This is a genomic window from Streptomyces sp. NBC_01429 (assembly GCF_036231945.1).
In the GTDB taxonomy this organism is placed as follows: Bacteria; Actinomycetota; Actinomycetes; order Streptomycetales; family Streptomycetaceae; genus Streptomyces.
Genome location: NZ_CP109599.1, coordinates 5,330,283 through 5,791,655, shown reverse-complemented (window position 1 = coordinate 5,791,655; position 461,373 = coordinate 5,330,283). Strand labels below are relative to the sequence as shown.

The window sequence follows — 461,373 nt, the reverse complement described above, 5'->3', positions numbered from 1 at the left end:
GCGAACGCGGCGTCGAGCGTGCCGTTCTTGGCGTCGTACGTGCCCTGGCCCTTCGGGAAGCGGAACAGCGCGCCGCCGTCCTGGGCGCCGCCGGACAGCGTCCACTCGCCCTGGGCGATGGAGCCGGTGACGTACTCGCGGTACGTACGGCGGACGCCCCAGTCGACGGCCGCGTCCTGGAAGGAGGCGGCCGCCTTGGGTGCCGAGGCCGACGACGACGGCTCGGACGACGCCGTGGCCTTGGCCGGCGGCTCCGCCGACCGCGTCGGCCGCTGCTCCGCCTCGACGTCCACCGAGAGGCTCACCGGGTCCAGCTCCGTACCCGCCGTGTAGTACCCGGCGAAGGCGGTGGCGCCCTGTGAAGTGAGCGTCGCCGGGACGTTGTTGAGGGCGATCGGGCTGCCGCCGCCCTTCATGTCGATCCCGGAGAGATTGAGCGAGGCGAACGCGACCTGGGTGGACGTCGTGACCTTGCCCGTCCCCCGCGCCTTGCTGACCATGTCCGCGTAGAGCGTGCCGCTGCCGCCGGAGATCCGCACGGTGGGGTGGGAGACGGTCAGGTCGAGTTCATTCGTACCGTCGGAATTGCGGTGACCGGTGAAATGGACCCCGCCCGAGAAGGCGGACCGGAACGCGCCGCTCGCCGGGTCGTAGGCCCCGTTCGCCGAGTGGAACCGGAATTGACTGCCGCCGACCGTGGCCGCACCGCCCGTCAGCGTCCAACTCCCTTGTGCGACAGGCCCGGTGATATAGCTCTGGAACGAGGATTTGATTCCCCAGTCCAGCCTGCCGCCCCGCACCGTACGGTCCGCCGCCTGCGCGCCCGTGGCCGGGAGCAGAGCCACCGGCAACGCCAGAAGGAGCGCGACGACGAACGCGCGCACGGGTCTGAACGACAGCATGAAAGTCACTCCCACGGTGTGTACGTCTGAACGCGTCGGGCCGGAACAGCGAAACGACGAAACGGCGGTACGAGAAAACGGGGAATCCGAAAAGACCCCCCAGGCCTGGAAAGCGAGGTAAGGCTAACCTAAGCTACATCCATCCCCTGCTGGAACCCCTTCCGGCGCTGGAAACAGAACAGGATGGTGCGCTCCGTGCGCGGATCACGTCTGACGGGTGCGCTCCTCTCCGTACTCGCCCTCGCCCTGACCGCCTCCGGCTGCGGGGGCGGGAGCGGGAGCAGCGGAGGCGACGGCGGCGGTACGGGCACGGACCGGGCGGGGCAGAGCGGGCAGACCGAGGCCGCCAACGGCGCGGGCGCGGGCGCGGGCGCCGACCGGGTGGAGCCCCTGGCGGCCGCCCCGAAGCCCCAGTTGCCGACCACCGTGACCTCGGCGGACGGCCGGAAGGTCACCGTCACCTCGGCCGACCGTGTCGTACCGCTCACCGGATCACTGAGCGAGATCGTCTTCACGCTCGGCCTCGGGAAGCACGTCGTGGCGCGCGACATCACCGCCACGTTCGAGCAGGCCGAGAAGCTGCCCGTCATCACCCGCGCCCACGACGTGTCCGCCGAGGGCGTGCTCTCGCTCAGGCCGACCCTCGTCATCGCGGACACCACGACGGGACCGGCCGAGGCCATCGGCCAGATCCGCGACGCGGGCATTCCCCTGGTCGTGGTCGAACCGGCCAAGAGCCTCGCCGACGTCGGGAAGCGGATCGACACGGTCGCCGCCATGCTGGGCGTCAAGGCGGCGGGCGACGAGCTGAGGAAGCGTACGGAGGAGCGGATCGCCGCCGTACAGAAGGACATTCCCACGCCCGGGGCAGGCGAGAAGCCCCGCGTGGCCTTCCTCTATCTGCGCGGTTCCGCCGCCGTCTATCTGCTCGGCGGCGCGCGGTCCGGGGCGAGTTCGCTGCTGGAGGCGGCGGGCGCGGTCGACGCGGGCAAGGAGTCCGGCCTCTCGAAGGACTTCACGCCGATCACCAGCGAGGCACTGGCCAAGGCCGCGCCCGACGCGATTCTGGTGATGACCAAGGGGCTGGAGTCGGTGGGCGGGATCGACGGGATGGTGAAGATCCCGGGCGTCGCGGAGACGCCCGCCGGGATGGACCGGAAGGTCGTCTCGTACGCCGACGGGGTGCTGCTGAACTACGGCCCGCGCACGGACGAGGTGCTCCGGTCGATCGTCAAGCAGCTCTACGGGAACGGGAAGTGACGTGACCACCACTCCTGCGCCCAAAGCTCCCGCGCCGAAGGCGGAGACAGAGACCGAGAGGGAGGGGGAGACAGGGAGGGAGACGGAGAGGGAGACGGAGACGGAGACAGGCGCGGCGACACCCCCCGCCCCGCGCCTCCCCGGCAGGACCGTGCTGCTGACCGCCGGGCTGGTCACCGCGCTGGTCGCGCTGTGCCTGCTCTCCGCCGGTATCGGCGCGTACCACATCCCGCTCGGCGACGTGCTCTCCTCGGTACAGCACCGCCTCGGGCTCGGCGGCGCGCCGCTCGACCGGGTCGGCGAGAGCGTCCTGTGGAACGTACGGCTGCCCCGCGTCGTCCTCGCCCTCCTCGTCGGCGCCTCGCTGGGCTGCGCGGGCGCGCTCATGCAGGGCGTGTTCGGCAACCCGCTCGCTGAGCCGGGCGTCATCGGGATCTCGGCGGGCGCGGCGGCCGGCGCCGTGGCCGCGATCGGGCTGGGGCTGAGCCTGTTCGGCAACTGGACGGTGACGGTCTTCGCGTTCGTCGCCGGGCTGGGGACCGTACTGCTGGTGTACGCGCTGTCCCGGTCGGGCGGGCGTACGGAGGTGGTCACGCTGATCCTGACCGGCATCGCCGTCAACGCGTTCGCGGGGGCCCTGATCGGGCTCTTCATCTTCTTCGCCGACAACGCGCAGATCACCCAGATCACCTTCTGGCAGCTCGGTTCGCTCGCCCAGGCGACCTGGCCGAAGGTGCTGGCGGTGCTGCCGTGCGCGGTGGCGGGGCTGGTCGCCGCGCCCTTCTACGCGCGGAAGCTGGACCTGCTGGCGCTCGGCGAGCGGCCCGCCAGGCATCTGGGCGTGGACGTGGAGCGGCTGCGTATCGTCCTCGTCCTGGTCGTGGCGCTGCTCACGGCGGCGGCGGTCGCGGTGGCGGGGATCATCTCCTTCGTGGGGCTGCTGGTGCCGCATCTGCTGCGGATGGCGAACGGCCCCGGCCACCGTTTCCTGGTCCCGGGCAGCGCGCTCGGCGGCGCGGTGGTCCTGCTCGCTGGCGATCTGGCGGCCCGTACGGTGGCGGCCCCGGCGGAGCTGCCCCTGGGGGTGCTGACGGCCCTGTTCGGGAGTCCGTTCTTCTTCTGGTTGTTGCGTCGGACGCGCCGTAAGCAGGGTGGTTGGGCATGAGCTTCAGAAGTCTGTTCGCGACGCGCGGGCGCGTGCTGCCCCTCCCCGTCTCCCCCGGCTCCCCCGTCGCCGAGGCCCGCGACCTGCGCGTGCGGCTCGGCGGGCGCGAGGTGCTCGCCGGGATCGGGCTGACCGCGCGCGCCGGTGAGGTGCTCGCGCTCGTCGGACCGAACGGCGCCGGGAAGTCGACGCTGCTGGCCGCGCTCGCCGCCGATCTGCGGCCCGACCGGGGCGAGGTACGGATCGACGGGCGGCCCGTCGACGCGTGGTCCGCGCCCGAACTCGCCCTGCGCCGCTCGGTCCTGCCGCAGGCCGCGACGCTGTCCTTCCCGTTCCCGGTGGAGGACGTCGTACGGATGGGCCGGGCGCCGTGGGCCGGGACGGCGCTGGAGGACGAGGACGGGGCGGCCGTCGCTGAGGCGATGGCGGCCACCGAGGTCACCGCGTTCGCGCCGCGCCCCTTCTCCGCGCTCTCCGGCGGCGAGCGCGCGCGGGTGGCGCTGGCCCGGGTGCTGGCGCAGCGCGCCCCGCTGCTGCTGCTCGACGAGCCGACCGCCGCGCTGGACCTGCGCCATCAGGAGCTGGTGCTGCGGATCTGCCGGGAGCGGGCGCGCGCGGGCGACGCCGTCGTCGTCGTCCTGCACGACCTGGGGCTGGCGGCGGCCCACGCGGACCGTACCGCCGTACTGCACGAGGGCCGGATCGCGGCCGAGGGGCCGCCCGCCGAGGTCTTCAGCGACGAGTTGCTGAGCCGGGTCTACCGGCAGCCCGTCGAGGTCTTCCCGCACCCCCGCACGGGCGTTCCGCTGGTGGTCCCGAAACGGGTCTCTTGACCGGCGCCTTACCTTGCCGTGACGCGTTCCGGGGACTGCTGTGACCTGGCCGTATCCGGGGGCGGATCAGGGGCGGGCCGGCGGGGGAATTGAGAGCTGAATCACTGGACGAACGGACACTACTGAGGTAAGCCTCAGTTAAGTTGAGCCAGTTCAATCTCACGCCATGTCCGGCTTCTCGTCATATTCCTTCCATCGTGGAGTCCCGTATGCGACCCGTCCGTTCCGGACCCGTCCGTCTCTCCGTCGTCACCGCCACCGCCGCGGTGGCCGCCCTGACCGCCGTCACGGGCTGCACCGCGAAGAGCGACGCCAAGACCGGCGACGGCGCCGTCCAGGTCACGGCGAAGGACGACTCCTGCGAGGTGTCGAAGAACGAGTTCCCCTCGGGCCATGTGGAACTGGCCATCGAGAACAAGGGCTCGAAGGTCACCGAGGTCTATCTCCTCTTCCCCGACGACCGGATCGTCACCGAGCGCGAGAACATCGGCCCCGGCACCAAGGCCAGGGTGACCGCCGAGGTGAAGGCCGGCAGCTACGAGATCGCCTGCAAGCCCGGCATGAAGGGCAGCGGCATCCGCCAGAAGGTCACCGTCACCGGCGGTACGGCGGCCAAGCGCAGCCCGGAGATGGACGCCGCCGTCGCCGCGTACCGCACCTACGTCCAGGCGCAGGCCGACGAGACGCTCCCGAAGGTGAAGGTCTTCACGGACGCCGTGCGCGCCGGTGATGTCGAGGCCGCGAAGAAGGCGTACGCGCCCTCGCGCATCGGCTGGGAGCGCACCGAGCCGGTCGCGGAGTCCTTCGGCGACATCGACCCGAAGGTCGACGTGCGCGCGGACGGCCTGGAGGACGGCCAGAAGTGGACCGGCTGGCACCGGCTGGAGAAGGAGCTGTTCGCGGACAAGAAGCTCGGCAAGGACGCCACGTCGCTCGCCGACACCCTCGACAAGGACCTCCTCGACTGGCAGAAGCGGGTCGGCAAGGCGGAGATCACCCCGACCTCGATGGCCAACGGCGCCAAGGAGCTGCTCGACGAGGTCGCCTCGGGCAAGGTCACCGGCGAGGAGGAGCGCTACAGCCACACCGACCTGGTGGACTTCAAGGCCAACGTCGAGGGCGCGCAGAAGTCGTACGAGCTGCTCAAGCCGGTCGCCGAGAAGAACGACGCGGCGCTGGTGACCGAGCTGGACAAGCAGTTCGCCGCGTTGAACAAGCTGCTCGACAAGTACCGCGACGGCGCCGACTCCTACGAGTTCACCTCGTACGAGAAGGTCGGCAAGGCGGAGCGCAAGGAGCTGTCGGACGGCGTCAACGCGCTGGCGGAGCCGCTCTCCAAGCTCGCCGCGGCCGTGGTCAAGTAGCCATGCCGGAAAGCGAATCCGCCGAATCGGCTGAATCTGCCGAATTCGCCGAATCGAGCGCATCGGCCCCATCGGCCGCATCGACCGCATCGACCGGCCGGGGCGCGGAGGGGAAACCCGCGCCCTCCCGCCGCGCCCTGCTCGGCTGGGGCGGTGCGGGTCTCGCGCTCGGCGCCGCAGCGACCGGGGGCGCGACGGCGGCCCTGCGCGACGGGGACACCACGGCGAGCGCCGCCGGCAGCGGGGCCGCGGTCGCCTTCCACGGCGCCCACCAGGCGGGGATCGCCACCGCCGTCCAGGACCGGCTGCACTTCGCCGCGTTCGACGTGACGACACGGGACCGTACGGAGCTGGTCCAGCTCCTCAAGGACTGGACCCGCGCCGCCGAGCGGATGACGGCCGGGCACGCGGTCGGCGACGGCGCGTACGGCGGGCTCGCGGAGGCGCCGCCCGACGACACGGGCGAGGCGCTGGGCCTGCCGCCGTCCCGGCTCACGCTGACCGTCGGGTTCGGGCCCGGACTGTTCACGAAGGGCGGCACGGACCGGTTCGGGCTGGCGGAGCACCGGCCGGCGGCCCTGGCCGACCTGCCGAAGTTCCCCGGTGACAATCTCGACCCGGCGCGCGGCGGCGGCGATCTGTGCGTCCAGGCGTGCGCGGACGATCCGCAGGTCGCCGTGCACGCGATCCGCAATCTGGCCAGGATCGGCTTCGGGAAGGTCGCGGTGCGCTGGTCGCAGCTCGGCTTCGGCAAGACGTCCTCGACCACCCCGGACGCCCAGACGCCCCGTAACCTCTTCGGCTTCAAGGACGGCACCAGCAATATCGCCGTCACCGAGACCGACGCGCTGGACCGGTACGTCTGGGCGGCGGCGAAGGACGGCGCGGACTGGATGGCCGGAGGGTCGTATCTGGTCGCCCGCCGGATCTCGATGCGGATCGAGAGCTGGGACCGCACCTCGCTCCAGGAGCAGGAGGACGTCTTCGGCCGCGACAAGGGCGAGGGCGCGGCGGTCGGCAGGGCGCGCGAGCACGACAAGCCCAACCTCAAGGCGATGCTGCCGACTTCGCATGTGCGCCTCGCCCATCCGGACGCGCACCACGGGGTGCGGATGCTGCGCAGGGGCTACTCCTTCACCGACGGTACGGACGGACTCGGCCGCCTCGACGCGGGGCTGTTCTTCCTGGCGTACCAGCGCGACATCCGGGACGCCTTCATCCCCGTACAGCGGTCCCTGGCGCGCTCGGACGCACTGGGCGAATACATCCAGCACGTGGGTTCAGCGGTCTTCGCGATCCCGCCGGGCGTCCGGGACAAGGGCGACTGGTGGGGCCGGACGCTGCTCTCCTGACCCACCCGATCCTCTTCATCAGCTTCGTCAGCTTCACACGCTTCGTAAGGAGTTCCGACGTGTTCGGGAACTATCTGATCGGCCTGCGCGAGGGCCTTGAGGCCAGTCTCGTCGTCTGCATCCTGATCGCGTATCTGGTGAAGACGGAGCGGCGTGACGCGCTGCGCCCCATCTGGATCGGCATCGGCGTCGCGGTCGTGCTGGCGCTCGCCTTCGGCTTCGGGCTCGAATACGGCTCGCAGGAGCTGACGTTCGAGGCGCAGGAGGCGCTCGGCGGCTCGCTGTCGATCATCGCGGTCGGCCTGGTGACCTGGATGGTCTTCTGGATGCGGCGCACGGCGCGGCACTTGAGGACGGAGCTGGGCGCCAAGCTGGACGCGGCCCTCCAGATGGGTACGGGGGCGCTGGTGGCGACGGCGTTCCTGGCCGTGGGGAGGGAGGGGCTCGAAACGGCGCTGTTCGTCTGGGCCTCGGTGCGGGCGTCCTCGGACGGCACCCACGCGCCGCTGATCGGGGTGCTGCTGGGGCTGGCCAGCGCGGTGGTGCTGGGCTGGCTGTTCTACCGGGGCGCGCTGCGGATCAATCTCGCGAAGTTCTTCACCTGGACCGGCGGCATGCTGGTGGTCGTCGCGGCGGGGGTGCTCGCGTACGGCGTCCACGACCTCCAGGAGGCGGGCTTCGTGGGCGGGTTGTCGGACACGGCCTTCGACATCAGCTCGGCGATCCCGCCGGACAGCTGGTACGGCACGCTCCTCAAGGGGGTGTTCAACTTCCAGCCGGACCCGACGGTGGTTCAGGTCATCGTCTGGTTCCTGTATCTGGTCCCGACGCTCGCGCTGTTCCTCGCCCCGGTAGGGTTCGGACGTCCATTGGGGGTCCCCGTGGGGGTCAAGGAGCAGAAGGCGACCGATGAGCAGGCTGAGAAGTCCGATTCGGGCAGCGGCGGGGCTCGCGACGGTGACGGTGCTGTCGCTGACGGCGAGCGGATGCGTGACGGTGCACGGGGAGTTGGCGGTTCTTCCGTCGGCGGACCGGAGTGAGGCGCGGCAGGCGCTGAAGGATTTCACCGACGCGTACAACGCGGCCGACAAAGCCTTCGATCCGGCGCTCGACGCGGACCGGGTCACCGGTGCGCTGGGCGCGATCAATCAGGCGGGTCTGAAGTCCAGATCGATCACGAGCCCGGGCGGCAATCCGGCGCACCAGCCGCTGGAGCTGTCCGACGCCAAGTTCACGATTCCCAAGAAGGCGGGCTGGCCGCGCTGGTTCGTCGCGGACACCGACAGCAACCGCGACAAGGACGACGGCGGCGCGGGCGACACCCGCTGGGTGCTGGTCTTCGTACGGAACGGGCCGGACGCCGAGTGGAAGGTCCCCTATCTGACCATCCTCCCGGAGAACGGCGTCCCGGCCTTCAAGACGGACAAGGACGGCCTCGCCGAGCCAGTGGAGCCGGACAGCGAGGCGCTGGCGGTGGCGCCCGGGAAGCTGAGCGCGGAGTACGCCTCGTACCTGGGCGACGGAAAGCCGGCGCACTTCGCCGACGGACCGCACACCAGCCAGTGGCGGGAGACGCGCAGGACGAAGGAGCGGCTGCCCGGGATAGCCACGCAGTACCTCGACCAGGCGGCCACGGACGGCGACTTCGCGCCGCTGGGGCTGACGACGCGGGACGGCGGTGCGCTGGTCTTCTTCGCGACGCGCTACTTCGAGCGCCAGACCGGTGCGAAGGGGGTGCGTCCGCAGGTGAACGAGGACGTGAGGGCGCTGATGAAGGGCGAGGTGACCAACACCCTGACGAAGGAGTGGGTCTCCAGCCAGGCGGTGCTGGTGCCGCGCGCGGACGCGGACAGCCCGAAGGTGAAGGTCGCGGGGCGGCTCCAGGGCGTCACGGGCGCGAAGGGATCGTAGGCCGCGCGGGTGGGCGGGTGCCGGGGGCGTACGGGCGGGCGTACGGGCGGCGTACGGTACGGGGTCGCGCCCGTACGCCCCCGCACCGTGAGCCGCCCGCACACTCCCGCGCCGTAGGCCGGGCGCCGTAAGCCAGCTGCCGGGCGCTGTAAGCCGTCGGGTGCCGTGTGTCAGCGGCCCAGTGGCCAGGCCACCGCGTGCGGATCCAGCTCGCCGTTCTCGCCCGCGTACCGGGCGCAGGCATCGGTCAGGGTCTCCAGCAGGGTCAGCGGGTCCGGAAGCGGATGCTCCGGGCCGCGCAGCCACCGTACGGACAGCTCACCGGGCAGCCGGGCCGGCGGTACGAGCACATAGCTGCCCCGGCAGTGCCAGCGCAGGCCCGGGTGCTCGTCCATCGTCTCGGGATGGCAGTCCAGCTCGCAGGGCCACCACTCGTCCTCGTCCTCCGGGGTGCCCCGGGTCGCGGTGAAGAAGAGCATCCGGTCGCCGCCGGAGTCGGCCACCGGGCCGACGTCGATGCCGCGCTCCAGCAGGCGTTCCAGCGCGCCGCTGCCCGCTTCGAGGGGGACGTCGAGTACGTCGTGGACCATGCCGGTCGCGGTGATGAAGTTGGCCTCGGGCTGGTTGCGTGCCCAGCGCTCGATCTGCGGCCGGTCGGTGGTCGACTGGGTCTGCCACGCGAAGGAGAGGGGGTGCCTGGCCGGGGTGGGACAGCCGATGCGGTCGCAGGAACATCGGTAGCCGACCGGGTGGGCGGCGGGTGAGACGGGCATACCGGCGTCGGCGACAGCGAGGAGCAGCGCCTCACGGCCCGCCGCGTCTCCCTCGTCGAACGCGGAGTCACCGGCGCTCTTCTTGGGGCGCCTGCGCAGCCACTGGGGAATCCTGCTCTCCGTGCCGCGGTAGCGGCCGAAATCGTCGCCCATCTATCCCCTCACATCTCCTGCCGGTGACGCTGCCGCACACTGCCATGGTCGCACCATCCTGCTCCTCACGTGGCCGTGAGCCCCAACCGGGGTAGGAGGCCCCATCCCTCGCACCGGAACCTATTGCGGCTTATGAGGCGATATACGGCGCCGTTCGGGGGCGCCGGAGCCGGTGTCGTTCACCACACCCGCCCCATGTGCCTCCACGCGCCCCCGCGCGCCCCCCTCGGGACAGGCCGGGACGGGGCCCGGGAGAGCCCGGCCCGGGACAGCCAGGCCCGGGACAGCCCACTCACGGCCGGGGCGGACGCGGGGCCAGGCCGTGCAGGGCGTACTCCACGACGGTGTCCGCGTACGCGTGCGTCAGCGGCGCCGTGCGCAGCATCCAGCGGTGGGCGACCGGCCCCACCAGCAGCTCCAGGGCGATCCTCAGGTCGATGCCCGGGCGTACGCCCCCCACCTCCTCGGCCTGGGCGGCGGCGAGTCGCCGCACGTACAGCTGGAGCTGCGGTTCGAGCATCTTCCGCGCGAACTCCGTCCCCAGCTCCGCGTTGACGATCCCCTCGGCGGCGAGCGCGCGGGACGGCACCTCGAACCGGGGGTCGTTCATCTGGTCGACCGTGGCCCGCAGAACCAGCTTGAGGTCCGTCTCCAGATCGCCGGTGTCCGGGATCTCGTACGGCCCGTCCGCCACCCCCGGCTCCCCCGCTCCCCCCGACTCGCGCGCCGCCCGTTCGCTCAGGTCGAGAAAGGCTTCCAGCAGCACGGCCGCCTTGGAGGGCCACCAGCGGTAGATGGTCTGCTTGCCGACGCCGGCACGGGCCGCGATGCCCTCGATCGTCGTCTTCGCGTATCCCACCTCCACGACCAGCGCGAGGGCCGCGTCGTGGATCGCGCGGCGCGAGCGCTCGCTGCGCCGGGAGGAGTCGGGGGTCTTTCGCTGCGCACGTTCGGCCATGGCGTCCAATCTACCGACCGGGCGGGCGGCACAAGCCGATACGTATCGTCTCGAATGGTCGGGACGCAGCGGGAGCCCGATAACGCGGGACAGCCGGACGAACCACCCGAACGGTTGACAGCGCGCGGGCCCCGAGGGGCGGACTATTACTTTCACCCGCACTCAGCACATTCCGCAGCATTTCACCCCATCCCTCGCATGGTCACCCCGCGCACCCCGCGTACCCCGCGTACCACCGCCGCTCGTGAGGAGCCCCCGTTGCCTCGTGATGCCTCCCCCCGCCGCTATCTCATGTGTCCGCCAGTGCACTTCACGGTGGCCTACTCGATCAATCCGTGGATGAACCCGGCCAAGCCGGTGGACCAGGCGCTCGCCCTGGCCCAGTGGGAGGACCTGCGCGACCGCTACCGGGCCCTCGGCCACACCGTCCAGCAGTTGGATCCGCTCCCCGGCCTGCCCGACATGGTCTTCACCGCCAACGGCGCCACGGTCATCGACGGCCGGGTGCTCGGAGCGCGCTTCGCCCATCAGGAGCGTCACGGCGAGGCGGAGGCCCATCTGGACTGGTTCGGCTCCCACGGGTACGCCGACATCCGCGAGCCCGTGCACATCAACGAGGGCGAGGGCGACTTCGCCCACACCGCCTCGTACCTGCTGGCCGGACGCGGCTTCCGGACCAGCCCGCACGCGCACGCCGAGGCACAGGAGTTCTTCGGCCGTACGGTGATCGGCCTGGATCTCGTCGATCCGCGCTACTACCACCTCGACACGGCCCTGTGCGTGCTGGACGACAGGGCCGACGAGATCATGTACTACCCGGACGCCTTCTCCCCCGGCAGCCGCGCCGTCCTCGCGCGCCTCTTCCCCGACGCGCTGATCGCCGGGGAGCGGGACGCGGAGGTGTTCGGCCTCAACGCGGTCGGCGACGGCCGCCACGTACTGCTGCCGCAGGCAGCCACCGGCCTGTTCGGACCGCTGCGCGAGCGGGGGTACGAACCGATCGGGATGGACCTCGGGGAGCTGGCCAAGGGCGGCGGCAGTGTGAAGTGCTGCACCCAGGAGCTGCGCGGCCGATGACCCGGCGGCCGGCGGCGCGCCGGTCGCCACCGTGCGGGACGCGCTCGACCAGCTCTCGACCACCTGCTGAGCGCGTCCTTCGATCACGCGGAGGTGGCCGCGGTCCCGGCGGGAGCGGCTCGCGCGACACCTTCTTCGACCTCGGCACCGGCGTCGCGGGCGCGGCCTTCCCGCCATCAGACCGTGTCCGCGACCTTGCCCAGCACCGCGGCGCTCGCCGGGATGTCGTGGCTCAGCAGGACCGCATGGTGCGGCAGCGCGGCGAGACGCGAAGCGACTTCGGCGCGTGCGCTCTCCCGCCCGCCGCCGTCCACACCCTGGGCCTGACCGAAAACGTCCGGGTACCGGTCCTCCGTCGCCCCCGACATGAAGTCGGCCTCTCCCAGTGCCCGGGCGCCGTCGACGACGTCCGGCTCCGAGTCGGCGTCGACCTGGGGGAAGAAGAGTCCCGCCGCCCGGCCGCCGGTGGCCAGGGGCACGCCGAACAGGTCCGGGAACTGGTCCGGGAACACCTGGACCTTCCGCTCCCGCTTCGCGTTCTCCCACAGCGGCGTGTGGTCGCCGGCGAGCAGCGCCTCGGTCACGGACTCGTGCTGAGTCGGGTGAAAGGCGCCCCCGGCCTCCAGGTGCTCGCGCGCGGTGACGTCCCAGCCGAGCGAGTGGAGCAGGCCGAGGCCGAGCGCCGCGGCGGAGGGCCAGGGAACGACCTCGACATCCCGCTCGCCGGTCGGCCGGACCAGCACCCGGTCATTGGCGAGGAGTTGCCAGCCGTGCGAGGCGAGCAGCAGGGCCGTGGCCGTCTTCCCGGCACCCTTGTCGCCGAACGTGAGGACGGTCGCGCCGTCGTCCTGCCTTACGACGGCGGAGGAGTGGAGTACGGCCCAGCCGTCCCGCAGAAGCTGGCCACGGATCGATTCCCGCGCGAGGCGCGCGGCGGCCAGGGCGAGGGGCCGCGCGTCGGTACCGGCGAGGACGAGGCGACCGGAGGACGGCGTGCTGCGGTACGCGATCCCCTCGTCCGGCGACGTGGCGATGATGTCCTCGCCGTCGCGGGCCACCCGCAGCGGGTGCTTCGCGTAATCCACGGTCTCCGTGGGCCGGCCGTCGTGGACGAGGAGGGTGATCTCCTCGTGGTCGGCGGGCTTGACGTCCGCGATCACGACGGCTTCGGCGCAGACGGCGGCGGCATCCACCGACGTGGCGTTCCACCACGGGCCGAAGTACCGCAGGGCCCAATGCGTGACCTCTGGACGGTTGCTGAGCACGGTGACGGCCGCCGCGGCGGCCTCAAGTCGGGTGGCAGTGATCATGTGGCGATCCTCTCGGTATGAGCAGGGAGACGGGTGTAGGCGTCGCGGAGACTGCCGGCCGCGGAGTCCAGACACAGACGTTCGGAACGGGTGAGCCGGGGCAGGCACGGTACGGCCGTACCACCGGTGAAGCGCATCGGAATTCCGAGCCAGACGTCCCCGTACGGCACGGACAGCTCCTCGACACCGTCGACCAGGCCGAGGGCCTTGCGGAGCGTCGACAGCACGGCACCGGCGGGCCCGCAGCGGGTACGGCCGATGCCGTTACGGATCAGGGCCGGCCGCCGCTGGAGGTCTTCCACGACCGCGTGCACCGGGACCGGGACCGGGCGACCGTCGACCGTGGTCGTCGACACGCAGACGACCGCGCGGTCACCGTGCTCGCCGATCACGTGGCCGCGTACAGGTCCGGAGAGACCTGGGTGTACCGGGCGAGCAGGAGCCGGTACCGGGCCGAGTCGAGGTTCGAGCCGATCCCGAAGACCCGCGTGCGGCCCGACACTTCGGCGAAGCGGCGGGTCATCAGGCCCACAGGGTTCGTCACGACGAGCACGGTCCCGCCGTACCCGCGCAGCTCCCGCGCAGCTCCCGCGCCAGGGTTCCGAGAGCGGGAGCGTTCGAAGCGGCGCCGCCGCGCCGGATGTCCCGCGCGGCGGTGTTCTTGAAGTCGGTTTCGAGGCGGAGTTCGCCCGGAGCAGGGTGTGACGCCTGGAGCGCACGGGGGCGGGGCCTCATGCCGGTCCCGCCGCCTTCCAGTCGCCCGAGCGTCGGTGCGGGTGGTTACGGAGTTCGTCGTTCCAGTCCCGTACCACCCGCACGTTCCCGGCCGCCCGCGCTTCCTCGCGCTGACGGCAGAGCGCGGCGCAGACGCCGCAGTCCACCGCCGGTACGGCGTCCGGGTCCGCTGACCGGCCAGTCACGTGGCGCCCCCGGGCCCGGGTTCCGTGGCCACGTCGGCGGGCTCGAAGTCCGGGCAGATCCTGCTGCCACAGCGGCACGGCGGCCACTTCAGCGCGTCCCCGGGCGGGGGCTCGCCGCCCTCGGGCCACGGCCCGTACTTCGGCACGACAAGCGTCCCGTCCACCCCGAACGCCTCGATCACCATCGAGAGCCGCCTCCGCATCTCACTGCCCTCCATCGACCAGCCCCCGCAATCCACGCGCGACGCGCGCCGTCAGCTCGGGCGTCGGCTCCGCGAAGTGCCGGGGCACGCTCTCGGGAACCAGCCGGTGGAACAGGTCGGAGGCCGAAGGATCGGCCAACTCGCTCTCGTCAGCGGCGATGACCGCCGCTTTCCCGGTCGTCACAGATGCACCCCTCCGTCGTTGAATCATTACGGTCTGTGTTCAAGGATCGGCATGTGTGCGTAGGCTGAAAAGGACTGAACACACGTCAACGGGCTTGGGGTGCAAGGAGAGGGACGCATGACGCACGACTCGAACAGGCTGGTGGGACCGGTCAGCGGAGCCGCCTACTTCGGTAATGAGGTACGGGAATGGCGGCTGGGGAGGGGGCTGAGCCAGAAGCAGGTGGGAGCGCCCGCGCAGTACGGGCAGCAGTACGTGGCGAAGGTCGAGGCCGGGGAGCGGATGGCGAGCCCGGAGTTCGCGGCGGGCTGCGACCAAGTCTTCGGTACGCCGGAGATGTTCGCGCGGCTACGGGACCGGTGCGCGCAGAAGGGTGGGTATCCGGACTGGTTCGAGCCGTACGTGCTGCTCGAAGAGCAGGCGTCCGTGATTCTAAATTTCAGCAACAGTCTGATCGCGGGCCTGTTGCAGACCGAGGCATACGCACATGCGCTCTTCCGCAAGTGGCGCCCCACCGACGACCTGAGCGAAACCGCCGCAAGGGTAGGACGTCGGTTGAAGCGCCGCGAGATCCTGGAGCGCGAGAAGCGTCCGTTGGTGTGGGTCGTCCTGGACGAGTCATGTCTACGGCGTGTGATCGGAACCCCCTCTGTCATGGCCCAACAAATGGCACATCTGATCAAGGAAGCGGAGTCCCCTCGCTTCACTATCCAGGTGCTCCCGTTCAGTTCAGCAACTCCCGCCTGGTCTTTCGGGTTTACATTGATGAAGTTCGAAGGTGACGAGCCGGAGATGCTCTACCAGGAGACGCTAGGAGCAGGTCATGTGACCGACTCGCGGAGAGTCGTAGCGGATGCAAGCGTGCTTTACGATCGGCTACGCGCCGACGCGCTCTCGCCGGAAGCGTCGGTGAGCATGCTGCGTGAAGCTATGGAGGACTGGAAAAAATGAGCGCATTCGATCTCTCCGAAGCACAGTGGGAGAAGTCCAGCTACAGCAGCCAGCAAGAAGGCGACTGCGTCGAGTTCAGCCGGTCCTTCCTCACCCTCGCCGACACCGCCTGGGAGAAGTCCAGCTACAGCGCCGATAACGAAGGCCAGTGCGTCGAGTTCGCCCCCAACCTCGCCGCCACCTCCGGCATCGTCCCCGTCCGCGACAGCAAGACCCCCACCGGCCCGGTCCTGACCGTCACCCCCGCCGCCTGGACCGACTTCGTCGCCTTCGCCGCCCGGTAACCACGCGATGCACAAGGTGATGGAGGAATGGACCCAATGAACACACCCGGTCTCTCCGCCGCACAGTGGGAAAAGTCCAGCTACAGCGACGAAAAGGGAGGCCAATGCGTCGAGTTCGCCCCCAACCTCGCCGCCACCTCCGGCATCGTCCCCGTCCGCGACAGCAAAACCCCCACCGGCCCGGTCCTCACCCCCACCCCCGCCGCCTGGACCGACTTCGTCGCCTTCGCCGCCCGGTAACAGCACGGACAACGGCACGGATGGCCCCGCCCACGCGTCCACGCACGCACGGGCGGGGCCACGAGTACGGCTACGCGGCCTGTCCGCTCACCACGCCGCCACGGGATTGTCCGGCGAGTCCAGCCAGGCCCATTCGCCGTCAGCGTCCACGGTCAGGCCGAAGCGGTGGAAGCCTGGGCGCTTCTGCTCCACCCACCAGTTGTGTGCGGCTTCCACTTCGTCCCAGAGACGTCGGGGGCCCGACTGGTACACCTTGGATTCCGCGCGGTCGTCGCGGAAGACCACAACCGCCCACGACCTGTCCGACAGTCCGTAGAACCACACGGCACGCCTTCCGTCACGTTTACGGTCGGCCGTGTGGGCGACGGCAGGCACGCGCAGGCCCAGCGCGAATCCGATCACGTCGAAATTACCCGTGCCACGCAGTTCCGCCTCGGTGACCGACGTGAACGACGTGGCGGCGGCATCCATCGCACCCTCCGGTACGTACGCGTCATGCCGGGGCCACACGAGCCGCTGAGAGCGCATGCGCATGAACGCCACGGCACCCGAGAACGGCCCCGACGCACTCCGGCAGTCGTCGGCGACCACCAACCGGCATGTGGCCTCGCCGGGCCCGTAGTAAGTCCCCCAGGGAACGAGGATCACGCCTCCGGGGCTGGACTGCTCCACCCACGCGAAGGGGACCTGCCGCAGACCGCACGTGGCGATGATCCGGTCGTACGGGGCCCGTTTCGCGTATCCGAGGAAGCCGTCTCCGTGCACCACCTCCACCGGCAGCCCGCAACGGTCCAACGCCTTCTGTGCCGCTGACGCGACGGCGCCGTCCACTTCTGCGGTGACGACGTTCGCGGCGCCGAGACGGTGGGCCAGAAGACCGGCGTTCCATCCCGTGCCGGCGCCGATCTCCAACACACGCTGCCCCGGCCGCACCGCGAGGTCGGCCAGCATCGAGAAGACCAGGCTCGGCATGGACGACGACGAACTGAACGACGTGCCCGGCTCCGGGCCGTCGTGAGCGCCGTCGTCCCACTGGGTGATGATGGGGTCGTTCGAGTCGGCGTACCTCTGCCAGCCCTGCGGGTCCTGCCTCTTGTCGACCGCGACAGTTCGGCCGGTGGCCATGTCATGCGGCCACATCAGATCCGGCAGGAAGTGGGAGCGGGGCACGGCCTCATAGGCTTCGGCCCAGTCGGGCGCCATGGAACCCGAATCGAGGAGGCGGCGGCCCAGGCCGTGCCCGCCACCTTGTGCGGTGTGGGCGATCAATCGAACGTTCATCGATTCACCTCAGCCATCCAGCCCGCCACCTTCCGTCACCGCATCATCACTCCCCGAGGTCGACGGCGTCAAGAGGGCCGAAAAGTCACGGTCTACGACGGCCAGCCGTCGCCCCACGCCACGTCCCTGGCCTCCCGGTACAGCGCGCCGTGCCGCTTGGTGACCGTGTCGCGGCGCAGCCCGTCGTCCACCGTGCACAGCTCCAGCAGGACCTGCCCCTTGCGGATCTGCGGCTTGCGGGTCACCCGCGCGGACACCGGGAGCGCGTCGAACCGTACCGCCGCGACATAGCTGTACTTCTCGTCCTCGTACGGCAGCGAGCCCCCCTTGATCTGCCGGTGCAGGGACGAGCGGCTGACGCGGGCCGCGAAGTGGCACCAGTCGGTGCCCGGCTCGATCGGGCAGGCGGCGTCGTGCGGGCAGGGCGCGGCGATCCGCAGGCCGGCGGCGATCAGCCGGTCCCTGGCCTCGATGATCCGCAGATAACCGTCGGGGGTGCCGGGCTCGACGATCACCACCGCCCGCGCCGCCCGCGCGGCTTCGGTGACGAGGGCGTCGCGGTCGGGGGCGGTGAGTTCCTTCAGTACGTACGAGACGGTGACGAGATCGCTCTCCGGCAGCTCCAGCTGCGCGCCGATCCTGGCCCGCCGCCAGTCGGCGGCCCGCAGCGCGGGCGCCCCGGAGGCGGCGGCCAGCTCGCGGCCGAGGTCGAGCGCGGGCTCGGCCCAGTCCAGGACGGTGGTGGTCCGGGGGGTACGGGGCCGGTCCCACACCGCGTCCGCCGCCCACACCGCCGCGCCGGTGCCGCCGCCCACGTCGAGATGGCTGCCGGGTTCCCAGTCGGGCGCGGCGTCCGCGAGGGCGGCCAGGGCGGCCCGTACGGCCTCGAAGGTGGCCGGCATGCGGTAGGCGGCGTAGGCGGCCACGTCGGACCGGTCCCGCAGGACGGGCGCGTCGGTGGGGGTGGTGCCCCGGTAGTTGGCGATCAGCCGCTCGACGGCCTGGGTGGCCTGCCGGGGCGGCAGCCCTTCGAGCAGTCCCGCGAGGGCGGACCGCAGGGCTTCCGAGGTGGGGAGAGTGGCGTTCACCGACAAATCGTAGACGCGGAATCCGTGGCTCCGAACCGGTACGCGGGCGGGAAGCGGGCACCGGGCGACGGCAAACGGACAGGGCGCTTCCCGGGGCCGGACGGAACCACTGAGGCGCTGGAAGCAGTTGCTACGCTACGGCCCTCGGCTGTCCAGCGAGCGCTCTCCCGGGGGGACCATGAGACAGAGGGTCGTACGGATCACCCTGGTGGTCGGGGTGATCGTGCTGGCGCTGCTCCTCCTGCTCGCCACCTGTGGCGGCAAGCAAGCCACCAAGGCCAAGGCGAAGGGCACGGACGTGCCCAGGACGACGATGTCGACGGATGTCGCCGACCGTGCGCCCCGGCTGACCGTTCCCTCCGCGTTCGACACGAAGCGCGGCTGGGACGTGCCGGACGGCTCCACCGAGTACGCGATCGCCGAGGCCACCAACCGCGTCGCCTATCTGGAGCGGGTCGGCAGCGAGCTGTTCCGGCTGCGGACGCTGAATCCGGCGACCGGGAAGTACGGCTGGGAGGGCGAGGCATGGCGCCCGCTGTTCGCCAACGACCGCTTCCCCCGGCTGCTCTCCGTCTCCAAGGACGGCCAGGACTACTTCGTCACCTGGTCGTACGGGAAGCTCAGCCCGCAGGCGCTGAAGGCCGCCGAGTCGATCGTCTCCCTCGACGTGTACGACGCGGCCTCCGGCAAGGTCTCCCGGGTCGAGGTCCCCTGGACGGACGCTCCGGTGGTGAGCGCGGACGGCCCCGGCATCGTGATCAGCGACGGCAAGGCGACCAGCGCGGTCGTCGATCCGGAGACCCGCGAGGTGGTCAAGGTCCCGCCGGGCTCGCTCGGTTACCCCAAGGGGTGCGGGGACTGCCGCAAGCTGACCCAGGTGCGCGCCATGACCGACAAGGGGCTGCTGGTCAGCGGCGCGCGGGAGTTCTGGGTGCGCGGCGGCTGGTACAGCAGGAAGGTCGCGCCGAAGGAGGCCGATCCGGCGTCCGGGATCCCGGCCTCGATGGCGGGCGGCTATCTCCTCGCCAAGTGGCAGGGGAAGAAGGGTTCCAAGGACGCCAAGACCCACGATCTGTGGGTGCTGCACGATGTGGCGAAGGGCAAGCCCGTCGTCCAGGTCCGCTGCCGCAAGCCGGCGATCAAGCCGGTCGACGACCCGCATCTGGTCACCTCCCCCGGCGGCCACTACCTGATCGCGGGGCGGCTCGCCTTCGATCTGGACGAGAAGAAGGGCTACTGCTTCGAGGAGTCGGACGGCACCGAGCCGCTGACCCTGACGAGCGTGGCGGACGACGGCACGGCGTACGGCGCGATCAGCGCCCGCAGCACGGCGGACGCGATGGCGGGCGGCGGCAGGCCGGTCCGGGTGGACCTGAAGAACGCGGCGCCCGCGCCGCTGGCGTCCAATGTCCGGCTGCCCAGCTCGGAGACCATGGGGGTCGGCCTGTTCCGCTGGACGGACGGCAAGTTCAGGACGCACCTGATCGGGTATCCGCGCCGCGAGAACTGAGCACGCCGGTCCGGCCGGAGGACCCGGCCGGACCGGCGGAAGAGGGAACGCCGCTCAGACCGCCGGGCGCTCCATCGGACGCTGCGGCTGCCACGGCCGTACGAGGCCGAGGAAGCAGCCGAGGGAGCCGAGCGCGCACACCAGCTGGACGACCGCCATCGGCACCGCCGTGCCCTCGCCCGCGATCCCGACGAGCGGCGAGGCGATGGCACCGATCAGGAACGACGCCGTACCGATGAGGGCCGAGGCCGAGCCCGCCGCGTGCGGGGTGCGCATCAGCGCCGAGGCGTTGGTGTTGGGCATCGCGAGCCCCATCGCCGACATCAGCACGAACAGCGCGGCGGCCACCGGGAAGAGGCCCACCGGGCCGAACACCCCGCTGGTCATCAGCAGCAGCGCCAGCGCGGCGAGCGTGATGACGATCAGTCCGAAGCACAGCACGCGGTCCATCGCGACGCGGCCGACGAGGATCTTGCCGTTGATCTGGCCGACGGCGATCAGCCCGATGGAGTTGACGCCGAAGAGCAGGCTGAAGGTCTGCGGCGACGCGCCGTAGATCTCCTGCACGACGAACGGCGACGCCGAGATGTACGCGAACAGCGCGGCGAAGGCGAGCCCGCCCGCCAGCATGTATCCGCTGAAGATCCGGTCGGCGACCAGTCCGCGCATCGTGCGCAGCGCCTGGCCGACGCCGCCGCTGTGGCGCTGCTCCGGCGGCAGGGTCTCGTGCAGCCACTTCCAGACGACGAAGGTCAGTGCGATACCGATGACGGTGAGGACGAGGAAGATGCCGCGCCAGTCCGTGACGCGCAGGACCTGTCCGCCGATCACCGGGGCGATGACGGGCGCGACGCCGGAGATCAGCATCAGGGTCGAGAAGAAGCGGGCCATCTCCACGCCGTCGTAGAGATCACGCACCACGGCTCGGGCGATGACGATGCCGGCCGCGCCCGCGAGGCCCTGGAGGAGCCGGAACCCGATGAGGAGTTCGGCGGTGGGGGCCAGCGCGCAGATGGCGGTGGCGAAGACGTAGACGAACATGCCGAGCAGCAGCGGCCGGCGCCGTCCCCACCGGTCGCTCATCGGCCCGACGACGATCTGGCCGAGCGCCATGCCCATGAGGCAGGCGGTGAGGGTGATCTGGACGGTCGCGGCCGGTGAGTTCAGTGAGCGGGTGACCTCGGGCAGGGCCGGGAGGTACATGTCCATGGAGAGCGGGGGCAGCGCGGTGAGCCCGCCCAGGACGAGGGTGACGAGCAGCCCGGCGCGGCGCGCGGCGGCGGGTGTGGTCGCGGTCGCCCCAGTCGCCGCTGCCGCGGGCTGTGGGAGGCCGGACGGCGGCTGGGACTGTCGCTGGTCCGGAATCGGGGGGTCGGCCGGACGACGCTGTCCTGGCTTCCGCCCCGTCTCTATGTGTGCTTCGCGTGGTGCGTGTCCTTCGGTGGTTCGGCCGCCGTCCGGCATCCATATCTCCATGAGTCGTTGAATCCGCACCTATGCTCTCAGCTCAGCCGGGGTCGTCCAGACCTTTTCCGATGGAGGGGCCATGACAGAAGAGCGGGCAGCGGAGCGGATCGCCGGGGACAGGCCCGTGCGCTGGGGCGTGCTGGCGACGGGCGGGATAGCCCAGGGGTTCACGGCCGACGTGCGGGAGCTGCCGGACGCGGAGATCGTCGCGGTGGCCTCGCGGAGTGAGGCGTCGGCGAAGGAGTTCGCGGGACGGTTCGGGATTCCGCGCGCGTACGGGGAGTGGTCCGCGCTCATGGCGGACGAGGAGGTGGACGTCGTGTACGTGGCGACTCCGCACTCCGCGCACCGGGCCGCCGCCGGGATGGCGCTCGCGGCCGGGAAGCCGGTGCTCTGCGAGAAGGCGTTCACGCTCAACGCGCGGGAGGCCGGGGAGCTGGTGGCGCTGGCGAGGGAGCGGAACCTGTTCCTGATGGAGGCCATGTGGATGTACTGCAACCCGGTCGTCCTGCGGCTGGCGGAGCTGGTGCGGGACGGGGCGATCGGTGAGATCCGTACCGTCCAGGCCGACTTCGGCCTCCAGGGTCCCTTCGCCGCCGACCACCGGCTGCGCGACCCGGCCCAGGGCGGCGGCGCCGTGCTGGACCTCGGCGTCTATCCGGTCTCCTTCGCCCACCTGCTGCTGGGCGAGCCCGACCGCGTACAGGCCGACGCGCTGCTGTCGCCGGAGGGCGTCGACCTGAACACCGGCATGCTGCTGGGCTGGGACACCGGCGCGACCGCGCTGCTGACCTGCTCGGTGACGGCGGGCACCCCGGTGACGGCGACGGTGACGGGCACGAAGGGCCGCATCGACGTCCCGTCGGGCTTCTTCGGCACGGAGCGCTTCGTACTGCACAGGGACGGCGCCGAGCCCGAGGAGTACACGGCGGACGGGGGGCTGCGGGGGCTCCAGTACGAGGCGGCGGAGGTGATGCGCTGCCTGCGGGCCGGGGAGACGGAGTCCCCGCTCGTACCGCTGGCCGGGACGCTCGCGGTGATGCGGACGCTCGACGCGGTACGGGAGCGCATCGGGGTGCGGTACCCGGCGGATGCCTGAGCGGTAGTGGGTGCCTGAGCGCTAGTGGATGCCTGATACGTAACGGGCGGGGCGGGGTGCGGGGAGAAGGGGCCACGTCGCTCGTGGCTCTCGCACCGCGTCGCGTCTCCCCGTACGCTCCGTGACCATGAACGCCATGCGGAAGACCGACTCCACCGACCAGGAACACCGCCCCGCGCCGGGAATCGCCCTGGTGACCGGCGCGGGCTCGGGCATCGGCCGCGCCGTCGCCCTGGCCCTGACCGGCGCGGGCTGGACGGTGGTCCTGGCCGGCCGGAGCCCGGGGACACTGGACGAGACGGCGGCGCGGGCGGCGGCGGCCGGAGCCCCGGGTACGGCGGCGACACTGCCCGTACCGACCGATGTGTCCGACCCGCAGGCGGTGGACGCCCTGTTCGCGACGGTACGCGAGCGCTACGGCCGCCTCGACCTGCTCTTCAACAACGCGGGCACCTTCGGCCCCGGCGGCGTCCCCCTGGACGAACTGCCGTACGCGGCCTGGCGCAGGGTCCTGGACACCAACCTCACCGGCACCTTCCTCTGCGCGCAGGCCGCCTTCCGCCTGATGCGGGACCAGGACCCCCAGGGCGGCCGGATCATCAACAACGGCTCCATCTCCGCCCACGCCCCCCGCCCCGACTCCGTCGCCTACACCACCACCAAGCACGGCATGACCGGCCTCACCAAGTCCCTCTCCCTGGACGGCCGCCCGTACCGCATCGCCTGCGGCCAGATCGACATCGGCAACGCCTCCACCGACATGACCGAACAGACGCGGCGCGGGGTGCCGCAGGCGAACGGCGAGCGGATGGCCGAGCCGGTCATGGACGTCGCCGACGTGGCCAGGACCGTACTGCACATGGCGGAACTGCCCCTGGAGGCGAACATCCAGTTCGCGACGGTGATGGCGACGGCGATGCCGTACATCGGCCGGGGCTGAGGCTCTGGAGCCCGACCGCTCAAGCCACCCGGGTGACGGGGGTCACCCGGGTCGCCCGGGTCACGTGAGCCACCCGGGTCACTCCGTCACCTTGGCGACGAACGCGGCGACGTTCGCCACGGTCCGCTGGATCTTCTCCTCCAGGGTGAGCGACTCGTGGAGCCGCGCGCCGGCGCCCGCGTCCTTCTTGCCCCGTACGTACAGCGAGCAGGCCAGGTCGTCGCACATGTAGGCGCCGACCGAGTTGCCATGCTGCCCGGCCTTCCCCGCCTTCGGCGCGACCATCAGGGAGACGCCGCCGGTGTGGGTGGTCAGGCACATCGTGCACATGGCGCGCCGCATCCCCGAGGGCGCGGGGCTGGGGCAGCGCAGCGCGAGGCCGCGCGGCCGGCCGTCCAGGACGGTGACGAGGTAGGCGCGGCCCGGGGACTGCGGATCGCGCCAGCCCAGGTAGTCCAGGTCGTCCCACGGCCGGTCGGCCAGGTCGCGGGGCACGGCCAGCCGCTTGGCCTCGCCCTTCGTGCAGTTCACGAACGCGGCACGGATCTCTCGGTCGGTCAACGGGTTCATACACAGCACGCTAATTTGCCTAAAGGTCTTAGGCAAATCAATAATCGGTTCTGTCGAAAGAGGTGATGGGTATGGCATACGCAGGACTGACCACGGAACGGCTGACCCTGGCGGGGGCGGAGCTGGCCGACGAGGTCGGCTTCGACCAGGTGACGGTCTCGGAGCTGGCCAGACGCTTCGACGTGAAGGTCGCGAGCCTCTACTCGCATGTGAGGAACTCCCAGGACCTGAGGACGAGGATCGCCCTGCTCGCCCTGGAGGAACTCGCCGACCGGGTCGCCGCCGCCCTGGCCGGGCGGGCCGCCAAGGACGCCCTGACCGCCTTCGCGAACGTCTACCGCGACTACGCCCGCGAGCATCCCGGCCGCTACGCCGCCGCCCAGCTGCGGCTCGACCCGGAGACGGCGGCGGCGAGCGCGGGCGGCAGGCACTCGCGGATGACGCGGGCGATCCTGCGCGGCTACGACCTGCCGGAGCCCGACCAGACGCACGCGGTCCGGCTGCTGGGCAGCGTCTTCCACGGCTACGTCAGCCTGGAGGCGCGGGGAGGGTTCAGCCACAGCGCCCCCGACTCGGAGGTGTCGTGGTCCAGGATCCTGGACGCTCTCGACGCCCTGCTGCGGAACTGGCCCGCGCCCTGAGCCGAAGGCACCCCAACCACACCGCCCGCCCCGAACCACCCGACCGCTCCGACGAACAGGCCAGGACCATGCGCACCACCCCGCACGACTGGATCAGCACACCCCTCACCGAGGACATCCTGCGCGGCCACCTCGACCTGGAACACACCGCACACGGCATCCTGCCGCACCGGCTGCCGGCCAGGGCCCGCGCCCAGTGCGCCGACCCGCAGCTCGCCATGGCGGAGGCGCAGCCCTCCGGCGTACGGCTGGCCTTCCGGACCCGGGCCACCGCCGTCGAGCTGGACACACTGCCCACCAAGCGGGTCTACCCGGGCGCACCGCCCCGCCCGGACGGTGTGTACGACCTGCTCGTCGACGGCAGTCTGACCGGCCGGGCCAGTGTGACCGGCGGCAACACCCTGACCATCGACATGGCCACCGGCACCGCCGAGAGCAGGCCCGGACCGGTGGGCACCCTCCGCTTCACCGATCTGCCCGAAGGCGTCAAGAACGTCGAGATCTGGCTGCCGCACAACGAGACCACCGAACTCGTCGCGCTGCGCACCGACGCCCCCGTCGAGCCCGTACCGGACCGGGGCCGCCGCGTGTGGCTGCACCACGGCAGTTCGATCAGCCACGGCTCCGACGCGGCCTCCCCCTCCACGACCTGGCCGGCGCTCGCCGCCTCGCTGGGCGGGGTGGAGCTGATCAACCTGGGGCTGGGCGGCAGCGCTCTGCTCGACCCGTTCACCGCCCGCGCCCTGCGGGACACCCCCGCCGACCTGATCAGCGTCAAGATCGGCATCAACGTGGTCAACACCGACCTGATGCGGCTGCGCGCCTTCGGCCCCGCCGTCCACGGCTTCCTCGACACCATCCGCGAGGGCCACCCCAGCACGCCGCTGCTGGTCGTCTCCCCCATCCTGTGCCCCATCCACGAGGACACGCCGGGCCCCAGCGCCCCTGACCTGACCGCTCTCAGCGCCGGGCGGCTGAGCTTCCGCGCCACGGGCGACCCGGCGGAGCGCGCGAGCGGCAAGCTGACCCTGGGCGTCATCCGGGACGAGCTGGCCCGCATCGTGCGGCAGCGGGCGGCCGAGGACCCGAACCTGCACCACCTCGACGGCCGCGAGCTCTACGGCCCGGCCGACTCCGCCGAACTCCCCCTCCCCGACCAGCTCCACCCGGACGCCGCCACCCACCGCCGCATGGGCGAGCGCTTCGCCGAGCGGGCCTTCACCGCCGACGGCCCGTTCGGGAAGTGACCGGCCGCAGGGCCGAGGAAGTCCGGGGTCCGGCCGGGGAATTCCGGGGCCGCGAGAAGCCGGCGGCCCGCTGAGCGAGGCAGCGGCGGCCATCGAGCTGTCGGAGTCCTCCGGCCGCGAGAACCTCGGCAGAATCATCCTCGCACCCTGACGTACCAGGCGATCGGAGCGGCGACGTCGGCCACCGCGACGGATGGCATAGTGAGACCCGCCGCGAAGGTCAAGTAGGGGGAGAGTCGGGCTTGTGAGGATCGCTCGCTGGATGGTGCCGGTCATCGTCGTGGGCGTGATGACGCCGATATCGATCGGGCTCGGAGCCGTCATGCTCGGGACCTTCGACGACAGCGAGGCGGCCGACGGGAACGCCCCCGCACCGGTCGGCACCGAGCTGAAGGCGGGCGACGTGGGGGTGCCCGTCATCTACGCGAAGCTCATACGCGACGCGGCGGACGACTGCGACGACAAGCTGCTCACCGCGCCCGTGCTGGCAGCGCAGTTGAAGCAGGGGAGCAACTTCAACCCGAGAGCCCTGTCGCTCGCTTCGGACGGGTCGGACGGGTCGGGGGACGACGAGCGCTCGCTGACGGACCCGCGGACCGAGGACCAGCAGGCGGCGGACGACACGGCGGACGACAAGACCGACGAGGAGCCGCTCGAAGAGAGCCCCACCGGCGAACCCTCCTCCCCCGAAAGCCCGTTGGGCGACGAGCTGACCGAGGGAACGCGGGCCGGGCGGCCCGTCACCAAAGGCATCGCGCAGTTCTCCGACGCCGACTGGGCGGCCGAGGGGATCGACGGCAACAACGACGGCACCAAGGACGTCCTGGACCCGGCGGACGCCATACCGTCACAGGGCAGGAAGATGTGCGGACTCCTGCGGACCGCGAAGGAGCATCCCGGCTACCGGGGCGCTCCCCTGGAACTGGCCCTGGCCGGGTACCACGCGGGCTGGACGACGGTCGAGACGTACGGCGGTGTGCCGCGCGCGACCGGGGCGGACGGGGAGACGTACCAGTACGTCAAGGCCGTCATGAAGTCCTCCCCCCAGATGGTCGTCCCGGCCGGCGGCAACGCGGCCGGCGGCTGGACCCTGCCCGTCCAGGCACCGGCCGGCACCCCGTACCACCAGCGGGGCTCCTCCTGGTCCACCGGCCTGCACACCGGCGTCGACTTCGTGGTCCCCACCGGCACGCCGGTCACGGCCATCGGCCCCGGCGAGGTCGTCACGGCCGGGCCCGGCGGCGACTACGGCAATCAGGTCGTCATCCGCCACGAGGACGGCATGTACAGCCAGTACGCCCATCTCTCCCAGGTGAAGGCCGTCGTCGGCCAGAGCGTGCAGGGCGGCACGCTCATCGGCTGGTCAGGCGCGACCGGCAACGTCACGGGGCCGCACCTGCACTTCGAGATGCGCACGGGACCCGCGTTCGGCTCCGACATCGCCCCGACCCCCTATCTGCGCGCCAAGGGCCTGATCAGCTAGGGCCCGATCAGTTGGGGCCTGATGAGGTGGGGCCTGATCCGCAAGCCCTCGGCTCAACGCGAACCGCCTCCCCAACAGGCCCTTGGAAAAGGGTTGTTGGGGAGGCGGGTCGGTCCGTGAGCGGCGGTGGGGCCAGGGCCTACGAGTCGCTGCTCGTGGCGCGGGTGAAGAACTCGATCTCGGCTATCGAGACCTGCTTGTCGGTGCCCACGTTGAACGCCGAGCGAATGACGAACCGTACGCTGACGACGTTCTGCGCCCGGAACTTGCGCTGCTGGGGCCCGCTGATCTGGTCGAGCTTGATGTGGCGCGTGGTCTTCTTCCCGTCGGCCGTGGTGATGACCGCGTCCATACGGTGCGGCAGCGCGGCCTCGGTGAGGTCGGGCGCCTTGTTGGAGATGCCGGACGTGATGAGGATGTCCAGCAGCCGGGTGGGCTCCTGGAAGCGCGCCTCGACCCACTCGCCCTCGGCGGCCCCCGAGATGCCGGGGCCCCACCAGCTGTTGCTGACCTTGTCGAAGAGCAGCTTCGGCGGGTGCTTGCCGAAGGAACGGGACGCCGCCGCGGAGTCCGGGGTGATCTGGGCGCGCTTCGAGAAGTGGTCGCGCGCCGCGTTCCACGCCGTACCCACGTTGAACACCGCGTAGATCAGCAGCCCGAGCGCGAGGCCGTACACGATCCAGGTGAAGATACGGCCGATCCCCCGGCGCAGCTTCGGGCGGTCGCCCGCCCACGGCGTCGGGCCGTTGCCGAAGTCCCACATCCGGCGCCACCAGGGGAGCCGGGCCTCCGGGACGCCGGGGCGCTCCGCGAGGGACATGCCGCAGCGTCGGCAGAAGTGCCGGTCGGGGCGGTTGCCGACCTCGCACCAGGGGCACGGGGGGCCGGTCTCGTCGGCCGGTTCGCCGCCGGGGGCGTGGACCCGGGGGCGGGCCGCGGCGGGCGTGCCGGGCAGGACCGGGGCGACGTCCGGTGCCGGTGCGGGGGCGCGCTGTTCGGCGACCGGTACGAGCAGGGCACGGGCCCGCGCGCTCGCGTCCGAGTCCAGGGGTTCGGCGGCCGGAGCCTCGGCGGACGAGGCCGCCGGGGCGCGGGTGACCGGCAGCGTGGGCAGGGTGTCCAGCTCGTCGGGCACCGGCGCCGGCACCGGCGCCTCGGCGCGCGCGGGCTCGCGCACGGTCTCGGGTGCCTGTTCGTGGGCCAGGGCATGGGCCGGTGTGTGGGCCGGGGCATGGGCCGGTTCGGGTGCCGGTTCATGTGCGGGCTCGCGTACCGGGTCCGCGTGCCCGGCGTCCGCGTCGGCCGGCGTACCCGGGCGCGAGGCGCCCGAAGCGCCCGTACCCGACGTACCCGTACTCCGTTCCCGCGGGTCCGGGGTCCAGCTCAGGACCGCGCCGCAGCCTTCGCAGAAGGACTGCCCCGGGGTCGGCCGCGTACCGCACTCGGCGCAGTGTCGCGGCTCGTTCCCCGTGTCGCCTCCGGCCGTGGAAGAAGGTGGCGTGGAAGGGGAAGTCTGCTGACTGGTCACCTGTCGGAAGTCCTTTCGGCGGCGGTCACCTGGACCGTGTAAGGCATATGGGCGGGGCGAGCTGCCGCTACGAGGCGCTCCAGCCGGTGCTCGGCGGCGGGGTCGGGGTCCGACAGCCGTACGGTGACGTGCAGGCGCGGGCGGCTCTCGCCGGGGACCGGGCCCAGGGGCCTGGCGTCCCAGGTGGCCGCGCCGCTCTCGGTGATCTCCGGCTCCACACCGAAGGCGAGCCGTACCGCCTCGGACAGTCCGCGCCTGGTGCCGCGGATGCGGTGCAGTCGTACGGCGGCGGTCACCGCGGCGCGCAGCGCGACCGTCGCCTCGGAGTCCTGCGGGTGGCCGGTGCCCGGTGCGGCGACCGGGGCCTCGGCGCGCCCGGCCGTGTCGGGTCCCTCGGTCTCCGCGCCCACCCAGCCGCCGAGCCAGCGGGTGAAGTCCGCGGGGGCGAGCGACGGCATGAAGTAGGCGTCCAGGTTGTCGAGGACGTTGTGGAGCGGCGCGAGGACCTCGTCGATGCCCGCGACGAAGCGCTGGGCGAGGTCGTCGTCGGCGAACACCGCGGGCAGCATCACGCCGAGCGGGGCCGAGGAGCCGAGTCCGTCGACGGAGCCGCGCGCGCTCGCGCTCGTGTTCACGACGCGTCCCCTATCACCCGGACGCGGTGGTCGAACGAGAAGACCAGCGCGGGGGGTTCGAGGTCGATCCGCTCCGTGGGGTCGCCGCGCTTGCCGCTGAGCGGGTCGGCGGGGTGCAGCAGCACCTCGTCCACCAGCTCGACGCCGGGCACGCGTTGCAGCACCGCGAAGACCTCTCCCGCCTGTACCGGACGGCCGAAGGGCCAGCCCGTGCCGTGCGCTCCCCCGGTCAGCGGGTCGAGATGGCGGTACAGGGCGTCGTGCGCCTGCCGCCTGACCCGGTCGGTGTCGGTGCCGCGGAAGGCGTGCACCGTCGCGACGACCGTCACGCCCTGGTAGAAGGGCGGCCCGACCGCCAACCGGGTGCCGATCAGGCGCCGTTCGTCCAGGTAGCGGGTGATGCGCCCCAACAGCGCGTCTCCCGGTACGAGTTGTTCGAAGCGCAGCCGGCCGCCCGGGTCGGAGACGGCCTGCGGGACGACCAGCACCCGCACGGCGTGCGCGCCGTGCTCGTCCGGCTCGGCCTCGATGCAGGTGATGCGCGCGGTCTCGGGGGCCGCGCGCCGCGCCAGCTCCTCGTAGTCCCGCAGGGTCACGGCACGGTCCTGCGCGCTCAGCGCGATGGGCGCCCTGAGCTTCGCCTCCTCGACGGTCTCGCCGTCGACCCCGCCGCGCGCGGCCTCACGGTTGATGACGTCGGAGATGTACGGGACGGAGTCGCGCAGCACCTGGATGGCGCCCCTGGCGACATTGCCCGCCTTTCCGCCGCCCGTACGGTAGCGGCGGGCCCGGATGGGCGCGCCCTTGGGCGGTACGGCCCCGTACTGGCGCAGGGTGCCGTCCGGTTCGCGTACGGACGGGCCGAAGGCGATCTCGCCGGTGGTCGCGTCCAGGGTGAGGTGCCGGTCGGTGGGGCCCGAGGCGGCGAAGTGGCCGACGGTCTCCCAGTCGACCCAGCCGTCGCGCTCGGCGACCTGGAGGAGCAGCGGCTGCGCGTCGCCGACGACGGGGCTGTTGGCCAGCCGCAGCCGGTGTCCCGGCAGCCCGGTGGACTCCCCCAGCGCTTCGTCGCGCACCGTCTCGGCGTGCACGACGCCGGTGGTGCCGCCGATGCTGAACGCCTCGGCGGAGCGGATGGTGGGCGAGGTGGTGTAGAACGGCTGGCCCTGTTCCGGCTCGGTGACCCGGCAGCGCAGCCAGCCCGCCTCGCGCCGCCCGGTGCGGGAGAGCGCGTGTCCGCCGGGGACGTGCAGCACGACCTCGCCGGGGCGGTTGAGTCCGCCGGTGGTGTCCCGGTCGACGTCGCAGCCGACCCAGCCGTCGGCGGTCCACGCCTCCCAGGCGAGCGGCGGCTGCCTGGGGTCGACACCGACGCCGTCCACCTGGCTGTCCAGCTCCAGGACGACGACACACTCCGGTACGGCGGCGCTGAGCCCGAACAGCATGCGGTCACCGGGGCGCGGGGCCTCCGTGAAGCAGTGCACGTCCTTGGACTCGGCGAGGTCCGAGGTGCGGTCGGTCGCCTCCTCGTCGGTCCGCTGGACCACGAGATACGACAACTCGCACGGCACGACGGTGAGTTCGCGTTCGGTGGCGAAGACCACCGCGTCCTCGGTCTGGGTGCGGGCCGTGGCGACCTCGGTGCCCGTCGCCAGCACGACGGACTGCTGCTGCGGCGCCGACAGCCAGAACGTGACGTCGGCGCGGGCCGCGGACGGCGGGAAGAGTGTGATCCCGATGAGGTCCAGGAACGCGAGGTGGTTCTTCTCTGGCACCCGGTTGAGCCGGTACACGATCTGGTCGGCCATGTGGGCGACCGTCTCGACGAGGGTCACGCCCGGGTCGGAGACGTTGTGGTCGGTCCACTCGGGGGCGCGCTGCTGGATGTAGCGCTTGGCGTCGTCGACGAACTGCTGGAAGCGCCGGTCGTCGAGGTTGGGGGAGGGCAGGGCCATCAGCGGTCTCTTCCAAGGTGCTCGTCGGACGTGCCGGACCCCTCGGGCCCGTCGTGGGAGGGGATCACGTAGAACGGAAAGACCAGACTGCGTGGGTTGTTGGTGCCCGTGATCGAGTAGCGGACGTCGATGAAGAGGACGCCCTGTTCCGCGCCGGCGGTCACCGCGACGTCATCGACCTCGATGCGCGGTTCCCAGCGGTCCAGGCACGTGTGCACCTCGTGCTGGATCCGGCCCGCGGTGGCCTCGTTGACGGGGGCGAAGACCATGTCGTGGATGGCACAGCCGAATTCGGGCCGCATCGGCCGCTCACCGGGCGCGGTGGAGAGGACGAGCCGGATGGCCTCCTCGACCTCGCGTTCCCCGCTGACCATGGCGATACCGCCGGTGGGACTGATGCGCATCGGGAACGCCCAGCCGGAGCCCACGAACTGTTCGGCCATCAGATGCCTCCTACCGTCAGCACCGGCTTCATGTTGGAGGTGAGGATGCCGGTGGACTTGATCGTGGCCGCTTGCAGGCCGATGTTGATGGCAGCGGTCATCTGGAGGGACATCCCCGCGGTGAGCGACATGGCCGCGCCGGCCGTCATGTTGAGCGCCCCGCCGGAGGTGACGGAGGTGACGCCGCCCGTCTTCACGGACAGCAGGCTTCCCGCGTTGATGTTCATCGGTCCGCCGCTGCGGATCGTCAGGGAGCCCACCGCGTTCAGCGACAGATTGCCGCCCGCGTTGATGGCCACGGCGCCGGTCCCCCTGATGGAGACCTTGCCCTTGCTGTCCACGACGATCTCGGTCTTCGTCCGGTCCAGATTGATGGTGAGCCGGTTGTCGCCGGTGGACAGCCGCACTCCGCGCTTGAGGCCGACGCTCTGGTCGAGCAGGTCGATCCGGTTGTTACTGCGGTCGGACAGGGTGCGCCGGGTGACCTTGCCGCGCGTCGGATCGTACACCGGCACATCGACGGGGTCCGGCTTGTCGACGCCGTTGTACAGGCCGCCGATGACGTACGGGTGGTCCAGGGCGCCGCGGTCGAACGCCACCAGCACCTCGTCGTCCACGTCCGGGGAGATCATGCCGCCGCCCTTGACTCCGCCGAACTGGACGGTACGGGTCCAGTCGCTGACGTACATGTCGTCCAGCCACGGGAACTTCAGCTTGACCCTGCCCTGCCGCAACGGGTCCTTGATGTCGGTGACCAGGGCGTTGGCGACGCTCGGCAGCCTGGCCGGGCTCCCCGCGCCGCCGCCGGAGGCGAGCCCGTACAGCGAACGCCACTGACGCCCGCTGACGTTGAGGAACGTCTGGTAGTGCTCCTGGTCGCCGAAGGTGTGACGGGCGGCCGTGACCGTGTACTTGCCCTGGAACGGCTTGCCCACGTCCTTGAGGGTGACGGCGACGCCGGGACGCAGTTCGGTGTTGCCGCGCGCCGTGATCTCCACCTCGGCGAAGGAGGAGGTCACATCGTCCGCCAGGGCGTCGGCCGCGTGCTTGACCTCGTCCAGCTTGTCGTAGGGCGTGTCGGTCTCGACGAGTTCGGCCTTGCCGAACGACTTGGACACCTCGGCCGGCGTCGTACCGATGGCGAAGCCCGAGTTGTCCAGAGCGGGCGACTTGGAGACGAGCGGCTGCTTGGTGGTGACGTTCCAGCCGCGCGCCTCGACAGCGGTCACCTGGTCGGCCGAGGTGACCGCCGCGCGGCAGCGCAGGATGTCCTCGCCGCCCTTCAGGAGGAGCGCGCTCTTATCGCTCGGCAGGCTCTCCGGGGGAGCCGTGGCCGCGTGCTGCCGCTTGACGAACTGGAACCTGCCCAACGAGTTGATGGACATCACCATCTCGTTCTCGTCCGCGAGCCGCTGGACGAAGTCCCAGTCGGTGACGTTGGCCTGGCTGATGAACTCGTACTGGCCCTTGGTCCGCTGCGTCTTGCCCATCGGAAGGCCGTTCTTGCGGGCCAGCTCCACGGCGATCTCGGTGGCGGTCTTGTTCTTGTACGCCGCGACCCTGCGCTGCCGGAGCATCCGGTGGCCCTTGTCGTAGCCACGGATGACGGTGAAGGTACCGGTGCGGTCGTAGTCGGTCTCCAGCGCGGTGACCTCACCGGTGATCAGCGGCGTGCCCTTGCCGTCCGAGAGGGGCGCGATGACCACGGGCACGCCGATCTCGACGTTCAGCTTGCCGAGGATGTCCCTCTTCTCGTCACGGAAGGTGAGCTGGAACGCGCCGGGCACCCCCGCGCCGAAGTCGACCCAGCCCCCCACCAGCTTCTTGTCCTCCGGGGACTTGAGCTTCATGCCGGCGATCTTCACCGTGAGGATGTTGGAGAACCCGATATCGGACATCAGACGCCGACCTCTTCAGCGGCGGGAAGCATCAGTTCGACGCCGGGCGTCAGCACCTTCGGGTCGTCGATGTCGTTGGCCTCGGCGATCGTGCGCCACGCGGTGGCGTCGCCGTACTCGCGCCAGGCCAGGAGCTGGAGCGAGTCGCCCGCCACGACCCGGTGCACCCGGCGGGAGGTGAGCGCGCCGGAGGTGGGGTTCTGGCCGAGCGTACTGCTCGGGATCTCGTGCAGGTTCACCTGGCAGACGGCGCGGATCGGCATGCCGTTGGTGTTGAAGAGGGTGTACTGGGCCTCCACGGAGCTGACGTACGCGTTGAAGCGGGCGGTGGAGAAGGCGCCCCACTCGAAGACCACCCACGGGGTCGACGGCTGATTCGCCGCGATGCTGGCGGTGGTCGTCTCGCAGCAGGAGAAGAGCGCTTCGACGTTCTTGCGCACATCGTTGCTGTCCGGGTCGTCGGAGCGGTCGAGGAAGATCTCCACCGTCATCTCCCGGGGCTCGGGCCCCATGAACTCCGGTACGGCGCCGTCCCGCACCGCGGCGGTGGGCGTGGTCTTCCACTGGGCCCTGCGGGTCAGCGACATCTGGGACGGGTTGAAGTCGAATTTGAACGTCTTCATCAGCGCGCCGGGGCTGGTGCTGCTGCCGATCGGCGGCTGATGGATGGCGAGCGTCGCCCGCACCAGGCTGTCGCCCACGCCGAAGCTGCTGAGGTTCATCGGCTACGCCTCCCCCGCGTCCGTGAAACCGTGATGGGCGATCTCCAGGACCTCGGTGGCCACGGCGGGGCTCGCCGGGTCGAAGGAAGGACCGCGCCAGCTCACCGGGAGTACGTCGATCAGCCCCCACTGGGCGACCGTCGAGCCGTCGGCGCGCAGCGCGGCGATCTGCCCGGTGGGCCGGGTCACTCCCGTGGTGACGGAGGAGATCCACTCGGCGACCTTCGAGGTCTCCTCGGTGAGGGGCCGGGTCAGCGTGATGTTGGAGAAGGTGACACGGGAGGGCAGCTGCCAGACGAATCCGTTGTTGCCGCCCTCCTGCCGCTGCTCGATCTCGACCTGGGAGGAGAGCCCTTCGCAACCGTTGAAGTTGCCCAGGCTCTCACCGTCGATGGTGAGGTTGAAGAAGATGGTGGAGCCTGCGTCGAGTTCCTGGGACATCGGGTGGCGCCTTCCTGCGGTTCCACGTGCGGTTGGTCGGGGTGTCCGGCGGGGCCGGTCTTGCGAGACGTGCGATCTTGCGGCTCGGCTCGCACGGCGGGCCGGACGGTGGCGCGGGGGCGCCGGTGTCGTCAATGGCGTGGGTCGCGCAGCTTGCCGATCCGCTCGCGGTCGAGCCGTAGCTCGGTGCGCAGCAACCGGGTCATCGGCCCGATCAGCCGCTGGACCAGCTCGGCCATCTGGTCCTCCTTCAATTCACGGGGTTCGAACCGGCTCGTCACCGAGGGCGGGGGCCGGTCCGAGGAACCCCCGCCCGAGGAGGAGTTGCCCGTCGCCAGAGGCGCTCTTCCGCCGGAGCCCCGGGAGCCCGCTGCTCCGCCGCCCTTCCGTTGCACGGCGACGGACGTGCCGCGCGGTGTGGACACACGGGCCGGGGCCGGGGCCGGGGCCGGTGTCGGCGTCCGGACGGGGACTGGGGCAGGGGCGGGGGCCAGGGCGGAGACTGGGGCCGGAGAGGGCTGCGCGGCCGGGGTCGCGGGCGCCCGCTGCACGGGCAGCGCCACGGCCGGAGCGGTCCGGGCGGGTGCGAGGGACACGACGGGGCTGTGGACGGGAGCCGTTACGGAGGGGCCGGGGGCTACGGGGGCTACGGGGGCACCAGGAGCCGTGGGGGTGCCGGGAGCGCCCGTCACCGGCGTGCGATCCATGCCGCCCGGGGTGGGCGGCGCCGACGCGGTCGCGGAGCGCTGAACGACGGGAAAAGCCTCGGCCGCACCGCTGAAATGGTGGCCCTCGTTGCCGAGTTGCACAGGCGCGGACGGCACGACGGGGGCGGCCGCTGAGCTGGGGGCCATGTGCGGGAGCGGACGGACGGCGGCGGGCGGCGGCGCCGACACCGCAGACGACGCGGAACGCTGTACGGCGTGCCCGGCGTGCCCGGCGTGCCCAGGAGCGCCGCCGGTACCGGTGACCGCGACCGCCGGTGCACCGGCGGTGCCCGTGGCCGCGCCGGACGTGGCGGCGGCCTGAACGCGGCGCAGCCGCACGGCGGTCGGGGCGGGCCTTCCCGTCGGCGCGGGGGCCGGAGACTTCGAGGGCTTCACGGCGCTACGGACACCCGGACGTGCGGACGCCCCGGGAGCGGCGACCCGCTGCACGGCGACCGGAGAGGACCCGGCCGCAGGGGCCGCGAGGCGTCGCGGCGAGGGGGCCGCCGGAGCATTGCCCGGCACGGCGACGGGGGCAGCGGACTGGCGCCCCACCGGCGGCGGCGTGAACCCGGCGGCCGTGACCGGCCGCGAGGAACCCACCAGCGGGGCGACCGGCACCGGCCACGACCGCGACGCCGACGGCGCGTCGGCCGACGCCAGGGTGACGGCGGACGACCGCCCCACGGACGACGCGGCGCTGGTCACGGCACTGGTCACGGCACTGGCCGGGGCACTGGCCGGGGCCGCGGGGGCGCCGGAGGCCGGGGCGGAGACCGGGACGGAGGCCGGAGTCGGGGCCGCGATCCGGGGCGAAGTCCGGGGCGGTGTCTGGGCCGAGGTCCGGGGCGGTGTCTGGGGCGGTGTCTGGGCCGAGGTCCGGGGCGGTGTCTGGGGCGGTGTCTGGGCCGAGGTCCGGGGCGGTGTCTGGGCGTGGGACGACCGCTGCACCGGCAGCGCACTGGCCAAACGGCTGGACGCGGAAACGTCGTTGACGGCGGACCGCACCGGCTTCCCGGGCGCAGGACCGGCGCCGACCACGGGCACCGACCGTGGGGCACCCACCGGCGGGACGGCCGAAGGCGTTCCCGACACCGGACCCGAGGCCGTTCCCGGCCGCTGTACCGGCGCGGTGGGCAGTGCAGCCCGCCGCACCTGCGGCCCACCGGCCGGACGGACGGCTCCGGAGCCGTCCGCCACGACGGGCCGCGTCGAACTCACCGGCGGGGCAGCCTCGGTGGCGCCGCCGCCGGAGCCGCCAGGCCGCCGGACAGGAGCACTCGGCACCGGCGCAGCACTACCGGCGGCAGCCGCCGGACCGGTCGGTGCCGGACCGCTGGGCGCCGGACCGGAGCGGCGAACCGCAGCCGGACTCGCAGGCAGCGGCGCATCACCGGCACCGGGCGCGGCGAGCCGCTGCACCGGCAGCGCACCGGCGGTCTTCCCGGCCGTGGTGTCGGCGGCCATGGCGGAGTGCGCACGCGTCGGAGCGCCGGGCGCACCCGTACCGGAGCCGGAAGTTCCTGGAACGACAGCGGAGTTGGAGGAACCGGCCCCGGCAGCCGAACCGGACCCGGCGCTCGTCGGCCGGCTCCCACCTGTTGACGCGCTGTCTGAGGCGATCCGTCGCTGCACGGGCAACGCCGGTGCGGGACCGATGGCGGGCGCGACGGGCCCTGGCGCGGACGGCGCGGACGGCGCGGACGGCGCGGACCGCGCGGGCGGCTGTACGGACGGCGGCACCGGAGCGCTCGGCGGCCCACCGGCCGCCGACGCACGCTGTACGGGGGTGGTGCCGCCCGGGGCCGCGCCACCGGCCTGCCGAAGCACCGGCGGCCGCGCCGCCGGGGTCGTCGGGATCGCCGCCGGGCCGCCGACAGGGCCACTCAGCGGAGCGCCCAGCCTCGGCCGGCCGGTCGCCCGGGGTGCGGACGTACCGGCCCCGGACGTACCGGCCCCGGAGGCAGGTGTCCCCGGCGTACCGGCCGAGGACGTAACAGCTCCCGGCCCGGCCGCCGGTGTCCTGCGCGCGACCGGGGTTCCGCCGCCCTGGCCACCGCTGGACGCACGCGCCCGCCCGGCAGAACCTGAGGCCGGGCCCGGCGCGGACGAGCCCGCCGCCGATGTCGGCCGTACCGAAGGCACTTCGCCCCCGGAGGTACCCGGGCGCGAGCCTGCGGGCGTTGCCGGTCCCTGCGCGGTCGGCCGTACGACGGGACCGGCGACGCCACGAGGGCGCTGCACCGGTGACGTAGATGACGGTGAAGTCGGCGATGTCGATGTCGGTGTAGCCGGTGGCACCACCGGTCCCGCCAAGGGGGCCCCGAGCAGGGGGCGCCGGGGCGGCGTGGAGCCTGCCGATCCGCTCCCCGAGGACGGTGCCCCACCGGGCGCCGCCGGTCCGGTCACCGGTCCGGGCACCTGGCCGGGAGCGCTCGCCTCACGGCGCTGTACGGGGAGCGAAGAGGGGTGAGCCGGAGGAGTCCGGTCCGGAGAGATCCTGGCCGCACCGGCCGCACCGGCCGTGCTGACCTTTCCGACCGGAGCCGGGTGCGCCGCCTTCGGCGCACCCGTCGGACCCGGCCGCCGGGGGCCCGGCGGCTCGATCCGCGCGGAGCCGCCGCGCGGGCCGTCCTGGTCTCCCTCGGAGCGCCGCACAGGAGCGGCGGCCGACGGAGTGACGGGCCTCGGAGCGGGCGCAGCGGAAGGAGACGGGGAAGGGGAAGAGGAGGTAGGGGAAGAGGAAGAGTCAAACGTCAACGCCCGTGCGGGCGTCCGCGCGGCAGTCCCAGCAGTCCCGGTAGTCCCAGCGGTCCCAACGGTGCCGGTAGTCCCGGCGGCCGCCTGGACGGGCGCCGCCTTGCTCGGCAGCACCGCGGGAAGCACCCTGCGCCGCACCGTGTTCGGGGCGGAAGCCCGGGTCAGCGCCGAGGGCGCGGGGCCCGGCCGGGGCCGTACGGCGGCGACTCGCGGGCCCACGGCACGCTGGACCGTCGGCCCCTGAGCAGGACCACGGCCACCCGCGCCGCTCCCGCCCTCACCGTCACCGTCGTCGACGACTGCGACCGGCAGGGAGAGCCTGGCCCCGCCGAGGCCGCCCGGCCTGGGCCGCACGGCGGGCGACAGCGCGTCCCTGATGAGACCGGTCGGAGCTCCGTCCAGAACGGCGTGCGAGAGCGTCCCGGAGAAGGAGTGGTTCTGCCAGCTGGACAGCGACCCCGCGAAGTCCGCGGACGCGACCGTCTGCCGCGCAGGGGCGAGCGTCGCACGCTGGATCGGCGGCAGAGCGGCCCAGCCGCGTCCCCCGCCCGAAACACCGGTACCAGTACCCGTAGTACTGACACCCGTACCCGTACCGGCACCCGTACCGACATCAGCACCGGCACCGGCGGACGCCTCAGGGGCGGGGCCCGGTACCGTACCGTCCCCGCCCCCGGCCACACCTTGGTCCCGGTCCTGGCCCCGGCTCTGATTCCCGCCCCGGCCCCGGCCCTTGAGCCGGTCGAATATGCCCATCACCGCTCCGTCGCAGCGCGCGTCACCAACATGGCGATCTGCTCGGCGTATCGCCGCCGCTCACGGTGTTCGAGGTCCAGGATGCTCTCCAGGTTCCAGTGGAAGTGGTAGGCGATGTACGCGATCTCCTCATGGATCCGGTCGGTCGCGTACGTCACGATTCCCCCAGGCGGCTCCCGCCGAGCTCGACCTCGAACGGCTGCTCGCAGTGCGGGCAGGACACGCCGGCCCTGGTGTGGCCCTCGGCGTTGACCTGACGGTAGAAGTCCTGCAGAAAGGCGAGGTCGGAGGCGAACATATTCTCCACCACGCCGTCGTGCATATGTGCCACGGTGCCCAGCTGGGTGATGACCCGGCCGAGCAGCACCACCGAAAGATACGCGGGATTCTCCTGCACCCGCATGTCCCGCAGCGGGATCAGCTCGTCCCGGGCGGTCGCCAGACGCATCACACCCTCGCGATGCACGGTTCCCATGTCGTCCACGTACCCGCGCGGCAGCTCGAACGCGAACTCGGTCCGCAACTCCTGCCGTTGCCGTACGGGGGCTGCTTCCGCCGATACGACGGCCGGGGCCGCCACGTCCGCGGGAGCGGAGGTGGCGGCAGCGGCGTCGGTGGCGGGCCTGATAGGTCCGCGGCGCATTACTCGGTGACCAGCTCTTCGTAGACGATCGTGACGGTCTCGGTCATCACGGAGGCCTCGCCCGCCGTCGCGCCGGCACCCATCACCTTGCTGCACCAGGCGTTGCGCAGGTGCTGCCGCCTGACCGGGTTGAACTGGTAGTCCATGTAGATGATGCTCGCGTTCTTGCGCGCCGAGCCCATGTCGCCGCGCAGCGAGGCGGCGATCCACTCGGTGAAGGCGGCGGACTGCTCCATACCGCGCGTGACGGTCGTCTCGCCGGCCTTCTTCACGCCGGGCATCTTCTTGGTGATGGGCTGGCCGTTCGCCGAGACCTGCTGGTACTCGATGACGTCCTGCTCCATCCCCACCTCGCCCACGGCGTGCAGGTACTCGACCATGACGCCGTCGATCTGGAGGCCGAAGTTATGGGTAGTGAGCGCATCACCCTGAGAGAGAGTCATGAAAACCGTTCCTTCTACTGATGCTGGTGCCTGTGGCTGTACGTGAGATCAGGTGCGAGTGCGGAGGCGGGGGACGTCCTACTCCTCCAGCTCACCGCTGCCGCCGGAGAACTGCGCCAGCCGGAAGATCACGAACTCGGCGGGCTTGACCGGCGATACGCCGATCTGGCAGATGACCCGTCCCAGGTCCACCGACTCCGGCGGGTTGGTCTCGGCGTCACACTTCACGTAGTAGGCGTCCTCCGGCGTGGCGCCGAACAGGGCGCCGCTGCGCCACTCCGTCACCAGGAACGCGGAGATGTTGCGCCTGATCCGGGCCCACAGCGCCTGGTCGTTGGGCTCGAACACCACCCACTGCGTGCCGTTGAGGATCGACTCCTCCAGGTAGTTGAAGTACCTGCGGACGTTGAGGTAGCGCCAGGCCGGGTCGGAGGAGAGGGTGCGCGCACCCCAGACGCGGATACCGCGGCCGGGGAAGGTGCGGATGCAGTTGACGCCGATCGGGTTGAGCAGGTCCTGCTCGCCCCGGGTGATCTGCATCTCCAGGTCGACAGCGCCGCGTACGACCTCGTTGGCGGGGGCCTTGTGCACACCGCGCTCGGAGTCGTTGCGGGCCCAGATGCCGGCGATGTGGCCGCTGGGCGGGATCAGCCGGGTCTGGCCGCCGGCCGGGTCGAAGACCTTGATCCACGGGTAGTAGAGGGCGGCGTACTTGGAGTCGTAGTTGGACGTCTCCTGGCGCCAGACCCGGATCTGCCGGGCGTTGAGGCCGGGCGGCGGGTCGATGATCGCCAGCCGGTCGCCCATCAGTTCGCAGTGGGCGATCAGACCGAGCTGGACGGCCTTGACGGCTTCCAGGTCGATCGCGCCGCGCTGGTAGGCGGCCATCAGGTCGGGGACGGCGACCATCGAGATCTCGTCCACCGCTTCGAGACCGCCGAAGCCCGTACGGTCCGAGGAGTCGCCCAGGTACTCGGCGATGCCGACCGACTCGCCCTCCACCGCGTCCGGGACCGCCGGGGTCTGCGCGGCGGCGGGAACCGCGAGCGCGACCGTCTGGTTGTCCGGGCGGGCGAGCTGCGAAGCCGCGACCGCTTCCTGGACGGCGATCAGCTTGGAGCGTTCCTTGACCTGCGTGACCACGTAGTTGCGGGCGCTCTTCTTCGCCGAGACGTCGAAGGTCTCGACGGGCTTCGTGCCGTCCTTGACGACCAGCCGGAAGCGCTCAGCGGGGCCCTCGCCCTCGGCGTCCGCGACCTCGACGCTGAGCGTGCCGCTCTCGCCGGGCGCGATGGCCGACACCTTGAACGTACCGAGAGCCGCGGGCTCCCCGGCCGTCAGCGCGGCGGGCGCCGCACCACCGGCGGCGACGGCCGACCGGCCGCGCTGCCCGCCCAGCGAGTCGGAGCCCTCGCCAGGCGCGCCTGTCACTCCGCCGGGCGCCCCGCCCACGCGGACGACGTAGGCGGCCGATCCGCCGTTGTTGAAGAAGCCGTACACCGAGTGCGCCAGGAAGTAGCCGTCGGTGAACTCACCGAAGGAGGCGACGTACTGGGTCCAGTTGGTGACCAGCGTCGGCTCGTTCAGCGGACCGTCGGGCGCCAGCCCGACGAATGCGGCCACCGAGGTGCCGACCCCCTCGATCGGACGAGAGCCGCTGGCCACCTCTTCCACGTATACGCCCGGCGACAGGTAAGACGGCATGCTCTGCTCTCCTCGGGGTACCAATACAAGACCAGTCTCACCCTCGCGGCCCATGCGCGACCGGGTAAACGTCCTCAGGTGCCTCATCAGGGGCACCGATTATGTCCACGGGGGCAACTCCCGCGCGTCCGCGCGACCGTGATCGGCCGCTACGGGTCGCGCTTCTCCGGTCGTCAGGACGGCGTGACCATTCGGGCGCGGAGCGGCGTGGAGCGGCGTGGGGCCGCCTGGAGCCGCGCAGGTGGCCGCTTTCCTCTCGGCCGGGCGTTTACGCGGAGGGGTTCGAGGGCATTGCGGGACACCTTTTCGGGCAGCGGTGGTACCCCGCGGCCTCTGCTGTCGCCTCCCCCGTGGGCAGTAACGTCCATCGGGTGACCATCTGGACTTCCCTGGAGCCCGCCTCGACCACGGTCGACCCGGGCAGCAGCAGCACCGTACGTCTGCGTCTGCGCAACACCGGCGACGTCGTCGATGAGTACCGCTTCGAGGCGGTCGGCGACGTCGCACCGTACGTCACGGTGGAACCGCCGTCCATCAGGCTCTTTCCGGGAACCACCGGAATCGTGGAGCTGACGTTCGCCCCGCCCCGTACCCCGGACGCGACGGCGGGGCCGCATCCGTACGGTGTGCGCATCCTGCCGACCGAGCACCCCGCGGCCGGTACGGTCGCCGAAGGGAACGTCACCTTCACCACGTTCATGGAGGTGCGGGCCGAGCTGGTCCCGCAGACCGTCAAGGGACGCTTCAGGGGCCGGCCGAAGCTGGCCGTCGACAACCTCGGCAACACCTCGCTCACCGCGTCGATCAGCGGCGGCGACAACAGCGACCAGCTCTCGTACGAGATCGTCCCGTCCAACGTCCAGATCCAGCCCGGCCGCGCCGCCTTCGTCGACGCGACGCTCAAGCCCCGGCAGATCACCTGGGTGGGGCAGAAGCAGGAGCGGCCGTACGGGCTGTCGGTGCGGCGCTCGGGGTACGAACCCCTGGCGGTGAACGGGACGTACGTGCAGCGCAGCCTGCTGCCGCTCTGGATGATGACCACGCTGAGTCTGCTGCTCGCGCTCACCATCACCGGCGTCGTGCTCTGGTTCACCTACAAGGCACCGGTCCGCACCCTCGCGCAGGAGAAGCTCCAGCAGACGGCGGCCACCGCGCTGCCGGAGGAGCCGCCGGAGAAGCCGGCCGAGAAGCCCACGCAGGACGCCGCGCCCGCCGAGGAGCCCAAGGCGTCGGACGAGGGGGACGGCGGGGACAAGGAAGAGGAGGAGGAGAAGGCCGAGGAGGAGGAGAAGGTCGAGCGGGGTCCGCTGCCCCTCACCTCGGAGGACCAGCCGAACCTCTTCGTACAGTTCGCCCAGGTACGGCTGGTCGAGGGGGCGGGCGGCTGCAAGCTGACCGAGGCGCACGCGGTGGGCAAGCTGGACGCGGCGACCGAGAAGGCGCTGAAGTGCTTCCAGCAGGCCCACGACTCCGAGTTCGGCGACTTCAGCCGGCTGGCGGAGAACGACGGACTCGGAAACCTGGGCCGTAGCACGATGACCGCGCTCCTGGCGGCCCACTGGGTCGACGCGACCTCGGTGCCCCTGAAGGCGAACGAGCCCAACCCGGAAGTGCCGTGGGCGCGGAACGTCCTGCTCTGGGGCACCCAGGCCGAGATCGACGACGGCGACCTGGCGTCGATGGTCAAGTACACGAAGGCCAACATCGACTACCTGGCGAAGCGCGTCCAGCTCAAGGAGAATCCGACGCAGCGCGACACGAACAGGATCAAGGAGTACCAGGGCCTGTTCGGGGCCGAGCAGAACGGGCTTCTCGACAACACGACGCTCAAGAAGTTGCAGTTGGGCTGGATCAAGGCACAGAACACCGCTGGCACGGTGACGGCCAAGGACTGGCTCCCGGCGCCGGTGGAGTAATCGGCCCAGGTGGTCGCCCCCGCGGGCCCGTGGCCGCCGGACACACTCCGTCCGGCGGCTACGGGCCCGCGGCGCGAGCGGCCGGGTGCGGGGACGCGGTCCACCAGGACGAGCGCCGCCTACCAGGTCGCGTCGTCCAGGACCAGCCGGCCCGCCTTGCGGTACTCGCGCTGGGCACCCGCCAGCAGGTCCGCCGTCGAGACGCCGTCGCCCCGGCCGGCCGCCGCGTACGCGGCCGTGACGACCGCGCTGCGGATCGAGCCGCCCGCCAGCTCGAAGTCCCGCGCGCAGGACGCCGGATCGACGTCGTCGGCGCACGGGACATGGGCGAGGCTGTGCCGCCAGAGCGCCAGCCGCTGGTCCTCTTCGGGGAAGGGGAAGTCGACCACCAGGTCCAGCCGGCGCGTGAAGGCGTCGTCGATGTTGGAGCGCAGGTTGGTGGTCAGCAGGGCGATGCCGTCGAACGACTCCAGGCGCTGGAGGAGGTAGGCGCTCTCCATGTTCGCGTGGCGGTCGTTGGAGCTGCTGACCTCGGAGCGCTTGCCGAAGACCGCGTCCGCCTCGTCGAAGAGCAGGACCGCGTCGGTACGGTCGGCCTCGGTGAAGATCCGCTCCAGGTTCTTCTCCGTCTCACCGATGTACTTGTCCACGACGGACTGAAGCTGCACGACGTAGAGATCGAGGCCGAGTTCACCCGCGACCACCTCGGCGGAGAGCGTCTTCCCGGTACCGGAATCGCCCGCGAACAGCCCCACCACGCCCCGCCCGCGCCCGCCGCCCGCGCTCAGCCGCCAGTCGCCGAGCACCCGGTCGCGGTGCTGGGCGCGCAGGACCAGTTCCCGCAGCTGCGTCAGCGGGCCCTCGGGCAGGACGAGATCGTTCCAGCCGACGTCGGGACGGATACGGCGCGCGTGCCGCTCAAGGCCCGAAGCGGACTGCTGACGGGCCGCGAGCCGCAGATGCGCGGCGGACAGCTCGGCGCCGTCGAACGCGGCGAGGTCCAGTGCCGTGCGGGACGCGCGGCCGATCCCGCCGGGCCCGAGCCGGTAAGCGGCGACGACCGGCGCCAGGTCGAACCCCGGCTCCTCGGGGCCGAGCGCCGCCCGCCAGGCGTCGAGATCGCCGGCGCGCTGCCGGGGCGCGTCCAGCACGAGCGGGTCGTGCCCGCCGTCGCACCACTGCGGGTCATACGGGCGCGGGTCGGCGAGCAGCACCGGGACATCGCTGACCGCCAGCGCCCTGACCAGCTCCTCGGGCCTCTCGGGCAGCGAGGTGACGACGATCGCGCGTCCGGTCAGCCGTGCCTCACGGAGCAGTTCCCGGTACGGGAGGCGCTCCCCCGATGTCCGTTCCACCGGCGCGTGCTCCCCGGGGCGGTGGTCCCCCGGGCGTTGCCCCGGCGTGAGGTGCAGGGCCGCGATACCGGCCGCGCCCAGGGCGACGGTGGCGCAGGCCAGCCCGTCGCCGTCGCGGTGCTCACGCAGGTAGACCATGAGCGGACGCGCCGCCAGTTGCTCGGCCAGTTTCCGTACCAGCGGGTGGTCGCCGTAGGCCGTACCCGCGGTCCGCGGGTCCGCCGTGTTCTCCGCGTCCGCGTCCCTGGGCAGATACGGGAGCGGGCGTACGGTCCCGTCGAGCGCCGGGTCCGGGGTGTCGTCGCCCAGCAGATGCGCCACGACCCGGTCGGGCACGTGCAAGGAGCGGCTGAGGAAGGGGCTTTCGGGCTCCTCCACCTCGATGAGTCCCCGCGTGAGCAGCGGCGCGGACGGATGGAACCGGGACCGGCCCGCGACGGAGTGCGCGGGCACCCCGCACAGGTCGAGCGCGAGTGCGACGGTCGCCCGGCGGCGTGTGACGTCGTCGTTGAGATAGCCGTACAGCGCCTCGAAGGTGCGGTCCAGGTCGGGCGCGAGCGCGACCAGCAGGATCTGGGTGTCGAGCGGGCTGAGGCGCAGCAAGTGGGCGAGCCGGTGGAGGCGGTCGTCGGGGGACGGCCCGGCCCCGTACGGATCGTCGGCCGCTTCGGGCTCGTCCGTCCCGTCCGGCTCGCTCGTCGCGTCCGTCCCGTCCGGCTCCTGCGGCGCCTCCTGTTCGGAGGTGTCCGTGCCCTTCGGCCCCCCGAACAGCAGGTGCCGTACGGCGTCGTCCGTCAGGTACATCCCGCGCATCGGATCGGTGGCCGTCGGATCGGTGGCGCTGCGACGCTCGACCAGGAACGCCACGCGGTCGCGCAGCGCCGCGAGCCGTTCGAGCAACGGAGAGGAGGGGCCGCTCACTTCTGCCGCTCCTGAACCGTTCTGCCCGCCGTGCCGTTCCTCTTTGCGAACTCCTCCTTGGCCAGCTCGACGCTCTCCGCGCTCTGGAACCGCGTGGGACCGTCGTCGGGCGTGCCGCCCGCGCCCCGCACCTGGACGCCGAGCCCTTCCGTGACCGGCGGGCCGACCCTGTATTCGGGGAACGCCAGGAAGGGCGCGGTAATCACCACGTCGAGCGAGGGCTTGAGTTCGCCGCCGAGCGCGGACCAGATGTCGGCGAGCGAGCGCGCCTCGTTGTGCAGCCCCGAGACGGTCAGCGGGACGGAGAGGCCGAGTCCGGCGAGGGTGCCGGTCAGATCCTCCGGCGGGAGGATCTCCTTGGGCAGCAGCGTGTGCAGTACGGCGGAGAGCATCCGGTGTTCGTCCTGCGGACGTTTGGTCCAGGCGGTGACGAGATACGCGAGCCGGAACCAGCGCGGCGGCTGGTGGTGCTTGAGGGTGATTCCCTGCTCGTCGCGGAGCGACATCTTGCCGCGCTGGCGCCGTGTGGTGTCCTCGCGGATGTCGTAGAGATACGCGTCGATGGTCGGGGCGTTGCGCCGGGCCGCCCAGTCGCGCGTCGGGGCGTCGAAGGTGACCTCGACATCGGACCCCGCGAAGGCGCCGCGGGTGAGCAGCCCCTTGAGGATGTCGTCCACCTCGTGGATCACGGTCGCGCTGCCCTTCACTGTCGCCGTTCGCCACGGATCCGCTCGTCACCGAGCGCTTCCGCCACCGAACAACCCTGTCGCGTAACGATCTGTTACGTGACCCACTGTAATGTGACGATCTGTCAGTTCACGCGGCCGGACCATCCGTGGTCCAGCCGGTCACGGGCGCCCCGGCACGGAGCGCCCCACGCCATCCTGACGGTCCGGGCGTCCGCCCCGCGAGGCACCCGGGGGACGATCAAGGGGCAACCTCGCTGCCCTCGCGTCGGCCGCCGCCTGTCCCCAGGGCCCTTGACTCGGCGCATGGACCATCAGATGTAGCCTTCCCGCAAGGCATAGGCCACGGCATGGGCACGGTTGCGGAGCTGCAGGCGGGTCGTCAGACCGTGCATGACGTTTTTGACCGTGCGTTCGGAGTACGACAGTTTGCTGGCAATCTCCCCGGTATCCATCCCCTCGGCCACCAGGCGGAGCACATCGACCTCACGTGGCGCCAGGCCGGACGCCGTGGCGCCCGACAGGCTGGTCGTGCCGCGCTGTAACGTGCCGACCTGGGCTATCAGCCGTCCCAGCAGGTCGGACGGCAGATCCCCGTCGCCCCGGGAGGCCGCGAGGACCGCTTGGAGAAGCCGGTGGCCGGTGGCCTCGCGCCGCCAGACGATCGCGCCGACGCCGTACTCGATGACCTGGAGCAGCTCTGCCTCGCGGATCAGGCTCGTGACGAGGACGGCCTTGGTGCCGTCCGCGCGTGTCAGCCGCCTCAGCCGCGAGAGCGTGGGTTCGTCCAGCGCCTCGGTGAGCAGGACCGCGACCGTGCCCGCCCGGCCCGCGCCCTCGTCGACCAGCTCGACCTCGGGCTGCCGGCGCAGTTGGCTGACCGCTCCGTCGTGGGAGAGCGGGTCCGACGCATGGACCTCCACCGGGATTCTGACCGGGGTTCGAAGAACCGTGCCCATACGTCCTTGCGTCCTTGCCTCAGCGGAACAAACCATTCCTGCTCTTCCCACCCTTTCTCCGCTGGCAGGACGGCCACAACCGTGGCCCACCACGAGACCGACCACGAGATCGGCGAGAGGTTTCCGTGATCGTCACTCCGAGTGAGCCGGGGATCCCGGCACCGACCCGTGCGCCGGTCCCGACCCGTGCATCGGTCCCGGACCAGCCGTCGGTCCCGAACCCGCCGGTCCCGGGCCCCGACTGGGCCGGACTCCTGGAACGCGAGGCCGCGCTGGACCTGTTGTCCGCGGAGGCCGGCCGGGCCATGGGCGGATCCGGACGGCTGGTCCTGTTCCGCGCACCCACCGGTACGGGCCGCAGCGCGCTGCTGGAGGCCGCCGCCGAACTGGGCGCGAAGCTCGGCATGCGGATCCTGCGGGCCCATGCCTCCGCCGACAGCTCCGGCATCCCCCTCGCCCTCGTACGGCAGCTCCTCAACCCGCCGCCCGTTCTCGGCGGCCCCGACGACGACACCCCGGAGACCCCGCACCACCTCGGCTACCCGTCCCGCCTGTGGCAGTTGCTGTGCGAGCACGCGGCCGAGTCGCCGCTGCTGGTCGCCGTGGACGACGCGCACCTCGCCGACCAGGCCTCCCGGCGCTGGCTGACCGAGGGGGCACGTCGGCTGACCGGGATGCCGGTCCTGATGGTGGTGACCGAGCGCGGCCAGTACGACATCGCCCCGCCGTCACCGGGCCTCGCGTACTCCCTGTCCCCCAGCGTGGTGCGGGTGCACCCGGTAGCCCCGCTGAGCCGTCCCGCCGCCGAGGAGCTGATCCGGGACTCCCTCGGCAAGGACACCACCGACGCCTGGGTGGACGGCTGTGTACGGGCGGGCGCCGGCAACCCGCTGCTGCTGCGCGCCCTGCTCGACGACCTGCGGGCGGTCTTCCCGGACGGCGGCGGCCCGCAGCCGCAGCCGCCCGAGCCGCAACTGCCCGAGAACTGCGCCGAGCTGTACCCGGGGGCGTTCGTGGCTGCGGTGTCGTGGTGGCTGGAGAGCACGGGTCCCGGAAGCACCGCGGTGGCCCGCGCGCTCGCGGAGCTGGAGGACGCGGCGGCGGAGCGGTACGGCGAGGGGACGAGGGAGCGGGAGGAGGAAGGGCAGTACGGGTCCCCCCGCGGTCCCGGACTGCCCGGCTCCCGCCCGGGATCCACCGACCACGACGAACCCGGCCCCGGCCACGACCTCGCCGGCTTCCTCGCCGAGCTGACCCGGGCCGACCCCGCCCGCGTCGGCGGCTGGATCAGCGCGATGATCCGGCTCGGCCTGCTGCGCCGCGCCCCCGGCACCGGCGCCCCGCGCTTCGCGCACCCCCTGCTGCGCGGAGCGGTCCTCGACGGCTGGCCCCGCGCGCGCCGGGAGGCCCTGCACCGCCAGGCGGCCGAACTGCGCCAACGCCGGGGCGACGGAGGCGAAGCGGTGGCCGGACATCTGCTGCGTACCACCACCGACGGCGCGGCGTGGGTGGCCAAGACCCTCCTCGACGCGGCGGCCGACGCCGCCAGGTCCGGCCGGACCGGCGCCGCCGCGCACTATCTGCGCCGCGCGCTGGACGAACCGCTGCCGCGCGAGCGCCGGGCCGCGGTGCTCACCGAACTCGGCGAACTGGAGTTCGCCACCTTAAGATCCGGCGGGATACCCCGGCTGGCCGAGGCGCTGCGCCTCCAGGAACAGCCCAGGGACCGGGTGCTGGCCGCGGTCACCCTGGGCAGCGCCCTGACCAACCGGGGCGAGCCGCACGCCGCCCTCGACGTCCTGCGCGATCTGGGCGCCCTGGACGGCGAACCCGTCCTCGCCCGTACGGTCCAGACGGCGTCCGCGTTCTTCTCCGACCACGACCGGGAGATCAGGCGGGCCGTCTACTCCCGGCTGCGCGAAAGCGCCGAGCACACCCCGGAACGGATCAGTCCGGCCCTGCGCGCCCTGCTGATCCGGTACGAGGCGACGGCCGGGCTGCTGTCCGCCGAGTCGGCCGCGCCGCAGATCCGGCGGCTGCTGACGGTCCCGGAAGATCCGCTGCTGATGCCGTACCTGCTGGCCACGGCCGCCGCCGTGACGCAGTGGACCGACGCGCTGGACGACGCCGAGCGGCTCATCAGGACGGGCCTGACCGAGCACCGGCTGTCGCCACTGCACCCGGTCCACAGCTCGCTGCTCAACACGCGGGTGGATGCCGCCGCCGCACGCGGCCATTACCGGTGGGTGCTGGAGGAGACCGCCGACAGGCTCCGGGCTCCGGAGGACGCGCTCCGTACCGGCGCGAGCAACTTCCTGGCCCACCGCGTCCTCGCGCTCGTCGAGCGCGGCCGCCCCGCCGAGGCCGAACAGCTCGTCGCCGGGGTCAATGTCAAGGACTCGTACGACAGTTGGGAGCTGAACCGCTTCCTCTACGCGCGCGGTGTCCTGCGCGCGGCCGTCGGCGATCCGGCGGGCGCGCTGGACGACTTCCGGGAGTGCGGCAGGCGCCAGCTCGGCCGCGGCGTGGAGAGCCCCGTCGTCACACCCTGGCGCTCGGCCGCCGCCGAATGCCATCTCCTCCTGGGCGAACCGCAGGAGGCCCTCGCGCTCGCCGAGGAGGAGCACCGGTACGCCGCCGTGTGGAACACGCCCCGGACCAGGGGCCGCGCGCTGCGCGTCCTGGGCGCGGCCACCGGCGGGCGGCGCGGGCTCGCGCTCACCGCCGAGGCCGTCGGCATCCTGCGCGGCACCTCGCTCGACGTCGAGCTGATCCCCGCGCTCATCACCCACGGCCTCCAGCTCACGGCCGCCGGGCAGCCGGGCCGCGCCCGCCCGCTGCTCAGGGAGGCCGCGACGGCGGCCGAACGGCTGGGCGCGGTCCGGCTGTCGGGCGAAGCGGAACTGGCCCTGCGCGCCAGCGGCGCCCGCCGCAGGAACGCCTCCCTCACGGGCCGTAGCTCACTGACCGCGAGCGAACACCGCATCGCCGCGCTGGCCGCCGGCGGCCGGACGAACGCCGAGATCTCCGAACTGCTGCACCTGGCACGGCGCACGGTGGAGACCCATCTGACCAGCACCTACCGCAAACTGGGCATACGACGCAGGGCGGACCTGCCGGCCGCGCTCAACAGCGAGACCCCGTAGGGCGTGCTGCCGACGTGTCCCCCTACTCGCGGCGCAAGCAAGTCGCGCCGCAAGCTACCTGAGCCGCTGGCTACCTGAGCCGCTGGCTACTTGAGTCGCATGGCTCGCAGCAGCGACTGCGTCCTGCCCAGACCGGGCGCGCCGTCGAGCTGGTTCTCGCTCTCGGGGGTCACCCAGCCCAGCGCCTTCCAGAACTCCAGGGCCTCCGGGGGGAACAGGTGCTGGAACTCGTCCTTCGCGATGGCCAGGTCGGGTGCCTTGGGGGTGCTGTGGTCCTGTTCCATGACGCCGTGATGCCGGCCGGTGTACTGCTTGAGGACCTTTTCCACGAAAGCAGGTCCGGAGATGTCGGGGGCCAGGCCCGGGAGATCCCCGTCGACCACCTTGGGGCCGTACTTCTCCTTCAGCTCGGCGAAATGCTTCGGGAGTTTCCTGAGGAGTTCGGCCATGAACTCCGACCCGGGCGCCAGGATGAAGTTGTTGCCCAGGACTCCCTTGTCGTAGCGGGCGGTGGCCGCGTCGCCCAGCTCCTCCTGGGTCGGGTCCTGATTCGTCCCCTCCCGGCCCAGCGCCGAGTCCACGCTCTTCTTGTCACGCAGTCGCGGGGCGAGCAGGGGAACGTCCTCGCTGTGCATCAGCACCTCGGGCGCCGATTTGAGCTGTACGGCGCCCGGCGCCACGTCGACGTCCATGTACACACCGCCGTACTCCTTCATCACGGTGTAGCGCAGGATGTCGGAGGCCAGGTTGTGGGCCTTCTTGCCCTTGGCGTCCTTGTAGATCCGGTAGTTCTCCGGGCCCGCCTTCTCCTTGACCAGCTTGTCGCTGTCGGAGCGGATCGTGAGATGTCTGCCGAAAGTCTTCGCGAGGTCCTTGAGCGTCGAACTGCCCGCGTCGGTCCACAGAGTCAGCGTCCAGTCGCTGTCCTCGGCGTTCTCCATCCACGCGTTCAGGTTGGCCACGACGGCGTCGCTGGGCCTGCCGCCCAGCCAGATGAAGTGCAGGTCTCGCGGCACTCGGACGCGACGCTCCGACGGCTGCTTGTCCGCCGCGCTCCACACCCGCTCGATGTTGCCGACCTGGGCGTCGAACCCCCTGCTGCTCAGGCGGTTGAGCAGCAGGCGGTAGATGTCCGACCGGTCCGCGGCCGCGAGGTGGCGCACATAGCCGGCGAGCCGGTCGTCGTCGCCCGAGAAGAGTTCGGTGTTCTGATGGTCGCGCAGTTGGAGACTCTCGCCGCGTGCCGACTCGCCGGTCTCCTGTTCCCCGGGGCGCTCGTCTGTCGCCGTCCCTCCTCCGGGGGTCCGCTGCACAGACGCCGGCCCGCTCATGGGCCGCCCGTGGCTGTCGCACCCCGGGCCGTGCTGATGCCGGTCGCCGGTCACCGGCCGCGTCCCGGTGGAGACGCGCTGGACGGGGGCGGGCCCGGACATGGCGCGGTCGGACGCGGTCTCCGCGAAGCGCTCGCCCCGGTCACGGGGGTGGGAGATGGCCAGTCCGGCACCGTTGTCCGTGCCCAGAGCCGGTTCCGGGTCCAGGGTGTGGGCCAGCTCGTGCGCCCAGTCCTTCTTGCTCATCGCGCCGCCGTCGACGATGTGCCCGCCGGTGGCGAACGCCTTGGCGTCGATCACGGCGGCCGCCTTGCGGGCGACGGTCCCGTCATGGACCTGCACGGCACTGAAGTCCGCGCCGTCGTAGCGCGCTTCCATCTCCTGCTGGAGGCCCGGCTCCAGCGGGTGCGACGACGACCGCAGGGCATCGTCCACGGCCGCTCGCTGTACTCGCGCGTGGTCGACTTCCTCGTCCCGCGCGGGCCCGGCCGAGGCTCCGCCTCCCCCGGCAGCGACACGCTGAAGATGCCTCAGCCAGTGGGCGTTCAGTCCGACGGTCTCGCCCGCACGGGACGATCCTGACGCCACTCGGCCGACTCGCCCGGCGTTCTTCTCGTGCGCATGCACGCGGCACACTCCTTCACGCAATGGGACACTGCCCGCCTGATTGTCCACGCTACAGCGGGGACAAATGAAGTCCTCACCGGTGCAGACCTGTTGCCCTCGGACACCGCGCCTCGGGCATCGCGCCCCGGGCGGCGCGCCCCGGGAGTGGGACCGCTCTCACCCTTCGCGTACACCCGGTCACCGGTCACCGGCCATGCGACCTTCGTCAGGGCGCGGCGCCGTCCTCCCCGGCCCGCAGCAATTTCGCCACGGCCGCGTTTCCCGCGGTGTGCTGCAGGAGTCTCAGACGTGCCGAGGTGCCGCTCTCGGGAGCGGACCACGCGATCTTCCTGACGGCGCCGGCGGGCTCCGTGGTGGTCGCGGGTTCCGTGGTGGTCGCGCGCGTTTCCGCCTCCGCTGCGCCCTCCTGCCGGTCGCCGTCCATCCGTCGTCTCCTCGTCCCTGGTGCTGTAACCGGAAAAGTCGTGACCGGAAAGGTTCACCGGCTCGCGATGCCCGGCGCGGCGCCTCGGCGCGCTGCCGGACCGGCCCGGTGCATCCCGTACAAGGGCAATCCTCTCCTTCGCGACGCACCACACCGAACTCCGCGGGCCCCCGGCGAACCTTTCCGGCCACAGCACCGGCCCGAGCCCGTCCCCGAAGCGAGCCGCTCCACAGCGACCCCGACCGCACGCGCCTCTGCCCTCAGGCGTGCCCCGCCCGCACGTCGCGAGTGACCTACCTCGTGGGCCTGTTCAGATACAGATCGGCCTGTTCAGATGCGGATCACGATCTTTCCCCGGGTGCGTCCGCGCTCGGCGTGCGCGTGGGCGTCGGCGATCCGCTCCAGGGGGTAGACCTGTTCGATGCGGGGTGTGTAGCGGCCTTGCCCGCCCAGTTCCGCCGCCGCGGACAGGAGAGCGGAATCGTTCTCCGCGTTGACCACATGCGTGCCCAGGCGCTGCCCGCCCGCGTGGTCGGCGACCGTCGCGACGCGCTTCGGGTCACCTGTGATCGCGACGAGGTCGTCCAGCGATCCGGAGGCCGCGGTGTCGAGCACGATGTCGACTCCGCGCGGGGCGAGGGTGGTGAGGCGCTGTGCGAGGCCGGGGCCGTAGGTGGTGGGAACGGCGCCGAGTGCGGTGAGGAACTCGTGGTTGCGCTCACTGGCTGTCCCGATCACCGCGGCACCCTGCGCTACCGCGATCTCGACCGCCGCGCTGCCCACGCCTCCGGCGGCGCCCTCGACGAGGAGGGTGCGCCCCGCGAGGGAGCCGAGCGCGTTCAGTCCACCCATCGCGGTCACGGACGCGAGACCGGCGGCAGCGGCCTGCTCGTCGTTCCACGTGGCGGGGGTGTGCGCCCAGGCCGAGAGGATGAACAGCTCCGCGGTCGCCCCGGTGACACCGCCCAGTCCGAAGACCCGGTCGCCGACGCTCACCCCCTGCACCCCGTCGCCGATCTCGTCGACCACACCGGCGCCGTCTCGCCCGGGAATGGCGGGCAGCTCCAGGGGAATCAGCTGGTGCAGGGCGCCGGCGCGCAGTTTCCAGTCGATGGGATTGACGCTGGCCGCCGCGACGCGGACACGGACCTCACCGGGTCCGGGGTGGGGGTCGGGGGCCTGCTCGATCACCAGGCTCTCCGCTCCGTCGTATTCGTGGAACCGGGCTGCGCGCATAAGGGTCTGCCTTACTTCGACGGGCCGGAATGACGTGTTCATCCGACGCTCGTCACTCTAGAACCTGACGTTGACGTGAGGTGCAAGCCACAACTGCCGCCCGGCCGGAGGAGGGCAGGCGCGGATGGGTGAGGCTGCCGTGCGTACGTGAACCGCGTGGACGCCCTCGGGTCCGCCGCCGGGTCATGGTCGATCCCGGCGCCGGTAACGGTTCGACCGGCCCCCAGGGCTGCCCCGGGGCCGGTATTGGTAGCCTGAATCTGACGTCCACGTGAGGTATGAGCGGGAAGGGAGTGCCCTGCGTCATGCGCATAGGACAGCTCGCCAGGCGGTCAGGGGTCAGCGTGCGGGCCCTGCGCTACTACGAGGAACAGCGGCTCCTGGAATCGGCGCGGACGTCCGGTGGGCAGCGTGACTATCCCGACGAAGCCCTGGAGCGGGTCCAGCTCATCCAGGACCTCTTCGCGGCCGGTCTCTCCAGCCGTACCGTCGTCGAACTCCTGCCGTGCGTGAGCACCGGCGTCGCGACCCCCGCCATGCTCGACCAGCTCATCGTCGAACGCGACCGCATCGCCGCACGCATCCAGGACCTGACCCGGGCCAGGACCAAACTCGGCCGCGTGATCGAGAATGTGACCGCGGCGAACGTGGCGCAGGACTGATCAACCCTTCGCGAGAGGTGGGGCCCGGCCTGTCCGGCGTCTACCTGGCACTGGCCGGCCACGGGAAGCCCCAGGCGTATCCGGAGGCCGTCGCCCCGGACGGGGTGCTGGTGATCGACCACTCCGACAAGGAGGCGCCGACCTGCCAACGATGACAGAGACTGCGGTGCCCCTTCTCGCCACGACCGTCGCGGGCCGGGCTTCCGTCCCAGCCGGGGCATCTCTGACTGCTCGATTCGTGGACGGGTGGGATCTTCCCACCACCCGGGGGATGATCCCGAGGCCCTCGCGTCGCCTCCGGATCATCCCCCGAACCCGGCCCGGCGAGGCTCACGGGCATCCGCTCGGTGGATCCGGGCTCAGCTCACAGCACCCGACCGCACGACCCGCACCTCGCCCGCCGGTATGTGCAGTGCTCCGCCGACGGGTTCGTCGGTGAGCATTTCCCGGCCCCGCGCGGTGACGACCGCGTCATCGCCGGCGTGGTTGACGAAGAAGGTGAAGGTCTCCTCGTCGTTGCGGCGCACGAGCACCTCGACCCCGCTCGGCACGTTCGCCACGCCGGTGGGGCGCACCAGCGAACGTGTCAATGCCAGCAGCGCGTCGCTGTCGAGTCCGGCCGAGACGTACACCGCACGGCCCCCGCCCTCCAGCGAACGCGAGGTGATCGCCGGACGTCCGCTGAGATGGCCCCCGGAGTACCGAGCGATCACCTCGGCGTCGCCCGCACGCACGAGTTCGGTCCACTCCGCGCCGGACCACCCGTTGTCGAGGGTGAACGTCTCCCCCTCCTGCAACGGCCGGAACTCCTCGCACCACGCGCCCAGGAGGTCACGGAACGCGCCCGGGTATCCGCCGAGCCGCACGCGATCGTGCTCGTCCACGATCCCCGAGAGGAAGCTCACCACGACCGTGCCGCCCGCTTCGGCGAAAGCGCTCACCCGCGTCGCCGTATCGTCGTCGGTCAAGAAGAGCCCTGGCACCACGAGCACCTCGTACCCGGTGAAGTCGGACCATGGCGGGAGCACCTCGATGCTCTCGTTCAGCCGCCAGAACGCGTGATGCCAGTCCCGGACGAGGCGACCGTAGGCAAGGTGATTGTTCGGCTTGACTCCCTTCGTCATGGCCCAGCCCGCCTCGTCGTCGAACAGGATGCCGACACGGGCCTGGGAAGTGCGTGAGCCCATGACCGGGGCGAGACGCCGAAGGTGCCGGCCCAGAGTGCACACGTCGCGATAGAGCTGGGTGTCCTCGCCGGCGTGGGGAACCATCGCCGAGTGGAACTGCTCCGCGCCGGCCCGGGAGGCGCGCCACTGGAAGAAGAGGACGCCGTCGGAGCCGTGGCCCACGTGGCTCAGGCTGTTGCGGATCAACTCGCCCGGCGCCTTGGCACGGTTGCGCGGTTGCCAGTTCACGGCGCTGGTCGAATGCTCCATGAGCAGCCACGGACGGCGCTGTGTCGTCATCGCGCGCATCCGGTCACCGGAGAATGCGACGTCCTGCTCGGGCAGCGGGTCGGATGAGCGCGTGTAGTGGTCGTTCGCGACGATGTCCATGTGCGGCGCCCACCGGGGGTAGTCCACGACGTCGGGCTCGGCGCCGACCATGAAGTTCGTCGTGACGGGGAGTTCGGGCGTGACGCTCTTGAGTACCTCTCGCTCGGCGAGATAGTGCGCCAGAAGCTCGTCCGAGGAGAAGCGGTCGAAGTCGAGAACGAGCGAAGGATTCTTCGAGTCATTGCCGCGCGGCGGGATGATGTGTGCGAAGTCGCGGTACGTGTGGCCCCAGAAGGCGGTGCCCCATGCCTCGTTGAGAGCGTCGAGTGTCTCGTACTCACCCTGTAGCCACCTGCGGAAGGCCGCTGCCGACGTGTCGCAGTAACAGCGGCCGTTGCCGCCTCCCAACTCGTTGCTGACGTGCCACATCACGACGTGATCGCGGTGGCCGTAGCGTTCCGCCAGCGCACGGGCGATGCGTAGCGCGTACGCGCGGAAGACCGGGCTGCTCGGGCACCAGCCGAGCCGGGCGCCGGGCCAGTGCGGCTGCATGTCGTGGTCGACGGGGTAGATCTCGGGGTGTGCCGCCAGCAGCCAGCCCGGGGGCGCGGCCGTCGGTGTGGCGAGGTCGATGGCGATGCCGCTGTCCGCCAGGAGGCCGACTATCTCGTCCATCCAATCCCAGTCGAACTCACCGTCCGCCACCTCGACGAGGCCCCAGGAGAAGATGCCGAGCGAGACGAGGTTGACACCGGCCTGCTTCATCAGGCGGACATCTTCCTTCCACACCTCCTTGTCCCACTGCTCAGGGTTGTAGTCGGCTCCGAAGCTCAGCCCATGGGTGGGCCAGTCGTTGTCAGTGTGGGACCAGGTCATCCTTTGACTCCTCCAGCGATGAGGTCGAGGCGCCAGAACCGTTGCAGGAACAGCACCAGGGCGATGAGGGGAACGATCGCGAGCGCGGCGCCGACGATGGCCAGCGTGTAGAGGGAGGGCGAGCCCGCGCCGCGCTCCAGCAGGGAGTTCAGCCCGACGGTGAGGGGGAAGGTCCGGGTGTCGGAGAGCATGAGGTACGGCAGGAGGAAGTTGTTCCAGATGCCCACGAACTGCAGGAGGAACACCGTCACCATTCCGGGCAGCATGAGGGGGAGCACGACGCCCCGGAAGATCCGCCACTCGCCGGCGCCGTCGATCCGCGCGGCTTCGAGCATCTCCGTCGGGATGGTGCTCGCGGCGTACACCCGGCACAGATAGATGCCGAACGGGCTGATGATGCTCGGGAGCAGCACCGACCACTGTGTCCCGGCCAGCTTCAGGTCGGACATCAGCAGGTACTGCGGCACCGCGAGGGTGATGCCGGGGATGAGCAGTCCGGCGAGAATCGCGACGAAGAAGATCCGGCCGCCGCGGAACTCGAACTTCGCCATGGCGTAACCGGCGGAGGCCGACACGAGTGTGGACAGGATGCCTCCCACGCCCGCGTAGAGGAGCGAGTTCAACGCCCACATTCCGTAGACGCCGCCGTCGTGGGAGAAGAGGTCGCCGAGGTTGTGGAGCAGACCGGTTCCGGGGGCGAAGGTGAAGGAGCTGAACAGCTCGCCCGGGGCCTTGCTGGCAGCGACGAACACCCAGACCACGGGGAGGAGGCAGTAGAGCGCGCCCGCCACCATGACGAGTGTGGGGACGATCTTCGTCCGCCCGTGCGACGCTTGGCCGACCGTGCTCATCGCATCCCCCGTCTCGTCGAGACGCGGACCATGGCGAGGACCACGAGGGACACAGCCGCGGTACCGAGGGCGAGGATGATCGACGCCGCCGCCGCGTCATGGAGATTGCCCAGGAGGAACGCGTCCTGGTAGATCGACATGAGGGGAACCCACGTGTCGGAGATGGTGTTCGTCAGAGGCTTGAGCATCAGCGGCTCGCCGTAGAGCTGAAGCGATCCCAGGAGCGCGAAGATCGAGGTCAGGAGCAGCGCGGGACCGACCAGCGGCACCTTGACCCGCAGGGCGATCTGGATCTCGCTCGCCCCGTCCAGGCGGGCCGCCTCGATCAGTTCGTGGGGAATGCCGCGCAACGCCGTGTAGATGACGAGCATGTTGAACCCGACCGCGCCCCAGATGGAGATGTTGGCGATCGCGCCGTAGATCCCACTCGTCCCCAGGAAGGGGATGTCGCCCCATCCGAGGGACCGGGTGACGTACGAGAACGGGCTCGTCCCCGCCAGATACATGAACCCCCACATCAACGCGGCCACCACACCCGGCACGGCATAGGGGATGAAGATCGCCGTGCGCCCGAAACGCCGCAGCTTCACGCCCGGTGTGTCAAGGAGCAGGGCGAACAGCAGGGCGAGGCCGAGGGTCAACGGCACCGCGATCACACCGTAGATCGCCAGACGTCCCAGGCCGTCGACCAACTGGTTGTCGCCGAGGACCGACAGGTAGTTGTCGAACCCGACGAACACCGTGGAGGGAATGCCGAGGGCGCCGCCCCCGATCCGCCGCTCGGCGAAGAGGCTGGTGCCCAGCGCGTACACCACGGGGATCACCGTGAAGACGGTGTACAGCACTATGGCGGGAGCGCTGAACAGGTACGGCGCGATGCTCCGGCGACGTGGACGCGGACGCGGACGGCGCCGCGTTGGCGGCGAAACGCCCCCCGCTGTCGACCCGGTGGCTCTTTCGGCCATGACGGGGTTGGTCATGCGAATAACCTCTCTGACGCTTTGCGCTCTTTCTCGGCTCGCGGCTCTCGGCTCGCGGCTCGCGGCTCCAGTGCCGTGACCGGCGATGCTCGCCCGAAGGAGCGTCGCCCGGTGAGTGCGGTCGCGAGGCGGCCGGACATCCTGGTGGCGGAGCTACCCGGGGTTTTGGCCAACGGCGAGCGTGCGTGCCGGGCGGCGCGTCGGGGCAGAGCTTGCCGGGAGGGGCACTAGCTCTCGTTTACGTCGAATCCCTGTTTCTTCAGGTCTTCCACGACGGCTTTCTGGGTGACGGTCAGGACATGCGTCCATGAGGTGCCGTTCCGGATGGCGGCGTTCATCGCATCCGTGAAAGCGGCCGAGGCGACGTTCGTGTTGGGGCCCCAGGTCACCGGGCGCGTGTGCTTGGCGATCTCAGCGGTGATCCTGTAGTAGTCGGTCTGCTGCGGCATGAGCGCCGGGGGTTTCTGCGAGGCGGCGGCCTTCTGCCCTGACAGCGCCGCGGGGTAGCCGTTCTGCACGTTGAGGATCATTTTCGCGCCCTCGTCACTGGCATTGAGCCACTTCGCGAACTCCGCTGCCTCCTTGGGGTGTTCGGAGTGGGCGGTGACCATGACCGAGGAACCACCCTGGAACGAGACGGTCGGGTCGTCCGCGTTCCACCGGGGCAGGGGGGCGAGCGCCCACTTGCCCGCGGTCCTCGGCGCGACGCCGTGGATGACGCCGGGAGCCCACACGGCGGAGGGCCAGGAGAGCATCGTGCCGTCATTCAACTTCTGGTTGTACGTCGGCGTCAGTTGCGGATCGGCCGCGACGAGCCCGTCCTCGTACATTCCCTGGAAGAACTCCAGCACCTTGCGGGAGTTCTCTCCGTCGATGTCGACGCTCCACTTGTCCTCGTCGATCGACCACCAGTCATCGCCGGCCTGCGCCGCCACAGCGGCGTACCAGCCCCATCCGTCGGGGGCCAGGGAAGCCATCGTGAGCTTCGGGTTCCGGGCCTTGATCCTGGCGGCCGCCTCGCGGAAATCCGCCCACGTCCGGGGCGCGGCGACACCGTACTTGTCGAAGACGTCCTTCCGGTACAGCAGCGCCATGGGACCGACGTCCTGGGGCAGTGCGTAGGTCCGGCCGCTGAAGGTCGTCTGCGCCCACGAGCCGGGTGCGTACTCCTTCTTCACGTCGGAGACGTGGTCGGTGATGTCCTTCGTCGCCCCACTGACGATCATGCGCGGCAGTGATGTGTTCTCCACGAGCGCGAGGTCGGGCGCGTTGCCCGCCCGGACCGCGGCCAGGAGCTTGGCGGACGACGTGTCGCCGCCGCCGGCGTCGGTGTGGACGACCTTGATGTTGGGATGCGTCCGGTTGAACTCCTTGACTTCCGTCGCGCTCCCGGGCGCCCACGCCCAGTACCGCAAGGTGACCTTGCCGTCGGAGGCGGCTCCGACCGAGCAGGCGGGAACGAGGAGTGCGGTAACGGCTGTGCCGATTGCCGCAGCCAGGATCTTGCGGGGTTTCCTGGTGCGCATGAGTCTCCCTTGACTCGGAGCGGGCTCGGCCCGTCGCGGGACCGCGCATCGCGCTCTCGCCCCGAACGAGGGCGCGATGAGCATCGCCCGCACCGAGAAAGTTTGTCAATAGAGATGACAAACGCTGCCCGGCCGCGCGCTCAGTGCTCGGATTCGGCGAGCCGCCGGTAGAGGGCCAGGCCGGCCGCCGCCCGCGCCCACTCGAGGAAGTCGAACGTCGTGACCTCGATAACCGGCGGGTCCGGCGCGGCATACACCGAGCGCATCCCCTCCTCGAAGTCCTCGGCGCGCGAGTCGAGGACCGACGGGCTGTCGCCCGTCAGGATCACCTTGTCGGGGTCGAGCAGATTCAGGATGTGTCCGGCCGCCGCACCGATTCCGCGCGCGGCGCGTGCCAGCCGCTCGCGCGCCACCCGCTCACCCGCCTCGGCGCGCTCGATGACCTCACCGAATGTCCGGGCGCCGTCGACACCGTCCACGATCGAGGTCGTGGAACTCTCCGCCCAGAGGCAACCGCGATGGCCGAGAGGACACCGCACACCGTCGTACGCGACCTGGACGTGCGAGAACCTGCCCGCCCTGCGGTGCGCGCCGAGGATGATCTTGCGGTCGGCCACCAGGCCGAACCCGATTTCCCGGCCGAGCGAGATGAGCGCCATGCTGTCTTCCCCCTCGGCCAGGCGCGGCCATTGCTCGAACGCGGTGAGCGCCACGACGTCGTCCTCGGCCCACACCGGGATACCGAACTCCCGCTCCCACGCGGAACGGGCCGTCTCGGGGGCCACGGCGTGGAGCCCGACGCCTTCCGCGGCCCCGTCTATCCGCTCCGCGGAGCCGCACACGGCCAGCGCGGCCACCCGCAGCCCGCTCGCCTTCGCCTCGTCCAGCCAGTCGCGGCAGTGCGCGCCGATGACTGAAGCGCTCAGCTCGTCGACATGCCGCCGGCGCTCCCAGACCACCTTGTTGGTCAGATCGATCCCCGCCGCGACGAGCTCACCGGCACGGACGTGTACGCCGAGGAAGTGGAAGAGATCGGTCGTGGCCAGCAGCATGTCCGCGGGGCGGCCCGTGCTCGCCCGCTGCTCCTTGCCGCCTTCGACGATGAGGCCCGCGGCCTCGAGATCTCGTGCGATCGTCGTCATCCGGGTGCGGGACAGCCCGAGCTTCGTCGCCACCTCGCTCTTGGAGAGCCCACCGTTCCACAGGATGCGGTTGTACGCCGCCTGCGTCGTCGGGTGCAGTCGCGGCCATCCGGGGCCGGCCCCGGAACGCGCGGTGAGGTCGTCAGGTGTGCTTTCCACGCGTCCATCCAACAGGATCTCCCGACGTCTCCGCGCCGCGGCACGGTCCCCTCACGGGATCAACCGCGAGACCGCGCAGCGCCGGCACCGACCGCCGCGACGGCGCGGATCGCGGGAAGGCCGCGGGACGCCTCGATCCTGACCCTGACCTCGTCGACGACGCGCGGGGGGAAACGCAGGATGCGCTGGTAGCCGACCGAGTCCGCCCCGGCCATCACCTGTTCGCGCCCATCGGCGACCCCGATCACCACGACCCGTTCGATGCGCTGCCCCTGGGTGATGTCCTCGCGGATGACCACGGCGCCGACCTCGGTGGGGCCGGTGAGGACGAGCGAGAGGGTGGGCGCGGCATCGGACGCCTCCGGATGCCACGCTTCCGGAGCCGCCGCATCCCCGGCCAACCGTGCGAGCGCGGACCGGTCGGCCACCGGCCCGCCCGCGTGCGTGCGCGGCGCCCCGGACGACAGGGTGACGTCCGCGTCCAGCACTCCGTTACGGAACGCCCGGACGCGTTCGCCCAACCCCGTCAGTGCGGCAACGTCGGGAGCGGCCACGAGGCCACGGGCGTCGGGGGGCACGTTGAGCAGCAGACACGCGTTCCCGCCGACCGCGTCACACCACAGATCGAAAAGTTCGTCAGCGGAGCGAACGGAGCCGTCCTCGTGCTCGTGGTAGAACCACCCCGGCCGGATGGACGTGTTCACCTCGGCGGGGTACCACACGAGATCGTCAAGTCGGCCGGCGAGGGCCGCTCTGCTGCCCAAGTCCTCGTCGCCGCTCCGGACGAGCCGCGAAAAGGCTCCGTCATCGACGCGCTGCGAGTGATCGGCGATGCGCTCGACGTCGCGCAGCGCAGCGGGCACGACGCTCCATTCATCCGGGCGCGTGTGTCCGGCCTCGTTGCCGCACCACCGAACGTCCGGCCCGCAGACAGAGATCACCGCATCGGGTTGCAGCCGCCGGACGACCGCGTAGTAGCGCTCCCAGTCGTACTCCTGGTGCGCACCGTCAGCCCCCTCGCCGTTGGCACCGTCGAACCACACCGAGAACACCTCGCCGTAATGGGACAACAACTCCTCCAACTGGCCCACGAAGAAGTCGTCGTACGAGGTCCCCGAGCCGTACGACGGCTCCGTGCGGTCCCAGGGCGACAGGTAGACGCCGAACTTGAGGCCGTGCCGTCGCGCCGCGTCGGCCACGAGTCGCACCAGGTCGCCCTTTCCGCCTCGCCATCCGGAGGCGGCGACGGAGTGCGCGGTCAGCCGCGAGGGCCAGAGGCAGAAGCCGTCGTGATGCTTGACCGTGAGGATGGCGCCGGTCATCCCCGCCGCGGCGAACGTCGACATCCATTGATCGACGTCCAAGTCGGACGGGGCGAACAGAGCCGGATCCTCGCCACCCGTCCCCCACTCCCGGTCGGTCATCGTGTTCATGCCGAAGTGGACGAAGGCGTAGAACTCCATGGACTGCCACGCCACCTGTCGCGCGCTGGGCCGAACTCCGGTCAACGCCCCGATCTCGTCGGCGGCCTCAGGGGAAGGAGAGAGCATGATGTCATCGGTCATCCGATTCATCCTGTTCGGTGATGGGGCGGCTTATGTTTGTAACCTCAGTTGACAAACGACACCCTAACCGTCCGCCGGACGCTTGAGCCAGAGCCGCGACTCATGGTCGGGCGATGAGTCGCCGCACCGGCCTTCGACATGCGGCTCCACAAGCGGCGCAACGTCGTCGAGCGGTACCGCCACGCATCCGTTCCGTAGCCGAGGCTGACTATCTCACTGCGTGAGGCGCTTAAATCTATGGCGGCCGGAGTAGACATTGGGCGGTGGTGTGGCTATGGTTTCTCTCGTAGCCCAGAGAGACAGCAGGGCCTGGCAGAGACGAACTGCCGGGCAGCGGTAACCGCAGTTGCAGTTCGCAGGACGGCGCGGTGGTGGAGTTTCGAAGCCAGGGTTGTTGCAGGACGGCGACGGGACTGACGACCGGGCCGGGTGGCCCGTAGTGATCAGGGGCCGCCGTGAGCAGTACCCGCAAGTGCGTTATCCAGCAGTGAAGTTGAGTGAGCAGCACCTTGGTGAAGGCGTCGGCTGCGGGCGCGCGCACCGGGAGGTTCGACAGTGGGGTTCTAAGCCGGAGCAGACGCAGGAAGGGCGACGGGGCTGGCTGTCGAAGAGTGGTGCTGTCACAGGCCACAGCAGTACCGGCAAGAGGTTGGTAGACCCCAGAGGGAGAACGGAGGAGCCAGGCGCCATCAGGATCGCCCGGGCGGAAGTCTTGAGCCCGGGTACCGCAGGACATCGATAGTGAGGTGGTCTCCGGTCAAGCAACCGCGATCCCCGCGACCCCGGCAACTTCCAAGTCGGGTCAGTGGAAACAGAAGGCCGGCGCAGAATCAGGGCCGGCAGGTGGTGTAGCAGTTCCTTCGGGGCCCTGGTGCCATACGGCACCGGGGCCCCTCCAGGCGTTTCATAGAGAGGTGCAATGACAGCAGACGATTCGTTCGGCCGTCTCGACGACGACGACTATCCCGCCTACACGATGGGCCGGGCCGCCGCGATGCTCGGTACCACGCAGGGCTTTCTCCGTGCTATCGGCGAAGCCCGCCTCATCACTCCGCTGCGTTCCGAGGGCGGACATCGCCGCTACTCCCGCTATCAGCTGCGCATCGCCGCCCGTGCCCGGGAGCTCGTCGACCAGGGCACCCCGATCGAGGCCGCCTGCCGCATCGTCATCCTCGAAGACCAGCTCGAAGAGGCCCAGCGCATCAACGCCGAATACCGCCACGCCGCCGAATCGGAGAACCCGAGGACCGCAGGCTGAGGTGGCGCGTGACCGCCCCGCCCCGCCCCCCGCCCGGCCCGAGCGTGGAGCGTGTAGCCGCCCCCAGGCCGCATGCCCCCCAACTGGTTCGCCACGAACAGCGGGCGTCGGCCGTCAGGCGATGGTGGTGAGATCTGGGCGCACTTGCGACAGGGCCGCACAGCAGCACTGCTGCTGCGCGGCCCTGAGTGCGTCGGGCCCGGCGTGCGGGCCGGCGGGCCGCCGCGTCGGACAGGAGGGTGCCACTGCGGTAGTCGCGCCCTCCGAGCCGTCCATGGCGACCGCTCCTGCTGGAACGTTGCACTGCGGGCGGGTCAATATCTATTACCGCGAGACGAGAATTAAACGTGTCGCGCGAACAGTGTGTTTACCGCAGCCAGCAGAGTGGATTTATTGAGCGTACGCAGGCCGCTACCGCATGCTACTGTCGATCTCAGTTGCAGTCGTGGTTCCCAAATCTTCAAGCGTCTTCACCGGTTTTTTCTGCCGTTGTAAGCGTTTTTATATTTCCGGTCATTTTCCGGGCGGGGCATCGTCGCAGCGACCCGGTATCCGTGCATTGCGGGTCCCGGCGTACTGCCCCAAGGGAGATATGACATGGCGTCCGGCACCGTGAAGTGGTTCAACGCGGCCAAGGGTTTCGGCTTCATCGAGCAGGACGGCGGAGGCGCTGACGTGTTCGCGCACTTCTCGAACATCGCCGCCCAGGGCTTCCGTGAGCTGTCCGAAGGCCAGAAGGTCACCTTCGACATCGCGACGGGCCAGAAGGGCCCGACGGCCGAGAACATCGTTCCCGTCTGACGCTGACGCTGACGCGCACTTCGTAGCTGGGGCCCGTATCCCTCGGGGTACGGGCCCCAGCTACGGGAATTTCCCGCAGAGGGTTCGCCTGTGGGGAAAACCACCGCCCACAGACCCTTCTCCAGGGATGCGGGCCTCTTCGAAGCTGCACCCATAGGCGTCCTGGACTTCACGTCCGCATGGCGCCACCTATTTCCGTTCCCGCACCCGCACCGGATTCACCGCAGGTCGGATTCGCTTTCATTTCCGCATTCATTCGGCCCGTTCTTGTGATTCCCCGCGCTGCTCTTCCGCTGCGGGAATTCCTTGGTACGTGCCGTATCAAGGAAGGTTCTGAATGAACCCCACACGTACGAACAACCGCTCCTCCCGCAGCCGTACCGGCGGCCCTGCTTTCGGCTCCGGCTCCGGTTCGGGCCGGGGCAGCCGCGTCGGCTCGCCCGCCCCGAGCCGTTCCGGGGGCCCGCGCCGCTCGGGCGGCTACGGCAGGCGGCCCGCAGCGGTGCAGGGCGAGTTCGCCCCGCCGAAGACGATCACTCCCGCGCTGCCCGCCGTCGAGGCGTTCGCCGACCTCGACATGCCCGAGCAGCTGCTTGCCGCGCTCAAGGCGCAAGGCGTGAGCGTCCCGTTCCCGATCCAGGGCGCGACCCTGCCCAACACCCTCGCGGGCCGCGACGTCCTCGGTCGCGGGCGCACCGGCTCCGGCAAGACCCTCGCCTTCGGCCTGGCCCTGCTGGCCCGCACAGCCGGACAACGCGCCGAGGCCCACCAGCCGCTGGCCCTGGTCCTCGTACCGACGCGTGAGCTGGCGCAGCAGGTGACCGACGCGCTCACCCCCTACGCCCGTTCGGTGAAGCTGCGCCTGGCCACCGTCGTCGGCGGAATGCCGATCGGCAGGCAGGCCAGTGCGCTGCGCGGCGGGGCCGAGGTCGTCGTCGCGACTCCGGGCCGCCTCAAGGACCTCATCGACCGCGGTGACTGCCGGCTGGACCAGGTCGCGATCACGGTCCTGGACGAGGCCGATCAGATGGCCGACATGGGTTTCATGCCCCAGGTCACCGCGCTCCTGGACCAGGTTCGCCCCGAGGGGCAGCGGATGCTGTTCTCCGCCACCCTCGACCGCAACGTCGACCTCCTGGTCCGCCGCTACCTGACCGACCCGGTCGTCCACTCCGTCGACCCGTCCGCGGGCGCGGTCACCACGATGGAGCACCACGTGCTGCACGTCCATGGCGCCGACAAGCACCGGACGACGACCGAGATCGCGGCGCGCGAGGGCCGGGTGATCATGTTCCTGGACACCAAGCACGCCGTCGACCGGCTGACGCAGGATCTGCTGAACTGCGGCGTCCGGGCCGCAGCCCTGCACGGCGGTAAGTCGCAGCCGCAGCGCACCCGCACTCTGGCCCAGTTCAAGACCGGGCACGTCACCGTGCTCGTCGCGACGAACGTCGCGGCACGCGGCATCCACGTCGACAACCTCGACCTCGTCGTCAACGTCGACCCGCCGACCGACCACAAGGACTACCTCCACCGCGGCGGGCGTACGGCGCGGGCCGGCGAGTCCGGCAGTGTCGTCACCCTGGTCACCCCCAACCAGCGCCGTGACATGACCCGCCTGATGGCGGCCGCCGGCATCGTGCCCCGGACCACGCCGGTCCGCTCCGGGGAAGAGGCACTCAGCCGGATCACCGGCGCCCGGACGCCCTCCGGCATTCCTGTGACGATCACCGCGCCGGTGGCCGCGCGGCGTGAGCGCGGCCGCAGCACCGCCTCCCGCGGCCGGCGCAGCTCGGCCTCAGCTGCCCGGCGCACGATCGTGCGGCAGTCCTCCTTCGACGCGGTGGCCTGAACCCTTGTTCAGGAACCCCACCCGGTGAGGGCCGCCCACGTGCGGACGGGGCGCCAAGGACACGGCCGGACCGCAGGTCTGTGACGAGGGTGACCGTACGGCTACGGCCAGGGCTGCTCGCCACCCGGCCGTAGCCGTATGAGAGCCGGGCCTTGTCGGTTTGTCAGTTGGTTGTTCGTGGGGTCTGTTCCCGTGGGAGTTGTTCCAGCCAGTTCCAGAGGGCGTGTTCGCGGTCGGAGTTGTAGGACTCGGTCGAAGACGGCATGGCTTTGTTCGGTGGATGTAGGCGCCGGTCGGGGCGGGGGTGGCGCCGAGGATGGCGTCGGCGAGTTTCCTGCCCGCGGGGGCGGGGGTGTCCACCAAGGGTGTGGCCGCCAGTACCGGGACGATTCTCCGCATCAGGAAGGGGAACGCGCCGCCGGTTTCCCGGGCGAGTCCGGTTCCGATGACGAGGCTGGGGTTGTAGGCGATGATGTCGACGCCTTCGGGCAGGCGGCGGGACCACTCGTGGACCAGGTATATGCCGCCAAGTTTGCTGGTGACGTAGGCACGGCGGCCGGCTCGGACGTTCCCGGAGCGGTTGAACGCTCCGGGTTGGGAGATGTCCGGGATGGCCCACCGGGGCGAGGGCATGCTGCCTCCGGTGTGTCGGAGGTCGCCGAAGTGGGCGTCGCTGACCGTGACGACGATGCGGGCCGGCGGGTGAAGGTGGGGGTGGAGTTGCCGCAGGAGCTGGTGGGTGGACATGACGTTCACGGCGAAGGTCCGCTCGTAGCCGTCGACCGTGGCCTCCAACGCGCTGGACAGGTGCACACCCGCGTTGAGGACCAGGCCCCGCAGCGGAGGCAGGGCGCCGGAGTCGAGGAGGTCTTCCAGGCGCGCGCCGGCTGCGGCGACGCTGGCCTTGCCCGCCAGATCGATGTCGACGTGTGAGACGTGTGGGGAGATCTCCCGCAGGCCCGGCAGTGTCCCGGCGGCGGAGGAGGCCCGTCCGAGAACGACCAGGTGGGTGTCGGGGCGGCGTCTGAGGACGTCCCGCGCGGCCTCCAGCAGCTGCTCGACGGCCTGAACGACGTCATGCCGGTCACCATCCACGACGGCCGGCTCGACATGCTCGCCTTCAACACCGCCGCCGCGGACCTGTTCGGGCCCCTCTTCGACGACGGACCCTACGGCCGCAACATCGCCTACCAGGCCTTCACCGCGACGGGACTCGACAAAGTACTCGGGAACGAAGGGGCCGAACAACTGGCCCGGGTGGCCACCGCCGAACTCCGCAAAGCACTCAGCCACTACTCGGAGGACGAGTATCTCCGCTCCCTGTTCCGCGAACTCTCGACAACCAAGCCCGAGTTCGACCGCCACTGGCAGAAGGGGGAGATCGGGACCTGGAGTTCCGCGATGAAACACGTCAATCACCCGACAAAGGGCCCGCTCGCGTTCGACAGCGAAATGCTCCACGACCCCGAGAACGACCACTGGGTCATGCTCTTCGCCCCCCCCACCACACCTGACCCACCCACCCCCAACAGCACGCCCGGCGCCGGTGACCTGGGTGTGGAACAGCCAGCCGGCCCCGGCTCCTGGTGGGACTCGGGTCGGTCCGGCCAACGCGTTGGTGAGCGGGTCGACATACCGCCGCAGCGGCGGTAACCGCCGGCGGCCGCGCGCTCGTTCCTCGTGTCGGGCGGGCGCGACCTCCAGCGCGAGCTGACCTACGACGGGCTGCGGGCCCGCGGAGGCCAAGGGGCAGCGAGGGCGGACGCCGCCCCGCCGTGGCGGCCGACAGCACCACCGCCGTGCGCACCGCGTACCTCGACGGCCGCTCCGTCGCCGCCCTCGCCCGCGACCGCGGCGTCAGCCGCGGCGCGATTCCCGGATTTCGGCGGCCTGCTCGACCGGGACGAGATACTTCAGCTCGAACCGGTTGAACGCGTGCAGCCTGCTGGCCACATGGAGCGGTTGCTCACCCTCCTGGGCCGACTCCCCCGGGACCGATGGGTCCGGGGCCTTCCGCAATGCGGCCACCGCTTCTGGTCGCGACACCATGCGCCTCCTTCGTCGTACGAGCCGGACCGGCCGGCATCGATACGCAACCAACGGCGCGTGAGTAACGCATGAGAATCCTGGGTCAAATGAAGGAGGATATGAAGTGACCAGGAAATGAACGCCGACGTCCTCGTCGTGGTCGCCTATGACGGTGCGGCTGAAGGCCGGGTGGGGGGGGCGTACGGGACGAGGTCGCCGCCGACGGCGGTGGAGGCGTCCCGCACCTCCACCGCCGCCGCCTCGGCGGGCGCCGGATTCACCGCGGTGACCTGTGACCGCCGGTGATGTGTTCGTGGCGGGGTATGGGGGCACCGCGGCGTGGATTTCCTTCGGTTCGCCCTTGTCTGTGTGGTGGGTTTGATCAGGTGCGGGTCCAGCGTTGGTTGCTGCCGTTCGAGCAGGAGTAGAGCTGGATCAGGGTGCCGTTGGCGGTGCCGGCCCCGACGGCGTCGAGGCAGAGACCGGACTGGACGCCGACGATGGATCCGTCGGAGTTGAGGCGCCATTTCTGGTTGTCGGCGCCCCAGCAGCTGTAGATCTGGACCTTGGTGCCGTTGCCGGTACCGGCGGCGTCCAGGCACTTGTCGCCGTAGACCCTGAGCTCACCGGCGGCGGTATAGGTCCACTGCTGGTTGGTCGCGCCGCGGCAGTCCCACAGGTTGAGCTGGGTGCCGTCGGCGGTGCTGGAGCCGGGCACGTCGAGGCAGCGGCCCGAACCGACGCCCTTGACCGCTCCGGCGTCCGAAGGGGGCGTGGTGGTGCCGCCGTTGAGCGCGTTGAGGACGGCGGTGTAGGCGGCCTTCTTGCTGCCGTCACTGTTGAACAGCAGCGGCGTCTGCTCCGCTCGCCAGGAGTCGCTGTCTCGCACACCCCAGACGGTGATGCCGAGACAGCGCGGGACGGCCAGGCAGTCGTTGGTCACGCTGGTGTAGGTCGCGGCCGAGGCGCCCTGGATGTCGAGTTCGGTGATGGCCACGTCGACCCCGAGGGCGGCGAAGCTCTGCAGGGTGGTGCGGAAGTTGCTGTTGTACGGGCTGCCGCTGTTGAAGTGCGACTGGAAGCCGACGCAGTCGATCGGCACGCCGCGCTGCTTGAAGTCCCGGACCATGGCGTACATGGCCTGGGTCTTGGCCCAGGTCCAGTCCTCGACGTTGTAGTCGTTGTAGCAGAGCTTGGCGGCCGGGTCGGCGGCGCGCGCGGTGCGGAAGGCGACCTCGATCCAGTCGTTGCCGGTGCGCTGGAGGTTGGAGTCCCGCCGGGCTCCCGAGCTGCCGTCGGCGAATGCCTCGTTCACGACGTCCCACTGGTCGATCTTGCCCTTGTAGTGGCCCATCACGCCGTTGATGTGGTCGTTCATCGCCTGGCGCAGCGTGCTGCCGCTGAGGCTCTGCATCCAGCCGGGCTGCTGGGAGTACCAGGCCAGCGTGTGACCGCGCACCTTCTTGCCGTTCTGCACCGCCCAGTTGTAGACGCGGTCGGCGGCGGTGAAGTTGAACTGGCCCCGCTGCGGTTCGGTGGCGTCGATCTTCATCTCGTTCTCGGCCGTCACCGAGTTGAACTCACGGCCCGCGATCGTCGTGTAAGCCGAGTCACCCAGCCTGCCCGAGGCGATGGCGGTGCCGAAGTAACGTCCGCTCTGCGCCGCCGCGGCGCCCAGCGTGCTCTCGGCGGCCTGTGCGGTCGGCGGCGCGCCCAGTGCGGCGGTCGCACCGAGAACGCCGACGACCAGCGCCACCAGCGGACCTCTGATCTTCCGGCGGACAAGGGTTCCGGGAAGGGCGTACAAGCCCATGACGGTGCCTCCAGGATAGGAATCACGGAAGGGATCGAGCGCGGGGAAACGCGTCGTCCGCTCCGGCGCGGCAGACGGATGGAGCGGGCCGGAACCCGAGCAGCAGGAATTCACCGGTCCTCCATCGCGGCTCAGCCGGGGGACCGCCACGCGGCGTCGCGCGCCTCTCCCACGGTGCGAAGAGCCGGGATGCCCTGGTGCGATCCTCACCGGAACGAAACGGGGTGGCGCAGGACCAACGTCGTTCGAAATGTCGAACTATGGCCGGTGTCTCAGACAGAGATGATTGAGGCGTTGACGATGGGTCGTCAATACACCGCGCAGAAGAAGTTTCGGTTCCGGGCCCGAAAATTTCTGAATCCCGCCGAGCCGGACAACGACCCTCGGCGTCGCCGTCGGCGGCTCCGTAGAGCCGCGGCCAGGACGAGTTTTCAGGGGGTTTTCCGGTCAGCGCGTAGCTTGCCGAGCCCCAAGGGGAGGCGCTGTTTGTAGACAGATCGGCGACAGGCCTTGACCGGAGGGCCCCGCATTCCTAGCTTGTGGCGTCAAAGAACCGAGAACTATCCGAAACTTTTTCGAAACAGATTCCTGTGCCCCGGCACGGCCGCTCCGCGGTTCATCGCGGTCGCCTCGCCCCCGTCGTCCCCGTCCCCGCCCCCGAAGGAGGCCCCTGATGTGGTTTCACCCCCCGTCCCCGGTCCGCACAAGACGCTTATTCGCCGTCCTCGCGCCTTTGCTCCTTGTGGCCACCTTCCTCGGTGCCCAGCCCGCCGGCGCGGCGACCGTAGACCCCAACGCCTCGTATGTGCTGGTCAACCGCAACAGCGGCAAGGCCCTGGACGTCTACAACATGGCGACCGACGAGGGCGCCCGCATCACCCAGTGGACCAGGAACGATCAGAACCAGCAGCAGTGGCAGTTCGTCGATGCCGGGGGCGGCTACTACCGCATCAAGTCCCGTCTCTCGGGCAAGGTGCTGGACGTCCACAACTGGTCCACAGCGAACGGCGGCTCGATCGTCCAGTGGACCGACCTGAACGCCACCAACCAGCAGTGGCGGCTGGCCGACAGCTCGGACGGCTACGTGAGGCTCATCTCGCGCCACAGCAACAAGGCCCTCGAAGTACAGGGCGCCTCAACCACCGACAGCGCGAACATCGTCCAGTACGACGACTGGGGCGGCACCAACCAGCAGTGGCAGCTCGTCAAGGCCGGCGGCGACAACTCCGGCCCGTGCGACCTTCCGTCGACATACCGCTGGACATCAACGGGCGTGCTGGCGCAGCCCAAACAGGGGTGGGTCTCGCTCAAGGACTTCACCGTCGTCCCCTACAACGGCAAGCAACTCGTCTACGCGACGACGCACGACACGGGGACGAGTTGGGGTTCGATGAACTTCGGCCTGTTCACCAACTGGTCGGAGATGGCCTCGGCAAGCCAGAACACGATGTCGACTCCCACCGTCGCGCCCACGCTCTTCTACTTCGCGCCGAAGAACATCTGGGTGCTCGCCTACCAGTGGGGCGGGACCGCCTTCTCCTACCGGACGTCGAGCGACCCCACCAACCCGAATGGCTGGTCGTCCCAGCAGGTGCTCTTCTCCGGAAGCATCTCCGGCTCCGGAACAGGACCGATCGACCAGACGCTCATCGGTGACGGGACGAACATGTACCTGTTCTTCGCCGGCGACAACGGCAAGATCTACCGGGCCAGTATGCCGATCGGGAACTTCCCGGGCAGCTTCGGCACGACCTCGACCGTGGTCATGAGCGACACGACGAACAACCTGTTCGAGGCCCCGCAGGTCTACAAGCTTCAGGGCCAGAACCGCTACCTCATGATCGTCGAGGCGATCGGCTCGCAGGGCCGCTACTTCCGCTCGTTCACGGCCACGAGCCTGAACGGCTCGTGGACGCCCCAGGCCACGACCGAGAACAACCCCTTCGCGGGCAAGGCCAACAGCGGCGCCAACTGGACCAACGACATCAGCCACGGCGAACTGATCCGCACCAGCCCCGATCAGACCATGACCGTCGACCCCTGCAACCTCCAGCTGCTCTACCAGGGCCGCAACCCCAACTCCGGCGGCGACTACCCACTCCTGCCCTACCGTCCGGGTCTCCTGACACTGCAACGCTGAGGACATGACACGGGTCCGGCTCCGGTGTGGAGCCGGACCGGCTACCCAAAGCAGTAAGCCACCGAAAGATCAGGAAGGGCCTCCGACGAAGGTCGGAGGCCCTTCCCTCAAGCAAAACCGCTAGTGGCGGCAGACGAGTCGGGCTGTACGCCGGGTTCTGTCGCCCGGCTGCCTCGCGGCGGCCGGGGAGACGGCCATCCATCTAGGGCCGGCGTTGCCACCGGCCTCGTGCGGTCTACCCGCGGACTCGGGCGGGCAGCCCTCGAACGTCCGCGCAGGGCCGTCTCGCGACGGCCCCTCTTGACCTTGCTCCGGGTGGGGTTTACCTAGCCGACCGAGTCACCTCGGACGCTGGTGGTCTCTTACACCACCGTTTCACCCTTACCGGGGACCGAAATCCCCGGCGGTCTGTTTTCTGTGGCACTGTCCCGCGGGTCACCCCGGGTGGGCGTTACCCACCACCCTGCCGTGTGGAGCCCGGACGTTCCTCGGCAAGATCGAAGATCTTGACGCGGCCGTCCGCCCGGCTCGTCTGCCGTGGTCGTCATGTTACCCGGCGCGGGCGGGCCCGGACGCCTCGGGCCGGTGGGGGCCCGCCGGTCGCCTAACCTGGCCGCGGGGCGGTTTTTCGTGGCCCCCGCGGCCGGTGCCGCCCCCCGCGGCCCCGGCGCCCCCATCGCGTCGTACGAGGAGAACCACCGTGCTCGTCCTGCTGCCGCCGTCCGAAGGCAAGGCTCCTTCCGGGCGGGGTGCGCCGTTGAAGCCCGAGTCGCTGTCGCTGCCGGGGCTGGCCGGGGCCAGGGCCGCCGTGCTGGACGAACTCGTCGAGCTGTGCGCGGCCGACGAGGAGAAGGCGCGGCAGGTGCTCGGGCTGAGCGAGGGACTGCGGGGCGAGATCGCCAAGAACGTGGAGCTGCGCACGGCGGGCACGCGGACGGCCGGGGAGATCTACACCGGCGTGCTGTACGACGCGCTGGACCTGGCGGGCCTCGACGCAGCGGCGCGCCGCCGGGCGGGGGCGTCGCTGCTGGTCTTCTCCGGGCTGTGGGGCGCGGTGCGGGTGGGCGACCGGATCCCGTCGTACCGCTGCTCGATGGGGGTCAAGCTGCCGGGGCTCGGGGCGCTCGGCGCCCACTGGCGCGCGTCGATGGAGTCGGTGCTGCCGGAGGCGGCGGGCGGGGGGACGGTGCTGGACCTGCGCTCGGCCGCGTACGCGGCGGCGTGGAAGCCGAAGGGCGAGCTGGCCGGGCGTACGGCGACGGTACGGGTGCTGCACGCGCGGATCGACCCGGCGACCGGGGCGGAGAAGCGGTCGGTGGTCAGCCACTTCAACAAGGCGACGAAGGGCCGGCTGGTACGGGAGCTGCTGACGGCAGGTGTCGCGCCGCGCCGCCCGGCGGAGCTGGTCGAGGCGGTACGGGAGCTGGGGTACACGGTCGAGGCGCGGGATCCGGGGCGGGCGGACCGGCCCTGGGCGCTGGACGTGGTGGTCTCGGAGCTGCACTGATCACCCACGCCGATCACCCGCGTTGCACTGTGCGCAACGGGCATTGCGCACCCTGCCTTCGCCCGGCAGGATGTGCGCCATGACCTCCGTGCTGGACCTCGCCCCCGTGATTCCCGTCGTCGTCCTCGATGACGCGGCCGACGCCGCTCCCCTCGCCCGCGCGCTGGTCGCCGGCGGGCTGCCCGCGATCGAGGTGACGCTGCGGACGCCGGCCGCGCTGGACGCGATCCGCGCCATCGCCGCCGAGGTGCCGGAGGCGGTGGTCGGCGCGGGGACGGTGCTCACGCCCGACGCGGTGACCGACGCGGTGACGGCGGGCGCGCGCTTCCTGGTCAGCCCCGGCTGGACGGACACGCTGCTGACGGCGATGCGCGACAGCGGCGTACCGTTCCTGCCCGGGGTGTCGACGACGTCGGAGGTCGTGGCGCTGCTGGAGCGCGGGGTGACGGAGCTGAAGTTCTTCCCGGCGGAGGCGGCGGGCGGCCCCGCCTATCTCAAGTCCCTGGCCGGCCCGCTGCCCGCGGCCCGGTTCTGCCCCACGGGCGGCATTTCGGCGGCGAAGGCCCCATCCTACCTGTCGCTCCCGAACGTGGGCTGCGTCGGCGGTACGTGGATGCTGCCGCCGGAGGCGCTGGCGGCGAAGGACTGGGCGCGGGTCGAGTCGCTGGCGCGCGAGGCGTCGGCGCTGCGCGAGTAGGCCCGTCCCCCACCATCTTCGAGGGGCTGTCCGGGATCCGGTGCCGGATCCCGGACAGCCGCCGCCGTCAGCGCAGTTGGGACGCCTCGTTCAGCGCAGCGCGGACGTCTCGTTCAGCAGCCGCAACGACGCGTTGCCGTCCGCGTAGTACGCCACGACCGACACCGAGGCCGCCGACAGCTCCATCCGGAACAGCGACTCGGGCGGCGCGCCCAGGGCCAGCCGTACCAGCTCCTTCACCGGGGTGACGTGCGTGACCAGCAGGACCGTCCGGCCCCGGTAGCGCTCCAGCAGCTGGTCGCGGGCCCGCGCCACCCGGCGGCCGACGGTCTCGAAGCTCTCACCGCCGCCGGTCGGCGCGACGGAGGGCGAGGCGAGCCAGGCGTTCACGTCGTCCGGGTAGCGCTCGCGCACCTCGGCGAAGGACATCCCCTCCCAGGCGCCGAAGTCCGTCTCGCGCAGCCCTTCCTCGATCACCACCTCCAGGCCGAGCCTCGCCGCCACGGCCCCGGCCGTCTCGCGGCAGCGCTTCAGCGGGGAGGAGACGATGTCCTGGATCGTGCCGCGCGCGGCCATCGCGGCGGCGACCGCCTCGGCCTGCCCGCGGCCGATCGCCGACAGTTCGGGGTCGGTGCCGCCGCTGCCGGAGAAGCGCTTCGACGGGGTGAGCGCCGTCTCGCCGTGCCGCAGCAGGACGAAGGTGGTGGGCGCGCCGAGGTCGGCGGAGGAACCCCAGCCGGCCGACTCGGTCTCGGTCCCGCCCACGGCGGGTGCGGGGGGCGTGGCGGGCGCTGCGTGCTCGGAGGGCTCGGACACGGAAGGCGCTCCGGCCGTCGGGGCCGACGTCGCCGGGACACCGGACGCGCCGGCGGCCCTCGCCGCGGAGGCGTCCAGGGCGGCCGTGGACGCCGACGGCTCCCACTGCCCGCCCCTCTTGCCCGCGTCCATCGCCTCGTTGGCCAGCCGGTCCGCGTGCTTGTTCCGCTCGCGGGGGATCCACTCGTACGTGACCTGCGCCGCCGGCAGGATCCGCGCCGCCTCGGCGGCGAGCGGCCTCATGTCCGGGTGCTTGATCTTCCAGCGCCCCGACATCTGCTCGACGACGAGCTTGGAGTCCATCCGCACCCGTACCCGCGCGCCCGGGTCCAGCGCCCTGGCGGCCTTGAGGCCCGCGATCAGGCCCTTGTACTCGGCGACGTTGTTCGTGGCGACCCCGATGTACTCGGCGGCCTCAGCGAGCGGTTCACCGGTCACCGGGTCCAGTACGACAGCGCCGTATCCGGCCGGTCCCGGGTTTCCCCGGGAGCCGCCGTCGGCCTCGACCACGAACGTGGGATCGGGCATCGGCGTCCGCTCACAGACCCGAGTCGGAGGTACGGACCAGGATGCGATGGCAGTTCTCGCAGCGCAGCACGGTGTCCCGGGCGGCCGACCTGACGTCGTTCAGCTCGGTGACGTTCAGCTCCAGCCGGCAGCCCTCGCAGCGGCGCTGGTAGAGGCGGGCCGCGCCCACCCCGCCCTCCTTGACGCGGAGCTTCTCGTACAGCTTGAGCAGATCGGCCGGTACGGAGGCGGCCACCAGCTCGCGCTCCTTGGTCACGGTGGCGGCCTCGTCGTCGAACCCCTTGACGGCGGTGTCACGGCGCGCCGCCGCGTCGTCGGCCTTGGCCTGGACGGCGGAGACACGTTCCGTCAGCTCGGTGACCCGCTCCTGCGCGGACTCGCGGCGCTCCATGACTTCGAGGACGACGTCCTCCAGGTCGCCCTGGCGCTTGGCGAGGGAGACGATCTCGCGCTGGAGGTTCTCCAGGTCCTTGGACGAGGTGACCGTGCCGGAGTCCAGCCGCTGCTGGTCGCGGACGGCGCGCTGGCGCACCTGGTCGACGTCCTGCTCCGCCTTGGTCTGCTCGCGGGCGGTGTCGCTCTCCTCGGTCTGCGAGGCGACGAGCAGGTCGCGCAGTTGGGCGAGGTCCTTGGTGAGGGACTCGATCTCGGCGTGCTCGGGCAGCGAGGTGCGCTTGTGGTCGAGCTGCGACAGTCGTACGTCGAGGGCCTGGACGTCGAGGAGTCGGATCTGGTCGGCGGGCGCGGCGTTCAGTTGGGGGCTCCTGAAGAGGAAGGTGAGGAAGGGACGGAGGATGCGTGGTGGGCCGACCAGGGGTCGGTGACCGTCCTGGAGACATGGACGCGCAGGTCCCACCCGTGGCGGTCGGAGATCTCGTCGAGCTGGGCGGCGGCCTGCTCGCACCAGGGCCACTCGGTGGCCCAGTGCGCGGCGTCGACCAGTCCGAGCGGGCTGTGCTGGGTCGCCTCGGAGACCGGGTGGTGGCGCAGGTCGGCGGTGAGGAACGCGTCCACGCCCGCCGCACGTACGTGTTCGAAGAGGCTGTCGCCGGAGCCGCCGCTGACCGCGACGGTACGGACGAGGGCGTCCGGGTCGCCCGCGATCCGTACGCCCTGCGCGGTGGCGGGGAGGCGGTGGGCGACGCGGGCGGCGAAGTCCCGGAGGGTGACGGGTGACGGCGGCTCGCAGATCCGGCCGAGGCCGCGCCGTCCCGCCGGATCCGTGGGGTCGGGTACGAGGGGCCCCAGCACCCGCAGGTCGAGCGCGCCGGCGAGGGCGTCGGAGACACCGGGGTCGGCGGAGTCGGCGTTGGTGTGCGCGACGTGCAGCGCGACGCCGTGCTGGATGAGGGTGTGCACGACGCGGCCCTTGAAGGTGGAGGCCGCGACCGTCGTCGTACCGCGCAGATAGAGCGGGTGGTGGGTGACGATCAGCTGGGCGCCGAGCTTCAGGGCCTCGTCGGCGATGTCCTGGACGGGGTCGACGGCGAACAGCACCCGGGTCACCGGGGCGTCGGGGTCGCCGCAGACCGTACCGACGGCATCCCACTGTTCGGCCCGCTCGGGCGGCCAGAGGGCGTCGAGCGCGTCGATGACCTCGGACAGCCGGGGCGCGGAGGGGGCGGACGGCGTGGCGGGGACGGCGGGGACAGGGGGCACGCCTCAAAGGCTACCTGCCGCCCGTGCCCGGCCCGCCATGGGCGGGAGGGCCCGCATCGCGGCGATCGGCGGGAGGCCGCCCCCGGGCGGGCCGGGGGCGGCACCGGCCCGGGGGCGGAGGGCCGCTGTGCACGGCCCGTGCGAAGGGGTCCGTGCGAAGGGGTCCGTGCGAAGGGGCCCGCGCAAAGGAGCCCGTGCGAAGGGCCCGCGCAAAGGGGCCCGTACGAAGAGTCCACGCAAAGGGAAAGGGCCCGCGCGACGAGAGAGGCCCTACTTGACGAGATCGCGCCGCAGATCGTCCAGCACCAGGTCCGCCGCCGTCACGCCGAGACCCAGGTACCAGGTCTCGTCCGGTACGTCCTTCGCGTGACCGGCCCTGACCGCCTTCAGGTTCTTCCACAGCGGGTTCGAACGCGCGCTGTCGCGCTGGGTCTTCGCCGGGTCGCCGTACACACCGGTGAAGATCCAGTCCGCGTCGGCGTCGTCGATCCGCTCCGGGCTGATCTCCACGGCGAGGTCGTCGACCCGCTGGTTCGCGGGCCTCGGCAGGCCGACGTCTTCGAGGATCGTGCCGATGAAGGACGCCTTGGCGTACAGCCGCAGCCGGTCCGGCATGTAACGCACCATCGACACGGTCGGCTTGTCGGGCCCGAGGTCGGCGCCGAGCGCGGCGGCCTTCTTGTCGTACGCGGCGAGGCGCGCCTTCGCCTCGGCGGTGCGGTCCAGCGCCTGGGCGTTGAGGAGGTAGTTCTCCTTCCAGGTGAAGCCGGGCCGGATGGAGAAGACCGTCGGGGCGATCGCCGAGAGCGCCTTGTACTTGTCGGCCGCGCGCAGCTGGCTGCCGAGGATGAGGTCGGGCTTGAGGGCCGCGACGGCTTCGAGGTTGAGGTTGTTGATGGTGCCGACGTTCGCGGGGCTGCCCGCGCCCTTCTTCAGGTAGCCGGGCAGGGACGCGTCACCCTCGGTCGGGGCGTATCCGACCGGCTCGACGCCCAGGGACACGACGTTGTCGAGCTCGCCCACGTCCAGCACGACGACCCGCTCCGGGCGCTTCTCCAGCACCGTCTTCCCCATGGCGTGCGTGATCGTGCGCGGGAACCGCCCCGGTCCGGCGTCCGTCCCGTACGCCGCCGTCTTCTTCGCCGCGTCGGCGAAGTCCTTGCCCCCGGTGGCGACGGCGGCCTTCTTGCCGCCGCTGTCGCCGGACGCGCCGGAGCCGTCGCCGGAGGAGTCCCCGGCGCCGCAGGCCGCGAGACTGAGCGCGGAGACGAACGCGACGACGGCGGCGGTGCCACGGCGTCGCACGGACACGGAGAGAGACATCTTGGTGCTCCTGGGGCCCTTGAGGAGAGGCCGATCGGGGTGATCACGGGTGATCAGGACGTACTTAGGTTGCCCTTACGTTAGGCGCCGTCCGCGCGGGCAGCACACCCGCCCCCGCGTTATCAGCCGAATCCTGTGGCGGCCACCCTTATGTGTGAAGTGGGGTGTCTCGTGTTGTTCGGCAGGGAGTACGAAAACTAGCTTCGTCGCCGGAGGTGACGGACCGATGACGGCCTGTGCTATCGAGACGGCTACGGCGGACGGCGAAGGAGCGGATACCGGCGGAGCGGTACGGCGCGACGACGGGTTACGGCGTACGGAGTTCACGATCACCGCGGACGGTTCCTACGCGGCCCGGCTCACGCTCGGCGGCGACGGCACGGGGAACGGCGACGCCTGGTATCCCGAGCGGTGGACCCTCGGCGGGCCCGAGCCCTACGCCGTACCGCTCCCTCTCGACCAGCCGGAGGAGCCCGGCACCGATCTGCTGCCGCTGGCCGACGGACGGGTGCTCATCGGCCGCCGGGTAGCGGACCGTCAGGACTTCTCCCTGCTCTATCCGACCGGCCCGGGAACGGGTCAGCTGCCCATGGGTGCGATCGAGTGCGCGCCCCGCGCCCTGACGATGCTGCCGCCCTCGCCGGACGGCCGGTGCGCGTACGCCCTGGTCGGCGGCGAGCGGTCCACCGCGCTCTGGCTGGTGGCGGGCGGCGCCTTCGGCCCCGAGCTGGTCGCCGAGGTGCCGGGCCACTGCTCGGGCGGCGTGTGGCTGGACCGTACGGGACGGATGCTGGCGCTGGACCGCGAACAGGACGGCGTGGTCAAGGCGGTCGCCGTGGATCTGGAGCGCGGCGGCGAGGTGACGCCGCTGCTCCAGATCACCGACGAGAGCAACGACCGGCTGCTGCTGGCCGACGCCGACAGCGGACTGCTGCTGATCCGCTCGGACGCGCCGGGCCACGACCGGCTGGGCTGGGGCGTCCTGGGCAGCCTGCGGCCGGTACGGTTCCCCGAGTGTCTGCGACCGCCGGACTACTGCGCGGTGACGCCCTTCGCCGTGCAGCCGGGGCAGGTGCTGATGCCGGAGGGCTGCGGGGTGGCGCTGCGGATCGACGGACCGGCGGGCAGTTGGCTGGGGACGTGGCGGCCGGCCGACCGCCGGATGACGCAGCGGCCCGCGCCGCAGGGATGGCTGGCGGGGGCGGGGCTGTGGACCCGGGAGGGGGTGCTGCGGCTGCCGTACGCGACGGGGGCGGTGCCGTGCGGAGTGGCGCGGCTGCTTCCCGGACCGGATCGAGGACAGGGACAGGGGCAAGGACAGGGGCAGGAGCGAGTGCGGGAGCCGGGGCAGCCGGGGCAGCCGGGGCAGGGTCAGGGTCAGGGGCAGGAGCGGGGGCCCCTCGGCCACCTCCCCGCCGACGGCCCCTGCCCGGGCGTGATCACAGAATCCGCACAACCGGAATGCGCGATCGGGGAACCGCCCGCCGATCCCCGTACTCCTGTGATGTGCAGGCCGGTGCCGTTGCAGCAGGCGCCTCTCACCGGCCGCGAGATACTAGAATTCGGCCCGGGGGCCGCGCCTCGGCACACACCGGCAGGAGTCGCACCGGTGACGGTGGCCGCGGACGGGTGACCGTGACGCCGCGAGGGCGGTAACGGAGAGACGGCCCCCGCGCAACGTACAAGAAGCGATACGACGGGGTGACTTCCCACATGTCCGAAACCCGAACCAACACGGACCAGACGCACCCACGGGGAGCGGCGGCGGACCGGGGCGATCTCGACAGCCACGGAAAGCACCGCGGGGGCGCGGCGCCGACGGAGGAATCCACGGCGCCCGCGTTCGGCCGGCACCGCCGACCGGGAGACGGCGGCGGCAACGCGGCCTGACGGCCCGACAGCGAGGCGAAGGCCGCCGCGGCGATCCCGCGGCGGCCTTCGCACGTCCGAGCCCCTGCCCCGCCCACCGCGCGCGCCGCGCCCGCGTAGAGGCGGTACGGGCGGCCCGCCGGCAGGGCCGCCCGGGTGGGGCCGAGGGCACGACGGACAGGGGCGTGCCGGGTGTGGCGGGTGTGGCGAGAACACTGGACTTGTCAGCCGGGTCAGCCGGGTCAGCCGGGTCGACCAGGACGGGCCGGAGCCCGTGGTCGACAAGTACGACGGCACGAGAAGCAGGCGGTCGATGGGACAGTCCACCTCCATGGCCGGTGGCCGCCAGGCGATGACCGGACGGAAGGTCTCCGGCAAGGCCCGCGTCTCGCCGGTCACAAGGGCGTGGGAGCGCCGTGCGACATCGACGGCGGCCTCGGTGGGGCGCCACGCGGGTGCGATGAACGCGTCGTGGCACGTGAGCAGATCGTCACCCAGCCGCTTCAGAGCGGTCGTGTCATCTCGGGCCAACTCACCGGCCGTGGCTGGCCTCGCCTTCGCACTCGCCGTCAACAGGCCGATTTCCGCGCGCAATCGGCTGTGCGGGTCGCTCAGCACCCGATACACGCTGGCGTGTATGCCGCCAGGGCAGGGATAGACGCACGGAGCGAGGAGCCCGAAATCGTCACCCTTCCAACCTGCGGTTTCACCGGAGAACCAGGACAAAAGCCCTGCTTCCACCCCTCTGAGCCCGACTGAATCCCCGTCGATCCGGCCCCGCACTGGCACGCCAGCACGGGACAACCAGCGGTCGGTCCCGACGCACAAAAACGTGTACCTAAGCAAGCATCACCACCTTCTCCAGCAATTTTTCGGCGATGTCCCAGTCTCGCCCACCACCACGCCGCAGCCTGGACCGATCCCCTTTCTCCTGGGATCGTGGATACGCTCAAGCTCACGCGAAGATCTGCGGCAGGGCCATCATTGGCACGCGAAAGCCAAGCGGGGGAAGCCCGGCGGCAGGCAGACCGGCGCAGACTAGAGAGCAGAATCAGAGGAGGCGGGGATGCAAGCGGCAAGCCGGCAGGAGCCCGACCAAATTCCCCGGAAGCGAAGAATGCCAGCTATGCCTGAATCTAGAGAAGTAAGTAAAAACAGGCGCCTGCCCAAATAAACCCGCAGGTCGACGCCTGTGGTCCCCGCGCCCGCGGGGTTGGTCCCCCACGACCTCTTCGTCCCGAATTAGGGAGGCGGTGGTCCCCGCGCCCGCGGGGTTGGTCCCGCCGTGGTGGCGAGGGACTGGTACCGGCGGTGGTGGTCCCCGCGCCCGCGGGGTTGGTCCCGTTCGCGTCGCCGTGGGGCAGCGCCAGGTCGTGTGGTCCCCGCGCCCGCGGGGTTGGTCCCGGCTTAAGCGAAACCGAGTTTCCTAAAATTGAGTGGTCCCCGCGCCCGCGGGGTTGGTCCCCCCTGCTGCACTGGCGACGACGGGATGTGCGAGTGGTCCCCGCGCCCGCGGGGTTGGTCCCCGCCTCCCCCGGTCAGGCCGGATGCGCTGGGCGTGGTCCCCGCGCCCGCGGGGTTGGTCCCATCGCCGCCGGGGAGTGCTTCCTGGTCCATGAGTGGTCCCCGCGCCCGCGGGGTTGGTCCCGCCCTCCTCGCGGACTCATGGCTTGAGCCCGCGTGGTCCCCGCGCCCGCGGGGTTGGTCCCGAGAGCTTCGGGTAGTCGGTCTGGACGGCTTCGGTGGTCCCCGCGCCCGCGGGGTTGGTCCCCTGTTCTTCTCAACCACGAGGTCGACCTCGCCGTGGTCCCCGCGCCCGCGGGGTTGGTCCCAAGAGGCCGATGGCACTCCGAAACTCGGCAAGGTGGTCCCCGCGCCCGCGGGGTTGGTCCCTGGTGCTGTTCTCCCAGCTCTACCAGCGGGCCGTGGTCCCCGCGCCCGCGGGGTTGGTCCGGTTGTGCGGCGGTGGCCGCTGACCCTTGGTTGGTGGTCCCCGCGCCCGCGGGGTTGGTCCTATCGATGCTTTCAGGGACAGCGGCCGGGACGAGTGGTCCCCGCGCCCGCGGGGTTGGTCCCTCCGGGGAGACGACGACGTAGCGCCCCTCGGTGTGGTCCCCGCGCCCGCGGGGTTGGTCCCGTCGAGTTCGGTCTCGACGTGGCCACAGGCCGGTGGTCCCCGCGCCCGCGGGGTTGGTCCCGCCACCTGTCGCCGGTCCGCCGTCCCGAGGCTGTGGTCCCCGCGCCCGCGGGGTTGGTCCCCGGGGTGCGGCGCATCCGGCCGGTGCCCCGGTGTGGTCCCCGCGCCCGCGGGGTTGGTCCCTCGTTCCGGGAGTGGCTGGCCCTGGGCAAAGAGTGGTCCCCGCGCCCGCGGGGTTGGTCCCCGCACCGGCAACGCCGCGAACCTCACGGCCGCGTGGTCCCCGCGCCCGCGGGGTTGGTCCCGCCCCTTGAGTGTTACACCCGGTGATCGTCCTGTGGTCCCCGCGCCCGCGGGGTTGGTCCCATGACGTCCACCCCGTCGGCGACAGGCAAGGGGTTGGTCCCCGGGATGTATGCCGCCCCCGCTGGCGGCTGTCGTGGTCCCCGCGCCCGCGGGGTTGGTCCCGTCCAGACGCAAATCCAGGCGAGTCCCGCTCCGTCGTCCCCGCGCCCGCGGGGTTGGTCCCGCTGTGTCGGCCGGGTCGAGGAGGTGGCGGTCGTGGTCCCCGCGCCCGCGGGGTTGGTCCCGTCGTCGCCCAGCTCGGGAACTGCCGCGACGGGTGGTCCCCGCGCCTGCGGGGTTGGTCCCGCAGGACTCAGCGCCTCGCGCCACAGCCACCTGTGGTCCCCGCGCCTGCGGGGTTGGTCCCAGAGACTCCGTCCACGGACGTTCGGCAGGGACGTGGTCCCCGCGCCCGCGGGGTTGGTCCCTTCCACCGACCCGACCGTAGTGTCGGGATGGGGTGGTCCCCGCGCCTGCGGGGTTGGTCCCGTCACGTGACGGTGCTGGCTCATCCGGCACACGTGGTCCCCGCGCCTGCGGGGTTGGTCCCGTTTTCGTGGCGGCGGAGGCCATGGGGGCCTGGTGGTCCCCGCGCCTGCGGGGTTGGCCCCAAGGAGCACGTCATGAGCACCGCAACCCTGCCGCGGTCCCCGCGCCTGCGGGGTTGGTCCCGTGCGGCAGCAAGCACAGCAAGGGCGGCGGCCGTGGTCCCCGCGCCTGCGGGGTTGGTCCCGTGCGGCAGCAAGCACAGCAAGGGCGGCGGCCGTGGTCCCCGCGCCTGCGGGGTTGGTCCCCTCTCGCTGACCGCCGTCTACCGGCTCGCCCGGTGGTCCCCGCGCCTGCGGGGTTGGTCCCCAGGCTGTCCCCCCGCCCGGGACAAGGACTGGTGGTCCCCGCGCCTGCGGGGTTGGTCCCCTCCCTGCGGTGGCTGTGCCCGTGACGGCGGAGTGGTCCCCGCGCCTGCGGGGTTGGTCCCTGATCACGCTCCTCACCGCGCTGATCGGACTCGTGGTCCCCGCGCCCGCGGGGTTGGTTCCCAGATGTCGGTGTCCCGGCCCGCGCAAGCCGCGTGGTCCCCGCGCCCGCAGGGTTGGTCCCGTTCACGGGGTAGTCGGGGACGACGTCGCCGTGTGGTCCCCGCGCCTGCGGGGTTGGTCCCAATCCAGTTCCCCTTCTTGTACGAGTCAAGAAGTGGTCCCCGCGCCTGCGGGGCTGGTCCCCTGCGTCGGCCGGGTCGAACGGCTTGTTGCGGTGGTCCCCGCGCCCTGGCGCTGACACCACATCGGCTCGGGAGCTGCCGTAGCAGCTGAGGTACGTCGGCAGCTACCGTCCGGAGCTGCCGACCCACAGTCGGGAGCAGCAGGCGCCCGGCAGCAGGTAGCGACACAAGATCCTGCCGACGGACACAGTCAGCTGTGGCCAAATACCGCCCATTCACGCTCTCTTTCGAAATGACGCACCTTGGCGGGGGCCCAATCATGTCGAATACGTCCATGAATCAAGATCGCCCCAGCCCCGGGGTGCCCTTCGATCTCTTGTCCGCGGCCACCCGGCTGGCCTGGGGCAAGCATGACCGCAAGACCGACGGGTGGCTTCCGCTGTGGCGTCACATGGCGGACAGCGCGGCGGTCGCGGGGAAGCTCTGGGATGAGTGGGTTCCCGGCAATGTGAAGGCTCTCGTCGCCGAGGCGCTGCCGCAAGGGGCGGATGACGCGCGTCGGCTGATGGTCTTCCTGGCAGCCGCTCACGACACCGGGAAGGCAACCCCGGCTTTCTCCTGTCAGGTCGACGGTCTCGCGGATCGCATGCGGGCGGCCGGGCTGGACATGCCGTATCAGAAGCAGTTCGGCACCGACCGCCGGATGGCTCCGCATGGGCTGGCAGGACAACTGATCATCCAGGAATGGCTCTCCGAGCGGTACGGATGGGCCGGCAGAGCGTCTGGGCAGTTCGCCGTCGTGGCCGGCGGGCATCACGGGACTCCGCCTGATCACCAGCAGATCCACGACCTGCGCCTGCATCCGCACCTGTTGCGCACACCTGGGGCGAGTGAAGAGAACTGGCGTGCCGCGCAGTACGAGTTGTTGGACGCCTGCGCGAGGGTGGCCGAAGTGGAGGACCGGTTTCCGGACTGGCAATCGGTTCGTCTGCCGCAGACGGTGCAGGTGTTGCTGACAGCCCTGGTGATCATCTCCGACTGGATAGCGAGTTCGTCCGAGCTGTTTCCGTACGAACCGTCCTCGTGGTCACCGCCGGGTGCGGTCGGTGAAGCCCGGCGTCTGGAGGCCGCGTGGGCGGGACTTGATCTGCCGAGACCATGGGCGCCGGCAGAACCGGAGCACTCGGCAGCCGAGTTGTTCAAGGACCGTTTCGACCTGCCGGATGGCGCCGCGATCAGGCCGGTGCAGGAAGAAGCCGTACGGATGGCACGGCAGATGCCTGCCGCCGGGTTGCTCATCATCGAGGCGCCCATGGGCGAGGGCAAGACCGAGGCGGCCTTCGCGGCGGCGGAGATTCTGGCGGCCAGAGTCGGAGCCGGCGGCATTCTGGTGGCGCTGCCGACCCGCGCCACGGGTGATGCCATGTTCCCGCGTCTGCTGAGCTGGCTGGATCATCTACCCGCTGACGGCTCCCGGTCCGTGGTTCTCGCCCATGCGAAATCCGCGCTGAACGATGTCTGGGCAGGACTACTGCGAGCGGGCAACCGTACGATCGCGGCGGTCGAGCCGGACAGCCCGGACGCGGTCGCCGCTGCCGGGACGGTCCGAAGGTCCAGCCCCTCCGGACTGCACGCTCATCAGTGGCTGCGCGGACGGAAAAAGGCGCTCCTCGCGTCGTTCGCGGTGGGCACCATCGATCAAGTGCTGTTCTCCGGTCTCAAGAGCCGCCATCTGGCGCTACGGCACCTGGCAGTCGCGGGCAAGGTCGTCATCATCGACGAGGTCCACGCTTACGACGCCTACATGAACGCTTATCTCGACCGGGTGCTGGAGTGGCTGGCGGCCTACCGAGTGCCGGTGGTTCTCCTGTCCGCCACGCTGCCCGCCGACCGGCGGAGGGAACTGGCCACGGCGTATGCCGGGGAGATCGGTACGCTCTCCGCCGGAAATGGCGGTGACGCCTTGGACGTACCAGAGGATGCCTACCCGCTGATCACCGCGGTGGCGCCCGGCCTACCGGCGGTCAGCGCGAACCCGGCTCCCGCGTCGGGTCGTCGTACCGAGGTGGTACTGGAGAAGCTGGACGATGATCTGTCATTGCTCGTGCGGAGGCTGGAAAGCGAACTGCGCGGCGGCGGATGCGCGTTGGTCGTACGCAATACCGTCGACCGGGTACTGGAGGCGTCGGAGAGGCTGAAGGAGCACTTCGGTGCGGACGCGGTGACCGTGGCGCACTCCCGGTTCCTGGCCGCCGACAGGGCCCGTAAGGACGCCGAACTCCGTGAGCGTTTCGGGCCGAACGGTGACCGCCCCGCCGGGCCGCACATCGTGGTGGCCAGCCAGGTCGTCGAGCAGTCGCTGGACATTGACTTCGATCTGCTGGTGACCGACCTCGCCCCCGTAGACCTGATGCTCCAGCGCATGGGGCGGCTGCACCGCCATCCGCGCCGCCGCCCGGCCCGTCTGGAGCAGGCCCGCTGTCTGGTGACGGGAAGCGATTGGCAGTCGGACCCGCCCGAGCCAGCACCTGGCTCGCTCGGCGTCTACCAGGGGCCGCACACCCTGTTGCGGACGCTCGCCGTCCTGGGCCCCCATCTGGATGGAGCGCCGCTGGTTCTGCCCGACCACATCAGCCCGCTGGTCCAGTCCGCCTACGGAGACGAGCCGGTCGGACCCGCGCACTGGGCGCCTGCTCTGGACGACAGCCGCCGGAAGTACCTGACCCGGCTCGCCGGGAAACGGGAGCGTGCCGACGTGTTCCGGCTTGGCCCCGTCCGCAGGGCCGGGCGGCCGGTGGTCGGCTGGTTGGACGCGAACGCGGGGGACGTGGACGACAGCCGAGCCGGCCGTGCCCAGGTGCGGGACAGCGAGGAGAGCCTGGAGGTGCTGGTCGTCCAGCGGCAGCGGGACGGTCGGCTGACCACCGTCGGCTGGCTGGACGGGGGCCGGGGCGGTCTGGATCTGCCCGAGCACACTCCACCGACGCGGGTGGCCGCTGAGGCCGTCGCCGCCAGCTCGTTGACGCTGCCTTGGCAGTTCTCCAAGCCGTGGGCGATCGACAAGACCATCTCCGAGCTGGAGCGATTCCTTGTTCCGGCCTGGCAGGTGAAGGAGTGCCCCTGGCTGGCAGGCGAGTTGCTGCTTGTTCTCGACGGGGATTGTCAGACCCGCCTGGCAGGCTTCGACCTCCGATACAGCCGCGCCGACGGACTACGTGTGACTCCCATCGGCACACCGGAAGCAAAGGTGCTGGATCCCATGCCGCCCTCCTTCGATCTGGTCTCCCGGCCCTGGCTGCCCGCACAGCGCCTCGACGGAACGACAGTGGAGCTGTCGCTGCTGGAGGTCTTCGCCCAGGCACACACGCTCCGGCGGCTGGTGGGGGACCTTCCCACGCAAGAGTTCGCGCTGCTCAGACTGCTGCTGGCGATCCTCCACGACGCGGCGGACGGTCCGGAGGAGCTGGAGGACTGGGAAGAGCTGTGGAAGGCCGAGGGCGCGGACTCCTTCGCCGACGTACCGGACTACCTCGCACGTCACCGCGAGCGCTTCGATCTGCTCCACACGGAACGGCCGTTCTTCCAGGTCGCCGGGTTGCGTACGGGGAAGAACGAGGTCGCCTCGCTGAACCGGATCGTGGCCGACGTGCCCAACGGGGAACCGTTCTTCGCGATGCGCCGCCCCGGTGTCGAGCGGCTGAGCCTCGCCGAAGCGGCCCGGTGGCTGGTGCATACGCACGCGTACGACTCGTCCGGCATCAAGTCCGGTATGGAAGGGGACGACCGGGTCAAGGGAGGAAAGGTCTATCCACAGGGGGTCGGCTGGGTGGGCGGCCTCGGCGGGGTCTTCGCAGAGGGAGACACGCTGCGCGAGACCCTGTTGCTGAACCTGATTCCGACGGACGAGGACATTCTGACGGCGGACCGGAAGGCCGACATGCCTGTCTGGCGCCGCGATTTGCCCCCAGGGCCCGGCGTGTTGGAACAGGATCCGTCCGTCACCCGCCCCTCGGGCCCGCGTGACCTCTACACCTGGCAGTCCCGACGACTGCTCTTGCACACCGAGAACAACGCCGTGACCGGGGTCGTCCTCGGATACGGTGACCCGCTCGCCCCGTACAACCGGTGGAAATCGGAGCCCATGACGGGCTGGCGGCGCAGTCCGGCCCAGGAGAAGAAGCAGGGCCGCCCCAGGGTCTATCTGCCCCGTCAGCACGACCCGAGCCGGGCGGCCTGGCGGGGGCTGGCAAGCCTGCTGTACGCCCAGAAGTCGGAGACGGACACCACGGGCCGGGGGACGGATCTGAGCATGCCGTCAGGGGTGGTCAAGTGGCTCACCCTGCTGTGCAGCGAGGAGGTACTCAGCCCGGACTCACTCATCCGCACCCGCCTCGTCGGGGCGGTGTACGGAACGCAGCAGTCCGTGGTGGACGAGGTGGTCGATGACGGCGTCACGTTGCCGGTCATCCTGCTTCACCAGGCGCGCCCGCTGCATGGTGCCGTGGCGGTCGACGCGGTCTCGGACGCCGAAAAGGCGGTGTCCGCGCTGGGGCACCTCGCGGGCAATCTCGCCCGCGCCGCCGGTTCGGATCCGGCCCCCGCCGTGGAGACCGCCCGCGACCTGGGGTTCGGAGCGCTCGACGGCCCGTACCGGAGGTGGTTGCGGACACTCGGGGAGTACGAAGAGCCAGTCGCTGCCCGCGTCGAATGGCAGTCCACCGCCCGCCGGATTGTCCATGGCCTCGGTCGTCAGCTCCTCGATACCGCAGGCCCGGCCGCGGCGGAGGGCCGTGTCGTGGATATCCCTCGTGTCGGCAAGCGCTGGGTCGACGACTCCCGTTCGGACCTGTGGTTCCGGACCCGGATCAACAAGGTGCTGCCCTCGGAGCCTCGCTCTCAGGAACAGGAGGGCTAGCGGAACATGCCCCCGGACACGGCTTTCCCCACTACCCCGGGTGCCCGGCCCGACGACGACCCCACCAAGAGCACGGAGCCCACCGTATGACCACAGTCGGCCAAGGCCCTCAGCGGGAGCAGCCCGCAGCCTCTCCCTCGGCTTCCTCTTCCGCCCGGCGTCGCCCTCTTGGACCGGCCGGACTGGCCGCCGGGCGCTGCATCTCGCGACTTCAACGCCAGTACCGCCAGGACAACCCGGCCGCAGTGGCGGATCTCGCCAAGCTACGGCGCGGTGCCGGGAAGACGGCGCATCAGGTCCAGGACCACTGGGGGCTTGGCGGTCTGGAGGAACTGGCTGAGGTCCTCGCGGGCAGCGAGGCGTATGTACGACGCGAACACGCCGAGGAGGCGGTGTACCTGGCAGTGACGCTCTGGGCACTTCACCAGCAGTCCGTTCGTGACAGCGATATGCACAGCCCCAAGAGCAGCCTGGGAGGTGCCGTCCGAACGCTGATGCGGGGGAAGCAGAACGAGAGCCGTTCCGCGGACGAACTGAACGAACCTCTTCGGAAGCGTCTCGTACGGGTCGGCACCGCTGAGTCGATCGAATCGGTGGCCGTAAGGCTGCGGGAGATCGTGCTGCTGCTCCGTGGTGAGCAGGTGCCGCTCGACTACGGGCGCCTCGCCGATCAGCTCTACCGCTGGCAGTCCCGACCGGACCGAGCCGCCGTGCGCCGTGAATGGGGCAGGGAGTTCCACCTGGCCGCGTCCAGCGGCAAACCCCGGCAGGGCAACAGTGGCGACGAAGGTGACGCGATTGACCTGACCCTGAGTGCTGACGAGGAGGAGAACAGCTACGGGTCCGGAGAGTGACCTCTCCCGCCTCGGCCGCTCCTTCCTCGCTCTCCGTCTCTCCCCTATCTCGTCCGCGCCCGAGCCCATTGACCATGAAAAGGAACTGAGCACGCGTGACCAGGACAATCCTCGACATCCACATCCTCCAGACCGTGCCGCCGAGCAACCTGAACCGGGATGATACGGGCACACCGAAGTCCGCTGTCTACGGAGGTGTACGACGGGCCCGCGTTTCCAGTCAGGCCTGGAAGCGAGCCACACGCAAGGCGTTCTCCGATCTGCTCGACGACTCCGAACTGGGAGTGCGGACGAAGAAGGTCGCTGAAGTTCTGGCCGAGCGGATCACCGCCCTGGACCCGTCCACGTCCCCCGCAGCGAGTGTGGAGCTGGCCGCTGAGACGATGCGGATGGCGACCGGATCGACGATCGCGGTCCCGAAGCGCAAGGCCAAGGACAACGAGGACGGTGAGAACGATGCCGCCCCCGAGTCCGCCTACCTGATGTTCCTGAGCGGGCGCCAGATCAACTCCCTCGCGGAGCTGGCGATCGAGGGCGGCAAGGGCGGAGACCTGAAGGCGCTCAAGGAGTTCTTCAAGGCCAGAGAGAACAAGGCACGCGCGCGGCAGTTGGTGGACACCGAACACTCGGTGGATATCGCGTTGTTCGGCCGCATGGTCGCGGATTCGACCGACCTCAATGTGGATGCGGCCGCCCAGGTGGCGCATGCGTTGAGCGTGCACACGGTCGAGGTCGAATCGGACTACTTCACGGCCGTCGACGACAAGAACACGGATGCCGAAATGGGCGCCGGCATGATCGGGTCCGTCGATTTCAACTCGTCGACTCTCTACCGTTACGCGGCAGTCGATGTCGACAAGCTCCAGGAGAACCTGGGGACCGGACTGCGCGGGGACCAGCCCGTCGAGCCCACCCGGCGGGCCGTGGCAGCCTTCCTCGAAGGCTTCATCACCTCTCTGCCCACCGGAAAGATCAACACCTTCGGCAACCACACACTGCCTGCGGCAGTCATCGTCAAGTTGCGCTCCCGGCGGCCGATCAGCTTCGTCGCCGCGTTCGAGAAGCCCGTGCCCTTGGGGACGGAAGGTGGCTATCTCCGGCAGAGCTGCGAGCAGCTCGCACAGTACGTACCCACTCTGGAAAAGGCGTTCGGACTCACCGGCAACGGGCAGAGCTGGGTACTTCGGGTGGGTGCCGAGACCGAGGCGCTCTCCGCCCTGGGCACCGAGCTGGCGCTGCCCGAGCTGGTCACGGCTGTGGGAGACGCCGTAGTTGCCAGGTTGGAGCCTGAGCACGCAGCCGCCGCGTCGGAGACCGAAGCATGAGCGTGCTGCTGCTGCGGCTCGCGGGCCCCCTCCAGGCATGGGGGTCCGCGGCCCGTTTCACTCGCCGCACCACGGAGAACGCCCCGACGAAGAGCGGCGTCCTAGGGCTCCTCGCCGCGGCCCAGGGCCGCGCGCGGGACGCCGACCTCTCCGATCTCGCCAAGCTGGAGTTCGGCGTACGCCTTGATCAGCCCGGCACTCGGCTGCGCGATTTCCAGACCGCGCATCACGCCGGCTCGGGCAAGGCAATGCCGCTTTCGGAGCGTTTCTACCTCGCGGACGCGATCTTCGTCGCGGGTGTGGCAGGCGATCCCAAGTTCATCAACGCGCTGTACGAGGCCCTGTTGGATCCAATGTTCCTTCCCTATCTCGGACGGCGTTCCTGCCCGCCCGCACAGCCGGTCACCATCGCGGAACCCCTGGACACCAGCCTTGAACAAGCCTTGCGAGAGGCCGCATGGGAAGCATCGGACTGGTACCGGAGGCAATGCGCCAACTCCGCCCGTCACCGCACCGGTTCTGCGTCTGGCCCGCAGCAGTTGGAACTCCTGCTCGACTGCCGGGCCGGTGAGGAGCCGGACACCACACTGCGCGACCTTCCGCTGAGTTTCGATCCGCGCCACAGGCAGTACGGGCTGCGCGGCGTACGCGGAACACACATCCCCCTGCCCCCCAAGTCGCCCGCCGCGACATCGCCGCCCCCGTCCCACGATCCCACCGCTGTGCTTTCGCCCGCCGCACCGAGGACAACCTGATGTATCTGACCCGCTTCCGCGTCAACACCGGGCGATCCGACGCCCAGCGGTTGCTCAGCTCACCGCACCGCATGCACGGCGCGGTGAACATGTCATTCCCCACTGCCCAGACCCGTGACGGATCGGGCCCCCGGGTGCTGTGGCGCATCGACGGCGACGCATCCGGCGAGACGCTGCTGTTCATCGTCAGCCCCACCAGGCCCGATCTGACCCATCTGGTCGACCAGGCAGGCTGGCCGGCGGCGGACGCTCCCGGCTGGACGACGTATGCCTACGACAAGTTCCTCACCACGCTCGCCGAGGGGGACACCTGGGGATTCCGACTCACGGCAAACCCCGTGCACAGCATCCACCACCAGCACAGCAAGGAGGGCGATCCCACGAAGCGCGCCGCTCACCGGACGCCGCGTCACCAGATGGGCTGGCTTCTGGAGCGGCAGCAGCGCTCCGGATTCGAGATCGTTCAGAAACCGGTGGATCAACGGCTGCTGGAACACGGCGACGAGCACGAGCTGATCGTCCGCGATCAGCGCCCATGGCAGTTCCGCAAGCCCCCGACGAAGACCAACCGTGACGACGTCCGCATCACCAAGGTCACCTTCGACGGACGGCTACGGATCACCGACCCGGACGTTCTCCGCCGCACGCTCACCCATGGCCTGGGCAAGGCCAAGGCGTACGGCTGCGGTCTGATGACGCTCGCCCCGGTGCGGTGAACGATGAGCACCGTCGGCCGTCGAGGCGCCTCTTCGCCCCGCGACCTCGCCAGGATCAGTGACCGTCTCTCTTTCGTCTACCTGGAGCGGTGCACCGTGCACCGTGACTCCAACGCGATCACCGCGGAGGACGCTGACGGCGTGACGCACATTCCATCCGCCACCATCGGAACGCTCCTGCTCGGACCGGGAACGCGCATCACCCACCAAGCGATGGCCGTCCTCGGCGACTCCGGCGCCGGAGTCGCCTGGGTCGGTGAGCACGGAGTGCGCTATTACGCCGGCGGGCGCGCCCTGACCCGCTCGTCAGGTCTCGTCGAGGCACAGGCCACGGCATGGGCGAACCGCCGCACCCGCTTGGAGGTCGCCCGCGCCATGTACCGGCTGCGCTTCCCGGACGAGGACCCTGCCGGCCGTACCCGGCAGGAACTCCTCAGCATGGAGGGCCGACGCCTCAAGGACTGCTACAAACGGGAATCCCTCCGCACGGGCGTCCCCTGGCGCCGCCGCGATTACCACCGCAACGACTTCTCCGCCGGAGACGCTCCCAACCAGGGGGTCACCGCGGCAGCGCAGTGCATGTACGGAATCGCACACGCCGTCGTCGCGGCACTCGGCTGCTCCCCCGGTCTGGGCTTCGTCCACTCCGGCCACGAACGGTCATTCGTGCTGGACGTGGCCGACTTCTACAAGACCGACGTCGCCATTCCCGCAGCATTCGACGCGGCGGCGGAAGGAGAAGAAGACGTCGCGGCCCGAACCCGCAGAATGCTCCGGGACCGAATCAACGAAACCGGACTTCTCAACCGCTGCGTCCGGGACATCCGAGACCTGCTCGGCTACGACGGCACGCGCGACACGGGAGACACGGGAGACACGCCGCAGGACCGGGTCACCCTCCAGTCAGACGGAGACCTGCACGTCGAAAGCGGCCGCAACCACGGTGACGAGATCATCTGGTGACCGTCATCATCCTCACCAACTGCCCAGTCGGCCTACGCGGTTTCCTCACCCGTTGGCTCCTGGAGATCTCCCCGGGCGTCTTCCTGGGCGCCCCTTCCACTCGCGTTCGCGAAGCATTGTGGAACGAAGTCCGCCAATACGCGGGCCAAGGCCGCGCGCTCCTCGCGTACCAGACGAACAATGAGCAGGGCTTCACATTCGAAACCCACGATCACTCATGGCACCCGACCGATCACGAGGGCCTGACCTTGATCCACCGACCAAGCCCCAAGGCGCAACGCGCCTCACAACGCCCGACGGAGGTCCCACGCCAAGGCTGGAGCAAGGCATCCAAGCGGCGGAAGTTCGGTGGCAGGTAGATGCCGATGCAAGTGCTCGGCAGGGCAAAGGTTCACGAGATCCCCCGAGAGGGAAGAATGCCCGCTATGCCGGAATTTGAAGAAGTAAGCAAAAACAGATACCTGCCCGAATAAAGTCCCAGGTCAGCTCCTGTGGTCCCCGCGCCTGCGGGGTTGGTCCCCGGTCGCTGATCGTGTCGAGCCTCATCTTCAGGTGGTCCCCGCGCCTGCGGGGTTGGTCCCGTGACCGAGATGCAGCGCTCCGTAGCGCTGACGTGGTCCCCGCGCCTGCGGGGTTGGTCCCAGCGGTAGCCCGGTCAGGCTCCCCAGTAGTCGGTGGTCCCCGCGCCTGCGGGGTTGGTCCCCAGGGCTCGGGTCAGTGTCTCCGTCGCTTCGAGTGGTCCCCGCGCCTGCGGGGTTGGTCCCTCGAAGCTGACGTCGCGCTCGTGGGACAGGTAGTGGTCCCCGCGCCTGCGGGGTTGGTCCCAGCTCGATGGCGGCGGTGTCGGTGGTGGTGCGGTGGTCCCCGCGCCTGCGGGGTTGGTCCCTGAAATGAAGACCGTCACTCTCGGAATGTTCAGTGGTCCCCGCGCCTGCGGGGTTGGTCCCATGCACCACGAGTGCCAAGGGCCGCGCGAGATGTGGTCCCCGCGCCTGCGGGGTTGGTCCCTCTCGCCGTCCGGGAACCCGCCGGCCTACAGCGTGGTCCCCGCGCCTGCGGGGTTGGTCCCTCATCCGTCGGCTCCACCAGCACTGAGGCGGTGTGGTCCCCGCGCCTGCGGGGTTGGTCCCAACGCGAGCGTCGGACAGCAGAACGCCAAGCAGTGGTCCCCGCGCCTGCGGGGTTGGTCCCGAAAGGCGCCCGACGACGGAAATCGACCGCCCGTGGTCCCCGCGCCTGCGGGGTTGGTCCCCGCAACGCCTGACCCGAAAGGACTCCGCCATGGTGGTCCCCGCGCCTGCGGGGTTGGTCCCTCACGCAGGCCGGCCAGACTGCCCGGCCTGTAGTGGTCCCCGCGCCTGCGGGGTTGGTCCCGAGTGGACGCCGTACCTGGGCTACGAGAACCAGTGGTCCCCGCGCCTGCGGGGTTGGTCCCCCGCCGTGATCCCCGGAGTGGCGACTCCATTGGTGGTCCCCGCGCCTGCGGGGTTGGTCCCATCACCCGGTGGTCGATCGGCATCCGCTATCTGTGGTCCCCGCGCCTGCGGGGTTGGTCCCCGGCGCCTTCAAGCACGGGCCCGCATGCCCGAGTGGTCCCCGCGCCTGCGGGGTTGGTCCCATCGGGCGCTCCGAACCGAACCGGGACCGGCCGTGGTCCCCGCGCCTGCGGGGTTGGTCCCGCCGCGACTTCCGGCGCATACGGTCCCCACAGGTGCTCCCCGCGCCTGCGGGGTTGGTTCCCCCCTGGTGACGATCTTGGGAGCGTCACCGCATGTGGTCCCCGCGCCTGCGGGGTTCGTCCCCGCGCGGGCGATCGGGAGGTCCGTTCCCTCCGGCTGCGGCAAGGGCTACTTTTCTGTGTCTACTCCGGGGAGAGCCAGACCGGAACCCTCGCGGTGAAGGCCTACGGCAACTGGTCCGGCAGCGTCAGTGGCCGGTCGGTCTTCGACAACGGGAATGTCCGGGCGGGCGCCGGTCGCATCCGGCTCACCTGGACCTACAACGGAGGCACCTGGACCGACCGCTTCCACTACAGGACCGTGACCGGCGTCGTGCTCAAGAAGGCGGTCTCGCGCGGCGACCGCTGGCGCCGCAGCCCGCAGGGACGGGCCCGCGCCCTCGGTGGGGCGGGCCGTCACCTCACCGTAGGGACGCGGGGCTCGGGACAAGGCGACAGGCCCTACCGCTCCGCCGACTCCGTCGCGGTGCGCGGGAGCCACAGCAGCATCAGGAGTACCGCGGCCAGGAGCACCCCGGCGCCCGTGCCGAAGGCCAGGGCGTAGCCGCGGGTGAGGGCTTCCGGGGTGGTGGCGCCCGCGGTGCGGGCGGCGGCCACCGTGGAGAGGATCGCCAGGCCGAGGGCGCCGCCCATGGTGCGGGAGGTGTTGACGAGGCCGGAGACCAGGCCCGCGTCGCCGGGGGTGGCGCCCGAGGTGGCGAGGGTCGCCAGCGGGGTGGCGGCCATGCCGAGGCCCGCCATCATCAGGACTCCGGGGCCGAGGACCGCCGAGAGATACGTTCCTTCGGCGGTCATCAGGGACTGCCAGCCGAACCCGGCCGCCGCCAGCAGCGTTCCGAGCACGGCGAGGTTCCGGGCGCCGGTCCGCGCCATCATCCGGGGGGCCAGCTTCGAACCGAGCACGATGCTCAGCGAGCTGGGGACGAGCGCCAGACCGGCCTCCAGCGGGGTGTAGCCCAGCACGTTCTGGGCGTACACCGTCATGAAGAACCAGGACGAGAAGGACACCGAGCCGCAGACGAACATCGCCGCGTTGGCCGAGGCGACCGCCCGCACCCGGAACAGTCCCAGTGGCATCAGCGGCACCACCGACCTCGCCTCCACCGCCGTGAAGAGCGCGAGGAGCACCACTCCCCCGGCCAGCGGCAGCAGGGTCGCGGGCGCGCCCCAGCCCCGTACCTCGGTCTGGACGATGCCGTAGGCGACCAGGGCGAGACCGGCCGTGACCAGCACCGCGCCCGGCAGGTCGAGGCGACGGACCCGGTCCGTACGGCTCTCGGCCAGCCAGATCGCGGCGCCGGCCAGCACCAGTGCGCCGACCGGGACGTTGATCAGCAGCACCCAGCGCCAGGAGAGCAGATCGGTGAGCACCCCGCCGACCAGCCCGCCCGCCGCGCCGCCGCCCGCGCCGACCGCCGCCCAGGTGCCGATGGCCCGGGTCCTGGCGGCTCCGGCCGGTACGGCGGCCGTCAGCAGGGTGAGCGTCGCGGGGGCGAGCACGGCGGCGCCCAGCCCCTGTACGGCGCGGGCGGCGAGCAACTGCCCGCCCTCCTGGGCGAGTCCGCCCGCGAGGGACGCCAGGGTGAACACCGTGAGCCCGGCCACGAACATCCGCTTCCGGCCGAAGAGGTCCGCCGCGCGGCCGCCCAGCAGCATGAAGCCGGCGAAGGCGATCGAGTAGGCGTTGAGCACCCATTGGAGACCCGTGGCGGAGAGCCCCAGGTCCGCGCGCATCGAGGGCAGCGCGACATTGACCACGGAGACGTCGAGAACGACGAGGAACTGTCCCGCGCAGGCGATGAGGACCACCGCCCAGGTACGAGGGGCTCTCGCGGGCGCGGTTATATGAACGGGTGAGGCTTCCGCCGGGGCTCGGGACATGGCCGCCATGGTCGCAGCCGCCGCCCGGTCCGTACATCCCGTTTCGGTCCCGGACCCGGCCTGAGCGGCGGGTTTCGCCTTGCGCCGCGCGCTCGGGCGGGCGGCGGACGGGCCGGCGGGCGGGAAGGCGGGCGGGGAAGTGACGTCAGAACTCCACCACGGCGCGGTAGCGCGCGCGTCCGCGCCGTACGTGATCGAGCGCCTCGTCCAGGCGCGCGGCCGGGAACATCTCCACCTCCGGCCGGATGCCGTGCCGGGCCGCGAAGTCGAGCATCAGCCGGGTCTCCGCCGGCGGCGCCGTGACCCCTCCGACGATGGCGCGCTCGCCGGGCAGGAGGCTCAGCGGACGGATGGTCAGCGCGCGGTCGGAAACGCCGAGGACGCAGAGCGTCCCGTGCGGGCGGAGTGTCGCGAGGTACGCGTCCCACGGGAGGTCGGCCGAGACCGTCGAGACAATGTGGTCGAACGAGTTCGCCACTCCTTCGAGCCCCTTCGCGCCGTCGGCGACGACGAACTCGTGCGCGCCGAAGCGGCGGGCGTCGGACTCCTTGTCCGGCGTCGAGGAGATGGCCGTCACATGGCAGCCCCACTTCTCCAGGAACTGGATCGCCAGGTGGCCGAGGCCGCCGACCCCCACCACGGCGACCCGGTCGACCGGCCGGACCCCCTGCCGCAGGAGCGGGGCGAACACCGTCGTACCGGCACACAGCAGCGGCCCCGCGTACTCCGAGGCGATGGCGTCGGGGATGGGGTACACATGCCGCCAGTCGGTGGCGCGGACATGGCTGGCGAACGCGCCCCCGTTTCCCCTCACCGCCGTGTTGTCCTTGGCCGGGCAGAGCTGCTGGCGTCCGCTCAGGCACCATTCGCAGGCGAAACACGATCCGGCGGTCGCGCCCACGCCCACCCGCAGGCCGACCGCCAGCCGGGTACGGTCGACCGCTTCTCCCAGGGCCTCGATCACGCCGATCGCCTCATGGCCCGCGACCACCGGGTACGCCGATATCCCCCACTCGTCGTCGATCATACCGATATCGGTATGACAGACACCGCAGTGGGTCACGGCGACCAGCACTTCGAGCGGCCCCGGGGGCGCCACCGCGTAGTGCCGCACCTGAATGGATCCACCCGCTCGCTCGACCGCGTACGCACGTATCGTCACGGCTCACTCCCTCCAAGTAATCAAACTGACTAGATAGTTGGAAAAGTAGACCGGACCCCTCGCTCTGTCAAACCAACCAGTTGGTTAACATGGCCGGATGCGTGTCTACGATGCCGAGTCCACCCGTCGGCGCCTGCTCGCCGCCGCCACCGCCGATTTCGCCGCCCATGGGATCGCCGGCGCCCGGGTGGACCGGATCGCGACCGAGGCCGGGGTGAACAAGGCGCAGCTGTACGCCTACTTCGGCGACAAGCTCGGCCTCTTCGACGCCGTCTTCCGGATGCACGCGGACGCCGTCGTGGACGCGACCCCGTTCACGGCCGAGGATCTCCCGCACTACGCGGTGGGCCTCTACGACGGCGCGCTCGCCCGGCCGGAGCTGGTCCGGCTGGCCACCTGGGCGCGGCTCGAACGCGTGACGCCCGGCGACGCCGCCGCGGGGAAGTCGGCGGCGGCGGTCGACCGGAAGCTGGAGGCGATCGCCGAGGCGCAGCGGGCCGGCCACCTCAACCCCGCGATGGCGCCGCGGGATGTGCTGACGCTCGTGATCGCGATGGCCCTGGCCTGGTCCTCCGCCGGCCTGTCCGACGCCGCCACCCCCGACGACACCCCGGCGGAGCGCGAACGCCGTCGGGAGGCCCTGTTCCAGGCGGTCTCCGGAGCCTTCCGGGCCGCTGGTCCCACCGCTCGGAACTGACAGGATCCGCCCGCAACCGACGGAATCTGTTCGTAACGTGTTCGTCGGAATAGGGCGGCACCATGGCCGGTTGAGCTAGAAGGTTTCATAGGGCAACGACTTGGCGGTCGGGCTGCTCCGCGTGCGGTACGGGCGCGGGCGCCGGGCCGTCCGCCGTGCGTGGCCCCTTTCTCCCGTCCCCCCACTCCCTTCCCGGAGGCCGCACGAATGCCGCAGACGACGACCGATCAGCAAGCCGGGACGCTTCCCCCGGATCCGCAGGCCCGTAGGACCGGGGGCATCGTCCCCGTACTGGCCTTCGCGGGCATCGCCGTCGCGGTGATGCAGACCCTGCTCGTTCCCGTCATCAAGGACCTGCCGACCCTGCTCCACACGGCGCCCGCCAACGCCACCTGGGTCATGACCGCGACGCTGCTGGCCGGTGCGGTGGCCACCCCGATCATGGGGCGGCTCGGAGACCTCTTCGGCAAGCGGCGGATGCTGCTCGCCAGCCTCGCCGTCATGGTGGTCGGCTCACTCGTCTGCGCGTTCACCGACGACCTGGTCGTCATGATCGTCGGCCGGGCCCTCCAGGGCTTCGCCATGGGCGCGATACCCCTCGGGATCGGCATCATGCGCGACGAGCTGCCGCGCGAGAAGCTCGGCTCCGCGATGGCGCTGATGAGTTCGTCCATCGGCGTGGGCGGCGGACTCGCCCTGCCCGCCGCCGGGCTGATCGCCCAGAACGCCGACTGGCACGCGCTGTTCTTCGGCGCCGCCGGGCTCGGCGTGGTGTCGATGCTGCTCACCGTCCTCTACGTACCGGAATCCTCGGTACGGGCCGGTGGCACGTTCGACTGGCTCGGCGCGATCGGGCTGTCCGCCGGACTGGTCGCCCTGCTGCTGCCGATCACCAAGGGCAGCGACTGGGGCTGGGCCTCGCCCACCACCCTCGGGATGTTCGCCCTGGCGGTGGTCATCCTGCTGCTGTGGGGCCTGATGGAGCTGCGCAGTTCCGCCCCGCTGGTCAATCTGCGCACCACGGCCCGGCGCGAGGTGCTGCTGACCAACCTCACCTCGATCATGGTCGGCGTCGCCTTCTACGCGATCTCGCTCGTCCTGCCGCAGCTGCTCCAGTTGCCCAAGGCGACCGGATACGGCCTCGGCCAGTCCATGGTGATCGCCGGGCTGTGCGTGGCGCCGCTCGGCCTCACGATGATGTTCACCGCGCCCGTCTACGCCCGGATCGCCGCCCGGCGCGGCCCCAAGGTCTCGCTGATGCTCGGTATGGCGATCATCGGCATCGGGTACGGGGCGGGACTCGGCCTGATGGACCACGTGTGGCAGACGATCATCATCGCGGTGGTCGTGGGCGCCGGTATCGGGCTCGCGTACTCCTCTCTTCCCGCGCTGATCATCGGCGCGGTCGACCCGTCGGAGACGGGCGCGGCCAACGGGCTGAACACGCTGATGCGCTCCATCGGTACGTCGGTGTCGAGCGCCGTGATCGGCATGGTGCTGGCGCACACCTCCACGCAGGCCGGCGGGGTGGCGGTGCCCACCATGACCGGCTTCCGCACCTCGTTCGGCATCGCCACGGGCGCGGTGCTCATCGGGCTGGTGCTGGCGGCGTTCCTGCCGTCGCGGAGCGCGGCGAGCGCGGACCGGGCCCAGCCGCCGGCCGGGAGCGAGGAGCCCGCGCCCCACACGACGCTGGTCGCCGGGTCGGGCGGGTTCCGCGGCCGGGTGCTGGACGCGGACGGTGTGCCGGTGGCGCGGGCGAACGTCACCCTGATCGACCGCCGGGGCAGGCAGGCGGGTCTCACCATCGCCGACGAGGACGGCCGCTACGCGCTGCTGCCGCCGGGCCCGGGACCGTACGTGCTGGCCGGGACGGCGAGCGGACACGGGCCGCACGCGTGCCCGGCGGAGTATCCGGGCGACGGGAAGCCGGTCGACGTGGATCTGGTGCTGTTGCGGGGAGCGATGGAACGCGGCGCGGCGGTCACGGGCTGACCGCACGCCCGGGGCGTACGAGGGCGTGCGCCCCCGGCACGCGCGCGGCCGGGGGCGTACGGCAGCATGGGCACGGCCCACCCCCGGCCCCGTAGCGGCGGACCCGCCCCGCCCCGTACCAGCAGACCGACCCGCAAGGAGCGCGCCCATGCCCGCCGAGCCCCGTACCGGCAGCGAGATCCGTACCGGTGGCGAGATCCGTACCGGCGGCGTACCGGCGCCCGACGTCCTCGCCGCCTTCGAGGCCGCCAAGGGGTTCATGCCCGTACACGAAGGGCTCGCCCTGTACGGCGCGGCGGTCGAGGCGGGCGCGCTGGGGCTGCCGCTGCTGGAGATCGGCACGTACTGCGGGCGCTCCGCGCTGCTGCTCGCCGCCGCCGCGCGGGACGCGGGGACGGTGGCCGTGACGGTGGACCACCATCGCGGGAGCGAGGAGCAGCAGGCCGGGTGGGAGTACCACGATCCGGCCGTGGTCGATCCGGAGACCGGGCTGATGGACACGCTGCCCACCTTCCGGCGCACCCTGTGCCTGGCCGGTCTCGAAGATCACGTGATCGCGGTGGTCGGCCGGTCGCCGCAGGTCGCGAAGGTGTGGGGCGGCCGGTTCGGGCTCGTCTTCATCGACGGCGGGCACACCGAGGAACACGCCAACGGGGACTACGAGGGATGGGCGCCGCTGCTCGTCGAGGGCGGGCTGCTGGTGATCCACGATGTCTTCCCCGACCCGGCGGACGGCGGCCGGGCGCCGTACGGCGTCTATCTGCGCGCGCTGGCCTCCGGCGCCTTCGCCGAGATCTCGGTGACCGATTCGCTGCGCGTCCTGCGCCGCGTATCGCCGGGAATCTGACCGCGCCCCACTACCATCGCGACGGTGTCGTACGACGAGAGCCCGCAGCCCGTCCGCCGCCGCTTCGGCCGGAACCGTCTCACCCTCGCGACCGCCGCGCTGGTGCCCACCGCCCTGGCCGGATGGCTGGTCTGGCAGGGCGTGAGCGGCCAGGACGGCGGTGGGCCTCCGGCGACGGCGGCCGGGTCCGCCGCCTCCGCCTCCGCATCCGCGTCCACCCCCGCGCGTGACGACGACGCCCCCGGCGGCAGCGACCCGAGCGGCCCGGCCGACCCGACCGACCCGGCCGGAACCACCCCCGGAACCACCCCCAGGTCCACGGCACCGACCGGTTCCGAAGCGCCCGCCGATCCCTCGGGACCCCTCGCCGGCAAGGTCGTCGTCATCGATCCCGGCCACAACCCCCGCAATCGCGAACACACCGCCGAGATCAACGAGAAGGTCGACATCGGCACGACCAGCAAGGAGTGCGACACCACCGGCACCTCCACCAACGCCGGTTATCCGGAGGCCGAGTTCACCCTCGACGTCGCCCACCGGCTGCGCACCCTGCTGCGCGAGCGGGGCGCGACCGTCACCTTCACCCATGACAACGACCGGCCGTACGGTCCCTGCGTCGACGAGCGCGCCCGGATCGGCAACAAGGCGAAGGCCGACGCCGTCGTCTCCGTCCACGCGGACGGTTCCGCGCCCGGCAACCGCGGCTTCCACGTGATTCTCCCCGCCCTGGTCAAAGGCGGCGGCGCGGACACCTCCCGCATCGTGGGCCCCTCGCGTGAACTTGGTGAACGTATCGTGGGGAATTTCGTGCGCGAGACCGGCAGCGCACCCGCCAACTACCTCGGCGACGGTACGGGTTTGGATGTGCGCGACGATCTCGGCGGACTGAATCTGTCGACCGTTCCCAAGGTGTTCATCGAATGCGGCAACATGCGTGATTCCACGGACGCCGGCCTGCTTACCGACGCGAAATGGCGGCAGAAAGCGGCACGCGGGCTGGCGGACGGCATCAGCGGTTTCCTGGAGAAGTGAACCCGTATATCGGACGCGCCGAACGCGTACCGGACGGGCGACGAACGGGTACCGGGGCTGGTCGCCGCCCCGCGTAACGGCCGCATAACCGGGTGTGATACTCGGCGTACGCCCCCATCGAACAGACGATACATTCATCCGTACGATAGGGAGCCGCCCCCGAGCTTCGCCCCGTGCACCGCCTTAGCGGCGGCAGCGACGACCGCCCCGACCAGACGACCGACGAAGGACTTTTCACGTGAACATCCGCTCCCTCACAAGAGGCGACGGCGTGGTGATCGGAGCAGCGGTGCTGCTGTTCATCGCCTCGTTCCTCAATTTCTACGACACGGGCTACAGCAATGGCGTGAAAGCTTGGGACCTGCTGGGTGTCGTGATGAGCGTCCACCTCGCCGGGGTCATAGCGGCGGCGCTGATCGTCACCGCCCGCGCGCTGCCGCAGCCGCGGAAGTTCGCGGGGCTGGACCTCGGGCAGTTCGGCACCGCTCTGGCGATCTTCGCCGCGTGGACCTCGCTCTGGTACCTGCTCGGTGACGGCAAGGCCGGCAGCGGTCAGATCCTCGGCTTCCTCGGTGCCGCCGTGCTCGCGGGCGGCGCCGTGGCCACCCCGCTGCTGCCGCCGCTGAAGGCCGCCCTCATCGGCGCGCCCAAGCCGGTGGCCCCGCAGCCGTACGGCGGACAGCCCGGCGCGCCGCAGGGTTACGGCTACCCGGGCGGTCCGCAGCCCTACGGCACGCAGGGCCAGGCCCAGGCCCAGCCGTACGGTGCGCAGCAGCCCGCGCCCGGCCAGCAGCAGCCGTTCGGCGGCGCCCAGCCCGCCCAGGCGCAGCCGAAGGCGGACACGCCCGCCCCGGCGGCTCCCGCGGGCGACTTCGCGCCGTTCTGGTTCGCGGTCCCGGTGGCCCGCCCGCTGTTCGGCGAGGACGGCTCGCCGTCCCCGATCGCCGAACTGGCGCCCGGTACCTGGTACCTGGCGGTCGAGCAGCGCGGTCCCGGTCTGGTGGCCCAGACGCAGGACGGCCGCCGGGGCGTCCTCCAGGACACCTCGGGGATACAGCGCGGCTGAACCCGCGACACCCTCCGGCGCCTTGGGCGTCGTACCCGAACGGCCCCCGCACGCGGGGGCCGTTCGTCTTTTCCGTCGCCCGGACCGGGCCTATCCGGCGCCGCTGCGGAGGTCGGACAGCGAGGGCACCTTGTCCTGCACCGGGGCGCCCGCGTCGCTGCCCGCCCCCTTGATGCCCGTGATGTTCTTCTGGAAGTTCTTGATGTCCGCGTCGCTCGCGTCGCCCTTGCGGAGCTTCGTGGCAAGCCCCTTGAGCGAGTCGATACCGGCCGTCAGCGGTGCGACAGCCTTGGAGAGCAGCGGGTCGGCCTTGGCGTTCTTGGTCGCGGCCTTCAGCCTGTTGTAGGTGAAGGCGCCGGCCAGACCGGCCTTGACCAGGGACAGCTTGCGCCCCTTCGCGCCCTTCTTGAACTTGCCCGCCTTGTACGGCTTGATGATCCACTGGTACGTCGCCCCGGCCGCGAGCCCGGCGTTGGCGACGAAGCGGGTCTTGGCGAACTTCTGCTTCTCGGCGGAGCTGGTGGGCGAGGCCGCCGCCACATCGGCGACCTCGGCCGCCCCGCGCGGCGTGGCTGCCTTGTCGGAGCTGCCGCACGCGGCCGTCGACACCAGCAGGGCGCAGGACAGCACCAGGGCCACGAGGACGCGGCGCAGCGGGGAGTGGACCCGGGCGGAGCCGCGAGCGGGGACGGGAGCGGGATCACGTCCGGGGACGCGGGCGGGGTTACCGGCGGGTATGCCGGTGTTGGCTTGGGTGAGCACAACCGACCTCCTTGGCAGACTGCCAGTAGCGTCACCCGGTGCCCGCGCCACCGCCACGCGGGCGGGGCCGTCCGGGTTTCACGTGCTCACAATCGGCAACACGTTCGCCATGTCCTCACGCCATCGCAGTGGAAGCAGCTCGGCAGCGGCGACCGTCATCGCCGTGATAGCGGACGTCATGGCCTTCATCCTGATCCTCTGGATCCTGATGTACCTGCTGGACGCCAACCGCGCCAACGACCTGGTGGAGTTCGTCCGGGCGAGCGCGCGCTGGCTCGCCGGCTGGTCGCACGACCTGTTCACCTTCGACGAGGCATGGGCCCGGGTGGTCTGCGGCTACGGCCTCGCCGCCGTGGTCTATCTCCTCGTCGGTCACGGTCTCGCCAACCGGCTGCGCCGCCTCTGAGCGGCGGCGGGCCGGTCGGCCGCGGGTCGGCCGCGCGACAAGCCACAGGGCAGCCGCGGGTCAGCCGCAGGTCAGCCGCAGCAGTCCGGTTCCAGGCCGAGCGGCAGCCGTTCGCCGCTGAACACGGCGGTGGTCGCCTCGTCCCCGCCCAGCGCGGCCACCGCCAGCACGAGCGAGCCCGCCGTCCAGGAGGTGCGCTCCTCCGGCCAGAAGGCGATGTCGCCCTCGAAGACGTACCCCGTCCAGTACAGACCGTCGTCGGCGCGCAGGTGCTGGATGGACTGGAGGATCTCCAGCGCCCGGTCGGACTGGCCCATCACCCAGAGGGCGAGGGCGAGTTCACAGCTCTCGCCGCCGGTCACCCAGGGGTTGGGCAGCACGCAGCGCACACCGAGTCCGGGGACGACGAAGCGGTCCCAGCCCTCGGCGATCCGCGCCGTGGCCGGCTCCCCGGTCAGCGCGCCGCCGAGCACGGGGTAGTACCAGTCCATCGAGTAGCGGCTCTTGTCGAGGAAGCGCTCCGGGTGCGAGCGGATCGCGTGGGCCAGCGCGCCCGCCGCCAACTCCCAGTCGGGCTGCGGTTCCTCGCGCTCCTCGGCGATGGCGAGCGCACAGCGCAGCGCCTGGTACACGGAGGAACACCCGGTCAGCAGCGCGTCGTTGACGGGGGTGCCGTCCGCCTCGCGCTTCCAGCCGATCTGCCCGCCGGGCTGCTGGAGTTCGAGGACGAACTCCATCGCCGCGTGGACGACGGGCCACATCCGGTCGAGGAAGCCGTCGTCCCCGGTGGCCAGATAGTGGTGCCAGACGCCCACGGCCACGTACGCGCAGAAGTTGGTCTCACGGGACCGGTCGGCCGGAAGGGCCGGAACGGCCGCGCCGTCGCCGGAAGTACGGTCGTCCGCCGGGGCCGCGCCGCTGTCGGCGTAGGCCGCGTACCAGGACCCGTCCTCGTTCTGGGTCCTGGCCAGCCACGCGTACGCCCGCGCCGCCGCCTCGTCCTCGCCCGCCGCGTCCAGCGCCATGGCCGCCTCGGTGTGGTCCCAGGGGTCGAGGTGGTGGCCGTGGAACCAGGGGATCGAGCCGTCGGGGCGCTGGACGGCCAGGACGGCGGCCACCGTCCGCGCGGCCTCATCGGCGGTCAGCACACCGGGCAGGACGAGGTGTTCCGTGGCCTCGGGGCCACGTCGGGGAAGGGTCACTCGGCGTCAGTCCCCGAGAAGGCGGACGTCGCGGACGGGGCGGCCGCCGCGGAGGAGGCCGCCGCCGTGGGCAGGTGCGGCTTGGTCGCGTACGCCACGAAGCTCTTGCCCACGACCGGGTTGAGGAGCTGCTCGGTGACCCGGGTCGCGAGAGGCTTCTTCATGATGTCCCACACCAGGAGCTTGTGGTACGCGCGGACGGGCAGCGCCTTGTCGTTGTCCACACCGAAGGCGCACTTCAGCCACCAGTACGGCGCGTGCAGGGCGTGCGCGTGGTGGGTGCCGTACGGCTTGAGCCCGGCCTGCCGCATCCGGCCGAGGAGTTCGTCGGCCTTGTAGATCCGGATATGGCCGCCCTCGACCTCGTGGTACGCGTCGGAGAGCGCCCAGCACACCTTCTCGGGCCCGTACCTCGGCACCGTGACCGCGATCCGGCCGCCCGGCCGCAGCACCCGGACCATCTCGGCGAGCACGCCCTTGTCGTCCGGGATGTGCTCCATGACCTCGGAGATGATCACCACGTCGAACGACTCGTCGGGGAACGGCAGATGGAGCGCGTCCCCCTCCATGGCGGTGGCGGTGGCTCCGGGCGGCGCCTCGCCCTCCGCCTTCATCGCCGCGAACCACTTGGCGACCTCGCGGATCTCCTCGGCGTTCCGGTCGAGGGCCACGACCTGAGCGCCGCGCCGGTAGCACTCGAAGGCGTGCCGGCCCGCGCCGCACCCCAGATCGAGCACGCGGTCGCCCGCGGCGAGCGGGAAGCGGGTGAAGTCCACGGTCAGCACAGGGTCGTCCTGCTTTCGCGGTCGAGAGTACGGGCGGTACGCATGAGACAGGCGGTACGGGTGGGGCGGACAGTGCGGGCGGTACGGATGAGGCGGGCGTGCGGGGACGGGTACGGGTACGGCGGGCGCCGCATCAGCGAGCGCCTCCACGGACCGCCGCCACGTTACGGCCCCGGCCGCGCTGCCGGGCGATCGCCTCCCGGTACAGCTCGGCGGTGCCCTGCGCGGCCCTGGCCCAGGTGAACCGGGACAGCACCCGCGCGCGGCCTGCCGCCCCCAGCCTGGCGCGCAGTTCCGGGGCGCCGAGCAGCCTGCCGAGGGCCACCGCCAGCGCGCCCGCGTCGCCCGGCGGGACCGCGAGGCAGGTCTCTCCGTCGGGGCCAGCGACCTCGGGGATGGCGCCGCCGGTGGTGGCGACGAGCGGGGTCCCGGTGGCCATCGCCTCGGCGGCGGGCAGCGAGAACCCCTCGTACAGGGACGGCACGCACGCGATCTGCGCGCCCCGGACCAGCTCGACGAGTTCGGCGTCGGAGATGCCCTTGACGAACCGGACGGCGTCGTGGAGCCCGAATCGTTCGATGGCCTGTGCGACCGGCCCGTCCTCGGCCCGCTTGCCGACGACGACCAGATGCGCGGCGGGGTGTTCCGTACGGACCTTGGCGAGCGCCTCGACCAGGTGGACGAGCCCCTTGAGCGGAACGTCCGCGCTGGAGGTCGTGACGATCCGGCCGGGCACCTCGGGCACGGCGGGGTCGGGCGAGAACAGCCCGGTGTCGGCGCCGATGTGCACGACGTCGATGCGGTCGGCCCGTACCCCGAGATGGTCGGTGATCTCCTGCTTGGAGGAGCCGGAGACGGTGAGCACGGACGGCAGCCGCCGCGCGACGCGCTTCTGCATCCGGGTGAAGCCGTACCAGCGCCGCACGGAGACGCGTCTGCGCCAGTGGGGGGCGGCGGCGAGGTCGAGTTCCCGGTCGACGGTTATGGGGTGATGGATGGTGGTGACCAGGGGCGCGCCGAGGTCGCCGAGCAGTCCGTACCCAAGAGTCTGGTTGTCGTGGACGACATCGAACTCCCCCGCGCGGGCGGCGAGATGGCGCCGGGCCCGGAGCGAGAAGGTGAGCGGCTCGGGGAAGCCGCCGGTCCACATGGTGGAGACCTCGACAGCGTCGATCCAGTCGCGGAACTCGGCGCGCTTCGGGGTGCGGAAGGGGTCGGGGTGGCGGTAGAGGTCGAGGCTGGACAGCTCGGTGAGCGGTACGCCCTCGTCCAGTACGGGGTAGGGCTGGGCGCCGATGACCTCGACGCTGTGGCCGAGCCGGGCGAGTTCGCGGGAGAGATGGCGGACGTAGACGCCCTGGCCGCCGCAGAACGGGTTCCCCTTGTAACTGAGCAGTGCGATCCGCAGAGGGCGGTCGTCCCCGTCGCCCCGGGGCTCTGGCTCGGTGCCCGCTTCAATGGCCTCAGCGGTCACTCTCGGCCCCCTTTTCACTGCGCTCTCGGGTTTTCGACGGAGCGTAACCGCTGGCGCCAAGCTAGAACAAGTTCTCGTACGCCAGGAGCGCTCCGCCCTGAGCGAGGTACGAGAACCGGCCGGCGCCGGCGCCCACCGCACCGAATCTACCGGCAGGTAGCCTCGCTACACCCGTCCGATCAGGTGATTCGCACCACCACGCGCCCTTACGATGCTGTCGACAGACCGAGGGGGCGGGGACGGATGACAGCGGAGGCCGACCCGGCGTCACCTCCGGCGCCCCCGTACCCCCCGCCCCCGCCGTCCTCCTCCTGCGCACCGCCCGCCGCCTCCTGCGCACCACCCACCGCACTGACGGAACGTCAGGAGGCCCGGCGCCGGAACATCCTGGGCGCCGCCACCCGGCTGGCCTGCCGGGGCGGCTTCGACGCGGTGCAGATGCGCGAGGTCGCCGAGGAGGCGGGCGTCGCGCTCGGCACGCTCTACCGGTACTTCCCGTCCAAGATCCATCTGCTGGTCGCCACCACGCTCGACCAGCTCGAACAGCTCCACGCCACCCTGCGCGAACGGCCCCCGAGCGGCGGCGGCGCAGCCGAACGCGTCGCCGAGACCCTGCTGCGCGCCTGCCGCGCGCTCCAGCGCGACCCGTATCTGGCGGACGCGATGTTCCGCGCGCTGACCTTCGCGGACCGGAGCGTGAGCGCCGAGGTGGCGGCGGTGTCGCGGCGGACGACGGCGATCGTCCTGGAGGCCATGGGCCCGGACGTCGGTCCGCACGGCCCCACGCCCGAGCAGCTCTCCGCCGTCCGCGTCGTCGTGCACACCTGGCACGCGGCGCTGATCAGCCGGCTCGCCGGGCGGGCGTCGATCGAGGAGGTACGGGCGGACATCGCGACGGTCTGCCGGCTGATCGAGCTGACCACCCCGCGCTGAGAGCCCGCCGGGCACACCGGCCGTCGCGTGCCGTCGACCGCACAGCGACCGCCGCGCGCCGGACCGCTCGCCGGACCGCTCGCGCGAAACGACACGCCCGGACGGCACCGGGAGGCATACGAGGGCGACGCGCGGGCAGTGGCCGAAATGACCGGGCTGCTCGACGGCGCGCACTTCCTGACACCTCGTCACGGGATCGCACGGTGTAACGTGCCCCGGTCGTCGCACTGGCCCGTGACACGGCCAGCCGGCCCGAAACAGCCACCCCGCCACTGAATCACCGGATAGTGAGGTCCCATCTCCGTGCCGCCGTCGTACGAGCCCCTCCATGTGGAGATCGTCTCCCTTCGTGACCACGTGCTGGTCCGGGTCCGAGGCGAACTCGACTGCGACACGGGGCCCGACCTCTTCGCCACGCTCGCGCCGCTGGCGCACCACCGGGTGGAGCTGGACTTCAGCCAGGTGCACTTCATGGACTCCACGGGGCTCAACATCCTGCGCAGCCAGCGCCGGGCCAGCAGGCAGGCGGGCGGCGATCTGTGCCTGCGGCTCTACACGGCTCCGGTACGGCGTGTGCTGGACGTCACGCGCACCTTCGACTACTTGACGGCGCCCTGCGAGGCGTGAGCTGCCCGCCGCGCAGGGGCGGACTCTGATACAGGCGCGGACTCCGACGCGGGCGCGGGCTCCGGTACGGGCGCGGGCTCCGGTACGGGCGCGGGCTCCGGTACGGGCGCGGGCTCCGGTACGGGTGCGGGCTCGGCCGGGGCACCGGCGAGCAGCGCGCGCATCGCCCCGATCGCGCCCGCGACCATCGCGGGATCGGCGCCCCGGCGGGCGTGGGCGCTCATCCGGATGGCCGGTACGGGCGGCAGGTCGTGACGCTCGCTCAGCCCGTCGGGCGCCTCGCCCAGTGAGGTCAGCAGCGCGGCGCCCAGCCCGGCGCGCGCGGCGTCCAGGACCCCCGCGAGACAGCCGGCGTCGCAGATGTACCGGCCGACACCGTCAAGCTCGCCCTGCTCGGCCAGCCCGTCCACCGCGCGCTCTCGCCGGTCATCCACCGGGCCGCACATGCCGCGCTGGGCCTGAACTGGACGTATCACGCGGTCGAGTGCCGGGCCGAGGACCTCGCACGCATCCTCGCGGCGGCACGCGCAGGGGAGTGGGGCGGTTACGGACGTGCACGGGACGGTGCAAGCACTGCGCGCGGTAGGCATCACCGCCGTGTCCTCGGTCCCCCTTCGACAAGATGCTGCACGCGCCACGGCGGCGATGAGCCGAGAGCGGTCGGCTTTTACCGCCATCGCCGTACAAGGCTCCTGATCCGCCTGCCCCTGGGCTCGGCGCCGGGTTTTCCCGGGGTCCGTCACCAGTTGGCGGAGTGGGAATCCTTGGTCTCCCGGCCGAGGGAAGAGAGTCCCGCTTGCCCGCCTCCCCGGTGGGCGGGCGGCCGTGCGGCCGCCCGCCCACCGGGGAGGCGGGCAAGCGGGCGTTACTTGACGCGCACGACCTGCGGGTCGTGGTCGCTCGCCTGGTCGGCGAACTCCGCGTTGATGTGCACGACGTCGTAGCCGGGCTTCTTGATCGCCGGGCTGACCAGGATGTGGTCGAGCGTCTGCGAGTTGCCGTCGTAGACGTAGCTGTAGCGCTCGTTCTTCGGCAGGGTGCTGATCAGGTCGGTGAGGACCTTGCCCTTGGTGAGGGTGGTGAGGGGCTTGGAGAACTGGTAGTCGTTCAGGTCACCGAGAACGACGATCTTGGCCTTCTTGTCCTTGGCGAGCAGGTCGGAGACGAAGCCGTGGACCTCCTTGGCCTGGGCCAGGCGCTGGGTCTCGGAGCCGAGGACCGGCGGCTGGTTGACGCCGTGCGTGGGCTGGTCGCCGCCCTTGGAGTTGAAGTGGTTGCCGACGACGAAGATCCGCTGGCCACGGAAGTCGAACTCGCCGACGAGCGGCTTGCGGCTGTTCTTCCAGGCGTCGGACGCCGGGTTGATCCGGCCCGGGGAGACCGACAGCGAGACGGTCTTGTCCTTCTTCCCCGAGGTGACGACCTCGACCGCCGTGGTGGCGTCGCCCCCCGGACGGTCGACGAAGCTCACGCGCTTGGGGTTGAAGAGGAAGACGTTGCGGATGTTGCCGCCCGGCTCACCGCCGTCGGCCTTGTCCACGGGGTCGATCGAGCGCCACTCGTAGGAGGGGCCGCCCTTCGCCTTGATGGCGGCGGTGAACTTGGCGAGGGTCTGGTCGGCCGCGACCGTACCGTCGTCCTTGTTGCCGTTGTTGTCCTGGATCTCCTCCAGGCTGACCACGTCCGGCGAGGCGAGGTTGGTGACGACGCCGTCCGCGAGCCGGTCGAACTTGGACTGCGCGTTGGTCGGGGCGAGGTTCTCGACGTTGTACGTGGCGACCGACAGCTCGTCGTCCTTGCCCTTCTTCGCCACCTCCGGCTTGAGACCGCCGGACTTGACCTTGCCCAGGGTGGTCGTCTGGAGGGTGTAGCCGCCGTAGTTGGAGTAGTCCAGCACGCCGGTGCTCGGGCCGGTGAGCGTGTCGCCCACATTGGCGGTGACCGTGTCGCCGGTCAGCGAGATGAGCTTGAGGCGGCCCGAGTTGACCTCGTCGTACCCGGTGTAGACGGTGCCGCCGCGCGGGGTCGCGTTCTGCTTGGGCTTGGTGGTGACCCAGGTCTCGCCGTACGAGTTGGACGCGCCCACGACCCGGCTGTCGCCGATCTGGAGCAGCATGCCCTCGCGCGACTCGAACCAGTCGAGGGCGAACTTGTCGGGCTTGAGGGCGAGCGGCTCGATGTTGAGCCCCTTCACCTTCGGGGCGTAGGTGTCGGGCAGCGTCTTGGCGTTGACGACCTCGGGCGCGGGCAGCTTGTTGCCCGAGGACAGCACCGTGGTCGTGGGACCGCTCAGCTCGGTGATCGACTGCGATCCCGAACTCTGGCCGCCCGGGTAGTACTCGACGACCTTGGCGGAGACGAGGACCGAGTCGCCGACCTTGACCTGCGGGGTGGTGGAGCCGGTGAAGACGAAGACGGCCTCGCTGGTGGCGGGGTTCTTGTCCGGCTTCGTGTCCTGGATCCAGAAGCCGCGCGACGTGCCGGTGGAGCGGACGGCGGTGACCACGCCGGGGACGTTGGTGACGCTCTTGCCCACGTACGGCGAGATCCGGGTGGCGCCCTGGATGTCGTGGACGCGCAGCTCACCGGGGGTGGTGTCGGTGGGCGAAGGTGTCGGGGACGGCTCGCCGCCGCCGGGGCCCTCGCCCGCACCGGCGCTGTTGCGCGGGGTGGGCGTGGAGCCGCTGAGGTCGGCGGAGTTGTTGTCCGTGTCGGTGAGCGCGGCGTTCCTGGCCACCGAGTGGGTGTTGTCGGCGCCGGTGGCGGGCGCGGTCTCCTTGACGGCGGCGGTGCCGAAGCCGACCAGGTCCTTGACGCTGGTGTCCGCCGCGCAGTCGTCGGCGGTCAGGCAGGTCAGCGCGGTGGTGGAGTGGACCAGCGCGACGGTGCCGCTGCTCGCCGACATGGCGATGGTGCCGGTCGCGTCCGGGGTGGGCAGCGGGGTGTCACCGCCCGCGCCCTTCGCCTCCTGGACGAGGTAGCTGCCGCCGGCCGGGATCGCGCCGTCCAGCGGTGTGACCGACCACTTGGTGGTGGCGGTGGGCGAACCGCTCAGGTACTGGACGGACCAGCCGGTCAGGTCGAAGGAGGCGCCGCCGGCGTTGCCCAGCTCGATGAAGTCGTTGGTGAAGGTGGCACCGGAGTTCCCGCCGCCGCCGTAGACCTCGGCGATGACCGCGTCGGGGGACGGGGTCGCCTGCGCGGTGAACGGGAGCGCGATGAGGGATCCGACGATGCCTACGGGGAGGGTGATGGCGATGATCCGGGCGCGTCTGCCGCGCAGGGCCGGGGGTATGGATGGGGACACGGTTGCTCTCTCCGTCGCGTGTTGTACTGCGTTCCGTGTGACGTGTGGTGCAGGTGGCTCTGCTGCGCATTCCTGTGCACGTGAGGTGGGGGCAGACGGTGCGGGAAGGCTCAAAGTCGGCTCAAGATACGCGCGTAGATACGGCGCCAACAAGAGGGCGGGCACTGCAAAGGGGCAATGTTTCCCGACTGTTCGCCGGATTTAACCTGGTTGTCGGTGAGCGAGGGGAACGAGAGGTGGGCGGCCGGTGCTCGGCGACGGCCGCGACCCGAGGACCGGCCCGGGGAGCGGCATGACGGGGGCCGGTAGAGTGGGCGCGGTCGCCTTCATGCCCGTATCGTCCGGGTGGCCCGCACCGCTCGTATCGCCCATATCGCGGCAAGCCGGTACAGAACGGCACTGAACCGCAGCTCCCGCAGGAGAGGCTCCGCCCGCCATGACCACCGTTCGCCGCTGCACCGCGGCGCTCGCCGCATCCGCCGTGCTCTGCGTGGCGTTCGCTCCAGCCGCCGCGGCGGGGGGTGACAGGTCTCCGGCGCCGGCCCCGGCCGAGGCGCGCACTCCGGCCGCCGGGGCGTCCACCATGCAGGCGGACCCCTCCTCGGACACCGCCTCGGGCGCGGCCACGACCATAGTGATTCCCCCCGGCCTGTACGGCGACAAGGATCCGACCCAGGACGGCGTGTGGCGCCAGTCGCTGTCCATGCTGGGCCAGGCCGCCGCCCAAGTGCGCCCGGGCGACCAGGCCGTGATCTGGCTCAAGTCCCAGCAGTGCGCCAGCGGCGCCTTCCCCGCCTTCCGCGCCGACCCCTCCGTACCGTGCGACGAGAAGACGGCCGTCGACGCCCGGTCCACCGCCGCCGCCATACAGGCGCTCTCCTCGCTCGGCGAGCAGCAGCTGCCGATGGATCACGGGGTCAGCTGGCTCCGTTCCGTCCAGAACGCGGACGGCGGCTGGGGCCGGCGCCCCGGCACGCCCAGCGACGCGACCTCCACCTCCCTGGTGATCGGCGCGCTGACGGCGGCGGGGGTACGGCCCAGCTCCGTCCGTACCCACAACAACGCCCCCTCCCCCGAGGGCAAGCACGCCTTCGACGCGCTGGTGCGCCTCTCCATCCCGTGCGGCGCGGCGTCGGGCGCGGACGCCGGGGCCTTCGCGTACCGACCGGACGCGTCCGGCCTGCTGACCGCCGACGACGCGGCCACGGCCGCCGCCGTACTCGCCGGGGTCGGCAAACGGATGGTGACCTCGCCGGTGGCGCCGGGCACCACGCCGGTCTGCGAGAACACGAAGGGTACGGAGACGGACCCGGCCGCCGACCTGCCGCCGGAGCGGGCCGCTCGCAACGGGGCCTCCTACCTGGCCGCCGCGCTCGCCTCGACCGGCCATCTCGACCAGCCGCAGGCGCCCGGCACGGACAGCGCGGAGAGCGCGGACGGCGGGGACAGCGTTCCCGTGCCCAGTGCTCCGCCGGCCGACATCGGGAACACGGCGGCGGCGGTGGTCGCGCTCACCACCACCGGGTACGGGGACCGGGCGAACATCGCGCTGGAGTGGCTGAAGCAGAACTGCGGCGCCTGGGCCCAGGCCAACGGACCGGCCGCCTACGCCCAGTTGATCTTCGCCGCGCACGCGACGGGCACCGACCCGCGCAACTTCGGCGGGATAGACCTCGTCCAGCGGCTGAACGAGACGGGCCCCGCCCCCAAGTACATCTCCCCCGCCCCGGCACCCGGCACCGCCGCCGGTACGGGCGCTGCCGCCGGCACGAGCGGCGGCGCGGCGGCGACGGCTGCGGCGGAGAGCGCGCTCAGCGGCGCCGACGGGCGCGGTGTCCTGTGGCTCGTAGGGATCGCGCTGGCCGGCGGCATCGGGATCGGCTACCTGCTGGGCAACCGGAGGAAGACCAGCCGGCCGTAGGGGACGGACGGACCGCAACGGACGGCAACATCCGCCACGGACCGCCGCGTCCGCCACGGACCGCCGAGTCCGTCCGCCGAACGCCCCTGTGCGCGCGGCCGTTGAACATCCGCACCGCCGGGGCACCCACCCGGCCACGGGCCGCGAGTCACTCCGTATGGTCCCGGGCGCTTCGCCCCCATGGGCCATGCGCGGCTAAGCCCGGTCCCGCACCCCTTCCCGTACACCGTCCTCGGTCGGCGCCTCCCTGCGCGCCGGGACCGTCGGCCCAGCGGCCTTCGGTTCGGTGGCCGTCGGTTCGGTGGCCACCGAACCGGGGCTCCCGCCCTTCGGGGACGGGTCGCTCCGCTTCGCCGGGGCCGGGAGTCCGACCGTCCGGGGCAGCAGTTCACGCCGGCCCGCCAGCAGGTACGTCAGGGCGAAGCCGGCGCCGACGACCGTGGCGCCGCCCACCGCGTCCAGCACCCAGTGGTTGGCCGTGGCGACGATGGCGCAGATCGTGAAGAGGGGGTGCAGCAGGCCGAGGAGTTTCATCCACAGCTTGGGGGCGAGCACCACGATGACCACGCCGCACCACAGCGACCAGCCGAAGTGCAGCGAGGGCATCGCCGCGTACTGGTTGGTGAGCGCGGTGAGCGCGCCGTAGTCCGGGTTGGTCAGATCCTGCGGGCCGTGCACGGTGTCGATGAAGCCGAGTTCCGGCATCAGCCTCGGCGGGGCCAGCGGGTAGAACCAGAAGCCGACGAGCGCCAGCACCGTGGCGAAGGCGAGCGACGAGCGGGCCCAGCGGTAGTCGGCGGGGCGGCGTGCGTACAGGACGCCGAGGATGGCCAGCGGGATCACGAAGTGGAACGACGTGTAGTAGAAGTTGAAGAAGCTCTCGGCCCACTTGAGGTTCACGACCGTGTGGTTGACCCAGTGCTCGATGTCGATCCCGAGCGCCTGCTCGATCGAGTGGATCTGGCGGGCGTGCTTCTCGGCCGTCTCACGGCCGCCGGTGGCGACCAGCCGGATGTGGGAGTACGCCGAGTACCCGACCCGGATGGCGAGCAGTTCGAGCAGCAGGTTCGGGCGGCTCAGCAGCCGCTTCCAGAACGGGACCAGCGGCACCCGCCCCCAGCGCGACGGCGCGGGCCGCGCGTACTCGGTCGGGACCGGCTTGTCGAAGTACGGCGAGGTACGCATCAGGAACGGCAACGCGCAGGCCGCCGCCAGCGCCGCGATCAGCGGCACGTTCTCCCGGAGCGGGACCAGCACCTTCATGTTCGGCAGCATCATCCTGCCGGGCAGCGTCATCACGAGGATCACCACCGCGGGCCACACCAGCCGGTCCCTGGCCCGGGTGCCGACCCGGCCCACCAGGGCCAGCAGCACCCACAGCAGCTGGTGCTGCCAGGCGGTCGGCGAGACCGCGACCGCCACACAGCCCGTCAGCGCCACGGCCAGCAGCAGCTGCCCGTCCCGGGCGTAGCGCGCGGCCCGGCGCAGCCCGAGGAAGACGACGGCCGCGGCCAGGACGAGGAAGAGCGCGACCTCCAGCGGCCCTTCGAGGCCGAACCGGAGCAGCGCGCCGTGCAGGGACTGGTTGGCGAGCGAGTCGGCGCGTTCGCCGAGGCCGGCGCCCGCCACGTGGTGCACCCAGTACGCCCACGAGTCGCCCGGCATCACGGCCCAGGTCAGCGCCGTACCCGCGGCAAAGGTGCCCGCCGAGGTCAGGGCCGCCTTCTTGCGGCCGGTCAGCCAGAGCAGCGGCGCGAAGAGGAGTACGGCGGGCTGGAGGGCCGCGCCGATCCCGACGAGGACACCGGAGCCGCGTTCGCTCCGTACGGCGAGACATCCCAGCAGCACCAGCAGCACGGGAATGATGCTGGTCTGCCCCAGGGAGAAGCTGTTGCGCACCGGCAGGGACAGCATGAGCAGGCTGATCGCGACCGGCGCGGCCAGCAGTCCGGTACGGCGCGACACCTGCCCCGGCAGCGCCCGCGCCGCGACGAGGCCGAGGGCCACGACCAGCAGCAGCGTCCCGAGGGTCCACGCGATGCCGAGGCTCTCCTCGGCCGAGCGGGCCAGCGGTTTGAGCACGAGGCCGGCGAACGGCGTCCCGGTGAACTGTCCGGTGTCGTAGAGCGACCCCGTCACATGCAGGACGCCGTCGTCACCGATCCAGGTCTCCAGATCGGTGAGCCGTTCACCGGGCGGCTGCCGGAGCACCGCCGCCGCCTGTCTTACCGCCAGCACCGCGGCGACCAGCCAGAGAACCGCGCGGGCCCTCCCGAGCCCGCCTCCCGCGGTACCCGCCGCCGCACCGCCGTGCACGCTGTGATCTGCATTCGCCACGCCGCGCCGACCCTCCGTCCCGAAAACGCCGTCCCTGGGGCATAGAGCCTCGCACTGCCCCTCCGTCGAGACTCAGGCAACCCCCTCTTCACCTGACTGTCACCCCTGTTTTGGCTTAATGCCCATGACTTCCGGACTTCCGGCGAGAAACGGAAGATGGTCCACCGATGGTACGGACCAGGCGCGGACCGGGTGGGACCCAGGGCGGGGCCCACGCGGGGCCCTGGAACCCCGGTACGTACGGCCCGGTGACCGGCCGTTCCGTGTCGGTGGGAGCGTGTCGGCCGACTGCGATATGTTCCATTCCGGAACTAATTTCGGGAACCAACTCCGGCACTTCGAGAGGCCCTCATGTCCCAGGAGCAGTGGACCGCGGTCGACCGCTATTTCACCGATCAGCTCGCCCCCGCCGACGAGGCGCTCGCGGCGGCCCTCGCCGCCAGTGACGCGGCCGGGCTGCCCGCCATCAACGTCGCGCCGAACCAGGGCAAGCTGCTGCATCTGCTGGCCCAGGCGCAGGGCGCCCGTACCGTCCTGGAGATCGGCACGCTCGGCGGCTACAGCACCATCTGGCTGGCGCGCGCACTGCCCGAGGACGGCAGGCTGATCTCCCTGGAGTACGACCCCGCCCACGCCGACGTGGCGCGCGCCAACCTGGCGCACGCGGGGCTGGACAAGATCGCTGAGGTCAGGACCGGCCCGGCGCTGGAGACGCTGCCGGTGCTGGCGCGGGAGGGCACGGGCCCGTTCGACCTCGTGTTCATCGACGCCGACAAGCCGAACAACCCGCAGTACCTGGAGTGGGCGCTCAAGCTGACCCGGCCGGGCAGCCTCATCATCGTCGACAACGTCGTACGGGGCGGGGGGATCGCGGATCCGGACAGCACCAGCCCCGCCGTGCTGGGCACCCGCCGCATGATCGAGCGGATCGCGGCGAATCCGCTGCTGTCGGCGACGGCGGTGCAGACGGTGGGCACCAAGGGGTACGACGGCTTCGCCCTCGTGCGCGTACTCGGCTGACCGGGCGCCGCCGCGCACACACGTACGGAGCTACGGGTGGTCCGGTAGCTCCGTACGCCGTCGCCGCGGCAGGTCGGGTCGGGTCCGGTCGGATCAAGTCCGGCCGGATCGTGTCAGGTCAGACGCGCAGCAGCCGTTCCGTCATCTCGCGGTAGCTCTGGAGGGCGAGCCGCAGTTCCTCCGTGTGGGAGCCGTCCGCCGCGCCGTTCCCTGCCCCGTCGCCGGGGCCGTCCCAGCCCGCGCGCAGTGAACGCGGCCGGTCCGCGAGCGCCTTCGTCAACTGCCCGGCGGCCTCCTCCAGTACGTCGGCGGCCTCCTCGACGGAGTGCCGCGGCCCGTCGACGAAGGTGCTCAGCGCGTTCTGGAGACGCTCCGCGAGCCGGTCGCTCTCGCCCTGGGGGATGAGTCGGGCGGAGCTGTCGGTGTGGGGCTGAGCGGTGGACGCGCTGTCGCCGCCGACAGCGTTGGTACCGGCGTCAGCGATGTCACCGGCGTCGGCGACACGGCCGGGCCTGGCCGCTTCGGCGGTACGGAACGGCTTCACCGGGTCCGCCGCGTCCCGCTTCCCGATCACCCGCGTGGCGTCCCCGGGCTCCTGGCCGCCTCCGCCCCCGCCCGTGCCCCCGCTCCCGCTCCCGCCGAGCGCGGTCGACCTGGTCCCGTCGGTTCCGGTTCCGGTTCCCTTCCCGGCCTCAGCCTCGGCCTCTGTCGTCCCGGCCTCGGTGGACGCGACGGTCTTCCTGGGCTCGCTCTTCGCTTCGTACGTCATCACACACCACTCCCTTTGGGCCGTAGTGAAAAGGTCTTGTCCCGGCCGGTGTCCCGGGGGCGGTCGCTGTCGCTGCCGCTCTTCTCCGGTCGGGCCAGGATCAGTTGCTCGAAAAGTTCGCGCGCGCCGACCATCGCCTCGCGCAGTTCCTCGGTGGTCGCGGCTCCGCCCGTACCCGTACCCGTACCGGTACCCGTGTCCGTACCCGCACCGTCCGCATCCGCGTCCGCGCCGTCCGGCGAGAACGCCTCGTGCACCCTGCGGTAGCCCTCCACCTGGTGGGCGTGGTGCACGGACAGGGCCTCGACCTGGTCGTCGTACCGCGTGCCGGCGGGGTAGCCGCATTCCTCCGCGAGCCGGGCCACCAGCCGGTCCGCCTCCGTCACCGCCTCCCGGGGCGAGTCGACGAAGCGTTCCTGGAGACCGGCCCAGTGGGCCACGTACTGCTCGCGCCGCTCCTCGGAGAGGGACCGGGGCCGCAACTCGCCGTGTCGCTTGACCCGTTCCGTCAGCTCCCGCTCGGCGGCCTTGGTGTCGCCGTCGTGCCGGTCGACGACACGGTCGTACTCGGGGCCGAAGCGGCGCTTCAGTCCGCCGCGCCCGCCGAATCCGCTTCCTTTGCCGGGTCCTGTGTAGAGGACCGCGGCCACGATGATCACGAACGCCACGATGAGAGCGACGACGATCAGAACTGTGGACATGTCTGCCTTCCTGGCTCGTACTCGGGTCCGGGCTCCCGCGCTCGGGGCGTATGGGGTCGTTCACCGAGTCGGGTTGCCCCGAATCCGCCGGCCAAACAGCCCTGCGGAAAAGCCTGTTGAGCATCCGGACCGCCAGGAGGGGGCCACCGGGCCCACCTCGCCGCGTCGCCTCGCCGCGTCACCTCACCGCGTCACCTCACCGCGTCACCCCGCCGGGTCACCCCGCAGGTTCACTCCTCGACGTGGGCGACGTGGTCCCGCGGCGCCTCCACCCCGTTCGGGCGTTCACTCTCGGAGCCGCACAGCTCGCTGTTCAGCTCGTGCACCAGCCGCACCAGATCGGTCGGCCTGTCCGGCCCCCACCAGTCCCCCAGCAGCTCAGCGAGCGACTCCTCCCGCGCCTGCGCCAGCACCTGCGCCACCCGCGCGCCCCGCTCGCTGAGCCGCAGCTCCACCCCCGCGCGCTCCACCAACCCGCGCTCCTCCAGCTGCCGGGACGCCGACGTGACGGACTCCAGCGGTACGGGGCCCGCCTCGGCCAGCTCGGCGGGCTGCACGACGCCGTACCGCCGTACCCGCAGCAGCAGCCAACTGGCCGCCGGGAGCAGGTCGTACCCCGCCTTCGCGGTGATCTTCTCGTAGATCCGCCGCCGGCCCTCGCGGGTGCCGAGGACGGACAGGGCGCGTGCCACCTCGTCGTGCGAGGAGCGCTCCACCGGGTTGGAGGCGAGCGTCTCGGTGATCTCCGGCGCGGTCACCGAGCCGCGCAGCTTGTCCTCCTTGAGGAACCACGCCACCACGAACGCCACCAGCACCACCGGCACGCCGTACAGGAAGACGTCGGTGATGGAGGTCGCGTACGCGTGCAGTACGGGCGCCCGCAGCGAGGCCGGCAGGCCGCCCAGGGACTGCGGGTCGGCGGAGAGCCGGCCGACGTCCACGCCCGGCGGCAGCGCCCTGCCCGCGAGGGCGTCCGTGAGCTTGTCCCTGAGCAGATTGGCGAAGATCGTGCCGAAGACGGCGACGCCGAAGGACGCGCCGATCGAGCGGAAGAAGGTCGCGCCGGAGGTGGCGACGCCGAGGTCCCGGTAGTTGACGGCGTTCTGCACGACCAGCACCAGGACCTGCATGACCAGGCCGAGTCCGGCGCCGAAGACGAAGAAGTAGGCGCTCATCAGCCACGTACCGCTGAACTCGGTGAGGTGGTGGAGCAGCAGCAGCCCGAGGGCGGTGATGCCGGTGCCCAGGATCGGGAACACCTTCCAGCGTCCGGTGCGGCTGACGATCTGCCCGGACAGTGTGGAGGTGATCAGCAGTCCGAGCACCATGGGCAGCAGATGCACGCCGGACATGGTGGGGGTGACGCCCTGGACGACCTGGAGGAAGGTCGGCAGATAGGTCATCGCGCCGAACATCGCGAAGCCGACGATGAAGCTGATGACCGCGACGAGGGTGAAGGTCCTGATGCGGAAGAGGCGCAGCGGCAGTACGGGCTCGACGGCGCGCCGCTCGACGTGGATGAAGACCGCGAGCAGGACGAGGCCGAGGAGCGCGAGGCCGATGATGCGGGCGGAGCCCCAGGGCCAGGTGGTGCCGCCGAGCGAGGCGACCAGCACCAGGCAGACGGCGACGGACGCGATCAGGAACGTACCGAGGTAGTCGATGGTGTGCTTGGCCCTGTGCACCGGGATGTGCAGGACGGCGGCGATGACGAGGAGGGCGACGACGCCGACGGGCAGGTTGATGTAGAAGACCCAGCGCCAGCTGAGCTGCTGGGTGAAGAAGCCGCCGAGCAGCGGGCCGAGGACGCTCGTCGTGCCGAAGACGGCGCCGAACAGGCCCTGGTACTTGCCGCGTTCGCGCGGCGGTACGAGGTCGCCGACGATCGCCATCGACAGCACGATCAGCCCGCCGCCGCCGAGGCCCTGGAGCGCGCGGAAGCCGATGAGCTGGGCCATGTTCTGGGAGAGGCCGCAGAGGGCGGAGCCGATGAGGAAGATGACGATCGCGGTCTGGAAGAGCTTTTTGCGGCCGTACTGGTCGCCGAGTTTGCCCCAGAGGGGGGTGGCGGCGGTCGAGGCGAGCAGATAGGCGGTGACGACCCAGGAGAGATGGTCGAGCCCGCCGAGGTCGCTGACGATGGTCGGCAGGGCGGTGGAGACGATCGTCTGATCCAGTGCGGCGAGGAGCATGCCCAACAGCAGCGCGCCGATGGCGACGAGTACGGTGCGCGGCTGGTGGCCCTCCCCGGGGGCCGGGCTCGTTTCCGGGGTGCTCACGTCCTGAGCCATCGGGCATCGCTCGCTTCCTGGAGCCACGGGACGTCGGCGTCGCTCGCCTGCCGAGCCGCGGGACGTCTCCTCGGGTCCGCCGGATTCCATCCTGGCCGCTGCGCCGGGTTATGGCCTGTCGAGCGGCGCGGCGCGCGGGCTGTCGTGGGGCGCGGCGCGCGGGCTGTCGTGGGGCGCGGCGCGCGGCCTGTCGTGGGCGGGGCTCATGGGCTGCTGCGGGCGGGGCCGCGCGGGGCCGGAGATGGCCGGACGTGCGTACGTGGCACGAACACGCACTGCATAATCGTCGGCAGCCCAAGGGGAGGGGACCCACGGTGACCGGACAGCTCTGTTCCGCATGCGGTGCGCCAGCGGCCGCGGAGGGCGGACCCGGCTGCGACTGCGCGGAGCGCGCGGCGCGGTCGTTGCGGGCCGAGCGCTCCGCGCAGGCCGCGGCGACGGAGGACTTCGATCCGCTGCGCGTCCGGCCTTACGTACAGCTGCCCGTGGACGAGGGCCGGGACAGCGGCAGGCCGGTGCCCAAGGCGTTCCGCGCCACGGGCCCGCTGCCGCTCCTCGGCCCGGAGAGGCGCGGTGTCTCCGCCAAGCCCCCGGCCCCCGATCTGCACACGCCGCCGCCCAGCCGGGCACCGCTCAGGGCGGTCGCGATCGGCGCTGCGGTCGTGGTGATCGCGGTGGCCGCGGTGGCCGTGGGGCTGTTCTCGGGGGACGGCCGGGAGGAGTGGGTGGCTCCGCCGGAGGAGACGAGCACCTGGCTGCCGTCGGGGGACGACAAGGAGCCGGGCGGCTCGTCGCCCACGGCCGTACCGTCGCCCGGCACGGCCGGCGCGCCGGGCGACGGTACGGCGCCGGGCACATCGGTCTCGGCGCCGGCCTCGGGCACGACGGCGGACGCCCCGGACGCCTCCCCGGCGCCCCGCCCCTCCCCCTCCTCCTCCGTCACGGGCAAGGCGTCCGCCGCACCCGCCGCCCCAGCGGCGACGGACACCGGCGCGCCGCAGTCCGCTCCGGTGGAGGAGACCACCACCCTGCGGGTCGGGGACTCGGGGCCCGAGGTCACGGGCCTCCAGCAGCGGCTGACGCGGCTGTGGCTGTTCACCGGGGAGGCCACCGGGCAGTACGACCAGAACCTGGAGAGCGCCGTACGTGTCTACCAGTGGTCCCGGCAGCTCAGCGGCGACACCCTGGGCGAGTACGGCCCGGCCACGCGGCGCGCCCTGGAGGCGGAGACGGAGCAGGAACAGAGCCAGGGCCAGAACCAGGGCCAGAGTCAGAGCCAGGGCCAGGACGCGCGCCGGGGCGGACAGCAGGGCCCCGGGTCCGGCCGCACCTGAGCCGCTTTGTATAATGTGGAAACAAAGTGGTTCCGCCCGTTCACCCTGACCGACGGGCGGGGCCACTTGGTTCCGCCTCGCGCCCCGCGCGGTCCGCCGCTCCCGCTCCCTGGAGTCCAGCCATGCCCCTGACCGCCCGCGCGCTTCTGCTGGACATGGACGGCACGCTCGTCAATTCCGACGCCTCCGTGGAGCGCTGCTGGCGGCGCTGGGCGAGTGCGCACGGACTGGATCCGGAAGAGGCGCTCAAGGTCGTGCACGGCCGGCAGGGGTACGCCACGATGGCCGTACTGCTCCCGGAGCGGCCCATGGAGCTGAACTTCGCCGACAACCGCGCCATGCTCGCCGAGGAGACCGCCGACACCGACGGCGTGGTCCCGATCCCCGGCGCCCCCGGCTTCCTGGCGGCCGTGGCGGACCTCCCGCACGCGCTGGTCACCTCGGCCGACGTCGAGCTGGCCGAGGCCCGGATGGGCGCGGCGGCACTCCCCATGCCGAAGATCCGGGTCACCGCGGAGGACGTCACCGCGAGCAAGCCCGACCCGGAGGGCTTCCTGCTCGGCGCCGCCACGCTGGGCATCGAGCCGCGGGACTGCGTGGTCTTCGAGGACTCCGAGGCGGGGATCCTGGCCGCGCGGGCGGCGGGAATGCGGGTGGTGGGCGTGGGACCGCGCGCGGCGGCGATGGCCCCGGACGTACACGTACCGGATCTCACGCACCTGCGCGTGGAAGCCCTGCCGGCGGGCGGCATCGCGCTGCACGTCGTGGCCGCCTGAGGGCGGGGCGGGAACGCCCCTCACGGCCACCCCTCGCGGTCACTCCTCGCGGTGCAGCCGTCCCCGCGTCACCAGCTCCAGCACCACGCTCACCGCCACCGCCTGCACCGCCATCAGCGCCACCAGCACGAACAGTTGCACCGCGCCCGCCAGCACCGGTGACGCGCCGCCCAGCAGCATCCCCACGAACGCCCCCGGCAGCGTCACGAGCCCCACCGTCCTGGTCTGGTCGAGCCCCGGCAGCAGCGCGTCCGACGCGGCGGGCCTGGCCACCTCCATCCGGGCGTCGCGGTCCAGCAGCCCCAGCGCCATCCCGGCCTCGACCTCGCCCCGGCGCGCGTGCAGTTCGTCCAGGGCGCGGCGGCCGCTCAGTACGGTCGCGGTGAGCGCGCCGCCGATGAGGATGCCGGTGGTGGGGATCACCGCGATGCCCTTGGCCGGCACGACGCCGGTGAGCAGCAGGGCGGCCATCACCGGCGCCACCCCCGCCGCGATGGGCACGGCCGCCCACCACCAGGTGCGGTTCGGGGTGACGCGCCGCCCGGCGGTCCGTACGGCGACGGCGTACATCAGGGCGATGAACCCGAGCAGCGGCGGTACGGAGCCGATCACCCACCCGATCACCAGCGAGACCGCGCCGAGTTGCAGCGCGGCCCGCACCCCGGCGACGGCCATCTCCCGGCCCCGCCCGAGATGCGCGAGCGCGGCGACGGTCACGGCGGCGACCAGCAGCAGGCCGAGTACGACCCCGAACGTGATATCGACCCGCAGCAGCACGGGCCCACTTTAGGCGGTAGGCGGCAGTTGTCCGGCGACCGGCCACGCCCGCTTCCCGTACGCCCGGAACCCGGCGCGGAACACGGCGCGGAACTCGGCCCGACCTCCGACCCGAACCCAGGCGCGAACCCCCGCCCGAACCCAGGCGCGGAACCGGCGCGGAAGCGGCACGGACCACCGGAACCACCGGCGCATCCCCTCGCGCCCTGGCGCACCCTCCCGCGCCCACGCGCCAACCTTGCCCGGATAAGCGCCAATTGCTCACCCATCAGGAAGTCCCGGACACCCATTACCCCTTGATGTGACGTGAACATGTCGCCACGCTGTTACCTGGCGCCCATCCCCCGGAAACCCACCGCCCTCACGATGGCGGCCGGGCCGAGAGCACCGCACGGCCCCACTCCGCACCACACCGCCATGTCAGGTTCCCCCCACTCCAAGGGAGTTCGCATGTCACGTGTCTACGCGCGTCGAATGCCTCGCTTCGTCACCCTCCTCCTCACGGCGGCCCTCGCGCTCGTCGCCACCCTGGTCGTCGCCCCCGCCGCCCAGGCCGCCATGCCGACGCCGGTCGCCGCGTCCACGGCCCGTACCTACCTCGGCACGCTCACCGTGCAGGCGGAAGGTTCCACCAGCGGTTACAGCCGCGATCTGTTCCCGCACTGGATCACCCAGTCGGGCACCTGCAACACCCGTGAGGTCGTCCTGAAGCGCGACGGCACGAACGTGGTGCAGGACTCCGCCTGCGCGGCCGTCAGCGGCAACTGGTACTCGGAGTACGACGGCGCCACCACGACCAGCTCGTCCAGCTTCGACATCGACCACATGGTGCCGCTCGCCGAGGCGTGGCGTTCCGGCGCCAGCAGCTGGACCACCGCCCAGCGCCAGGCGTTCGCCAACGACCTGACCCGCCCCCAGCTCATCGCCGTCTCCGCCAGCTCCAACCGGTCGAAGGGCGACAGCGACCCGGCGAAGTGGCTGCCGACGCGCACCGCCTACCAGTGCACGTACGTACGGGCCTGGGTGCAGGTCAAGTACTACTACAAGCTGACCGTCGACTCGGCAGAGAAGACCGCGCTCACCAGCGCGCTCAGCGGCTGCTGATCCGCCTCCCCTCCACTCGCCCCTCCCCGCGCTCCCCCACCCACTCCTCCAACCACTCCCCCTCCACCATTCCTCCACCTCATCCCTCCACCCACCACCCCCCACAGCCCTCCGTAGGCGTTCCGTCACGCCCGCGGAGGGCACCAAGCGTCACGAAGCGGGGCACTGTACAGCAGAGACCCCCGCCACCCCGGCGACTCCACCCTCGGGTGATCATTCCCACACCGCGTGATCCTTCCCCCAAGGGTTCGAACTCCTGGTGCACCAACGGCATGATGAGCGGACCATCCGCTTCCCGTACCCCCATGCCCCGGGAGTCACAGCTTTGTTCGCTGCACGGCAGTCTCCGCCCCACTCGATCGCCGTCGTCGGCGCCGGCCCCCGCGGCACCTCGGTCCTCGAAAGACTCTGCGCGTCCGTGCCCGAACTGGCGCCGGACATACCGCTCACCGTGCATCTCATAGACCCGGCTCCCCCCGGCGCGGGCCGCGTCTGGCGCACCGACCAGTCGCCCGAGCTGCTGATGAACACGGTGGCCTCACAGGTGACCGTCTTCACCGACGAGAGCGTGACGTGCGAGGGGCCGATACGTCCGGGGCCGAGCCTGTACGAGTGGGCGGCGGCCCGCCCCGCCGAGCGCCTCGGCCCGGACGACTACCCCACCCGCGCCGCGTACGGCCGCTATCTGGAGTGGGCCTTCCGCAGGACGGTGGAGGGGGCGCCGGAGAATGTGACGGTCGAGGTGCACCGGGCGCTGGCGGTACGACTGGATGACGACGCCGAGCGGCCCGTACCCGGCACACCGGCGGCGCGGTCCGCGCGCGGCGCGGGCGATTCGTGCGAAGAGTCCCCCTCGTCCGCCGCGCACCATCCCACCCAGACACTCACCCTCGACAATGGCACGACGATTTCCGGCCTCCGCGCCGTTGTCCTCGCGCAGGGCCATCTACCGGTGGTTTCCGGCCAGACCCAGGCGACCCTGGCGGAGTACGCCGCGCGCCACCGGCTGCGCTATCTGCCGCCCGCCAATCCGGCCGATGTCGATCTCTCCGCCGTCGCCGCCGGGGAGCCGGTGCTGCTGCGCGGGCTCGGGCTGAATTTCTTCGATCACATGGCGCTCCTGACGGCGGGGCGCGGTGGCCTGTTCACCCGTGACGCCGAGGGCGTGCTCGTATACCACCCGTCGGGGCGGGAGCCGCAGTTGTACGCGGGGTCGCGGCGCGGGGTGCCGTACCAGGCGCGCGGGGACAACGCGAAGGGGCCGTCGGGGCGGCACGAGCCGCTGGTACTGACGCCGGACGTGATCGCGGTGTTCCGCAAGCGGGCGGACGAGGGTGACGCGCCGGACTTCCTGCGGGAGATATGGCCGCTGGTCGCCAAGGAGGTGGAGGCGGTGTTCTACACCGCGCACCTGCGCGCGAGCCCCTCCGGGACCACCGGCCACGCCTCCGGGGCCACCGGCCACACCCCCGGCACCCCCGGCCACACCTCCGTACCGGCGGCCGGGCACGCGTGCTTCCTCGCCCCCTTCCTCGACCGCTTCCTCGCGGCGCCGCACGGCAGCCCGCAGGAGGCCGCCGTCCTCGACGACGCGGGCATCGCGGCGGCGGACCGCTGGTCGTGGGAGCGGATCTCACGGCCGTACGGCACGGAGACCTTCCGCGACCCGGCCGACCATCGCGCCTGGCTGCTGGCCCATCTGCGCGAGGACGCCGCCCACGCCGTGCTCGGCAATCTGGCGGGCCCGGTCAAGGCGGCCCTCGACGTGCTGCGCGATCTGCGCAACGAACTGCGGCAGATCGTGGACCACTCCGGGCTCTCCGGCACCTCCCGGCGCGACCATCTCGACCGCTGGTACACGCCGTTGAACGCATTCCTCTCCATCGGGCCGCCGCGCCGCCGCATCGAGGAGATGGCCGCCCTGATCGAGGCCGGGGTGCTGGAGGTGATCGGCCCGAGGACGACCGTACGGGCCCAGGACGGTGTGTTCACCGCCGAATCCCCCGACGTGCCGGGGTCGTCGGTGCGGGCGACGACGCTGGTGGAGGCCAGGCTGCCGGAACCGGATCTGCGGCGCAGCTGCGACCCGTTGCTGTCGCGACTGCTCAAGACCGGGCAGTGCCGACCGCATGTACTTGATGGTTACGAGACCGGCGGGCTGGATGTAACGCACCGCCCCTATTACCTGATAGACCGTCAAGGCAGGCCGCACTCAAGGAGGTTCGCCATCGGCGTGCCGACGGAGGGAGTGCACTGGGTGACCGCCGCAGGTGCGCGGCCCGGAGTCGACTCGGTGATGTTGTCGGACACCGACGCGGTGGCGCGTGCCGGACTGCGAACGTGGGCGGCGGGGGAAGCGGAACGGACGACGCGAATTGATCCCCGACAAAATGTTGAACTTGCAAGCATTGATTAGGCACGCCTAACGTTGGGGGCGGAGCTTCTCGTCGGTCCGCCCCTGATCGAAGGAGTACAACCCCCCATGCACACACGTCTCCAGCAGGCCCAGCCCTACGCGCTCGGTCTGTTCCGCATCGTCACCGGTCTGCTCTTCGTCTGCCACGGAGCATCCTCGCTCTTCGGCTACTTCGGCAAGGAAGCGGTGTCCGGCGGCACTTGGCCGGGCTGGTACGCGGCCGTCATCGAACTGGTCGGCGGTGCGCTCATCATGCTCGGCCTCGGCACCCGGGTGGCCGCGCTGATCAGCTCCGGCTCGATGGCGTACGCCTACTTCACCGTGCACCAGGAGAACGGCCTCTTCCCCATAGAGAACAGCGGCGAGCTGTCCGTCATGTTCTGCTGGGCGTTCCTGCTGATCGTCTTCACCGGCCCGGGGGCGCTCGCCCTCGACCAGCTGTTCTCCTCGCGCGCCTCCGCGCAGGAGGCACCGGAGGTACGGGACGACCGCGAGACCGTCTCCGCGTAGCGGCCACCGCGTACGATCGCCCGGCTCTCCCCCGCTGAGAGCCGGGCGATCGCCGTCCGTACCGCCGTGTCGTGCCCCGGCCAAATCCTCCGTACCGCACACGCGTACGCTGTATGGTTGCAGCCGCCACTGCCGCTCCCCTGCGATGGCCAGGCGCTGTCAACGGGACGAACGGGCGGGAAGTGCAGAGGTGTTGGAGAGTCTGGGGTCGCTGACCGGCAGCCCATGGATCTACGCCGTCGTCGCCCTCTCCGTCCTGCTCGACGTATTCCTCCCCCTGCTGCCCAGCGGCGTCCTGGTCATCACGGCGGCCACGGCCGCCGCCGCGGGATCGACCACCGTCGCGGGCGCGGCCGGCAAGGTCGCTCAGGTGCCGCAGGAAGTGCCCTCGCTGCTCCTGGTGATGCTGTGCGCGTTCATCGCCTCCGTCCTCGGTGACCTGGTCGCCTTCCGGCTGGCCCGGCGCAGGGACGGCCGCGTCGCGCGCACCATCGCGCGCTCACGTCGGCTGACCACCGCGCAGGAACGACTCGGCAGCGCCCTCAGCGGCGGAGGCGGCGCCCTGGTCGTCCTCGCCCGCTTCGCCCCGGCCGGCCGCTCGGTGGTCTCCCTGAGCGCGGGCGTGGCCCACCGCAAGGTGAAGGAGTTCCTGCCCTGGTCGGCGCTGGCCGCCGTGGCCTGGACGGGCTACAGCGCGGGTCTCGGCTACCTCGGCGGCCAGTGGCTGGGCGCGACCTGGTTCGGCACGGCCATATCCGTACTGGCCCTCTTCGCCGCGGGCTCCCTGGCGGCCTACTTCATCCGCCGCCCGAGCGGCCCGACGGCCTCACCCGCCTGACCCGCCCCGCGCACCCCGCACCTCGATCCCGTCCAGCAGCCGCGCGGTCGCCGCTGCGATCTCGTCCACGGCCCGCTCGAACACCTCCCGGTTGTGCGCGGCGGGCGCCCGGAAGCCGGAGACCTTGCGTACGTACTGAAGCGCGGCGGCCCGGATGTCCTCCTCGGTGGCCTCTTCGGGGAGGACGGGCGGCCGGAGGGTCTTGATACTGCGGCACATGCCTCCAGTGTGCCGCAGGGGACGCGCTACGCGTCGGGGGAACTCGTGCCCAGTCTCTCCCCCCCCGTGCCACGAGGTGGGCAGACCCCGCGATCGATCAGAAGGCAGACCGTGAACCGGTCGGAGGAAAACCCTTTCGCCACCCACCCGTCACCGCACACGAGGGGCAAGATCACTCGACGTGAGCGACGACGCACACCGTCGCGTCTTTATCTGTACACGCCAAGCGCCCGTCACGCGGATAAACATCACGCCGGGTGACGGCGCGTCCTTCTTCACGCACCGTCCGTCTCCACCTGACCCCGGACGTTCCTTTGGCTAATGTTGACGAACGGCCGGCCCTACCGCGCGGCCCCGCCCGCCGCCGGCCGCGCCGTACTGTCCCTGACGACCAGTCGGGTGCCGAACTCGATCCGGGTGTCGGCCTGTTCGGCCCGGTCGGCGTGGTCGGAGCGGTCCTCCCGGCGCAGCCGCAGCAGCATCCGGGCGGCCTCCTCGGCCATCTCGACGAGGGGCTGGTGGACGGTGGTGAGGGCGGGGCTGGACCACTGGGCGAGGGGGATGTCGTCGTATCCGACGACCGAGAGGTCCTCCGGGATGCGCAGCCCCAGCACGCGGGCCGCCTCCAGGACGCCCAGCGCCTGGAGGTCGCTGCCCGCGAAGACGGCGGTCGGGCGGTCGTCGGCCCGCAGGAGTTCCATGGCGTGGGCGTGGCCGGACCGTACGTGGAAGTCGCCGAAGCGCACCAGCGCCGGGTCGGTCTCCAGGCCCGCCATGCCCATGGCCGAGCGGAAGCCGTCCAGCCGGGCCAGCGAGCAGAGCATGTCCTCGGGGCCGGTGATGACGGCGACTCTGCGGTGGCCGAGTTCGATGAGGTGGCGGGTGGCGGCGAGCCCGCCGGCCCAGTTGGCGGAGCCGACGGACGGCACGTCGGGTTCCGGGTCGCCCGCCGGGTCGATGATGACGAACGGGATGGCGCGCGACCAGAGCTTCTTCTTGAGGTCGTCGGGGAGCGTGGAGAAGACGAGGACCACACCGAGCGGACGGCGGCGCAGAACGCCCTCGACCCAGTCGGCCCCCGGGGAGTGCCGGGTGCCGGTCTCGGTGAGGACGACGCTGAGGCCGGTCTCCTTCGCGACGTTCTGGACGCCCCGGATCAGCTCCATCGACCAGGTGCTGTCCAGCTCGTGGAAGACGATCTCGATGAGCGGCGCCTCGGGGGCGGCGGGCGTGGAGCGGCGGTAGCCGTGGGTGTCGAGCAGCTCCTCGACCTTGACCCGGGTCGGCGCGGAGACATCGGGACGCCCGTTGAGGACTTTCGAAACTGTCGAAAGAGATACCCCTGCCTGCGAAGCCACCTGGGCCAGGGTGACCCGGCCCGCACTCGTCTCATCACGCATGGGCTGAAGGATAGGCGCCCTGGATGTCCGCCGAAAGTCGGTAACGGTTTGGCAGCGCGACGACCGCACTGTTGACCGCTCGGAGGGAGAGTCCTACGGTCACTCGCCAGATACTTTCGGCAATGATGCCGATACTTTCGAGAGGTCGATCGAAGATGATTCGTGCACGGTTTTCTCGAACTGTCGCCGCCGGCGTCACGCTCGCCCTCGGGCTGAGCCTGGCGGCCTGCGGCGGTGGCGGCAGCTCCTCGGGTGGGGACGGGGAGTTCCACGTACTGGTCTACGGCGACGCCACGAACAAGGTGGAGAAGCGGATCGTCGAGACCTTCAACAAGACCTCCAAGGTCAAGGCGGTCCTGGACACCGTCCCCGGGGCCGACTACCAGAAGAAGCTCCAGACGACCATCTCCACCCCGCAGGCGCCCGACGTCTTCTTCAACTGGGGCGGCGGCTCCATCCAGCCGTTCGTCAAGGCGAACCTGCTGCTGCCGCTCGACGACCTGATAGCCAAGAACCCGGAGCTGAAGTCGAAGTTCCTGCCGTCCGTCTTCAACACGGCTGTGGTGGACGGGAAGGCGTACGGCGTCCCGATGCGCGGCACCCAGCCCGTCCTGCTGTTCAACAACAAGAAGGTGCTCGCGGACGCCGGGGCGACGACACCGAAGACCTGGGACGAACTGCTCGACGCGGTGAAGAAGCTCAAGGCCAAGGGCGTCACCCCGATCGCGCTGGGCGGCGCCGACAAGTGGCCGACGCTGATGTGGTTCGAGTACCTGTACGACCGGGTGGCCGGTCCCGACCTGTTCAAGAAGGCGATCGCGGGCGACAAGGCGGCCTGGGAGAGCGCGGAGAGCAGGAAGGCGCTGAGCACGCTCAAGGAGCTGGTCGACGCGGGCGCGTTCGGCACCAACTACGACTCGGTGAAGTACACCGACAACGGCTCCCCCGCACTGCTCAGCACCGGCAAGGCCGGATTCGAGCTGATGGGGTCCTGGGCGTACTCCACGCAGCGGGAACTCAACCCCGACTTCGCGGCGAAGGACCTCGGCTACACCGGCTTCCCCAACGTCGAGGGGGGCAAGGGCGATCCGGCCGACATCGTCGGGAACACGAACAACTTCTACTCGGTGCTGAAGAAGACCAAGCACGCGGACGCGATCGGCGAGTTCCTCAAGCTCATGTACTCCGACGAGTTCGTCAAGGCGCAGCTGGCCATCGGCAACCTGCCCACCACGACCAACACCGTGAAGTTCCTGGACTCGGCCGACAACCCGGACTACCTGAAGTACCAGTTCGACCTGGTCGACAAGGCCACCTCGTTCCAGCTGTCCTGGGACCAGGCGTACCCGCCGGGCGCCAGCGCCCCGATGATGCAGGCCATCCAGCAGTTCTTCAACGGCTCCATCGACGCGGACGCCTTCATCAAGGCCATGCAGGCCCTGTCCACCGAGTGAGAGTGACGTCCGCCATGGTTGTTCTCACCACTCCGGTGGAAGGCGAACGGCAGCGGCAGCGCCCCCGGACGGGCCGGGGCCCCTCCGCCCATACGGTCGCCCGCCCGGGGATCGGCTGGGCCCTGCCCGCCGCGCTGTTCTTCACCCTGTTCGCGATCGTCCCGCTCGTACTCGTCGCCGTGTTGTCCTTCGCGAGCTGGAACGGCCTTGAGGCGCCCCGGTTCGCGGGCCTCGACAACTGGTCCGGGCTGCTCCACGACCCGGTGATGATCAAGAGTCTCTGGCTCAGTGTGCTGCTCACCGGTCTGGGCGTGGTCACCCAGACGCCCCTGGCCATCCTGCTCGGGGTCTGGGCGGCCGGCCGGCAGCGCAACCGGGCCGTGCTGTCGGCGGTCTTCTTCGTCCCCCTGCTGCTGTCCGCCACGGCCGTCTCCGTGCTGTGGCGGGCGCTGCTCGACCCCAACTTCGGGGTGCCGGCGCAGGCGCGCTGGCTCTTCGGGGACGGCAATCTGCTGGGCTCGCGCACCGGGGCGATCTCGGTGCTCGTCCTGGTGGCGACCTGGCAGTTCACCCCGTTCCACGCGCTGATCTACCAGGGCGCGGCGCGCGCGATCCCCGAGGTGCTCTACCAGGCGGCGGCGATCGACGGGGCGGGCCGGGTGCGGCGGTTCTTCCACATCACGCTGCCGCAGCTGCGCAACTCGGTCATCACGTCGGTGATCCTCATGGTGGTCGGCGGGCTCACCACCTTCGACACCGTACTGATCCTGACGCAGGGCGGCCCCGGTACGGACACCAGCATCAGCGCCTACTACATGTACCAGAAGGCCTTCAGGGAGTTCGACTTCGGCCAGGGCGCGGCCATCGCGCTGCTGCTGGTCGTGGTGGCCACGGTCATCTCGCTGATCGTGGTGCGGATCTCGGGCTACGACAAGATGGCCGGCACGAAGGAGGGCATGTGACGCGCCGTACGCCCGCTCCCGAGGCCGGGCCGGCCACGGAGAGGCGGTCCGCGACGAACACGAAGAGGCGGTCCGTCACGAAGGGGCGGCCCAACTATCTCGCGGGGCTCGGTGCCCTGCTCTGGCTCGGCCTGGTCGCGTTCCCGCTGTACGTGATGCTCGGCGCGACCGTCCAGAGCCGTATCGAGTACAGCACGAACGGGCCGCTCTCGTTGCCCCGGTCCTTCTCGCTCTCCAACTACACGCAGGACTTCTCCAACGGCTTCGGCCTCTACTTCCTCAACACCCTGATCGTCACCGCCAGTGTGGTCGGGATCGTGCTGCTGCTCGTCCCGCCGCTGGCCTTCTCGATCGTCCGGAGCCGGAGCCGGGGCAGTGTCCGGATCTTCCGGCTCTTTCTGCTGGGGCTGGCGATCCCGGCCCAGGCCGTGATCGTCCCGATGTTCTACGTGATCAGCAAGGCCGGGCTCTACGACAACCTCATCGGCGTCATCCTGCCGACGGCCGCGTTCTGTCTGCCCGTCTGCGCGCTCATCCTCACCGGCACCATGCGCGACATCACCGGCGAGCTGTTCGAGGCCATGGCCATCGACGGCGCCACCACCCGCCGCGTCTTCTTCCAGCTCGTCGTCCCGCTGTCCCGGGGCGGGCTGGCGACCATCGTGGTGTTCTCCGCGCTCCAGGCGTGGAACGGCTTCCTGTTCCCGCTCGTGCTCACCCAGTCCGAGGAGACCAAGGTGCTCACCCTCGGGCTGTACAACTTCCAGACCGAGCACGGGATCGACATCCCCGGTCTGCTGGCGGCCGTGGTCCTGTCCACGGTGCCCGTCCTGCTCGTCTACCTGTTCGCCCGCCGTGCCCTGGTCCAGGGGCTCATGGGGGTCGGAGGAAAGTGATCGCCCACATGAGCACCCGAACAAGCACCACCACCAGCACCACCACCGCGCCGACCGGCAGCACCGCCGCCGCACGGGCCCGGCGCGTCGAGGAACTGATCTCCGCCATGACCACGGAGGAGAAGCTCGCCCAGCTGTACGGACTGTGGGCCGGCGCGTCCGCCGACGGTGCCGAAGTCGCCCCGCACCAGCACGAGATGGAGGCGCCGCCCACGCTGGACGAGCTTCTCCCCCACGGACTGGGCCAGTTGACCCGCCCGTTCGGTACGGTGCCCGTCGATCCGGCGCTGGGCGCGCTGTCCCTGATGCGTACGCAGGAACGCATCGTCGCGGCGAGCCGCTTCGGGATCCCGGCGATGGCCCACGACGAGTGCCTCGCGGGCTTCGCGGCGTGGGGAGCGACCACGTACCCCGTCCCGCTGTCCTGGGGCGCCGCCTTCGATCCCGGGCTGGTGCGGGAGATGGCGGGCGCGATCGGCCGCGACATGCGGTCGGTGGGGCTGCACCAGGGGCTGGCCCCCGTGCTCGACGTGGTGCGCGACGCGCGCTGGGGGCGGGTCGAGGAGACCATCGGCGAGGATCCCTATCTGGTGGGGACGATCGCCACGGCCTATGTCCAGGGCCTGGAGGCCGCCGGGATCGTGGCGACGCTCAAACACTTCGCCGGGTACTCCGCCTCGCGCGGCGCCCGCAATCTCGCGCCGGTGAGCATGGGCGCCAGAGAGCTGGCCGATGTCATCCTGCCGGCGTTCGAGATGGCGGTGCGGGAGAGCGGCGTACGGTCGGTGATGCACGCGTACAACGACATCGACGGCGTGCCGTGCGCGGCCAGCGACGAGCTGCTGACCGGACTGCTGCGGGACGTCTGGGGCTTCGAGGGCACCGTGGTCGCCGACTACTTCGGGATCGGCTTCCTGAAGACCCTGCACGGGGTGGCGGCCGACTGGGGCGAGGCGGCCTCGGCGGCGCTCGGCGCGGGCGTGGACGTGGAGCTGCCGACCGTCAAGACCTTCGGGGAGCCGCTGCGCGAGGCGGTGGCCGCCGGGCGGCTGCCGACCGGGACGATCGACCGGGCGCTGCGCCGCGTGCTGACCCAGAAGGCCGGGCTCGGGCTGCTCGACCCGGAGTGGACGCCGCGCCCGACGGCCCTCGCCGGCAAGGACACCGACGACACGGCCGCGCTGCGCGGCACCGTCTCGCTGGACTCCCGCGCGCACCGGGACATCTCCCGCCGTCTCGCCGAGCGCTCGGTGATCCTGCTGCGCAACGACGGGACGCTGCCGCTGGCGGGCGGCCCGGCCAGGATCGCGGTGATCGGCCCGCAGGCGGGCACCCCCACGGCGGTGCTCGGCTGCTACTCCTTCCCCGTCCACGTCGGCTCCCAGCACCCCGCCACTCCCGTGGGCATCGAACTTCCCACACTGCACGAGGCGTTGGCGGCCGAGTTCCCGGGCGCGGAGGTGGTGTCGGTGGCCGGTACGGGCATCGACACCGGTGGTACGGACGGCTTCGCCGAGGCGGTACGGGTGGCCCGTGACGCGGACATCGTGATCGCCGCCCTCGGCGACCGCGCGGGCCTCTTCGGGCGCGGCACCAGCGGGGAGGGCTGTGACGCGCAGAGCATGGAACTTCCCGGCGCCCAGGGCCAGTTGCTGAACACGCTGCTCGACACGGCGAGCGAGACCGGCACTCCGCTGGTGGTGACCCTGCTGGCCGGGCGTCCGTACGCGCTGGGTCCGGCCGCCACCCGGGCGGCAGCCGTCGTGCAGTCCTTCTTCCCCGGCCAGGAGGGCGCCCCGGCCCTGGCGCGGGTGCTCAGCGGCCGCGTCGAACCCTCGGGCCGGCTCCCGGTGAGCGTCCCCCGGCTGGCGGGCACCCAGCCGTCCACGTATCTGGCCGCTCCGCTGGCCCGGGCCAACGACGTCTCCAACATCGACCCCACGCCCGACTTCGCCTTCGGGCACGGGCTGTCGTACACGTCCTTCACCTGGTCGGAGCTGACGGCGGACGGGAGCGCGGGCACGGACGGCACGGTGGAACTCTCCTTCACCGTCCGCAACACGGGCCACCGGGCGGGCACCGAAGTCGTCCAGCTCTATCTGCACGACCCCGTCGCCTCGGTCGTGCAGCCGGTCCAGCGCCTGATCGGCTATCTGCGGCTGCCGCTGGCCCCCGACGAGCGGGCCCGGATCGCGGTGAGCGTCCCGGCCGACCTCGCCTCCTTCACCGGCCGGGCCGGGCGCCGGATCGTCGAACCGGGCACGCTGGAACTGAGGCTGGCGGCCTCCAGTACGGACGTACGGCTCACCGCCGCCGTCACCCTGACCGGTCCCGTACGGCAGGTCGACCACACGAGGAGGCTGCACGCGCGGTTCACCGTCGCGCGCGATCCCCACTCCCGCTGACTGCGCTCTTCATGCGCCCCAAGTGCTCCTGTGCGCCCCGGGGTTGCGGATCTCCGGACTGTTCCCGGGGGCGTTATCAGGTCACAGTACGGGAGGGATCAGCAGGGGGACAGCATGGGCGTATCGCCGATGAACAGCGGCAAGGACGTGCAGAATTCGGAGTCGTTCGTCCCGGGGCAGGCGCCCGGCCTGCCGCGTCGGCCCGCCGACGCGGCCCCGGTCCGGGCCGCCGAGCAGCGGAATTCCGCCACGCGCTATCTGTGCACGGGCGTGCGCCTCTACGAGGACTTCGCGCGCAGAGTGGTGGACGAGACCCGTTTCGAACGGATCCGGGCGCGCGCCCCGTCGTACGGGGTGGATCTCGACGAGGTGCGGGAGCACGCCGAGGCGTCCCTGCGCGATCTGCGCGTACGGGACCGGTGGGTGAGCGCGGCGTTCGTGCTCGCCCTGGTCATCTCCCCCGCGACCACGGTGGTCTACGTGTTCGTCTCGGGGATCATCGGCGGGATCATGACCGGCTCGTCCCGGCGGAAGTCGGGCGCTCGCGGTGTGTACCCGCAGAGCACCTCGGCGGGGCGGGTCCACCTGACCAAGCCCCAGGGCTCCACGGTCACGACCATCGCCGCGCCGCTGCTCGCCCAGGCCGTCGTGCTGTTCTTCGCCGGCCAACTCGGCCAGCGGTACTTGTGGTCGCCGCCCGGCTTCTTCTTCACGTACATCCTGGGACTGCTGCTGCTGATCGGCTGCCCCTGGTACTACACCTGGCGGCAGCGCGTCGCCGCCTGGGAGGTCGTACGGGAGAAGCTCGGCCCCACCCACCGGCGGGCGTCGAGGAACGTGGCCGACCACTCCAACTTCGTCGCGTACAGCGGCTATTCGCCGTTCGTCGGGTCGGGGGTGCAGTTCAGCTCCTGGTCGTTCGCGAACCGGCTGGTGCCGGAGGGCTGGAAGCCGGGCAGCGGGCAGCGCCCACCGCCGGTTCCCTTCGGCTCCTCCGAGCTGGTGGAGCGGCTGAGCGCCGACCTCGCGGAGCTGCGGGCGCAGTCGCCGGATTCGGCGGACGGCATCGTCGGCCTGGAGGTCTCGGAGAAGGTCTTCGTACACGGCTCGGCGCTGCTCACCACCCGGCTCGCGCCCCAGGAGGAGATCTGGCCCGGCGGCGGTAAGCCCGGCGGAAAGCGCCCCACCGACCGGCTGCCCGACGAGCGGATCACCGCGGCGCGCGGGCTCGTCGACGGGCCGGTCAGGCACTGCCTCTGCGTCCAGATCCGCAGCTGGGACACCGACCTGGTCCTCACCGTGTTCGTACAGGTCTCGGTCAACGGGGGCACGCTCTACCTTCAGTCCGACACCAGGGTGCTGGCACCGGTCAGGGAAATGTTCCGGGTGGCCGACTCCCTCCACACCTCCGAGAGCGCCGAGGAGGGCGCGCAGCGGGCCGCCGAGTCGGCGGTCTCGGCGACCGGTGTGCTGCTGGCGTCCGTCCCCCATGTGCTCGCCGAGCTGGGCGCGGGACGGCAGCGGGAGCGCTGGGAGAAGGAGGAGCGCTGGGCCCTCGAACACGACAGGCGCTACGACTTCGGGGCGCGGAACAGCCTGCGTGAGGATGCCGCGTCCACCGAGTACCGGAACTTCTTCCAGCTCGTCGATGTGAGCAGGGCGGGCAAGCAGGTCGAGTTGCAGGTGCTCGGCTCGGTCATGAACTTCCTCGCCGAGCACGAACTCGACGTGAGCGACCTCGACGCGCGCAGGACGACGATCCTGAACAACGGCGTGATGATGTACGGCGGTTCCGTGACCGGCAGCATCGCGGCGGGCCCGGGAGCGAAGGCGACGGCGACGGGACTGGGGCCGGCCGGGGGCGCCGGCGGTGGCCGGGGCGGCGCGGGTACGGGCGCGGGCGCGGGCTGACACGCGACGACTCCGGCGACCACTCCGCGACCACTCCAGCGACAACGACGAAGTGAGGGGAGCTTTCCATGGGCGAGGGCCCGCAGGTGAACGAGGGCATCGTACTGAGCGGTCACGCGCAGGTGAGCGGGAGCGCCCTGGCGGCGGGCCGCAACGCGTCGGCGACCGCCCACCACACGGTCGGCGCGGCGAGCGCCGCCGATGCCGAGGCCGTTCGCGCGGCCCTGGACGCCGTCGGCGAGCTGAGACGCCTCCTGGCGGACGCCGAACTTCCGGCCGGGCGACGGTCGGAGGCCCGCGAGGAGGCCGACGCGATCGAGGAGGAACTCGCGGCGGACGAGGTGGACCAGGACCGCATCGTCGGCCGCCTGGAACGGCTCCGCACCCTGGTGGGCAGCGCGACGGCGCTGCTCGGGCTGGTGGCGTCGGCCCAGGAGAGCGTGCGGGCGATCGCGGGCGGCTGACGCGAGGGGGGGGCGACGCCGCGGCGGGGGTCGAGCGGACCAGGTCTCCCGGGTCTCCCAGGTCGCTCAGGTGTTGAAGGGCCGGAGGTGCACGAGGGCGTTGCCCCCCTCCTTGTTCTCCACACGCACGTCGATCGCCACCGCGCCTCCCTCGGCGGGCGGATCCAGCTGGATCTGGGCACAGGCGTCGACGTGCTCGCCGGCACAGGACGGGGTCAGCTTCGTACCGGGATGGGCCGCGGCCAGCCAGGTGTCGAAGTCGGCCCGAGGGATGCGGAATCCGACGTCGTAGTACGTGTCCAGCGCGCTCATGGTCACGCAGGTGGCCTCACTCGCCCCCTCCGGCAGTCCACCCAGGTCGGCGAATTCCATGGCCTCCGCGCACGGCACCGGCTTCGCCTCCCTGCCCGAGGGATCCCGGTCGTCCTCGGCGACCGCAGACGCGCCGCACCCCACCGACACCAGCGCCACCGCCAGCACACCGCCCAGCACCCGGACCCGGCCCCGTACCCGTCCCATACAGCTCCCTAGTTCCGCTCGGCCCCGCGCACCCAACCGGCATCCGCGCGGCTCGGGGGCCGGAGGATCGCGACTCGCCCACTGATCCTCCCGCCGGGGACTTCCGCCCGCAACGTCCTTGAGCTGAGACGTACATATCGAGAGAGGCCCCCGACCATGACCGGTCGGGGGCCTCTCGCCTGCTGATTACCGCTGTGGGCGCGGACGGTTTCGAACCGCCGACATCTGCTTTGTAAGAGCAGCGCTCTACCCCTGAGCTACGCACCCGTGGATGAGGGAACAGCGTACATGGCGGATGGGGCCCCGCCGCAAACCGCGTCGCGCCCTGCCCGGGGAGGGGGATATCCCTACCCCGGAGAGGGTGGGCGGCCGGATCGGAGCCGGGGGCTTTCGTTCCTAAGGTGAAGGAGCGAACAGGCGCGGACCAGGCGCGCAGGCAAGACGTACAGCCAACGCACACGGACAACACGTACGCACACCACGTACGGACATTCGGGGGGACCCCAACGTGGCCGGAAGCCGGAACCGCACGCGCGCGCTCGTCGCGGCGGGCGGGGCAGTGATCGTCGCGATGACCATGGGCGGGTGCGGGAGTGATCCGTCGGGCGCGCCCGTGGAGAAGAAGTCGTTCGACCTCGCCGGGAAGTCGCTGACCATCGAGGCCGGCAACGCGGAGATCGATCTCGTACCCGCCGATGTGAAGTCGGTCGAGGTGTCCCGGCAGATCGACGGCTGGGTGTTCGCCGGGAGCGGGCCGAAGGGCGTGTGGAAGATGGACGGTGACACGCTCACGCTCAAGGTGAAGTGCAGCGGAATCGCCAGCGACTGCTCCTCCCGCCACGACGTGAAGGTGCCGCGCGGGGTCGCGGTGACGGTGCACGGGGACAACGGGAAGGTGACCGCGACCGGATTCGACACCGCGCTCAAGGTGACGTCGGACAACGGCGCGGTGAACGTCAAGGACTCCGGCGGACCGCTCGACCTCAGGAGCGACAACGGCTCCATCACCGCACGCGGCGTCTCCGCCAGGGCCGTGACCGCCAAGACGGAGAACGGGGCGATCCGGCTCGGGCTGGCCGAGGTGCCCGACAGCGTGGACACCAGCAGCGACAACGGCAGGATCGAGATCGAGCTGCCCCGGTCCGGCCCGGACAGCCCGGACGGCTCGGCCGTCTCGTACGCCGTGACGACGTCCAGCGACAACGGCTCCGTCGACGTGGACGTGCCGAACGACAAGGACAGCGCCCACGTGGTGAAGGCCCGCACCGACAACGGGAAGGTCACTGTGCGAAGCGCGAACTAACCGGCCCGTGTGTTCGTCACTACCTGGTGGGAGAATGAACCAGGCCATGACGGATCTCGGCACGGGAGAGGGATGTGACGGCGACACACGCGCACGCGCAGCCGCAGGCGGTTGTGAGAGCGAGAGCGAAGACGCGTGCCGCGGGTGGTGTCCTCACGGATGTCCTCACGCTGATGCTGCTCCCGGTGCCCCTGCTGGTGGCCTCCGCGCCGGCCGCCTTCGCGGGCGGAGGGACCCGGCGCTGGTTCGGCGGCCGGTCCGAGAGCCTGCGGGCCGATGCCCAGGCCGCCAAGGACGCGGCGGCGGCGGCCTTCTACGAGCTGGACACGGCCCAGCGCGATCTGCGGATCTCCATAGAGACGATCACGGCCGTGGACGGCTCGCCCGCCGCCCGCAAGGCCGCCGGTGACTTCACCGCGCTGGGGCAGCGGATCGACGAGGCCAGCCACGGCTACATCGAGGCGGTGGACGCGCACGACCTGGACCGCGACGACCTGGAGGCATCGGCAGCGTCGAAGGCGCGCGACGAGCTGGCGGCGGCCAAGGACGCGCTGAACCGGGTCAAGGGCGACCTCGACCGGTTCGCCCAGAGCCTCGGGCCGCTCCTCGACAAGGCCGAGACGCAGCTCGCCCGGCTCGCTCCCGCCGTCGAGCGGGCGCGAGCGGCGCTCCTCGCCGCGAGCAACGCTCTCGACGCGGTGCGCGGCGCCGGACTGCGGGCGGACGATCTCGCCGCCCGGCTCGCCGCCCTCGGCCCCGAACTCACCCGGCTCAACCAGGGCGCCGGACAGCACGGCGTGCCGGAGACGCTCCAGCGCGCCGAGCAGGTGCTGCACGCCGCCGAGGCCGTACGGGCGGAGGCGGCGCGGCTGCCCGAGCGCGCCCAGGAGATCGACCGGCGCCTCGTGTCGCTCCGTACCCGCGCCCAGGCCCTGACGACCCGGGCGGGCACCGTCGCCCCGGTCCTCAGCGAGCTGCGGCGCCGCTTCACCGCCGCCTGCTGGCAGGACCTCCAGCAGGTCCCTGAACAGGCGGCGAGCAGCGTCCGGAAGGCCGAGGAGAAGCTCAAGGAGGCCGGCAAGGCGCGCGAGGAGCAGCGCTGGGCCGACGCGACCTCGCGGCTCAGCACGGCACGCGCGCTGCTGAACGGTACGGACGAGGCGGTGTCCGCCGCCGGTGACCGGCTGCGGCGGCTGAACGCCGTGTCGAAGGACCCGCAGCAGGAGATCGACCGTACGCGCTTCGCGATCAGGGACGCCCAGCGCCTGGCCATGACCGGCCGGCACACCCCCGAGCCCCGGCACGCCCGTCCGCTGGACGACTCCGTGGGCAGGCTGGACCGGGCGGTCGCCGCGCTGGAGGGCCGCCATCCCGACTACTGGCAGTTCCTGACCGAGACGGAGGCGGTACGGAACACCGCCGCCCGGGTCGTCTCGGACATCCGCGAGGAGCGGGGCGCGGGAGGCTGACCGGCCGGGGTACGGTCTGCGGCTCGGGCCGGTGGTCGGGGCCGTGGCCCGGGGCGCGGCCCGGGCCGTACGGCCCCGGACGCCCCGGGCACCGCCTTGTCGACTTGTCTCCCCGTCATACCGGGCGGATCCTTGATGAAGCGCACGCGATACCTCTATCGCCCGCCCAAGGAGGCCCGCCCCCATGGCCACCCGAGCGACACCTCCCGCAGTCGTACGGCACGATCCGCCGCCCTACGCCCACCGCGACGACCTGCACGAACCCCGGCACCAGCGGCACCAGCGGCGCCCGCGGCGCCGGGTCTCGATCGACTCGCAGCTCCCCCTCGACCACCGCCTCAACCAGGTCTACCGCATCGGCGCCGGCCTGATGGGGCTCTTCCTGATCGCCTTCGGCATCCTCGGGCTGGTCGACAAGATCGGCTTCTTCGGCACCGGCGGTCAGCGGGTCGCCGGCCTCAACGCGAACGGCACCCTCAGCGTGCTGTCCATCTGCGTCGGGCTGCTGCTCCTCATCGGCATGGTGATCGGCGGCAATACGGCCTCGACCCTGAACATGGGCCTCGGCGTCCTCTTCGTCGCCAGCGGATTCGTCAATCTCGCGCTGCTGGATACCAGCTACAACTTCCTCGCCTTCCACATCCAGAATGTCCTCTTCAGCTTCGTGGTCGGTTTGCTGCTGATGTTCTTCGGAATGTACGGACGCGTCAGCGGCAGACTCCCGCACGACAATCCGTACTGGCGCGCCCGCCACCCGGAAGAGGCCGACCGCGAACAGCGCGCCAGGGCACGGGGCGGCCACGGCCGGGTGGGTGTCGGCTGAGGGGTTGTCCCGTAGCCTGACCGCATGCCTCGCTACGAGTACCGCTGCCGCTCCTGTGGTGACACCTTCGAGCTGAGCCGCCCGATGGCGGAGTCCTCGGCGCCCGCTTCCTGCCCCGAGGGACACGACGACACCGTGAAGCTGCTCTCCACCGTCGCGGTCGGCGGCGCCGCGAAGAGCGGCGCCCCCGCCCCGGCCGCCGGTGGCGGAGGTGGCGGCTGCTGCGGGGGCGGCTGCTGCGGCTGACGGTCCTGGCGGCGGCGGTCAGGCGGCCGCGGCCGCCATCCGCCGCAGTATCTCCTCGCCCGCCGCGACCCCCGTCTCGCGCAGCGCCTCCACCTGCGGCGCGCTCCAGTCGGCGTCGGCCAGCTCTCCGTGGCCCGGGCGCCATCCCCGGTCCGCGGCCAGCAGCAGATCCGCGTCCAGGAGCGAGTCACCGGCCGCCAGCGTGCGTACGGCGCCGGTCCTGCGGGCCACCTCGCGCATCGCGGCGCTCTTGGTGAGCGGTCGCGGTACGGCGTAGATCTTCCGGCCCTGGAGCGAGACCGTCCAGCCGCGCTCCCCCGCCCACTCGGCCAGCTCCGCCACCCAGCCCTCCGGCAGCAGCGCGCGGTCGACCACCAGATACGCGAAGAGATCCTCCGCGATCCGCTCCTTGAGCAGCCACGCGGGGTCGGCGGCGGACAGCAGATGGGCCCGGACCTCGGCGAGCGGCGCGCACTCCTCCGCCAGCCGGGCGGCCACCGTACGCTGCCAGCCGGGGTCGGACACCCCGTCGACCAGCAGATGCCCGCCGTTGGCGCAGATCGCGAACCGCGGCGCCGGGCCCGGCAGATGGATACGGCCGTACTGCTCGCGCGTGCGGGTCGTCGTCGGCACGAAGACGGTCGTACGGGCCAGCCGGTCGAGCAGCCCCGCCGCCGTCTCCGTCAGATACGACAGCGGCCTGCTCTCGTACACCTCGACGCAGAGCAGCCGGGGCGCCTCGGCGTCGGGCACGGCGAGCTGAAGCGCGGCGGCCGAGTAGATGAGCGTGCGGTCGAGGTCGCTGGCGACCAGCGTGGGGGCGGAACTCGCGGCGGGGCTGACAGTGGGACTCGTGGCGGGGCTGACGGCTGAACTCCTCGCGGTGCTCACGGCGCGACCACCGCCCTGCCGTCCGCGCCCGTCGCGCCGCGCGTGTACTGCGGGTGGATCAGCCCGACGCAGGTGTACGGGAGGCCGTCGACCTCCTCCACCGGTACGCCGCGCTGCTCGGCCAGCAGCCGGACGTGGTCGAGGTCGGCGCCCGCGTCGCGCTGGGCGAGGATCTTCCAGGGGACGCGCCGCAGCAGCACGCGCGTGGTCTCGCCGACGCCCGGCTTGACGAGGTTCACATCGTGGATGCCGTACTCCTCGCTGATCCGCTCGACGGCCGCCCAGCCCTCCCAGGTGGGCGCCCGGTCCGCCGCGAGCATCTCCTTGGCCTCGGCGTCCACGGCGTCCGCGACCTCGTCGAAGCGGGCGGCCACGGTCTCCAGGAAGTGGCCGGAGACATCGGCCCCGGCCAGTTCGCGATAGTGCTTCGCGCCGTGGAAGTCGTCGGGGCCGACCAGGTCGGCGCGCAGCACCGTACGGGAAATCAGCCCGGAGACGGTGGAGTTGAGGCAGGCGGAGGGGATGAGGAAGTCCTCCCGGGTGCCGTACGTCCGTACGCAGCCGCCCGGGTCGGCGAGGACCGCGATCTCGGCGTCGAAGCCATGGGTGCCACGAGTGCCATGGGTGCCACTGAGGCCGTGGGCGTCGTTGAACTCGGCCAGCGCCTGGGCCAGTTCGCGGGTGATGGCCCCCTTGCCGGTCCAGCCGTCCACGAAGACGACATCGGCGGGGTCGTGGTTGGCGGCGAGCCAGCGCAGGGCGTTGGCGTCGATGCCCCGGCCGCGCACGATGGAGATGGCGTAGTGCGGCAGGTCCAGGCCGTGCCGGTGCCGCGCCCAGCGGCGCATCAGCACACCGACGGGCGTACCGGCGCGAGCCAGCGACACCAGCACGGGCCGGGGCGACCGCTCGGCGAGCACGGTCTCGGTGACGGTGCCGACGGCGCGGGCGATCCGGGCGGCCGAGGTGTCCAGGGCGGACTTGAAGAGCCGCTGGTACTGATCGCTGGGCTGGTACTCGACGGGGAGGGATTCGGCGTAGTGCGCGCCGCCGCTCTGAATCGCCTCCTCGCGCTCCTCGGTAGGGGCTTCCAGTTCCACGTCGGACAGGTCCTGGAGCAGCCAGCCGACGTCGTCGGGCGCGTAGGAGGAGAAGGCGGGGCCGCGGAGGGGGTCGGGCAGCATGGGGGGTTCCTGGGGGCTGTGGGGGTGCTGCGGGGAGTGGTGGTGCCGGGGGTCCGACGCCTCCCGGGGGCCGGGAAGGGCGTACGCCGGGAGGTACGAGGGGACCACGGCCAGCACCACGCGCGGTATGTGCGCGCCGAGGCGGGCCAGCAGTCCGCCGGGGGCGTGCAGCTCGGGAGAGTCCCCCAGGGAGTCGACGACGGCCACGACGGCGTCGAAACCGCCGCCCGCCACGTTGTACGCGTACCGGTCGCCGGCCCGGTCCTCCTCGGCGAGGGCCGCCGTGTCGTGCGCGGGGAAGACGAGCCGGCTGCGTATCGCGTATCCGGGGTCGTCGACGGCGAGCACGGGCGAGCGCGTCGTGGTCGAGTACCGCACCTCGATGTCCGCCGATCCGCGCTCCAGCGCCTCGGCGAGCCGCAGCGGGGCGTACATCAGCTCCTCGAAGCCCAGCACCAGTACGCGCCGGACGCCGTCGCCAAGCCCGGCGGCGATCTCCGCCGCCATGGCGGACAGCGCGGACTCCAGCCGGGCCCGGTGGTCAGGCGTGAAGCCGTGTCTGCCGCCGTCGGGGAGCCCGGCGGGCCAGCCGAGCGCGACCCGGCACACGTCAGGCCCGGCAGACCCGCCAGACACGTCAGACCCACCAGAGGCGGCGGGCGAGACGGCAGACCCGTCAGATCCGGCAGGGACGGAAACCCCCGAGGGCGCTCCCGCGCCCTCCCCCCGCTCGTGCTCCGCCACCAGCTCGCGGCCCTTCTCCAGCACCCCGTCCGGCAGCCGGACCGTCCCGGAGGCGAGCGTCACCAGATCGACCCGGGCGCCGATCTCCCCGGCGAACTCCGCGAGCCGCCCCTGATCCGCCACCGAGCGCATGTCGACCAGCGCGACGATCACGTACCAGGCGCGCGGATAGCGCCCGTGCAGCGCGCGGATCGTGTTGAGCACGGTGTTGCCCGTGGAGAACTCGTCGTCGACCAGGACCAGCGGCCCGTCCGTGGCGAGCAGCCCGGGGTCCTCCGGCAGCAGCAGGTGCGAGGTCGCGTGGGAGTGCGACTCCTCGAAGCCGCCCGCCCGCTCCACCCCCGGCACCGGGCGGCGCGTGGAGTGGAGGTACGGGGCGTGGCGCACCCCGTCGGCGACCGAGTGGCCGAGGCCGGTGGCGGTCTCCGCGTACCCGAGCACCACCGCGCGCTCCGTGTCGTCGCCCAGCAGCTCCGCCACGCGCTCGCCGAGTGCGACACCGGTGCCGTATACGACTTCGGGGCGCTGCGGCACATGCTTGCCGAGCACATTCGAGACAAGGAGGTGCGCCCGCTTGGGGTTGCGGCGCAGCGCCAGCCCCAGCAGGTCCCGCAGCTCTTCGCCGCCGGCGAGTTCGATCCCGAGCCGCTCGGCGACCCATGTGCCCGACCACACCATGTTGGCGATCTCTTCCTTCTCTTCCTTCGACGCGGTCAACCCGTTCCACTCATGTGCCCCGCTCACCTCTGCCCGCCCGGCCCGCTCTCCGGCGGTCACTCCCCGAGGCCCGCCGTGAGCAGCTCCACGAACCCGACGTCCTCGCGCGCGACGCCGAACACCTCGGCGCGGCGCAGGGTGCGCTCGGCCCAGGCGCGGTGGGGCTTCACCTCGTTCATCTTGTTCGTGTACGCGGAGCGCAGTACCCCGCCGCCGTCGCGCTCGGGCCGCAGGATGTCCCGGGCGTCGCTGAACTCCTCGTGGCTGACGACCGAGAGCGCGTGCACGGGCGGCACGTGGGAGGGGTGGATGCAGGTCTTGCCCTGGAGGCCGTTGGCCCGGTCCAGGGCGATCTCGCGCAGCAGCCCGTCGAGGTCGTGCTCGATGAGGTTCGTCCGCAGCTCCTCCGCGCGGCCCTCCAGGAACGGGCTGCGGCGCAGCTGCGGTTTGAACATGCGCTCCTGGAGCCGGAAGTACTCCCAGACCGGGCCGGTGATCGTGAAGCCGGACCCGTCGGCGCGCCCCAGCACGTTGACGACGTCCGCGATGACGGCGGCCACGATCCGTACGTCGTACGCGGTCATGTCGGGCGAGCGGCGCAGGCCGTACGCCGAGCAGAAGTCGGTGACGCCGAGGCGCAGCGCGAGCACCCGGTCGCGGTATTTGTCGACGACGCAGGCGATGCCGGTGAGTGTGCGGGTCCTGGTCTCCAGGTGGAGCAGCTCGGGCGATTCGAGCACCGGCATGGCGTACAGCGTGCGCCCGCAGGCGCTCTCGGCCTCCGCGAGGGCCTCCAGGAAGGGGGTGCCGCGCTCCTCGGTGAACTTGGGGAGTACGAATCCGGACAGCAGCCGCACGGTGGGCCCGAGCCTGCGCACCAGATCGGGTATCTGTTCGGGCTCGCGGACGCGGATGAAGAGCAGCGGGGTCTGGACGCCGCGCCCGTCGAGGTCGGCGAACTGCCGCACGAGATTGGTCTCGGCGGCCTCCACCTCGGAGTCGTGGATGGAGTCCTCCAGGCAGAGGACCATGGAGACGACACCGCGCTCGGTCTGCTTCAGCACGTCGTCAGCGAGCCGGGGCCGGGTGGCGGGGCTGTAGAGCGTCGCACCGAGGGCGGCGGAGAGCAGCGGTGCGGGAGAGTCGGCGGTGAACTCGCACGGCTCCTGATGGAACAGGCCCTCTCGGACAGTGGGCGGGATATGCCCGAAATGACGCATTTCAATCCCCCGTGCTGCCTCGATGGCCCATCGGTCAGGTGGCCGGTAATAGTACGTACGAGCGGGTGTCAAGAGTTCCCCGGGTTGGTGAATTCCCGGTAACTCGTCCACATCCCGCCCCTGCGGCAGCCACGGCCACGGGCCTGACCCACGCCCTCCCGGGGGACCCACGTTGTCCGCGCGGGGTCCGGGAAGGCAGGATGATTCGTATGACGCACGCGATGCTCAAGGGCTCGAACGTCCCGCTCGACGCCATGGCCGTACGTGCCGTGCTGCACTGGACCCCCGGCCCGGGGGTGCCCGACGTGGACGCGTCCGCCCTGCTGCTCGGAGCCGGGGGCCGGGTGCGTTCCGACGAGGACTTCGTCTTCTACAACCAGCCGCGCCATCCGTCGGGACTGGTCAGGCGGCTGCCGAAGAAGCAGGTCGGCGAGGCGCTGACGGACACCGTCGAGGCCGATCTCACCGGGCTGGACCCGTCGGTCGACCAGGTGGTGCTCGCGGCCTCGTCGGACGGAGCGAGCTTCCAGCACGTGGACGACCTGCGGATACTGCTGTACGACGCGGGCTCGGCCGAGGGCGAGCCGCTGGCCGTCTTCGATGTGCGGCCGGAGACCGGCGAGGAGACCGCGATCATCTGCGGCGAGCTGTACCGGCGCGGGGACAGCTGGAAGTTCCGGGCCGTCGGGCAGGGCTATCCGACCGGCCTTGTCGGGCTGGCCACGGCGTTCGGCATCTCGGTGGACGACTCGGAGGGGTCGGGAAGGCCGGCGGAGAGCGACGACGACGCCGACTTCTCGGCCGACGCCCCCACCAGCCTCATCCCGCTCCCCGACGCCGCCGCGGTCGCGCCGCCCCCGCCGGACCTGCCGCCCGCGCTGCCCGCGGCGGGACCCGGGTACGGCTACCCGCAGCCCGCCCTGCCGGCGGCCCCGCCGCCGTACGGCTATCCGCAGCCGGTGTCGGCGCCGCGGCCCGCGTACGGCTATCCGCAGCCCGCGGTAGCCGCCGCGCCCGCCCCCGATCCCAACTTCCGGCTGCCCCCGATGGGGCCGCAGTTCCTGCGGCAGTGACCGGGCGGCGGTCCTCGCTCAGGTCTTCGTCTTGAAACCGCGCCCCCACTGGAGGCCCCACCCGTACAGCCGGTCCAGCTCGCCCTGGAAGCCGTAGACGTACCTCACCTCGCGGCGCACGACCAGCTCGCCCTTGACGTTGTCCACCGAGAACACCGCGCAGGAGCGGGCCTGCGGCTCGTGCTCGTCGAGGTCGATCTCTATCCGCGGGCCGCTGCTCGGATACATCGTGATGTGCGCGTGCGTCCGGTCGAACGCGGGCGTCTGGTCGTAGATGTAGACGAAGAACAGCAGCCGCTTGATGTTCTCCCGCTGGTCGAGGTTGACGTAGATCGTCTCCCCCGAGCCCGCGCCGAACCGGTCGTCACCGCTGGCCTTGATGTACGGCGGCCCGTTGAGGTCGCCGAGGAAGTTGCCGAGCGGCTGCACCACGCCCTTGCTGCCGTCGGTCAGCTCGTACATGCAGCCCAGGTCGAGGTCCACGTTGACGACGCCCTGGGTGTGCGCCTGGACGACCTCCGGCTTGAACAGCTTGAGCGGATTGCTCAGCAGCCGGCCGCTCTGCCGCGACCGCTGCCCGATGTCCGACGTACGCATCTGCCACGAGAGGTTGACCCGCAGATTGCCGGTCGCCGCGCCCTGCTTGGTCAGCGAGATCGTCGGATGCCGCTTGGTCAGCTCAATGGAGTTGGACGCCGCGTTGCCCGAATCGAATTGCGATGCCTTTTGCCCTGGCCACAGGTTGTCCCAGAAGGCCATGCCCCCACCCCTTCGCTGTCGTCAACTCGCCCTGCCCGGCACACAGCCACGGGGCGGACGCGGGCTCTCGCCTCGCTGCCCGCCCCGTGGAGAGCGTTCCCCGGATCCCCGGCGGATCACACCCCGGTGGACCGGCTCATATGAGGGCTCACCGGCGCATGATCTCAGACGTGGAGCGCCGCCTTGTCCCCGTCCGCATCCTTGTCCCCGCCCTCGGCCTCCAGCGCCTTGTTGCGGCGCACGGAGGACCAGAAGGAGGCGGCGATGAGAACGACGCCGACCAGACCCGTGACGATCTCGTTGATGGAGTGCTCGATGGTGATGAGCAGGATCGCGGCCAGCGCGCCGATCGCGTAGTGCGCGCCGTGCTCCAGGTAGACGTAGTCGTCCAGGGTGCCCTCGCGGACCAGATAGACCGTCAGCGAACGGACGTACATCGCGCCGATGCCGAGGCCGAGCGCCATCCAGAAGATGTGGTTCGTGATGGCGAAGGCGCCGATCACGCCGTCGAAGGAGAAGGACGCGTCGAGGACTTCGAGGTACAGGAAGAGGAAGAACGCGGCCTTGCCCGCCATTCCGACCGCCGTGACCTTCTTGCCCTCGGCCCTGGCCTTCTCCTCCTCCTCGTGCTCCCGCTCCTCGTCCTCCTCCAGCTTGTCCTCGAAGTAGCCGGAGAGACCGCCCACCACGAGGTACGTGATCAGACCGGCGATGCCGGCGAGCAGTACGGTGGCCGACTTGTCCTGGTATCCGGTACTGGTGTGCGCGTCGGTCGCGAAGGTCATCGCCGCGACGAGGAGAACGATCAGCGCGACGCAGACCGACAGCATGTCGACCTTGCCGAGCTTGGCCAGCGGGCGTTCCAGCCAGCCCAGCCACTTGATGTCCCGGTCCTCGAAGATGAAGTCCAGGAAGATCATCAGCAGGAACATGCCACCGAAGGCGGCGATCGCCGGATGCGCGTCGGTGACGAGGTCCTCGTACCGCTCCGGATTCTGCACCGCCAGTTCGACGGCTTCGATGGGCCCGACCTTGGCGCTGATGGCCACGATGACGACGGGGAACACCAGTCGCATGCCGAAGACGGCGATGAGGACACCGACCGTGAGGAAGATCTTCTGCCAGAAGGCATTCATCTTCTTCAGGATCCCGGCGTTGACGACCGCGTTGTCGAACGACAGCGAGATCTCCAGGACCGACAGGATCAGCACGATCCCGAACGCCTGCCACCCCCACTGCCAGGCGGCGAAGGCAAGGCCGAGCGCCGTGATGGCGAACGACCAGCCGAAGGTTTTCAGGATCACTGGCTACCCCATTTTGCGATTAACGGGATTTCCCCCGTGCAGAGCACTGCTTTACGAAACGTTGACCCCGAAGTCTAGGGCGATGCCCCGCAGTCCCGACGCGTACCCCTGCCCAACCGCACGGAACTTCCACTCGCCCCCGTAGCGGTACAGCTCGCCGAAGATCATCGCGGTTTCGGTGGAGGCGTCCTCGCTCAGGTCGTACCGCGCGAGTTCCTGTCCGTCCGCCTGGTTGACCACGCGGATGAAAGCATTGGCGACCTGCCCGAATGTCTGGCCCCGGTTGTCGGCGTCATGGATCGAGACCGGGAAAACGATCTTGTCGCAGTGGGCCGGGACCTTGGAGAGATCGACGATGATCGACTCGTCGTCGCCCTCGCCCTCACCGGTCAGATTGTCACCGGTGTGTTCGACGGAACCGTCCGGGCTGGTCAGATTGTTGTAGAAGACGAACCATTCGTCTCCCATCACGCGGCCGTTCTGGCAGAGCAGCGCGCTGGCGTCGAGGTCGAAGTCGGCTCCGGTGGTGGAGCGCGCGTCCCAGCCGAGCCCGACCAGCACCTGGGTGAGGTTCGGCGCGGCCTTGGAGAGGGAGACATTGCCTCCCTTGGCGAGTGTGACGCCCATGATGGTGAGTCCTCCCCGAGGTGATGTGGTGGTGTGCGTACGGTCAAGACGCGCCTGACGTCCTGCCCGTTCCCAGACTGATCATGCGGTCCGTTCGTGCGTTCCGTCCCGGACCGGGATCCGTGTGGTGCGCGTGGTGCGCGTGCGGTACGAAATGTGTTCGGCGCCGCACTCACGGTGCGGCGCCGAACACATGGCGGAAGACGAGTGCCCCGGACCGCCCGGGGCCTCCCGTTCGGCGGCTCAGACGTTGACGCCGAAGTCCTGGGCGATGCCGCGCAGGCCCGAGGCGTATCCCTGGCCGATCGCGCGGAACTTCCACTCCGCCCCGTTGCGGTACAGCTCGCCGAAGACCATCGCGGTCTCCGTCGAGGCGTCCTCCGTGAGGTCGTAGCGCGCCAGCTCGTTGTTGTCGGCCTGGTTGACGACGCGGATGTAGGCGTTGCGCACCTGGCCGAAGGACTGCTGCCGGCTCTCCGCCTCGTAGATGGAGACGGGGAAGACGATCTTGTCGACATCGGCGGGGACCGTGGCCAGATTGACCTTGATCGCCTCGTCGTCGCCTTCGCCCTCACCCGTGAGGTTGTCACCGGTGTGCTCGACGGAACCGTCGGGGCTCTTGAGGTTGTTGAAGAAGACGAAGTTTCCGTCGGCGGTGACCTTGCCCTCGGTGTTCGTCAGCAGGGCGCTGGCGTCGAGGTCGAAGTCGCTGCCGGTGGTCGTGCGGGCGTCCCAGCCCAGACCCACGGTGACCGCGGTCAGGTTGGGCGCGGCCTTGGTCAGCGAGACGTTTCCGCCCTTGCTGAGACTGACTCCCACGAGTCCTCCTAATGGTTTCCCGGGGCCGGCGAGCGAGCCGGGCGTCCCTTGGTGCGTTGGCACTCGATCAACGTCTGGATCCTAGTGACCGGTTCCCCGATACGACACGATTTCGACGGCCGGACGGGGCGGGAACCCGCGAGGGCGGCCTCCGGGGCTCAGAGCGCGGCCAGCGCCTTGAGGTACTCGTCCGGGTCCCGGGCGTCCGGCAGGTCGTTGACGACGGTCCAGCGCACCGTCCCCGTCCTGTCGATGAGGAACGTCCCGCGCACCGCGCACCCCTTCTCCTCGTCGAAGACGCCGTAGGCGCGCGAGACCTCGCCGTGCGGCCAGAAGTCCGACAGCAGCGGGTACTCCAGCCCCTCCTGCTCGCCGAAGACGCGCAGGGTGTGGATGGAGTCGTTGGAGACGGCGAGCAGCTGGGTGTCGTCGTTGACGAACGAGGACAGCCGGTCGCGCAGGGCGCTCAGCTCACCGGTGCAGACGCCGGTGAAGGCGAAGGGGTAGAAGACCAGCAGGACGTTTCTGGCCTCGCCGGGCGTGCGCAGGCCGGACAGGCGGACGGTCCGTCCGTGGTTGTCCTTGAGGGTGAAGTCGGGGGCGGGGGCGCCGGCCTCGATCGCCATGCGTGCACGTCCTTCTCGGTGCGGGCTCGACTGTCGCCGTCCACCCTAACGACCTGGTGCTCGACGGCCTGGAGCCCGCTCACAGTCGTGCACCAGGCCGTCGAGCACGGGGCCCCCACCGACGGAGATCGGCGGGGGCCCTCAAGGCTGCGTGCTGGGCCGTGGGCCCCGGGCTGCTGCGTCTTGCGCGCTCGTAGCGGCGCTCGGAGTCAGCGCTTGGACTTCGCCGCCTTGGGCGTGACGAGCCGGCTGCCGGCCCAGTCCTTGGCGACGCTGACGCTCTTGGTCTGGGACAGACCCGCCGTCTGGGACGCCTCGTTGATGTCGCTCGGTTCGACGTAGCCGTCACGGCCCGTCTTCGGCGTCAGCAGCCAGATCACGCCGCCGTCCTCGATCAAACCGATGGCGTCCACCAGCGCGTCCGTAAGGTCGCCGTCCTCGTCACGGAACCAGAGCAGGACGGCGTCGGCCACGTCCTCGTAGTCCTCGTCGACGAGCTCCTGGCCGATGATGGCCTCGATGGACTCGCGGAGCTCCTGCTCGACGTCGTCGTCGTAGCCGATCTCCTGGACCACCTGTCCGGGTTCGAACCCAAGCCTCGCGGCAAGGTTGGTCCGTTCCTCCGCGTGGTCCGCGGTCGCGCTCACGGATTGCCTCCTGATCATGTTTCGGATAAATGCTTCGGCCGCGCGCGTACGCGGGGCATTGGCCGTAGTCCACACGGGCGGAGCGGATCGCGCAAGTACCCGGCTGCCGAGACCGCCGAAACAGTGACGATCCGGGCCCCTTCGTCGCATCTCCTGCCACTTCGACCCCACTCGCTGTGACGTAGGCCATACACTTCCTCCTTCTTTGCCATGTTATGCCGTTTCGGTACGTCAATCAGACCCGAACGACCGAACAGAACGCATGGACGGGTTGGGCGTAAGGTTGCGATTTGAACCGGCGCGGCCGATGGGCCGGGGGCGGGATCTTTCCGGGAATTGCCCGGCGAGCACGGGTTACCCCTCGGTAGAGATGACGTTTCTCGTCGTCGCGGTACACGATGGATGCGGCGTACGTGCCCCAGCTCCGCCCCCCCCGCCCCCGACCGAACAGTGAAGGAAAAGCGTGGCTTCCGGATCCGATCGCAACCCGATCATCATTGGCGGCCTTCCCAGCCAGGTCCCGGACTTCGATCCCGAGGAGACCCAGGAATGGCTCGACTCGCTCGACGCCGCGGTCGACGAGCGCGGCCGTGAGCGCGCCCGTTATCTGATGCTCCGGCTGATCGAGCGCGCACGCGAGAAGCGTGTCGCCGTCCCCGAGATGCGCAGTACGGACTACGTCAACACCATCGCCACCAAGGACGAGCCGTTCTTCCCCGGCAACGAGGAGATCGAGCGCAAGGTCCTCAACGCCACCCGGTGGAACGCCGCCGTGATGGTCTCGCGCGCGCAGCGTCCCGGGATCGGCGTCGGCGGCCACATCGCCACCTTCGCCTCCTCCGCCTCCCTCTACGACGTGGGCTTCAACCACTTCTTCCGGGGCAAGGACGGCGGCGACGGCGGCGACCAGATCTTCTTCCAGGGCCATGCCTCCCCCGGCATCTACGCCCGCGCCTTTCTGCTCGACCGGCTGAGCGAGACGCAGCTCGACGCGTTCCGCCAGGAGAAGTCGAAGGCCCCGTACGGACTGTCCAGCTATCCACATCCGCGGCTGATGCCGGACTTCTGGGAGTTCCCGACGGTCTCGATGGGCCTCGGCCCGCTGGGCGCCATCTACCAGGCGCGGATGAACCGCTACCTGACGGCGCGCGGCATCGCCGACACCTCCGCCTCGCACGTCTGGGCGTACCTCGGCGACGGCGAGATGGACGAGCCCGAGTCGCTGGGCCAGCTGTCCATCGCCGCCCGTGAGGGACTGGACAACCTGACCTTCGTGGTGAACTGCAACCTCCAGCGCCTCGACGGCCCGGTACGCGGCAACGGCAAGATCATCCAGGAGCTGGAGTCGCAGTTCCGGGGCGCCGGCTGGAACGTCATCAAGCTGGTCTGGGACCGCTCCTGGGACCCGCTGCTCGCACAGGACCGCGACGGTGTGCTGGTCAACCGGCTGAACACCACGCCGGACGGGCAGTTCCAGACGTACGCCACCGAGACCGGCGCGTATATCCGCGAGCACTTTTTCGGCGACGACCAGCGGCTGCGCGCCATGGTCGAGAACATGTCCGACGACCAGGTCCTGCACCTGGGCCGCGGCGGTCACGACCACAAGAAGGTCTACGCGGCATACGCGGCGGCCAAGGCGCACAAGGGCCAGCCGACCGTGATCCTGGCGCAGACGGTCAAGGGCTGGACCCTCGGGCCGAACTTCGAGGGCCGCAACGCGACCCACCAGATGAAGAAGCTGACGGTCGCCGACCTCAAGGGCTTCCGGGACCGGCTGCACCTGCCGATCTCCGACCGGGAGCTGGAGGACGGCGCGCCACCGTACTACCACCCCGGCAAGGACTCGGAAGAGATCCAGTACATGCACGACCGGCGCAAGTCGCTGGGCGGGTACGTACCGACCCGGGTGGTGCGGGCGAAGCCGCTGACGCTCCCCGAGGACAAGACGTACGCGGCGGTGCGGAAGGGATCGGGGCAGCAGTCGATCGCCACCACGATGGCGTTCGTCCGGCTGCTCAAGGACCTGATGCGGGACAAGGAGATCGGCAGGCGGTTCGTGCTGATCGCCCCCGACGAGTACCGCACCTTCGGGATGGACTCGTTCTTCCCGAGCGCCAAGATCTACAACCCGCTGGGCCAGCAGTACGAGTCCGTCGACCGCGAGCTGCTGCTCGCGTACAAGGAGTCCCCGACCGGGCAGATGCTGCACGACGGCATCTCCGAGGCCGGCTGCACGGCGTCGCTGATCGCGGCGGGCTCCTCGTACGCCACGCACGGCGAGCCGCTGATCCCGGTGTACGTCTTCTACTCGATGTTCGGTTTCCAGCGGACCGGCGACCAGTTCTGGCAGATGGCCGACCAGCTCGCGCGCGGCTTCGTCCTCGGCGCGACCGCCGGGCGTACGACGCTGACCGGCGAGGGGCTCCAGCACGCGGACGGCCACTCCCAGCTGCTGGCCTCGACCAACCCGGCGTGTGTGGCGTACGACCCCGCCTACGGCTTCGAGATCGCGCACATCGTCAAGGACGGTCTGCGCCGGATGTACGGGCCCGACAGCGAGGACGTCTTCTACTACCTGACGGTCTACAACGAGCCGATCCAGCACCCGGCGGAGCCCGCCGACGTCGATGTGGACGGCATCGTCAAGGGCATCCACCTCTTCCGGCGCGGCGAGGCCGGCTCGATCCCGGCGCAGATCATGGCGTCCGGCGTGGCCGTGCCGTGGGCGGTCGAGGCGCAGCGGATCCTCGCCGAGGAGTGGAACGTCAGGGCGGACGTCTGGTCGGCGACGTCCTGGAACGAGCTGCGCCGTGAGGCCGTGGACGTGGAGCGGCACAACCTGCTGCACCCGGAGGAGGAGCAGCGTGTGCCGTACGTGACACGCAAACTCTCCGGTGCGGAGGGGCCGTTCGTGGCGGTCTCCGACTGGATGCGTTCCGTTCCCGACCAGATCTCGCGCTGGGTCCCGGGGCGGTACCAGTCGCTGGGCGCGGACGGTTTCGGTTTCGCCGACACCCGGGGCGCGGCCCGCAGGTACTTCCACATCGACGCGCAGTCGATCGTGCTCGGAGTGCTGACGGAGCTGGCCGGGGAGGGCAGGGTCGACCGCTCGGCGCTGAAGCAGGCGGTGGACCGCTACCAGCTGCTCGACGCGTCGGCGGCGCACCCGGGCGCGGCCGGCGGCGACGCCTGAGCGCAGGGTCCTCCACCAGGCGTGACAGCGCCGGACGAGTGAGGTGCGGGGGCGGCGGGCTCGTGGAGCCGGCCGCCCCCGCTTCTCGTCGTTCACCTCTCCCAGATCTTGAAGGCCCGTACGCGGTACGGGGAGCGCGGCGTCCAGGTGCCCCCGCCCGGGTACGTCTCGAACTGCCCGGTGCTCCCGCACTCGGCGGACTGGTACGTGGTCACGGGCCGCCCGGTGCGGTTGGCCAGGGAGTGGACGCTGACGCCCGCCGGGAGCGGTACGCAGCTGTCGATATCGGTGTCGGACAGCTCGTAGGTGCGGCGTACGCCCCTGAACTCCTCCTGCTCCCACAGGCACAGCTCCCCGGCCGCGCAATCCCCCCGCCGGGGAGGCGCGGCCTGGGCGGCGGCCACGGCGACGGGCTGCGGCAACAGCGCGGTGAGGGCGAGCGCCCCGGCGGCGACGGCCTTCGCCGTACCCGATGAGGTGAGCGTGGACGTGAGCCCGGACATGAACGTGGTGCTGCGCATTTCGGATCAACCCCCGTGTCGTACGAAATTCGGTCATCCCCACCCTGACCTGCGAAGCCGCACCGGCGGAAGGGGCCGGCGCCGCCCTCCACCCTGATAGGCGACCGGCCCGCCGGAACCTTTCGGCGGCCCTCGGAGCGGTCTGTGGTTGACGTCGGGTCACCCCTTGATTGACGTCGGACGGGCACCCTTCGAGCGGTCCCGTCCGAATGGACGCCGCGATCCGTCAGCGGAGTGACAGAAACCGCCACCGCCGCCGTCCCCGTCACCACGGAGACCTGTTACCGAGAGTTACCGCTACGGCTCGGGGGCGGGCTCTGCCGAGACCCGGCGGAACACGGGACGGACCGACCGCCCAGGCACTCCGGAAGCACAAGACCCACAGGTTGACCAGGACCCGTTCGGATGAAATTCCGTAAGCCGTACGAACGCCCCCGTACCGCCCGCCCCTGCCCCGCCCCTGCCCCGCCCGAAGACCGTATCCGCCCGTCGGCGCCCCTCTCCGACACGCCGGAGTGTGCAGCGGAGCTTCACGGCGGGTTAGGTTACCGGCGGTTTAATCCCGCCTGACGGGTGATCTCCCTCACCCTCGTCGCGGAGGCCCCGGGAAGCCCTCTACGCTGGTGAGCAGTGAATTCCTTCGAGTCATCCCCCACTCTCAACGCCTGGCGCGCCGTCCTCGCCCTCGCCGTGGTGTTCGTGATGCTGACGACGACCGGCTGGACCGCCGTGGCGAACCACCGCGGCGCGCGCGAGCCGCTGAAAGTCGCGCTCAGCGCGTGGGAGAAGGGCCGGATAGGCACACGCCACCTGCCGTCCCCCACCGCGCCGCCGAAGCTGTTGGCCGCGTTCTTCGCCTCGCTCGACGCCGCGCAGCAGGCCAGGCTGGCCGCGAAGTATCCGCTCGTGGTCGGCAATCTCAACGGCGCCCCGGTCACCCTGCGCTACCAGGCGAACCGGCTGGCACTGATGCAGGCGCGGGAGGCCGACGAGGAGCGCGCGCACGACGGCAGGCTGTCGAGCGACGGCCGGCTGATGGCGAGCCGGCGCATGCAGCGCTACGAGTCGATGCTCGGCGGCGACCGGCAGATCCTCTCGTTCGACCCGTCGGGCAACGGCCGGATCGCCGAGGTGCTCGGCGATCTCGACCGCGCGAAGCGGGTCTCGGTCGTCGTGCCCGGTGTCGACACGAACATCCTGACCTTCGAGAAGTCCGACGGCTGGTACACGGCCCCGGCGGGCATGGCCGAGTCGCTGTACGCGGCCGAGCGCGCCGTCTCCCCCAGCACCCCCACGGCGGTCATCGCCTGGGCGGACTACACCTCGCCCGCCGGGCTCGGCATGGACGCGGCGATCGGCAAGCTCGCCGAGGACGGCGCCGTACGGCTCACCGCGCTCACCCGCGCGCTGCCGGGCACGTCGGAGGTCTCCCTCTTCTGCCACAGCTACGGCTCCGTGGTGTGCGGCGTCGCCGCGCACTCACTGCCCGCCAGAGTCACCGACGTGGCCGTCGCCGGCAGCCCCGGCATGCGGGTCGGCAACGCGGCGCAGCTGCGCACGGCCGCGCACGTCTGGGCCATGCGGGACGGTGACGACTGGATCCAGGACGTGCCGTATCTCGCGGTGGGCGGCCTCGGACACGGCGCCGACCCGGTGGCCAGAGGCTTCGGGGCCCGGGTCGTCTCGGCATACGGCGCGGTCGGGCACACCGGCTACTTCAAGCCGGGCACGGAGAGCCTCGACAACTTCGCGGACATCGGCGTCGCCTCGTACCGCGCCGTGAGCTGCGCCGATGGCGGCGCTGACTGCCGGAGCGGCATCACCGCCGCGGGCTGAACCGGCGGCCGATCGGTGCCCCATCGGCGGCCCACCGGCGGCCCCCCGCTCTGACGCGCGTAGAAATCCCCGCGCCGGGGCAGGGGACGCCACAGCGCGCGCCGCCTACGATGAAGCGCATGGGTGATGTGCTGACGGGGATCCATGCCACCTGGGAGTTCGAGAGCGACTCCGTGCTCATCCGCTTCGAACGGGGGATCAGAACACCGAAGCTGTTCCAGGCGCTGGGGGCACGGGGCGAACGCCGTATCCCCCACCAGGCGCTGGAGTCGGTGACGCTCACTCCCGGGAAACGCGGGACGGTGGTGCTGCACGCCGCGCCGAGAGCGGGCGCCGACCCGCTGGCGGAGGCCGCGGCGGGCCAGCTCAGGGAGAGCGTCGATCCGTACCGGCTGGTGCTGCCCGCGGAGCGCGAGTCCCTGGCCGCGTACTTCGCGGACGAGCTGCGCTCGGCGCTGTCCCGGGACCGCCTGCTGCGGCGCGAGGATCCCGCCGAGCGCTATCTCGTGGCCGCGCCCGAGCCTCCGCTGCACTTCAAGGCGTACGACGGCAAGGCGTCCTTCGACGGCGAGCGGGTGCTGTTCCGCTGGTTCTGGACCGGCGCGTCCTCCGCGAAGTGGAAGGCGGGCGACCAGAACATCCCGGTCGCGGACCTCCAGGGGGTCGAGTGGCGCTCACCCGACCTCTTCGACGGCTACCTGCGGCTGCTGCGACGCGACGGCGCGAGCGGTACGGACCGTACGGAATGTACGGACCGCACTCACGGCCAGGACGGGCGGCACGGTACGGACGGAGCCGCCCGCGCCGACCACGATCCGGCGGCCGTCGTCTTCGGGCTCGGCTACGGCCCGGTGCACGAGTCGCTGCCGTTCGCGGCGGCCGTCCTCGAAGCCGTCCAGGGCACGTCCGGCAGCCGCGCGGCCGTCCCGGTCCCGGCGCTCGCCGCCGCGCGCCGGGACCCGGCGGACGTCGCGGACTCGATCCGGCACCTCGGGGAGCTGCACGAGGCGGGGCTGGTGACGGACGAGGAGTTCACGGCGAAGAAGGCGGAGCTGCTGGAGGAGCTGTGACGGTGCCCGGCGCACGGCTCGGCGCACAGCACGGCGCACGCCTCCGCCCGTGACACCTTCCACCATGGCTGCCTCCGCCCGTGACCGCGTCCCCCCGTGACCGCCGCCGCCCGGTGCCGGGCCGCCCGCGTCATACCTGGGTATGACCCCACCCACCGGTCCCCGGTATGACGCTTCGGCGTCCGGCGCTGCCTAGGCTGGGCGGGTCATGACGCCTCCCTCCCCCGCCAGGCCGCCGGGCACGCTGCGCCTCCTCGCCGGTGCCCTGTGGACACCCTCCGACTCCACCGAGCCGCTCCTCGCGCACGCGCCCAGGCGGTGGCAGCGCCTCGCACCGTACGTCGTCACCCTCGGGTTCGCCGTCGTGCTGCTGCCGGTCACCGCCAGCGTGCTCAGCCAGGTCTACCGGCTCGGCGGCGGCTGGGCGGGGGCGCTCGCCATCACCCAGGCCGCGCCGCTGGTGCTCGCCGTGACCCGGCCGCTCCAGGCGTGGTGGATCATCTTCGCCTCCGATGTCATCGGGGGCGTCCTGCTCCAGAGCGCGGACACAATCGCGGGACGGCCCTGGCCGTGGACGCCGATGGTCATCGTCGGCTACCTGGTGCTGATGATCTGCCTGGGGCTGCGCGAATCGCGCCGTACCCTGCTCGCCGTCTGGCTCGCCACCGGCTTCGCCGGAGCCTTCTTCGAGATCATCGCGCAGCCCGGCGGCGGCGGCGCCGACGGCGGTACCCACATCCTGCTGACCGTCCTCAGCGGGGCCCTCCTCGTCGTCGTCGCCGCCCTGCGCGAGCGCGGCGACGCGCAGCGCAGGCTGGCCGAGCAGGAGACCATCAGCGAGGGTGAACGGGCCCGGCGGACGCTGCTGGAGGAGCGGACCCGGATCGCGCGGGAGCTGCACGACGTGGTGGCGCACCACATGTCGGTGATCACTGTGCAGGCGGACTCGGCGGCCTACCGGATCGACGGGCTGCCGGACGCCGCGCGCGAGGAGTTCGCCACGATCGCCGCGAGCGCGCGGGAGTCCCTGACGGAGATGCGGCGGCTGCTCGCCGTGCTCCGCAGCGACGGCGCCGACGGCGAGCGGACGCCGCAGCCCGGCCTCGGCCGGGTCCAGCAGCTGGTGGAGGCGACGCTACGGGCCGGAGTGCCGGCCGAGCTGTCGCTGCCCGCCGACCTGGGTCCCGTACCGCCCGCCGTGGATCTGTCCGCGTACCGCATCGTGCAGGAGGCGCTGGCCAATGTGGTGCGGCACGCGGCCGGTGCGCGGACCCGGGTGTCGGTGCTCGCGCACGACGGCTGGCTGACCGTGCTGGTCGTCAACGACGCCGCTGTCGGGCGCAGTTCGCTGCTGGAGACGTCCGGTACCGGACACGGGCTGGTGGGGATGCGCGAGCGCGTACGGTTGACGGGCGGCACGCTGGACACCGGGCCGCTGCCCGACGGGGGTTTCCGGGTCGCGGCACGCCTCCCGCTCACCGCTCCGAAGGACGCTCCTTGACCATCCGCGTGATCATCGTCGACGACCAGGCCATGGTGCGCGCGGGGTTCGCCGCCCTGCTCTCCGCGCAGGCCGACATCGATGTGGTCGGTGAGGCACCGGACGGACGCGCGGGGGTGGAGGTCAGCCGCTCGACGCTGCCCGATGTGGTCCTGATGGACGTCCGGATGCCGGAGATGGACGGACTGGCCGCCGCCCGGGCGCTGTTGAGCCCGCCGCCCGGGGTGATCCATCTGCCGAAGGTGCTGATGCTGACCACCTTCGACGTGGACGACTACGTGTACGAGGCGCTGCGCGCCGGCGCGTCCGGGTTTCTGCTCAAGGACGCTCCCCCGGCCGATCTGATCGCGGCGGTACGGATCGTCGCGGCCGGGGAGGCGCTGCTCGCGCCGTCCGTGACCCGGCGGCTGATCGCGGACTTCGCCCAGCAGCGCCCGGCCCCGCGCCGGGAGCGCTCGCAGCGGCTGCGCGGGCTGACGCCGCGCGAGACGGAGGTGCTGGAGCTGATCGCCCGGGGCCTGTCCAACCAGGAGATCGCGGACCGGCTGGTGGTCGCCGAGCAGACGGTGAAGACCCATATCGGCCGGGTGCTGTCCAAGCTCGGCCTGCGCGACCGGGCGCAGGTGGTGATCTTCGCGTACGAGTCGGGGCTGGTCACCCCCGGCGACGCGACCGCCTGACCCCGCGCCCGCCACCCGTACCCGCACCCGTCTCGTACTCGTCTCGTACCGGCACCGGTTCTCGCGGCGGATCCCGCACTCGTACGGGCCTCGCGGCGGATCCCGGCCCCCTACCGGTAATACCCCGGTATCACCGGGCAGTTGGCTTCTCGGGGTGACGCCCGGCCGCACACCCTCTCCTTACCTTCTTCCTCGCCACCCCATGGAACGAGCAGGAAGAGGGAGACGGGTATGCGCCGTTACGGAAGGACCCTGGCCGCCGCCGCGCTGACGGCGACCGTGGTCGCGGGAACGGCGGGCTGGGCGTCCGGCACCGCGCAGCGGGCGGTGACCGGGCCGCCGCCCGGCAGCGCGGCCTGGCGCGCCGACACCTCTCTCGGCCGGCCGCTGCCCGATCCGGCCACCGCGTCCCCCGGCCAGGTGGCCGCCTTCTTCCGGCAATTGACGGTGCGTCAGAAAGACTCCCTGGCAAGGCATCACCCGCTCGTCGTCGGCAATCTCGACGGCGCCCCGGTCACCCTCCGGTACGCGGCCAACGCGCGGGCGATCCGCGCCGAGCACAGCCCGCGCCACGAACGGCTCGCGGCTCCCGGCCGGCACATCCTCGCCTTCGATCCCCGGGGGCGCGGTCAAGTGGCCGAGGTGTACGGGGACTTGGAGACGGCCCGCCATGTGTCCGTCGTCGTGCCCGGCGCCGACATCGACGCGGCGACCTTCGACCGTGCGAAGGATCCGTACGGCACCCCCGCAGGCATGGCCGCGTCGCTGCGGGACGCGACCGGCGACCGTACCGCCGTGGTCGCCTGGACCGGCTACACGACCCCGGTCGGGGTGGGGCTCGACGCGGCCACCGGGGATCTCGCGGAGGCGGGGGCCGGGCGGCTGGTCCGCTTCACCCGGGGGCTCGCGGCGGTCGGCGCCCACGAGCCGGTGCTGTTCTGCCACAGCTACGGCTCGGTGGTGTGCGGGCTCGCGGCCCACCAGGTGAACGCCTCCGACATCGTGGTGTTCGGCTCCCCCGGAATGCGCGCCGGTGATGTGGCGGGGCTGCGGACCGGCGCCCGGGTCTGGGCGGCCAAGGACGAATCCGACTGGATCTCCAAGGTCCCGAACGTCGAGTTCGCCGGGCTCGGCCACGGCGCCGATCCGGCCGGTTCCGGTTTCGGCGCCCGCCGGGTGCCCGCCTCCCTGGCCCAGGGCCACACCGGCTACTTCGCGCCCGGCACCGACTCGCTGCGCGCCTTCGCCGCCATAGCCCAGGGCCGGGCCATGGGTCAGGCCATGGGTCAGGCCATGGACCAGGCCATGGACCAGGGCCGGGCCAAAGCTCAGGACCGCGCCACCGCCCGGAACCTGGCCACCGCTGAGGGCCGGACGGAAAGGACCGTCCGATGACGACGCTCGCCACGACCGTCGCGGCGATCGAGGCGCGGACCCCCGCCCACCGCGACCGCGCGATCGACGGTCTGCGCGCCCTCGCGCTGCTCGCCGTGCCCACCGGGCACTGGCTGCTCGGCGGCTTCACCCTCGACGCGGACGGCGCGCTGCGCAACGCGAGCCCGCTCTCCGCCTTCGGCGGCCTCGCGCCGGTCAGCTGGGTGCTCCAGATGCTGGGGATCTTCTTCCTGGTCGGCGGGTACGCGTCCGTGCTCTCGTACCGCCGCCGGAAGTCCACGACCGGCGCCTGGCTGCGGCAGCGGCTGGTGCGGCTGGGCAGGCCGGTGCTCGGGGTGACGGCGGTCTGGGCGGTGCTGCTCCCGGTGCTGTACGCGCTCGGCGTGCCCGGCACCACGCTGCGGACCGGCACGACGCTGGTGATCCAGCCGCTGTGGTTCGTCGGGGTGTACGTGGGGGTGACCGCGCTGACCCCGTACTGCGTGCGCGCCGCGCGGCGGATGGGGGTCTGGGCGGCGGCTCCGCTGCTGGGGAGCGTCGCGGTGGTGGACTTCCTGCGGTACGGGCCGTACGCGCAGGACGTACCGTCCTGGCTGAGCCTGGTGAACATCCTGCCGGGCTGGCTGTTCGCGTACCAGCTGGGCGTCGCCTGGGGCGAGGGGCGCGTCGGCCGGCGCGAGGCGCGCGCCCTGCTCGTCGGCGGCGCGCTGCTGTTCGCGGCGCTGCTGGCCGTCTTCCACTATCCGGCGTCGATGGTCGGGGTGCCCGGCGAGGTACGGACCAACTCCCATCCGCCGTCGCTGCTGGTCCTCGCCCTGGCCGCAGCGCAGAGCGGTGCGGCGATCCTGCTCCGCGACCGGATCGGGGCCCTGCTGCGGCGGCCCGCGCTGTGGGCTCCGGTGGTCGTCGTCAATCTGTCGGCGATGACGATCCTGTGCTGGCACCAGACGGCGATGCTGGCCGCCGCCGTGCCCGGGGCCGCGCTGGGCGGCGCGGTGACCGGGCTGACCACGGCGCCCGACTCGCCCGGCTGGATCGTGGCCCGGCTGACGTGGATGCCGCTCTTCGCCGCCCTGCTCGTCCTCATCGGGCGCCACGCCCGCGCCTTCGACGGCCCGTGGGCGGCGGGGACGCGTGCGGCGCGGGCCCGCCGCGCGGCGGCCGGGCTGCTGGCGGCGGGCTTCGCGGTGTACGCGCTGGGGGCCCTCTGACCCCCGGACGTGGTGCTGGGCGCGGGTGCTACGCGCGGCCGGCCGAGGTGAAGGTCATGTCGGCGTAGCGGTCGCCGGCGACCTTGGCGGCGATCGGCTCCAGGAGCCGCATCTCGCTCTCGGTCAGGATGAGGTGCGTCGCCCCCGCGTTCTCCTCGATCCGGCTCCGCCTGCGGGTGCCAGGGATCGGGACGACGGCCAGCCCGTGCAGCGGCGCCTGCTGCTGCACCCAGGCCAGCGCGACCTGGCCCGGGGTGGCGCCGCGCCCCTCGGCGATCTTCCGTACGGGTTCGAGCAGCGCGGCGTTGGCCGCCGCGTTGTCGCCGGTGAAGCGGGGCTGCTGACGGCGGAAGTCGTCGGCGGTCAGCTCCTGGTCGGCGTTGACGAACGCGCCCGTCAGAAAACCCCGGCCGAGCGGGGAGTACGGCACGAGCGCCACGCCCAGTTCGGCTGCGGCCGGGACCGCGTTCGCCTCGACGTCGCGGCTGAACAGCGACCACTCGGACTGGAGGGCGGTGATCGGGTGCACGGCGTGCGCGGCCCGCAGCTCGCCGCCGGTGACCTCGCTCAGGCCCAGGTACTTGACCTTGCCCTCGGCCACCAGCTCGGCCATGGCGCCGACCGTCTCCTCGATGGGGACGCGCACATCGCACCGGTGCATGTAGTAGAGGTCGATCTCGTCCACGCCGAGGCGCTGGAGGCTGCCCTCCACACAGGCGCGGAGATACGCGCGGTCGTTGCGGATGGTCCGCTTCGTGGGGTCGTCGGGGTCGGTGCCCAGGGCGAACTTCGTGGCGAGGACGATCTCGTCGCGGTGCGCCTTGGCGAAGGGCGCGAGGAACTTCTCGTTCTCCCCGTCGCCGTACACGTCCGCCGTGTCGTACAGGGTGACGCCCAGCTCCAGCGCGCGTTCCAGGGTGGCCCGCGCCTCGTCGGCGTCCGTCGGCCCGTACGCCCAGCTCATGCCCATGCAGCCGAGCCCCTGGGAGCCGACCTCTGGACCGCCGGCGCCGAGACGTACCTTCTCGATCCTGCTGTCACTCTTGTTGTCGCTCATCAGGGTTCAGACCCTCTCCGACGCCTTGTGGGCGTCCGCGTAAAAACTGATCTTGTAGTCGAGGACGGCGACCGTGTCCTGAAGCTCCGCGATCCGGTTCAGGACGTCGCGCCGGGTCCGCGCCAGCAGCTCCCGGCGCTCCTCGAACGTCTCGTCTCCTACCCGGATCAGCTCGGCGTAACGGACCATGTCCGCGACGGGCATTCCGGTCAGCCGCAGCTTGGTGACGAAGGAGAGCCAGTCCAGGTCCGCGTTGCGGAAGCGGCGCTGGCCGGTGTGGGACCTGTCGACGTGCGGCATCAGGCCGATGCGCTCGTACCAGCGCAGCGTGTGCGCGGTGAGGCCGGTGAGGGCGGCCACCTCGCTGATCGTGTACTGATCGTCACCGTCGGCGCGCGGATGCCTGTGCGGCGGCGAGGCGCAGGACTGCGCGCCGTCCATCAGTACGGGGCTGCTCTCGGTCAGCGTCATGTCTTCCACGCTAAATCCTTGGAGTGCACTCCAAGCAAGCCGAAAAGGGCACGAGTTTCGTGGCGTGGCCGGTTGGCGTGCTGCCCCATGAGCCTCGCACGTTCCGCCGTACCGGCCGACGCCGAAGAACTGGTCCGCCCGCACGCGTCGGTGGAGGCGAGGGCCTGTACGCGTCGCTGGGCTTCGTCCCCGCCCCCGACGCGATGCGGCTGAGGCTGTAGCCGAGGCTCTGGTTAGGCTCGTCGCCATGCAGAGCCTGACGATGATCGAGAACTGGCCCGTACCCACCGCCGCCGCCGCCGCCGTGCGGGCGGACGGCACCGTCGTCGGATCGTACGGCCCGGCATCGCGACGGTTCCCGCTCGCCTCCGTGACCAAGCCGCTGGCCGCGTACGCGGTGCTGGTGGCGTACGAGGAGGGCGCCGTCGAGCTGGACGAGCCGGCCGGGCCCGAGGGGGCCACCGTCCGGCATCTGCTCGCGCACACCAGCGGGCTGGCCTTCGACGAGCACCGCACCGTCGGCGCTCCCGGCACCCGCAGGCTCTACTCGAACGCCGGGTTCGAGGTGCTCGGCGCGCATGTCGCCGAGGTGACCGGGATCCCGTTCGCCGACTATCTGCGCGAGGCGGTGCTCGAACCGCTGGGCATGGCCGCGACCTCCCTGGCCACGGACGGCTCGCCCGCCAAGGACGGCGTCTCGACCGTGGACGACCTGATCCGGTTCGCCGCCGAACTCCAGGCGCCCCGGCTGCTGGACGCGCGGACGGTGCTGGAGGCCATGACCGTCGTCCACCCCGGGCTCGCCGGGGTGCTGCCGGGCTACGGGCACCAGAAGAACAACGACTGGGGGCTGGGGTTCGAGATCCGGGACGCCAAGTCCCCGCACTGGACGGGCGTTTCGTCCTCGCCGCACACGTTCGGGCACTTCGGCCAGTCCGGCACGTTCCTGTGGGTCGACCCGGACGCGGGCGCGGCGTGCGTGGCGCTGGCCGACCGGCCCTTCGGGCCGTGGGCGGTCGAGGCGTGGCCGCCGTTCACGGACGCGGTGCTGGCGGAGCTGCGCGCGGGCTGACCCCCACCGGGCCCGTAACCGCCGCTCAGCCCGGCAGCTCCCAGAGCAGCACTTCGGCGCCCGCCGGGCCCGCGACCAGCTCCAGCCCCGCCCCGTCCGTGATCCGGGCCGAGTCCCCGGGGCCCAGGGGCTCTTCCGCGAGCCGTACGCCGCCGCGCACCACATGGACGTACACGCACGGCGCCTCGGGCACGGCGCGGCGTTCGCCCGCGCCCGGACGGCTCACGCGCAGCACCGCCCCGGCCCGCTCCACGGCGTACGGAACCGAGTCCTCGACGTCCCGCACGACCTCGTACGCGGGCTCGCCGCCCGGCTCCAGGGGCGCGAGCCACATCTGTACGAAGACCAGCGGGTCCGGGCCGTCGTTGCGCTCCACGTGCCGTACCCCGGAGGCCGATCCGAGCCGCTGGAGGTCGCCCGCGCGCACCACGGTGGCGTGTCCCGCCGAGTCGCGGTGGGTCAGCTCGCCCGTCACGACCCAGGTGACGATCTCGGTCTGGCTGTGCGGGTGTTCGTCGAAGCCGGCGCCGGGCGCGAGGCGCTCCTCGTTGCAGGCGAGGAGCGCGCCGAAGCGCAGGTTGTCCGGGTCGTAGAACCGCCCGAAGGAGAAGGCGTGCAGGGATTCGATGCCTGCCGCCGGGTCGCCCCCGGCGTACCGCTGGGCCGCGTGCCGTACGAGAATCACAGCCCCACCGTAGCCCCGGGCCCGCACCCTCCTGTCACGATGAGGCAGTCTTGTCCCGTGCCAGAAGCCTCGAACGAACCCCGTCCGCATCCGCATCCCGCGACACTGCGGCGGCTGGAGCGGTCCTCCGGCCGGCTCGCCGCGGACGCCATCGCCCGCATGGACGAGACGCTGCCGTGGTACCGCGCGATGCCGCCGGAGAACCGTTCGTGGATCGGGCTGGTCGCCCAGGCGGGGATCGCCGCGTTCACCGAGTGGTTCCGGCATCCGGAAGCCCCGCAGGCCATCTCGACCGATGTCTTCGGTACGGCGCCGCGCGAGCTGACGCGGGCGATCACTTTGCGCCAGACCGTGGAGATGGTGCGTACCTCGATCGAGGTAATGGAGAGCGCGGTCGGCGAGGTCGCCGCCCCGGGTGACGAGGCCGTGCTGCGCGAGGCGCTGCTGGTCTACGCGCGGGAGATCGCCTTCGCGACCGCCCAGGTGTACGCGCAGGCCGCCGAGGCGCGCGGCGCGTGGGACGCCCGGCTGGAGTCGCTGGTGGTCAACGCCGTGCTCTCCGGTGAGGCCGACGAGGGCACGATCTCGCGGGCGGCGGCGCTCGGCTGGAACTCCCCGGAACACGTCTGCGTACTGCTCGGCACCGCCCCCGACGGGGACAGCGAGCTGACGGTGGAGGCGATCCGCCGGGCCTCCAGGCACGCCAAGCTCCAGGTGCTCACGGGGGTGCTGGGCAACCGGCTCGTGGTGATCGCCGGCGGCAGCGACAACCCGCTCCAGGTCGCCAAGGCCCTGATCGGCCCCTATGCGGCGGGTCCCGTCGTGGCGGGCCCGGTCGTGCCCGATCTGCTGGCCGCCACCAAGTCGGCGCAGGCCGCAGCCGCCGGGCTGAAGGCGTGTTTCGCCTGGCAGGACGCCCCGCGGCCGGTCCTCTCGGACGATCTCCTGCCGGAGCGCGCGATCGCCTCCGACCCTGCCGCGCGCGAGCAGTTGGTGGAGGAGATCTACAGACCGCTGGAAGAGGCGGGGTCGGCGCTGCTGGAGACTCTGAGTGTCTATCTGGAGCAGGCGAGCAGTCTGGAGGGTGCCGCGCGGATGCTCTTCGTACATCCCAACACCGTGCGCTACCGGCTCCGACGTGTGACTGACGTCACCGGGTGGTCACCGTCCGACGTCAGGTCGGCGTTCACACTGAGGATCGCATTGATCCTGGGACGCTTGGCCGACGGCGATCCACGGTCCTAGACTTTTGTCGTACTCCAACAATTCCCCCAGCGGTTCTTCGTTCCCCTCCCCACGGGCGGCGAGGGCCGTCCACAAGAGAGAGTGTGAGGGTGCTCGTACTCGTCGCTCCCGGCCAAGGCGCTCAGACGCCCGGCTTCCTGACTCCCTGGCTCGATCTGCCCGGTGCCGAAGCCCGGCTGCGGGCGTGGTCGGCCGCGCTCGACCTCGACCTGGTCCACTACGGCACGGACGCCGACGCGGACGAGATCCGCGACACCGCGGTCGCCCAGCCGCTGCTGGTGGCCGCCGCGCTGCTGTCGGCGCGTCAGCTCTTCCCCACCACCGCGGACGTCGTGCGTGACGTCGGTGTCACGGCCGGCCACAGCGTCGGTGAGCTGGCCGCTACGGCGCTCGCCGGTGTGCTGGACGACGACGTCGCGATGCGGCTCGTACGGGTGCGCGGACTGGCGATGGCCGAGGCCGCCGCCGTCACGGAGACCGGTATGTCGGCGCTGCTCGGCGGCGACCCGGACACCACGCTCGCGCACCTCGACAAGCTCGGCCTGACGCCGGCGAACGTGAACGGCGCCGGCCAGATCGTCGCCGCGGGCACGCTCGAACAGCTCGCCGCGCTGGCCGAGGACAAGCCGGAGGGCGTACGGCGCGTGGTCGCGCTCAAGGTCGCCGGGGCGTTCCACACACACCACATGGCCTCCGCCGTCGAGCAGCTCGAAGCCGCCGCGGACTCCGTCTCCGCCGCCGATCCGCTCGTACCGTACGTCTCCAACAGCGACGGGCGGGCCGTCGCCACCGGGGCCGAGATCGTGACCCGGCTGGTCGGCCAGGTCGCCAACCCGGTGCGCTGGGACCTGTGCATGGAGACCTTCCAGGCACGGGGCGTGACCGCGGTGCTCGAACTGTCCCCCGGCGGCACCCTCACCGGCATCGCCAAGCGCGCGCTGCCGGGAGTGAAGACCCTCGCGCTGAAGACCCCCGACGACCTCGACGCCGCCCGCGCGCTGATCGCCGAACACTCCTCCACGGCTGAATAGGAGCCAGAGAGCAATGGCGAAGATCAAGCCCAGCAAGGGCGCTCCGTACGCGCGGATCATGGGTGTGGGCGGCTACCGCCCGACCCGGGTCGTGCCCAACGAGGTGATCCTGGAAACGATCGACTCGTCCGACGAGTGGATCCGCTCCCGCTCCGGTATCGCCAGCCGCCACTGGGCCTCCCCCGAGGAGACCGTCGCCGCGATGTCCGCCGAGGCGTCCGGCAAGGCGATCGCGGACGCGGGGATCACCCCCGAGCAGATCGGTGGCGTGATCGTCTCCACCGTCTCGCACTTCAAGCAGACTCCGGCCATCGCGACGGAGATCGCGGACAGGATCGGCGCGGGCAGGCCCGCCGCGTTCGACATCTCCGCGGCCTGCGCCGGCTTCGGCTACGGCCTGACCCTGGCCAAGGGCATGATCGTGGACGGCTCGGCCGAATACGTCCTGGTCATCGGCGTGGAGCGGCTCTCGGACCTGACCGACCCGGAGGACCGCGCGACGGCCTTCCTGTTCGGTGACGGCGCGGGCGCCGTGGTCGTCGGACCGGCGAAGGAGCCGATGATCGGCCCCACGGTCTGGGGCTCCGAGGGTGACAAGTCGGACACCATCAAGCAGACCGTGCCGTGGGACGACTACCGTGAGGGCAGGCCGGAGAAGTTTCCGGCCATCACCCAGGAAGGCCAGGCGGTCTTCCGCTGGGCCGTCTTCGAGATGGCGAAGGTCGCCCAGCAGGCGCTGGACGTCGCCGGAATCACCTCGGATGAACTGGACGTCTTCATCCCGCATCAGGCCAATATGCGGATCATCGACTCGATGGTGAAGACTCTGAAGCTGCCGGAGAGCGTCACGGTCGCGCGTGACGTGGAGACCACCGGCAACACCTCGGCCGCCTCGATCCCGCTCGCGATGGAGCGGCTCCTGGCGACCGGACAGGCGAAGAGCGGAGACACGGCGCTCATCATCGGCTTCGGGGCGGGTCTCGTCTACGCCGCGACGGTCGTTACCCTCCCCTAGGCACCGGATCATTCCGGAGCCCGCAACCGCTGTTCCCTATCACCCTCATATCCCTCCGCTTACTACAAAGGAGCGCCCCATGGCCTTCACCCAGGAACAGATCGTCGAGGGTCTCGGCGAGATCGTCAACGAGATCGCCGGCATCCCGGCGGAGGACGTCCAGCTGGACAAGTCCTTCACCGACGACCTGGACGTCGACTCGCTGTCCATGGTCGAGGTCGTCGTCGCCGCCGAAGAGCGCTTCGACGTCAAGATCCCGGACGACGACGTCAAGAACCTGAAGACGGTCGGCGACGCCGCCGACTACATCGCGAAGCACCAGTCCTGACCCGACAGTGCGGCTGACGCCACCCGGTGGTGGCGCCGTAAATTCAGCACCCTCTACACGTGGAGAAAGAATTCCAGTGAGCCCGACCAATCGCACCGTGGTCGTCACCGGTATCGGCGCAACCACACCGCTGGGTGGCGACAGTGCCTCGACCTGGGAAGGTCTCCTCGCGGGCCGCTCCGGGGTACGCCCCCTGGAGGGTGAGCGCTTCGCGAACCTCCCGGTCCGTATCGCCGCCACCGCGGCTGTCGACCCGGGCGACGTGCTGCCCCGTCCGCTCGCCCGCAAGCTGGACCGCTCGGCGCAGTTCGCGCTGATCGCGGCCCGGGAGGCATGGGCCGACGCGGGCTTCACCGCGCGCGCCGGGGAGGACACCTCGGTCGACGCGGACCGGCTCGGGACCGTGATCGCCTCCGGCATCGGCGGCGTGACGACCCTGCTCGACCAGTACGACGTGCTCAAGGAGCGCGGCGAGCGCCGGGTCTCCCCGCACACCGTGCCGATGCTGATGCCCAACAGCCCCTCCGCCAACGTCAGCCTGGAGGTGGGCGCCCGGGCGGGCGTGCACACCCCGGTCTCCGCCTGCGCTTCGGGCGCCGAGGCCGTCGGCTACGCCGTGGAGATGATCCGTACCGGCCGTGCCGACGTCGTCGTCGCCGGGGGTACGGAGGCGGCCATCCACCCGCTGCCCATGGCGGCGTTCGCCAACATGATGGCGATGTCCAAGAACAACGAACACCCCACCGAGGCCTCCCGCCCGTACGACAAGGGACGCGACGGCTTCGTCATGGGCGAGGGCTCGGGCGTCGTCGTCCTGGAGTCCGCCGAACACGCGGCCAAGCGGGGCGCGCGCGTCTACTGCGAGGTCCTGGGCCAGGGCCTGTCCTCGGACGCCCACCACATCGCCCAGCCCGAGCCCACCGGCCGCGGGATCGCGAAGGCGATGCAGAACCTGCTGGACTCGTCGGACCTCAAGCCCGCCGAGGTCGCGCACCTCAACGCCCACGCGACCTCCACGCCCCAGGGCGACGTCGCCGAGATCAAGGCGCTGCGCCGGGTCCTGGGCGACGACCTCGACCATGTCGCGATCTCGGCCACGAAGTCGATGACCGGCCACCTCCTGGGCGGCGCGGGCGGCATCGAGACGGTCGCGACGGCCCTCGCGCTGTACCACCGCGTGGCGCCCCCGACGATCAACATCGACGACCTCGACGAGGAGGTCGACGCGGACATCGTGCGCGGCGAGGCCCGCCCGCTCCCGAGCGGCACGATCGCGGCGATCAACAACTCGTTCGGCTTCGGCGGCCACAACGTGGTGCTGGCGCTGCGTACGGTGTGAGCACGCGACAGACCGTCGCCACGAAGGCGCCCGGCCGGGATCTTCCCCGGCCGGGCGCCTTTGCGTAACGCGCCGTGACGCCCGCGTACGTAGGGTCGTTGCCAGAACATGACGTCTTTTGCGGCGGAGTGGGAGCGGCTCAAACAGGACGCGGCGGTCCGTGCGGGTGCGGGGGTGGGTGCGCATGGCTCGGGCGACGTGACGTCCTCCGGATCGGCGTGGACGGCGGCGGGCAACGGCGTCGGCCGGCTCGAAGGAGGCATCACCAGAGCCCGGCGCGAACTGGAGAAGGGCCAGGAGGCCCTGGGCACGGGGGCCGTTGACGCGGGAAGCGGCGGCGTGAAGGGTGGCGGCGTGGAGAGCGCGGCGGCCCAGGCCGCGGTCTTCCGTTCCTGGGACGGCTACCTGGAGAAGGTGGCCGGGCGGGTGGCCGAACTCCAGGAGCAGTTGAAGAAGGCGGGCAGCGACCTGCGCGGGGACGACAAGGCCGTCGGGCGGGACTTCGACCGGCTGGGCATCGCGTACGAGGACACTCCCGCCACGGGCGGTTCCGGCGGGGGCCGGTGAGCCCGGGCGATGGACCTCACGGCACTGACCTCCCTCAAGCCCTCGGCGTACGAGGAGGCGGCGGACGGCTACCGGGCGGCCGGCGCGATGGCCGCCAGGACCAAGGACGAGGTCGAGAACGGTATCGCCGCCGCGATGCGCGGATCGCTCAGGGGCGAGGCGGCCGAGGCAGCCCTCGCCCAGCTCGCCGAACTGACAAAGAACTTCCACTACATCCAGGTCGAATGCGGTCTGGTCAGTACGGGGCTCAGCGCCTTCGCCGCCGACGTCCTGCCGGCCAAGCGAAAACTGGACGCGGCCCTCGCGGACGCCGCTGCCAGAAGGTTCACCATCGGCCCCGACGGCTCGGTCGGCTACCCGGCGGCAGGCGACGAGACCGACGGCCACCGCCCGAAAGGCGGCACGGCGGGCGGCCTGACCGACGACGTGGCCTCCGCGATCGCCCGCCAGGCGGGCACCTTCCACCCCAACCCCCACTTCCGACACGCCCAGACCTGCGCCAACCTCATCAGCGAGGCTTTGGCGGAGGCCACAGCCGCCGACCGCAAGTGGGCACCGGCCCTGCGCCGTCTGACGGCCGACGACGACCTGACGGTCTCGAACGCGGACTGGGCCGACGCCGCGCACGACATGCAGGACATCCGCGACGTCGCCTCCCACTACCTGAACGACATCCCGGCCCCACCCGAGAACGGCGGCCCGGAGGACAACGCCGAGTGGTGGACGAACCTCTCGGCCCAGGAGAAGGCCGACTACCTCGCCATGTTCCCGGCCCAAGTGGGCGCCCTGGACGGCCTACCGGCCGAGGTACGCGACGAGGCGAACCGGACGGTGCTGGACGTGACGCGTGGCAAGTACCAGTTGGAACTGGCCGCGATCCCCCCGGAGCCCACGAAGTTCCGTTCTCTGGGACTGGATGGGTTGGCATACACGGACGAATGGCTCGACTGGCATCACCAGCACGAGAACCGGAAAGCGCACCTGGAAGCCTCCCTCAAGGGAATGGATTCCATTCAGAAGCGCTTCGACCAGACCGGGGCCAAAGGAATGCCCGAGGCATATCTCCTAGGTTTCAGCCCGGAAGGGAACGGCCGGGCGATCATCGCGAACGGGAACCCCGATACTGCGGATCACACAGCCGTGTATGTGCCGGGCACAACGGCGAATCTCAGCGGTATCGAGGGGGACATCAATCGGATGACCCGAGTATGGCGGGAGGCGAACTCCATGACTGCCGGAGATGTCTCGACTGTCACATGGCTCGGCTATGACGCGCCGCAGAACATCGTCCTGAATTCGCCGGACAGCCACTTCGCCAACGAAGGCGCGCCGGACTTCAGCAGGTTCATGGGTGGCCTCCACACCACGAACACCATGGAGTCCGGAGGCCATCACACAGCCATCGGCCACTCCTATGGCACCACGCTCATCGGCTCGGCCGCACGCCAGGGGGACCTCAACGTCGACGACGTGGTGCTCGCCGGCAGTCCGGGCGTCCAAGTCGGCAGGGCAACGGATTTGGACGTCCCCGAGGGGCACGTTTGGAATGAGGACGCCGAAGGCGACCCGGTGCCCGAAATCGGTCGGTGGGGGCACGGTGGCGCACAGGAGACCGACGCCGTCCGCCCGTCTGGCCCGGACGGGTACACGTCGGGCAAGCAGACGATCAGGGGAATTATCCCCAGTGACGAAATCTTCGGCGCGAATCAGATGGGGACGAACACATCCGGGCACAGTGACTACTGGAACCCGGGCTCGGAGAGTCTAAAGAACCAGGCAGCTGTTGTCGTCGGCGCCTACGGCAAGGTGAAACTCAAATGAACAGGCCCGGTATCGGCACACTACTCCGTGTGGCGCTGGCTCTCACACTCACTGGATGCGGCATGAACAGCCCCAAGCCCGAGGGAACACGGGCCGTGGACGACGTGAAATCAGCTGCTGAAAAAACCTCCAGCCGGATCCTCGACATCATCGCGGTGAAGGGAGCGGTCTCCGAGCCGGGCCCTGGCGTGACCACATGCGAAGGTGCCGACCCGGGACGACTCTTCACCGTGTACCACCCGTGGAGTATCACGGGATCGTCCGATGAGGAGCTGGGGAAAGCCATGCGCCGCCTCAAGAGCGAACTCCCCGGCGAGGGATGGGAAATCGTCCAGTACGGCCCCAATTCAAGCCGCGACAAAACGCTTGAGTTGACGGCAGATCACGCTGAGAAGAAGCTCGGCCTCAACGTCGAGCTTTGGGAACAGAGCGAAGGGGAGGACGGAAAGCCGAAACTCATTGTGAACGTCATCTCAGCGTGCTACCAGGCCCCGGACGGAGAAGAGGTCGACTACTCCTGATCGCCGAGGCCCAAAGCCTGGACACAGGCGCCCACGTCACTCCTCGAAGCTCGCGAAATACGTCGCCGCCATGTCCTCCTCCCCGTGCCCCTGCTCCTCCGCCCGGCGGAAGCGTTCCGCGGAGGCTGATGCCAGGTCCAGGCGGACGCCCTCCGCGGCGCCGGCGGCGACGATGAGGCGGGCGTCCTTGGCGGCGGTGGTGACCGAGAAGCTCGGGGTGTAGTCCGCGTCCAGAATCGCGGCGGACTTGGCGTGGAGGTAGCCGCAGTCCAGCGCGCCGCCCGCCATCGCGTCCAGGAAGTGGCGCGGGTCGACGTCCAGGCCCTTCGCCAGGGCCATCGCCTCGGCCGCGCCGCTGGTGAGGGCCAGGACCCAGCTGTTGCAGACGAGCTTCAGCCTGCTGGCGGCGCCCGTCGAGCCGTCCTCGGAGAGCCAGACCGTACGGTTGCCGACCGCGTCCAGGACGGAGGCCAGCGGGGCGCGCGCGGACTCGGGGCCCGCCGCCAGGATCAGCAGGTCGCCGCTCTCGGCCGGGGCCCTGGTGCCCAGGACCGGCGCGTCGATGAAGGACAGGCCGTGGTGGCGGGCGAGATCGGCCAGGGGGGCGAGGGCCTCGACGCCCGTCGTGGTCGACTGGAGCCAGACGGCGCCGGGGCGCAGGCCGGGCGAGGCGGCCGTCATGGCTTCCAGGGCGGCCGGACCGTCGTACAGCATGGTGAGGATCACATCGGCGCCGGTCACCGCCTCCGCGGGCGTCCCGGCGGGGGTCGCGCCGTCGGCGGCGAGGGCTTCGGCCTTGGCGGGGGTACGGTTCCAGACGCGGACGTCGTGTCCGGTGCGGCAGAGGTTACGGGCCATCGCGGCGCCCATGATGCCGGCGCCCAGCACGGCCACAGTCGGTCGATCAGTCATGACCACCACCGTAGGACCCGCCCCGGTCACCCGCCCGGCGAACCCCGGGTCCCGGCCCCCGGGACCCGGCTCCAGCGCTCTTGGGCTCCCCCTTCACCCCGCCCCGCGCCCTACACCACCTGGTGCAGCCAGCGCACCGGCGCGCCCTCGCCCGCGTAGCGGAACGGTTCGAGCTCGTCGTCCCACGGCTTGCCGAGCAGCTTCGCTACCTCTGCCTCCAGCTGCGTCTCGCCCCGCTGGGAACGGGCCAGGGCAGCGCGCAGCCGGTCCTCGGGGATCAGGATGTCGCCGTGCATTCCGGTGACGGCGTGGAAGATGCCCAGGTCAGGGGTGGCGCTGTAGCGCTCGCCCTCGGCCGTCGGGCAGGGTTCGGCGGTTACTTCGAAGCGGAGCATCTGCCAGCCGCGCAGCGCGGAGGCCAGCTTCGAGGCGGTGCCCGCCCGGCCCTTCCAGGAGACCTCGGCTCTCCAGGTGCCCGGCGAGGCGGGCTGCCGGATCCAGTCGAGCTGGACCCGCAGGCCGAGCACTCCCGCCACCGCCCATTCGACGTGCGGGCACATCGCGCGCGGTGCGGAGTGCACGTACAGAACTCCACGTGTCGTCACCGGGACCTCCAGTGTGGGACGAGGTTCGCCTTTCCCAGCGCCTCAGTAAACAGCATCGGGAGTGAAACTCCGCAAAAGGGACAGTAAGTGACGTGATGTAATTTACCGGAGCCGTGGATCAGGTGTCTCTGGTTCGACGTGGGAAAAGCTACCGTGCGGCGGGGTGGCCGCGGTGACGTACGGTCGGTCCCGGGGCGGATATCCGCGAACCTTTCACTCGGCAGGACGCCGCCGGATGCCGGAACCCTCCCCGGAAGGCCCGGGGGACCGGAACGCCAGGCGCTCGAACACCAGGCGCCCGGAACACCCAGGGAGCCGGAACACCAGGAGCCGGAACGCAGGAGGAGGGACCACCATGCCGGAGAGGCCGCCTCGCAGCCGCGACCCCCGCCGCCGCACCACCCGTCGCGCGCGGCCCCGCGCCCGCGCCGGGCTCACCGCCCCGACCGCCGCGCTGACCGCCGTCCTCGTCGCCGGGACCGGGGTGCTGGCCGGATGCGACTCCTCCGGCTCCGCCACCCCCGACGCGACGAAGAAGCACACCGCCGCCCCCGCCTGGAACCGCAGCCCGGAGTCGGTGGCCGCGGTCGGTGACTCCATCACCCGGGGTTTCGACGCCTGCGCCGTCCTCGTCGACTGCCCGGAGGTGTCCTGGGCGACCGGCACGGATCCCGGCGTACGCAGCCTCGCCGAGCGGCTCCTCGGCGCTCCCGCCGCGAAGAAGAACAGCTGGAACCACGCGACGACCGGCGCCCGGATGGCCGATGTGCCCGGCCAGATGGAGCTGGCCGCCCAGGAGAAGCCCGAGCTGGTGACGGTGATGGCCGGCGCCAATGACGCCTGCCGGGAGACCACCGGCCAGATGACGCCGGTCGCCGACTTCCGGGCGTCCTTCGAGACCGCGATGCGCCGGTTGCGCGCGGGGGCTCCCAAGGCGCAGGTGTACGTGTCGAGCGTGCCGGACCTCAAGCGGCTCTGGTCCACCGGGCGCGGCAATCCGCTGGGCCGGCAGATCTGGAAGCTGGGGCTGTGCGCCTCGATGCTCAGGGACGCGCAGGACATGAGCGAGGGCGCGCGGCAGCGGCGCGAGACGGTGTACGAGCGGGTCGTGGCGTACAACGAGGTGCTCAAGGAGGTGTGCGCGAAGGACGCGCGCTGCCGGTACGACGGCGGGGCGGTCTTCGACTACCGGTTCACCGGCGAGCAGCTGAGCCAGTGGGACTGGTTCCACCCCAGCAAGGACGGGCAGGGCCGGCTGGCGGAGATCGCGTACCGCAATGTCACGGCGGCGAAGTACCCGGGCTGATCAGGCGCGGCGACCGGGCCGCCGCCCAGGCCGATCAGGCGCGGTAACCGGGCTGCTGCCCAGGCGGATCGGGCGCTGTGACCGGGCCGATCGGGCGAAGTCTCCGGGCCGATCGGGCGAACTCCCCTGGCTGGTCACCGGGCGGAATCAGCCCCGTCCTCGGGGCCGGCCCCCCGGTTTGCCCTCCACGCGGCCCCATCGGCGTAAAGTTCTTGATCGTGACTGTCATGAACACGGAACGCGTCGGCGCGACCGCCGAGGGTCAGCCCGTCCACCGCTGGACCCTGGAACGGGCCGGTACCCGGGTGCGTCTGCTGACGTACGGCGGTGCCGTGCAGTCCGCCGAGGTGCCGGGACGGGACGGGACCACCGCCAATGTGGTGCTCGGCTTCGCCGACGCCGAGGATTACGTCGCGGGCCGGGGGCCCTATCTCGGGGCGCTGATCGGCCGGTACGCGAACCGCGTCGCGGGCGCCGCCTTCACCCTGGACGGGGTGGTGCACCGGCTGACGGCCAACGAGGGGCCGAACACCCTGCACGGCGGTGAGCGCGGCTTCGACCGGCGGGTCTGGGACGCGGAGCGGGCCGGTGACCACGGGGTACGGCTGTCGCTGGTCAGCCCGGACGGCGAGGAGGGGTTCCCCGGCCGGCTGGAGATCTCGGCCACCTACACGCTGACCGCGTCCGGAGCGCTGCGGATCGACTACCGGGCGGTGACGGACGCCCCGACGCACTTCAACCCGACGAACCACAGCTACTGGAATCTGGCCGGCGAGAGCAGCGGCGCCGCGACGGACGGGCACGAGCTGCGGATCGCGGCCGGCCGGATCACTCCGGTGGACGCCGCCGCCCTGCCGGCCGGCGAACCGGCGCCGGTCGACGGCACGCGCTTCGACTTCCGTGAGCGGCGCCCGCTGGGTCCGGGGTACGACCACAACTACGTCCTCGACGCGACGGCCGGGGACGAGCCCGTCGCCGAGCTGTACGACCCGGTGTCGGGGCGGGTGCTCACCGTCTCCACCACCGAGCCGGGGCTCCAGCTCTACACCGGCGATCACTTCGACGGGAAGCCGTACGGCGCCGGTGCCGGGATCGCGCTGGAGACCCAGCACTTCCCCGACTCCCCCAACCGGCCGGATTTCCCGAGCACCGTGCTGCGGCCGGGCGAGGAGTTCCGGTCCACGACCACGTACGGGTTCGGCGTGCGCTGACGCGGGGATCGCGACCCGCGAGACACGGCATACGACCCCGGAGCGGTGTCAGGTCCGCCCCGGGGCCGTACGTTCGAACCGCCCCGACCACAGACGGCCTCGACCCAGCCTCGGCCTCAGACCGCCTCGGCCTCAGACCGCCTCGACCACACCGCTCAGCCGGCGGTCGGCGACGGAACGGCCCGCCTGCACCTCGTAGTCGCCCGGGATCAGCGTCCAGAGGCCGGGGCCCTCGTCCCAGATCTCGAAGGCGCGCCGCCGGAGCGGGACGCGCACCTCGACGCTCTCCCCGGGAGCCGCCTCCACCGAGGCGAAGCCGGCCAGCCAGCGGGCCGGGCGTTCGACGGTGTCCGCGACGGGGGCGAGGTAGATCTGCACGACCTCGCGGCCGGGGCGGGCGCCGGTGTTGCGCAGCCGTACGGTGACCTCTTCCGGGGTCGCCGTGATCGTCTCGTACTCCCAGTCGGTGTAGCCGAGTCCGTGGCCGAAGGGGTACGCGGGGGTGGCGCCCGCCCGTTCCCAGGCCCGGTAGCCGATGAACACGCCCTCGTCGTAGTGGAGTTCGCCGTCGGCGGGGGTGGTGCGCGAGACCGGTACGTCGGCCAGGACGGCCGGCCAGGTGGTGGGCAGCCGGCCGCCGGGCTCCGCCGCGCCGAGCAGGACGTCGGCAAGCGCGGCGCCGCCCTCCTGACCGGGGAACCAGGTGAGCAGCACGGCGGCCACGTCCTCGCGCCACGGCAGCTCCACCGGGGAGCCGGTGTTGACGACCACGACCGTGCGCGGGTTGACGGCGGCGACGGCGCGCACGAGGTCGTCCTGGCGGCCGGGGAGCTTCAGGTTGGCACGGTCGAAGCCCTCGGACTCGACGCTCTCCGTCGTGGCGACGACCACCACGGCGGTGGCGGCGGTGCGCGCCGCTTCGACGGCCTCGGCGATCAGTTCGTCGGGGTCGTGGCGCGGGCCGAGGTGGAGCAGGGAGAACGCGACGGCGCTGATCGGCGCGTCCTCGATCTTGTGGACGGTGTGCAGGAGCGAGATCTCGACCCGCCTGCCCTCGGTGAACTCGGCGCGGGCGCGCTCCACCGGGGAGCCGAAGAACGCCTCGAACGGGTCGGAGGCGTCGCCGAGTCCCTCCGTACCGTCGAAGAGGACCTCGCCGTCGACGGTGAGGACGAAGCCGCCCAGGCCCTGGGTGCCGAGGGTGTGCTCGCCGCTCTCGCGCGGGGTGAAGTGGCCGGTCATCTCGACGGTGTGGAGTTCGTCGTGGCTGACGCCCTCGGGCAGGTCGGCGCCGGCCCACTGGATCCGGCCGCCGGGGACCGAGGCGGTGCCCAGGACCCGGCCGTCGGCGGCGCGGCAGACGGCGCGCAGCGCGAACCCCTTGCCCGCAGCCGCGAGTTCGTCGCTGGGGTCGGCGCCTACGGAGTAGGTCAGCGCGCCGTCGGGGAGGGCGGCGGTGAGGCCGTCGAGCGGGGAGACGACGTGGTCGGGGAAGACGGTGGCCGAGCCGCCGCCGAGCACCCGGGCGTCGCGGGCGGCGGCGCCGATGAGGGCGACGGTGCCGTCCGCCCCGGGTGCGAGCGGGAGGGTGCCGTTCTCGTTGCGTACGAGCACGAAGGAGCGCCGGGCGATCTCGCGGGCCAGCGCGTCGCCGTCGACCGGCGCGGGGTGTTCGGTGACGGCGGCGGGCGCGCCGTCGAGGATGCCGACGCGGGCGGCGAGCCGCAGGACGCGCCGTACGGCCTCGTCCACGGCGGACTCCTCGGCCTCTCCGGCCAGGACGGCGGCGGCGAGGGCCTCGCCGTACACCGTGCGCGGGCCGGGCATCGCGACGTCGAGGCCGCCGAGGAGGGCGCCCACGGTGGAGCGGGCGGCGAGCCAGTCGGAGACGATATAGCCGTCGAAGCCCCACTCGCCGCGCAGGACGTCGTTCTGGAGGTACCGGTGTTCGGTCATCGTCGCACCGTTGACCTGGTTGTACGCGGCCATGATGCCCCACGGGTGGGCGTTCGCCACGATCGCCTCGAAGGGCGCGAGGTACAGCTCGCGCAGCGGGCGCGGGGCCACGATGTTGTCGACGGTGAAGCGGTCGGTCTCGGCGTCGTTGGCGACGAAGTGCTTGACCGTCGTGCCGACTCCGCCGTCCTGGACGCCGAGGACATAGCCGGTGCCGATCTCGCCGGTGAGGTACGGGTCCTCGCTGTACGCCTCGAAGTGCCGCCCGCCCAGGGGCGAGCGGTGCAGGTTGACGGTCGGCGCGAGAAGTACGTGAACGCCCTTGCGGCGGGCCTCCTGCGCGAGCAGCCTGCCCGCGCTGCGGGCCAGTTCCGGGTCCCAGGAGGCGGCGAGCGCGGTCGGGGACGGGAGGGCGACCGAGGGGTCGTCGGCGGTCCAGCGCACCCCCCTGACGCCGATGGGTCCGTCGGACATGACCAGGGAGGCCAGTCCGATGCCGGGGAGCGCGGGCAGGGACCACATGTCCTGTCCGGCCAGGAGCCGGGCCTTGGCCTCCAGGTCGAGCTTGCCGAGCGCCGTCCCGACGGCCTCTTCGCGCGCCCGGTCCTCCTGGGTCGCCCGGTCGGCCCGGGTGATGGGTGCGGCCATGTCCGTACCTCCTCGTCGGTGTGGTGGATGGTTACATGGTGGGCCTCATATCTGTACACCGGTAGGGTTCGTAATCTTTTTGTTACTGAATGGCGCGGGGAAGGGAGCGGCTTCCGATGGGGCGAGCCAGGAGTGAGGAGCGGCGCGCGGAGATACTCCGCGCCGCCCTCGAAGTCATCGCGGAGCGCGGCTACCGGGGCACGACCCTGGGCGCGGTGGCCGAGCGGGTCGGTCTGACGCAGCAGGGGCTGCTGCACTACTTCCCGTCCAAGGAGGCGCTGCTCGTCGCCGTCCTGGAGGAGCGCGACCAGTGGGACACGGGCGGCAGCGGCGACGGGCGCAAGGGGTGGCGGCTGGAGCTGCTGGCCTCGCTGGTGGAGTACAACGCGATGCGCCCGGGGATCGTGCAGACGTTCTCGGCGCTGCTGGGCGAGAGCGTGACGGAGTCCCATCCGGCCAGGGAGTTCTTCACACAGCGCTACGCGCAGGTACGCGACGACATGGCGGAGGTTCTGCGCGACGAGTTCGGCGACCGCCTGCCGGGCGGCCTCACCCCGGAGCAGGCGGCTCCGCTGCTGACGGCGGTGATGGACGGGCTCCAGTACCAGTGGCTGCTGGACCCGGCGTCCGTGGACATGCCGAAGGCGTTCCGCGACTTCCTCGCGCTGCTGCGGTCGGGGGGCCACGGGCCGTCGGCCTGACGGGCGCCGGAGACACGCCGCCCGCGGTGCGCCATGGTCATCCGGGGGTTGCGGAGGCGATACTTCCGCCACCCGAAGGAAGGACCCCCGTGAGACTCGCAAGGCGCACACCCCTGGGCCGGATACGACCGCGGCCCGAGCGGCTCGCCCTCGTACTCCTCACCGCCACCGCCCTCACCCTGGCCGTGCCGTCACCGGCGGGCGCCGCCGCCGACGCTGCCGCCACCGCTCAACCCGGCGCCCCCGCGGCCGCGTTCACGGTCGAGGAGCAGCGCCTCGACGGCGCCGTGCCGCGCGAGATCCTGCGGCGCGCCGGCTTCGACGAAGTGGCGCCGGAGTTCGTACGGTCGCTGCGCGGCGCGCGCACACCGGCCGCCGCCGAGCGGACCGTCGTACGGCACGGTGCCGCGTTGTGGAAGCGCGCGGTGGACCGGGCGCAGGGGCGTGGGCCGGCCCGGGGCGATCTGAGCCGGGACGACGACCGGCCGCTGTACTGGGCGCGGCTCGCGCTGACCCGTGAACTGCGGCAGTGGCAGCCACAGTTCGGGCTGTCCGAGGCGGCGCGTTCCCGGCTGCTCGGGAAGCTGGAGCGATCGTCGCGCGGCCAGGACTCCATGACGTTCTCCAACAAGGACAGCAGGGACGGCAGGGACGGCAGAGACGGCGCGAACGGCAAGGGCGGCCAGGGCGGCAAGGGGCTCAAGGGCGTCAAGCGGATCGTCGTGACCGGCTTCGACCCGTTCACCCTCGACCGGGACATCCGCATCAGCAATCCGTCGGGGGCGACCGCGCTGGCCCTGGACGGGACCGTCATCAGGACCGCCGACGGGCCCGCCCGGATCGAGACGGCCGTCTTCCCCGTGCGCTGGCAGGACTTCGCCGACGGCACGGTGGAGGAGGCCCTGCGCCGCCCGCTGGCCCGGGCCGATCTCTTCACCACGGTCAGCCAGGGCCGGGTGGGCCGGATCGACGTGGAGCGGTTCAACGGCGCCTGGCGCGGCGGGTTCGGGGACAACGAGAACGTGTCGGAGACCGGTCTCGTACCGGTGACCGACCCGGCGTCACAGCCGCAGTGGACGACGACCAGCCTGCCGTACCGCGCGATCGCGGCGGCGGACACCGGACGCTTCCCCGTGTACGACAACACGTCGGTCACCGAGATCCCGGCGGGCGGCACCGCCCCGGTGGTACGGCCGGAGGGACCGACGCCCGGATCGGCGGCCCGCGCCGGGGGCGGCGGTGACTATCTGTCCAACGAGATCGCGTACCGGGCCACGCTGCTGCGCGACCGGCTGGGCCTGGACATTCCGGGCGGCCATGTGCACACGCCGGTGCTCCAGTTCGGGGCGGGGAACACCGATCCGGCGACGGGCACGGTGACCGATCCGGAGTTCGTGCGGAACCGGCTCGACATCATCGCGCAGCTGCGCACCATCATCCGGGTGGCGGCCGAGGCGTCCTGACGGCCCCCGGCCGGACCCGACTACTTGTTCAGCGTGACCGGTACGTCCGGCTGACGCGCCGCCGGCTCCTCGTCGCCCTCCGGCGGCGCCGTCAGCTCCCGCACCAGCAGCGTCGCTCCCGCGACCGCGCCCGGCATCAGGAAGACCGCGACGAAGGGGACGAGGAAGGCGAGCGCGAGCGGGACGCCGAAGCCGAGGGCAAGCATCCGGCGGCCCCTGAGCAGGGTGAGGCGCTCCTTGAGCTGGATGTCGCGGCGCCCCAGCGCCACCGACGTCACCTCCTCCGCCAGGAAGAACCCGGTGACGCAGAAGCCGAGCACGGGGATCACCGTCTGCCCGACGACCGGGATGAACCCGAGCGCGAAGAGCAGCACGCCGTACAGCGCGACCCGCACCAGGATCCGGACGCTGTCACGGGCGGATATCCACAGCCCGCGCCAGAGCGACAGGGCGGACTCCGGGACCTCGCCGCCCTCCTCGCGGTCGACGTCCTCCGACAGCGACTCGTAGAACGGCTGGCCTATCAGCAGCGTCACGGCCGTGAAGGTGATCACCGCGAGGAAGAGACCGAGCGCGAAGACGAGCGCGGTCAGGAAGCCCCGGAACAGCCCGAGCCAGGGCGAGGACCAGTCGTCGGCGAACGGGGTGGCCCAGGCCGTCAGATCGTCGGCGCCGTACCCCAGGCCGACGAGCGCGCCCGCGTACAGCGCCAGCGCGATCAGGCCGGGCAGCAGCCCGAAGCCGAACCGGCGGCCGTGGCGGCCGACCCACCGCTGGCCCTTGATCAGATAGCCGAAACCCGCACCGAGGTCATGCATGGGGGCAGCCTACCGGCGGGGTCGGACAGTGCCTCCCGGCGTCCAACCCCTCTTGTCCTTCGGGGGCGCAGCGGGTAGACCCTGCCTGACGATCAACACCGATCAGCGTCGATCACTGTGGATCACCTTGCCTCACTTCCGCCCCAATCCGGAGGAACCAGACGCATGGGTATACCCAGACCCGTCCTGCTGACCACCGCCGTCACCGCCGGCGCCCTGCTGCTCGCGCCGCTCGCCACCGCCGCGCCCGCCCCCGGCGCGGCCCCGGGCCCGCACCCCGTACGGGAGCGCGGCGGCCCCGGCGCGGAGACGGCCGACCCCCTCGGCGGGCTCGCCGCCGCCGGACCCGCGCTTCTCGGCGACGGCCGGGCCGACGACGGCCGGACCGGCAGCACGTTGCGCGAGGACACCGGCTATCCGCGCCGCACCGTCCTCAAGGCGCCGCCGGTCGACCCCGCCGACAAGTCGATCAAACTCGGTCTCACGCCGTACCACTCGCTCGCACCCCGGCTCAACGCCCTCCAGAAGCTGGGCGACCGCGTCAGCGTCGAGGTCGCCGGGCAGTCGGCGGGCGGGCACGATCTGTATCTCGTCACCGTCACCGCTCCCGAGAGCACCGGGCAGGCGCGCGAGCAGGAGCGGATGCGGGAGCTGATCGGCGGCTCCCCCGCGACGGCCGCCAAGGACCGCCGGATCGCGTCGTCCTACAAAACGCCCGTCTTCATCAACAACAACATCCACGGCAACGAGTGGGAGGGCACCGACGCCGCCCTCAAGCTCATCGAGGAGCTGGCGAAGGCCAAGGACGCGAAGACCGCCGGACTGCTCGCCAAGAACCGGATCTACGTCAACGTCACCGCCAATCCGGACGGCCGCATCGCCGGCACCCGCGCCAACTCCAACGGCTTCGACCTGAACCGGGACTTCATCACCGCCTCCCAGCCCGAGGCACGGGCCGTGCGGCGGATCGGCGTCGAGAAGCAGCCCGCCGTCATGCTCGATCTGCACGGTTACGTCAACGGCACCCTGATCGAGCCCACCACCCCGCCGCACGGCGAGAACTACGAGTACGACCTCTTCCTCAAGAACAGCTACGCCAACGCCCTCGGCATGGAGAAGGCGGTGAACGGCCTCGGCTACACCGCGGCGAAGGACGGCGTCGAGCCGCCCGTCATCCCCTTCCGCGACCAGGAGGAGGGCTGGGACGACTGGCCGCCGGTCTTCACCCCGCAGTACATGGCCTTCCAGGGCGCCGTCGCCTCGCACACCGTCGAGTTCCCGATGCGGGTCAACAACGCCTCGTACGACTCCCTGCCGGTCGAGGAGCTGCGCCGGCGTTCCGCGATCAACACGGACATCGCGGGCGCGGTGATGCGCGCGACGCTCGACTACACGCTCAGCCACCGCACGTCGGTGATCGCCGACCAGATCGAGTCGTTCCGGCGGGGCGCGGCGGGCGAGGCGCAGCGGCCGGTGTCGGAGAAGACGGTGCCGGGGGTGCCGGGCATCGGTCCGGAGGACGTGTACACCACCGACTTCCCCCGGGCGTACGTGATTCCGGCGGGCGGCGGACAGCGCTCGGCGGTCGCCGCCGCCCGGCTGGTGGACCATCTGGTCGCCAATGACGTACGGGTGAAGCGGGCCGCCCTCGGGTTCGGCCTGGCGGGCCGGACGTATCCGGCGGGCTCGTACGTCGTCGACATGCACCAGCCCAAGCGGGGCGTCGCCAATGTGATCCTGGCCGAGGGCCGGGACATCAGCGCGGATGTCTCCACCATGTACGACATCTCGGGGTGGAGCCTCGGGCTGCTGTGGGGCGCGAGCGTGGACAAGGTCCAGCGGGCCGCGGGCGCGCCGCACGTCGTCGGCCGCGACGTGTCGGTGGCCTCCCCCACCGGTTCGGTGGCCGGCGGCGGTGCCGGGAAGGGCGGTCTGCGGCTCGCGCTGGACGACCCGAAGGAGCTGGCCGCGCTCAACTCGCTGCTCGGGCAGGGCGTCGCGGTACGGCGCGCGGCGGACGGCGCGGCGATCGTGCCGGCGTCGGCGCGGCGTCAGGCGGTCGTGCTCGCCGACCGTCACGGGGTGGTCTTCGGCGCCACGAAGGAGAAGGGCACGGGTGCGGTGCACCGTACCCGGGTGGCCGCCGCCGTGACGCCGGGCGAGCGGTTCGCGCTGCGGGAGATGGGCTTCGAGGTGACGCCGGTGTCGGCCGAGATCCTCAACGCGGGCTTCGACTGGTCGGCGGCGGACGTGCTGTACGTGTCGTCCGGGCTGGCGTACGGCAGCCTCGACCCGGCCGCGCGCACGGCGCTCGACGGCTTCCTCGCCGGGGGCGGGCGCGTGGTCGCGCTCGGTTCGGCGGGCGCCGCCTTCAACACCGCCGCCGGGCTGCTCGACGTGAAACCGGTGGCGGGCAACGGGGACGCCAACGGAGTGGTGCGGGTGACCAACGCGGGCGGTCCGGTCACGGGCGGCGCCCCGGCGCACACCTTCGTCTACTCGCCGCTGTGGTTCACCGAACTCGGCGCGGGCGTCAGGGCGGACCAGTCGTACGCCACCGGTGAGCCGCTGGTCTCGGGTCACTGGCGGGCGAAGGCGAACGGCACGGGCGGGCCCTCGGACGCGGCGGGCCGGGCGTCGGTCGTCAGCGGTCTGTCGGCGCGGGGTGTGCCGGTGGTGCTGTTCGGCACGGAGCCGCTGTTCCGCGACCACCCCAAGGGGCTGTTCCCGCAGGTGGGCCGGGCGCTGCTGGGCGCCGCCGGCTGACGGGAGCACCCGTGTGCGGCGGGCCGCGGCCTTCGTTCAGGCGGCGGCCCGCCGTTTCCGTTCAGACCGTTTCCGTTCAGGCCGGTTTCATCGGACCGGCCTCATCAGACCGGCTTCAACTGCCATTGCTGACAGGCGTTGTTGAGCCACGACCACTGCCGTACGTCGGCGCCGTCGGCGGTCGAGCAGTCGGCGACGTCGGCGACCTTCCCGCTGCGGGCGTTGACGAGCCGCACCCAGCCGCCCCGGTCGGTGACGACGAACCGGTAGGACTGGCAGAGGTTGTTCAGCCAGGACCACTGGCGCAGTTCGGCGCCGTCGGCGACGGAGCAGTCCGCCGTGTCGAGGACCTTGCCGCTCGCGGCGTTGACGAGCCGGCTGGTGTCGTTGCCGAGATCTTCGAGGCGCCAGCGCTGGTGGGCGCCGCCGTCGCAGCTCCACTGGATGACGTGGGCGCCGTCCGACGTGGAACCGCCTTCCACCTCAAGGCATTTGCCGCTGTTGCGGTTGACCAGGGTGTAGGCGGTGGGGGTGGCCGCGCTCTCGCCGGAGGGCCCGGGGCGGGTGGTGCCGAGGGCGAGCGGGGTGCCGAGGTTCGGGGTGCCGTCCGCGTTCCAGGTGAACTTCTGGGCGCGGGTGGTGCGGCCGTTGTCGCAGCCGCCGCTCGCGGAGCTGTTGGCGTGGTAGACGATCCAGTTCTCCGTTCCGTCGGGTGAGGTGAAGAATCCGTTGTGTCCCGGACCGTAGACCCCGGCCGCGTCGGCGCGGCTGAAGACCGGGGTGGACTTCTTCGTCCAGGAGGAGGCGCTCAGCGGGTCGGTCCCGGTGTAGGTGAGCCGGCCGAGTCGGTAGTCGGGGGTCCAGCAGCCGCTCGCCGAGTAGACGATGAAGGTCTTTCCGCCGTGCTGGAGCACTTCGGGGCCCTCGTTGACGGTGCCGCCCGTTCGCTCCCAGTCGTAGGTCGGCGTGGAGATGGTCGAGAAGCCGCCGCTCAGGGTGTACGGGTTGGACATCGGCGCGATGACGAGGTTCTGCGTACCGCCGCCGCTCGCGCTGCCCAGCAGATACAGCGAGCCGTTCAGGGTGAGCAGGCTGGCGTCGAGCATCCAGGCGCCTCCGAGCTGATCGCGGTACGTGTACGGGCCCATGGGGTCGGAGCCCGCGCTCTCCAGGACGTGGACGCGCTGGGTGGGGTTGTAGTCGGCGATGCCCTGTCCGGCCACGTAGTAGAGGTACCAGCGCCCGTTGCGGAAGTGGATCTCGGGAGCCCACATGTTGCAGCAGCGCGACGAGGTGGAGTCCGACCACACCTGGACGCTGGGCGCGGTGGAGAGCCCGGCCAGGGTGGGCGACTTGCGCATGGTGAGTTCGGACGTCCAGGAGGTGGTGATCAGGTAGTAGTCACCGTCGTAGAACTCGATCCACGGGTCGGCGCCCTTCCGGTCCTTGACGGGGTTGGTGTACGGACGGCCCTCGGCGGCCCCGGCCGGCGGCGCGACGACCGCGACGAGGCCGGCCAGCACGACGAGGAGGAGGGCGATGAGGAGGGCCGGTGGCCGCTCGGTGCGTGACATGTCCCGCGCCCCCGTCAGTACGCCGTGGGCCAGCCGCCGGACCAGCTCAGCAGATTGACGCCGAGCTTGGGCGTGCCGTTGTCCTGGCCGTCGTAGTAGTGGTAGACGAGCAGGTCGCCGTCGCCGTCCGGCATGACCGACTGGCCGCCGGGGCCGATGTAGCGGTCGTGGCTCTCCAGTACCAGCGAGCCGCCGTTGTTCATCATGTTCACGCCGTTCTTGTCGACGTAGGGCCCGGTGGGGCTGGTGGCGCGGCCCACCTTGATCTTGTACGTGGAGCTGGTTCCGGCGCAGCACGTGTCGTACGAGGCGAACAGGTAGTAGTAGCCGTTGCGTTTGACGACGGCGGGCCCCTCGACGGCCTTGGTGCCCGTCGGGCGCGAGGCGAGGCTGTAGCGGGTGGTGTCGCCCGCGTACTGCTTGCCGGTCGACGGGTCGATCCGGATCATCTTGATCCCGGTCCACCAGGAACCGAAGGTCAGCCACCACTTGCCGTCGTCGTCGACGAGGAGGTTGGGGTCGATGGCGTTGTAGTCGCTGCCCGAGCTGGACGTGTAGACGGTCCCGTAGTCGGACCAGCTGCCGGGCAGCCCGGTGGCCGAGCCCGCGAGTCCGATGGCCGAGGTGGAGGAGCCGAAGGTCGAGACGGCGTAGTACATCAGGTACTTGCCGCCGTGGTACGAGATGTCCGGCGCCCAGGGGTCCTTGGCCGGTGAGTAGGTGGACCACCAGCCCGGGAGGGTGGTGAAGGCGGATCCGCTGCGGCTGAAGGCGATCCGGTCGGTGGAGGTGCGGGCCTGGAGCCCGTCACCGGTGGAGTAGAGCAGGTACTGCCCGGACGAGGCGCGGATCATCGTCGGGTCGTGGACGACGATGTCGCCGCTGACCCGGCCGGGGTTGGGGTAGGCGGAGGCGCTGCTCGGTACGAGGGCGAGGAGCAGGGCGGCGGGCAGGGCGAGGAGCGCGGTTCTGCGGGAGGTGCGGCTCACGCGGTTCTCCTTGCGGTGTGGGGGGCACACGGTGGGGGCGGAGGCGTGGGGCGGAATCCGGTCCTGACCGTCCTGTTCGGCATTCCGAACCACGCTCGTCACCGCGAACGGGAAACTAGAGTCGAAGCGCTTGCGCGTCAACGGTTCACACAGACTTACTTCGCGCCCGCGGATACGTGCCCGGAGCCGCCGATGCCCCGACGGATCGCTCCGTCGGGGCATCGGCGGCTCGGAGACCCGCTGCTCGGGCCGGCCGGGTCAGGCAGGTCGGGCCAGTCGGGCCATCGGATCAAGCCCGGTCGGGTCAGGCCAGTCGGATCAGGTTCCAGGAGAGCGGCTCCAGCGTCGCCTTGAGCGTGCCGTCGACGAGCGTCGCGCCCTCGCCCGCGTGCGGGGCGACCCGCTCCTGGTCCGCCAGGGTGTTCCTGGCCTCGGGATCGGCGTCGGCGAGGACGCTGTGCTCGACCAGCTCCGTCAGACCGAGCCCGGAGAGCACCGCCTCCAGCGGCAGCGGCTCCGTCTGGCTGCGGTTGACCGCGAAGACGGCGACCGTGCCGTCCTCGGCCCGGACGGCGGTGGCGTGCAGCAGGTCGGCCTCGCCGTACTTCTTCGTCGTGTGCGACGGGGAGTCGACCCGTACGTCCAGCACCGTCCCGCGCCCGTACTTCGACGCCTGGGCGAAGGGGAAGAAGGTGGTCTGCCGCCAGGCGGGGCCGCCGGGCTCGGTCATGATCGGCGCGATGACGTTGACGAGTTGGGCGAGACAGGCCACCGTCACCCGGTCGGCGTGCCGGAGCAGCGCGATCAGCAGCGAGCCGAAGACGACGGCGTCGGTCACCGAGTAGACGTCCTCCAGCAGGCGGGGGGCCTCCTGCCAGTCCTCGACCTCGTTCGGGTTGGGCTTGTCCAGGTACCAGACGTTCCACTCGTCGAACGAGAGGTTGATCTTCTTGTCGGACTTCAGCTTGGCCCCGACATGGTCACAGGTCGCGACGACCTTCTCGATGAACGCCTCCATGTCCACCGCCGAGGCGAGGAAGGAGTCGCGGTCGCCGTCGGTCTCCCAGTAGTAGCTGTGCAGGGAGACGTAGTCGACGAGGTCGTACGTCTCGGTGAGGACCGTCGCCTCCCACGCGGCGAAGGTGTCCATGTTCGAGTTGGACGAGCCGCTGGCGACCAGTTCGAGGTCCGGGTCGATCTGCCGCATCGCCCGCGCGGTCTCGGCGGCGATCCGCCCGTACTCCTCGGCCGTCTTGTGGCCGGTCTGCCAGGGCCCGTCCACCTCGTTGCCCAGGCACCACAGCCTGATGCCGTACGGGTCCTTGTCGCCGTGCGCGGCGCGGCGGTCGGAGAGTTCCGTGCCGGAGGGGTGGTTGGCGTACTCCTGGAGCTGGATCGCCTCGGCCACTCCGCGCGTGCCGAGGTTGACGGCCATCATCGGCTCGGCCTCCGGGCCGGCCTTGCGCACGAAGTCGATGAACTCGGCGAGTCCGAACCGGTTGGACTCCGTGGTCTTCCAGGCCAGGTCGAGCCGGCGGGGCCGCTCGTCGACCGGGCCGACGCTGTCCTCCCAGCGGTAGCCGGAGACGAAGTTGCCGCCGGGGTAGCGCAGGGCGGTGGGGCCGAGTTCGCGGACGAGTTCGAGCACGTCCGTACGGAGACCCGCCTCGTCGGCGGTGGGGTGGCCGGGCTCGTGGATGCCGGTGTAGACGCAGCGGCCGAGGTGTTCGACGAAGGAGCCGAAGAGACGGGGGTTCACCTCACCGACGGTGAAGTCGGGGTGCAGGGTGAAACGGGCGGGTCGGTTCATGACTCCCTCATCTGTGATCAAAAGCTGGGCTGGTAAGGATGGTGATATTCACGGAGAAATACGTCAAGGCCGGTCCGGTCGCGCGCAAGCGCTTCGATTGTTCCGGTGGGTTCGATTGTTCCGACGGGTCCCGTCGGCGCCTCACTGGCCCGCCGGAGAGGTCGGGGTCGGACGTCACCATGTACGGCCACAGGAATACGTCGCCCGAAGCCGCCGGCGACGGCGAGCGCCCCGAGACCGCCGAGCATCCCGCGACGGCTCGGAAGGAGTGGTGACATGGCGGCTCGCCTCCCAATGTTCGGAATACCGAACTATGACCGTAACTTCGAACCGGAACGTAAGTCGATCAGAAAGGCGCGTCAATGTTTCGCGCAAAAATCCGGATCAGGTTCGTCATGTCGAACACGGGCGCCCGGCAGAGGGACGAGCACGGGAGGGCCGGCACGGGGGCAGCACGGGCGGCGGCAGAAGCCGAGGGCCGCACCCCGGCGTGAGCGGGATGCGGCCCTCAGTGACGTGACGCGTGAGCGCGCGGGGTCCGGCGGTGGCCGGGTGGCCGCCTCAGCCGCCGATGGAGACGACCATCTTTCCGGTGTTCTCGCCGCGCAGCACACCGAGGAAGGCGTCGAAGCCGTTCTCGATGCCCTCGACGATGGTCTCGTCGTACTTCAGCTCGCCCGAGACCAGCCAGCCGCCCACGTCCTTGATGAACTGCTGCTTCAGCCCGTAGTGGTCGGCCACGAGCATGCCCTGGAGGCGCAGCCGCTTGCCGATGGCGAGGGCGAGGTTGCGCGGGCCGGCGGCCGGGCCGGTGTTGTTGTACTGGGCGATCGCGCCGCACATGGTGACCCGGCCGTGCGTGTTCAGCGTGGCGATCGCGGCTTCGAGGTGCTCGCCGCCGACGTTGTCGAAGTAGACGTCGATCCCGTCGGGAGCCGCCTCCTTGAGCTGGTCCTTGACCGGGCCGCTCTTGTAGTTGAACGCCGCGTCGAAGCCGTACTCCTCGACGAGGAGCTTGACCTTCTCGTCCGAGCCCGCCGATCCGATCACCCGGGAAGCGCCCTTCAGCCGGGCGAACTGGCCGACCTGGCTGCCGACGGCACCGGCCGCGCCGGAGACGAAGACCGCGTCGCCCTCCTTGAAGGACGCGGTCTCGAAGAGACCGGCGTAGGCGGTGAGGCCGGTCATGCCGAGGACGCTGAGGTACGCGGAGAGCGGGGCGAGCGAGGCGTCGACCTTGGTCCCGTGCTCGGCCGGGAACTCGGCGTACTCGCGCCAGCCGAGACCGTGCAGGACGTGGTCGCCGACCGCGAACCCCTCGGCGCGGGAGGCGATGACCTCACCGATCGCGCCGCCGATCATCGGCTGGTCCAGCTCGAAGGGAGGGACGTACGACTTCACGTCGTTCATCCGGCCCCGCATGTACGGATCGACCGAGAAATACAGGTTCCGGACCAGGATCCGGCCCTCACCCGGCGCGGCCACCGGGACCTCGCGCAGGGCGACGTCGGACGGCTTGGGCCAGCCGTGGGGGCGGGCGACGAGATGCCAGGCGCGGCCGGAGGTGGGGAGTGCGGTCATGGTACGGGTCCTCCTCGGACGGTCTTCGACGATGAGCCGACAAAAGCTTCACTACCTAAAACAACCATGCGCCTGAATATTTCAGGTTGTCAAATAAATGGGTACCCTGGTGTCCATGGCCACTGAGCGCAGAGACCCCCTGACCCTCGAAGTCGTCGAGCTGATCGGCACCGTCGTGGCCCGCTACTACGAGGAGTACGAGCAGGCGGCGGCCGAGCACGCCCTGACCGGCGCGCAGGCGCGCGTGCTGCGGCTGCTGTCCCTGGACCCCATGCCCATGCGCCGGATCGCGCGGAAACTGAAGTGCGAGCCGTCCAACATCACCGGCATCGTGGACCGGCTCGAAGCGCGCGGCCTGGTCGAGCGCCGCCCGGACCCGGCCGACCGCCGGGTGAAGCTCGCCGCCGCCACCGAGAAGGGCCTCGCGACGGCGGAGCTGCTGCGGGACTCCCTGGACTTCGCCCGCGAGCCGCTCGCCGGGCTGACGGCGGCGGAGCGCGAGGTGCTGCGGGATCTGCTCAAGCGCATGGTGGGCGAGCCCGTGGCCTGAGCGTCGGTGGTCTGACCGTCGCCACTGGTCTGAGCACCGGTGGTCTGGGTGTCGCCAGTGGTCCGACCGTCGCCGGTGGCCTGACCGCCGGTGGTCCGTCCGACCCGGCCCGGCCCGGGTCACCAAGGCGGTGGCTCCGCGTGCGCCAGCAGGTTCGCCCCCAGGGACGTCACCTGGTGGACCACCGCGTTCGCCTGACGGCGGCTCCCCACCAGCCCCGCCCGCCGCAGTACGGCGAGATGCTGGCTGGCCGAGGAGATGAGCATGCCGGCGCGGCGGGCGAGTTCGCTGGTGTTGCCGCCGTCGGCCGCGGCCTCCAGGACGGCGGCGCGGCTGCGCCCGAGCAGGGCGGTCAGCGCCTCCCCGTTCTCCGGCGGCTGCCCGGCGGCCTGCGGGCGGCGGCCGACCGGGTACACCAGTACCGGCGTCTCCTCCTGCCGTACGAGCGTGATCGGCAGCCCGTGGCAGAAGTACGAGGGCACCAGCAGCAGCCCGCGCCCGGCCGGCCACAGCTCGCGCCGCACGGGGTAGTCGACCTCCAGCGCGGGGCTGCGCCACCGCACGCGGGGCGAGAGACCGGCGAGCAGTTCCTCCGTACCGCCGTCCGCCAGCAGCCGGCTCACGCGGACGCGCTCGCGGGCGACCTCGGCCCGCACGGTCGGCCAGAACGGCGCGACGGCCACGCTGTGGTAGCGGTGGAAGGCGCGCTCCAGACGCCGCACCGCCGGCAGACCGCCGTCCGCCAGCTCCCGCAGCCACGGCGTGGGTACCCGGCGCGCCGACAGGAGCGCCAGTTCCTCGCGCAGCCGTGCCGCCGGGGTGCGCAGGACCGGGTCCAGCGCCTCCGCGAGCTGGGGCGAGGAGCCGTAGGGGGTGAGGAAGTCGGGGAAGTACCCGCGCGGCGGCGCCAGTTCGCGGAGCAGTCCCGTCGCGGGAGCCAGTTCGCCGGCCACGGCACCGCGCCAGTGCTCGCCCGCCGGTCCCGCCGGGCGCCGCCTGGCCCAGTGCAGGCTGAGCACGGTCTCCCACATCAGCGCGGGCCCGGCGGCCACCCGGATCCTGCCGAGATCGTCACCGGTCAGATGGATACGCAGCATGCTCTCCCCCGAGGCTGTCCGCTCCGTTCACGACCCGGTCGCCGGCTGCGACCGGGCTGGTCCCTCCTCATTCTTCTGCACCGGCGACCGGGGCTCCCCGGGACACTCCGCCCGTCGCGCGGCGAGTTTCAGCCGGATCTGAAAGACGCGCGGAAGCCCGCCCTTCGCTGCCACAGTGACGTCTCGACAAGCCGGACACCGGCTGGCAGAAGGTACGGACGGGGCGTGCCGAGGCAGGTCTCCGTCGGCGCCGGACGCCGGTGTCCCCCGCACCAAGGAGGCAGCGAAATGGTCCACATGAAGCGAGCGCTCGCCGTCGCACTGACCGCCGGAGCGATGACGGTGAGCGGGCTGGGAGCGACCGCGACCGCCCAGACACCGTCCGCCGGGCGGAGCGCGGCGGCCGCCATCACCTGTGTCGGCTCCTCGTTCTCCGGAACCCTGGGCGTCAACCAGGCGATCTGCAACAGCGGCTACCAGGTGATGATGCAGGACAACGGCGATCTCGTACTGCGCACCCACAGTGGTTCGCCCTGTTGGGCCAGCGGCTCCCGCGCCCCGGGCGACGCCTCGGCGACCTTTGTGGGGACCGTCTTCGGCGCGCCGTACATCGACATCAACAGCACCTCGCAGGGGCGGGTCGGCAGGGTGCTGGGCGCCCACACCGCCACGACCTTCGGCACGAACGCGAGCGTGAACAACAAGGGCGAGTTCTGGGTGGGCTACAAGAAGGTCGGCTGGTGCTGACCGGCTCCCACCGGGCCCAGGGCGTGTTGCGAAAGTAGCGCCGTCCGCCCGGAGGGCGGGGCCCACGGCGTCTGGTGCGCGCGATCGCAAGGCGGAGGGTCGCCCCCGTACTGGACGTACTGGGGTGATCCCGACAACGCGGCGAGCGTGCGTGCCAGGCGTCGTGGGCCAGGCGGGACTTTCGCAACACGCCCTGGAACGCCCGCGGCCGCCGTCAGGCGCACCACCACAGGAACCGGGTGCAGGTCGCGGACGGGGCGGGGGACGGGGCGGGGTCGGGGGCGGGCGTGGGGGTGGGGCTCGTGGTGGGGGCGTCGCTCTCCCCCGGTTCCGCGGTGGCGCCGGGCTCCGTACCGTCCCCGGGATCCGTACCGTCCCCGGGATCCGGTGAGTGGGGTGCGGCGGGTGCCGTGTCCGTGTCCCCGGCGTCCTCGTCGGGGTCGGCGCCCGTCCCCGGGTCGCCGGCGGCCGCGCCGGACGCGCCCGGGGTCGCGGGGGTACGCGTGTCACCGGCGCCCGGGGCGGCCGTACCGCCGCTCGCCCCGGGGCCCGCGCCGGACGGCGATCCGGACCCGGGGGCGGGGGCCGGGCCGGGGTCGTCGGGGGTGACGGGGGCGTCCGTACGGCCGGGTCCGCCGTCGAGATCGACGACGCTGTCCTCCTTCACGGAGGTGGCGCCGTCCCTGCCCGGTGACTCGATGGCCAGCTCGGCCAGGCTCAGCGCGCCCGCAGCCAGCACCACACCGAGCGCGCCGATCACGATCCTGCGCTTGCGCTTGCCGCGCGCCCGCCTCGGTCCGGTACGTGGGGGCGTGTCGCTGCGTGCGGCCCTACGGCGCGAGGCGCCCCGGCCGCGCCGGGGGCCGGGCTCGGGGCCGGGCTCGGGCTCGCGGGCGGGAGGCGTCAGCTCGTACGCGACGGCCGGCTCCGGGCCGGGGCCCGGTGGCGGAACTTCGGCGGGGGCGCCGCATCCCGCGCAGGTCAGCGCGCCGTTGAGGTGCCGTCGGCACGGCTGGCAGTAGTCCATGGCGACCGCAGATTATGCGGCGGCGGCATCACGCCGGTAGCCGAGGCGGTGAGGATCCTGTGTGGAATGCGGGACTCCGCGGCGGCTCGCGGAGCGCGGCGGCGATCGACGATATTCCGATATTCCGTAGTGTCACGCCGCATTCCGGACCTCTGCGCACCCTCCGCGCGGGGATGCTCCCGAACGGGGCAGGATGGCGGCATGACGTCCCCCGGGCCGTTCGGGCCGCTCGACTTCCAGCTCGTGCTGTTGCGCAGAATGGCCGACCACCAGCCGGAGCTGGTCGACGACGCGCGCCGCGAACTGGGCGTCTCCCCCGCCGACATGCGCGAGGCCAACCGCCGCTGGCAGGCCATGACGCGCTCACCGCGCGGCCGTGGCGCGCTGTCCCGCTACCGCTCCGTGCTCGGCGCGCCCGAGCACACCTTCCGGCGGCGGGTCGGCGATCTGGAGTGCGAGGCGCTGCTGTGGCCCGTACCGCTCTGGCCCACGCTGCGCTTCGAGGTGATGACCGGTCCCGGCGGGGCCGTATGGAACGAGTGGCTGGTCCGCGCGCCGGGGGCGGCGGGCCCCGAGCCGCGTACGCCCGAGGAGCTGCGCCCCTGGTCCTGCACGGTGGACGAGGTGGCACGGGCGTTCCCGCCGGCCCGGCCGATGGAGGGCAGCGCCCCGACCCGGCTGCGGCTGGCCTGTACGGCGCCGGGCGGCGGGGAGCGGATCGCGGAGTTCACCTGGGGCCTGTTGCAGCACTGGTCGCGGTAGGTTCCGCAGGGAACGGAACCGGGCGTTCCGCAGGGAACGGAACCGGGCCGGGCCGGGGCCGCCGGAACCTGGCGGCCCGTCATCTTCCCGCCGCGCACGCCCCCGTACGGAGCAGCCCAGCGGGCAGGGCGGCGCGGCGCGGCGCAGGATGCGAAGAGGACCGGCCGCCGCCGGTGAACCGCCCGCCAGCGCTCTCGGGAGAACCTGCCGTGACCGTCAGTCTTGAGCAGTTGCGCCGCTGTCACATCGCCGTCGATCTGGGGGCCGCCAGAACCAGGGTCTTCGTGAAGGGGGCCGGGCTCGTCGTGGACGAGCCGAGTGTCGCCGCCGTCAACACCCGTACGGGCGCGCTCATCGCCGTCGGCGCGCTCGCCGAGCAGATGACGGGCCGTACCCCCGACTACATCCGGGTCGCCCGGCCCGTCAGGGGCGGGACCGTGGTCGATGTCGAGATGGCGCAGCGCATGCTCCGGCATCTCCTCGGGGACAAGCTCCGCCGTCAGCTGCGCCGCAAGCCCCGGCTGCGGGCCGCCGCCTGCACGCCGCACGACAGCGATCCGCTGGCCCAGCGCGCGACCGTGGAGACGCTCGTGGGGCTCGGCGCGCGCCGGGTCGAGCTGGTCGACACGCTGATCGCCGCCGCCGTCGGCAGCGGGCTGCCGGTGGAGCAGCCGACCGCCACCATGATCATGGTGTGCGGCGCGGCGACCACGCAGGTGGCGGTGCTCTCGCTCGGCTCGATCGTCACCGCGCAGCGGATCCCGATCGGCGGCAACGCCATCGACCACGCGGTGATCCAGTACCTGCGCCACCAGCACGAGCTGCTGCTGCCCAGCCACTCCGTGCGCCCGTTGCAGCTCGCGCTCAGCGGCAACGGCCTCAACGCGCGCGGCCCTTCGAAGACCGAGATCCACGGCCGGGACGTGGCGACGGGCATCGCCCGTTCGGTGCTGGTGGACACGGCGGCCGTACGGGACGCGATCTACACGCCGCTGACCGCCGTCCTGGACGGCATCGGCAAGGTGCTCAGGGACTGCCCGCCCGATCTGGTGGCCGATCTCGCGGACCGGGGGATCATGATGGTCGGCGGCAGCGCGCTGCTGCCGGGGCTCGACCAGATGCTGCGCGACGCGACGGGTGTGCCGGTGGCCATCGCGGAACGGCCGGACATCTGTGCCGTACTGGGCCTGGGCGCGATGCTGGAGGGCAAGGTCAGGCCGATGGTCCTGGACCCGCTGGCCGAGGCGCACTGAGGCCGCCGGGTGAGCGAGGGGCCCACGGGCGAGCGGCCGGACGAGCACGCGGAGGACCGTCCGGAGGCGGACATCGAGGACCGTCCGGGCGGGCACCCGGAGCGGCGGCACACGGCGCGGCGCGCGGCGGCCCGGTCCGGGAGCGGCGGCGCGGACTCCGGCCCCCGGCTGCCGCTGCTGCTCGAAGCCGTGCTCGGCATCGGTACGGATGTCGAGCTGCGCGCCACCCTGCAACACGTCGTCGACACCGCCACCGAACTCATCGGCGCGCGGTACGGCGCGCTCGGCGTCGCCGATCTGGAGCGCGGCGGGCTGACGGAGCTGTTCACGGCCGGCATGAGCGACACCGAACGGCATCGCGTCGGGCGGCTGCCGGACGGCCACACCGGACTGCTCGGGGTGCTCGTCGACGAGGCCAGGCCCGTCCGGCTGGACGATCTGACCACCGACCCCCGGTCCTGCGGGGTGCCGCCGGGCCATCCCCGGATGCGGTCCTTCCTGGGCGTCCCCGTCGAGCTGGACGGGGAGGTCTTCGGCAATCTGTACCTGACGGAGAAGCGGACCGGTTCCTTCACCGAGCAGGACCAGAGCCTGCTGCGGGTGCTGGCCGCCCAGGCCGCCGGCGCCATCGGCACGGCCCGGCTGTACGGGACGGCCCGCCAGCGCGAGCGGTGGATCGAGGGGGCCGCCGCCGTCACGACGGCGCTGCTGACCGGGCGGAACGCCGTGGACGCGCTGGTCACGGTGGCCGAGTCGGCCCGGGTGCTCGCCGACGCGTTCGCGGGGGTGGTCCTCCAGCCGACCGAGGAGGGCGGGATGGAGATCGTCGCCGCGTCCACGGTGGACGACCCCGGCGACATCGTCGGCACCACCATCGAGCCCGGCTCCCCCGTGCTGGTCCAACTGCTGGGAGGTGAGCCGGTGTTCATCGAGGACTCGTCCACGGATCCCCGGATGACCACCCATGTGAGGTCGCGCTTCGGGCCGTCCATGATGCTGCCGCTCCAGAGCGGCGGGAAGCTGATCGGTACGCTCGCCCTGCCGCGCCGCCGAGGGGGCCGTCCGTACCGGGGGGTGGACCGGCTGCTGGCCACCCAGTTCGCCTCGCAGGCCGCGCTGGCGCTGGTGCTGGCGGACGCGCAGCACGACCGGGAGCAGCTCGCGGTGTTCGAGGACCGCGACCGGATCGCCCGCGATCTGCACGATCTGGTGGTGCAGCGGCTGTTCGCCACCGAGATGATGCTGGAGTCCACCCGGCGGCGGGTGGCGGGGACCGGTCTCGACGAGCTGATCGGCCGAGCGGTGGACGAGCTGGACTCCACCATCCAGGAGGTGCGGACCACGATCTTCGCGCTTCAGCAGCCCCCGGCCGACGGCCCGACGAGCGTACGGGGGAAGGTGCTGCGCGAGACGGGAGGCGCCGCGGTCCTGCTGGGCTTCCGGCCGTCCGTGCGCTTCACCGGACCGGTGGACACCCTGGTGGGCGAGCCGGCGGGCCAGGAACTGCTCGTCGCGCTGCGCGGCGCGCTGGCCGCAGCGCACCGGCGGGCCGGGGTGACGTCGATCGAGGTGGAGGTCGACGCGACGGCCCGGCTGCCGGGCGACCGGGACGGGGTGCGGCTGACCGTACGGGACGACGGGGTGCGCGACGACGCCCGGGACCGGAACGGGGAGAACGGCGAGGACGGGGAGGACGGCGCGCGAGGTACGACCATGACCTGGGAGGCGCCGCGCTGACGGCGGCGCCCCACTGCTCCCTCACGTACTCCTTTGCGTGCTCCTTTGCGGGCGGGCGGCTACGGCTTGCGGCCCACGCCGCAGTACGCGTCCACCGCCGGCGCCCCGCCCGCGGCACTGTCCGCGCCGTCCGCCTCCTGGCGCCACTGGGTGACCTGGGCGATCCCGGGCTCCACCAGGTCGAGCCCGTCGAAGAAGCCGCCGATCTCCTCGACGCCGCGTACGTAATACGGCACCGCGCCGCTCGCGTTGTACGCGTCCGACGCCGCGATCATGCCCTCGCTGGTGGAGGTGGAGTCGCTGATCACCAGGTAACTGCCGGACGGCAGACCGGCCATGAGCCGCGACACCAGCGAACGTGCCTGCTCGTACTCGGCGACGTGCCCGAGCGTGTTGAGGATCATCAGCGCGACGGGCCGCGAGAGGTCCAGGGTCCCCTCGGCTGCCTTGAGGATCGACTCGGGGTCGTACAGGTCGGCGTCGAGGTAGTCGGTCCTGCCCTCGGGCGTGCTCGTCAGCAGCGCCCGCGCGTGCGCCAGCACCAGCGGGTCGTTGTCCACGTAGACGATCCGCGAGTCAGGCGCGAGGCGCTGGGCCACCTCGTGCGTGTTGTCCGCCGTCGGCAGCCCCGTACCGACGTCCAGGAACTGCCGTACGCCCTGGTCCACCGCGAGATGCCGGACCGCGCGCCCGAGGAAGTGACGGCTCGTCAGGGCGACGTCGACCAGGCCGGGGAAGATCTCCTTGATCTGGTCCCCGACGGCGCGGTCGACGTCGTAGTTGTCCTTGCCGCCCACGAAGTAGTTCCAGAAACGCGCGGAATGCGGCTTGCCGGTGTCGATCCTGGCCCGTATGGCCGCGGACGAGTCAACACTGGGGTCACGATCGGACACGGGAGCGCCTCCTGTGGTGAACATGTGTACAAACGATGTGCGCCCAACCTACAAGGCCCCGGCGCACCTCCGCCCGCTTCATGCCGAGCCAACTGGGCTCATGGACACATGAGTTGACTTCCAGCTGCGAGTTCGCTTACCTCGTCGAGGACGGCAAGCCGGCCGCCGTCACCACCAAAACCCTCAACAACACCGGCGGACAGGTCGCGTCCTACGTCCTCTACGACGGATTCCTCCGTGAGCGACAGACCCAGGCTCCCGGGCCGTCCGGCGGCAGCATCCTGACGGACGTCTTCTACGACGGGCGCGGACAGGCGGTCAGGACCTTCGCGCCGTACTACAGCACCGGCAAGCCATCGACCGTGCTGTTCAAACCGGAGAACGCCCTCTCGGTCGAGACCCAGACCCGCACCGTGTTCGATGACCAGTGCTTCGCCTACGACTACCTCAGTCGGCTGACCGAGGCGTGGACGCAGAACACCACCACGTGGGAAGGTCGCCTTGTGGACAACCCTCAAGGATGAAGATCAGGATCTTATGATGCTTTGGTAGTCCCCACAGGAATATCAGGGCTTCATTCTCGCGTGACGGGGCCGCCGGTCCTGCCGGCGGCCCGTCACACTGTCGTGTGACGGGCCGTCGGCCGTCAGGCGGCCACGGGCGCCGCGGGTACGCGGCCGCCCGCCAGGGCTCCGGTGCGGGAGAGGGCGAGGACCGCGAGCGCGCAGCCCAGGCCGGTCGCGGTGAGCGTTCCCCAGACCAGCCAGGACGCGTGGTGGCGCCCGGCGAAGTCCCACAGGGCGCCGGTGGCGAGGTTGCCGAGGGTGATGCCCAGCCCGGACAGTGTGTTGTAGAAGCCGTAGTGGGTGGCCACCAGGCGGTTGCCCGAGAGCGTGACGATGGTGTCCATCTCGAACGGATAGACCACCGCGCCCCCGACGGCCAGCAGCACCACGGCCACCGCCAGGGCGGTGAGCACGGCGACGGTCGCGGCCCGGTCGGTCGTCGCCGTCAGCAGGGCGAGCGGCGCGAAGGCCGCACCCATGATCATCAGGCCGTACACCAGCGCCTGCGGGCCCGTCCAGCGGCGGCCGGCCCAGCCGGTCAGCCGGAGCTGTCCCAGGACCGCCACCGCGGCGGAGAGCACGAACAGTCCGCTGGTGGCGACGGACCCGGCGGCCCCCAGCGCCGCGCCGACGGCCAGCGGCAGCGCCAGGTAGACCTGAAAGGCCAGTACGTACGAGCCGATCATGGCGAGCGAGAACAGCAGGAACGGCCGGTTGGCCGCCACCGTCCGCCACTGCGCCCACACCCCGCCGGCGCGCTGTCCGCCGGCGGCGGCCCCGTCGCCGGGGAGTGCGCGCCACTGTACGAGGGTCAGCACCGCGAAGATCAGCGCGGCCACACCGCACACCACCTTGAAGTCGGCCACCAGCAGCGCCAGTCCGATCGGCGGGCCGAGCAACATCCCCGCCTGGTAATGGACGTTGAACGCGGCGAACGCCTCCACCCGCCGCTCGCCCGCCTCGGCGGCGAGTGCGGCGCGGACCGCCGGGTTGAACAGCGCGCCCGCGAGCCCGGTGGCCGCCGAGGCGATGATCAGCGCGGGCAGCGCGTCCACCCACCCGAGCAGCGCGAACCCGGCGGTACGCAGCAGACATCCGGCGAGGATCGGCGCCTTGTATCCGTACCGGTCGGCCAGGCTGCCGCCGAGGAGGAACATGCCCTGCTGGGAGAGATTGCGTACGCCCAGGACCAGGCCCACCGACCACGCGGCGAGGTGCAGATCGCCGGAGAGGTGGGCGGCGAGATAGGGCATGAGCATGTAGAAGGCGCAGTTGATGGCGAACTGATTGGCCATCAGCAGTCTTACGGCGGGCGGGAAGGAGCGGGTGGTGGCCCACACGGAGGTCATCGGACCACCTCCACCGGGCCACGGGTGCCCGCGTCCGCCGCGCGCGTGCCGTGGTCCGCGCCGCGCGCGTCCCGCGCGGGCAGCGGGTCGACGACGGTGGCACACCTCGTCCAGCGGGTGACCGCGCGTTCGTCCGGGTGGGCGATCTCGTCGGGGAACTCGGCGGGCGGCGCCACGGGCAGCGCGTGCTCGCGGCAGAAGGCGTCCGAGTAGAGCGTGCCCGTATAGCGGTGCGGTCCGTCGGGGAAGATGGCGACGATCCGGGCCCCGGCGGGCAGCCGGGCGGCCAGGTGCCGGGCCACCACCGCGACCGCGCCCACGCTCCATCCGCCGCTCGCGTACCGGCCGCGGGCGAGGGCGCGGGCCGCCCACACCGCCTCACCGGCCGCGACCCAGTGCACCTCGTCGAAGAGCGGGTAGTCGACGTTGCGCGGATGGATGCTGCTGCCGAGACCGCGCATCAGCCGGGGCGCGTCGGGCTGCCCGAAGATCGTGGAGCCGGTCGCGTCCACCCCCACCACCCGCAGCGCGGGGAAGCGGCCGCGCAGCACCCGCGCGATCCCGGCGGAGTGCCCGCCCGTGCCGACGCTGACGACCAGGGCGTCGATCGTGCCCAGCTGGGCGACGAGTTCATGGGCGAGCCCGGCGTAGGCCGCCACGTTGTCGGGGTTGTGGTACTGGTCGGGGCACCAGGCGTCCGGATCGGCCGCCAGCAGCTGCCCGACCCGCTCGCGCCTGGCCTGCTGCCAGCCGCCCGTGGGATGCGGTTCCGGTACGACGTGCAGGTCAGCGCCGTACGCCGTGAGCAGGCCGCGCATCAGCGGCTCCGTACCCGGGTCGGTGACCACGGTGACCCGGTGGCCGAAGGTCACCCCGGCCAGCGCGAGGCCGAGGCCGAGGGTGCCGGAGGTGGACTCCACGATCCGGCCGCCCGGCCGCAGGTCACCGCGCTCGCGCGCGCGGGCCGTCATGTACAGGGCGGTGCGGTCCTTGATCCCGCCGGGGTTGCGGCCCTCCAGCTTGGCCCAGAAGCCGCGCCCGCCCCGGGTGAAGGGCTCCCCCACCCAGAGCACGGGCGTGTCACCGACCAGTCCGGCGGGGGTGTGGACGGGCGGGGGCGCGGGCGGAGAGGCGGAGAGCGCCAGAGCCGGGGAAGGCATGCCGAAAGAGGTCATGTACGGGTCTCCTACGAGGCGGAGTGCGGGAGGAAAGCGAGGGAGGAAGTGACGGGGAAACGGCGCGGATCGGGCCGTTCGCGGCGGACCGCCGCGCGGCCCGGCCCCGTCAGGTCCGCCACACCCCCAGCACCGCCCGCACCCGCGCGGCACGGCCCCACTCCGGCTCGGGCCGCCCGGGCCCCGCCCTCCCCCACTCCGGCGCGAGCGCTTCGCCGTCCGCGTCGGCCCCGCCGCTCGCCCCGCCGGTCGCCCCGGGCGGCGTCCACAGTCCTGGCGGGTCCACGGTCCCCGGCTCGTCCGCCTCCCAGCACCCCGTCGGCGCGCTCGTACCCGTGGCGACGGACGTGACCGACGCCGAGGCCGAGGCGGATACCGAGGCGGATACCGACGCCGTCACGGGGGCCGGAACCACGGCCCCGGCGAGCGGCAGCGAGTCGGCACGCGGTCCGGCGGCCGTCTGCGGGCCATGGGCACACGCGAGGACATGGATCAGCGCGGCCAGCACCACGGCCACCACCAACCAGCCGCCTCGCGCCACCCGGCGCCCGTCCGACATCACCACCGACACACCACGGACAGTAGCCGAACGGACACGTAAGGCGCGCGCTCGCCTCCCCGGGCCGACCGGAACCGGGACCGATGCCGACCGGAACCGGGATCGATCAGGAATGGAGAAGCGAAACCCACTCCCCCGCTCGTAGCGTGTGGGGACCTGCGGCGGACATCCAGGAAAAAACGAAGAAGAAGGATAATCAGACGTACCGCTCGTAGCGGGTCGGACCGCCCGTAGCCGGTCGGACCGAGCCGGGCGACGCCGACGAAGAGCCGACGAAAAGCCGACGGAGACCGCGAGGGCGCCCCACGCCCCACCCCAGAGATGGAGACACGATGAGCAAGGCCACGAGGACGGACACGCAGCCGCCCGCGCCGCACGGTCCCGCGCCGCACAGCGCCGACAGCCACGATCTGATCCGCGTGCACGGCGCCCGGGAGAACAATCTCAAGGACGTCACCGTCGAGATCCCCAAGCGCCGGCTGACGGTCTTCACCGGCGTCTCGGGCTCGGGCAAGAGTTCCCTGGTGTTCGACACGATCGCTGCGGAGTCGCAGCGGCTGATCAACGAGACGTACAGCGCCTTCGTACAGGGCTTCATGCCGACACTGGCGCGGCCCGACGTCGACGTGCTGGACGGCCTGACGACCGCGATCATCGTCGACCAGCAGCGCATGGGGTCCCACTCCCGTTCGACGGTCGCCACCGCCACCGACACCGGCGCCATGCTGCGCATCCTGTTCAGTCGGCTCGGGCGGCCGCACATCGGCTCGCCCCGGGCGTTCTCCTTCAACGTCCCCTCCATCAGCGGGGCGGGCGCGGTGACGGTCGAACGCGGCGGGAAGACCGTGAAGGAGCGGCGCAGCTTCAGCGTCACCGGCGGCATGTGTCCGCGCTGCGAGGGCATGGGCACCGCCTCCGACATCGACCTCACCCAGCTCTACGACGACTCCAAGTCGATCGCCGAGGGTGCGATCACCGTCCCCGGGTACAAGGTGGACGGCCATTGGACCGTACGGATCTTCACCGAGTCGGGCTTCCTCGACCCGAAGAAGCCGATCCGCGACTTCACCGAGACCGAGCTGCACGACTTCCTGTACCGCGAGCCGACCAAGATCAAGGTCAGCGGCATCAACCTCACCTACGAGGGGCTGATCCCCAAGGTCCAGAAGTCGTTCCTCTCCAAGGACCGGGAGGCGCTCCAGCCGCACATCCGCGCGTTCGTGGAGCGGGCGGTGACGTTCACCGCCTGCCCGGAGTGCGGCGGCACCCGGCTCAGCGAGGGCGCCCGGTCCTCGAAGATCAAGGGGATCAGCATCGCCGACGCCTGCGCGATGCAGATCAGCGACCTGGCCGTCTGGGTAGGCGGCCTGGACGAGCCGTCGGCGGCGCCGCTGCTGAAGGCGCTGGGCGAGACCCTCGACTCGTTCGTCGACATCGGGCTGGGCTATCTCTCGCTCGACCGGCCCTCGGGCACCCTCTCGGGCGGCGAGGCACAGCGCGTCAAGATGATCCGCCACCTCGGCTCCCCGCTCACCGATGTCACCTACGTCTTCGACGAGCCCACCATCGGCCTGCATCCCCACGACATCCAGCGGATGAACGACCTGCTGCTCCAGCTGCGCGACAAGGGCAACACCGTGCTGGTCGTGGAGCACAAGCCGGAGACCATAGCGATCGCCGACCACGTCGTGGACCTCGGACCCGGCGCCGGTACGGCGGGCGGCGAGGTCGTCTTCGAGGGCACCGTCGAGGGGCTGCGGGCCGCCGGCACCCTCACCGGGCGGCATCTGGACGACCGCACGTCGCTGAAGCCGTCGGTACGGAAGCCCCGGGGCGTACTGGAGGTGCGCGGCGCCGACGCCCACAACCTGAAGGACGTCGACGTCGACATCCCGCTCGGCGCGCTCGTCGTGATCACCGGGGTCGCCGGTTCCGGCAAGAGTTCGCTGATCCACGGCTCGGTGGCCGGGCGGGACGGCGTGGTGACGGTGGACCAGTCGGCCATCAAGGGCTCCCGGCGCAGCAACCCGGCGACCTACACCGGGCTGCTGGAACCGATCCGTAAGGCGTTCGCGAAGGCCAACGGCGTGAAGCCGGCGCTGTTCAGCGCGAACTCCGAGGGCGCCTGCCCCCACTGCAACGGCGCCGGTGTGATCTACGTCGACCTGGCGATGATGGCCGGTACGGCGTCCACCTGCGAGGAGTGCGAGGGGAAGCGGTTCCAGGCGTCGGTGCTGGACCACCACTTCGGGGGCCGCGACATCAGCGAGGTGCTCGCGATGTCGGTGAGCGAGGCCGAGGAGTTCTTCGGCGCGGGCGAGGCGCGTACGCCGGCCGCGCACCGGATCCTCGACCGGCTCGTGGACGTCGGGCTCGGCTACCTGACCCTCGGCCAGCCGCTCACCACGCTCTCCGGCGGCGAGCGGCAGCGGCTCAAGCTGGCCACCCACATGACCGAGAAGGGCGGCGTCTACGTCCTCGACGAGCCGACCACCGGCCTGCACCTCGCCGATGTCGAGCAGTTGCTCGGCCTGCTCGACCGGCTGGTCGACTCCGGCAAGTCGGTCGTCGTCATCGAGCACCACCAGGCGGTGATGGCGCACGCGGACTGGATCATCGACCTCGGCCCCGGCGCCGGCCACGACGGCGGCAGCGTCGTCTTCGAGGGCACCCCCGCGGACCTCGTCGCGGCCCGCTCCACCACCCTCACCGGGGAGCACCTGGCGGCCTACATCGGAAGCTGACCGGGGCCGGGGGCGGGAGCGGGAGCGGGAGCCAGAGCGCTAGGAAGCGGGGGGCGGAGGGCTCTCGTCGAGGGTCGCGAGATGGGCCGTCACATCCTCGGCGAAGCGCCCCAGGAGACGTCCGAGATCATTGCGGTCCTCCTCGGACCAGTCGCCGATGGCCTCGGTGAACCAGCTGACGATGGCCAGCGTGTACCGCTCCGTCGCCGCCGAGCCCTCGGCGGTCGGCTCGATCAGGCTCGCCCGCCGGTCGAGCGGGTCCGTCACGCGGTGGACCAGGCCACGCCGTTCCAGCTCCTGCACCTGCCGGGTGACATGCGGGCCGACCACCTGCATCTTCTGCGCGATCTCCCCGATGCGCAGCGGCTTCTTCGCCAGGCCCACCGTCAGGAGCACCGACATCGCGGGGCGGTCCAGCCGTAGATTCGCGGCCTCCATGGCGCGCTCGACCAGGCGCCCGCGGCTGAAAGCGCTCTGGAGCTGCGCCAGCCGGGGCATCACGGCCAGAACGTCGGTGAGCGGCCGGCCTTCGTCCCGCCCCGGATCGTCTGCTGCCCTCGGGCTCATCTCGACTCCACGTGCATGCGTAAGTGAGGCAACCATATGCCGACCCGCGGCGTCGCCCACACACCGATGGCAGAGGCCCCGGATGTCAGGTTCCGGGGCCTCTGCGGTCCGGGGGCCTCTTCGGCCAGGGGCCACGCGCCCGGCGGAGGCGCGGCGCGGCGCGGCTACGGGGTCATACCTTCCGTACGGTGACACCGGCCGCGGTCAGCGCGTCGGTCTCGTCGTCGGTGGCGGAGCCGTCGGTCACGACGGCGTGCAGGGCGGACGCCGGGGTGACGAAGGCGAGGGCCGTACGAGAGAGCTTGGCGGCCTCGGTGACGGCGATGACACGGCGGGCCGAGGCGATCGCGGCGCGCTTGATCGCGGCGTCGGCCAGGTCGTAGGCGGTCAGCCCGTCGGTGGCGGTCAGCCCGCAGCAGCCGATGACGGCGGTGTCGAAGCGCAGGGCGGCCAGGGAGGCTTCGGTCAGCGGGCCGGTCAGGGCCAGTTCCCCGGGGCGCGGCTGGCCGCCGGGCAGGAGCAGGGTCAGCCGGGGTGCGCCGGTCAGCGCGTTGGCGGCGTGCAGGGACAGCGGCATGACGGTCAGGCTTCGGTGGTGCAGGACGCGGGCGACCTCCAGGCAGGTGGTGCCGCTGTCGAGGACCACCGACTCGCCGTCCGCGATCAGTTCGGCGACCTCGGCGGCGATGCGCCGCTTGATGTCGAGCGCGTCCCGCGCCCGCAGATCGAACGGGGGCTCCTCGCCCCGCAGGAGCAGGCTGCGCGCCCCGCCCCGGTAACGCTCCAGGACGCCCTGGTCGGCCAGGACCTCCAGGTCGCGGCGGATGGTCATCTCCGAAGCGCCGGTGAGGTCGGCCAGTTCCGTGACGCTCAGCCGTCCGGTCTCCCGCACGGCGTCGGCGATCTTCTTCAGTCGCTCCGTGGCTGCCATACCCGCATTGAACATTCCTAGCGTTCGTAACGCAACTTTACGCACACCTCATCTGTTCGTTATGGTCGAAATCATGAACAAGACGCTGCGAGCCGGCCGACTGGCCACGTTCGCCTTCTTCGCCGTTGTCGGCTTCGACATGGGCATGTGGATCGTCCATATCCCGGCCATCGAGGACCACGTCGGCATCAGCCACGCGGTGCTGGGCTGGCTCCTTCTCCTGCTCGGCGCGGGCGCCTTCACGGGCATGCAGCTGACCGGACCGCTCATCGACCGTTTCGGCGCGCGCAAGGTGGTGCCGCTGAGCGCGGTGGCCTGTAGCGTTTCCATGGTGCTGCCGGGCCTGGCCGCCGACGCGTGGACCCTGGGCGCCGCCCTGCTGGTGTTCGGTTTCGGCAGCGGCTGTCTGGACGTGGGAGTCAACGCCCATGCTGTACAGGTGGAGCACGGATACCAGCGGCCCATCATGTCGGCGTTCCACGCGCTGTTCTCCATCGGCGGTGTGATCGCCGCGCTGATCGGCGCCCTCACCCTCACCTGGGGCTGGGGCACGACCACCACCCTGGGGGCCATGGCGGTGCTCAGCCTGGCCGCGACCGCGCTCGCCGCCCCCGCGCTCCTGCGCCCGGCCGCCGCGCCCGTTCCCGCCCCTTCCAGCAGCACCCCAGTTCCCGCCCCTTCCAGCAGCACCCCCGGTCCCGCCCCTTCCGGCACCGCCCCCTCGTCCCCGGGCGTCAAGAACCGCCGCAGGACACCGCGGCTCATCTGGATGCTCTCGGCCCTGGCCTTCATGCTCATGCTCTGCGAAGGCGTCGCCAACGACTGGAGCGCGCTCCACCTCAAGGACGTGCTCGGCGCGCCCGCCGCCACCGCCGCTCTCGCCTACGGCATGTACTCCACCGCCATGACCACCGGCCGCCTCCTCGCCGACCGCGTGGCCGCGCGCGTGGGCACCGTCGCCGTACTGCGCTACGGATCGGCCCTCTCGGCGGGAGGTATGACGCTGGCCGCCCTCGCTCCCAACGTACCGATCGCGCTGGCCGGCTGGACCGTCTTCGGCATCGGGCTGTCCGGCTGCATCCCCCAGCTCTTCAGCGCCGCCGGTCACAGCGATCCCGCGGCGGCCGGTGCCAACGTCTCCCGGGTGTCGGGCCTCGGCTACATCGGGATGCTCGCCGGCCCCGCCGTCATCGGGCCGATGACCCACGCCGTCCCGCTCAACCTGACCTTCTTTCTGCCCGTGGCCTTCTGCGTCGTCGCCTGCCTCACCGCCCCGGTCCTCAGGACCGCCATCCCCTCCCCGGCGGCCAGGACCAGCCGGAGCGACACCGAGCGGGCGGTCGCCTGACAGCCGTCAGCCGGTCCGCGGTACGGCCGCTCCGCGCCTGGCGTGGTTCGCGGCGACGGCCATGACGACGGTGGACGTCAGGGCGATACCGGCGCCGACGTAGAGCGGCGCCGTACAGCCGAGACCCGCCGTGACGGCCAGGCCCCGAGCCACGCGCCGAGGGCATTGCCGAGGTTGGACGCGGACACGTTGGCGCTCGCGGCCAGGGGCGCCCCGTGGGCGAAGTCGGTGACACGAGTGATCATGCCGGGCACACCGGCGAACCCGGACAGTCCCATCAGGAGGATCAGCAGCACCGACGCCGTCGCGCTGCCGGCCGGCAGACCGAACACCGCCGGCGTGACGGTGAGTCCGAGCAGGGCGAGAACCAGGGCGCGGTCGCGGTCACGGTCGGCGGCCCGCCCTCCGATCAGGTTCCCGACGACCAGGCCGACGCCGTACACCATCAACAGCCGGGCGACATCCGCCGCGGAGAAGCCGCCGACCTCGGTGAGCGTGTAGGCGATGTAGGTGAACGCCCCGGACATCCCGCCGTAGCTGAGCGCGGTGGCCGTCAGGGTCAGCCAGACCTGCCAGGACCGGAACGTACGGAGCTGGTCCCGCAGGCCACTTGGCGCCACCGGCTCCGAGCGGCCCGTCGCCGCCGTCGGCCGCTCTGTCCCGTCGCCGTCAGCCGCTCCTGTCCCGCCCGCCCGGGGACGAGGGCGGCGATTCCCGCCAGCGCGAGCACGCCGATCCCGGTGACCGCCCAGAAGGCCGCCCGCCAGCCCCACCGCTCACCGGCCAGCGCGCCGAACGGTACGCCCAGCACGTTCGCCACCGTCAGCCCCGCGAACATGAGGGCCACCGCGCGGGACTTCTTCTCCGGCGCGTACCCGGAGACCAGCCGGCCCGCGGCCGCCTCGGACACCGCGAAACTCGACGCCACCTGCGGCCACAGCCCGGCGATCAGGAACTCGGTCAGACCGATACCGAAGCCGCCGAGCGCCAGGGCGATGAGTCCGGACGGCATCCGTCGCCGCTCTCCGGCTCCAGCCGGCATCCGTAGCTCTCCCGTCGCGCGTGCCGACGCACCGCCCCCCCCTGCCGGACCGCGCGGCGTCGCGGCACAACTATGCCGTTGGGGCGTGGAGTTGTACGGATGTACGGATGGCAGCGGCGGCAGCAGCCGGTGGGCGCGGTTCACCGCTCCGCGCGGCGCGCCCGCTCGGGGGCGGTCGCGTCGTGAGGCGTGGCCGACTTCAGCGTGGCGGAGCCGAGGAGCGCCAGTTTGTCGGCGTCGTCGGTGCCGGGGTCGGGGTGGTAGACGACGAGCATGATGCCGTCCGTCCCGGTGATGTGCAGCTTCTCGCGGTTCAGATGGAGTTCGCCCACCTGCGGGTGGTCGAAACGCATGGGCGCGCCGAGTCGGCCCGCCACGTCGTGGCGGGCCCACAGCCGGCGGAAGCGGGGGCTGGCGAGGGAGAGTTCTCCGACGAGTTCGATGAAGCGGGGGTTGTCGGTGTCGGTGCCGACGGACTGGCGGAAACCGGCGACGAGCCCCTCGGTGGCTCTGTCCCAGTCCGGGAAGAGGGCCTTCTCCGCCGGGTCCAGGAAGACGTCCCGCAGTCGGTTGGCTCCCGCCACGAGGCGCGGCGAGAGCGCCCCGGCCAGTGGGTTGGCGGCGAGGACGTCGAGGTAGCGGCCCTCGACGAACGCGGGGAGCGGGAGCGTCGCCAGGAACGTGACGATGCTGGGCGGGACGGTCTCCTTCCGGGGCCGCCGCCGCGCGCGGCGTGGCTTGTCGGCGCCGAGGCCGAGCAGATACGCCGTGTTGTCGTCGTCGAGGCGCAGCACGCGCGCGATGGACTCCAGGACCTGCGCGGAAGGGTTGCGGTCGCGGCCCTGTTCCAGGCGCAGGTAGTAGTCGGAGCTGATACCGGCCAGCATCGCGACCTCCTCCCGGCGCAGGCCCGGCACCCGCCGTACCCCGAGGACGGGGATGCCCATCTGCTCGGGGGTGACGAGTTCGCGGCGGGCGCGGAGGTACTCGCCCAGCGGATTCGGCCCGGTAGTCATGCCTCCACCGTAATTCGCGACGGCCGCACGAGCCTGGTCCTGTCACCCCCAGGATCGCGGGGGCTCCGGCTCGGGGCAGCAGGGCACAACGAAGAAGCGGCCCTTCCCTGGATGAGGAAGGGCCGCTTCATTCATGGAGCGCCCGGCAGGCCTTGCACCTACATTTCCCGTCGGCAGACGGACGTCTTTCCTTGGACCACAGACGCGCGACTTCGTGTGCTGAACCGAAGTAACACCATGATCATACAAGAACTCCGGACCACTGTCATACCCGGTCGGGATGACCATCGCCGACGCCGCGGCACCACCGGCACCACCGCCGGGCCCGTACGGCATCGGGTCAAGTCGTCGGCGGGTCAAGTCGTCGGCGACGGAGGGCGGACGGCTTGCCGGACGAGTGTGTCGATCTCCGCCCGGTACAGCAGGGCGGGGTCGATTCCGGTGGAGGCCAGGTGGTGGCCGAGTTCCAGGCTGATCACTCCGTGCAGCCGGGTCCAGCACAGCAGCCCCAGGGCCAGGACCCGCACCGACAGGTCCGGCATCGCGATCCGCCGGGATCACGCGAGGATCTGCTCACGCAGCGCCGGATCGCCCCCGTCCGGATCGCCCCCGTCCGACTCGACCTCGCCCTGATCGTCACCGTCGGCCGCAGAGCCCACGAGAGGGAGCAGCGCCTCCAGCAGGGCGGTCATCGCGCGCGAGGAGGCGGGAACGGTGCGCTCGGGGGCGAGATCCTGGCCCGATCCGCTGGTGGTCGTGGACCTCGGCCGGGTCGCCCGCAAGATGGACTTCCTGCTGGCATCCGGACTGCCCGAGCGGGACGCCCAGATGGCGATGCTGACCGCCAGCCGCTTCACGGTGGGCAGCGCCCTGGAGGAGCAGGCGGAGGGGCAGACGGAGGGACGGGCGGACACCGGCACCGTCGGCAGTGCGGACGACACGACCGCCCCGACGGCTGCCCCGATGACCGTCCCGACGATCGATCACGAGTCGGCGTTCGAGGCGGGCATGGCCCTCATCCTGGACGGCCTGGCGCGCCGCGCCGAGAGATGAGCAACCGGACCCTCACCCCACCCGGAAGTGGACAGACCTTGTCCATATCCGTACCTTGAGGCAAGTGGACAATAGCTGTCCGCTTTTACTCCGCCACCCGCGGCGCCGTCAACGCCATGACCCGGGCCCTCGCCAGCGAACTGAGCCCCTCCGGCGTACGCGTCAACGCCATCGCCCCGGGGCCGTACGCACCCCCACCTACGGACACGCCCACCTCGGCCCGATGAGCCCCCCGAGCAGCGAGACATCCACGACCAACACGTGCGGGCCGCCTACCCGTTGGGACGGATAGGCACCCCCGAGGACATAGCGGAGGCCGCGGCCTACCTCGCCTCCTCCCGGGCCCGGTGGACCACGGGCACCGTCCTGAGCGTCGACGGAGGGCTGACCGTACGCTGAACCGTCAAGCGCTGAACGGTCCATCGGCGAACGGTCCATCGGCGAACTGTCCATCAGTGAACCGTTCGTCGGTGAACCGTCAGCGGCATGACACTCGTCATTTTCTTGACATGTGTCATCCTCGGGCATGAAAGTAACCGAGCCACCGACCGACCGCAGAGTCCGGCGCTCACGGTCGGCGCTGATGCGTGCCGCGGTCGCGCTGGTGTCCGAGCGCGGTACGACCAACATCACGATCTCCGATCTCGCCGAGGCCGCCGATGTCAGCAGGCAGCTCGTGTACCAGCAGTTCGGCGACCGCGACACCCTGCTGCTGGAAGCCGCGCTCGACCTCGCCGGAAGAGAGCTGGTGCCGGCGATCACGACGACGCCGGGCACACTGCCCGAACCGGACCGCGCGCTGGCCGCCGCCCGGCATTTCGCCGCGCACCGGCCCTTCTACCGTGCGATGTTCACCGGCCCGTGCGCGTACGGACTGAACGTGGCGTTGAGCGGCCTGCTCAGCCCGTTCAACCAGGGCCTCGTGCGGCGGATGGCCGGTACGGGGGCCGCACCGGAACTGCTCGCCGACTGCACGGCCTTCGTGACCGGGGGGTGGGCCGCGGTCATCAACACCTGGGTGATCGAGGGAGCTGAACCCCTCGACGTGGAGGACTTCACCGACCGGCTGATGCGGATGCTGTCGGTCGTCACCCGGGAAAAGGAGCACCTCCGATGACATTGATGAGCCGTCTCCTCCAGCGCGGGATCGGACTGGACACCCCGGTCACCCGGGATGTGACCGTCCAGCACGATCTTCGTGTCCCCATGCCCGACGGCGTCGAACTGCTGGCCGACCGCTGGGCGCCGCGGACCGGTGGCGCGTCGCTGCCGACGGCCCTGCTCCGCAGCCCGTACGGCAGGGCGGGCCTGATCGGTACGGGCATGGCCAGGCCGCTGGCCGAGCGCGGGTTCCAGGTGCTGATCCAGAGCGTCCGCGGCACATTCGGCTCCGGCGGGGAATTCGACCCGTTCCGGCACGAGCGTACGGACGGCCTGGCCACCCTGGAGTGGGTGGTGGAGCAGCCCTGGTTCGGCGACTCCATCGTGCTCGTCGGCGCCAGCTATCTCGGGTACACGCAATGGGCGATGGCCGACAGCCTGCCGCCGCAAGTCAAGGCGATGATCCCCAACGAGACCGAGTCGGCGCTGACGCTGGAGTTCCTGCGCGCGGACGGACTCTCTCTGGAGACGCCGTTCGGCTGGGGAACGATGGTGGCCGACCAGGAGCGCCCGTTCCCCCTGCTGAGGAGGATCGCCCAGGGCCGGAAGGACCGTCGCGCGCTGGCCACGCTTCCGCTGAACCGGGCCGACACGGCCGCCATCGGGCGCCCCTCCGGCTACATCCAGGACTTCCTCGCCCATGACCGGGACGACGAGCACTGGGCCGGGATCGACCACCGGCACCGGGTGGCCCAGGTCGGCGTGCCGGTCAGCTCGATCGCCGGCTGGTACGACATCTTCCTGCCCGGCCAGCTCCGTGACTTCGAGATCCTCCAGGCGGCGGGGCGCCCGGCCCGGCTCACGGTCGGGCCGTGGACACACCTTTCCCGCCACTCCACGCCGATACGCGAAGCCCTCGGATTCGGCCTCGCGCACGCACGCGGCGAACAACCGCCGGAGCGGGATCCGGTGCGCCTGTACGTGACGGGGGCTGAGACCTGGCAGGACTTCGGCCACTGGCCGCCGCCCGGCTACCCGCCCCGGCGGTTCCACCTCCAGCCCGGCGGCGCGCTGGCCACGGAGCCGCCCGTCGAGTCGGCTCCCGAGGTGTACCGCTACGACCCGGCGGACCCCACCCCTGCGGTCGGCGGCGCGCGCATGGTCCCCGGCCCCGGCCGCGTCGACAACACCGAGCTGGAGGCCCGGCCGGACGTACTCGCGTACACCACGCCGCCGCTCGACGACGACGTCGAGGTGATCGGCGAAGTCGGTGCGGAGATCTGGTTCCGCTCCAGCCTGCGCTACGCCGACGTCTTCGTCCGGCTCTGCGATGTGGACCAGCGCGGCCGTTCGTACAACGTCTGCGACGGTCTGATCAGCCTGACGGACGCCGACGAACTCACGCGCGCCACGGTCACGCTCTGGCCGACCGCACACCGGTTCAAGCGCGGCCACCGCATCCGGGTCCAGGTCTCCAGCGGCGCCTTCCCCCGGTACGCCCGCAACCCCGGCACCGGCGAACCGCACGCCACCGCGACCACCCTCCGGGCCGCCGACCAGGCCGTCCACCACGACCCGGCCCATCCCTCGGCGATCATCCTCCCGACAAGCCGAACACCGTAACCGGACCGGGCGACGGGGCGACGGGACGCCGGGGCGCCACGGCGAGCCGGCGATTCCCCGGGACATCCATGTGACGACCGTCACCCAAAGTGTCCGGATTCGGTGTCACCCGAACGTCCCTCGGCGGGCGTATACGCCGTGAAGCAAGAGACCCAGGAGAGTGCGTGCGTTGACCGTTGAGGAGTTCGAAGATTTTTACGCCCAGAAGGTCGCCTCCCTCACGGGTCAGCTGTACGTCATGCTCGGCGACCTCCAGGAGGCGCAGGACGTCGTGCAGGAAGCATTCGTCAAGGGGTGGACCCGTCGGCGGCAACTCGACCGCGACGGCCACCCCGAGGCGTGGATACGGACGGTCGCGTGGCGTCTGGCGGTGAGCCGGTGGCGTGGGCGCCGGCGTATGGCCGACGCCTGGAGGCGCCGAGGCGCTCCACCGGCCCATGTCGATGCTCCCGGCTCTGAGCAGGTGGTCCTTGTGGATGCCCTGCGTGAGCTACCGGCCCGGCAGCGGCGCACGCTGACGCTGCACTACCTCTGCGACCTGACCGTCGAGCAGACCGCCCATGAGGCAGGTCTGTCCGTCAACACGGTCAAGACACACCTGGCCCGCGGGCGCGTCGCACTCGCCCACCGTCTGCACGACTCTCACATCGAGGAGGAGGACCCCGTTGTCTGAAGCACAGGATCCGCTGCGGTCCTTGTTCCAACAGGCCGGGGACTTCGGGCAGAGTCGTGCCCGGCCCGCCTCCGTCGCGCACATCACCGACCGCGGGAAGCGGGCGTACCGGCGCCGCCTCGGGGCAGTGGCCGCAGGCGCGTGCCTGATCATCGGGTGCGGCGGCGCGGGTGTCGTCGTAGGGCTGCAACGCGCGCCCGCGACCGTACCGCCGGCCGTCAGCCCGCCGCCCGCGCATCCGTCACCCGGGCCGTCCGACCGGACACAGCCGCCGTCCCCCCCGCCGTCGTCGCAGCCCGACAGTCCGTCGGACACCCCCTCCATCGGGCGGACGACGCAGTCGTCGGTATCCGGATCGGCGACCTCGCGAGGCCCGGACGACAGCGGCTCCTACGACCCTTCTTTCCGGTGACCGGCCGCCGCCGCACCGCCCCGTAACCCCCATGCCCCCATGCCCCCGTGACCCCCGTGCCCCCCATTTCCCCCCATGCCCCCATCAGCACCCGAGAGACATATACATGCTCCTCACACCAACCGAGTTCCGCCCCTCCCGCTCCGGACGAATACAGGAGCGGCCGAAGCTTCCCGAGCCCGGGTGGCCGGCCCGGTTCCGGAACCGGGTGGCCACCCTGCTGGGCCCCGCCGACCGTGAGGTGCTGTGGCTGTACCTGCTGACCCGGCTGTCCCTGTGGGGCACTGCCTACTGCACCCGCTGGCTGTTCCCCACCCGGCCCGGCACCCATGACCCCGGCCCGGTCCTCACCGCCTTCGAGCGGTGGGACTGGCACCACTATCTGCACATAGCGCAGGACGGTTACTTCCCCGGCGGGACAGGATCCGGGCAGGACGGCGGCGACAACCGGGCGGCGTTCTTCCCCGGGTTCCCGATGCTGCTGCGCGCGGTGCACACCGTCATCCCGAACTGGACCGCGGCGGGGCTGCTGATCTCCTTCGTCGCCGGCGCGGTCGCCGTCCTGGCCCTGGCCCGGCTCGCCAAGCGCTACACGGCCGAGGCGGACGCCGGGCAACGCGCCGTGCTGTTCTTCCTGTTGTCGCCGTGCGCGGTGTTCCTCGCCGCCGGCTACACGGAGGCGCTCTTCCTGGCGCTGGCCCTGCCCGCGTGGCTCGCCGCCCTGCGCCGCAACTGGCCCCTGGCGGCCGCTCTGACGGCGCTGGCGACGACCGTGCGCGTCAGCGGCCTCTTCCTGGCCGCGGCCGTCGCCCTCCACTTCCTCCTCACCGTCCGGTCCCGTGACGCCTGGCGCGCGCTGCCGTGGCTGGCTCTGCCCGCCGTGCCCGCCGGGCTGTACGCCTGGTACCTACAGGCACACACCGGCGACTGGATGGCCTGGAAGCATGCCCAGGAACGCGGTTGGTACCGGACGCTCCACACTCCCTGGGACACCTGGTCCGTCACCTGGGACGCTGCCTTCGGCCAACGATTCACCACCGGCTACGGCTTCATGTTCCAGGCCGAACTCGTCGCCATGGTCGCGGGGCTGGTCCTCATCGGCGGCCTCCTGTGGCGGCGCCACTGGCCGGAGGCGGTCTACATCTGCCTCACCCTGGCGGCTCTCGGCACCTCCTACTGGTACACGTCGATCCCCCGCTCCACCCTCCTGTGGTGGCCCCTGTGGATCTTCCTGGCCGCGTGGAGCCTGCGAAGGCCGCAGATCAAAACCGTGTACCTCTGCCTCGTCGGCCCGCTGACCACGATCTTCGCGATCACCTTCCTGTCGGGCCGGTGGACGGGGTAGACGCGAGCCTCCCTCAAGCCGTGCCGATGCGCGGTGCGATCGCCTCGGCGCACTCGGGCGGTTGAAGCTTCACGCGCCATCGCCCGCCGGCTTCCGCCGCTCCTCGACGGTGACCAGGACTTCGACCGGCTCGCATTCGGGTGCGGATGCGCGGAGACGGATCCCGCCGGGGCCGGTCGGACGGAGGACGGCCAGGGCGCGGCCTTCGTAGGTACGGCATTCGGTGGCGTCGAAGCGTTCCTCGGTGGACGGGTCCGCGCTGCCGAGGCCGAGCAGGGCGCCGGGGCCCGAGACGTCCACGCGTACCGGGCGGTCGGCCGCGGTGCGGAGGGTGCCGTCCGGGTCCGTCAGGGTGAGGGTGACGTACGCGAGGTCGCCGCCGTTCGCGCTGATGGCCGGGCGGTCGGACTCGGCGCGCAGCCGCACCGGGCCGGTGGCGGAGCGGAGGGTGTGGCGGCCGGTCTCGATGCCGCCGCGGTAGCCGATCGCCAGGAGTTCGCCGGGCTGGTACGTGGTGTCGAACTCGGTGCGGAAGCGGTGGTCCGCGCCTGTCGGCCGGCGGCCGAGGGAGCGGCCGTCCTGGAGGAGTTCGACCTCGTCGGCGTCGCTGTAGACCTCGATCGTGATCGGTTCTCCCTCGAAGCCGGGCCAGGTCCAGGTGGCGACGGTGTCGCTCCATGCCCACGGTGTTCCCGCGTAGGTCTTGCCGTGGTGCTGCGGGCGCCGGACGGCCAGGTAGGGCGAGGCGCGCAGGCCGAAGACGATCTCCCGGTAGTAGGAGGCGGGACGGCGGTGGCCGGTGATGTCGATGTCGCCGCAGCCCGCGACCAGGTACGGGTAGGGCGCGGTGTGGGAGGGGCGGGGCGTGTCGGGGGTGACGTACTGGGGGCGTCCGATGCCGACCTCGCCCAGGTAGTCCCAGCCGGTCCAGGTGAAGTCGCCGATGACGTGGCCGTACTGCTTCACCAGGCGCCAGTTGCCGTCGATACGGGTGGGGAAGGTCTCCGTGCCGAGGATGATCCGGTGGGGGAACAGGTCCCGGTCCAGGGCGTAGCGGGCCTCGGCGTAGTTCATGCCGGCCACGTCGGTCACGGCGAAGGACTCGGCCGTCTTCTGTGTGACGAGGCCGGAGGAACTGATCGCGTTCATCGCGTCTCCGGCGTCGGCCATGAGGGTGTTGATGCCCTTGCCGTCGTCGGCCGCCTCGGCCCCCTCCGCCCCCTCGGCTGCCTCGGCGGTTTTCTCCTGCGGGCGCTGCCCCAGGGCGGCCAGGTCGGACATGACGGCCAGCATGCCGTTGACGGCGTTGGTGACGTAGCGGGTACCGTCCAGCGCCCGGACCTTCTCGGCGAGTTTGCGGCCCCACGCGGCTCCGACGGGAGAGCCCGTCTCGGGGATCTCGTTGCCGATCGAGTAGAGGATGACGCTGGGGTGGTTGAAGTCCTTGGCGACCATCGCCTCGATGTCGCGCTCCCACCACTCGGGGAAGGCCAGGCTGTAGTCGAACTCGCTCTTGCCCGAGGTCCATACGTCGAACGCCTCGTCCACCACGAGCATGCCCAGGCGGTCGCACGCGTCCAGCATCGCCTTGCTCATCGGATTGTGGGACATGCGGATCGCGTTGAACCCGGCCTCCTTGAGGATCTGGACGCGGCGCTCCTCGGCGCGGGCGAAGGTCGCGGCGCCCAGCACACCGTTGTCGTGGTGGACGCACGCACCGCGCAGCTTGACCGTCTCACCGTTGATCCGCAGTCCGCGCTCGGGGTCCAGGCGCAGGGAACGGATGCCGAAGGTGACGGTCTCGGTATCCACCTCGGCGTCCGCTTCTTTGAGGGTCACAGTGGCGACGTGGAGAGCCGGCGTGTCCGGGCTCCACAGCGACGGGGCCCGGACGTAGAGGCGTTGGCGTACGGTCGCGGGCTCGCCGGGCAGCACGGTGACCTTCGAGACGTCGCTCGCGACGACGTCTCCGTGCACGCCGCGGATCTCGGTGACGATGTCGAGCGTACGGATCGCGATGGAGTCGTTCTCGACCTTCGTCGCGACCTCGGCCACCGCCCGCTCCCCGTCGATGTCCGGTGTGGTGACCCGCACCCCGTCGGGCGCGATGCGGACCACCTCGCCGACGAGCATCCAGGTGTCGCGGTAGATGCCCGCGCCGGTGTACCAGCGCGAGTCGCGATGGGTACGTGCCTCGACGCGGATCTCGTTGTCCTGGCCGAAGCGCAGGAAGCGGTCGGCGTCGATGAAGAAGTGTGAGTAGCCGAAGGGCCGTTGACCGGCGTAGTCCCCGTTGACGTACACGACGGCGTCCCGGTGCACGCCTTCGAACTCGAAGAGGATCCGCCTGCCCCGGTGCTCCTCGGGAACGGAGAAGGTCTTGCGGTACTCGTACGCCCCGCCCGGGAAGTACGCGCCGGCGCCGCCCTCCATCGTGACCTCGCCGCCGGGGACCGTACGCTCCCGCTCGATCATCGCGTCGTGCGGCAGCGTCACCGGCCGGTAGGGAGTCTTCGGCCCGGACAGTTCGGCAAAGGGATTGACCTTGGGCCGGGTCTGCCAGCCGTCGTTGAAGGACGTGCGGATCATGTGGTCTCCATGAGGTGTGGGGAGTACGTCGGTCGGGGCGGGCACGGGCGCCGCGGGGTGTGCGCCCGGCGGCTTCGCGGCGGGCGAGCCCCTGTTCCACTCCCCGCGGCGGAGATCCGGCGGCCCTTCGTGAAGCTCTACTCTCCGCCGGGGACATGCGGGTTCGCTCCGGTCAGCCGCGCGGCCGACCAGGCGCGGCCGCGCTCCAGCAGGCTGCGGGCGACCAGTGTGTCGGGAGCCCATGTCTCGAAGCCGTGGGGAGCGCCGGGGACGAGGTCGGACAGCCACTGCCCGACCGGCTGCGTGCCGCCGGTGTCGTACAGCCGCTGCGCCAGGCAGGCGGCGAGACCCGCACCGGCGCTGGAACCGCCGACGGCGACGCGCTCCTGGTCACAAGGCGCCGCCCCCACCCCCGGCGGATCGGCATCCGCGGCATCCGCGCGACAGCGCGGCGCAGCTCCGGATCGACCAGATCGAGCTTCATGGGCGCCTCTCTCGGATCCGGCACCCGCGGCTCGCAGGGGCGTGTCCCAGCAGGTGGTAAATCGTATTACCAACTGTTCGCGGTACTGTAACCAGCGCACCGAACCCGCACAAGCCCGGGTTCCGGAGGGTTTCGGACCGCCCCGGACCGCCCCGAACCGCTTCGGACCGCGCTGGAGGCCCGCCGACGGCCCCTATCCCGAGGAGCAAGTGAGTGAGCAAGTCCACGCGTGCGACGGCCAAGGACGTCGCACGCGCCAGCGGTGTCTCACAGACCACGGTGAGCTTCGTCCTCAACGGCGCGGCCGGGCACGTCTCTCCGGAGACGCGGGAACGGGTACGGCAGGCCGCCCGCGAACTCGGCTACGTCCCCAACGGCTCAGCGCAGGCGTTGCGCAAAGGGGCGTCCCGCACCGTCCTGCTCAACGTCGAGGGAATCCCCACCGGCAGCAGCCTGGGCAGCTACATCCGCGGCCTCGACGCCGAACTCGCCGCGCACGACCACGTGCTCCTGGTGCTGCACGGCAGCCTTTCCTCGCAGGCGCTCTCCGACGTGACCCAGGCCGTCTCCGCGCGGGCCGTGATCGACCTGGGCGGCTCCGGCCGCGCGGCGGCGATGGCCGCCGACTCCGAAACGCGTCTCGACGCGTTCTCCGCGCAGGCCGACATCCCGGTCCAGTACCTCGTCGACCGAGGCCACCGGCACATCGCCACCGTCCTGCCGGAGGCCCCGGAACTTCAGGCTCTCGCCGGCCTCAAAGAGCGGCTCATCCAGCAAGCCACGCACGCGGCGGGCCTGACCGGCTGCCCGACGCTGATCCTTCCCGACGGCCTCGCCGCCGCCGGGGAACGGCTACGGTCCTTCCGCGCCGACCACCCGGAGATCACGGCCGCCCTCGCCTACAACGACGACCTCGCACTCGTAACACTCGCCGCGATGCGAAACATCGGATTGCGGGCACCGGAAGACCTCGCCGTCATCGGATTCGACGACACTCCGCACGGAGCCCTGTTCTCGCCCGCCCTGACCACCGTGCACATCGACGCGGAGTCCATCGGCCGCATCGCCGCACGCAACGCACTGGGCCTGCCGACGGCCGATCTCGCCCCCGAACCGGCCCGAGTGATCGTCCGACAGTCCGGATGACCGCTCCGCCCGGGTGTTCGGCTCGCGCTCCGCGCGGAGTCGACTTGCTCTGCGACCTTTCCACCGCTGTAGGGCGATAACTGCCGTGTCGCGCCGGACGGCTTGCCCCCCGTCGCAGCGGGTTGCCCTCCGGGGGCGGTGCGGCGATCACCGCACGGGGCGCGGGCGCCGCCTGGCCGGCTCCCCCAAGTCCGCGCCGCACAGCCCCCGAAGGACGTGCGTCAACGCGTCCTGAGCGAGAAGTTTCTGACGGAGCGTGACCATTTATGCGTGAACAGGTAATGTTCCTGAGGAATCGCAGGGCATGTCTCGTTTCCCTTCAACCTCGCCAGCAACAAGCGCACTTGAGGGGAAAAGACGTATGCGCACCTCCATATCCCGAACAGGAAGGATGCACGTCTTGTCGCCTTCGTTGTGGAGCAGACGCCGGATACTCGCCACCGTCGCGGGAGCGGCGGCCGTCCCCGCTCTGCCGTCGATCCTCACTCTGAGCGCCACTCCCGCCCATGCCGCCGCGGGCCCCGGTGATCCCGAGAACGGTCTGCCGGGAACCGATCAGGGCAAGGCCGTATGGGCCTACAAGACGGGCGGGCGCGCCGTTCGCGAGGCCGCCGCCGCCGCGCTCGTCGGCACACCGGCCGCGCTCACCGCCTTCCTCACCACCGAGCTGCCCGCCGCACGGGCGGAGGACAATCGTTTCGCCGTCGTCACCAGCCTCTCCTCGGCGGGCAAGTCCGTCCAGGAGACGGCGAACACGGCGCTGTCCGCCGGGGACGAGGCCGTCGCCGCGTTCCTGAGCGAGGGCTACGCCGGGCCGGTCGAGGAAGATCTGCGGGTGGCGGTGTTCTCCGTCCTGAACAACGGCGGTACCGCAGTGAAGCGGGAGGCCGGCAAGGCGCTGGAGCGGAACACCAAGGAAGCCCTGGACACGTTCCTGGACACGACCCAGTACACCGCGCAGCAGGAGGACGACGAGGTCACGGTCTTCACGATCCTCGCCACCGCGTCGCCCGAGGTGAAGAAGTACGCGCAGCGCGCCCTGGACGACGGGTCCCCCGAGGCGATCCGTCTCTTCCTCTCCTCCGGCCAGCACATCGCCCGCGCCCGCGACGAGGAATCCGCGACCATTGAGCAGCTGGTCGCGATCGTGGAGCGGGAGGGCAACCGCGCGAAGCTGACGACGGAGAAGGCCGTCGCCGCCTCGGAGCGGGCGAAGGAGGCCGCGGAGAAGGCCAAGTCGGCCGCGCTGAAGGCGGCGGAGGAGGCGAAGGCGGCCCAGCAGGACGTGAAGAAGTCGGCCAACGCGGCGAACAACGCCGCGAGCGCCGCGAACGGGGCCGCGTCCGCCGCCAACACCGCCATAGCCGCGTCCCGTACGGCCCAGGCCGCCTCCAGCCGCGCCGCGCAGGCCGCGCAGGCCGCCGCCGCTGCCGCCGCCTCGGCCGGAAACGCCGCCTCCCTCGCCTACTACGCGGCGATATCCGCCTCCAAGGACGCCACGAAGGCCTCCGCCGCGCGCCAGGCCGCCCAGGGCGCCCGGAACGCCGCCGCCCGTGCGCGTACCGCCGCCAAGGCCGCCGACCAGGCCGCCATCGCCTCCAGCCAGGCCTCGTCGGCGGGTTCGGCGGCCGCGAGCGCGGCCAGGAACGCCGCCGCGGCGGCAGGCGCGGCGGCCGAAGCCGCCGCCTCCGCGGGCGCCGCGCAGGCCCAGGCCGCCAAGGCGCGGCAGGCCGCCGCCGAGGCCAACGCAGCCGCCGCCCGGGCGACCCGCGCCGCCGGCGCCGCCCAGACCCTGGCCAACCGTGCCGCGGCCGCCGCCCGGGTGGCCCGTGACGCCGCCAACAGCGCGGCGGCCCACGCCGACAAGGCGGCCGACGCGGCCGAGGAGGCGGCGGCCAACGCGGGCAAGGCGATCGAGTACGCGAAGCGCTCCACCGCCTTCGCGGCGGCGGCGGTGGAGGCGGCCACCACCGCGTCCGACGCCGTCAAGGAAGCCATGGAGGTGGAGAAGGCGGCCCGCACGGCGGAGACCGAGTTGATCGCCGAGGACACCGCGCTCGGCGTCCTGGAGGCCCGGCTGAGGGCAGAGGCCGAGACCGAGGACGCCGTGCGGGTGGAGAAGCAGCGCACGCAGGCGGCCCAGACCTCCGACGAGATCAAGGGGTTCATCTCCACCGCCGAGGCCGCGCTCGCGGCGGGGAACACCGCGTCCGCGGTCACCGTCGCCCGGAAGGCGGCCGTGCGGCTGCTGGACTCCGCCGGCACCTGGACCCGGGGCGCGGCGGAGTTCGCCCTCGCCGGCACCGACCACGACGTGACCAACTGGATCGACGCCGACCGTCTGCTCGCCCAGCAGCAGGACGACCGGGAGAACGTACTGGCCCTCGCGCAGGCCTCGACGGCCGCCGTCGCCGAGGCCGCCGAGCGGGCTCTGGCCGACAGCGACCCGAACGCGGCCACCGCCTTCCTGGAGACCGGGGTGATCGAGGCCGCGGCGGTGGACAACCGGGTGCTGGTGCTCAAGATCCTCGCCCAGGACCCGGGCAAGGCCGTCAAGGCGAAGGCCCAGGCCGCGCTGGACGCGGACACCGCCGCGGCGCTGCACCACTTCCTCGCCGTCGATCTGGCGGAGGCGACGAAGGAGGACGACCGGGTCGAGATATTCCGCCTCCTGGAGACCGGCGGCCCCTATATGCGGTCGGGCGCGCAGATCGTCCTGGAGGGCTCCTCCCGGATGCGGCGCGCCTTCGTCGTCCGCGACAAGTTCAACATCGCCCGGCTCGACCACGACCACGCCACCCATGTCTCCGCGATCCGGGCGACCCTCGCGTACGCCGCGAAGGTCGCGGCGAAGGCCCTGGAGGACGCCGCACGGGCCTCCAAGGCGGCGGCGGAGGCCCGCGAGGCCGCCCAGGAGGCGACCGAGTGGGCGACGAAGGCGCAGAACTACGCTAAGGACGCGGCCAGTTCGGCCGCCGAGGCGAAGTCGAACGCGGACGCCGCGGACAAGTCGGCGGCGTCCGCGGCCCAGTCGGCCAGGGACGCCAGTGCCGCCGCCCTGACCGCGCGCGGCGCGGCGCGCACGGCGAACTACTCGATGCGCCAGGCCTCGGCGTCGGCCAGGCAGGCCGTGGAGTTCGCGGTGGAGGCACAGGCTTCCGCCGCGCGGGCGGCGGCCTCCGCCCAGCAGGCCGGCCAGGACGCACGGGCCGCCGCGGCGGCCGCCAGCGAGGCCCACGCGATCGCCGCGCAGAAGCGGCGGGCCGAGGCCGCCGAAGCGGCGAAGAAGGCCGCCGAGGAGGCGAAGCGGAACCAGCAGAACGGCACCAACCCCTCCGACAAGCCCGAGAACGACGACACGGGCGACACCAAGTGGCTGGGCCTGTGGCCGGAGAACATGAGCGACCCGAAGGACTGGGCGGCGGCCACCGGGCACTGGAGCACCCTCTTCGGGACCGCCTCGGTCGTGCTCGGTGTGGGCGCCCTGGTCTTCCCGCCCTTCGCGCCGGTCCTCGGTCCGCTCGCCGCCGGGGCCGGCGTCCTGTCCTGGGCCCTGCAAGGGGTCAGCGCCGGGCTGAGCGGATGGGGCTACGGCTGGACCAGCAGCGAGTTCCACACGGCCCTCGGGCTGTTCGTCGTCGGCGGCGTCCTCTTCGGCAAGGGGCGGCTGTTCAGCAAGTTCGGCCTCGCGGAGGAGATCGGCGCCAAGGTCTCCGGGGTCGCGGGCGATATCGCGACCACCGTGATCGGCTGGGTCACCTGGTAGACCGACGCACGGCCGGGTGGGGTGGGCCGGGAGCCCGCTCCACCCCGTGCGCCAGGTCCGTACTCTCCGTACGCGGGAGAAGGAAAGGAAAATCCATGCTCACCTCTTCGTTCACCACGACGCACTGGTGGATAGCCGCCATCGCCTCCGGCATCGCTCTCGCGGTGGCGGCCCAGTCCCTGGCCACCTCGACGAAGAGCAGGCTGCTCACCGCGTTGCCGCCGATCGCCGGAGGTGTGGCCATCGTCCTGGACTCGGCCGCGCGCGGCTACGACGGAGACACCCCGCTGGCGCTGTACACGCTCACCATGCTGGGCCTGACTCTCTGCCGGATCATTTTCGCCGGGTACCTGCGGCGGCAGCGCGAGGTGATTCGCTCGGGAAAGGCGCTGGAGCCCGCCACGGGAAAACAGACCGCGCTCTTCCTCTTCACTTTCGCGGCTGTCGTGATGGCCATGGCCGTCCTGCTGTGAAGTGCCGGCGTCCGCTTCCCTGAAAGGAGTTGCCGGTGGTCATCCCCCTGTGGGTGCTGGCGGTGCTGATTCCCGAACTGGTACTCACCTGTGTGCTGCTGCGCTGGCTTCCGGTACGAAGGGAGCGGTGGATACCGGCGATGCCGCTTCCGGTGATCGTCATGGTGGCCCTGGCACTGCGGTTCGGCACGGAGGCGTCGTGGCAGGTCACCCTCGCCACGTGCGCCGGTTTCCTGTGGGGCGCCGCGCTGGCCGTGGCGCCGTTCCGCGGATGGGTGTCCTCGTGGACACTCCCGCAGGAGGGCCAAGACCCCCTGCGCTGGCGCGAGATGGCACTCGTGGTCGTGGGCGTGGTCACACCACTGTCGTTCAAGGGGACGGACGCGGCGCTGGAGAAGACGTTCGCGGTACGTCAGGTGATACGGGCCAGGGGCCAGTTCCCGCCGGCGATGGGAGTGGCGCTGCTGGTGCTTCCGGTGGCGGGCGCGGTGGGCGCCGGGTGGGGCATGGAATTCGCGGGATGGGCATGACGCCGCTCGGCGACTCTCGCTTGGATCAACGGATTTGAGCGTACGGGTTCACCGCGTGCACGAGAGCCGCCGCCTCTTCCGGACCGCCCTCCAGTTTCCACAACCGTGCGCACGTCGCGGCGGGCGTCCGCAACGCCGTCAACAGGGACGGCCGGCACTATCCACCGGGGCGTCCTGCCATCAGCTCCCTCCCCGGGCACCACCCACGGCGGCGCTCCCGGGGCCACCGTGACAGATGGTCAACGTTCCGAGTCAATGCCATGGAATTCGGACCCGAGGCCACGACGCCTCGTCCAGGGCCGGAGCGACACCCCCCGGGAGCGCCGGCCGGCGACAAGCCGGTGGATGATACCGGGATGGACCGTGGCGGCGCGGGGAATGCGGCGGACATGATGATGCCTGTGAACTCACCGGCGCGTACCGCGGTGCCCGGAGACAGGGTTCCGCTGGTGCTGGTCTCCGAGACCGACCTGCTGGACAGCGGCCTGTGGGACCACACCTCCGAGATCGTCCTCCTGACCGAGCGCACGCTGCGCAGCCGGTCACAGGGCTGGCGCGGCAAGGCCGTGCTGGCGCCTTCGAACGAACAGACGGCGGAGCTGCTCCAGTTGTCCCCCGAGGCGCGGCACGGGCATCTGGGGCTGGACTTCGACTACAAGCTGAACGTGCTGGCCGCTCTGAGCCGGGAGGCCGCGGGCTTCAAGGCGGTCGGTGCCAACGCGCTCAACCGCTCGCTGGGGCTGTCGCGAGCGTGTGCGCTGTACGTGCTCTACGATCCGGCGACCATGCGGCCGACCGCTCTCGTCCGCTCCACGCTTCTGTCCTCGCTCCGTACCGCCGCCTACGCCTGCATCGTGCGCGAACGGTGCCGCGCGCAGGCCGTGGCCATCCTCGGCAGCGGCGACATCGCCCGAACGCTGGCACGGCTGTGGGCCCACCTGGACGGCCCCGGACCGCGCGAGGTACGGATCTGCTCGCCGCACCTGCGCGCCGCGGCCGTCACAGCGGCCATCGGGCCCACCCCCTACCGGCTCGTGACAACCCGCTCACCGGAGGACGCCGTGAAGGGCGCGGACCTGCTCGTGACCGCCACCACGGCCGCAACGCCCGTCTTCAGCGGCTCATGGCTCAACGACGACATCGTCCACGTGAACCTCGGCGGCCACGAAGCACCCCTGGCCTTCGTCGAACAGTGTGCCCGCGGCGGAACGCTGATCGCCGACGACCTCGCAGGAACCCTGCGACGAGGAGTCCAGTCCCTGGCCGTCTGGTGGGCCGGCCAGGACCCCGCCCCCACCGGCATCCCCGTCCACGACTTCACCACCGACAGCTGGGACACCCTCGAACGCCCCTGGCACGTGAACTGCGTCGGCCGCGCCGACCTCGACGTCGCCCTCGCCCAATGGGCCCTGTCCCTCGCCCAACACGCCGGGCACGGACAGTCCATCACCCTGTGACCGATACCGCGGAACTCCCCTCGGGTCGCGGCCGGGAACCTCTCCCGCGGTACCGGCCGGCCGCCGCGGCCATCGGCACACGCCACGTCTCCGTCCGGCGAGGGCCCCCTCCAGACCCTGGGTCAGCAGACGGGCGTCCTCTTCGCGGCCCTGGCCCCCGAGGCCGTGATCGGCCATGCGCGTGGGCAGGGTGGACCCGTCCTCGCCGAGGCGGGTCCGGAGTGCCGGTACTCGTGCAAGTCCCAGCCCGTTGCCGCCACCGCGCCAACGGCGTGAGCGGGAACGGTGGGAGCCTCCGGCCACTTCCCGTCGGCCGGTTCACCCCGGCCGCCGAGCGGGCCCCGGACCCCCTGGCCCAGGGCATCCCACTGCTCCCGCTCACGCCGCTGGCCGTCGCCCAGGCCGTGCTGCCGTAGTGGAAGGAGCCTCTCGATCGCCGCCTTCATCGGCGGCAGCGAGGCGGCAGAAGCGGCGACCGCATCGAGCAGGTCCGCCCCGCCCTCAACGCCGGCTGACAGGCGAGCCCCTCGGCGGTGTGGACTGGGCGTGCGGTCCACACCGCCGATCCATGCGATCGAGTTCTCAGGAACGGTCCTTTGCCCGAGCAAGATCAAATGTAGGCGTCCGGAGACCTCGGATTCCCGGATCGGGTCGCAGAACCGTTCTCACTCAAAAGTGGCGAATGGGGGGGCTGCGACTTGGGTGGTGCGAACATCCCGGGGCATGACGGGCCATCAAGAGCCCTACCCACCCGCCGGATCAAAAGCCGATCTCGTCGAACGCCATCCGTGCCCGAAGCGCAGGGCGGCCCCCGGGCGCGGACATCCGTATCGGCTACGCTCGGTGATCGGCGAATCCACGCCGGAAGGGCTCGGCAGCGTCGCCCGCAAGGGCAAGCGCGACGGGCCGGCTCTCGGCGATGTTCCCGCCGAGCCCCATGCGAACCGGACGATATCTGACCAGACCGAAGCCCGGCCCCCGAGAGTGCCTCGTGACCGACCGCTCACGGCCGGCAGGTTCAAGGTTCCCGACGGAGTCGCACTGGCGAAACGTTTCATCGGTTTGTGCGCCCTCGCGCTCCCGGTTTCGCCTCAACCACGCCCCCTTCAACGGCATTTCGAAGATCACGTTCCGAATACGCTTGGATCCACTTGGCGATCGTACGGTCTCCGGAATATCCGCGCGTATCGGACCTCTCTTCTGCGTCCGGAAGCGGATTCAATTCCGCACATCCCTGAAGGAGAAGACGAAGTGGCACAGAACGACGAACCTTTCTCGAAGGATCTCCCCGGGTTCATCGAAAAGATCGAGCGGTGGTACGCGGAGGACTTCGAAGGCTTCAGGACCATGTACGACGCGGCGACCGCGAATGTGGTGCCGTATCCGGGCGACACTCCGGTCGAATTGCACTGCGACTGGAAGGGCCAGGGAATCACGTTCCTGTGCGACTTCTTCACGGAGTGGTACGAGTGGATGCCGGGGGTCCATACGGGGCTGAACTACATCGAGAAATTCAGTTGGCTCAACTATGAGAACCCCTACGGCATGGTCTTTGTCACCTGCGGCCCCGGGCACAAGGCGCTCTCCGATTTCACGCATCTTCAGGGCATGCAGATGGACGAGCCGGACAGCACGCGGAACAAGGAACTCATCGACTCCTGGGAGCGTGACCTGGGCGAGAAGAAGATGAAGGACTTCGAGCCGGGGCCCTGGTCGACCTTCAACGACTTCTTCGTCCGGGAACTCGCCCCGGGCGCACGGCCGATCGCCGCGGAGGACGATCCCACGGTGGTGGTCGCCCCCGCCGACTGTGTCATCAACATGATTGTCGATGACCTGAAAGAGGACACGCCCATCCCGGTCAAGTCCGTGACCATGAACGTCAGGCAGCTGCTCGCCGACTCCCCGTACGCCCACCACTTCCTTGACGGGACAGCGGTGTCATGCATTCTCATGCCCGACAGCTACCACTGGTATCACACCCCGGTGGCGGGCGAGCTGATGGAGGGGCGTGACGACATCGCGGGCTCCTACTACGGAATGCGGGACTTCCCCGAACTGCTCGACAAGGGGGACGTCGGCTACGGCTACGACTACGAGATGTTCGATCATTTCCGCCGGGGATACGTGATCATCAAGACGCGGTACCCGGAGAGCACGGAGAGCGATCCGGTCGAGGGCTACGTCGGGATGGTGACCGTCGGCCTCAACTCGATCGCCTCCGTGAACTATCTGCCCAAGTTCAAGAACCTCAACGGTCCGGTCAAGGTGGCAAAGGGAGAGAAGATCGGGAACTTCAAATACGGCGGATCGCTGAACATCCTGCTGTTCCAGAAGGATCGGTTCCCGGCGCTGCAAATGCTCCAGGGACAGCGTATCGGGGTCCTGGAGCAGGTGGAGCGCACGAACGGACTGTTCACCGGCTCCTCTCACACACACTCCCGTCGGCGTCGCCTGATCGCACCCTGATCCGCCGCTGCCGCCACCCCTCCCGAACAGATGGTGAACCATGTCCACAGGCCCCATTGACTCGATTCCGGCCAACATCGCCAATACCCGGCGCATCGACTTCTTCACCAAGGACGGCGCCACCAGGAAGGTCCGTTCCTACGCCGGGTACGCGGATGTCCCCAGCATTGATCAGTCGCGTCCGAAGGCGAATCACCTCTTCTACTGGTTCTTCGAGAGCCAGACCTGCAGCCCCCGTCTCCCGGCCGAACAGCAGCAGGACCTGATCACCCAAACGCCCCTGCTGATCTGGCTCAACGGCGGTCCGGGCGCCTCCTCACTGCTGGGGCTTTTCCTGGAGAACGGGCCGCTGTCCATTGCCGACGACGCCGCCGGAACGGTGTCGGTGGACGCCACGACCTGGAACCAGGAGGCGCACGTCCTCTACTGGGACCAGCCCGTCGGTACGGGATACAGCTACTCCGACGAGAAGGAGTACGTCCAGGACGAAGGCACCCTGAGCCACATGTTCTGGCAGGGCCTCCAGGAGTTCTTCCTCGCGCACCCGGAGTACGCGCGGTGCCCGCTGTACGTCTGTGGGGAGAGCTACGCCGGCAAGTACGTCCCGGCGATCGCCCTGGAGATCGACAAGCAGAACCGCGAGGCCGTGGACGCGGTGCCCCTCAACCTGAAGGGTATCTCCGTCGGCAACGGCTGGATCAAGCCCGAACTGTCGCTCCGCATCCTGATCGACTACGCCTACACGACCGGGTTCCTCGGCCTCAGCCAGAAGGAATCCCTCGACATGGCGTACCTCGAATTCCAGAAAGTCCTCCACGCCGGAACGGACATGAAGACGGCCACCCGGCTCGGGAATGGCCTGGTGACCGCTGCCGTGAATTACGGCGGAGGGTTCGATTTCTACGACGTACGGCGGTGGGACGATCTGCCCATGGGGGCGCTGACCGCCTACCTCCGCAGCACCGAGGTGAAAAAGGCCCTCCACGTTCCCGGCCACGTCATCTGGACGCTGGAGGACGACAAGGGGCCGGTGACCGACGCGCTGGTGAACGACAACATGGCGGACGCCTCGGGCCTGTACGCCCAGCTCATCGAGAAGAACTACAAGACCCTGCTCTACACCGGGAACTTCGACACCGCCTGCGGGTACCGCAGCACCGAGGAGATCCTGGACGCCCTGATGGAAGGGCGGGACATGTGGTCCGAGTGGCGAGCCACCCCCCGTCTCATCTGGACCCAGGCCCAGGGAGACCCCAAGGGATTCGTTCGCAGGGCCGGCAACGTGACGCAGGTCGCCATTCCCGACTCCGGACATCAAGTGCCCGCGTTCCAGCCGGAGATCTGCCGGGAAATGCTCTACAACTGGCTCTTCGACCGCCCCTTCACCGGATATGACCCGGAGCGGACAGGCAAGCCGGCCCCTGCGGACGCCCACACGCGAAAGGCGTGACCGCGGCTCACACCACACCCCAGATGTCCACGGTCAAGCGCGAGGCTCCCCCCGTTCGACCGTGGACGGCCGCCGAAGCGCCGGCAGCCGTCCCGAACGCACTGCCCATTCGCCCCGCACGTGCGGCGAACCATGAAGAGGTTCGCCGCACGGCCCGTCGGATCCGCTACCAAGACAAGGAACATCGGCACCATGACGACCAACGTCGTGTCCACCGGGCAGAACCCGACCGCACTCTCCGAGGAGGCCGCCGCCCTCCTGGCGCGCATGCCCGACCTGGAGCAGGCGCTCGCCTCCTACCACCGCCAACTGGCGTCCGACACCGCGGTCGACCTGTCCGTGGCGGAGAACGTCCTCGTCTACCACGACTCGATGCGGAAGAGGGTGTTCGCGCACACGAGTCTGCTCCCCGAGAAGAACATCCACTACTTCCCTCCGTACGGCACCGACGAGTTGCGTCAGCAGGTGGCCGCCCTGCTGACGAGGGCGTTCCGCACCGACGTGGAGGCGAAGAACGTCTTCGGCACGGCGGGAGTCGCCTCCGCGCTGGAATGCCTGGCGTTCGCGCTCAAGAGCAGTGCGCCCGGAGTCCCGTCGCCGCTGGTGGACGGCGACGCGGTGCTGATTCCGGCACCGTACTGGCAGGGCTTCAACTGGTCGTTCGAGCAGCGGCCCAAGCTGACCTGCGTCCCGGTGAACCTTCCCACCGACGGCCCGGATGCCTTTCGCCTCACGGTCGACCTCATCCGTGACCAGTACGAGGCGCACAAGAAGCGGACCGGCAGGGCACCGAGACTGCTCGTCCTGACCAACCCGCACAACCCGCTGGGTGTCAACTACTCCAAGGACCTGCTGGAGGACATCTACGCCTGGGCACTCGGCGACCCCGACCTGCACATCATCTCCGACGAGATCTACTGCCACTCCCAACTGCACGGCGGGAAAACCCCGTTCACCAGCGCCGTCGCCCTGGAAGCCTACGCCGAGCACCCCACCCGTATCCATGTCGTCTGGGGCTTCGCCAAGGACTTCGGGCTCTCCGGTTTCCGTACCGGATTCGTCGTCTCGAAGAACGCGGTCGTCCAGGACGCCATGCTGGGCAGCAAGGACACCGGGGCGGAGGTACGGCACCCGATGCCCTGGTTCACGCCCTTCGACTCGCTCAAGCACTATGTGATCGGCGCCGTCCTCTCCGCCTCCGCCGAGGGCCCCGGCTCCGAGCTGTACACAACGTTCGCCATGAAGACCTACCGGGACCTCCTCAGCACCAGCTTCACCGAGGTCAAGTCCTGTCTGCAGCGCAACGGCATCAGGTACGTCCACCACGACGGCGACAACGCGGCCCAGTTCTTCTGGCTCGACCTCAGGGACTATCTCGACCTCCCGGTGCCACCCGCCATGGACGACGCCATGCCCTTCCCCCTCACCTCCCCCGATCTGGACAACAGAGAAGAGGGCCTCTTCAACTACTTCCGGAGGCAACCGACCGAGGTCTCCCTGCTCCCCGGCGGCGTGATGCACAGCCCCGCCCCTGGCTTCTTCCGCCTCTGCTACACCGCCCGTCAGCCGGAAGTGGTCTGCGAAGCCATCGACAGGGTGGCCAAGGCGCTGACCTTGTTGAGGCCCCAGGCGTAGCCCGGCACACGCGGAGCGCAGGCCCAACCCGACTCCGCTCTCCTCGGCATGATCGCTCTGGCCGGGCGAGGCCAGGAGGACGCCGCCTTTCGGTACCGGGCGAGGCCAGAGGACGCCGCCGACCGGTACCGGGAGGAGCAGCGGACGGACTTCTCCCTCACGCGCTTCACGAGCGCTCGCTCCGAGTCACCGGGCCTCGACGGCTGGACTCTGCCGACGGGTCTGCCGCCTGCGGCATCCCGTGCCCCCGCAGGGCTCCCCACCGGCATCGGAAGGCGGCATGAGGGCGCTTCCGTCCACTGATCCGTCCCCGCGTCCCCTGCGTGTCCACTGGATCTCGGTCTGAACGAATGAATAGGGGTCGCCACTCTGGAGTGGCGACCCGGTCTCACGTATCTCCAGGTAGAAACGGTTCTCCTGAGAGAATTCAGTTGGGGCGGGTGGGACTTGAACCTATCCCGGTGACGCTTCTCACCTGCGGTTTCCTCAGAGGGGTGGACATTTACCCCTGATTCGATCCGGCTGCACTCTCCTCGCCCCCGCCTGATCGGAAACAGTGCGGCGATCACCGCACGGGCGCGGAAGATCATCAAGCTTCCCCGAGTGGGTAGCACGCCCGCTTGAGCCACGGCCGACCGAACACGTGGCACCTGGTAGGTCGGTCCTGCGAGAACGTCCTCCAACACGATCTCGGAGCACACGGACGGTGACGTTGTCCGCGTACCTGCGGGCAGTAGGGCTCACCACCGCAACGCAGCTCGTACGGGGGTGGCGACATCTCCGCGCGCGGGAAACAGAGTTCTCAGCACACACGCCCGCAAGAACAACACTCCGATAACCCACCTACGTGTGCGGCGGCGACGCTCCTGACCTACGCAACATCTCCTGAAACCGTCAGCCGTCACCTGGAGCCGTGTGATATCTCCTGGTGCCACTCAGCCAACGATGTCCTGGAGCCGCACACCGTCACCGTCCTCCCGAGGTGATCTCCGGCTACGGAACTCTTGCCAGAGCCACGTTCACGTGTAAGCCGGCATCGGGCCGTTTCCGCAGCCAGCCGCGGTCGACGAGTCCGACCAGCTTGCTACGCAGCGGTTCCAGCTCGGCCCACACGCTGACCACGTTCGGCGACAGCGAGTTCGCCCCTCTGGCCCGCACTTCAGCAAGCTGTCCGGCCAACTGCTCTTCGGGTTCGTCCGGTTCCGCGCGCCGCCCGGTGATCCGGTCCAGCGGCTCGGAATCCAGCATGCACCGGATCGTAGAAGGCCGCCGTACTCCGGCGAGCAAGACCCGGCGGTTGAGTCCTTCCCACGCGGGGGGTGCTGCGGTCATGCCGCCAGGCGGGTGCCGCGGCGCCAGACGGCGCGGGTGTTGAGGGTGTCGCTGATGTCGCTCGTCGGGTCGCCGTCGACCAGCAGAAGGTCGGCGCGGAGTCCTTCGGCGATGCGGCCCCGGTCGCTGAGGCGGAAGCGGCGGGCCGTGGTCGCCGTGGCCGCGCGCAGGGCCCGTGCGGGCGTGAGGCCGGCTGCCACGAGGTATTGCAGTTCGTGGTGCAGGCTCGCTCCGTGTGCCAGGCCCCCGAAGAACGTCTCGGGCATGGAGACGTCGGTACCGGCCAGCACGTCGACGCCTGCGGCGTCCAGGGCGCGCACGGTGTTGTACACGTCGTCGAGCTTGCCCTGCGGGTAGCGGTTGTAGCTGGAACGCAGGGTCTGGTCCCACTCGCTGTCGAGGCGGGTGGCGACCCGGGGGTCGTCGGCGAGTTCGCTGCCGGTGATCCCCATCATCGAGGCGTTGAGAGTGACGCAGGGGATGACGAACATGCCCGCGTCCTTGATCAGGCTGATGATCTCGGCAGTGTGCGGCTGGTCCATGAACACGTGGGTCACGCCGTCGACACCCGCTTCGACGGCCATCCTGGTGGCCTCCAGGGTCAGCGCGTGGGCCACGGTGAGGGCGCCGTACTTCTTGGCTTCGGCCACACCCGCGTTCACGGTGGCCTGGTAGAGCGAGGGCAGCCCGGGGTGCCCCTCCACGCTGCCGTCGTCGATCATGAACTTGATGAAGTCGGATCCCCGGGCGAGGAGCTGCGGCACAAAGGCGACCGCTTCCTCGGGCGTGGTGGAGAACGGCATCAGCGGCATCACCGGTGGCAGATCCCACTTCGGCCGGAAGCCTTCGGGCATCAGCTCGCTCGGGTGACCACCGGGCGGTGTGATGGCAAAGCCGGAAGAGCGCACGTCGGCCACGGTGTCGTCGTCGGTGATGGACCCCCGGTTCTCCCGGGTGTTCATCCCCTGCATCTCCAGTTCGGTCGTCACCCCGAACCGCAGGGCCAGCGCCAGGGACCCCGGGGCGGAATGGACATGGGCGTCGATGAATCCCGGCAGCAGTGTGGCGCCGCCGCCGTCGACGATCTCGCTGTCCCGGGGAGCGTCGCCACCGACACGGGCGATCCTCCCGCCGTCGATGACCACGGTCCGCACGCCCAGCGTCTTCTCTCCGTCGAAGATCCGTGCGTTGGTGATCGCGGTGAGTGCCATAACGGTGTGCCTCGTTTCCTCGCTACTCCAAATTACATACCCAAGGCTATGCACTTGTCTGAAGGTATGCAAATGTGCGGACCGGCTCTAGACTCAGTCACATGAGCAGCGCGTCTTCCTCTGATGAACAGCCTTCCGACGACCTGGCGCTGGACCAGATCGGCCCGGCGCTGTCACGTCTGCGACGACGCACTCCGGCATCGAGGAAGGACCTCTCCCGCAATCTCGTACTCAACGTGATCGCCGACGCGCCGGGCGAGATGACCGTCGGTGGCCTCGCCGCCGAGATGGGCGTCACCCAGCCGGTGGCCAGCCGGACCGTCGCCGACTGCATCGAGGACGGGCTGCTGCGCCGGGCGGCGTCCCAGTCCGACGGACGTCGTACCGTGCTCGAACTCACCGAGCACGGCGAGGCCGAACGCAACCGCTTCGCCGCTGAACAGCGAGAAGCGTTCAAGGAGATCACAGTTGCCTGGTCGCCCCAGGAGCGGATCCAGTTCGCACGCCTCCTGGCTCGATACGGAGCCGACGCCACCGCATGGTCGAGGAAACAGGCCACAAGCCGCGACTGAAGAAGCGGCGCCCCGACACCGAACGACTTCAAGTTGGCGGCAGCTCAGTGCCCGCCACTTGGCGTCACACCCCACTCGCCTGGAGCGCACGGGGCCGGCACCGTACGTATCAGCTCAGCTGGTCAGCAGGGGTTGACGGGTGTTCAGGTTCGTTGGTTCGGCCGTGGCCTGCTTGGCGTAGTACTTCTCTTCGAACTCGATCGGGCTGAGGAAGCCGAGCCGTTCCTGGATGCGGCGGGAGTTATAGAAGCCGTCGATGTACTCGAAGAGCGCGAGATTCGTCTCGGCCCTTGTCGTGTAGGTGCGGCCACGGATGCATTCGGTTTGGATGAGCATCGAGAGGTTCTCCGCGAGGGCGTTGTCGCAGGAGTCGCCGACGGAGCCCATGGATGCCTCGGCCCCCGCCCGCATGAGCCGGGTTGTGAGCCTGATGGACGTGTACTGGCAGCCGTGGTCGGTGTGGTGAATGAGCTTGCCCGGCTCGACCTCGCGGGACGCGAGCGCGTACTCCAGCGTGGCCAGGACCAGGTCGGCGTCCGCGCGGGCGGAGGTCTCCCACGCGACCACCCGGCGGGAGAACGCGTCCCGGATCGCGGAGAGCCACAACGGTCCCTCGCCGGTGGAGACCATCGTGAGGCCGGTGACCCACAACCGGTTCGGCGCCGGTGCGGTGAAGTCCCGGTTGACCAGGTCCGGGGCGAGGCCGGCTTTGGGATCGCGGCGCGTGAAGCCCTTCCGTCGCGGGCTGGTCCCCGCGATGCCGGCCTCGCGCATCAGGCGCTCGACCCGCTTGCGGCCCACGCGTGTGCCCTCGCGTCTGAGGACGGCGTGCACGCGCGGCGAGCCGTAATTGCCGCCGGATTCCGCGTGGATCTCCTTGATCCGCTCGGCCAGTTCGACGTCGCGGCGTCGCCGTTCGCACGGTTCCTTCTCCGCACGGCGCCATCGGTAGCAGGTGGAGGAGGGGATGCGCAGTTCCCGCAGGACGCACCGGCTCCCAGGCGGGGATGCTCGTCAACGAGCGCTGTCAACCTGGGCCGGGCCGGGGCGAGTTGCGCCGCGAAAAAAGCCGAGGCCGTCCGCAGGACGTCATTCGCCCGCTTGAGCTGGGAGTTCTCCTTGCGCAGGGCCGTGAGCCCGGCACGTTCGCCGGTGCTGAGACAGTCGTCGCGCTCGCCGGCGTCCGCCTCGGCCCGGCGGATCCAGCCGCGCAGGGCCTCTGGGTGCACGCCGAGGTCGACGGCCAGCTTCTTGGTCCGCGGCTTCGGCTCGGTGGTGCGGTACATCCGTACCGCTCACTCACGCAACTCGAGCGAGAGTTTCCGAGGTGCAGCCACGGACACAGGTCCTCTCATGAGTCCCATCTGACCTGCTGTCAGCTTCCTCCGCATCTCGGGGGACCTCGGCCCCGAAGGTCGTGCGGAGCATGGCCGGGTAGGTCTTGGCGGTCATCGGCGGCACTCCGGCCGGCATGGCTCCGCCCACGTACGCGCGTGCCTCGTCGCGGTTTCCGCCGGAGATCACCGGTACGTGGAGGAATTTCCCTTCCACAGAGCTGTCGACGTTGTCCTGGGCCCACTGGGTGCCAGTGATCTGGTCTTCGCGTCCGAAGTTGCCCGATCCGGGCAGGCCGGGCAGGCCGAAGTGGCCGAAGATGCCCAGCCGGTAGTTGAGGGTCACCACGATGACGTTGCCCTGGGACACCAGCCGGTCGGCGTTGTAGTCGCTGCCGGCGCCGTGCGTGTAGCCGCCGCCGTGCCACCACACCATGACGGGCAGTCCGGCATCCGGCACCATCTTGCGCGGTGTGGTGACGTTGGCGAACAGGCAGTCCTCGTCCGTGGAGGCGGGCTGACCCGGCCCGCCGTCCGTCTGCGGGCACCTGCTGCCGGGCCGGGGGGCTTCCCGCGCTCCCGGCCACGGGGCCGGGGGCTGCGGTGACGCCCAGCGCAGCTTGCCGACCGGCGGCTTCGCGTAGGGCACACCGAGGAAGTGCCGGGCGGTCGCGGTCGAGTCACCTCGCAGGAGTCCGGTGTCCACCCGCACAGCGACCGGTGCGTCCGTCGGCGGCTCTCTGTCATAGGGCACCAGCAGCTCACCCCCTGACATCCTGGGCCGGCAGCCGGGTCAGGGCGGCGCAGGAGGGGCCGAACAAGCGGGTCACAGTCCAGGAGAAGTCGTCGGGACCGGCGGCGCGGCACCGCGTCCACCCACTTCCGCGGGGCTTTGGCTCTGCGCGCTGCGGCCAGGCAGGTGGGGGCCGCCTGTGCTGTCCGGGCTCCGTGGGCGGGCCGCCGATTTGACCGGATGCCGCCTCCGTTTTACTCTCGGACGAGTGCGGAGGCAGCATCCGTTTTGATGTGGCCGCAGGATCACGGCAGCACGAGGAGGATGCATGAGCATCGGTGAACCGCGGGGCCGCAAGCCCCGCGCGGACGTCCAGCGCAACCGCGCGGCCCTCCTGGAGACCGCGCAGCGTCACTTCCTGCGGCACGGGGTCGGCACCTCCCTTGAGGCGGTGGCCAAGGAGGCGGGAGTGGGGCCCGGCACCCTGTACCGGCACTTCCCCACCCGGGAGGCGCTGCTGGCGGCTGTGCTGCAGACACGCTCCGAGGAACTGGTGGCCCGCCAGGCGGACATCGAGCAACTCGGCGACCCGGCCGAGGCGCTGGAGCAGTGGCTGCGGGCGATGGAGGAGTACTTCAGCGCCTTCAGCGGGCTGCCGGACCCGCTCATGGCCGCGGCCAGGGCGCAGGAGCCGGACAACCCGCTCACGATTCCCTGCGGCATCCTCATCACCGCCACCGATCAGTACGTGCGAGCCGCGCAGCTCGCGGGACGCGTGCGCGCGTCGGTGCGGGGTCACGACCTGTTCCTCGCGGCCTGTTCCGTTGCCTGGATCAAGGGCACCGGTACCGAGGAGGAGCAGCTCGACCGGCTCCGCACGCTCATCGCGAGCGGCTACCGCGAGCGGGACGTCCAGGCGTAAAACGCAGGCACCACCCCGCTCCACCCCGCAGCGCCAGGCGGCACCACGACGCGGCCATCACATCGCGCTGCCCTCAGGGGCAGCACAACCCCTCAAAGGACAAATCATGAAAATTACTGTCATAGGCGCCGGTGCTATCGGTGGGAACCTCGCTGCCAAGCTCAGCACGGCCGGTCACGACGTCCAGGTGGCCGACGCCCGCGGCCCCGAGGCCGTCCGGGCGGAGGTACTGGAGTCCGGGGCCCGCGCGGCGGACCTCTCCGACGCCGTCCAGGGCCGGGACGTCATCGTCCTGGCCGTCCCCTTCGGGGTGGCGGGGAAGCTGGCCGGCCTGTTCGCGTCGGTCCCCGCCGAGACGGTGGTCATCGACACCTCGAACTACTATCCGCACCTCAGCGGGCAGATCGAGGCCGTGGACAACGGCGAGGTCGACAGCGTGTGGAACGCCAGGCAGTTGGGACGCCCCGTGGTCAAGGCGTGGAACGCCGCCCTGGCCGAAACCCAGCGGACCCGGGGCGTTCCGGCCGGAACGCCCGGCCGCATCGCCATCCCCGTCGCCGGCGACTTCGAGGAGGCGCGGCGTGTGGCCATGCAGCTCGTGGACGACACCGGCTTCGACCCCTACGACGCCGGCACGCTGGCCGACTCCTGGCGCCAGCAGCCCAACGGCCCCGCCTACTGCACCGAGCTGACCCTCGACAAGCTGCCGGCGGCCCTGGCCGCGGCCGACCGCGTCAAGGACGCCCGCATCCGCGACAGCGTGCCGGAACGCTTCGCCACCCTCCCGGCCACGGCCACCCTGGAGGACGTCGTCGAGATGAACCGCGCCGCTCACCGCTGAGCCACCCGACGCGGCTCTCGTGCACGCAACGGCACGAGGGCGGCGGCGTCGGCACGCCACGCACACACAGGACGAACACGAAGAGCGCACAGCCCCCCACGCCGTAGCCTGCGGCCCCGGCACGACGCTGCCCGCGAGCATCCGCAAGCCTTGCCGGTACCCGCAGGGTGCGTCCGCACCCGGCCCTTACGCCGGCTGCCTCCTGGCGCGGCCGGCCGTACTGCGCCGTGGCGGTGCCTGCGCGCCATGGAGAGGAACCGCCCGCAGAACTCTGAACCGGCGCCGGAAGGCGGCGTGAGGGCGCTTCCGTCCCCTGAACCGTCCCCGCGTCCCCTGCGCGTCCCCTGGATCTTGGTCTGAACGAATGAACGGGCGGCACCACTCTGGAGTGGTGCCGCCCGTTCATTCGTTTCCGCAGGTAGAAACGGTTCTCCTGAGAGAACTCCGCGTGGGGCGGGAGGGACTCGAACCCTCGGCCGACGGATTATGAGTCCGCTGCTCTAACCGGCTGAGCTACCGCCCCCAACGGCGCGTCGCGCACATCTGTGCGCGCCGTCTGCCGCAGCATAGCCGGTCATACGATCTCCTGCCTCGGATGGTCGGCTTCACTTGACCATGAGGACTTCGTCGCGCACCGGCCGGTTCCGGCAACCGTCAAGTACATCCGTTCGAGGGACCCGTGAGGGGCCCACGACGGCTGGCGGGCACACGAAAAAGGACCCCGAAGGGTCCTTCCCGTCTTTCCCGCTCCCCCGGCTGGACTCGAACCAGCAACCCTCCGGTTAACAGCCGAATGCTCTGCCAATTGAGCTACAGGGGATCGCGCTCCCCCGACTGGACTCGAACCAGTAACCTGCCGGTTAACAGCCGGCTGCTCTGCCAATTGAGCTACAGGGGATTGCTGCGTTTGCACCGAACGTACCCTCCCGGGTCCTCCCGGGCGGCGCGCGTTCGCTGCGACACATACATTAGCGCAAGCAGGGGGGTGCTCCGCCAATCGGTATCGAGCCGGGTCACGTCGGGTGATCCCGGGCCCGGACGGGGTAGGCGGAGGACCACAGACCGACCGGTCCGACGCTGACGCTGGGACCTGGGGACTCCGACGCACAGAGAGATTGGGTGGCAGCCATGCGGTACCGGCTCACGTTCATCGCTGGACTGGCCTGTGGATACGTTCTCGGCACGCGCGCCGGGCGCGAGCGCTATGAACAGCTGAAGAAATCCGCGCGCCAGGTCTCGCAGAATCCGGCGGTGCGCAACGCCGCCGAAGCCGCCGCGCAGACCGGCCGGGAGGTGGCGGGCAAGGCGTACCACTCGGTGAACGACGTGGTCGGTGACCGGCTCGCGGACAAGCTTCCTGGCTCCGTCGCCCAGCGGGTGCGGTCGCTGCGGGAACGCAGCCAGAACGGGCAGGACGACTGGGGCACCAGCAACACCTGATCCGTTCCCGTCCCGAACCGGCGGTCCCGGAAGCGCCTGACAGGCCGCGCGTGCGGCAGAATCGGGTGTCATGGGAATAGTCGCCGGGTTGGACAGTTCGTCCGGGTTCACACGCGTCGTCGTATGTGACTCCGACACAGGTGCCGTGCTGCGCCAGGGGTACGCGCCTCATCCGGTCGAGCCCAAAGCCACCGAGGTCGATCCGCAGGTCTGGCTGCTCTCCCTCGGCGAGGCCGCGTCCGGCGGGCTGCTGGAGGGGGTCGAGGCCATCGGCGTCTCGGCGGAGCAGCACGGCATGGTGGCGCTGGACCGGCAGGGCAATCTCGTGCGTCCCGCGCTGCTCGGCAACGACAAGCGCGCGCAGGTCGCCGCCGCGGACCTGGTGGACGCGCTGGGCGGGCGGCAGGCGTGGGCCGAGGCCGTCGGTTCCGTACCGCAGTCGGGGCAGATCGTCTCCAAGCTGCGCTGGATGGCGCGGACCGAGCCGGAGGCCGCGCAGCGCACGGCGCTCGTGATGCAGCCGCACGACTGGCTGGTCTGGCAGCTGCTGGGGAGACCGGCCCGCCGGACGACGGACCGGGGCGCCGCGTCCGGCACCGGCTACTGGTCGGCCCGCACCGGGGCGTACCGGCCCGACCTGGTGGAGCTGGCGCTCGGGCACCAGGCCGCGCTGCCCGACGTTCTCGGTCCCGCGGAGGCCGCCGGCACCACCCCCGAGGGGCTGCTGATCTCGGTGGGGACCGGCGAGACCATGGCCGCCGCCTTCGGGCTCGGCGTCGCGGCCGGGGACGCCGTGGTGTCGCTGGGGGCCTCGGGGTCGGTGATGGCCGTGCACCACGAGGCGGCGGCCGATCCGTCCGGGCTGATCACCTCCTTCGCGGACGCCACCGGAATGCATCTGCCGGTCGTCCACACGCTGAACGCGGTCAGGGCCCTGCGCGGTACCGCGGAGCTGCTGGGTACGGCCGACCTCGGCGAGCTGTCCGCGCTGGCGCTCAAGTCGACGCCGGGCTCCTCGGGGCTGGTGTTCCTGCCGTATCTGGAGGGCGAGCGCACCCCGCAGCTGCCGCACACGGCCGGCACGCTGACCGGGCTGCGGCGCGAGTCGATGAAGCCGGAGCATCTGGCGCGGGCCGCGTTCGAGGGGATGCTCTGCTCCCTCGCCGACGCGATGGACGTGCTGCGCGGGCGCGGGGTGGAGGTGCGTCGGGTGTTCCTGCTGGGCGCCGCCGCCGAGCTGCCCGCCGTACAGGCGGTGGCCCCGGCGATCTTCGGTGCGCAGGTCGTCGTACCGCAGCCCGCCGACTACGCGGCGATCGGCGCGGCCCGGCAGGCGGCGTGGGCGCTCGGGGTCGCGCGCGGAACGCTGGCTCCGCACACCCCGCCGGCCTGGCAGGGCGCGGCGGCGCAGGTCTTCGAGCCGGGCGACGACGCGGCGGTGGGGACGGCGGTACGGCAGCAGTACACGGCGACGCGGGAGCAGGTCCATCCCGGGGCGTTCGGTCCCACGGGCTGAGCGGCACCGGAGGCGGGTGCAGCGGAGGTGGGCGCGCTGGAGGCGCGTACGCCTGAGACGGGTGGTGCGCCGGGTCGCGCGGCGCGTCGGCCGTTCGCCGAGGCGCCGGGAACGGTTTCGGGCCGTGGGCGTTCTTGACCGGTCTTTGTACATAAATCCTTGGGGTTCCACGGGTGCGGTGCCGCAAGATGGGGTCGGACCCCACCCTCCGGTCTTGCCCACCGCACCCGAGCCGACCCCGAGAGATTCCGCGTGCTCCTACGACTTCTGCGAGCCCATCTCGCTCCCTACAAAAGACCCATAGCCCTGCTGGTGACGCTCCAGCTGTTGCAGACGTGCGCCACCCTGTATCTGCCCACCCTGAACGCCGACATCATCGACAACGGTGTGGTGAAGGGGGACTCGGGCTACATCCTGGAGTTCGGCGGGATCATGATCGCCGTCAGCGTGGTCCAGGTCATCTGCAACATCGGCGCCGTCTACTACGGCGCGCGTACCGCCTCGGCCCTCGGCCGGGACGTGCGGTCCGCGATCTTCGGGCGGGTGCAGAGCTTCTCCGCCCGCGAGGTGGGGCACTTCGGGGCCCCCTCGCTGATCACCCGCACCACCAATGACGTCCAGCAGGTGCAGATGCTGGTCCTGATGACGTTCACGCTGATGGTGTCCGCGCCCATCATGTGTGTCGGCGGCATCGTGATGGCCCTCGGCCAGGACGTCCCGCTCTCCGCGGTGCTGCTGGCCGTTGTCCCGGTGCTGGGGATCTGCGTCGCCCTCATCATCAGGAAGATGCGCCCGCTGTTCCGGCTGATGCAGACCCGGCTGGACACCGTGAACCGGGTGCTGCGCGAGCAGATCACCGGCAACCGCGTGATCAGGGCCTTCGTCCGGGACGACTACGAGAAGGAACGCTTCCGCGGAGCCAATACCGAGCTGACCGATGTCGCGCTGTCGACCGGCCGGCTGATGGCACTGATGTTCCCCACCGTGATGACGGTGGTCAATCTGTCGTCGCTCGCCGTCGTCTGGTTCGGCGCGCACCGCATCGACAGCGGCGGGATGCAGATCGGCGCGCTGACCGCGTTCCTCGCGTATCTGATGCAGATCGTGATGGCCCTGATGATGGCCACCTTCATGTTCATGATGGTGCCGCGCGCCGAGGTGTGCGCCGAGCGCATCGAAGAGGTGCTGGACACCAGGTCGAGTGTCGTACCGCCCGCGAAGCCGGTGCGGGAGCTGCGGCGGCACGGGCATCTGGAGATACGGGGCGCCGAGTTCCGCTTCCCCGGGGCCGAGGAGCCGGTGCTGCGCGAGGTGTCCCTCGTCGCGAGCCCCGGCGAGACGACCGCGGTCATCGGGTCGACGGGCAGCGGGAAGTCGACGCTGCTCGGGCTCGTACCCCGGCTGTTCGACGCCACGGACGGGCAGGTGCTGGTCGACGGGGTGGATGTGCGCGAAGTCGATCCGGTGCTGCTGGCGAGGACCGTGAGCATGGTGCCCCAGAAGCCGTATCTGTTCTCCGGTACGGTCGCGACGAATCTGCGGTACGGCAATCCGGACGCCACCGACGAGGAGCTGTGGCACGCGCTGGAGGTGGCGCAGGCCAAGGAGTTCGTCGAGGCGCTGGAGGGCGGGCTCGACGCGCCCGTCGCCCAGGGCGGCACGAATGTCTCCGGCGGGCAGCGCCAGCGGCTCGCGATCGCGCGGACGCTGGTGCGGCGGCCGGAGATCTATCTGTTCGACGACTCGTTCTCCGCGCTGGACTACGCCACGGACGCCGCGCTGCGTGCCGCGCTGTCGCGGGAGACCGCCGAGGCGACCGTCGTGATCGTCGCCCAGCGGGTCTCCACGATCCGTGACGCCGACCGGATCCTGGTCCTGGACGAGGGCCGGGTCGTCGGGTCGGGCCGCCATCACGAACTGATGGCATCGAATGAGACATACCGGGAGATAGTCCTCTCCCAGCTGACCGAGGCGGAGGCTGCCTGATGAGCGGTCCTGGCGGACGCATGATGGCCGCGGGTCCCGCCGCGCGGTCGATGAACTTCAAGGAGTCGGGAAAACGGCTGCTGCGGCGGCTCGCCGTGGAGCGGGCCACGCTGGGCTGGATGCTGGGGGCCGGAGTGCTGAGCGTCGCCCTGTCGGTCGTCGGACCGAAGATACTCGGCAACGCGACGGACCTGATCTTCGCCGGGGTCGTCGGCCGGCAGACGACTGCGGGCGTCACCAAGGAGCAGACCGTCGAGGCGCTGCGCGCCAAGGGCGACGGCGGACTCGCCGATCTGCTCTCCGGGGTGAATTTCACCCCCGGCCAGGGCATCGACTTCGGCGCGGTGGGCAACGTCCTGCTGGTCGCGCTGGTGGTGTACGTGGGCGCGGGCCTGCTGATGCTGGTGTCGACGCGGCTGTCCATACGCGTGATCAACCGCACGGTGTTCCGGATGCGCGAGGACGTCCAGGCGAAGCTGTCGCGGCTGCCGCTGTCGTACTTCGACCAGCAGCCGCGCGGCGAGGTGCTGAGCCGGGCGACGAACGACGTGGACAACATCTCGCAGACCCTTCAGCAGACCATGGGCCAGCTGGTCAACTCGGTGCTGACGATCGTCGGTGTGCTGGGGATGATGTTCTGGATCTCCCCGCTGCTGGCGCTGGTCGCGCTGGTGACCGTACCGCTGTCGGTGTTCGTGGCGGCGAAGGTCGGCAAGCGGTCGCAGCCGCAGTTCGTGCAGCAGTGGAAGGTCACCGGCTCGCTCAACGCCCATATCGAGGAGATGTACACCGGGCATGCCCTGGTGAAGGTCTTCGGGCGGCAGGAGGAGTCCGCCGAGGGCTTCCGCGAGCACAACGACAAGCTGTACGAGGCGGGTTTCAAGGCGCAGTTCAACAGCGGGATCATGCAGCCGCTGATGCTCTTCATCTCCAATCTCAACTATGTGCTGGTCGCGGTCGTCGGCGGGCTGCGGGTCGCCTCGGGGACGCTGTCGATCGGCGACGTCCAGGCGTTCATCCAGTACTCGCGGCAGTTCTCGATGCCGCTGACCCAGGTCGCGTCGATGGCGAACCTCGTACAGTCCGGCGTCGCCTCCGCCGAGCGGATCTTCGAGCTGCTGGACTCGGAGGAGCAGGAGGCCGACGCGCCGTCGATCGAGCGGCTGCGCGAGCCGCAGGGGCGGGTCGCCCTTGAGCACGTGTCGTTCCGGTACGACCCGGAGAAGCCGCTGATCGACGATCTGTCGCTCTGTGTGGACCCGGGCCAGACGGTCGCCATCGTCGGCCCGACGGGCGCGGGGAAGACCACGCTGGTCAATCTGCTGATGCGGTTCTACGAGGTGAGCGGCGGCCGGATCACCCTGGACGGCCTGGACATCTCGCGGATGTCGCGCGAGGAACTGCGGTCCGGGATCGGCATGGTGCTCCAGGACACCTGGCTGTTCGGCGGCACGATCGCGGAGAACATCGCCTACGGCGCCTCCCGCGAGGTCACGCGCGCGGACATCGAGGAGGCGGCGCGCGCGGCGCACGCCGACCGTTTCGTGCGTACGCTCCCGGACGGCTACGACACGGTGCTCGACGACGAGGGCTCGGGCGTCAGCGCCGGGGAGAAGCAGCTGATCACCATCGCGCGGGCGTTCCTGTCCGACCCGGTGATCCTGGTGCTGGACGAGGCGACCAGCTCGGTGGACACGCGTACCGAGGTGCTGATCCAGAAGGCGATGGCGCGGCTGGCCCACGGACGTACGAGCTTCGTCATCGCGCACCGGCTGTCCACGATCAGGGACGCCGATGTGATCCTGGTGATGGAGAGCGGCTCGATCGTCGAACAGGGCACGCACGAGGAGCTGTTGGCGGCGGAAGGCGCGTACGCGCGGCTGTACGCGGCGCAGTTCGCGCAGGCGGTCGTGGAGGTGGACTGAGGGCCCCGCTCCCGGGCCCGGGAGCGGGGCGCGGGCCGCGGGCGGGGGCCCGGGTCAGTCCAGGTAGCCGCGCAGTTGGTCGGCGAAGGCGTGGTCGCGCAGTCTGCCGAGGGTCTTGGACTCGATCTGGCGTATCCGTTCGCGGGTCACGCCGAAGATCCTTCCGATCTCCTCCAGGGTGCGCGGCCGGCCGTCGTCGAGACCGTAACGCAGCTGGACCACCTTGCGTTCGCGCTCGCCGAGCGTGGAGAGCACCACTTCCAGGTGCTCGCGCAGCAGCAGGAAGGCGGCGGATTCGACGGGGGACGCGGCGTCGCCGTCCTCGATCAGGTCCCCCAGGGCGACATCGTCCTCCTCCCCCACCGGGGTGTGCAGGGACACGGGCTCCTGGGCGAGCCGCAGCACCTCCCTGACCCGGGCGGGGTCCAGCTCCAGCTGGGCGCCGACCTCCTCGGGGGTCGGCTCGCGGCCGTGCTCCTGGAGCATCCGGCGCTGCACGCGTACGACCCGGTTGATCAGCTCGACCACATGGACCGGGACCCGGATCGTACGGGCCTGGTCGGCCAGGGCCCGGGACATCGCCTGCCGTATCCACCAGGTCGCGTACGTAGAGAACTTGTAGCCGCGCGCGTAGTCGAACTTCTCCACGGCCCTGATGAGGCCGAGGTTTCCCTCCTGTACGAGATCGAGCATGGTCAGACCGCGGCCGACATAGCGCTTGGCGACCGAGACGACGAGCCGCAGATTGGCCTCGATCAGCCGTCGCTTGGCCATCCGGCCGAGCACGACCAGCCGGTCGAGGTCCAGGGCGAGCCGCGAGTCGGGGTCGGGGGTGCCGCTCAGCTTCTCCTCGGCGAACAGCCCCGCCTCGACGCGGCGGGCCAGCTCCACCTCCTCGGCGGCGGTGAGCAACGGTATACGGCCGATCTCCCGCAGATACTGCCGGAACAGATCGGACGAGGGCCCGCCGGCGTCGCTACGGCCGCCGCGCCCGCCCGGGGGGTCGGGCACGAGGGATACCTCCACGGAGCGCTCGGTGAGCAACTGGGTCTGCACGGGGGCGACCTCCTGGGTGATCGCTGCCGTCCGGGGGGAGTACGGCGGCGGGACGGAGGCGGCCGGCCGCACTCCGGAGAACTCAGCACCGCCCCCAGTGTGCGGTACGGCACATCGCCGCCACGAGGGGCGTGCGGTGACTTTCTGAACCCGTGCGTAACCGTGCCGTTACGCGGGTTGCCGGGGCACAACGAAAGAAGCGGCCCTTCCTCGGATGAGGAAGGGCCGCTTCATTCATGGAGCGCCCGGCAGGCCTTGCACCTACATTTCCCGTCGGCAGACGGACGTCTTTCCTTGGACCACAGACGCGCGACTTCGTGTGCTGAACCGAAGTAACACCATGATCATACAAGAACTCCGGACCGCTGTCGTCCCGGGCGTTCCCGGGCGTTCCCGGGCGTTCCCGGGCGTTCCCGGGCGTTCCCGGGCGTTCCCGGATGTCCTGCGGGCCGATGGCGCGGACGCCGGAAGCTCTAGAGCGCGTCGGCGCCGGTGTTGCGGAGGGCCTGACCGTACTGCTGGAGAATCCACAGATCCTTCTGCACGGCCGCGTAGTGGTCCGGGTCGGCCTGGTTGCCCAGCCGGGTGAGGGTGCCGGTGATGTCCTGGATACGGCGGTCCACCGCGCGCAGCCGGACCTGGACGAGCTGCTGTCCCGCGTAGATCTCGTCGATGGTCTTGCCCCGGAAGACCTCCACCGCCAGCTCGGTGACCATGGCGCGCACCTGGTCGTTCGGCGCGGCCTCGCGGACCCTGGCGAGATACTCGGGCGCGGACTGGAGACCCGACTCGGCGCCGCCCGCCTCCTCGATGGCGCGGCGCACGGCGGTGTACGGCGGGGCGGTGAACTCGTCCTCGCCATAGGCGTCGAAGGCCGGGGAGACCAGCTCGGGGCGCTGGAGCGCGAGCTTCAGCAGCTCGCGCTCGGTGCGGTGGGCGGGGCTGCGCAGGGTGAGCGCGGGACCGGAGGGCGCCTGCCGCGCCTCCGCCTCGTACGACTGGCGCCCCCGCTGCTCGGGGCCGGCCGACGGGCCCCGGCCGCCCCGGTCGCGCGCCCAGCGCGCCACCTGGGCGACGCGCTTGACCACGAACTGGGTGTCGAGGATGCCGAGGATGCCGGCGAGCTGGACCGCCACCTCGTGCTGCGAGGAGCCGTTCTTGATCCTGGCGACGATCGGCGCGGCCTCGTCCAGCGCCGCCGCCCGGCCGGCCGGGGTCTCCAGGTCGTACCGGGAGACGATCTGGCGGATGGCGAACTCGAAGAGCGGCGTGCGCGGTTGCGCCAGGTCCACGACGGACTGGTCGCCCTTGGCGAGCCGCAGCTCGCAGGGGTCCATGCCGTCGGGGGCGATGGCGATATAGGTCTCGGCGGCGAACTTCTGGTCGTCCTCGAAGGCGCGCAGCGCGGCCTTCTGGCCCGCCGCGTCCCCGTCGAAGGTGAAGATCACCCGGGCGCTGCCGTTGTCCATGAGCAGCCGGCGCAGGATCTTGATGTGGTCGCCGCCGAAGGCCGTGCCACAGGTGGCGATGGCGGTGGTGACCCCGGCCAGATGGCAGGCCATCACGTCGGTGTACCCCTCGACGACGACGGCCCGGCTGGACTTGGCGATGTCCTTCTTCGCCAGATCGACCCCGTACAGCACCTGGGACTTCTTGTAGATCGCGGTCTCGGGCGTGTTCAGATACTTCGGGCCGTTGTCGTCGTCGCGGAGCTTGCGCGCGCCGAAGCCGACGACCTCGCCGGAGATGTCGCGGATCGGCCACATCAGCCGGCCGCGGAACCGGTCGATCGGGCCGCGCCGGCCGTCCTGGGAGAGCCCGGAGAGCAGCAGCTCCTTGTCGGAGAAGCCCTGGCCGCGCAGGAAGCGGGTGAGGTGGTCCCAGCCCACCGGGCTGTATCCGACCCCGAAGTGCTCGGCCGCCGCCTGGTCGAAGCCGCGCTCGGCGAGGAACCGGCGGCCGATCTCGGCCTCGTCGCCCGCGAGCTGCTCGACGTAGAACCGCGCCGCGATCTTGTGGGCCTCGACCAGCCGGGTGCGCTCGCCGCGCTGGCTCGACGGGTTGTAGCCGCCTTCTTCGTAACGAAGGGTGATGCCCGCCTGGGCGGCGAGCCGCTCGACCGTCTCGGAGAAGGAGAGATGGTCGATCTTCATGACGAAGGCGATCGTGTCCCCGCCCTCCTGGCAGCCGAAGCAGTGGAAGAGACCCTTGCTCGGACTGACCTGGAAGGAGGGGGACTTCTCGTCGTGGAAGGGGCAGAGCCCCTTGAGATTGCCGCCGCCCGCGCTGCGCAGCTGGAGGTACTCGGACACGACGGCGTCGATCGGGACCGCGTCCCGAACCGCCTTCACGTCGTCATCGTTGATCCTGCCGGCCACGCGTGAATTCTACGGGCCCGCACCGACACACGCGGACAGCCCTCCGGCGGGCGGAGGCGAAGGGCCCGGCTACCCGCCGAGCGAGGCCAGCGGTACGTTCGGATCGGCCAGGGCGTCCAGATCCTGCGGTTCGCCGGAGCGGATCAGGCGCTGGATGTGCTCGGCGACGTCCCACACGTTGACGTTCATCCCCGCGAGCACCCGGCGGTCCTTCAGCCAGAAGGCGACGAACTCCCTCTTTCCGGCGTCGCCCCGCACCACCACCTGGTCGTACGAGCCGGGCGGCGCCCATCCCGAGTACTCCAGGCCCAGGTCGTACTGGTCGGAGAAGAAGTAGGGGACGCGGTCGTAGACGACGTCCTGGCCGAGCATGGCGCGGGCGGCGGCCGGGCCGCCGTTGAGGGCGTTGGCCCAGTGCTCGACCCGTACCCGCTCCACGGAGAGCGTGCCGCCCCAGCCGGTGAGCGGAAAGGCCGCCACGTCCCCGGCGGCGAAGATGTCCGGGTCGGAGGTGCGCAGCGAGGCGTCCACGGCGATGCCGCCGCCCTCGGACCGGGAGGCGAGGGTGAGCCCGGCGGCCTCGGCGAGGGAGGTGCGCGGGGCGGCGCCGATCGCGGCCAGGACGTCGTGCGCGGGGTGCTCCTCGCCGTCGTCCGTACGGGCCGACAGGACCATGCCGTCCTGCCCGGTGATCTCGGTGAGCCGGGCGCCGAAGTGGAACCGTACGCCGTGGTCCCGGTGGAGATCGGTGAACAGCTGGCCCAGCTCGGGGCCGATGACCTGGTGCAGCGGCGTCGCCTCCGCCTCCACCACCGTGACCTCGGCGCCGTATCCGCGCGCCGCCGCCGCGACCTCCAGGCCGATCCAGCCCGCGCCCGCGATCACCAGATGGCCGTTGTCCCGGCCGAGGGCGGCGAGGACCTGGCGCAGCCGGTCCGCGTGGGCGAGCCGGCGCAGATGGTGGACGCCCGCCAGGTCCGTGCCGGGGATGTCGAGCCGGCGCGGTTCGGCGCCGGTGGCCAGCAGCAGCTTGTCGTACCGCAGGGAGGTGCCGTCGCCGAGGAGGACACACCGGGCGTCCCGGTCGATGGCGGTGACGGCCTGGCCGAGATGCAGCTCGACCTGCGCCCCCGCGTACCAGGCGGGCTCCTGGGCGAAGACGCTGCCGCGCTCCTCGCCGCCGGTCAGATAGCCCTTGGACAGCGGCGGACGTTCGTAGGGGTGGTCGCGCTCGTCACCGATCAGGATCACCCGGCCGGTGAACCCCTCCGCGCGCAGGGTTTCCGCGGCCTTCGCCCCGGCCAGCCCTCCGCCGACGATGACAAATGTCCGATGTGCGTCGACCACTTGATGCCTCCTCTTCGCGCTGCCGCCATCTGCGAGCGTCCCGTACCGAGCCTGACGGCGAAAGGGGGAGCGCTCCTCGGGCCTGCCTCACGGTCGGGATCCCACCGTGATCCGGCTCCTCTGGTATATGCCCGTATCCGGGGCCGTGAGGCATGAGGGGCGCCTGCGGCTCATGCCCGGCGGCCCGGTGTGCCACGGTGTTCGGCTGGTGTCCGCCGGTCAGACGCGGTTCGTGAGCCCTCTGTGCAGGGAGCGGGCCGCCGCGTCCGTGAAGGAGGCGATCTGGTCGACGATGACGCGTTTGCGTGCCCGGTCGTCGCCGGCCGTGTCGAACAGGGCGCGGAACTGCGGGTCGAGCCCCTCGGGCGCGCGGGCCGTGAGCGCCTCGGCCAGCTCGGCGAGGACGACGCGCTGGTCGGCCCGGAGCTTCTCCTGTTCCGCGCGCTGCATCACGTAACGGTCCGCGACGGCCTTGAGGACCGCGCACTCGTGCCGGGCGGCGCGCGGAACGACCAGTTCGGCGGCGTACCGGGTGAGCGGGCCCGTCCCGTACCGCTGTCTGGTCGCCCGCTCGGCGGCCTCGCAGAACCGGCCGATGAGCTGGCTGGTGGCGTCCTTGAGACGGGACTGCGCGAGGGCGGAGCCGTCGTAGCGGTGCGGCCACCACTCCTGTGCCATGAGCCGGTCGAGCGCGGCGGCCAGCTCCCGCGGATCGGTCCCGGCCGGTACGTAGCGGCCGATCGCGACCGTCCAGATCTCGTCCCGTTCGGTCGCGGAGGAGAGCGCCGAGGGGTCGACATGGCCGGCGTGCAGGGCGTCCTCGAAGTCGTGGACGGAGTAGGCGACATCGTCGGACCAGTCCATGACCTGCGCCTCGAAGCAGGTGCGGTCCGCCGGCGCGCCCTTGCGGGCCCAGTCGAAGACGGGCAGGTCGTCCTCGTACACCCCGAACTTCACCGAGCCGGGCTCGGTGGGGTGGGCGCCGCGCGGCCACGGGTACTTGGTGGCGGCGTCCAGGGCGGCGCGGGTGAGGTTGAGGCCGACGCTGACGAGGTCGCCGCCCTCCGGAGGCCGGACGAAGCGTTTCGGCTCGATCCGGGTCAGCAGGCGGAGCGACTGCGCGTTGCCCTCGAAGCCGCCGCAGTCGGCGGCGAATTCGTTGAGCACCTGCTCGCCGTTGTGACCGAAGGGCGGATGGCCCATGTCGTGGGAGAGGCACGCGGCCTCGACGAGATCCGGGTCGCAGCCGAGGGCGGCGCCCAGCTCGCGTCCCACCTGGGCGCACTCCAGGGAGTGGGTGAGTCTGGTGCGGGGGCTGGCGTCCCACTCCCGGCTCCACGAACCGGGCGTCACGACCTGTGTCTTGCCCGCGAGCCTGCGCAGCGCGGCGGAGTGCAGCACACGGGCGCGGTCGCGCTGGAACGCGGTGCGGCCGGGACGCTTGTCGGGCTCGGCGGCCCAGCGCTCGGTGGATGCGTCGTCGTACGAGATGCCTGCCATGCACCGACCGTAACCGGAACGGGCGGATTGGGGCGTACGGGGGTGACGGGCGGCGAGGGGCGGTTCTTCGTGTCTCGCCTCTCGCCTTTTGTGTCGCGCCTTTCGTGTTCCGTGTCTCGCGTCTCGCCTTGCGTTTTTGGTGCTCGGTGCTTGGCGCTTCAGACGGCGGCGAGCTGGTGGCGGGCCGTCGTGCCGTACGACTCCGGCGCCGACGCCAGCGCCGCCTCGTAGCGGAGGAGCAGCAGCCGGGCCAGCGCCGGATGCGCGCCGAGCGGCGCGGCGGCGATCCAGGGCGCGGCGGCGGCCGAGCGGGCGGCGAAGTGACCAGGGGCGGTGAAGTACGAGGCGACGGCGGTGCGGTGACGGCCCCGGGCGGCGAGGGCGCGCAGCGCCTCGGGGACGGTGGGCGAGGCGGCGGAGGCGTACGCGGGGGCGACGAGCACACCGCCGAGACGCTCGCTGAGCAGCGCGGCGGTGTGCCGGGTGTCGGCGGCGGACTCGGGGTCGCGGGAACCGGCGGCGGCCAGCACGACACCGGCGTCGCCGGGGAGGCGGGGCAGGTCGTGGGGCAGGTCGTGGGACGCGCCGTCGGTGGGCCAGCCCGCTTCGACGAGACGCTCGTACAACGCCTCCACCAGCAGCGGATGCGGTCCCAGCGGGGCGGCGATCCGGGTCTCCAGGCGGGGAGCGGCAGCGGCGGCGAACGCCGGCAGGTCGCGCTTGATGTGCACGCCACGGCTGAGCAGCAGGGGTACGAGGACGGCGCGGCCGGAGCCGAGGGCAGCGAGGGTGTCGGGCAGGGCGGGGGCGTTGATCTCGATGTGGCCGAGCCGTACGTCCAGGCCGGGACGCAGCTCACGGACCCGGTCGAGGAGCGTGGTGACGGTACGCAGGGTGCGCGGGTCGCGGCTGCCGTGGGCGACGACGACGAGCGCGGGGGTGTCGCTGTGCATGTTCCGGCGGGTTCCGTTCCGTGCGACGTGGCTGAGCTGGTGGCCGAGCTGGGCGGTGATACGGGTGAACAGCTGCCCGGCGCTGACGAGTGGGGGCGCGTCGGCGGGCGGGAGCGCGTCGGCGGGGACGGGGAGGTCTGCGGGGACGGGCGGACCTGTGGGGACGGGCGGACCTGCGGGCAGGGGGCCGGAGCGTTCCGGAGGCGCCGGCCGCGCCCGCGGCTCGGGGTGTGCCCGTAACCCGGGGTGTGCGGGTGGCATGTGGTCGTGCGCCGACTCCGTCATGGGTCCGATCCTGCCGGGCGCTGATTGCCGGGCCGTTGCGCGGTGGTGACGGGTCTTTTCCCTCACCTCACTGCCGGTCGGGGGGCACTGTCAGACCCGTCACTTAGAGTGAGGGAAGTTCGGGGCCGGAACATGATCGGGCGAGGGGGAGATGAACTGATCGGCGGCTCCGGTCGTCGTACAGGACGGGACGTACAGAAGGGGACGGGCCGCGGGGGACGGGTCGCACGGGTGCGAGTCGTACCGGCCGGGCCGCCATCGCACAGCCAGGGGGGACACAGACACATGCCACTGCCCAAGCCGCCGCGCCCGCGCGCGTCACGGCGGATCAGGCTGCCGCTGCCGCTGCGGCCACGGCGACCGGGTGAGCCGCGCCTGTGGCGCACCCGGCGCGGGCAGCGCCGGATCGCGCAGGCCGTGATGCTCGGCTGCGTGCTCGCGCTGCTGCCCGCGACCTGGCTCCACGCGGTCGCCGACAGCCGTATCCGTACGGTCGCTGACGTGCCGGCCCGCGATGTCGCCGTGGTCTTCGGCGCCGGACTGCTCTCCGGCCGGCCGACGCCGTATCTCGCGCACCGCCTCGACGCGGCGGCCGAGCTGTATCGCGCGGGCAAGGTGAAGGTCGTGCTCGTCACCGGGGACAACAGCCGCGTGGAGTACGACGAGCCGGACGCCATGCGGACGTACCTCGTCCGGCGCGGGGTGCCGGACGGGCAGATCGTCAGCGACTACGCCGGTTTCGACACCTGGGATTCCTGCGTCCGGGCCAAGCGAATATTCGGGGTCGGACGGGCGGTGCTGGTGACGCAGGGTTTCCACATACGGCGCGCGGTGGCGCTGTGCCGCGCGGCGGGGGTCGAGTCGTACGGCGTCGGGGTCGCCGAGCCGCACGACGCGACCTGGTACTACGGCGGGGTACGGGAGATGTTCGCGTCGGGGAAGGCGGCGGCCGATGCCGTGGTCCGCCGTGACCCCACGTTCCTCGGTCCGGCCGAACCGGGGGTGACGGAGGCGCTGGCGACGCACGGAAGGGAAGGCGCGGGACCGTGATCGTCCGCCTTCTCCAGCGCCGTGCTCACGGCGCGGTGGTCTCCTCGGCGACCCACGCCAGATAGGCGGCGCTGCCCCGCACCACGGGCATGGCGATGATCTCCGGGGTGTCGTAGTCGTGGGCGCCCTTCAGATGGGTCTCCAGCGCCTCGTAGCGCGCGGCGGTGGTCTTGAAGAGGATCTGCCACTCCTCGGTGATCTCGATCGCGCTCCGCCAGCGGTAGACGGAGGTGACCGGCGCGGAGATCTGCGCGCACGCGGCGAGTCTGGCCTCGATCACGCCCCGGGCGAGTTCCTCCGCCTTTTCGGCGCTGTCGGTCGTCGTCAGCACGGTGAGACACGTGGCGTCGGTCATGGAGGGGGCTCCTTCGTACGGAGGGGACGGGAGAGGAGGGGAGGGAGAGGACAGGAGAGGCGGTCCGGCGACGGCCCCGGCGGCCGACCCCACAGCACCGTACGGCCCCGCCCGCCCCTCTCCGCGCACCGGCGGCCCCTCCCCCAGGCTCAAGCGGCGTACGGGCGTACGGACTTGGCGTCCCGCAGCGCCAGTGCCCACCAGGCGAGCCGGTCGAGCATCGTCCGGGCGGCCGTGTCGCAGCCGACGGGGTCCTTGGGCCGGCCCTCGTCGTCGAAGCCCTCCCCCACATGAGGGAAGGAGACGGTGTCCCGGACCGTGACGGCGTGCAGCTCGGCGAAGACCTGGCGCAGTTGCTCGACGGCGCGCAGTCCGCCGGAGATCCCGCCGTAGGAGACGAAACCGACGGGCTTGGCCTGCCATTCGCCGAAGTGCCAGTCGATCAGTGACTTGATGACGGCGGGGAACGAGTGGTTGTACTCGGGAGTCAGGACGACGAAGGCGTCGGCGGTGGCCAGCCGGGAGGTGACCTTGACGAGTTCGGCCCTGACCTCGGGGCCGGGGCTGAAGGAGAGGGCGGTCGGCAGGTCCGTGTCGGCGAGATCGATCAGATCGGTGGTGAAGTCGGTGCGCTCGGCGGCGCGCGAGAGGAACCAGTCGGCGACGACCGGCCCGAAGCGGCCCTCGCGGTTGCTGCCGAGGATGACGGCGAGCTTCAGCGGTTCGGCTGTGGCGGCTACGGCGACGGTGCTGATGCCGGTGCCGGTGCTGATGCCGGTGCTGATGCCGGTGCCGGTGCTGATGCCGACGACGGGCGTCGGACCGGCGTCGTTCGAAGCGGTGGATTCGGCGTCGATCCGGGCGGGTTCAGGTGTCATGGTGTTCATGGAGGGAGCTTCTTACCTCAAGCGGGATTGAGGTCAAGCCGGTCGTCTCCGGCCCCGCCGCGCACCTCATACGGTGGTGGCATGACGACTTCCGCGCCGCATCCCGTCCCCCGTACCGCGCCCGACCTGCTGGTCGAGGTCGACGAGCATCCCGCCACCGCGGCCGAACTCGGGCAGCGCGTCATGAACACGTACGGACACTTCTCCGCCCTCCAGGTCAGGGGCGGCCGGGTGCGCGGGCTGGCGAAGCACCTCGCGCGGCTGGACGGGGCGAGCCGGGAGCTGTTCGGTGCCGGGCTGGACGGCGAGCGGGTGCGGTCGGCGCTGCGGCACGCGCTCGGTGACGTGCGGGACGCGTCGGCCCGCGTGTACGCGCACGAACGGGCGGGTGCCGACGGCATCGCGCTGATGGTGACCGTGCGGCCGCCCGTCGTGCGGGACGAGCGGGCGGTGAGCCTGATGTCCGTCCCGTACCAGCGCCCGGTCGCGCACCTCAAACACCTGGGCGGCTTCGCCCAGATCCACTACGGCCGGGTCGCGGAGCGCGCGGGCTTCGACGACGCGCTGCTCACCGGGCCGGGCGGTGTCGTGTCGGAGGGCGCCATCAGCAACATCGCCTTCTGGGACGGCGACACCGTCGTCTGGCCGGACGCGCCCGCCCTGACCGGCATCACCATGGCCCTGCTGGAGACGCACCTCCCGGCTGCCGGGCTCACCTCGGTCCGCCGCGAGGTGACCCTCGCCGACCTGCCCCGCTACCGGGCCGCCTTCGTCACCAACTCGCTCGGCATCTCCGCCGTCTCCCGGATCGACGACACGGTCCTCCCGGGTGACGCGGCGCTCCTCAAGACGGTGCGGGAGGTGTACGACGGGGTGGCGTGGGAGCGGATCTGACCCGTCGTACACCTCCACTCCCCTGCCCTCCGAACGCTGCCCCGCCTCACCCGTTCGGCACGGGACGGCGCACGACATCGGACGAGGCCGGCATCTCCGCTGTGACCTGTGGTGATGCCGGCCGGTGCGGGCCGCGCGCGGTCCTCCGCCACGGAATCTGATCCTCCATCAGCAGGCGTGCACGGCGCCGGGCGCCTTATCTCGGAAGTGACGCACCCGACGCGCCGGCCGCATCCACCGCGGCCCCCGCGCCTGCCCCGGAGGATCACCATGGGCCGCCCCACTGTCCGCCTGCTCACCGGTACCGCGCTGGCGGTCGCCTCACTCGGGCTGTCCGCCGCGAGCGCCACCGCGGCGTTCGCCGGGGACGGCGAGCGGGGGGAGTACGGACGGGGGGACCACGAGCGGGGAGGGTACGAGCGCGGGGACCACGACCGGGGCGGCTCCGGCCGGCTGGAGCTGTCCCCGAGGAACGTACGCCCCGGCACCGTGGTGACCGTGTCCACCGGCGCCTGCGGCCATGACGGCCACGGCAGGGGCGAGGCGTGGTCCCTCGGCGTCCAGAACTTCCGGCTGGACCCGCGCCACGACAAGGAGCGCGCGGTCGGGGAGCTGCGGGTGCCGGACGACGTGCGGCCGGGCGACCACGAGGTCCGCGTGCGGTGCGACAACGGCCGGGAGGCCACCGGCGAGCTGTACGTGGAGCACCGCGGCCCGAGCGGTCACGTACGGACCGGGGTCGGCGGCAGCGTCGGCCGCGACACCACCCAGATCGCGGCGGGCGTGGCCGTTCTGGCCACCGCCGCCGTCGGCGGGACCTGGCTCCTGCGCCGCCGGGCGAGCGGCGCGCAGGCAGGCTGACGGGCGGTCCCCACCGCCCGGGTTCCGCCCCGCGTCCCCGTCCCCGTCATGCTCATCGCTGACGGGGGCGGGGAACTTCGTACCTCCCTCATTCCGGAGGCCCGCCCCATGACCACCGAGGCCACCCAGGCCACCGACGCCGCCAAGGCCGCGCCCCGGCGCCACGGCTGGTTCGTCGTCCTCGCGCTCTGCGTGGGTGCCTGGCTCGTCCACAACGGCTTCCAGCCCGTCACGCCGCCCATGCCGTCGGCCGCCGAGGCGTTCGCGGCCGGTCCCGGGCACTACACGGAGGCCGCCGCCGACCCGCTGCCGCCCGCGGCGCCGGTCGCCGTGCGCATCCCCGGCATCGAGGTCGACGCGCCGGTCCTGGGGCTCGGGCTCGCGCGGGACGGCAGCCTCGACGTGCCTCCGGCCGGGAACGGCAACGTCGTCAGCTGGTACAAGGACGGCGCTGCCCCCGGCGCCAAGGGCACGGCCATCGTCGCCGGGCATGTCGACAACGCGCGCGGACCGGCCGTCTTCTACGCCCTGGGCACGCTCAAGAAGGGCCAGCGCGTCGAGGTGGCCCGCTCGGACGGCCGTACCGCCGTCTTCACCGTCGATGCCGTCGAGGTGTACGAGAACGCCGATTTCCCCGACGACAAGGTCTACGGGAACACGGACCGGGCGGAACTGCGGGTGATCACCTGCGGCGGCGGCTTCTCCGCCAAGACGGGCTACCAGGGCAACGTCGTCGCGTACGCCCATCTCATCGGCGTGAAGTAGCTCTGGAGGGTGGGGCGTTCACCACCCGGGACACCCCTGTCAGCTGGATGGTCCGCCCGGCCGCGCCTTCCTACCGGGCGGGTGCGCACGTTCCACAGCGGCGTCGGTGATCTCGGCACCGGCATCGGCTATCTGGTGTGGCCCGCCGTGTCGGCCGACGGGCGGACGGCCGTCTCCGTCTCCGTACACAGCAGGCCCGGCGACGAGGGCACCGCCGTCCGGCAGCTCAAGGGGGTCACCGACCTGGTCGATCACGCCTTCTGCGCCGAGCGCCGGGACCGCTGACCACTGACCACTGACTGCGGCCCGTCGGGCCGTCAGGCCGTCCACTGGTCGAACGCGAGCTTCGCTACCAGCGAGAAGACCACCACCAGCAGCACGCCGCGCACGAACTCGCTGCCCTTCCTGAGCGCCATCCGCGCGCCGAACATCCCGCCCGCCAGGTTGAACACCGCCATCACTCCGGCGAGCTGCCACAGCACCGTCCCCTGGTAGGCGAACATCGCCAGCGCCCCGACGTTGGTGCACACGTTCACGATCTTCGCGGTGGCCGAGGCCCGTACGAGATCGAGGTGGAGTACGGCGGTGAGGGCCAGCACGAGGAACGTGCCCGTGCCGGGTCCGAAGAGGCCGTCGTAGAAGCCGATCCCGCCGCCGACCAGCACGATCGCGGAGACGGTACGGGCGCGGCCGACCGGTTCGCCCGTCTGTGACCTGCCGAAGGCCGGCCGGAACATCACGAAGGCCGCGACCCCGAGCAGCACCACCATGATCACGGGGCGCAGCACCTCGCTGCTGATCCCCGCCGCGAAGAACGCGCCGGTCATCGACCCCGCGAGCGCCATGAGCCCGATCCGTACGGCGGTCCCCACCTCGACCGGCGCCTTGCGTACGTAGGTGATGGCGGCGCCCGTCGTGCCGACGAGGGCCACCGCCTTGTTCGTACCGAGGATGTGCGCGGCCGGCATGTGCGGCAGTCCGAGGAGCAGCGCGGGCAGCAGAAGCAGCCCTCCCCCGCCGACCACGGCGTCGATCCACCCCGCCGCCGCGGCGGCGACACAGAGAACGACGAGCATGGTCAGCGATATGTCGGGCATGATCGTGACCCTATGGACGGGATAAGTGCCCTGTCCATCGATGTTCGTCGGTCACCGGTGGAGTTGAGCAAGTTCAGAGGTTGGCCACCGGGCCCGCGCTCTCCCTCCCCTCCCGCGCTCCCCCTCCCGCTCCCCCTCACACCCGCGCCGCCGCCGCGCTGAGCGCAGCGTTCCGCGCGGGAAACGGCGGCGATGCGGACGGTTAACAGCCGCCGCGCAGGCTTCCCGGTATGACTCCCGAGACGTCCACCCCCACGATCGTCGTCGTCGGCCACGGCATGGTCGGCCAGCGGTTCCTGGAGGCTCTCGCCGAGCGGGGCGTGACCTCGCGGGCGCGCGTCGTGGTGCTCTGCGAGGAGCCCAGGCCCGCCTACGACCGGGTCCGGCTGACCTCGTACTTCTCCGGCGCCACCCCCGACGATCTCGCGCTGGTGCCGCCCGGCTTCCTGGCCGCGCACTCCATCGAGCTGCGCCTCGGCGACCCCGCTGAGTCCATCGACCGCGCCGCGCGCACGGTCACCTCGCGCGCCGGGGTCACCTTCGGCTACGACACGCTCGTGCTGGCCACCGGCTCGTACCCCTTCGTGCCGCCGGTGCCCGGCAGGGACGCGACCGGCTGTTTCGTCTACCGCACGATCGAGGATCTCCTCGCGATCGAGGAGTACGCGAGGACGGCGCGCACCGGCGCGGTCGTCGGGGGCGGGCTGCTCGGGCTGGAGGCGGCGGGCGCGCTCAAGGGGCTCGGGCTAGACACGCACATCGTGGAGTTCGCGCCCCGGCTGATGCCCGTCCAGGTCGACGAGGGCGGTGGGGCGGCCCTGCTGCGCACCGTCGAGTCGATGGGGCTGGGCGTGCGTACGGGCGTGGGCACCAGCGCGGTGACGGCGGACTCCGAGGGGAACGTCACCGGGATGACGCTGTCGGACGGTTCGTCGCTCGCCACCGATCTCGTCGTCTTCTCGGCCGGGGTGCGCCCCCGCGACCGGCTCGCGCGGGACGCGGGGCTGGCCGTCGGCGAGCGGGGCGGCGTAGTGGTCGACGCGTGGTGCCGTACCTCGGATCCTGCCGTGTACGCGATCGGCGAGTGCGCGCTCGCGGCGGACGGGCGGGTGTACGGGCTGGTAGCGCCCGGGTACGAGATGGCGGTCACGGTCGCCGACGTGCTGGCGGACGCCCCCCGCGAGGAGTGCGGCTTCACCGGCGCCGATCTCTCCACCAAGCTCAAGCTGCTCGGCGTGGACGTCGCCTCGTTCGGTGACGCGCACGGAGCGGCGCCCGGCTCGCTCGGTGTCGTCTACTCCGACGCGCGCGCCGGTGTCTACAAGAAGCTGGTCGTGGGCCGGGACGGCACCCTGCTCGGCGGTGTCCTGGTCGGTGACGCCGACCTGTACGGGATGCTGCGGCCGCTGACCGGCTCCGTACCGCCCGTCTCCCCCGAGCGGTTGGTGCTGCCGGCCGGCATCGGGGCGCCACCGGCGCTCGGTCCGGACGCGCTGCCCGACGACGCGGTGATCTGTAGCTGTCACCACGTCACCAAGGGTGCCGTCCAGGCGTGTTCCTCGCTTCCGGAGGTGAAGAGGTGCACCAAGGCGGGTACCGGGTGCGGGAGTTGTGTCCGGACCATCGGCCAGTTGCTCGCCGCGAACGGCAACGGCCCCGCCGACCGGGGGCTGTGCGGCTGTTTCCCTTACACCCGGAGCGAGTTGTACGAGATCGTGCGCACCCTGCGCGTCACCTCGTACGCCGAGCTGCTCGACTCGCACGGCCGCGAGGGGGCCAGGGGCGGTGACGGCTGCGAGATCTGCAAGCCGACGGTCGGTTCGATCATCGCGTCGCTCGCGCCGGGGCTCGGGGTGAGCGGCTATGTGCTGGACGGTGAGCAGGCGGCGCTCCAGGACACCAACGACCACTTCCTGGCCAACATCCAGCGCAACGGCTCGTACTCGATCGTGCCGCGCATCCCCGGCGGTGAGATCACCCCGGAGAAGCTGATCGTGATCGGCGAGGTGGCGCGGGACTTCGGGCTGTACACGAAGATCACCGGCGGTCAGCGCATCGACCTGTTCGGCGCCCGGGTGGACCAGCTGCCGCTGATCTGGACCCGGCTGGTGGACGCGGGCTTCGAATCGGGGCACGCGTACGGCAAGTCGCTCCGTACGGTCAAGTCCTGCGTGGGGCGGACCTGGTGCCGCTACGGCGTGCAGGACTCGGTGAAGATGGCCATCGATCTGGAGCTGCGCTACCGGGGCCTGCGCTCCCCGCACAAGCTGAAATCCGCCGTGTCGGGGTGTGCGCGGGAGTGCGCGGAGGCGCGCGGCAAGGACTTCGGGATCATCGCCACGGCCAACGGCTGGAACCTGTACGTGGGCGGCAACGGCGGCGCGGACCCGCGCCACGCCGACCTGCTCGCGCAGGACCTCGACGACGCCGGACTGGTGCGGCTGATCGACCGGTTCCTGATGTTCTACATCCGGACGGCGGACCGGCTGGAGCGCACGTCCGCCTGGCTGGGGCGGATCGAGGGCGGGCTCGACCACGTACGGGACGTGGTGGTGCGCGACTCGCTCGGGCTCTGCGCGGAGCTGGAGGCGCTGATGGCCGCGCATGTGGCCGGCTACCGCGACGAGTGGGCCGAGACGATCAACGACCCGGAGCGGCTGCGGCGTTTCGTGTCGTTCGTGAACGCGCCCGACGCGCCGGATCCGTCGGTGAAGTTCGTACCGGAACGCGACCAGGTCAAGCCGGACCTGGTCTTCCTCACCCTGGAAGGGGCGAACGCCCGATGAGCACGCCGGAGATGAGCACGCCGGAGATGAGCACGCTGGAGATCCTGATCCGCGACGGCGAGTGGTTCGCGGTCTGCGAGACGTCCGCGCTCACCCCCGGCCGGGGTGTGGCCGTCCTGCTGCCCGACGGCCGCCAGGCGGCGGTGTTCCTGGACCGCTCGGGCTTGCCGTACGCGATCTCCAACCGGGATCCGTTCTCCGGCGCGTACGTCCTCTCCCGGGGGCTGACCGGCACCCACGAGGGGCGGTTCTTCGTGGCCTCCCCGCTGCTGAAGCAGCGCTTCGACCTGACCACGGGCCGGTGCCTGGACGACGACGAGGCCGCCGTCCGGGCGTACCGGGCCCGGGTGCGCGTACCGGTGCCGGTGCCGGTGCCGGTACGGGAGCCCGCTACGAGGTAGTGCAGGCGGCGCCGTTGAGGGTGAAAGCGGCCGGGGCCGGGTTGGCGCCGCTCCAGGCGCCGTTGAAGCCGAAGTCGACCGAACCGCCGGCCGCGATGGCCGCGTTGTGGGAGGCGTTGACGGCGGTGACCTGGGTGCCGGACTGGGTGACGGTGGCGTTCCACGCCGAGGAGACGCTCTGGCCCGAGGGCCAGGTCCAGCGCACGGTCCAGCCGCTGACGGGGGACGTCCCGGTGTTGCGGACCGTCACATTGGCGGTGAAGCCGGTGTTCCACTGGCTCTGGACGCCATAGGTCACGGCGCAGCCGGTGGTGGGCGTACCGCCGCCTCCGCCCCCGCTGTCGCCGGTCCAGCCGAGGGCCTCGGCGATGCCGTAGTAGGCCGGCTTGGGCTGGAAGTTCTCGTCGTACGGGGTGGCCGCGCCCTGGCCGGGGAAGACGTCCGGGATCCAGGAGTCCGCGTCGGTGAAGCCCCAGGCGGTGACGCCCGCGCAGCGCGTGACGGCGAGGCAGGCGTTGGTGACGGCCTTGAACTCGTCCTTCTGCTGGGCGAGTTTGGCGTCGGTGGCGGGCAGCGTCATCCGGATGTCGAGTTCGGTGATCGCGACGTCCACGCCGAGGTCGGCGAAGCGCTGGAGGTTGGCCTGGAGCGTGGACGGCACCTGACCGAGGATCAGATGGCCCTGGAAGCCGACGCCGTCGATGGGGACGCCCTGCGCCTTGAGCCGTTGGACCAGGGAGTACATGCCGTTGCTCTTGGCGCCGGTGCCGTCGGTGTTGTAGTCGTTGATGTAGAGCTTGGCGGCGGGGTCGGCGGCGCGCGCGGAGCGGAAGGCGTCGGCGATGTAGGACTCGCCGAGCTGGGTGTAGAACTTGCTGGCCCGCATCGTGCCGTCTTCGTTGAGCGGCTCGTTGACGACGTCCCAGTGGTCGATGCGCCCCTTGTAGCGGGCGGCCTCGGTGGTGACGTGCTCGTTCATGATGGTGCGCAGCTCGGTGTCGCTGAAGGTGCCGTCGGCCAGCCAGTTGGGCATCTGGCTGTGCCAGACGAGGGTGTGGCCGCGGACCTTCTGGCCGTTGGCCTCGGCGAAGCTCACCACACGGTCGGCGCCCGACCAGCTGAAGCTGCCGCGGGTCGGCTCGACCGAGCCCCACTTCATCTCGTTGCCGGGGGTGATGGAGTTGAACTGGGCGCCGGTGATGCTCCCGTACGTGCCGGTCAGCTTCGACGCGGTGACGGCGGTGCCGTAGTACCGGCCCTTGGCGGTGGCGAGGTCGCGCAGTACGGGGTCGGCCGCGTGCGCGGGGGCGGCGAGGCCGACCATCGCGACGGCCAGGGCGGTCAGAGCGGTCAGGGCGGTGGCGGCCCGGGGAACAACGGCCCGGGGTAAGGCACGGAGTTTCGCGGTTCTCATTGCGGCTCCTGCTTATTTCGGAAAATTTCCCGGAAGTTTCGAGAACGCTCGGTTCGGAAGGTAGAGGCGGTGCGCGCGTTCGTCAACGGAGCCGAACGAAAGTGGCACGTGCCGCGGTGGCACGTGCCGACTTCAGGACTCCGCGGGCCCGGCCGGATCCGGACGAGAAGTTCTAGGAAGCGGGCCTTCCGTTGCGGGCGTAGAGCCCGTCGGCGCGGACGCCGCCCCGTAACAGCGCGCCGCCCAGCGGGGTGAGGGTGTGCAGGACGGCGTTGCCGTGCCGGAGCGTGCTGATCAGGCCCGCCTCGCGCAGGACGCACGCGTGCTGGCTGGCGGAGGCGAGGGACACCCCGGTCCTGCGGGCCAGTTCACTGGTCGTACAGCCGTGCTCGATGGCGCGCAGGACGGCCGAGCGGGTGTGGCCGACGAGCCGCCCGAGCGAGGGGCCCGCGCGCTCGGTGGCGGCGGGCGGCTCGCAGTGGGTGACGGGATAGACGAGAACCGGCGCCAGCGCCGGATCGCGGTAGACCACCGGGGTGGTGCGGCAGAAGAACGACGGCTGGAGCAGCAACCCCCGCCCCTCCAGCCGCAGTTCGCGCTCGACCGGGTAGTCCGCCTCCAGCACGGGGCCGCGCCAGCGCACCATCGGCGGCAGCGAGGAGAGCAGCTCGTCCGAGCCGCCGTCGAGCAGCGCCCGGCCGCGCAGCGCGCGGTCCGCCTCGACTCTGGTGCGGACATGGGCCCAGTACGGCTCGACGGCCGCCCGGTGGTACGTACGCACCGCCTCCACGAGCCGGCCGAGGCGGCCGGGCCCGCCGTCGGCGAAGGTGGCCAGCCGGCCGCCGGGGTCCTTGCGTACGGACCTGGCCCCGCCCGCGCTCAGCAGCGCCAGCTCGCCGCGGACGCGGTCGGCCCCGGTGGCGCGCAGGGCTTCCAGGCCCGCCTCCAGACCGAGGCGCCCCTGGACGGGGGTCAGGAAATCCGGGAAATAGCCGCGCTGCGGAACGAGCGCCGAGAGCAGGCTTGTTTCACCATTCAACCGGCTACGCGCCTCCGTACGCCATTCCCCATAGGCAAGCGGAGCGCGCCGATCCCTTATTCGGTGAAAGCTGAGAATCGTTTCCCACAGCGGGTCGGGCCCGGCGGCCATCCGGACCCGCGCGAGATCCTTCTCCGTGAAATGAATACGCAGCATGAAATCCCCACCTGTTGCCACCACAATCTCCCCATCACTGAGTATGCATGCCATCACCGGCTGTTACCACGGTGTTTCGGCCACAGTTGAAACCCCTCGCGGGGACGGGGTGCCGGGCTAAATGCTGTACCGCGTCGGGCATGAAACCTGAACCACCGAATAGGCGCAGTGAAGGCCGTGGGGGGCTTTGCTCGCTCGGCGGCGGTCGGTCCAGGTGCGGCTCCATGCCCGGCTCGCGTAATGGAGTGCGGCCGGTGGGTGGGGATCCGCCGGCCGCACTCCCCGCGGTTCATTTCCGGACCGCGGAAAAATTGCGCGTGCCCGTCGCGCGTCCATCGCATGCCCGTCGCGCGTCCATCGCGTGCCCGTCGCGTGCCCGTCGCGCGCCCATGACGAAGGGGCGGACGCCTCCGCACAAGGCATCCGCCCCTTCTCTGTGCCCCGGGTCCTTCCGGTGGCTCCGGCGAGGGTCAGGGATGGACCCGCCGCAAGGACCCGGTGTCCTGACGCGCCCCTAGCGCGAGTCGCTGCCGCCCGGACCGGCGGCCGCGCGGCCCGCCTCCAGCCGTGCCACCGGGATCCGGAACGGGGAGCAGGAGACGTAGTCGAGCCCCACCTCGTGGAAGAAGTGCACCGACTCCGGGTCGCCGCCGTGCTCGCCGCAGACGCCCAGTTTCAGTCCGGGCCGGGTGGCGCGGCCCGCCTCGGCCGCGCTGCGCACGAGCGCGCCGACGCCGTCCCGGTCGATGGTCTCGAACGGCGAGACCCCGAAGATGCCCTTCTCCAGGTACGCGGTGAAGAAGCTCGCCTCCACGTCGTCGCGGGAGAAGCCCCAGACGGTCTGCGTGAGGTCGTTCGTGCCGAAGGAGAAGAACTCCGCCGCCTCCGCGATCTGTCCGGCGGTCAGCGCGGCGCGCGGCAGCTCGATCATCGTCCCGAGCGCCAGCTTGAGCCGGGTGCCGGTGGCCCGCTCGACCTCGGCGATGACCCGCTCGGCCTCGTCCCGCACGATCTCCAGCTCCTGCACCGTACCGACCAGCGGGATCATGATCTCGGCGCGCGGGTCGCCCTTGGCGTCGAGGCGCGCGGCGCTCGCCTCCGCGATGGCCCGTACCTGCATGGCGAAGAGGCCGGGGATGACCAGACCGAGCCGGACCCCGCGCAGGCCCAGCATCGGGTTCTGCTCATGGAGCTTGTGGACGGCCTGGAGGAGGCGCAGATCGTTCTCGTTGTGGTCCTTGCGCGCCTCGGCGAGAGCGACCCGTACCGACAGCTCCGTGATGTCGGGCAGGAACTCGTGCAGCGGCGGGTCGAGCAGCCGGACCGTGACCGGCAGTCCGTCCATCGCCTCGAACAGCTCGGTGAAGTCCTTCTTCTGGAGCGGCAGCAGCTCCCCCAGCGCCTGTTCGCGCTCCTCGTCGGTGTCGGCGAGGATCAGCTTCTCGACCATCGTGCGGCGTTCGCCGAGGAACATGTGCTCCGTACGGCACAGCCCGATGCCCTGCGCGCCGAACCGGCGGGCGCGCAGGGCGTCCTCGGCGTTGTCGGCGTTGGCGCGCACCCGCAGCCGGCGGCGGCGGTCCGCGTACGCCATCATCCGGTGGACGGCGCCGACCAGTTCGTCGGCCTCCTCGGCGCCCGCGTGCATCCGGCCCTCGAAGTACTCGACCACGGGCGACGGGACGACCGGGACCTCGCCGAGGTAGACCTTGCCGGTCGAGCCGTCGATGGACAGGACGTCGCCCTCCTCGATGACGGTCGAACCCACCGTCAGCCGACGCGCCTTGGTGTCGACCTCCAGCTCCTCGGCGCCGCAGACACAGGTCTTGCCCATGCCGCGCGCCACGACGGCCGCGTGCGAGGTCTTGCCGCCGCGCGAGGTCAGGATGGCCTCGGCGGCGATCATGCCGTCCAGGTCGTCGGGGTTGGTCTCGCGGCGGACGAGGATGACCTTCTCGCCGGACCGGGACCACTTGATCGCGGTGTACGAGTCGAAGACGGCCTTGCCGACGGCGGCGCCCGGCGAGGCGGCGATGCCCCGCCCCAGCAGCTCGCGCTTGGCGTCGTCGTCGAACCGGGGGAACATCAGCTGCGCCAGCTGCGCGCCGGTGACGCGCTGGAGCGCCTCGGCCTCGTCGATCAGCCCCTGGTCGACGAGTTGGGTGGCGATCCGGAAGGCGGCGCCGGCCGTGCGCTTGCCGACGCGGGTCTGGAGCATCCAGAGCCGGCCGCGCTCGATGGTGAACTCGATGTCGCACAGGTCCCGGTAGTGCGTCTCCAGGGTCTCCATGATGGACAGCAGCTGGTCGTACGACTTCTTGTCGATGGTCTCCAGCTCGGCGAGCGCCACGGTGTTGCGGATGCCGGCGACGACGTCCTCGCCCTGGGCGTTCTGGAGGTAGTCCCCGTACACGCCCTGATGGCCGCTGGCGGGGTCACGGGTGAAGGCGACGCCCGTACCGGAGTCGGGGCCGAGGTTGCCGAAGACCATGGAACAGATGGTGACGGCGGTGCCGAGGTCGCCGGGGATGCGCTCCTGCCGGCGGTAGAGCTTGGCGCGGTCGGTGTTCCAGGACTCGAAGACGGAGTGGATCGCGAGATCCATCTGTTCGCGCGGGTCCTGCGGGAAGTCGCGGCCGGTCTCCTCGGAGACGATCCTCTTGAACCGCTTGACCAGCTTCTTGAGGTCCGCGACCTCCAGCTCCACGTCGGTGGCGGCGCCCTTGGCCCGCTTGGCCTCCTCCAGCGCCTCCTCGAAGCGCTCGCCGGCCACCCCGAGGACCGTTCTGCCGAACATCTGGATGAGCCGGCGGTACGAGTCCCAGGCGAAGCGCTCGTCCCCGGCCTGCGCGGCGAGCCCGGCCACCGAGGCGTCGGAGAGCCCCACGTTGAGGACGGTGTCCATCATGCCCGGCATGGAGAACTTGGCGCCGGAGCGTACGGAGACCAGCAGCGGGTCCTCCGCCCTGCCGAGCTTCTTGGCCATCCGCTGTTCGAGGGCGTCGAGGTGCGCGCCGACCTCGTCGCGCAGGCCCGCCGGTTCGCTGCCGCTGTCGAGGTAGATGTTGCACGCCTCGGTGGTGATGGTGAAGCCCGGAGGGACGGGCAGGCCGAGGTTGGTCATCTCCGCGAGGTTGGCGCCCTTGCCGCCGAGGAGGTGCTTCAGATCCTTGTTGCCCTCCGTGAAGTCATAGACGTACTTCTCGGAGGTGGCTGCGTGGGGACCGCTGTTTTCCGACACGGGTCTCGACTCCTCGACGACGCGGTGGCTGCCCTGACGGCGAGGAACATACCCAGATCGAAGGCGGCTCGGTACGGCCACTTGACTGTCATGCGGCTGGGACCACCCGTCCGCCAGCGGATCGAAAGGACGGAGCACGCGGTCGTCGGCGGCGGCCCCTCTTCACCCCTCGAAGCGGCCATGACCCACCCATGACAGAAGCCGCTCATTCGAGCGGGGACAACGACGTCTGAGTTCAGGAATTGAACACAGAAGGGGTGGCACGCAGTGCCACCCCTTTCAGAGATGCAGCCTCGCCGCAGCCGCCCCGGAATCGCTCATCTGAGCTTCACCAGGATCAAACGTGGCGAGAATCACGCCCGTCCGGCACCCGTCCGGCGCAGTCGCGGAGCATCCCGAGGTCCACGTCCTCCAGGCTCCGCGCGAAGTACCGCCCGCTCCCCGGACCGACCGGCAGCAGCGACGGCACCACCAGCACCGGGCACCCCGCCGCCTCGGCGGACGCGGTGCCGTCGGGCGAGTCCTCCACCGCGACGCACGCGCCGGGCGCGGCCCCGAACCGGCCGGCGGCGGCGCGGTACGGATCGGGGTGCGGCTTGGTCCGTACGGTGTCGTCGGCCGAGAGCGTGAAGGCGAACGGGACATCGGCGAGCGAACCGCCGACCACCGAGTCCACCACGGTCCTCGGTGACGCGCTGACCAGCGCGAACGGCACCCGCGCCCGCTCCAGTTCGGCCAGCAGCCGACGGGCGCCGGGGCGCGGCGGGGCCCCGGCCGCCACCCGCAGGAAGAAGGATGCGGCCAGCTCGGCGGCCACCTTCTCCCGGTCGGCCGCGCCCGTGACCCGGATCAGATGAGCGGCCGTGTCGGCGACGGCGCGGCCGACGACCTCCGGCGCGTCCGCGTCGGTGAGCCGGTGGCCGAGACCGGCCGCGACCTCCTCGGCGGTCTCCCACCAGAGCACCTCGGTGTCCACCAGGGTGCCGTCCATGTCGAAGAGGACGGCGGCCGGGGACGCGTGCGGCCCCGGCGGCGCGGGGGCGCTCACGCGTCCCCGCCGGCGGCCGGCACCACCAGCACCGGCCGGGGCGCCGGCTCGACCCGCGCCCGCACCCCCGGCACCAGCTCACCGGCGTCCCGCGACGGCACGTCGCTGTGGACGGAGCCGCCGCCCGGCAGATCGAGCAGCACCCGGGTGACCGAGCCGAAGAAGGACGCGGAGACGACCGTGGCGCTGCCGGCCGGATCGGGGGTGGCCACCACGTTCTCCGGCCGGATCAGCACCTCCACCTCGCCGGCCGCCGGGATCTCGCCGTCCACGGGCAGGGTGCGCCCCGCGACCTCGATCCGGCCGCCGTCCGCGCGCCGGCCCGGCAGCCGGTTCATCGTGCCGACGAACTCGGCGACGAAGGCGGTGGCGGGCCGCTCGTACAACTCGGCGGGCGGCGCGCACTGTTCGAGCCGGCCCGCGTTGAGCACGGCCACCCGGTCGGCCATGGAGAGCGCCTCCTCCTGGTCGTGGGTGACGAAGATCGTGGTGATCCCCAGCGAGAGCTGGAGCCGCCGGATCTCCTCGCGCAGCGTGAGGCGGACCTTGGCATCGAGTGCCGAGAGCGGCTCGTCGAGCAGCAGGACGCGTGGGCGCAGCGCCAGCGCGCGGGCGAGCGCGACGCGCTGCTGCTGGCCGCCGGACATCTGGTGCGGGAAGCGGCCGCCGTGCTCGGGCAGGCCGACGAGTTCGAGGAGTTCGGCCGCGCGCGCGTGCCGCTCGGCGGCCGGCACCTTGCGTACCCGCAGCCCGAAGGCGACGTTGTCGCGGGCGTTGAGGTGCGGGAAGAGGCTGTAGGACTGGAAGACCATGCCCGCGTCGCGCCGGTTGGCCGGTACGAGGGTGATGTCCTCGCCGTCCACCAGCACCTCGCCCGAGTCCGGCTGCTCGAAGCCCGCGAGGACCCGCAGCGCGGTGGTCTTGCCGCAGCCGGAGGGGCCGAGCAGGGCGAGCAGTTCGCCGGGCCTGGCCGTCAGGTCCAGGCCGTCGAGGGCGACCGTGGGCCCGAAGGCCCGGCGCAGGGACCGGAATTCGACCAGGGCGCCGGTGGCGCCGGTCTCCTCCGGCCGCTGCGCGGTCGTGGTGGAGGTGGATGACATGGGGCGGCTACTCCTTGCCGGGAACGGAGGGGGCGGGCGGGGCGGGGGTCGCCGCGACGGCGCGGGTGCCGGCGCGCGACAGGGCCAGCAGCAGCGCCCAGGTGATCAGCAGGCTGAGCAGGGAGACCGCCACCGACATCCGCGCCTCGGCGCCCGAGACGGACACGATCCACACGGCGAACGGCCGGAAGCCGAGCAGCGAGGCGATCGTGTACTCGCCGAGCACCAGCGCCAGGGTGAGGAAGGAGGCGCCGGCCAGCGAGGAGCGCAGATTGGGCAGGATGACCCGCCAGAGCACCTGGAGGCGGCTCGCCCCGCAGTTGCGCGCGGCCTCCACCAGGGTCGGTACGTCGATGGCGCGCAGCCCGGCGTCCAGCGACCGGTAGACGAACGGCAGCGCGAGCACCGTGTAGGCGAGGACGAGGATCACCGGGAACGACTCGTTCTGCACGGCCAGGAACGTCTGGTAGAGCGGGGTGCGGGAGAGATGGTCCGGCCCCCAGCGCAGCACCGTGGTGAGACCGGTGACCAGGGCGATCGGCGGTACGACCAGCGGCATCATGCAGACGATCTCGACCACGGGCCGCAGCCTCGGCGCCCCCAGCCGTACCGCCACCAGCGCGGGTACGGCGAGGAGCAGGGCGAGCACGATGGTCGCGGCGGCCAGTCCGAGCGAGAGCAGCAGGCTCCGGACGAAGCCGTCGGCGGAGAGGATCCCGGTGTACGCGGCGAAGGAGAAGCCCTGGTTCGGGATGTGCACGGTGAACACGAACGAGGACAGCAGCGGTACGACGAAGTAGATCCCGGCCAGGGCCAGTACGGCGCCGCGCCAGACGCGGGGGCGGCGACGGCCCCGCGCGGGCGCCCCGCCCGGCGCCCGCCGGGGAGCCGTTTCGGGCGCGGCGGAGGCGGTCGGGGTCAGTGCAGCCATCGGGAACTCCGTCGCTGGAGGGGCAGATAGACCGCCATCACCAGTCCGGCGATCACGATCATGTCGAGGCTCAGCGCGAGCGCCACGTTCTCCTGGCCGACCAGGACGTTGCCGGAGAGCGCGTCCGCGATCTTCAGGGTGACCAGCGGGACGGACCCGCCGACCAGGGCGGCGGCGGTGGCGTGCGCGGCGAAGGCGCTGCCGAACAGCAGCACGAACCCGCCGAGCAGCGAGGGCGCGAGGACCGGCACTCCGACATGGCGCCAGAACTGCCAGGAGGTGGCCCCGGCGTTCTGCGCGGCCTCGCGCCACTGCGGGCGCAGCCCGTCGAGCGCCGGGATGATGACGAGCACCATCAGCGGCACCAGGAAGTAGAGGTAGATGACGGCGAGTCCGGTGAAGGAGTAGAGGTTCCAGCCGAGGCTGTCGAGCCGGCCGAGCCTGGTGACCACTCCGGAGATGCCGAGCGTGGCGACGAACGCGAACGCGAGCGGGATCCCGCCGAAGTTGGCGAGCACACCGGAGGCGGTGAGCACCGCGTTGCGCAGCGCCCCGCCGCGCGCGGTGACGACGGCCTGGGCGATCAGCACCCCGAGGAGGGTGCCGATCACGGCGGTCAGCGCGGAGAGCTGGACGCTGCCGACGAGGGAGGTGAGGTAGGGGCCCTGGAGCGAGCGCTGGAGGTGTTCCCCGGTCACGGCGGTGGCGCCGGTCGCCGGGTCGTCGCGGGTCAGCGCCCCGTACAGCAGGGCGCCGACCGGCAGTCCGAAGCACACTCCGGCGAAGACGAGCAGCGGGAGGGCGCCGAGCCAGACGCGCGACGCCCCGGGCCGCTTGCGGGCGGGCCCGGCCGCAGGGCTCTCGGCGGGCTTCTCGGCGGGCTTCGTGGTGGGAGCGGCTGTCATCAGGAGACGGCCTTGTCCCAGTTCTCGGCGAGGTCCGCGTTGGCCTTGTCCAGCTCCTCGGAGGTCGGGAACGTCGGGGTCCCCTCGACGGCGGGCAGCTTGGTGACGAAGGTCTTGTCGGCGGTGCCTTCCGTGGTCATGGAGGGCAGCAGTACGGGGCGGGCGTACCCCTTCAGCCAGAGGTTCTGGCCCTCGGTGCTGTAGAGGAACTCCATCCACAGGCGGGCGGCGGCCGGGTGGGGCGCCTCCTTGTTGATGGCCTGCGAGTAGTACTGCGCGTACACGCCGTCGGCCGGGACGGCGACCTTCCAGTCGACGCCCTTGCTCTTGAACTGGTCGGCGTAACCGGCGTTGAGGTAGTCCCAGTCGATGCTGATGGGCGTCTCGCCCTTCTCGACGGTGGCCGGGGTGGACTCGACGGGGATGAAGTTGCCGCTCTTCTTCAGCTTGCCGAAGAAGTCGATGCCGGGCTGGATGTCCCCGAAGGAGCCCTTGTTGGCGAGGGACGCCGCGTACACCCCGCCGAAGGCCGAACCCGCCTTGGTGGGATTGCCGTTGAGCGCCACCTTGCCCTTGTACTCGGGCTTGAGGAGATCGGCGAAGGTCTCCGGACAGGTCTTGATCCGGCCGGCGTCGCAGCCGATGGAGACGTAGCCGCCGTAGTCGTTGAACCAGAGCCCGTCCTTCTCCTTCTGGGAGTCCGGGATCTTGTCCCACGCCTCGACCTTGTACGGCGCGAAGAGCTTCTCGGCGGCGCCGCTGCGGGCGAAGGAGATGCCGAGGTCGAGGACGTCGGGGGCGCGCTTCTGTCCCTTGCGGGACTTGACGGCGGATATCTCGTCGGAGCTGGAGGCGTCGGGGTTCTCGACGCTGACCTTGACCTTGTACTTGGCCTCGAACGCCTTGATGACCTCGCCGTAGTTGGCCCAGTCCGGCGGCAGCGCGATGGCGTTGAGGGTGCCCTCCTTCTCGGCGGCGGCGACCAGCTCCTTCAGCCCGCCGAGATCGGCGGCCGAGGTCGCGGTGGCGGCGGACGAGGCGTCCTCCTCGGGCGCGGCGCCACAGGCGGAGAGGGTGGTGAGGGCGGCGGTGCCGAGTGCCAGGGCGGCGACGAGTCTGCCGTTGGCACGGAAGCGGTTTCGGGTCACGCGGTGTCTCCCGGAGGCGAAGTAGGGGCGCCGGCGGGGCCCCGAAGAAGAAACTTGTTCATACAAGCTGGCATCAGTTCGCCCGACTCAGGTGTCCGGGTAGTTAACGCCTGATGTCCGTCACCGCACGACAGGGGGAAGACAAAAGCACCCACAAACCCCTGATCAACACGGCACGTTGGAGAGTATCCGCGATCGACAGGGCGTACAAGGGGGGCTACAACGGGTGTCCGGGGGCGACTCGCTGTGTGGTTACAGTGAAGGGCAAGTCATCGACGATTCGGTACACCTGCGCACAGTTCAGGACTTGCGCAAGGATGGACCCATGAGGGATGCGAGGGGGCCGCAGTGAGCGGTTCGCGCTATCTGGAGATCGCGGAGGCGCTGCGCCGGTCGATCCTGAGCGGCGAGTATCCGGTGGGCGCCCGGCTGCCCTCGGAGAGCGATCTCGCCGCCCGCTGGTCCGTCTCGCGCGGCACGGTGCGCCAGGCCGTGGGGCTGCTCGCCTCGGACGGTCTGATCGGCTCCCGGCAGGGGGCGCGGCGGGTGGTCCTGCGCCAGGAGCGCCGTCACAGCTTCGAGCAGCTCAACAGCTTCGCCCAGTGGGCGCAGGCCATGGGGTGCGAGGTGGCGAGCCGCATCCTCAGCCGTACGAGCAGGCCCGCGACGGCGGAGGAGTCCTCCCGGCTGGGGGTGGCCCCCGGCAGCGAGGTGCTGTACGTGGTGCGGCTGCGCCGGCTGGACGGCGAGCCGGTGATGGTCGAGCGGACCGCGTACACGCAGTGGGTGGCGCCCGTGGTGCGCGCGCTGCCCGACGACGTCGTGTCGATCATGGACAGCCTCGCCGAGCACGCGGGGGTGGTGGCCCACTACGGCGAGCACCTCATCGACGCGGTCGCTGCGGGCAGCGAGGACGCCCGGCTGCTGCGGGTGCGCCGGGGCAGCCCGCTGCTGCGCCAGCGCCATCTGACGAACACGGCGGCGGGCCGGCCCATCGAGTGGACGGACGACCGCTACCGGGCGGGCAGCGTCGCGTTCGGCGTGAGCAACTCGGCGTCGGCGACGCCGCTGGCCCGCCGGGCGGGCCCGGACGTGACGGAGCGCGCGGGCCGGGGGTGACGGCGGTCGGCGCCCTCGGCGGACTGTCAGCCGCTGCCGGGCGCCGTAAGCCGCCGCCGTCAGCCGTCAGCCGTCAGCCGCCGGAGGTGTCCAGCTCCGCGTCGGCGCCGATGCCCGCGCAGTCGTACGGGTCCTTCAGCCAGCCGTCCGGCAGCGCCACCCGGTTGTTGCCCGAGGTGCGCCCGCGCGGTCCGTCCGCGCCGACCGGCCACGGCTGGTCCAGATCGAGTCCGGCCATCAGCTCGTCCAGCTCGGCGAGCGACGAGGTGATCGCCAGCTGCTTGCGGAGCGTCGAACCGACCGAGAAGCCCTTCAGGTACCAGGCCACGTGCTTGCGGAAGTCGATCACCCCGCGGGCCTCGTCCCCGATCCACTCCCCCAGCAGCTGCGCGTGGCGCCGCATGACGGCCGCGACCTCGCGCAGCGTCGGCGCCGCCACCGTCCCCGTCCCCTCGAAGGCGGCGACCAGATCGCCGAACAGCCAGGGCCTGCCCAGGCAGCCGCGCCCCACGACCACTCCGTCGCAGCCGGTCGCGCGCACCATCCGCAGGGCGTCTTCCGCCGACCAGATGTCGCCGTTGCCGAGCACCGGGATCTCCGGGACGTGCTCCTTGAGGCGTGCGATGGCATCCCAGTCGGCGGTGCCGCCGTAGTGCTGGGCGGCGGTCCTGCCGTGCAGCGCGATCGCCGTCACCCCCTCCTCGACCGCGATCCGGCCGGCGTCGAGCGAGGTGAGGTGGTCGTCGTCGATGCCCTTGCGCATCTTCATGGTGACCGGCAGGTCCCCGGCGTTCGACACGGCCTCGCGCAGGATCGCCCGCAGCAGCGGCCGCTTGTACGGGAGGGCCGAGCCGCCGCCCCTGCGGGTCACCTTGGGCACCGGGCAGCCGAAGTTCAGGTCGATGTGGTCGGCGAGGTCCTCGTCCACGATCATGCGCACGGCCTTGCCGACGGTGACCGGGTCCACCCCGTACAGCTGGATCGAGCGCGGGGTCTCGGTCGCGTCGAAGTGGATGAGCTGCATGGTCTTCTCGTTGCGCTCGACCAGCGCCCGCGTGGTGATCATCTCGCTGACGAACAGACCCTTGCCACCACTGAACTCCCTGCACAGCGTCCGGAAGGGGGCGTTGGTGATCCCGGCCATGGGCGCGAGCACCACCGGAGGCTGGACGGTGTACGGGCCGATGGCGAGCGGGGCGGCCGGGAGTGTGGCGGCCGGGAACGGAGCGGTCATGCGGCCATTGTCTCTCACGCGAGAAGTTGTTAGTTAGTCGTACTATCGACGCATGCCCGAGCTGAGCCATCGACGGAAGCTACTGGTGCTGGCGATCTGCTGCATGAGCCTGCTCATCGTCAGCCTCGACAACACCATCCTCAACGTCGCCCTGCCGTCCATGCAGAGAGAGCTGCACGCCTCCGTCTCCGGGCTGCAATGGACCATCGACGCGTACACGCTCGTGCTCGCCTCCCTGCTGATGCTCTCGGGCTCCACGGCCGACCGGATCGGCCGGCGCCGGGTCTTCAAGACCGGTCTCGTCCTCTTCACGCTCGGCTCGGCGCTCTGCTCCGTCGCGCCGAACCTCGAATCGCTCGTCGCCTTCCGGATGATGCAGGCCGTCGGCGGTTCGATGCTCAACCCCGTCGCGATGTCGATCATCACCAACACCTTCACGGGACCGCGCGAGCGCGCCCGCGCCATCGGCGTCTGGGGCGGTGTGGTGGGCATCTCGATGGCGGCGGGACCGCTGATCGGCGGGCTGCTGGTGGACTCCGTCGGCTGGCGGTCGATCTTCTGGATCAATCTGCCGATCGGGGTCGCGGCCCTGCTGCTGACCTGGCGCTACGTCCCGGAGTCCCGCGCCCCCAAGCCCCGCCGCCCCGACCCCGTGGGCCAGCTGCTGGTCATCGGGGTGCTGGGCGCGCTGACCTACGCGATCATCGAGGCGCCGTCGGCGGGACTGACGTCACCGCTGATCGTGTCCTTCGCCACCGTCGCCGTGCTCTGTCTCGTCGGGCTCCTCGTGTACGAGCCGAGGCGCCCGGAGCCCCTGATCGACCTGCGCTTCTTCCGCAGCGCGCCGTTCAGCGGGGCGACCGTCATCGCCGTGTCCGCCTTCGCGGCGCTGGGCGGATTCCTCTTCCTCAACACGCTCTACCTCCAGAACGTGCGGGGGCTCTCCGCGCTGCACGCCGGGCTCTACATGCTCCCGATGGCCGCCATGACGTTCGTCTGCGCGCCGCTCTCCGGCCGGCTGGTCGGCAACCGCGGCCCGCGGCTGCCCCTGCTGATCGCCGGGGTCGCGATGACGGCGAGCGGCGTCCTGTTCGCCGCGTTCGACGCGGAGCGGACCATGACGCTGATGTTCACCGGCTATGTGCTGTTCGGCCTCGGCTTCGGCATGGTCAACGCCCCCATCACCAACACCGCCGTCTCCGGCATGCCCCGCTCCCAGGCGGGCGTCGCCGCCGCCGTCGCGTCCACCAGCCGCCAGATCGGCCAGACGCTGGGCGTCGCGGTGATCGGCGCGGTGCTGGCGGGCGGGGCGGCGGGCATGGTCGGCTCGGCCTCGTACCGTACGGGGTTCACCGACGCCAGCCACCCGGCCTGGTGGATCATCACGGCCTGCGGTGCGAGCGTCCTGCTGGTCGGCGCGCTGACCAGCGGCTCCTGGGCGGGCCGCACGGCACGGGACACGGCGCGGCTGCTGGAGCCCGCGAACGCCGCGGCTCAGCCCCCGGCGCCGACCGGCAGCGGCAGCAGGGCGGGCAGCGGATCCGGACCGGGATCCGGACCCGGACCGGAGGCGGGTCCGGGCTCCGACAGCAGCGCCTGAAGCCGCTCCAGCCGGATCCGGGAGTCGTCGTCCGCCGGTACGTAGGTGACCAGCCGGGGCCCGGCGGCGGGCCCCAGCCAGAGGTTGGTGTGGATCAGATCGAGCCGGCCGACCCGGGAGTTGAGGAACCTCTTCGTCCGGTCCCCGGTGGGCGCCACCACCTCGTGCTGCTCCCAGACCTCCCGGAACTCGGGCGAGGCCGCCCGCAACCGTCCCAGCAGCGTCTTCCAGGGCGGCTCCGCGAGATGCTCGGCCATGGCGGCCCGGAACTTGCCGGCCATCGCCCGGCAGGTCTCCTCCGGGTCACCGAGCCCGGCGCGCCACTCGTCGTTGGTGAAGGCGAGCCACAAGCAGTTGCGGTCCTCGGGCGGCAGCGCGTCCAGGTCGCACAGGAGACCGCTGTAGCTGCGGTTGTACGCGAGCATGTCGTACCGGCTGTTCTGCACACAGGCCGGGAACGGCTCCAGCGCCTCCAGCATCTGCCGCACCGCCGGTGTGATGGTCGGGCAGGGCGTCCCGGGGGCCGGGTCGACGGCCGCCGCGAGGGCGAAGAGGTGCGCGCGCTCGCCGCTGTCGAGCTGGAGAGCGCGGGCGAGGGCGTCGAGGACCTGCGGGGACACCTGGATGGGCCGGGCCTGCTCCAGCCACGTGTACCAGGTCACGCCCACGGCCGACAGCTGGGCGACCTCCTCGCGCCGCAGCCCGGGCGTACGCCGCCGCCTGCCCCGTTCCAGCCCGACCTGCTCGGGCGTGATGCGCTCGCGGCGGCTGCGCAGAAAACCCGCGAGCTCGTGCCGCCGGATGTCCGTCTCCTGGCCGGCCTGCGCGCCGGTCCGCGCGAATGTGCTCATTCCTCCAGGATGCCGCAGCCCCGACCCCATGACCAGGTACGCCCAGTACCAGGATAATGACGCCGGAGTACCACGACACGACCGCGTCCTTCCGGACACCGTCCCCCCGGGGCCCGGTCGGCGGCACCAGTCGGCGGGACGTGGTCGGAAATCCGCTGGCCGCAGGGGCATATCCGCTGGTGAAGTGGGTGTCATGACAACACTCAAGGACCAGGCCCTGCTGTTCCGCTCGCTGCACGTCCCCGGCAGGCCCCTCGTCCTGCCCAATGCCTGGGACGCCGCCTCGGCCCGGCTCGTCGAGGACGCCGGCGCCGCCGCCATCGCCACCAGCAGCGCGGGGGTGGCCTGGGCGCTCGGGTACGGGGACGGCGACCGGGTGGACCGGGCGGGCGCGCTGGACGCGCTGGCGCGGATCTCGGCCACGGTCCGTGCGCCGGTCACCGCCGACATCGAGAGCGGCTTCGGCGCCACCGCCGGGGAGGTGGCCGACACCGTACGGGGCGTGCTCGACGCCGGGGCCGTCGGCGTCAACCTGGAGGACTCGCTCCGCACCGGCCCCGAGCCGCTGCGGCCCGTCGCCGAACAGGCCGAGCGGATCGCCGCCGCCCGCGCCGCCGCCGACGCCGCCGGGGTGCCGCTGTACCTCAACGCCCGGATCGACACCCACCGGCTGCCGCCCGGGGACCCGGCCGGCCGGATCAAGGAGACCCTGGCCAGGGCCGCCGCCTATCTGGCTGCGGGCGCGGACGGGGTGTTCGTGCTCGGCGCCTTCGACCGGGCGACCGTGTCGGCCCTGGTGACCGGCGTCGCGGCGCCCCTGAACGTACTGGCGGGACCCGGCTCGCTGCCCGTGTCCGTCCTGGCGGAGCTGGGGGTCGCCCGGATCAGCGCCGGTTCGTCGATCGCCGAGGCCGCCTACGGCCTCGCCGCGCGCGCCGCACGTGAACTGCTCACCGACGGCACCTGCGCGGCTCTGGAGGGCGGACTCGACTACGGCGCGTTCAACGCGCTGATGCTCGACCGTCCGGCGACCTGAGGCAGAGGCTGCGACACGGCTTGAGACGCGACCTGAGGCACGGACCCGGCGGGACGCCTCCTCCTACGCCGGGTCCGTCCCCGGGGCGGTCCCCGAGCTGCTGTCCCGCACCACCAGTTCGGGCGTCAGCAGGACCCGTTCCAGCTCCGCCGCCGGATCCTTGAGACGCGCGAGGAGCAGGCGGGTGCAGGCCCGGCCCGCCTCCGCCAGCGGCTGCCGGAGCGAGGAGAGGCTCGGGGAGAGCAGCGCGGCGGCGGCGGAGTCGTCGAATCCGACGACGGCGACGTCCCGCCCCGGCGACACCCCGGCGGCGAGCAGCGCCCGGTAGCAGCCGAGGGCGAGGGTGTCGCTCGCCGCCACCACGGCGGTGACGCCCAGCGGAAGCAGCTCCCCGACGGCCTCGCGCGCGGCGTCGACGTTGTTCCGGGAGCCGGCCCGCAGACCGCGTACGGACAGCCCGTGCCGACCCATCGCCTCCCGCCAGCCCCGCGCCCGGTCGTCGCCCACGCCGGAGCCCTTCGGCCAGCCGAGGAAGGCGATCCTGCGGTGCCCGAGGGCGACGAGGTGGTCGACGGCGGCGCCGGTGCCGTGCGCCCCGTCGACGTCCACCCAGTCCCCCGCCTCTCGGGCCCGCCAGGGGCGGCCGAAGGAGACGTAGGGGATGCCGCGCTTGCGCAGCCAGTCGGGGCGGGGGTCGGCCCGGTAGGTGTTGCTCAGGACGAAGGCGTCGACCGACCGTTCGCGTAACAGCTCGGCGTAGGCGGCGGGTTCGTCCTCGACCTCGGCGGGCACGGCGAACAGCATGACGCGGTAGCCGGCCTGGTCCGCCGAGTCCGAGAGGGCGTGCAGGAAGCTCTCCAGGACGAGCCCGGACACCCCGTCGCGCGTGGCCCGGACTCCGTAACCGATCAGCAGGCTCGACTGGGTGCGCAGCAGACGCGCGGCCTGGTGGGGCCGGTAGTCCATCTCCTCTATCGCCCTGCGGACCCGCTCCAGGGTCCGGGGGGCCAGCAGATCGGGCGAGTTGAGGGCGTTGGACACCGTCTGGGGCGACACTCCGGCCCGTTGGGCGACCAGGGCGAGCGTCGCGGGCTTTTCCTTGGGTCCGCCGGACGGGGTCGTACGTGCCATCGGCCGCCTCCATTTCCACTGTGTCAGCTGAACGCTGATGCCGCGTCAGTCGATTCGAACGTTTCATGTCCCACTCGGCACATAAGATCATCCTTGGTGGGCCGGGTGGAGTGCCACAGACTTCCGAAGGAGAGCGCGGTCCGACGGTCCGACGGCCAGGGACGCATCGGCCCGGGGGCGGAGGGGGCGACGGGCGGATACGCCTGGATCATCGCCGGGACGTCGCGCAACGAGTGAGCCGGGCGGCGCTCAGACTATTGCGGGGTAGTGAATGTACCAGGATAAAGAGACTCTGGTACCAGGCTGGGTGATGCGTAATCGTCGGTGGGGTGAGTAGAACATTCGCGTCCCCCCGGAAGACCTCCCCCGCCGGCTCCGCTCCCACCGCCGGACCGCCCGTCGTCCATGACCACGGTTCCGTCCTCGGGGCGCTCGGCCTCTTCACCGTGCTGCTCGGCGCGGCGCTCCCCCTGATCGACTTCTTCATCGTCAACGTCGCCCTGCCGACGATCGACCACGACCTGGCCGCGGGTCCCGCGCTGCTGGAGCTGGTGGTCGCCGGGTACGGGCTGGCGTACGCCGTGCTGCTCGTCCTCGGCGGAAGACTCGGCGACACCTTCGGGCGGCGACGGCTGTTCCTTGTCGGCATGGCCGCCTTCGGGCTGACCTCGCTCGCCTGTGGACTCGCGCCGACCGCCTGGACCCTGGTCGGGGCGCGGGTCGCGCAGGGCGGCGCCGCGGCGCTGATGCTGCCGCAGGTGCTGGCCACCATCCAGGCCGCGACCGCGGGCCAGCGCCGGGCGAAGGCGCTCAGCCTGTACGGGGCGACGGCCGGCCTGGCGATGGTGGCGGGGCAGATCCTGGGCGGGGTGCTCGTCGCGGCCGATATCGCGGGGAGCGGCTGGCGGGCCATCTTCCTGGTCAATGTGCCGGTCGCGCTGGCCGGGCTGTTCCTGGCGGTCCGCTCGGTGCCCGAGACGCGTTCGGACCGGCCGGCGCCCGTGGACGTGCCGGGAACCCTGCTGCTGGCCGTCAGCCTGGTGACGCTGCTGGCGCCGCTCACCGAGGGCCGGGCGGCCGGGTGGCCGCTGTGGACCTGGGTGTCGCTGGCGGCCTTCCCGGTCGCGGCGTACGCCTTCCTGCGGGTCGAGCGGCGGGCCGACCGGGAGGGGCGGACGCCGCTGGTGCCGCCGAGCCTGTTCGCGCTGGTCACGCTCCGGCGCGGGCTGGCGCTGCTGGTGCCGTTCGGGATCAGCTTCGGCGGGTTCATGTTCGTGATCGCCGTGGCGCTCCAGCAGGGCCTGCGTATGGGGGCGATCACCGCCGGAATGGCGCTGGTGCCGATGGCCGTGGCGTTCTTCGCCGCCTCGCTGGCCGGGCCCCGGCTGATCCGGCGGTACGGCAGCCTGCTGGTGACGGCGGGCGCGGTCGTCCAGGCGGTCGGGGTCGCGCTGCTGGTGCTCGCCGTCCGGCACGGCTGGCCCGCGCTCACCTCGCTCGACCTGCTGCCGGGCGTCGCGCTGGCCGGTCTGGGCCAGGGCTTCCAGCTGCCGGTCATCGTGCGGATCGTGCTCTCCGACATCCCGGCCGAACGGGCGGGAGTGGGCGGTGGCGTCATGGTCACGGCGCAGCAGTCGGCGCTGGCGCTCGGGGTGGCGACGCTGGGCTCGCTCTTCCTGAGCCTGACGACGTCCATGGGGATGGGCGACGCGCTGACGATCACACTGCTGGTGCAGCTGGGGCTGGTCGTGCTGACGGGGCTGCTGAGTCTGCGGCTGCCGCGCGCGATCGGCTGAGCCGACCGGCGAGACGATCGCCGACGCCGACGGGCCCGGACCACCGAGGTGGTCCGGGCCCGTCGTCCGCTCTGTTCCTGCCCGCGTCAGTCCTGGGTGGCGGCCTGCTGACCGTCCTGGCCGGATCCGCTCTGACCGGCGGCGCGCTCGCGCATCTTGCGCAGGAGTTCCTGCTTCTGGTCGGCGGAGACCTTGCGGTTGGCGTCGCGGGCGGGGGCGCTGGACTGCGGGTCCGTGCGCCCGGTCTTGGTGCGCTGACCGCCCACGCCGAGAAGGTTGTTGCGGCTCTTTGCCACGGGGTTCTCCCGAAGTGATGAGAAGTGATCTGCGGAATCGTCGGTGGGGGGCGGGCTGTCGCCGCCGCGCTCTCACTCGTAGATCTGGAAGAACATACGGCTGACGCTACCACCGGGCGGGGCCCGGGACGCAACGCGTTTTCCGGCGACGGACACCTGACGAGTGACAGATATTGAAATCTGTCACTCGTCATGCCATGGTTGATCGTGTCACTCCCGATCCATCCGCGATTCGCACGGAGGAATCCGCCATGACCACCCTCCCCACCCGCGCCCTCGGCTCCACGGGCCTCCGGTCCGCCGCGCTCGGCCTCGGCTGTATGGGCATGTCCGGTGCGTACGGGGCCGGCGACGACCGCGGCGAGTCCGTCGCCACGATCCACGCCGCGCTCGACGCCGGCATCACCCTGATCGACACCGGCGACTTCTACGGCATGGGCCACAACGAGCTGCTGATCAACGAGGCCCTGCGCACCGCGTCCCCGGCGGCGCGCGAACGGGCCGTCGTCAGCGTCAAGTTCGGCGCCCTGCGCGACCCGGACGACGGGTGGGGCGGGCTCGACGGACGTCCCGCGGCCGTGAAGAACTTCGCCGCGTACTCCCTCCGGCGGCTGGGCGTGGACCACATCGACATCTACCGGCCCTCGCGGCTCGACCCGGACGTGCCGATCGAGGAGACGGTCGGCGCCGTCGCGGAGCTGGTCCAGGCCGGATACGTCCGGCACATCGGGCTCTCGGAGGTCGGCGCGGAGACCATCCGCCGGGCCGCCGCCACGGCCCCGATCTGCGATCTCCAGATCGAGTACGCCCTGATCTCACGCGGTATCGAGGCCGACATCCTGCCGACGCTCCGCGAGCTGGGCATCGGCGTCACCGCGTACGGGGTGCTGTCGCGCGGACTCATCGGCGGGCACTTCACCGGCGACCAGAAGCTGGCCGCCGACGATTTCCGGGCGATCAGCCCGCGCTTCCAGGGGGAGAACCTCCGGCACAACCTCACGCTGGTCGAGTCGCTGCGCAAGATCGCCGAGCAGAAGGGCGTGACGGTCGCGCAGATCGCCATCGCCTGGGTGCTGTCCCGGGGCGAGGACATCGTGCCGCTCGTCGGCGCCCGCAGCCGCGGGCGGCTGACCGAGGCCCTCGGCGCCCTGGACGTCACGCTGGACGACGGGGATCTCGCCGCCATCGAGCGCGCCGTCCCCGCCGACGCCGCCGCCGGGGAGCGCTACCCGAGCCCCCAGATGGCGATGCTGGACAGCGAGCGCTGACGGGCGCCCGGCGGCGGGAGGCGGTCGGCACGGACCGGTCGGCCTGACAGGTACCGTCATCTGTCATACGCGTCCCGCCGACGGCACCACCGCCCTCCGGCGCCGTACGAGCCATGAAAGGGCTGGCCTCATGAGCACCGAGCCCCTGACCGCCGAGCGCATCCTCGAAGCCACCGAGGAGGTGCTGCGGCGCTACGGTCCCGCGAAGGCGACGGTCGTCGATGTGGCACGGGTGCTCGGCGTCAGCCACGGCAGTGTCTACCGGCACTTCCGTACGAAGGCGGCTCTGCGCGAGGCGGTCACCAAGCAGTGGCTGAGCCGCACGGAAACAGCCCTCGCCCAGGTCATCAGCGACGACGAGCGGGAGTCGGGGCCGGCGAAGCTGCGGGAGTGGCTGCTGACGCTGTTCGCCGCCAAGCGGCACAAGGCGGGAGACGATCCGGAGCTGTTCGCCACGTTCTCCGTGCTCGCCCACGAGAGCAGCGGCGTGGTCGACGCGCATCTGGCGGAGCTGGCGGCGCAGCTCACCCTCATCATCGAAGAGGGCGTACGGGCGGGGCGCTTCGTCGCGGAGGACCCGGCGAGCAGCGCCGGGGCGGTGTTCGCCGCGACGGCCCGCTTCCATGACCCGGCCTATGCGGCGGAGTGGAGCAAGCCCACGATCGACGCGGAGTTCGACGCCGTGTCGGAGCTGCTGCTGCGCGGCCTGCGGGCCTGACCGGCCCCGACCGGCCCCGACCCTGCCCGCGGGATCGGACCCGGTCCGGCTCGGTCCCGGCCGGGCGCTCAGCCCGCCGTCGGGTCCACCGTCGCCTGGTGGGCGTCGGTGAGGTGTTCCTCGGCCTTGAGCCAGGGCAGGAACTGCGCGCTCTTGCGCCAGCCGCAGGTGTCGCAGACCAACGACCGCTGCACACCGGCCTTCTGGACGCGTACGACGTGTTCGCGTCCGTGCTGGTCCCATCGGGTGACCTTGCTGGTGGTCGTGGACGGCATGATCCGTGTCTCCCTCGTAGGCCGGGGCCCAGTGTGCCGTACGGACAACATCAACAGATCAGATCCCCCAAGGGAGTTGAAGAGGCCGGGATGGCCCCCGGCACGAGGAAGGCCCCCGGTTCCGTGTCGGAACGGAACCGGGGGCCTTCCCGTGTGCCGGTGGGGCACCGCCTCGTCTGCCGGTTCAGCAGCCGATCAGGCGGCCGCCCAGGTAGCTCTGGATCTGGTCCAGCGAGACGCGCTCCTGCTTCATCGTGTCGCGCTCGCGCACGGTCACCGCGTTGTCGTCCAGGGTGTCGAAGTCGACCGTGACGCAGAACGGCGTGCCGATCTCGTCCTGGCGGCGGTAGCGGCGGCCGATGGCGCCCGCGTCGTCGAACTCGATGTTCCAGTTGCGCCGCAGGTCCGTCGCGAGGCCCTTCGCCTTCGGCGAGAGCTGCGGGTTGCGGGAGAGCGGCAGGACGGCCACCTTGACCGGCGCGAGGCGCGGGTCGAGGCGCATCACGACACGCTTCTCCATCACGCCCTTGGCGTTGGGCGCCTCGTCCTCGTTGTACGCGTCGAGGAGGAAGGCGAGCATCGCGCGGCCGACACCGGCGGCGGGCTCGATGACGTACGGGGTCCAGCGCTCGCCGGCCTCCTGGTCGAAGTACGACAGGTCGTGGCCGGACGCCTTGGAGTGCGCCGAGAGGTCGTAGTCGGTGCGGTTGGCGACACCCTCCAGCTCGCCCCACTCGCTGCCGCCGAACTGGAAGCGGTACTCGATGTCGGCGGTGCGCTTGGAGTAGTGCGAGAGCTTCTCGGCCGGGTGGTCGTACCAGCGCATGTTCTCCTCACGGAGGCCCAGGTCGCGGTACCAGTTCCAGCGCTGCTCCATCCAGTATTCCTGCCACTGCTCGTCCTCGCCCGGCTTGACGAAGAACTCCATCTCCATCTGCTCGAACTCGCGCGTGCGGAAGATGAAGTTGCCCGGAGTGATCTCGTTCCGGAAGGACTTGCCCATCTGCGCGATGCCGAACGGCGGCTTCTTGCGGGACGTCTGCTGCACCTGGGCGAAGTTGGTGAAAATGCCCTGCGCGGTCTCGGGCCGCAGATACGCGACGGACCCGGAGTCCTGCGTCGGGCCGAGGTGCGTGGAGAGCAGCCCGGAGAACTGCTTGGGCTCGGTGAAGGTGCCCTTGTTTCCACAGTTGGGGCAGTTGAGGTCGGTGAGGCCGTTCTCGGGGGCCTTGCCGTGCTTGGCCTCGTACGCCTCTTCCAGGTGGTCGGCGCGGAAACGCTTGTGACAGGAGGTGCACTCGGTGAGCGGGTCGGTGAAGGTCGCGACGTGGCCCGACGCTTCCCAGACCTCGGTGGCGAGGATCACCGATGAGTCGATACCGACAACGTCCTCGCGCGAGGTGACCATGTAACGCCACCACTGACGCTTGAGGTTCTCCTTCAGCTCGACTCCGAGCGGCCCGTAGTCCCAGGCGGCGCGCTGGCCACCGTAGATCTCACTGCACGGGTAGACGAAGCCACGGCGCTTGCTCAGGTTGACGATGCTGTCGATCTTGTCGGCGGCCACGGTGCTCTCTTCATTACGACGACGACGAACGGCGAATGACTCAGATTAGCGGCGGGCGCACCCCTTCGATCAAATCGGTGCTGGGTATCGGACATCCCGCCCACTTCACAAGCCATTCCCGACCTGTTGTTGACAATCGTTTCCACTTTTGTTGAAAATGACTGTCATGAACGTACGACGCCTGATACCCACCGCCACCATCGCCGGAGCTGTCGCGCTCGGGATGGTGGCCCTGTCCGCCTGCTCCTCCTCCGACGCCGCCACGAAGAGCGGGGGGAAGCTCGCGGTGACCGCGTCGTTCTACCCCATGCAGTTCCTGGCCCAGGAGATAGGCGGCGACCATGTCTCCGTCACCACTCTCACCAAGCCCGGCGTGGAGCCGCACGACCTGGAGCTGAAGCCCCGGCAGACCGCCCAGCTCGGCGAAGCCGATGTGATCGTCTACCTCAAGGGCATCCAGCCCGCCGTGGACAAGGCCATCGCCCAGTCCGGTGTGCAGAACACCGTCGACGCGACCACCCTGACCACGATGGAGAAGCACGGCACCGAGGCCGGGCACGCGCACGGCGACGACGACCACGCCGACGAGGAGACCCACGCCGCCGAGGACGAGGAAGCCTCCGCCGACGGCAACGACCCGCACATCTGGCTCGACCCGGTGAAGTTCGCCGAGGTCGCCAAGGGGGTCGGCGCCGCCCTGGAGAAGGCCGACCCGGACCACGCCGCCGCGTACAAGAAGAACACCGCCGCCCTGGTCACCAGGCTCGACGGGCTGAACACCGCGTTCGAGCAGGGTCTCGCCGACACCTCCACCAAGACCTTCATCACCACCCACGCCGCCTTCGGCTACCTCGCCGAGCGCTACGGCCTGGAGCAGGAGGCCATCGCCGGCATCGACCCCGAGGCCGAGCCGAGCCCCGCCCGGGTCAAGGAACTGGAGACCATCGCGAAGCGCGACAAGGTCAGCACCGTATTCTTCGAGACGCTCGCCAGCGACAAGACCGCCAAGACCCTCGCCGGGGACTCAGGACTGAAGACCGACGTCCTGGACCCGCTGGAGGGAATTACGGACAAGTCGAAGGGCGCTGACTACGTCGAGGTCATGCGGTCGAACCTCGCGGCACTGCGAAAGGCGCTCGGCGCGAAGTGAATCTGACAGCGGCATCGGAGGCGCCCGGCATGGCGACGGCGAAGAGCGAACACGCCCCGGAAGCGGTGGAGCGCGACCACGCCCCACAGACGGTGGAACCCCAGGAGCCCGGTCCGCGCCCGGCGCCGGTCATCTCGCTGCGCGGCGCCACCGCCACGCTCGGCGCGCGCCCCGTGCTGCGCGGCATCGACCTCACCGTGCGCCCCGGTGAGGTCGTCGCGCTGCTCGGCGCCAACGGCTCCGGCAAGTCCACCGCCGTGCGCTCGGTGATCGGCCAGGTGCCGCTGGCGAGCGGCGAGATCGCGCTGTTCGGCACCCCGCTGCGGCGCTTTCGCGACTGGGCCCGCGTCGGCTACGTACCGCAGCGCACCACGGCAGCGAGCGGGGTGCCCGCGACCGTACGCGAGGTCGTCTCCTCCGGCCGGCTCTCCCGTACACGCCTGGGATGGCCCTCCAAGGCCGATCGGGCGGCCGTCCAGCGTGCCATCGAGCTGGTGGGCCTGGCCGACCGCGCCAAGGACTCCGTGGGCGCCCTGTCGGGCGGCCAGCACCAGCGCGTGCTGATAGCCAGGGCGCTCGCCGCCGAACCCGAGCTGCTGATCATGGACGAGCCGATGGCGGGCGTCGACCTGGCCAGCCAGGAGATCCTCGCGGCGACCCTGCGCGAGCAGGTGGCGGCCGGTACGACCGTCCTGCTGGTCCTGCACGAGCTGGGCCCGCTGGAGCCGCTCATCGACCGGGCGGTGGTGCTGCGCGACGGCTGTGTGACCCACGACGGTCCGCCGCCCAGGGCCGTCGGCCGGCACGCCCCGCCCGGCCACGGCCCCGAGCCCTTGACCGATTCGAGCTGTCACCCCCACGCGGCCGGCGAGCCGCTCCGTACCGGACTGCTGAGCTGACCATGGAAATACTTCAGACCCCCTTCATGCAGCGGGCGCTGATAGCGGCCGTCCTGGTCGGCATCACCGCCCCCGCCGTCGGCATCTACCTCGTCCAGCGCCGCCAGGCGCTGATGGGCGACGGCATCGGCCACGTCGCGATGACCGGGGTCGGGCTCGGCTTCCTGCTCTCCTGGAGCCCCGTGTGGGTGGCCACGCTGGTCTCGGTGGCCGGCGCCGTCACGATGGAGCTGATCAGGGCGTACGGCCGCACCCGCGGCGACATCGCGCTCGCGATGCTCTTCTACGGCGGCATGGCGGGCGGCGTCCTGCTGATCAACCTCGCGCCGAACGGCTCCAACGCCAACCTCAGCACCTATCTCTTCGGCTCCCTGTCGACGGTCTCGCCCTCCGACGTGACCGCGATCTCGCTGCTGGCCGCCTTCGTGATGCTGGTGACGGTGGGACTGCGCAGGCAGCTCTTCGCGGTGAGCCAGGACGAGGAGTTCGCCCGGGTCACCGGGCTGCCGGTGCGCACCCTGAACCTGCTGATCGCCGTGACGGCCGCGGTGACCGTGACCGTCGCCATGCGGGTCGTGGGGCTGCTGCTGGTCAGCGCGCTGATGGTGGTGCCGGTGGCGGCGGCGCAGCAGATCACCCGGTCCTTCGTGGTGACCTTCGTACTCGCCGTCGTGATCGGTACGGCCGTGACGCTGGCCGGTACGGTCACCTCGTACTACCAGGACGTACCCCCCGGCGCGACGATCGTGCTCATCGCCATCGGCGTCTTCGTGCTGCTGACCGCGCTCGCCGCGCCGCTGGCCGCGCGACGGGCCCGCGCGCTGCGGGCGGCGGGCCACCCGCCGGACGTGGACGTACCGGCCGCGCGGCGACCCACGGACGAGGTAACGGTCTGAGCGCGAGCTGGCACAATGGCCCGACGTAAGCGGGTAACGCCCGACGGATGACGACGGGCAGAGGCAAGGAGGCACCTGTGACGACTGCGCCCAGCAGTGGATCGAGCGCGGCCCCCGTCCGCGGCCGATCGACCCGTCAGCGTGCCGCGGTGGCGGCGGCGCTCGACGAGGTGGACGAGTTCCGCAGTGCGCAGGAGCTTCACGACATGCTCAAGCACCGCGGCGACTCGGTCGGTCTGACCACGGTCTACCGCACCCTCCAGTCCCTCGCCGACGCCGGCGAGGTCGACGTACTGCGCACGAACGACGGCGAGTCGGTCTACCGGCGCTGCTCGACCGGCGACCACCATCACCATCTGGTCTGCCGGGTCTGCGGGAAGGCCGTCGAGGTCGAGGGCCCCGCGGTGGAGCAGTGGGCCGAGACGGTCGCCGCGCAGCACGGCTACGTGGCAGTGGCCCACACGGTGGAGATCTTCGGCACGTGCGCGGAGTGCGCGGAGAGAGCCGCGAAGAACTGACGCTGCTCTCGCTTCGCCGGACGGCCGGCCGATGTCAGGCCCGGCCCGTCCGGCGATACGAGGAGACGGCGCCGCTCAGCCCCGCGGAGCCTCCGAAGGCGGCTCAGCCCGCTCCTCCAGCTCGTCCTGCTCCGCCACGTCCCCCTGGGAGTCCTCGTTGGGCAGCGCGCCGCCGAAGCGGCGGTCGCGGGAGGCGTACTCCAGGCACGCCCGCCACAGATCGCGCCGGTCGAAGTCGGGCCACAGCACGTCCTGGAAGACCATCTCGGCGTAACTGCTCTGCCAGAGCAGGTAGTTGGACGTACGCTGCTCACCGCTCGGCCGTAGGAAGACATCCACGTCCGGCATGTCCGGGTAGTAGAGGTACTTGGCGAACGTCTTCTCGTTGACCTTGGACGGGTCGAGCTTGCCGGCCGCGACATCGGCGGCGAGCGCCTGCGCCGCGTCCGCGATCTCAGCGCGGCCGCCGTAGTTGACGCAGAAGTAGAGCGTCATGGCGTCGTTGTCCTTGGTCTGCTCCTGCGCGACCTGAAGCTCCTGGACGACGGACTTCCACATCTTGGGCATCCGGCCGACCCAGCGGATCCGGATCCCCAGCTCGTTCATCTCGTCGCGGCGGCGCCGGATGACATCGCGGTTGAAGTTCATCAGGAAGCGCACCTCGTCGGGCGTCCGCTTCCAGTTCTCGGTGGAGAACGCGTACAGGGACAGGTTCTTGACGCCCATCTCCAGGCAGCCCTTGAGCACGTCGAGGACGACGCCCTCGCCCACCTTGTGCCCCTCGGTGCGCGGCAGCCCGCGCTCCTTGGCCCAGCGTCCGTTGCCGTCCATGACGACGGCCACGTGCTTGGGCACCAGCTCGCTCTGGATCCTCGGCGGAACAGCGCCGGAGGGATGCGGTTCCGGCGTCTTGTACTCGCGGCGGGAACGCCCCAGGATTCCGCGTCGTGCCATGCGCTTCTCGTCTCCTAGTTCTTCTCTACGTATCTGAGTGAGCGCAGGCCGCGCTCCAGATGCCAGTGCAGATAGGCGGACACCAGCCCGCTGCCCTCCCTGACATGTCGCGCCTCGCACGCGTCGGCCGTCTGCCAGTCCCCCGTCAGCAGCGCGCTGAGCAGTCCGACGGCCTCAGCAGAGGGTACGACGCTGCCGGGCACCCGGCAGTCCCCGCACACGACCCCGCCCGCCCCGACCGAGAAGAAGCGGTTGGGGCCCTGGAGCCCGCACTTCGCGCAGTCGTCGAAGCTGGGCGCGTACCCGTTGACGGCCAGCGAGCGCAGCAGAAAGGCGTCCAGGATCAGATGCGGCGCGTGCTCCCCGCGCGCCAGGGTGCGCAGGCCGCCGACGAGCAGCAGATACTGCTGCACGGCCGGCTCGCCCTCGTGATCGGTGAATCGTTCCGCCGTCTCCAGCATGGCGGTGCCCGCGGTGTAGCGGGCGTAGTCGGTCACGATGCCGCCACCGTACGGAGCGATGGTCTCGCCCTGGGTGCACAGCGGCAGCCCCCGTCCGATCAGCTCGCTCCCCCGCGCGAAGAACTGCACGTCGACGTGGGAGAACGGCTCCAGCCGCGCCCCGAACTTGGACTTCGTCCGCCGCACCCCCCGGGCGACGGCGCGGACACGGCCATGGCCGCGGGTCAGAAGCGTGATGATGCGGTCGGCCTCACCGAGCTTCTGAGTGCGCAGTACGACGCCGTCGTCCCGGAACAGACTCATGGGCTTCATTGTCCCGCACCCGCGCCCGCACCCGCGCCGCGCGGCGGTCCCCGGCCGCCCCGCCGCTCACGAGAAGGTGCCCGCCGCCGCCAGCAGCCGCTCCGTGTCGTCCGCCCGCAGCTGGAGCGCGCCGCCGACCGTGGACAGCACCTCGCGCTCCGGTGGGCTGTAGGCGCCGTCGGCCAGGGCGATCCGGGCGCCCTGGAGGAGGATCGACTCCCGGCCGGCCGGTGCCAGGTGGGGGGCGAGCGGCTCCAGCGCTTCGTGCAGCTCGATGGCGAGCGCCGCGCCGCACGGGCCCGGCTCGACGATGAACCGGCCGGTGTCCGCGGCGAGCGCCTCGACCAGGTCCGTCAGCCGGTCCTCCGTGCAGTCCTCGAATCCGGCCGCGCGTACGGTCAGGACGGCGGTCTCCCTGACCGTACGGGACGAGGTGCCGCCGGCCGCGAGGACCGCGAGGGCGACCGTGTGGACGGCGTCGCGCAGCATCGCGGAGAAGCGGATCGTGGTGGGGTGGTCCAGGACGTCCATGCCGAAGTGGGCGTGGCAGGCCGCGCATTCGACCACCGGTCCGGCGACGCCGCGCGGGAGCAGCGGGATACCGAGGACGGTGAACCGGCGACGGCCCGTGCGGCGGCGGTAGTTGCGGTCGCCACCGCAGTCGGGGCAGAAGAACTCCCCGTCACCGACGGTGTTCCACGACGTGCGAATGCCGCAGACGCGCATTTTCCGGCCGCTTGATCGTTGGGTTGGCAGCACGTCGCGCACCTCCGTAACGCTCCGGCATCATTGCCGCGTTGACGTGATGTTAGCCACATCTTCGGCGTGGCGTCAGCACCATGGCGTCAGTTCGCCACGACATGGCTGAACCCCGCCCACCGAAGTGGCGGGCGGGGCTCGTGTGGTCCGGGGTAAAGCCTCAGGTCAGCGGGTCGCCCGGTTCACCGCGGAGATGACGGCCTTCAGCGACGCACGCGTGGTGTTCGCGTCGATTCCGATCCCCCACAGGACCTTGCCGTCGATCGCGCACTCGATGTACGAGGCGGCCTGGGAGCTCGCGCCCTCGCTCATCGTGTGCTCCTGGTAGTCCAGCAGCCTGGCGTCCACCCCGACCTCGGCCAGCGCCTCGAAGAAGGCCGAGATCGGACCGTTGCCGGTGCCGCTCAGCGTCGTCTCCTCGCCGTCCACCGCGGCCTGCACGGTCAGCGTGTCGCGGCCGTCCGTGTCGGTCGTGGTCTGGCCGGAGCGCAGCTGGAGCCGGCCCCAGGCGTTGTCCGGGTTGGGCAGGTACTCGTCCTGGAAGGCCGACCAGATCTGGCCGGGCGTGACCTCGCCGCCCTCGGCGTCGGTCTTGGCCTGGATGATGCGGGAGAACTCGATCTGCATCCGGCGCGGCAGGTCCAGCTTGTGGTCGTTCTTCAGGACGTACGCGATCCCGCCCTTGCCGGACTGCGAGTTGACCCGGATGACCGCCTCGTAGGACCGGCCGACGTCCTTCGGGTCGATCGGCAGGTACGGCACGGCCCACTCGATCTCGTCGACGGTCCTGCCCCGCTCGGCGGCGTCGGCCTCCCGCGCGTCGAAGCCCTTCTTGATGGCGTCCTGGTGGGAGCCGGAGAAGGACGTGTAGACCAGATCGCCCGCGTAGGGGTGGCGCGGGTGGATCTCCATCTGGTTGCAGTACTCGCTGGTACGACGGATCTCGTCGATCTGCGAGAAGTCGATCTGCGGGTCGACGCCCTGCGAGAAGAGGTTCATGCCCAGCGTCACCAGGTCGACGTTGCCGGTGCGCTCGCCCTGGCCGAACAGGCAGCCCTCGACACGGTCGGCACCGGCCATCAGCGCCAGCTCGGCGGCGGCCACGGCCGTGCCCCGGTCGTTGTGCGGGTGCACGGACAGGCAGACGTGCTCGCGGCGGGAGAGGTTGCGCGACATCCACTCGAAGCGGTCCGCGTGCGTGGATGGCGTGGACCGCTCCACCGTGGCGGGCAGGTTGAGGATGATCTCGCGGCCGGCCTCGGGCTGCCAGACGTCCATGACGGCCTCGCAGACCTCCAGCGCGAAGTCCAGCTCGGTGTCGGTGAAGATCTCCGGGCTGTACTGGTAGCCGAAGGTCGTCTCCGGGCCGAGGATCTTCTCCGCGTACTCCATCACCAGCCGGGTGCCGTCCACGGCGATCTGCTTGACCTGCTCGCGCGTGCCGCGGAAGACGACCCGGCGGAAGGTGGGGGCGGTGGCGTTGTAGAGGTGCACGGTGGCGCGGTGGGCGCCGCGCAGCGCCTCGACGGTGCGCTCGATCAGCTCCTCGCGGGCCTGGGTCAGGACGGAGATCGTCACGTCCTCGGGGATCGCGCCCTCTTCGATGATCGACCGCACGAAGGCGAAGTCGGTCTCGCCGGAGGCCGGGAAGCCGACCTCGATCTCCTTGTAGCCCATGCGCACCAGCAGGTCGAACATCTCGCGCTTGCGGGCCGGCGACATCGGGTCGATCAGAGCCTGGTTGCCGTCGCGCAGATCGGTGGAGAGCCAGCGGGGGGCGGTGGTGATCCGGTTTTCCGGCCAGCCGCGGTCGGGGATGGCGACGGCCTCGTACGGGCCGTACTTGTGGATCGGCATCCCGGAGGGCTTCTGGGTGTGGGTCGCGTTGGTGACGGGCGTGGGGCGGCCTACGGAAGAATCAGACATTGCGTGGGGCTCCTCGTACTGTCCGCTGGAACGGCCGACGGGGCGTGATCACCGCAACGCCAAACTCCGCGGGGAGGGGGTCGGCCTACGACTACAGGCCCTCGCCGCGGCAGCTAAGGAGAAGCAGCCCGAAACGCATGATGCTCAGTAGCGTAACCGAGGCGTCCGGTCCGCGCGGGCCCGTATCAGCATGCGGGACCGGCCGCCGCGAGCCGGGCGCGGCCCTCTGTACGGAGAGTGAGGTCTTAACCGTCCAGGGGCGACGGATCACTCTATTTCAGCAACCTTGGTCGCAATGGGTGACAGGGATTCCACGGAGTGCCACATTGGTTGCCATGGACGCCATCTCTCCCGTCACCGCTCCCGTTTTCTGCGCCATCGTGCCGCCGCACGTACTCGACAAGCTCGCGCAGGCCGAGGATCCCGCGATCTCCGGGCCCGCCCGCCGCACCCTGGAGGCGGACTCGGCGCAGCGCACCCGCCGCCGGCTGACGGCGGTCGGCCCGCGGGTGCTCACCGAGTCCGCCGGGCAGGACCCGGCCGCCACCGGAAAGCCCGACCGCACGATCCACGACTGTGAGCACGGCACCGCGCTGCCGGGCAAGAAGGTCCGCGGCGAGGGCGACCAGCCCGGCCAGGACGCCACGGTCAACCGCGCGTACGCCGGGCTCGGCGCCACCTTCGAGCTGCTGCTGAGCGCGTACGCACGTGACTCGCTGGACGGCGCCGGGCTGCCGCTGATCGCCAGCGTGCACTACGACCGGGACTACAACAACGCCTTCTGGGACGGCGAGCAGATGGTGTTCGGGGACGGTGACGGGGAGGTCTTCCTCGACTTCACCATCCCGGTCGACGTGATCGGCCACGAGCTGACCCACGGCCTCACCCAGTACACGGCCAATCTCGCCTACTACGGCCAGTCCGGCGCGCTCAACGAGTCGGTGTCGGACGTCTTCGGCGTGCTGGTCAAGCAGTTCACCCTGGACCAGACCGCCGAACAGGCCGACTGGCTGATCGGCGAGGGCCTGCTCGCCCCGGGCGTCAGCGGGGTCGCCCTGCGCTCCATGAAGGCCCCGGGCACGGCGTACGACGACGACGTGCTCGGCAAGGATCCGCAGCCCGCCACGATGAAGGACTACGTACGGACGAGCCGTGACAACGGCGGGGTCCACATCAACTCCGGCATCCCGAACCACGCGTTCTATCTGTTCGCCACCCAGCTGGGCGGAAAGGCGTGGGAGCGGGCGGGCCAGGTCTGGTTCGACGTGCTGACCGGCGGCGAGCTGGAGATCGACGCGGACTTCGCCGACTTCGCCCGGCTGACGCTCGCGGCGGCGCGGGCGCGCTTCGGTGACGCGGCGGAGCTGGAGGCCGTGACCAAGGCGTGGTCCCAGGTCGGGGTGGCCACGGCGTAACGCGGACGGCCGACGGCACGGCCCACGGCACGGGCGGCGGCTACCGCCGCCGCCCTTCACGTACTAGAACAGGACCATGCGTATCCAAGTACGGCGCACAGGCGGTTTCGCGGGCATCGAGCGCAGGTCGGAGGTCGACACGACGGATCTGCCCGACGCCGAGGTCTGGCGGGAGCTGGCCGAACGGGCGGAGGCGGACAGCCAGGCCGCCCCGCCCTCGGGTGTGCCGGACGGCTTCAGCTACCGGATCACGATCGACGAGCACACGTTCCACTGCGCCGACCCCCGGCTGACCGACGCCCAGCGCGCGCTGATCTCCCGGGTGCTCAAGGAAGGCGCGTAGGACCCGGAGGGCGCCGCCGCGGGGCCCGGAGGAGCGCCGCCGGGCCCTGAAGAACCGGTCAGGAACGGTCAGGAACGGTCAGAACCCCAGCTTGCGCAGCTGCTTGGGATCGCGCTGCCAGTCCTTGGCGACCTTGACGTGCAGGTCCAGGAAGACCGGCGTCCCCAGGAGCGCTTCGATGTGCTTGCGGGACTTCGTCCCGACCTCCTTGAGGCGCTTGCCCTTGGGGCCGATGATGATGCCCTTCTGGCTGGGCCGCTCGATATAGACGTTCGCGTGGATGTCGAGCAGCGGCCGGTCCGCCGGGCGGTCCTCGCGCGGGAGCATCTCCTCGACCACGACCGCGATCGAGTGCGGCAGCTCGTCCCGTACGCCCTCCAGCGCCGCCTCGCGGATCAGCTCGGCCACCATGACCTGCTCCGGCTCGTCGGTGAGGTCGCCCTCCGGGTAGAGCGGCGGGCTCTGCGGGAGCAGCGGGACCAGCAGGTCCGCGAGCAGACCGACCTGCTGGTCGCCGACGGCGGAGACGGGGACGATCTCGGCCCACTCCATGCCGAGTTCCCTGCCGATCTGGTCGATCGCGATGAGCTGCTCAGCCAGGGTCTTGGAGTCGACCAGGTCCGTCTTGGTGACGACGGCGATCTTCGGCGTCTTCTTGATCGCGGCCAGTTCCTTGATGATGAACCGGTCGCCGGGGCCGAGCTTCTCGTTCGCGGGCAGGCAGAAGCCGATCACGTCGACCTCGGCCCAGGTCGTCCGCACGACATCGTTCAGCCGCTCACCGAGCAGCGTGCGCGGCTTGTGGAGGCCCGGGGTGTCGACCAGGATCAGCTGCGCCTCGGGCCGGTGCACGATGCCCCGGACGGTGTGCCGCGTGGTCTGCGGCCGGTTCGAGGTGATGGCCACCTTCTGGCCGACCAGAGCGTTCGTGAGGGTGGACTTGCCCGCGTTCGGGCGACCGACGAAGCAGGCGAAGCCGGCCCGGTGGGGGGCTTCGGCTGTCTCGGGAGAAGTCTCGGGAGAGGAGGTACGAGCGCTCATGGCGCCCATTCTCCCCGATCGTTTACCCGCCGCCTACCAGCCGACCGCCCCGGGCCGCCGCAGGGCCGCCGTGCGACCGCCGCCGGCCGCAGGGCCGCCGCCCCTCAGCCGGCCGTGACCGTGACCGTCAGGCTGCCGTCCGGGCCCGCCACCAGGACCGGTGTGCCGGGGCCGCCGAGATCGCGTACGGCCGCGCGGTCCTCGTCCGAAGCGCCGGACTCGGCGGTGACGACGGCGGCCGCCTCCAGCGAGGTGGCGCCGCTGGCGACGGCCATGGCGACGGCGGTGCGCAGCGCGCTGAGCTTGAGGGAGTCCAGCTCCACGGTGCCCGCGACATACGTACGTCCGGTCTCGTCCCGTACGGCCGCACCCTCCGGTACGCCGTTGCGGGCGCGGGCGCTGCGGGCGAGGGTGATGATCTTGCGGTCCTCGGGGTCGAGGCCGGTGGCGGGGTCGGTGCTCTGCGTCATGTGCCGAGCATAGGCAGGCCGTGCGGCGGCCCCGCGGAGGGCCCACGTGTACGGGAGATCAGCCCGCGACCGGGTACATCGAGCCGCGCCGGCCCTCCGGCGAGGCCAGCCAGGCCAGCTTGGCCGCCGTGTCCGCCTCGGGCAGCGCGTTGTGCAGGACGACGGTGAGGTCGGGCCTGGCCGGGATCCGCAGCTGGGTCGACTCCAGGAACAGCGTGCCGACGACGGGGTGCTCCAGCTCCTTGGGGACCGGTCCGGCCGGCTGGACGTCCCGCCGCTCCCAGAGCCGGGCGAACTCCGTCCGAGCACGCCGCGCGGAACTGGGCGACCATCTCCGGCGCCACCCCGGCCCAGTGCGCGGCCCGGGTGCGGTAGACGGGGTCGGTGAAGAAGGCGATCAGGCAGTTCTGGGGCATCTCCGGGCGCATACCGAGCACGCTGGTGGCCGCGTCGTTGTACATGACGACGTTCCAGTACGTGTCCAGAATGTTCGCCGGGAACGGCATCCAGGCGTCGATCAGCCGCCGCAGCCCGTGGCACATGCCGAGCGCCGAGGGGTCCGCCCGCGGCGGGGGCGGGTTCAGCCCGGCGAGGGCGTAGAGATGGCGCAGTTCCGCGCTGTTGAGCCGGAGCACGCGCGCCACCGAGTCCAGGACCTGCGGCGATACGGTGATGTCCCGGCCCTGCTCCAGCCACTGGTACCAGGAGGCGCCGACGCCCGCGAGGACGGCCACCTCCTCACGGTGCAGCCCGGGGGTACGGCGCCGGCCGCCCCCGTCGGGCAGGCCGGCCTCGCCCGGGGAGCAGGGGCTCGCGACGGGGCTGGTCACGACCACCCAGCAGGTCGGGATGACCATCGACATTCCGCTGCTGGGGGTGCCGGCGATCGACGCTTCGATCGTCGTGGCGGCGGCGCTGCTGGTGGCGGTGGGGCTGCGCCGTCAGGGCCGGTCGAGCCGGAGGCGCTCCGCCTTCGGCAGGCCCGCCACCACCAGGTCGTACGAGTCCTCGATCAGCTCGCGCACCATCCGGGCGGGCAGCCCGCCGACCGTCACCGTGTTCCAGTGGCGCTTGTTGAGGTGCCAGCCCGGGACGATCGCAGGGTGGGTCTCCCGCAGTCGGATCGCGTCGTCGGGGTCGCACTTGAGGGAGATTTTCAGCGGCCGTTCTTCCGGGGCGCAGAAGGCGAAGATCTTGCCGCCGACCTTGAAGACCGTGAGTCCCGGGTTGCGCGGGAACGGGACCTCCTCGGAGGTCCCGTTGAGCCCGAGGCAGTACGCGCGCACCGCCGTCGCCGTCAGTGCGCCGCCCGTCATGACGCCGCGGCCTCCTCGCGCACCGGCTCGGCCAGGACCGTGACGATCTTGTTGCGGCGGCCGGCCGGGGATTCGGCGGTCAGCCGCAGCGTCCGGCCGTCGGGGAGGGCGACCTCGGCGCTGGCCCCGGCGATCGGGACCCGGCCCAGCGCCTTCGCCAGCAGCCCGCCGACCGTCTCGACGTCCTCGTCGTCGTACTCGTCGAGTCCGAACAGGTCGCCGAGGTCACCGATGTCCAGCCGGGCCGTGACCCGGTAGGAGCCGTCGCCCAGCTCCTCCACGGGCGGCAGCTCGCGGTCGTACTCGTCGGTGATCTCGCCGACGATCTCCTCCAGGATGTCCTCGATCGTGACGATGCCCGCCGTGCCGCCGTACTCGTCGATGACGACGGCGACATGGCTGCGCTCCTGCTGCATCTCGCGCAGCAGGTCGCCCGCGTTCTTCGTGTCGGGCACGAAGGCGGCGGGGCGCATCGCCGTGGAGACCAGGTCGGCCTCGGAGTCGCGGTTGATGTGCGTCTTGCGCGCCAGGTCCTTGAGGTAGACGATGCCGACGATGTCGTCCTCGTTCTCCCCGGTGACGGGGATGCGCGAGAAGCCCGAGCGCAGCGCGAGCGTGAGCGCCTGACGGATCGTCTTGGAGCGCTCGATGGCGACCAGGTCCGTGCGCGGGACCATGACCTCCCGTACGAGCGTGTCGCCCAGCTCGAAGACGGAGTGCACCATCCGGCGCTCGTCGTCCTCGATGAGGGACTCGGCCTCGGCGAGGTCGACCATCGCGCGCAGTTCGGCCTCGCTGGCGAACGGGCCCTTGCGGAAGCCCTTCCCGGGGGTCAGCGCGTTGCCGAGGAGGATCAGCAGCTGCGGGACGGGGCCCATCACGCGGGCCAGCGGCAGCAGGACGTACGCGGAGGCCGTGGCCGTGTTCAGCGGGTGCTGGCGGCCGATGGTGCGCGGCGAGACGCCTACCGCGACATAGGAGACGAGGACCATCACACAGATGGCGACGAGGAGCGCCGCCCAGGTCTCCCGGAACTCCTCCAGGCAGACATAGGTGACCAGCACCCCGGCCGCCATCTCGCAGGCGACCCGCACCAGCAGGGCCACGTTCAGATAGCGGGTCGGGTCGGCGGCGACCTGCGCGAGCTTCGCCGCGCCCCGGCGGCCCGAGCGCACCGCCTCGGCGGCCCGGAAGCTGGAGACGCGGGCGAGGCCCGCCTCGGCGGACGCCGCCAGCCAGGCGACGACGACCAGGGCGACCGCGCCGGCGATCAGTTGCGCGGTCACGAGACGGTCGGCGCGGGGGACGGACCCGTCAGCCCCTGTTCGGCCCGCCAGCCGTCCACGATCGCGGCCTGGAGCCCGAACATCTCGGCCTTCTCCTCGGGCACTTCGTGGTCGTAGCCGAGCAGGTGCAGGACGCCGTGCACGGTGAGCAGTTGCAGCTCCTCGTCCATGGTGTGCTGCGTCGGGGCCTCCTCGCCCTGCTGCTTCGCCACCTCCGGGCAGAGCACGATGTCACCGAGGAGCCCCTGCGGGGGCTCCTCGTCGTCCTTGACCGGCGGACGCAGCTCGTCCATCGGGAAGGACATGACATCGGTGGGGCCCGGCAGATCCATCCACTGGATGTGCAGTTGCTCCATCGCCGCGTCGTCCACCACGATCACCGAGAGTTCGGAGAGGGGGTGGATACGCATCCTGGTGAGCGCGTAGCGGGCGATGTCGAGGATCGCCTGCTCGTCGACCTCGGTACCTGACTCGTTGTTGACGTCGATCGACATGGTGCGCTGCTGCTCTACTTCCCGTTTTCGTTGTCGTACCGCTCGTACGCGTCGACGATACGGCCGACGAGCTTGTGCCGTACGACATCCTGGGACGTGAGCCGGGAGAAATGCACATCCTCCACACCGTCCAGGATGTCCTGGACCTGGCGCAGACCGCTCTTGGTGCCGCCCGGCAGGTCGACCTGGGTGACGTCGCCGGTGATGACGATCTTCGAGTCGAAGCCGAGCCGCGTCAGGAACATCTTCATCTGTTCCGTGCTGGTGTTCTGCGCCTCGTCCAGGATGATGAAGGCGTCGTTCAGCGTCCGGCCGCGCATGTAGGCCAGCGGCGCGACCTCGATCGTGCCCGCCGCCATCAGCCGGGGGATCGAGTCGGGGTCGAGCATGTCGTGCAGCGCGTCGTAGAGCGGGCGCAGATACGGGTCGATCTTCTCGTACAGCGTGCCGGGCAGGAAGCCGAGCCGCTCCCCCGCCTCGACGGCGGGCCGGGTCAGGATGATCCGGCTGACCTGCTTGGACTGGAGCGCCTGGACCGCCTTGGCCATGGCGAGGTACGTCTTGCCCGTACCGGCGGGGCCGATGCCGAAGACGATCGTGTGCTTGTCGATCGCGTCGACGTACCGCTTCTGGTTGAGCGTCTTGGGGCGGATCGTCCGGCCACGGCTGGAAAGGATGTTCTGCGTGAGCACGTCGGCGGGGGTCTCGGGACCGTCCGCACCGCCGTTCTCGCTCGCCCTGAGCATGGCAATGGAACGTTCCACCGCGTCCTCCGTCATCGGCTGACCGGTGCGGAGCACCAGCATCATCTCGTCGAACAGGCGCTGGACGAGCGCGACGTCCGCCGCGCCGCCCGCCGCGCTGATCTCGTTTCCCCGGACATGGATGTCCACCTCGGGGAACGCCTTCTCGACCACACGGAGCAGGGCGTCGCCCGATCCGAGGACCATCACCATGGGGTGTTTGGCCGGAACGGTGAACCGGGCGTGGGCCTGCCCCGGCGCGGGGGTCCGGACTGTGGGTGTCTGAGTCATGGGCCGGCGCTGTGGCCTGCACATACCTCCCGTTGCAGGGTTCTCGCTGCTCGACAACCTCTGGGCTACCAGCGTACGACTCCGCACTGACAGCGCCCCAGTGCTTTTCCTTGCGCCCTGGGCGAAGCGCCCACCGGTTTTAGGGGCGCGCGGTCCGGCGGGCTCCCCCGGTCAGGCCGAACGGCCGAATCCGATCGTCGGTACGGCCCTGCGCAGCGGCCACGGCCGGGTCGGCGCGGGCAGCAGGTCCGCCAGGAAGCCGTAGCGCCGCAGGGCCGCCGGGTCCTGGTCGGAGCAGCCGTGCACATAGCTCCACCAGGCGGCGACCTCCACCCAGCCGGGCGCGGACAGCGACCCGCCGAATTCCTGCACGGAGAGCGCGGCGGTCAGCCCGGCGAAGGCCAGCCGGTCGGCGAGGGGCCAGCCGGCGAGGGTACCGGTGACGAATCCGGCCACGAAGACATCGCCCGCGCCCGTCGGGTCCATGGCCTCCACCGCGATCGCCGGGACCTCGGCGGTCTCGCCCGTGGAGCCGTCCACCGCGTACGCGCCCTCCGAGCCCAGGGTGACCACGGCGACCGGCACCCGCTCCGCGAGCAGCCGGGCGGCCGCCCTGGGGCAGTCGGCGCCGGTGTAGCGCATCGCCTCCTCGGCGTTGGGCAGGAACGCCTCGCAGTGCTCCAGGTCCGCCAGCCCCGCCAGGTCCCAGCGGCCCGTCTCGTCCCACCCGACATCGGCGAAGATCCGGGTCCCGAGCCCCGCCGACCGGGCGATCCACTCGTCGCGGCGCCCCGGTGCCAGCGCGGCGACGGCGGCACGCGCGCGGGGCGGGCACTCGGGCAGGGCGCCCTCGGGCGGCGGCGCCTCGTGGCCGTGCGAGACCATCGTGCGCTCGCCCTCGTACGCCATGGAGACGGTGACGGGCGAGTGCCAGCCGGCGACCGTGCGCGACCGGGACAGGTCGATGCCCTCGCCCTGCGCGAGCGCGTCCCAGCAGTACTCGCCGTAGTGGTCGTCGCCGAAGGCGGCGGAGAGCGAGGTGCGCAGTCCGAGCCGGGCCAGGGCGGTCGCCATGTTGGCGATCCCGCCGGGGCTCGACCCCATGCCGCGCGCCCAGGACTCGGTACCGCGCACAGGGGCGCTGTCCAGGCCGGTGAAGACGATGTCGAGGAAGACCGTGCCCGTCAGATAGACGTCGCACTCCGGATCGTCGGGCCTGCGCAGTCCCTCCAGCGGGTCGACATGGGCGGTGTGGTCCAGCGGGTCTCCGTTGGGTGTGATCACGGCGGGCTCCCGATCGCGTGCGGATCCCGACAGTCTGCCCGATCCGCCGGCCGGATCGGATCCGCGGCGTCCGCGCCGCGGCGGCGGGAGCCGCTCCGCAGCCGCCGCGGAACAGCCGCGGAGCCGCTACGGAGCGGTTCGGAGGGCTTCCGCCGCGCCCGGTCAGCGGGCGCGCTTGGGCAGCGGCACCCGTACGAGATCGGCCGCGATCGTCAGTTCGCCCTCGAACCCGGCCGCGCGGGCCTGCCGTTCGAACGCGGTGGGGTCGCCGTACCGCTGCGAGAAGTGCGTCAGCACCAGATGCGCCACGCCCGCGTCCCTGGCCGCCCGCGCGGCCTGGCCCGCCGTCAGATGTCCGTGGTCGGTCGCCAGCCGTTCGTCCTCGTCCAGGAACGTGGACTCGATGACCAGCAGATCGCACCCCTCGGCCAGCGCGTGCACCCCGTCGCAGAGCCGGGTGTCCATCACGAACGCGAACCGCTGCCCCGCACGCACCTCGCTGACCTCCTCCAGCCTGACCCCGTTCAGCACGCCCTCGCGCTGGAGCCGGCCGACATCGGGCCCGGCGATCCCGTGCGCTGCCAGCCGCGCCGGGTCCATCCGGCGCCCGTCGGGCTCCACGAGGCGGTAGCCGTAGGACTCGACGGGGTGGGAGAGCCGGTGCGTCTGAAGGGTGTACGAGGGGGTCAGCGCGAGCACGCCGTCGTGGCGCACCGGAGCCTCGGTCAGCGCGACGGACTCGCGGTAGGCCGTGGCGTACCGCAGCCGTTCGAAGAAACGCTGTCCGCTGGCCGGGTAGTGGGCGGTGATCTCGTGGGGCACCCGGTCGAGGTTGATGCGCTGGATGACCCCGGCGAGCCCCAGCGAGTGGTCGCCGTGGAAGTGCGTGACGCAGATGCGGTTGATGTCGTGCGCGGCGACTCCCGCGCGCAGCATCTGGCGCTGGGTGCCCTCGCCCGGGTCGAAGAGCAGTCCCTCGCCGTCCCAGCGGAGCAGATACCCGTTGTGGTTGCGGTGGCGGGTGGGCACCTGGCTGGCGGTGCCCAGTACGACCAGTTCCCGTACGGACAAGACCGCTACCCGGGGGGCCAGTTGAGGCCGCGTCCGCCCAGGACGTGGGCGTGTGCGTGGAAGACGGTCTGGCCCGCGCCGGAGCCGGTGTTGAACACGACCCGGTAGCCGCTCCCGTCGGTGCCCTCCTCGGCCGCGACGGCGGCGGCCTCGCGCAGCACATCGGCGGCGATTCCCGGCTCGGCGGCGGCGAGGCTGCCCGCGTCCGGGTAGTGCGCCTTGGGGATGACCAGTACGTGGCTGGGGGCCTGCGGGTTTATGTCGCGGAAGGCGACGGTCGTGTCCGTCGTGCGGACGACCGCGGCCGGTACGTCCCCCGAGACGATCTTGCAGAACAGGCAGTCGGCCTGTGGTTCTCCCGCCATGGCGCGGGCCTCCTCGACTCGGCGCGGCTGACGACGCGGCTGATGATCGATTCCGTACGGAGGCATGCTATCCGGCGGGCCACCCGCCGTGCGGTGACCTTCGCGGGTCAGGACCAGCGGCCCGTGCGGGCCATCACCACGGCGGTGGCGACCGTTCCGGCGGTCGAGGTGCGCAGGACCGTGCTGCCGAGGTAGTACGAGCGCGCGCCGGCCGAGGCGAAGGCCGTCAGCTCCTCGGGGGACACGCCGCCCTCGGGCCCGACGACCAGCACGACCGAGCCCTCGGTGGGCAGTTCGGCCACGGCCAGCGGCTCGCTGCCCGCCTCGTGGTCCTGGTGCAGTACGGCGGCGAAGTCCGCCGTCGCCAGCAGCGCGGCGACCTGCTTCGTGCTCATCGCGTCCGCGACCTCGGGGAACCGCACCCGCCGCGACTGCTTGCCCGCCTCCCGCGCGGTGGCCCGCCACTTGGCGAGCGCCTTGGCGCCCCGGTCGCCCTTCCACTGCGTGATGCAGCGGGAGGCGGCCCACGGGACGATCGCGTCGACGCCGGTCTCCGTCATGGTCTCGACGGCGAGTTCGCCCCGGTCGCCCTTGGGCAGTGCCTGGACGACGGTGATGCGCGGGCTCTCCGGCTCCGCCTCGGACACCGAGCCGAGCTGGACGATCAGCCGGTCCTTGCCCTCGCTGTCCAGCACCACGCAGTCGGCCCAGAGCCCGTTGCCGTTCGTCAGGACGACGTCCTCGCCGGCCCGCATCCGCTTCACCGAGACGGCGTGCCGTCCCTCCGGGCCGTCCACGACGAACCGGCCGCCGGGTCCGGCAGCGAAGTCGTCGACCAGGAAGACGGGAGCGGTCACGAGCCGTCCTTCGGGTCGCTCGTCAACGAGGCGCGGGTCTCTTCGAGTTCCGCGTGCAGCAGCTCGACCAGCTCGCCGGCGGGCAGTTCGCGGGCCATCCGGTGGCCCTGTCCAGCCCACAGCGCCATGCCCTGCGCGTCGCCCACCCGGGCGGCGGCCTTGCGCAGCCCGGAGGTGAGGTGGTGGATCTCCGGATAGGCGGCGGGCGCGTACGGACCGTGCTCGCGCATGAAGCGGTTGACGAGTCCGCGGGCGGGGCGGCCGGAGAACGCGCGGGTCAGTTCCGTCCGTACGAACAGCGGGTTGGTCATGGCCTGTTTGTGCAGCGCGTTGGCGCCGGACTCGGGGCACACCAGGAACGCCGTGCCGAGCTGCGCGGAGTCCGCGCCCGCCGCGAGCACCGCCGCGATCTGGCCACCGCGCATGAGTCCGCCGGCCGCGATGACCGGGATCTGTACGGTCTCCCTGACCTGCGCCACCAGCGACAGCAGCCCGAGGCCCGCGCCGTCGGTGGCCGGATCGTCGCGGTGCGTTCCCTGGTGGCCGCCCGCTTCGATGCCCTGGACGCAGACGGCGTCGGCGCCGGACCACTGCGCGGTCTGGGCCTCCTCGGGGGTGGTGACCGTGACGACGGTGACCGTGCCGACCTTGGCGAACGCGTCCAGGGTGGTCCTGGTCGGACAGCCGAAGGTGAACGAGACGACCGGCACCGGGTCGTCCAGCAGGATCGCCAGCTTCGCCTCGTAACCGTCGTCCCGGCCGGAGTCGGGGTCGCCGAGCGGCGTCTCGTACCAGGTGGCCTCACCGGCGAGCTGGTTGCGGTAGACCTCGACGGCCGCGTGGTCCGCGTAGTTCGGCTGCGGCATGAAGAGGTTGACGCCGAAGGGTCTGGCGGTGAGTCCGCGCAGCTGTTTGATCTCTTCGTACAGACCGTCCACCGTTTTGTACCCGGCGGCGAGGAACCCCAGACCGCCGGCCTCGCAGACGGCCGCGGCCAGCTGCGGGCAGGACGCGCCACCCGCCATGGGGGCCTGCACGATCGGATACCGGCAGAGATCGGTCAGTACGGAGGACATGCAGGCATCGTGCCATGTCCTCTGTGACAGCTCCGAATCGGTGTCGCGTCAGCTGTGTGACAGAGAGGGCGACGGACGCGGGAGGGGCCCAGGGGAAGATCCCCTGGGCCCCTCCCGGCGATCAAACGCCTACCGCCCGTTGAACGCGTCCTTGAGGCGCGAGAACAGCCCCTGCTGCCCCGGCTGACGGTGCTGTCCCGGGGGCCGACCCCCGGACCCCCGGCCGGCAGGACCCGCCTACCGCCCGTTGAACGCGTCCTTGAGGCGCGAGAACAGCCCCTGCTGTCCAGGCTGGAACTGCCCCGTGGGCCGTTCCTCACCCCGCAGCTTCGCCAGCTCGCGCAGCAGCCGTTCCTGCTCGGGGTCGAGCTTGGACGGGGTCATCACCTCGACGTGCACGATCAGGTCGCCCCGGCCGCCGCCGCGCAGATGCGTGATGCCGCGCCCGTGCAGCGGGATCGACTGGCCGGACTGGGTGCCTGGACGTACGTCGATGTCCTCCACGCCGTCCAGCGTCTCCAGCGGGCACTTCGTGCCCAGAGACGCCGCCGTCATGGGCACCGTGACCGTGCAGTGCAGGTCGTCGCCGCGCCGTTGGAACATCGCGTGCGCCAACTCGTGGATCTCGACGTAGAGATCGCCCGCGGGGCCGCCGCCGGGGCCGACCTCGCCCTCGCCGGCGAGCTGGATGCGGGTGCCGTTGTCGACACCGGCCGGGATCTTGACCGTGAGCGTACGGCGCGACCGGATGCGTCCGTCGCCCGCGCACTCGGGGCACGGCGTCGGTACGACCGTGCCGAAGCCCTGGCACTGCGGGCAGGGCCGCGAGGTCATGACCTGGCCCAGGAAGGACCGGGTGACCTGCGAGACCTCGCCACGGCCCCGGCACATGTCACAGGTCTGGGCGGAGGTGCCGGGTGCGGCGCCCTCCCCCGAGCACGTCGTACAGACGACGGCCGTGTCGACCTGGATGTCCTTGGTCGTGCCGAAGGCCGCCTCGTTGAGGTCGATCTCCAGCCGGATCATGGCGTCCTGGCCGCGCCGCGTGCGCGAGCGCGGGCCGCGCTGCGACGCCGTGCCGAAGAACGCGTCCATGATGTCGGAGAAGTTGCCGAAGCCGCCGGCGCCGAAGCCACCGGCGCCGCCTCCCCCGCCGCTGGCCGAGAGGGGGTCGCCGCCGAGGTCGTAGACCTGCTTCTTCTGCGGGTCCGACAACACCTCGTAGGCGGCGTTGATTTCCTTGAAGCGTTCCTGCGTCTTGGGATCGGGGTTGACATCCGGGTGCAGCTCGCGGGCGAGCCGCCGGAATGCCTTCTTGATCTCGTCCTGTGAAGCGTCGCGGCGCACGCCGAGTACGGCGTAGTAGTCCGTGGCCACTTACGACTCCGCCAGGATCTGTCCGACGTAACGTGCCACTGCGCGTACCGCTCCCATCGTTCCGGGGTAGTCCATGCGGGTCGGTCCGACCACGCCGAGTTTTGCGACTGCCTCGTCGCCCGAACCGTAGCCGACCGCGACGACGGACGTGGAGTTGAGGCCCTCATGGGCGTTCTCGTGCCCGATACGTACGGTCATGCCCGGGTCGGCCGCCTCGCCGAGCAGCTTGAGGAGCACCACATGCTCCTCCAACGCCTCCAGCACCGGCCGGATGGTCAGAGGGAAGTCGTGTCCGAAGCGGGTGATGTTGGCGGTGCCGCCGATCATCAGCCGCTCCTCGGTCTCCTCGACCAGGGTTTCGAGCAGGATCGCGAGCACCGTGGAGACGGTCCCGCGGTCCTCCTGCTCGAACGAGTCGGGCAGGTCCTGCACCAGCTGCGGGACGTCCGCGAAGCGGCGGCCGACGATCCGGCTGTTGAGCCGGGCCCGCAGATCCGCCAGCGAGGTCTCGCCGAAGGGCGCGGGACAGTCGACCATGCGCTGCTCGACCCGTCCGGTGTCCGTGATCAGGACGAGCATCAGCCGGGCGGGCGCGAGCGCCAGCAGTTCCACGTGCCGCACCGTCGAACGGGTCAGCGAGGGGTACTGGACGACGGCGACCTGCCGGGTCAGCTGCGCCAGCAGCCGCACCGTACGGCCCACGACGTCGTCGAGGTCGACGGCGCCGTCCAGCAGGTTCTGGATGGCGCGGCGCTCGGGCAGCGACAGGGGCTTGACCCCGGCCAGCCGGTCGACGAAGAGCCGGTAGCCCTTGTCGGTCGGGATGCGCCCGGCGCTGGTGTGCGGCTGAGCGATGAAGCCCTCGTCCTCCAGCACCGCCATGTCGTTGCGGACGGTGGCGGGAGAGACGCCGAGCTTGTGCCGCTCGGTGAGCGCCTTGGAGCCGACGGGCTCCTCGGTGCCGACGTAGTCCTGGACGATCGCGCGCAGCACCTCAAGCCTGCGTTCGCTGAGCATGCGGCACACCTCCAGCTGTCGTCCGTCGCAATCCGCCTGGCATCTGCTTGGCACTCGCTCACGGGGAGTGCCAGTACTCCCCGTGTCAGTGTACGGCCGTGGGGCACACCCCTAGCAAGGCAGCCGACCACGCTACCTCGCCGGGTCCCGCCCCCGCGGACCCGGCGGCTGCCGGGAGCCTCCCGTAGCGTCCCTGTATGGACGTCGATGGGAACGAGCGCGGGTGGGAGCGGCTGGCTCCCGGAGTGAGCCGGCGGCGGCTGCCGGGGTGGGACGCGACGGTCGGGCTGGTGGCCGGGAACAGCGGCGCCCTGCTGTTCGACACGGGATCCTCGGTCCGGGAGGGCGCGGAACTCCGGTCGGCGGCGCGGGCGCTGCTCGGCGGGGACCGCGTGACGCATATCGCACTGAGCCATCCGCACTTCGACCATGTCTTCGGCACGGCGGCGTTCGCGGGCGCCGAGGTGTACGGCGCGGTGGGGATGGCGGAGCTGCTGGCGGCGGACCGTACGCCGCTGTACGAGGACGCTGTGCGGGAGGGGCTCGCGGCGGCCGAGGCGGCCGAGGCGGTGGACCTCCTGGTGGCGCCCCGGCACGCGGTGTCCGGGGAGGTGACGATCGGCCTGGGGGACGGCGGGGGCGGGGAGGCCGTCGGCGACGTCCTGCTGGCGCGTGTCGGCCCCGGCCACAGCGCGCACGATCTGGCGCTGGTGGTGCCGGGCTCCCCCCGCGTCGTGTTCTGCGGCGATCTGGTCGAGGAGTCGGGGGAGCCCCAGGCGGGCCCGGACGCGGTCCCCGCCCGCTGGCCGGCCGCGCTGGACCGGCTGCTGGCGCTGGGCGGCCCGGACGCGGTGTACGTACCGGGGCACGGGGCGGTGGTGGACGCGGCGTTCGTCAGGGCGCAACGGGACGCGCTGGCGGCGCGTTTCGGCGTGTCGTAGCCCTCGCGGGCCGTCCGGTTTATCGTCTTGCGAATGCGCAGCTACAGCCCCGATCTGACCCCGCCGTGGAAGAAGAGGTCCACGCCCGCGCCGGAGGTGCCCGCCGAACCGGACCTGGTGGTCGAGGAGGTGTCGACGGGCTTCTGCGGCGCGGTGATCCGCTGTGAGAAGACCGCGGAGGGCCCGACGGTCACTCTTGAGGACCGCTTCTCCAAACACCGGGTTTTCCCGCTGGTGCCCGGCGGTTTCCTGCTGGAGGGCCGGGTGGTGACCCTGGTACGCCCCTCGGCAGCCGGACCGGCCAGGCCCGCCCGTACGGCCTCGGGCTCGGTCGCCGTCCCGGGCGCCCGGGCGCGGGTCGCCAGGGCGGGGCGCGTCTATGTGGAGGGGCGGCACGACGCGGAGCTGGTCGAGAAGGTCTGGGGCGACGACCTGCGCGTCGAGGGGGTGGTCGTGGAGTACCTCGGCGGCATCGACGATCTCCCCGCCGTCGTCGCCGAGTTCGCCCCGGCGCCGGACGCGCGTCTGGGCGTGCTGGTCGACCATCTCGTCCCCGGCTCGAAGGAGTCCCGCATCGCGGCGTCGGTGACGGGCGCGGACGTCCTGGTGGTGGGCCACCCGTACATCGACGTCTGGGAGGCCGTGAAGCCGTCCTCGGTGGGCATCGGGGCGTGGCCGAGGGTGCCGAGGGGCGAGGACTGGAAGACGGGCGTGTGCCGGGCGCTGGGCTGGCCCGAGAACACGGGCGCGGCCTGGCAGCACATCCTGTCGAAGGTGCACTCCTACAAGGACCTGGAACCGGCGCTGCTGGGGCGGGTGGAGGAGCTGATCGACTTCGTCACGGCCGGTGGTGACGTCTGACCGCCGGGGAAAGGTCCCGGACGTGCCGTGAACACCGCCCCAGGGGGCTTGGCCGCCGAGTCAGTCCACCAGGTCCCTGACGACCGCGTCCGCCAGCAGCCGCCCCTTCAGCGTCAGCACCGCGCGGCCCTCCGCGTAAGGACCGGTCTCCAGGAGGCCGTCCCTTACCGCGCGGTCGGCCGCCGCCGCTCCGGCGGGCTTCAGCAGGGACAGTTCGCAGCCGTCCCGGAGCCGCAGCTCCAGCAGGACGCGCTCCACGCGACGGTCCTCGTCGGCGAGGATCTCGCGGCCGGCGCCGGGTGAGCGGCCCTCCGCGAGCGCCTGGGCGTACGCACCGGGGTGTTTCACGTTCCACCAGCGCACGCCGCCCACGTGGCTGTGGGCGCCGGGGCCCGCGCCCCACCAGTCGGCGCCGCGCCAGTACAGCTCGTTGTGGAGGCAGCGGGCGGCCTCGGAGGTGGCCCAGTTGGACACCTCGTACCAGGAGAAGCCCGCCTCGGAGAGCGCGCGGTCCGCGATCAGATAGCGGTCGGCGTGCTCGTCGTCGTCCGTCATCGGGACCTCGCCGCGCCGGATGCGCCGGGCCAGCTGGGTGCCCTCCTCGACGATCAGCGCGTACGCCGAGATGTGGTCGGGGCCGGCCCCGAGCGCCGCAGCGAGGGTTTCGCGCCAGTCGTCGTCGCTCTCGCCGGGCGTGCCGTAGATCAGGTCGAGGTTGACGTGTTCGAACCCGGCCGCGCGCGCCTCCGCCACGCACGCCTCGGGGCGTCCGGGGGTGTGCGTACGGTCCAGCACCTTCAGCACGTGCTGCTTCGCGCTCTGCATCCCGAAGGAGATCCGGTTGAAGCCGCCCTCCCGCAGGGCCGCCAGATAGGCCGGATCGACCGATTCCGGATTCGCCTCGGTGGTGATCTCGGCATCGTCCGCGAGCCCGAACTCGTCCCGGATCGTCCCCAGCATCCGTACGAGATCCCCGGCGGCGAGCAGCGTGGGGGTGCCGCCGCCGACGAATACGGTACGGACCGGCCGGGGGTCGTCGCCCAGCACCTTCCTGGCCAGCCGGACCTCGTCGGCCAGGGTCTCGGCGTAGTTGTCGCGGGAGGCCAGGACACCGCCGGAACCGCGCAGCTCGGTCGCCGTGTACGTATTGAAGTCGCAGTAGCCGCAGCGGGTCGCGCAGTACGGAACGTGCAGGTAGAAGCCGAGGGGCCGGTCCGCCGCGCCCGCCAGCGCGTGCGGGGGCAGCGCGCCGGTCTCGGGCATGGGGTCACCGTCGGGCAGTGCGGAAGGCATGTCCCCAGTGTCCCGTACGGGAGCGGTGTCCGGCGCCGCCGGGCGCACAGACGTACGGGAGCCCGGGGCCCGTACGGGAACCCCGGGCCCGTACGGGAGCCCAGGGACTGCACGGAAACCTCGGGCCCGTACGGGAACCCCGCGCCGGAACCCCGGGCCCTCACTCCGCCTGGAGCACCAGCAGCGCCAGATCGTCCCCCGGCGGCGTCTCGGCGAACTCGTGCACCGCACGCCGTATCCGCTCCGCCACGCCCTGTGCCGTCATCCCCACGCACTCCGCCAGGGCCCGCGCGAGCCCGTCGCCGTCGTCCAGCATCCGGCGGCCGGAGCGGCGCTCGGTGACACCGTCGGTGACGCAGAGCAGGGTGTCGCCGGGCTCCAGGTCGAAGGTGCTGCTCTCGTACGCGACCTTGTCGACCACCCCGAGGAGCAGTTGGGGCTCGGCCGCCGCCCGTACGGTGCCGTCGGGCCTCAGCAGCAGCGGCAGCGGATGGCCGGCGCTGGCGAGGGTGCAGCGGATGCCGCCGCCCTCGCCCGGCAGGGGCATCAGCTCGCCGTACAGCAGCGAGAGGAAACGGGCCTGGCCGCCCTCGGCGGGGCCGCCGGGCGCGGTCGGCTGTCCGGCGCCGGGGCCCGCCCCCACGGCGCTCACACCGCCCGCGGCGGCCATCAGGGACGCCGATTCCGCCGCCTCCGTCGCGTCGTCGAGGAGCAGCCGGTTGAGGCGGTCGAGCACGGCGCCGACGCGGTAGCCCTCGCGGGCCAGCAGCCGCAGCCAGGGGCGGGCGAGGCCGGTGACGACGGCGGCCTCGGGGCCGCTGCCCTGGACGTCGCCGAGCATGAAGCACCAGCGGTCGCCCGGCGGGCACGGGAAGACGTCGTAGAAGTCGCCGCCCGCGAGGCCGTCGTCGCTCGGCTCGTACACCAGGGAGCTGGCGACTCCGGGGATCCTCGCCACCTGGCTGGGCAGCAGTCCGCGTTGCAGGACGCGGCTGATGGTGACCTGGCGCGTGTAGCGGCGGGCCGCGCCGATCGCGAGGGCGACGCGGCGCGCGAAGTCCTCGACGAGCGCGGCGACTTCGTCGGGGACGGTGGTCTGGCCCGGCCTGCCGAGCAGCAACGTGCCGAGGGCGCGTCCGTTGGCGACCAGCCGGCAGGCGAGGGCGGCGCCGTCCCCGGGGCGGCCTTCGGGGCCGCAGTCGGGCCAGGGCACCTGCACCGGCTCGCCCCTGGGCGGATCCGGCAGCCGCAGCGGTTCCTTCTCCAGGGCGGCGCGCAGGGGCTCGATCCGGGACTCGTCGGCGTGCCAGACGCGGGCGAGCCGGGGCGGGGCGCCGGAGTGGCCGTTCTCCCCGTCGAGCCAGACCGCGCACCACTCCGCGAGCCTGGGCACGAGGAGCTGGGTGGAGAGCGCAGCGACGAGTTCCTCGTCGAGCTGTCCCGCGAGCAGTTCGGACGCCTCGGCGAGGAAGGAGAGGGCGCCCCGGCCCGCCCATTCCGGGGCGTCGCGTACCGGGCGCCGGGTGGCGGGCGCGAGGATCTCGGCGGCGCGCAGTCCCCGGCGCAGCGCGGGCTCGGCCGGCTGGCCGGGTCCCGCGTCGCGGCCTTCGAGCGGCAGCCTGGCCCAGACGGTCTTGAGGCCCGAGCGGTAGGTGATGCCCCAGCGTTCCGCGAGGGCGGCGACGAGTTGCAGTCCCCTGCCGTACTCGGGGATGCCGGACGGCATCCGTTCGCGGACGTCGTCGTCCTCGTCGTCGTCGCCGCGCACGGCACGGGCGGGATGGTGGTCGGAGACTTCCAGGACGAGCGCGGCAGGCTCCTCGCCCTCCCCGGAGGCGCTCTCGGCCGGTGCCTCCAGGCGGCAGAGCAACTCGACGGTGGTCCCGGCGTGCACGACCGCGTTGGTGACGAGTTCGTCGACGATCAGCACCGCGTCGTCAGCGAGCAGATCGGTGCTGTGCCGGCCGGGCGAGCAGCTCTCGTCCCCGTGGCAGAAGGTGCAGGTGGCGAGCAGCCCGAGGCTGGTCCAGTCGGCGAGCGCCGCGCGCGCGAAGCGGCGGGCGGCGGACGGGGCGAGCGGGTTGCCGGGCAGACTGGTGTGAGAGGTGGACCGCGCGCCCCCGCGTAACGGCACCTGGGGCGCCGGAAGGTGAAGGGTCTCGCGCGGAATCGGAATGGGCCCCACTGCGGCTCCTGATCCGGTTCTGGCGTTGTGCCGCTTACGATCCCGACAGCGTGACAGAAGGAACGCGTTCCCATCCGCGGAGTCGGGGAAGTCGGGTCAGATTTGTCCCAAGCATTGACATCGGGACGAACCGCGGGATCAGGGACAACGTTCGCGCCACAACACGCGCCCAAACCAGCCGAACGGCGTGCGGAACCGCTCCGAACAGAGCATTCTTGCCTGCCTGGCCGAAACACAGGGGCCGGACAAGGAGTACGGAATGAGCAGGACAACAGTCACCACGGAGCGCGCGAGCATCCTGCTCGTCGATGACATGGAGGACAACCTCGTCGCGCTCGAAGCGGTGCTGGCCTCGCTGGACGAGCCGCTCGTGCGGGCCCGTTCGGGCGAGGAGGCGGTACGGGCGCTGCTGCGGGAGCCGTTCGCGGTGGTGCTGCTGGATGTCCGCATGCCCGGCATGGACGGTTTCGAGACCGCCTACCGGATCAAGCGGCTCGACCGGTCCAAGGACATCCCGATCATCTTCCTGAACGGGCCGGAGTCCGACAGCGGTTATGCCTTCCGGGGGTACGCGACGGGCGCGGCGGACTTCCTGACCAAGCCGTTCGACCCCTGGATGCTGCGCGCCAAGGTCAGCGTCTTCCTCGATCTGCACCGCAAGAAGCGCGAGTTGGAGCGCGCGCTGACGCGTGAGCAGCAGCATCTGGGGGACATCGCGGGGCGGCTGTCGTCGATCGAGGACGCGCTGCGGAGCACCGCGCCGAACGATCTCGCCGTGCTGGGACCGCAGTTGGCCCGGATAGAGGACACGCTGGGGGAACTGCGGCGCGGACGGGGGCGCTGAGGGGCGGGACACCGAGAGGGCGGGCGCTCGGAGCGGGCAGGGGCGCGGGCGAGGGGGACGTCACGCGGTCACGCTCCCCCGCCCGCGCCGGGCGCTCACGCCTCCCGGGAGCCCTCGTACATCTCCTCGATCAGGGCCTTGTACTCGCGCTCCACGACCGGCCTCTTCAGCTTGAGGCTCGGGGTCAGCTCGCCGTGCTCGATGTCCAGGTCGCGCGGGAGCAGCCGGAACTTCTTGACGGTCTGCCAGCGCTGGAGGCCCTCGTTGAGCCGCTTCACGTAGCCGTCGATGAGCCGCTCGGCCGCCGCGGAACCGACCACGTCGGCGTACGGCTTGCCCTCCATGCCGTTCTCGGCGGCCCAGCCGAGGATGGTCGGTTCGTCGAGCGAGATCAGCGCCGTGCAGAAGTTCCGGTCCGCGCCGTGCACCAGGATGTTGGAGACGAACGGGCACACGGCCTTGAACTGGCCCTCGACCTCGGCCGGCGCGATGTACTTGCCGCCGGACGTCTTGATCAGGTCCTTCTTGCGGTCGGTGATCCGCAGGAAGCCGTCGACCGACAGCTCGCCGATGTCGCCGGTGTGGAACCAGCCGTCGGACTCCAGGACCTCCGCCGTCTTCTCGGGCAGCCCGTGATATCCGGCCATGACCCCCGGGCCGCGCAGCAGGATCTCGCCGTCGTCGGCGATCCGCACCTCGGTGCCGGGCAGGGGCTTGCCGACCGTGCCGGTGCGGTACGCCTCGCCCGGGTTGACGAAGCTGGCCGCGCTGGTCTCGGTCAGCCCGTACCCCTCCAGGATGTGGATCCCGGCGCCGGAGAAGAAGTAGCCGATGTCGGGGGCCAGGGCGGCCGATCCGGAGATCGCCGCGCGCAGCCGGCCGCCGAACGCCTCGCGCAGCTTGGCGTAGACGAGCGCGTCGGCGGCCCGGTGCTTGGCGCCGAGGGCGAACGGTACGGACTTGGTCCCGGTACGGCGGAAGTTGTCCTGGGAGACCTTGGCGTACTCACGGGAGACGCCGGCCGCCCACTGGAAGATCTTGTACTTGGCGCCGCCGCCGGCCCGCGCCTTGGCCGCGACCCCGTTGTAGACCTTCTCGAAGATCCTCGGCACGGCCGCCATGTAGGTCGGGCGGACCACCGGCAGATTCTCGATGATCTTGTCGACGCGGCCGTCCACGGCGGTGACGTGGCCGACCTCGATCTGGCCGGAAGTGAGCACCTTGCCGAAGACGTGGGCGAGCGGCAGCCACAGGTACTGGACGTCGTCCTTGTGGACCAGGCCGGTGGCGGCGATGGCCTTGGCCATGTACGACCAGCTGTCGTGCGGCAGCCGCACCCCCTTGGGGCGGCCGGTGGTGCCGGAGGTGTAGATCAGGGTGGCGAGCTGGGGGGCCTCGATCGCCCCGACGCGCTCCTTGACGACCTCGGGGTGCTCGGTCAGGTACGCCGTGCCGCGCGCCTCCAGATCCGCGAGCGAGAGCACCCAGCCCTCCGGGTCGCCCTCGGCGGGCAGCGCGTCGGCCGTCTCGATCACCACGACATGGGCGAGGTCGGGCAGCTCGGCCCGGTTCTCGCGCGCCTTCGCCAGCTGGGCCGCGTCCTCGGCGATCAGCACCCGGCTGCCCGAGTCGGCGAGGATGTACGCGGACTCCTCGGTGTTGGTCGACGGGTAGACGGTGGTGGTCGCCGCGCCCGCGCACATCACCCCGAGGTCGGCGAGGATCCACTCGACGCGGGTGGCGGAGGCGAGCGCGACGCGCTCCTCGGGCCGTACGCCCAGGGCGATCAGGCCGGCGGCCACCGCGTACACCCGCTCGGCCGCCTGGGCCCAGCTCAGCGAGCGCCAGTCGTCGGGCCCCTCGCCCGAGGCCGGGGGCACCGGATAGCGGTAGGCCTCCGCGTCCGGCGTGGCCGCCACCCGCTCAATGAAGAGGGTCGCCACGGAGGGCGGCCGGTTCTCGATCAAGGTCTGTGTGTCGCTCACGACATCCTCCGGGCCCGGCAGCGCTGCATGACTGGATTGTGTGACTGGCGAGTAACTAACTGGCGAGTAACTATGCTCCGCGATCAGACTAGAGGCCACCCGGCCGGTGCGTAAGAGGCCGGGTGACGCCGGATTCGCGCGCGGCCCCTCGCGCCCGTACCGCGACGGGCCCCCGCGTCACCGCGTGGGGCCCGTCGCGTGCCGCGCTTCCCGTCACCCGCGACGCGCGTCCGGCTACTTCTTCGCCTTGCCGCCGGACTCGTCGCTGGAGAGCACGGCGATGAACGCCTCCTGGGGGACCTCCACGCTGCCGACCATCTTCATGCGCTTCTTGCCCTCCTTCTGCTTCTCCAGCAGCTTCCGCTTCCGGGAGATGTCACCGCCGTAGCACTTGGCGAGGACGTCCTTGCGGATGGCGCGGATCGTCTCGCGGGCGATGACCCGGGAGCCGATGGCGGCCTGGATGGGCACCTCGAACGCCTGGCGCGGGATCAGCCCGCGCAGCGTGGCGACGAGCCGCACCCCGTAGGCGTACGCCTGGTCCCGGTGGGTGATCGCGGAGAAGGCGTCGACCTTGTCGCCGTGCAGCAGGATGTCGACCTTGACGAGGTTGGCGGTCTGCTCGCCGGTGGGCTCGTAGTCGAGCGAGGCGTAGCCCCGGGTCTTGGACTTCAGCTGGTCGAAGAAGTCGAAGACGATCTCGGCGAGCGGCAGCGTGTAGCGGATCTCCACGCGGTCCTCGGAGAGGTAGTCCATCCCGAGCAGGGTGCCGCGGCGGGCCTGGCACAGCTCCATGATCGAGCCGATGAACTCGCTCGGCGCCAGGATCGTGGCCCGTACGACCGGCTCGTGCACCGAGTCGATCTTGCCCTCGGGGAACTCGCTCGGGTTGGTGACGGTGTGCTCGCTGCCGTCCTCCATCAGGACGCGGTAGACCACGTTGGGGGCGGTGGCGATCAGTTCGAGCCCGAACTCGCGCTCCAGCCGCTCCCGGATCACGTCGAGGTGCAGCAGGCCGAGGAAGCCGACGCGGAAGCCGAAGCCGAGGGCGGCGGAGGTCTCCGGCTCGTAGACCAGCGCCGCGTCGTTGAGCTGGAGCTTGTCGAGGGCGTCGCGCAGCTCGGGGTAGTCCGAGCCGTCCAGCGGGTAGAGGCCGGAGAACACCATCGGCTTGGGGTCCTTGTAGCCGCCGAGCGCCTCGGTCGCGCCCTTGTTGAGGGTGGTGATCGTGTCACCGACCTTCGACTGACGGACGTCCTTCACGCCGGTGATGATGTAGCCCACCTCGCCGACGCCGATGCCGTCGGCCGGGGTCATCTCCGGGGACGAGACACCGATCTCCAGCAGCTCGTGGGTGGCGCCGGTGGACATCATCCGGATGCGCTCGCGCTTGTTGAGCTGGCCGTCGATCACACGGACGTAGGTGACGACACCCCGGTACGAGTCGTAGACGGAGTCGAAGATCATCGCGCGGGCGGGGGCGTCCTTGACGCCGACCGGCGCCGGCACGTCCCGCACCACGCGGTCGAGCAGCGCGTCCACGCCGACACCGGTCTTCGCTGAGACCTTGAGGACGTCCTCCGGCTGGCAGCCGATGAGGTTCGCCAGCTCCTCGGAGAACTTCTCGGGCTGGGCGGCCGGGAGGTCGATCTTGTTGAGCACCGGGACGATGGTCAGGTCGTTCTCCATCGCCAGATACAGGTTGGCGAGGGTCTGCGCCTCGATGCCCTGGGCGGCGTCGACCAGCAGGACCGTGCCTTCGCAGGCGGCCAGCGAACGGGACACCTCGTAGGTGAAGTCCACGTGGCCGGGCGTGTCGATCATGTTGAGGACATGGGTCCTGCCCTGGTCCTCGCCCGTGAGCGGCGCCCAGGGCAACCGGACCGCCTGGGACTTGATCGTGATGCCGCGCTCGCGCTCGATGTCCATGCGGTCGAGATACTGGGCGCGCATCTGCCGCTGATCGACCACACCGGTCAGCTGGAGCATCCGGTCGGCGAGCGTCGACTTGCCGTGGTCGATGTGCGCGATGATGCAGAAGTTACGGAGCAGCGCCGGGTCCGTGCGGCTGGGCTCGGGCACGTGGCTGGGGGTCGCGGGCACGCAGGGTCCTGATTCTTGAGACGCGCGGCGTCTCGTCTCGGGTGGACTCGGATCGATACGTAGGTTCCATGGTCCCACGGGTGCGGGACTGCGCCCGGTTTGGGCCGGTCGGAGGGTCGCTGGTACCGTGGACAGCTGTGTCTCGTGCCGTCTTGGGCGCGGGGCCTGCTTCAGACAGCGTTTTACGGAATCACCGAACCTGAGAAGGCTCTTAACGTGGCGAACATCAAGTCCCAGATCAAGCGGAACAAGACGAACGAGAAGGCTCGCCTGCGCAACAAGGCGGTCAAGTCGTCGCTGAAGACCGCGATCCGCAAGGCCCGCGAGGCCACGGCCGCCGGTGACGTCGAGAAGGCCTCCGTGGCCACTCGCGAGGCGTCCCGCCAGCTCGACAAGGCCGTCTCGAAGGGTGTCATCCACAAGAACGCCGCCGCCAACAAGAAGTCGGCGCTGGCCTCCAAGGTTGCCTCCCTCCAGGGCTGAGCCCACTCTGTCTTGATCTGATCGCCGGAAGGGACTCAGCGGGCCCTCTCTACCGCTCCCGGCCGCGATCCCCCGAGCTCGCACGCGACTGCGTTCGCCACGCGGGTGCGAGTTCACCAGCTTTCACACCGAAGGCCCCGGTCACCGTCCTGGGAAGGACGGCACCGGGGCCTTCGGCCGTGCTGCGGGGCGTCGGGGGCGGCTGTGGCGCGTACGGCTCCCGGGTGCGGCGGGCCGGGGTCGGCCCCGGCCGGGAGCCCGGCGCGCTCGGCTGACGGCTAGCGGTTCGCGCGGGCGGCGCGGGCGATCGCGACGACGGCCTTCTCCAGCGCGTACTCGGGGTCATCGCCGCCGCCCTTGACGCCCGCGTCGGCCTCGGCGACTGCGCGCAGCGCCGTCGCGACCCCGTCCGGGGTCCAGCCGCGCATCTGCTGGCGCACCCGGTCGATCTTCCACGGCGGCATGCCCAGCTCGCGGGCGAGATCGGCGGGCCGGCCGCCGCGCGCCGAGGAGAGCTTGCCGATGGCCCGTACGCCCTGGGCCAGGGCGCTGGTGATCAGTACGGGAGCCACACCGGTCGACAGCGACCAGCGGAGCGCTTCGAGGGCCTCGGCGGCCCGGCCCTCCACGGCGCGGTCGGCGACATTGAAGCTGGACGCCTCGGCGCGGCCCGTGTAGTAGCGCCCGACGACCGCCTCGTCGATGGTGCCCTCGACGTCCGCGGCGAGCTGGGAGACGGCGCTCGCCAGCTCCCGCAGATCGCTGCCGATCGCGTCGACCAGCGCCTGGCACGCCTCGGGCGTGGCCGAGCGGCCCACCGCGCGGAACTCCGAGCGGACGAAGGTGAGCCGCTCCGCCGGCTTGGTCGTCTTCGGGCAGGGCACCTCGCGGGCGCCCGCCTTGCGGGCGGCGTCCAGCAGGCCCTTGCCCTTGGCCCCTCCCGCGTGCAGCAGGACGAGGGTGATCTCCTCGGCCGGCGCGTCCAGGTACGCCTTGACGTCCTTGATCGTGTCGGCGGAGAGGTCGTGCGCGTTCCGTACGACGACGACCTTGCGCTCGGCGAAGAGCGACGGGCTGGTCAGCTCGGCAAGGGTGCCGGGCTGGAGCTGGTCGGAGCTGAGGTCGCGCACGTCGGTGTCGGGGTCGGAGGCGCGGGCCGCCGCCACCACCTGCTGCACGGCGCGGTCGAGCAGCAGGTCCTCCTGGCCCACGGCGAGGGTGAGCGGGGCGAGCGGATCGTCGGTGGAAGCTTTTCTGGTGGCCATCGCGGTCCAGCATCGCACGGCCCACCGACACTCCGCCGACGGCCGGTGCCCTCGGCGGGACCCCGGCTACGGCGCTTCCCGCCAGCCCTCCCAGTCGGCCACGAAGGCGTCCAGCGCGGCGGCGTCGAGCCGCGCCTCGGGGTCCTCGACGACCACCAGCCACTGGGCGTCCTCGGCGTCGTCCTCACCGGCCAGGGCGTCGCGTACCAACCGGGGTTCCTCGGTCACCGCGAACCGCTCGCCGAGGGACCGCGCGACCTCCTCCGCGGCGTCGCGGTCGGGCAGCACCAGTACGTGTCTCACATCGCTCACGGCCGCATTCTTCCAGCCGGCCGGGGCCGTCAGCTCTTGGGGATGATCTGGATGTCCATCTCGATCTTGATGCTGGAGCCGACGACGGCGATGCCACGGGCCAGCATGGACTGCCAGTTGACGGTGTAGTCCTCGCGGTGCAGTTCGGTGGTGGCGCGGACGGCGGCGCGGGTCTCGCCCTCCATGCCGTTGCCTATGCCGAGGTACTGGGCGTCGAGGGTGACCGTACGGGTGACGCCGTGGAGCGTGAGGGCGCCGGCGATCGCCCAGTTGTTGCCGCCCCGGTGGACGAAGCGGTCGCTGTAGAACTCCAGCGTCGGGAAGTTGTCCACGTCGAGGAAGTCGGCGGAGCGCAGATGGTCGTCGCGCATCCGCACACTGGTGTCGATCGACGCGGCGCCGATGACGACGTGCATGGCCGACTGCTCCATCGTCTCGCCGATCCGGATCGCCCCGGCGAAGTTGTCGAAGCGGCCGTGGACCCGGGCGAGCCCGATGTGGCGGGCGATGAAGCCGATCCGGGAATGGGCCGGCTCGATCTCCCAGTCTCCCGGAGTGGGCAGCGGGAGCGAGGGGGCCACCTGGAGGGTGATGTCGCCGAGCCCGGTGTGCTCGCCGCTGTCGACGACCGACGCGTTGCCCCGGTACGGGGTGAAGCTCTCGGCCGAGATGGCCAGCCGGTACTCCCCGAAGGGCACCATCGCGACCAGCGTGCCGAACGGATCGGTCTCGCCGGTCACCACCTTCCGGCCGTTGCTGTCGCTCACCGTGAACTCGGCCTGCGCGATGGGTGCGTTGACCGGGTCGAGGACCCGGCAGGTGAGCAGACCGGCACCGGACGGCACGGAGAGTCCGGCAAGCGGGTTGTTTCTCGGATGAGCGGCCGTCCGTCGGCCGAGAAGGCGGCTGATCATGGTGTGCGTACCCCTGTGCGGTCGGGCTCTGCGGGGCCGCGCAGGCGAGCGACGTCCTCGTCGCGGCGGCAGCCCATAACGAAAAGGCATTCGATCACCCTTGTGGCGTTCGGGGCAAACAAACCGAGAGGTTTTGGACCTTCTGTTACATGCCGTTACGGACCCGCCGCCGGGGTCCCCGCGTCGCGCGGCACCGCCCGCAGACCGGCCCCCGCTCCCACCACCGCGATCGGCCCGTCCGTGTCCGTCCGCAGCACCGCGGCTCCCCCGGCCCGCAGCGCGCCGACCGTGACGGGCGAGGGATGGCCGTACGTGTTGTCCCGCCCGGCGGAGATCAGGGCGAGCCGGGGGCGTACGGCGCTCAGCAGCGCCGGGTGCTGGTGACGGGAGCCGTGGTGGGCGACCTTGAGGACGTCGACCGGCGGCAGCGCCGGGTACGCGCGCAGCAGGCCGCGCTGCGCGGGCGGCTCCAGATCGCCGAGGAGCAGCGCCGTCGGGCCCCGGGAGATCCGTACGAGCAGGGCGACGCTGGAGTCGTTCGGCCCGGCGGCCGGCCCCGTCCCGGGCCCCGGCCACAGGACCCACCAGCTGAGCGGCCCACTGCGGCGCCGCTCCCCCGGCTCCGCCCTGACGACCGGCACCCGCGCGCCGGCCGCCGCCGCGCGGACGAACGCGGCCTGATCCGGTGGCTCCTCGAAGGCCGTCGTCTGGATCACGCCGACCGATCTGCCGCGCAGCACACCGGGCAGCCCCGCGACATGGTCGGCGTGGAAGTGGGTGATCAGCAGCAACGGCACGCGCGTGACGCCGAGGTCGCGCAGACAGCGGTCGGCGGGCCCGGGATCGGGACCGGCGTCCACGACGACGGCCGTGCCGTCGCCCGCCGCGAGCACGGTGGCGTCGCCCTGGCCGACGTCGCACATCGCGAGCGACCAGCCGGGCGGCGGCCAGCCGCTGACGATCCGGCCGATCGGCGCGGGCCGCACCACCGCGAGCAGCAACAGCACGGCGCACCCGGCGGCCGTCCAGGGACGGCGGGCGATCCTCCGCGCGGCAAGCAGGACGAGCGCGGTCACCACGGCGAGCAGCAGCCCGCCCCACCAGCCGCCCGGCCAGGTGATCTCCGCGCCGGGCAGGGCGGCGCCGCCCCTGGCCACGGATCCGATCCAGCCGGCGGGCCAGCCCGCGACCCGGGCCAGTACCTCGGCCACGGGCATCGCCAGAGGCGCGACGGCGAGCGCGGCGAAGCCGAGGACGGTGGCGGGAGCGACCGCCAGCTCGGCGAGGAGGTTGCACGGGACGGCCACCAGCCCGACCCTGGCCGCGAACACGGCGACCACGGGCGCGCACACGGCCTGCGCCGCACCGGCGGCGGCCAGCACCTCGGCGAGCCTCGGCGGCACCCCGCGCCGGATCAGGGCGGCGCTCCACCGGGGCCCGATGGTGAGCAGGGCGCCGGTGGCCAGGACGGAGAGGAGGAATCCGTAACTGCGGGCCAGCCAGGGGTCGTACAGCACCAGCAGCAGGACGGCGGCGGCCAGCGCGGGCAGCAGTGTCCTGCGGCGGCCCGTGCCGATGGCGAGCAGGGTGATCAGCCCGCAGGCGGCGGCCCGCAGCACACTGGCCTCGGGGCGGCAGACGACCACGAACGCGAGAGTGAGCGCCCCGCCCAGCAGCGCCGTCGTGCGCAGCGAGATCCCCAGGCGCGGTGCGAGGCCGCGCCGTTCGGCTCGCCCGGCCAGGCCGGGCGGCCCGATCAGCAGAGCCAGCACGATGGTCAGGTTGCTGCCGGAGACCGCCATCAGGTGCAGCAGATCGGTCGCCGCGAACGCCCCGTGCAGTTCGGGCTCCACCCGCGAGGTGTCGCCGACGACCAGTCCAGGCAGCAGGGCGCGCGCATCGGGCGGCAGACCCTCCGTCGCCTCGCGCAGCCCGGCCCGCAACACCCCTGCGGTGCGCTGGACCCGGGTCGGCGGGCCGGTGATCCTCGGCGGCCCCTTTCCCTCGACGCGGAGCGCGGCGGCGTAGCGGTCGTCCGCGTACGACGGCGGTGAGAGCCGTCCGGCCAGCGCCAGCCGGGTGGAGGGCAGCAGCCGCTGCCAGCGGTCGGCGTCCGCACCGGGAGCGACGATCAGCAGGACGGGAGTACGGACGGTGGCGCTCCGGCCGTCGGACGGCATCACCCGCACGAGGTCCGCGTCGATCACGAAGCCCGCCTCGGCCGGCCGGTCGCCGCGCGCTCTGGGGCGCGTGGGCCGGGGATCGGAGGTGACGCTCACCTCGGCGGTGACCCGGGCGTACCGCTCCGCCAGCACGGGGACCGGCCCCCGGCGCAGATCCGCGCCGTGCAGTCCGGCGGAGGCCGCTCCGGCCGCCGCGCACAGCAACGCTCCGGCGGCGGCCACCCTGCCCGGTCGGGGGCCGCGCGCGGCCCCCGACCGGGCCAGGAGCAGCCCCGCGCCCGCCGCGCAGAGCAGCACACCGGCGACGGTCCAGCGCCCCGGGGCGCCCAGGGCCAGAGCCGCCGCGCCCCACGCGGCCAGGGCGAGCGGGATGAGCCGGAGGTCGGCCGGGCCTTCCTGGCGGGGGTTGGACGATCCGAGGCGGTGGCCGGCCGCCGCGTGGACGGCGGGCCGTGTCATGGCCTCACCAGAGGCTGGAGATCGGCGAATCTGCGGTCGCCGATGCCGCTGACCTCGCGTAGTTCGTCCACGGACCGGAAGCCGCCGTGCTGGGTGCGGTAGTCGACGATGCGCTGGGCCAGGACGGGGCCGACGCCGGGGAGCGTGTCGAACTGCTCCAGCGTGGCCGTGTTGAGGCTCAGCGGTCCCCCGGCCGCGTCCCCGCCCCCGGCCGCTCCCACCATCCCGCCGGCACCCACGGCGCCGCCGCCCGCACCGGCCGGGGCCGGGTCGGACGGCGCCTGGCCGTCCACGACCAGTTGTTCCCCGTCCACCAGCACCCGCGCCCGGTTCAGCCAGGTCAGGTCCGTGCCGGGCTTGGCTCCGCCCGCCGCGTGCAGGGCGTCGGCGACCCGCGAGCCCGGCGGCAGCCGCAGCACCCCGGGCCGCCGCACCTCGCCGCCGACGTCCACCACGACCCGGGCCGCCTCCGCCGATGGCCCGGCCGTCTGCTGCTGCTGCGGCGGCGGCGGCAGCGCGAGCGGCCCGGGTCCTTCCGGTACGGGCCGCGAAGGGACACCGGACGCCGGGACCGCGGCGCCGACCGTCTCCGGTGCGCTCACGGACTGCGGCCTGGCACTCCAGAAGTGCTGGGCGGCGAGCATCGCCGCCACGACCAGCACCACCGCCAGCGCACCGAGCGTCTTCGGCTCAAGGCCGCATCTGAGCTGGACCCACATCGGCAGCCGATCACGCAGCGCCGAGGCCACCGCCCACCCGCGCCCCCGGGCCTCCCCCCGGGCCTCGGCCGGGACACCGCCCACCCGCTCGTCCTGCTCGGGCTCCTTGACCGCGGCGCCGGCGAAGAGAGCCTCCGCCCGCCGCCGTGCCTCCGCCGGAGACGGCGGAGACAGAGGCGAGGCGGCGGGCGGAGCAGGCGCGGGAGGCGGGACCCGCGCCGGGTCCGGACCGGGGGCCGAACCCGGGGTCGGACCTGGGTCCGGACCCGGAGCCACCCCGGAAGACGAGCCGCCGGAGCCTTCCGCGCGGGACGGCGTCGGCGCCCGGCGGGTGCGTACGCGACCGAGGAGGGACCGGTCACGGCGGGCTCGGCCATGACGGGCACGGCCGTCGGAGCCGGGCGCCCGGCCCGGACCACTGGTTACGGAGCGTGTGCGAAGTGCCATGCCACCAGACGGTAGGCACATCCACCCATCTCCGCCGAGCGGGCCCACATTCCGTGGAAAACACGTCGGTTGTGGATAACTCGGCCACCCGATCGGGCGGCTTGGCGGGCCGCCGGGTCAGCGCGGCGAGATCACGGCCCCCAGGAGCCCCGGCCCCGTGTGAGCGCCGATCACCGCCCCCACCTCGCTCAGGTGCAGGTCCCCCAGGCCGGGCACCCGCTCACGCAGTCGCTCGGCGAGCGCCGTGGCCCGGTCCGGGGCCGCCAAGTGGTGCACCGCGATGTCCACCGGGCTGGTACCGGCGCGCTCGGCGACGATCTCCTCCAGCCGCGCGACGGCCTTCGAAGCCGTACGCACCTTCTCCAGCAGCTCGATGCGCCCGCCGTCCAGTTGCAGCAGCGGCTTCACTGCCAGCGCCGATCCCAACAGCGCCTGGGCGGTACCGATACGGCCGCCCCTGCGCAGATAGTCCAAGGTGTCGACATAGAAATACGCGGATGTGCCGGCGGCCCGCTTCTCGGCGGCGGCCACCGCCTCGTCCGGCGTGCCGTCCCCCTCCACCACCTCGGCGGCGGCCAGCGCGCAGAACCCAAGCGCCATCGCCACCATCCCGGTGTCCACCACCCGTACCGGCACGGGAGCGTCCTTCGCGGCCAGCACGGCGGCGTCGTACGTCCCGGAGAACTCCGCCGACAGATGCAGCGAGACGATCGCGGTCGCGCCGGCCTCGGCCGCTTCGCGGTACGCGGCGGCGAAGACCTCGGGACTCGGTCGTGACGTGGTCACCGAACGTCGCTTCTGGAGCGCGAGGGCCAGCGAGCGGGCCGAGATCTCGGTGCCCTCCTCGAAGGCGCGGTCACCGAGCACGACCGTCAGCGGTACCGATGTGATGCCGTGCCGTTCCATCGCCTGGGGCGGCAGGTAGGCCGTGGAATCGGTGATGATCGCGACATGGCGGGACATGAGCCGGAGGTTACCCGTCGGCGTCGCCACCCGGCAGCCCGCCCCCGTCCCAAAGATCGATCCCAGCTCGCGCACGCCCTCACCGCCGGTCCACACCCGGTGTCGGTATCACGCCCGGCGCCGCAGGCGCGTCCGCGGCGTCACGTCGTCCTCGGTGTCAGTTCATCCCCGTCATCCGGATCATCCGTAGCGCCGGTTCACCCACGGTGTCAGTTCGTCGTCTCCGGCCTGGGCTGCTGCCTGTTCGGCTTCTGCCAGGGGTACGTGGTCCACCGCCGGGTGGGCGGGTCCAGGGCCCGGTCCCCCGCCTCGGCGGCGGCCGGCGCGCCCCACTCGGCTCCGGTCGCCCGTCGCGGCTCCGACGGCCTGCCCGGCCGCTCCGCCCCCTGGCCCTGACTCTGGCTCTGTCCCCGTCCCTCTCCCTGACCCGGCTCGGACTCCTGCGACCAGTGCCGCAGCGCGCCCGACTCCAGGTCGATCTCCGAGCTGAGCGACGACAGGTCGTCCTCCGCGAACTTCCGCGCCCGGTCCCGCGCCGCCCAGCGCAGTGAATCCGCCGAGCGCGTGATCCGGTCGGTGCGCTCGCGCAGCTCGGCGAGCCGCTGGGAGACCATGGTCCGGTCCGGGTCCCGCTCCAGGTGCCGCAGCTCGTCGTCCAGCTCACGGCCGTGCGCGCTCAGCCGCCGGAACAGACCTATCGACTCCGACAGCGAGGCGTCCTCGCCGACCGCCGCCTCCAGCGCGTCCTGCGTGGCCCGCATCGAGGTGCGCAGCCTGAGCCGGAGCTGAGCCAGCTCGGCGCCCATCCCCACCTGCCCGAAGCTTCTCGCCCGCAGCGTGGTGTCCTCCACCGTGCGGCGCGCCTGGTTGATCGTCCGGTCCACACCGCGCTTGGCGGCGCCGATCGCCTTGACGCCCGCGTACACCCCCAGCGCCATGAACACGACGAAGAGAAGCGTGATGATCGTGATCGCGGCTTGCATGGACGCCCCTTCTCCGTCGGTCAGGTCCTGCGGCGGCCGTGGCAGGGCCCCAGTCGCTCCCTCCACCGTAAACCGAACGGGCAGGCCGTGGGTCCCGTCGGAACCCCCAACCTGCCCGTAGGGGAAAGCCCTGTGCCGGAGAGCCCACACAGGGTGCCGGAGAGCCCACAGGCCCCCGGTCCCCGCTACGCCGGAACGATGTTCACCAGCTTCGGCGCCCGCACGATCACCTTCCGGATCCCCGCACCGCCCAGCGCAGCGACCACACCCGCGTCACCCAGCGCCAGCGCCTCCAGCTCCTCGTCCGTGATCGACGGGGAGACCTCCAGCCGGGCCTTGACCTTGCCCTTGACCTGCACCACACAGGTCACGGTCTCGTCCACGACGTACGCCGGGTCCGCGACCGGGAAGTCCTGGTGCACGACCGATTCGGTGTGGCCCAGCCTGCGCCACAGCTCCTCGGCGATGTGCGGGGCCAGCGGCGCGATCAGCAGCACCAGCGGCTCGGCGACCGACCGAGCGAGCGGACCGCCCGTCTTGGTCAGCTGGTTGTTCAGCTCGGTGACCTTGGCGATGGCCGTGTTGAAGCGCAGCGCCGTCATGTCGTGCCCGACTCCGTCGATCGCCTTGTGCAGCGCGCGCAGCGTCTCCTCGTCCGGCTCGGCGTCCGCGACGGTGACCTCGCCGGTCGCCTCGTCGATCACATTGCGCCACAGCCGCTGGAGCAGCCGGTACTGGCCGACCACGGCGCGGGTGTCCCACGGCCGCGAGACGTCCAGCGGGCCCATCGCCATCTCGTACAGCCGCAGCGTGTCCGCGCCGTACTCGGCGAAGATCTCGTCCGGAGTGACCGCGTTCTTCAGGGACTTGCCCATCTTGCCCAGGACACGGCTGACCTTCTCGCCCCCGTACCAGTAGCCGCCGTCCCGCTCCTCGACGTCGGCCGCCGGTACCGCGATGCCACGGCTGTCGCGGTAGACGAATGCCTGGATCATGCCCTGGTTGTACAGCTTGTGGAACGGCTCGACCGAGGAGATGTGTCCCAGGTCGAAGAGCACCTTGGACCAGAACCGCGCGTACAGCAGGTGCAGTACGGCATGCTCGGCGCCGCCCACGTACAGGTCGACGCCGCCGTGCGGCTGCCCCTCGCGCGGGCCCATCCAGTACTGCTCGATGGCCGGGTCGACCAGCTTCTCGCTGTTGTGCGGGTCCAGGTAGCGCAGCTCGTACCAGCAGGAACCGGCCCAGTTCGGCATGGTGTTGGTCTCGCGGCGGTAGCGCTTGACGCCCTCGCCCAGGCCCAGGTCCAGCTCGACGTTCACCCAGTCCGCGTTCCGCGACAGCGGCGTCTCCGGCTGCGTGTCGGCGTCGTCCGGGTCGAAGGTGCGCGGCGAGTAGTCGTCGACCTCCGGCAGCTCCAGCGGCAGCATCGACTCGGGCAGCGCGTGCGCGGTGCCGTCCTCGTCGTAGACGATCGGGAAGGGCTCGCCCCAGTAGCGCTGACGGCTGAACAGCCAGTCGCGCAGCCGGAAGTTGACGGTGCCCTCACCGATGCCGCGGCCGGCCAGCCAGTCGGTGATCAGCGCCTTCGCCTCGACGACGCCCAGGCCGTCCAGCGAGATGCCGGCGGCCTCGGACGCCGAGTTGACCAGCTTCGCGTCGTACGAGGAGAACGCGTCGTCCCACGTCGACGGGTCCGTGCTCCGCCCGTCCGAGGGCTCCACCACACAGCGCATCGGCAGCTCGAAGGCGCGCGCGAACGCGAAGTCGCGGCCGTCGTGCGCCGGGACGGCCATGATCGCGCCCGTCCCGTACCCCATCAGTACGTAGTCGGCGATGAAGACCGGTACCGGCTCGCCGCTGACCGGGTTGGTCGCGTACGCGCCCGTGAAGACGCCGGTCTTGTCCTTGGCCTCGGCCTGCCGCTCGACGTCGGACTTCGACGCGGCCTGCTTGCGGTACGCGTCGACGGCCTCGGCGGGGGTCGCGTGGCCGCCCGTCCACACCTCGTGCGTGGCCTCCGGCCAGGCGGCCGGAACGATCGACTCGACCAGCTCGTGTTCCGGCGCCAGCACCATGTACGTGGCGCCGAACAGGGTGTCCTGACGCGTCGTGAAGACCGTGATCGCGCCCGCGTCACCGACCTCGAAGTCGACGCGCGCGCCCTCGCTGCGGCCGATCCAGTTGCGCTGCTGGAGCTTGATGGCCTCCGGCCAGTCCAGCGCGTCCAGGTCGTTGATCAGCCGGTCCGCGTAGGCGGTGATGCGCATGTTCCACTGACGCAGCTTCGCCTTGAAGACGGGGAAGTTGCCGCGCTCGGAGCGGCCGTCGGCGGTGACCTCCTCGTTGGCCAGGACGGTGCCGAGGCCGGGGGCCCAGTTGACGGGCGCGTCGGAGGCGTACGCCAGCCGGTATCCGCCCAACACGTCGGCGCGCTCGGCGGCGCTCAGCTCATTCCAGGGGCGCCCGTCGGGGGTCGCGCGCTCCCCGCTCTCGAACTGCGCCACCAGGGTGTCGATGGGGCGGGCCTTGTCGGCGTCCTTGTCGTACCAGGAGTTGAAGATCTGGACGAAGATCCACTGGGTCCACTTGTAGTAGTCCGGGTCGATCGTCGCGAAGGAGCGGCGCTTGTCGTGGCCCAGGCCCAGCCGGCGCAGCTGGACCTTCATGTTCTCCATGTTGGCCTCGGTGGAGGCCCGGGGATGCGTGCCGGTCTGGACCGCGTACTGCTCGGCGGGCAGGCCGAAGGCGTCGAAGCCGAGGGTGTGCAGGACGTTGTGCCCGGTCATGCGCTGGTGGCGGGCGAACACGTCGGTGGCGATGTAGCCCAGCGGATGTCCCACGTGGAGCCCGCTGCCGGACGGGTAGGGGAACATGTCCATGATGAATTTCTTGGGCTTCGCCGCCAGCTCGGGGTCGCCGGACAGCTCACCCGTGGGGTTCGGTGCCTCGTACGTGCCGTCGGCGTCCCAGAAGCCCTGCCAGCGCGCCTCGATGTCGGCGGCCATGGCGGAGGTGTAGCGGTGCGGCGCCACCGGCTCGGCGGCGGCGGGGTTGGTCTCGCTCATGTTCTCTGAAGCTCCATCGGTCGTCTCTGCCAGCGGACTCGGCTGTGCCGTTCAGCGAATGACCGTGCTCGTCGGTGAACCACGTTCGTCGGTGAACGAAAAAGGCCCCTCACACAGGAGGGACCGCCGCGCCGATTCCGACCGGATCTCTCATCCGTCGGGACTGATCAGCGCGGCCCGCTAAGCAGAAGGCGTACGGCACGCATGGCGCCAGGGTACCGCAGCGCCCGGACAGCGCGCACGGACACATCGCCCGCCATCGGGCCCGCCACCGGGCTCGGCGCCGGGCCCGGTGGCGGCCCGATCACGGCCCCGTGGAAGGCCGCGATCTCCGGCCTCGGTGAACGCGTGCAAAGAAGAACGGACAAGAAGCGAACAAGGAGCGGCCCGCGACCGTACAACCGGTCGCGGGAGCGAACAAGAGGGTGCAGGAGCAGGGAGAGGATGGGGAGAGAATGCGGAGAATCCGCGCCAGGAGGGGTCAAGAGGTTGACAGACGACGTTGAGAGAAACTGCCGGACGGTCCCATCGGGCCACGGAGGGGGCGTCGGGGCATCCGCCTTACTGCGCGTATCGCCTCGATCCGGGCAACTCAGGAGTCGGATAACTCACCTTCACTCGACTAAACCCGCAAACCGAGTGCTGCCTGGTATGGCTCCACTTAGCATGCCGCAACGGGACCGCTTTCCCGAGCCCTTCGGAGTTGCCCCCCTATGAACCCTCTTCGCACGCTTGGCCCGTCGCTCAGCTCGGACGTCGGCAAAAGCCGGCAGATCTCCGGCCTGGCGACGGTCGCCGCGCTGGTACTGGTACCCCTGCTCGCCGTCGTGGGAGGCGACGCCTTCCGCGCCTTCATCGACTTCGGCGCCGGTGTGCTGTCACTGCTGTCGCTGTCAGGGGCAGTCGTCTGGGGTCTGATCGCCACCGACAGGCTGCTGCTCTCACCGCGCCACCGTCTGGTCGCCCAGGGAGTCCACCGGGCCACCGCCGTCGCCTCACTCGGCTTCCTCCTGCTGCATGTGAGCATCAAGATCTCGCTCGGCAAAGTGGCCCTGATCGGTGCCCTGTTGCCGTTCGGCCTCGGCATCACCGGTACGAACGGACTCATCGGCTTCGGCTCGATGGCCGGGCTGCTGATGATCGTCGCCGCCACCACCGGCGCCATGCGCAGCGTCTTCTCGCTGCCCGGCAAATTCGCCTACAAGTGGCGGGCCATCCACATGGTGGCCTATCCCGCCTGGTGTTTCGCCATGGTGCACGGGCTGTTCACGGGCCGTCCCGCCGCCACCTACGTCACGGTCATGTACTCGACCGTCATGGTCGGCGTGGCCTGTGTCGTCTCGCTGCGGCTGCTGCCCGACGAGACCCAGCGCCGCTTCGCCGAGCGGTTCGTCTCGCTGACGGGCGCCGACACCGAATCACGGGAGTCCAAGGCGACGCGCCGCGACCTGCTGGCCGATCCCCTGCCCGGCGCCACGGGCATCCCGCCGCAGCGCGAGTACCAGCCGAGGCGGGAGCGCGAGTCCGCCGTCTCCACGCCGTCCAGAGGAGCGCCCCTCGACGCGCCCCGCACCCCGCCGCGCCTCCCCGCGCCGTCGCCGCCGCTGTACGAGGCGACGCGGCCGATGGCCGATCCGCTGCCCTCCCCCGCCGCCGACCCCATGGCCGACACCTTCATCGCGCCGCGCGGCGGTGAGCCGTTCGGGGGCCGGCCGTTCGGGGGCCAGGCCTTCGCGGGCCCGGAGTTCGACGGCAACGCGGATTCCGGTACGGGGCTGTCCGCCGGCTACCGCGCGATGTCGCAGAGCGCCGAAGCGACCACCCGGATGCCGGTCACGCCCGACGCCCCGGACCGCTCGCGCCGGGGCGCCCCGCCGAGCGGCGGGATACCCCTCGCCGAGCGCGTCCTCATGACCGACGAGATCCCCATCATCCAGGACGAGCCCGCCGGCCGGGGCGGCTCCTGGCCCGCCCCGATGCCCCCACCGCCCGGCCAGGCGTTCGCCCAGCCCGCACAGCCCCCGCAGCCCGCCCCGACGCCGTACGACACCGGCGCAGTCCCCACGTACGGCACCAGCGCGAACCCGGCGTACGGAGCGGGCGCGAACCCGCAGCCGTACGACACCGGCGCCACCCCCCAGTACGACCCGGCGGCGGGCCAGTCGTACGACCGGGGCAGGCCGCCCCCGTACGACCCCGACGCCCCCGAGCCGTACGAGCCGGGCCCCCTCCCGCAGTACGACACGGGCGCCACCCCCCAGTACGACCCCGCCGCCCCCTACGGGCCCGGCGGCGCGTCCCCCTACGGCCCCACCGGTGCCTCGCCCTACGGCACGACCCCGCCCCCCTCGTACGACACCGGTCCGCTGCCCCCGTACACCCCCGGCACCGCCGCTCCCTACGACACCGGCGCGGTCCCCGCCTACGACGGCGGCGGCTACGGCGGTCAGGGCCAGGCCATGCCCGATCCGTACGCGCAGCAGTCCGCATACGACGCGACCAACCCCGCTCCCGGTCCCGTCTACCAGCCCCCGGCCGGGGAACCCTGGAACGCACCCGCAGGAGACCGACCGTGAATGCGCCTCTCCCCGATGTCCCCGAAGTCCGTGTCGTCGGCCTGCCCCAGCTGACGCAGGGCTTCGACCTGGTCGAACGCCTTGATCTCCCCATGCATCTCAAGGTGCACGGCCCGCTCGAAGCCATGACCGGCGAGCGGCTCGCCCAGCTGGCCGAGAACATATCCCTGACCGGCCGCGGCGGCGCCGGCTTCCCGTTCCACCGGAAGCTGCGCGCCGTCGCCAAGTCCGCGATCCGTCGCGGGGTACGGCCGGTCGTCGTCGTCAACGGCAGTGAGGGCGAACCTCCGTGCCGCAAAGACACCGTGATGCTCAACCGCGCCCCGCACCTCATCCTCGACGGCGCGCTGCTGGCCGCCGAGGCGCTCGGCGCGCGCACGCTGATCATCGCGGTCACCCGTAACTCCACCGAGGTGTCGATCCGCGCCGCGCTCGCCGAGCGCGGGCTGTCCGACCGGCGCGGCCAGGCGCTGCGGGCCAAGGTGGTCCGTACGCCCGAGCGCATGGTCTCGGGCGAGGCGTCCTCCGTGATCCGCGCGATCGGCGGCGGCCCCGCCAAGCCGCCCGGCCGCCGTGAGCGCGCCGCCGAGTCGGGCGTCGGCGGCCTGCCGACCCTGCTGTCCAACGCCGAGACGTTCGCCCAGCTGGCCGTCGGCGCGCGGATCGGCGCGCGCCGCTATACGCACACGGGTCTTGAGGACGAGCCCGGTACGGTCATGCTGACGCTCTCGGGAGCGGTCGCCCGCCCCATGGTCATCGAGGCGCCGACAGGTGTCCCGCTGCGGTACATCCTTCAGATGGCCGGTGCCCCGCCGATGCCGCAGGGCGTGCTGACCGGCGGGTACCACGGCGACTGGATGGACGCCGTCTCCGCCCACGAGGCCGTCATCTCGAAGAAGTCCTTCAAGTCCCTGGGCGGCGCGCTGGGCGCCGGCGCGATCCTGCCGATCGGACCCGAGACCTGCCCGCTGGGCGAGGCACTGCGGGTCGCCAACTGGCTGGCGGCCGAGAGCGCCGGTCAGTGCGGCCCGTGCAAGCTCGGCCTGCCCGCCGCCGCCGGCGGTCTCGCCGATGTGATCAACGGCGGTGGCCAGGCTTCACTGGAGGCGCTGCGCGCGGTCATCCAGGCGGTCAAGGCGCGCGGCGCCTGCCAGCACCCGGACGGCTCGGCGCGCTTCTTCAACTCCACCCTGGCGGCGTTCACCGACGATCTCGCCGCGCATGTGCTGAACGGTGGCTGCGGGCGCGAGACGACCGGTGTGCTGCCGCTGCCGGGCGAGGGCTACCAGGACCTGGTGGAGTCCATACCCAGCGGCGGGAAGCTGGCGATCGACTGGACGCTCTGCGAGGGCCACGGCCTGTGCGCCGACATCCTTCCCGAGCTGTTCCGGATGAGCCCGGACGGCTTCCCCACGCCGGCCAAGGCGGACGTCCCGATGCACCTCCAGGGCGCCGCCCAGCGCGCGGTGCGCAGGTGCCCGCAGCTCGCGCTCCGGCTGGAGCAGGCGCCGCCGTCGCAGCCCAAGGTGGAGAAGGCCCCCTCCCGCGCGGCGCTGCCGCCGGGCGGAGGCGGCAGCCGCCGCAAGGCGCTCGGCCCCGGGCGGGGTTGAGGGCCTGCCATCTCCGGCCGGGCGGGCCCCACGCGGGGGCCCGCCCGGCAGCACGCCTCCCCGGGCGTACGACAAGAAGCGGGCCATCCGGATTCGGATGGCCCGCTTCTTGTCGTACTGAACCTGTGGAGCTAAGGAGAATTGAACTCCTGACCTCCTGCATGCCATGCAGGCGCTCTACCAACTGAGCTATAGCCCCTCGCGAAGCGCCACCGGGGTTTCCCTCGGCGACATCGCCAACTTTAACGGTCCCGCTGCCCACCACCAAATCGATTCCGGACGGGGGGCTGCGGCGTACGGGAAGGGGACGGCGACGTACGGGGAGGGACGGCGGCGTGCGGCGGCTCAGGCCGTGGCGAACGAGTAGAACCGCTTGAGGGTGCAGTGCTCCTCGACCAGCCGTCCGTAGATCGGCTCGCCCTCCAGCTCGCGGTACGTCTCGATGGGGTCGCCTTTTATGATCAGCGCCCGCGCGCACTCCTCGCACCAGTACTGGTAGTCGGCGTTGACCGGGTCCATGTCACGGACGATCGGCGTACCACTGCCGCACCAGTCGCATTTACGCCTGTGGGCACCCATCAGTCAGCTCCAGCTCCCGGTCCGGTTCTTCGCCCCCCTCCGGCCGTCCGATTCTGTCACGTCAACGACCTGCGGACAGCCTGAAATGGCCTGCCTGTAAGGGCTCGTACCGGACGTCCGGAGGGCAGGCCCTGATCGGGACCGGTGAAACCGGCCGGGGCTCCCAAGATCACTCTGCCCGCCCGCGGCAGGGCGCACACCCGACAAAAAATCCCGCCCCCAGCAGGGGACGGGATTCGATGTATGAAGCTGATTACCGGTTGTGGAGCTAAGGAGAATTGAACTCCTGACCTCCTGCATGCCATGCAGGCGCTCTACCAACTGAGCTATAGCCCCGCGTGTTCCCCGCGCTCCGCGCTGCGAACAAGAAGAACTTTAGCCTGCGACCTGCCCGAAAGCGAAATCCGGTCCGGCCATCCCCCGGGGCCGCTCAGTCGTCGTCGCCGAGGACCGGCTCCGGGAGGGTGCCGGCGTTGTGTTCCAGGAGGCGCCAGCCGCGCGCGCCCTCTCCCAGGACCGACCAGCAGCAGTTGGACAGCCCGCCGAGCCCTTCCCAGTGGTACGCCTCCAGCCCCAGCAGCCGGCCGATGGTCGTACGGATCGTGCCGCCGTGGCTGACCACGACGAGCGTGCCGCCGTCGGGCAGCCCGTCGGCGTGCCGGAGCACCACGGGCGCCGCGCGGTCCGCGACCTCGGTCTCCAGCTCGCCGCCGCCGCGCCGCACGGACTCGCCGCGCTTCCACGCCGCGTACTGGTCGCCGAACCGTCCGATGATCTCCTCGTGGGTCAGGCCCTGCCAGGCCCCCGCGAAGGTCTCGCGGAGCCCGGCGTCGTACGTGACGCCGAGGCCGGTGACCGAGGCCAGCTCACCGGCGGTGGCGACGGCCCGCCGGAGGTCGGACGCGACGATCGTGTCCGGCTTCAGGGAGGCCAGCAGCCGCGCCGAGCGCTGGGCCTGGGAGACGCCCTCGGGGGTCAGCTCGATGTCCGTGGAGCCCTGGAAGCGGCGCTCCAGGTTCCACGCCGTCTGGCCGTGGCGCCACAGGACGATACGGCGGTCCCTGCCGCCCTGCGCGCCGTTCAGCTCAACTCACCGTCCACGTCACCGGCGACCCCGGCGTGATCGCCGCCGGCGTCGGCGTGCTCCTGGGCCTTGCCGCGGGTCTTGACGGCGTCCTCGGGCAGCGGCAGCTCGGGGCAGTCCTTCCAGAGCCGCTCCAGGGCGTAGAAGACACGCTCCTCGCTGTGCTGTACGTGGATGACGATGTCCACGTAGTCCAGGAGGATCCAGCGCGCGTCGCGGTCGCCCTCGCGGCGCACCGGCTTGGCGCCCAGCTCCTTCTGGAGCCGCTCCTCGATCTCGTCGACGATCGACTTGACCTGGCGGTCGTTGGGCGCGGAGGCGAGCAGGAAGGCGTCCGTGATGGACAGCACGTCGCTGACGTCGTACGCGATGATGTCGTGGGCGAGCCGGTCCGCCGCGGCCTGGGCCGCGGCGTTGACGAGCTGAAGGGAACGATCAGTAGCGGTCACTTGCAGGCTTTCGTAGACGGTTTGTGGAGACGTCCAGGATCTCACGGACCACCGACAGCCCGCGCTGCCCGCCGACGGGCGGGGAATGGCCCCGCCCGTCGCGGCTCCGGGCCGCACTAATTGATCTTGTAGTCCTGGCCGAGGACGACGGAGACATCGGCGTTCACCGCCGCCTTGCCCTTCGCCACGGCGCTCGTCGGCAGGCCGAGGGTCTTGGCGACCTCTTCCGCCTCCGCCTTCTTCGCCGCGTCACCGTAGGTGACGCTTGACGACGTCACCGCCTCGGCCGTACCCGCGTCCACGAAGCCGTAGCCGCCGTTGACCAGCGAGATACGGGCGGACTCCGCAGCGTCCTGGTCGCCGCTGGCGTTCTTCACGCCGACCCGGACCGCCGCGCCCTGTTCGGGGGCGCTGACGGAACCGCCGAGGATGTCCTTCACCACGCTGTCGGCGGTCTGCTCGCTGAGCGTGCCGTTCTCCTGGACGGGCAGGAGCGTCGTCTTGTAGTCACCCACCTTGGCGTGCTCGGCGAGCTTGGCGAGGGCGGCGCCGAGGTCCTTCTCCGACAGCGAGGGATCGAGGATCTGTCCCAGCGTCTCCACCGTGACGGTCGCCGACTTCGGATCGTCGGAGACCTTGCGCAGCGCGCCCTGGAGGACCTGCCCGAACCGTTCGAGCTGCTTGGCCTCGGCCTCGTCGGGGGCCCGGTAGGTGGCGTAGGCGACCGCCATCTTCCCGCTGAGGGTCTGCTGGGAGCCCTTCTTCACCAGCGGGTCGTCGCCCTTCTTGGCGCCGGGCACCTCGATGTCCGTGTCCACGTCGATGCCGCCGACCAGCTCGACGAGAGTGTCCAGATAGGGCGTGTCCAGCCGCCAGGTGCCGGAGATCGTGGTGCCCAGCAGCGTGCCGAGGGAATCGCGGGTGGTGTCGGAGCCGTCCTCGTCCACGGACTTGCCGAGCGTCGTGGAGGCTCCCTCGTCGTCGGCGACGGCGAGGGAGTTGGGCAGCAGGACGGTGGTGCCCTTGCCGGTCGTGGAGTTGTTGACCAGCAGCGCCGTGGAGGTGCCCTTCTGCTTCGTGCTGCGCAGGTGCACGACGATGACATCGCGCTTCTGGGGCCCCGATGCGGTACTCGCCCTCTCCTCGGACGAGGAGAGGCCGGGCAGCATGCCGGCCCACCAGAGGTAGCCCACGCCGCCGCTGACCACCAGGACGAGCGCGACGACCAGGGCCACGACGCGGCTGCGGCCCCGGCGCTTGGCCTCCTCGCGGCGCTCGGAGCGGCTCTCGGTGAACTTGAGCCAGTCGATGACGTCTTCGGAGTCCTCGTTCGGCTCTTCTATGAAGGAGAACTGCTCGGTCTTGTAGTCACGTTCGTCGGCGTCGGGCCGCCGCTGGCCGGGTACGGCGGCCTCGGGCGCCCTGCCCCGCTCGGACGGAGCGGTCGGGGGGGCCTGTGCGGCCTGTACGGCTTGCGCGGGCGGAGCGGCCGCCTCGGGCACGGTCTGCTGCGGGGCCTGCTGCTGGGGAATGTTCCACTGCTGCTGTTGCTGCTGTTGCTGCTGCTGATCCTGCTGCTGCCGCTCGGTGTCGACGCCGACAGGCTGCTGGCCGCCCGTGTCATAGCCGTAGCCGTCGTATCCGTACCCCTGTTGCTGCGGCTGTTGCTGTTGTTGCTGCTGCGCGTACGGGTCGTACTGCTGCTGCGGTTGCTGCGTCTGATCCTGCTGGGCGTACGGGTCGTAGCCGTACCCCTGCTGTTGTTGCTGCGGCTGCCCGTAGGAGTCGTACTGCTGCTGGGGCTGGTTCTGCTGAGGCTGGTTCTGCTGGGGCTGCTGATACACCGGCTGCCCGTACTCGTCGTAACCGACGATGGGGGGCTGCGCGTAATACGGGTCGTACGGATCGTACGGCTGCTGTCGGTCGTTCACCGGTGCCCCTCTCCGTGGCTCATTCGCCGCGGTACAACTGCCGCTTGTCGATATAGCGCACGACACCGTCCGGCACCAGGTACCAGACCGGATCGCCCTTGGCGACCCGGCCCCGGCAGTCGGTCGACGAGATCGCCAGCGCGGGGACCTCCACCAGGGAGACCCCGCCCTTGGGCAGTCCGTCGTCCGTCAGATCGTGGCCCGGCCGGGTGACTCCGATGAAGTGGGCGAGCGAGAACAGCTCCTCGTGATCGCGCCAGCTCAGGATCTGGGAGAGCGCGTCGGCGCCGGTGATGAAGAAGAGGTCCGCGTCGTCGTTGAGATCCCGCAGATCCCGCAGCGTGTCGATCGTGTACGTGGCACCGCCCCGGTCGATGTCGATGCGGCTCACCGAGAACTGCGGGTTCGACGCCGTGGCGATGACCGTCATCAGATAACGGTCCTCGGGCGGGGACACCGCGCGCTGACTCTTCTGCCACGGCTGCCCGGTCGGCACGAACACCACCTCGTCGAGGTGGAACAGGGCCGCCACTTCACTGGCCGCCACGAGGTGCCCGTGGTGGATCGGGTCGAAAGTCCCGCCCATGACGCCGAGTCGGCGCTTACCGCGGCCTGATCCGGTGTCGGGAACGGGGACGGGGCCGGTGGACGCCTGCTGCTCTCCCATGCGTCCACAGCCTACTGGCACCGGATCGCGACGCCGCGTCAGCGGTCGCGGTTGAAGCGGGTGGTGATCCAGAGCAGCAGGAGCAGCGCGAACAGGGCGCCGCCACCGATCAGGGCCGGGTTGAGGCTTTCGTGATTGCCGCCCTCGCCTCCCTCGGCGAGCATGACCAGGTTGGCGGCGGTGCCGGTGAGGCTCATCTTCTGCGGGCCCTTTTCCTCGGGGATCGTGGGGAAGTCGGAGCGGAGACTTCGGGCACATCGTATGCGGGGGTTCCGGGCACGCTCACGCCGACTCAGTCGTTGTGATCGTTGTCGCGGTATCCGCGCAGCAGGAACCAGGCGAGGAAGACCGCGCCGACCAGGCAGACGACCAGCACGATCGGCACCGTACGGCCCGGTCCCTGCTGATCGGACGCGGCGGCGAGCAGGGTGATGGTTTCCGGCATGTGGGTGGTGCTCCTCGGTCTTTTCCGGCTGGAGCCTGTCTCCAGGGCCCGGGGTCGTTTCCCCGGGGACTCAGCCACGGCCCCCGCCACACGGTAGCGCCAACATCTAGGGTGGAGGCCGTCAGGGGGACGAGCTTCGACTCGTACGAACAGGGGATATCCATGACAGATGACAGTCGCGAGGCGGCCGGCGGCGAGGCGGCCGGCCACGAGAACGTGCCGAGCAGGCAGCGCAAGCGCTTCCCCGGTATTTCCTCCCGGGCGTACGAACACCCCGCGGACCGCTCGGCGCTGGTCGCCCTGCGCAAGCTCAGCGGGTTCGACACGGTCTTCAAGGCGCTCAGCGGGCTGCTGCCCGAGCGGAGCCTGCGGCTGCTCTTCCTCTCCGACTCGGTGCGGGTGAGCGACGCGCAGTTCACGCATCTGCACGCGATGCTGCTGGACGCCTGCTACATCCTGGACCTGGAGAAGGTCCCCACCATGTACGTGGCGCAGGACCCGAAGCCCAACGCGATGTGTATCGGTCTGGACGAGCCGATCATCGTGGTCACCACGGGGCTGGTGGAGCTGCTCGACGAGGAGGAGATGCGGGCCGTCGTGGGCCACGAGGTGGGCCACGCGCTCTCGGGTCACTCCGTCTACCGGACGATACTGCTCTTCCTCACCGGTCTCGCGCTCAAGGTCGCCTGGATCCCGCTGGGCAATGTCGCGATCATGGCGATCGTGACGGCGCTGCGCGAGTGGTTCCGCAAGTCGGAGCTGTCGGCGGACCGGGCCGGGCTGCTGGTCGGGCAGGACATACGGGCGTCGATGCGCGGTCTGATGAAGATCGCCGGTGGCAACCATCTGCACGAGATGAACGTGGACGCGTTCCTGGCGCAGGCCGAGGAGTACGAGGCGGGCGGCGATCTGCGCGACTCGGTGCTCAAGATCCTCAACGTGCTGCCGCGCACGCACCCGTTCACCACCGTGCGGGCCGCCGAGCTGAAGAAGTGGTCCGAGAGCCGCGACTTCCAGCGGATCATGGACGGCCACTACCCGCGCCGCGCGGAGGACAAGGACGCCTCGGTCACGGACTCCTTCCGCGACTCCGCCTCGCACTACGCGGACACGGTCCGCGGCAGCAAGGACCCGCTGATGAAGCTGGTCGGCGACATCGCGGGCGGCGCGGGCGACCTGGGCGGCAAGCTGCGCGACAAGTTCACGGGAGGCGGCGGCTCGGGCAGCGGCTCGGGCGGCAACCGCGCCTCGGACGACGGCGACACCGGAAGCGGCAGCGGCGGCAGCGGTACGGACGAGGGGCCGGGCAAGCCCTGACCCTCCCCCACCCCTGAGCGGGGGCGGGAGCGGTCCCGGCCGGTCGTCAGCCGGCCGGACCGCTCCCCGGCCCCCTCCCCGGCCCGGTCGGCTCCGCCAGCGGGGACAGCGTGCCGCACAGGGCGGGCGCCACCGGTCCCGTCGTGTACGGGTCGGTCGCGGCCGGGTTGTGCGGCTTCGCCCGTTCGCCCGCCAGCAGCGGGCGCAGCGCCCTGGGCACGTCGGCCGAGCAGGACTGGGGGCCCGCCTGGGACGAGCTGCTCAGCAGCGCCGCCTGATGCCGGGGCAGATCGTCCACGGTGAACCGGAAGCGCAGTTCGCGCCGCACGGTGAACAGCGAGGCGTCCGCCGCGGGCCGGGCGGTGGACCCGGCCGGCCGCAGCGCGTAGACGAAGACGTGGTCGGAGGTCACCTCCAGCGTCCCGGGCGCCGTCTCCTCGTACCGCAGCGAGCCGCGCACCCGCACCTGGCTGTCGGCGAGCGCCACCTTCCCCGGGTCGAAGCGCACGAGCCAGCCGATCGGATCGTGTCGCCCGTCGTCGGCCGGATCGGTGAAGCTGCGGTCGAACTGCCCCTGCTGCTCGGGGTCGAGCAGCACCCGCACGGGTCGTACCGTACGGCCCATCAGGACGTCCGGGTCGAGCGACGAGGCCACGAGGTAGTCCTTGACGACGGCCAGCGCGGCCACCACCTGCCCCTCGGCGAAGTCCCCGGTGGGGCGGGCGCCGGGCACGGTGATCCCCTCGGCCCCCACCCGGAACCGGGCGGCGGGGCTGCGCGCGAGCAGGTCGGCGGGGGCGCCTCCCGGCACCCGTCCCTCGGGCGCCAGCGGGATCACCGAGATACGCGCCTGCTCGGCGGCGCGGATCGGCGGCGGCCGGTAGGGGTTGCGCAGGCCCAGATAGACGGCCGTGCCGAAGGAGAGCACCAGGACCAGCAGGAGCAGCAGAAGCTGTCTGGGGCCGTTCCTGAAGCGCCTTCTGCCCCCGCCGCCCAGCCCCTTGCCCGGCGGCCCCGGCGACAGGTGCGGCGGGAGCTTGCGTACGGCGTGGGAGTGGTCGGTCATCCGCTCGCGCGCGGAGAACTCCTGGAGGCGGGCAGCGCGAATGAACGACTCGTCGAAGACGACGGAGCGGTACTCGTCGTCGTCGGCGCCCGGGGGCCCGTCGGGTTCCCCTTCGGGTGGGTCTCGGTGCCCTGCCATACCTTGAGGGTAGGTCGAAGGGGTCGAACGTAAACGCCGGAGAAGTCGGCAGCTTCCGGTTGGCCCGCACTCACCCGTTCAGGTCGCGCGGCGGCTACGGGAACCCGTGGAGACCCGGGAAGCCGCTGATGGATCCACGGAGTACGCGGGACGGCTCCACGGGGTGCGCGGTACGGATCTACGGGGAACGCGGCACGGCCGACGCCTGCGCCGAGTGGGGTGCCTCGACGGACGGCGTGATCTGCCCCGGCTTGTCGATCCCGGTGGTGGCGGGCTGCGGCACCTGGCCGTCGCGACTGCTCGCGCCGCCCCGGTAGACGGCGGTGAAGGCCAGCGCGACCATGCCGATGCCCATCAGCAGGGCGAGCAGCCACGCGACGGGGCGGTGCCAGCGGGCGGTGCCCCGGTAGGGCCGCAGGGTGCCGCCGTGGCGCCCGTAGGGGCCGGCGCTCCCGTCGGGGTCATCGGGGTCGTAGCCGCCCTCGTAGCCGTACTCGGGGCCGTACGCGCCGTCGCGGCCGTACAGCTCGTCGTACTGGTCGTCGTCGTGGGGGCCGCCGCCGGATCTCGCGCGGGCGGCCTCGGCCTCGGCGCGCGCCTGGGCGGCGGCGAGCAGCCGCTCGACGGCGGAGGGTTCGTGGATGGTGGCGGATCTGACGAAGTCCTCGTCGAATACCACGGAGGCGAAGTCCTTGTCCGCGCCTCCGCGGTCGTCGTCGGGCTCGCGGCCGTCAGGAAACGGCCTGCCCCCCACGTCGTCCGGCACATCATCAGAGTAGACCGGGCAGGGCGTTTTGGGCAGGCGGAGTCGGAACTCTCCGGGCTTGGCGTTCGTCACACGGGTCCGGTGTTCCTCATCCGAAACCCGTGTCCCGTCTGCCCCGGCGCCACCGGAAACGGCCCGGCGGGCCGGCGCCCGACCCGCCGGGCGGACGCGCTACCGGACGTGCCCGTCGCCGGTGACGATGTACTTCGTGGACGTCAGCTCGGGCAGCCCCATCGGACCCCGCGCGTGCAGCTTCTGGGTCGAGATCCCGATCTCGGCCCCGAAGCCGAACTGGCCGCCGTCGGTGAACCGGGTGGACGCGTTCACGGCGACCGTCGTGGAATCGACCAACTGGGTGAACCTGCGGGCTGCGGCCTGCGAAGTGGTGACGATCGCCTCGGTGTGGCCGGACGACCAGAGCCGGATGTGCGCGACGGCCGCGTCCAGCGAGTCGACGACCGCGGCGGCGATGTCGTACGACAGGTACTCGTTCTCCCAGTCCTCCTCGGTCGCCGGTACGACCGTCGCCTTCGTGCCCGCCGCGTACGCGAGCACCCGCTCGTCCCCGTGCACCGTCACCCCGGCCTCCGCGAGGGCGTCCAGCGCGCGCGGCAGGAACGCGGCGGCGCTGTCCTGGTGGACGAGGAGCGTCTCGGCGGCGTTGCAGACGCTGGGCCGCTGGGCCTTGGAGTTGATCAGGATGTCGACGGCCATGTCGAGATCGGTGTCGGCGTCCACGTACACATGGCAGTTGCCGGTGCCGGTCTCGATGACGGGGACGGTGGATCCCTCGACGACCGTACGGATCAGGGAGGCGCCGCCGCGCGGGATCAGTACGTCGACCAGTCCGCGTGCCCGCATCAGCTCCTGTACGGCGTCCCGGCCCTCGCCGGGGACCAGCTGAACGGCGTCGGCGGGCAGTCCCGCGCCGCCGACCGCGTCGCGCACCACCCGGACGAGCGCGGTGTTGGAGGCGATGGCGGACGAGGAGCCGCGCAGCAGTACGGCGTTGCCCGACTTGAGGCAGAGGGCGGCGGCGTCCACGGTGACGTTGGGGCGGGCCTCGTAGATGATCCCGACCACGCCGAGCGGCACCCGCACCTGGCGCAGGTCGATCCCGTTCGGCAGCGTCGAACCGCGGACGACCTCGCCGACCGGGTCGGGCAGGGCGGCCACGTCCCTTACGTCGGCGGCCATGGCCCTGATCCGCTCCGGGGTCAGGGTCAGCCGGTCGATGACCGACTCGGCGGTGCCGGCCTCGCGGGCCCGCGCGACGTCCTCGGCGTTGGCCGTGACGATCTCGTGGGTACGGACCTCCAGCGCGTCGGCGATCGCCAGCAGCGCGTCGTCCTTGGCCGCGCGCGGCAGCGGCGCGATATCGGCGGCCGCGGCGCGGGACCGGTAGGCGGCCCTGGCGACCGGGGTGAGGTTGTCGTACGGCGAGAGCGAGGTCATGCCCGCAGGGTAATGCGCGCCCTGCGGGCATTCGGCACGTATTCCGCACTGCGAGACGGAGCGGTGGCCGGACCGGTCACCGCTCCGGCCGTCGTACGGTCGCGCGGCGGGCTCTCAGAACGGATGGACCCCGGCGCCCGCCGCCGGCGGCGGACCGTATCCCTCCGCGATGCGCAGGTGGTAGGTCTCCCGGTCGATGACCTCCAGGCCGACGATCTCCCACGGCGGCAGCTTCGCGGTGGAGCGGTGCTCGCCCCAGAGCCGCAGCGCCACCGCGGCGGCGTCGTGCAGGTCCCGGGCCTCCTCCCAGTAGCGGATCTCCGCGTGGTCGTTGGCGTATCTGCTGGTCAGCAGGAAGGGATGGTCATGGGCGAGCTGTTCGAGACCGCGTCTGACCTCCGTCAGCGGCGCTTCCCGGCCCGAGACGCTGAGCGTGATGTGCCACAGCTTCGACACCGGGCGCCCCTTCCCGGACACGTCCGTCGTCGATGCCGCCTCCCCTTGCCGCTCCTCGGCCCGCCGCTCCTCGGCCCGCCGCTCCTCGGCCCGCCGTTCCTCGGCCGCGTCGGCGGTTCTGGCGGTGTCGTCGAAGGCGTCCCCCGCTTCGACGCTGGTCAGGGCTCGTTTCTCGCCCGTCGTCCGCCGGGCCTGGGCGCCGCCACCGGTCCCTCGGGGCACCGCCCCCGGGCGCGCTCGTCTCACCAGCGGCCTCCTGTTGTTGCGTCGTCGTGCTGTTCCCCGCCTGTACCCCTGGGACAAAGTTGACCAGTCCCGGGCGGAACGTGGGGCCGTTTTGGTAAAGGTGCCTGCCCGGAGTCCGGACTTTCAGCCCTTTCAGGGGCGGGTCAGGGATGCAGGATGACCAAATCGTCTCTGTGTACGACCTCGCGCTCGTAGGCGGGGCCGAGTTCGCGCGCCAGTTCTCTGGTCGATCGTCCCAGCAGCTGGGGGATCTCCTTGGCGTCGAAGTTGACCAGCCCGCGCGCGACCGGGCGGCCCACCGGATCCCGCAGCTCGACCGGGTCGCCCGCGCTGAACTCGCCCTCGACGGCGGCGATTCCGGCCGGCAGCAGCGAGGTGCGCCGCTCCACCACGGCCCGTACGGCGCCGTCGTCCAGGGTGAGCGCGCCCAGCGGGGTGGAGGCGTGCGCCAGCCACAGCAGCCGGCCCGCCGAGCGGCGTCCCGTGGAGTGGAAGTACGTGCCGGTGTCACGGCCCGCGAGGGCGTCGGCGGCCCGGCTGGCGGAGGTCAGCACCACCGGGATACCGGCCTCGGCGGCGATCCTGGCGGCCTCCACCTTGGTGACCATGCCGCCGGTGCCGAGTCCCGCCTTGCCGGTGCTGCCGATGGAGACACCGGCCAGGTTCTCGGGGCCGCGCACCTCGGCGATCCGGGAGGCGCCGGGCCTGCTGGGGTCGCCGTCGTAGAGCCCGTCGACGTCGGAGAGCAGCACGAGGAGATCGGCGCGGACGAGATGGGCGACGAGGGCGGCCAGCCGGTCGTTGTCGCCGAAGCGGATCTCGGCGGTGGCGACGGTGTCGTTCTCGTTGACGACCGGCACGGCGCCCATGCCGAGGAGCTGGTCGAGGGTGCGGTAGGCGTTGCGGTACGAGGCCCGGCGGCTGGTGTCGTCCGTGGTGAGGAGCACCTGCCCGACGCGTACGCCGTACCGGGCGAAGGAGGCCGTGTACCGGGCGACCAGCAGCCCCTGCCCCACGCTGGCCGCGGCCTGCTGGCGGGCCAGGTCACGGGGGCGGCGGGACAGCCCCAGCGGGGCGAGTCCGGCGGCGATGGCGCCGGACGACACGAGCACGACCTCCCGCTCGTCGTCCCCGCCCGCCGCGTGCGCCCGGCCCCGCACGGTGGCGAGCGCGTCGACCAGGGCGTCCACCCGGTCCGCGTCGAGTCCTCCGGAGGCGGTGGTGAGCGAGGAGGAACCGACCTTGACGACGATCCTGCGGGCCTGTGCCACCGCGTCCTGCCGTGCCGCTGCCACCGTACTCAGCCTCTGCTCTCGCGCTCTCGTACGCCCGTACCGCTGCCGGGCGGGCCTTTTCCCGGCTTCCGGCCCGGTCAGCGTACGCGGACCGGACCGCGCGGGGGTGGTCCATTTCACTGGATGGGACACGCGTGAGGTGCCTCTCGCGGGTCAAACGCACGTCAAACACGCGTCAACAGACCAACCGGGCCGCCACGGCAGCGGTCTGACAGGTGTAACAACAGTCGGGATACATCGCCCGTTCCCCCCGGCGCTACGCTGGCCGGAACGGCGCCCGCGTACTTCGCCGATGACGGCGACTCCCTCGACTCGAAACACCCTGAGACCACACACGAGATGGGCCATCCGTACATGCCAGTAAAAGTGAGTGTCGTCATTCCGGTCTACAACCCGGGAAAGTACATCGACCCCTGTGTGGATTCACTGCTGGCCCAGACTCTGCCGGCCGAGGATTTCGAAGTGCTTTTCGTCGATGACGGCTCGACGGACGACACCCCGGCCCGGCTGGACAAACTCTCCGACGAACATCCGCACTTCCGCGCGATCCACATCCCCAACTCGGGCTGGCCCGGAAAGCCCCGGAACATCGGGGTCGCGGAGGCCGCGGGCGAGTACGTCCACTTCCTCGACCAGGACGATCACCTGGCCTCCGACGCGCTGCGCCGGCTGTACGAGATGGGCCACCGCAATGGCTCGGACATCGTCATCGGAAAGGTCGCTTCCAATTTCCGCGGCGTTCCGCACGGTGTTTTCAGGACGACCCGCGAGAAATGCGATCTGACGAACGCGCCGCTGTACGACAGCCTCACCCCGCACAAGATGTTCCGTACGGAGTTCCTCCGCGAGAACGGCATCGCCTACCCCGAGGGCAAGCGGCGGCTGGAGGACCAGCTGTACATGATGCAGGCGTATTTCCCCGCCAAGGTCGTCTCCATCCTGGGGAATTACACCTGCTACTACTACTCGAAGCGGGACGACGGCCAGAACGCCGGATCGGCGCGGATCGTGCCCTCCGGGTACTACGGAAACCTCCGCGAGGTCCTCGAAGTCGTCGAGAACAACACTGAACCGGGTGAATTCCGGGACCGGTTGCTGCGCCGCTTCTACCGGGTCGAAATGCTCGCACGGCTGAGCGAACCGTCGGTTCTCGGCTACACGCCGGAGTACCTCGACGAGATGTGCGACGCCGTGGGACCGCTGGCGCGCGACTTCATGCACGACGGCGTGCACGACGGGCTCGGCGCGCTGACCCGGCTGCGCTCCACCCTGCTGCGCGCCGACGACCGCGAGGGGCTGCTGAAGGCCGCCGCCTTCGCCAAGTCCGTGACGGGCGTGGCCCGTCTGGAGGACTTCGTCTGGGAGCCCGACGGCAGGATCGCGCTCACCGTCACCGGCCGGCTGGTCCACGGCGAGGACCGGCGCCCGCTGCGCTTCGTCCGCCGCGACGGCCGCTACTTCCTGCACCCGGAGATCACCGAAGGGGTGCTGCCGGACGGCGAACTCCTCGATGTGACCGACGACATGGACGAGTTCAAGGGCGAGATGTCGCTGCGCAACCGGGAGACGGCCGTCGAGTGGCCGTGCCCCGCCGAGTTCACCGTGAAGATCGAGAAGGTCGCCAAGCCGGAGCGGGAGCCGCGATCGGCGGAGGAGCCGAAGGAGAAGGAGGACGTGTACGAGGTCGTCCTGCGCGGCACCGGCCGGGTCACCAGCGAGGCGGTCAAGGGCAGGGGCCGGGTCTCGCGCGGCTTCTGGGACGTCTGGGTGCCGCTGCGCGGCCTCGGGCTCGTGCGCAAGGCCAGGCTCGGCGCCGACCGGGCGCCGCAGGTGGACGCCAAGTGCCTGCCGGCCCTGCTCGGTACGCCCGGCCGGCCGGTCATCCCGTACTTCACCGACCCGTACGGCAACCTCACCCTCGACGTCGCGGGCCGCGGCAAGAAGCTGGCCCCCTATCTGGCGGACCGCCCCGTCTTCCGGATGCCGGGCGGCCGGTCCGAGCTGCGTCTCGACGTGTTCACCGGCACCGCCTCCGGCTCCCACCCGGTCGAGCTGGTGCTGACCGCCGCGGACGGCACCTCCAGGACCGCCCCCGCCACGCTGCGCCCCGACCACGGCAGGGCCCATCTCGATGTGCCCCCGCGCGTCCCGGGGCTGCCGGTGGGCCCCGCGCGGCTCTCCGTGCGGCTGGACGGCGAGAAGGCCCCGGAGCTGGACCTGTGCGAGGTGCCCGTCGCCGAGGGCGGCCGGATCCGGCTGGACCGCAGCGATCTGCCCCAGGTCGATCCGCTGCTCGTCCGGGTGGTGACGGTGCAGCGCCGCCGGGCGTCCGTACGCAGGGTGCTCCGCTCCGTCGGCGGCCCGATCGTGCGCCGGCTGCCGCCGGCCACGCGCAAGAAGGTGCGGCGGCTCGCGGCCCGTCTCTGACGGACGCCGACCTCCCGTAGCGAGTCCCCGTGACAGAACAAGGATGTGATCAGATGCGACCGCTTTCGATCGAAGGCGCCTGGGTGTATGAGCCGAAGGTCTTCCCGGACAGCCGTGGCAGCTTCCACGAGTGGTTCGGGGCGGAGGGCTTCGCCAAGTCCGTCGGTCATCCGCTGAACCTCGCCCAGGCGAACTGCTCCGTGTCCAGCCGCGGCACGCTGCGCGGCGTCCACTACGCCGATGTGCCGCCCAGCCAGGCCAAGTACGTGAAGTGCGTGCGCGGTGCGGTGCTCGACGTGGTCGTGGACATCCGGGTCGGCTCTCCGACGTACCGGCGCTGGGAGGCCGTCAGGCTGGACGACGTGGACCACCGGGCGGTCTATCTCGCGGAGGGTCTCGGACACTCCTTCATGGCGCTGACCGATGACGCGACGGTGGTCTACCTCTGCTCCGAGGGGTACGCCCCGCAGCGCGAGCACGGCGTCGATCCGCTGGACCCGGCGCTCTCCATCGAGTGGCCGGCGGACATCACCCCGCTGCTGTCCGACAAGGACGCGGCCGCCCCGACGCTCGCCGAGGCCGAGGCCAAGGGCCTGCTGCCGTCGTACGAGAACTGCCGGGCGTACTACGCGGAGCTGGCCGCGCGCGGCTGAACCGCCCCTGAGCACGCCGAAGGGCCCGCGCGATCGCATCGGATCGCGCGGGCCCTTCGCGTGCTGCGGGGAAGGCGGGCGGCGTCAGCCCGTGATCGCCTCGATCTGCCTGCGCAGCGGCACGAAGGCCGAGCGCGAGCGGCGCAGGTTGCGGGCCCGGACCAGGCCGGGCCAGAAGCCGGCGCCGAGCAGCGCCTCGGGCCGCACGGCGTTCTTGCGGACGAGCACCTCCTCGGGCACGTCCTGCGGGTCGGGGACGACGTACTCCTCGATGATCTCGTCGTACGCGTTCTTCAGCACCGTCGACTCGGAGTTGGCGCCGAAGACGGCCACCACTCCGGTCGGCGCGGTGTCCACGTCGACCACCAGCAGGTCGGGGCGGTAGCGGCGCAGCACCTGGGCGACCTTGTAGACGTCGCCGGCCCAGAACTTGGTGTGCCGGTCGCGGGCGGCCTCGTCCACGTCACGCGGCAGCATGTCGTCCAGGATGATCACGCTGGACCAGCGGGAGTGCTTCTCGACGTTCATGAAGTCGCGCAGCGCGTATTCGAAGAGGTGCATGCCGTCGATGAAGGCCAGCTCCAGCTTCGGCTCGCCGCCGAAGAGGTTGACCGGGTCGCGGCGGGCCAGCGCGCGGAACGGATTCCGGCCGTTGCGCAGATGGATCAGCGGGTCCTTGCGCGCGAAGAAGTCGTCGCTGGTGGCCTTGACCAGATGGACGTCGCAGCTGATGTCCGTGACCACCCGGAAAGCCGGGTCGACGGCCACCGAGGGAACCCGGGACAGTGCCAGGCTGCGCCCGTCATTGACCCCGATTTCCAGATAAGTGCGGGGTTTGTACACACGGTGCATATGGCGCAGGAAGCCGTGGCGATCCACGTAAGGGGCCCTTCACTGAGAATCAACAACCAGGGATTGATTCTCAGTGAACTTAGTGGGAAAAAGCCCCCTACGTAAACATCTACTGGCCAGTAACACCCGTTTGGCGCTGGGCTGTCAGCAGTTCGGGGAACGCCTCGGCGAGTGCCGAGCGCCAGTCCCTGATGGGGTCGATGCCGGCGGCCTTCCACGCGTCGTGCGCCAGCACGCTGTACGCGGGCCGGGGGGCGGGGCGGACGAACGCCGCGCTGGTCGTCGGACGGACCCGCTCCGGATCCGCGCCCAGCAGCCGGAAGATCTCCCGGGTGAAGCCGAACCAGCTGGTCTCGCCGCCGCTGGTGCCGTGGTAGACGCCGGGCTCGGCCGTCCCCGCGAGCGCCGCCCGGCCCAACCGGACCAGCCGGTCGGCGAGATCGGCCGTCCACGTGGGCTGGCCGCGCTGGTCGTCCACCACGTCCAGGGTGTCCTTGACGGACTCCAGCTTGATCATCGTACGGACGAAGTTGCCGCCGCCCGCTCCGTACAGCCACGCCGTACGGACGACATAGCCGCGCTCCGGCAGCGTGTCGAGCACCGCGCGCTCCCCCGCCAGCTTGGTGCGCCCGTAGGCGCTGTGCGGGCCGGTGGGGGCGTCCTCCGGGTACGGGGTGCCCGCGTCGCCGGGGAAGACGTAGTCCGTGGAGATCTGGAGCAGCACGGCCCCCGACTCCCGGCACGCCTCGGCGAGGACCCGCGGCCCGGTGCCGTTGACGGCGAGCGCCTCGGGCTCCCTGGCCTCCGCGTCGTCCACGGCGGTCCAGGCGGCGCAGTTGACCACCACGGCGGGCGCGTGGGCGTGGAAGGCCGCGCGCACGGCGGCCGGGTCGGTGATGTCCAGCGCGGCCCGGTCGAGACCGGTCGCGCGCTGCCCCTCGGCGGCGAGCCGGGCGAGCAGGTCCTGCCCGAGCATGCCGCCGGATCCGGTGACCAGCCAGGCGCTCACAGCGCGGCCCGGCCCTTCAGCGGCTCCCACCAGGCGCGGTTGTCGCGGTACCACTCCACGGTCTCGGCGAGGCCCGTGGCGAAGTCCTTGCGCGGCTCGTACCCCAGCTCGTCGCGGATCTTGGCGCAGTCCACGGAGTAGCGGCGGTCGTGGCCCTTGCGGTCGGTGACGTACTCGACGCTGGTGTCCCAGTCGGCTCCGCACGCCTCCAGCAGCAGCCCGGTCAGCTCCTTGTTGGACAGCTCGGTGCCGCCGCCGATGTTGTAGACCTGGCCGGGCCGGCCCTTCGTACGGACCAGTTCGATGCCCTGGACGTGGTCGTCGATGTGCAGCCAGTCGCGGACGTTCCCGCCGTCCCCGTACAGCGGGACCTTCTCGCCGTCCAGCAGGTTGGTGATGAACAGCGGGATGACCTTCTCGGGGAAGTGGTGATGCCCGTAATTGTTGGAGCAGCGGGTCACCCGCACGTCGAGGCCGTGGGTGCGGTGGTACGAGAGGGCGATCAGGTCGCTGGACGCCTTGGCCGCCGAATACGGCGAGTTGGGCGCCAGCGGATCGGTCTCCGGCCACGACCCGTCGTCGATCGAGCCGTACACCTCGTCGGTGGAGATGTGCACGAAGGTACGGACCCCGGCGCGGTGGGCGGCGTCGATCAGGGTGTGCGTGCCCACGACGTTGGTACGGACGAACTCCGCGCCGCCGTCGATGGAGCGGTCCACGTGCGACTCCGCGGCGAAGTGCACCACCTGGTCGTGCTCGGCCATCAGCTCGCCGACGAGTTCCGCGTCGCAGATGTCGCCCTGGACGAAGGCGAATCCGGGGTGGTCGCGCACCTCGTCGAGGTTGGCCGGGTTGCCCGCGTAGGTCAGGCTGTCGAGGACGGTGATCCGGACGTCCCCGGGCCCCTGGGGCCCGAGCAGCGTACGGACGTAGTGCGAGCCGATGAAGCCCGCACCTCCGGTCACCAGAATCCTGTCGGTCATGAGGAGATCTGCACCTTGCTGTGGTCGCCGAGGACGAGTCGGTGGGCGGACGGGGTACGGGGCGCGGGGGTGATCTCGACGTCCCGGCCGATCAGCGACGCCTGCACCCGGCGTACGCCGGTGATGGAGGAGCCGCGCAGGATGATGGAGTACTCGATCTCGCTGTCCTCGATCCTGCACCCTTCCGAGACGGACGTGAAGGGCCCGACATAGGCGTTGTGGACCACTGTGTCCGCGCCGATGATCGCGGGACCGACGATACGGCTGCCGGTGACCCGGGCGCCCGCCTCGATCCTGACCCGCCCTATGATCTCGGTCGCCTCGTCCACGCTGCCGTCGCGGCAGGGCTCCACGGTCTCCAGCACCGAGCGGTTGACCTCCAGCATGTCGGTGACGTTGCCGGTGTCCTTCCAGTACCCGGAGATGGTGGTGGAGCGCACGTCGCGCCGCTGGTCGATCAGCCACTGGATGGCGTGCGTGATCTCCAACTCGCCGCGCCAGGAGGGCTCGATGGCGCGCACGGCCTCATGGACGGCCGGGGTGAAGAGGTAGACACCGACGAGCGCGAGATCGCTCTTGGGCTCGGCCGGCTTCTCCTCCAGGGCCACCACCCTTCCCTCGTCGTCGAGTTCGGCGACGCCGAAGGAGGTCGGGTTGGGTACCTTCGTCAGCAGGATCTGCGCGTCGGGCCGCTCCTCGCGGAAGCCGTCCACCAGACCGCTGATACCGCCGACGATGAAGTTGTCCCCGAGATACATCACGAAGTCGTCGTCGCCGAGGAAGTCTCTGGCGATGAGGACGGCGTGGGCGAGACCGAGCGGGGCGTCCTGCTGGAGGTAGGTGACCTTTATGCCGAACCGGGAGCCGTCGCCGACGGCCTCCTTGATCTCCTCAGCGGTGTCCCCGACGATGACACCGACCTCCGTGATGCCCGCCTCGGCGATGGACTCCAGGCCGTAGAAGAGCACCGGCTTGTTCGCCACGGGGACGAGCTGTTTCGCGGAGGTGTGCGTGATCGGGCGCAGGCGGGTCCCCGCCCCGCCGGACAGTACGAGTGCCTTCACGATCCCCATCCCATACTGATCTCGATGCCGACCGGGCTTCGCCCGACCAGTCCGATTTTACCCACCATCTCCTTTAAGAGCCGCTGTTGGCCGTCTTGCGCGGGTGAACCGGGGGCGCATTGAAGTGCGCTCCGGGGTCACCGCGCGCGGTCGAGCGCCGGTCCGGTACCACCGGCGGTTCCGGCGGTGGTCCTCTTGTCCTGTCAGGTGCCCGTCCGGGCCGCGCCCATGCGGCCCGGACAGGACGCGCTCACGCGGTGCGGTTGCGCGGCAGCGCTATGGCCCGCGCCTGGGCGCGCAACCGGCGCGCCACTCTGCGCGCCAGCGAGTTGCGCCGGCGTACGACCTCGGGCGGGTCGATGCGCTGTAGTCCCGGCTTGCCCAGCCAGTCGGGCACGGTCACCTCGTACGCCGCCGTCCCTATGCCGGAGGACCGGTCCTCGAAGTGCGGGAAGACGAGATGGGGGGTACGGTCCCGGCCGCGCTGGACGACCTCGGGCACGGTCTCCGCCTTGACGAAGGCCAGCATGTCCGCCAGCAGATCGAGCCGGCCCAGGGCGACGCACTCCAGGCGCAGCCGCTCGGCGACCTTGATGCGCCGGGCGACGCCGGGGGTCCAGTAGCGCTCCATCAGCGGCGCCGCCAGCTCCAGTTTGTGCTTCTGTATCTTCTTCGGCTGCTTCAGGACGCCGTGTCCGAACTGCTGGATCAGTCCGACCGTGAAAGGTCTGACCATCAGCCGGTCCCGCTTGGGACCGGCCGGTACGAGTTCGGTGATGAGCGCCATCAGAGCGCCCGCAGAATCGAACCGCAGCGTATAACTGCCGCTCTTGGTCACGTGTTTGCCGTCGTCCCGGCCGACCAGGTAATAGCAGGTGTAGTCGGCGATGACCGAGACGCCCTTGCCCCGGATGTACGCCTCCATGGTGAAGAGCGCGTCCTCACCGGTCTTCAGCCCCTCGTCGAAGCGCAGATTCAGCCGCTCTATGAGCGCGCGCCGGAAGAGTTTCTGCGCGCTCAGCGTGTAGATCACCTGCGAGTCGTAGATGTCGACCCGGTCGGCGGTGCGGCGCCACATCGACTTGGGCGCGCCTCTGTTCACTCCCTCGACCTTGCCGAGCACCACGTCCGTACCGGCGCGGTCGGCCATGGCGACCATGCGCTCCAGGGATTCCTCGGCGAAGTAGTCGTCCGCGTCGAGGAAGAAGATATAGCGCCCCCGGGCCATACCTATGCCCACATTGCGCGGCCCGCTGGGGCCGCCCGAATTGGCCTGACGTACCACCCTGGTCGGGATGGCCGTCCGTGCCGCGAATTCCTCCAGATATTCCCCCGTGCCGTCGGTCGAGCCGTCGTCGATGGCGACGATCTCGATACGGTCGGCACCCAGGGTCTGGGCTTCGACCGATTCCAGGCAGCGGATCAAGTAGGGCATTGCTTCATATGCCCCGACGATCACACTCACATCAGGAACAGACTTATTGTTCATCGGAAAGGAAGACAAGTTGTGGCGAATGTTGGTTGTCTTCCCACGTTGACCATTCTCTGTGACTGCCATCACATGGCCCTGACGCCGCGTCGATCCACGGCCCTCCCGGGGGCGGAAAGCGAAAGGCCCGGCGGGGCGCCGCTGAGGCGCCCCGCCGGGCCTGCCGTACCGTCCTTGGCCGTCCCCCTCGGGGACCGGCCGGGCCGGGCTATCCGCGTACCGGTGAGTCCAGGTCGTTGACCTCGGGCTCGGCCGACGGCGCGGAGTCGTCCGGCGGCGCCGCGCCCTCGGGCTCGGTGAGGCGCTGCTCGACGCTCTCGTTGCGGGCCGTGGCCTTCTCGGCCAGGTCCCGGGTCGCCGCGTTGAACTGCTCCATCGACGTCGGCTCGTCGGGTCCCAGCAGATACCGCTTCAGCTCGGTACGGTCCCGCGCCTGCCGGTCGGCGGCCGGGTCGGCGACCGCCGTGAGCAACTCGTCCAGCTCCACCGCGCTGTTGGAGAGGACCACGGCGGCCCGTACGGCGGTGTTCTGCCGCTTGAACTCCTCCACGCCCAGCTGGGCCGAGTCGGTGACCGCGTACGGCTTGCCGCTCGCGATGAAGTCCGAGACCACGCTGGAGATGTCGGAGACCATGGCGTCCGACTGGTTGAAGCAGTCGTACAGCTTCGGCTCGGGACCGGTGACGACCCGGTGCTCCCAGTAGCCGAAGGACCGCCAGAAGGCGTCGTTCCACTCGCCGCGCAGCCGCTTCGCCTCGTCCAGCCCGCGCTGGTCGGCGAGGGAGGTGCGCGACCGCTCCGCCTCGTCGCCGCCGACGCGGGCCGGTGCGTCCAGCTCCGCGAGACGGGCTTCGATCCGGGCCAGTTCGGCGCGCGCGGCGCTCTGCTCGCTCCGTACCGCCTCGGCCGCCTCGGTCCAGCGCGGCTCGGTCTGCCGCGCGGCCGTGGCCTCGGCGAGCATGGCCGTGACGCGCTCGTGGACGTCCTTGGCCTTGCGGTCACGGATGCCGGTGAACGGGTGCGGCTTGTAGATGACCCGGACCGGGCGCTCGGCCGCCAGCAGCCGCCGGACGATGTTCTCGCCGGCCAGCAGCAGCGAGGTGTTGCCGGGGTTGTCGTCCCAGCCCTCCCAGGTGGGCGCGTACAGAACCGTGGGAATCGGGTTCTTCGGCGTACCGCTCCACAGCTGGATCGGCGCCAGCTGCGGGCGCCCCACCTCGACGATGTCCTCGTCGCGCACCCCGACGTCGGCCAGCGCGTAACGGTCGCGGCCGGCCCGGCCCGCGGTCCACACCTCGTCGTACGCCTTGCTGTACGGGTTGACGCTGGCGAGCTTGTCGCTGTCGCCGTGGCCGATGAAGACGTGCTTCATGGTGGGCACGCGCAGCAGGTGGATGTTCTTGCCGACATTGGCCGCGTACAGCGCCACCCGGACCGTGGAGAGGTCCATGTTCATCAGATGCGTCCCGCCGGGGACACAGATGACCGGTACCGCGGTCGGGGCGAGCTGGGAGGCGATCCCGCGCTCACGCAGGATGATCAGCGGCTTCCCGTCGATCTGCTCCATGGTCTCCAGCCACATGTTGACCTGGTAGGCCGACTCCTTGGACCCGGAGAAGTAGAGCACCACGGTGGGCTGATAGCCGCGCAGCCAGTCGTCCACGGCGGCGAGCACGGTGGCCGCCGCCGGCACGCGCCGGCGACGGCGCAGGTTCAGGGCGAGGGCGGCGACGTAGAGCAGACCGAGGCCGAGCGTGAGGCCCACGCCCAGGTAGCCGTAGAGGTAGTCGCCGGTCCACGCGGCGACGATCAGACCGGCCACCGCGGGAAGGTCGAGGTGGAGCATCTTCTCGCCCGAGCGGCGCAGCAGCCTGGCCGGCGGGGCGTCGGGGATGCGCAGGGCGCTCAGGTCGACGTTGCGGGTGGCGACCGGCATGGTGCGGCGCAGCCGGATCAGGGTCACCAGCGCGCCGTGGAAGACCTGGAGCGCGTAGAAGACCAGGAAGCCGCCGAGCATGACGTAGAAGATGATGCGGTCGGCGAGGTCGAGCCGCGCCACGAGCAGGATCAGCAGCAGCTGACGCACGAGGAAGCGGATCGACAGACCGGCTCGGACCTTCTGGAGCCGGTTGACCAGGTAACTGCCACGCATATGCAGAAAACGGTCGGCTGCGTAGGTCACAGCCGCGGCCACGGCGAAGAAGCCGAGATTCGGAATCAGTGCGGCGAGCAGCACGCACGGATAGCCCAGCCCCAGCAGGACTGCCGCGGCCAGCTCGGACCGGCTGCCCACGCGGGCCAGTCGAATGGCGGTCGAAATCACGAAGAACCTGCTCCAGAGGAGTGCCGGTTTATTTCACATTTGACGGAAATTGTGAAGGTGGGGCTTCACGCATTCGGGCCTCCGCGATACGCCGGAAGGCGATCACAGAGGCCCGAATCATGCAAGTTGTGGAAAATTATTACACATCTTCCTGACGGTCCAGTACGGCGGCCAGCGCCTGCTCGAAATCGGAGGCCTCGGAGGCTCCGCGTGTCGGGTCCTGCTGGCGTACGTCGATCACGTGGCCGGTCAGCTCGGAGAGCAGTACGTCCAGGGAGGTCCTGGCGACCGCCTCGGAGGAGAGCAGCGAGCCCTCGGGCTCCTGACCGAACGCCTTGGTGCGCATGGGCGTCGCGGTGCGCTCGGGGTTGACGCAGTTGACGCGGATCCCCTCGCCGGCCCATTCGTCCGAGAGCGCCTGGGTGAGGTTCACCATGGCCGCCTTCGTGGACGAGTAGAGACTGTACTCGGCGCGGCCCCGGGTGTAGCTGCTGGAGGTGTAGAGCAGCAGCTGGCCCTTGGTCTCCACCAGGTACTTGTACGAGGCGCGCGCGATCTGCACCGGGGCCAGGTAGTTGACGTTCAGCGCTTCCTGGATGGTGGTGTTGTCGGTCTCGGCCAGCTTGCCGATGCGCAGCACGCCCGCGGTGTTGATCACGTAGTCGATACGGCCGGTCTCGCCGTAGGCGCGGGACAGCGCGTCGTCGACGTGCTCCGGGTTCTCCACGTGCGTGCCGGTGGTGGAGCGGCCCAGCGCGTAAACCTTGGCGCCGTACGCCTCGGCGAGCTGGGCGATGTCGGCGCCGATGCCGTAGGAACCGCCGAAGACCACCAGCGTCTTGTCGGCCAGCAGCTCGCGGTAGGCGTCCTCGGAGACCTGCTGCGGAGCGGCGGTGGAGGCCAGCTGGAAGAGCTTGTCGGCGATGAAGACGTCGACCGGCTGCGTCACCTTCATGTTGTACTCGTCGCCCGCGACGACGTAGATCGGCACGTCGGGCAGGTACTTGAGGACCACGGAGCAGTCGTCGGTGGCCTGGAAGTTGGGGTCCTCCGCCGCGACCTCGTACGCCCTGCGGACGGTGGAGAGCTTGAACGCCTGCGGGGTCTGGCCGCGCCGCAGCCGGGAGCGGTCGGGCACGTCGGTGATGAACTCGCCGTCGCCGCCGTGCGTGCGGGTCACGATGATGGTGTCGGCGGACGGGATCGCCACGTCCACGGCCTGGTAGCGGCCGAGCGCGTCCACGCAGTCCTTGATCACGCGCTGGGACAGCAGCGGGCGTACGGCGTCGTGGAACAGGACGTTGCGGTCCTCGCCCTGCGCCAGCCCCTCGCCCAGGGCGGCGATGGCGCGCTCGGTGGTCTCGTTCCGCGTCGCGCCGCCCTCGATGACCCGGCTGACCTTGGTCAGTCCGGCCTTGGCGACGATCTTCTCCACGTCGGGCACGTAACCCGGCGCCATGAGCACGATGATGTCGTCGATCGAGTCGCTCTGCTCGAAGATCCACAGCGTGTGCTCGATGACGGCCTTCCCCGCGATCTTCAACAGCTGCTTCGGGATCGACAGACCCACACGCTGACCTGTACCGCCCGCCAGGACGACGGCGGTGGTGCGGGGCTTCGCGGGCGACGCGGAAGTTGCAGACACAGGACTGACCTACCTTGCGGGCTCAGAGGATGTAGCGATGGTCCCACCCGTGGCAATCCTCTCGCAAGGCGGACCACGGCCGGGTGTCACCGGTGCGCAACCCCTGATTCACCTGCGACGACGAGTGCACCCGTGGGACGTGGAGCGGGGTCGCCCGTGAAGGACACCACATAAGTTTCACTTACGAGCACGGGGGGTCGCACATGAGAGGTGACGCGGTGGGGCCGCACGGTCACCCGGTGCGACAACGGGCGGTCACGGCACGTGCCATGACCGCCCGCGGCCGACCTCGGAAGCCTCGGTTCCGCAAGCCGCGGCCCCGGAGGAGCGACGGATCAGAAGGGCCGGAACGCGTCGTACTCCTGCTGCGACTCGTCGCGCTCGGCGTCCCGGTCCCGGCGGCGCTGCGCCGCGGGACGGGGCTCCTCCAGCCGGTGGTCCTCGCCGCGGCGGCCGAGCATCTCGGCGCCCGCCATCATCGTCGGCTCCCAGTCGAAGACGACCGCGTCCTCCTCGGGACCGATGGCCACGCCGTCGCCGGCGCGCGCGCCGGCCTTCATCAGCCGGTCCTCGACCCCGAGCCGGCTCAGCCGGTCCGCGAGATAGCCGACCGCCTCGTCGTTGCTGAAGTCGGTCTGCCGGACCCAGCGTTCGGGCTTCTCGCCCCGTACGCGGTAGATGCCGTCCTCCTCCAGCGCGACGGAGAAGCCGGCGTCGTCGACGGCCTTCGGGCGGATGACGATGCGGGTCGCCTCCTCCTTCGGCTTGTCGGCACGGGACTTGGCGACGATCTCGGCGAGCGCGAAGGACATCTCCTTGAGCCCCATGTGGGCCACGGCGGACACTTCGAGCACCTGGTAACCGCGCTGCTCCAGGTCGGGCCGGATCATCTCGGCGAGATCCTTGCCGTCCGGGATGTCGATCTTGTTGAGGACGACGACGCGCGGCCGGTTGTCGAGCCCGCCGTACTGCGTCAGCTCCTCCTCGATCACATCGAGGTCGGTGAGCGGGTCCCGGTCGGACTCCAGCGTGGCCGTGTCCAGGACGTGCACGAGGACGGAGCAGCGTTCGACGTGGCGCAGGAACTCCAGGCCCAGGCCGCGGCCCTGGCTGGCGCCCGGGATGAGACCGGGGACGTCCGCGATGGTGTAGACGGTCGAACCGGCGGTGACCACACCCAGGTTGGGCACGAGGGTGGTGAACGGGTAGTCCGCGATCTTGGGCTTGGCCGCCGAGAGGACGGAGATCAGCGACGACTTCCCGGCGCTCGGGTAGCCGACGAGCGCCACGTCGGCGACCGTCTTCAGCTCCAGGACGACGTCCCCGCCCCGGCCGGGCTCGCCGAGCAGCGCGAAGCCGGGCGCCTTGCGGCGGGCCGAGGCCAGTGCCGCGTTGCCCAGACCGCCCCGGCCGCCGTCGGCGGCGACGTAGGTGGTGCCCTCCCCGACCAGGTCGGCGAGGACGTTGCCGCGCTTGTCGAGGACGACGGTGCCGTCGGGCACCGGCAGGACCAGGTCCTGGCCGTCCTTGCCCGAGCGGTTGCCGCCCTCGCCCGGCTTGCCGTTGGTGGCCTTGCGGTGCGGCGAGTGGTGGTAGTCGAGCAGCGTGGTCACGGACTGGTCGACGACGAGGATGACATCCCCGCCCCGGCCACCGTTGCCGCCGTCGGGGCCGCCGAGCGGCTTGAACTTCTCACGGTGTACGGAGGCGCAGCCGTGGCCTCCGTTACCCGCGGCGACATGCAGCTCGACGCGGTCCACGAAGGTGGTCATGGGGATTGCCTCCAGTACATACGGAAATGTCTTACGTGAGAACACGCGAAGGGCGGACCCGCTTCCCGTCTCCGGGAAGTGAGGTCCGCCCTCGCGAAGAAAACCGTTCTACAGCGTGCCTATGCCGGAATGGCTCAGGCGACCGGAACGATGTTCACGACCTTGCGGCCACGGCTGGTGCCGAACTCCACCGCGCCGGGGTTCAGCGCGAACAGCGTGTCGTCGCCGCCACGGCCGACGCCGGAACCGGGGTGGAAGTGCGTGCCGCGCTGGCGGACCAGGATCTCACCGGCGTTGACGACCTGACCGCCGAAGCGCTTCACGCCGAGCCGCTGAGCATTGGAATCGCGCCCGTTCCGAGTGGACGATGCGCCCTTCTTGTGTGCCATGTCTCCTCAGTCCCTTACTTCGCAGCCGCGGGGATGCCGGTGACCTTGATCGCCGTGTACTGCTGGCGGTGGCCCTGGCGACGGCGGTAGCCCGTCTTGTTCTTGTAGCGAAGGATGTCGATCTTCGCGCCCTTGTGGTGGTCCACGATCTCGGCCGTGACCTTGATGCCGTCCAGCACCCACGGGTCGCTGGTGACGGCGTCGCCGTCGACCACGAGCAGGGTCGAGAGCTCGACCGTGTCGCCAACCTTGGCGGTGGGAATCTTGTCAACCTCAACGATGTCGCCGACAGCAACCTTGTGCTGGCGGCCACCGCTGCGCACGATGGCGTACACGCGGATCTCACTCTCGCTCGGAACGGAAACCCCTGATGCCAGCCGCTCACACGGCCCGGGGGCCGTGACGATCCGGAAAGGACGAGCGGCCTCTTCCAACCGCGCCGAAAGGCGCCGGGAAGGTAGGTGCTCAGGGGTAGGCGCGCATACAAACACGCCGACGCTCAACAATACGGACCGCTCTCCGGGGGGTCAAACCGGGTCCGGCGGACCGGGACAGCGCGGTGCCCCGCACCGGAGTTCCGTCACTCCGGTACGGGGCACCGTCCGCTCATCGGCGGGCCTGCCGGGACTCAGTCCTCGGCCGGCGCCGACACTCCGCGCGGCGACTGCTGCTCGGCCGCCGCGGTCTTCTTCGTCGTCGACTTGGCCGTGGTCTTCTTGGCCGTCGTCTTCTTCGCCGTGGTCTTCTTGGCGACCGTCTTCTTGGCCACCGCCTTCTTCGCGGGGGCCTTCTTGGCGGGCGCCTTCTTCGCCGTCTTGGCCGTCTTGGCCGTCTTGCGGACCGCCTTCCTGGCCGGAGCGGACTCCTCCTCGGCGGCGGAACCGTCCGCTACGGCGGCGGTGTCCGCGGCCGGCTCGTCGGCCCGCACGGGCTCCACCGGCGCGGCGGCCGGCTCAGCCGGCTCGACCACGACGACCGCCGCGTCCTCGGCGCCCGACGGCGAACCGGCGGGGGCGGTGGCCTTACGGGTCGCCCGGCGGCGCGCACGCGGCGGGGCGGCGACCGGCGCCTCCTCGACGGCGGGCGCCTCGGCCGCGACCGGCGCGGCCACGGCCGCCTCGGTCACGGACACCGGCTCGCTCTCGGCGGGCGTCGTGGGCAGGACCACCTCGGCGTCCGCCGTGTCCACGGCCTTCGGCGAACCGGCCGGGGCCGACGCCTTACGGGTGGCACGGCGCCGCGTACGGCCCTTGGGGGCCGCCTCGGGCACCTCGGGCTCGACGGCCTGGGCGGCCGCCGGAGCGGACACCTCGGCCTGCGCGGCATCGGCCGGCGCCTCGGTCACGGTCTCGGCCACCAGCGGCTCCACCGGCGCCGCCTCGGCCTGCCCGGCCTCGGCGGTCCCGGTGCCGCGCGGCGACCCGGCGGGGGCCGACGCCTTGCGCGACGCCCGGCGCCGCGACCGGCCCCGTACGGCGGCCTCCGCCTCAGCGACGCTGCTGTACAGCTCCTCGTCGGGGACGAACTCCGGCTCGGCGAGCGCGACCGGGGCGGCCACCTCCGCCGCGACCTCGGCCTCGGACTCGGTCTCCGTGCCCGCCGTCTCGTGGTCGTGCTCGTGCTCCGTACCCGAAGCGCCGCCGCGACCGCGCTTCTTGGCGCGCTTGCCGTTGCCGCCACCGGCAGCCGTGGGCTGCTCCATGTGGACGATCACGCCGCGGCCGTTGCAGTGGACGCAGGTCTCGGAGAACGACTCCAGCAGACCCTGGCCGACCCGCTTACGGGTCATCTGGACGAGCCCCAGCGAGGTCACCTCGGCGACCTGGTGCTTCGTACGGTCCCGGCCCAGGCACTCCAGCAGCCGTCGCAGCACCAGATCCCGGTTGGACTCCAGCACCATGTCGATGAAGTCGATGACGACGATGCCGCCCAGGTCGCGCAGGCGCAGCTGACGGACGATCTCCTCGGCCGCCTCCAGGTTGTTCCTGGTGACCGTCTCTTCGAGGTTGCCGCCCTGACCGGTGAACTTCCCGGTGTTGACGTCGACCACGATCATGGCCTCGGTCTTGTCGATGACCAGCGAACCGCCGCTCGGCAGCCAGACCTTGCGGTCCAGCGCCTTCATCAGCTGCTCGTCGATGCGGTACGTCGCGAAGACGTCGACCTCGCTGGTCCAGCGCGACAGCCGGTCGGAGAGGTCCGGCGCGACATGCGCGACATAGCCGCTGATGGTCTGCCACGCGTCGTCACCGCTGACGATGACCTTCGAGAAGTCCTCGTTGAAGATGTCGCGGACGACCCGGACGGTCATGTCGGGCTCACCGTAGAGAAGGGTCGGCGCGTTGCCGCTCTTCGCCTTCTTCTTGATGTCCTCCCACTGCGCCTGGAGCCGCTCGACATCGCGGCGCAGCTCGTCCTCGCTGGCGCCCTCGGCGGCCGTACGGACGATGACGCCCGCGTCCTCGGGGACGATCTTTTTGAGGATGGTCTTCAGCCGGGCCCGCTCGGTGTCGGGCAGCTTGCGGCTGATGCCGGTCATCGAGCCCTCGGGCACGTACACGAGGTAGCGGCCGGGCAGCGAGACCTGGCTGGTCAGCCGGGCTCCCTTGTGACCGATCGGGTCCTTCGTCACCTGGACGAGCACCGACTGGCCGGACTTGAGCGCGGTCTCGATGCGGCGCGGGCCGTTGGCCATGCCGAGCGCCTCGAAGTTGACCTCACCGGCGTACAGGACGGCGTTGCGTCCCTTGCCGATGTCGACGAAGGCGGCCTCCATGGAAGGCAGTACGTTCTGCACCTTGCCCAGGTAGACGTTGCCGACGTAGCTGGTGGCCTGCTCCTTGTTGACGTAGTGCTCGACGAGCACGTTGTCCTCGAGGACGCCGATCTGGGTGCGCTCGCCGCTCTGGCGGACGACCATCACCCGCTCGACGGCCTCGCGGCGGGCCAGGAACTCCGCCTCGGTGATGATCGGCACCCGGCGGCGGCCCTGCTCGCGGCCTTCGCGGCGGCGCTGCTTCTTGGCTTCGAGACGGGTCGAGCCCTTGATGGACTGCACCTCGTCAACGCCGGTGCCCGGCTCGCGCTCGGTGGATTCCTTGGCGCGCCGCTCACGCGGCTCGCGGACCTTGACGACCGTACGCTCCGGGTCGTCCCCGTTCGAGCCGGAACCGGAGCCGGCCTCGGCGTCGGTGCCGCTGTCGCCGCTGCGACGGCGCCTGCGCCGACGGCGGCGGCTGCTGGAGGAGCCGCCACCGGAGCCGGCCTCGGCGTCGTCGTGGTCGTCCTCGTCGGCCGACGCGTGGTCGCGCTGGTCGTCGCTGTGGTCCTCGCGGTGGTCGTCCCGCTCGGCGTCGCCGTCGTCGGAACGCTCGGCGGACTCCTCGTGCCGGTCGGCGGAGTCGTCGCGCTGGTCGTCGCGGTCGGTGTCCTCCGCCGACTCGCCCCGGCGACGGCGACGGCCGCCCCGGCGACGGCGGCGCGAGGGACGGTCCTCGTACTCGTCGGAGTCGTCGCCCTCGGCGGGCCGCTCCACCTCGGTGGCGGCCTCGGTGACGTCGGTGGTGTCCGTGGCGTCGGGTCGGTCCGCGCTCTCGCGCGGCGGCTGGGCGACGGTCCGCTCGGCCTCGGCGGGCTCCGCCGGGGCCTCGCCGCGACGGCGGCGCCTGCTGCGCCGGCCCGAGGGCTCGGGCGCGGCGGCCTGCTCGGGCGCGGCCACGGCCTCGGGGGCGGTGACCGCCTCGGTGGCGGTCTCGTCCTCGTCCTCGTCGGCCTGTCCGTAACCGGCGGCGGCCATGGCGGCGGCCGTCTCCGGGGTCTGGAACATCGGCTCGGTGAAGACGGGGGCCTGGAAGACGGCGACGGCGGGGCGTGCGGCACGGCGGCGCGAGCGCTCGGGAGCCTCGGTCCGCTCTTCCTTCCTGGTGGCCCTGCCGGTGTCCTTCGCGCGCTTCTCCGTGGCGGGCTCGGGCGCGGCGGCGGGGGCCTGCTCGGCCGTGGCGGGGGAAGCGGCGGCGGGCGCGGCCGCCGGGGCGGTGGCCCTGCGGCGCGTACGGCCCCGGGTGGCGGCCTTCTCGGCGGCCTGGACCTGCTCCTCGTCCGCGGCGATCCGGGTGACGGTATCGGCCGGCGGGCTCTCGCCACCGGCTGTCCTGTCGCTCTCCACGGCCTCCGGCGCACCGGCGGGCGCGGTGGCCCTGCGGGTGGCGCGGCGACGGGCACGCGGCGCGGTGGCGCTCTCCTCGGCCGGGCTCTCCTCGGCGGCGGGCGCGGCGGGCGCCTCGGCGGCCTGCACCGGCTCGGCGATGATCTCGGCGGCGGCCTCGGAGACGGTGGTCCCGGGCGCGGCGGCCTTACGGGTGGCACGGCGACGCGCACGCGGCGCGGCGACCGGCTCCTCGGCGGCAGCGGGCTCAGCGGCGGCGGGGGCCTCGGCCACCGGCTCCGGAGCGGAGGTCTCGGCGGCGACCGGCTCGGGCGCCGCGGTCTTACGGGTGGCGCGGCGACGCGCACGCGGCGCGGCCACCGGCTCCTCGGCGGCAGCCGGCTCAGCGGCGGCGGGGGCCTCGGAAGCGGCCCCGGCTTCGGCGGCGGCCGGCTCGGGCGCGGCGGTCTTACGGGTGGCGCGACGACGCGCACGCGGCGCGGCCACGGGCTCCTCGGCGGCAGCGGGCTCAGCGGCGGCCCGGTCCTGCGACGCGCCGGTCTCCGCGGCCGGTGTGACCTTCTCCGTCACGCTCCCGGGGTCCCTGACCTCGGCGGCGGCGGCCGGCGGACCGGCCGGGCGGGACGCCGCGCGGCGCCTGCGGCGCGGCGGCAGCGTATCGCTGGGTGAGTTGTTCTCTTCGTTGGTGTGGGTGTTCCCGGGGGTGCCGGGTTCGGTGGACTCAAGCATGCGGGCGGTTCTCCCGTCACGCTCCCGGGCGCCGCGCCTGATTCCGGTCCGGCCGCGGCCCGCGCAGTGCGCGAATGCCGCCGTCCGGGGCGCGGGCGCCGCACGGGAGCTGTATGTCTGTGGGTCGCCGGTTCCCTACGCGATGTACGCACGGCCTGGCGAAAGTCTTCTGGTCAGTGCGCCGCCCGACCTCGGTGGCTCCCGAGTCCTGGGGCTGCGCTACAACGACCGCTCCTACGCGGAACCTGCACCTTCAGGCGCCTTCGCGGCGGCGGATCCGGCGGCCTCGGTTGGGGCGGGCCGGTCTGCCTCGCGGTCGGGCGCGAGCGGGTCGGTCACCGTGCCGCTCTCCTCGTCGAAGAGCCCCTGCGCCAGCCTGGTCACCGCTGCGGGGACCGGCGGCGCCAGGTCGGCCACAGCTCGGAGACCGGACAGGACGTCGTCGGGTCGGACGGCAGGTGTTACGTGCCGAACCACCAGCCGCAGTATCGCACAGGGCTCGTCCCCGGGCCTATCAGGCTGTGGACGGGCCGGCTGCGGGTCGACCTCCAGGCCGGCCACGGCGCCGCGCGCGTCGAAGGTGCGCAGACCGTTCTTGCCCCGGCGCTGCACCTCCACCGACTCGGCGGCGAGGAACGCGGACACGGCGTGTCCGGCCGCCGCCTCCGTGACGCCTTCCAGCCTCAGCTCCCACACGGAAGCGGTCAGCCGGTCGGCGAGTCCCGACGTGCGGGCCTCGACGGCGTCGATGATGTCGAGGCCCGTGGGGAGCGACTCGTCGAGCAGCTCGCGCAGCTTGTCCGGGTCACGCGCCTCCACGAGGGCGATCTCCAGGAACTCGGCCTCGCTGCCCGTGCCGGTGGGGGCGGCATTGGCGTACGACACCTTCGGATGCGGAGTGAACCCCGCCGAGTACGCCATGGGCACCTCGGCGCGGCGCAGCGCCCGCTCGAAAGCGCGCTGGAAGTCACGGTGACTGGTGAACCGGAGGCGGCCACGCTTGGTGTAACGCAGTCGGATGCGCTGCACCGCCGGTGCGGGCGGCGGGCCTTCGGGCTGTCGCTTGCCCAGTGGTTCTTCTCCTCGGTGCGAGCGGTACGCGGTGACGCGCCGCCCTTGGACGTGGGGGCTACCCCCGGATCCCGGCTCACCCCCGCGCGAGGCGGGGAGATCTCGGGTGCGGGTGCCGCGCCGGGGACGATCGTTGTACTACCCAGAGTACGCGCACGGCCGCCCGGCGGTTCCACAGGCTCGTACGGACGTGCTCCCGGCTCCTACCCGCCCGTCCCGACCCAGAACCGCAGTTTCCCGCCCCGTTCGTCCTCCAGCACCCCGCCGGCCGCCTCGATGACCTTCCGCGACGCCTCATTGGTGGTGTCGCAGGTGACGAGCGCGGAGTCGATCCCGATCCCCCGCGCCACCGGCAGCGCCGCGATCAGCATCGCGGTGGCGTGCCCGCGCCGGCGCGCGGTGGGCCGCACGGCGTAGCCGATGTGGCCGCCCAGCTCCCGCAGGAACGGGTTGAGCCGGTGTCTGATCGCCAGCCGCCCGAGGAAGGTGTCGCCCTCCACGTACCAGAGAGTCGTGTTGGGCACCCACCCCTCGATGCGCGGCGTCTCCTCCAGGGGCTCGGCGTTCAGCCGCTCCACGTACGTCGCGAAGACCTCGGGCAGATGCCAGGTCGCGCCGTACTGCTCCATCTCGTGGAGGAGCAGCGAGCGTTCCCCGGCGTCCTCCTCGGTGAACTCCTTCATCGCGTCGAGGAATGAGGCGTGGACCCGGACGTCGGGAGCGATGAATCGAGGCATCGCACCATTGTGCGCCCGGCGCTACTTGACGACGGTGAGCGGCAGCAGCTTCTTGCCCGTGGGGCCGATCTGAATAGACGTGTCCATCTGCGGGCACACGCCGCAGTCGAAGCACGGTGTCCAGCGGCAGTCCTCGACCTCGGTCTCGTCGAGCGAGTCCTGCCAGTCCTCCCAGAGCCAGTCCTTGTCGAGGCCCGAGTCCAGGTGGTCCCAGGGCAGGACCTCCTCGTAGGTGCGCTCGCGCGTCGTGTACCAGTCGACGTCCAGGCCGACGGCCGGCAGTTCCTTGGCGGCGCAGGCCATCCAGCGGTCGTACGAGAAGTGCTCGCGCCAGCCGTCGAAGCGGCCGCCGTCCTCGTAGACGGCGCGGATGACGGCGCCGATCCGCCGGTCGCCCCGGGAGAGGAGACCTTCGACGATGCCGGGTTTGCCGTCGTGGTAGCGGAAGCCGATCGAGCGGCCGTACTTCTTGTCGCCGCGGATCTTGTCGCGGAGCTTGGTCAGCCGGGCGTCGGTCTCCTCGGCGCTGAGCTGCGGGGCCCATTGGAAGGGGGTGTGCGGCTTGGGTACGAAGCCGCCGATGGAGACCGTGCAGCGGATGTCGTTCTGGCCGGAGACCTTGCGGCCCTCGGCGATCACCTTCACGGCCATGTCGCCGATCTGGAGGACGTCCTCGTCGGTCTCGGTGGGCAGACCGCACATGAAGTACAGCTTCACCTGCCGCCAGCCGTTGCCGTAGGCCGTGGAGACCGTACGGATCAGGTCCTCCTCCGACACCATCTTGTTGATGACCTTGCGCAGCCGCTCGGAGCCGCCCTCGGGGGCGAAGGTCAGACCGGACCTGCGGCCGTTCCTGGTCAGCTCGTTGGCGAGGTCGACGTTGAAGGCGTCCACGCGGGTGGAGGGGAGGGAGAGGCCGATCTTGTCCGCCTCGTAGCGGTCGGCGAGACCCTTGGCGACGTCACCGATCTCGCTGTGGTCGGCGGAGGACAGCGAGAGCAGCCCGACCTCCTCGAAGCCGGTCGCCTTCAGCCCCTTCTCGACCATGTCGCCGATCCCGGTGATGGAGCGCTCGCGCACCGGCCGGGTGATCATGCCGGCCTGGCAGAAGCGGCAGCCCCGGGTGCAGCCGCGGAAGATCTCCACGGACATCCGCTCGTGGACGGTCTCGGCGAGCGGGACGAGCGGCTGCTTCGGGTAGGGCCACTCGTCCAGGTCCATGACGGTGTGCTTGGACACCCGCCACGGGACACCGCTCCGGTTGGGTACGACGCGGGCGATCCGGCCGTCAGCGAGGTACTCGACGTCGTAGAAGCCGGGGACGTACACCCCGCCGGTCTTCGCCAGCCGGAAGAGGACCTCCTCGCGCCCGCCGGGGCGGCCCTCCGCCTTCCAGGCGCGGACGATCTCGGTGATCTCCAGGACGGCCTGCTCACCGTCGCCGATGACCACGCAGTCGACGAACTCAGCGATCGGCTCGGGGTTGAAGGCGGCGTGGCCGCCCGCGAGCACGATGGGGTGGTCGACGGTACGGTCCCGGGCCGTCAGCGGGATGCCCGCGAGGTCCAGGGCCGTGAGCATGTTGGTGTAGCCCAGCTCGGTGGAGAAGCTCAGCCCGAAGATGTCGAACGCGCCCACCGGACGGTGCGAATCCACGGTGAACTGGGGGACCTTGTGCTCCCGCATCAGCTCTTCGAGGTCCGGCCAGACGCTGTAGGTGCGCTCCGCGAGGACGCCGGGGCGCTCGTTGAGCACCTCGTAAAGGATCATGACGCCCTGGTTGGGCAGTCCGACCTCGTAGGCGTCGGGGTACATCAGCGCCCAGTGGACGTCGCAGTCGTCCCACTCCTTGACCGTGGAGTTGAGTTCACCGCCGACGTATTGGATCGGCTTCTGCACATGCGGGAGCAGGGCTTCGAGCTGTGGGAAGACCGATGCGGCAGCAGACATCTCGCGACTTTCGTGGGCTGGCGGGGATGACCATCCAGACTACCCCGGTGGTCACCCGTCCAGCGCCGCCCGGAGTTTACGGGCGGACGCCTTCGACCAGAGCCGCGGAAGCTCCCGCTCAAGCCGCTCGGCCCGCGCCGCCTCCTCGCCGTGGAGCAGTCCCCAGGTGAACGCGGACTCGCCCGCCGCGTGCGCCTGGAGCGCCAGCTCCCGCAGGGCCTCGCGGGCCACCACGCTGTCCTGGTGGTCGCCGAGCAGGGTCTGTACGGCCTTCATCCGCTCGGCGAACCGCCCGGCGGGCCTGCCGAGGGCGGGCCGCGCCGCCTCGGCCGCGTATCTGGCGCGCTTGGCCGCCTTGCGCGCGTGGTGCAGCGCGAGGTCCCGCTCCCGGCCCGGCGGGAGCGCCAGCGCGCGGCCGACGCGGCCGGCCAGCCGGGCGTGCACCTTGCGGACGCGTCCCGGCAGCGCCTGCCGGGCGGGCGCCCCTGCGGCGGGGCGCAGCGGGGGTTCGGCCAGGAGGGCGTCGAGCAGGGCGAGATACCGCCCGCTGTCCAGTACGGCGAGGGTCCGCTCGCGCGCGCCGGCCCGCCGGACGCTCTCCCAGCTCCGGAGCCGGGCGCGCACCGGGCCGAGGAGCAGGTCGGCGGGGAGCGCGTCGATACGGGTGCGCAGCCGCCGGGAGAGGACTTCGTGGTCGCGGTCGACGCCCAGCTCCGCCGCGAGCCACTTCAGCTCCCCGGCGACGGGATCGGTGACCGACCGGTCGAGGAACGCGCGGTACGTACGGAACGCGGAGCGCAGCCGGCGGGTGGCGACGCGCATCTGATGCACGGAGTCCGGCAGGCCGCGGCGTACGCCGGGGTCGTGGGCGACGACCGCGTCGGCCTGCTCCCGCAGATACGCGAGCACATGGTCCCCGGCACTGACCGCGACGGCCGCCGCGGGCTCCCCCACCACCGGCTCCCCGGTGGCCGTACGCGTGCGCGCCAGCGCCCGGACCGCCGTCGGCGCCGGGGCGGTGCGCCGCAGCCCGGCCCGGCGCAGTCTCTTCTCGACCGCGTCCAGGAGCGCGGGCCCGGCGCCCGGGCCGCGTGCCACCCCGACCTCGGTCCACTCGGCGGTGGAGCCGCCCGCGCCGAGCCGTCGGGCCCGTACGGTGTCCACGCTCACCTCGGCGGCCAGCGCGTTCTTCGCGTCGAACAGCCGGGTGGTGTCCCGGGAGGAGCGCAGCCGCAGGACCGGGATCAGCTCGGCGTCCCGGGTGCGGGAGCGGACCAGCGCGGCCAGCTCGGCCGGGACGGTGTCGCTGAGCGGCATCCCGATCCCGTCGCGGGCACCGGCCGCCGCGGGGACGGGGAGTTCCAGCCGCCAGCCCGGAGCGCCGCCGCCGGGCCGCCTGCACAGGGTGAGGGAGGCGGCGGCCAGCCGCAGATCGGCGGTGTCGTAGTGGACCGCGTCGCGTTCCACGACGCCCTGCGGCAGAACGGCCGCGACGCCGCCGGCCCCGGTCAGGTCGGGGAGGGCGGCGTCGCGGCCGGGGCTTTCGTACGTCCGCTCGATCTCGCGTTCGGTGTCGCCCATGGGACGAACCTAACCGGCGGAACCGCCACTTTCCACCGGCTTCATGCCGTTATGGGCCGTTGCACCCGGATCGACTGGAGCAGCCCGATCGCTATCCAGACGGCGAACATCGATGTTCCGCCGTACGACACGAACGGCAGCGGCAGACCGGCCACCGGCATGATGCCGAGCGTCATCCCGATGTTCTCGAACGACTGGAACGCGAACCAGGCGATGATCCCGGCGGCCACGATCGTCCCGTACAGCTCGGTGGTCTCGCGGGCGATCCGGCAGGCGCGCCACAGGACCACGCCGAGCAGCACCAGGATCAGTCCCGCGCCCAGGAAGCCCAGTTCCTCGCCCGCGACGGTGAAGACGAAGTCGGTCTGCTGCTCGGGCACGAACTGTCCGGTGGTCTGCGAGCCCTGGAAGAGGCCGGTGCCGGTCAGTCCACCCGAGCCGATCGCGATCCGTGCCTGGTTGGTGTTGTAGCCGACGCCCGCCGGGTCGAGGCTCGGGTTGGCGAAGGCGGCGAACCGGTTGATCTGGTACTCGTCGAGCACGCCGAGCGCGGCGACGGCGATCGCGCCGACGACACCCGCGCCGACCAGGCCGAGGATCCAGCGGTTGGAGGCGCCGGAGGCGAGCAGTACCCCGAGCACGATGACGGCCATGACCATCACCGAGCCGAGGTCCGGCATCAGCATGACGATCGCCATCGGGATGACCGCGAGGCCCAGCGATTTCGCGACCGTGCCGTGGTCGGGATGGAGCTGGTCGCCTGCGTCCACCCGGGCGGCCAGCATCATCGCCATCACCAGGATGATGGTGATCTTCGTGAACTCGGACGGCTGGATGGTGAAGCCGCCGCCGACCACGATCCACGAGTGCGCGCCGTTGATGGTCGCCCCGAGCGGGGTGAGGACCAGCAGGACGAGCAGCACGGAGAATCCGTACAGCACCGGCACCGCGCCGCGCAGGGTGCGGTGGCCCAGCCAGACCGTGGCGATCATCAGCGCCATGCCGATGCCGGTGTTGAGCAGATGGCGGAAGAGGAAGTAGTACGGGTCGCCCTGGTTCAGCGCCGTGCGGTTGCGGGTGGCGGACCAGACCAGCAGCGAGCCGAGCACCGACAGCGCCAGTGCCGAGAAGAGGAGCGGCCAGTCGAGCCGGCGCACCATCGAGTCACGGGCCGCGAGCCGTGCCCACGCGCCGCGCTCCGGGCCGTAGCCGGAGACCGAGAAGCCACTTGTGCCGGCCATCGCTCAGTCCCTCCGGCCGACGCCGGCGGGCGGGCCCGCGAGTACCGGCTCGCCGGCGGGGAGTTCCTTCTCCGGCTCGAACGGCTTGATCTGCGGGGCGTCGATCGATCCGTCGGGCTGGATCTTGGGCAGGGCCTTGGCGGGCGTGGGCATGAGCGCCTTCTTCATGTCCTGGTTGCCCTCCTTGTCCAGTCCGTACATCGCCTCGTAGATCTTGCGGACGGCCGGTCCTGAGGCGCCGGATCCGGTACCACCCTGGGAGATCGTCATCACGATCGTGTAGTCCTTGGTGTACGAGGCGAACCACGAGGTCGTCTGCTTGCCGTAGACCTCGGCCGTGCCCGTCTTGGCGTGCATCGGGATCTTGTCCTGCGGCCAGCCACCGAACCGCCAGGCGGCCGAGCCGGTGGTCGCGACTCCCGCGAGGGCCTTGTCTATGTCGTCGCGCGTCGCCCGGTCCATGGGCAGCTTGCCGTGGGACTTCGGGGCGATCTCCTCGACCCGCTTGCCGTCGGCGCTGACGACGGCCTTGCCGACGGTGGGGTTGTAGAGGGTGCCGCCGTTGGAGATCGCGGAGTAGATCGTGGCCATCTGGATCGGGGTGACGAGGGTGTCGCCCTGGCCGATGGAGTAGTTGACGGAGTCACCGGCGCGCATCAGGTTGCCTTCGAGGCAGCCCTCGTAGGCGAGCTGTTCGACGTAGGTGCCGCCCTTCTTGCCCTGCTTGCACCAGCCGCTCTTGTTGGCCTCCCAGAAGTTCTGCTTCCACTGGCGGTCCGGGACGCGTCCGCTGACCTCGTTGGGGAGGTCGATGCCGGTCTCCTTGCCGAGGCCGAACTGGTGGGCGGTCTTGTAGAACCAGTTGTTGGCCGACTTCTTGGGCTTGGTGCCGCCGTCCTTCTGCCACTCCTTGTGCGCCAGACCGTAGAAGACGGTGTCGCAGGAGACTTCGAGGGCCTTGCCGAGGGTGATGGAGCCGTACCCCTTGGACTCGAAGTTCTGGAATACCTGGCTGCCCACGCTGTACGAGCTGGGGCAGGGGTAGTTGCCGTTGAAGGGGTATCCGGCGTTGACGGCGGCGGTCGAGGAGATGACCTTGAAGATCGAGCCGGGGGCGGCCTGGCCCTGGATGGCCCGGTTGAGCAGCGGGAAGTTGGACTTCTTGCCGGTGAGCTTGGCGTAGTCCTTGGCGGAGATCCCGCCGACCCAGGAGTTGGGGTCGTACGTGGGCTGGGAGGCCATCGAGACGACCCGGCCGGTCTTCGCCTCCATGACGACGACGGCGCCGGAGTCGGCCTTGTAGTTGACGCCCGTGTTGCGGTCCAGCTCCTTGCGGGCGGCCTTCATCGCCTCGTTCAGCTCGTACTCGGCGACGGCCTGCACACGGGCGTCTATCGAGGTGACGACATTGGCTCCGGGCTCGGCCTTGTCGCTCTGGGCCTCGCCGATGACACGGCCGAGGTTGTCGACCTCGTAGCGGGTGACACCGGCCTTGCCGCGCAGCTGCTTGTCGTACGTGCGCTCCAGGCCGGAGCGGCCGACCTGGTCGGAGCGCAGGTAGGGCGAGTCGGTGTCCTGGGCCTTGGCGATCTCGTCGTCGGTGACGGGCGAGAGATACCCGAGGACCTGCGAGGTGTTGGCCAGTCCGGGCGCCGGGTAGCGGCGTACGGCGGTGGGCTCGGCGGTGATGCCGGGGAAGTCCTCGGCGCGCTCGCGGATCTGGAGGGCCTGCTGGGTGGTGGCCTCGTCGGTGACGGGGATCGGCTGGTAGGGCGAGCCGTTCCAGCAGGGCTTGGGAGTCTTCGAGTCGCAGAGCCTGACCTTGTTGACGACCTCGTCGGGCTTCATCCCGAGGACCTCGGCGAGCCGGGTCAGTACGGCCTTGCCGTCGTCCCTCATCTTCATGAGGTCGGTGCGGCTGGCGGACACCACGAGACGGGTCTCGTTGTCGGCGAGCGGGATCCCCCGGTTGTCGAGGATGGAGCCGCGCACTGCGGGCTGGACGACCTGCTGCACGTGGTTGTTCTTGGCCTCGTCGGTGTACTCCTGGCCGTTGCGCACCTGGAGGTACCACAGGCGCCCGCCGAGCGTGAGGAGCAGCGAGAAGACGAGGACCTGGATGGCGATGAGCCGGATCTGGACGCGCGGGGTCCGGCCGGTCTCGGGGATATTGCTCATGGCTGCGAAGCGCCCCTCGTCGGAAGGGTGGTGGCGGGCGAGGGATGCGGTGCGCTCACACGCGGTGTGCTCACAGGCGCTTGACCCCCTTGATGCGGCCGGCGCGCGCGGCGCGGTTACGGGCCGCCTTGAGCCGCAGTCCGCCGCGCTGGCCGCCGATCCGCAGACCGGTGCCGCTGGTGATCCAGCCCGCGGCGACATCGCTGCCGCCGCTGCTGCCGGACTCGGCGAGCGGATCGTTGTCGGCGCGTCTGGCCAGCCACATCACCAGCGGGACGGTGAACGGCGCGAGCAGCAGATCGTAGACGGCGGCGGTGAACAGCAGTCCGGCCAGGCCGACATGGCGGGCCGCGGTGTCACCGACGAGGGCGCCCACGCCCGCGTAGAGCAGCGTCGAGCCGAGGGCGGCAGCGACGACGGCGGCCATCGGGACGAACGCCGAGCGCAGCTGGCCCTTCTCGGGGCGTACGAGACCGGCGAGGTAGCCGATCACACAGAGCACGAGGGCGTAGCGTCCCGCGGCGTGGTCGGCGGGCGGGGCGAGGTCGGACAGCAGCCCCGCGCCGAAGCCGATGAGCGCGCCGCTGACATGCCCGTACACGAAGGCCAGGGCGAGCACGACCAGGAGCACCAGGTCGGGCACGGCGCCGGGGAGCTGGAGCCGGGCGAGGACGGACACCTGGATCACCAGGGCGACCACGACCAGCGTGACCGAGAGCAGAATCCGGTTGAAGCGCATGGGGATCAGCTCTATTCCTGCTCGTCTGCCGGGCCGTCGCCGTCCGCCCGGCCATCACCGTCGCCGGGTGCCTGCGCGTCGGGTCGGCCATTGGTCCGGCCGTCGGCGACGGCGGGTGCGGGTGTGTCGCCGGTGACGGCTCCGACGGCCTCGGGGTCGGCCTCGCCGTTGGGGTTCAGCTCGGCGTTGCCGTTCGGGGACGGGGTGACCGTGACGGTGACGGTGGGCGTGGGGGTGGGCTTGGACTTGGGGGGCAGCACCGTGTCCCGCGGGTCCTGCCGGGGCGCCTCCACGACGACGCCGACGATGTCGAGCTTGGTGAAGCCGACGAAGGGCCGTACGGAGAGGGTACGGGTCAGATCGCCGCCGGACGGGTCCACCCGGACGACCTCGCCGACCGGGACGCCGGGCACGAAGGGTCTGTCCTTGCTGGATCCGAAGGTGACCAGCCGGTCGCCCTTCTTGATCTTGGCCTTGCCGTTGAGGAGCTGCACGGAGAGCGGCCGGTCGCCCTGTCCGGTGGCGAAGCCCAGCTCGTCGTTGCCCTCCATCCGCGTACCGACCGTGAAGCCCGGGTCGTTGGCGAGCAGGACGGTCGCGGTGTTCGGGCCGACGGTGGTGACGCGGCCGACGAGTCCTTCGCCGTTGATGACGGTCATGTCGCGCTTGACGCCGTCGTTGCGGCCCATGTCGAGGGTGACCGTCCAGGAGAAGCCCTGGGCCGCTCCTATGGCGATGACCTGGGCGCCCTTGATGCCGTACTGGCCGGCGCCGGCCGCCTTGAGCATCTTGTCCAGCTCGCGCACCCGGCTGCGGTTGCGGTCGTCGCTGCCGAGCCGCTGCTTCAGCGCGGTGTTCTCCCGCTGGAGAGCGGCGATGCGGTCGTGGCGCGCGCCGGAGTCCCGTACGGCTCCTATGGCGTTGCCGACCGGGTTGACCGCGGACGCGACCCCGTTCTCCACCGGTCCGAAGACCGTCGCGGCGGCCTGCCGCGCACCGTCGACCGGGGATTCCTCACCACCGCGGATGTCCACGGTGATCAGGGCGAACGCGATGGCGATCAGCAGCACCAAGAGCAGACGGCTCTCTCGTGTGTCCCTCACGTGCGGCGGCCGTGCCTTCCTCGTAGGAATGATTCTGCCTGTGTACCAACGATCCGCCGCACCCGAAGTCGCCCCGCCCTCGGCTACCGGCGGGGCTGCGCGTCCAGCACCTGCTGGAGCGCCTCGAACTCCTCGACGCACTTGCCGGATCCGAGGGCGACGGAGTCCAGCGGATCCTCGGCGATGTGGATGGGCATCCCGGTCTCCCGGCGCAGCCGCTCGTCCAGACCGCGCAGCAGGGCGCCGCCGCCGGTGAGCACGATCCCGCGGTCCATCACATCGCCGGACAGCTCGGGCGGGCACTTGTCGAGCGTGGTCTTCACCGCGTCGACGATCGCGTTGACCGGCTCCTCGATGGCCTTGCGGACCTCGGCGGCGGAGATGACGACGGTCTTCGGGAGACCGGAGACCAGGTCACGGCCGCGGATCTCGGTGTGCTCGTCCTTGTCCAGGTCGTACGCGGACCCGATGGTGATCTTGATGCTCTCGGCGGTCCGCTCGCCCAGGAGGAGTGAGTACTCCTTCTTGACGTGCTGGATGATCGCGTTGTCCAGCTCGTCGCCGGCCACCCGGATGGACTGCGCCGTGACGATGCCGCCGAGCGAGATCACCGCGACCTCGGTGGTGCCGCCGCCGATGTCGACGACCATGTTGCCGGTCGCCTCGTGGACGGGGAGGCCGGAGCCGATGGCGGCGGCCATGGGCTCCTCGATGATGTGTACCTGGCGCGCGCCGGCCTGGGTGGACGCCTCGATGACGGCGCGGCGCTCGACTCCGGTGATGCCCGAGGGCACGCAGACGACGACGCGGGGGCGGGCGAGGTAGCGGCGCTTGTGGATCTTCAGGATGAAGTAGCGCAGCATCCGCTCGGTGATTTCGAAGTCGGCGATCACGCCGTCCTTCAGCGGTCGGACGGCGACGATATTGCCGGGCGTCCGGCCGATCATCTTCTTCGCCTCGGAGCCGACCGCGAGAATGCCGCCCGTGTTGGTGTTGATCGCGACCACGGACGGCTCGTTGAGCACGATGCCCCGGCCCCTGACGTACACCAGCGTGTTGGCGGTCCCGAGGTCGACAGCCATGTCACGGCCGATGAACGACATGTTGTTCCCCATGAGGATGCGTCTGGCCTTCCCAAGCGTTGATGGCTTTTCAGGATGGCGAGGTGGGTGCTTTGGCGTGGAGGTTTCCATCGTAGTGCCGCCGGAAGGGCGGCGGCGCGCTGGCCCACCTCAATAAGGGTGACGATGTGTCGGACCGATGCGTTCCCGGAAGTGGCCTAGATATGCCCAAAGGCGACCGAATTCCTTCGGTCGCCCCAGGTCATCAGCTCCGTTTGGCTGACAGTTGGTCAGGAAAGTCCGGGGAAGAAGATTTTAAGTTCCCGAATGGCGGACTCCTCGGAGTCCGAGGCGTGAATCAGGTTCTCCCGGACGATGGTGCCGAAATCCCCCCGGATGGACCCGGGGGCTGCGGCGATCGGGTCAGTCGGACCGGAGAGCGCGCGTACGCCCTCGATGACCCGCTCGCCGTCCACGACGAGCGCGACCACGGGGCCCGAGGCCATGAACTCGACGAGCGGCTCGTAGAAGGGCTTGCCCTTGTGCTCGCCGTAGTGCTGCTCCAGCGTGTCCTGGTCGAGCGTGCGCAGCTCCAGCGCGCTGATGGTCCAGCCCGCCTTGCGCTCGATACGGCCGATGATCTCGCCCACGAGTCCGCGACGGACAGCGTCCGGCTTGAGAAGGACGAGAGTGCGCTGGGTCATGTGTGCGGCTCCTTGCAGCCAAAAGAGTGCGGTGGGCTGAGATTACCGGGCCCCCCGCGCCGGGCCCGACCCGCCCCGGACCCCGGCCTACGCCGCCCCCGCCCCGGTCTCCGCCTGCGCCGCCCAGCGGGCCTTGGCCTCGTCGATCCTGCGGCCGTAATGGACCGACGCCCACCAGAGCGCCGCGAAGATCAGGCCGAGCACGAACATCGCGGGAACCACGAAGCCGCCGGCGATCAGCAGGATCTGGAACGCCCAGCCGAGCTGTACGCCACCGGGGCGGGTGATCATCCCGCAGAGCAGTACGGAGAGCAGCATTCCGACGCCGCAGACCGTCCACACCGTGCCCATCGACAGGCCGTCCGACTTCATGGCGACCAGACCGGCGAAGCCGATCACGAAGAACTCACCGATCAGGGTGGACGCGCAGAGCGTTCGCATGGGATTCAGCCCCTCTTCAGCAGCAGCCGGGCCTCGCCGACCGTAATGACCGAGCCGGTCACCAGCACACCCGCACCGGCGAACTCGGATTCCTCCTCGGCCAGCGTGATCGCCGCCTCCAGCGCGTCGTCGAGACGCGCCTCCACCTGGACGCGGTCGTCACCGAAGACCTCGACGGCGACGGCGGCCAGCTCGTCCACGTCCATCGCGCGATGGCTGGAGTTCTGCGTGACCACCAGCTCCGTACAGATCGGCTCCAGCGCTTCGAGCACCCCGCGCACGTCCTTCTTGCCCAGGGAGCCGAGCACACCGATCAGCCGGCTGAAGCCGAAGGACTCGGTGACGGCGGCGGCCGCCGCCCGCGCGCCCGCCGGGTTGTGCGCGGCGTCCAGCACCACCGTCGGCGAGCGCCGGACGACTTCGAGACGGCCGGGCGAGGAGACCGCGGCGAACGCCTTGCGGACGGTGTCCATGTCCAGCGGGCGGGCCTGCTCGGCGCCGATGCCGAAGAACGCCTCCACGGCGGCGAGCGCCACCGCCGCGTTCTGCGCCTGGTGCGCGCCGTACAGCGGCAGGAAGACCTGCTCGTACTCACCGCCGAGGCCGCGCAGGGTCAGCAGCTGGCCGCCGACCGCGATCTCGCGCGCGACCACGCCGAACTCCATGCCCGCGCGGGCCACCGTCGCGTCCACGTCGACGGCCCTCTTGAGCAGGACCTGCGCGGCGTCCACCGGCTGCTGCGCCAGGATCACCGTCGAGCCCCGCTTGATGATCCCGGACTTCTCCCCGGCGATCTCCCCCGGAGTGGAGCCGAGCCGGTCCGTGTGGTCCAGGTCGATCGGGGTGATGACGGCGACCGAGGCGTCGATGACATTCGTCGCGTCCCAGCCGCCGCCCATGCCGACCTCGACCACCGCGACATCCACCGGCGCGTCGGCGAACGCCGCGTACGCCATGCCGGTCAGTACCTCGAAGTAGGAGAGCCGGTGCTCCTGCGCCGCGTCGACCATCTCCACGTACGGCTTGATGTCCGCGTACGTCTCGATGAACCGCTCGGCGGAGATCGGGGCGCCGTCCAGACTGATCCGCTCGGTGAGCGACTGGATGTGCGGGCTGGTGTAGCGGCCGGTGCGCAGCTCGAACGCGCTGAGCAGCGCCTCGATCATGCGGGCGGTGGACGTCTTGCCGTTCGTCCCCGTGATGTGGATCGACGGATAGGCGTGCTGGGGCTCCCCCAGCACATCCATCAGCGCGGCGATCCGCACGAGGGAAGGGTCGAGCTTCGTCTCGCCCCAGCGCTCCGCGAGCTGCTGCTCGACGGCGCGCAGCGCCTTGTCCACCTCCGGGTTCTCGGGGCGGCCCGGCACGTCGTCACCGGCGGACGGGCCCGCCTGGGCGCGCAGGGTGCGGCTGCCGGCCTCGATCACCGCGAGGTCGGGGTCTCGGTCGGTCGCGGCGGCGACGATCTCGTCGAAATCGTCGGGCTCGCCGGGCTGGTCGGAAGGACGGTGCTCACTCACGCCCCCAGTCTACGGAGCGCCACCGACAGCGGTCCCGGCGCGCCCCGGTCCGTAACCGGGGACGGCCCCCGACCAGTGGTCGGGGGCCGTGCCGGGTACGGGAGGCGTCAGCCCTGGGGCAGGGCGGCCACCTGTGCGGTGATGCGCTCGATGTCGGCCTCCGCCTTGGAGAGCCGGCCGCGGATCTTGTCGACGACGTTGTCCGGGGCCTTGGCGAGGAACGCCTCGTTGCCGAGCTTCGCGAGGGCCTGGGCCTTCTCCTTCTCGGCGGCGGCCAGGTCCTTGGTCAGCCGCTTGCGCTCCGCCTCGACGTCGATCGTGCCGGAGAGGTCCAGCTCCACCGTGGCGCCCGCGACCGGCAGGGTCGCCGTCGCGTGGAAGCCGTCCTCGGCGGGCTGGAGCCGCAGCACCTGGCGGATGGCCGCCTCGTGCGCGGCGAGCGCGGTGCCCGACAGGTCGAGCCGGGCCGGGACCTTCTGCCCCGGCTGGAGGCCCTGGTCGGACCGGAAGCGGCGGACCTCGGTGATGACCTGCTGGAGGTTCCCGATCTCGCGCTCGGCCGCCGCGTCCCGGAAGCCACTGTCCGCCGGCCAGTCGGCGATGACGACCGACTCCCGGCCGGTGAGCGTGGTCCAGAGCGTCTCGGTGACGAACGGGATGACCGGGTGGAGGAGGCGCAGGGTGACGTCGAGGACCTCGCCGAGGACCCGTCCGGAGACCTTCGCGGGCTCGCCGCCCGCGAAGAACGAGGTCTTGGACAGCTCCACGTACCAGTCGAAGACCTCGTCCCAGGCGAAGTGGAAGAGGGTGTCGGAGAGCTTCGCGAACTGGTAGTCCTCGTAGTACGCGTCGACCTCCGCGACCACGGAGTTCAGCCGGGAGAGGATCCACCGGTCGCTCGCGGACATCTCGGCCGCGTCGGGCAGCTCGCCCTCGACGGTCGCGCCGTTCATCATCGCGAAGCGCGTGGCGTTCCAGATCTTGTTGGCGAAGTTGCGGGAGCCCTGGACCCAGTCCTCGCCGATCGGCACGTCGACACCGGGGTTGGCGCCGCGCGCCAGGGTGAAGCGGACCGCGTCCGAGCCGTACGTGTCCATCCAGTCCAGCGGATTGACCGCGTTTCCGAAGGACTTCGACATCTTCTTGCCGAACTGGTCGCGGACCATGCCGTGCAGCACGATCGTGTGGAACGGCGGGGTGCCGTCCATCGCGTACAGGCCGAACATCATCATCCGGGCGACCCAGAAGAAGAGGATGTCGTAGCCGGTGACGAGGACCGAGTTCGGATAGAACTTCTCGACGCTCTCGGTCTGTTCGGGCCAGCCCAGCGTGGAGAACGGCCACAGCCCGGACGAGAACCAGGTGTCCAGGACGTCCGTGTCCTGCGTCCAGCCCTCGCCGGTCGGCGCCTCGTCGTCGGGGCCGACGCAGACGACCTCGCCGTTCGGCCCGTACCAGACGGGGATGCGGTGGCCCCACCACAGCTGGCGCGAGATGCACCAGTCGCGGAGGTTGTCGACCCAGCCGAAGTAGCGGGGCTCCATCTCCGCCGGGTGGATCTTGACCTGCCCGTCGCGGACGACGTCACCGGCGGCCTTGGCCAGCGGCTCGACCTTGACCCACCACTGGAGCGACAGCCGGGGCTCGATGGTCGTCTTGCAGCGCGAGCAGTGCCCGACGGAGTGCGTGTACGGGCGCTTCTCGGCGACGATGCGGCCCTCGGCGCGCAGCGCGGCGACGATGGCGGAGCGCGCCTCCATCCGGTCGAGCCCCTCGAAGGGGCCGGGGACGGTGATCACGGCGCGCTCGTCCATGACCGTGATGTTCGGCAGGTCGTGACGGCGGCCGATCTCGAAGTCGTTCGGGTCGTGCGCGGGGGTCACCTTGACCGCGCCGGTGCCGAACTCCGGGTCGACGTGCTCGTCCGCGACGACCGGGATCGTACGGTCGGTGAGCGGCAGCCTGATCTGCTTGCCGATGAGGTGCGCGTACCGCTCGTCGTCGGGGTGGACGGCGACGGCCGTGTCACCGAGCATCGTCTCGGCGCGGGTGGTCGCGACGACGACGGAGTCCTCGCCGTCGCCGTACTTCAGCGAGACCAGCTCGCCGTCGTCGTCCTGGTACTCGACCTCGATGTCGGAGATCGCGGTCAGACAGCGCGGGCACCAGTTGATGATGCGCTCGGCGCGGTAGATCAGCTCGTCGTCGTAGAGCTTCTTGAAGATGGTCTGGACGGCCTTGGACAGCCCCTCGTCCATCGTGAAGCGCTCGCGCGACCAGTCGACGCCGTCCCCGAGCCGCCGCATCTGCCCGGAGATCTGGCCGCCGGACTCGTCCTTCCACTGCCAGACGCGCTCGACGAACGCCTCGCGCCCCAGGTCGTGGCGGGACTTGCCCTCCTTGGCCAGCTCCCGCTCGACGACGTTCTGGGTGGCGATGCCGGCGTGGTCCATGCCGGGCTGCCACAGCGTCTCGTACCCCTGCATGCGCTTGCGGCGGGTCAGGGCGTCGATCAGGGTGTGCTCGAAGGCGTGCCCGAGGTGCAGGCTGCCCGTGACGTTCGGCGGCGGGATGACGACGGTGTACGGCTCTTTGTCGCTCTTCGCGTCGGCCGCGAAGTAACCGCGCTCTACCCAGCGCTCGTACAGCTTCCCCTCTACCTCGGCCGGAACGTACTGGGTCGGCAGTTCGGGGTTGCTGGCTGGCTGCTGCTGAGTGTTCTCGGTCACGGGGCTCAGTTTAGAGGTGTCACAGGCGTGTATTGAAACGGGTTGTTCCGTAACGGTGCGGCCCCCGACGCCCCTGATCGCTCTCCCTTACGTCAGGATGTTCGAAACGTATAAACATCTAACAGGGGACCGCACACATGAGCTACAACCAGCCGGGCCCGTACGGAGGGCAGCAGCCGCAGCAGCCCGGACCGTACGGCCAGCCGGGCCCTTACGGCCAGCAGCCGCAGGGCCAGCCGCAGCCCGGCTACGGTTACCCGCCGCAGGCCCCGCAGGCACCCCAGGGCGTCCCGCCGCAGCAGCCTCCGCCGCCCCCGGGCTACGGCTACCCGCAGCAGCCGGGCCAGCCCGCCGGTCCCTACGGCCAGCAGCCGCCCCAGCAGCCCCCGTACGGCCAGCAGCCGCAGTGGGGCGGCGGCGCCTACCCGCCGCCCCCGCAGAACGCCCCGAAGAAGAAGACGGGCCTGATCGTCGGTGTGGCCGTGGTGGCGCTCGCGGTGATCGCGGGCGGGGCGTACTTCCTCACGTCGGGCGGCGCGAGCAACAGCGATGTCGCGGACGACACGAAGGGCTACCAGCTGACGCCCGCGGCGTCGGTGGACGACTACAAGCGCCCCCAGGAGCCCATCAGCAGCAAGCTGACCGGCGCCAAGAAGACGGAGGTCGAGGAGAAGGGCGTCAAGAACCCCACCCAGGTGGCCACCCAGTACACGGCCGGCACCGAGGCCACCGCGAAGTCCGTCTCGCTACAGGGCTGGTGGGGAGAGGTGGACGACCCGGCGACGGTCATCGACAACTCCTTCAACGGCGTCGCCGACGAGGAGCCGACCACCGACATCAAGGCCGAGCTGGTCGGCACCGCCAAGCTGGTCACCCCGGACGGCTTCGAGGGCGCGCTGATGAAGTGCCAGAACATCAGGTTCACCAACCCGAAGGGCGACGGGACCATGGCGAAGGGCCCGAAGGAGTACGAGGTCCCCACCTGCATCTGGGCCGACTACTCCACGGTCGGTGTGGTCACGGCCGCCGACGTGGCGGGGCTCCTCACCGGCAAGGCCGTCACGTCCCAGGAAGACACCGCCGCGCTCGCCGCCAAGCTCTACAACTCCTCCCGCACCAAGGTCTGATCCTCGCGCGGTCAGCGCACAGGGGCGCCCGGCCAGTCCAACTGGCCGGGCGCCCCTGTGTCGTGCGTACCCGCGACCGCTACGCGGACTTCTCGTGGCGGCCGTCGTTCTTCACGATGCGCGGCTCGCGCGGCACCAGCGTCGGGTTCACGTTGTCGCGGACGACCTCCGCCGTGATGACGACCCGGGCGACGTCCTTGCGGGACGGCACCTCGTACATCACCGACTGGAGGACCTCTTCGAGGATGGCGCGCAGCCCGCGCGCCCCGGTGCCGCGCAGGATCGCCTGGTCGGCGATGGCCTCCAGCGCCGGACGGTCGAACTCCAGCTCCACACCGTCGATTTCGAAGAGGCGCTGGTACTGCTTGACCAGCGCGTTGCGCGGCTCGACCAGGATCTGGAGCAGCGCCTCGCGGTCGAGGTTGTGGACCGAGGTGAGGACGGGCAGCCGGCCGATGAACTCGGGGATCATCCCGAACTTCACCAGGTCCTCCGGCATGACCTCCTGGAACTGGTCGCTCTCCTCGACCTCGCGCTTGGAGCGGATCGTGGCACCGAAGCCGATGCCCTTCGCGCCCGCGCGGGACTCGATGATCTTCTCCAGACCGGAGAAGGCGCCGCCCACGATGAACAGGACGTTCGTCGTGTCGATCTGGATGAACTCCTGGTGCGGGTGTTTCCGGCCGCCCTGCGGGGGGACCGAGGCCGTGGTGCCTTCCAGGATCTTCAGCAGCGCCTGCTGGACGCCCTCGCCGGAGACATCGCGGGTGATCGACGGGTTCTCGCTCTTGCGGGCGACCTTGTCGATCTCGTCGATGTAGATGATCCCGGTCTCGGCCTTCTTGACGTCGTAGTCCGCCGCCTGGATCAGCTTCAGCAGGATGTTCTCGACGTCCTCGCCGACATAGCCGGCCTCCGTGAGCGCCGTCGCGTCGGCGATGGCGAACGGTACGTTCAGCATGCGCGCCAGTGTCTGCGCGAGGAGCGTCTTGCCCGAGCCGGTGGGGCCGAGCAGCAGAATGTTGGACTTGGCCAGCTCGATCGCGTCCTCGCGACCCGCGCCACCGCCGTTCTCACCGGCCTGGACGCGCTTGTAGTGGTTGTAGACAGCCACCGAGAGGGCCTTCTTCGCGGGCTCCTGCCCGACGACGTATCCCTCCAGGAACTCGTAGATCTCGCGCGGCTTGGGAAGTTCCTCCCACCGCACCTCGGAGGTCTCCGCGAGTTCTTCCTCGATGATCTCATTGCAGAGATCGATGCACTCGTCGCAGATGTAGACACCGGGACCTGCGATGAGCTTCTTCACCTGCTTCTGGCTCTTCCCGCAGAACGAGCACTTGAGCAGGTCGCCGCCATCACCGATGCGTGCCACGAGGTGCTTCCCCTTCGCCTGGGAGCAGCTTGGTTCAGCGGCTCCTGTGCCTCATATCCGACGGTACCTTGCCCGGGCCCCCGTTCGGGCCCCCCTTGGCACGGTTCGCATGGTCGCGGAATGTCCGCGGCGACCGGTGCGAGTCCGCGCCAAGGGCGCCGGGTGTGTCAGGCGGCCGCTGCGGCTGCCGTCGTCTTGCGGGTCGACACGATCTGGTCGACCAGGCCGTACGCGAGCGCGTCGTCGGCCGTGAGGATCTTGTCGCGCTCGATGTCGTCGCGGACCTTCTCGATCGGCGTGGTGGAGTGCCGGGCGAGCATCTCCTCCAGCTGCGAGCGCATCCGGAGGATCTCGTTGGCCGCGATCTCCAGGTCGGAGAGCTGCTCACGGCCGGTCTGGCTGGACGGCTGGTGGATCAGCACGCGTGCGTTGGGCAGTGCCAGCCGCTTGCCGGGGGTACCGGCGGCGAGCAGGACGGCGGCGGCCGAGGCCGCCTGGCCCATGCAGACGGTCTGGATGTCGGGCTTCACGAACTGCATCGTGTCGTAGATGGCCGTGAGGGCCGTCATCGAGCCGCCGGGGCTGTTGATGTAGATCGAGATGTCACGGTCGGGGTCCATCGACTCCAGGCACAGCAGCTGCGCCATGACGTCGTTGGCGGACGCGTCGTCGATCTGCACACCGAGGAAGATGACGCGCTCCTCGAAGAGCTTCGCGTACGGGTCGTACTCGCGCACACCCTGCGAGGTGCGCTCCACGAAACGCGGCACGACGTAACGGTTGTCCACCTGCGGGCCGGAGTAGAGGCCGCTCGCGGAGTAGTTGTTCATGGGAGTGTTCACCATCCTGTGGCGTTCGAGTGGGCTGGGCGGGCTGATGCGGGGCGGCTGTACGTGGGTACGTCAGGCCCCGGTACCGCCGCCGCCCGGAACGCCCGAAGCAGCGGAGATGATCTCGTCGATCAGGCCGTAGTCCTTGGCCTCTTCCACGGTGAACCACTTGTCGCGGTCGCCGTCCCGGATGATCGTTTCCACGCTCTGGCCGGAGTGGTGTGCCGTGATCTCGGCCATCCGCTTCTTCGTACGGAGCAGGTACTCGGCCTGGATCTTGATGTCCGAGGCCGTACCGCCGATACCGGCGGAGCCCTGGTGCATCAGGATGTCGGTGTTGGGCAGCGCGAAGCGCTTGCCCGAGGTGCCGCCGGTCAGCAGGAACTGGCCCATGGAGGCCGCCATGCCCATACCGATGGTGACGACGTCGTTCGGGATGTACTGCATGGTGTCGTAGACGGCCATGCCGGCCGTGACGGAACCACCGGGGCTGTTGATGTAGAGGTAGATGTCCTTGTCGGGCTCGGCCGCGAGAAGGAGGAGCTGCGCCGTGATCTTGTTGGCGATGTCGTCGTCGACCTGCTGGCCGAGGAAGATGATCCGCTCTCCGAGCAGTCGGCTGTAGACCTGGTCGCCGAGGCCACCACCGAGGGACGGCTCACCGGCGGCGTAAGGCATCAGATTCGTCACGTATACACCTGCTCGTCTCTGACGGCTTTGGCCGTCTCAGCGTCTTCGTACCGGGGACGGGAGACTCCCCTGCCCTCGTATTCATGGACCCTAACGCGCTGGTCGGCGGGCGCCATCCCGCTTCCGTTGCTGTTCGCTGGGAGCGCAAGGTAGTTGAGGCCGCGTACGGGCCTCCGGCGCCCTCCCGGGGTCCCCGGAGGGGGCGGGCCGGGACAGGTCGGGCCCCGGGCGCGTGGTCGCGTCCGGGGCCCGTCCAGTCATGAGGAGCGGGACGCTCAGGCTCCGGCCTTCTCGTCCTTGGCCTCGTCCGTCTTGGCCTCGTCCTTGTCGGCGGCGGCCGGCTCGGCGGCTTCGGCGGCGGGGGCGTCCGCGGAGACCTCGGGGGCCTCGTCTGTGTCGTCCTCGTCGTCCAGCTCGACCGGGTTGCCGTTGGTGTCGGTCACCTTGGCGGCCTCGACCACCACGGCGAGCGCCTTGCCGCGGGCGACCTCGCCGACGAGCATCGGCACCTGGCCGCCCTCGACGACCGCCTGGGCGAACTGGTCGGGGGACATGCCGGAGGACTGCGCGCGCCGCATGAGGTGCTCGGTGAGCTCCTCCTGGTTGACGTTCAGCTTCTCCTTGTTGACCAGCTCGTCGAGGATGAACTGGGTCTTGATGCCCTTCTCGGCCTGCTCCTTGGTCTCGGCGTCGAACTCTTCCTCGGTCTTGCCCTGGATCTCCAGGTACTTGGCGAGGTCGAGGCCCATCTGACCGAGCTGGTGGTGCTCCAGGTTGTGCTTGCGGGTGTTGATCTCCTCCGCGAGGAGCTTCTCGGGGATCGGCACCTCGGCCAGCTGGAGCAGCGCGTCGAGGACGCGCTCCTGGGCCTGCGTGGCCTGCTCGTACTGCTTGCTGCTCTCAAGGCGCTTGCGGCTGTCGGCCTTGAGCTCGTCGAGGGTGTCGAACTCGCTCGCCAGCTGGGCGAACTCGTCGTCCAGCGCGGGCAGCTCGCGGGCGGCGACCTGGGTGACCTTGACGGTGACCTCGGACTCCTTGCCCTCGGCGGCGCCGCCCTTCAGCTCGGAGGTGAAGGTGGCCTCGCCGCCGGCCTCCAGGCCGGTGACGGCCTCGTCGATGCCGTCCAGCAGGTCGCCGGAGCCGATGGTGTACTGCACGCCTTCGGCGACACCGTCGGGCAGGACCTCGCCGTCGACCTTGGCCTCCAGGTCGATCGTCACGACGTCGCCGTCGGCGGCGGCGCGCTCGACCGGGTTGGTCGAGGCGAAGCGGTCACGGAGCTGCTCGACCGACTTCTCGATGTCCTCGTCGCTGACCTCGATGGGGTCGACGGTGACCTCGATGCCGGAGTAGTCCGGGATCTCGATGACCGGGCGGACGTCGACCTCGGCGGTGAAGGAGAGCAGTTCGCCGTCCTTCAGCTCCGTGATGTCGACATCGGGCTGGCCGAGGACGTTGATCTCACCCTCGTTGACCGCTTCGGTGTAGAACTTCGGGAGGGCGTCGTTGACGGCCTCCTCCAGCACAGCACCACGGCCGAACCGCTGGTCGATGACCCGGGCCGGGATCTTGCCCTTACGGAAGCCCTTCACCGTGACCTGCTGGTTGATCTTCTTGTACGCCGCGTCGAGGCTGTCCTTGAGCTCCTCGAAGGGCACCTCGACTGTGAGCCGAACCCGAGTCGGGTTCAGGGTCTCCACGGCGCTCTTCACGGTTCGGTCTCCTTGGTGGCTGATTCTTGGGTTCTGCTGTGTCCGCCGCACTGCGGCGGCCCCAGCGGATCGGCCCGGTTCTTCAGAGACTCTGCAGACACACGGGCACGCAGCTTGCATAGTAACCGCAAGCGGGAACGGCCCCACAATGTGATCTTGCGATGCGATCTTGAAAGAGATGGTCGGGGTGGCCGGATTCGAACCGACGACCTTCCGCTCCCAAAGCGGACGCGCTACCAAGCTGCGCCACACCCCGTCGGTGCGACACGTAGGGTACATGCCCGCGGGCTCGGCGGCGCCATCTTTGACCAGCGCTTTGCGGGTGTGCGCCGAACGGCCCGGACCCGCTACGATGTTGTCCGCGCCGCACTCGCATCACCCGCGGCGCGTTCCGTGCGGGCGTAGCTCAATGGTAGAGCCCTAGTCTTCCAAACTAGCTACGCGGGTTCGATTCCCGTCGCCCGCTCCACGGCCTGCGGCCCGCCTCGTTGGATCTCTCCACGAGGCGGGCCGGAGTCGTTTGTGCCGCCGGCCGGATCGAGCGGCCGGTCAGAAGCTGATCTGGTTGATGGTCTCGGCTATCGAGTTCAGGAACCTCTGCACCGACGGCGCGATGTTGGTGGAGGCGAGGAAGAAGCCGAAGAGGATCGCGACGATCGCCGGCCCCGCCTTGATCGAGCCACCGCGGATCAGCACGACGAGAATGACCGCCAACAGAAGCACCACAGACAGTGAAATGGCCACTACTGATCACACCCTCGGTCGGTCCGCCTAGCCCAGCCCCACGGGGAGACCCGGAGGGTACGGCGTCGTACACCCCGGCAATCCCGCTCGGACCATCGTGCCATCAACATCCCCGCAGGTGTTGCCCCGTGACGATTCCTCGCCGTCGGATTCGCGCCAATCGCACGCCCGGCGCGCCGGGCCGCACGCACGGCCGGCCTGCGGGGACCCGCGCGGGCCCACCGGGGTCACACATCAATGCGGACGCGAATTCGATTGAACCGTTCCTTTGTGCGCACAGCTTATTCACAAGCTATTCCAGCAAGCGCCACAGAGCGGCCCACAGGGAATTAACAGAGAGTTGCACCACAGGGCAAGACTGAGCGATATGCACCATTTAACACCGATTAATTGGCGCATATCGCCTGGTTGTCGGCGGTTTCAGTTGCAAATGCGCCACGCGGTCGACGTGTTTTACGAATTACCTCGGACACGGTTAGCGTGTGGTGATGCCCCAGGCGCCGAATGGATACGCGAGGCCCTTGGTCGATCAGGTCGAGGAGCCTGGACCGACCACCGGAACCACCCCTGCGGCGGTGGCCGACACGCCGGTACCGACCCGGCGACCACCGGCCACACCTGCGGCGGAGCGCCCCGTCGCGCCCACCAAGCGGGACGCGTTCTTCGACAACGCCAAGTTCCTGGCGATCGTGCTGGTCGCGGTGGCGCACGCCTGGGAGCCGGTCATGGCCGGCAGCCGCACCACGAAGGCGCTCTATCTGCTCGTCTACGCCTTCCACATGCCGGCCTTCATCGTCATCTCCGGCTACTTCTCCCGGAGCTTCACCGCCAAGCCCCGTCAGCTCCAGCGGCTGCTGTCGACAGTCGTCGTGCCGTACGTGGTCTTCGAGGTGGCGTACTCCCTCTTCAAGCGGTACGCGGACAACACCCCCGACCATCCGATCAGCCTGCTCGACCCTTGGTATCTCACCTGGTTCCTGGCCGCGTTGTTCATCTGGCGGCTGACCACACCGATCTGGCTGACGCTGCGTCATCCGCTCGCGGTCGCGCTCGTCGTCGCGGCGCTCGCCTCGCTCACCCCGAGCATCGGCGAGGATCTCGGACTCCAGCGGGTGCTCCAGTTCGCGCCGTACTTCGTCCTGGGGCTGTGCCTCAAGCCCGAGCACTTCCAGCTCGTGCGGCGCCGCGAGGTGCGGCTGCTGGCGCTGCCGGTGCTCGTCGGCGCGGCGGCGTTCGCGTACTGGGCCGCGACCCATATGCGGACCGCCTGGCTCTACCACCACACCAGCGCGCAGGAGCTGGACTCGCCCTGGTGGGTGGGGCCCGTGATGACCTTCGCGCTCTTCGGCTGCTCGCTGCTGCTGACCGCCGCGTTCCTGTCCTGGGTGCCGAGCCGCCGGACCTGGTTCACCGCGCTGGGGGCGGGGACGATCTGCGGCTATCTGCTGCACGGATTCGTGATCAAGGGCGCCGTGTACGCGGGCCTGTTCGACGACTACCCGTGGCTGCTGAGCCCCGGCGGAAGGATCGCGGTGACGGTCGTGGCCGCGGTCGCGGTGACGGCGCTGTGCACCGCGCCGGTGCGGCGGCTGCTGCGGTGCGTCACCGAGCCCGAGCTGAAGTGGGCGTTCCGCCGGTCCGGACCGCCAGGGGATCCATCGCCCCGTACATGACAAATATTCCCCTTCAGCGCCCCTCGGTAAAGCCTCATCAGGCCGGGGGGCGCTCGCGTGCGCCCAGAGGGTCCGTCACCTTCGTGACCCATGTCTCAACGGGCGGTAACCGGCCCCGCGCACAGGCTTGTTGATCACCCGTGGACCTGGGGCGGAGCCCGCGCCGGACGGGAATCTGACAGTTACTCAGTAAACCATTTGGTAAACTAATTACTGACGATTCCTTGACGCTCCTTTGACTCGATGATGGAGGAACGATCCCATCGGACACGCAGAGACCCTCATAGCGATGGGCGGCGCTTTCCTCGCCGCCGCCGTACTCGCCCGCTTGGGAAGCCGAATCGGGCTGCCCACTATTCCCCTGTTCATCCTGGCCGGGATCCTCCTCGGCCCGCACACCCCCGGCATCGTGCTGGTCAAGGACCCGCACGAGCTGGAGATGCTCTCCGCGCTCGGCCTGGTCCTGCTGCTCTTCTACCTCGGCCTGGAATTCCATCTGGACGACCTCAAAGAGGGCGGCCGGAAGATGGCCCTCGCCGGAGGCGCGTACCTGCTGCTGAACGTGGGCGCGGGTCTCGGCTTCGGGTTCGCGATGGGATGGGGCACGTCGGAGGCGCTGGTCCTGGCCGGTGTGCTCGGCATCTCCTCGTCCGCGATCGTCACCAAGGTCCTGGTCGACATGGGACGGATCGGCAATCCCGAGACCAAGCCCATCCTCGGGATCATCGTCGTCGAGGACATCTTCCTGGCGCTCTACCTCGCCGCGCTCCAGCCGATCCTGTCCGGTGCGGACAGCGCCCAGGCCGCGCTCGTGGACGGCGGAAAGGCGTTCGGCTTCCTGCTGCTGCTGGCGCTCGCCGCCCGGTTCGGTACGAAGGTGATCAGCCGGTTCATCAACACCAGGGACGACGAGCTGCTCGTCATCTCCTTCCTCGGGGCCGCCGTGCTGGTGGCCGGTGTCTCCGAGTGGTTCGGGGTGGCCGACGCCATCGGCGCGTTCATGGTCGGTCTGATGCTCGGCGCGACGACCTCCGGCGACCGGATCAGGGAACTCGTCCACCCGCTGCGGGACGCGTTCGGCGCGATCTTCTTCTTCTCCTTCGGCCTGTCGATCAACCCGGGCGATCTGCCGTCGGTGGTCTGGCCCGTACTCATCGCCGTCGTCCTGACCGTGGTGATGAACGTCGGAGCCGGGCTGGCCGCGGCCAAGATCTTCGGCTTCGGCGCTGGACCCGCGGCCAATATCTCGACCACGCTGCTGGCGCGCGGTGAGTTCGCGCTGATCCTCGCGACGATGGCGGCGGGAGCCGGGCTGGACAGCAGGCTCGCCCCCTTCATCGCCGGATACGTCCTGGTCCTCGCGGTCCTCGGGCCGCTCGCGGCCGGCCGGTCGCACTGGCTGGCCCGGATCCTCCCGGGCGGCCGGACCGGAAAGGGCGGCGCCGATGGTGGTGCCGGTGGAGCCGGTGGCGGCGCGGACGGTCCCGAGGGGGACGGTGCGAAGGCCGCCGAGGGCACCGGCACACCGAAGAACACGGAGGCGTCCGTGACGAGCTGACTCCCGATGCTCTTATCCCGCACCCGCCGCGCCCGTCCCCGTAACCGTCCCTTCCGCCCGCGGACTCCCGCACCGCCAACCCGCACCCCGCCCCGTCGGCCGACCCGGCCGACGGGGCGAATCGCGTGTCAGGCCTCGCGGCAGATCAGCAGCAGCGCCCGGTCGTCGTTGACGTCCTTGGCCACCGCCTCGATCAGATGCCAGGCCGCGCCCTCGAAGCCGGGCACCACATAGCGGTCCGCCTCGCCGGTGAGCCGGTCGATGCCCTCGGAGATGTCCCGCCCCGGCGCCTCGACCAGACCGTCCGTGAAGAGCATCAGGACGTCGCCGGGGCGCAGCGAGCCCTTCGCCGGGTCGAACTGGGCCTTGTCGTACACCCCGAGCAGCGGGCCCTCCCCCGACTTCTCCTCCCAGCGCCCGCTGCCCGCGTGCAACTGGAGCGCGGGCAGGTGGCCCGCCGAGAGCAGCTCGTAGTCGCCGGATTCGAGGTCGAGCACGAGGTGGATGGAGGTGGCGAAGCCCTCGTCCCAGTCCTGCCGGAGCAGATAGCCGTTGGCCGCGGGCAGGAAGCCGTGCGGCGGGAGCGAGCCGAGGAGCCCGCCGAAGGCGCCGGACAGCAGCAGCGCCCGGGAGCCGGCGTCCATGCCCTTGCCGGAGACATCGGTGAGGACGACCTCCAGGGAGCGTCCGCCGTTCGTCCTGGCGGCCACCACGAAGTCGCCGGAGAAGGACTGGCCGCCGGCCGGGCGCAGCGCCATCTCGTGGTGCCAGCCCTTGGGGAGCAGGGGCAGGGCGCTCTGGACGCGGATGCGTTCGCGCAGGTCGAAGAGCATCGTGCCGCCGCGCCGCCAGGGCACCCCGACCCGGGCTCTGAACTGGGCGATCAGCAGTCCGAAGAGACCGCAGGCGGCGACCACGAGCACCGTGCCGGGGGTGACCCTGGCCGGGCCGTCCGGGTAGGGGCCGAGGACCACCGACTCGACGATCAGGGCGGCGGCCGCCGCGGCGTACAGGCTGAGCAGGCTGGAGGGGCGCAGGAGGAGCCCGCCGGCCACGATCGGCAGGACGAGCGCCGAGGGCGCGAACCAGACGGGGACCGCGATGGTGGCGAGGGCGATGGCCGGGATGGTGAGCATCAGCCCGACGAGCGCGATCCAGTCCGAGCCGTCGCCCCTGAAGTAGTCGACGCCGGATTTGCGCACGCCGGTGCGGACCCGGTGCAGCTTCTTGCGCATCCGGGCCGAGTACGAATCCGCTCGCGCGACACCGGCCATTGTTGTGGACCCTATCGATCCGCCCGGCCGGCGTGCAGGGGGACCCCTGTGACATTGCGTTCGAAATCGGGTCGCCCGGTTGTCGTACCCCTGGTACTGATGGCATATGACTACGGAACTTCGGGTGTTGCGCCCGGCCGAATGGGACCGCTGGTTCGGGGCGTTGGAGCTGGCGTTCGGCGGTGTGCCCGAGACGGACGCGGAGCGGGCGCTGTGGCGGGACCTGACCGAGTTCGAGCGGGCGCTCGGCGTCTGGGACGGCGAGGAGTGCGTCGGTACGGCCGGCGCCTTCAGCTTCCGGCTCTCGGTGCCCGGCGGCGCTACGGTGCCCGCGGCGGGCGTGACGATGGTGAGCGTGGCGGCGACGCACCGGCGGCGCGGGGTGCTGACGTCGATGATGCGGCGCCAGCTGGACGACATCCGTACGTGGGGCGATCCGCTCGCCGTGTTGACGGCGTCCGAGCCGGAGATCTACGGACGGTTCGGGTACGGCGTCGGGGCCCAGCAGCTCACGGCGCGGATCGACACCTCGCGGGTGCGCGTCGAGGCGTCCGCCGTTCCGGACGCGGCCGACGGGTCCCACGAGGTACGTCTGCGCCGGGTGAAGCCGGACGACCCGGCCGTACGGGACGCGTGCGAGGCCGTCTACGCCGCGCAGGTCGCCGGGCGGCCGGGGATGACCGCGCGGCGGCCGGGCTGGGAGCGGCTGCCCGTCCTCGACGGCGAGCAGGCCAAGGACGGCGCCTCACCGCTCCAGTGCGTGCTGGCGGAGCGGCACGGCGAGGTGGTCGGGTTCACGCTGTACCGCAGCAGGCCCGAGTGGGACATGGCGGGGCCCAAGGGCACGATCGAGCTGCGGGATCTGTACGCGCGGGATCCGGCGGCGTACGCCTCGCTCTGGCGCTTCCTGTTCTCGATCGATCTCACGTCGACCGTCCTGGCGGACAACCGGCCCCCGGACGACCCGTTCCAGTATCTGGTCTCGGACGTGCGCCGGTGCGGGCTGCGGCTGCGGGATTCGCTGTATCTGCGGCCGGTGGAGGTGGGGGCCGCGCTGGAGGCCCGTACGTACCGCGCCCCGGTGGATGTGGTCCTCGCGGTCGAGGACGCCTTCTGCCCGTGGAACGAGGGGAGCTGGCGGCTGAGCGGCGACGCCAAGGGCGCGTCCTGCGAGCGCACCGGCGATCAGCCCGATCTGGCGCTCGGGGTACGGGAGTTGGGCGCCGTCTATCTGGGCGGGACCTCGCTGGCCGCGCTGGCGCGCGCGGGACGGGTGCGGGAGGTGCGCACGGGCGCGCTGGCGGAGGCGTCCACGGCCTTCGGTTCCGAGGTCGCGCCGTGGCTGCCGCACGGATTCTGATGTCGCGGGGCTTTCGCAACAGGGCCTAGGAGGGCTGGCAGCCGGGGCACCAGAAGAGGTTGCGGGCGGCGAGGGTCTCGGTGCGGATCTCGCCGCCGCAGAGCAGGCAGGCCATCCGTGCCCGGCGGTAGACGTAGACCTCGCCGCCGTGGTCGTCCACGCGCGGCGGGCGGCCCATGGCCTCGGGGGTGTGCTCGGGGCGGACGGTGTCGATGCGGTTGTGCCGTACGCCCTCGCGCATCAGCGCGACCAGGTCCGCCCAGATCGCGTCCCACTCGCGGCGGGTGAGGTCCCGGCCCGCGCGGTACGGGTCGATGCCGTGCCGGAAGAGGACCTCGGCGCGGTAGACGTTGCCGACGCCCGCGATGACCTTCTGGTCCATGAGCAGCGCGGCGACGGTCGTACGGGAGCGGGAGATCCGCGCCCACGCCCGCTCGCCGTCGTCGCCGGTGCCGTCGTCGCGGACGCGCAGCGGGTCGGGGCCGAGCCGGTCGTGTATCGCCTGCTTCTCGGGCGCGGTGATCAGGGCGCAGGTGGTGGGGCCGCGCAGATCCATGTACGCGGCCGGGGAGACGAGCCGGAGCCGGACGGTGTCGGTGGGCGGCGGGGCGATCGCGCCGCCGAAGCCGACCTTGCCGAAGAGGCCGAGGTGGATGTGGACCCAGCCGGTGTCCTGGAAGCCCAGGAAGAGGTGTTTGCCGTGGGCGTCCACCGCGTCGAGGACCCGGCCGTCGAGCAGCGCGGCGCTGTCGGAGAACTTGCCCTGCGGGCTGCTGACCCGGACGGGCCGGCCGCCGAAGCGGGCGAGATGGTCCTCGGCGAGGCGGTGGATCGTATGCCCCTCGGGCACGAGGTCCTGCCTTTCTGACGTGGGTCCCGGCATGGCTGTGCCGCCGGACTCCCGTCACAGGTGCGGGGCCCGGCGGCACGGACGTGTCAGTTCTCCGGCTGGGGGTGGTGGGCCGGTACGGGCGGCAGCTCGTGGGTCGTCTCGTACTCGGCGAGCATCGCGATACGGCGCGCGTGGCGCTCCTCGCCCGAGTAGGGCGTGGCGAGGAAGATCTCGACGAACTTGACCGCCTCTTCCCTGGTGTGCATCCGGCCGCCGACCGAGATGACGTTCGCGTCGTTGTGCTCGCGGCCGAGCGCCGCCGTCTGCTCGCTCCAGGCGAGGACGGCCCGTACGCCCTTGACCTTGTTCGCGGCGATCTGCTCGCCGTTGCCGGAGCCGCCGATCACGACGCCGAGGGCGTCCGGGTCCGCGGCCGTGCGCTCCGCGGCGCGCAGGCAGAACGGCGGGTAGTCGTCCTGGGCGTCATAGATGTGGGGTCCGCAGTCGACGGGCTCGTGGCCGTGGGCCGTGAGCCACTCGACGAGGTGGTTCTTGAGTTCGTAGCCGGCATGGTCGGAACCGAGGTACACGCGCATGCGTGAAGTGTGGCACGCGTGGTGTGGCGGGGGCTCCGTTGGGTAGCGGTGCGCGAGGTCAACCCGCCATTACGGCGCAGTGGCCCCAGGGTAAAGATACGGAATTGCCACTTCCACTATCCGGGGGCCGAGCGCTTAAATGCCGGGACTCGTCATTCGAGTGGACCGTAGACGTAAGGATTTACGCATGAGCTCCCTGCCGTCCCCCACGAAGGAAGGCGGAATCCCCGGCGAGCCTGGGAATCCACAGCCCTCCTCCGACGGCCTGCAAGCCGGTCTCAAGAACCGTCATCTGTCGATGATCGCGATCGGCGGCGTCATCGGCGCCGGTCTGTTCGTCGGCTCGGCCTCCGGGATCGCCGCCGCGGGCCCCGCCATCCTCCTCTCGTACGCGCTGGTCGGCCTGATGGTCGTACTGGTCATGCGCATGCTGGGCGAGATGGCCGCGGCACGGCCCAGTTCCGGCTCCTTCTCCGCCTACGCCGACCAGGCGCTGGGCCGTTGGGCCGGGTTCTCGATCGGGTGGCTCTACTGGTTCTTCTGGGTGGTGGTGCTCGCGGTCGAGGCGACGGCCGGCGCGCAGATCCTGGAGGGCTGGATACCGGCCGTACCGCAGTGGGCCTGGGCGTTGATCGTGATGGTCGTGCTGACGGCGACCAACCTCGTGTCCGTGTCCTCGTTCGGCGAGTTCGAGTTCTGGTTCGCCGGCATCAAGGTGGTGGCGATCGGCGGATTCGTCGTCATCGGGCTGCTGGCCGTCTTCGGCGTCCTGCCCGGCTCCGACAACCCCGGCGCGGGCTTCGGGCATCTCACGGACGCGGGCGGGTTCTTCCCCAAGGGGCCGGGCGCGATCCTCACCGGTGTGCTGATGGTCGTCTTCTCGTTCATGGGCAGTGAGATCGTCACGCTCGCCGCCGGTGAGTCGTCGAACCCGCAGCGGGCCGTCGCCAAGGCCACCAACAGCGTGATCTGGCGCATCGCCGTCTTCTACCTGGGCTCGGTCTTCGTCGTCCTGACGCTGCTCCCCTGGAACGACGCGTCGATCACCAAGGACGGCTCGTACGTCGCGGCGCTGAACTCGATCGGCATCCCGCACGCCGGCCAGGTCATGAACGTCATCGTGCTGACGGCCGTGCTCTCCTGTCTGAACTCCGGTCTCTACACGGCGTCCCGGATGGCCTTCTCGCTCGGCCGGCGCGGTGACGCGCCCCGGGCCTTCGGCCGGGTGACCAGGCGCGGCGTGCCGCAGGCGGCGATCCTGTCGTCCGTCCTCTTCGGCTTCGTGGCCGTCTTCTTCAACTACCAGTGGCCCGACACGGTCTTCGCGTTCCTGCTGAACTCGTCGGGCGCGGTGGCCCTCTTCGTCTGGCTGGTCATCTGCTTCACCCAGCTGCGGATGCGCGGGATCATCCTGCGCGAGTCGCCGGAGAAGCTGGTCGTGCGGATGTGGCTGTTCCCGTATCTGACCTGGGCGACGATCGCGATGATCTCCTTCGTCCTGGTCTACATGCTCACCGATGACGCGGCGCGCGAGCAGGTGCTGCTGTCCCTGCTGGTGGCGGCGCTGGTCGTGGCGATCGCCCTGGTCCGGGACTTCCGCGAGCGCCGGGCGGGAGCGACGGCCCGAGCCCAGGCGCCGGGGCCGGACCCGGTGGAGGCGGAACCGGAGACCGACGAGGTCGTCAAGGGCTGACGACCCCCCGTCGTACGACGCGAAGAGGCTCCGCCCGCCACTCACGACGAGTGGTGGGCGGAGCCTCTTCGTACGTGTACGGCCCTGGGCCGCGATCCCGTCAGCCCCGGCGGCCGAGGAGCTTCCAGGTGGTGGGCAGCGCGCCCATGGCGAGGGCGGCCTTGAGCGCGTCACCGAGCAGGAAGGGCACCAGCCCGGCGGCCACGGCGGCGCTCAGCGACATGCCGGTGGACAGCGCCAGGTAGGGGACGCCGACGGCGTAGATGACCGCGGAGCCGAGGACCATCGTGCCCGCCGTACGGAGTACGGAGCGGTCGCCGCCCCTGCGGGCCAGCGCGCCGACCACGGTGGCGGCGAGCAGCATGCCGAGGACGTAGCCGAAGGAGGCGCCGCCCGCACCGGAGGACCCGGCGGCGAACCACGGCACCCCGGCCATCCCGACCAGCGCGTACAGCGCCAGGGAGAGGAAGCCGCGGCGGGCGCCCAGACCGGCGCCGACCAGCAGCGCCGCGAAGGTCTGACCGGTGACCGCGACCGGGGAGCCGGGGACCGGGACGGCGATCTGCGCCGCCAGCCCGGTGAGCGCCGCGCCGCCGAGGACCAGGGCGATGTCGCGGGTGCGGGTGGCGGGGAGGAGATCGGCGAGGACCGCTCCGGTACGGGGGGCTGCGGCAGCAGTACTCATGGGGACTCCGCGGTCGTCAGGGTCGTCAGGGCGTTCGGGACAGCTCGACGTTAGCCCAGCCGTCGGGGGGCCAACACCGTCAGACGCCGACAAAGCGGTGGTCGGAGCGTTGTCGGGGGTGCCACATGCGGCCGGGGCCGCGCCGGACGCGCCGGGCGCGCCGGGCGCCGTCTTGCTGCTAGCGTGCAGTTGCATAAGATGTGCAATAAGAGGCCGGAGGGCTCGGACACATGGCCACGTACACGCTTCCTGAACTTCCCTACGACTACGCGGCGCTCGAACCCGTCATCAACCCGCAGATCATCGAGCTGCACCACGACAAACACCACGCGGCGTACGTCAAGGGCGCCAACGACACCTTGGAACAGCTCGCGGAGGCGCGTGACAAGGACGCGTGGGGAGCCGTCAACGGCCTGGAGAAGAACCTCGCGTTCCATCTCTCCGGCCACATCCTGCACTCGATCTACTGGCACAACATGACCGGTGACGGCGGCGGCGAGCCGCTCGCGGCGGACGGCGTCGGCGAGCTGGCGGACGCCATCGCCGCCTCCTTCGGCTCCTTCGCGGGCTTCAAGGCGCAGCTGACCAAGGCCGCCGCGACCACGCAGGGCTCGGGCTGGGGCGTGCTCGCGTACGAGCCGGTCAGCGCCCGGCTGATCGTCGAGCAGATCTACGACCACCAGGGCAACGTCGGCCAGGGCTCGGTGCCGATCCTGGTCTTCGACGCCTGGGAGCACGCCTTCTACCTCCAGTACAAGAACCAGAAGGTCGACTTCATCGAGGCGATGTGGAAGGTCGTGAACTGGCAGGACGTGGCGAAGCGGTACGCGTCCGCCAAGGAGCGCGCCCACAGCCTGCTGCTGGCCCCCTGACCGGGCCCCCCGAACGTCCTGCCTCGTGATCGTCTTCTCAACCTTCACCGGCGGACGGAATGACGAAGGGCCCCCGCGAGGACAGGACTCGCGGGGGCCCTTCCGCCCGTTACGGGCCGACCGGGCATAAGGGACCGGCCGTCAGTCGAAGACCGGGCCCTGCGTGCGGGTCCGCTTGATCTCGTAGAAGCCGGGGATCGACGCCACCATCAGGGTGCCGTCCCAGAGCTTCGCGGCCTCCTCGCCCTTGGGCGCCGGGGTGACCACCGGGCCGAAGAAGGCGATCTGCTCGCCGTTCGCCCCCGGGACGGCGATGACCGGGGTGCCGACCTCCTGGCCGACCTTGTCGATGCCTTCCTTGTGGGAGGCGCGCAGCTCGGTGTCGTAGGTGTCGGAATCGGCGTACTCGATCAGGTCGGCGGGCAGCCCGACGTCTTCCAGGGCGCCGGCGATCGCCTCGCGGGTCGCACCCTGCCCCTGGTTGTGGAAGCGGGTGCCGAGCGCGGTGTAGAGCTTGCCGACGACCTCGTCGCCGTACTTCTCCCGCGCCGCGATGACCACGCGGACCGGCCACCAGGACTTGCCGCCCGGGAGCATGTTCTCCCGGTACTCCTCGGGCAGCTGGTCCAGCTTGTCCTCGTTCAGCACCCCGAGGCTCATGACGTGCCAGCGCACCTCGATGTCACGGACCTTCTCCACCTCCAGCACCCAGCGCGAGGTCATCCAGGCCCAGGGGCAGAGCGGGTCGAACCAGAAATCCACGGGGGTCTTCTCGGACATGTCTCTCCTCAGCAGAGCTGCCCCGGATCAGGGCTGCGAACACACCTCACCGGGCAAACGCCGCACGCCGCCGGGGACATTCCCGCGCCCCGCGCGCGACGGCCCGTGCGAGGATCGTTTTCCATTCGAACGAGCCGCGAAGGCGAGCCGAGAAGGAGTGACCGTGCCCGGTGAGAACCTGTCCCGTGACGAGGCCCGTGAGCGGGCCGGCCTGCTGTCCGTAGACGGGTACGAGGTCTACCTCGACCTGCGGTCGGCGGTCGGCGACGCGCCGGCCGGTGACGTCGCGGACGACGGCCCCCGGACGTTCCGTTCGGTGACGACGATCAGGTTCCGCTGCGCGGATCCGGGCGCCGCCACCTTCGCCGATCTGATCGCGCCGAGCGTGACCGCCGTGACGCTGAACGGGACCGGCCTCGACCCGGCCGCCGTCTTCGACGGCTCGCGCATCGCGCTGGAGGAGCTGCGCGCGGAGAACGTCCTGGTCGTGGACGCGCAGTGCGCCTACAGCCGGACCGGCGAGGGCATGCACCGCTTCGTCGACCCGGAGGACGGCGAGGTCTACCTCTACACGCAGTACGAGCCGGCCGACGCCCGCCGGGTCTTCGCCAACTTCGAGCAGCCGGACCTGAAGGCCCCGTACCGCTTCGAGGTGAGCGCGCCCGAGGGCTGGACGGTGTGGAGCAACGGCGCGGGGACCCCGGTCGACGGCGGCTGGCGGTTCGCGGAGACGAAGCCGATCTCGACGTACATCACGGCCGTCGTCGCCGGTCCCTACCACTACGTGACCGACTCCTACCGCCGTACGTTCGACGACGGCACGGTCCTGGAGATCCCCCTCGGCGCGATGTGCCGCAAGGGGCTGGCCCGGCACTTCGACGCGGACGACGTCTTCCTGGTCACCAAGCAGGGGCTGGACTTCTTCCACGACAACTTCGACTACCCGTACCCGTTCGGGAAGTACGACCAGGCGTTCGTGCCCGAGTACAACCTCGGCGCGATGGAGAACCCCGGGCTGGTGACCTTCCGCGAGGAGTACATCTACCGGGGCCAGGTCACGCAGGCCGCGCTGGAGCGGCGGGCGAACACGCTCCTGCACGAGATGGCGCACATGTGGTTCGGCGACCTGGTCACCATGGAGTGGTGGGACGACCTGTGGCTGAAGGAGTCCTTCGCGGACTTCATGGGGGTCTTCGCGCTCGTGGAGGCGACGCGCTTCACCGGCGCCTGGACCACCTTCGCCAACAACCGCAAGTCCTGGGCCTACCGCGCTGACCAGCTGCCGTCCACCCACCCGATCACGGCCGACATCCGTGATCTGGAGGACGCCAAGCTGAACTTCGACGGCATCACGTACGCCAAGGGCGCCTCGGTGCTCAAGCAACTCGTCGCGTACGTCGGCCGGGACGCGTTCCTGGCGGGCGCCCGCAGCTACTTCAAGCGCAACGCGTACGGGAACACCCGGCTGGGGGATCTGCTCTCCGTGCTGGAGGAGACGTCCGGGCGCGATCTGACGGCCTGGTCGCGGTCCTGGCTGGAGACGGCCGGGCTCAACTCGCTGACCCCGCAGGTCATGTACGACGCGGACGGCCGCGTCACCGAGCTGGCCGTCATCCAGGAGGCCGCCGCCTCCCATCCGACGCTGCGGCCGCACCGGGTCGCCGTCGGGCTCTACCGGCGGCTGCCCGACGGCGGTCTCGAACGGTTCGCGCGCGCGGAGACGGACGTCGAGGGGCCGCGTACGGTCGTCAAGGAGCTGACCGGGGCCGAGCGTCCCGACCTCGTGCTCGTCAACGACGACGACCTGACGTACTGCAAGATCCGCTTCGACCCGGCGTCGCTGGACACCCTGCGCGACCGTCTCGGTGATCTCTCCGACCCGTTGGCGCGCGCCCTGTGCTGGTCGGCGATGTGGAACCTGACCCGGGACGCGCTCATGCCCGCCCGGGACTTCGTCACGCTCGTCCTCACCCACGCGGGCCGCGAGAGCGACATCGGCGTCCTCCAGATGCTGCACGCGTGGGCCCGCTCGGCGCTCACCCACTACGCCGCGCCCGACTGGCGCGAGGAGGGCGGGCGGCTGCTCGCCGAGGGCGCGCTGCGCGAGCTGCGGTACGCGGAGCCCGGCAGCGAGCACCAGCTGACGTGGGCCCGCTTCTTCGCCTCGGTCGCGGCCTCGGAGGCGGACTTGCAGCTGCTGCGCGGGCTGCTGGACGGTACGGCGAAGATCGACGGGCTGGCCGTCGACCAGGAGCTGCGCTGGTCCTTCCTGGAGCCGCTGGCCGCGCACGGACGGGCCGACGAGAGCGTCATCGGCGCCGAACTGGCCCGCGACGACACGGCGTCGGGCAAGCGCCACGAGGTGCGCTGCATGGCGGCCCGGCCGTCGGCCGCGGTCAAGGCGCAGGTCTGGGCGCAGGTCGTCGAATCGGACGCGCTGTCGAACGCGCTGGTCGGCGCGGCCATCGGTGGCTTCGTCCAGCCGAGCCAGCGCGAGCTGATCGCGCCGTACGCCACCCGGTACTTCGAGGCGATCGAGCGGGTGTGGTCGGAGCGGTCGATCCAGATCGGCATCGATGTGGTGCGCGGTCTGTTCCCGGGGCTCCAGGACGGCCGCGGTGCGCTGGAGGCGGCCGAGAGCTGGCTCGAAACGCACCGGAACGCGGCGCCCGCGCTGCGCAGGCTGGTGCTGGAGGCGGCCGACGACCTGGCGCGGGGGCTGCGGGGACAGGAGTGCGACGCGGCGAGCCGTTAGGCCCTGTCCGGAGGTCCTGTCCGGAGGCCCTGCCGGCTCGCCGTCCGGGCCTAAAGACGGGCTGTGTGATCGGCAGTCGAACGCCCTTACTTTAGTACGAGCTTGTCCGGTTTTGTCGATGAATCGGTTACAGGGGTTGAGGAGTGGTGGAGGCGGGGCAGATCCCGGGGCATGAAGAACAACACCCCGGTCTCCCTCCGCCCCCTCGGCCTCCCGCTCCCCCTCAGCCGTCTCTCCGACGACGCGAGCGGCCGGGTGCTCTCGCTCGCGCAGTTGCGCGCCTACGGTGTCCCGGCCGGCCGGGCGGCCGCCCTGTGCCGGCCCGGTGGCTCCTGGCAGCATCTGCTGCCTGGCGTCTATCTGCTGCACACGGGAACCCCGACCGCCGAGGAGCGGCTGCGCGGGGTGCTGCTGTACGCGGGGCGGCCCGGCGCCGCGAGCGGCCGGGACGTCCCGGCGCAGCCGGGCCCGCGCCCCTCGTCCGACGCCCCGGAGGGCGGCGGCCGGGCGTCGTCGGCCCCGTACGGCTCGGCGATGATCACGGGGCTGGCCGCGCTGGCGCTGCACGGCTTCACCGAGTCCGCTCCCCCGCCCGTCTCGGTGGAGCGGATCGACGTGCTCGTACCGCGCACCCGGCGGCTGCGGTCGGCGGGGTACGCCCGGCTGATCCGCGCGCACGCCCTGCCCCGGCCCGAGCTGATCGGCGATCTGCCGGTGGCGCCCGTCGCGCGCGCGGTCGCGGACGCGGTGGCGCAGCTGTCCGACGCGGACTCGGTGGTGGCGCTGCTGACCGAGGCGGTACGGGACGGGCACTGCGAGCCGGCCGTGGTGGTGCGGGAGTTGAACCAGTCGGGGCTGCTGGTGCGCCAGTACGTGGTCGACGCGGTGGACGCCCTGCTGGCGGAGGGCCGCAGCCTGGCCGAGGGGCGGCTGTACGAGCTGGTGCGGACGTACGGTCTGGCGGAGCCGCTGTGGAACGTGGATCTGCGGCTGCCGGACGGGCCGCGGCTGGGCGCGGTGGACGCCTACTGGCCCGAGCGGTCGGTGGCGGTCGAGCTGGACACCCGCGCGCCCCGGCAGTCCGGCCGGTGGGACGAGGCGGAGGACGACGAGCAGTGGTCGGCCGCCGTGCGCAAGCGCGAGCATCTGGAGCGCCTGGGCATCACGGTCGTCCATCTGACCCCGAGGAAGCTGCGGGAGTCGCTCGAACAGCAGGCGACGGTGGTGCGGACGGCGCTGCTGGCGGCGGACGACCGCGATCCGGCGGCGCGCGTGGTGGTCCTGCCGAGATGACCCGGGCGGGATGCGGGCGGCATTCGTACGGCCGCCCGCACCTGAGCACCGGTCGGGTCAGCCGCAGAACTCCGCCTCGACGGTGGACCTGGCGTCGCCCGTCCAGTCGCCGTTGAGGTTCATGGACAGCGCGTGCTTGCCGTCCCCGGTGACGGAGGAGCTGGACGACGATCCGTGGATGCCTCCGTTGTGGCCCCAGACCACCGTGCCGCAGGAGAGCGTGTCCTTGCTCAGCCCCAGGCCGTAGCCGAAGCCGGGCGGGGTGCCGTCGCCGAGGGGCACCGTCGTCATCATCTCCTTGAGCTGCTTGTCCGGCAGCAGCGCGCCCTTGAGGAGCGCGCCGTAGAAGCGGTTCAGATCGGCCGGGTTGGAGATCATCGCGCCGGCCGAGCCCGCCGCCGACGGGTTCAGTTCGGTGACGTCGTGGATGGGGGCGGTGGCGGAGTCCACGCCGAGCTTCGAGTAGGCGCGGCCCGCCGGCCGGGGCATGGCGGGGTCGGTGGTCGGCACGCTGGTCGCGCGCAGGCCGAGCGGGCGCAGGATGCGGCGCTCGATCTCGTTGCCGTAGGTGCGGCCGGTGACCTTCTCGACGATCATTCCGGCGAGGATGTAGTTGGTGTTGGAGTAGTTCCAGCCGGTCCCCGGCTCGAAGTCGGGCGCGTGGGCGGTGGCGAGCGCGACCAGTTGGCGCGGGGTCCAGGTGTCGTAGCGGTGCTCGAAGAAGCCGTCGCCGAAGACCTGGTCCACGAACCCGGGATCGCTGGTGTAGTTGTAGATGCCGCTGGTGTGGTTGAGGAGCTGACGGACCGTGATCCGCCGCCCGTCGTTGCCGTGGCCGCGCACCACGCCCGGCAGGTACGAGTCGACCGTGGCGTCCAGGTCGAGGCGGCGCTCGGCCTCCAGTTGGAGCAGGACGGTGGCGACGAACGTCTTGGTGATGGAGCCGACGCGGTAGCGGTCCTGGGCGCCGCGTTCGCGCCCGGTCGTACGGTCGGCGACGCCCGCGGTCGCGCGCCAGGTGCCCTTGCGGTCCTCGACCTGGGCTGTCACCCCCGGCACGCCCTCGGCCACCAGCGCGTCGAGCGCCTTCCCGGTGGCCTGGTGGCCCGCTGAGGCGCTGTGGCCCGCTCCCCCGGCCTCCGGCGCCTGGGCCGCGACGGCGGGAGTGACGAGCGCGGTGCCCGCGAGGGCCGCCACCACCAGCCCCACCAGTGCCGCCGTACGTGCCGTTCCCGTACGTGCCGTTCCCGTACGTGCTGCCATGCGAACTCCCCTGTGTGCGGCGTGCGGTGCGGTCCGCGATTCGGTCTGCGGAATCGGTCCGCGATGCGATGGGACGGACTCCGGCGCCGCGGCCGGGGTTGCCCGGTTCCGGAAGGTTGATCGGCTTTCGGCCGTTCGGGGAGCCGGGGACGGCTGGCGCGATCTCGCCGTCCGACGGCGGGCCACGGGGCCGATTCCGGGCTGTTTTGGCCGGGTTGGTTCCCAGTGGCGCGAGTCTCGCCGTGGCGGATCTCCGCCATGACCGTATCCCGTTCCCGACAGCCCTCCACAAAGCCCCTGTTGGTAGGAAAAGCTGATCGGTCAGCCGGTACCGAAATCCGGACTGTCTCTTCACCGAACAGGATGCTGATGACCTCCGAATCCGAGAGCTCCATATCCGGGCCGAGACGCGTGGCCAGGGTGACGGCCGCGGCCGGCCTGGTGGCAGCGCTGATCGCCTCCGGTGCGGCGCCCGCGTTCTCCGCCACGCACGCCGACACCCCGGCGGTTCCCGCGCCCGTGAAATCGTCGGCCGACCCCGGCAGACTCGACACGGCCGACGCGGATCTGCTCGCCAAGGCCAAGGCCGAGGGCGAGAAGAACGTCACCATGATGGTCGCCACCGCCCCCGGGGCGACCAAGCAGGTCGCTGGCCAACTGGACGCCGTCGAGGGCTCCGTGGTCGGCAAGACGTACGACAAGCTCGGTTACGTACGGGCCACGCTCCCCACCGCCAAGGCGGAGGCCGCGATCCTGGCGGCCCAGAAGCTCTCCTCGGTCCAGGGCGTCGATCTCCAGCAGGAGATCATGCTGGACGACCCGACGCCCGAGGCGGACACCGTCCGGGGCGCGAAGAGTTCCGCGGCCAAGAAGAACCCGGGCGTGAAGCCGTACCCGGCGCCGGACAGGAAGACCCCGGCGAAGAACCCGTACAACCCGTCCTTCGAGACCGGCGCGGTGGACTTCGTCAAGAAGAACTCCAAGGCGGACGGCCGCGGCATCACCATCGGCGTCCTGGACTCCGGGGTGGACCTGGCCCACCCGGCGCTCCAGAAGACCAGCACCGGCGAGCGCAAGATCGTCGACTGGGTGACCGCCACCGACCCGGTCTCCGACGGGGACGGCACCTGGCTGCGGATGAACTCGGCGGTGACCGGGCCGGTCTTCACGGCGTCCGGCCGCACGTGGAAGGCGCCCGCGGGCTCGTACAAGTTCACCACCTTCGCCGAATCCGCCACCCTGGGCGGCGAGATGGCCGGTGACCTCAACCGCAATGGCACCACCACCGATGTCTGGGGCGTGCTCTACGACCCGGCCACGGGGACCGTCCGGGTGGACCTGGACAACAACGGGGACTTCACCGACGACGTACCGATGAAGCCGTACAAGGACGGCTTCCAGGTCGGCTACTTCGGTGAGCAGGACCCGTCCGCACAGGTCGCCACGCGCATCCCCTTCACCGTCGAGGTCCGCAAGGACGTCGTCTACAACGCGGCCGGAGCGAAGTCCGACTACGTCAGCATCGGCGTGGTCGAGGGCGCGCACGGCACCCACGTCGCCGGTATCACCGCCGCCAACGGCCTCTTCGGCGGCAAGATGAACGGCGCCGCCCCCGGCGCCAAGATCGTCTCCTCGCGCGCCTGCACCTGGAGCGGCGGCTGCACCAACATCGCGCTGACCGAGGGCATGATCGACCTCGTCGTCAACCGCGGGGTCGACATCGTCAACATGTCGATCGGCGGCCTGCCGACCCTCAACGACGGCAACAACGCCCGCGCGCAGCTGTACACGCGGCTCATCGACACCTACGGCGTCCAGCTGGTGATCTCGGCGGGCAACGAGGGCCCCGGCCTCAACACCATCGGTGACCCGGGCCTCGCCGACAAGGTCGTCTCGGTCGGCGCCTCGATCTCCAAGGAGACCTGGGCCGCCAACTACGGCTCCGGCGTGACCAAGAAGTACTCGATGCTGCCGTTCTCCTCGCGCGGTCCCCGCGAGGACGGCGGCTTCACGCCGACCATCACCGGCCCCGGCGCCGCCATCAACACCACGCCGACCTGGCAGCCCGGCGGACCGGTCGCCGAAGCCGGCTACCAGCTGCCCGCCGGCTACTCCATGCTCCAGGGCACCTCGATGTCCTCGCCGCAGGTCGCGGGCGCGAGCGCGCTGCTGCTCTCCGCCGCCAAGCAGAAGAAGATCAGCCTCACCCCGGCGCGGCTGCGGACGGCGCTCACCAGCACCGCCACCAAGATCCCCGGCGTCCAGGCGCACGAGCAGGGCTCCGGTCTGATCGACATCGTGGACGCGTGGAAGGCCATCCAGCGGGCCGCCGGCACCGACGCCAACGAGTTCGACGTCAAGGCGCCGGTCAGCACCACGCTCGATGAGTACCTGAAGATCCCGGGCTTCGGCACGGGCCTGTACGACCGCGAGGGCGGCCTGAAGGCCGGCCAGAGCCGTACGTACGACGTCGTCGTCACCCGCACCACGGGCAAGGCCGGCGCCGTGGAGCACCGGCTGAACTGGAAGTACAACGACGGCACCTACAAGCTGCTCGGCAGCGGCAAGGTCAAGCTGCCGCTGAACCGGCCGGTGACCGTGAAGGTCCAGGCGAAGCCCGGTTCCGCCGGGGTGCACAGCGCGATCCTGGAGGTCGACGACCCCCGTACGCAGGGCGTGGACAAGCAGATCCTCGCCACCGTGGTCGTCGCGAAGCAGCTGGCGAAGCCGTCGTACGCGTTCTCCGAGAAGAACTCGGTGCAGCGCAACAGCTCGAAGTCCTACTTCATCACCGTCCCGGAGGGCGCGAAGACCCTGGAGGTGGCGCTCGGCGGGCTCGCCAAGGACAGCCAGACCCGGTTCATCACGCTCCACCCGTACGGCAAGCAGATCGAGAACAGCTCGACGGTCAACTGCTACCCGAACTACCCCAACCCGGCCAACACCTGCCGTCCGGACGTCCGCTCGTACCAGGACCCGCTGCCGGGTGTCTGGGAGGTCGAGGTCGAGTCGCGCCGTACGTCGCCGCTGCTGGACAACCCGTACACGCTGGAGGTGTCGGTCCTGGGCACCGCCTTCGACCCGGCGGTCACCACGCTGCCCGAGGCGAAGATCGGCACTCCCTCGCCGGTCTCCTGGAACGTGACCAACAGCTTCGCCGCCATCGACGGCACGCTGGCCGGCGGCTCGCTGGGCTCGGCGAAGGTCGCCCGTCCGACGATCGCCGACGGTGAGGAGCAGGAGTCCACGGTCACCATCGGCGCGGGCGTCGAGCGGCTGGACATCACCATCGGCAACACCGCCGACCAGGGCGCCGACCTGGACCTCTACGTCGTGCGGAACGGGGTCGTGGTCGGCCAGTCCACCACGGCCACCTCGGACGAGCGGGTCACCCTGGCCAACCCGGCCGCCGGTACGTACACGATCGTCGTCGACGCCTACTCGGTCCCGGCCGGGTCGACGGCGTACGACTACCGGGACGTGTACTACTCGGCGTCGCTCGGCACGGTCACGACCGAAGCGAAGCCGGTGAAGATCGCGAACGGCGGCACGGCGGAGGTCTCGGCCGAGATCGTGGTGAACAGCGCGGCCCCGGCGGGCCGGCAGTTCTTCGGCGAGGTCAAGCTGCTGAACGCGCGCGGTACGGCCGCGGGCACCGGCAGCGTGATCATCGAGAGCGTCACGCCGTAACCGTACATAACAGTCGGTAACGGCATGTCGTGATCGGGGCGGGCGTCCCTCGGGGCGCCCGCCCTTCCGCGTCCCGGCCCTTGGACAATGGATTGGACAAGCGGACCGGGGACAGACGCATGATGATGGAACGTGGTCCCGGGACAGGGACGGGCACAGCCGTGAACGAAGGAGCCTCAGTGAAGGTCGGAATCGTCGGAGCCACCGGTCAGGTCGGCACGGTCATGCGCAGCATCCTGGCCGAGCGCGGCTTCCCCGTGGCCGAGCTGCGGCTGTTCGCGTCCGCCCGCTCCGCGGGCTCGGTCATCGAGTGGCAGGACCGCGCGATCACGGTCGAGGACGCGTCGACGGCCGACTACACGGGCCTCGACATCGTGCTCTTCTCTGCCGGTGGCGCCACCTCGAAGGTGCTCGCCGAGAAGGTCGCGGCCCAGGGCGCCGTCGTGATCGACAACTCCTCCGCCTGGCGGCGCGACCCCGAGGTGCCGCTGGTCGTCTCCGAGGTCAACCCGCACGCGATCGCGAACCGCCCCAAGGGCATCATCGCCAACCCGAACTGCACCACGATGGCCGCCATGCCGGTGCTGCGCCCGCTGCACGACGAGGCGGAGCTGACGGCCCTGGTCGCCACCACCTACCAGGCCGTGTCGGGCTCGGGCCTGGCCGGCGTCGCCGAGCTGCACGGCCAGGCGCAGAAGGTCGTGGCCGAGGCGGACCGGCTCACGCACGACGGCGGGGCCGTCGACTTCCCGGAGCCGGCCGTCTACAAGCGGCCCATCGCCTTCAACGTGCTGCCGCTCGCCGGTTCCGTCGTGGACGACGGCTCGTTCGAGACGGACGAGGAGCAGAAGCTCCGCAACGAGTCCCGCAAGATCCTGGAGATCCCCGGCCTGAAGGTCTCCGGCACCTGTGTCCGCGTGCCGGTCTTCACCGGTCACTCGCTCCAGGTCAACGCCCGCTTCGCCCGCCCGATCAGCGTGGAGCGCGCGTACGAGCTGCTGAAGGACGCGCCGGGCGTGGAGCTGTCCGAGATCCCGACGCCGCTCCAGGCCGCGGGCAAGGACGTCTCGTACGTGGGCCGGATCAGGAACGACGAGACGGCCGAGAACAGCCTCGCCCTCTTCGTCTCCGGCGACAACCTGCGCAAGGGCGCGGCGCTGAACGCCGTCCAGATCGCGGAGCTGGTGGCGGCGGAGCTGACGGCCTGAGGCGGTAGGCCACCGGGGCGGGGCCCCTGGGACTCTCGTGCGTCACGGTCTGTACGTACGGTCCGCGCCTACGTCACGGTCTGTGCGTACGATCCGCGCGTACGTCACGGTCTGTACGCGCGTGAGCCCCGCCCCGTCTCCGCTCTCCCCGCCGCCAGGCCCGCCCCGAGCGCGAGCGCGGCGAGGGTGCCGCCGAGCCAGAGCGCCCCGGCGACCTCGAAGCGGTCCGCGGCCCGGCCCCCGGCCAGCGCGCCCAGGGCGATCGCCGCGTTGAATATCCCGGCGAAGAGCGCGGAGCCCGCCTCGCGGTGCGCGGGCACGGCGGCCATCAGCCAGTTCTGCGCGCTGACGGAGACACCGCCGTACGCCAGCCCCCAGACGACGAGCAGCGCCACCGTGGCCGGGAGCGAGCCCCCGGCGGGCACGGTCAGCAGGACGGCCCCGGCCAGGACGGCCGAGACGGTCAGCAGCGCCCGGCGCGGCGTACGGGCGGCGACCGCGCCGCCCAGGAAGTTCCCGGCCACGCCCGCGATCCCGTACACCAGCAGCAGCACGCCGACCGTCCCGGGACGGATCGCGGGCACCCGCTCCAGGGCGGGCCGTACGTAGGTGTACGCGGCGAAGTGCCCGGTGACCAGCAGCGCGACCGCGAGCATCCCGGCCCGCAGGGCGGGGAGCCGCAGCAGCCCGGCGATCTCGGCGGGACGCACGGCACCGCGCGGGGGCAGCGGCGGCAGCAGGGCGGCGAGCAGCGCGGCGACCGCCAGCGCGAGCCCCGCCAGCGCGGCGAACGCCCAGCGCCAGCCGGCCAGGGCGCCCATCAGCGTCCCGGCCGGCACGCCGAGCACCGACGCCAGGGCGATCCCGCTGAAGATCACGGCGGTGGCGCGCCCGGCCTGCTCGCCGCGTACGAGCCGGACGCCCAGCCCCGCCGCGACCGCCCACACGCCCCCGATGCAGACCCCGACCAGCGACCGCGCCGCCAGCAGCACGCCGAAGGTGGGCGCGAGCGCGGCCAGCAGATTGGCCCCGGCCAGCAGCGCCAGCAGCGCGCCGAGCACGCTCCGCCGGTCCGCGCCGCGCACGGCGACGGGCAGTACGAGCGCGGCGAGGGCGGCGACCACGCCGGGCAGGGTGACGGTGAGCCCGGCCGTACCGTCGCTGAGGCGCAGCCCGTCGCCCAGCGCGGTGAGCAGGCCGACCGGCAGCATCTCGGTGGTGACCACGGTGAACGTCGCTGCGGCGAGGGCGAGCACGGCGGGCGCCAACGCGCCCCGCTCCGGGGGCTGTTCGATTATTTGTTCCATAGGGCACAGCCTTCGCCGGACGGCGGCCGGGAACAACGGCCGCGACCTCACGCTTCGGCGAACCGCGCCCCTCGCGCCGGGCCGCCCGACCGTAGGCGGAGGTCAGAGCCCCAGATGCCGGCGGAGCGCCGTGTCGATCTCGGCCATGCGCTGGCGCGGTACGGAGCCGACCCGGCCGTTGAGCCGGTCCGGGGTGATGGCCCGTACCTGCTCGCACTGGACTTTGGAGTCCTTGGCCAGCCCGCATTCGTCCGCGCCGAGAAAGACCTGGAAGGTCAGAACGCGCGAGGTGTTCGAGTAGGAACCTCATAGCTACTTGGCTGGCCACCTCAATAGCCACTTGGACAGCCACGCGAATAGCTACCTGGATAGCCACCTCATCGCACCGGCCCCGCGTGGAAGGATGAACCCAAACGTCACAGACCGAGGACATACCGAGGAGATGACCGCGTGCCCGGCACCAATCTGACCCGCGAAGAGGCGCAGCAGCGGGCGAAGCTGCTCACCGTGGATTCGTACGAGATCGACCTCGACCTCTCCGGAGCGCAGGAGGGGGGCACCTTCCGGTCCGCGGCCACCGTGCGCTTCCGGAGCGCGGAGGCCGGGGCCGGGACGTTCATCGACCTGGTGGCTCCCGCCGTGCACGAGGTCGTGCTGAACGGGACCGCGCTGGACGCCGCCGCCGTCTTCAAGGACTCGCGGATCGCGCTGGACGGGCTGCACGAGGGCGACAACGAGCTGACGGTCGTCGCGGAGTGCGCGTACACGAACACGGGTGAGGGGCTGCACCGCTTCGTCGACCCGGTCGACCAGCAGGCTTATCTCTACACGCAGTTCGAGGTGCCGGACGCGCGGCGCGTCTTCGCGTCGTTCGAGCAGCCGGACCTGAAGGCGACCTTCCAGTTCACCGTGAAGGCCCCCGACGGCTGGACCGTCGTCTCGAACTCGCCGACGCCCGAGCCGAGCGACCACACCTGGGTATTCGAGCCGACGCCGCGCATCTCGTCGTACATCACCGCGCTGATCGTCGGCCCGTACCACTCGGTGCACAGCTCGTACGAGAAGGACGGGCAGTCGGTGCCGCTCGGTATCTACTGCCGGCCCTCGCTCGCCGAGTACCTCGACTCGGACGCGATCTTCGAGGTCACGCGGCAGGGCTTCGACTGGTTCCAGGAGAAGTTCGCGTACGACTACCCCTTCGCCAAGTACGACCAGCTGTTCGTGCCGGAGTTCAACGCGGGCGCGATGGAGAACGCGGGCGCGGTGACCATCCGCGACCAGTACGTCTTCCGTTCGAAGGTGACGGACGCGGCGTACGAGACGCGGGCCGAGACGATCCTGCACGAGCTGGCGCACATGTGGTTCGGCGACCTGGTCACCATGGAGTGGTGGAACGACCTGTGGCTGAACGAGTCGTTCGCCACGTACACGTCGATCGCCTGCCTGGCGTACGCGCCGGAGTCCCGGTGGCCGCATTCGTGGACGACGTTCGCCAACTCGATGAAGACCTGGGCCTACCGGCAGGACCAGCTGCCCTCCACGCACCCGATCATGGCGGAGATCCGTGACCTGGACGACGTGCTGGTCAACTTCGACGGCATCACGTACGCCAAGGGCGCCTCGGTACTGAAGCAGCTCGTCGCGTACGTCGGCCAGGACGAGTTCTTCAAGGGCGTGCAGGCGTACTTCAAGGCGCACGCGTTCGGCAACACGCGCCTGTCGGATCTGCTGGGCGCGCTGGAGGAGACCTCCGGGCGTGACCTGAAGACCTGGTCGAAGTCGTGGCTGGAGACGGCCGGCATCAACATCCTGCGCCCGGAGATCGAGCTGGACGACGCGGGTCATGTGACGTCCCTGGCCGTGCTCCAGGAGGCCCCGGCGCTGCCGGAGGGCGCGAAGGGCTCCCCCGTCCTGCGTCCGCACCGGATCGCGGTCGGCTGCTACGACCTGGACGGCGACGGCAAGCTGGTCCGTACGAGCCGGATCGAGCTGGACGTGGACGGCGCGCGCACGGAGGTGCCGTTCCCGGCGAACACCCCGCGCCCGGCGGTCATCCTCCTCAACGACGACGACCTGTCGTACGCGAAGGTCCGGCTGGACGAGGAGTCGCTGCGGGTCGTCACCGAACACCTCGGCGACTTCGCCGAGTCGCTGCCGCGCGCGCTGTCCTGGGCCTCGGCGTGGGACATGACGCGCGACGGCGAACTGGCCACGCGCGACTACCTGGAGCTGGTGCTGTCCGGCATCGCCAAGGAGTCGGACATCGGCGTCGTCCAGTCCCTGCACCGCCAGGTGAAGCTGGCGCTCGACCTGTACGCCGCGCCCGCGTGGCGCGAGGCCGGGCTGACCCGGTGGACGGACGCCACGCTGGCCCACCTCCGGGTGGCCGAGCCGGGCAGCGACCACCAGCTGGCGTGGGCAAGGGCGTTCGCCGTGACCGCGCGCACCCCGCAGCAGCTCGACCTGTTGCAGGGGCTGCTGGACGGTACGGAGACGGTCGAGGGCCTGGCCGTCGACACCGAGTTGCGCTGGGCGTTCGTCCAGCGGCTGGCGGCGGTGGGCCTGCACGACGAGGAGGAGATCACCGCCGAGTACGAGCGCGACCGCACGGCCGCCGGCGAACGCCACGCGGCGGCCGCCCGCTCGGCCCGCCCGCTGGCCGAGGCCAAGGCGGAGGCGTGGGCGTCGGTGGTGGAGAGCGACAAGCTGCCCAACTCCCTCCAGGAGGCGGTGATCGGCGGCTTCGTCCAGACCGACCAGCGCGAGCTGCTCGCCCCGTACACGGAGAAGTACTTCGCGGCGGTCGAGGGCGTCTGGGAGTCCCGCTCCCACGAGATGGCCCAGCAGGTCGCGGTCGGCCTCTACCCGGCCCTCCAGGTCTCGCGGGAGACGCTGGAAGCGACGGACGCCTGGCTCGCCTCGGCGGGCCCGAACGCGGCGCTGCGCCGCCTGCTCTCGGAGTCGCGCGCGGGCGTGGAGCGCGCGCTGCGAGCACAGGAGGCGGACGAGGCGGCGGGCGCGGCGTAGCCGCGGGGTCTTTGGTCCTGGGCTGAGCCCGGCGACGACCTGCGGGTGGTCGCCGGGCTCAGCCGCGTTGCGGGCGGGGACGTGTACGGGTGGTACCGGGTCAGGGCCGGTGGTGCGAGTGCGGGTCGTCGCCGGGTGCCCCTCCCCTGCCGGTCACAACCCCGGGCCGCGCCGAGTCACTACCGCGCCCGATCGCGACGGCTATGGCGAGGATCCCGAGGACGGCGCCCAAGGTGACGGCAAGGGCTTCGAGCCGCCTCACGGGGCGGGCCGGTGCGGGTGACGGGCCATCTCCACATTGCGGTCGCTGACACGGGACAGGTCCCCGGAACGCCGGGCCTCCTCCCGCCGCGCGCGCAGCCCCGCGCACACGACGCATCCGGCTACCGGGACCGGCTCCGGTACGGGAAGCCCGAGCCGGGGCGCGTCGTCCATGGTCCTCTGCGAGCCGCTCACGAGCTCTCCCCGGCCTCGGTGGCCATGGACTGCTCGTGCCAGGTGTCGTAAGCGTCGTCGAAGAGCCGCACGAAGCGCCGGTCAGCGCCGTCCCTGACTTCCCCGAGCATTGTGTGCCGCGCGTACTCCCAGGCCGACCGGTTCTCCGGATGCCGCATGAAGTCTGCCGCCACTCGTCGCATGGCACCGGGGGCGACGATCCGGGTGCGGTGCTGAAGGGACCAGAGAAGTAACCAGCGGTGGCAGTGGAGTTGGTGGGTACGCTCCTCAGCTGCGAATGCGGCCAACGATGCCCACATAACGGCGAGCGCCGGATGCTGCTCCTGATCGGCCATGAGCCGCGCGTGCATCTCGCCGGTGGTCAGCCGACAGCGCTGGCGATGCCGCCGTACGCCGAGCGCGATGTGCACGACACCGACCGCCGAGGCGGTGAACAACGCGGTGGATACGGCGGGGACAAGGGACTTCATGCGGGACCTTCTGTGGGTGAGACGTGTGGTGCGGGACGTGGCCGTGTATGTCGGCGTCGAGTGCGACGAAACGGCCACCACCGGCGCGGCTTTCGCGCCGTAGCGCCGCAGCGGACGGCCCCGGAGTCCGGGAACGCCGTCGGTACGGCGGTGAGGGTGTAGCGGCCGGAACCGTCCGCCGTGCTGACCGTCAGCCGGTCACCGCACACCAGCCGCCGCCGGGCCGCGTCCTGCTGCCCGTGGTCGTCACCCCAGGCCCGCAACGCCGAAGGAGCGTGCGGCACATGGGCCGCCACGGGCACGAGCACCGGCCCGGAGTACACCGCCCACGCCGTGTACGGGTCAGGGTCGAGCCCGTCGGCGATCCGGTGCGCCTGACCCCGCAGCCACTGGAGGGTGCCCTCCGGTGTGTACGTCCGGCGCGCCCCCAACACCACCCGCACCACGGTCCCGTTCACCGGCCCTTCGGCCACGACGGTCGACACGTAGACGCGCCCGTTCACCGTTCCGAGCTTCCTGGAGCAGGGCCCGTGATACCGACATGCGACGATCTGTTGGCCACGCTACTCGCCGGTGGACCCCCAAACTCCCCGCCGCACCGTTGCCCCTGGACTACCCAGATACGCGCGCCCGTCTCCTGCTCAATGTGCTGCCGCATGGCATCCTGAAGGCCAGGCAGCCGAGCGAAGTGCCAGAGCGAGGGGACGATAATGTCCTTCACTTCGTGGCATTTCAAGGCGTCGAGCATCACGTAGAAGGCAGACTCCGAACACCAGATGTTCTCCGTGAACATCTGGTCGAGCGTGAAGCCTTCACGCTGCGCGTACGCGGCGAGTTCCTGTTTGACACGCTTGGATTCATCGTCCGTCTCGTCACTGCTCACGACGCGCATGTAGCCGTAAATCGCAGGCCGCATGAAGTTCCCTCCTGGCGATGGAAGATCGACATGGCAGCTGACTTTGCGTACGGCGCCATGGGACCGACTTAACGGCCAGAAAAGCCCCTTGAGCTGGAAAAACCCAGAGCAAAAGCGAGGTGGAAATGACGCATAAATGAGGCACTGGAGGGCCTGACCTGGGAAAACAGGCCCTGTCTGGCTATGGTTGGCAGTCCCCTGATCCCGGGAGGGAAGAACGATGACGGCCAAGCGCGTGCGGCTCGCTCAGCGCCGTAAATCTGCGGGCTACAGCCAAGAGAAGCTCGCCGAACGGCTGGGCGTCGAGCGCTCAACGGTCGCACGCTGGGAGACGGCCGAGAGTGAACCTCAGCCATGGGCGCGTCCCAAGCTTGCCGCAGCACTGAAGGTGACGGTTGAGGAGTTGCAGTCACTGTTAGATGACGTATCGGTCGTTCAGACCAAGCCGAGTGAGCGCATGAACTACGTTCTCGAACACCCCTCGTCCGTGGACTTGGTGGCGGTCGCCCTTTTGCACGAACGGATCTGCCAGCTTGACGAGCAGTACGATCGAGCGCCCTCGACAGCGCTGATGGGACCCGCCGGTCAGATCCACGGGCAGGTGAAGTTCCTTCGGGAGAACACAACCCGCCCCCGTGTACGAAAAGCTCTCTTTGAGGTCGAAGCCGAGTCGGCCACGTTCATGGGGCAGCTTGTCTGGGACGTGAGCCAGAGGCGCGATCATGAAGCGCCTGTCGTTTATCTGGATGCAGCAGTGACGGCAGCCCGCCAGGCACACGATCCGTACACGGAGGCGTACGCGACTCTGCGAAAGAGTTTCGTCGCGCTCTACGGCGAGAGGAATCCCCTCAGAGGCGCGTCTTTGGCAGGACGCGCGGCCGAAGTCGCCCGACATGTCAGCCCTTCTCTCACCGGGCTGAGCTTGCTTCACGTAGCCGAAGGCTCCGCTATGACCGGCGACCTCAAGTCATGTGAGGAGGCTCTGACGAAGGCGGAGGAACAGCTCAACCGGGTCGGCACCGACGACATGGCTGCCGACTACTACACGATTAACGAGTTCAGTCGCTTGTCCGGGTCGTGCTACCTCTTCTTGAACCTGCCCGAGCGGGCGGAGCCCATTCTACGCAAGACGGCCAGGGCGCTCGTGGCGAAGCAGAAGAGCCAGGCCATCGTGCTCGGGAATCTCACCTTGTCGCTGATCCGCCAGCGCAAACTGGACGAGGCGACAGTCGCCATACATCGCACGATCGACGCCGTGGAGCTGACCCGCGGTGGGGGCGGTCTCAACCTGGCTTTCGCCGCTTGTCGAGAGCTTCGAGAGTGGCGGCACGAACCGTGGGCCCAGGACATCAACGATCGCCTACTGGCCCTCATGACGGCCATCTAGTAATAGTGGTGAAACGTGACGAACATCGACCAGGCCAAGGAAAACGTTCGCGACCAGGTGTGGCGCCAACTCGAACGTGAGGGAGCGGTACCGGAAGGCTCCTACGGCAAGATCCCCGGCTTCTACGGCGCTGAGGCGACCGCCGACCGACTGGCGGAGTTGGATGAGTGGAAGCGCGCCCGGACGATCAAGGCAAATCCCGACTGGGCACAGCTTCCGATCCGCACGCGAGCGCTCCGGGACGGCAAGTTGCTTTACATGGCAGTCCCGAGGATGGCGAGCCTTCGACCGTTCTTCCTGCTTGATCCGGAGGCACTTGAGCTGCCGGTCGAGCAGGCCGCGGAGAAGAGGGGTGCCGCGCAGGCGGCTCGCCGTGTCGGAGTCGAGGACATGAACCCCATCGATGTCGTGATCTGCGGCAGCGTGGCCGTTAACCGTTCCGGTGCGCGCATCGGAAAAGGCGCTGGGTACTCCGACCTGGAGGTGGCGCTCCTCATCGAGGCGGGCCTCGTGACGGAGGAAACAGTCATCGTCGCGCCTGTCCATCAGTTGCAGGTCATCGACGGGGAGATCCCCGAGACAGAGCATGACTTCCGTGTCGACCTCATCGTCACGCCGGACGAAGTGATCGAGTGCCCCAACCCTCGCCGACCACAAGGACTTGTCTGGAGCGACCTCGCACCGGAGAAAATTGAGGCGATCCCGGTGTTGGCTGCGCAGGTGCGTGCTCGGCAGGGGACACGCAGCTTTCGCAGGTGAAGGGCCACGGTATCGGCGAACGCCTTCGCCGCCTTCGTACAGGCCGCCCGGACGGGAACAGGCACCTCGGCACCTCGTCCCCTTCTCCGGCATGAAAGGTGAGTTGCCGTACCCACCTCTGCGCCGAGCTGCGAGGCGGACATGGCTGTCGGACTCCGCTTCCACGGCGCCGTCGGCCCCTTCGACCGTGCCCTGACCGGATTTCGCGGCTGTCATCGGCACCGCCGGGGCGGCGGTGTTTGCCCGTGATTCGTATGCTCCCAGGCCATGACCGTGGTGAAGCGCATGAAGCGGGTCGTCGGCGCCGTTGTCGGTTCGGCCGTGGGGGACGCGCTGGGTGGGCCCTTCGAGTTCGGGCCGTCAGGAGCGTTCTCCGCGCGGTTCCCGGTGGCCGGGGCCGGGGCCGGTGGGGAGATGGCCGGGGGCGGGGGCTGGGATCCCGGGGAGGCCACCGACGATACGCAGATGGCGGTCCTGGTCGGGGAGTCGCTGCTGGAGCGGGGCGGGCTGGATCTGCCGGACATCTTCGGGCGCTTCCAGCGGTGGGCGGTGTCCGAGCCCAAGGACATCGGTCTCCAGACCGAGGACGTGCTGACCAACGGCTCGCCCTGGGACCTCGCCGCCGCGGTTCACTTCCAGGTCAACCGGCACGCGGCGGGCAACGGCTCGTTGATGCGGGCGTCGACGTCGGCGGTGTACTTCGCGCCGGGCGGGCGGCGCGTCACCATGGACGCGGCCAGGCGCGTCGCCGCGCTCACGCACGGCGACCGGGCCGCCTGGGAAGGCACCGCCGTCTTCCATGAACTCGTCCGCGTCGCGCTGGACGGGGCCGAGCCGCTCGCCGCGCTGCCGGACATCCTGGGCGCCGTCCACCCGGATCATCGCGCGCGGTACGCCACGGTCCTCGCGCCGGACTGGCATCCGGGGCTGGCGACCGAGTTCAACGGCGCCGTGTGGCCCTGTCTGGGCTCCGCCGTCTGGGCGCTGCGCACGACGGAGAGTTACGAGGACGCCGTACGGGCCGCGATCGATCTCGGCGGGGACACGGACACGGTGGCGGCGGTCACCGGAGGGCTCGCGGGGGCTCGGTACGGGCTGGACGCGATCCCCGGCCGCTGGACCGGGCCGTTGCATGTGCCGCTGCCCGGCTCCGGGGCCCGGGTGCTGCGGCTGCCGGAGCTGCTGGACCTCGCGCGACGTCTCGGCGGCTCGCACGGTCCCGGGCAGGCCGCTTGAGCTGGTTGTTGGTGCGATCCAACGCGTTTTCATGGAACCGAAGTTGTGAGACAGAACCCAGACATTTACGGGATCATTTCAGGATCGACTCGGCCCTAGTGTGATCGGTGTCAGCAGGAAACACCGCAACCGACAATCGCTGGAGATCAAGATGCGTTCGCGTCTCGCCGCCCGTTCCGCCCGTCTCGTCCTGGCCGCCGCGGCCGTAACGGCCCTCGCCGCCACCACCACGGCCTGTGACCCCGACGACATCGACGCCGCCGCCACCTCCTCCGCCTCCGCCGCCACCTCCGCCGACAGCGACGGCGGCTCCTCCAAGGGCGGCTCCGGCTCCAGCGATTCCACCTCGGGCGGCTCCGGCTCCACCACCGACGACGCCAAGAAGGACGGCTACGGCCAGTCCTGCGGCACCAACGACCTGGACTTCACGGCCACTTCGGAGACCCAGGCCGGCGGCTACTACCTCATCACCGCCAAGGCCAAGTCCGGAATCACCTGCTACCTGGACGTCAACACGCCTAGCGTGTCCTTCGGCTCCAAGCCCGAGGGCGTCGCCTCCCCCGTCGGTCAGGGCGGCGAAGACCCCATCAAGCTGAGCGGCTCCACCGTCGCCTACACCGGCGTCAGCCCCAAGAGCACCAACACGAACGACGGCGTGGAGTTCGGCTTCCTCATCATCGCCGTCACCGAAGAGGACGAGAACCCCGCCGAGGTCAAGCTCCCCGACACCGCCACCGTCGAGAAGCCCCTCGTCACCAACTGGAGCACCACCGTCTCCGGTGCCGTTCCGCGCATCGTCTGACACTCCACGCCGAGCAGCCGCCCCACTCCACGAAGCGACCGGCGCCCCGAGCGCGGTCGGCGGCGTCGGGGTCAGGGGCGGATCGGCGTTTGCCCCCCCCTGAAGGTCACGGTCCGCGCGGGCGTCAGCCCCGGCCGTCGCGTTCGACACCCAGTTCAACTCCCCCTACGGGGTATGTGAGATGGTCCCGCCGTGAACCAGCTTCGTACCACTGACCCCACCAAGCTCGGCCACCACACCATTCTCGGGCGTATCGGCGCCGGAGGTATGGGGCAGGTGTACCTCGGACGTTCGCCAGGGGGCCGGCTGCTCGCGCTGAAGGTCGTCAGGGACGATTTCGCCCAGTCCGCCGACGTACTGACCCGCTTCCGCCGCGAGGTCGAGACGGTCGGCAGGGTGCGCAGCGCCTATACGGCGGCCCTGGTGGATTACGACGTCACCTCCAAGCCGTACTGGCTGGCGACCGAGTACGTGTCCGGCCCCACGCTCGGCGCGGCCGTGCCGACGGCGGAGGGACTGCCGGCGGAAGGGCTGCCGGCGGAGGTGTGCCTGCTGCTGTTCGCGGCGCTGGCTGAGGCGCTGGCGGATGTGCACGCGCGCGGGGTCAGCCACCGCGACCTGAAACCCCAGAACATCATCCTGTCGTCCGTCGGTCCGCGGCTGATCGACTTCGGCATCGCGCGCGCCACGGACCACACCGTGCTGACCCAGGCCGGGCAGACGGTGGGCAGCCTCGGCTACACCGCGCCCGAAGCGATGACCGAAGGGCCGGTCGGGCCCGCGGCGGACATGTTCGCGCTCGGGGCCACGATGGCGTACGCGGCGACCGGGCGGGCGCCGTTCGGTTCGACCATGGCGTCGGTGGTGTACCGCAGCATGAGGGGCGAGACCGACCTCACCGGCGTCGACAGCCGGGTCGCTGAGCTGATCACGTCGTGCGTCAGCACGGATCCCGCTCTCCGGCCGGACCCGGCGGAGATCATCCGGCGGTGCGACGTCCGGACCTCGCTCACCGAGAACCCGGTGTACCGGGCGCTGGTGGCACAGGCGGAGACCCCCGTTCCCGATCCGACGCGAGCGGCGGCGGACGCCACGCTCATGGACGCCACGCTCGCCGACGCTCGGACGGCCCCCCGAACAGCTCCTATGACGGCGCTGGCCCCGGCGCCGGACTCCGCCGCGCATACGGGTACGGGTACGGGGACAGCGGGTTCCCCGCCCGGACGCGACCGGCGCCGGACCTTCCGGTGGGCGGCCGCTGCGGTCGCCGTGCTCGTCGTCGCGGGCTCGCTGACGGCCGTCGGCCTGCTCAGGGATTCGGACACGTCCAAGACCCCCAAGGGGTCCGGCACCTCCCACTCGCAGCTCCCGGATCCGCCCCCGGCGTCCGGTGATCCGGCGGCCGAGGAACCGGCTCCCGAGGAACCGGCGCCGGCCGAGGGGGCGTTGACGGGGATGAACGACACGTGCGCGCACATCGCCAACTCCGATCCGCAGGACGGCAGCGTGCTCCAGGTGTGGACCTGCAACGGCACCGAGGCCCAGCGCTGGCAGATGACGGAGGACGGCCGGCTCCAGGCCCTGGGCAAGTGCATGGACGTCGAGTGGAGCGGCACGGAGAACGGCACGCCCGTACGGCTGTGGGAGTGCAACACGTCCGACGCGCAGAAGTGGGAGCCGCAGCCGGACGGAACCCTCAGGAACACGGGCTCAGGACGGTGCCTGGACATCCCCTCGGGCAACACCGAGAACGGCACGGAGCTGGCGATCTGGGACTGCATGGGCAACGACAACCAGATCTGGCGGCTGCCCGGCTGACGCCCCGCGTCCGGATACGCGAAAAGCACCGCTCGCACCCAGGGCGCGGGCGGTGCTCAGCAAGACGGGTGGGTCAGGCGTGCCCGTGGTCCTGCTTGCGCGACTTGTCGAGGAGCATGACCAGACCGGCGATGACGCCGAAGATCACCAGGGGCGCCACGACGTACAGCCCCAGCGTCTCGCCGACGCTCAGGCCCGGGCCCGGGTCGTCGCCGTCGTCGCGGGTCAGCGCGAGCGCCGGGGACGTCATGAGCAGCATCATCAGCGTCGTACCGGCCGTCAGGGCGCCGGCGCGCAGAGCGTTCTTCTTGTCCACGGTGCAAACGTAGCGAATGGCCGGGCGGGCCGCGCGGCCGGGGTGACCCTAGCGGGGCCGCGGGCGTCAGTGCGGGTGCAGGACCTCCATCAGGCGGTGCAGCCGGGGCGAGACGGTGAGCTGGTCCAGGGTGACCGGGCGGCCGGCCGCGTCGGCGACGGGCAGGCGCCAGTTGGGGTACTGGTCCCAGGTGCCGGGCAGATTCTGCGGGCGCCGGTCGCCGACCGTGTCGGGGAGCCAGACGCCGATCATCCGGGCCGGGGTGCGCGACAGGAAGCGGTAGACGGCGCGGATGTCCTCCTCCTCGCTGCCGTCGCCCTCGGGGAGCAGCCCCAGCCGGGTGAGCGCGCCGAGCCACTCGGCGACCTCGGCGCGGTCCTCCGCCTGCTCCCGCTCCAGCGGGCGGCCGAGCAGCCCGAGCCGGTGGCGCAGCTCCACGTGCTCGCCGGTGAGCCGGGCGGCCGTGGAGGGCAGGTCGTGGGTGGTGGCGGTGGCCACGCATCCGGCGCGCCAGGCGCCGGGCTCCAGCGGGCGGCCCGTGCCCTGCCAGTCGCGCTCGAACCAGAGGACGGAGGTGCCGAGGACTCCGCGCCGCTCCAGCGCCTCGCGTACGCCGGGCTCGACGGTGCCCAGGTCCTCCCCTATGACGACGGCGCCCGCGCGGTGGGCCTCCAGGGCGAGGACGGCGAGCATCGCCTCCGCGTCGTACCGGACGTACGTCCCGCTGGTGGCCCGCTGCCCCTCGGGGACCCACCAGAGGCGGAACAGGCCCATCACATGGTCGATCCTGAGCGCGCCCGCGTGCCGCAGCAGGCTCTTGAGCAGGTCGCGGTACGGGGCGTAGCCGGACGCGGCCAGCGTGTCGGGGCGCCACGGGGGCAGCCCCCAGTCCTGGCCGAGCGCGTTGAAGGCGTCGGGCGGGGCGCCGACCGACATCCCGGCGGCGAAGGCGTCCCGGCGCGCCCAGGCGTCGGCGCCCTCGGGGTGGACGCCGACGGCGAGGTCGTGGACGATCCCGACGGCCATGCCGGCGTCCCGGGCGGCCCGGGAGGCGCCCGCCAGCTGTTCGTCGGTGAGCCAGGCGAGCCGGGAGTGGAAGTCGACGCGGTCGCGCAGCAGCCGCCGGGCCTCGGCGGTCTCCGGGGAGCGCGGGTCGCGCAGCCCGGCGGGCCACTGGGACCAGCGCGGGCCGTGCGTCTCGGCGAGGGCGCACCAGGTGGCGTGGTCCTCCAGGGCCGTACCCCGGTCCGCCAGGAAGTCGCAGTAGGCGGCGCGGCGGCCGGGGCCGAGCGGGACGGTGTCGAGGATCTCCAGGGCCGCGCGCTTCAGCTCCCAGACGGCGTCCCGGTCGATCAGGGCGTCCTCTTCGAGGACCGCGGCCCGCAGCGCCGCCGCCCGCTCCACGAGCGCGTCGAGCCGCTGCCGGTCGGCGCCGCGCACGTACGCGTACTCCGGTACGTCCTCGATCCGCAGGTGGACAGGGTCGGGGAAGCTCCGCGAGGACGGGCGGTAGGGGGAGGGGTCGGTCGGGGTGCCCGGCACGGCGGCGTGCAGCGGGTTGATCTGCACGAAGCCCGCGCCGAGGGCGCGGCCCGACCAGCCGGCGAGTTCGGCCAGGTCACCGAGGTCGCCCATGCCCCAGGAGCGGGCCGACAGGAGTGAGTAGAGCTGGACCAGGAAGCCGTGGGTGCGGGCGGGCGGCCGCGGGACCCGGGCGGGCGCGCGGACGAGCGTGGCCCGCCCCTCGCGGCCGTCGGGGGCCTCGGCGGCCAGCAGATGGACACCGAGCGGCAGCCGCGCCCATACGGCGGGGTCGGCGGGGGCCGTGCGCGGCAGCTCGACCGACTCGCCCCGCTCCGTCTCCACCCGCAGCGTCGTGCCGGGCGGCAGTGCGGCGAGGGCAGGCGGCAGGGCGGCGGCCTCGCCACCGTCCTCGGCGGTCATGACGACCACCGTCGGCGGCAGCAGACGGCTCGCGGCGGCGGACTCGGCGCGGCTCAGCGCGTCGTCCACCGCCGCGGGGCTGGACGCGTCGACGTCCAGGGCGGCGAGCACGGAGACGACCGTGTCGTCGGAGACCGGGACGGTGACGCCCGGGGAGGGTGAGTACGCGGTGGCGACACCGTGCAGCTCGGCGAGCCTGGCCAAGCCCATGCGAACTCCTGTTCAGACTCCTGGGGACTCCGTGCCGCCCGCGGTGCCGGGCGCGGTCGGCTCGCTGGTCAGCGGCGCGGTGTCGGCGAGCGGGGGCTCGCTGGTGAGGGGGGCTGCGTCGGCGAGCGGGGGCTCGCTGGTCAGAGGTCCCGCACCGGCGTCCGCGAGCGGAGGCTCGCTGGTCAGCGGTGCGGGCTCCGCCTGTTTGGACAGGGCCGAGAGAAGAAGCTGTGCGGATGCCGCCATGATGGCGCCTCCCATGGAAGGGGAACAGGTCACTGCCAGCCCTACCCAGCGGGCATGACCACAGACGTGTACAGCCGGTAAACGTGCGTCGAGTCACGATCTGTTCCCCGCACGACCCCGACAGGACCCTTGTTCGGGCCCGTAGGGGAGCGACAGCTCCTGAGTATCACAACGGGCAAATCCGACACAATGGCCACGCGCATTGACACCCTCACCACAGGGGTGGTGGGCTCGGGGCCGCTCGGCCGGATCGCCTGGCTCCAGCCAGGCAGCAGGAGGGGAGCCAGGCATGCAGTTCGGGCACGGGAAGCGGACGGCGACCGCGGTGGCCGCGGCCGTGATCGGTGGTCTGCTCGGCACGGCGCCCCACGCGCTGGCCGCCCCGCAGGAGCCGGTGTCCCCTTCGGCCACCACGCCCGACCGCGCCGACCGGTCGCCCCTGCCCCCGGTCTGGCCCCGGCCGCAGAGCATCAAGGCAGCGGGGCAGAGCGTGCGGCTCGGCGACGAGGTGACCGTCGTCGCGGGCGCGGGAGCCGACGCGTACGCCGTGCGGGAGCTGACGGACGTCCTGCGCGCGGCCGGTGTCCGTACCGTACGCACCACCTCGGCGCCCGGCGCTCCGGCCGGTTCCGCGCCGGTGATACTCGCCGGCGGCTCCGGCGCGCGCGACGCGCTGCGCGCCCTGCGCGCGCCCGACCGCAGCGACCTGCCCCCCGGCGGCTACCGGATCGCCGTGGGCGCCGTGGACGGCCGCGACACCATCGCCCTGGACGGCGTCGGCGACGACGGCCTCTTCCACGCCACGCAGACGCTGCGCCAGCTGATCGTCCGCGCGGGGTCGGCGGGCGCGGGGGCGGCGAGCGTTCCCGGTGTCACGGTGCGCGACTGGCCCGGCACGGCCTTACGCGGCACGACGGAGGGGTTCTACGGGCAGCCCTGGACCCAGGCGCAGCGGCTCGCGCAGCTCGACTTCATGGGCCGCACCAAGCAGAACCGCTTCCTGTACGCGCCCGGCGACGACCCGTACCGGCAGGCGCGCTGGCGCGATCCGTACCCCGCCGAGCAGCGCGCCGACTTCCGCGCGCTGGCCGACCGCGCCCGGCGCAACCATGTGACGCTCGCCTGGGCCGTCTCCCCCGCCCAGGCCATGTGCCTCAGCTCCGAAACGGACGTCAAGGCGCTCAACCGCAAGATCGACGCGATGTGGGCGCTGGGCGTGCGCGCCTTCCAGCTCCAGTTCCAGGATGTCAGCTACGAGGAGTGGCACTGCGGCCAGGACGCGAACATCTACGGCTCGGGACCCGCGGCCGCGGCCAAGGCGCAGGCCGCGGTGGCCAACGCGGTGGCGGCGCATCTGGCGGAGCGGCACACGGGCGCCGAGCCGCTGACCGTGATGCCGACCGAGTACTACCAGGACGGCGCGACGGAGTACCGTTCCGCGCTCGCCGGCTCGCTCGACGCGGGCGTGCAGGTGGCGTGGACCGGAGTGGGGGTCGTACCGCGCACGATCACGGGCCGGGAGCTGATGGGGGCGCGCGACGCCTTCAAGCGCCCCCTGGTGACCATGGACAACTATCCGGTCAACGACTACGAGCAGGGCCGCATCTTCCTCGGTCCGTACACCGGCCGCGAGCCGGCCGTCGCCTCCGGCTCCGTGGCGCTGCTCGCCAACGCCATGGGGCAGGCGTCCGTGTCCCGTATCCCGCTGTTCACAGCGGCGGACTTCGCCTGGAATCCGCGCGGCTACGAGCCCCGGGAGTCGTGGCAGGCCGCGATAGACGATCTGGCGGGACCGGACGGCAAGGCGCGCGAGGCGCTGCGGGCGCTCGCCGGGAACGACGCGTCGTCGATCCTCGACCCGTCGGAGTCCGCGTATCTGAAGCCGCTGCTCACGGAGTTCTGGCGGGCCCGCGCGACCACGGACACGAAGGCCAGGAGCGCGGCGGCGACCAGGCTCAGGGCCGCCTTCACCGTGATGCGCGAGGCTCCCGAGCGGCTCTCGGAGACGGCAGGGGGCGGGCTGGACGAGGAGATCGGGCCGTGGCTGGACCAGCTGGCGCGGTACGGCAGGGCGGGTGAGCTGGCCGTGGACATGCTGAGCGCCCAGGACAAGGGCGACGGAGCGGCCGCCTGGCGGGACTCGCTGAGGCTGGAGCCGCTGCGCGAGGCCGCCTCGGCGAGCCGGGTCACGGTCGGCAAGGGCGTGCTGGGGCCGTTCCTGGACCGGGCCGTCAAGGAGTCGGCGGAGTGGACGGGCACGGACCGGGTCAAGGAGCAGAGCGTCACCAAGGAGAGCGGCGCGAGCGGCCGGACGTTCACCGTCAGCCTGGGCAGGCCCCGGCCCGTGGAGGCGCTGAACACGATGACCGCGCCCGGTACGGGCACGGGTGCGACGGTCGAGGCGCATGTGCCGGGCCAGGGCTGGCGGGCGCTGGGGAAGGTCGCGGCGAGCGGCTGGACGGAGTCGGACGCGAAGGGGCTGCGGGTCGACGCGGTACGGCTCGTGTGGTCCGGGGCGCCGGGCCCGGGGACTGGCGCCGTGGCGGCCGCGCCCTCGCTGCTGCGGGTCGTTCCCTGGTTCGCCGACGACCCGAAGGCGCGGCTGGACCTGAACCGCAGCGAGACGGACGCCCAGATCGGCGGGAAGCCCGCGAAGGTCGAGGCGCGGCTCGCCGCCTCGCGCCCCACCGAGGTGAAGGGCGCGCTCACCGCGAAGGCGCCGTCCGGCATCCGGGTGAGGGTGCCCAAGGAGACGACCGTGCCGCGCGGCTCCCGTACGAAGGTTCCACTGGAGATCAGCGTCCCCAAGGGCACTCCGGCCGGCGTCTACGAGGTGCCGCTCGCCTTCGCCGGTGAGGAGCGCACACTGACCGTACGCGCCTCCCCCGCCACCAGTGGTCCCGATCTCGCCCGTACCGCCACCGCCTCGTCCTCGGGCGACGAGACCCCCGACTTCCCGGCCTCCGCCGTGCTGGACGGCGATCCGGAGACGCGCTGGTCCTCGCCGGCCGAGGACGGCGCCTGGGTGCAGCTGGAGCTGGCACGGCCGGAGCGGGTCGGCCGGGTGGTACTCCGCTGGCAGGACGCGTACGCGAGCCGCTACCGCGTCCAGGTCTCCTCCGACGGCCGCACCTGGCGTACGGCGGCGACCGTCAACGACGGCAGGGGCGGGCGGGAGACGGTCGGCATGGACGCGAAGGACACCCGGTTCGTACGCGTCCAGGGGGACGAGCGCGGGACCCGGTTCGGGTACTCACTGTTCTCGGTGGAGGCGTACGCGGTGGCGAAGTGACGGCGTACGCCGTCCGACGTCGTACGCCTCCCCGGAGAGCGCGGCCTACGCCGAGATGCCGTCGATCCGTGCCACCGCGTCCTCCGCTCCGTACGGTTGGAGATACGGCATCCAGCGCGGGTCGCGGTGGCCGGTGCCGATGATCCGCCAGGCCAGCCCGGACGGCGGGGCCGGCTGGTGGTTGAGCCGCCACCCCAGCTCCCGCAGATGCCGGTCGGCCTTGACGTGGTTGCAGCGGCGGCAGGCGGCCACCACGTTGTCCCACCGGTGCTGGCCGCCCCGGCTGCGCGGAATGACGTGGTCGACGCTGGTGGCGACACCACCGCAGTACATGCAGCGTCCGCCGTCGCGGGCGAAGAGGGCGCGGCGCGTCAGCGGAACGGGCCCCCGGTAGGGGACCCGTACGAAACGCTTCAGCCGTACGACGCTGGGTGCTGGGATGACACGGGTCTCGCTGTGCATGAAGGCGCCGGATTCCTCTAGACAGAGGGCCTTGTTCTCCAGAACGAGGACGAGCGCGCGGCGGAGCGGTACGACGCCGAGGGGCTCGTACGACGCGTTGAGGACCAGGACATGCGGCACGGATGCCTCCTTGTACGCCGGCGGCACGTGGCTTCGTGCCGTGACGATCTGCTCCAGTCTCTCCTTACGCCAGGTCGAAACGCCACCACGTCCAGGTAACGGGCTCGGAGTGTTTTCGACCACACGGCGTCGGCGGGGGCGGCACAGGACCCGTACAGCTCTTGCACGAGGCGCACGTGAGGAGTGTCTCTCCGGAGCCGCACAGCACCGGTGGGCCCGCGCTGCCCCGTTAGTGTGGTTGACCCGCCCGGCGATATCTGGAGGTTTCCGTCGTGTCCTGGTCAGCCCTGCCGGCCGCCGCAGACCCGCCGTCCGACACCGTCACGCTGGACGAGGCCGCAGGCCGGGCGACGGAGGCGGCGAGCTGGGTGGAGCAGAACTGGGCCACCTGGCTGAGCGTCGGCCTGCGCATGGTGCTGATCCTGGTGATCGCGCTCGTGCTGCGCCATGTGATCCGGCGCGCGCTGACCAAGCTCATAGAGCGGATGAACCGCAGCGTCCAGACGGTCGAGGGCTCCGCGCTCGGCGGGCTGCTGGTCAACGCGGAACGGCGCCGTCAGCGCTCCGAGGCGATCGGCTCGGTGCTCCGCTCGGTCACGTCGTTCCTGATCCTGGGCACGGCGGCGCTGATGATGCTCGGCGCTCTCAACATCAATCTGGCCCCGCTGCTGGCCTCCGCCGGGGTCGCCGGGGTGGCGCTGGGCTTCGGCGCGCGCAATCTCGTCACGGACTTCCTCTCCGGCGTGTTCATGATCCTGGAGGACCAGTACGGGGTCGGGGACACCATCGACGCGGGCGTCGCCTCGGGCGAGGTGATCGAGGTGGGACTGCGGGTCACGAAGCTGCGCGGCGAGCACGGTGAGATCTGGTACGTGCGCAACGGCGAGGTCAAGCGGATCGGCAACCTCAGCCAGGGCTGGGCCACGGCCGGCGTCGACGTGGTGGTCAACCCGTCGGAGGACCTGGAGCGGGTCCGTGCGGTCCTCGACGAGGTCGCCGGGAGGATCGCGAAGGACGACCCGTGGAACGAGCGGCTGTGGGGCCCGGTCGAGGTGCTCGGCCTGGACTCCGTACTTCTGGACTCGGTGACGGTGCGGCTGTCGGCGAAGACGATGCCGGGCCAGTCGACGGCGGTGGAGCGCGAGCTGCGCTGGCGCGTCAAGCGCGCCTTCGACGAGGCGGGCATCCGCATCATCGGGGCCGCCCCCGCCGGGCCGGGCGACGCGCCCGCGACGGACCCCTCGGCCGGAGTCTCAGCGCCCTCGGCGCTGGCCAGCCCGACGTCCCCGCAGTCGCTGGCGGCGGCGCCGATACCGCCGGGCCCGAACCTCGCGAAGTAGCGTCACCGGCGGCTTTGGCTCTCACTCCCTTCTGTGCCCCGGCCGGGGTCTTGACGCCGTCCGGGGCACGGGCCTACGTTGCGCGGTGACTGACAGGAAACCTTCCTGACAGTCCCGCCGAGCGAGTGGCCGAAAGGCAGGTGGCACCACCGCCGTGACCGCCGAATCCGGCTCTCCCGCCCCGTCCGCCACTCCGCCGACCGCTCCGTCCGCCGCTCCGCCGACCGCTCCGTCCGCCGCTCCGTCCGCCGCTCCGTCGCCGGGGACCCCGCGCGTCCTGCGGGCGATGAACGACCGCGCCGTGCTGGATCTGCTGCTGGCCCACGGGCCGCTCTCCCGGACGCGTACGGGTCAGCTGACCGGCCTGTCGAAGCCCACCGTCTCGCAGTTGCTCTCCCGGCTGGAAGCCGCCGGACTCGTCGTCGCCACCGGCACCACCGAGGGCGGGCCGGGCCCGGGCGCGCGCCTGTACGCGGTCAACGCGCGCGCCGCGTACGCCGCCGGGCTGGATGTGACCCCGCGGCGGATCCTCGCCGCCGTCGCCGACCTCACCGGCACCGTCGTCGGGGAGTACGAACTGCTCACGCCGGAGCGCCGCGCCGACAGCGCCGTACGGCAGGTGACGCGGGCGCTGGACGGCGCAGTGCGGGCCGCCGGGCTGGCCCACGCCGACCTGCGCCGGGTGGTGATCGGCACGCCGGGCGCGTTCGACCCGGCCACCGGGCAGCTGCGGTACGCGGCCCATCTGCCCGGCTGGCACTCCGCCGCGCTGCTGGACGAGCTGACGGCGGCGCTGCCGGTGCCCGTCGAGTACGAGAACGACGTCAACCTCGCTGCCGTCGCCGAGCGACGGCTCGGGGCGGCGCGCGGGAAACAGGACTTCGTCCTGCTGTGGAACGAACAGGGCCTCGGCGCCGCCCTGTTCATCGGCGGGCAGCTGCACCGGGGCTTCACCGGCGGCGCGGGTGAGGTCGGCTTCCTGCCGGTTCCCGGCACGGCGCTGGTACGCAAGGCGGCCAGGGCGAACAGCGGCGGCTTCCAGGAGCTGGCGGGCGCCCCGTCCGTACCGAGGCTCGCCCGGGCCCTGGGCATCGACGTCCCGGAACAGCATCCGGAACGGCCGCACGCCGAGGCCGCGGCCCGGCTGCTGGCGCGCGCCGCCGCGGGACACACGGGCGCCGGACACTCCGGACGTACGGACGACGAACGCGCCGGGCGTACGGACGCCGGGCGCGCGGACGACGAGCACGCCCAGGACGGCCGGTTCGCCGAGCTGCTGCGGCTGTACGCGCAGCGCCTCGCCACCGGTCTCGCCTCGGTGACCGCCGTCCTCGACCCCGAACTGATCGTCCTCACGGGCGGGGTGACCGCCGCGGGCGGCGAGCCGCTGCGCGCACTCGTCGAACGGGAACTGGCCGAACTGGCCGCTTCCCGGCCCCGGCTCGTCCTCGGCGAGGTCCAGCGCCGGCCCGTCCTGCGGGGCGCGCTGGAAAGCGCCCTGGCGACCACACGCGACGAGGTGTTCGACACCTCCTCCCGCTGACCGGGCACCGCACGGCGGAGGCCCCCCACACGCTCACCGCACGACAGACGCGTCGCACGACAGGCGCACCGCACGACACCGACCAGAGTGAAGGGCCAAGAACCATGAAGCTCGCCGTGGTGGGCGGAGGATCCACCTACACACCCGAACTCATCGACGGATTCGCCCGGTTGCGCGACACCCTGCCGATCGGTGAACTCGTCCTGGTCGACCCGGCGGCCGACCGGCTCGACCTGGTCGGGGGGCTGGCGCGGCGGATCTTCGCCAAACAGGGCCACCCCGGCCGTATCACCACCACCTCCGACCTGGACGCGGGTGTCGCCGACGCGGACGCGGTGCTGCTCCAGCTGCGCGTCGGCGGGCAGGCGGCCCGGCTCCAGGACGAGACCTGGCCGCTGGAGTGCGGCTGCGTCGGCCAGGAGACGACCGGCGCGGGCGGGCTCGCCAAGGCCCTGCGCACGGTGCCGGTGGTGCTGGACATCGCGGAGCGGATCCGGCGCGCCAGCCCGAACGCCTGGATCATCGACTTCACCAACCCGGTGGGGATCGTGACCCGGGCGCTGCTCGGGGCCGGGCACCGGGCCGTCGGGCTGTGCAATGTCGCGATCGGCTTCCAGCGCAAGTTCGCGCGGCTGCTGGACGTCGCGCCCGCCGACGTGCACCTGGAGCATGTGGGGCTGAACCATCTGACCTGGGAGCGGGGCGTACGGCTGGGCGGCCCCGAGGGCCCCGACCTGCTGCCCGGACTGCTGGCCGGGCACGCCGACGCGATCGCGGCGGATCTGCGGCTGCCGCGCGCGCTGCTCGACCGGCTCGGGGTGGTGCCCTCGTACTATCTGCGCTACTTCTACACGCACGACGAGGTCGTGCGGGAGCTGGCGACCAAGCCGTCCCGGGCCTCCGAGGTGGCCGAGATGGAGAAGCGGCTGCTGGAGATGTACGGCGATCCCGCGCTGGACGAGAAGCCCGAGCTGCTGGCGCGGCGCGGCGGCGCGTTCTACTCGGAGGCCGCGGTCGATCTGGCGGCGGCGCTGCTGCGCGGCGGGGGCAGTCCCTTCCAGGTGGTGAACACGTACAACAACGGCACGCTGCCGTTCCTCGCGGACGACGCGGTGATCGAGGTGCAGGCCCGGGTGGGCACCTCGGGTGCGGTGCCGCTGGCGGTGCCCCGGCTGGAGCCGCTGTACGCGGGGCTGGTCGCCCAGGTCACGGCGTACGAGGATCTCGCGCTGGAGGCAGCGCTGCACGGCGGCAGGGACCGGGTCTTCGCGGCCCTGCTGGCCCACCCCCTGATCGGCCAGTTCGAGAGCGCCGAGGCGCTCACCGACAAGCTGATCGCGCACAACAGGGAGCACTTGGCGTGGGCGTGAGCGCGCGGGCGTACGGAGGCGGCGGGGACGGCGGCGCCGTGGGCGGGGAGCCGGCGGCGGGGCGCGGGAGCGTGCTGGCCGTCGACGCGGGGAACAGCAAGACCGATGTGGCCGTGATCGGCCCCGACGGTTCGGTGCTCGGCACGGCTCGCGGGGGCGGCTTCCAGCCGCCGGCCGTGGGGATCGAGGCGGCGCTCGACACGCTGGAGAGCGCGGTCGCGGAAGCGGCCTCGGCGGCCGGGCTGCCCGCGCGGGACCTGGCCGATCAGGTGTCCGCGTGTCTGGCCAACGCCGATCTTCCCTCCGAGGAGCGGGAGTTGGCGCAGGCGGTACGGGCGCGGGGATGGGGCCGTACCGCGGAGGTGCGCAACGACACCTTCGCGGTGCTGCGGGCCGGGCTGCCGAGCGGCGCTCCGCCCCGGGGCGTGGCGGTGGTGTGCGGCGCGGGTATCAACTGCGCGGGGCTGCTGCCGGACGGCCGTACCGCGCGGTTTCCCGCGGTGGGGCGTATCTCCGGTGACTGGGGCGGCGGTTCGGGGCTCTCGGAGGAGGCGCTGTGGCTGGCGGCGCGGGCGGAGGACGGACGGGGCGAGCCGACGGAGCTGACGCGGACGCTGCCGGGGCACTTCGGTCTGGGCTCGATGTACGAGCTGATCGAGGCGCTGCACCTCGGCCGTATCCCGTTCGCCAGCCGGTACGAGCTGACGCCGGTGCTGTTCGAGACCTGCGCGGCGGGCGACGCGGTGGCCGCCTCGGTGGTCGACCGGCTGGCCGAGGAGGTCGCCCTGCTGGCGACGGTCGCGCTCGGCAGGCTGGGACTGCTCGACGAGGTGACGCCGGTGGTGCTGGGCGGCAGTGTGCTGGCGGCCCGCCACCCCCGGCTGGACGGACGGATCCTCGAACTGATGGCGGCCGGGGCGCCGAAGGCGGTGGTCGAGGTGGTGACGGCGCCGCCGGTGCTGGGCGCGGCCCTGCTCGGTCTGGACCGGGTGGGGGCGAACGCGCGGGCCCATACCCGGCTGGCCGCGCATTACGCGTGATTCAGGGGGTAATCAGGGCTGAGGAAGGGGAGGTTCATCCATGCGCGTAAGAACTCCCCGGCGGGGGAACCGATCATGGTGCCCCGGCGTATTCATGGTAGGGGAGAGCGGGGCGGGCATGGCGGATGTGATAGGTACAAGATCCCGTCAAGCCTGATGTGGTTGGCGGTCATTGCGGTCATACTGCTGCCCGGGAGTTTTCCCCCGACCCGCAGAAGGCGGGCCGTCGTCAGATGACCGAGGGGGAGGCCACGTGACATACCCGTCGAATGTGCGCACCGCGCCGCCGTCGGCGCCGGGCCGCACGCCCACGCGGTCGTCGCCGGCCGCCGGACCCTCCCCGGAGGAGCCGCCGGCGCGCGCAGCGGCGTGGACGGAGACCACCGAGCGGCTGCGCGCGGCGGCGGGGACGGAGCCGGGCCGGCTGCGGATCATCGGCGCGGCCCTGGCCCTGCTGGTCGTGGCGTTCGGCGCGGTGACGGCGTGGGAGGTCTCCGACCGGTACGCCGCCGCCCATGACGTGGTCAACAGCAGTCAGCAGCTGAGCGCGGACGCCGCCGGCATCTACAGCTCGCTGGCCGACGCCGACACGGCAGCGGCGAGCGCCTTCCTGTCGGGCGCGCCGGAGCCGGTGAAGCTCCGCGAGGACTACGCCGAATACATCCGGACGGCGTCGGAGCTGCTGATCAAGGCGGCCACCCACACGGACAGTTCCGGCGCGTCGGGCACGGCCATCAAGAGCCTCAACGAGGGGCTTCCGGTCTACACCGGTCTGATCGAGCAGGCCCGCGCCTACAACCGGCAGGGCCTGCCGCTGGGCGCGGCCTATCTGCGGTACGCGAACGAGCGGATGACCGAGGATCTGCTGCCCCAGGCCAAGAAGCTGTACGACGCGGAGACGGGCCGGCTCGCCGCGGACAACGACAGGGCGCGGCAGTGGCCGTACGCGTCGACCGTGCTCGCCGTGGCGGTGCTCGGCTTCCTCTTCTGGACCCAGCGGCGCAACTACCGGCGGACGAACCGGGTCTTCAACCTGGGGCTGGTCTGCGCCACGGCCGCCTCGCTGGTCCTGCTGGTCTGGCTGGGGGTCGGGCAGTCCCTCGCCCGGGGCGATCTCAACAGCGCGCAGACCCAGGGCCAGGCGTCGCTGAAGGAGCTGAACGACGCGCGGATCGAGTCGCTCAAGGCGCGGGCCAATGAGAACCTCACGATGGTCTCGCTGGGCGCGGTCATCGAGAAGGACGACAGGACCGGCGAGGACGAGGACAAGTACGAGAAGGACTACCAGACGGCCATGGGCGAGCTGGGCCGCGCGCTCGCCCGGGCGGACAAGCTCGCCGACGGCGGCTCCGTCGGCAGGCAGGTGGACGCGGCGCGTGCCGCGTACGGGCAGTGGCAGGGTCGCCACCAGGAGGCCCGCGCGTCCGACGCGGCCGGGGACTACCGGGCGGCGGTGGCGAAGGTCATCGGCGACGAGGGGTCGACGGGCCAGTCCTTCAACCGGGTGAAGCAGGCGCTGGACGACTCGCTCGGCGACAAGCAGGAGGACTTCGAGCGATTCGCCGAGGACGGGAAGAGCTGGCTGGACGGTCTGGCGATCGGGGCCGGCGTGCTCGCGCTGGTGGCGGCGGCCGGGGCGGTTCTGGGTATCGGCCGCAGGCTTTCGGAATACCGGTGAGAGGGGGAGTGATGACATCCATGGACAGGCTCCGCCGTTTCCGCGGGCTCCACCCGTCCGGCAGGTTCCGCGGCTGGGGCGGGGTCATGGCGATGGTGGCCGCCTGTGTGCTGACGGGTTCGCTGACGCTGCTCCCGCTGTCCCATTCCGTGGGGGAGGATCCCGCGGACTCCGCTCAGCAGCGGATCTCCACCGCCGTGCCCGTGGTGGCCGAGGACTGCGATCTGCTGGAGAGCTCGGTCCAGCCGTCGGGCGTGGACGGCGAGGCCATCAAGAGGATCAAAGCGCGGAAGGTGCCCAAGCTGGTGGTCGGCATCGACCAGAACAGCTACGGGTGGGGCTACCGCAATCCGCTCACGAAGGAGCTGGAAGGCTTCGACATCGACCTCGTCCACGCCATCGCCGAGGAGATATTCGGCGACCCGGACGCCGTCACCTACCGTGCGGTCACCACCAGTCAGCGGATCCCCGCGCTCAAGAAGGAGGAGGGGAAGGACGGGGCCGTCGATCTGGTCGTCAGGACGATGTCGATCGACTGCCAGCGCAAGAAGGAAGTCCTCTTCTCCACGGCCTACTTCGAGACGGGCCTGCAACTGCTCGCCCCCAAGGGTTCGGCCATCAAGGGGTACGACGAGTCCCTCCGGGGCAAGCGTGTCTGCTCGGCGAGCGGGTCGAGCGCGGACAGCAAGCTGCGGGCGGAGAGTTTCGGCGCCAAGAGGGTGTCGGTCCCCAACCAGCTGGACTGCCTGGTCAGGCTCCAGTTGGACGAGGCCGACGCGATAATGACGGACAATTCGCTCGCGGCCGGGCTGATGGCGCAGGACCCGGCGATCGAGCGGGTCGGGGCCCAGCTCCCGAAGGAGTACTACGGCATCGCCGCCAAGAACGGCAACACGGATCTGATCGCCCGGGTGAACAAGGTACTGAAGGACTACAGCGCGGGCGGCGACGACAGCCGCTGGACGCGCTCGTACAAGAAGTGGCTGGCGAAGGGGCTGCCCGGCCTCACAGGACCGCCGACGGCCCGGTAGGCGGCACCGGGGCCGGGCGGCACCGGTGACCGGCGGGCCCCGGCGACCCGCGGGACCGGGTGGACACGAGAAGCGGAGAGGTGATCGATGGGCGGCACGGGCTCCTTCCCCGACTCGACGGGGAGGCCACCGGGACCGGCGATGGACCGGGACGAGGTGGACCGGGCTCTGGCGCGCCTGGAAGCGGAGTACGAGGCGATCGAGACCTCGCTGCTCGCCCTTCAGGACCACGCGGGCCGCAGACTCCTCGAAGGCGCCGAGCTGACCGGGGTCACCAAGGACCGCTGGGCCACCGCCGAGCGCTCGATCGCCCTGCTGTGGACGTACTTCGACGCCTATACGGCGGCGCTGACCGGCGCCAGGGAGAGCCGGGCCAGGCGGCGCTGGCCGAGCCGGGACGATCTCGCGGAGCTGACGGAGACCCTGCGCGGGCGCGGAGTCACCGTGGCCGGGGGCGCGGCGCCGGCCGCCCTCGGCGGTCCCGCGCGGCTCTCCGAGCACCTCACCCTCGCCGAACTCGTCTCCAGGATGAACGAGCTGTACGCGTCCTCGCTGGACATGGTGGTGGCCGCGGACTCCGTGTGGTCCGCGCTGCCCGCCAGGATCGACCTGCTCGCGGCGGAGCTGCGGCGCACGCTCTCGCTGGCGCACTCGGTGGGCGTGCGGCCCGGGGAGCATCCGGCGGGTGACGACCTGGAGTCGATCACGCACGAGCTGACCACGCTGCGCGCGCAGGTGGTCTCCGATCCACTGGCGTTCTGGCGCCCCGCGCCGGGGAGTTCGGCCCCGGGCGGCGGCCGGCCCGACACCGAGCGCTACGACCGGGCGGCGCGCGCCCTGGAGGACGTGCGGCGGGAGATCGAGGCGGTGCTGCGGGTGCGCCAGGACTCGGAGGAGCGGCTGATGCGGCTGCGCGACGTCCTGTCGCGCGCCGACCGCACGCTCACCGAGGCCAGGTCGGCGCGCGGCGAGGTGCTGGCGAAGATCGCGGCCTCCGAGGTGCCGGCCGTCAGCGGTCCGCCGACCGTGCTCCAGGAGCGGCTCTCGACCGCCGCCGAGTACCGCAGGCACGCCCAGTGGAACCGGCTCTCGCCGCTCCTGGAGTCGCTGGAGCGCGACGCCGAGGACGAACTGCTGCGGGCCCGCGAGTCCTTGACCGCCGTGACGGCGCCGCTCGCGGTCCGCGCCGAGCTGCGCGGCCGGCTCGACGCGTACAAGGCGAAGGTCGCCCGGCACGGGATGGCGGAGGACCCGGTGCTGATCGAGCGGTACGACGCGGCGCGCCGGATGCTGTGGAGCGCGCCCTGCGATCTGCGCGTGGCCGAGCAGGCGGTGCTGCGCTACCAGCGGGCGGCGGCGGAGATCCTGGTCCCGCGCGGGCCGGAAGCGACCGGCCGCGGGGGTGAGCGGTGAGCGCCCCGGCGGACAGCGAGGCGGCGGCGGGCCGCGCGGGCACGGCACGAAGAACAGAGAGTGAACGGGGGGACAGATGAGCAACGGGACGGGTACATGCCAGCGCCCCGGCTGTGAGGGCTCGTACGAGGACATGGGCGGCGGTGAGCTGTACTGCGACACCTGCGGTCTGGCCCCCGTCGTCGCGCCCGACGGGACGCTGACCTCGCCGGCCACCGGGATGACCGCCGGCGGGGCCGGCCGGGGCAGCGGCTCGGGCCGGTCACCCGGCTCCGGTCGTGGCTCCGGCGGCGTCCCGGACGGCCGTTCGGGCAGCGGTGACTCCTCGCGCTCCTCGTCCCGCGCGTCCTCCCGGGCCTCCTCGCGCTCCTCCACCTCCCGGCGCTCGGTCTCGGGACGGCTCTCGCGGGCGCTGTCCGGGGAGCTGTCGTCCCGCTCGGTGTCGGTGCGCAGCTCCGGTGCCTCGACGAGTTCGTCGGGGCGCAACCGGCTGGGCGCGGGGCTGGTGACCGTACCGGACGTGCCACGGCCGGATCCGGGTGCGGCCGTGATGGCGAACGCGGAGGTGCCGGAGCGCAAGCGGTACTGCTCGCGCTCCGACTGCGGGGCGCCGGTGGGCCGGGCGCGCGGCGAGCGGCCCGGCCGCACGGAGGGGTTCTGCACGAAGTGCGGCCACCCGTACTCGTTCGTGCCGAAGCTGCACGAGGGCGACATCGTGCACGGGCAGTACGAGGTGATGGGGTGTCTGGCCCACGGCGGGCTCGGCTGGATCTATCTCGCCGTGGACCGTGCCGTCTCGGACCGCTGGGTGGTCCTCAAGGGCCTGCTGGACACCGGTGACCAGGACGCCATGGAGGCGGCCATCTCCGAGCGGCGCTTCCTCGCGGAGATCGAGCACTCCAACATCGTCCGTATCTACAACTTCGTGGAACACCTCGACCAGCGGACCGGCTCCATGGACGGCTACATCGTCATGGAGTACGTGGGCGGCAAGTCGCTCAAGGAGATCGCCAACGAGCGGCGCACCCCGTCCGGCCGACGCGACCCGCTGCCGGTCGAGCAGGCGTGCGCGTACGGGATCGAGGCGCTGGAGGCGCTCGGCCATCTGCACAGCAGGAACCTGGTGTACTGCGACTTCAAGGTCGACAACGCGATCCAGACGGAGAATCAGCTCAAGCTCATAGACATGGGCGCGGTCTGCCGGATGGACGACGACGAGGCGGCGATCTACGGGACCGTCGGCTATCAGGCGCCGGAAGTCGCCGAGGTGGGCCCATCGGTGGCCTCGGACCTGTATACGGTCGCGCGCACGCTGGCGGTGCTGACCTTCGACTTCCAGGGCTACACGAACGTGTACGTGGACTCGCTGCCCGACCCGGCCAACATCGAGGTCTTCCACCGGTACGAGTCGTTCTACCGGCTGCTGGTGCGGGCGACGGACCCCGATCCGGCCCGGCGGTTCTCCTCGGCGGCGGAGATGGCCGAGCAGCTGATGGGCGTGTTGCGGGAGGTCGTGGCGCTCCAGTCGGGCCGTCCGCGTCCCGCGCTGTCGACGCTGTTCGGTCCCGAGCTGCGGGTCACCGACACCGAACTGTTCGCGGAGCTGACGGAGGACGTCTCGCGGCTGGGCGCGCGGGCGAAGCCGGCCGGCGGCAGACCGGGGTGGCGGACGAGACCGGCCGTCGCGGGGTCCGCGCCGGCCGCGCTCACCGGGGCGGGCGCGGTGGCGCTTCCGGCGCCGGGGGCGCGGCCCGGGGTTCCGGGCGCCGGCGGCCTCGATCCGGCGGCCGTGCCCTACCCGCCGGGGCAGGCGCCCGCGCCGGGCGGCGTGCCGGCGCCGCGCACCGGGGGCCTGCCGGCCGCCCCGGTCCCCGACAGCGGTGTGCCGGTGGGCGGGGCGGGCGGGCCGCGGCTCGCGGCGCTCGACGCGCGGGCGACCGCGCTGGCCCTGCCCGTACCGAGAGTGGATCCGAACGATCCGAACGCCGGTTTCCTCGCGGGGCTGATGGCCTCCGCGCCCGCCGAGCTGATCGTCGCGCTGGCGTCCGCCCCCGCCGATTCGGTGGAGCGGGGGCTGCGCGAGCTGCGCGCCCGGCTGGAGATGGGCGAACCGGCCGTCGCGGCCGAGGTGCTGCACTCCCTGGAGGAGCGGAGCGCCGACGACTGGCGGGTGGTCTGGTACCGGGGTGTCGCCTCGCTGGCGACGGGCGACCACGACATCGCGGCGGTCTCCTTCGACGCCGTGTACGACGCGTTCCCCGGCGAGCCGGCTCCCAAGCTGGCGCTGGGCGTCTGCGCCGAGGTGCTCGGTCAGCTGGACAACGCCGCCGAGTACTACCGCCTGGTCTGGGCGACGGATCCGAGCTATGTCAGCGCCGCGTTCGGGCTGGCCCGGGTGCGGCTCGCCGCGGGTGACCGGGTCGGCGCCGTACGCACCCTGGAGTCCGTGCCCGAGGCGTCGATCCACTACACGGCGGCCCGGGTGGCGGCCGTACGGGCGCGGCTGCGGCAGCGCGGCGTTCCGTCGTCCGCAGCCCCCGCCTCCTTCTCCCCTGGTACGCCGCCGGAACCGACGCTGATAGACGATCTGACGGCGGCGGCCCACCAGGTCGCCGCGCTCCGGCAGTTCGATCTGGACGCGGTGCGGCGCGAGCGGCTGTCGACGGAGGTACTGGGCACGGCGCTGGACTGGGTACTCTCCGGTAGTCCCGGGGTGCGGCCCGCGCAGGCCGCACTGCTCGGCAGTGAACTGGACGAACGCGGACTGCGCTTCGGACTGGAACGCTCGTACCGGGTGCTTGCCCGGCTCGCTCAGCGCGGCGAGGAGAGGATCGAACTGGTGGAGCGGGCCAACCGTTTCCGCCCCCGGACGTGGGTGTGATTGATGTCCCAGAACCACGGGTCGGCCGCGGTGCCGACCTGCCCCGGCTGCACGGAGCCGCTGGAGTCCGGCGATCTGTTCTGCGGAGTGTGCGGATATGACCTGTCGGCCGTCCCGCCGCGTCCCGATGACCATCCCACCCTGGTCATGAACAGCCCGGCACAGCCGGTACGGCAGGGGCGGCCGGAGCAGCCTGCCGCGCCGCCCGCCGGAGCGCACTGGCCGGCGGCCACCGGGAAGGACGGCTCGGGCACGCCCGTGTCCGCCCATCTGCCGGACGAGGTACCGGGACTGGACTCGGACGGGACCCGGATCGGGGCCCACGCCGGTGACTTCGAGCTGCCCGCGCCGGCGGCGCCACGGCCCGCCGTGTCCCCGGACCGGGCTCCGGATCGCGGGACGGCCCCCGCGTCGGCCGATCCGCGTACCGCCGCCCCCGGGACGGCGTCCCCGGCCGGCTCCAAGCTCTGTGTCGCCTGCCGCGCCGGGCATGTCGACCCGGACGGTTACTGCGAGAACTGCGGGCACGCCCAGCCGCGCGAACGCGACCACGTCGAGCGGGAGCTCGGCGCGGTGGCCGCCGTGAGCGACCGGGGGCTTCGCCACCACCGCAACGAGGACGCGTTCGCCGTGTCGACCGCCGCGCTGCCGGACGGCTCGCCCGCCGTGGTCGCCGTGGTCTGCGACGGCGTCTCGTCGGCGACGCGCCCGGACGAGGCGTCCGCCGCCGCCGCCGCGGCGGCCAACGAGTATCTGCTCGCCGCCCTGGAGCGGGGTACGCATCCGCAGCAGGCGATGCACGAGTCGATCCTCGCCGCCGCCGAGTCGGTCAACTCCCTGGCCACGGTCCGCCCCGGCACCCCCGAGCACGACCCGCACCGCCACCAGAACGCCCCGGCCTGCACGATCGTCAGCGCCGTGGTGGCGAACGGGCTGCTGGTGGTCGGCTGGATCGGGGACAGCAGGGTGTACTGGGTGCCGGACGACCGCGAGGGCCCGCCCGCCCGGCTCACCGAGGACGACTCGTGGGCCGCGCAGATGGTGGCCGCGGGGCTGATGAACGAGGCGGAGGCGTACGCGGACGAGCGGGCGCACGCCATCACGGGCTGGCTCGGCGCCGACGCGTACGAACTGGAGCCGCACACCGCGTCGTTCAAGCCGGACCGCCCCGGTGTCGTGCTGGTCTGCACGGACGGTCTGTGGAATTACGCGGAAGGGGTGGACGAGATGGCGCGCGCCCTGCCCGCCGACGCGGCGCGCCGCCCGCTGCACGCGGCCCAGGTCCTGGTCGGGCACGCGCTCGACGGCGGGGGCCACGACAACGTAACAGTGGCGGTGCTGCCGTTCGCCGTCGAGCCGCGAGGGGCAGGATCCGACCGCCGCACGCCGTGAGCGGCGCCCGGGGCCCGTTCCACCGAAATTCCGTCACGTGTCTCCGCTGTGTGGAGCGTCAAGGAGCCGATACAGATGGCGAACTTCTCGAAATCGAGCGTGCCGCGGTTCTCCGTGGACGTGTACCAGAACGAGTATCTGCCGGAGGGCGGGCGCGAGGTCAACGCGATCGTCACGGTGACCTCCACGGGCGGCGGGACCACCGGTGGGGTGCCGCTGACGGGAGCCTCCCCCGCCGCGAACACCGCGCCGGGCGGCGGCCCGAACGCCGCCGTGGTGATCATGGTCGACTGTTCGGGCTCGATGGACTACCCGCCGACGAAGATGCGCAACGCGCGCGACGCCACGGCCGCGGCCGTCGACACCCTGCGCGACGGGGTCGCCTTCGCGATCGTCGCCGGTACGCATGTGGCACGGGAGGTCTACCCGCGCAACGGCGGGCTCGCGGTCGCCGACGGGCGGACCAGAGCCCAGGCCAAGGACGCCCTGCGGCGGCTCAGCGCGGGCGGCGGTACGGCGATCGGCACCTGGCTGCGGCTGACCGACCGGCTGCTGGCCTCGGCCGATGTCGCCATCCGGCACGGGATCCTGCTGACCGACGGCCGCAACGAGCACGAGTCGGCGGAGGACCTGAGGGCCGCGCTGGACGCGTGCGCGGGCCGGTTCACCTGTGACGCCCGGGGGGTCGGCACGGACTGGGAGGTCAAGGAGGTCACCGCGATCGCCTCGGCGCTGCTCGGCAGCGCCGACATCGTGGCCGATCCGGCGGGCCTGGCCGAGGACTTCACCCGCATGATGGAGAACGCGATGGGCAAGGAGGTCGCGGATGTGGCGCTGCGGATGTGGACGCCGGTCGGGGTGGAGATCGGCTTCGTCAAGCAGGTGGCGCCCACGGTCGAGGAGCTGACGCAGCGGCGCACGGAGGCGGGGCCGCGCGCCGGGGACTACCCGACCGGTTCCTGGGGCGACGAGTCCCGCGACTACCACGTCTGTGTACGGGTCCCCGAGGCCGGCATCGGCCGGGAGATGCTCGCCGCGCGGATCTCGCTGATCCTGCCGGCGGCGGGAGACGGCCCGCCCGAGGTGCTGTCGCAGGGGCTGGTGCGGGCGGTGTGGACGGACGACCTGTCCGCGTCCACCACCATCAACCCGCAGGTCGCGCACTACACGGGCCAGGCCGAACTCGCGCAGGTCATTCAACAGGGCCTCAATGCCCGTAAGTCGGGCGATTTCGATGGCGCGACCGCGAAACTGGGCCGTGCCGTGCAGCTCGCCGCCTCCTCGGGGAACGCGGATACCGCGAAATTGCTTTCGAAGGTGGTGGACGTCGTCGACGCGGCGACGGGTACTGTGCGACTGAAGGCGAAAGTCGCGGATGCGGACGAGATGACCCTGGAAACACGGTCGACGAAGACCGTCCGCGTCAAGAAGTAGCCGGCAGCAGCCGGCGACAGCAGCGAAGAACGACGGCCTCCGGGCCGGACGAGGAGAGGGGGAAGCGCCGACATGCCGACCTGCCCGAACGGACACCAGTCGGGTTCCGAAGACTGGTGCGAGGTCTGCGGCCATCGCATGGCCGGTCCTGGCGCTCCCGCGGGCGCCGTACCGCAGCCTCCCCCGCCGCCCCCCGCACCCGGCTACGGCTATCCGCCGGGCCCCGGCGCCGGACCGGGCGCCACCGCCCAGGCAGAGCTGTGCCCGCAGTGCCGCACCCCGCGCGAGCCGATGGCTCCGTTCTGCGAGGAGTGCCGCTGGAACTTCCTGACGAACACGGCGACCTCGTACACCCCGCTGGCCCCCCAGCACTCGACGCCCGGTGGCGCGCGCCCCGGCGGCGCGCCCGGCGGCCCCGTACCCGGGCTGAATCTGCCGCCCGGGTTCCAGGCGCAGCAGCAGCCGCCCCGGCCGGCCGATCCGTACGAGTACCAGGGTTCGCGCCCGTCCCAGCTGAACCGGTCCGCCGAGCCGCTGGCCGCCGAGCCGGTCTCGGAGCAGGACCCGCGTGGGCAGGGGCCGCACGGTCAGGGACCGCACGGACAGGGACCGCACAGTCAGGACCCGCACCGGCAGGGCCCGCCTCCGCCTCCGCCGTACCAGCAGCAGGCGGGTCCGCCGGCCCCGCCGGCGTTCCAGCAGCCCCCGGCCCCGCTCGCCCCGGCGCGGCCCCGGACGGGCGAGGACGACTGGATGCTGCCGCCGCCCGGCTCGGCGCAGGCCCCGGCGCCGTACCAGTCCCAGCAGCACCAGTCGCCGCAGGGATCCCAGCAGGGCTCGGCCCAGGGCCCGCCGCAGGGCGCGCAGCAGTCCGGGCCTCCGCAGCCGTACCGGCCGCTGTCGCCGGTGAGCTGGACGGCGGTTATCGGACCTGACCGTGACTACTTCATGGCGATGATGCAGCGCAGCGGCCCGGAGGCGACCGGGCTGAACCTGCCGGCGTACTCCCCCGAGCAGCGCCTCCAGCTGTCCGGCAGCCAGATCGCGATCGGCCGTCGTCGGCACTCCACCGGCGAGTCCCCCGAGATCGACCTGTCCGTACCGCCGGAGGACCCGGGCGTCTCGCACCAGCACGCGGTCCTGGTCCACCAGCCGGACGGCAGCTGGTCGGTGGTCGACCAGAACTCCACGAACGGCACCACGCTGAACGGCGCGGAGGACCCGATACAGCCCTATGTCCCCGTCCCGCTCAAGGACGGCGACCGGGTCCATGTCGGCGCCTGGACGACGATCACCATCCGGCGCGACTAACCGCTGTCCGGGCCGTGGTCGCTCAGGGACCAGGTGTACGGTCCCGTCGGGTCGTCCAGCCACGCCCACTGCCGGTCGCCGACGACGGTGACGCCGAACCGCTCCCGGCCCGGATGGCGCTCGCGCTCCCAGAGGGCGAGCGCCTCGTGCGGGTCGAGGCTGTTCGCGGTCAGGGTCAGCAGGAAACGGAAGAGTTCGTTCCCGCTGGCCAGTCCGGGTCTTCCGCTCAAGGCCCGCCGTACGCCCGGCTCGGCCTCGGGCACGCCCCGCAGCGGTACGAAGTAGGCGGCGGTGTGCAGGAAGTGCCCCTCCGCGCACGGGACGCCCCCGGCGCCGTCCCGGCCTCCTTCACCGACCCCGCCTCCCCCGCCGTCCCGCCCGACCTCGCCGCCGACCCGCAGCGCGATCAGGCCGGTGGCGAGCGGGGCCAGGATCCGGGCGCCCGGCCGGCACTGCGCGAGCCAGCTGACCGGCACCGACGGCAGGGTGCAGGTCGCGATGATCCGGTCGAAGGGGGCCCGGCCGGGGCAGCCCCGCGCGCCGTCGCCGGTGATCACGGTGGGCCGGAAGCCGGCCGTCGCGAGATGGGCGCGGGCGGACTCGGTGATCTCCGGGTCCAGATCGACGGTGGTGACCTGGTCGTCGCCCAGCCGGTGGGCGAGCAGCGCCGCGTTGTAGCCGCTGCCCGCGCCGATCTCCAGGACCCGGTCCCCGTCCCGTACGTCCAGTTCCGCCAGCATGGTGGCCATCAGCGAGGGCTGGCTGCTGGACGAGATCAGCTCGCCGTCGCGCACCCGGATCGCGAGCGGCCCGTCCGCGTAAGCACCCCGCAGCCAGCGCGCCCGCCGCGCGGGCTCGGGGTCGCCGCTCCAGAGCCGGTCGTAGCCGCCGGGACGGCCGACGAAGTAGTACGGCACGAACACGTGGCGCGGCACCTCTTCGAACGCCGACCGCCAGGCCGGATCGTCGAGCGCGCCGGTCGCCGCGATCTCCGCGACCAGCGCGGCGCGCGCCTCGGCGGCGGCCGGGTCGTCAGGACCGTACGGATCGTACCGGTGTGCGCCCATATATCCACTGTCCTGGGTCGGCGGCCGGAACGCGACCACGCGGGGCCGGGTGTCCGGCCCCGCCCGCGGCCGTCGTCCTAGGTCCGGAGTCCTCGGCCGGTGCGTCTGAGACCATGGACAGGTGAATGACATTCCGCGCGACACGCTTCAGGAGCAGACCTTCTACGAGCAGGTCGGCGGCGAGGAGACCTTCCGGCGCCTGGTCCACCGCTTCTACCAGGGGGTCGCGGAGGATCCGCTGCTGCGGCCGATGTACCCGGAGGCCGATCTGGGGCCGGCCGAGGAGCGCTTCGCGCTCTTCCTGATGCAGTACTGGGGCGGTCCGCGCACCTACAGCGACCACCGGGGCCACCCCCGGCTGCGGATGCGGCACGCGCCGTTCAAGGTGGACAGCGCCGCGCACGACGCTTGGCTCGGCCATATGCGGGTGGCGGTGGACGAGGAGGAGCTGTCCGAGAAGCACCGGACGCAGCTCTGGAACTACCTCACCTACGCGGCGGCCTCCATGGTGAACACCGAGGGCTGAGCCGCCCCCGGCCCCCGTGGAGATCCGCCGTGGAGGGTCCGCCGTCAGGCCGGGGTGACGGTGAGCCCGCCGAGTCCGGCGTGCCGTACCGCGATCGACCCGTACGGGGTGCGCAGCCGCAGCCAGCCGCCGCACTCCAGCAGCGCCAGCGGCTGCGCGGGCGGCGCGGCGCCGGCCGGCATGCTCGCCCGTACCGGCCGCAGGAAGCCCAGCGACTGGGCCGCGTGCACGGCGCGCAGCGGCAGACCGGTGTCGCCCAGCGTCCGTGACCAGATCTCGCGGCCGATCCGGTCGCGCTCGGCCCGGGTCCTGGTCTCCGGCGTCAGCCGCTCGTCGCGGGCCCGGAACTCGGCGACGGCGGCGGCCAGCGCGCCCCGCACCGTCTCCTCGCCCGGCAGCCCCGCCCGTTGCCGCCAGCCGCCGCGCGGCGGCAGCACCCCGGCCCACGGGGGGCCGGTGACGGCCGCGGGCACGACCGCGCTGCCCGTCCGCTCGTCGATCGTTTCGAGAAGTTCCCCGGCGGAGACCGTGACGTCCAGCGGCCGCGGCACGGGCCCGCTGAGCCTGGCCGTGCGGATGGCCAGCACCTCGAAGGACGCGGGCCGGCCGAACACGGCGAGCGCGGGCGCGCCGCCGGCCGCCTGGAGCCGGACCGCGGCGGCGCGGTCGTAGTGGATCAGCCGGGCGAGGAAGGCGCCGAGGTCGGCGGCCTCCCTCGCGTCGGCGAACTCCAGTGACTGCACGGACGCCGTCATGCCGCGAGAGCACCCTTTTCGTCGTCCATGTAGTGCAGGAGGTAGGACTTCTCCTCGGCGGTGATCCGCCGGGGTCTGGCCGCCTCCAGGTCGTACGGGACGACGACCGTCGAGGCCCGCACGTACACCTGGTCCCCGTCCTTGATCTCGTACGCGATCGTCAGCGACGCGGCGTTGATCTTCGTCACCCAGGACTCGATGGCCACCGGCTCGTGCCGGTGGACCAGCGGCCGCTTGTAGTCGATCTCGTGCCGGGCGACCACGGAGCCGCCGGAGAAGGACGGCGAGCCGTCCCCCGGCGCCAGCCGGAACATGAAGTCGATGCGGGCCTCTTCGAGGTAGCTGATGAAGACCGCGTTGTTGACGTGCCCGAAGGCGTCCATGTCCGACCAGCGCAGCGGACAGCTGTAGATGTGACGGGCCATCCGACTCAGCCTCGCGTGAGCTTCTTGTAGGTGGCGCGGTGCGGGCGCGCGGCGTCGGCGCCGAGCCGCTCGACCTTGTTCTTCTCGTACGAGTCGTAGTTGCCCTCGAACCAGAACCACCGGGAGTCGCCCTCGTACGCCAGGATGTGCGTGGCGACGCGGTCGAGGAACCACCGGTCGTGGGAGACGACCACGGCCGCGCCCGGGAACTCCAGCAGCGCGTTCTCCAGCGACGACAGGGTCTCGACGTCGAGGTCGTTGGTGGGCTCGTCGAGGAGCAGCAGGTTGCCGCCCTGCTTGAGGGTCAGCGCCAGGTTGAGGCGGTTGCGCTCACCACCGGAGAGGACGCCGGCCGGCTTCTGCTGGTCCGGGCCCTTGAAGCCGAAGGCGGAGACGTAGGCGCGCGAGGGCATTTCGACGTGGCCGACGTTGATGTAGTCCAGCTCGTCCGAGACGACGGCCCACAGCGACTTCTTCGGGTCGATGTTGCCGCGGCCCTGGTCGACGTAGCTGATCTTGACGGTGTCGCCGACCTTGATGGTGCCGGAATCCGGCTCCTCGAAGCCCTGGATCATCTTGAACAGGGTCGTCTTGCCCGCGCCGTTCGGGCCGATGACACCGACGATGCCGTTGCGGGGCAGCGAGAACGACAGGTCGTCGATGAGGACCTTGTCGCCGAACGCCTTGGACAGGTGCTCCACCTCGACGACGACGCTGCCGAGCCGGGGGCCCGGCGGGATCTGGATCTCCTCGAAGTCCAGCTTCCGCATCTTGTCCGCCTCGGCGGCCATCTCCTCGTAACGGGCGAGCCTGGCCTTGGACTTGGCCTGGCGCCCCTTCGCGTTGGAGCGGACCCATTCCAGCTCGTCCTTGAGCCTCTTCGCCCGCTTGACGTCCTTCTGGCCCTCGACCTTGAGACGGGTCTGCTTGGTCTCCAGGTACTTGGAGTAGTTGCCCTCGTAGCCGTGGAGACGGCCGCGGTCGACCTCGCAGATCCATCCGGCGACGTTGTCGAGGAAGTACCGGTCGTGGGTGACGGCGACGATGGTGCCGGGGTACTTGGCGAGGTGCTGCTCCAGCCACTGCACGGACTCGGCGTCCAGGTGGTTGGTGGGCTCGTCGAGAAGCAGCAGGTCGGGCGCTTCGAGGAGCAGCTTGCACAGGGCCACGCGGCGGCGCTCACCACCGGAGAGGTTGGTGACGGGCCAGTCGCCGGGGGGGCAGCCGAGCGCGTCCATGGCCTGTTCGAGCTGGGTGTCCAGGTCCCACGCGTTGGCGTGGTCGAGGTCCTCCTGGAGCTTGCCCATCTCCTCCATGAGGGCGTCCGAGTAGTCGGTCGCCATCAGCTCGGCCACTTCGTTGAAGCGGTTGAGCTTGCCCATGATCTCGGCGGCGCCGTCCTGGACGTTCTGGAGCACCGTCTTGGACTCGTCGAGCTCCGGCTCCTGGAGGAGCATGCCGACGGTGTAGCCCGGGGAGAGGAACGCGTCACCGTTGGACGGCTGCTCCAGACCGGCCATGATCTTCAGGATGGTGGACTTTCCCGCGCCGTTGGGTCCCACCACACCGATCTTCGCGCCCGGCAAGAAGCTCTGCGTCACGTCATCGAGGATGACCTTGTCGCCGTGCGCCTTACGCGCCTTGCGCATCGTGTAGATGTACTCAGCCAAGAGAAACCGTCCGGCAATCGAGAAGGGCCAATGTGCGGCTCCGCCGCGTGAGGGCAGATACACCCCATCTTGCCTGACGTCCATCCCCCGATGGAAACCAGTAGCGGCCCTGGGGCCGCCCCGGGACGGCCCCAGGGGCGCTTCCCGGCCACTGCGCGAGCGCTCGCCGGTTCGGCCGGGAAGCGGCGGGGCCCCCGGTGCGCCGATGCGCTCCGGGGGCCCCGCCTGCGCCGTGTCACTGGGCGCGGTGACTCACTGACTCTGTGTCCGTGCCGCTCGCGGTGTCCGCGGGCCGTTCTCCGGCCGCGGGATCACTCTCCGGCGGCGGAATTCTTCTTCCTGCGGAGGAGGAAGACGGAGCCGCCGCCGAGGACGACGAGGACGATCGCGACGCCCGCGATGACCGGGGTGGCGCTGGAGGAGCCGGTCTCGGCCAGGTCGCCCGTGACGGCGCCGCTGTCGGCGTCGAGGCTTTCGACGGAGCCCTGGGAGGAGCCGCCCGCGGAGGCCGGGAGGGGCTGCGAGGACGCCTGCTGGGTGACCACCTCGGTGGTGCCCGTCGTCTCACAGTCCAGGACGCCGCTGAAGGTACGCGAGAACCCGCCGGGGCCGGTGACGATGAGGCTGTACGCCTCGTCCTCGGCGACCGGGACGGTCACGGTCGTGGAACCGCCGGGCACGACGGAGTGCTGGGCGCCGGCCAGTTCGAAGGTGAAGACCTCGTCGCCCTGGTTCGTCGCGGTGACGTCGACGCCGCCCTTGGCGCAGTTCCGCTGCGCCGTGACCGAGGGGATCGGTCCCTCCTTGGCCCAGTTCGCGGTGGCCGTGGCGGAGACGGTGGAGTCGCTGGAGCCGGCCAGGATCTGCGTCTGGCTCTTGGTCACACCGGCGAAGGCCCGGCCGACCGGCACCGAGGTGGTGGCCTGCACGCCGAGCGAGGCGCTGCCGTCGGCGGTGTCCTCCGGCACGTCGAAGTACAGCTCCGTGCCGTTGACGGCCGTGGTGACCGGCTCGCCGTCCTTGTCGGTGATCTCGATACCGCTGGCCGCGGCGTCGGCGGGCGGGGTCACCGCGACGCCGGTGGCGTCCGTACGGACCGTGACGGGACCGAGCCGCTCGCCCGGCTTCCCGGAGACAGCGCCGGGCTCCAGGGTGAGCGACGCCCTGGGCTCGGCGGAGTTCTGCGCGCTCTTCTCCAGCCAGTCGGCGAGCTTCTCGGCGGCGGGGTCGCTCGCGTCGACGTCCGCGCCGTCCGAGTAGCGCCAGATCGCCACCTGCGTGCCCGCCGCGGCCGTCTTCTCGGTGAGCGGCCCGGTGCCCGCGCTCTTGGCCAGGGCCGCGAGGTCGTCGATCTGCGGGTACGAGTGCTCCAGGATCCAACGGATCCGGCCGGCGTCCTTGTTGGCGCCGAGCGAGGTCTGGTCCCAGGGGGTCTCCAGGTACTTGGCCTGGTCCTGTGTCGGGTTGTGGATGTCGATGCAGTACGTCTTGAGCTTCCCGCCGCCGTCGACGGTCATCTCGAACAGCCCGGCGGCCAGCTGCTGGTCCTTGCCGTCCGCGTGGAGCACGGCGCCGTCGAAGGTCTTCAGCCCGTCGAGGGTGGCGGCGGCGCCGCCCGCGTGGAGCGGGACCTCGTCGGCGGCGGCGGATCCGGCGCCCGCCAGCGATCCCATCGCCACCAGACCCGAGACGAGGACCGCGGCGGCGAGACGGGCGGCGCCTCGCTTCCGTACGGATGACGCAGATATCGCAGAAAACACAGAATTCCCCTTCGGGCGAGGTCTCTCGCGTACGAACGCGTGGGGGGTGGGCCTCGCCAGCAGACTCAAGTGCCCCGTGAGTACTCGCGAATCCTATGGACGGGAAGAAGCGCAGATCGCCGCCCATGCGTCCAGATAACCGTTCCGAATCGCAATCGTTATCGATCTCCTGACAGCTCTCTGGAATAGAGCCCCGAATATCGACAAGTCTCCATAACTCCCGCTCAGCCGGGGCCAGTCGACGCGCCACCGGCCGCGAGCACCCCGGCCGGCCCGAGGTCGGGAGGCCCGCCCGGATCCGCCTCCGGGGAGCCGCCCGGCAGCCCTGTCGGCAGCTCGGCCGGCACCTCGGCAGGCAGCCCGTCCGGCACCTCGGCGGGCAGTCCGGCGGGCAGTCCGGCCGAGGGCTCCGGGCCGGACGCACTCGCCACCCGGGCCGCCCCCTGGCCCTGCGTCGCCCACTCGTGACCCTCCGTCAGAACGACGGACTTCCTGGTCGCGCGTCTGAACGCCGAGGTCCCGCGCGTCAGGTCGTGGCCGACCGCCACCGCGTCGATGTCCACCGACGTCCAGCGCCGACCGTCCTTCTCCTCCTCCCGCACCCGCAGCCGGCCGTGCACCACCAACGGCTCACCGACCGCCACCGAGGCCGCCAGATTCGCCCCCAGCGCCCGCCACGCCCACACCGTGTAGAAGCTCGCCGGCCCGTCCGCCCAGTCGCCGCGCCGTCGGTCCCAGCGGCGCGGGGACACCGCGAACCTGAACCGCGCCACCCCGCCCGTGGCCGTCTCCCGGAATTCCACCCCTGTGGCGACATTCCCCACCACCGTTACCACCGTGTCGTTCATCACCGCGCCTTCCGTCCGGCCGCATGGGGGATCTCCCATGGCTTCTCCATGGGAGATCCCGGGTCGATCCCCTGGCTGATCCATGGCTGATCCATGACTCATGCTGGACCGGACGGAAAGAATGCGCTGACGCCTGTGGATTACCTGTCAGTTGTGGATATCCCGCTCACCCGCCCGTGCGGGAAACCGTCACGTACTGCTCGCGCACTTCCCGGTAGCGCATCAGCTCCGCCGAGATCGGGTCGAGCACCCGCGCCCGCCCACAGCCCGCAGCCGCCTCGCGCAACCGCCGTTCGGCGTCCTGCCCGTACCGCCGCGCGGGCCCCTTGGCAGCGGCTCCGCAGGCCCATTCCACGAACGGCCCGCCGATGATCCCCGCGAGCATCACGAATACGGGCGGGAGCAGCCCCGGCTCCAGCACGCCGGCGATCTGCCCCACCAGCCACAGCGCGCCGAAGAACTGAAGCACCGTCATGGCCGCCTGCGCCAGCACGGCGGCGGGCCACCAGGCCGGACGCGGCGGCCTGCCGCTGGGGCCCGCCGTGACCGCCAGGTCGTCCAGGGCCTCGGGCAGCCCCTCCGCCCCCCGTACGGCCGCCTCGCGCACCGCGTGCGCCCAGGGCGCGGGCAGCCCGGCGGACGCCTCCTCCACCACCGTGCGTACGGCCTGCTCGACGCGCTGGCGCGCCGTCACCTCCTCCTCGACGACCGCCGGGGCCTGCGGGGGCTCGCAGCCGGGCGTGCGCTTGCTCTCGTACCAGCGCCACAGCCGCAGCCAGGGCGTCCCGCACGCGCGCCCGGCGTTCCTGCGCCACTCGCGCTCCGCCGCCTCCCCCGCCGCCACCGCGCCGACCGCCCAGGCCAGCCGGTCAGCGAACT

389 protein-coding genes, 10 tRNA genes, 1 other RNA gene, 4 pseudogenes and 3 CRISPR repeat arrays (2 of these 407 running past the window's edge) are annotated in these 461,373 nt (G+C 71.3%); of the genes and pseudogenes, 177 read left to right on the top strand and 227 right to left on the bottom strand.

Annotated elements, in window-relative coordinates; all coding sequences use genetic code 11:
* Positions 1-902: the 5' portion of an HtaA domain-containing protein gene (locus tag OG627_RS25450; protein ID WP_329068834.1), read on the bottom strand. It extends 577 nt beyond the left edge of the window; the window shows 902 of its 1,479 coding nt (coding positions 1-902); the start codon lies at positions 900-902; the stop codon falls past the left edge of the window.
* Between the two features lie 183 nt (positions 903-1,085).
* Between OG627_RS25450 and OG627_RS25445 the strand changes: the two genes are divergently transcribed.
* From OG627_RS25445 to OG627_RS25415, 7 genes are all read left to right on the top strand, one after another.
* Positions 1,086-2,162 carry a heme/hemin ABC transporter substrate-binding protein gene (locus tag OG627_RS25445; RefSeq protein WP_329068832.1) on the top strand — a complete coding sequence of 359 codons (1,077 nt, stop codon included), beginning with the start codon at positions 1,086-1,088 and terminating at the stop codon, positions 2,160-2,162.
* Between the two features lies 1 nt (position 2,163).
* Positions 2,164-3,327, top strand: coding sequence for a FecCD family ABC transporter permease (locus OG627_RS25440; protein WP_443073536.1), 1,164 nt, complete (start codon positions 2,164-2,166; stop codon positions 3,325-3,327).
* Positions 3,324-4,160: a heme ABC transporter ATP-binding protein gene (locus OG627_RS25435; RefSeq protein WP_329068830.1), complete on the top strand. Its 837-nt coding sequence runs from the start codon at positions 3,324-3,326 to the stop codon at positions 4,158-4,160. The genes OG627_RS25440 and OG627_RS25435 overlap by 4 nt, the downstream gene beginning before the upstream one ends.
* A 209-nt stretch (positions 4,161-4,369) precedes the next feature.
* Positions 4,370-5,524, top strand: coding sequence for an iron uptake system protein EfeO (gene efeO, locus OG627_RS25430; protein ID WP_329068828.1), 1,155 nt, complete (start codon positions 4,370-4,372; stop codon positions 5,522-5,524).
* A 2-nt stretch (positions 5,525-5,526) separates the two neighbouring features.
* Complete coding sequence (gene efeB / locus OG627_RS25425; protein WP_329068826.1) at positions 5,527-6,876, top strand: iron uptake transporter deferrochelatase/peroxidase subunit; 1,350 nt, start codon at positions 5,527-5,529, stop codon at positions 6,874-6,876.
* A gap of 59 nt (positions 6,877-6,935) precedes the next feature.
* Complete coding sequence (efeU, locus tag OG627_RS25420; protein ID WP_329068824.1) at positions 6,936-7,916, top strand: iron uptake transporter permease EfeU; 981 nt, start codon at positions 6,936-6,938, stop codon at positions 7,914-7,916.
* Positions 7,885-8,787 carry a hypothetical protein gene (locus OG627_RS25415; RefSeq protein WP_329068822.1) on the top strand — a complete coding sequence of 301 codons (903 nt, stop codon included), beginning with the start codon at positions 7,885-7,887 and terminating at the stop codon, positions 8,785-8,787. The genes efeU and OG627_RS25415 overlap by 32 nt, the downstream gene beginning before the upstream one ends.
* A gap of 170 nt (positions 8,788-8,957) precedes the next feature.
* Here the strand turns inward: OG627_RS25415 and OG627_RS25410 are convergent, their stop codons facing one another.
* Both OG627_RS25410 and OG627_RS25405 read right to left on the bottom strand, forming a co-directional pair.
* Entirely contained in the window at positions 8,958-9,713 is a 756-nt protein-coding gene (locus OG627_RS25410; RefSeq protein ID WP_329068821.1) for a bifunctional DNA primase/polymerase, read from the bottom strand.
* Positions 9,714-10,005: 292 nt separating this feature from the next.
* Entirely contained in the window at positions 10,006-10,671 is a 666-nt protein-coding gene (locus OG627_RS25405; RefSeq protein ID WP_329068819.1) for a TetR/AcrR family transcriptional regulator, read from the bottom strand.
* A 198-nt stretch (positions 10,672-10,869) separates the two neighbouring features.
* On the opposite strand from OG627_RS25405, the gene ddaH reads away from it, so the two are divergent.
* Positions 10,870-11,748, top strand: coding sequence for a dimethylargininase (gene ddaH / locus OG627_RS25400; protein ID WP_443073535.1), 879 nt, complete (start codon positions 10,870-10,872; stop codon positions 11,746-11,748).
* 176 nt (positions 11,749-11,924) lie between these two features.
* Here ddaH and OG627_RS25395 read toward each other — a convergent pair whose 3' ends face one another.
* The 7 genes from OG627_RS25395 to OG627_RS25365 are packed head-to-tail and all read right to left on the bottom strand — an operon-like array spanning position 11,925 to position 14,365.
* Complete coding sequence (locus OG627_RS25395) at positions 11,925-13,058, bottom strand: hypothetical protein (protein WP_329068815.1); 1,134 nt, start codon at positions 13,056-13,058, stop codon at positions 11,925-11,927.
* On the bottom strand, positions 13,055-13,450 hold the full coding sequence (locus OG627_RS25390) for a hypothetical protein (protein ID WP_329068814.1): 396 nt from the start codon (positions 13,448-13,450) through the stop codon (positions 13,055-13,057). The genes OG627_RS25395 and OG627_RS25390 overlap by 4 nt, the downstream gene beginning before the upstream one ends.
* The gene (locus OG627_RS25385) at positions 13,447-13,602 is read right to left on the bottom strand and encodes a hypothetical protein (protein WP_329068812.1); all 156 of its coding nucleotides are present in this window, start codon (positions 13,600-13,602) and stop codon (positions 13,447-13,449) included. The genes OG627_RS25390 and OG627_RS25385 overlap by 4 nt, the downstream gene beginning before the upstream one ends.
* Complete coding sequence (locus tag OG627_RS25380) at positions 13,599-13,793, bottom strand: hypothetical protein (RefSeq protein WP_329068810.1); 195 nt, start codon at positions 13,791-13,793, stop codon at positions 13,599-13,601. The genes OG627_RS25385 and OG627_RS25380 overlap by 4 nt, the downstream gene beginning before the upstream one ends.
* Positions 13,790-13,978 (bottom strand): hypothetical protein, encoded by a 189-nt coding sequence (locus tag OG627_RS25375; RefSeq protein WP_114622360.1) that lies wholly within the window; start codon positions 13,976-13,978, stop codon positions 13,790-13,792. Before OG627_RS25375 ends, OG627_RS25380 begins: the two co-directional genes overlap by 4 nt.
* Positions 13,975-14,181: a hypothetical protein gene (locus tag OG627_RS25370; protein ID WP_329068806.1), complete on the bottom strand. Its 207-nt coding sequence runs from the start codon at positions 14,179-14,181 to the stop codon at positions 13,975-13,977. The genes OG627_RS25375 and OG627_RS25370 overlap by 4 nt, the downstream gene beginning before the upstream one ends.
* A 1-nt stretch (position 14,182) precedes the next feature.
* Positions 14,183-14,365, bottom strand: coding sequence for a hypothetical protein (locus tag OG627_RS25365; protein WP_329068805.1), 183 nt, complete (start codon positions 14,363-14,365; stop codon positions 14,183-14,185).
* 117 nt (positions 14,366-14,482) lie between these two features.
* On the opposite strand from OG627_RS25365, the gene OG627_RS25360 reads away from it, so the two are divergent.
* Genes OG627_RS25360 through OG627_RS25350 form a run of 3 tightly spaced genes read left to right on the top strand, consistent with a single transcriptional unit; the run spans position 14,483 to position 15,840 of the window.
* Positions 14,483-15,316, top strand: coding sequence for a helix-turn-helix domain-containing protein (locus OG627_RS25360; RefSeq protein WP_329068803.1), 834 nt, complete (start codon positions 14,483-14,485; stop codon positions 15,314-15,316).
* Positions 15,313-15,600, top strand: a complete 288-nt coding sequence (locus OG627_RS25355) for a DUF397 domain-containing protein (protein ID WP_329068801.1) — start codon at positions 15,313-15,315, stop codon at positions 15,598-15,600. Before OG627_RS25360 ends, OG627_RS25355 begins: the two co-directional genes overlap by 4 nt.
* Before the next feature lie 36 nt (positions 15,601-15,636).
* Positions 15,637-15,840 (top strand): DUF397 domain-containing protein, encoded by a 204-nt coding sequence (locus tag OG627_RS25350; RefSeq protein WP_329068799.1) that lies wholly within the window; start codon positions 15,637-15,639, stop codon positions 15,838-15,840.
* An 87-nt stretch (positions 15,841-15,927) separates the two neighbouring features.
* On the opposite strand, the gene OG627_RS25345 is transcribed toward OG627_RS25350, so the two are convergent.
* Positions 15,928-17,121, bottom strand: a complete 1,194-nt coding sequence (locus OG627_RS25345; protein ID WP_329068797.1) for a methyltransferase domain-containing protein — start codon at positions 17,119-17,121, stop codon at positions 15,928-15,930.
* A gap of 92 nt (positions 17,122-17,213) precedes the next feature.
* On the bottom strand, positions 17,214-18,209 hold the full coding sequence (locus OG627_RS25340; RefSeq protein ID WP_329068795.1) for a small ribosomal subunit Rsm22 family protein: 996 nt from the start codon (positions 18,207-18,209) through the stop codon (positions 17,214-17,216).
* 178 nt (positions 18,210-18,387) lie between these two features.
* Between OG627_RS25340 and OG627_RS25335 the strand changes: the two genes are divergently transcribed.
* Positions 18,388-19,719: a hypothetical protein gene (locus OG627_RS25335; protein WP_329068793.1), complete on the top strand. Its 1,332-nt coding sequence runs from the start codon at positions 18,388-18,390 to the stop codon at positions 19,717-19,719.
* 54 nt (positions 19,720-19,773) lie between these two features.
* On the opposite strand, the gene OG627_RS25330 is transcribed toward OG627_RS25335, so the two are convergent.
* Positions 19,774-21,183: a multidrug effflux MFS transporter gene (locus OG627_RS25330; RefSeq protein WP_443073651.1), complete on the bottom strand. Its 1,410-nt coding sequence runs from the start codon at positions 21,181-21,183 to the stop codon at positions 19,774-19,776.
* An 82-nt stretch (positions 21,184-21,265) separates the two neighbouring features.
* On the opposite strand from OG627_RS25330, the gene OG627_RS25325 reads away from it, so the two are divergent.
* Together OG627_RS25325 and OG627_RS25320 are read left to right on the top strand one after the other, a co-directional pair.
* Complete coding sequence (locus OG627_RS25325) at positions 21,266-22,285, top strand: Gfo/Idh/MocA family protein (protein WP_329068789.1); 1,020 nt, start codon at positions 21,266-21,268, stop codon at positions 22,283-22,285.
* Positions 22,286-22,421: 136 nt separating this feature from the next.
* The gene (locus tag OG627_RS25320) at positions 22,422-23,225 is read left to right on the top strand and encodes an SDR family oxidoreductase (RefSeq protein WP_443073650.1); all 804 of its coding nucleotides are present in this window, start codon (positions 22,422-22,424) and stop codon (positions 23,223-23,225) included.
* A 78-nt stretch (positions 23,226-23,303) separates the two neighbouring features.
* On the opposite strand, the gene OG627_RS25315 is transcribed toward OG627_RS25320, so the two are convergent.
* Positions 23,304-23,795, bottom strand: coding sequence for an FBP domain-containing protein (locus OG627_RS25315; protein ID WP_329068787.1), 492 nt, complete (start codon positions 23,793-23,795; stop codon positions 23,304-23,306).
* Positions 23,796-23,866: 71 nt separating this feature from the next.
* On the opposite strand from OG627_RS25315, the gene OG627_RS25310 reads away from it, so the two are divergent.
* The 3 genes from OG627_RS25310 (at position 23,867) to OG627_RS25300 (ending at position 27,166) form a co-directional block, all read left to right on the top strand.
* The gene (locus OG627_RS25310; RefSeq protein ID WP_329068785.1) at positions 23,867-24,436 is read left to right on the top strand and encodes a TetR/AcrR family transcriptional regulator; all 570 of its coding nucleotides are present in this window, start codon (positions 23,867-23,869) and stop codon (positions 24,434-24,436) included.
* Between the two features lie 68 nt (positions 24,437-24,504).
* Positions 24,505-25,683: a GDSL-type esterase/lipase family protein gene (locus OG627_RS25305; RefSeq protein ID WP_329068783.1), complete on the top strand. Its 1,179-nt coding sequence runs from the start codon at positions 24,505-24,507 to the stop codon at positions 25,681-25,683.
* Between the two features lie 244 nt (positions 25,684-25,927).
* Positions 25,928-27,166 (top strand): M23 family metallopeptidase, encoded by a 1,239-nt coding sequence (locus OG627_RS25300; RefSeq protein WP_329068781.1) that lies wholly within the window; start codon positions 25,928-25,930, stop codon positions 27,164-27,166.
* 139 nt (positions 27,167-27,305) lie between these two features.
* On the opposite strand, the gene OG627_RS25295 is transcribed toward OG627_RS25300, so the two are convergent.
* The 7 genes from OG627_RS25295 to OG627_RS25265 form a co-directional block, all read right to left on the bottom strand.
* A complete protein-coding gene (locus OG627_RS25295) occupies positions 27,306-28,694 on the bottom strand; it encodes an NADase-type glycan-binding domain-containing protein (RefSeq protein ID WP_329068778.1) in 1,389 nt (462 codons plus the stop codon).
* A complete protein-coding gene (locus OG627_RS25290) occupies positions 28,691-29,263 on the bottom strand; it encodes a phage tail protein (RefSeq protein WP_329072967.1) in 573 nt (190 codons plus the stop codon). Before OG627_RS25290 ends, OG627_RS25295 begins: the two co-directional genes overlap by 4 nt.
* A 62-nt stretch (positions 29,264-29,325) precedes the next feature.
* The gene (locus OG627_RS25285) at positions 29,326-31,284 is read right to left on the bottom strand and encodes a putative baseplate assembly protein (RefSeq protein WP_329068777.1); all 1,959 of its coding nucleotides are present in this window, start codon (positions 31,282-31,284) and stop codon (positions 29,326-29,328) included.
* The gene (locus OG627_RS25280; RefSeq protein ID WP_329068776.1) at positions 31,284-31,727 is read right to left on the bottom strand and encodes a GPW/gp25 family protein; all 444 of its coding nucleotides are present in this window, start codon (positions 31,725-31,727) and stop codon (positions 31,284-31,286) included. Before OG627_RS25280 ends, OG627_RS25285 begins: the two co-directional genes overlap by 1 nt.
* On the bottom strand, positions 31,727-33,625 hold the full coding sequence (locus OG627_RS25275; RefSeq protein ID WP_329068775.1) for a VgrG-related protein: 1,899 nt from the start codon (positions 33,623-33,625) through the stop codon (positions 31,727-31,729). The genes OG627_RS25280 and OG627_RS25275 overlap by 1 nt, the downstream gene beginning before the upstream one ends.
* Positions 33,625-34,347: a CIS tube protein gene (locus OG627_RS25270; protein ID WP_329068773.1), complete on the bottom strand. Its 723-nt coding sequence runs from the start codon at positions 34,345-34,347 to the stop codon at positions 33,625-33,627. Before OG627_RS25270 ends, OG627_RS25275 begins: the two co-directional genes overlap by 1 nt.
* Positions 34,348-34,350: 3 nt before the next feature.
* Positions 34,351-34,788 (bottom strand): phage tail protein, encoded by a 438-nt coding sequence (locus tag OG627_RS25265; protein WP_329068771.1) that lies wholly within the window; start codon positions 34,786-34,788, stop codon positions 34,351-34,353.
* Between the two features lie 1,287 nt (positions 34,789-36,075).
* Here OG627_RS25265 and OG627_RS25260 point away from each other — a divergent pair.
* Entirely contained in the window at positions 36,076-37,968 is a 1,893-nt protein-coding gene (locus tag OG627_RS25260) for a hypothetical protein (protein WP_329068769.1), read from the top strand.
* A 1,042-nt stretch (positions 37,969-39,010) separates the two neighbouring features.
* Here the strand turns inward: OG627_RS25260 and OG627_RS25255 are convergent.
* From OG627_RS25255 to OG627_RS25240, 4 genes are all read right to left on the bottom strand, one after another.
* A complete protein-coding gene (locus OG627_RS25255; protein ID WP_329068767.1) occupies positions 39,011-39,169 on the bottom strand; it encodes a DUF6760 family protein in 159 nt (52 codons plus the stop codon).
* A complete protein-coding gene (locus OG627_RS25250; RefSeq protein ID WP_329068765.1) occupies positions 39,166-39,654 on the bottom strand; it encodes a hypothetical protein in 489 nt (162 codons plus the stop codon). Before OG627_RS25250 ends, OG627_RS25255 begins: the two co-directional genes overlap by 4 nt.
* Positions 39,654-40,097, bottom strand: coding sequence for a phage tail protein (locus OG627_RS25245; RefSeq protein WP_329068763.1), 444 nt, complete (start codon positions 40,095-40,097; stop codon positions 39,654-39,656). The genes OG627_RS25250 and OG627_RS25245 overlap by 1 nt, the downstream gene beginning before the upstream one ends.
* Positions 40,098-40,175: 78 nt before the next feature.
* A complete protein-coding gene (locus tag OG627_RS25240) occupies positions 40,176-41,801 on the bottom strand; it encodes a phage tail sheath family protein (protein WP_329068761.1) in 1,626 nt (541 codons plus the stop codon).
* 371 nt (positions 41,802-42,172) lie between these two features.
* Here OG627_RS25240 and OG627_RS25235 point away from each other — a divergent pair, with 371 nt between their 5' ends.
* Positions 42,173-43,717, top strand: coding sequence for a COG1470 family protein (locus tag OG627_RS25235; RefSeq protein ID WP_329068759.1), 1,545 nt, complete (start codon positions 42,173-42,175; stop codon positions 43,715-43,717).
* A 119-nt stretch (positions 43,718-43,836) separates the two neighbouring features.
* On the opposite strand, the gene OG627_RS25230 is transcribed toward OG627_RS25235, so the two are convergent.
* The 3 genes from OG627_RS25230 to OG627_RS25220 form a co-directional block, all read right to left on the bottom strand.
* A complete protein-coding gene (locus tag OG627_RS25230) occupies positions 43,837-45,993 on the bottom strand; it encodes an ATP-binding protein (protein ID WP_329068757.1) in 2,157 nt (718 codons plus the stop codon).
* On the bottom strand, positions 45,990-46,682 hold the full coding sequence (locus OG627_RS25225; protein ID WP_329068754.1) for a DUF4255 domain-containing protein: 693 nt from the start codon (positions 46,680-46,682) through the stop codon (positions 45,990-45,992). Before OG627_RS25225 ends, OG627_RS25230 begins: the two co-directional genes overlap by 4 nt.
* Positions 46,683-46,993: 311 nt before the next feature.
* Positions 46,994-47,638 carry a helix-turn-helix transcriptional regulator gene (locus tag OG627_RS25220; RefSeq protein ID WP_329068752.1) on the bottom strand — a complete coding sequence of 215 codons (645 nt, stop codon included), beginning with the start codon at positions 47,636-47,638 and terminating at the stop codon, positions 46,994-46,996.
* Between the two features lie 125 nt (positions 47,639-47,763).
* Here OG627_RS25220 and OG627_RS25215 point away from each other — a divergent pair, with 125 nt between their 5' ends.
* Positions 47,764-50,784 (top strand): helix-turn-helix transcriptional regulator, encoded by a 3,021-nt coding sequence (locus OG627_RS25215; RefSeq protein WP_329068751.1) that lies wholly within the window; start codon positions 47,764-47,766, stop codon positions 50,782-50,784.
* Between the two features lie 86 nt (positions 50,785-50,870).
* Here OG627_RS25215 and OG627_RS25210 read toward each other — a convergent pair whose 3' ends face one another.
* The 3 genes from OG627_RS25210 to OG627_RS25200 all read right to left on the bottom strand — a co-directional run bounded on the left by OG627_RS25210 (position 50,871) and on the right by OG627_RS25200 (position 54,402).
* A complete protein-coding gene (locus OG627_RS25210; protein ID WP_329068749.1) occupies positions 50,871-52,742 on the bottom strand; it encodes an eCIS core domain-containing protein in 1,872 nt (623 codons plus the stop codon).
* 205 nt (positions 52,743-52,947) lie between these two features.
* Positions 52,948-53,166, bottom strand: coding sequence for a hypothetical protein (locus OG627_RS25205; RefSeq protein ID WP_329068748.1), 219 nt, complete (start codon positions 53,164-53,166; stop codon positions 52,948-52,950).
* A gap of 330 nt (positions 53,167-53,496) precedes the next feature.
* Positions 53,497-54,402 carry an NADP-dependent oxidoreductase gene (locus OG627_RS25200; RefSeq protein ID WP_329068746.1) on the bottom strand — a complete coding sequence of 302 codons (906 nt, stop codon included), beginning with the start codon at positions 54,400-54,402 and terminating at the stop codon, positions 53,497-53,499.
* 305 nt (positions 54,403-54,707) lie between these two features.
* Here OG627_RS25200 and OG627_RS25195 point away from each other — a divergent pair, with 305 nt between their 5' ends.
* Both OG627_RS25195 and OG627_RS25190 read left to right on the top strand, forming a co-directional pair.
* The gene (locus tag OG627_RS25195) at positions 54,708-55,064 is read left to right on the top strand and encodes a MerR family transcriptional regulator (RefSeq protein WP_329068744.1); all 357 of its coding nucleotides are present in this window, start codon (positions 54,708-54,710) and stop codon (positions 55,062-55,064) included.
* Positions 55,065-55,081: 17 nt separating this feature from the next.
* On the top strand, positions 55,082-55,219 hold the full coding sequence (locus OG627_RS25190) for a hypothetical protein (protein ID WP_329068741.1): 138 nt from the start codon (positions 55,082-55,084) through the stop codon (positions 55,217-55,219).
* A 204-nt stretch (positions 55,220-55,423) separates the two neighbouring features.
* Here OG627_RS25190 and OG627_RS25185 read toward each other — a convergent pair whose 3' ends face one another.
* From OG627_RS25185 to OG627_RS25160, 6 genes are all read right to left on the bottom strand, one after another.
* Positions 55,424-57,436: a beta-galactosidase gene (locus tag OG627_RS25185; protein ID WP_329068739.1), complete on the bottom strand. Its 2,013-nt coding sequence runs from the start codon at positions 57,434-57,436 to the stop codon at positions 55,424-55,426.
* Complete coding sequence (locus OG627_RS25180) at positions 57,433-58,287, bottom strand: carbohydrate ABC transporter permease (protein ID WP_329068736.1); 855 nt, start codon at positions 58,285-58,287, stop codon at positions 57,433-57,435. The genes OG627_RS25185 and OG627_RS25180 overlap by 4 nt, the downstream gene beginning before the upstream one ends.
* Complete coding sequence (locus tag OG627_RS25175) at positions 58,284-59,111, bottom strand: carbohydrate ABC transporter permease (RefSeq protein WP_329068734.1); 828 nt, start codon at positions 59,109-59,111, stop codon at positions 58,284-58,286. Before OG627_RS25175 ends, OG627_RS25180 begins: the two co-directional genes overlap by 4 nt.
* Before the next feature lie 383 nt (positions 59,112-59,494).
* Positions 59,495-60,793, bottom strand: coding sequence for an ABC transporter substrate-binding protein (locus tag OG627_RS25170; RefSeq protein WP_329068732.1), 1,299 nt, complete (start codon positions 60,791-60,793; stop codon positions 59,495-59,497).
* Between the two features lie 140 nt (positions 60,794-60,933).
* Positions 60,934-62,094 (bottom strand): ROK family transcriptional regulator, encoded by a 1,161-nt coding sequence (locus OG627_RS25165; protein ID WP_329068730.1) that lies wholly within the window; start codon positions 62,092-62,094, stop codon positions 60,934-60,936.
* Between the two features lie 59 nt (positions 62,095-62,153).
* The gene (locus OG627_RS25160; RefSeq protein WP_329068728.1) at positions 62,154-63,659 is read right to left on the bottom strand and encodes an alpha-L-fucosidase; all 1,506 of its coding nucleotides are present in this window, start codon (positions 63,657-63,659) and stop codon (positions 62,154-62,156) included.
* A gap of 919 nt (positions 63,660-64,578) precedes the next feature.
* On the opposite strand from OG627_RS25160, the gene OG627_RS25155 reads away from it, so the two are divergent.
* The 3 genes from OG627_RS25155 (at position 64,579) to OG627_RS25145 (ending at position 67,570) form a co-directional block, all read left to right on the top strand.
* Entirely contained in the window at positions 64,579-64,917 is a 339-nt protein-coding gene (locus OG627_RS25155) for a MerR family transcriptional regulator (RefSeq protein ID WP_329068726.1), read from the top strand.
* A gap of 597 nt (positions 64,918-65,514) precedes the next feature.
* Complete coding sequence (locus tag OG627_RS25150) at positions 65,515-65,718, top strand: cold-shock protein (RefSeq protein WP_329068725.1); 204 nt, start codon at positions 65,515-65,517, stop codon at positions 65,716-65,718.
* Between the two features lie 337 nt (positions 65,719-66,055).
* A complete protein-coding gene (locus OG627_RS25145) occupies positions 66,056-67,570 on the top strand; it encodes a DEAD/DEAH box helicase (RefSeq protein WP_329068723.1) in 1,515 nt (504 codons plus the stop codon).
* Here the strand turns inward: OG627_RS25145 and OG627_RS25140 are convergent.
* Positions 67,517-68,665 carry an SDR family NAD(P)-dependent oxidoreductase gene (locus tag OG627_RS25140; protein ID WP_329068722.1) on the bottom strand — a complete coding sequence of 383 codons (1,149 nt, stop codon included), beginning with the start codon at positions 68,663-68,665 and terminating at the stop codon, positions 67,517-67,519. The two genes, OG627_RS25145 and OG627_RS25140, sit on opposite strands and share 54 nt — an antisense overlap.
* Here OG627_RS25140 and OG627_RS25135 point away from each other — a divergent pair.
* On the top strand, positions 68,648-69,223 hold the full coding sequence (locus OG627_RS25135; protein ID WP_329068720.1) for an MmyB family transcriptional regulator: 576 nt from the start codon (positions 68,648-68,650) through the stop codon (positions 69,221-69,223). The genes OG627_RS25140 and OG627_RS25135 overlap by 18 nt on opposite strands.
* 204 nt (positions 69,224-69,427) lie before the next feature.
* Here the strand turns inward: OG627_RS25135 and OG627_RS25130 are convergent, their stop codons facing one another.
* Positions 69,428-69,619 carry a hypothetical protein gene (locus OG627_RS25130; protein WP_329073220.1) on the bottom strand — a complete coding sequence of 64 codons (192 nt, stop codon included), beginning with the start codon at positions 69,617-69,619 and terminating at the stop codon, positions 69,428-69,430.
* A 114-nt stretch (positions 69,620-69,733) separates the two neighbouring features.
* Between OG627_RS25130 and OG627_RS25125 the strand changes: the two genes are divergently transcribed.
* Positions 69,734-69,904: a hypothetical protein gene (locus OG627_RS25125; protein WP_329068718.1), complete on the top strand. Its 171-nt coding sequence runs from the start codon at positions 69,734-69,736 to the stop codon at positions 69,902-69,904.
* Positions 69,905-69,980: 76 nt separating this feature from the next.
* On the opposite strand, the gene OG627_RS25120 is transcribed toward OG627_RS25125, so the two are convergent.
* The gene (locus tag OG627_RS25120; protein WP_329068716.1) at positions 69,981-71,411 is read right to left on the bottom strand and encodes an endo-1,4-beta-xylanase; all 1,431 of its coding nucleotides are present in this window, start codon (positions 71,409-71,411) and stop codon (positions 69,981-69,983) included.
* A gap of 673 nt (positions 71,412-72,084) precedes the next feature.
* On the opposite strand from OG627_RS25120, the gene OG627_RS25115 reads away from it, so the two are divergent.
* The gene (locus OG627_RS25115; protein WP_329068714.1) at positions 72,085-73,551 is read left to right on the top strand and encodes a non-reducing end alpha-L-arabinofuranosidase family hydrolase; all 1,467 of its coding nucleotides are present in this window, start codon (positions 72,085-72,087) and stop codon (positions 73,549-73,551) included.
* A gap of 130 nt (positions 73,552-73,681) precedes the next feature.
* Here the strand turns inward: OG627_RS25115 and rnpB are convergent.
* Positions 73,682-74,082: RNase P RNA component class A (gene rnpB, locus OG627_RS25110), an RNA gene on the bottom strand.
* A gap of 169 nt (positions 74,083-74,251) precedes the next feature.
* Here rnpB and yaaA point away from each other — a divergent pair.
* Together yaaA and eda are read left to right on the top strand one after the other, a co-directional pair.
* Positions 74,252-75,058: a peroxide stress protein YaaA gene (gene yaaA / locus OG627_RS25105; RefSeq protein WP_329068712.1), complete on the top strand. Its 807-nt coding sequence runs from the start codon at positions 74,252-74,254 to the stop codon at positions 75,056-75,058.
* Positions 75,059-75,137: 79 nt separating this feature from the next.
* Positions 75,138-75,755 carry a bifunctional 4-hydroxy-2-oxoglutarate aldolase/2-dehydro-3-deoxy-phosphogluconate aldolase gene (gene eda / locus OG627_RS25100; protein WP_329068710.1) on the top strand — a complete coding sequence of 206 codons (618 nt, stop codon included), beginning with the start codon at positions 75,138-75,140 and terminating at the stop codon, positions 75,753-75,755.
* 90 nt (positions 75,756-75,845) lie between these two features.
* Here the strand turns inward: eda and OG627_RS25095 are convergent, their stop codons facing one another.
* From OG627_RS25095 to OG627_RS25080, 4 genes are all read right to left on the bottom strand, one after another.
* A complete protein-coding gene (locus tag OG627_RS25095; RefSeq protein WP_329068708.1) occupies positions 75,846-77,099 on the bottom strand; it encodes a bifunctional RNase H/acid phosphatase in 1,254 nt (417 codons plus the stop codon).
* Positions 77,100-77,109: 10 nt separating this feature from the next.
* The gene (locus tag OG627_RS25090; protein WP_329072965.1) at positions 77,110-77,853 is read right to left on the bottom strand and encodes a zinc ribbon domain-containing protein; all 744 of its coding nucleotides are present in this window, start codon (positions 77,851-77,853) and stop codon (positions 77,110-77,112) included.
* The gene (locus tag OG627_RS25085; protein ID WP_329068706.1) at positions 77,850-78,758 is read right to left on the bottom strand and encodes a Nif3-like dinuclear metal center hexameric protein; all 909 of its coding nucleotides are present in this window, start codon (positions 78,756-78,758) and stop codon (positions 77,850-77,852) included. The genes OG627_RS25090 and OG627_RS25085 overlap by 4 nt, the downstream gene beginning before the upstream one ends.
* A 270-nt stretch (positions 78,759-79,028) precedes the next feature.
* The gene (locus tag OG627_RS25080) at positions 79,029-80,069 is read right to left on the bottom strand and encodes an ABC transporter substrate-binding protein (protein ID WP_329072963.1); all 1,041 of its coding nucleotides are present in this window, start codon (positions 80,067-80,069) and stop codon (positions 79,029-79,031) included.
* Positions 80,070-80,307: 238 nt separating this feature from the next.
* Here OG627_RS25080 and OG627_RS25075 point away from each other — a divergent pair, with 238 nt between their 5' ends.
* The 9 genes from OG627_RS25075 (at position 80,308) to cas2e (ending at position 95,478) form a co-directional block, all read left to right on the top strand.
* Complete coding sequence (locus tag OG627_RS25075) at positions 80,308-81,714, top strand: hypothetical protein (protein WP_329068704.1); 1,407 nt, start codon at positions 80,308-80,310, stop codon at positions 81,712-81,714.
* A gap of 80 nt (positions 81,715-81,794) precedes the next feature.
* Positions 81,795-81,971 carry a hypothetical protein gene (locus OG627_RS25070; RefSeq protein WP_329068702.1) on the top strand — a complete coding sequence of 59 codons (177 nt, stop codon included), beginning with the start codon at positions 81,795-81,797 and terminating at the stop codon, positions 81,969-81,971.
* 1,171 nt (positions 81,972-83,142) lie between these two features.
* Positions 83,143-84,453: direct repeats of the CRISPR family, unit length 29 nt.
* Between the two features lie 72 nt (positions 84,454-84,525).
* Positions 84,526-85,652: direct repeats of the CRISPR family, unit length 29 nt; unit sequence GTGGTCCCCGCGCCTGCGGGGTTGGTCCC.
* A gap of 273 nt (positions 85,653-85,925) precedes the next feature.
* Positions 85,926-90,506 carry a type I-E CRISPR-associated protein Cse1/CasA gene (gene casA, locus OG627_RS25065; RefSeq protein WP_329068700.1) on the top strand — a complete coding sequence of 1,527 codons (4,581 nt, stop codon included), beginning with the start codon at positions 85,926-85,928 and terminating at the stop codon, positions 90,504-90,506.
* An 86-nt stretch (positions 90,507-90,592) separates the two neighbouring features.
* Positions 90,593-91,360, top strand: a complete 768-nt coding sequence (gene casB / locus OG627_RS25060) for a type I-E CRISPR-associated protein Cse2/CasB (protein ID WP_329068698.1) — start codon at positions 90,593-90,595, stop codon at positions 91,358-91,360.
* 95 nt (positions 91,361-91,455) lie between these two features.
* On the top strand, positions 91,456-92,685 hold the full coding sequence (gene cas7e / locus OG627_RS25055; RefSeq protein WP_329068695.1) for a type I-E CRISPR-associated protein Cas7/Cse4/CasC: 1,230 nt from the start codon (positions 91,456-91,458) through the stop codon (positions 92,683-92,685).
* The gene (cas5e, locus tag OG627_RS25050) at positions 92,682-93,440 is read left to right on the top strand and encodes a type I-E CRISPR-associated protein Cas5/CasD (RefSeq protein WP_329068693.1); all 759 of its coding nucleotides are present in this window, start codon (positions 92,682-92,684) and stop codon (positions 93,438-93,440) included. The genes cas7e and cas5e overlap by 4 nt, the downstream gene beginning before the upstream one ends.
* On the top strand, positions 93,440-94,156 hold the full coding sequence (gene cas6e, locus OG627_RS25045) for a type I-E CRISPR-associated protein Cas6/Cse3/CasE (RefSeq protein WP_329068691.1): 717 nt from the start codon (positions 93,440-93,442) through the stop codon (positions 94,154-94,156). Before cas5e ends, cas6e begins: the two co-directional genes overlap by 1 nt.
* A 3-nt stretch (positions 94,157-94,159) precedes the next feature.
* Positions 94,160-95,119 (top strand): type I-E CRISPR-associated endonuclease Cas1e, encoded by a 960-nt coding sequence (cas1e, locus tag OG627_RS25040; RefSeq protein ID WP_329068689.1) that lies wholly within the window; start codon positions 94,160-94,162, stop codon positions 95,117-95,119.
* On the top strand, positions 95,116-95,478 hold the full coding sequence (cas2e, locus tag OG627_RS25035) for a type I-E CRISPR-associated endoribonuclease Cas2e (protein ID WP_329068687.1): 363 nt from the start codon (positions 95,116-95,118) through the stop codon (positions 95,476-95,478). The genes cas1e and cas2e overlap by 4 nt, the downstream gene beginning before the upstream one ends.
* A 132-nt stretch (positions 95,479-95,610) precedes the next feature.
* Positions 95,611-96,921: a CRISPR direct-repeat array (repeat unit 29 nt; unit sequence GTGGTCCCCGCGCCTGCGGGGTTGGTCCC).
* Between the two features lie 377 nt (positions 96,922-97,298).
* Here the strand turns inward: cas2e and OG627_RS25030 are convergent.
* Both OG627_RS25030 and OG627_RS25025 read right to left on the bottom strand, forming a co-directional pair.
* Positions 97,299-98,738, bottom strand: a complete 1,440-nt coding sequence (locus OG627_RS25030; RefSeq protein ID WP_329068685.1) for a DHA2 family efflux MFS transporter permease subunit — start codon at positions 98,736-98,738, stop codon at positions 97,299-97,301.
* Between the two features lie 145 nt (positions 98,739-98,883).
* Positions 98,884-99,900, bottom strand: a complete 1,017-nt coding sequence (locus OG627_RS25025; protein ID WP_329068683.1) for an NAD(P)-dependent alcohol dehydrogenase — start codon at positions 99,898-99,900, stop codon at positions 98,884-98,886.
* Positions 99,901-99,997: 97 nt separating this feature from the next.
* Between OG627_RS25025 and OG627_RS25020 the strand changes: the two genes are divergently transcribed.
* The 5 genes from OG627_RS25020 (at position 99,998) to OG627_RS25000 (ending at position 105,537) form a co-directional block, all read left to right on the top strand.
* The gene (locus OG627_RS25020; RefSeq protein ID WP_329068681.1) at positions 99,998-100,597 is read left to right on the top strand and encodes a TetR family transcriptional regulator; all 600 of its coding nucleotides are present in this window, start codon (positions 99,998-100,000) and stop codon (positions 100,595-100,597) included.
* 207 nt (positions 100,598-100,804) lie between these two features.
* Positions 100,805-102,592, top strand: coding sequence for an MFS transporter (locus OG627_RS25015; RefSeq protein ID WP_329068680.1), 1,788 nt, complete (start codon positions 100,805-100,807; stop codon positions 102,590-102,592).
* Between the two features lie 259 nt (positions 102,593-102,851).
* Positions 102,852-103,439, top strand: a complete 588-nt coding sequence (locus OG627_RS25010) for a class I SAM-dependent methyltransferase (RefSeq protein ID WP_329072961.1) — start codon at positions 102,852-102,854, stop codon at positions 103,437-103,439.
* A gap of 24 nt (positions 103,440-103,463) precedes the next feature.
* Positions 103,464-104,471 (top strand): N-acetylmuramoyl-L-alanine amidase, encoded by a 1,008-nt coding sequence (locus OG627_RS25005; protein ID WP_329068678.1) that lies wholly within the window; start codon positions 103,464-103,466, stop codon positions 104,469-104,471.
* Positions 104,472-104,709: 238 nt separating this feature from the next.
* A complete protein-coding gene (locus OG627_RS25000; protein ID WP_329068676.1) occupies positions 104,710-105,537 on the top strand; it encodes a hypothetical protein in 828 nt (275 codons plus the stop codon).
* 90 nt (positions 105,538-105,627) lie between these two features.
* On the opposite strand, the gene OG627_RS24995 is transcribed toward OG627_RS25000, so the two are convergent.
* Entirely contained in the window at positions 105,628-106,191 is a 564-nt protein-coding gene (locus tag OG627_RS24995) for a hypothetical protein (RefSeq protein ID WP_329072959.1), read from the bottom strand.
* Between the two features lie 217 nt (positions 106,192-106,408).
* Here OG627_RS24995 and OG627_RS24990 point away from each other — a divergent pair, with 217 nt between their 5' ends.
* Positions 106,409-106,705, top strand: a complete 297-nt coding sequence (locus OG627_RS24990) for a hypothetical protein (RefSeq protein WP_329068674.1) — start codon at positions 106,409-106,411, stop codon at positions 106,703-106,705.
* A gap of 71 nt (positions 106,706-106,776) precedes the next feature.
* Here OG627_RS24990 and OG627_RS24985 read toward each other — a convergent pair whose 3' ends face one another.
* The 3 genes from OG627_RS24985 to OG627_RS24975 form a co-directional block, all read right to left on the bottom strand.
* A complete protein-coding gene (locus OG627_RS24985; protein ID WP_329068672.1) occupies positions 106,777-107,907 on the bottom strand; it encodes a prenyltransferase in 1,131 nt (376 codons plus the stop codon).
* Entirely contained in the window at positions 107,904-108,692 is a 789-nt protein-coding gene (locus tag OG627_RS24980; RefSeq protein WP_329068670.1) for a class I SAM-dependent methyltransferase, read from the bottom strand. Before OG627_RS24980 ends, OG627_RS24985 begins: the two co-directional genes overlap by 4 nt.
* A gap of 133 nt (positions 108,693-108,825) precedes the next feature.
* Positions 108,826-110,166 (bottom strand): glycosyltransferase family 4 protein, encoded by a 1,341-nt coding sequence (locus OG627_RS24975; protein WP_329068668.1) that lies wholly within the window; start codon positions 110,164-110,166, stop codon positions 108,826-108,828.
* A 243-nt stretch (positions 110,167-110,409) separates the two neighbouring features.
* Between OG627_RS24975 and OG627_RS24970 the strand changes: the two genes are divergently transcribed.
* Positions 110,410-111,099 (top strand): TetR family transcriptional regulator, encoded by a 690-nt coding sequence (locus OG627_RS24970; protein ID WP_329068666.1) that lies wholly within the window; start codon positions 110,410-110,412, stop codon positions 111,097-111,099.
* Between the two features lie 303 nt (positions 111,100-111,402).
* The gene (locus tag OG627_RS24965) at positions 111,403-111,726 is read left to right on the top strand and encodes an STAS domain-containing protein (RefSeq protein ID WP_329068664.1); all 324 of its coding nucleotides are present in this window, start codon (positions 111,403-111,405) and stop codon (positions 111,724-111,726) included.
* Here OG627_RS24965 and OG627_RS24960 read toward each other — a convergent pair.
* Positions 111,699-112,160: a hypothetical protein gene (locus OG627_RS24960; protein ID WP_329068662.1), complete on the bottom strand. Its 462-nt coding sequence runs from the start codon at positions 112,158-112,160 to the stop codon at positions 111,699-111,701. The two genes, OG627_RS24965 and OG627_RS24960, sit on opposite strands and share 28 nt — an antisense overlap.
* On the opposite strand from OG627_RS24960, the gene OG627_RS24955 reads away from it, so the two are divergent.
* Positions 112,116-112,670 (top strand): hypothetical protein, encoded by a 555-nt coding sequence (locus tag OG627_RS24955; RefSeq protein ID WP_329072957.1) that lies wholly within the window; start codon positions 112,116-112,118, stop codon positions 112,668-112,670. The two genes, OG627_RS24960 and OG627_RS24955, sit on opposite strands and share 45 nt — an antisense overlap.
* Here the strand turns inward: OG627_RS24955 and OG627_RS24950 are convergent.
* Positions 112,592-115,009: a lamin tail domain-containing protein gene (locus OG627_RS24950; protein WP_443073649.1), complete on the bottom strand. Its 2,418-nt coding sequence runs from the start codon at positions 115,007-115,009 to the stop codon at positions 112,592-112,594. The two genes, OG627_RS24955 and OG627_RS24950, sit on opposite strands and share 79 nt — an antisense overlap.
* 460 nt (positions 115,010-115,469) lie before the next feature.
* On the opposite strand from OG627_RS24950, the gene OG627_RS24945 reads away from it, so the two are divergent.
* Positions 115,470-116,954: a prenyltransferase/squalene oxidase repeat-containing protein gene (locus OG627_RS24945; RefSeq protein ID WP_329068660.1), complete on the top strand. Its 1,485-nt coding sequence runs from the start codon at positions 115,470-115,472 to the stop codon at positions 116,952-116,954.
* A gap of 195 nt (positions 116,955-117,149) precedes the next feature.
* On the opposite strand, the gene OG627_RS24940 is transcribed toward OG627_RS24945, so the two are convergent.
* Positions 117,150-119,291, bottom strand: coding sequence for a bifunctional glycosyltransferase 87/phosphatase PAP2 family protein (locus OG627_RS24940; protein WP_329068658.1), 2,142 nt, complete (start codon positions 119,289-119,291; stop codon positions 117,150-117,152).
* Between the two features lie 351 nt (positions 119,292-119,642).
* Here OG627_RS24940 and OG627_RS24935 point away from each other — a divergent pair, with 351 nt between their 5' ends.
* Positions 119,643-120,311, top strand: coding sequence for an O-methyltransferase (locus tag OG627_RS24935; protein WP_329068656.1), 669 nt, complete (start codon positions 119,643-119,645; stop codon positions 120,309-120,311).
* A gap of 118 nt (positions 120,312-120,429) precedes the next feature.
* On the opposite strand, the gene OG627_RS24930 is transcribed toward OG627_RS24935, so the two are convergent.
* From OG627_RS24930 to OG627_RS24920, 3 genes are all read right to left on the bottom strand, one after another.
* Positions 120,430-121,080, bottom strand: a complete 651-nt coding sequence (locus OG627_RS24930; protein ID WP_329068654.1) for a hypothetical protein — start codon at positions 121,078-121,080, stop codon at positions 120,430-120,432.
* Positions 121,080-121,781, bottom strand: a complete 702-nt coding sequence (locus tag OG627_RS24925) for a hypothetical protein (RefSeq protein ID WP_329068653.1) — start codon at positions 121,779-121,781, stop codon at positions 121,080-121,082. The genes OG627_RS24930 and OG627_RS24925 overlap by 1 nt, the downstream gene beginning before the upstream one ends.
* A 230-nt stretch (positions 121,782-122,011) precedes the next feature.
* A complete protein-coding gene (locus OG627_RS24920; protein WP_329068651.1) occupies positions 122,012-124,072 on the bottom strand; it encodes an MFS transporter in 2,061 nt (686 codons plus the stop codon).
* A 314-nt stretch (positions 124,073-124,386) separates the two neighbouring features.
* Between OG627_RS24920 and OG627_RS24915 the strand changes: the two genes are divergently transcribed.
* Both OG627_RS24915 and OG627_RS24910 read left to right on the top strand, forming a co-directional pair.
* On the top strand, positions 124,387-125,406 hold the full coding sequence (locus tag OG627_RS24915; protein WP_329068649.1) for a peptidoglycan-binding protein: 1,020 nt from the start codon (positions 124,387-124,389) through the stop codon (positions 125,404-125,406).
* 122 nt (positions 125,407-125,528) lie between these two features.
* Positions 125,529-126,182 (top strand): HAD-IA family hydrolase, encoded by a 654-nt coding sequence (locus tag OG627_RS24910; protein WP_329068648.1) that lies wholly within the window; start codon positions 125,529-125,531, stop codon positions 126,180-126,182.
* A gap of 39 nt (positions 126,183-126,221) precedes the next feature.
* Here OG627_RS24910 and OG627_RS24905 read toward each other — a convergent pair whose 3' ends face one another.
* Complete coding sequence (locus OG627_RS24905) at positions 126,222-126,959, bottom strand: ABC transporter permease (RefSeq protein WP_329068647.1); 738 nt, start codon at positions 126,957-126,959, stop codon at positions 126,222-126,224.
* A 450-nt stretch (positions 126,960-127,409) separates the two neighbouring features.
* On the opposite strand from OG627_RS24905, the gene OG627_RS24900 reads away from it, so the two are divergent.
* The 4 genes from OG627_RS24900 (at position 127,410) to OG627_RS24885 (ending at position 131,827) form a co-directional block, all read left to right on the top strand.
* Positions 127,410-128,063 carry an HNH endonuclease family protein gene (locus tag OG627_RS24900; RefSeq protein ID WP_329068645.1) on the top strand — a complete coding sequence of 218 codons (654 nt, stop codon included), beginning with the start codon at positions 127,410-127,412 and terminating at the stop codon, positions 128,061-128,063.
* Between the two features lie 325 nt (positions 128,064-128,388).
* On the top strand, positions 128,389-130,479 hold the full coding sequence (locus tag OG627_RS24895; RefSeq protein ID WP_329068643.1) for an FAD/NAD(P)-binding protein: 2,091 nt from the start codon (positions 128,389-128,391) through the stop codon (positions 130,477-130,479).
* A 66-nt stretch (positions 130,480-130,545) separates the two neighbouring features.
* A complete protein-coding gene (locus tag OG627_RS24890) occupies positions 130,546-130,989 on the top strand; it encodes a DoxX family protein (protein ID WP_329068641.1) in 444 nt (147 codons plus the stop codon).
* A 190-nt stretch (positions 130,990-131,179) separates the two neighbouring features.
* The gene (locus OG627_RS24885; protein WP_329068640.1) at positions 131,180-131,827 is read left to right on the top strand and encodes a DedA family protein; all 648 of its coding nucleotides are present in this window, start codon (positions 131,180-131,182) and stop codon (positions 131,825-131,827) included.
* On the opposite strand, the gene OG627_RS24880 is transcribed toward OG627_RS24885, so the two are convergent.
* Both OG627_RS24880 and OG627_RS24875 read right to left on the bottom strand, forming a co-directional pair.
* Positions 131,816-132,046 (bottom strand): DUF2277 domain-containing protein, encoded by a 231-nt coding sequence (locus tag OG627_RS24880; RefSeq protein ID WP_329068638.1) that lies wholly within the window; start codon positions 132,044-132,046, stop codon positions 131,816-131,818. The two genes, OG627_RS24885 and OG627_RS24880, sit on opposite strands and share 12 nt — an antisense overlap.
* 341 nt (positions 132,047-132,387) lie before the next feature.
* Positions 132,388-133,446 (bottom strand): LacI family DNA-binding transcriptional regulator, encoded by a 1,059-nt coding sequence (locus tag OG627_RS24875; protein ID WP_329068636.1) that lies wholly within the window; start codon positions 133,444-133,446, stop codon positions 132,388-132,390.
* Between the two features lie 155 nt (positions 133,447-133,601).
* Between OG627_RS24875 and OG627_RS24870 the strand changes: the two genes are divergently transcribed.
* The 6 genes from OG627_RS24870 to OG627_RS24845 all read left to right on the top strand — a co-directional run bounded on the left by OG627_RS24870 (position 133,602) and on the right by OG627_RS24845 (position 141,538).
* Positions 133,602-134,900: an extracellular solute-binding protein gene (locus OG627_RS24870; RefSeq protein ID WP_329068634.1), complete on the top strand. Its 1,299-nt coding sequence runs from the start codon at positions 133,602-133,604 to the stop codon at positions 134,898-134,900.
* Between the two features lie 14 nt (positions 134,901-134,914).
* Complete coding sequence (locus OG627_RS24865) at positions 134,915-135,862, top strand: carbohydrate ABC transporter permease (protein WP_329068632.1); 948 nt, start codon at positions 134,915-134,917, stop codon at positions 135,860-135,862.
* Positions 135,863-135,978: 116 nt separating this feature from the next.
* Positions 135,979-136,758 carry a carbohydrate ABC transporter permease gene (locus OG627_RS24860; RefSeq protein WP_329072953.1) on the top strand — a complete coding sequence of 260 codons (780 nt, stop codon included), beginning with the start codon at positions 135,979-135,981 and terminating at the stop codon, positions 136,756-136,758.
* Positions 136,759-136,865: 107 nt separating this feature from the next.
* Entirely contained in the window at positions 136,866-139,163 is a 2,298-nt protein-coding gene (locus OG627_RS24855) for a beta-glucosidase family protein (RefSeq protein WP_329072951.1), read from the top strand.
* A gap of 114 nt (positions 139,164-139,277) precedes the next feature.
* A complete protein-coding gene (locus OG627_RS24850) occupies positions 139,278-141,074 on the top strand; it encodes a hypothetical protein (protein WP_329068630.1) in 1,797 nt (598 codons plus the stop codon).
* Positions 141,075-141,142: 68 nt separating this feature from the next.
* Positions 141,143-141,538, top strand: coding sequence for a hypothetical protein (locus OG627_RS24845; RefSeq protein WP_329068627.1), 396 nt, complete (start codon positions 141,143-141,145; stop codon positions 141,536-141,538).
* A 66-nt stretch (positions 141,539-141,604) separates the two neighbouring features.
* Here OG627_RS24845 and OG627_RS24840 read toward each other — a convergent pair whose 3' ends face one another.
* Together OG627_RS24840 and OG627_RS24835 are read right to left on the bottom strand one after the other, a co-directional pair.
* Entirely contained in the window at positions 141,605-142,057 is a 453-nt protein-coding gene (locus tag OG627_RS24840) for a hypothetical protein (protein ID WP_329068625.1), read from the bottom strand.
* 195 nt (positions 142,058-142,252) lie between these two features.
* Positions 142,253-142,324 (bottom strand) — tRNA-Val (locus tag OG627_RS24835).
* A 304-nt stretch (positions 142,325-142,628) separates the two neighbouring features.
* Here OG627_RS24835 and OG627_RS24830 point away from each other — a divergent pair.
* The 4 genes from OG627_RS24830 to OG627_RS24815 all read left to right on the top strand — a co-directional run bounded on the left by OG627_RS24830 (position 142,629) and on the right by OG627_RS24815 (position 145,898).
* The gene (locus tag OG627_RS24830) at positions 142,629-143,360 is read left to right on the top strand and encodes a DUF4097 family beta strand repeat-containing protein (RefSeq protein ID WP_329072949.1); all 732 of its coding nucleotides are present in this window, start codon (positions 142,629-142,631) and stop codon (positions 143,358-143,360) included.
* Between the two features lie 74 nt (positions 143,361-143,434).
* On the top strand, positions 143,435-144,829 hold the full coding sequence (locus OG627_RS24825) for a hypothetical protein (RefSeq protein WP_443073534.1): 1,395 nt from the start codon (positions 143,435-143,437) through the stop codon (positions 144,827-144,829).
* Positions 144,830-145,013: 184 nt separating this feature from the next.
* On the top strand, positions 145,014-145,652 hold the full coding sequence (locus tag OG627_RS24820) for a DUF4383 domain-containing protein (protein WP_329068621.1): 639 nt from the start codon (positions 145,014-145,016) through the stop codon (positions 145,650-145,652).
* Between the two features lie 24 nt (positions 145,653-145,676).
* On the top strand, positions 145,677-145,898 hold the full coding sequence (locus OG627_RS24815) for an FmdB family zinc ribbon protein (RefSeq protein WP_329068619.1): 222 nt from the start codon (positions 145,677-145,679) through the stop codon (positions 145,896-145,898).
* Between the two features lie 18 nt (positions 145,899-145,916).
* Here the strand turns inward: OG627_RS24815 and OG627_RS24810 are convergent, their stop codons facing one another.
* The 3 genes from OG627_RS24810 to OG627_RS24800 form a co-directional block, all read right to left on the bottom strand.
* Positions 145,917-146,711: an HAD family hydrolase gene (locus tag OG627_RS24810; protein ID WP_329072947.1), complete on the bottom strand. Its 795-nt coding sequence runs from the start codon at positions 146,709-146,711 to the stop codon at positions 145,917-145,919.
* Between the two features lie 74 nt (positions 146,712-146,785).
* A complete protein-coding gene (locus tag OG627_RS24805; RefSeq protein WP_329072945.1) occupies positions 146,786-149,395 on the bottom strand; it encodes a phosphoribosyltransferase in 2,610 nt (869 codons plus the stop codon).
* Between the two features lie 95 nt (positions 149,396-149,490).
* Positions 149,491-150,654, bottom strand: a complete 1,164-nt coding sequence (locus OG627_RS24800) for an HpcH/HpaI aldolase/citrate lyase family protein (protein ID WP_329068618.1) — start codon at positions 150,652-150,654, stop codon at positions 149,491-149,493.
* Between the two features lie 209 nt (positions 150,655-150,863).
* On the opposite strand from OG627_RS24800, the gene OG627_RS24795 reads away from it, so the two are divergent.
* A complete protein-coding gene (locus tag OG627_RS24795; protein ID WP_329068616.1) occupies positions 150,864-151,727 on the top strand; it encodes a TerD family protein in 864 nt (287 codons plus the stop codon).
* Positions 151,728-151,745: 18 nt separating this feature from the next.
* Here the strand turns inward: OG627_RS24795 and OG627_RS24790 are convergent, their stop codons facing one another.
* From OG627_RS24790 to OG627_RS24765, 6 genes are all read right to left on the bottom strand, one after another.
* Positions 151,746-152,486, bottom strand: coding sequence for a TerD family protein (locus OG627_RS24790; RefSeq protein ID WP_329068614.1), 741 nt, complete (start codon positions 152,484-152,486; stop codon positions 151,746-151,748).
* 164 nt (positions 152,487-152,650) lie between these two features.
* On the bottom strand, positions 152,651-153,790 hold the full coding sequence (locus tag OG627_RS24785) for a DUF475 domain-containing protein (protein WP_329068612.1): 1,140 nt from the start codon (positions 153,788-153,790) through the stop codon (positions 152,651-152,653).
* A gap of 51 nt (positions 153,791-153,841) precedes the next feature.
* Positions 153,842-154,417, bottom strand: coding sequence for a TerD family protein (locus OG627_RS24780; RefSeq protein WP_329068610.1), 576 nt, complete (start codon positions 154,415-154,417; stop codon positions 153,842-153,844).
* Positions 154,418-154,660: 243 nt separating this feature from the next.
* Positions 154,661-155,236: a TerD family protein gene (locus OG627_RS24775; protein WP_329068609.1), complete on the bottom strand. Its 576-nt coding sequence runs from the start codon at positions 155,234-155,236 to the stop codon at positions 154,661-154,663.
* Positions 155,237-155,394: 158 nt separating this feature from the next.
* Positions 155,395-155,862: a peroxiredoxin gene (locus OG627_RS24770; RefSeq protein ID WP_329068606.1), complete on the bottom strand. Its 468-nt coding sequence runs from the start codon at positions 155,860-155,862 to the stop codon at positions 155,395-155,397.
* A gap of 209 nt (positions 155,863-156,071) precedes the next feature.
* Positions 156,072-156,509: a DUF3052 domain-containing protein gene (locus tag OG627_RS24765; protein WP_329068604.1), complete on the bottom strand. Its 438-nt coding sequence runs from the start codon at positions 156,507-156,509 to the stop codon at positions 156,072-156,074.
* 463 nt (positions 156,510-156,972) lie between these two features.
* On the opposite strand from OG627_RS24765, the gene aceE reads away from it, so the two are divergent.
* Positions 156,973-159,705 carry a pyruvate dehydrogenase (acetyl-transferring), homodimeric type gene (gene aceE / locus OG627_RS24760; RefSeq protein WP_329068602.1) on the top strand — a complete coding sequence of 911 codons (2,733 nt, stop codon included), beginning with the start codon at positions 156,973-156,975 and terminating at the stop codon, positions 159,703-159,705.
* A gap of 92 nt (positions 159,706-159,797) precedes the next feature.
* Here aceE and OG627_RS24755 read toward each other — a convergent pair whose 3' ends face one another.
* Positions 159,798-160,208, bottom strand: a complete 411-nt coding sequence (locus tag OG627_RS24755) for a peptidase inhibitor family I36 protein (protein ID WP_329072944.1) — start codon at positions 160,206-160,208, stop codon at positions 159,798-159,800.
* 648 nt (positions 160,209-160,856) lie between these two features.
* On the opposite strand from OG627_RS24755, the gene OG627_RS24750 reads away from it, so the two are divergent.
* From OG627_RS24750 to OG627_RS24725, 6 genes are all read left to right on the top strand, one after another.
* Complete coding sequence (locus OG627_RS24750; RefSeq protein WP_329068600.1) at positions 160,857-162,062, top strand: alpha/beta hydrolase; 1,206 nt, start codon at positions 160,857-160,859, stop codon at positions 162,060-162,062.
* A gap of 119 nt (positions 162,063-162,181) precedes the next feature.
* Positions 162,182-163,132 (top strand): DUF4429 domain-containing protein, encoded by a 951-nt coding sequence (locus OG627_RS24745; protein ID WP_329068598.1) that lies wholly within the window; start codon positions 162,182-162,184, stop codon positions 163,130-163,132.
* 208 nt (positions 163,133-163,340) lie between these two features.
* On the top strand, positions 163,341-164,633 hold the full coding sequence (locus OG627_RS24740) for a sensor histidine kinase (RefSeq protein WP_329068596.1): 1,293 nt from the start codon (positions 163,341-163,343) through the stop codon (positions 164,631-164,633).
* Positions 164,630-165,313 carry a response regulator transcription factor gene (locus tag OG627_RS24735; RefSeq protein ID WP_329068594.1) on the top strand — a complete coding sequence of 228 codons (684 nt, stop codon included), beginning with the start codon at positions 164,630-164,632 and terminating at the stop codon, positions 165,311-165,313. Before OG627_RS24740 ends, OG627_RS24735 begins: the two co-directional genes overlap by 4 nt.
* A gap of 231 nt (positions 165,314-165,544) precedes the next feature.
* Positions 165,545-166,708 carry an alpha/beta hydrolase gene (locus tag OG627_RS24730; RefSeq protein WP_329068592.1) on the top strand — a complete coding sequence of 388 codons (1,164 nt, stop codon included), beginning with the start codon at positions 165,545-165,547 and terminating at the stop codon, positions 166,706-166,708.
* Positions 166,705-167,919, top strand: a complete 1,215-nt coding sequence (locus OG627_RS24725) for an acyltransferase family protein (protein ID WP_329068590.1) — start codon at positions 166,705-166,707, stop codon at positions 167,917-167,919. The genes OG627_RS24730 and OG627_RS24725 overlap by 4 nt, the downstream gene beginning before the upstream one ends.
* 28 nt (positions 167,920-167,947) lie before the next feature.
* On the opposite strand, the gene OG627_RS24720 is transcribed toward OG627_RS24725, so the two are convergent.
* Together OG627_RS24720 and OG627_RS24715 are read right to left on the bottom strand one after the other, a co-directional pair.
* The gene (locus OG627_RS24720; RefSeq protein ID WP_329068588.1) at positions 167,948-168,976 is read right to left on the bottom strand and encodes an aldo/keto reductase; all 1,029 of its coding nucleotides are present in this window, start codon (positions 168,974-168,976) and stop codon (positions 167,948-167,950) included.
* A 6-nt stretch (positions 168,977-168,982) separates the two neighbouring features.
* Complete coding sequence (locus OG627_RS24715) at positions 168,983-169,447, bottom strand: MerR family transcriptional regulator (RefSeq protein WP_329068587.1); 465 nt, start codon at positions 169,445-169,447, stop codon at positions 168,983-168,985.
* 247 nt (positions 169,448-169,694) lie between these two features.
* Here OG627_RS24715 and OG627_RS24710 point away from each other — a divergent pair, with 247 nt between their 5' ends.
* Positions 169,695-170,519 (top strand): serine hydrolase domain-containing protein, encoded by an 825-nt coding sequence (locus OG627_RS24710; protein ID WP_329068586.1) that lies wholly within the window; start codon positions 169,695-169,697, stop codon positions 170,517-170,519.
* Between the two features lie 25 nt (positions 170,520-170,544).
* On the opposite strand, the gene OG627_RS24705 is transcribed toward OG627_RS24710, so the two are convergent.
* On the bottom strand, positions 170,545-171,204 hold the full coding sequence (locus OG627_RS24705; protein WP_329068584.1) for a pirin family protein: 660 nt from the start codon (positions 171,202-171,204) through the stop codon (positions 170,545-170,547).
* Positions 171,205-171,243: 39 nt separating this feature from the next.
* Between OG627_RS24705 and OG627_RS24700 the strand changes: the two genes are divergently transcribed.
* The 8 genes from OG627_RS24700 to OG627_RS24665 all read left to right on the top strand — a co-directional run bounded on the left by OG627_RS24700 (position 171,244) and on the right by OG627_RS24665 (position 179,071).
* A complete protein-coding gene (locus tag OG627_RS24700; protein ID WP_443073533.1) occupies positions 171,244-172,449 on the top strand; it encodes a PucR family transcriptional regulator in 1,206 nt (401 codons plus the stop codon).
* Between the two features lie 89 nt (positions 172,450-172,538).
* On the top strand, positions 172,539-173,480 hold the full coding sequence (locus tag OG627_RS24695) for an ACP S-malonyltransferase (protein WP_329068580.1): 942 nt from the start codon (positions 172,539-172,541) through the stop codon (positions 173,478-173,480).
* Positions 173,481-173,493: 13 nt separating this feature from the next.
* Entirely contained in the window at positions 173,494-174,495 is a 1,002-nt protein-coding gene (locus OG627_RS24690) for a ketoacyl-ACP synthase III (protein WP_329068578.1), read from the top strand.
* Between the two features lie 79 nt (positions 174,496-174,574).
* Positions 174,575-174,823: an acyl carrier protein gene (locus OG627_RS24685; protein WP_114622715.1), complete on the top strand. Its 249-nt coding sequence runs from the start codon at positions 174,575-174,577 to the stop codon at positions 174,821-174,823.
* A gap of 76 nt (positions 174,824-174,899) precedes the next feature.
* Entirely contained in the window at positions 174,900-176,162 is a 1,263-nt protein-coding gene (gene fabF / locus OG627_RS24680) for a beta-ketoacyl-ACP synthase II (RefSeq protein WP_329068576.1), read from the top strand.
* 108 nt (positions 176,163-176,270) lie between these two features.
* Positions 176,271-176,729 carry a hypothetical protein gene (locus tag OG627_RS24675; protein ID WP_329068574.1) on the top strand — a complete coding sequence of 153 codons (459 nt, stop codon included), beginning with the start codon at positions 176,271-176,273 and terminating at the stop codon, positions 176,727-176,729.
* Between the two features lie 9 nt (positions 176,730-176,738).
* Positions 176,739-178,550: an alpha/beta hydrolase gene (locus tag OG627_RS24670; RefSeq protein ID WP_329068572.1), complete on the top strand. Its 1,812-nt coding sequence runs from the start codon at positions 176,739-176,741 to the stop codon at positions 178,548-178,550.
* Positions 178,547-179,071 (top strand): hypothetical protein, encoded by a 525-nt coding sequence (locus OG627_RS24665; protein ID WP_329068570.1) that lies wholly within the window; start codon positions 178,547-178,549, stop codon positions 179,069-179,071. The genes OG627_RS24670 and OG627_RS24665 overlap by 4 nt, the downstream gene beginning before the upstream one ends.
* A 36-nt stretch (positions 179,072-179,107) precedes the next feature.
* Here the strand turns inward: OG627_RS24665 and OG627_RS24660 are convergent, their stop codons facing one another.
* Positions 179,108-179,983, bottom strand: a complete 876-nt coding sequence (locus OG627_RS24660; RefSeq protein ID WP_329068569.1) for an NAD(P)-dependent oxidoreductase — start codon at positions 179,981-179,983, stop codon at positions 179,108-179,110.
* A gap of 110 nt (positions 179,984-180,093) precedes the next feature.
* Positions 180,094-180,588: a DUF3145 domain-containing protein gene (locus OG627_RS24655; RefSeq protein WP_329068567.1), complete on the bottom strand. Its 495-nt coding sequence runs from the start codon at positions 180,586-180,588 to the stop codon at positions 180,094-180,096.
* 355 nt (positions 180,589-180,943) lie between these two features.
* On the opposite strand from OG627_RS24655, the gene OG627_RS24650 reads away from it, so the two are divergent.
* Together OG627_RS24650 and OG627_RS24645 are read left to right on the top strand one after the other, a co-directional pair.
* Positions 180,944-181,894, top strand: coding sequence for an SGNH/GDSL hydrolase family protein (locus OG627_RS24650; protein WP_329068565.1), 951 nt, complete (start codon positions 180,944-180,946; stop codon positions 181,892-181,894).
* Positions 181,895-182,121: 227 nt separating this feature from the next.
* Entirely contained in the window at positions 182,122-183,105 is a 984-nt protein-coding gene (locus OG627_RS24645) for an aldose epimerase family protein (protein ID WP_329068564.1), read from the top strand.
* Positions 183,106-183,237: 132 nt separating this feature from the next.
* On the opposite strand, the gene OG627_RS24640 is transcribed toward OG627_RS24645, so the two are convergent.
* The gene (locus tag OG627_RS24640; protein ID WP_329068562.1) at positions 183,238-185,709 is read right to left on the bottom strand and encodes a beta-glucosidase; all 2,472 of its coding nucleotides are present in this window, start codon (positions 185,707-185,709) and stop codon (positions 183,238-183,240) included.
* 116 nt (positions 185,710-185,825) lie between these two features.
* On the opposite strand from OG627_RS24640, the gene OG627_RS24635 reads away from it, so the two are divergent.
* On the top strand, positions 185,826-186,410 hold the full coding sequence (locus OG627_RS24635) for a TetR/AcrR family transcriptional regulator (RefSeq protein ID WP_329068560.1): 585 nt from the start codon (positions 185,826-185,828) through the stop codon (positions 186,408-186,410).
* Positions 186,411-186,523: 113 nt separating this feature from the next.
* Positions 186,524-187,873 (top strand): pyroglutamyl peptidase, encoded by a 1,350-nt coding sequence (locus OG627_RS24630; protein ID WP_443073648.1) that lies wholly within the window; start codon positions 186,524-186,526, stop codon positions 187,871-187,873.
* Between the two features lie 20 nt (positions 187,874-187,893).
* Here the strand turns inward: OG627_RS24630 and OG627_RS24625 are convergent, their stop codons facing one another.
* Complete coding sequence (locus OG627_RS24625; protein ID WP_329068558.1) at positions 187,894-188,691, bottom strand: EI24 domain-containing protein; 798 nt, start codon at positions 188,689-188,691, stop codon at positions 187,894-187,896.
* Positions 188,692-188,856: 165 nt separating this feature from the next.
* Between OG627_RS24625 and OG627_RS24620 the strand changes: the two genes are divergently transcribed.
* A complete protein-coding gene (locus tag OG627_RS24620; protein WP_329068556.1) occupies positions 188,857-191,457 on the top strand; it encodes a M14 family metallopeptidase in 2,601 nt (866 codons plus the stop codon).
* A 104-nt stretch (positions 191,458-191,561) separates the two neighbouring features.
* Here OG627_RS24620 and OG627_RS24615 read toward each other — a convergent pair whose 3' ends face one another.
* The 4 genes from OG627_RS24615 to OG627_RS24600 form a co-directional block, all read right to left on the bottom strand.
* Complete coding sequence (locus tag OG627_RS24615; protein ID WP_329068553.1) at positions 191,562-193,031, bottom strand: family 43 glycosylhydrolase; 1,470 nt, start codon at positions 193,029-193,031, stop codon at positions 191,562-191,564.
* A gap of 14 nt (positions 193,032-193,045) precedes the next feature.
* Positions 193,046-194,020, bottom strand: coding sequence for an arabinan endo-1,5-alpha-L-arabinosidase (locus OG627_RS24610; protein WP_329068551.1), 975 nt, complete (start codon positions 194,018-194,020; stop codon positions 193,046-193,048).
* Positions 194,021-194,324: 304 nt separating this feature from the next.
* A complete protein-coding gene (arfA, locus tag OG627_RS24605) occupies positions 194,325-195,830 on the bottom strand; it encodes an arabinosylfuranosidase ArfA (RefSeq protein WP_329068549.1) in 1,506 nt (501 codons plus the stop codon).
* A 561-nt stretch (positions 195,831-196,391) separates the two neighbouring features.
* Entirely contained in the window at positions 196,392-197,411 is a 1,020-nt protein-coding gene (locus OG627_RS24600; protein ID WP_329068547.1) for an NADP-dependent oxidoreductase, read from the bottom strand.
* Between the two features lie 115 nt (positions 197,412-197,526).
* Between OG627_RS24600 and OG627_RS24595 the strand changes: the two genes are divergently transcribed.
* Entirely contained in the window at positions 197,527-197,961 is a 435-nt protein-coding gene (locus tag OG627_RS24595) for a MarR family winged helix-turn-helix transcriptional regulator (RefSeq protein ID WP_329068545.1), read from the top strand.
* A gap of 119 nt (positions 197,962-198,080) precedes the next feature.
* On the opposite strand, the gene OG627_RS24590 is transcribed toward OG627_RS24595, so the two are convergent.
* Complete coding sequence (locus OG627_RS24590) at positions 198,081-199,058, bottom strand: ArsR/SmtB family transcription factor (protein WP_329068543.1); 978 nt, start codon at positions 199,056-199,058, stop codon at positions 198,081-198,083.
* A 288-nt stretch (positions 199,059-199,346) separates the two neighbouring features.
* Between OG627_RS24590 and OG627_RS24585 the strand changes: the two genes are divergently transcribed.
* Complete coding sequence (locus OG627_RS24585; RefSeq protein ID WP_329068541.1) at positions 199,347-199,805, top strand: hypothetical protein; 459 nt, start codon at positions 199,347-199,349, stop codon at positions 199,803-199,805.
* Between the two features lie 214 nt (positions 199,806-200,019).
* Here the strand turns inward: OG627_RS24585 and OG627_RS24580 are convergent, their stop codons facing one another.
* Complete coding sequence (locus OG627_RS24580) at positions 200,020-200,832, bottom strand: SCO2400 family protein (protein ID WP_329068539.1); 813 nt, start codon at positions 200,830-200,832, stop codon at positions 200,020-200,022.
* 201 nt (positions 200,833-201,033) lie between these two features.
* Between OG627_RS24580 and OG627_RS24575 the strand changes: the two genes are divergently transcribed.
* The 3 genes from OG627_RS24575 to OG627_RS24565 all read left to right on the top strand — a co-directional run bounded on the left by OG627_RS24575 (position 201,034) and on the right by OG627_RS24565 (position 204,584).
* On the top strand, positions 201,034-201,594 hold the full coding sequence (locus OG627_RS24575; RefSeq protein WP_329068538.1) for a hypothetical protein: 561 nt from the start codon (positions 201,034-201,036) through the stop codon (positions 201,592-201,594).
* A gap of 209 nt (positions 201,595-201,803) precedes the next feature.
* Complete coding sequence (locus OG627_RS24570) at positions 201,804-202,847, top strand: rod shape-determining protein (RefSeq protein ID WP_329068536.1); 1,044 nt, start codon at positions 201,804-201,806, stop codon at positions 202,845-202,847.
* A gap of 168 nt (positions 202,848-203,015) precedes the next feature.
* On the top strand, positions 203,016-204,584 hold the full coding sequence (locus tag OG627_RS24565) for a GAF domain-containing sensor histidine kinase (RefSeq protein ID WP_329072939.1): 1,569 nt from the start codon (positions 203,016-203,018) through the stop codon (positions 204,582-204,584).
* A 59-nt stretch (positions 204,585-204,643) separates the two neighbouring features.
* Here OG627_RS24565 and OG627_RS24560 read toward each other — a convergent pair whose 3' ends face one another.
* The gene (locus OG627_RS24560; RefSeq protein ID WP_443073532.1) at positions 204,644-205,501 is read right to left on the bottom strand and encodes an SAM-dependent methyltransferase; all 858 of its coding nucleotides are present in this window, start codon (positions 205,499-205,501) and stop codon (positions 204,644-204,646) included.
* Between the two features lie 89 nt (positions 205,502-205,590).
* Here OG627_RS24560 and OG627_RS24555 point away from each other — a divergent pair, with 89 nt between their 5' ends.
* Positions 205,591-206,001, top strand: a complete 411-nt coding sequence (locus tag OG627_RS24555) for a hypothetical protein (RefSeq protein WP_329068531.1) — start codon at positions 205,591-205,593, stop codon at positions 205,999-206,001.
* A gap of 122 nt (positions 206,002-206,123) precedes the next feature.
* Here the strand turns inward: OG627_RS24555 and OG627_RS24550 are convergent, their stop codons facing one another.
* The 3 genes from OG627_RS24550 to OG627_RS24540 all read right to left on the bottom strand — a co-directional run bounded on the left by OG627_RS24550 (position 206,124) and on the right by OG627_RS24540 (position 209,138).
* The gene (locus tag OG627_RS24550) at positions 206,124-207,392 is read right to left on the bottom strand and encodes an MFS transporter (RefSeq protein WP_329068530.1); all 1,269 of its coding nucleotides are present in this window, start codon (positions 207,390-207,392) and stop codon (positions 206,124-206,126) included.
* Positions 207,389-208,552 carry a PLP-dependent cysteine synthase family protein gene (locus tag OG627_RS24545; RefSeq protein WP_329072937.1) on the bottom strand — a complete coding sequence of 388 codons (1,164 nt, stop codon included), beginning with the start codon at positions 208,550-208,552 and terminating at the stop codon, positions 207,389-207,391. Before OG627_RS24545 ends, OG627_RS24550 begins: the two co-directional genes overlap by 4 nt.
* A gap of 124 nt (positions 208,553-208,676) precedes the next feature.
* Positions 208,677-209,138 (bottom strand): hypothetical protein, encoded by a 462-nt coding sequence (locus OG627_RS24540; RefSeq protein WP_329068528.1) that lies wholly within the window; start codon positions 209,136-209,138, stop codon positions 208,677-208,679.
* A gap of 320 nt (positions 209,139-209,458) precedes the next feature.
* On the opposite strand from OG627_RS24540, the gene OG627_RS24535 reads away from it, so the two are divergent.
* Positions 209,459-211,870, top strand: a complete 2,412-nt coding sequence (locus tag OG627_RS24535) for an excinuclease ABC subunit UvrA (RefSeq protein ID WP_329068526.1) — start codon at positions 209,459-209,461, stop codon at positions 211,868-211,870.
* Positions 211,871-211,909: 39 nt separating this feature from the next.
* Here the strand turns inward: OG627_RS24535 and OG627_RS24530 are convergent, their stop codons facing one another.
* Together OG627_RS24530 and OG627_RS24525 are read right to left on the bottom strand one after the other, a co-directional pair.
* The gene (locus OG627_RS24530; RefSeq protein WP_329068524.1) at positions 211,910-212,437 is read right to left on the bottom strand and encodes a MarR family winged helix-turn-helix transcriptional regulator; all 528 of its coding nucleotides are present in this window, start codon (positions 212,435-212,437) and stop codon (positions 211,910-211,912) included.
* A gap of 172 nt (positions 212,438-212,609) precedes the next feature.
* Positions 212,610-213,368, bottom strand: coding sequence for a DeoR/GlpR family DNA-binding transcription regulator (locus OG627_RS24525; protein ID WP_329068522.1), 759 nt, complete (start codon positions 213,366-213,368; stop codon positions 212,610-212,612).
* Between the two features lie 73 nt (positions 213,369-213,441).
* On the opposite strand from OG627_RS24525, the gene OG627_RS24520 reads away from it, so the two are divergent.
* Positions 213,442-214,716, top strand: a complete 1,275-nt coding sequence (locus tag OG627_RS24520) for an MFS transporter (RefSeq protein ID WP_329068520.1) — start codon at positions 213,442-213,444, stop codon at positions 214,714-214,716.
* Between the two features lie 77 nt (positions 214,717-214,793).
* Here OG627_RS24520 and OG627_RS35570 read toward each other — a convergent pair whose 3' ends face one another.
* The 6 genes from OG627_RS35570 to OG627_RS24495 all read right to left on the bottom strand — a co-directional run bounded on the left by OG627_RS35570 (position 214,794) and on the right by OG627_RS24495 (position 217,466).
* The gene (locus tag OG627_RS35570) at positions 214,794-215,336 is read right to left on the bottom strand and encodes an MFS transporter (protein WP_443073531.1); all 543 of its coding nucleotides are present in this window, start codon (positions 215,334-215,336) and stop codon (positions 214,794-214,796) included.
* Complete coding sequence (locus OG627_RS35565; protein ID WP_443073530.1) at positions 215,276-215,758, bottom strand: MFS transporter; 483 nt, start codon at positions 215,756-215,758, stop codon at positions 215,276-215,278. Before OG627_RS35565 ends, OG627_RS35570 begins: the two co-directional genes overlap by 61 nt.
* 140 nt (positions 215,759-215,898) lie before the next feature.
* Positions 215,899-216,774, bottom strand: coding sequence for a helix-turn-helix domain-containing protein (locus OG627_RS24510; RefSeq protein WP_329068518.1), 876 nt, complete (start codon positions 216,772-216,774; stop codon positions 215,899-215,901).
* Between the two features lie 134 nt (positions 216,775-216,908).
* Positions 216,909-216,980: transfer RNA gene (locus OG627_RS24505), tRNA-OTHER, on the bottom strand.
* Positions 216,981-217,130: 150 nt separating this feature from the next.
* Complete coding sequence (locus OG627_RS24500) at positions 217,131-217,316, bottom strand: TetR-like C-terminal domain-containing protein (RefSeq protein ID WP_329068517.1); 186 nt, start codon at positions 217,314-217,316, stop codon at positions 217,131-217,133.
* Between the two features lie 15 nt (positions 217,317-217,331).
* Positions 217,332-217,466 carry a hypothetical protein gene (locus tag OG627_RS24495; protein WP_329068515.1) on the bottom strand — a complete coding sequence of 45 codons (135 nt, stop codon included), beginning with the start codon at positions 217,464-217,466 and terminating at the stop codon, positions 217,332-217,334.
* A gap of 22 nt (positions 217,467-217,488) precedes the next feature.
* On the opposite strand from OG627_RS24495, the gene OG627_RS24490 reads away from it, so the two are divergent.
* From OG627_RS24490 to OG627_RS24460, 6 genes and pseudogenes are all read left to right on the top strand, one after another.
* Complete coding sequence (locus OG627_RS24490; protein WP_329068513.1) at positions 217,489-217,827, top strand: TetR/AcrR family transcriptional regulator C-terminal domain-containing protein; 339 nt, start codon at positions 217,489-217,491, stop codon at positions 217,825-217,827.
* An 86-nt stretch (positions 217,828-217,913) separates the two neighbouring features.
* A pseudogene (locus OG627_RS35560) lies at positions 217,914-218,226 on the top strand (SDR family oxidoreductase); the annotation flags it as partial.
* A gap of 184 nt (positions 218,227-218,410) precedes the next feature.
* Positions 218,411-218,944 (top strand): TetR/AcrR family transcriptional regulator, encoded by a 534-nt coding sequence (locus tag OG627_RS24475; protein ID WP_329068507.1) that lies wholly within the window; start codon positions 218,411-218,413, stop codon positions 218,942-218,944.
* On the top strand, positions 218,941-220,551 hold the full coding sequence (locus OG627_RS24470; RefSeq protein WP_329068504.1) for a CocE/NonD family hydrolase: 1,611 nt from the start codon (positions 218,941-218,943) through the stop codon (positions 220,549-220,551). Before OG627_RS24475 ends, OG627_RS24470 begins: the two co-directional genes overlap by 4 nt.
* Positions 220,552-220,720: 169 nt before the next feature.
* On the top strand, positions 220,721-221,224 hold the full coding sequence (locus OG627_RS24465) for a SigE family RNA polymerase sigma factor (RefSeq protein ID WP_329068502.1): 504 nt from the start codon (positions 220,721-220,723) through the stop codon (positions 221,222-221,224).
* A gap of 518 nt (positions 221,225-221,742) precedes the next feature.
* The gene (locus OG627_RS24460) at positions 221,743-222,981 is read left to right on the top strand and encodes a mannosyltransferase family protein (protein ID WP_329068500.1); all 1,239 of its coding nucleotides are present in this window, start codon (positions 221,743-221,745) and stop codon (positions 222,979-222,981) included.
* 69 nt (positions 222,982-223,050) lie between these two features.
* Here the strand turns inward: OG627_RS24460 and OG627_RS24455 are convergent, their stop codons facing one another.
* Both OG627_RS24455 and OG627_RS24450 read right to left on the bottom strand, forming a co-directional pair.
* Positions 223,051-225,570 carry a glycoside hydrolase family 2 TIM barrel-domain containing protein gene (locus OG627_RS24455; protein ID WP_329068498.1) on the bottom strand — a complete coding sequence of 840 codons (2,520 nt, stop codon included), beginning with the start codon at positions 225,568-225,570 and terminating at the stop codon, positions 223,051-223,053.
* A 137-nt stretch (positions 225,571-225,707) separates the two neighbouring features.
* A complete protein-coding gene (locus tag OG627_RS24450; protein WP_329068497.1) occupies positions 225,708-225,980 on the bottom strand; it encodes an alpha/beta hydrolase fold domain-containing protein in 273 nt (90 codons plus the stop codon).
* A 287-nt stretch (positions 225,981-226,267) separates the two neighbouring features.
* Between OG627_RS24450 and OG627_RS24445 the strand changes: the two genes are divergently transcribed.
* The 9 genes from OG627_RS24445 to OG627_RS24405 all read left to right on the top strand — a co-directional run bounded on the left by OG627_RS24445 (position 226,268) and on the right by OG627_RS24405 (position 238,980).
* Positions 226,268-227,200, top strand: a complete 933-nt coding sequence (locus tag OG627_RS24445) for a LacI family DNA-binding transcriptional regulator (protein ID WP_329068494.1) — start codon at positions 226,268-226,270, stop codon at positions 227,198-227,200.
* A 400-nt stretch (positions 227,201-227,600) separates the two neighbouring features.
* Positions 227,601-230,966 (top strand): ALF repeat-containing protein, encoded by a 3,366-nt coding sequence (locus tag OG627_RS24440; protein WP_329068493.1) that lies wholly within the window; start codon positions 227,601-227,603, stop codon positions 230,964-230,966.
* Between the two features lie 95 nt (positions 230,967-231,061).
* A complete protein-coding gene (locus tag OG627_RS24435; protein ID WP_329068491.1) occupies positions 231,062-231,439 on the top strand; it encodes a hypothetical protein in 378 nt (125 codons plus the stop codon).
* Between the two features lie 35 nt (positions 231,440-231,474).
* Positions 231,475-231,969: a hypothetical protein gene (locus OG627_RS24430; RefSeq protein ID WP_329068489.1), complete on the top strand. Its 495-nt coding sequence runs from the start codon at positions 231,475-231,477 to the stop codon at positions 231,967-231,969.
* A 401-nt stretch (positions 231,970-232,370) separates the two neighbouring features.
* Positions 232,371-233,426: an NAD(P)-binding domain-containing protein gene (locus tag OG627_RS24425; RefSeq protein ID WP_329068487.1), complete on the top strand. Its 1,056-nt coding sequence runs from the start codon at positions 232,371-232,373 to the stop codon at positions 233,424-233,426.
* A 272-nt stretch (positions 233,427-233,698) separates the two neighbouring features.
* The gene (locus tag OG627_RS24420; protein ID WP_329068485.1) at positions 233,699-233,842 is read left to right on the top strand and encodes a hypothetical protein; all 144 of its coding nucleotides are present in this window, start codon (positions 233,699-233,701) and stop codon (positions 233,840-233,842) included.
* Between the two features lie 427 nt (positions 233,843-234,269).
* Positions 234,270-235,895: a phosphatidylserine decarboxylase gene (locus OG627_RS24415; RefSeq protein WP_329068483.1), complete on the top strand. Its 1,626-nt coding sequence runs from the start codon at positions 234,270-234,272 to the stop codon at positions 235,893-235,895.
* Between the two features lie 40 nt (positions 235,896-235,935).
* A complete protein-coding gene (locus tag OG627_RS24410; RefSeq protein WP_329068480.1) occupies positions 235,936-237,345 on the top strand; it encodes a S10 family serine carboxypeptidase-like protein in 1,410 nt (469 codons plus the stop codon).
* A 192-nt stretch (positions 237,346-237,537) separates the two neighbouring features.
* Positions 237,538-238,980 carry a pyridoxal phosphate-dependent aminotransferase gene (locus OG627_RS24405; protein ID WP_329068478.1) on the top strand — a complete coding sequence of 481 codons (1,443 nt, stop codon included), beginning with the start codon at positions 237,538-237,540 and terminating at the stop codon, positions 238,978-238,980.
* Positions 238,981-239,973: 993 nt separating this feature from the next.
* On the opposite strand, the gene OG627_RS24400 is transcribed toward OG627_RS24405, so the two are convergent.
* The gene (locus OG627_RS24400; RefSeq protein WP_329068476.1) at positions 239,974-240,228 is read right to left on the bottom strand and encodes a hypothetical protein; all 255 of its coding nucleotides are present in this window, start codon (positions 240,226-240,228) and stop codon (positions 239,974-239,976) included.
* 80 nt (positions 240,229-240,308) lie between these two features.
* On the bottom strand, positions 240,309-241,523 hold the full coding sequence (locus tag OG627_RS24395) for an amidohydrolase family protein (RefSeq protein ID WP_329068474.1): 1,215 nt from the start codon (positions 241,521-241,523) through the stop codon (positions 240,309-240,311).
* 101 nt (positions 241,524-241,624) lie between these two features.
* On the opposite strand from OG627_RS24395, the gene OG627_RS24390 reads away from it, so the two are divergent.
* Entirely contained in the window at positions 241,625-242,095 is a 471-nt protein-coding gene (locus tag OG627_RS24390; RefSeq protein WP_329068472.1) for a MarR family winged helix-turn-helix transcriptional regulator, read from the top strand.
* 114 nt (positions 242,096-242,209) lie between these two features.
* Here the strand turns inward: OG627_RS24390 and OG627_RS24385 are convergent, their stop codons facing one another.
* From OG627_RS24385 to OG627_RS24380, 3 genes and pseudogenes are all read right to left on the bottom strand, one after another.
* Positions 242,210-243,079: an IS3 family transposase gene (locus OG627_RS24385; protein ID WP_329072935.1), complete on the bottom strand. Its 870-nt coding sequence runs from the start codon at positions 243,077-243,079 to the stop codon at positions 242,210-242,212.
* 119 nt (positions 243,080-243,198) lie between these two features.
* Positions 243,199-243,381: pseudogene (locus tag OG627_RS35555) on the bottom strand (transposase); the annotation flags it as partial.
* Between the two features lie 13 nt (positions 243,382-243,394).
* Positions 243,395-244,183: a carboxylesterase family protein gene (locus OG627_RS24380; RefSeq protein ID WP_329068470.1), complete on the bottom strand. Its 789-nt coding sequence runs from the start codon at positions 244,181-244,183 to the stop codon at positions 243,395-243,397.
* Between the two features lie 307 nt (positions 244,184-244,490).
* Here OG627_RS24380 and OG627_RS24375 point away from each other — a divergent pair, with 307 nt between their 5' ends.
* A complete protein-coding gene (locus OG627_RS24375) occupies positions 244,491-245,084 on the top strand; it encodes a TetR/AcrR family transcriptional regulator (RefSeq protein ID WP_329068469.1) in 594 nt (197 codons plus the stop codon).
* 106 nt (positions 245,085-245,190) lie between these two features.
* A complete protein-coding gene (locus tag OG627_RS24370) occupies positions 245,191-245,925 on the top strand; it encodes an NADPH-dependent F420 reductase (protein ID WP_329068467.1) in 735 nt (244 codons plus the stop codon).
* Positions 245,926-246,374: 449 nt separating this feature from the next.
* Here the strand turns inward: OG627_RS24370 and OG627_RS24365 are convergent.
* The 3 genes from OG627_RS24365 to OG627_RS24355 all read right to left on the bottom strand — a co-directional run bounded on the left by OG627_RS24365 (position 246,375) and on the right by OG627_RS24355 (position 246,823).
* Positions 246,375-246,448 (bottom strand) — tRNA-Ile (locus tag OG627_RS24365).
* 224 nt (positions 246,449-246,672) lie between these two features.
* A tRNA-Asn gene (locus OG627_RS24360) sits at positions 246,673-246,745 on the bottom strand.
* A gap of 5 nt (positions 246,746-246,750) precedes the next feature.
* A tRNA-Asn gene (locus OG627_RS24355) sits at positions 246,751-246,823 on the bottom strand.
* A gap of 230 nt (positions 246,824-247,053) precedes the next feature.
* On the opposite strand from OG627_RS24355, the gene OG627_RS24350 reads away from it, so the two are divergent.
* The 4 genes from OG627_RS24350 to OG627_RS24335 all read left to right on the top strand — a co-directional run bounded on the left by OG627_RS24350 (position 247,054) and on the right by OG627_RS24335 (position 252,792).
* Complete coding sequence (locus OG627_RS24350; protein WP_329072933.1) at positions 247,054-247,365, top strand: YtxH domain-containing protein; 312 nt, start codon at positions 247,054-247,056, stop codon at positions 247,363-247,365.
* A gap of 70 nt (positions 247,366-247,435) precedes the next feature.
* Positions 247,436-248,881, top strand: coding sequence for an FGGY family carbohydrate kinase (locus tag OG627_RS24345; protein ID WP_329068465.1), 1,446 nt, complete (start codon positions 247,436-247,438; stop codon positions 248,879-248,881).
* 252 nt (positions 248,882-249,133) lie between these two features.
* Positions 249,134-250,867 carry an ABC transporter ATP-binding protein gene (locus OG627_RS24340; protein WP_329068463.1) on the top strand — a complete coding sequence of 578 codons (1,734 nt, stop codon included), beginning with the start codon at positions 249,134-249,136 and terminating at the stop codon, positions 250,865-250,867.
* On the top strand, positions 250,867-252,792 hold the full coding sequence (locus OG627_RS24335) for an ABC transporter ATP-binding protein (RefSeq protein ID WP_329068460.1): 1,926 nt from the start codon (positions 250,867-250,869) through the stop codon (positions 252,790-252,792). The genes OG627_RS24340 and OG627_RS24335 overlap by 1 nt, the downstream gene beginning before the upstream one ends.
* A gap of 54 nt (positions 252,793-252,846) precedes the next feature.
* Here OG627_RS24335 and OG627_RS24330 read toward each other — a convergent pair whose 3' ends face one another.
* The 6 genes from OG627_RS24330 to OG627_RS24305 all read right to left on the bottom strand — a co-directional run bounded on the left by OG627_RS24330 (position 252,847) and on the right by OG627_RS24305 (position 260,311).
* Positions 252,847-253,920: an RNA polymerase sigma factor gene (locus OG627_RS24330; RefSeq protein WP_329068458.1), complete on the bottom strand. Its 1,074-nt coding sequence runs from the start codon at positions 253,918-253,920 to the stop codon at positions 252,847-252,849.
* 165 nt (positions 253,921-254,085) lie between these two features.
* Positions 254,086-254,157, bottom strand: a tRNA-OTHER gene (locus OG627_RS24325).
* Positions 254,158-254,321: 164 nt separating this feature from the next.
* Complete coding sequence (gene dnaG / locus OG627_RS24320) at positions 254,322-256,226, bottom strand: DNA primase (protein WP_329068456.1); 1,905 nt, start codon at positions 256,224-256,226, stop codon at positions 254,322-254,324.
* Positions 256,227-256,295: 69 nt separating this feature from the next.
* Positions 256,296-257,573 carry an NAD(P)/FAD-dependent oxidoreductase gene (locus OG627_RS24315; protein WP_329068454.1) on the bottom strand — a complete coding sequence of 426 codons (1,278 nt, stop codon included), beginning with the start codon at positions 257,571-257,573 and terminating at the stop codon, positions 256,296-256,298.
* Between the two features lie 219 nt (positions 257,574-257,792).
* Positions 257,793-259,073: a deoxyguanosinetriphosphate triphosphohydrolase gene (locus OG627_RS24310; protein WP_329068452.1), complete on the bottom strand. Its 1,281-nt coding sequence runs from the start codon at positions 259,071-259,073 to the stop codon at positions 257,793-257,795.
* A gap of 158 nt (positions 259,074-259,231) precedes the next feature.
* The gene (locus tag OG627_RS24305) at positions 259,232-260,311 is read right to left on the bottom strand and encodes a sirohydrochlorin chelatase (protein WP_329068450.1); all 1,080 of its coding nucleotides are present in this window, start codon (positions 260,309-260,311) and stop codon (positions 259,232-259,234) included.
* Between the two features lie 285 nt (positions 260,312-260,596).
* Between OG627_RS24305 and OG627_RS24300 the strand changes: the two genes are divergently transcribed.
* Positions 260,597-261,361: a SanA/YdcF family protein gene (locus tag OG627_RS24300; protein WP_329068448.1), complete on the top strand. Its 765-nt coding sequence runs from the start codon at positions 260,597-260,599 to the stop codon at positions 261,359-261,361.
* Between the two features lie 25 nt (positions 261,362-261,386).
* On the opposite strand, the gene cutA is transcribed toward OG627_RS24300, so the two are convergent.
* Entirely contained in the window at positions 261,387-261,716 is a 330-nt protein-coding gene (cutA, locus tag OG627_RS24295) for a divalent-cation tolerance protein CutA (RefSeq protein ID WP_329068446.1), read from the bottom strand.
* Positions 261,717-261,865: 149 nt separating this feature from the next.
* Complete coding sequence (locus tag OG627_RS24290) at positions 261,866-262,603, bottom strand: NADPH-dependent FMN reductase (protein ID WP_329068444.1); 738 nt, start codon at positions 262,601-262,603, stop codon at positions 261,866-261,868.
* 81 nt (positions 262,604-262,684) lie between these two features.
* Between OG627_RS24290 and OG627_RS24285 the strand changes: the two genes are divergently transcribed.
* From OG627_RS24285 to OG627_RS24270, 4 genes are all read left to right on the top strand, one after another.
* Positions 262,685-263,497 carry an aminotransferase class IV gene (locus tag OG627_RS24285; RefSeq protein WP_329068442.1) on the top strand — a complete coding sequence of 271 codons (813 nt, stop codon included), beginning with the start codon at positions 262,685-262,687 and terminating at the stop codon, positions 263,495-263,497.
* A 270-nt stretch (positions 263,498-263,767) separates the two neighbouring features.
* Complete coding sequence (locus tag OG627_RS24280; protein ID WP_329068441.1) at positions 263,768-264,358, top strand: hypothetical protein; 591 nt, start codon at positions 263,768-263,770, stop codon at positions 264,356-264,358.
* 108 nt (positions 264,359-264,466) lie between these two features.
* Complete coding sequence (locus OG627_RS24275) at positions 264,467-265,123, top strand: class F sortase (RefSeq protein ID WP_329068439.1); 657 nt, start codon at positions 264,467-264,469, stop codon at positions 265,121-265,123.
* 81 nt (positions 265,124-265,204) lie between these two features.
* Positions 265,205-265,408, top strand: a complete 204-nt coding sequence (locus OG627_RS24270) for a hypothetical protein (RefSeq protein WP_329068437.1) — start codon at positions 265,205-265,207, stop codon at positions 265,406-265,408.
* Positions 265,409-265,440: 32 nt separating this feature from the next.
* Here the strand turns inward: OG627_RS24270 and OG627_RS24265 are convergent, their stop codons facing one another.
* On the bottom strand, positions 265,441-266,220 hold the full coding sequence (locus tag OG627_RS24265; RefSeq protein ID WP_329068436.1) for a sulfite exporter TauE/SafE family protein: 780 nt from the start codon (positions 266,218-266,220) through the stop codon (positions 265,441-265,443).
* A 230-nt stretch (positions 266,221-266,450) separates the two neighbouring features.
* Between OG627_RS24265 and nirB the strand changes: the two genes are divergently transcribed.
* Together nirB and nirD are read left to right on the top strand one after the other, a co-directional pair.
* Positions 266,451-269,006, top strand: coding sequence for a nitrite reductase large subunit NirB (gene nirB / locus OG627_RS24260; RefSeq protein WP_329068434.1), 2,556 nt, complete (start codon positions 266,451-266,453; stop codon positions 269,004-269,006).
* On the top strand, positions 269,003-269,407 hold the full coding sequence (gene nirD / locus OG627_RS24255) for a nitrite reductase small subunit NirD (RefSeq protein ID WP_443073529.1): 405 nt from the start codon (positions 269,003-269,005) through the stop codon (positions 269,405-269,407). The genes nirB and nirD overlap by 4 nt, the downstream gene beginning before the upstream one ends.
* Here the strand turns inward: nirD and OG627_RS24250 are convergent.
* The 8 genes from OG627_RS24250 to OG627_RS24215 form a co-directional block, all read right to left on the bottom strand.
* Positions 269,397-270,821, bottom strand: coding sequence for an endo-1,4-beta-xylanase (locus OG627_RS24250; protein ID WP_329068432.1), 1,425 nt, complete (start codon positions 270,819-270,821; stop codon positions 269,397-269,399). The genes nirD and OG627_RS24250 overlap by 11 nt on opposite strands.
* Before the next feature lie 172 nt (positions 270,822-270,993).
* Positions 270,994-272,016, bottom strand: coding sequence for an ArsR/SmtB family transcription factor (locus tag OG627_RS24245; protein WP_329068430.1), 1,023 nt, complete (start codon positions 272,014-272,016; stop codon positions 270,994-270,996).
* Positions 272,017-272,530: 514 nt separating this feature from the next.
* Complete coding sequence (gene ppdK / locus OG627_RS24240) at positions 272,531-275,257, bottom strand: pyruvate, phosphate dikinase (protein ID WP_329068428.1); 2,727 nt, start codon at positions 275,255-275,257, stop codon at positions 272,531-272,533.
* Positions 275,258-275,594: 337 nt separating this feature from the next.
* A complete protein-coding gene (locus OG627_RS24235; RefSeq protein WP_329068426.1) occupies positions 275,595-276,305 on the bottom strand; it encodes an HAD family hydrolase in 711 nt (236 codons plus the stop codon).
* Positions 276,302-277,405 carry an ABC transporter ATP-binding protein gene (locus OG627_RS24230; RefSeq protein ID WP_329068424.1) on the bottom strand — a complete coding sequence of 368 codons (1,104 nt, stop codon included), beginning with the start codon at positions 277,403-277,405 and terminating at the stop codon, positions 276,302-276,304. The genes OG627_RS24235 and OG627_RS24230 overlap by 4 nt, the downstream gene beginning before the upstream one ends.
* Positions 277,406-277,412: 7 nt before the next feature.
* Positions 277,413-278,336, bottom strand: coding sequence for an ABC transporter permease (locus tag OG627_RS24225; protein ID WP_329068422.1), 924 nt, complete (start codon positions 278,334-278,336; stop codon positions 277,413-277,415).
* Positions 278,324-279,241 carry an ABC transporter permease gene (locus OG627_RS24220; RefSeq protein ID WP_329068420.1) on the bottom strand — a complete coding sequence of 306 codons (918 nt, stop codon included), beginning with the start codon at positions 279,239-279,241 and terminating at the stop codon, positions 278,324-278,326. Before OG627_RS24220 ends, OG627_RS24225 begins: the two co-directional genes overlap by 13 nt.
* A complete protein-coding gene (locus OG627_RS24215) occupies positions 279,241-280,389 on the bottom strand; it encodes an ABC transporter substrate-binding protein (protein WP_443073528.1) in 1,149 nt (382 codons plus the stop codon). Before OG627_RS24215 ends, OG627_RS24220 begins: the two co-directional genes overlap by 1 nt.
* 348 nt (positions 280,390-280,737) lie before the next feature.
* Here OG627_RS24215 and OG627_RS24210 point away from each other — a divergent pair, with 348 nt between their 5' ends.
* On the top strand, positions 280,738-281,508 hold the full coding sequence (locus tag OG627_RS24210; protein ID WP_329068419.1) for a GntR family transcriptional regulator: 771 nt from the start codon (positions 280,738-280,740) through the stop codon (positions 281,506-281,508).
* A 73-nt stretch (positions 281,509-281,581) separates the two neighbouring features.
* Here OG627_RS24210 and dusB read toward each other — a convergent pair whose 3' ends face one another.
* Positions 281,582-282,742: a tRNA dihydrouridine synthase DusB gene (gene dusB / locus OG627_RS24205; RefSeq protein ID WP_329068417.1), complete on the bottom strand. Its 1,161-nt coding sequence runs from the start codon at positions 282,740-282,742 to the stop codon at positions 281,582-281,584.
* A 52-nt stretch (positions 282,743-282,794) separates the two neighbouring features.
* Here dusB and OG627_RS24200 point away from each other — a divergent pair, with 52 nt between their 5' ends.
* Positions 282,795-284,342 (top strand): MFS transporter, encoded by a 1,548-nt coding sequence (locus OG627_RS24200; protein ID WP_329068415.1) that lies wholly within the window; start codon positions 282,795-282,797, stop codon positions 284,340-284,342.
* Here the strand turns inward: OG627_RS24200 and OG627_RS24195 are convergent.
* Positions 284,237-285,193, bottom strand: a complete 957-nt coding sequence (locus OG627_RS24195; protein WP_329068412.1) for a helix-turn-helix transcriptional regulator — start codon at positions 285,191-285,193, stop codon at positions 284,237-284,239. The two genes, OG627_RS24200 and OG627_RS24195, sit on opposite strands and share 106 nt — an antisense overlap.
* A gap of 193 nt (positions 285,194-285,386) precedes the next feature.
* On the opposite strand from OG627_RS24195, the gene OG627_RS24190 reads away from it, so the two are divergent.
* A complete protein-coding gene (locus OG627_RS24190; protein ID WP_329068410.1) occupies positions 285,387-286,229 on the top strand; it encodes an isocitrate lyase/PEP mutase family protein in 843 nt (280 codons plus the stop codon).
* A gap of 63 nt (positions 286,230-286,292) precedes the next feature.
* On the opposite strand, the gene OG627_RS24185 is transcribed toward OG627_RS24190, so the two are convergent.
* Positions 286,293-287,360 (bottom strand): LacI family DNA-binding transcriptional regulator, encoded by a 1,068-nt coding sequence (locus OG627_RS24185; RefSeq protein WP_329068408.1) that lies wholly within the window; start codon positions 287,358-287,360, stop codon positions 286,293-286,295.
* A gap of 329 nt (positions 287,361-287,689) precedes the next feature.
* Between OG627_RS24185 and OG627_RS24180 the strand changes: the two genes are divergently transcribed.
* A complete protein-coding gene (locus OG627_RS24180; RefSeq protein WP_443073527.1) occupies positions 287,690-289,156 on the top strand; it encodes an MFS transporter in 1,467 nt (488 codons plus the stop codon).
* 86 nt (positions 289,157-289,242) lie between these two features.
* On the opposite strand, the gene OG627_RS24175 is transcribed toward OG627_RS24180, so the two are convergent.
* Positions 289,243-289,452, bottom strand: a complete 210-nt coding sequence (locus tag OG627_RS24175; protein WP_329068406.1) for a DUF6243 family protein — start codon at positions 289,450-289,452, stop codon at positions 289,243-289,245.
* Positions 289,453-289,703: 251 nt separating this feature from the next.
* On the opposite strand from OG627_RS24175, the gene OG627_RS24170 reads away from it, so the two are divergent.
* Together OG627_RS24170 and OG627_RS24165 are read left to right on the top strand one after the other, a co-directional pair.
* Positions 289,704-290,720 (top strand): aldo/keto reductase, encoded by a 1,017-nt coding sequence (locus tag OG627_RS24170; RefSeq protein ID WP_329068404.1) that lies wholly within the window; start codon positions 289,704-289,706, stop codon positions 290,718-290,720.
* A gap of 130 nt (positions 290,721-290,850) precedes the next feature.
* Positions 290,851-291,438: a TetR family transcriptional regulator gene (locus OG627_RS24165; RefSeq protein WP_329068402.1), complete on the top strand. Its 588-nt coding sequence runs from the start codon at positions 290,851-290,853 to the stop codon at positions 291,436-291,438.
* A gap of 68 nt (positions 291,439-291,506) precedes the next feature.
* On the opposite strand, the gene OG627_RS24160 is transcribed toward OG627_RS24165, so the two are convergent.
* On the bottom strand, positions 291,507-291,713 hold the full coding sequence (locus OG627_RS24160) for a hypothetical protein (RefSeq protein ID WP_329068400.1): 207 nt from the start codon (positions 291,711-291,713) through the stop codon (positions 291,507-291,509).
* Between the two features lie 184 nt (positions 291,714-291,897).
* Positions 291,898-293,280: a glycine--tRNA ligase gene (locus OG627_RS24155; RefSeq protein ID WP_114623637.1), complete on the bottom strand. Its 1,383-nt coding sequence runs from the start codon at positions 293,278-293,280 to the stop codon at positions 291,898-291,900.
* Positions 293,281-293,446: 166 nt separating this feature from the next.
* Between OG627_RS24155 and OG627_RS24150 the strand changes: the two genes are divergently transcribed.
* From OG627_RS24150 to OG627_RS24135, 4 genes are all read left to right on the top strand, one after another.
* Positions 293,447-294,430 carry a metal ABC transporter substrate-binding protein gene (locus OG627_RS24150; RefSeq protein WP_329068395.1) on the top strand — a complete coding sequence of 328 codons (984 nt, stop codon included), beginning with the start codon at positions 293,447-293,449 and terminating at the stop codon, positions 294,428-294,430.
* A 29-nt stretch (positions 294,431-294,459) separates the two neighbouring features.
* Complete coding sequence (locus OG627_RS24145; protein WP_329068393.1) at positions 294,460-295,329, top strand: metal ABC transporter ATP-binding protein; 870 nt, start codon at positions 294,460-294,462, stop codon at positions 295,327-295,329.
* A 2-nt stretch (positions 295,330-295,331) separates the two neighbouring features.
* The gene (locus OG627_RS24140; RefSeq protein ID WP_329068391.1) at positions 295,332-296,225 is read left to right on the top strand and encodes a metal ABC transporter permease; all 894 of its coding nucleotides are present in this window, start codon (positions 295,332-295,334) and stop codon (positions 296,223-296,225) included.
* Between the two features lie 77 nt (positions 296,226-296,302).
* Positions 296,303-296,743: a Fur family transcriptional regulator gene (locus OG627_RS24135; RefSeq protein ID WP_329068388.1), complete on the top strand. Its 441-nt coding sequence runs from the start codon at positions 296,303-296,305 to the stop codon at positions 296,741-296,743.
* 75 nt (positions 296,744-296,818) lie between these two features.
* Here the strand turns inward: OG627_RS24135 and OG627_RS24130 are convergent, their stop codons facing one another.
* The 4 genes from OG627_RS24130 to leuA form a co-directional block, all read right to left on the bottom strand.
* The gene (locus tag OG627_RS24130) at positions 296,819-297,697 is read right to left on the bottom strand and encodes an isoprenyl transferase (RefSeq protein WP_329068387.1); all 879 of its coding nucleotides are present in this window, start codon (positions 297,695-297,697) and stop codon (positions 296,819-296,821) included.
* A gap of 14 nt (positions 297,698-297,711) precedes the next feature.
* The gene (recO, locus tag OG627_RS24125; protein WP_329068385.1) at positions 297,712-298,461 is read right to left on the bottom strand and encodes a DNA repair protein RecO; all 750 of its coding nucleotides are present in this window, start codon (positions 298,459-298,461) and stop codon (positions 297,712-297,714) included.
* Positions 298,462-298,527: 66 nt separating this feature from the next.
* Positions 298,528-299,187, bottom strand: a complete 660-nt coding sequence (locus OG627_RS24120; protein WP_329072926.1) for a TerB family tellurite resistance protein — start codon at positions 299,185-299,187, stop codon at positions 298,528-298,530.
* A 198-nt stretch (positions 299,188-299,385) separates the two neighbouring features.
* Positions 299,386-301,146: a 2-isopropylmalate synthase gene (leuA, locus tag OG627_RS24115; protein ID WP_329068383.1), complete on the bottom strand. Its 1,761-nt coding sequence runs from the start codon at positions 301,144-301,146 to the stop codon at positions 299,386-299,388.
* Between the two features lie 335 nt (positions 301,147-301,481).
* Here leuA and OG627_RS24110 point away from each other — a divergent pair, with 335 nt between their 5' ends.
* Together OG627_RS24110 and OG627_RS24105 are read left to right on the top strand one after the other, a co-directional pair.
* Entirely contained in the window at positions 301,482-302,561 is a 1,080-nt protein-coding gene (locus tag OG627_RS24110) for a M4 family metallopeptidase (RefSeq protein WP_329068381.1), read from the top strand.
* Positions 302,562-302,637: 76 nt separating this feature from the next.
* Positions 302,638-302,904: a protealysin inhibitor emfourin gene (locus tag OG627_RS24105; protein ID WP_329068379.1), complete on the top strand. Its 267-nt coding sequence runs from the start codon at positions 302,638-302,640 to the stop codon at positions 302,902-302,904.
* Between the two features lie 78 nt (positions 302,905-302,982).
* On the opposite strand, the gene era is transcribed toward OG627_RS24105, so the two are convergent.
* The 3 genes and pseudogenes from era to OG627_RS24090 form a co-directional block, all read right to left on the bottom strand.
* Positions 302,983-303,954, bottom strand: a complete 972-nt coding sequence (era, locus tag OG627_RS24100) for a GTPase Era (protein WP_329068377.1) — start codon at positions 303,952-303,954, stop codon at positions 302,983-302,985.
* Between the two features lie 95 nt (positions 303,955-304,049).
* Positions 304,050-304,415 carry a cytidine deaminase gene (locus OG627_RS24095; protein WP_329068375.1) on the bottom strand — a complete coding sequence of 122 codons (366 nt, stop codon included), beginning with the start codon at positions 304,413-304,415 and terminating at the stop codon, positions 304,050-304,052.
* Between the two features lie 58 nt (positions 304,416-304,473).
* A pseudogene (locus OG627_RS24090) lies at positions 304,474-305,218 on the bottom strand (helix-turn-helix transcriptional regulator); the annotation flags it as partial.
* On the opposite strand from OG627_RS24090, the pseudogene OG627_RS24085 reads away from it, so the two are divergent.
* A pseudogene (locus OG627_RS24085) lies at positions 305,217-305,354 on the top strand (MFS transporter); the annotation flags it as partial. The pseudogenes OG627_RS24090 and OG627_RS24085 sit on opposite strands and share 2 nt — an antisense overlap.
* 2 nt (positions 305,355-305,356) lie before the next feature.
* On the opposite strand, the gene OG627_RS24080 reads toward OG627_RS24085, so the two are convergent.
* The 11 genes from OG627_RS24080 to hrcA all read right to left on the bottom strand — a co-directional run bounded on the left by OG627_RS24080 (position 305,357) and on the right by hrcA (position 315,592).
* Complete coding sequence (locus OG627_RS24080) at positions 305,357-305,716, bottom strand: MmcQ/YjbR family DNA-binding protein (RefSeq protein WP_329072924.1); 360 nt, start codon at positions 305,714-305,716, stop codon at positions 305,357-305,359.
* An 11-nt stretch (positions 305,717-305,727) separates the two neighbouring features.
* Complete coding sequence (locus OG627_RS24075; protein ID WP_329068373.1) at positions 305,728-307,017, bottom strand: hemolysin family protein; 1,290 nt, start codon at positions 307,015-307,017, stop codon at positions 305,728-305,730.
* On the bottom strand, positions 307,014-307,511 hold the full coding sequence (gene ybeY / locus OG627_RS24070) for an rRNA maturation RNase YbeY (protein ID WP_329068371.1): 498 nt from the start codon (positions 307,509-307,511) through the stop codon (positions 307,014-307,016). Before ybeY ends, OG627_RS24075 begins: the two co-directional genes overlap by 4 nt.
* A gap of 14 nt (positions 307,512-307,525) precedes the next feature.
* Entirely contained in the window at positions 307,526-308,545 is a 1,020-nt protein-coding gene (locus OG627_RS24065) for a PhoH family protein (RefSeq protein ID WP_329068370.1), read from the bottom strand.
* A 171-nt stretch (positions 308,546-308,716) separates the two neighbouring features.
* Positions 308,717-309,829 carry a carbohydrate kinase family protein gene (locus OG627_RS24060; protein WP_329068368.1) on the bottom strand — a complete coding sequence of 371 codons (1,113 nt, stop codon included), beginning with the start codon at positions 309,827-309,829 and terminating at the stop codon, positions 308,717-308,719.
* A gap of 162 nt (positions 309,830-309,991) precedes the next feature.
* A complete protein-coding gene (locus tag OG627_RS24055) occupies positions 309,992-310,900 on the bottom strand; it encodes a ribonuclease Z (RefSeq protein WP_329068366.1) in 909 nt (302 codons plus the stop codon).
* 5 nt (positions 310,901-310,905) lie between these two features.
* On the bottom strand, positions 310,906-311,265 hold the full coding sequence (locus OG627_RS24050; RefSeq protein ID WP_329068364.1) for a histidine triad nucleotide-binding protein: 360 nt from the start codon (positions 311,263-311,265) through the stop codon (positions 310,906-310,908).
* Between the two features lie 107 nt (positions 311,266-311,372).
* Positions 311,373-312,122 (bottom strand): 16S rRNA (uracil(1498)-N(3))-methyltransferase, encoded by a 750-nt coding sequence (locus OG627_RS24045; protein WP_329068362.1) that lies wholly within the window; start codon positions 312,120-312,122, stop codon positions 311,373-311,375.
* The gene (locus OG627_RS24040) at positions 312,119-313,198 is read right to left on the bottom strand and encodes a nitronate monooxygenase (protein ID WP_329068360.1); all 1,080 of its coding nucleotides are present in this window, start codon (positions 313,196-313,198) and stop codon (positions 312,119-312,121) included. Before OG627_RS24040 ends, OG627_RS24045 begins: the two co-directional genes overlap by 4 nt.
* 237 nt (positions 313,199-313,435) lie before the next feature.
* Positions 313,436-314,575, bottom strand: coding sequence for a molecular chaperone DnaJ (gene dnaJ / locus OG627_RS24035; RefSeq protein WP_329068358.1), 1,140 nt, complete (start codon positions 314,573-314,575; stop codon positions 313,436-313,438).
* Entirely contained in the window at positions 314,576-315,592 is a 1,017-nt protein-coding gene (hrcA, locus tag OG627_RS24030) for a heat-inducible transcriptional repressor HrcA (RefSeq protein ID WP_329068355.1), read from the bottom strand.
* A gap of 197 nt (positions 315,593-315,789) precedes the next feature.
* On the opposite strand from hrcA, the gene OG627_RS24025 reads away from it, so the two are divergent.
* Together OG627_RS24025 and OG627_RS24020 are read left to right on the top strand one after the other, a co-directional pair.
* On the top strand, positions 315,790-316,533 hold the full coding sequence (locus tag OG627_RS24025) for an MBL fold metallo-hydrolase (RefSeq protein WP_329068353.1): 744 nt from the start codon (positions 315,790-315,792) through the stop codon (positions 316,531-316,533).
* A gap of 33 nt (positions 316,534-316,566) precedes the next feature.
* The gene (locus tag OG627_RS24020; protein ID WP_329068351.1) at positions 316,567-317,394 is read left to right on the top strand and encodes a DUF3097 domain-containing protein; all 828 of its coding nucleotides are present in this window, start codon (positions 316,567-316,569) and stop codon (positions 317,392-317,394) included.
* Between the two features lie 60 nt (positions 317,395-317,454).
* On the opposite strand, the gene hemW is transcribed toward OG627_RS24020, so the two are convergent.
* Together hemW and OG627_RS24010 are read right to left on the bottom strand one after the other, a co-directional pair.
* Positions 317,455-318,687, bottom strand: coding sequence for a radical SAM family heme chaperone HemW (hemW, locus tag OG627_RS24015; protein ID WP_329068349.1), 1,233 nt, complete (start codon positions 318,685-318,687; stop codon positions 317,455-317,457).
* A gap of 160 nt (positions 318,688-318,847) precedes the next feature.
* Positions 318,848-320,872: a SpoIIE family protein phosphatase gene (locus OG627_RS24010; protein ID WP_443073526.1), complete on the bottom strand. Its 2,025-nt coding sequence runs from the start codon at positions 320,870-320,872 to the stop codon at positions 318,848-318,850.
* A gap of 259 nt (positions 320,873-321,131) precedes the next feature.
* Here OG627_RS24010 and OG627_RS24005 point away from each other — a divergent pair, with 259 nt between their 5' ends.
* Positions 321,132-321,716 carry a response regulator gene (locus OG627_RS24005; RefSeq protein WP_329068347.1) on the top strand — a complete coding sequence of 195 codons (585 nt, stop codon included), beginning with the start codon at positions 321,132-321,134 and terminating at the stop codon, positions 321,714-321,716.
* 95 nt (positions 321,717-321,811) lie between these two features.
* Here the strand turns inward: OG627_RS24005 and OG627_RS24000 are convergent, their stop codons facing one another.
* Together OG627_RS24000 and lepA are read right to left on the bottom strand one after the other, a co-directional pair.
* Positions 321,812-323,701: an AMP-dependent synthetase/ligase gene (locus OG627_RS24000; protein ID WP_329068345.1), complete on the bottom strand. Its 1,890-nt coding sequence runs from the start codon at positions 323,699-323,701 to the stop codon at positions 321,812-321,814.
* 234 nt (positions 323,702-323,935) lie between these two features.
* Positions 323,936-325,804, bottom strand: coding sequence for a translation elongation factor 4 (gene lepA, locus OG627_RS23995; RefSeq protein WP_329068344.1), 1,869 nt, complete (start codon positions 325,802-325,804; stop codon positions 323,936-323,938).
* A gap of 216 nt (positions 325,805-326,020) precedes the next feature.
* On the opposite strand from lepA, the gene rpsT reads away from it, so the two are divergent.
* Positions 326,021-326,287: a 30S ribosomal protein S20 gene (rpsT, locus tag OG627_RS23990; protein ID WP_329068342.1), complete on the top strand. Its 267-nt coding sequence runs from the start codon at positions 326,021-326,023 to the stop codon at positions 326,285-326,287.
* Between the two features lie 278 nt (positions 326,288-326,565).
* Here the strand turns inward: rpsT and holA are convergent, their stop codons facing one another.
* From holA to leuS, 8 genes are all read right to left on the bottom strand, one after another.
* Positions 326,566-327,552, bottom strand: a complete 987-nt coding sequence (gene holA / locus OG627_RS23985; protein WP_329068339.1) for a DNA polymerase III subunit delta — start codon at positions 327,550-327,552, stop codon at positions 326,566-326,568.
* A gap of 66 nt (positions 327,553-327,618) precedes the next feature.
* On the bottom strand, positions 327,619-327,864 hold the full coding sequence (locus OG627_RS23980; RefSeq protein ID WP_329068337.1) for a hypothetical protein: 246 nt from the start codon (positions 327,862-327,864) through the stop codon (positions 327,619-327,621).
* Positions 327,865-327,893: 29 nt separating this feature from the next.
* Positions 327,894-328,778 (bottom strand): YceI family protein, encoded by an 885-nt coding sequence (locus OG627_RS23975; protein WP_329068336.1) that lies wholly within the window; start codon positions 328,776-328,778, stop codon positions 327,894-327,896.
* Between the two features lie 155 nt (positions 328,779-328,933).
* On the bottom strand, positions 328,934-331,420 hold the full coding sequence (locus OG627_RS23970; RefSeq protein WP_329068335.1) for a ComEC/Rec2 family competence protein: 2,487 nt from the start codon (positions 331,418-331,420) through the stop codon (positions 328,934-328,936).
* The gene (locus OG627_RS23965; protein ID WP_329068334.1) at positions 331,417-332,223 is read right to left on the bottom strand and encodes a ComEA family DNA-binding protein; all 807 of its coding nucleotides are present in this window, start codon (positions 332,221-332,223) and stop codon (positions 331,417-331,419) included. The genes OG627_RS23970 and OG627_RS23965 overlap by 4 nt, the downstream gene beginning before the upstream one ends.
* A 480-nt stretch (positions 332,224-332,703) precedes the next feature.
* Positions 332,704-333,549, bottom strand: a complete 846-nt coding sequence (locus tag OG627_RS23960; protein ID WP_329068332.1) for a DegV family protein — start codon at positions 333,547-333,549, stop codon at positions 332,704-332,706.
* A gap of 209 nt (positions 333,550-333,758) precedes the next feature.
* Positions 333,759-334,532: a hypothetical protein gene (locus OG627_RS23955; protein WP_329068330.1), complete on the bottom strand. Its 774-nt coding sequence runs from the start codon at positions 334,530-334,532 to the stop codon at positions 333,759-333,761.
* A 185-nt stretch (positions 334,533-334,717) separates the two neighbouring features.
* Positions 334,718-337,600, bottom strand: a complete 2,883-nt coding sequence (gene leuS, locus OG627_RS23950; protein ID WP_329068328.1) for a leucine--tRNA ligase — start codon at positions 337,598-337,600, stop codon at positions 334,718-334,720.
* A 713-nt stretch (positions 337,601-338,313) separates the two neighbouring features.
* Here leuS and OG627_RS23945 point away from each other — a divergent pair.
* Both OG627_RS23945 and OG627_RS23940 read left to right on the top strand, forming a co-directional pair.
* Positions 338,314-340,176: a ferric reductase-like transmembrane domain-containing protein gene (locus OG627_RS23945; protein WP_329068326.1), complete on the top strand. Its 1,863-nt coding sequence runs from the start codon at positions 338,314-338,316 to the stop codon at positions 340,174-340,176.
* A complete protein-coding gene (locus OG627_RS23940) occupies positions 340,173-341,786 on the top strand; it encodes an NADH-ubiquinone oxidoreductase-F iron-sulfur binding region domain-containing protein (protein ID WP_329068324.1) in 1,614 nt (537 codons plus the stop codon). Before OG627_RS23945 ends, OG627_RS23940 begins: the two co-directional genes overlap by 4 nt.
* Positions 341,787-341,912: 126 nt before the next feature.
* Here the strand turns inward: OG627_RS23940 and OG627_RS23935 are convergent.
* From OG627_RS23935 to OG627_RS23895, 9 genes are all read right to left on the bottom strand, one after another.
* A tRNA-Ala gene (locus OG627_RS23935) sits at positions 341,913-341,985 on the bottom strand.
* 146 nt (positions 341,986-342,131) lie between these two features.
* Positions 342,132-342,365, bottom strand: coding sequence for a hypothetical protein (locus OG627_RS23930; RefSeq protein WP_114621985.1), 234 nt, complete (start codon positions 342,363-342,365; stop codon positions 342,132-342,134).
* A 263-nt stretch (positions 342,366-342,628) separates the two neighbouring features.
* Positions 342,629-342,701: transfer RNA gene (locus OG627_RS23925), tRNA-Ala, on the bottom strand.
* Between the two features lie 94 nt (positions 342,702-342,795).
* Positions 342,796-343,449, bottom strand: coding sequence for a histidine phosphatase family protein (locus OG627_RS23920; RefSeq protein WP_329072920.1), 654 nt, complete (start codon positions 343,447-343,449; stop codon positions 342,796-342,798).
* A complete protein-coding gene (gene rsfS, locus OG627_RS23915) occupies positions 343,446-343,898 on the bottom strand; it encodes a ribosome silencing factor (RefSeq protein WP_329068319.1) in 453 nt (150 codons plus the stop codon). Before rsfS ends, OG627_RS23920 begins: the two co-directional genes overlap by 4 nt.
* A gap of 116 nt (positions 343,899-344,014) precedes the next feature.
* A complete protein-coding gene (locus OG627_RS23910; protein ID WP_329068317.1) occupies positions 344,015-345,829 on the bottom strand; it encodes an LCP family protein in 1,815 nt (604 codons plus the stop codon).
* Between the two features lie 19 nt (positions 345,830-345,848).
* Complete coding sequence (gene nadD / locus OG627_RS23905) at positions 345,849-346,496, bottom strand: nicotinate-nucleotide adenylyltransferase (protein WP_329068315.1); 648 nt, start codon at positions 346,494-346,496, stop codon at positions 345,849-345,851.
* A 38-nt stretch (positions 346,497-346,534) separates the two neighbouring features.
* Positions 346,535-346,693, bottom strand: coding sequence for a hypothetical protein (locus tag OG627_RS23900; RefSeq protein ID WP_329068314.1), 159 nt, complete (start codon positions 346,691-346,693; stop codon positions 346,535-346,537).
* Between the two features lie 95 nt (positions 346,694-346,788).
* On the bottom strand, positions 346,789-346,941 hold the full coding sequence (locus tag OG627_RS23895) for a hypothetical protein (protein WP_329068312.1): 153 nt from the start codon (positions 346,939-346,941) through the stop codon (positions 346,789-346,791).
* 162 nt (positions 346,942-347,103) lie between these two features.
* Here OG627_RS23895 and OG627_RS23890 point away from each other — a divergent pair, with 162 nt between their 5' ends.
* The gene (locus OG627_RS23890) at positions 347,104-348,258 is read left to right on the top strand and encodes a M48 family metallopeptidase (protein WP_329068310.1); all 1,155 of its coding nucleotides are present in this window, start codon (positions 347,104-347,106) and stop codon (positions 348,256-348,258) included.
* Between the two features lie 46 nt (positions 348,259-348,304).
* On the opposite strand, the gene OG627_RS23885 is transcribed toward OG627_RS23890, so the two are convergent.
* The 5 genes from OG627_RS23885 to proB all read right to left on the bottom strand — a co-directional run bounded on the left by OG627_RS23885 (position 348,305) and on the right by proB (position 353,656).
* On the bottom strand, positions 348,305-349,462 hold the full coding sequence (locus tag OG627_RS23885) for an SCO2583 family membrane protein (RefSeq protein WP_329068308.1): 1,158 nt from the start codon (positions 349,460-349,462) through the stop codon (positions 348,305-348,307).
* 178 nt (positions 349,463-349,640) lie between these two features.
* On the bottom strand, positions 349,641-350,228 hold the full coding sequence (locus tag OG627_RS23880) for an SCO2584 family spore wall biosynthesis protein (protein WP_329068306.1): 588 nt from the start codon (positions 350,226-350,228) through the stop codon (positions 349,641-349,643).
* A 171-nt stretch (positions 350,229-350,399) separates the two neighbouring features.
* Positions 350,400-351,683: a glutamate-5-semialdehyde dehydrogenase gene (locus OG627_RS23875; protein ID WP_329068304.1), complete on the bottom strand. Its 1,284-nt coding sequence runs from the start codon at positions 351,681-351,683 to the stop codon at positions 350,400-350,402.
* A 114-nt stretch (positions 351,684-351,797) separates the two neighbouring features.
* Positions 351,798-352,385 carry a hypothetical protein gene (locus OG627_RS23870; protein WP_329068302.1) on the bottom strand — a complete coding sequence of 196 codons (588 nt, stop codon included), beginning with the start codon at positions 352,383-352,385 and terminating at the stop codon, positions 351,798-351,800.
* A 143-nt stretch (positions 352,386-352,528) separates the two neighbouring features.
* Positions 352,529-353,656, bottom strand: a complete 1,128-nt coding sequence (gene proB / locus OG627_RS23865) for a glutamate 5-kinase (protein ID WP_329072918.1) — start codon at positions 353,654-353,656, stop codon at positions 352,529-352,531.
* Positions 353,657-354,046: 390 nt separating this feature from the next.
* Here proB and OG627_RS23860 point away from each other — a divergent pair, with 390 nt between their 5' ends.
* Positions 354,047-356,107: a glycosyltransferase family 2 protein gene (locus tag OG627_RS23860; protein WP_329068300.1), complete on the top strand. Its 2,061-nt coding sequence runs from the start codon at positions 354,047-354,049 to the stop codon at positions 356,105-356,107.
* A gap of 53 nt (positions 356,108-356,160) precedes the next feature.
* Entirely contained in the window at positions 356,161-356,760 is a 600-nt protein-coding gene (rfbC, locus tag OG627_RS23855; RefSeq protein WP_329068298.1) for a dTDP-4-dehydrorhamnose 3,5-epimerase, read from the top strand.
* 84 nt (positions 356,761-356,844) lie between these two features.
* Here rfbC and OG627_RS23850 read toward each other — a convergent pair whose 3' ends face one another.
* The 24 genes from OG627_RS23850 to OG627_RS23735 form a co-directional block, all read right to left on the bottom strand.
* Entirely contained in the window at positions 356,845-357,639 is a 795-nt protein-coding gene (locus tag OG627_RS23850; RefSeq protein WP_329068296.1) for a class I SAM-dependent methyltransferase, read from the bottom strand.
* Positions 357,640-357,721: 82 nt separating this feature from the next.
* On the bottom strand, positions 357,722-358,621 hold the full coding sequence (rfbD, locus tag OG627_RS23845) for a dTDP-4-dehydrorhamnose reductase (protein ID WP_329068294.1): 900 nt from the start codon (positions 358,619-358,621) through the stop codon (positions 357,722-357,724).
* Positions 358,618-359,604, bottom strand: a complete 987-nt coding sequence (rfbB, locus tag OG627_RS23840; protein ID WP_329068292.1) for a dTDP-glucose 4,6-dehydratase — start codon at positions 359,602-359,604, stop codon at positions 358,618-358,620. Before rfbB ends, rfbD begins: the two co-directional genes overlap by 4 nt.
* A complete protein-coding gene (locus OG627_RS23835; protein WP_329068290.1) occupies positions 359,601-360,668 on the bottom strand; it encodes a glucose-1-phosphate thymidylyltransferase in 1,068 nt (355 codons plus the stop codon). Before OG627_RS23835 ends, rfbB begins: the two co-directional genes overlap by 4 nt.
* Positions 360,669-360,918: 250 nt before the next feature.
* Positions 360,919-362,172, bottom strand: coding sequence for a glycosyltransferase family 2 protein (locus OG627_RS23830; RefSeq protein ID WP_443073525.1), 1,254 nt, complete (start codon positions 362,170-362,172; stop codon positions 360,919-360,921).
* Positions 362,173-362,365: 193 nt separating this feature from the next.
* A complete protein-coding gene (locus OG627_RS23825) occupies positions 362,366-364,480 on the bottom strand; it encodes a hypothetical protein (protein WP_329068286.1) in 2,115 nt (704 codons plus the stop codon).
* Positions 364,481-364,619: 139 nt separating this feature from the next.
* Positions 364,620-366,125, bottom strand: coding sequence for a bifunctional cytidylyltransferase/SDR family oxidoreductase (locus tag OG627_RS23820; protein ID WP_329068284.1), 1,506 nt, complete (start codon positions 366,123-366,125; stop codon positions 364,620-364,622).
* A 335-nt stretch (positions 366,126-366,460) separates the two neighbouring features.
* On the bottom strand, positions 366,461-367,897 hold the full coding sequence (obgE, locus tag OG627_RS23815; protein WP_329068283.1) for a GTPase ObgE: 1,437 nt from the start codon (positions 367,895-367,897) through the stop codon (positions 366,461-366,463).
* A gap of 134 nt (positions 367,898-368,031) precedes the next feature.
* Complete coding sequence (rpmA, locus tag OG627_RS23810) at positions 368,032-368,286, bottom strand: 50S ribosomal protein L27 (RefSeq protein WP_114621967.1); 255 nt, start codon at positions 368,284-368,286, stop codon at positions 368,032-368,034.
* 14 nt (positions 368,287-368,300) lie between these two features.
* The gene (gene rplU, locus OG627_RS23805; protein WP_097869286.1) at positions 368,301-368,621 is read right to left on the bottom strand and encodes a 50S ribosomal protein L21; all 321 of its coding nucleotides are present in this window, start codon (positions 368,619-368,621) and stop codon (positions 368,301-368,303) included.
* 293 nt (positions 368,622-368,914) lie between these two features.
* A complete protein-coding gene (locus OG627_RS23800) occupies positions 368,915-373,180 on the bottom strand; it encodes a ribonuclease E/G (RefSeq protein ID WP_329068280.1) in 4,266 nt (1,421 codons plus the stop codon).
* Positions 373,181-373,414: 234 nt separating this feature from the next.
* The gene (locus OG627_RS23795) at positions 373,415-374,209 is read right to left on the bottom strand and encodes a TIGR03936 family radical SAM-associated protein (RefSeq protein ID WP_329068276.1); all 795 of its coding nucleotides are present in this window, start codon (positions 374,207-374,209) and stop codon (positions 373,415-373,417) included.
* A 245-nt stretch (positions 374,210-374,454) separates the two neighbouring features.
* Entirely contained in the window at positions 374,455-374,988 is a 534-nt protein-coding gene (locus OG627_RS23790) for a GNAT family N-acetyltransferase (protein WP_329068275.1), read from the bottom strand.
* Between the two features lie 21 nt (positions 374,989-375,009).
* Positions 375,010-376,938, bottom strand: a complete 1,929-nt coding sequence (locus tag OG627_RS23785) for a TIGR03960 family B12-binding radical SAM protein (RefSeq protein WP_329068273.1) — start codon at positions 376,936-376,938, stop codon at positions 375,010-375,012.
* Between the two features lie 51 nt (positions 376,939-376,989).
* Complete coding sequence (locus tag OG627_RS23780; protein WP_329068271.1) at positions 376,990-378,519, bottom strand: CYTH and CHAD domain-containing protein; 1,530 nt, start codon at positions 378,517-378,519, stop codon at positions 376,990-376,992.
* Between the two features lie 41 nt (positions 378,520-378,560).
* Entirely contained in the window at positions 378,561-379,760 is a 1,200-nt protein-coding gene (gene rodA, locus OG627_RS23775) for a rod shape-determining protein RodA (RefSeq protein WP_329068269.1), read from the bottom strand.
* Between the two features lie 3 nt (positions 379,761-379,763).
* A complete protein-coding gene (mrdA, locus tag OG627_RS23770; RefSeq protein WP_329068267.1) occupies positions 379,764-381,938 on the bottom strand; it encodes a penicillin-binding protein 2 in 2,175 nt (724 codons plus the stop codon).
* A 70-nt stretch (positions 381,939-382,008) separates the two neighbouring features.
* Positions 382,009-382,677: a rod shape-determining protein MreD gene (gene mreD / locus OG627_RS23765; protein WP_329068265.1), complete on the bottom strand. Its 669-nt coding sequence runs from the start codon at positions 382,675-382,677 to the stop codon at positions 382,009-382,011.
* A gap of 11 nt (positions 382,678-382,688) precedes the next feature.
* Complete coding sequence (gene mreC / locus OG627_RS23760; RefSeq protein WP_329068263.1) at positions 382,689-383,780, bottom strand: rod shape-determining protein MreC; 1,092 nt, start codon at positions 383,778-383,780, stop codon at positions 382,689-382,691.
* Positions 383,781-383,863: 83 nt separating this feature from the next.
* Complete coding sequence (locus OG627_RS23755) at positions 383,864-384,883, bottom strand: rod shape-determining protein (protein WP_114621988.1); 1,020 nt, start codon at positions 384,881-384,883, stop codon at positions 383,864-383,866.
* Between the two features lie 248 nt (positions 384,884-385,131).
* Positions 385,132-385,545 carry a nucleoside-diphosphate kinase gene (gene ndk, locus OG627_RS23750; RefSeq protein ID WP_329068261.1) on the bottom strand — a complete coding sequence of 138 codons (414 nt, stop codon included), beginning with the start codon at positions 385,543-385,545 and terminating at the stop codon, positions 385,132-385,134.
* An 87-nt stretch (positions 385,546-385,632) separates the two neighbouring features.
* Positions 385,633-385,986, bottom strand: a complete 354-nt coding sequence (locus OG627_RS23745) for a DUF4233 domain-containing protein (protein WP_329068260.1) — start codon at positions 385,984-385,986, stop codon at positions 385,633-385,635.
* Positions 385,987-385,991: 5 nt separating this feature from the next.
* Positions 385,992-387,506 carry a bifunctional tetrahydrofolate synthase/dihydrofolate synthase gene (gene folC, locus OG627_RS23740; protein WP_329068259.1) on the bottom strand — a complete coding sequence of 505 codons (1,515 nt, stop codon included), beginning with the start codon at positions 387,504-387,506 and terminating at the stop codon, positions 385,992-385,994.
* A 107-nt stretch (positions 387,507-387,613) separates the two neighbouring features.
* Positions 387,614-390,235 (bottom strand): valine--tRNA ligase, encoded by a 2,622-nt coding sequence (locus OG627_RS23735; RefSeq protein ID WP_329068256.1) that lies wholly within the window; start codon positions 390,233-390,235, stop codon positions 387,614-387,616.
* A gap of 137 nt (positions 390,236-390,372) precedes the next feature.
* Here OG627_RS23735 and OG627_RS23730 point away from each other — a divergent pair, with 137 nt between their 5' ends.
* On the top strand, positions 390,373-391,362 hold the full coding sequence (locus OG627_RS23730) for a hypothetical protein (RefSeq protein WP_329068254.1): 990 nt from the start codon (positions 390,373-390,375) through the stop codon (positions 391,360-391,362).
* Positions 391,363-391,441: 79 nt separating this feature from the next.
* Here OG627_RS23730 and clpX read toward each other — a convergent pair whose 3' ends face one another.
* From clpX to OG627_RS23705, 5 genes are all read right to left on the bottom strand, one after another.
* Positions 391,442-392,734, bottom strand: coding sequence for an ATP-dependent Clp protease ATP-binding subunit ClpX (gene clpX / locus OG627_RS23725; protein ID WP_329068252.1), 1,293 nt, complete (start codon positions 392,732-392,734; stop codon positions 391,442-391,444).
* A gap of 167 nt (positions 392,735-392,901) precedes the next feature.
* Positions 392,902-393,579: an ATP-dependent Clp protease proteolytic subunit gene (locus OG627_RS23720; RefSeq protein ID WP_329068250.1), complete on the bottom strand. Its 678-nt coding sequence runs from the start codon at positions 393,577-393,579 to the stop codon at positions 392,902-392,904.
* A gap of 57 nt (positions 393,580-393,636) precedes the next feature.
* Positions 393,637-394,242 carry an ATP-dependent Clp protease proteolytic subunit gene (locus tag OG627_RS23715; protein ID WP_329072915.1) on the bottom strand — a complete coding sequence of 202 codons (606 nt, stop codon included), beginning with the start codon at positions 394,240-394,242 and terminating at the stop codon, positions 393,637-393,639.
* A 287-nt stretch (positions 394,243-394,529) separates the two neighbouring features.
* Positions 394,530-395,966, bottom strand: coding sequence for a trigger factor (gene tig, locus OG627_RS23710; protein WP_329068248.1), 1,437 nt, complete (start codon positions 395,964-395,966; stop codon positions 394,530-394,532).
* 179 nt (positions 395,967-396,145) lie between these two features.
* Positions 396,146-396,222, bottom strand: a tRNA-Pro gene (locus OG627_RS23705).
* 139 nt (positions 396,223-396,361) lie between these two features.
* Between OG627_RS23705 and OG627_RS23700 the strand changes: the two genes are divergently transcribed.
* Positions 396,362-396,435 (top strand) — tRNA-Gly (locus OG627_RS23700).
* 80 nt (positions 396,436-396,515) lie between these two features.
* Here OG627_RS23700 and OG627_RS23695 read toward each other — a convergent pair.
* A complete protein-coding gene (locus OG627_RS23695) occupies positions 396,516-396,710 on the bottom strand; it encodes a hypothetical protein (protein ID WP_329068246.1) in 195 nt (64 codons plus the stop codon).
* A gap of 488 nt (positions 396,711-397,198) precedes the next feature.
* Between OG627_RS23695 and OG627_RS23690 the strand changes: the two genes are divergently transcribed.
* Together OG627_RS23690 and OG627_RS23685 are read left to right on the top strand one after the other, a co-directional pair.
* The gene (locus OG627_RS23690) at positions 397,199-398,383 is read left to right on the top strand and encodes an acyltransferase family protein (RefSeq protein ID WP_329068243.1); all 1,185 of its coding nucleotides are present in this window, start codon (positions 397,199-397,201) and stop codon (positions 398,381-398,383) included.
* Between the two features lie 289 nt (positions 398,384-398,672).
* The gene (locus OG627_RS23685) at positions 398,673-399,941 is read left to right on the top strand and encodes a cation:proton antiporter (RefSeq protein WP_329068242.1); all 1,269 of its coding nucleotides are present in this window, start codon (positions 398,673-398,675) and stop codon (positions 399,939-399,941) included.
* 128 nt (positions 399,942-400,069) lie between these two features.
* Here the strand turns inward: OG627_RS23685 and OG627_RS23680 are convergent, their stop codons facing one another.
* Entirely contained in the window at positions 400,070-401,215 is a 1,146-nt protein-coding gene (locus OG627_RS23680; RefSeq protein ID WP_329068241.1) for a PP2C family protein-serine/threonine phosphatase, read from the bottom strand.
* Positions 401,216-401,321: 106 nt separating this feature from the next.
* Here OG627_RS23680 and OG627_RS23675 point away from each other — a divergent pair, with 106 nt between their 5' ends.
* Positions 401,322-402,575, top strand: a complete 1,254-nt coding sequence (locus tag OG627_RS23675) for a GNAT family N-acetyltransferase (RefSeq protein ID WP_329068239.1) — start codon at positions 401,322-401,324, stop codon at positions 402,573-402,575.
* Between the two features lie 25 nt (positions 402,576-402,600).
* Here OG627_RS23675 and OG627_RS23670 read toward each other — a convergent pair whose 3' ends face one another.
* Together OG627_RS23670 and OG627_RS23665 are read right to left on the bottom strand one after the other, a co-directional pair.
* Entirely contained in the window at positions 402,601-403,425 is an 825-nt protein-coding gene (locus tag OG627_RS23670) for an Fpg/Nei family DNA glycosylase (RefSeq protein WP_329068237.1), read from the bottom strand.
* Positions 403,426-403,511: 86 nt separating this feature from the next.
* Entirely contained in the window at positions 403,512-404,003 is a 492-nt protein-coding gene (locus tag OG627_RS23665; protein ID WP_329068235.1) for a ribose-5-phosphate isomerase, read from the bottom strand.
* A 187-nt stretch (positions 404,004-404,190) separates the two neighbouring features.
* Between OG627_RS23665 and OG627_RS23660 the strand changes: the two genes are divergently transcribed.
* Complete coding sequence (locus OG627_RS23660) at positions 404,191-405,696, top strand: amino acid permease (RefSeq protein ID WP_329068233.1); 1,506 nt, start codon at positions 404,191-404,193, stop codon at positions 405,694-405,696.
* A 100-nt stretch (positions 405,697-405,796) separates the two neighbouring features.
* Here the strand turns inward: OG627_RS23660 and OG627_RS23655 are convergent, their stop codons facing one another.
* Positions 405,797-406,381 (bottom strand): biotin transporter BioY, encoded by a 585-nt coding sequence (locus OG627_RS23655; protein ID WP_329068231.1) that lies wholly within the window; start codon positions 406,379-406,381, stop codon positions 405,797-405,799.
* Positions 406,382-406,611: 230 nt separating this feature from the next.
* Between OG627_RS23655 and OG627_RS23650 the strand changes: the two genes are divergently transcribed.
* Complete coding sequence (locus OG627_RS23650) at positions 406,612-407,253, top strand: superoxide dismutase (RefSeq protein WP_329068229.1); 642 nt, start codon at positions 406,612-406,614, stop codon at positions 407,251-407,253.
* A 141-nt stretch (positions 407,254-407,394) separates the two neighbouring features.
* On the opposite strand, the gene OG627_RS23645 is transcribed toward OG627_RS23650, so the two are convergent.
* The gene (locus OG627_RS23645) at positions 407,395-408,033 is read right to left on the bottom strand and encodes a mycothiol-dependent nitroreductase Rv2466c family protein (protein WP_329068227.1); all 639 of its coding nucleotides are present in this window, start codon (positions 408,031-408,033) and stop codon (positions 407,395-407,397) included.
* Between the two features lie 163 nt (positions 408,034-408,196).
* Here OG627_RS23645 and pepN (OG627_RS23640) point away from each other — a divergent pair, with 163 nt between their 5' ends.
* Together pepN (OG627_RS23640) and OG627_RS23635 are read left to right on the top strand one after the other, a co-directional pair.
* A complete protein-coding gene (gene pepN, locus OG627_RS23640; protein ID WP_329068225.1) occupies positions 408,197-410,788 on the top strand; it encodes an aminopeptidase N in 2,592 nt (863 codons plus the stop codon).
* 171 nt (positions 410,789-410,959) lie between these two features.
* A complete protein-coding gene (locus OG627_RS23635; protein WP_329068223.1) occupies positions 410,960-412,081 on the top strand; it encodes a hypothetical protein in 1,122 nt (373 codons plus the stop codon).
* A gap of 57 nt (positions 412,082-412,138) precedes the next feature.
* Here the strand turns inward: OG627_RS23635 and OG627_RS23630 are convergent, their stop codons facing one another.
* A complete protein-coding gene (locus OG627_RS23630; protein WP_329068221.1) occupies positions 412,139-413,344 on the bottom strand; it encodes a serine hydrolase domain-containing protein in 1,206 nt (401 codons plus the stop codon).
* A gap of 363 nt (positions 413,345-413,707) precedes the next feature.
* Here OG627_RS23630 and OG627_RS23625 point away from each other — a divergent pair, with 363 nt between their 5' ends.
* Both OG627_RS23625 and OG627_RS23620 read left to right on the top strand, forming a co-directional pair.
* Entirely contained in the window at positions 413,708-417,034 is a 3,327-nt protein-coding gene (locus tag OG627_RS23625) for a S8 family serine peptidase (protein WP_329068219.1), read from the top strand.
* 179 nt (positions 417,035-417,213) lie between these two features.
* Complete coding sequence (locus tag OG627_RS23620) at positions 417,214-418,242, top strand: aspartate-semialdehyde dehydrogenase (protein ID WP_329068217.1); 1,029 nt, start codon at positions 417,214-417,216, stop codon at positions 418,240-418,242.
* A gap of 104 nt (positions 418,243-418,346) precedes the next feature.
* On the opposite strand, the gene OG627_RS23615 is transcribed toward OG627_RS23620, so the two are convergent.
* Positions 418,347-419,549, bottom strand: a complete 1,203-nt coding sequence (locus OG627_RS23615; protein ID WP_329068215.1) for an MFS transporter — start codon at positions 419,547-419,549, stop codon at positions 418,347-418,349.
* A 102-nt stretch (positions 419,550-419,651) separates the two neighbouring features.
* Positions 419,652-419,828, bottom strand: a complete 177-nt coding sequence (locus OG627_RS23610; protein WP_329072913.1) for a type II toxin-antitoxin system PemK/MazF family toxin — start codon at positions 419,826-419,828, stop codon at positions 419,652-419,654.
* Between the two features lie 171 nt (positions 419,829-419,999).
* Here OG627_RS23610 and pepN (OG627_RS23605) point away from each other — a divergent pair, with 171 nt between their 5' ends.
* Positions 420,000-422,576, top strand: a complete 2,577-nt coding sequence (pepN, locus tag OG627_RS23605; RefSeq protein WP_329068213.1) for an aminopeptidase N — start codon at positions 420,000-420,002, stop codon at positions 422,574-422,576.
* 258 nt (positions 422,577-422,834) lie between these two features.
* On the opposite strand, the gene OG627_RS23600 is transcribed toward pepN (OG627_RS23605), so the two are convergent.
* The 4 genes from OG627_RS23600 to OG627_RS23585 are packed head-to-tail and all read right to left on the bottom strand — an operon-like array spanning position 422,835 to position 424,418.
* Positions 422,835-423,032, bottom strand: a complete 198-nt coding sequence (locus tag OG627_RS23600) for a hypothetical protein (protein ID WP_329068211.1) — start codon at positions 423,030-423,032, stop codon at positions 422,835-422,837.
* On the bottom strand, positions 423,029-423,502 hold the full coding sequence (locus OG627_RS23595; RefSeq protein ID WP_329068209.1) for a DUF6082 family protein: 474 nt from the start codon (positions 423,500-423,502) through the stop codon (positions 423,029-423,031). Before OG627_RS23595 ends, OG627_RS23600 begins: the two co-directional genes overlap by 4 nt.
* Positions 423,499-424,005, bottom strand: a complete 507-nt coding sequence (locus OG627_RS23590) for a hypothetical protein (protein ID WP_329068207.1) — start codon at positions 424,003-424,005, stop codon at positions 423,499-423,501. The genes OG627_RS23595 and OG627_RS23590 overlap by 4 nt, the downstream gene beginning before the upstream one ends.
* Positions 424,002-424,418 carry a recombinase family protein gene (locus OG627_RS23585; RefSeq protein ID WP_329068205.1) on the bottom strand — a complete coding sequence of 139 codons (417 nt, stop codon included), beginning with the start codon at positions 424,416-424,418 and terminating at the stop codon, positions 424,002-424,004. Before OG627_RS23585 ends, OG627_RS23590 begins: the two co-directional genes overlap by 4 nt.
* A gap of 220 nt (positions 424,419-424,638) precedes the next feature.
* On the opposite strand from OG627_RS23585, the gene OG627_RS23580 reads away from it, so the two are divergent.
* The 5 genes from OG627_RS23580 (at position 424,639) to OG627_RS23560 (ending at position 430,420) form a co-directional block, all read left to right on the top strand.
* A complete protein-coding gene (locus tag OG627_RS23580; protein WP_329068203.1) occupies positions 424,639-425,805 on the top strand; it encodes a helix-turn-helix domain-containing protein in 1,167 nt (388 codons plus the stop codon).
* 15 nt (positions 425,806-425,820) lie between these two features.
* A complete protein-coding gene (locus tag OG627_RS23575; RefSeq protein ID WP_329068201.1) occupies positions 425,821-426,564 on the top strand; it encodes a 5-formyltetrahydrofolate cyclo-ligase in 744 nt (247 codons plus the stop codon).
* A gap of 267 nt (positions 426,565-426,831) precedes the next feature.
* Positions 426,832-427,800: an ADP-ribosylglycohydrolase family protein gene (locus OG627_RS23570; RefSeq protein WP_443073524.1), complete on the top strand. Its 969-nt coding sequence runs from the start codon at positions 426,832-426,834 to the stop codon at positions 427,798-427,800.
* A gap of 151 nt (positions 427,801-427,951) precedes the next feature.
* The gene (locus OG627_RS23565) at positions 427,952-428,602 is read left to right on the top strand and encodes a hypothetical protein (protein ID WP_329068199.1); all 651 of its coding nucleotides are present in this window, start codon (positions 427,952-427,954) and stop codon (positions 428,600-428,602) included.
* Positions 428,603-428,794: 192 nt separating this feature from the next.
* Positions 428,795-430,420, top strand: a complete 1,626-nt coding sequence (locus tag OG627_RS23560; protein WP_329068197.1) for a serine/threonine protein kinase — start codon at positions 428,795-428,797, stop codon at positions 430,418-430,420.
* Between the two features lie 73 nt (positions 430,421-430,493).
* Here OG627_RS23560 and OG627_RS23555 read toward each other — a convergent pair whose 3' ends face one another.
* From OG627_RS23555 to OG627_RS23545, 3 genes are all read right to left on the bottom strand, one after another.
* Positions 430,494-430,736: a hypothetical protein gene (locus OG627_RS23555; RefSeq protein WP_329068194.1), complete on the bottom strand. Its 243-nt coding sequence runs from the start codon at positions 430,734-430,736 to the stop codon at positions 430,494-430,496.
* Between the two features lie 66 nt (positions 430,737-430,802).
* Positions 430,803-432,890, bottom strand: a complete 2,088-nt coding sequence (malQ, locus tag OG627_RS23550) for a 4-alpha-glucanotransferase (protein ID WP_329068192.1) — start codon at positions 432,888-432,890, stop codon at positions 430,803-430,805.
* A gap of 12 nt (positions 432,891-432,902) precedes the next feature.
* Complete coding sequence (locus tag OG627_RS23545; RefSeq protein ID WP_329068191.1) at positions 432,903-433,136, bottom strand: hypothetical protein; 234 nt, start codon at positions 433,134-433,136, stop codon at positions 432,903-432,905.
* 289 nt (positions 433,137-433,425) lie between these two features.
* Here OG627_RS23545 and OG627_RS23540 point away from each other — a divergent pair, with 289 nt between their 5' ends.
* Positions 433,426-436,428 (top strand): beta-N-acetylglucosaminidase domain-containing protein, encoded by a 3,003-nt coding sequence (locus tag OG627_RS23540; protein ID WP_329068189.1) that lies wholly within the window; start codon positions 433,426-433,428, stop codon positions 436,426-436,428.
* Between the two features lie 45 nt (positions 436,429-436,473).
* Here the strand turns inward: OG627_RS23540 and OG627_RS23535 are convergent, their stop codons facing one another.
* Positions 436,474-437,010, bottom strand: coding sequence for an HNH endonuclease (locus OG627_RS23535; RefSeq protein WP_114626374.1), 537 nt, complete (start codon positions 437,008-437,010; stop codon positions 436,474-436,476).
* A gap of 272 nt (positions 437,011-437,282) precedes the next feature.
* Between OG627_RS23535 and OG627_RS23530 the strand changes: the two genes are divergently transcribed.
* From OG627_RS23530 to OG627_RS23480, 11 genes are all read left to right on the top strand, one after another.
* Positions 437,283-438,350: a mechanosensitive ion channel family protein gene (locus OG627_RS23530; RefSeq protein WP_329068186.1), complete on the top strand. Its 1,068-nt coding sequence runs from the start codon at positions 437,283-437,285 to the stop codon at positions 438,348-438,350.
* A 286-nt stretch (positions 438,351-438,636) separates the two neighbouring features.
* The gene (locus OG627_RS23525) at positions 438,637-439,893 is read left to right on the top strand and encodes an ROK family transcriptional regulator (RefSeq protein WP_329072909.1); all 1,257 of its coding nucleotides are present in this window, start codon (positions 438,637-438,639) and stop codon (positions 439,891-439,893) included.
* A 104-nt stretch (positions 439,894-439,997) separates the two neighbouring features.
* Positions 439,998-441,263 (top strand): 6-phospho-beta-glucosidase, encoded by a 1,266-nt coding sequence (locus tag OG627_RS23520; protein ID WP_329068184.1) that lies wholly within the window; start codon positions 439,998-440,000, stop codon positions 441,261-441,263.
* Between the two features lie 38 nt (positions 441,264-441,301).
* Complete coding sequence (locus OG627_RS23515) at positions 441,302-442,303, top strand: N-acetylglucosamine kinase (protein WP_329072907.1); 1,002 nt, start codon at positions 441,302-441,304, stop codon at positions 442,301-442,303.
* 253 nt (positions 442,304-442,556) lie between these two features.
* Positions 442,557-443,981, top strand: coding sequence for a hypothetical protein (locus OG627_RS23510; RefSeq protein WP_329068181.1), 1,425 nt, complete (start codon positions 442,557-442,559; stop codon positions 443,979-443,981).
* A 20-nt stretch (positions 443,982-444,001) separates the two neighbouring features.
* On the top strand, positions 444,002-445,012 hold the full coding sequence (locus OG627_RS23505; RefSeq protein WP_329068179.1) for a glutamate ABC transporter substrate-binding protein: 1,011 nt from the start codon (positions 444,002-444,004) through the stop codon (positions 445,010-445,012).
* 87 nt (positions 445,013-445,099) lie between these two features.
* Positions 445,100-446,425 carry a hypothetical protein gene (locus OG627_RS23500; RefSeq protein WP_329068178.1) on the top strand — a complete coding sequence of 442 codons (1,326 nt, stop codon included), beginning with the start codon at positions 445,100-445,102 and terminating at the stop codon, positions 446,423-446,425.
* Between the two features lie 76 nt (positions 446,426-446,501).
* The gene (locus tag OG627_RS23495; RefSeq protein ID WP_329068176.1) at positions 446,502-449,306 is read left to right on the top strand and encodes a tetratricopeptide repeat protein; all 2,805 of its coding nucleotides are present in this window, start codon (positions 446,502-446,504) and stop codon (positions 449,304-449,306) included.
* Positions 449,307-449,309: 3 nt separating this feature from the next.
* The gene (locus OG627_RS23490; protein ID WP_329068174.1) at positions 449,310-450,698 is read left to right on the top strand and encodes a PP2C family protein-serine/threonine phosphatase; all 1,389 of its coding nucleotides are present in this window, start codon (positions 449,310-449,312) and stop codon (positions 450,696-450,698) included.
* Positions 450,699-450,773: 75 nt separating this feature from the next.
* Entirely contained in the window at positions 450,774-452,132 is a 1,359-nt protein-coding gene (locus tag OG627_RS23485) for a vWA domain-containing protein (protein ID WP_329068172.1), read from the top strand.
* Between the two features lie 72 nt (positions 452,133-452,204).
* Positions 452,205-453,443 (top strand): FHA domain-containing protein, encoded by a 1,239-nt coding sequence (locus OG627_RS23480; protein WP_329068170.1) that lies wholly within the window; start codon positions 452,205-452,207, stop codon positions 453,441-453,443.
* On the opposite strand, the gene OG627_RS23475 is transcribed toward OG627_RS23480, so the two are convergent.
* Positions 453,440-454,510: a methyltransferase domain-containing protein gene (locus OG627_RS23475; protein WP_329068168.1), complete on the bottom strand. Its 1,071-nt coding sequence runs from the start codon at positions 454,508-454,510 to the stop codon at positions 453,440-453,442. The two genes, OG627_RS23480 and OG627_RS23475, sit on opposite strands and share 4 nt — an antisense overlap.
* Before the next feature lie 121 nt (positions 454,511-454,631).
* Here OG627_RS23475 and OG627_RS23470 point away from each other — a divergent pair, with 121 nt between their 5' ends.
* Positions 454,632-455,036, top strand: coding sequence for a globin (locus OG627_RS23470; RefSeq protein WP_329068166.1), 405 nt, complete (start codon positions 454,632-454,634; stop codon positions 455,034-455,036).
* 44 nt (positions 455,037-455,080) lie between these two features.
* On the opposite strand, the gene OG627_RS23465 is transcribed toward OG627_RS23470, so the two are convergent.
* The 6 genes from OG627_RS23465 to OG627_RS23440 form a co-directional block, all read right to left on the bottom strand.
* Entirely contained in the window at positions 455,081-455,791 is a 711-nt protein-coding gene (locus OG627_RS23465; RefSeq protein ID WP_329068164.1) for a hypothetical protein, read from the bottom strand.
* Positions 455,788-456,216 carry an acyl-CoA thioesterase gene (locus OG627_RS23460; RefSeq protein WP_329068162.1) on the bottom strand — a complete coding sequence of 143 codons (429 nt, stop codon included), beginning with the start codon at positions 456,214-456,216 and terminating at the stop codon, positions 455,788-455,790. The genes OG627_RS23465 and OG627_RS23460 overlap by 4 nt, the downstream gene beginning before the upstream one ends.
* A gap of 5 nt (positions 456,217-456,221) precedes the next feature.
* On the bottom strand, positions 456,222-457,886 hold the full coding sequence (ettA, locus tag OG627_RS23455; RefSeq protein WP_329068160.1) for an energy-dependent translational throttle protein EttA: 1,665 nt from the start codon (positions 457,884-457,886) through the stop codon (positions 456,222-456,224).
* Between the two features lie 311 nt (positions 457,887-458,197).
* A complete protein-coding gene (locus OG627_RS23450) occupies positions 458,198-459,646 on the bottom strand; it encodes an LAETG motif-containing sortase-dependent surface protein (protein ID WP_329068158.1) in 1,449 nt (482 codons plus the stop codon).
* Positions 459,647-459,870: 224 nt separating this feature from the next.
* Entirely contained in the window at positions 459,871-460,494 is a 624-nt protein-coding gene (locus OG627_RS23445; RefSeq protein ID WP_329072905.1) for a single-stranded DNA-binding protein, read from the bottom strand.
* Between the two features lie 166 nt (positions 460,495-460,660).
* A protein-coding gene (locus OG627_RS23440) for a GTPase (RefSeq protein WP_329068156.1) crosses the window boundary here: on the bottom strand, positions 460,661-461,373 show its 3' portion. The gene runs 1,444 nt beyond the window's last position; only the last 713 of its 2,157 coding nucleotides appear in the window; its start codon lies beyond the right edge, outside the window — the gene reads right to left on this strand; its stop codon occupies positions 460,661-460,663.

Coding starts and splice junctions, on each gene's coding strand:
- OG627_RS23485 (WP_329068172.1), top strand. CDS start 450,774: ATGGCGAACTTCTCGAAATCGAGCGTGCCGCGGTTCTCCGTGGACGTG.
- OG627_RS24650 (WP_329068565.1), top strand. CDS start 180,944: ATGCCGGAGAGGCCGCCTCGCAGCCGCGACCCCCGCCGCCGCACCACC.
- OG627_RS23685 (WP_329068242.1), top strand. CDS start 398,673: ATGGGCGGCGCTTTCCTCGCCGCCGCCGTACTCGCCCGCTTGGGAAGC.
- OG627_RS23615 (WP_329068215.1), bottom strand. CDS start 419,549: ATGGAACAAATAATCGAACAGCCCCCGGAGCGGGGCGCGTTGGCGCCC.
- leuA (WP_329068383.1), bottom strand. CDS start 301,146: ATGTCTGATTCTTCCGTAGGCCGCCCCACGCCCGTCACCAACGCGACC.
- OG627_RS25445 (WP_329068832.1), top strand. CDS start 1,086: ATGGTGCGCTCCGTGCGCGGATCACGTCTGACGGGTGCGCTCCTCTCC.
- OG627_RS23785 (WP_329068273.1), bottom strand. CDS start 376,938: ATGTCTGCTGCCGCATCGGTCTTCCCACAGCTCGAAGCCCTGCTCCCG.
- OG627_RS24495 (WP_329068515.1), bottom strand. CDS start 217,466: ATGACCGCCCTGCTGGAGGCGCTGCTCCCTCTCGTGGGCTCTGCGGCC.
- OG627_RS24840 (WP_329068625.1), bottom strand. CDS start 142,057: ATGGGACGGGTACGGGGCCGGGTCCGGGTGCTGGGCGGTGTGCTGGCG.
- OG627_RS24105 (WP_329068379.1), top strand. CDS start 302,638: ATGCGTATCCAAGTACGGCGCACAGGCGGTTTCGCGGGCATCGAGCGC.
- arfA (WP_329068549.1), bottom strand. CDS start 195,830: ATGAACCGACCCGCCCGTTTCACCCTGCACCCCGACTTCACCGTCGGT.
- OG627_RS25130 (WP_329073220.1), bottom strand. CDS start 69,619: ATGGTGTCGCGACCAGAAGCGGTGGCCGCATTGCGGAAGGCCCCGGAC.
- OG627_RS24305 (WP_329068450.1), bottom strand. CDS start 260,311: ATGACGGAGTCGGCGCACGACCACATGCCACCCGCACACCCCGGGTTA.
- OG627_RS23715 (WP_329072915.1), bottom strand. CDS start 394,242: ATGCCTTACGCCGCCGGTGAGCCGTCCCTCGGTGGTGGCCTCGGCGAC.
- OG627_RS25395 (WP_329068815.1), bottom strand. CDS start 13,058: ATGATCACTGCCACCCGACTTGAGGCCGCCGCGGCGGCCGTCACCGTG.
- OG627_RS23570 (WP_443073524.1), top strand. CDS start 426,832: ATGACCGTGGTGAAGCGCATGAAGCGGGTCGTCGGCGCCGTTGTCGGT.
- efeO (WP_329068828.1), top strand. CDS start 4,370: ATGCGACCCGTCCGTTCCGGACCCGTCCGTCTCTCCGTCGTCACCGCC.
- OG627_RS25135 (WP_329068720.1), top strand. CDS start 68,648: ATGCCGGTCACCATCCACGACGGCCGGCTCGACATGCTCGCCTTCAAC.
- OG627_RS24275 (WP_329068439.1), top strand. CDS start 264,467: ATGACCACCGAGGCCACCCAGGCCACCGACGCCGCCAAGGCCGCGCCC.
- OG627_RS24580 (WP_329068539.1), bottom strand. CDS start 200,832: ATGGACTACTGCCAGCCGTGCCGACGGCACCTCAACGGCGCGCTGACC.
- OG627_RS24170 (WP_329068404.1), top strand. CDS start 289,704: ATGACCACCCTCCCCACCCGCGCCCTCGGCTCCACGGGCCTCCGGTCC.
- OG627_RS24005 (WP_329068347.1), top strand. CDS start 321,132: ATGAGCAGGACAACAGTCACCACGGAGCGCGCGAGCATCCTGCTCGTC.
- OG627_RS25205 (WP_329068748.1), bottom strand. CDS start 53,166: ATGGACGGCGACCGGCAGGAGGGCGCAGCGGAGGCGGAAACGCGCGCG.
- OG627_RS25320 (WP_443073650.1), top strand. CDS start 22,422: ATGCGGAAGACCGACTCCACCGACCAGGAACACCGCCCCGCGCCGGGA.
- OG627_RS24805 (WP_329072945.1), bottom strand. CDS start 149,395: ATGGTGTGGTCGGGCACATGGGTCGCCGAGCGGCTCGGGATCGAACTC.
- OG627_RS23900 (WP_329068314.1), bottom strand. CDS start 346,693: ATGAGCCTCACCGGCACCGCCGCCAACCTGGTCATGCTCGCCGAGGGA.
- ybeY (WP_329068371.1), bottom strand. CDS start 307,511: ATGTCGATCGACGTCAACAACGAGTCAGGTACCGAGGTCGACGAGCAG.
- OG627_RS25245 (WP_329068763.1), bottom strand. CDS start 40,097: ATGACTCTCTCTCAGGGTGATGCGCTCACTACCCATAACTTCGGCCTC.
- OG627_RS23520 (WP_329068184.1), top strand. CDS start 439,998: ATGAAGCTCGCCGTGGTGGGCGGAGGATCCACCTACACACCCGAACTC.
- OG627_RS24635 (WP_329068560.1), top strand. CDS start 185,826: ATGGGGCGAGCCAGGAGTGAGGAGCGGCGCGCGGAGATACTCCGCGCC.
- OG627_RS23755 (WP_114621988.1), bottom strand. CDS start 384,883: ATGTCGTTCATCGGCCGTGACATGGCTGTCGACCTCGGGACCGCCAAC.
- OG627_RS24780 (WP_329068610.1), bottom strand. CDS start 154,417: ATGGGCGTCACACTCGCCAAGGGAGGCAATGTCTCCCTCTCCAAGGCC.
- OG627_RS24920 (WP_329068651.1), bottom strand. CDS start 124,072: ATGGCTCAGGACGTGAGCACCCCGGAAACGAGCCCGGCCCCCGGGGAG.
- OG627_RS24670 (WP_329068572.1), top strand. CDS start 176,739: ATGGACCTCACGGCACTGACCTCCCTCAAGCCCTCGGCGTACGAGGAG.
- OG627_RS24690 (WP_329068578.1), top strand. CDS start 173,494: ATGGCGAAGATCAAGCCCAGCAAGGGCGCTCCGTACGCGCGGATCATG.
- OG627_RS23675 (WP_329068239.1), top strand. CDS start 401,322: ATGACTACGGAACTTCGGGTGTTGCGCCCGGCCGAATGGGACCGCTGG.
- OG627_RS24145 (WP_329068393.1), top strand. CDS start 294,460: ATGGCGACGGCGAAGAGCGAACACGCCCCGGAAGCGGTGGAGCGCGAC.
- OG627_RS24990 (WP_329068674.1), top strand. CDS start 106,409: ATGTCCTCACGCCATCGCAGTGGAAGCAGCTCGGCAGCGGCGACCGTC.
- OG627_RS24185 (WP_329068408.1), bottom strand. CDS start 287,360: ATGGCACGTACGACCCCGTCCGGCGGACCCAAGGAAAAGCCCGCGACG.
- OG627_RS24350 (WP_329072933.1), top strand. CDS start 247,054: ATGCGGTACCGGCTCACGTTCATCGCTGGACTGGCCTGTGGATACGTT.
- OG627_RS24410 (WP_329068480.1), top strand. CDS start 235,936: ATGTCCACAGGCCCCATTGACTCGATTCCGGCCAACATCGCCAATACC.
- OG627_RS25020 (WP_329068681.1), top strand. CDS start 99,998: ATGCGTGTCTACGATGCCGAGTCCACCCGTCGGCGCCTGCTCGCCGCC.
- OG627_RS24800 (WP_329068618.1), bottom strand. CDS start 150,654: ATGCGTCATTTCGGGCATATCCCGCCCACTGTCCGAGAGGGCCTGTTC.
- era (WP_329068377.1), bottom strand. CDS start 303,954: ATGGGCGCCATGAGCGCTCGTACCTCCTCTCCCGAGACTTCTCCCGAG.
- OG627_RS24140 (WP_329068391.1), top strand. CDS start 295,332: ATGGAAATACTTCAGACCCCCTTCATGCAGCGGGCGCTGATAGCGGCC.
- OG627_RS25170 (WP_329068732.1), bottom strand. CDS start 60,793: ATGCGCACCAGGAAACCCCGCAAGATCCTGGCTGCGGCAATCGGCACA.
- OG627_RS24925 (WP_329068653.1), bottom strand. CDS start 121,781: ATGTCCACAGTTCTGATCGTCGTCGCTCTCATCGTGGCGTTCGTGATC.
- OG627_RS24120 (WP_329072926.1), bottom strand. CDS start 299,187: ATGCGCGTCTGCGGCATTCGCACGTCGTGGAACACCGTCGGTGACGGG.
- OG627_RS25160 (WP_329068728.1), bottom strand. CDS start 63,659: ATGACCGATGACATCATGCTCTCTCCTTCCCCTGAGGCCGCCGACGAG.
- OG627_RS24560 (WP_443073532.1), bottom strand. CDS start 205,501: ATGTTCACCACAGGAGGCGCTCCCGTGTCCGATCGTGACCCCAGTGTT.
- OG627_RS25355 (WP_329068801.1), top strand. CDS start 15,313: ATGAGCGCATTCGATCTCTCCGAAGCACAGTGGGAGAAGTCCAGCTAC.
- OG627_RS24500 (WP_329068517.1), bottom strand. CDS start 217,316: ATGCCGGACCTGTCGGTGCGGGTCCTGGCCCTGGGGCTGCTGTGCTGG.
- OG627_RS24935 (WP_329068656.1), top strand. CDS start 119,643: ATGTCCCAGGAGCAGTGGACCGCGGTCGACCGCTATTTCACCGATCAG.
- OG627_RS25150 (WP_329068725.1), top strand. CDS start 65,515: ATGGCGTCCGGCACCGTGAAGTGGTTCAACGCGGCCAAGGGTTTCGGC.
- OG627_RS24290 (WP_329068444.1), bottom strand. CDS start 262,603: ATGAACACCATGACACCTGAACCCGCCCGGATCGACGCCGAATCCACC.
- OG627_RS24550 (WP_329068530.1), bottom strand. CDS start 207,392: ATGACCTCCGTGTGGGCCACCACCCGCTCCTTCCCGCCCGCCGTAAGA.
- rfbB (WP_329068292.1), bottom strand. CDS start 359,604: ATGACCGACAGGATTCTGGTGACCGGAGGTGCGGGCTTCATCGGCTCG.
- rpmA (WP_114621967.1), bottom strand. CDS start 368,286: ATGGCACACAAGAAGGGCGCATCGTCCACTCGGAACGGGCGCGATTCC.
- OG627_RS24910 (WP_329068648.1), top strand. CDS start 125,529: ATGCCCCTGACCGCCCGCGCGCTTCTGCTGGACATGGACGGCACGCTC.
- ddaH (WP_443073535.1), top strand. CDS start 10,870: ATGGTCACCCCGCGCACCCCGCGTACCCCGCGTACCACCGCCGCTCGT.
- OG627_RS24335 (WP_329068460.1), top strand. CDS start 250,867: ATGAGCGGTCCTGGCGGACGCATGATGGCCGCGGGTCCCGCCGCGCGG.
- OG627_RS25310 (WP_329068785.1), top strand. CDS start 23,867: ATGGCATACGCAGGACTGACCACGGAACGGCTGACCCTGGCGGGGGCG.
- OG627_RS24225 (WP_329068422.1), bottom strand. CDS start 278,336: ATGGCTGCACTGACCCCGACCGCCTCCGCCGCGCCCGAAACGGCTCCC.
- OG627_RS24830 (WP_329072949.1), top strand. CDS start 142,629: ATGACCATGGGCGGGTGCGGGAGTGATCCGTCGGGCGCGCCCGTGGAG.
- OG627_RS25195 (WP_329068744.1), top strand. CDS start 54,708: ATGCGCATAGGACAGCTCGCCAGGCGGTCAGGGGTCAGCGTGCGGGCC.
- OG627_RS24025 (WP_329068353.1), top strand. CDS start 315,790: ATGGACGTCGATGGGAACGAGCGCGGGTGGGAGCGGCTGGCTCCCGGA.
- OG627_RS24850 (WP_329068630.1), top strand. CDS start 139,278: ATGGGCGTATCGCCGATGAACAGCGGCAAGGACGTGCAGAATTCGGAG.
- OG627_RS24405 (WP_329068478.1), top strand. CDS start 237,538: ATGACGACCAACGTCGTGTCCACCGGGCAGAACCCGACCGCACTCTCC.
- OG627_RS23970 (WP_329068335.1), bottom strand. CDS start 331,420: ATGACACGGCCCGCCGTCCACGCGGCGGCCGGCCACCGCCTCGGATCG.
- OG627_RS23490 (WP_329068174.1), top strand. CDS start 449,310: ATGTCCCAGAACCACGGGTCGGCCGCGGTGCCGACCTGCCCCGGCTGC.
- OG627_RS23930 (WP_114621985.1), bottom strand. CDS start 342,365: ATGGGTGCCCACAGGCGTAAATGCGACTGGTGCGGCAGTGGTACGCCG.
- OG627_RS23585 (WP_329068205.1), bottom strand. CDS start 424,418: ATGCGGCCTGCGATTTACGGCTACATGCGCGTCGTGAGCAGTGACGAG.
- OG627_RS25305 (WP_329068783.1), top strand. CDS start 24,505: ATGCGCACCACCCCGCACGACTGGATCAGCACACCCCTCACCGAGGAC.
- OG627_RS24460 (WP_329068500.1), top strand. CDS start 221,743: ATGCTCCTCACACCAACCGAGTTCCGCCCCTCCCGCTCCGGACGAATA.
- OG627_RS24160 (WP_329068400.1), bottom strand. CDS start 291,713: ATGCCGTCCACGACCACCAGCAAGGTCACCCGATGGGACCAGCACGGA.
- OG627_RS23665 (WP_329068235.1), bottom strand. CDS start 404,003: ATGCGCGTGTACCTCGGTTCCGACCATGCCGGCTACGAACTCAAGAAC.
- OG627_RS24715 (WP_329068587.1), bottom strand. CDS start 169,447: ATGACGCTGACCGAGAGCAGCCCCGTACTGATGGACGGCGCGCAGTCC.
- OG627_RS24875 (WP_329068636.1), bottom strand. CDS start 133,446: ATGCGTGATGAGACGAGTGCGGGCCGGGTCACCCTGGCCCAGGTGGCT.
- casA (WP_329068700.1), top strand. CDS start 85,926: ATGAATCAAGATCGCCCCAGCCCCGGGGTGCCCTTCGATCTCTTGTCC.
- OG627_RS24620 (WP_329068556.1), top strand. CDS start 188,857: ATGGGTATACCCAGACCCGTCCTGCTGACCACCGCCGTCACCGCCGGC.
- mrdA (WP_329068267.1), bottom strand. CDS start 381,938: ATGAGCAATATCCCCGAGACCGGCCGGACCCCGCGCGTCCAGATCCGG.
- OG627_RS23745 (WP_329068260.1), bottom strand. CDS start 385,986: ATGCGAACGCTCTGCGCGTCCACCCTGATCGGTGAGTTCTTCGTGATC.
- OG627_RS24790 (WP_329068614.1), bottom strand. CDS start 152,486: ATGGCCTTCTGGGACAACCTGTGGCCAGGGCAAAAGGCATCGCAATTC.
- OG627_RS25275 (WP_329068775.1), bottom strand. CDS start 33,625: ATGTCCGATATCGGGTTCTCCAACATCCTCACGGTGAAGATCGCCGGC.
- OG627_RS23565 (WP_329068199.1), top strand. CDS start 427,952: ATGCGTTCGCGTCTCGCCGCCCGTTCCGCCCGTCTCGTCCTGGCCGCC.
- OG627_RS25010 (WP_329072961.1), top strand. CDS start 102,852: ATGCCCGTACACGAAGGGCTCGCCCTGTACGGCGCGGCGGTCGAGGCG.
- OG627_RS25075 (WP_329068704.1), top strand. CDS start 80,308: ATGACGGCCTGTGCTATCGAGACGGCTACGGCGGACGGCGAAGGAGCG.
- OG627_RS23730 (WP_329068254.1), top strand. CDS start 390,373: ATGAGCTACAACCAGCCGGGCCCGTACGGAGGGCAGCAGCCGCAGCAG.
- OG627_RS23800 (WP_329068280.1), bottom strand. CDS start 373,180: ATGCTTGAGTCCACCGAACCCGGCACCCCCGGGAACACCCACACCAAC.
- OG627_RS23690 (WP_329068243.1), top strand. CDS start 397,199: ATGCCCCAGGCGCCGAATGGATACGCGAGGCCCTTGGTCGATCAGGTC.
- OG627_RS25410 (WP_329068821.1), bottom strand. CDS start 9,713: ATGGGCGACGATTTCGGCCGCTACCGCGGCACGGAGAGCAGGATTCCC.
- OG627_RS24700 (WP_443073533.1), top strand. CDS start 171,244: ATGAGGCAGTCTTGTCCCGTGCCAGAAGCCTCGAACGAACCCCGTCCG.
- cas1e (WP_329068689.1), top strand. CDS start 94,160: ATGAGCACCGTCGGCCGTCGAGGCGCCTCTTCGCCCCGCGACCTCGCC.
- dusB (WP_329068417.1), bottom strand. CDS start 282,742: ATGACCGCTCCGTTCCCGGCCGCCACACTCCCGGCCGCCCCGCTCGCC.
- ndk (WP_329068261.1), bottom strand. CDS start 385,545: ATGACCCAGCGCACTCTCGTCCTTCTCAAGCCGGACGCTGTCCGTCGC.
- eda (WP_329068710.1), top strand. CDS start 75,138: ATGACCTCCGTGCTGGACCTCGCCCCCGTGATTCCCGTCGTCGTCCTC.
- OG627_RS23460 (WP_329068162.1), bottom strand. CDS start 456,216: ATGGCCCGTCACATCTACAGCTGTCCGCTGCGCTGGTCGGACATGGAC.
- OG627_RS24710 (WP_329068586.1), top strand. CDS start 169,695: ATGCAGAGCCTGACGATGATCGAGAACTGGCCCGTACCCACCGCCGCC.
- OG627_RS24050 (WP_329068364.1), bottom strand. CDS start 311,265: ATGGCGGGAGAACCACAGGCCGACTGCCTGTTCTGCAAGATCGTCTCG.
- OG627_RS24945 (WP_329068660.1), top strand. CDS start 115,470: ATGACCACCGTTCGCCGCTGCACCGCGGCGCTCGCCGCATCCGCCGTG.
- OG627_RS23790 (WP_329068275.1), bottom strand. CDS start 374,988: ATGCCTCGATTCATCGCTCCCGACGTCCGGGTCCACGCCTCATTCCTC.
- OG627_RS24200 (WP_329068415.1), top strand. CDS start 282,795: ATGCCCGAGCTGAGCCATCGACGGAAGCTACTGGTGCTGGCGATCTGC.
- OG627_RS25015 (WP_329068680.1), top strand. CDS start 100,805: ATGCCGCAGACGACGACCGATCAGCAAGCCGGGACGCTTCCCCCGGAT.
- OG627_RS24665 (WP_329068570.1), top strand. CDS start 178,547: ATGAACAGGCCCGGTATCGGCACACTACTCCGTGTGGCGCTGGCTCTC.
- hemW (WP_329068349.1), bottom strand. CDS start 318,687: ATGCCTTCCGCACTGCCCGACGGTGACCCCATGCCCGAGACCGGCGCG.
- OG627_RS23505 (WP_329068179.1), top strand. CDS start 444,002: ATGGACAGGCTCCGCCGTTTCCGCGGGCTCCACCCGTCCGGCAGGTTC.
- OG627_RS24470 (WP_329068504.1), top strand. CDS start 218,941: ATGACATTGATGAGCCGTCTCCTCCAGCGCGGGATCGGACTGGACACC.
- OG627_RS24600 (WP_329068547.1), bottom strand. CDS start 197,411: ATGACCGCACTCCCCACCTCCGGCCGCGCCTGGCATCTCGTCGCCCGC.
- cas5e (WP_329068693.1), top strand. CDS start 92,682: ATGAGCGTGCTGCTGCTGCGGCTCGCGGGCCCCCTCCAGGCATGGGGG.
- OG627_RS24615 (WP_329068553.1), bottom strand. CDS start 193,031: ATGTCACGCACCGAGCGGCCACCGGCCCTCCTCATCGCCCTCCTCCTC.
- OG627_RS25270 (WP_329068773.1), bottom strand. CDS start 34,347: ATGAACCTCAGCAGCTTCGGCGTGGGCGACAGCCTGGTGCGGGCGACG.
- OG627_RS23780 (WP_329068271.1), bottom strand. CDS start 378,519: ATGGGCGACACCGAACGCGAGATCGAGCGGACGTACGAAAGCCCCGGC.
- OG627_RS25125 (WP_329068718.1), top strand. CDS start 69,734: ATGAACGCCGACGTCCTCGTCGTGGTCGCCTATGACGGTGCGGCTGAA.
- OG627_RS25370 (WP_329068806.1), bottom strand. CDS start 14,181: ATGCGGAGGCGGCTCTCGATGGTGATCGAGGCGTTCGGGGTGGACGGG.
- OG627_RS23630 (WP_329068221.1), bottom strand. CDS start 413,344: ATGGCAGCACGTACGGGAACGGCACGTACGGGAACGGCACGTACGGCG.
- OG627_RS23680 (WP_329068241.1), bottom strand. CDS start 401,215: ATGGCCGGTGTCGCGCGAGCGGATTCGTACTCGGCCCGGATGCGCAAG.
- OG627_RS25265 (WP_329068771.1), bottom strand. CDS start 34,788: ATGTCCCAGGAACTCGACGCAGGCTCCACCATCTTCTTCAACCTCACC.
- OG627_RS24525 (WP_329068522.1), bottom strand. CDS start 213,368: ATGGCAGCCACGGAGCGACTGAAGAAGATCGCCGACGCCGTGCGGGAG.
- rfbC (WP_329068298.1), top strand. CDS start 356,161: ATGCGACCGCTTTCGATCGAAGGCGCCTGGGTGTATGAGCCGAAGGTC.
- OG627_RS23625 (WP_329068219.1), top strand. CDS start 413,708: ATGCTGATGACCTCCGAATCCGAGAGCTCCATATCCGGGCCGAGACGC.
- OG627_RS24130 (WP_329068387.1), bottom strand. CDS start 297,697: ATGGCACGACGCGGAATCCTGGGGCGTTCCCGCCGCGAGTACAAGACG.
- OG627_RS25180 (WP_329068736.1), bottom strand. CDS start 58,287: ATGAGCACGGTCGGCCAAGCGTCGCACGGGCGGACGAAGATCGTCCCC.
- OG627_RS24375 (WP_329068469.1), top strand. CDS start 244,491: ATGAGCATCGGTGAACCGCGGGGCCGCAAGCCCCGCGCGGACGTCCAG.
- OG627_RS24660 (WP_329068569.1), bottom strand. CDS start 179,983: ATGACTGATCGACCGACTGTGGCCGTGCTGGGCGCCGGCATCATGGGC.
- OG627_RS25120 (WP_329068716.1), bottom strand. CDS start 71,411: ATGGGCTTGTACGCCCTTCCCGGAACCCTTGTCCGCCGGAAGATCAGA.
- cas6e (WP_329068691.1), top strand. CDS start 93,440: ATGTATCTGACCCGCTTCCGCGTCAACACCGGGCGATCCGACGCCCAG.
- OG627_RS24165 (WP_329068402.1), top strand. CDS start 290,851: ATGAGCACCGAGCCCCTGACCGCCGAGCGCATCCTCGAAGCCACCGAG.
- OG627_RS25380 (WP_329068810.1), bottom strand. CDS start 13,793: ATGAGGCCCCGCCCCCGTGCGCTCCAGGCGTCACACCCTGCTCCGGGC.
- OG627_RS24970 (WP_329068666.1), top strand. CDS start 110,410: ATGACAGCGGAGGCCGACCCGGCGTCACCTCCGGCGCCCCCGTACCCC.
- OG627_RS25220 (WP_329068752.1), bottom strand. CDS start 47,638: ATGGGCACGGTTCTTCGAACCCCGGTCAGAATCCCGGTGGAGGTCCAT.
- OG627_RS23875 (WP_329068304.1), bottom strand. CDS start 351,683: ATGACCTCGCTCTCGCCGTACGACAACCTCACCCCGGTCGCCAGGGCC.
- OG627_RS24880 (WP_329068638.1), bottom strand. CDS start 132,046: ATGTGCCGCAGTATCAAGACCCTCCGGCCGCCCGTCCTCCCCGAAGAG.
- OG627_RS24390 (WP_329068472.1), top strand. CDS start 241,625: ATGAGCAGCGCGTCTTCCTCTGATGAACAGCCTTCCGACGACCTGGCG.
- OG627_RS25185 (WP_329068739.1), bottom strand. CDS start 57,436: ATGACCTGGTCCCACACTGACAACGACTGGCCCACCCATGGGCTGAGC.
- OG627_RS24110 (WP_329068381.1), top strand. CDS start 301,482: ATGGACGCCATCTCTCCCGTCACCGCTCCCGTTTTCTGCGCCATCGTG.
- OG627_RS24595 (WP_329068545.1), top strand. CDS start 197,527: ATGGCCACTGAGCGCAGAGACCCCCTGACCCTCGAAGTCGTCGAGCTG.
- holA (WP_329068339.1), bottom strand. CDS start 327,552: ATGGCCACCAGAAAAGCTTCCACCGACGATCCGCTCGCCCCGCTCACC.
- OG627_RS23635 (WP_329068223.1), top strand. CDS start 410,960: ATGAAGAACAACACCCCGGTCTCCCTCCGCCCCCTCGGCCTCCCGCTC.
- OG627_RS24395 (WP_329068474.1), bottom strand. CDS start 241,523: ATGGCACTCACCGCGATCACCAACGCACGGATCTTCGACGGAGAGAAG.
- OG627_RS24280 (WP_329068441.1), top strand. CDS start 263,768: ATGGGCCGCCCCACTGTCCGCCTGCTCACCGGTACCGCGCTGGCGGTC.
- OG627_RS25325 (WP_329068789.1), top strand. CDS start 21,266: ATGACAGAAGAGCGGGCAGCGGAGCGGATCGCCGGGGACAGGCCCGTG.
- OG627_RS24435 (WP_329068491.1), top strand. CDS start 231,062: ATGCTCACCTCTTCGTTCACCACGACGCACTGGTGGATAGCCGCCATC.
- OG627_RS24455 (WP_329068498.1), bottom strand. CDS start 225,570: ATGATCCGCACGTCCTTCAACGACGGCTGGCAGACCCGGCCCAAGGTC.
- OG627_RS24220 (WP_329068420.1), bottom strand. CDS start 279,241: ATGACAGCCGCTCCCACCACGAAGCCCGCCGAGAAGCCCGCCGAGAGC.
- OG627_RS24640 (WP_329068562.1), bottom strand. CDS start 185,709: ATGGCCGCACCCATCACCCGGGCCGACCGGGCGACCCAGGAGGACCGG.
- OG627_RS24575 (WP_329068538.1), top strand. CDS start 201,034: ATGACGTCCCCCGGGCCGTTCGGGCCGCTCGACTTCCAGCTCGTGCTG.
- OG627_RS24585 (WP_329068541.1), top strand. CDS start 199,347: ATGGTCCACATGAAGCGAGCGCTCGCCGTCGCACTGACCGCCGGAGCG.
- OG627_RS24510 (WP_329068518.1), bottom strand. CDS start 216,774: ATGACTACCGGGCCGAATCCGCTGGGCGAGTACCTCCGCGCCCGCCGC.
- OG627_RS24675 (WP_329068574.1), top strand. CDS start 176,271: ATGACGTCTTTTGCGGCGGAGTGGGAGCGGCTCAAACAGGACGCGGCG.
- OG627_RS24400 (WP_329068476.1), bottom strand. CDS start 240,228: ATGCTGGATTCCGAGCCGCTGGACCGGATCACCGGGCGGCGCGCGGAA.
- OG627_RS23650 (WP_329068229.1), top strand. CDS start 406,612: ATGGCCACGTACACGCTTCCTGAACTTCCCTACGACTACGCGGCGCTC.
- OG627_RS24815 (WP_329068619.1), top strand. CDS start 145,677: ATGCCTCGCTACGAGTACCGCTGCCGCTCCTGTGGTGACACCTTCGAG.
- OG627_RS24300 (WP_329068448.1), top strand. CDS start 260,597: ATGCCACTGCCCAAGCCGCCGCGCCCGCGCGCGTCACGGCGGATCAGG.
- OG627_RS25250 (WP_329068765.1), bottom strand. CDS start 39,654: ATGCGCCGCGGACCTATCAGGCCCGCCACCGACGCCGCTGCCGCCACC.
- OG627_RS25335 (WP_329068793.1), top strand. CDS start 18,388: ATGAGACAGAGGGTCGTACGGATCACCCTGGTGGTCGGGGTGATCGTG.
- OG627_RS23580 (WP_329068203.1), top strand. CDS start 424,639: ATGACGGCCAAGCGCGTGCGGCTCGCTCAGCGCCGTAAATCTGCGGGC.
- OG627_RS24190 (WP_329068410.1), top strand. CDS start 285,387: ATGACAACACTCAAGGACCAGGCCCTGCTGTTCCGCTCGCTGCACGTC.
- OG627_RS24265 (WP_329068436.1), bottom strand. CDS start 266,220: ATGCCCGACATATCGCTGACCATGCTCGTCGTTCTCTGTGTCGCCGCC.
- OG627_RS35565 (WP_443073530.1), bottom strand. CDS start 215,758: ATGCCGGCTGGAGCCGGAGAGCGGCGACGGATGCCGTCCGGACTCATC.
- OG627_RS24685 (WP_114622715.1), top strand. CDS start 174,575: ATGGCCTTCACCCAGGAACAGATCGTCGAGGGTCTCGGCGAGATCGTC.
- casB (WP_329068698.1), top strand. CDS start 90,593: ATGACCACAGTCGGCCAAGGCCCTCAGCGGGAGCAGCCCGCAGCCTCT.
- OG627_RS24900 (WP_329068645.1), top strand. CDS start 127,410: ATGTCACGTGTCTACGCGCGTCGAATGCCTCGCTTCGTCACCCTCCTC.
- OG627_RS24930 (WP_329068654.1), bottom strand. CDS start 121,080: ATGACGTACGAAGCGAAGAGCGAGCCCAGGAAGACCGTCGCGTCCACC.
- OG627_RS25200 (WP_329068746.1), bottom strand. CDS start 54,402: ATGCGCGCAGCCCGGTTCCACGAATACGACGGAGCGGAGAGCCTGGTG.
- recO (WP_329068385.1), bottom strand. CDS start 298,461: ATGAGTCTGTTCCGGGACGACGGCGTCGTACTGCGCACTCAGAAGCTC.
- OG627_RS25345 (WP_329068797.1), bottom strand. CDS start 17,121: ATGAACGTTCGATTGATCGCCCACACCGCACAAGGTGGCGGGCACGGC.
- OG627_RS24625 (WP_329068558.1), bottom strand. CDS start 188,691: ATGCATGACCTCGGTGCGGGTTTCGGCTATCTGATCAAGGGCCAGCGG.
- OG627_RS25315 (WP_329068787.1), bottom strand. CDS start 23,795: ATGAACCCGTTGACCGACCGAGAGATCCGTGCCGCGTTCGTGAACTGC.
- OG627_RS24020 (WP_329068351.1), top strand. CDS start 316,567: ATGCGCAGCTACAGCCCCGATCTGACCCCGCCGTGGAAGAAGAGGTCC.
- OG627_RS24755 (WP_329072944.1), bottom strand. CDS start 160,208: ATGTCCGGGCTCACGTCCACGCTCACCTCATCGGGTACGGCGAAGGCC.
- OG627_RS23540 (WP_329068189.1), top strand. CDS start 433,426: ATGCAGTTCGGGCACGGGAAGCGGACGGCGACCGCGGTGGCCGCGGCC.
- OG627_RS23545 (WP_329068191.1), bottom strand. CDS start 433,136: ATGGCGGCATCCGCACAGCTTCTTCTCTCGGCCCTGTCCAAACAGGCG.
- OG627_RS23645 (WP_329068227.1), bottom strand. CDS start 408,033: ATGTCCGAGAAGACCCCCGTGGATTTCTGGTTCGACCCGCTCTGCCCC.
- OG627_RS25405 (WP_329068819.1), bottom strand. CDS start 10,671: ATGGCCGAACGTGCGCAGCGAAAGACCCCCGACTCCTCCCGGCGCAGC.
- OG627_RS24865 (WP_329068632.1), top strand. CDS start 134,915: ATGGTTGTTCTCACCACTCCGGTGGAAGGCGAACGGCAGCGGCAGCGC.
- OG627_RS23975 (WP_329068336.1), bottom strand. CDS start 328,778: ATGATCAGCCGCCTTCTCGGCCGACGGACGGCCGCTCATCCGAGAAAC.
- OG627_RS23895 (WP_329068312.1), bottom strand. CDS start 346,941: ATGCCGGAAACCATCACCCTGCTCGCCGCCGCGTCCGATCAGCAGGGA.
- OG627_RS24745 (WP_329068598.1), top strand. CDS start 162,182: ATGGGTGATGTGCTGACGGGGATCCATGCCACCTGGGAGTTCGAGAGC.
- OG627_RS25115 (WP_329068714.1), top strand. CDS start 72,085: ATGTGGTTTCACCCCCCGTCCCCGGTCCGCACAAGACGCTTATTCGCC.
- OG627_RS25095 (WP_329068708.1), bottom strand. CDS start 77,099: ATGCCCGATCCCACGTTCGTGGTCGAGGCCGACGGCGGCTCCCGGGGA.
- OG627_RS24245 (WP_329068430.1), bottom strand. CDS start 272,016: ATGCTGCGTATTCATTTCACGGAGAAGGATCTCGCGCGGGTCCGGATG.
- mreD (WP_329068265.1), bottom strand. CDS start 382,677: ATGCGCTTCAACCGGATTCTGCTCTCGGTCACGCTGGTCGTGGTCGCC.
- OG627_RS24040 (WP_329068360.1), bottom strand. CDS start 313,198: ATGTCCTCCGTACTGACCGATCTCTGCCGGTATCCGATCGTGCAGGCC.
- OG627_RS23660 (WP_329068233.1), top strand. CDS start 404,191: ATGAGCTCCCTGCCGTCCCCCACGAAGGAAGGCGGAATCCCCGGCGAG.
- OG627_RS24520 (WP_329068520.1), top strand. CDS start 213,442: ATGAACAAGACGCTGCGAGCCGGCCGACTGGCCACGTTCGCCTTCTTC.
- OG627_RS24820 (WP_329068621.1), top strand. CDS start 145,014: ATGGCCACCCGAGCGACACCTCCCGCAGTCGTACGGCACGATCCGCCG.
- leuS (WP_329068328.1), bottom strand. CDS start 337,600: ATGAGCGAGACCAACCCCGCCGCCGCCGAGCCGGTGGCGCCGCACCGC.
- OG627_RS25240 (WP_329068761.1), bottom strand. CDS start 41,801: ATGCCGTCTTACCTGTCGCCGGGCGTATACGTGGAAGAGGTGGCCAGC.
- OG627_RS23465 (WP_329068164.1), bottom strand. CDS start 455,791: ATGACGGCGTCCGTGCAGTCACTGGAGTTCGCCGACGCGAGGGAGGCC.
- OG627_RS25360 (WP_329068803.1), top strand. CDS start 14,483: ATGACGCACGACTCGAACAGGCTGGTGGGACCGGTCAGCGGAGCCGCC.
- OG627_RS24855 (WP_329072951.1), top strand. CDS start 136,866: ATGACCACGGAGGAGAAGCTCGCCCAGCTGTACGGACTGTGGGCCGGC.
- OG627_RS24095 (WP_329068375.1), bottom strand. CDS start 304,415: ATGACGCAGAGCACCGACCCCGCCACCGGCCTCGACCCCGAGGACCGC.
- nirB (WP_329068434.1), top strand. CDS start 266,451: ATGACTCCCGAGACGTCCACCCCCACGATCGTCGTCGTCGGCCACGGC.
- OG627_RS24370 (WP_329068467.1), top strand. CDS start 245,191: ATGAAAATTACTGTCATAGGCGCCGGTGCTATCGGTGGGAACCTCGCT.
- OG627_RS24195 (WP_329068412.1), bottom strand. CDS start 285,193: ATGAGCACATTCGCGCGGACCGGCGCGCAGGCCGGCCAGGAGACGGAC.
- OG627_RS25330 (WP_443073651.1), bottom strand. CDS start 21,183: ATGCCGGACGGCGGCCGAACCACCGAAGGACACGCACCACGCGAAGCA.
- OG627_RS25155 (WP_329068726.1), top strand. CDS start 64,579: ATGACAGCAGACGATTCGTTCGGCCGTCTCGACGACGACGACTATCCC.
- OG627_RS24870 (WP_329068634.1), top strand. CDS start 133,602: ATGATTCGTGCACGGTTTTCTCGAACTGTCGCCGCCGGCGTCACGCTC.
- OG627_RS23890 (WP_329068310.1), top strand. CDS start 347,104: ATGACAGATGACAGTCGCGAGGCGGCCGGCGGCGAGGCGGCCGGCCAC.
- OG627_RS24770 (WP_329068606.1), bottom strand. CDS start 155,862: ATGGCGATCGAGGCCGGCGCCCCCGCCCCCGACTTCACCCTCAAGGAC.
- OG627_RS23720 (WP_329068250.1), bottom strand. CDS start 393,579: ATGGTGAACACTCCCATGAACAACTACTCCGCGAGCGGCCTCTACTCC.
- OG627_RS23495 (WP_329068176.1), top strand. CDS start 446,502: ATGAGCAACGGGACGGGTACATGCCAGCGCCCCGGCTGTGAGGGCTCG.
- OG627_RS23500 (WP_329068178.1), top strand. CDS start 445,100: ATGGGCGGCACGGGCTCCTTCCCCGACTCGACGGGGAGGCCACCGGGA.
- OG627_RS24890 (WP_329068641.1), top strand. CDS start 130,546: ATGCACACACGTCTCCAGCAGGCCCAGCCCTACGCGCTCGGTCTGTTC.
- OG627_RS24535 (WP_329068526.1), top strand. CDS start 209,459: ATGAGCAAGGCCACGAGGACGGACACGCAGCCGCCCGCGCCGCACGGT.
- OG627_RS23480 (WP_329068170.1), top strand. CDS start 452,205: ATGCCGACCTGCCCGAACGGACACCAGTCGGGTTCCGAAGACTGGTGC.
- OG627_RS25030 (WP_329068685.1), bottom strand. CDS start 98,738: ATGTCCCGAGCCCCGGCGGAAGCCTCACCCGTTCATATAACCGCGCCC.
- hrcA (WP_329068355.1), bottom strand. CDS start 315,592: ATGCTCAGCGAACGCAGGCTTGAGGTGCTGCGCGCGATCGTCCAGGAC.
- OG627_RS24795 (WP_329068616.1), top strand. CDS start 150,864: ATGACGCACGCGATGCTCAAGGGCTCGAACGTCCCGCTCGACGCCATG.
- OG627_RS25290 (WP_329072967.1), bottom strand. CDS start 29,263: ATGCTGCCCGCGGTGTTCGCCGACGACGACCTCGCCCAGCGCTTCGTC.
- OG627_RS23945 (WP_329068326.1), top strand. CDS start 338,314: ATGAACCCTCTTCGCACGCTTGGCCCGTCGCTCAGCTCGGACGTCGGC.
- OG627_RS25280 (WP_329068776.1), bottom strand. CDS start 31,727: ATGGCCGAACAGTTCGTGGGCTCCGGCTGGGCGTTCCCGATGCGCATC.
- OG627_RS24740 (WP_329068596.1), top strand. CDS start 163,341: ATGACGCCTCCCTCCCCCGCCAGGCCGCCGGGCACGCTGCGCCTCCTC.
- OG627_RS23475 (WP_329068168.1), bottom strand. CDS start 454,510: ATGGGCGCACACCGGTACGATCCGTACGGTCCTGACGACCCGGCCGCC.
- nirD (WP_443073529.1), top strand. CDS start 269,003: ATGAGCACGCCGGAGATGAGCACGCCGGAGATGAGCACGCTGGAGATC.
- cutA (WP_329068446.1), bottom strand. CDS start 261,716: ATGACCGACGCCACGTGTCTCACCGTGCTGACGACGACCGACAGCGCC.
- OG627_RS25285 (WP_329068777.1), bottom strand. CDS start 31,284: ATGGCCCTGCCCTCCCCCAACCTCGACGACCGGCGCTTCCAGCAGTTC.
- efeB (WP_329068826.1), top strand. CDS start 5,527: ATGCCGGAAAGCGAATCCGCCGAATCGGCTGAATCTGCCGAATTCGCC.
- OG627_RS23955 (WP_329068330.1), bottom strand. CDS start 334,532: ATGCAAGCCGCGATCACGATCATCACGCTTCTCTTCGTCGTGTTCATG.
- OG627_RS24285 (WP_329068442.1), top strand. CDS start 262,685: ATGACGACTTCCGCGCCGCATCCCGTCCCCCGTACCGCGCCCGACCTG.
- obgE (WP_329068283.1), bottom strand. CDS start 367,897: ATGACCACCTTCGTGGACCGCGTCGAGCTGCATGTCGCCGCGGGTAAC.
- OG627_RS24345 (WP_329068465.1), top strand. CDS start 247,436: ATGGGAATAGTCGCCGGGTTGGACAGTTCGTCCGGGTTCACACGCGTC.
- OG627_RS24720 (WP_329068588.1), bottom strand. CDS start 168,976: ATGAGCGACAACAAGAGTGACAGCAGGATCGAGAAGGTACGTCTCGGC.
- OG627_RS25070 (WP_329068702.1), top strand. CDS start 81,795: ATGTCCGAAACCCGAACCAACACGGACCAGACGCACCCACGGGGAGCG.
- OG627_RS24545 (WP_329072937.1), bottom strand. CDS start 208,552: ATGCCTTCCCCGGCTCTGGCGCTCTCCGCCTCTCCGCCCGCGCCCCCG.
- OG627_RS24590 (WP_329068543.1), bottom strand. CDS start 199,058: ATGCTGCGTATCCATCTGACCGGTGACGATCTCGGCAGGATCCGGGTG.
- OG627_RS24730 (WP_329068592.1), top strand. CDS start 165,545: ATGCGCCGTTACGGAAGGACCCTGGCCGCCGCCGCGCTGACGGCGACC.
- OG627_RS24645 (WP_329068564.1), top strand. CDS start 182,122: ATGAACACGGAACGCGTCGGCGCGACCGCCGAGGGTCAGCCCGTCCAC.
- OG627_RS24150 (WP_329068395.1), top strand. CDS start 293,447: ATGAACGTACGACGCCTGATACCCACCGCCACCATCGCCGGAGCTGTC.
- OG627_RS24250 (WP_329068432.1), bottom strand. CDS start 270,821: ATGAGAACCGCGAAACTCCGTGCCTTACCCCGGGCCGTTGTTCCCCGG.
- OG627_RS25350 (WP_329068799.1), top strand. CDS start 15,637: ATGAACACACCCGGTCTCTCCGCCGCACAGTGGGAAAAGTCCAGCTAC.
- OG627_RS23445 (WP_329072905.1), bottom strand. CDS start 460,494: ATGAACGACACGGTGGTAACGGTGGTGGGGAATGTCGCCACAGGGGTG.
- OG627_RS23960 (WP_329068332.1), bottom strand. CDS start 333,549: ATGTCCCGCCATGTCGCGATCATCACCGATTCCACGGCCTACCTGCCG.
- nadD (WP_329068315.1), bottom strand. CDS start 346,496: ATGGGAGAGCAGCAGGCGTCCACCGGCCCCGTCCCCGTTCCCGACACC.
- OG627_RS24230 (WP_329068424.1), bottom strand. CDS start 277,405: ATGTCATCCACCTCCACCACGACCGCGCAGCGGCCGGAGGAGACCGGC.
- OG627_RS24065 (WP_329068370.1), bottom strand. CDS start 308,545: ATGACTCAGACACCCACAGTCCGGACCCCCGCGCCGGGGCAGGCCCAC.
- OG627_RS24725 (WP_329068590.1), top strand. CDS start 166,705: ATGACGACGCTCGCCACGACCGTCGCGGCGATCGAGGCGCGGACCCCC.
- OG627_RS23595 (WP_329068209.1), bottom strand. CDS start 423,502: ATGAAGTCCCTTGTCCCCGCCGTATCCACCGCGTTGTTCACCGCCTCG.
- OG627_RS24845 (WP_329068627.1), top strand. CDS start 141,143: ATGGGCGAGGGCCCGCAGGTGAACGAGGGCATCGTACTGAGCGGTCAC.
- OG627_RS23655 (WP_329068231.1), bottom strand. CDS start 406,381: ATGAGTACTGCTGCCGCAGCCCCCCGTACCGGAGCGGTCCTCGCCGAT.
- malQ (WP_329068192.1), bottom strand. CDS start 432,890: ATGGGCTTGGCCAGGCTCGCCGAGCTGCACGGTGTCGCCACCGCGTAC.
- OG627_RS25435 (WP_329068830.1), top strand. CDS start 3,324: ATGAGCTTCAGAAGTCTGTTCGCGACGCGCGGGCGCGTGCTGCCCCTC.
- OG627_RS24310 (WP_329068452.1), bottom strand. CDS start 259,073: ATGGCAGGCATCTCGTACGACGACGCATCCACCGAGCGCTGGGCCGCC.
- OG627_RS23525 (WP_329072909.1), top strand. CDS start 438,637: ATGAACGACCGCGCCGTGCTGGATCTGCTGCTGGCCCACGGGCCGCTC.
- rodA (WP_329068269.1), bottom strand. CDS start 379,760: ATGGCCGGCACAAGTGGCTTCTCGGTCTCCGGCTACGGCCCGGAGCGC.
- OG627_RS23885 (WP_329068308.1), bottom strand. CDS start 349,462: ATGGCAGGGCACCGAGACCCACCCGAAGGGGAACCCGACGGGCCCCCG.
- OG627_RS24475 (WP_329068507.1), top strand. CDS start 218,411: ATGCGTGCCGCGGTCGCGCTGGTGTCCGAGCGCGGTACGACCAACATC.
- OG627_RS24530 (WP_329068524.1), bottom strand. CDS start 212,437: ATGAGCCCGAGGGCAGCAGACGATCCGGGGCGGGACGAAGGCCGGCCG.
- OG627_RS25145 (WP_329068723.1), top strand. CDS start 66,056: ATGAACCCCACACGTACGAACAACCGCTCCTCCCGCAGCCGTACCGGC.